Consider the following 461,373-nt stretch of genomic DNA (forward strand, 5'->3'; position numbering starts at 1 on the left):
ATTCTTAAATTTCTTATTATTTATCATTAATATAATTTATATGTAAAAATATTATAAAACATATATAAATACATATTATTTAATTTAATGACGCTTAAATTGAAAATATAACCTTATTCTTATATAATTAAATTATGTAAGGATAAGGTTATATGATTTAATTATACTTTTACTAGGGGGAATAGAATTGAAAAGGGTTGATGAAAGAAATACTATGTTTGCAAGAGCAAATTATAAAAAAAATGGTTTTGCTTATAATGACTATTATGAGAAAAATCCTGAAAAAAAAGAAGTTGATGATAGTATAAGAAGTAGACCAAATTTATGTAGTGAAGGAACTATGACTTATAATGAGATAAATTCTCCAATGGCAAGTAGTGCATTTGACTTTTTATCTGATATAAAATCACTATGTGAAGGAAAAGTTTGTGACAATAAAGTGGATGTAGATGCAAAATCTATGACTAAAAAGATAAAAGGGTTTGCAAAGCAATATGGAGCTTCTGTGGTTGGTATAACTAGATTAAAAGATTATCATATTTATACAAATAGAGGTAGACATGAAGAAAACTATGGTGAGGAAGTTAATCTATCTCACAAATATGCAATTGTATTTGGATGTGAAATGGATAAAGAAATGATAAACAGAGCCCCGATGATATGTGAAGTTATAGAAACTTCAAAATGTTATGTAGATGCATCTATTGTTGGTATGATTTTAAGTTATTACATAAGAAACCTAGGATATGATGCTAGAAATCATATGGATGCTAATTATCTAGTAATGCCTGTTTTTATAGCTCGTGATGCTGGATTGGGTGATATAGGAAGAAACGCAATACTTACAAATAAAGATTATGGTTCTAGACTTAGACTAGGGGTTGTTACTACAGATATTCCACTTATAGAAGATGAATATGTTGATTTTGGACTTGAAGATTTTTGCAAAGTATGTAAAAAATGTTCTTTTAATTGCCCTTCTCACTCACTTTCTAATGATATTAAAATTGGTGATGATGGAAAATATAATTGGGTGATTGAACATGAAACATGTTACATTAAATGGAGATATTTAGGCACAGACTGTGGTATGTGTATATCTGCTTGCCCATTTAGCCAAAACCTTGAAACTATAAAAAACACTACTTCTTTTAAAGGCAATAATGAGCTTATTGAGAAAGCTTTGGATGAATATACTTCAAAATTTGGTAAAAGAATATTTGTACCTGGAAATCCATCTTGGTTAAAATAATTTTATATATTTAATAAATAGTCTGTCCCATGATAAATTCTAGGACAGATTATTTATTAAGTATTTTATTTATATGAATATAATATGATAATTTAGCAACATTTTGATTATATAATTAACTTTATATAGAATATTAAACATAAAAGGAGTGAATATATGAAAAAAATATTAGTAGTGGAAGATGATACTATATTAAATAAAACACTATCGTACAACTTAAATGAAGAGGGATATATGGTTATTTCAAAATTTACAGCTATATCTTCTTTAGAATCTATTGTTAAACACAAATTTGATTTAATTATTTTAGATGTTAATCTACCAGATAGAAGTGGATTTGATTTGTGCAAGAAAATTAAAGAAAATTATGATATCCCTATAATTTTTTTAACTGCCAATGATATGGAATATGATATGATTAAAGGTTATGAACTTGGAGCTTTGGATTATATAACAAAACCATTTAATATCAATGTGTTTAAACAAAAAGTAAGAGCACTTTTAAATCATATTACAACAAAAACAAAACAAGATTGTTATGATGATGGATATCTCAAGATTAACTTTTCTGAGTTCTGTGCATATATAAATGACAATCAAATTGTATTTACACCATTAGAATATCGTACTTTAAAACTATTTATTGAGAATCCCAAAACCATTCTAACAAGAAAAATACTTTTAGAAAAACTTTGGGATATAGATGCTAATTTTGTAGATGAACATACTTTGACATCTGTTATAAGTAGAATTAGAAGTAAAATTGAAAAAGATGGCTCTCAATACATTAAAACAGTATATGGTATGGGATACATGTGGATAGGTGAAAAAAATGAATTTTAAAAATTTTTCTTTTAATACTCTTTATTTAATAATTGCTGTTAGTATGGCTCTTACAGCTATTCTATTCAATATAGCAATTTATATAATAACTAATGATTTTAAAATAGTTGTTCTATTATTGATATACACAATAATATTCTCTGGTTTTATATTATTAATCATGCTCTTACTTCATAAAAAAATAACTCTATTTTGCTCTGAGATATGTTTAACCTTAGATAAGATGATGAATAGTAAAGATAATCTGGAAATTACTTTGGAGGAAGAAACACTTTTGTCACGTATTAATCATAGACTGATTAGAATGTATGAAGTCATTCAAGAAAATCGCCACAATATTGCTATGGAAAAAGCTGATTTACAAGAATTAGTTTCTGATATCTCTCATCAAATCAAAACTCCTATTGCAAATTTAAAGATAATTAATAATACTCTACTGAATCAGAATCTTAAAACTGAAATTCAAAATGAGTTTTTGATGGATATGCAAGGTCAATTAGATAAATTAGAATTTTTAATGCAGTCTATGATAAAAACTTCAAGACTAGAGACAGGTATAATTTCATTATCTAAAAAAAAGAATTCGCTTTATGAAACAATTGCGACTTCACTTAGTGGAATTTTATTTGATGCTGAAAAAAAGGACATTGAAGTTACAGTTGATTGTGATTCAAACTTATATATATGTCATGACAAAAAATGGACTTCTGAAGCTATTTTCAATATATTAGACAATGCAGTGAAGTACACAAGTCCTAAAGGTAAGATACATATATCTACAGAATGCTGGGTTATGTATGCTAAAATAGATATTACTGATACTGGAAAAGGCATATCAGAAAGTCACCAAGCAGAAATTTTTAAGAGATTCTATCGTGAGGAAGATGTACATGATATAGATGGTATTGGAATTGGTCTATATCTTTCAAGAAAAATTGTATCTCTTCAAGGTGGATATATCAAAGTTACATCAAAAATTGAAGAAGGCTCTACTTTTTCTATATTTTTACCTAATAAATAAATTTTTAAATATTTTATTTGTGATAATTCTGCAACATTTTGATTATATACTGTATTTACAATATATAAAGGAGGTCTTTATAGTGAGTATTTTACAAGTAACAGACTTAAAAAAATATTATGGGAGAAATTCAAACATTACAAAAGCTCTTGATGGTGTGAGCATATCTGTTGAAAAAGGTGAATTTATTTCTATTGTAGGTACATCTGGTAGTGGTAAATCTACATTATTAAATATTATGGGAGGTTTAGATAATCCTACATCTGGAAATGTCATTATAAGAGGAAAGGATTTATCAACTATGAATGATGAACAACTTACAATTTTTCGACGTAGAAATATAGGTTTTATATTTCAAAATTATAATCTTGTTCCTTTACTTAATGTATATGAAAATATCATTTTACCAATTGGATTGGATGGTGAAACACTAGATAAAGACTTTATAAATGAAATTATAAGTTTACTTGCACTAGATGAAAAATTATATGATGTACCAGGTAATCTTTCTGGAGGACAACAGCAACGTGTTGCTATTGCAAGAGCACTTGTGACGAAGCCTGCTATTGTACTTGCTGATGAACCAACAGGTAATCTTGACAGTAAAACTAGTGCAGATGTATTAGGCTTACTTAAGATGACAAGTGAGAAATTTAACCAAACAATTGTAATGATTACCCATAATAATGAAATTGCACAATTAGCAGATAGAATCGTTCGTATTGAAGATGGAAAAATTTATAACTAGGAGGTGAAATATATGTTTAAAAATAATAATGGTGCTTTCATTAGAAAAATAGCATTGAATGATTTAAAAATTAATAAACTTAAATTTTTTCTTTCAGGTATTATTATAATGATTTCCACATGTTTATTATTAACAACTACTTTAGTTTCATATAATGGCTCTATGGATTTGGTTAATTCATCTCCCTATCATGCAAGATATCAATCTGTAAATGAAAAATCAAAAACATTATTACAGCAAAATAAAAACTTTAGTAGTGTAGGAGTTTATAAGTCACTTGGTAGTGAGATAAAATCAGATTATAGAATGTCAATGATATATGTAGATAACACTGCAATTGAGCTTCTGAATTTTCAACTATTAAAGGGCGGTATGCCAACAAATAAATATGAAATTGCTATTTCAGAAAAATATCTATCTGAACTTGGCTTGAATAAAGACCTTGGAGATAGCATTACATTAAAATATCGCGACAATATTACTAACAAAGAAATACAAAACGATTTTATTATTGTTGGATTTGTAGAAAATTACTATCAAGATAATGCTAAGCAATACTATACAGTTGTTTCCAATGATTATCTCAAGCATATGGCTTCTACACCTTTACAAATCAAAAGTAATAATTTTAATGAAGCAACTCCAAACACTGTAGATGTATTAGTTAGATTATCAAAAGAAAATACAGAAAAATCCCCTACTTTAATTAAGACTCAATTAAGTGAAATTGGTTCCTCTTTAAATATTAAAAAACATAATATATATTTAAATGATAATTATATTGAATCAAATTTAATTGATGGTGAACAAGTTATTACAGTTTTAATAGTAGGAGTAATTATTCTTTTTTCTAGTTTGTTTGTTATTTATAGTATTTTTTATATTTCAGTTGTTAATTCAGTTCAAATGTATGCAAAGTTGAAAGCACTTGGTATGACTTCTTTTCAGTTGAAAAAGATTATTTACCTACAAGGAAATATTTTATCTATTATTTTTATTCCAATAGGCATTATATCTTCCTGCATAATTACATATATAATTCAGCCTTTAGCATGGCAAATGACTACTGACTTATTTATTATTCTAGTATTATCAATAGTAATATTTTTGACTGTAAGAATTTCTTTAAATAAGCCAGCTAGAATTATTTCAAAAACTTCCGCTATTGAAGCTATGCAATACACAGAAATTAAATCTAGAAATAAAATTAAAACACTTAATTATATAAATATTAAAAATTTAGCACTAAAAAATATTGAGGTAAATAGAAAGAAAAATTTAATAGCATTGATTTCATTGAGTATTAGTGGAATATTATTTATTTCAATTGCTAGTCTGTCTAATTCTATAGATTTTAATAAACAGATGTCTCAGACATTCGTTTATAATGAAAATTATATTATTGGAAATAAAATTGACAATTTGTATGAACGAATTACACAAATTCAGCAAAATAATCCATTTACAAACACTCTTAGAAATGAAATCAAATCAATTTATGGAGTACAAAAAGTAATTGAATCTAAAGGAATAAAATGTGAAGTTATATACCCTTCTATTAAGGATAAAGATGGAAGTAATGTTACAACTTTGATTGAAAGTGTCACACCAGAGCTTGCAAAATCATTCCAAAAGTATATTGTAAATGGTAAAGTTGATTATAAGCAATTGGATTCAAACAGCTTGATTGTAAATAAATATAGGACAAAATCTTATGGAGTTGATTTGAAAATTGGAAATACAATTACATTTAATATATTTAGTGGAAATGACATCATCAAAAAACAAATGAAAATAGTTGGAATAATTGATAATTCAAATACAGGATGCATGTTCTTTACTTCAGACAAGGCTTTAGATAAAATAACACCATATAATACAAATTTACATTTTTCAATTTTATCCGATAAAAAGTATTCAAAAGAAGTTGAAGAAAAACTATTAAATATTATTCAAAATAATTCAAATTTAATCCTTTATTCATATGATAGCGATTATAAAATGCTAACTAGAGCTTTTAAGTATATGATTATAGCTGCATATGTATTTGTTGGTTTAATTTCCTGTTTTGGTATCCTTAATATGACAAATATCCTTGTAAATAGTGTATTAACTAGAAAAAAAGAGTTTGCCTTACTTCAGGCGGTTGGAATGACAAAAAAACAGTTGCGCAAAATGCTCTATCGAGAAGGTTTAAATTTGAGTATTAAAGCTGTATTTGTATCAATTACATTGGGTTATTGTGGTTCAAAATTACTCTGCTTTTTTATAAAAGATGTTGTTAGATTAGACTTCATTAGTTTCAATTTCTCTATACTTTCTATTTTAATTTTTTCATTTATATTAATAGGCATGCAAATATTAATAATTGAATTCCTTATAAGAAATCTAGAAAAACAATCAATTACAAAACGTTTACGCTCTCAATAAAAATATATATAAAAATAGCTACTTTTATACTACACTCAACATAGATTTTCAAGATTTAGAGGGTCTGAAAACTTTGATTTTACGACCCTCTGTTTGTTTTTTAACTTCTATTATTTATTTTCTGAATATATCAATCGCATGACTCGTAACGCCTATTAAATCTTCGCGTTCACAAGTAGCAAAGTGATATTTCAAATATAACTCAAATTCTTCATCATCCATAGCATCGACTGCTTCACGCATACATAGGGCTAAACCATCCGATGCGACGTAATGCAGTCTTGTTACAGGAAAAACAGACATCAAATCGTCAATGTTTTCTTTACGGACAAGTTCAAACAAATCCTTAGGACCTGACTTGGTAGCAAATGTCTGTGGGTCAATCAAGCCCTTTTCAATATATTCAGCTACATTGATATTTCCTCGGTTGAACCCTTCATCAATAAGGCAGCCATCAGATATAACATATGCAGCAAAAATCACACCACCATGTTTTGTTACACGGATAGCCTCATGTAGAACTTGTTGTTTATCCTCTTTGCTATAAAGATGATACAACGGACCTAACAACAATGTAATGTCATATTCATTGTCTGAGAAAGCAGACAAATCCATAGCATTACCTTGAGTAATAGTTATATTTTCATTTGATTGAATATTTTTACGGAAAATTTCTATGTTATGTTCGACCAATTCGACTGCATCAACGTCATATCCCTGACGTGCCAGCGTGTGAGAATATCGACCAGTTGCAGCACCAATTTCAATCACACGGTCGCTAGGTTTTATGTACTTTTCAATGTAATGCATAGTGGTTAGGAATTCAACTGTTCCATGCTTTAATGCCAACCGACTATCTTCGTCGTAATTATTGTAAAAATCAATTAAGTATTGGTTTGTTTTCATATTGCACCCCCTTCTGTATTAGTTAGTAAACATCAAATAGATAAATTCCAATCCTTTTTTTCTTGTCTTATAAAAGCTGATAATATATTTTTCAACATTTTTTCGGCACTATTTCTATCTAATGTCAATTTTTTCGTTGCTGTTAAGACAGCTATGCCATGAGTATAAAGAAATAAATCTAAAAATATGACTTTTGCACATTCTAACTCTATTCCAATACTTTCAGAAAAAAGCCTTGCCTTTTTTTCATTATCAATTTCTTTGTAGAAATCATTTGGCTCTTCCATCATCAAATCTAAATCGTTTATAAACAACAACTTAAATAAATGTGTTTCTTCTTGAGCAAATTCAATGTATGAAAGTGGAAGTAATAAATATTGACTGACATTTTCAGAATTATGATAATTAATAACATACTGATTATAGTATTCATATGCAAAAGCAAGAAATTCACCTTTTAATTCATCCATATTTTCATAGCAAGTAAAAATTGGTCGAGTGGAACATTGTAATTTACTTGCGATACTCCTTGCATTTACAGTTTCAAATCCTGTTTCTCTTGTAATATCCAAGACAATATTCAAAATCATTTCTTTCGTTATTTTTGCTTTAGGTGGCATATAAATTCACTTCTCCATTAAATTTTTATAAAATACATACGTTATATAACAATTGTTGCACATTAAAAAAATTATGTCAAGAAATAGTTTTGCATTTTTTATCATTCCTGAAGCTGACAAATAAAATATGAGTTGCAATTAATCTATTAATAGACGATTGCAACTCATATTTTACTTTAAATACTTTTCTTTTTACATGATATTTCATATACATAATCTTCTGATGAATTAATATCACTTTCTTTTGAATTAATATTACTTTCTTTTCTTTTTTTAGAATCAATTAAGACAAAATATAGTATAAAACCTACAACAAGTCCCCAGGTTCCACCTTTAGCAGCAATCACACCACCCATCAGCCCAATTAATCCTCTCTCTACGCCAGTATCACATAGTTCCATTGATAGTTTAGTACATAAGTAACCTTGAACTAAAAGTGTCACTGATAATGCTAATGGTATAAGAGGCGTAGCTATTTGGGCAATTGGATAAAAGCAGATAAAAATAGCTGAAACCCATACTAACGTACCCATACCACTAAAAATAGACTGCATTGCTTCCTTTCCAACCTTATATCTTTGAGCAACACTTCCAGTAAGAGTTGCAGCTAATGGACCACACATAGCTATATATGGAGAAATAACTGCCATAACAATATTTCTTATCCCACTTATAATATTAGACCTATTAGAATTAAAATCAATATACTCATCTGTTCTGTTTTTACTTTCAGAAAGAACTAAATTTTCACCTGTTATAAAATCACCAAATGCAATTATGTATATCATGAAAGCCATTGGCAATCCTTGTATAAATAATATTAGACTTGGAAAACCTATTCCAAAAGGAGATACTGTATCTATTAATTTTTGAAAATCCATTATATAAATAATATTTTCAAAATTAAAGCTAGGAATTCCTATTTCTTTACTAAATATTCCTATAATTAAACTCACTAAAATAGCTGGAACCACTCCATATTGACCTAATCTAAATAAAAACTTATTCTTTACTTTTAGAGCATCGAATTTTTCAGAAAACATTACAAAGCAAGCAACTAAAATCCCAACTGTTATAGATATTGGATAAGATTCAAATCTGCCTTTAGGGCTAAATTCTGCTATTACAGTTGATATACCAACTCCCATAAGTATTCCACCTTTGATGGAATTTGGGATTCTATTTACTAGTTTTCCAGCTATACCTGTTATACCCATTAAAATAAATATAATTCCTAAATCTATTTGTAAAGCTGTTAATGCTTGTATTCTTTCAATACCAATATTGAACTTTAACAAATATGCAGTTGTAAGAGTTATAGAAGCTGTAATCCAGCCAGGAACTACTGGGTCTCCCATAAAAACATGCAGGCAATACAATATTGAGTTAATGATAGCCATACTCCATGCTACTTCATAGGGTAATCCTAATATTTGCGTGCTAAGTCCAATAGTTCCTAAGCTTGTCATACTTGATATTATGCCTTGAATAGCTTCCGGTTTCTCAAATCTGTAATGTATAAATGGAATTCGTATCTTAAACATTCCAAATTTTATGTGAGGCTGTTCACTTCTAGTGAGTCTTTCCATAATTTCACTCCACCTTTCAATAACTCTTATTAATTGTTTATAAATTATCAATCTTGTTAAAACTAGTATATAACATATAAATTACATAAACAATAAATTAAAATTGTAAAATTGATAGATTTTGTGCATATATAGAAAGATATATCCATTTTTATTTTTTTATATCGATTGATAAAGGTTCTTTATAAAATTCAATAGTTCTTTTCCATGATTCAAACTGTCCTTTTGCATTACCTTTTACAGTTCCTCCTGAAGAAAATATTCCTCCAGCCATATTCATAGATAAAGTTTCACTTAGAGGTACAATATATGGAATTGGTAAAGGATGTCCCATCTTATCATATGTTAATAGTTCCACATTATATTGGTAATTATTTCTTTTAAGTTTTTCTATGATTTCTACACAACTATCATAACTATTCCAAATATTATCTTCTTTTCCAGAAATCATAAGAATGTCAGCTTCAGAATTTTCTACTTTTATCCTAGCCTCTTCTTTATTGTCTGCCCTTTCAATACTTTTCTTATAAGTACTGGCAAATCCAAATGGAATTCCTTTTTCTATATCTTTTTTCTGGTCTTCAAAGAATATATTATTGTCTACCTTGATATATGGAAGTGGCTTACCTTTATATGACCATGATGAAGTATCTTTTCCATTCATTTGTCCATCAAGTGCTTGAAAACAATACGCATGAGGCTGTGATACTACTACTTTTTTAATTTGTTTATATCTTGAAGCAAGTAAAAGTGCTAACTCACCACCTTTTGATGTCCCATGTACAAATATTTCTTTAGTATTAGTGATTTCATCTTCACTAATCCATTTAAATATTTTTTCAAAGTATTCTAATGGTACTTCTTCTAACTTACTTGGCAATCCTTCTAGAGCAAAATAAGCAACTGCTAGTACATTGAACCCTCTAGATGCAAGTGGAGCTGCCAGGAGTTCTAAAGCATCTAAATTTCCATCAGAACCCCCTAAAACTAAAATTGTTTTATTACTAGAGTTTTGTTTATAAAATAATTTTCCTATAAATTCATCAGATATATCTTTTGTGATAATATCTTCTGTTTTGAACAATCTCTTCAACTTAACTTCTTTTCTTTCAATATCAGATTCAAATATCATATTCATGATTATTGGTTTATCAATAGATATATTTTCTGCAAAATTTTCACCTTCAGTTTTTGACTTTTTCAGAGAATAAATTAACCCCATGCAGTCAGTAGTTTTATAAGTCCCTTCTACAGGTTCAATTGAATCTAAATCCACTTCTCCTTTTTCATTTGAATAAAATACCCCATAAGATGAGAATTCCTCTCCTTTACACCATGGAAATTCCATTTTCATAGATACTCTTAATTTACTATTTGGAATTAAGCCTGAAACTATAACTTTAATTTTATCATCTACAAGTGATTCTGCATTGTATATATTTACTTTCATAATTGATTCCTCCATGTAATAATTATTGCTCATGATTTATATATTTGAAATAGCTTTCTTCAGCAAGCTATGAATAATCCAAATATAAGACATCATGTTGACTATTTCATTATATCAACTCGAATCAATTTAGTCAATATATTGTCTTTTCTATTTACTTAAAATTATTTTAATAATATGAGCTATTCGTAATTTAAAATTTTGCTTATATTGAGTGATAGAAAAAATAAAACCACTCCTTTAAAGAAATGGTTTTATCTAGAAAATATAAATTATTTTTTAGTAAGCTTAATAAGTATTTTTTATTTAAAATTTTAGTACAAACATGTATTTCTTTATTTATAAATTTTACAAAATTTATGCATTGGCAAAAGTGTATATGGCATTAACCCTTGCTATATATAGATTTTCATCACTACAACCAATATATTTAGCATACTTTTCAATCTTCTCTCTTGCATTTTCAGCATCACTTTCATCGCTCTCTACTAGTTCATTTATATAAAGGTCCATTAAAGAAGCCTTATATTCTTTTATATTATATCCTAAAAATTCAGTTAATCTTTCAATCTCCTTACTAAAATCTCCATCTTCCTTTACCAAAAACTCGTATACATCTTCTCTATATGGATTTAATGTTATTATTTGTTTTACAACCTTACACTCATCTGCTTTTCCAATAAAACCATCTTTGTAATTATTAAACAAGGCATTAGATTTTTTTATAGATTCTTCATCAATATAAGAATGGACTTCACTGACTCTATTTTCTATAAGCGCATCTATTACAGCATAATGAATTTTGAAACAATCATTATACAAATAATTGCTCATTTTTTTTACTGTAGATTCTATTTCTAAAAAATTTGCATGATTATTTTTTTTATTCTTATTTGGTATGATAAAAGTTTTATTTAAGTTATTAAAAAGCCTTTTAAAATCTAAATATTTTTCACAATAAACACTTTTAAAGGTATCAATATCTATAGTTATAATTCCAAAACTCACTATAGTCTCGATTCCTTTCTTAAAAGATTCCTCTATATATTTTTCTCCTAGATTTAGACCTCTATCTGATATTTGTTTTAGATTTTGAAAATTATTTAAACAATCTCTCTCAAAGTTTTTAGAAATTTCTAAAGCATACAATTTAAAAATTTTTCTTATCTTATTATAATTATTTTTTGTATCATCAAACCTGATAATAGCTCCATTTACATCAAATGTAATCATTGAGTTTTAACCTCCCCCATTAGTTTCATCAATAAAATAAATTTAATATAAACTTTATAATCATAATATTAAACTTATTTCTACTATAATTATTAATTTGATGATGAAAGCCATTTTCCTTCTAAATAAAAAATTTGTCTAAAGTTTTTAAAAAAATTAGACAAACTTTAAGTTTTTAATCTCTAAATTACTCCAAATACACCAAATAATATTGGTATAAATATGGCTGGTAATAGATTTGCTACTTTTATATTTGTTAGCTTAAGTACATTTAAACCAAGTCCTATAATTAATAAACTTCCTGCAGCTGTCATTTCTGTAACTACAGGGTCACTTAAAAATCCATTTAAAAATGATGCCCCTAAACATATAATACCTTCATATAAAAATACAGATACAGCAGAAAACATTACACCTATACCTAAAGAAGCTGTAAATATAACAGAAGCTATCCCATCTATTACTGATTTTACAAATAAAGTATCATGGCTTCCTGTAAGTCCACTTTCTAACGAACCAACTACTGCCATAGCCCCTATACAAAATAACAAACTAGATGATATAAAACCTTCAGCAATAGAATCCTTTTTATTGCCTTTAGAAAACCTACTCTGCAAAAATGCCCCTAATTTATTTACCCATTTATCAATATCTATTAACTCTCCTATTAAAGCTCCTAAAGCTATAGATATTATTGTCACTAGTGTATTCTTTCCCTCTAGTGCTCCTGATATCCCTATATATAATACACATAGGGCAATTCCATTCATTATAGTATCACTTACTCTTTGAGGTAAACCACCTTTGATTATAAGACCTACTATACACCCACCTGCGATTGCTAGACTATTTGCTATTACTCCAAACATTTTTTCTCCCCTCGATTAGTTAATTAAATTTTGCTTAAGTTCATTAAAAACTTAAATGTCAATGATTTGTAGTGGATATTCCAAATATTCCAAAAATTTTTCAAATCCTTTTTTTGATATATTTACAGTTTTAGTATTTATATTTGGATGAAAATTTAAATACTCTTCTTTAATTACATCCTCATCTATGTAAAGCTCTACTTTTCTTTCTGTATCATTTACTAATGAAAAAGGATTTACACTTCCAGGAAGAAGTTTAAGTACATTGTATAATCTTTCAGGCGAAGCAAATGATAACCTAGAACTTCCTATTTTTTCTTTAACTGAATTTAAATCAACATGTTTATCCCCTCTAACTACAATTAGATAGTATTTGTTTCCTTTAGCATTTCTTAAAAATAAATTTTTACACTGACATCCTTTTGTTATATCATTTAAAATTACTAACTGCTCTGCTGTATATACAGCTTCATGTTCTACTACCTCATATTTAATATTTAACTTATCTAAAATATTGTATATTTTAGTTTCATTTAAATTTACTTCAGTTGCATCTGATAATTCTGTTATTTTATCTTTTACATCACTCATCATGCTATATTCTCCTTTAATACTTTGTATATTACACTTCTCCTGTTTTATAGTAAATATTATTCTACTATGGCTATTGCTCTTACTGGAGCACCATCAGCGTCATTATACTTAAATGGAGCTGCTATAAATAGAAATCTTTCTGGCACAGCTTCTAAATTTGTAAGATTCTCTATTATTATTTTACCTTTTTCAAATAAAATGTGATGTACCTTAAAAGCTGATGTGTCGTATCTATCTACAGATAACATATCAATTCCTATTCCCTTTAGATTACTATCAGCTATATAGTTTGCAGCCTCTTCTGTTAATGTAGGATAACCTACATAATATTGCTTTTTATCCCAAAACTTTGACCAACCTGATTTAAATATTATAAACTCACTACTTTTTATTTCATCTTCATATTTTTTTAGATATTCTAATTCTATGTTTTTGCTTCCTTGCTCAAGTTCTAATACATAAGCCTTACCGACAAAATTTTCTATATCCAATGTATCTAAGGATTCACCTTTAGTATACATATGTTTTGGTGAATCCATATGAGTTCCATTGTGAGAAAATACACTGATTAATGTTTCTTGATATCCATTTTCTTCAATAATAGCTACTTTTTTTATATCAGGTCTATTAGTCTCTGCATATACAGGCATATCATTATGTGTCACATGAGTTAAATCAAAAACCTTCATTTTTTATACCCCCTATGTTTTATTTTCTATTATATACCTAAATTCACTTTATTTCTATTGGATTTTATCCTATTATTGCCAAATTAGTATATACTTTTTATAAAATTTAATGGGTTCATAGAAAAATCTTGAAAAGAATTATCAGTAAATATAACATCTTCTCCTAAAAAACGCTTATATCTTCTTTCTTCTTTTTTTAAAGTAATCCTTTGTTTTTGTGAATGATTATTAAACACCATTATTTTAAGAGGTGTTTTTCCACCATTTGTTTGTACTCTTTTTAACATATATTTTATATGCATATCAGCCTCTGGAAATGAATACCCACAAAATACCAGAAGGTCAGCCTCTCTCAAAGTTTTTTCTGTCTCATTCCAAACATTACTTAAAAATATATTTGACATATTCTTAAAATATGTTGGTGGAACTATGATTGGTTCTGTCAGTTCTCCACACTCCAAACATTTTGTTTCTGAACTATTTTCAATTAGTTTCATAACACCACCTTCATGTGGTGTAAGAGTTAAACTGTTGCAAATAGGACAGTAAAGCCAGTTCAATGAACCATGTATCTTATAGAGTTTAATTAATGGTTCTTTTGGTTTTCTCCAGTTTAATTCTTCCTTAAAATTAGTAAATTCTACACCATAATCAAGCATAATAGGCAAATCATTTTTATCTCTTAAGCCAGTAACTGTATTGTCTATATGTATATCATAATTTGCACTAATAAAAGTTGTATCAAGGAGTAAATCATTTTGTAAAAGATTTTCAACTAAAAGTTTGTGATATTTATTATCTGTTCTAGGTGTATTATGAATTGCTTCAGCCATCAATAGTATTAAATACTGTCTTAAAAAACGTATACTATCACTTCTATTATTTAAATTTTCAAGTCCAAAATTTCTAAAGGCTTCTCTTCTTTGTTCTGCTAAATCTAAAAGCCCTAAAACTTCTTCAAATGTTGGAAAATTTGCATTATCTAGATTATCTTTTCTTATGTCAATATTAAACATTTGTTTAAAAAAGGCATACAATTCTCTATTCATATCAGTATCATAATTTTTAGGTTTTAATTTCTTAAAGTATTCACTAAATAATTCATTTTGAATGGGTAAATTTTCTGCAGCTGAAGCTCCTGCTCCCAAAAATATAGCTATTTTCATATAATTCCTCCTATATAAACATTACTATTATTTTTTATATCTATTAAATATTTATCTTATTAACTTATTTAATAATACAACAATAAAGCTGTCTTTTACTAGAAAAAATCCTATTACAAGACAGCTTTATATTTATATTTAAATCTTTAATAATTCATAAATAGAAAGAGCATATATTTGAGCAGCTTTTACAATATCCTCTACTATCAAATGTTCATTAGCTTGATGCTCAGTTTCTGGTTTCCCTGGGAAAATAGCTCCAAAGGCAACACAATTGTCTAAAGCTCTTGCATAAGTTGCTCCTCCAGATGAAAGAGGTGTTCCATCAAGACCAGTTTCCTCTTCATATACTTTTCTCAATGTTTTAACAAGAAGTGTATCTTCTGGAACATAAATTGAATCTAAGAAATCATATTCTTTATAATCTAAATTATATTTATCTGTTATTTTCTTTAGTTCTTTTACAAAATCATCTTTTTTATATGTTACAGGAATTCTTACATCAATTCCAGCAAATTCTTTTTTACTATCAATAGTTACTTTACCTATATTTACTGTTAATTTTCCTGATACATCATCCTTGCAATTAGGAACTATATTGTTTCCATTAGCATCTTCACCAATAACTTCTGCTAAAAACTTAATTATATTAGAATCTATTCCTATATTATTAAGAGCTATACAAAGTCTAGCTACTGCATTTATACCAGTATCACTAGCTGCTGAATGAACACTTTTTCCTATTATACATATTTTATTGCCTTCAACAGTGTATTCAAAACCTAATTTATCTAATTCTTTTTTTAACTTATCAGAATATTTTCCAATATAAACTGCTTTTCCTGGAACTGCATTTAAAGCCTTCCCAACTGATAATTCTATATCACTTTTACTCTCACATGTTAAATGAACTTGTAAAAGACCTTTTTCTGCATTTGTTATTGGAAATCTAGAATCAGGAGTAAATCCATAGTCTGGTACTTCTTCATTATTTTCTTTGTATTTATTTATACATCTCCAAAGATTTTCTTCATCAGCTCCAAAAATGAATCTTATTCTCTTATTTAAATCTATATTTAAATCCATAAGAGCTTTTACTGCATAAATTGCTGATATTGTAGGTCCTTTATCATCTTGTGTTCCTCTTCCATATAACTTACCATCTTCTAAAACACCTCCAAATGGTGGATAATTCCAGCTTTCTAAGTCACCTTCTGGAACTACATCAACATGACCAAGTATACCTATCATTTTTTCACCTTGTCCTATTTCTGCATAGCCATAATATCCATCTTTATATACTGTTTTAAACCCTAAAGATTTACATAAGTCTAAAATACCTCTTAAAGCCTTATCTATATTTTCTCCAAATGGGAAATTTTTAGTTGGCTCAGATATAACACTAGGTATTTTTACACTTTCTTGTATTGAAGAAATCATTTCATCTTGTAGAGAACTTACTTTTTCTTTAATTTGTTCTTTCATAATTATCACCCTTCAATTCTCATCATAATATACTAGTAAATATTTTGACCTTTTAAAAGAAAAATATGCTTACTTTTTTAGTTTTTTTATAAATTCAATTGCTTTTAAAGTACCCATTTTAGAGTGGTCAAATGTAAGCCCTCCTTGGAAGTAAACATTATAAGGAGGTCTTATTGGAGCATCTGCACTTAGTTCTATAGAAGAACCTTGTATAAATGCTCCTGCTGCCATTATAACTTCACTTTCATATCCAGGCATATCCCAAGGTACAGGTTTAACATAAGAATCAACTGGAGCAGCTTCTTGTATTCCTTGGCAAAAACTTATGACTTCATCAGCATTATTAAGTCTAATACACTGAATAATATCACTTCTTAAATCATCATGTTTTGGCAATACATCATATCCTAATTTTTCAAAAGCTCTTGAACAAAATATAGCTCCCATCACAGCTTGAGATACTACATAGGGTGCTAGGAAAAATCCTTGAAGAACATTTCTAGTAGTTCCAAAAGTAAGACCACATTCTTTACCTATTCCAGGAGAAGTCATTCTATATGATATAAGCTCAATTAAATCTTTTCTACCAGCTATATACCCACCTGTTAATGCAAGTCCACCTCCAGGATTTTTTATTAGAGAACCAGCCATAACATCTGCTCCAACATCAGTTGGCTCTTTAGTATCTAGAAACTCACCATAACAGTTATCAACCATTACTATAACTTCTGGTTTAACAGATTTTATTACATCAATGGCTTCTTTTATATCACTAATTGAAAGTGATTTTCTCCAAGAATACCCTTTTGACCTTTGTATCATAACAAGTTTAGTTTTATCATTTATTTTTCTTTTAATTCCTTCTAAATCTAAATTTCCATCTTCTAAAAAATCTACATCATCATATGTAACACCATATTCTTTTAAAGAGCCTTTTTCTTCTCTTATACCTATAACACCCTCTAAAGTATCGTATGGCCTTCCAGTAACAGATAGAATTTCATCTCCTGGTCTGACTATTCCTTGTATACATAAAGTGAGTGCGTGTGTTCCATTTACAATTATTGGTCTTACAAGAGCATCTTCTGTATTAAAAACTTTTGAATAAATTTCCTCTATTTTTTCACGTCCAATATCATTATATCCATATCCTGTAGTCCAATTAAAATGCATGTCACTTAATTTAGATTCTTGCATAGCTTTTAAAACTTTATATTGATTGTATTCTCTTATTTCTTTTATTTCCTCAAACTTATATTTTATATCTTCCATTATTTCTTGTGATAATTTAAAAGTATCATCATCTATCCCATAGTAACCTTTCAATAATTCTTTTGTCTCATTAAGCATTTTATCACCTGTCTCTTTGTTATTTTATTTAAACATATCAAAGGAGACTATTTTACTAAAACAAATAAATTGTAGTTTATAAGTTAGCATAAGTCTCCTTTTAATTATCTTAAATTAAATTAGTTATCTATTGTTATTGTTGTTATTATTTTGATTTTGATTAGTTAAATTAATATATTTACCAGGTTGTATAGTCGAAACAGCATGTTTATAAATCATGTTTTGTTGTCTATTGTCCCCTTCTATCAATATTATATAACTGTCAAATCCTTTTACAAGCCCTTTGACTTGAACTCCATTGACTAAATATATAGTAACAGGTATCCTTTCTTTCCTAGCATTATTTAAAAACAAATCTTGTAAATTTAAAACTGTATTTTTCATTAGATTTGTACCCTCCCAAGATTAAATTGAACATCTAAAATATTCCTATCTTATATTCTATATAAGTTATGATAAATTTTCAATATGAAGTTGTATACTTAAAAATTTATATATATTATTTTATAGAATTTTTAATATATATAATTATTTCATTTTTTAATAAATCTATATCTTCATATTTATCCAAATCAAACCATTTTGCTGTTTCATATCTTTTAAACCAAGTTATCTGACGTTTTGCATACCTTCTAGAATCCCTTTTTATTATTTCAATGGCCTCTTCATATGTATATTCTCCATCTAGATACTTCAATATCTCTTTGTATCCTATACCTTGCATTGATATCATATCTTTTTTAAATCCCATATTTAGGAGTTTTTTAACTTCTTCAACCAAACCACTCTCTATCATGATATCGACTCTCATATTTATTCTTTCATACAAATGCTCTCTATCTCTATTCAAAACTATTATTATAGGTTGATAATCGTCATTAAATTTTAAGTCACTTGAAAAATCATTCATTTTATTACCACTTAAACAAACTTCAAGTGCTCTTATAACTCTCTTTGTATTGTTTTTATGAATTCTATCAGCAGCTTCTTCATCAAGTGATTTTAATCTATCATGCATGTAATCTATTCCATTCTCAAGAAGTTGTTTTTGAAGTTCTTTTCTTAATTCATTATTAGCATCAGATTTTGCAAAATCCATATTGTATATTAAAGAATTGAGATAAAGACCTGTTCCTCCAGTCACTAAAACACACTTTCCCTTTTGATTTATTTCAGATATATATTTTTTTGCCCTTTGTTGAAATTCTGAAACTGAAAATGGATAGTCAGGTTTAACCTCATCTATAAGATAATGCTTTACTCCTTGCATTTCATCAGATGTAACTTTTGCACTTCCAATATCCATATATTTATATATTTGCATAGAATCTGCTGAAATTATCTCTGCATCCATATCTTTTGCTAACTTTATTGACAAATCAGTCTTTCCAACAGCAGTTGGACCTGTAAGTATTATAAGTGGTATTTTTTTCATAACATTCCTTTCCATATATTTTAAATATCCAAAATATTTTACATAATTCTTTTAAACATTTTTTCTATTTCGGTCTTAGAAATTTCAACCATTATAGGTCTGCCATGAGGACACGTAAATGGATTCTCACAATTTTCTAATTGTTCCAATAAGCTTTTTATCTCAATATCATATATTTTATCATTTGCTTTTATAGCAGACCTACATGCCATAGATGCAAATCTCTCACCTTTTAAATCATAATTACTTGTAATCTCATCTATATTATCAATTATTTGAAGTATAAACTTTTCAGTTTCTGGAATTCCAAATATAGTTGGAACACATCTTATCATTACATGATTGTTGCCAAAAACTTCTAATTCGAAACCAAATTTCATAAATAACTCTAAATTATTTTCAATTTGAAGCATATCTACATTTGATACTTCAAGAATTACTGGGTCTAAAAGTATTTGCATATTGATATCTTGTCTATAGAACTTATCCATATATCTCTCATACAAAACTCTTTCATGTGCAGCATGTTGGTCTAACAAATACATAGAATCATCTTTACTTAGAATTATATAAGTATTAAATACGACTCCAATTACAGAATATCCATATAAAGAAAATCTTTGTTTTGAATTAGTTAAATATTCCTCTTGGCTGTCTTTAATACTTCTTTCTAAATAATTACTATCTTCATTTTTAGAACTATCAATTTGTTTAGGCCTATCAACTTGAAATTCTTCTTGTATATTGTCATTTACAACCTCTTCTTCTAAAGAGCCCGTATTTTTTAATTCCTTTTCTATATTTGCATTTAAAACTTCACTTACAGAAGGAAATTCGTCTATTGGTTTTTCACTTGATAAACTTACAACTTCAATGAATTCATCTTTATCTTTAGTTGTATTATTATTTTTTGAATTAGCTTCAATGAAGTTCTTATTTTTAAATTCATAATCTGTACTTTTTTCTCTACTATTGATAGCAATTCGAGGCTGCGTTTTTTTATCATTATATGTAGCATACTTTCCAATAAGGTTAGAATGTATTAATTTAACTTTTAAAAAATCTCTTAGCTCTATATACACTTCTTGTTCTTTTTCAAATTTAACTTCAAGCTTATTAGGATGTATATTTACATCAATACCTGCTGGGTCTACTTCTATATTTAAAAAACAAACAGCATGCTTACCTATTGGAATTATAGACTTATAACTTTCAGTTATTGCATCTATAATTATTTTACTTTTTACAAATCTTTTATTTATATAGATATGTTGCAAGTTTTTATTGGAACGATAGATGTTATTATTTCCTATATATCCATCAATTTTAAAGTGATTGCATTTAAATTCTATATTTATTAGGTTTTCCGTTATTTCTTTTCCATATATACTCCTAATAGTATTTATGAGCTTTCCATCACCTGGTGTATTTAACATTTGTTTATTATTATTTGTATATTTAAATTGGATATTAGGATTGCCTATTGCAAGCTTATTTATCAAATCACTTATGTTTATGGTTTCAGCATGGGTAGATTTCAAAAATTTCTGTCTTGCTGGTGTATTAAAGAAAATCTCTTTTATAATGATTGTTGTACCATTAGTGGAACCAATTGGCTCCTTTGAAACTATTTTTCCACCTTCTACAAATATTTTAGTTCCAACCATTTCATCTTTGGTTTTAGTAATCATTTCTAATTTTGATATAGCTGAAATAGATGCTAATGCTTCTCCTCTAAATCCAAGAGAGTACAAATCATATAAATCATCAATTTTTTTAATTTTACTAGTAGCATGTCTTAAAAATGATTTCTCGACTTCGCTTGAAGGTATTCCTATTCCATTATCTGTGATTTTAATTAAGGTTTTTCCTCCATCAATGATATCTATAGAAATCTTATTTGCACCTGCATCAATAGAATTCTCAATTAATTCTTTTAATGCAGAAGACGGTCTTTCTACTACTTCTCCTGCTGCTATTTTATTTATAGTCAAATCATCTAGGATGTTAATTATATTTTTCATTTTTACACCTCTAAGATTTTATTTCTTTTGCTTTTTTTTGAAGACTGTAAAGAGAATTTATAGCATCTAATGGAGTCATATTTAAAATATCTAAGTTTAAAATTTCTTGTGACAATATATCTCTCTTTACACTATCAAAAGATATTTGAGTTAGTGCTAATTCCTTTACAGAATCTTCTTTATCAATTTCTTCTTTACTATCCTTTTTCTTCATTGAAATAACTTCATCGTTTAACGTTTTAAACTTAGAATTTAGTTTATCATAATCCTTTTTCATGTGTTTATAATCTTTTACTATAAGCTCATGCTCTATTTTTAGAGATTCGTATTTATTTTTAAAATTGCTCTGATTTACCTTAAGTAGTTCTTCATCTAAATCATTATTAATCACAATAGTTTTTTCTTTATCTCCATTTATTGCTACACTGTTATAAACATGATTTTTTTCTAAATCCTTAAGTATATATTTTGCTCTATCTATGACTTCATCTGGCAATTTAGCTAATTTAGCAACATAGATTCCATAACTCTTATCTGCACCTTGAGGAATTATTTTTCTTAAAAATATTATTCCCTCTCCATCTTCTTTAACTGCTATTGAATAATTTTTAACCTCTTTAAATTCTTCTTCTAAATCAGTAAGTTCATGATAATGTGTTGCAAATAGTGTCTTACATCTAATATTCTTTTGAATATATTCTACTATTGACCATGCTAAACTTATACCATCATAAGTACTAGTTCCACGTCCTATTTCATCTAAAATAACTAAGCTTCTTTCAGTAGCATTTTTTAATATAAGAGATACCTCATTCATCTCTACCATAAAAGTAGATTGTCCTTGAGATAAATCATCACTAGCCCCTACTCTTGTAAATATTCTATCTAATATCGGTACATTAGCATATTCTGCTGGAACAAAAGAACCTATATGTGCCATAAGTGCTATTATAGCAGTTTGTCTCATATATGTTGACTTACCAGACATATTAGGTCCAGTTATTATGTTAATGATGTTTTCTCCACGATTTAAATATGTATCATTTGGAACAAAATTTTCTTCACCTACTATATTTTCAACAACTGGATGTCTACCATTTCTTATATCGAGTTTATTATTTTCGTTTATCTGTGGTTTTATATAGTTGTTTATGTGAGCAACTGTTGCCAAAGATACAAAAACGTCTATATTAGCTATAATCTTAGCTACTTTTTGTATTCTGTCTATATTTTTATATATAGTATCTCTTATACTTACAAATATCTCATATTCTAGAGATTTAATTTTCTCTTCAGCATGTAGTATCTTTTCTTCTATTTCTTTTAACTCTGGAGTTATATATCTTTCTGCATTACTAAGTGTCTGCTTTCTTATATATGTCTCATCTAGTTTTGCTTGTTTAAAGTTAGCCTTTGTTATTTCTATATAATATCCAAATACTTTATTAAATCCTATTTTTAATGATTTAACTCCCGTCTTTTCTCTTTCTCTATTTTCTATTTCTTTTATAAGAAAAGCACCATTTTTAGAAATATCCCTCAATTCTTTAAGTTCATCACTAAAATCAGACTTAATTATATTCCCATCTTTTATAGTTATTGTAGGTTCTTCCAAAATGGCTTCATCTATTAAACTGTATATATCATCCAACTTGTCCATTTCTGATACATACTCTTTTAATCTATTTGCATTTGATAAGTCTATTGTGTCTTTTAGATTTGGTAATTTTTCTACTGAATTTTTTAAGTGAACTAATTCTTTTGGTGTTACTCTTTCAAATGCTATTTTCCCACATATTCTTTCTATATCATATATATTTTTAAGTATATCATTTAAATCTTCTCTTAGTATAAAATCATCTTTTATTTCTTCTATTACATTTAATCTATTTTCAATTTTAGGTTTATTTATCAGAGGCTCTTCTACATATTTTCTTAGAAGTCTTCCTCCCATCGCAGTAGATGTTTTGTCTAAAACATGTAATAGTGAACCTTTCTTTTTATTTCCTCTTATAGTCTGAGTAAGTTCTAAATTAGTTCTAGTAAACATATCTAAGACCATATACTCTGATGAATTGTATATATTTATATTATTAATATTGGATGTTATCTGCTTTTGAGTGTTATATATATAGTTTAGAAGAATTGATAAACTCGATTTTATAAGACCCTTATCATCAAACTTTAATTTTTGTAGATAAACCTCTGGAAAATACTCTTTTAATATATTTATATCTAAATAGTTGTCGCTAAAACTTTCATTTATGTATATGTTGCTTACAGTAGCTATATCTCTAAGTTTTTCTATAAAATTCAAATCATTTATAATTATTTCTGTAGGATGAATTTTTGCAATTTCTTCTATTACTTTATCTTCATTCAGACAAGTTGCATTAGCTTCTCCTGTACTTATATCTACATAAGTTAAACCTATATTGGTGTCATCCTTATATAAAGATAATAAATAATTATTTTTTTTATTTTCAAGTAAATTTCCATCTAGAACTGTTCCAGGAGTAATAACTCTTATTACCTCTCTCCTAACAATTCCTTTTGCAGTAGATGGGTCTTCCATTTGCTCACCTATTGCTACTTTATATCCATTTTCTACTAACTTTGATATATATGAATTGGCTGAGTGAAATGGTACTCCACACATAGGAGCACGTTCTTCTAAACCACAGGCTTTCCCTGTTAATGCTATTTCAAGAGCTTTTGAAGCTACTAATGCATCTTCAAAAAACATTTCATAAAAATCTCCCAATCTAAAAAACAGTATACAATCTTTATATCTATTTTTTACTTCAAGATACTGTTTCATCATAGGAGTTAATTTATTCATATCTATTTGCATTATTAAACCTCCTTCTTTTCTAATTAAATATTATATCATAGTACTTGATTATTATTAACATAATATATAAAATTTTGACGTATAACTAAAAAACAATCCAAAATGCTGATTGCACTTTGGATTGTTAAGTTTAATAATCACTAGGTAAAAACGTATAGAATTTTATAATAAAGATATTATCTCTTTTTTCAGTTTAATAACATTCTCAAGATTATCTTCATTTATATTTCTATTATCTATGATAAATTCTTTTTTTACTATTGATGGTTTTTTTGAAATAACATAAATTCTATTTGATAGCATTATAGCTTCATCAATATCATGAGTTATAAGAAGTATCGTTGAATTTACTTTTTTCTTAACTTCTAAAAGCCATTTTTGCATAGATGTTTTAGTTAATGAATCGAGTGCACCAAAAGGTTCATCTAAAAGCATTATGTCATTAGAATTTATAAAAGTTCTCAAAAAATTAGCTCTTTGTCTCATACCTCCAGAAAGCTCTGATGGATATTTATACTCATACCCTTCCAAACCAAAAACCTCAAAGTAGTGTTTTACCATAGACCTAGCTTTGCTCTTTTTTTCTTTTTTTAGTACCAATGGAAGAGACACATTATCTATTATAGTTTTATATGGTAAAAGTAAATCTTTTTGATACATGTAGCTATAATTACCGTTTATGTTTACCATACCACTATTATAGTCTGTCAATTGAGTTATAATATTAAAGATAGTACTTTTTCCACATCCGCTTGGTCCCAATATAGAAACAAATTCGCCTTCATAAACATCAATACTTATATCTTTTAAAACATCTACATCTTTATATGTCTTTGATACATTTTCTATAGATATTTTTGCCTTTTTATTGTGGTAAGAATTCATTTGTGTAAGCATCACTTGCCTTCATATCCTTATCTATTAATTTATATTCTTTTAAGAATGATGTATAGTTATTCCATACACTATCTTTCATTTCTCCCCATCTTGGTGCATCATCTTTATATTTACTTGCTAAATATTCTTGACTCTTTATTGCTAGTTTTTCATCTACCTCAGGAGCATGCTTTACTAAAGTTTTTGCAGCATCTTCAGGATTTTTTATTGCATACTCATAACCTTTTGTTGTAGCTTTTAAGAATTTCTTAGCAAGTTCTGGGTTGTCTTTAAGTACAGTCTCATTAGAAATTATAAGTGGTGTATAATAATCTAATCTTTCATCTAGGTCTTTTACTGGTATAAAGTTTAAATCATAATCAATTAAATTAGCTTTAACTACATCCCAACCTTCAAATATCCATGCAAAATCTACAGTTTTCATAGCTGCAAAGAAATCATCTTGACCAGTATTAACTATCTTTAATTTATTAAAGTCAGCTCCATTTTTATTCATAACTGCTTTAAAAACAGCTTCTTCTGATGGAGAACCCCAACCTCCATAAGTTTTTCCTTCAAAATCTTTTGCTGTAGTTATGTTTTTTTCTTTTGGAGATGCAAATCCAGAAGTATTGTGTTGTATAACAGTAGCTACAGCTTTTATTGGAAGTGGGTCTTCACTAGTTTTTGCGTAAGTAACTTGCTCTTGATAACTTATACCAAAGTCAGCCTTTCCTGTTGCTACTAAAGTCTCAGCTCCACTTTCAGGTGGTTGTACTATTTCAACATCCAAGCCTTCTTCTTTATAATAACCTTTATCAAGCGCCACAAATAATCCAGTATGATTAGTATTTGGTGTCCAATCAAGTACAACAGTCACTTTTTTAGAAGAAGTATCTTTACTATTTTTTTTGTCTTTATCACTATTATTTCCAGAAGAACATCCAGTTATTGTTGCTAATGTAAGAGCACTTACTAAACCTAATATTCCTAATTTTTTGAAATTCATAATATCCTCCCTCAAGTACATTTAATCTTCTAATCTATGTTTTATAACAACTTTTTTTATAGCTTGTACAATTCCTACAAATATTAAGCTAAATATAACTACTAATATAGTAGATGCAAATACTTTATCAAGTGCATATGCACTTTTTGACCTTAGCATATAAACACCAAGACCTTTAGTTCCACCTAACCACTCTGCAACAGTTGCTGCCATTACAGCATAAGTAGAAGATATTTTAAGTCCAGAAAAAAATTTATCCATTGACATAGGAAATTTGAGATGAATAAAAGTATTAATCTTATTTGAATTCATAGTCTTAAACAAATTTAAATAATCTTTATCAATATTCTCAATACCATCTACAAAACTTATTAATATAGGGAAAAAACACGTAAGTGTTACCATCAATATTTTTGGCATTGTTCCAAAGCCAAACCAAATCATAAAAAGTGGAGCTATTATTATTGTAGGTATCATTTGAGTCACTAACATAATAGGATAAAGACATTTTTTTATTATCAATACAAAATCCATTAATATTCCAATTATTAAAGATATTATTATCGCAACTATAAAGCCAAATATTGCTTCCCCTATAGTAACCATGGCATGCATGGATAAATTTTGATAATCTTTAAAAAATACGTTAATTATATCTATTGGTGTAGGCAGTATATATTGAGGAACTCTCAAAACTTCTACCACAGATTGCCAAAAAATAAGTATAAACAAAAATGTTGCTATTGGATACATACTATTTTTGACTTTATCTATGATTTCTAAGTTTATCATCTATAGTTAAACCCCCAGCTTTTTCATCTACTCTAGCTACTGTTATAACTCTTTCACATCCAAGATTAAAAGGGATTTTATGTACTTTTTTTAGTAGTTCAAAAACTTCATCAAAATCACCTTCAACAGTAGTACTCATTGCTCCTATTTCACATTTAAGACCACTGTTTTCAATTTCTGCTATACAAGCATCTACTACTTTATACATTTCTTCTTCACCTTTGTAAGGTCTTAGTGGCATTACTGCTATGTCTGCAATTACCATTTAAATCACTCCTTTTAAAATAATTAATACCTACTAGGTATATTTTGTTTTTTATTAAAATATTTTATAGATAAAAACATAGTATATTTAAATAAAATAAAAGTCTTATCCAAAATAGGATAAGACTTATTTTTATCTTTACTGGTCTCCCTACACTGGCATTATCCAAACAGGTTCAAAGGGTCGAGATAAAATCTCCTCTCAGCATATTAGCTCCCCGAAATATATTATATCTTTTCTACTTGATTATACTACACTTATCATATTTTAACAAATTTTTTATTTATATCATATATTTTATTTGTATTAAAATTTACAAAACTATTATAGTAGTTTATGATTTATTGTCTTTATTCCCACTAATTTTTTAAAATTTCAATAACCATCTTTTATTTACTATAGCTTTATTCTGTTAATGCTATTATTTTTGATATAATAGATTTTTATACACATATATTTATTATCTATACTCTTTTTAATATATTGAACACTTCCTGTTGATTAATTTTGTGCTACTTCATCAATATAATTCAAATAAATTAATAATATAACTTTACAGTTCCTTTTACACAACAAGCTTTATTACATAATTTACTTGTATGTTTTATTTTTAAAGGACAAAATAACTTTTATATTTAATTTTTTTAATTTATATATTGAAAAACAAAACGTTTTCCTGTAATATTATAATCGTAGAATAAAACTAACTAGGCAAAACTAGAGAAATTTAGTGACGCAAAGCTATAGGGACTAACACTTATAAAATAAGTTATGTCAGCCAGTTGCCAAAAAGATATTTTCTTTTTGTTTTTTATGAAAGTTTTTTAGGGGGATAAATAATATATGTTTATGAATAAAATAGATAGATGTACACATATACTAACTGCCTATATATGTAGTTCATATGACTACTGTAATTTTATAGATACGCAGTTAAACGATTTTATACTAGAGTATGGTGAAAATGTTGTGGAATCTTGTTTACATCAAGTGATGGTATTGGTAAGTAAGTATAATTAAATGGATTTTATTTTCTAGAAAACCCTTTTTAGTTTTATCTACATTTTAAATGTATTATTGATATAAAATTGATAAAAAAAAGATATCATTTGTATAATCATGTTGCTCAATTTCCTTATGAGTATGCCCTGCTACTATCGCATCAATTCCATCAACTTCTTTAGCTAGTTCTTGTATTCTATTACCTGGATTTTTAGGCTTTTTAGGTTTTTCTCCACTATGTACTACGGCTAATAGTATATCTGGATTTTCTTTTTCTTTTATTTCCTTCACCCATTTTTTAGCATCATCTATCATATCATTCATATATAAATCCTGGTATGTAGCCATATCTTTTAAATCTCTGGACTTAGCCTTAATTTTATTTTCGTTTTCATCAAAATCCCATCCTTCTCCGACTTCTTTGATTGTAAGACCAAGTATACCAAGCTTAACTTCACCATATTTTGTTTCAATTGTATTTATTGTGTAAGGTTTAACATAACTTGAACTGTTACTATTATATGTATTCGCAGATAAAACTTCTATATTTTCACTATTAAATTCATTTATCATTTTATCTAAATTTTTTTTAGAGCTAGAAACAAACTCATGATTACCAAGCACTACTGCATCATATTTAACTTCACTCATTTGTCTAACTATAGGTACTTCTTTTTTAATTACTTCATCTTTTTCGTAAGCATCTCGAGCCTCACTAAGATATTGCTCCATTGCTCCTAAACCATCCGAATCATAAAAATCTCCTGCATCTACTAATGTTATATTAGAGTCTTTTTTTCTTTCTTCGTTTATTTTTTCAGCTACATTATAGGTAACTTCTCCATGTAAGTCTGTAGTTGCTAATATATTGATTTCAGTGATTTTATCATTTTTAGAATTAGTGCAACCTGTCAATATCATTGGAATTGATATTAAACATAAACTTAATACTTTGGCTTTACTTTTAAAATTCATTTTATCCCCCTATAAAACTTAATATACATAAAGTATAACGTTGAACTAACAAACTAATTTACACCAAAATATATATTAGCGTAATTAATAAGCTAATTTATTCTCAATAAATCTCTAAATGTATTATTTAAAATTTACATTACTCATCTGTATTAACCTGTCCTAAGTATTTAAAATTAGAATTCTTATTTACAATAGTTAATTGTTTTGGTAATGAATAAATTAATGATTTAGAATCAATTATATCTATTTTAAAATATGTAATCAATGATAATAAACATAAAATTAATGCCATTAAATTTCCTGTTCTATTTTTTTCATTAAACATATTAGATACTCTTTTTTTTATATCTGATTTCTTATGCAGTCCAGCTACAAATTTATTTGAAGAATTTAAATCTTTTTTCATTGCACCTATAATAGTCAAAGCATACTCTTTTTTATCTTCTATACTACGATTTTTTAAAACTCTTTCATCACAATAAAGTTCACAATCTAAATCTATAACTTTATCCATAATGTACATAAAAGGATTAAACCAATATACTATTTTTAAGAATAATACTAAATATTTAATATAAATGTCTTTACTCTTAAAATGCATAAGTTCATGTCTAAATATCCATTCAAGTTCTTTTAATTTATAATCATATGGTGGTAAAAGAACACAGGAATTAAAAAATGACGGAGTTTCAACTTCATGAGAATATTTAATCTTTACATTTTTATTTATATTAAGTTCTTTTAATAAACTATCATAAAGATTGTTTATGTCTTCATCATCAACATCATAGGACAAATCCTCTATCAGATTTTTAAGCTTAATATATTTCCATAAAGTAGAAATCAAATAAAATATCGTAACAGTAATCCAAATAGACACTAAAATAATAGTACACAAAGTAGAAATATTGTTAAAACCTTCTAAATTTGCCTTATTAATATTGTGTTGATATTTCAATTCATTAAATGCAAAAGTATAATATGTAAATGGTAATAATAGTTTTATAATAACAATAAACCATATATAATATTTAAATTTTCTACTGAAAGTTTTAAAAATAGTCATTCTAAAAACTAATAAGAGAACTATAAATAAACTACTTACTAAAACGGTTCTAAAAAAATCGTTTAAAATTGAAATCATAAATTTTCACCCCCTTATTCTAGAGTGAATTGTGGAATATTTAAAAAACAAGCACCAATATAAAAATAGCAACAGGACTATGTCTTTCTTAATACAAAGAATTCCTTCATGACACCAGTTAAAAATTCCAATATCTTTTGACAGTTGACATACTTAAATTTAATTAAATAGGATAATGACTTTTAGGTATAGCTTTTCTTTTATCTCTTTTAAGACATAATCGAGTCATCTTCTATTATCAATAAGCATAGTTGGTTTTAATTTTATTCCATCCGAATCTTTTTTTATAAAAATTTAAATACTTCTTTTGTATAATTTTGATTGTAACATAGAGCATGACATAATACCACAAGAGCTATTATATAAATAAAGAATACTCAAATATTTTTCATAATTATGCTACAATTGTTAAATGATACAAAAATAGTAATAAAAGACTATAAGGATTGTTACAAAGATTTATTCTACATTTGACAGAAAGACACCCAAATATTAGAATTAAAGAAACATATGATTTCTTCATTTTTGGCGGATAAAGCCTATACAAAATAAACTATACAGAATCTAAGGAGATTATTTAAATGAATAAAAAATTAATTGGAATTTTGGCTGGGATGGGCCCAAGGTCAACAGCGCCATTTGTTGATTTAATTATTGATGAATGTCAGTCTCAGTATGGAGCGAGATACGATGAAGAGTTTCCTGAAATTATGATATATTCCTTACCTACTCCATTTTATATTGACCGCGCAATAAATCATGAACTTATGAAAAAAACTATCATTAAGGGTCTAAAAAAACTTGAATCAATTGGAACAAACTTTATTGCGATGCCGTGCAATTCAGCTCATATATATTTTGAAGAATTGAAAGAATCAATAGGTATTCCATTATTAAATATTGTAGAAGAAACTATTAAATATTTACCTGCTACGCCACAAAAAGTAACTCTACTTTCAACAAGTTCAACATTTGAATCTACAATTTATCAAAAAGGTATAACAAAAGCTGGTCATGAATTTATATTTAAAGAAGAATGGCAAAAAAAGATAAATGCTCTTATACAAAACATAAAAACAGATAAGAATAATCCACAAAATATCAATATTTGGAATGAACTTCTAGAAAGTATAAAATTTGAATCTATTGAAAATATAGTGATTGCTTGCACTGATTTAAATGTTGTCTTGGAAAAGATACAACCATCAATTAACATTATTGATTCGTCAAAATGTTTAGCAGAGTCAGTTATTAAGAAATATTTAGAGTTAGAAAAATAGAATTTACTCTATTTTTAATTTATAAATATTTTAGATAAATTATTCATAAAAAAGTAAAGCAGTAAGATTATCTTACCACTTTACTTTTTTATAAATACTCACTTTTTTATTTTTGATGATGATTCTAAAATAAAATTCACCTTAATGAGATTGTAAAAATAAAAAAATGAATGTCAGTTAAAATAGAAATATATTTTTCAATTAAAGGTCACAAAATTATTTTATAATACTTTAGTTTAAATATTACTAAACTTAAATACTTTAGTATTTGTTAATACTTGTTAATATATATTTATTGATTTATTATATAATAATATAGATATTACTATATCTTGAATTAGATAAATATAATTACGTATATATTGTTATTGTCAAAATTTAATTCTACATTTTTTTAATAATATTATTTTAGGAGGAAAAAATGATAAACAATATTAAAAATAAATTTAAAGATTACAAACCATATATAAACGGTTATGAAAATATGAAAAGAGCATCTGTATTAATTCCAATAGTAGAAATAAATAACATACATCATATATTATTTGAAGTTCGCTCAAAAAATTTAAAGCATCAACCCAATGAAATTTCTTTTCCAGGTGGAAAAATAGAGTCTAACGAAACTCCTTATGAAGCCGTTATTAGAGAAACATGTGAGGAACTTGGAACTTTTAATGACAATATAGAAGTTATAGCAAGTCTTGACTTACTTATAACTCCTGTAAAATTTATAATACATCCCTACTTAGGATATATAAAAAACATCAATAATTTAAATATAAATAAAGATGAAGTTGACCATACTTTTTTGGTACCTATAAAATATCTTTTAGAAAATCCTCCAAATACCTATAATAATACAGTCAAAGTTTTTCCTGATGAAAATCTTCCATATGGTTCAATTCCAAATCAAAAAGATTATAAATTTGAAAGTGGAAGTTACCCTGTTCTATTTTATAAATATAAAGATTATGTAATTTGGGGAATAACAGCAAAAATATTAGAAAATTTTTTAAACTTCTTATCAGAATAATACTTGTAATCAAATATTCAAATTTTTATATAAGAAGTTTTTAAAATTTTCTAACTTTAAAATGTTATAATTCTAAAAAAGATAGTAAATTATGTTTTATAATATTTTTTATGCTTGATTATTGTTCAATTATTGTTACACAATTTTTAATACAATTTCAAGCTAAGCACTATGTATTAACACCACATTATAAATAAATTATAATATGATAATATATCTAATAAGATTAATCTATGAAATAAATGATTTTAATGTATGTTTATGGTAAAATATTAATAATTAAGTAAACTGATAAATCAGAGTATCTGGAGGTGCTTATAATGTTTGCAGTAGGATTCACAGTTATAATTGCAATTGCCTCTTTCATTTTAAGTATATTGTTATTTAATGGAAAAGCAAGTATGCTATTAGCAGGTTATAATACTATGAGTGATAAAGAAAAAGCTCGATATGATGTAAAAAAACTATGTAGAAGTTCTAGCATTGTTACTTTTATTGTATCTATAATGTTATTTATCATGTCATTTTTGGGATATAGAATAGAGAGTGGACAAATGGATGAAAAAAAAATGCTTCCGTTTGCTGTAATATTTATAATAGTTATACTTGCTAGCGTGTTTTTCAATATCTATTACTCTAACAAGAAATGTAAAAAATAAAAATTAGTAAGTTAAGCAGTTAATTATGAAAGATTGACTGCTTTTTTATGTCTATTAGATATTTTAATATATAATAAATACTAAATATAGTTAAGTAAGCTTTGATAAAATAGAATAAAAAATAGATGTACAATTAATTTACATCCTATATCAAATTTATTTTTATTTACAATAGAAACTGAAATTATCATAATATATATGATATGTTCTTAAAATTTAAAAATTTAATATATTTTGTTTTATAGTACATCTATTCCAATCAGTTTACATAATTTTATTATTTTATACAGTTCTAATCATTTACTAGTACACCATTCAATGAAAATGTTCTAGGTTCAGTGATTTTAACCATAACTAATTTTCCAATTAAATCATCACTTCCACCTTCAAAATTTACAAGTTTATTTTGTCTAGTTCTACCAGCAAATTTATTTTCATTATTTTTGCTTCTTCCTTCGACCAAAACTTCAACTACTCTATTTTTATATTCATTATTTATCTCTGCTGAGATTCTATTTACTGCTTCTAATACTCTATTAAATCTTTCATGTTTTATTTCTTCTGGTATTTGATTTTCCATTTTAGCAGCAGGAGTTCCCTGTCTTTTAGAATAAATAAATGTAAATGCTGAATCATATCTAACTTTTTCAACCACATCTAGAGTATCTTCTAAATCTTCTTCTGTTTCTCCTGGAAAACCTATCATTAAGTCCGTTGAAAAAGCAATATCTGGCACTTCTTTTTTAGCTTTCTCTATTATGTCTAGATAATATTCCTTTGTATAATGTCTATTCATTTTTTTCAGAAGACTACTACTTCCACATTGTATTGGTAAATGTAAAAATTCACACACCTTATCACAATCTCTAATTGCATATATCACCTCATCAGATATGTCTTTAGGATGAGATGTCATAAATCTAACTCTTTCAATTCCTTCTATATCATTAACTTTTCTTAAAAGTTCTGAGAATGCAACTGGATTTTCAAGTGTTTTGCCATACGAATCTACATTTTGTCCAAGCAAAGTTATTTCTTTTGTTCCATTTGAAACAAGCTCTTTTATCTCATTAATTATATCTTCAGGTGTTCTGCTTCTTTCTCTTCCTCTTGTATATGGAACTATACAATAGGTACAGAAATTATTGCATCCATACATTATATTTACAAATGCTTTTAATTCAAATTTTCTATTACTTCTAAGGCCTTCTATTACTTCTCCATCTACATCCCATACATCTACTAACATTTTGTCAGAATTTATTGATTCTGTAAGTAATTGTGGAAATTTATATAGATTATGTGTTCCAAATACAAGGTCTACATGTTTGTATTTTTTTCTTAGTTCCTCTACAACATGTGGTTGTTGCATCATACATCCACACACAGCTATTTTCATGTTTGGATTTTTTCCTTTTAGATGCTTTAACTGACCTAAATTTCCATACACCTTTAGTTCTGCATTTTCTCTTACTGCACATGTATTATATATTATTAGGTCACTTTCTTCAACTATCATTGACATTTGGTATCCCATTTCTTCTAACATTGAACAAAGTTTTTCTGAATCATGTTCATTCATTTGGCATCCAAAGGTTTGAGTAAACACGAGTTTTCTCTTTCCAGTTCTGTTGAAGTACTCTTCATTTTGTCTGTGTATTTGTTCTATATATTTATCTTGTTCTTGTATTTTCTCTATTGGTATTGTTACTTGTTTTCTTTTGCTCACTTCTATTCCTCCTAGTTAATTTCTTTTATTACACATAACCTTAATTATATCAAATAAGAAAAATCTTTTAAAGGTATTATTAAAGTTTTAACTATAATAAAAGACAGCCAAATCGCTGTCCTTTATTATATTATACTTTTATATAAAAATAGATTTTAAATCAATCCATTTACAATTCTACAAAATATATTTCTATTGATATCTAATAATTTACTAAGTTTATACTATACAAGTACATTAAATTAATCTTATTTAAGAAAATAAAATAATCATAATATCTTTATAAAATAAACTTTTTATTATATCAAGTATATCTCAAATTAAATATTATAAGCCATATATCTAATCAAATTTTAACTTTGGTAACTAACCCTTCTTATTGATAAATTAACAATTTTGAATAAAAATATTCCTGCAACTAAATTTATTAAAACAGCTGGTAATACTACTGTTAAGAATAATGCTGTAAAAGAAGCTCCTGGAAGACCAACTATAGCTTGAGCAGCTAACAAAAATATTGTTCCACTTACAAGTGTTCCTATTGGCATTATAATTGCAACTACTATAGTATCCTGTGTTTTTTTAGATAAGTTTTTTATAAAAGGCATTTTATAGCTAACATATATTAATAAAAATACTATATTGGCTGTAAGAGTTTTATCTATTATATTAGGAACTTGACCTCCTGGGAAGCTTGATGTAAGTGCTGTAAATATACCTGTCACTATTCCTGCTATTAAGCAAGTTTTATAGTCATCTCTATTTAAAACTAATATCACAAACAGCATTGCTAGTGGTACATCTGGTTTCATTGGTAATCCTATAGCAGGTGTAATTTGATGTATTAATAATCCCATTGCTAAAAGTATTGCATTTAAAGTTAGTTTTTTTGTATTTGTTTTCATTTTTGTATTTCCTCCTAATTTTTTTAATTTTCAATTTATTTTTTTGCCAGTTTTCTAAATCATCATCTTTAGCTTTAGAAATTCATAACATCTATTTCACCACCTTCTACATATCGAATTTTTCGTAAAATAAAAAACTCCGTCCTAAATTAATAGGACGGAGATTATCCGCGTTGCCACCTAAATTATATAAAAACTTAATATAAAACTCAATTTTTATATATCTCATTATCAGGTACTTACATACCCTATTCGCTATAACGTACGACTAACGATAAAGTCTACTCTCAAAAATATGATTTCGATTTACTCCTCTAAGGCCCATTCATCAAATTTTTTCTTACCAAGATTCCACCATCCTTGGCTCTCTATATTGAACCTAAATTTAACTACTCTTCCTTGTCATAGGATTTAATTTATTATATATTGTTTTGCCATTGAAATAATCATATTACTTTTTCTAAAAAATGTCAATATATTTTTATAGCTTTTTAAATATACTTCTTTTAAAACTATTTTTTTAAAATAATACTAATAAAAATCAATACTAATTTCTTTCTTAAAATTTTATACCTAATTCAAACTTTTTAAATTTTATTTTCAATAATTTAATTTATTTTCTTATTATTTATCTATCTATTTTATGTAATTTTTGAATTAGTCTTAATAAGGCTTTAATAATTCTATTTTTATATTCTAATAAAATCTTTTCTTATTTCTTTTAATTAATATTACTATTACTATAGCTATAATGATAAATATCACTATTACTAACAATATCAACTTTGATATTATATTGTGTTTTTTTATACTTCTGTTACTATGTCTATTTATAATTCCATTTCTATACCTTTTATTACTTGTACTTCGTTTTTTTAGTTTTATTTTACTTTTATTTGACCTACTACCTCTATGTCTTTTTCTAGATTTAATAGTCTTAAACTTAGCATTAGTAGATGTATAGTTCGTTTGTGTTGAGTAAACAGATGTACTAAAATCGTTAATAATTTCAGCTTCTACTTGTAGCGGATTTACAATACTGATTACTAGCAAAAAACATATAATTATCCTAATCAATTTTTTCTTTTTTTTCATTTACTTTCCCCTCATAAAAAATTTATATCTATTTTATTATAATATATACTCACTCAAAAACTACAAATTTTTTCAAATTTCTAATTTTTTTATATTAGATATTTTTTATAATATCAGAAGAATATTAAAATTTGACTATATTTTTTCGTCCTTATTCTTAATCTAACTGGAACAATAGGAATTACACAAATAGAATTAAGCAATGCATTCCTTTTTTATATTTATCAATCAACAGTGGAATGTTCAACAATACTATAATGTCATTAACTTTAAATTAAAAACTAAAATTTTACAATTTAGATATCTCTTCAACAATCTCTTTGACAGATTTATTAGAAACATTAATTTTCGTTGTTGCTAATATTTCATACATGGGTAAATAGTTAACACTTCTTTCTATTACATCAGTAAAACGCAAACCTTCCTCTCCATCGGTCTTCAACCTTTTTCTCAATACAGTTTCATCACAAATTAAGGAAATATTTATTACTCTACAATCAGATATATCTAGGCAAGATATAATAGTATCAATAATACTTTGTTCATGCATTACCCAACAAAAAATAATATTTTCAAAAGTACTACACTTTATAAAGTTATTCAACAATGAACAAATATTTGAAAGAACCATTTTTTTCGTTTCAACAGTAATTTGAAATGGATGCATATCCCAACACCAATCACCATCAAGAAAAACACTATTTTTCAAGATTAATTTTAGAGATTGGCATACTGTTGTTTTGCCTACTCCCATTGTCCCACCAATAATATAAATATTTTTCATTCATTTTTCCTTTCAAAGTTCAATTTATTTGTTAGTCATATTTTATCACATCAACATATAAAAATCATACTTTAACATCTATCATATTATTCATACCATATACAATTGCTTTGTTATCTTTAGGTCTCTTATATTCCTTCCTAAATGGATTAAGTAGAAAATTAAACTTATAAATCAGTTTTTATTACTTAAATTTTTGAAATAATTAATTTAAACTTTATACATTTATTAATTTGTAACATAATCTATATTCATACTTTCTTTCATTAAAATTCCATGATACAATAATACTGCTAGATAATAGTAGTAGTTTAATATAAAACTAATATATATATAATTATGTAATAATAAATATTACAAAGGAGAGTGAATTATAATGTTATCAAAACCAGCAACAATGCTTTTAGGTCTAATAAATGAAAAGCCTCTTAATGCCTATGAAATTATAAAAGTGCTAGAATACATGAATGTAAAGTACTGGTTTAATATCGCAGACTCAACCGTATATACTACAATTAAGACTTTAGAAAAAAGAGGATTGATTTTAGGTACTGTTAAAAAGGATGGTAATATGCCAGACAAAACGGTTTACACAATCACAGAAAAAGGAAGTATAGAATTTCACGATACTTTGAGAAGTTCTATTTTAAAATTCGATTATGACACTAATATTTTTTCTATTACAGCATTCTTTATTGAATGCCTAGGAAAAGAAGAAAGAAAGAAGCTTTTAGAAAAACGATTAGAAGTTTTAAATCAATATCTAACAGGGATTAAGCAAAAAGATGATGATTGGGAAAAAGAAGTTAGTGAATTTCATGTTGCTAATGTAAAACGTATGATAGATATAGTATTAGCAGAAATTTCTGGAACAAAAAAATTATTAACTGTTTGTAAGGGTTAAGCAAAAACTGTAGATAATGGCTTTCCACATATAATTCATAGTTTACTGTTTTGTATTTATTTTATTTACTCTTCTTTCATAGATATAGAAAGGGCACCTCATATGAAGTGCCTATCTATATTATATTCATTTTTAGTTATTACCTTTAACTATTGTATAAAACTTTTTTCTCAATATATTTTCATATACCCTTATGAATGACATCTTGCATTTATTAGGATTCTTTTTTATAAAGTTTATTATATATGATTATGTCAAAGTCGAATATTCTTCTACATACTGACTATATACATATCCAGAATATCTTTTCCCATTTTTGTGAATATTGATTCTTGTCCATTTTCCAACACTATAACAGACTTCAACTTTAAAACCATCAGGAATTGTAGTTATTATTTTTGAATCTGTTGTTCTGTCATTTCTTAATTCTAGATTTAAACCATTAGTTTTTATATTTCCTATGTAATTTCTTTTTCTGTTTTCTAGAATATTATTACTTTTAGCATTGCTCAATTTCTCTAAATATTTATATAGTAACCAACCTTTGTCATAATTACTTTCAACTTCTGCCCATTTTCCATCTACACAATTTAACTTAACCATTTTTCCTTCTGGTATGCTTTTTAATTTCATACTGTTTATATCTGGTTTCTCTCTTAAATTCAATTTAATCTTAGTCTTAAAATTGATGTTAGATTCATCAAAGTTTTTTAACATTAATTCAGATATCATTTAAAATCCTCCTCTTGCCAAATTTTAAGTTATTAAAAATACCTAACTCTTAAAAATTAAATTTAACAAAAAGAATTATTATCTTTTTGGCAACTGGCTGACATGACCTTTATTATATAAAGATTTTAGTCCCTATAGCTTTGCGTCATTAGATTTATCTAATATTGCCTATATCTGAATAATAACACAAATTAAATATTTACAAAATAATATTCCCTCAAATTTTATATTAATTAAATATAAATTCAATTTTTAATTAATAATAAATAAAAAATATCTTTATATTACTAAATAAATTATTATTCTCTATGAATCATCTATAAAATAGTAATTTACCTAACATATAATTTTTTATAACAAACTTTTTTCTATATTAAGAATATGAAGATATAAAGACAAATTCATAATTTCTTATATCTTTAATACAGGAACTTTTATAAATATATATAAACAAAAAAGTTTGTGTGTATTCATACAGGTTCTCATATCTTATATCTCTTTTCTGATTATTGAATACTATTTAGGTATCATAATTTTTAAATGCTTACTTGACAAAAAAGGTATATCACTGTATTATTAATATAAACCGACGGTCAGTCTATAAAGTAAATATAAGTATAACATCTACATATATTTGTATGATTATGAAAGTACATAAAGACTAACTAATAAAAATTTTAATGAAAATAGTGGTAACTATTGTTATCTCTTATCAAAATATAACATTAATAAAAAAATCACTTATGATACCCTTTCTTGAGTTTTTTTATATTCAACTCAGTTCACTTACTTTAGTTATTTACATTGCTATACTTATGCTATTTTTAATTTTTTAAAATTTTTAAGAAACGAGGATGAAATATGTTAAAAAGAATATTACAAAAAGATTTATCAAGAAATAAAGTAGTAACAGCCACATTATTCATATTTATTTTCCTGGCAGCTATGTTGGTATCTAGTGCTACAAATATCATTATAGAACTTACTAGTTCTATGTCTTCCTTGTTTAGACAATCTCATGCACCTCACTATGTTCAAATGTATTCTGGAGAATTAAACCAAAAATTAATCAATGAATTTACATCTTCAACTCCGTCTGTAAAAGAACAACAAACGGTTGAACTTCTAAATATCAATGGAAGAAATATTTTTCTAGGAAATGAGAAAAAAAGCCAATCTGACAGTGTTTTAGAAAATAGTTTTGTGAGGCAAAATAGTAAGTTCGATTTTTTGTTAGACATGAATAATGCTATATTAAAAGTAGAAAATGGAGAAATAGGGGTTCCTGTCTATTACATGAAACAAAATAATTTAAATATTGGAGATAAGATACAAATAGCCAATGGTGATTTCTTCATGGAATTTACAATAAAAGACTTTGTGCGTGATGTACAAATGAACCCTTCCCTTGTTACTTCAAAGCGTTTCTTAATCAGTAATGATGATTGGAATACTTTACATGCTAACTTAGGTGAAAGTGAGTACCTTATTGAATTTCTATTAAATGATATAAATAAAATTAGTGAATTTGAAACGTTATATCAATCAACTAATCTTCCACAAACAGGAACATCAATAACTTATTCTCTTTATCAAGTACTAAATGCATTATCTGATGGAATTTTAGTTGCAATTATTATATTAATTAGTATTCTACTTATTATAATTTCTACTTTATGCTTACGATTTACACTAATTACAACTATTGAAGAAGATTATCGTGAAATTGGTGTTATGAAAGCAATTGGTATCCAAAGTGTTAATATCCGAAAGTTGTATCTTGCAAAATATCTATTGATTGCATCTTTAGCAAGTTTTTTTGGTTATATAACCTCATTATTTATTGGAACTTTTTTTACAGAGAATATCAATCTTTATATGGGTACAGTAGAAAAAAATACTTTTAGTGTCTTTATCCCATTAATTGGTGCAGTTATTGTATTTATAGCAGTTATATTCTTTTGTAATCTAATACTCAAAAGATTTAATAAAATATCAGCAGTAGAAGCATTAAAAACAGGTACTTCAATGACCACTAAACAAAACAGATATAATATAAAACTGTACAAAAGCAAAATAACAAATGTTAATCTCTTTTTAGGATTAAATGAAGTAACTGGAAGATTTACCATTTATAGCTTACTCTGCTTTGTTTATGCTGTCTGCACCTTCCTCATGATTGTACCACTTAATTTTCTAAATACTATTCAGTCTCCAGAATTTATTACTTATATGGGAGCTGGTCAAAGCGATATTCGCATTGATTTGCAACAGACAAATGAAACTCAAAACCATCTTAATTCTATATTGAATGTGATTGAAAGTGATGATGATGTTGAAAAATATGATTCCTTTATAACGAGTTCTTATAAGGTAGTGAATCAGGATGGGGCGATAGAAAACATGAAAATAGAAAATGGAGATTTTTCAACTTTTCCACTTGAATATGTAAATGGTTCTGCACCAACAAATGAAAATGAGATTGCTCTATCTGTTATAAATGCTGATGAACTAGGGAAAAGTGTTGGAGATAATTTATCCATTTTTTCAGAAGAAGATAATGAACTAATTCTCACTGTTAGTGGCATTTATCAAGATGTTACATATGGTGGTAAGACTGCAAAAGCGATGCTACCTTACAAAAAAGATACAATTTTATGGTATATCATAAATTTAAATATGAAACCTGGAGTTAATTTAACAGATAAATTAGATCAGTATAGAATGGATTGTTATCCTGCAAAAGTTACAAATATGGATGATTATGTAAGTCAGACATTAGGCTCTGTTATTAGCCAATTAAGACTTGTTATAAAGTTAGCTATTATTCTATCTGTTTCGATTTCTGGATTTATTACAGCAATGTTTTTCAAAATGCTGATTGCTAAAGATACATCACAAATTGCAATTATGCTTAGTTTAGGATTTTCTACTAAAAATATACGAACTCAATATACTGCAAGAGCATTATTAGTGCTTACAATTGGAATTATTTTAGGAATTATTGCATCAAATACAATTGGTCAGAAAATAGCAGGGCTACTTCTTTCTGGTATATCCAATTTACAATTTATAACAAATCCACTAATTGTATATATAGTTTGTCCAATAACTTTAATTATAACTGTATCTGTTACTATTACAGCAATTAGTATGACAATCAAAAAAATAAAAATTATGTCTATCATAGAATAAGAGGTATATTATGAATAATATTATAGAAGCTAGAAAAATTAGTAAAGAATATGTCATCAGCAAAGAGGATATACATCAAGTTTTAAAAGGAATTGATTTAACCATTCAACATGGAGAGTTTGTATCTGTTATGGGAGCTTCTGGCTCAGGAAAAACAACTCTACTTTATAACTTAAGTGGTATGGATAAACTCACATCTGGAAATATTACATTCTGCGGAGAAATGATTTCTAGTATGTCTGAGGAAGAATTATCGAAGATACGATTAGAAAAAATGGGATTTATCTTTCAACAAAGCAATTTACTAAAAAATTTAAATATTTTTGATAATATAGTCCTTTCCGCCTATTTGAGAAAGGAAGAAAGCCGCCAAATAATTAATGAACGAGCAAAAACACTTATGGAGAAAACAAATATTTCAGAAATCAAAGATAAAGATATTACTCAGGTTTCTGGTGGTCAACTTCAAAGAGCAGCTATATGTCGTGCATTAATTAATACTCCAGAAATCTTATTTGGAGATGAACCAACAGGTGCACTTAATTCTAAAGTAACAAATGAAGTGATGGACATTCTTTTAGATATCAACAACTCTGGTACAACCATTATGCTTGTAACTCATGATGCCAAAGTTGCAGCAAAAACAGAACGAGTAGTATTTATGTCTGATGGTGTAATCATTGGAGAAATTATATTAGGAAAGTTTAATGAATATAATAACAATTTAAAGGAAAGAGAAAATAAACTTACAAACTGGTTATTAGAATTAGGTTTTTAGAAATATTAGTATAAATAAAACAGATATTACTAATATTATAAAATCAAAATAGTTATAAGTAAAGAAATAAGTAAATCTATTATTAGGAAATCTATAAAGTAATATAAGTACAACTTCTTAAAGCAATAATTGTTTATAAGAAATTTTTCATATATCTAAATTAAGATATACAACATTTTATTAAACTATCTACTTCACATATATATTAAAGCTGATGACTTATCTAATGTTTGATGATAAAATAAAATTAATAAATATTTAATTATAGAGGATTATATTATGAACATTATTAAAAGAGTACCCTTAATATTAATAGTATTAATTGCAATATTACTAACAGGATGTTCTCCAAGAGAAAGTGCTAGTGAAGTAGCAAAAAAGTACAGTGATAGAGTAAATTCTGGAGATTATGAAACAGCATATGATTTACTAAGCAAAGACACCAAGAAAAAAGTTAGCCTTGAAAGGTTTAAAGAGTATCAAAGTGTATTACTTGAGACAAAAAAAGTAATTGGTTATAAATTAATAAAAGAAGAAAATATAGAAAAATATAAATATGATAAAAAAGAATATAAAAATCTTGTTAAACTAGAAGAAACTTATGATATAAAAAATATTTACTTAAAAAAATGTGAGTCTTTAAAAATTAATAGGTACCTTATAGTTGAAAATAATCAATATAAGTTATTATGGCATGAAAATTTCAAACGAAATCTTAGTTCTAGATACCTTGATGTTGTATATCTAAAATTTAGAAAACATGAGATAGTTTCAGATAAAACACTTAAAAAAGCACTTAAAGATACTACTCTACTACTGAAAAAAGCAGTTGACATTGATCCTACTAATTCAGATGCTTATTATGCACAAACATGTCACTATATGAATTTAGACGAATATGATAATGGTCTGATTTCAATTAATAACTGCTTAAAATATTTAGATAAAAAAAATTCTAATTATAAAAAAGATTTAAGTGATGCATATAATTTAAAGGCCGTTATGTGTATGGGTAATAAAAAATATGATGAAGCAAAAAAATTTTTAAATAAATCATTGTATGCTAATAAGGATAACAATGATGCAAAGTTTAACTTAAAAGTAATAAAAAATCAATTAGAGTAAATGCCTAATTTATTATATTCAACAAATACATATAAATTGGTGCAAGTAATATTTTTTTACTTCCATATATAAATCACAGTACTTATGTAAAATTATTATATAATAATTTAATTTTTTATAGATTAAAATTAACATGTTTTAGACTTTTATTTATAATCCAGTTAAATTTATTATTACCTTATTCTAAAGTTTACTTAGTAACTGAATCTATATGACTTTATATAAATATAAAATAAATTCATTTATATTTATTATGTATTTATACAATATTCTCTATTAAATTAAAATACCTATAAATTAATTACAAACTTAAATTATAAAAAAGAACTTATTACTATATGAAAGTTAATATATGAGCAATAAGTTCTTTATATTTGTACGTAAAACATTAATCAATTAAATTTAAAATACATAACAAGATAATACTAAAAATATATAATTATGTTAGATAATAAAATCTAAAGCAATAGGTATTTATAAATATTTATAATTTTTAAATTTGTATATGACAGTAGTTAAATATTACATAATAAATCCAAATAAATATATAGATATCACACCTGTAACAATAGAAATTCCAATAGATTTAAATTTATATGCAACAAGAAGCACAATTAGAAAAGATATAATTTTAGGATTTACTACAGACAAATATAAATTATCTCCATTAAAAAATACATCTTTCGCTGTTAAAGAAGTAAGGATTGCTACAGGTATAAATTTCATTATTTTTTTCAAAGACTCAGGCATATCCTTTTTCGAAAAAATTAACATTGGAAGAACTCTTGGAAGGTATGTAACAATGTACATTCCTATTATAATAAAAAATATATAATTACTATTATTCATAAGATTCCTCCTTTTTAGAATGTACCTCTTCTGCAAAGAACCCAATTAAAGAGGCTAAAATTGATGCAACTATAATTACTAAATTACTCTTAAACAATACATATAAAATAATTGAAATAATAATTGACGATATAAATACTAAAACATAAATCTTGTTTTTTATTTGAGAAACTATTAATGCTATAAACATAGAGGTCAGTATAAATCCAGAAATAGAACTATCTATAGATATTGTTTCTCCTAAAAATGCCCCAATAAAGTTAGCTAAGACTGATGAAACTAGGCAAAAAAAATTGAGATAGATTGCATTTTTATCAGTCCAATTTCCAGTAGTAAATTTTTCATAATTAACTGCAAAAGTTTCATCAGTTATGGTATGGCAAAATGGCAATATAAACTTTGGACTTTTATTTTTTATATACATATTTAAATTGGAACTCATTAAAAAATGTCTCAAATTAACAATAAATGTGGTTAATACAATAGATGTTACACTTGCACCAGCTGAAATCATTGAAGCTGCAATAAATTGAGAACTTCCTCCAAATACCAAAGTTACCATTAATGCTATTTGGAAAGGTGAAAGACCAGATTTCTGCAATAGTATTCCTCCTACTATTCCTATTGGTATATAGCCCAAAAATATGGGTATAGAAGCAATAAAACTTTCTCTTAGTTGCTGAGTTCTTTCCATGATAAATCACTCCTTTTAACCTTTAATACACTGAGTATTATTAAAATATAAAATAGATTAATCATATAATTGCAATTATACTTAAAAATAGATTTGAATTAACTATATAAGCTTTACTATATAAATAAAAATAAATTAATTTTGAAATACTATTAATTTATAATTACTTTTTGTTGTGAGGCAATAATATATGTCAATTCTTATAAATCCATTATCTATCATATTTTCATTGTAACAGCAAAAAAAATTACACACAATTAAAATATTGTGTGCAATACAATTATCTTTTTTCTTTTAGTAATCGTTTTAATACACTTAAACCAGATTTAAGTTCTTCTATATTTTCTGTAGCACATACAGCTATTCTTATTGCAGAAATAGGTTTTTCTTTTCCAACTGCAAAGCGCTCAGATGCATAAACCTGTACACCTTCTTTGAGTGCTTGTAACTCAAGTTTTTCAGCCATTATATCATCAGGTAGTATTAACCATCTAAATATACATTCATTATTTCCTAAAATATTATACTCAGATAAATATTGATTGACAATCTCATTTCTCTTTCTAGCAGACTTACGGCGTGCCTCAATTAATTTATCTGCTTCTCCTGATGCAATCATACGATAAGCTATTTCTGTTAAAAAATATGATTGAGAGAGATTAATATTATACAAAGCACTTGATAAGGCTTCTCTATACTTTTTAGGTGTAGCAATGTATGCAAGACGCAAGCTAGGTGCAAGAATTTTTGATAAACTTGTAATATAAATTGTCTGATTAGGTATATAATTAGCAACTGGATTCAAATGTATTTCATTAAGTAAACCATGAATAGCATCCTCAATAACAATTAGGTTATATTTGGATGCAATATGTGCAATCATTTTTCGTCCATCCTCTGACATTATATGTGTAGTCGGATTTTGATAATCTGGTATTATATATATTCCCTTGATATTTTCATTCTTGCATACATATAATAAACCTTCTTCACTAATCTCCCCATTTTCTTGTTTAATTGGAATTAATTGTATTCCAAGCATTTTGGCTGCTGTCTTTATTCCAGGGTAAGTTAATGGGTCTACACCTATTCTATCTCCATGTTGAAATAGCCCTGCCAAAATGGCTACAATTGCATTTTGTCCTCCACTTGCAGGAAGTAAGCTATCAGCTGAGGTTTTAAATCCAGTTTGGGAAATCAATTTAGCTATAGCTTCTTTTTGCCAATCAGCGCCATCTCTCTGTCCATATTGAAATATAGTTTTAAAATCCAATTCTTTAGTTATTTGTTTAAATAAAGTACTCATTTCTTCTAATGCAAAATCAGGATTCATTGTACCCATTTCAATGAATGTAATTTTATTACTTGACATCAAAAATAAATTTGACCGTATATCATAAGCTACAAAAGTTCCACTTCCTGTCACCCCACTTATTAATCCTTTCTTTTCACAAATTTTAAAGGCTCTAGAAATAGTACTTACATTTACATCTAGGAAGTCTGCCAATTCACGTTGTGGTGGCAATTTGGTACCAGGCAACAAAGTTCCATTATCAATATCTTGTTCTAATTGTTCTGCAATAGCTTTATATAATATTTGTCCTCTTAATGGCCGTTTTGGTTTCCAATTCATAGGATAATTTTCAAAAGAATTAATTGGCATAAAGTTTCACCTCACATTACTAATTTGACTATTTTGTTTATTTAGAACAATAAATTCATTAGGAAAGTGATTATACAAATCCCTAACCTAAACAAATGAATCAATAGCTGTATTTCATAATTACATTTAAATTTATTTTAATATATACACCATATATTTAAAGCGCTTTCTTGTCAACATAAAAGTAATGCAATCATAATTAAATGAATACTAGAATATTTAATTATTTTTATACAATAAAAAAGAAGGTATAAAGAGCTACCCTCAAGCTCAATATACCTTATAAATATCTACACTTCGTTTTTGACTAATTTCTCTATGTCTTTGATAATATGTTCTTTAGATTTTTTTCCAGCTATTGCATCAAAAATTGCAACAGCTTTTTTCTCTCCAAACTTCTCTGCTACATCATTAAACTCTAGAAATCTAACACTTTCCTTTTGTTTGCCAAACATACAACACCTCTCATACATTTTTATATATTTATTATAACTTCTATATGTTTATTTTTCACCAATAAACGTTAGACAAATTAGTTCCTTTATTTTTTTGACTTTATTTTACCTTCAAAATACTTAACAAAACTAGTTTATTCTACCCTATAAATAAAAATATGCAATTTAATTTGTAAAAAACTCTGTAATAAAATCAGTACTTCTCTTTCCAAAAGTTTTACAGTAAAAATAACAAAAATTATTTATTGTGTAGCAGATTTAATATATAAGTAAGATTCCTTAACTATTTTATTTCTAAAAGTAAATAAAAGGTAAAATATTTAATAACAGAAAAGTTTCAAACTTATATGTTATTAGTAGAATTTTTCTAAAAAAACATATCAAATATTTGATTTTCCTGTAAAATACAGTATCTAGTATAATGACAGATGATTATACAGCTTGAAATAAATAGCCTGTATGCCTTTGATATATAATATTTCAAAAACTTTTATGTTATTATATAGACTTATTTAATTTCACAAAGAGCTAAGTGTAATAGGAGATATTTAAACTGATTAAATTAAGGTTATAAATAATTATAATGTCTAATTATTGACTTTGACACCGTGTCGTAGTTTATACTGAAACTGTAAGGAGGAAGTATAATGAAGACAATCACTATAAGCCAAGTATCTAAAAATATGGGGATATCCACTAGAATGCTACGCTATTATGAACAAATTGGATTAATTAAAAGTTTTCGTCGTGAAGGTTATGCTTACAGAGTTTATGATGATGAAGCAATTTCTAGAATTGAGCAGATTATGCTTTTGCGTAAATTGCGAATTCCTTTACGTCAAATTCAAACAATTCTAGAAAATAAAAATGCAGTTACTGCTATTAACATCTTTCGTCAAAATATAAATGAATTAGACGAGGAAATTACTGCTCTTTCAACAATCAAGGATATTCTCTTTTGTTTTATCAAAGAATTAATTAAAGTTACAGAACTACCATTCAAAAATATTATTTCTGAAAATGACACATTGTTATCAGCTATTGAATCACTCAATATTGTTAGTATTAATTTTAAGGAGGAGCAAGGTATGAATAAGTTAAATAAAGCAGATGAAAGACTATCAAAAATCAATGATATACGTATAGTATACCTACCACCAACTACTATTGCTTCCGCTCATTATATTGGTGATGACCCAGAACTTCATGCAAATACAATGCTTGATGAATTCGTGCGTAAAAACAATTTGAATAAAATTAAACCAGATTTAAGACGTTATGGTTTCAATCATCCTAATCCAATAGATGAAACAGGCTATCATGGTTATGAGGCATGGGTGACAATTCCAGATAATATGGATATTTCGGCACCACTTAAAAGAAAGCAATTTGCAGGAGGGTTATATGGTGCACATATGATTGCTTTTGGCAATTTTGCTGAATGGGATGCACTTCTTGAATGGGTGAATAACAGTGAGAAATATGAATTTGCAGGTGATTTACAAGACCAAGAACATATGTGTGGTCTTTTAGAAGAACATTTAAACTATTTTAGCCATATAGAAAAGACAGACCTTGAGGTAAAAGATATACAACTTGATTTACTAATACCTATTAAGGAAAAATAAGAAAAAATATCAGCATAATAATACTAGTTTGTCAAAAAGATTATATGACTGTGAGATAGCAATTATGATAGAGGAAGATTATTTTTGAAAAGAAGAAATATATCTTTCTATTTAACATTCTAACTATTGACAATTAAACAAGATTATAATAAAAAATAGATAAACTATATAGTTTATCTATTTTTTATTATAACTTTAAGCAATCAATATATTTAAATCTAATAAAATTTATCTAAAGTCTTAAAGTTGAAAAAGATAAATGAAGTACCAAGAACCACTTCCTTTTTTTAATCGTCAATCTTATCTCATACATCCTCTGATATACTTGATTTTCTAAGAGGTTTTATTATATCAGTATTAAAAAAACTGTCTTAGAATATATCTTAGATATTAAATATTAATTACAAAAACAAATCTATAATTATATATTAAGTTCTTCTAAGATTTTTATTGCAAATCTTGCATTTGGATATGTAATAGAGCCACCACCAATTACACCTATTTTTATTGCTTCTATAATTTCAGCCTTACTTGCTTCAGAGTTTACACACCCCTCTATATGATAGCAAATGCATTCATCACAACGACTTAAAATAGAAATTGCTAATCCCATCAACTCTTTATTTTTTTTACTTATAGCTCCCTCAGAATAAGTCTTATCATCAAGACTTCCAAAGGCTCTAAAAAATTCATCTGTTTCACTTAGTTTATTATTATATAATTTTCTATATTCTTTCATTTCTTCAAGATTCATGTCTACCTCCTGTGTTCATAAATAATTTTTATAGAGTATGATATAACATCATACTTATATTTTCAATATTAAATATGAATTTTCAATTTATAATGCATATCCTGATTGGTAAATAACCTTAGAATATATAGTTACTGATGACTTCTTACTTTTAATGTTAATTAATTTCAGAGCTAAGATAAATATCTTAATAAGTTTTTAATTGTCTGTTTTAGCTCTGAAATATATAAGATTTAGCTAAGTTTTATAAAAATATATAACTATCCTAGTTATTTTTAGCTGAACTTTTATATATAAAATAAGAATAAATAAATGGTATCACTACAATCATAATTATTACAAAAGTATTATAAAAAGGAATATTAATAAATACATTAATAATTAACAATATTCCACCAATAATCCAAATCCATCCAGCTAAATGATGTGTTTTATTCCAATTTTCTTCATCATTAAGAGTCCATGGTAATTTTATTCCTAATGTATAGTTTTGTTTACATTTAGGAATATAGTTTCCAATAAAGAAAATCAATATTCCTGAAAATAATCCTATATAAAAATTTGTCTCTAAAGTAATTCCTATTGAATACACAGTCATCATTACTTGCAAAATAACTGAAAGTATAGCAACTCCCCATTTTGAAAAACCTTGAAGTATTTTTGAAAATCCTATTTTCTTTGGTTCATTTTCAATTCTAAACCATGTATATAAATGAATACATAGCATTAATAATGGTACACCAAAAGCCGCTATAACTTTTGGAGCATAATTATCTGGATTTCCATAATTGTCAAAATGAATTGCAACCTGATCTGGCAATCTATTATAAAAATAAACTGATACAATAAATGGTATAAAACATACTAAAGTTGATAAAACAAATTGTTTATTTATCATTTTTTTCATTATCTTTTTCTCCCTTCTCCATAAATTGTGAAAACCAAAGCATAACTTCCTCAAAAACTGAAGTATTTATTTCATAGAAAATGAAGTTTTTATACTTGGTTTCAAATATGAGCCCTGCCTTTTTTAATTGAGATAGATGATAAGAGATTGTGGCATTTGTCATATTAAATTTTTCACTAATTTCTCCTGCTGACATCTTGTTATTCTTTAGCATAAGTAAGATTTCTCTTCTTACAGGGTCAGAAAGAGCTTTAAACGTTTCTGGAAAACCCAACAATATCACCTCTCTATTTAGAATTTCATCTAAATACAATATAGCATAATTAATTATTCATTTCAATAACTATTTAGATTTTTTTCTAAATAGTTATTGAAAATTATTATATAAATTTCTAAAACTAGCTTTAAATAAAACAATCTCAATCATAGATTGTTTTATTTAAATACTTTACTTTCAAAAAAATAAAGGACTTAGAAACAAAACTCTAAGTCCTTTTATTTTATAAACTTTCTTATATTTAAAATACAATGCGCACTATTTATGCAACATATTCATACTTTTCTCTGTATTCTCTTATGGCATCATTCCAAGCTTCTTGTACTGTTACACCTCTTTTATTAGCAATTCTCTGTGCCAGTTCAATTATTTTCATAGCTCTTCTTGATATGTTCATATATATTCCTCCTACAAATTATTATATATTTCATATACATAGATTAAAGTTATATTTTTATACTATATAACTTTTCTATTATAATATTACAATTTCCATATGTATTATATATGAACTGTATTAGAAGATAATTAGAATTTTTGTAAAATTTGTATATATTCATATTTATACAACATTAACCTCATGAAAATCTTAAAATAACATGAAATATATGTTCTCATATATACTATAATGAGCATTTAGAAACTACAAAACACTTGAAGTTTTTAATTATCAGTATCCTATAAAAAAGCCATAACTAATATAACTACAATGGTTGTAGATTTTTATATAATATATAAATAATTATAGGAATTAAAACTATCTAATTAAAACAATGTCTGGTACATTAGCTTTGTGACCATAAACAATGCCATTACTAAAAATATTGGTTTTATCATTTTTGAACCATTTTTTATTGCAACTTTAGCACCCACATAGGCCCCTATTATCATCACTAATGCAAACAATACAGCAATTTTATAATATACTTGACCATTTATCATAAATAATAATAACGAAGTTACATTGCTTGTCAAGTTTAATATTTTTGTATTTGCTGAAGCATGCAAGAAATCATATCCATATATTTTTATAAATCCGAAAGTTAGAAATGTTCCTGTTCCAGGTCCAAAAAAACCATCATAAAATCCCATTATAAATGCCATAAGCATTCCTAATCTCAAATTTTTCTTATTAATACCTTCAAATCTATCTTCTTGACCTAAATTTTTAGAAACAAAAGTATAAATTGCCACTATTAAAATCATTAATACAACTAAAACATTTAGTATATTTTCATTTATTGATAATACACATTTTACTCCTAAAATACTACCTATAATAGTAAAAGGAACTAACTTTTTTAAAAGTTCATTATTAGTTTTGCCAGATTTTGCATATCTATAAGCACTACTTATACAACCTGCTGATGCTGCAAATTTATTTGTACCAATAGCAAGATGTATTGGTACTCCAATAGCCATAAGAACAGGCATACTGATAAGCCCACCTCCACCTGCTATAGAATCTACAAAAGCAGCTATAAAACCCCCTATACATAAAAAAGTAATTACAAACATAAAATTCCTCCATACATTCTATTTCAATCTCCTTTATAATATATACTCTATACAATTTCTTTTTAATTTTTATTGTCCAATATATTTTTTCTATATTCATTTGGAGTACTATTATTAAATTTTTTAAATATTTGTGAAAAATAACTGCTATTATTAAATCCTACTTTCTTACAAATATCTGCTATACTCATATTTCCATTTTTTAAATATTTTTTAGATTCTTCTATTCTAAGAATATTTATATACTCAGTTATTGAAATTTTATTCTTTTCATTAAAAATAGAACTTAAATAATTTGGACTTATAAAAAATACATCAGATATGCTATTTAAATTTATATTTTCTTTATAATGTTTTTGTATATATTCGTTTATCTTTTCAATTAAATTTACTTTATCTTTTCTCCAAAAGTCTCTATTAATATCAATACATTCTTTAGAAAATTCAAGTAATATATTCCATAAGTCTTCATCACTACTTACAAGTGATATTTTTTTAGTATATTTATTTTTTACATAATAAATAAGATTTAAATCTTCTAAATCTCTAAGTACTGTTCTAGATAATATGAGCGTCATCTCTTGAACAATACTCTTAATATTATTATGTATTTTCTTATTTACCTCTATTAATTTACAAATACCTTCTAAATTCATATTTTTAATTTCTTTCTCAAGAGAAAATTCTAATTCATAAGGATACTCTCCACCAGCAGTATTAAGTATACTAATTTCTATAGGGCTTATAATACATTTTTCTTCTAACAGCCTAGTATTAGCCTTTTTAAGTGCATCTTCAAGCCTTATATTGTCTTTTCTATTTTTTAATATTTCCTCATCCTTTATGCTAAGTTGGTTTTCAAAGAATTTTCTTTTCGCTATTTCCTGAATAAAATCAGTTACCATTAGTAAATTTTCTTTTAATACATATAATCTACTTTTAGGATTTAATGGAATTTCACTGTAAATTTTATTTATATATTTTGTATCTATATTTGAGTTATTTGATAATATAGACAACTTTTTATCTATATCAATAGATTTATATATTATAAAATTTCCACATTCTATATATCCAATTATATTTTCTTCTAATACTATAGGTATCTCTAGACTAGAAACATCATAATCACAATTATATATTTTAGTAAAATTGTCGTTATTTATATTTTTATTAAGTTTTCTATTACAGGTTCTTATATTTTTGCAAGTAACGCAAAATTTAACTTCTCCATTAGTTTCAAATATTTTTTCGTGTTTTGAATCATAAATAGATATTTTAAGCTTCAATATATTAGATATTTGATTTGCAATATTTTCAAGTATATTTATATTAACTAATTCTTGTATATTATTCTCAGAAAACATGATTGGTAATTGTTTTAAGCTCGAAAATTTATAGGGAACATAAGCGATTAATATTATCAAATCATTTTTACCAGTATTTATAATTTCATGTTCTGAATATGGTGGGCAATAGATTATTGATGATTTCTTTATATTAATCTTTCTACCATCAATTATTTGTATTCCTTCTCCTTGAATCACGTATAAAAGTTGTTCTTCACTTAAATGAAAATGTTTTTCTTGACAATTTCCTGGAAAAAATTTTACAACTCCAGCACTAAGTCTATTAGATTGTGTTTTTGATGGCTCATGTATCCATGTAACTTCTCCCCAATTAAATTTTTGCACTTCATATTTACTCGACTCACTAAAATACTCCATAAGCTCACCTCTTAGTTTTTGTCTAAATATTTTTTTATTCTTTCAAATGTCTCATTACTTATCACATGCTCTATTCTACATGCATCTTTTTCAGCTATATTGAATGAAACTCCCAATGTATTTATTAGAAATCTAGTAATTAAAATATGTTTTTCATAAATTTCTTCTGCTTTTTTTCTACCATTCTCAGTTAAAATAATTTCACCATCAAGCATCATTATAATAAGACCACTTTCTTTTAAAATCCCTACAGCTCTACTTACACTTGCTTTACTATAATTTAATTCTTTTGCTATATCAATAGACTTTACAACTCCATTTTTCTTCTCCAAAATCAATATTGTCTCTAAATAATTTTCTCTTGATTCATACATTTCTACTTCCCCCAAGCAATAACAATTCAATTCTAATATTTTTATCATACTAATTAAAAAAGTATAACTGTATGTTTTAACATCATAATCTAGATTGTTCATATATAATAAAAAAATACTCACTTTTACACTTATAAGTATTTTTATCACTTACATTAATATATCTTATCATAATTTTCTTTTTTATTACATAGAGAAATATCATATAAAATAAAACCCATTTTAGATTTTGATATATAATGTAAAAATCATTAAAAACGAGACTTTACATAAATAAATAGACAACATAGTTGAAAAACCTTCATAAAATCAGGTATAAATGACAGGAATACTAATTCATTTTCTACACACTATTTTAATTATTATCAACCCATTAATTCTAAGAAGTTAATATCAAAAACTAGTATCCTTTTTCTATATTTACTTATCCTCAATAGAAATAGTTATAAAAAGAGCACAAGAAATTATTTCTTAACTGCCTTTTTTTCATTTAGATAAGCTACTTTTTCATCTATTTGCTCCATACAATGTTCCAACACATGTATTTTATTTTGAATATTCTGTTTATATTGCTCAAATAGGCAAATTCTTTTATCTATTGTGTCATCTCCCATATCACAGAAATGAAAACATTCATATATATTCTTTATAGATAAACCTGACTTTTTAAGTTCTGTAATAAATATCAAGCGTTCTACATCCTTTTCTGAAAAGTAACGAACACCGCTTGGTTTTCTATTGATAGGAAGTAGTAAACCTTTTTCTTCATAAAAACGGATTGCTGATTGAGAAATTTCAGTTATTTTTGATACCTCAATCATGGAATATTGCATGTTCTTTACCTCCCTAAACTTTTAAATGAATAATAACATTATAAAAATTCCTTTCATAATAGTCAATCAGTATTCAATAAAAAATATTGACTTCAAGTTAGGTTGAAGTTGTATAGTTTGAAGTGTAAAAATCAATTTGTAAAAGAAAGGATGATATAAATGGTAAAATATGCAACTATGATTAAAGAAAATTTAAATGCAGGAAAAGTACTTTGTGGGATTGCAGTTTCACTGTCTGATTCAGCTGTAAGTGAATTAGTAGGATTATCTGGATATGATTTTGTATGGATTGAGGGAGAACATGGAGCTTTAGACCGTAAAGACATTCAGCAACATATGATAGCAGCACATGCTGGTGGTGCTGCTTCTTTGGTTAGATTGGGAAATAGTGACCCTACTCTTGTTAGAGCTATAATGGATATGGGAACAGATATTATAGGCTTTCCATTTATTAATACAGTACAAGACGCACAAAAAGCAGTATCAGTTTGTACCTATCTACCAAAAGGCATAAGAGGATGCAACCCTCAACGTGCTTCGTATTATGGACGTATGAATTATTTAAACTATATTAAAAATGCAGATAAAGAAACATTGAAAATGATGTTAATTGAACAAAAATCAGGCTATGACAATCTTGAAGAGATAGTACAGGTTGATGGTTATATTTCTTTTACAATAAATGGAGCACATTATTACTCCTTTTCCTTACATTTTTCTACAACACTTATTAAAACTTTCATAAGATTAAATAGCTCAGATTATTCAGTTTATACTTAATAAACATACTGCCAGATAACAAATAAAAAATCGTTATCTGGCAGTACTGAATGTATATTGAAGTCAAAATATTAAATATTTTATCTTTTATAAAATATTCATTACATATATCATGCTATTAATATTTTTTAGTGTTATGTATACTAATATTATCATTAGTTTTTAAAAATTAGATTTTTATAGCATACAAATTTATTCAGCCAACATTTTACCTAATTCAATACAATTAGCCTCTGCCTCTCCATCTGGATCTTCCATTGCTGTGATTCCTTCACCACCTATAATTGTAGCACCAGCATTTTGCATACGTTCTTCCCAATCTCTCATCCATTCACAATTTCCCCAACCATATGAACCAAATAATCCAATCTGTTTACCTGATACCATTGCTTCTAATTCTGATACAAATGGTTCCATATAACCTTCTTCCAATTGTTCTGCTCCCATAGATGGGCAACCTAGTGCAAATTTATTTTCTCCTTTTAAATCGCTTGGTTTCAATAAACTTACATCTAAAACCTCTGCTATTTTACCTTTTGACTTTACACCTTCAGCTACAAAATTTGCCATTTTTTCAGTATTTCCTGTTCCACTCCAATAAACAATATATATTTTATTCATTTTTACCTCCTACGATATTTTTAATCATTCTTCTAGTTAGCTATAGCTAACTAGAATTTAAAAAATAAAAGATTTCTTTATTTGAAATCTCTTTATTTTTTCTAAATATATAATATCATGCACAGTTTTAAAAATCAATACTTATTGATAATATTTCTCATTAAATAATTTTTATCATTTATTTCGTAAATATATAGTCATTATCTTTCATTAGCAAACAAAGATTATCTTTTAGTATTTCCCTTGTATTTATAAAGGTTTAAATATAAGTAACCATTTCCTTGTTCTGTTCTAGGCAAACCAAGTGCTCTTGTACACTTTATCAACTGTGCATACAACTCAGCTTCATCAAAATTTCGTTCAAACTCTTCTCTTGCCCACTCTTTAATCAATGCCATTGAACCTGTTACATAGGGTGCACTCATACTAGTACCACTCATAATAGCAAGTTTATTATCCATATAAGTGGATAAAATATTTCTTCCTGGTGCAACTAAATCTATTGTACTATTTGAATTGCTAAATTTCTCAACTAAATAATTTTCATTTATTGCACCTACTTCTATTACTTCAGGATAACTTGCTGGATAACTATATTCACTTGTACTAGAATCCCCATCTCCATTATTACCAGCTGCACACACTACAGGAATATTATTTTTTACTGCTTGTAAAACAGCATTTTTTAGATTTTTATCATCTTTATTCCCTCCTAGAGACATAGATATAATATCTACCTTGCTACTTACAGCAAAGTTGATAGCATTAATTATACTCTGATATGTCCCAATACCATCTTTATTTAATGCTTTTGCTATTAATAATTTACAATCTGGTGCTACTCCCATAACTTCATTATTATAATTAGATGCTGCTATAATGCCTGCTACATGTGTTCCATGTCCATTAAAATCCTCATATATATTTTTATTTCCATTACTATCATCACTGAAATTTGCACCTCCAATGATTTTTCCTTTTAATAGAGGGTGAGATGTATCGCAACCTGTATCTATTATACCAACTACAACATTTTTACCAGTGTAACCCTCTTCCCACATTCCTTTAGCATTCATTTGTTTTATACCATATGGAAATTTATTCTTTGTTCCTCTTAAATTTTCATTTATCTCATATGGAATTAACTTCATTTTTTTATTCATAATGTATCCCCCTAAAAATTTTATTGCATATAAAAAATTATAAACAAGTTAAAGTGATAAACTATAAATTAAATTATTAATTTATAGTTACATGCTTATACTCATCTATTTATATTTATGATATGTTTTTTATTTTTAGGAGTCATATTTTATTGTCTACAAAATAAAATTTATATGTTATATCAAAATAAAGATTTGCTTACATATACAGATTTACTTTTATAGATACTTTACCTTTTTGTAGAACATAAAATATTTTATACATTTAAAACAATAAAATAGGATATCTTATTTATAGTAAAAACTTTTTAAGATATCCTGTTAGTATTTAATATTCTCTACTTTTTTAATATATTTACTATTTCAAAACTGCCCCTGTATTTGCTGATGTAACCAGCTTAGCATATCTACTTAAATATCCATGCTTTATTTTTGGTTCTAAAGGCTTAAATTTTGATTTTCTATTTTCTATTTCTACTTCACTTACTTTTAGTTCTAATTTTTTATCTGGTATATTTATAGAAATTATATCTCCTTCTTCAACTATTCCTATTAAACCACCTTCCATAGCTTCTGGAGAAATATGTCCTATAGATGCCCCTCTGGTAGCTCCTGAAAAACGCCCATCAGTAAGAAGTGCTACATGCTTATCAAGCCCCATTCCCGCAACTGCTGATGTGGGAGATAACATTTCTTTCATTCCTGGCCCTCCTTTTGGACCTTCATATCTTATAACTATAACATCACCTTTGTTTATTTTTTTGTCAAATATAGCACTAACAGCTTCTTCTTCTGAATTAAAAACTCTTGCTGGACCTTCATGAATCAACATTTCCTCTGCTACTGCTGATTTTTTTACAACTGCTCCATTTACAGCAAGATTACCTCTTAAAATTGCTAGGCCACCTTGACTGCTATATGTATTTTCTAATGTATGTATTACTTCTTCATTCTTTATCTCACAATTTTTTATGTTTTCTCCTATAGACTCGCCTGTTACTGTTTTACAATCTAAATTTATTCCTTTTATCTTTGAAAGTTCATTCATTATAGCTGGTATTCCTCCTGCCATATGTAAATCTTCGATATGATGCTTACCACTTGGACTTAATTTTGTTAAACAAGGAGTTTTTTCACTTATTTCATCAAATAAATCTAAATTAAGTTCTATTCCTGCTTCATAGGCTATTGCAGGTAAATGAAGCACTGTATTTGTAGAACCAGCCATTGCCATATCTACAGTTATTGCATTTTTAAAAGCGTCTATTGTCAAAATATCTCTAGGCTTTATATTATTCTTAAGAAGTTCCATAACATACATACCTGCATATTTTGCTATTCTTTTTCTTTCTCCTGAATGTGAAGCAGCAGTACCATTATATGGAATACCCATACCTAGTGCCTCTGTTAAACAATTCATACTATTAGCTGTAAAAAGCCCAGAGCATGAACCACATCCAGGACAAGAATTCATTGCCAACACTTCTAGCTCTTCTTCACTCATTGTCCCATCCTTACAAGCGCCAACACCTTCCATTGCAGAGTTAAAGTCATATACTTTTCCATTTGCTTTTCCTGGAAGCATAGGACCTCCACTTACAACAACACTTGGTATATTAAGTCTTGCAGCCGCCATTAACATTCCTGGGACTATTTTATCACAATTAGGTATAAGTACTAAAGCATCAAAACCATGTGCCATTGCCATTGCCTCTATAGAATCGGCTATTAATTCTCTTGAAGCAAGTGAATAATTCATTCCAACATGCCCCATAGCTATACCATCACAAACTCCTATAGCCGGAAATTCTAATGGTAATCCACCACTCATTCTCACTCCATTTTTTGCTGCTTCTGCTATTTCATCAAGATGAAGATGACCAGGAATCACTTCATTTTGTGCATTTACTATACCTATTAATGGTCTTTCAATTTCTTCTCTAGTAAGACCCATTCCATACATTAATGCTCTCTTTGGAGCTCCCTCTATTCCTTTTTTTATATCGCTTCTCATGGTATTACCTCTTTCTTATATTTTAAAAATTTTCATAATATTATTATAATATATTTTTATATCAATTAATTACAAAAAACCCAAAAAATATTAAAAGATATTAATATAAAATTATTACTATTTTATATTAATATCTTACACAAATAAATTAAATAGTTATTCTCTCTTAGATATACTAGTTGGAGAAATCTTTTTTGCCAGTATTAAAGATGTTATTATTAATAAAAACAACAACACTATAGAAATTATAAAAGAAGGATTAGTGATATCAATAGCTTTATCTCCTATATTTAAGAACACTAATGTTCCTGGTAAAATACCAATAAGTGTTGCAAACATATAGCTACTAAATCTTATATTAGTAAGCCCTGCTCCATAGTTTATCAGATTATATGGAGTAATTGGTATCAATCTTAATACAAATATAATAAAAAATCCTCTCTTCTCATCTGCCTCCATAAAAAGTTTCCATAAAGATGGTGATAATTTATTTTTTAAAAACTTAGTTATGGCATCCTTAGCTAATACCTTTGCCATCATAAACATAATTGCACTATTAACACCTGCACCTATTATCGTATAAAGTGTCCCTTTCCACAATCCAAATGCTAATCCTCCAGCCAATGCTAATACTGGAACTGGGAAAAAAGTAATTGGCAAAATTGAGAAAATCAATATATATACAAAGGGTGCATAGTTTCCATATGATTGCACATATTGACGTATTTGCTCTGCTGTAATACCCCTAAAAAATGCATAATAAATGAGTATAAAAATAACAATGATAAGTGCTGTAACAATTCCTTTCAAATTCCTTTTTATAATAAATATCATCCTTTCTATGTGTATTTATTGTATATCTCTATTATTTATCTTCTTTTTTAAGTTTCAATAAATAACCCTTTATTTATATTCCATCTAAATAACTTCTTCATGACTTTTTAAAATTTCATCAAAGTTAATAATCCTACATCAAAAATTAAAATAAGATTTTTAATATTAGTTAATTCAGATTCTATATGATTTAGACTTATTAGATGAAAGTTAATAGTAATCACTTCTTATGATATTATCTCTTTATCAGATTTTCAAGTTTCAATAATATCATTATAATACATTTTTATATTAACTAATTACAAAAAATCTAAAAGATATCAATAAATTACACAATTAAACTAAATAATTATTTTTTATTGTATTCTTTAGAAAATTTTTTTAATAAGATGGAAGATAGTATTATTTATAGAAAATATGAGCTTTATTATTTCATGCATTAATAAATATTGATTTTTTAATAAATAAAAAACATTCCCATAAAGAGAATGTTTTTAGGTACATAAGTATATTAGAAATACACTGCTATTTGCATTCTATCAACAATATTTTTTGGAGAATATAAGTCTAAAATATCTTCATATATTCATATATAAATCCATAAACCTTCATAAAATAATTATTTTCTAAAATCCCATATTTTTAACTGCATATCACATAATAGCATAGTTTTGTAAAGTTGAACTATTATACATATCTTATCTAATAAAGCACACTCCAAAAATACTCATAACCTTAATTGTAACAATTTTCTCGCAACCTCATCTACTTCTGAAGTATTTTCCCATTTTGTTGGCTTTTCTGCAATTCTCTTTATAAAAGGTATAATTGGTTCAAGTTTTTTATCTGTGAACATTGGTAATAGACATACGATTATCCAATATTTCCAATCATCATCTTTTTCCTCTGGGATAAGAATATCTATTATCAGTGGAGTAATAATTTCTTGATGTAATGCCAATACAGGTAATATATCTTTTGCAACAGGCCAATTGTAATCTTGTATCCATTCTAAAAGCCTAAGGCAAATAGGTTTTATCTCTTCATCAGATAATAACTTTAATTTTTCAATATTACAGTTATCAAACTTATCTTTTGGAAGTAGTTCTTCGACATTTTTCATAATCTATTTCTCCAGTCTAACACACAATAGTTGTCTTATCTTCAAGATAGACAAAAATCGTTTATATTTAGATACTAATATCTACATTTACAAATATAAAACAAATTATAACTTAATATACTTGTATATAAGTACTAATTTTAAGTTAATCAAATATAATATTTGAAACTTTATCCCAGTTAATCGCTCTCGAATTATATTCAGGGTGTGATAATTTTACTACATGAGTTGAATTATTATAATTATAATAAATTGTAGTAGTACCATCAATTTGATTCCTCTTGTATCCTTGATAGGTAGCATTATTTGGCACTTTTTTTTCAATAAAACTATATGCAGATGAAGCATCAAGTATTTTTACTTTATTAGGAAACATCAACATAAAAAAAGTTATAAGAGCAAAAATACATATACATGTAATACTATACCATTTAATCCATTTCATACAATTCCTCCTATTTTACCAATATATACTATTATTATTTCCATATATTTATAATATTTATACATATGATAAAATTTTTAAATACTTACATATTAAGTGTAGAAGATTCAATTTTCTAAGTCTTATAAGGATACATAGTTTATTTTTATAAGTTAATAAATTTTTAAGGTTTTATTAAAGAAAAGTTTATTTTTAAAGATTACAATAAAGATAGTATTTATAAGGTCAAAAATATAAATTTTGGAGGGAGATAAATTAAAATTATGTGTACACTTTATCCGTTATTTTGTGCAATATTACCTTGTTTAATATACCAAATAATTGTTATAAGAAGAGTAAATTTAAAAGAAAAAAGGAATTTAGTAACACATCTAATATGGGTCTATGTTTTTTTGTTTTATATTTACTTAGCACTTAGCAAAGCAGGTATTGGAAGTATATGGGATATAGGTAGATATGGTGAAATTATTAGACTAGATGAAATAAATTTAATTCCATTTAGTTCAAGTGGTGCTTTAACCTACATTCTAAATATCATCATGTTTATGCCTTTAGGATTTTTACTTCCTTTGATTTGGAAAAGATTTAGAAATTTTATTAGCATATTATGTACTGGACTAAGCTTTTCATTGGCAATTGAGATTTGTCAATTATTTAATCATAGAACTACAGATATTGATGATTTGATGATGAATACTCTAGGTGCTATTTTGGGATACTTCATATGGATATGTATAGATAATTTATTTAATTATATAAGTAAAAAAACTATCTTTGCACATCGATATGAACAGATTCTTCAAGATGAAATTGCTGTTGAAGCTGATGATGATACAAATAGAAAAACTATTAACCTCCCTAAAAATGAAGCTATTATGTACTTAATATTAGCTGTTTTAGGAGAATTTCTATTGTATAATTTTTATATTACTTATTAGATAATTTAATGTATCTATTAGCTTTACATTTTATCTTAATATTTATGTACAAATAAAATACCCATTCTTACTACCTTAAGAACAGGGTATTTTATTCTTTAATATATTTAACAATAACTTTTTATCTTATTGATAATACCTATTTTCACTTTTCTGCTTGATTATAGCAAAAACAATATTTAAAATAAATTTTAATTATAATCACTTTCAACAAAATTATTAGAATAATTTTCAAATCTGAATAGCCTAATATAATAACCTTACTTAATTGGCATTTGAAATATTCGATTTACATTACATCTAACTTTATTAGCAGTTATATAATCATATTCAGTGCCATTCTCAATAAAATTTTGTATCTTATCTAATACTTGTATTGCTCTCTCTTTACTTTCATAACATCCTATCTTCCTAGTATTATACATATCTTCAAATGTTACATATATTTGATTATCATTTATTTCAATTTTACTAACTTTCATTAAATTAGTTTTATCCTGGCTTCTAATTATTATCATTTCAAATTCTCCAATATATTTAATTTATTTTTAAGTCATTTCCTTGTTATATACTATTTTGACATAATTAAAACTTTTACCATTACATATTTATATACCATCTTTCTCTTTTGAGAGTTTCTTTAATCCTAAAAGCCTTGCTAATTAGTTCTCTTTTTTATTTCCATAATAAATCATTTGTTGATTATTCCAACATCATTATACAATCTATTTCACTTAGTAAAACTTATCCTTACCACCCTTTCTATGTCGATTTATACATTTGGTAATTGTATTAATAAAAATTTTTATTCAAATCATTTGTATATTAAATCATTTATATCAAAACTCAATATTTTACAACATATATATCTCTTTTCTATAAACTTATTTTTATATTTTCTTCAAATAAATGTATTATAGGATTTGTTTTTAATAATTTCATTATTTTTTTATAGCATCATTTTTAATTTTGATTTGTTTCCATTCAACATATCACCTCTCCATAAATTACCATTTGTATAATTTATATTATATATATACAAACGGTAATTATCAATCTTTTTTCTTATCTTTTTTCTTTTTTTATATATTTTTGGTAATTTTATTTTACTTTTCAGCAAAATAACTTATAATTTCGGTAAGGAGTGATGTACATATGGAAAGTTTAGGAGATAGAATAGCAAAGCTAAGAAAAGAGTTGAATATAAATCAAAAGGAACTTGCTACTAAAGTTGGTATAACTGAAGCTAGTTTATCACGTTATGAAAATAATCTGCGAGAACCTAAAAGTGAAATAATAGTAAGATTAGCAAAATCACTGAAGACATCTACAGATTATTTATTAGGTATAAATGAAAATACAAAAATAAATAGAGAAGACAAATTAATAATAGAAAGTTTATCAGTTAGTGAAAAAACAAAGCAGCTTTTAGAAAAGATATATTCACTTGAAGAAGAAGATAGAGAGGCTATAGAAAAAATGATTGATAATGCTTATATAAAGAGATTTTTAAAAGAAGAGAATTAGTTCTCTTCTTTTACTTTTTCCAATATTTCTAATAACAGTTCATAAAAATCAATATCTACACTCAATAAAAAATCTAATTTAATTCCTGTGTCTTTAATTTTTTCCTTTCTTATAATAGTAGTATTTGATTTTTCCACATACACCATCCCCCAGTGAACCTATGTTCTTAATTTTATTCAAAGATTCCCAACAAATTTTTAATAAAAATTATGTAATTATGATTTTTTCATTTCATAAAATATTTTTCTCTTATCCAAAATTTTCTTGGATAATTATCTTAACTATATAATAATACTTTTATTCTACAGATGCAATAAAAAACTCGTAATTATAACAAAAAAATCTATTATTGTAGAATTTTGTATATTTTTTATGTTTTTATATATTTTTCAAGATAATTCTTATTATAAAACTTTGTATAAATATATAAATTTTTATGTTTATTTAATCTACTTTTTAGTACTTGATAAAGTATAAAAAATACTGATAATTATAGTTTGCTAACTATCATTATCAGTATTTTTTTACCATTTATAAACATAATTAAAATCCACTTTCTAAAGGGGCTAGATTTACCTGACTACACTTAAAATTTTTCTCACAAAATACTATTTATCTTTTATTTATGTTATTCACTTTATATTTGTGTAGTAAAATTTATTTAGCTTGAAACTATTTTTATTATTGAGAGTTTAAGTTTTCATGACTTAATTATTGGAACCTAATTATTAATGAAAATAAAGTTAATTTTCATTATAAGTATTATCTTTTCAATATGTACTTACTATATAATTCTATTATTTATTTTCACTTTCCAGTTTTAATAAATAATCCTTTGTTTTTATTCCGCCCAAATAACCTCTTAAACTTCCATTAGAACCAATAAGCCTATGGCAAGGTATAAAAATAGAAATAGGATTTTTACTATTGGCTAACCCCACTGCTCTATATGATTTAGGTCTATTGATTGTATTCGCTAATTCTAGATAAGTTCTTGTTTCTCCATATGGAATTTTACAAAGTTCCCTCCACACTTGTTTACTAAACTCACTTCCTGATGGATGTAATGGTAAATCAAATTTTTTTCTATCACCATTTAGATATTCACTTAGTTGTTTATTTGCATCTTTTATAATTTTAGTCTCTTTAACTGTATATTTTTCACAAGATAATTCTTGTATCCCAAAGAATAAATCTGTAATGTAATTATTTTCTTCTGATATTCCTATTTTCCCAATTTTAGTTTCATAGTAAAATATATTTTTCATTGAGCACTATATCCTTCCATATTTATTTTTATCTTCAGTTATGATTAATAGTTTTACTTATTTATATCATATATTTTATCAACTTTTAATAAAAAAACCTTACTCTGTTTAAAAATATTTGTTTTATATAAAATCAATTAATAACCCTATATTATATAAATAATAAAACTAATTATATCTTCCTTATTAAAACCATAAATATATAAATTAATTAACATTAATGAACAAGAAAGTCAGTAGAGCATGATGTATCAAACCACACATTTTGCTCTACTGACTTTTATTACTTAACTAAAACTTCAATATTTTCATCTTGACCATCTATAACTATAGTACATCCATTATATATCTCTCCAGCAATAAGTTTTCTTGCAATTATAGTTTCTAATGTATTTCCTATATATCTCTTAAGAGGTCTCGCACCATACACAGGGTCATAACCTTCTCTCACCATTACATCTTTAGCTGAATCTGTAACCTCAATAGAGATATCTTTTTCTTTTAATCTATTTTTTAAATCTTCCATAAATATGTCTATAATTTTCTTGATATTATCTTGGTCTAAAGGTTTAAACATTATAATATCATCTACTCTATTTAAAAATTCAGGTTTAAATCTATGCTTCATCTCATTCATTACAAGACTGTTAGTAGTATCTGTTATATTTCCACCTGCTTCTAATAAATAATTACTTCCTATATTAGAGGTCATTATTATAAGAGTATTTTTGAAGTCTACAGTCTTACCTTTATTATCAGTAAGTCTACCATCATCTAATATTTGTAAAAACATATTAAATACATCTTCATGTGCTTTTTCTATCTCATCAAATAATATTACAGAATAAGGTGCACGTCTAACTGCTTCTGTAAGTTGTCCGCCCTCTTCATATCCTACATATCCTGGAGGAGGTCCTACTAATCTTGATACAGCATGTTTTTCCATATATTCAGACATGTCAATTCTAATTATATTGTCTTCACTATCAAATAAATTTCTAGCAAGAGTTTTTGCAAGTTCAGTTTTTCCAACTCCTGTAGGCCCTAAGAATATAAATGAACCAATTGGTTTTCTTTCATCTTTTAGGCCAGCTCTTGCACGTATTACTGCATTTGAAACTGCTGTAACAGCTTCATTCTGTCCAATAACTCTCTCATGAAGTTCATCTTCTAGCTTAAGTAGCTTTTCTCTTTCACCTTCGACTAATTTAGTTACTGGTATACCTGTCCACTTTGATACAATATTAGATATTTCTTCTTCTGTAACTTCTTCTTTTAAAAGTGAGTTTTCAGAACCATCATTCATACTTTCTTCATATTTCTTTATTTGCTCTTCTAATTTAGGTATTTCACCATATTTAACCTCTGCTGCTTTGTTAAAATCATATTCTCTTTCGTACTTTTCAGCTTTTCCTTTAGCTTCATCTAATTGAGATTTTAAATTTTTGATATCTAGTATTTGACTCTTCTCTTTTTCATATTTAGCAGTCATTTCATCATTTTTAGATTTTAACTCTGCTATTTCCTTTTGAATATCTTCTAATCTTGTCTTACTCTTATCATCATTTTCTTTAAGCAAAGCTTCTCTCTCAGTTTCTAGTGTAAATAATTTTCTTCTAACCACATCTAATTCTGTTGGCAATGAATCTATTTCACTACGAATCATAGCTCCAGCTTCATCTATTAAATCTATTGCTTTATCTGGTAAAAATCTATCTTGTATATATCTATGAGAAAGTTTTGCTGCTGCTACAATAGCATTATCATGAATTCTTACTCCATGATGTATCTCAAATCTTTCTTTAAGTCCTCTAAGTATAGATATTGTATCTTCAACAGTAGGTTCTTCTGCAATTACAGGTTGGAAACGTCTTTCAAGTGCTTTATCTTTTTCTATATATTTTCTGTACTCATCAAAAGTAGTTGCACCAATACAATTTAACTCTCCTCTTGCAAGCATAGGCTTAATCAGGTTACCTGCATCCATTGAGCCTTCTGTTTTACCAGCACCAACTATAGTATGAATCTCATCTATAAATAGAATGATTTTTCCATCAGAACTTTGAACTTCTTTTAAGACAGCCTTTAATCTTTCTTCAAATTCTCCTCTATATTTTGCACCAGCAATCAATGCACCCATATCAAGAGAAAATACTATTTTATCTTTTAATCCTTCTGGTACATCTCCTCTTACTATTCTTTCTGCTAAGCCTTCAACTATCGCAGTTTTACCTACACCTGGTTCACCAATTAATACAGGGTTATTTTTTGTTCTTCTTGATAAAATTCTTATAATTCTTCTTATTTCTTCATCTCTTCCAATTACAGGGTCTAATTTATTTTTTTTAGCTAAATCTACTAAATTTGTTCCATATCTAGCAAGTGCATCATATGTTCCTTCTGGGTCTTGCGTTTCTACCCTTTGACTACCTCTAACTTGTGATAAAACATTTAAAAAATCATTTTTATTTATATTATATTGTTTCAATATTTTACCAACAACTGATTTTGATTCTGTTTCCATCATTGCAAGCATAACATGTTCAACACTTATATATGAATCTTTAAATTCTTTAGAAATACTTTCTGCTTTTATAAGTACTTCATTTATTTTTCTAGTAGCTGACACTCCTTGTGAATCTGCTCCTTCTCCATATACTTTTGGAAGTTTATCCATTTCAAAGTTTACAGTATTTCTTAAAGAATCTATTGATATATTCATCTTTTCTACTATATTTGGTATTAATCCATCTTCTTGATTAATAAGTGCTGAAAAAAGATGAATTACATCTACTTGTTGGTTATGATTTTTTACTGCTTCATTATAAGCCTCATTTAAACTTTTTTGAACTCTTAAAGTCATTTTTTCTACGTCCATATAAATCCCTCCATTTTAATATTATATCCAAATAAATTAAATTCTCTCATTTATGATTATTGATTTTCTAAGCTCTAAAAGACTATCAAGCAAACTTTCATTTTTTTGTATGTCAAAACTTAATGTCAGATTAAAGGTTCCATCTGAATTAAAAAAATCAAACACTTCTTTTGATTTTGCTCTTAGATATAAATCTTCATCTATAAGTCTTTTTTCACCTATTAACAAATATTGGCACTTATCTATAAAACTCTTTCTAAAATCAATAGTATATAGATTTTCTAAAAGATTATATTGGTAAATTGCAATATTATTAAACACTTTTAATAAATTTGAATTTACAAAATTGTAAATTTGATTATCGTTATACAGTGATATTTGTTCATATATATACTCTCTAAATAAAGGATGAATGTTTTGTTTAAGTTTCAAAGTAACTTCAGCTGGTATTTCAAAATACAACTTCCAGTATTCAGAATTATTTTTTTCTAATATAAATGCTACTCTGTTTAAACTAGTGGGGCTAATCTCTTTTAATGTACATTCAAAATTATAATATCTCAAACTAGTTTCTTCATTTTCAAATACATAATCAAACCACTGTAGAACATTTCTATCAAGTTTTAAACTCATATAAAAACCTTCTTCCTTATTTACTAACCTTATTAGGTCTTTTTATCTGATTATATTCTTCTAGTAAACTTTCTTTATCAGCTTTATTTCCTTTATATGCTATATGTGGATTTATCATATACTCACCATTTTTTACTTTCTGTAAAAAATCTAATTTTTTTAGTTCTGTAAACAATGAAGACAAGGAAGTCTTTGGATATTCAAATTCGCAAGATAATTCATGTAGTGTTTTCCTAATCTTATTATTTTTATCCATAGAATTTATCAATTTTATTGGAATTAAATCTCTTTTAGTATACATTCCTTCTGCCACTTTGATATAATTTTTAAAGCAAACATTCATATATTTACTTTTGTTCATAACCAAATTTCTACTTTCTGTGTATTCTTGATTTAAATCTTTTTTTAATGCCTTATCTAAATTAAATATCTCTTCTCACTCTCCTTATCTCTAATTGATAATATAAATATATTACAAAAAAATATGTATGTCAAAAACAAAAATAGCAAAAGTTTATCTATAATCTAAACTTTTATTTATCTATAAGCTAAACTTTATTGTTTTTTAAAATCAGTATTTTCAATTTATTGGTAAGATTTTTGAATAATATTTGTAAATTTTTTTTAAAAATTTTAATATGCTCAGTAAAATAATCTTTTCTACAGAGTAAAACCACTAAACACATAATATTTCCAATTATTTTTTTGTAAGTTTACTTGACATAGTATATATATATTTATACAATGTATATATACTATATATACAATTTAAGGAGGTGTTTAATTGAATATAGTTATTAGTAATTCAAGTGGCAAGCCAATATACGAACAAATTACTACACAAATTAAAAGTATGATTATAAGTGGAGAGTTGCCAGAAGGTACTGCTCTTCCAAGTATGAGATTATTAGCAAAAGAACTTAGAATAAGTGTAATTACTACAAAACGAGCATATAGTGATTTAGAACATGATGGATTTATTGAAACAGTTACTGGTAAAGGTAGTTTCGTATCTGGCAAAAATATGGATTTTGTTAAAGAAGAACAACTTCGTTTAATCGAAGAATATCTACAAAAAGCAGTTGATACAGCTCAAAGTAGTGGCATTACATATAATGAGTTACAAGATATTTTACTTTTATTATATAAGGGAGAATGATAATTATGGACGCAATAACTATAAAAAACCTAAACAAAGTTTACAAAAATTTTGCATTACAAGATGTATCTTTTTCAGTACCAAAAGGCTCTATAATGGGATTTGTAGGTGAAAATGGTGCAGGAAAAACTACTACACTAAAATCAATTTTAAATTTAATATCTTATGATAGTGGAAATATTGAAATCTTTGGCCTTGATAACATAAAAAATGAAAAAGAAATCAAAGAACAAATTGGTGTCGTATTTGAAGGAAGCAACTTTCATGAGAATTTAAATACAAATAATATCTCAAAAATTATGAGCCATATCTATAAAAACTGGGATGATAGACTATTTAAAGAATATTTAAAACAACTAAGAGTTCCAAATAATAAACTAATTAAAGAATTTTCAAAAGGTAATAAAATGAAACTTAGTATTGCTGTAGCTTTATCTCATAAACCAAAGTTATTAATATTAGATGAAGCAACTAGTTCACTTGACCCTATTGTAAGAGAAGAAATATTGGATATATTCTTAGATTTTATACAAGATGAAGAACATTCTATTATTTTATCTTCACATATTACAAGTGATTTGGACAAAATAGCAGATTATATTACATTTATACATAAGGGGAAAATTGTATTTAGCGAAAGCAAAGATGAATTAATCGATACTATGGGTATCTTAAAATGTAATTCTAATGATTTTGCTAAACTTACAAATGAAGATTATTCATATTATCGTAAAAGCCAGTTTGGATATGAAGTACTACTTAAAGATAAGTATAAATTTATTACAAAACATCCAAACCTTATAGTTGATAATACATCAATTGAAGAAATTATGTTATTTTATGTGAGAGGTGATAAATAATGAAGGGACTAATTTTAAAGGACTTACTTAATTTAAAAAGCAATATAAAATTTCTAATTTTATTTATGATTGTATTTGGATATATCTCTTCTGTTGGAGATGGAAATAACAGTAGTTTTATAGGTGTTATTATAGTTTTATGTACAACAATGATTGTTTCAACATTTTCATATGATGATTTAAATAAATGGGATAGCTATGTACTTACAATGCCTATCAAACGTGACACTATTGTATTAAGTAAATATTTAACTATGTTAATATTTAGCTTTATAGGTGTATTTTTTTCACTTATTATTCGCATTGTTAATGGATATTTTAAAAATACACTTGTTTTAGATGATACTTTAGTTATTACAGGATTAATTTTATCAATTTCAGTATGTTTTGCTAGCCTTATTTTACCACTTATTTATAAATTTGGTACAGAAAAAGCTAGTTTATTAATGATTGCATGCTTTTTACTTCCTACTGCTGCAATATTAGGATTTAAAAGTCTTTTGGAAAGATTTAATTCAAGTATTTCTATTGAAATTATACTTAATACTTTAGTTTATTCTCTTCCATTTATTGCGATTTTATTATTTGTAATTTCATATTTTATTTCTACAAAAATTTATTGTAAAAAAGAAGTGTAAAATATATTAACACTAGTTTTATATTTAAGTGATTTTATAAAAGATTTTATAAAAATACTATCAGGGTAAAATTTGATAGTATTTTTGTTTTTTATGAATTCATTTCTACTCGGATTTTTATTTTTTTATTATTTATTTATTCAGTAACATCCTATTATTTTCTAAATATACTGATATAATATAATTATCTGATAAATTTAGTTGACAATTATATTTTTAGGAGGGTACCCATGTTAGGACAAAGATGTATGGATTATTTACAAACATTAGGAAAAATAAGTTCAACAACAGGTCTTACAAGACTTATATTAACTGATGAGCATAAAAAATCGATTGAATTAATAAGTTCTTGGATGAAAAATTTGAATCTTGATATTGAAATTGACGATATTGGAAATATTATAGGTACATATAAATCTAATTTCTTAAACGCACCTACATTAGTAGTTGCATCTCATCAAGATAGTGTAAAATGTGGAGGTATATTTGATGGAATGCTAGGAATAATTGTTCCTCTAATTGGACTTGAAGAAGCTATAAATAATAATAAGTCTTATCCATTTAATATTAAATTAGTTGCATTTGCTGAGGAAGAAGGAACAAGATTTGAAACATCTCTAATGGGAAGTAAAGTTTTTGCTGGTACTTTTAAAGAGGAACTACTCAAATCTGTTGATGAAAATGGAATTACGCTTGAAGAAGCTGTGACAAAATTTGGATTTGATACTAAAAATTTAATAAATTTACACCCTAGAAAAGATATTGATGCTTATTTAGAATTCCATATCGAACAGGGACCTGTCTTAGAAAACAATGCTCTTCCTGCTGGTATTGTTTCAAGTATTACAGGATTTAAGAGTTTTAAAATATCAGTAAATGGCAAATCTGGCCATGCTGGAACACTCCCAATGGATATGCGATTTGATGCTGGATGTTGTGCTTGTGAATGTGTATTATCAATTGAAAATATAGCTAAGATAACGCCTGATTTAATTGCTACAGTTGGAAAGATGAATTTCTATCCATCATCATCAAATGTAGTTCCTGAAAGGGTTGATTTTACTCTTGACGTCCGCTCATGTTCACAAGAAACTCTTGATACTTCAGTAATAAAAATATTTGATGAAATAACTCGCATATGTCAAAATAGAAAACTTAATTATACAAGTGAACTCTCTTTTGAAAATGTTCCTGTACCATGTTCTGATAAAATGACAAAAGTTATAGAAAAAAGTTTTGTGGATTTAAATCTCAACCCATTTTATATTTATAGTGGCGCTGGTCATGATGCTCAAGAAATGGATAATATAACTGATATAGGCATGGTATTTATAAGATGTACTGAAGGCATAAGTCATAATCCTAATGAAAATGTTACTGTGAATGATTTAGATATTGCAGTAAAAATATTTTTAAAAATACTAGATAATCTTAATCTAAAATAATTTTACGATAATACTCTTCATTCTGATGTATAAAAAAAGAAAATAAACATGAAAAAGGTAGCAACTAACTCTAATTGCTACCTTCTAATTCTATTTATATAAAAGTTGATTTCTCATCAATAATATCACATCTATCATTTCCATTAGATATATGTCTTACTTATAATTATACATTCTATTCGTAATTATCTCATTTTAAATAATATATATTATACAGTGAATATTTTTCTAATAATGACAATAAATATTCAAATTATTTTTAATATCTCCATTGATTTTTATCTATTTACCTTAAAAATATAAAGGATACCAAAGCTGATATCCCTTATAAATGTTATATATTCATTTTTTATTATAGTTCCAATTTAATATTCAACTTAACTCATAGAGTTAGAAAATTCCTCTCCTGCTGTAACAAGATTAGATAATAATACATCAGCCAGTGCATCATTAGCTGAACTTATTATCCATTTATTATCTTTCTTAGTACATTCAAACTCTACAGTTTTTGTTACAAAAGTTTCTTCAACACTTTTTTGCTTTTCTTTCATAATTGACACTAACATTTCAGTTGTTTTCTCATCTGTTAAATCTTGACCTGAAAAACTCATGCCAAGCATCTTTGTAAATGCTTCAGCCACTATTTCTTTAAGTAATGGTGTTGAATCTACAAACTTACACTCTACTTGAATTTTTGCATTATTATCTTTAATCTCACTGTCTTTTATTGTGTATGTTATTTTAGATGCATTATGTTTTAGATAATCTAAAACATACTGTGTACTTGGGTCTTCTGTTTCTAATTCTTTTAGTATATCCTTATATTTTTCATCATTATTTTCCATAACTTTGTTCATACCTTCAAAGTCAAATTTCTTTGCACTACTAAAAAAACTATTGATTGTATCTTCTGGTTTTGCACTTGAACATGCTGTCAAAGATATTGCTAATAAAAAAGTTGTTAAAAGTAATATGATTTTTTTCATATCTCAAATCCTCCCTCTTAATTTGTTGATACATAAATTATTTTAACATATAATGAGGATTTTTAATAATATATTTAGAATATTTATGACTTTTATCAAAACATAAATCTAGATTAAAAAATATTTATATTAAATTATTATTCATATTTACATCAGTCATAGTAGAAACCATAACAGACTTTATAGTATGCATTCTATTTTCTGCCTCTTCAAATACTTTTGAATACTTGGAATTAAATACCTCGTCAGTAACCTCTAATTCTGATAATCCAAACTTTTCATAAATTTCTTGACCAACTTTAGTTTCTAAATCATGAAAAGCTGGAAGACAATGTAAAAATATAACATTTTCATTTTCAGTTTTCTTTATCATATCCATATTCACTTGATAATCTTTAAGTTGATTTATTCTCGCTTCATATTGTTCTTCTTCTCCCATAGAAACCCATACATCTGTATATATAACATCAGCACCCTTTACATCATCAATATTTTCAGTTAACAATATATCTCCTTTAGACTTTTTAGCTATTTCTTTCATATCTTCAACTAACTTTTCATTTGGCCAAAGTTCTTTAGGAGCAAGCGCTACAAAATGAATTCCCATTTTAGCACATCCTATCATCAATGAGTTACCCATATTATTTCTAGCATCCCCAACATAAACAAATTTAACTTTATTTAAATCTTTATCTACATTTTCAATTACTGTTAGAAAATCTGCAAGTATTTGAGTTGGGTGATATTCATCTGTAAGGCCATTCCAAACAGGTACTCCAGAGTATTTTGCTAAACTTTCAACTGTTTCCTGTTTAAATCCTCTAAATTCTATACCATCATAAAATCTTCCTAAAACTTTTGCTGTATCGGATACAGATTCTTTTTTACCCATATGGCAGTCATTGGGTCCTAGATAAGTTACATGAGCACCTTCATCATGAGCAGCCACCTCAAACGAACATCTAGTTCTTGTTGATGTCTTCTCAAACAATAATGCTATATTTTTACCTTGCAATAAATCTCCTTTTATACCAACCTTCTTCTTAGTTTTTAAATAACTAGATAAAGTTAATAAATATCTAATTTCCTCTTTTGTAAAATCCTTTAATGTTAAAAAACTCTTTCCTTTTAAACTTATATTATTCATATTGATTTTCCCCTTTTTGTAAATTTATTTAAATGCTATAAAATTTTTAGTTTCATATATTTTTATCTACTCTAATTCTCACCCTAACAATGAATCTTTTAATAACTTAATTATCTTCTAGTAATATATCTTTTAAAATTTCAAGAGCTTCATTTATCTCCTTGTAGCTAATAGTTAAAGGTGGTAAAAATCTAAGTACATTCTTTCCAGCAGTCAAAATAAGTAATCCTTTTTTTCTAGCTTTTTCTTCTATAGTGCTAGATTCAATAGTAGTTTCGATTCCTATCATCAAGCCCATACCTTTTGTCTTTACTACGATTGTACTATTAAAATTTTCAATAGATTTTCTTATATAATCTCCTTTTTCTAACACATCTTCATAAAATCCTTCTTTAGATATTTCATCTAACACAACAGAAGCTGCCACCATAGCTAATAAATTCCCTCCAAATGTTGTACCTTGGTCTCCTTTCCCTAAAACTTTTGAAAACTTTTCATTTACTAATACTCCTCCTATTGGTATCCCTGCGCCTAAACCTTTTGCAATTGTAACAATATCTGGTTTTACATCAAAATATTCATATCCAAAAAGTTTCCCCGTTCTTGCTATGCCACATTGAACTTCATCAAATATTACTGCTATGTCTTTTTCTTTACATATTTTTACAAGTTCTAAAATATAATCTTTTTCAAGAACATTAACTCCACCTTCACCTTGAACTGCTTCAAGAATTACTGCACAAACAGTTGAATCAATATTATTTTTAAAATCTTCAATATCGTTTTTTTCTACATATTTAAATCCTTCGGGAAGTGGATAAAAATATTTATGGTACTTATCCATACCAGTTGCCATCAAAGACATCATTGTTCTACCATGAAAAGAATCCTTTAAACTTATGATTGTCCCTCTTCCTTCACCATATTTATCACTACTGTACTTTCTTGCTATTTTAAAAGCAGTTTCATTTGCTTCTGTTCCAGAGTTACAAAAATATACTTTATCCAATCCACTTATATTAATTATTTTTTCTCCTACAGACAATACTGGACCATTGAAATATAAGTTTGATGTATGTAATAATTTGTCCACTTGCTCCTTTAAAGCAGTTTTTAAATTATTATTACTATATCCAAGAGAAGACACTCCGTATCCGCTTGTAAAATCTATATATTTATTGCCTTTAGTATCAAAAAAGCAACTACCTTCGCCATAATCTATAATAAAATCAGGTTGGCTATATGTATTTATGAAATATTCCTCCCATTTTGAAACTATATTATTGTTATTTATCTTCATTTTTATCATCCTCACTTAAGTTTATAATCTTTTTTATATTTAACTTATTTTCTTATTCATTTTCTTTTCTTATTAATGTGCCTATTCCACTATCAGTAAATAACTCTGTTATTATAGAATGAGGAACTCTTCCATCTAAAATATGAACTCTATTTACCCCATTATTCAAAGCGTCTACACATCCATGTATCTTAGGTATCATGCCACCAGTAATTATACCTTCATCAAATAGCTTATCAACATCATCTAGTATAACTTCTGTTATCAATGACTTTTCTTCATCTGGATCTCTTAAAAGACCTGGCACATCAGTAAGAAGTATCAGCTTATCTGCATTTAATTCTTTAGCTATAGCTGATGCTGCTGTATCTCCATTTATATTATAGGTCTCACCATCTTCTCCTACTCCAATAGTTGCAATTACTGAAATATAGCCTGATTTCAAGCAAGATTCTATAAGTTCAACATTTACTTTCTTTATTTCTCCAACAAATCCTAGTTCATAATTTTTATATGGGTCACATAAAATCATATTATTATCTATCCCACAAAGCCCTACTGCTCTTCCGCCTTTTGTATGTATCTTGTTTACTAAGTCTTTATTTACCTTTCCAGCTAAGACCATTTTTACAATTTCCATAGTTTCTTCATCTGTATATCTAAGCCCATTTACAAATTTACTTTCTATATCTACTTTAGCAAGCATTTTATTGATTTCTGCTCCTCCACCATGTACTAAAACTATATTTATTCCAACATAACTCATAAGTACAAGGTCTTCCATAACAGACTCTTTTAAACCATCTTTTTTCATTGCACTTCCACCATACTTAACTACAATAGTTTTGCCTTGATGCTTTTCTATATATGGTAAAGCTTCTATCAGTGTATTTGCTTTTTCTATATCAATCATTAAGCATTTCCTCCTAGTTTCTATAACTTCCATTTATTCTTACATAATCATAACTTAAATCACATCCCCATGCATTTCCTCTAGCATTTCCCATGTTCAAATCTACTAATATACTTATTTCATCATCTTCAAGAATTTTTTTCGCTTTTTCTTCATTAAAATCCAACCCATTTCCCTGTTTACATACTTCTATATATCCTTTCATGCTTTCAAAAATAATATCTACTTTTTCCATATCTATTTCTTCACCCGCATATCCTAAAGCACACAATATTCTTCCCCAATTTGCATCAGCTCCAAATACAGCTGTCTTTACCAAGGAAGAAGATATAACTGTTTTTGCTAACTTTACTGCATGTTCTTCACTTAGTGCTCCATTTATATAGCATTCAATTAATTTTGTACATCCTTCTCCATCTTTAGCAACAAGTTTAGCAAGTTCTATACAAACATATGTAAGCGCACTTAAAAATACTTGATAATGTTCATCTTTTTCATCCATTCTCTCATTTTTCGCTTTTCCATTTGCCAAAATCATTACCATATCATTAGTACTTGTATCTCCATCTACACTAACTCTATTAAAACTTTTATCAACTGCACTTTTTAGAGCTTCTTTTAAGAGAACGCTATCGATATTTGCATCTGTCGTTATAAATCCCAATGTTGTTGCCATATTAGGATGTATCATTCCTGAACCTTTTGCCATACCTCCAATAGTTATTTTTTTATCTCCATACATTATTGCTACTGCTATTTCTTTCTTTATAATGTCAGTTGTCATAATCGCTTCTCTTGCTCCAATATGACCTTGTTTACTGAGATTACTTACTAACTCATCCATATTTTTTTCTATTAAATCTATATTTAGTGGTTTTCCTATAACACCAGTAGATGCAACCAAAACATCATCTTCTTTAATATTTAATTTTTCACTAGTAAATTTAGCCATTTTATATGCGTTTATAAGACCTTCTTTTCCATTAAATGTGTTAGCATTAGCACTATTGACTATAATCGCTTGTGCTTTTCCATTTTTAATATGCTCCTGTGTTACATAAACTGGATTTCCTTTAACTTTATTTTGAGTAACTACTGCTGCTGCATCACATAAAATATCTGAATAAACTAAAGCTAAGTCCCTCTTTTCTTTATTTTTTCTTAAGCCACAGTGAATTCCTGAAGCAACAAACCCTTCTGGAACTGTAACTCCACCTTTTATAATCTCCATTTTTATCCTCCTAATTATATGAGTTTAGTATTTTTCTATTCCTAAAATGCTGGTGCAATATGCTTTAAGCCTGTAGTCTCCTCAATTCCAAACATTATATTCATATTTTGTACGGCTTGCCCTGCTGCCCCTTTAATCATGTTGTCTATAGTTGAACAGATTATTAATGTATCTTTATTTTCATGTACTGATATTACACATTTATTTGAATATACAACATTTTTTAAAGAGGTTATCTTATCTAATGGGAGTATTTCTACAAATTCTTTATATTCATAATAATCAGTTAATTTTTTATGTATATCACCTATAGATACATTATCTTCTTTTATGCAGTATATAGTTGATAGTATCCCTCTATTTACTGGAATTAGATTTGGTGTAAAAACTACATCTACATCTTCTTTATACGCTTCACTTAGATTTTGTTCTATTTCTGGAGTATGTCTATGTTTTCCTATTTTATATGCAGTTATATTCTCATTAACTTCTGTAAAATGACTACTTGTTGATAACTCTCTACCAGCTCCTGTAAGACCTGATTTAGAATCAATTATTATATTATTATTTTTTATTAATTTAGAACTTAATAATGGCATCAATGGTAAAGAAATACTAGTAGGATAACATCCTGGATTTGCAACTATATCAGCACTTTTTATATCTTCTTGATATATCTCACTTAATCCATATACAGCTTTTTTGTGCAAAATTGTATCTATAAAAGATACTCCATACCATTTACTATATATTTTTTCATCTTTTATTCTGAAATCAGCACCTAAATCTATGACTTTCTTTTTAGATTCAATTGCTTTTATTGCAAACTTTTCACTTACACCATGTGGAAGAGCAGTAAATACAACATCACACATATCAATTACTTTTTCGTTTTCTATACATGTCATACTGTTTTCATAACCTATACTTGGGTATATATCAACTATGTTTTTGCCAATGTATGAATTTGAACCTATAGCTGTAACTTCTACTCCTTCATGATTTATTAGTAATCTTAGTAATTCTACACCAACATATCCAGTTGCTCCAATAATTCCAGCTTTTATTTTGCTCATTTTATTTCCTCCGTTTTATAATTATTTTAAGAATATTTCGAATTATTTTTTTAAATTAATATTATTATTTAATAATCATTTGATAATATATAAGTTTAAAACTATCTAACTAACAATAAAAAGCCCCTTAGCATTATAATGCTAAGAGGCGAATTTCCGCGGTACCACTCTTATTGGTAAAATTACAATTATAATAATTCTTATGAATTAAAAAGTATTTGCAAATGTATATTTAAAATTAAAAAAGCCTCTTGGTCAAAGACCAAGAGACGAATATACACCCGCGTTACCACTCTAATTGATAAGATAATCTTACCCACTCTAATCTCTTAAGGCGAGACTCACCAATTACCATACTACTAATTCTGGTAACTTCCTCCAAAGCTCTATTCACAATAAAATTCATTACTAGGCTTCCACCATCCCTAGCTCTCTATCAAATCCTTTTATGCTACTTTCTTTTTCATAGGATTTCAATTTCTTTTCTTGTTGTTTTATATAATAATTTATTTTTAGTAGTTTGTCAATATTATTTATAAATTTTTGGAAATTTTTTCTAGGTTGTTAATTTCCACCATTTTGTATCCGAGTTACGATATAACTTAAAACCACATCTTAATAAAACATTTTGTGAATCTGTATTGTAAGCATCAGTTTCAGCTATCACAGAAGAAACATTTGGTTGACTTAATCCCCAGCTACATATCTTTTTAATAGCTTCTGTCATATATCCTTGTTTTTTATAATCCTCACCTAATCCATAACCAATCTCAATTTCACCATAAGAATTTGGCACATCTTTAAAATCGGCTAATCCTATAATTGTACGGTTTTCATTTAACATAATAAACCAAAATGTATAAAACAATATATTTTTTTCATCTTTTTTAGCAATATTTAATTGTCCTTTTACAATATCATAAAAAAAACCAGTCATTGGTTCTGCACAATAAATGCATTCTAATTCCTTTTCTAATTCTGAATTATTGGAAGTCCAAAGTTCAAGTTGACGAAGTGATAGTGGAATTAGAGTTAATCTTTCTGTTTTTAATATCATTTTTTCTCCTTTTAAGAGAAAGACTAAAATTGTTATCAAAGAATTCTTAATCATACACAACAATAGTCTTTCTGCTGATTTTCTTTTTAATCTGATAAAAGCTCATCTATCACATGAAATTTCATTTATTAGTTCTATTAGTTCTATATTTTCTAACAGGCTATAAAGTATATTAGTATCATAAATTTTACTACTCAATATCTTTTTTTATTTCTACAACATCCTCAATTTTACAATTGTAATTATTGAAAATAAAATTGATGGAAATTAACTGATAAAAGTATCATTATTAATTCAACACAGTTGAACAACAAGTGAGAATACATATAGATTTGTGTAAATATATATACATTCTAGCTTGATACTATATATGTGATAATTAGTTGCATAATATCGAGAATGATCTATATTTTTATAAGTTTAAGAATTATTTTTTAGAGAGTGTATTCCATTTATTAATACTTTAGAATCTATTTTTAAATATCTAGAATACATCCAAACAATTGGACTACGAAGCCTACCTCTAGAGCAAACAATTATTATCTTTTTACTATTGTTATCGCTAATAGATAGAAGCCTATCTTTTATTTTTTTACGATTTTTTATTAAACCATATAAGACAACAATTCCTGCGATGGGTTTATTCCTGTGCAGGAAGTCATATTCTTTTTCATTAATAACAGAGATATTATGTTCTAATTTGGCTATACTACCATATTCTATCGATGTACGTACATCAACAGTTACTTCATCAACGATTTCACTATGTTTTATTAGATATTGTGGACATAATTTTTTCATGTATACATCTAAAGTCTGCATAAGTATCTCTCCTTAACTCTTTGCATAATATATTAATTTATTATACTATAAGCAAGTTCACCTTTACAGTTGTTTATTAATATAAATTTATAATTATTATAAAAATATCTTAAATATATCATAGGATTTATATGAAGCTTTTACAATTTAGAGTGGAAATCACACTCATTTAGGTTGAATGGATAGCACAAATAGTATATAAAAAACATTGATACATACACATATAATGTTAATATAAGTATATGGAGAATAAATATAGAAGAACTCAAACAACAGCAAAGGATACTACTATTAATGAAAAGCTTACAATAGATTTAAAATTACTTCCTTTCTTTTGAAATTTTTAAATAAATGAAATTATTCCTTCCCATGTAAGAAAGTGACAAAACTAATTATTAAAAGTTAATTACAGTCAAACATATCTAAAAACAATACACAACCATCTTGTTGCAATGTTTAGTTATTCTGTAAAATATTATAATTTGACTAGTGAATAAATATACTAACAATAGCAGAACATTTATGACATGAAAAAATTGAAACAACATGGAATGTATATTCTCATTTATGTCCAAACAAACACCTAAAAATTGCACAAAAACTAGAAGATTTAAATTTATATCTTATTTTAATTAAGTTTTAAAAACCTTTACTATCTAAAAATTTTTCAATTTTTTTCTCAGAAAGTATCTCATTAGTTATAAATTCTCCATTGAAAAAAAGACTATATGTAGTAAATGGTGCAGGAGCATTTTGTGCTTCTTTTGCTGTTTCAAATTTTATAAGATTTGCTTCAACACCTCTAGCATTCGCAATTTTTTTTAAAATAGGAGCATATTTTGCAGTATGTGGACACTGATTACTGTAATATAAAACTATCCCATTCTCCTTTGATTTACTTTGTTTTACACAATCTTTAAAGCATGGAATAGGTGCATTATCAGTAAATGGAAAATACAATAACTCATAACTTGGTTCTGATGTATCTGCCAGATAAAATCCTTTATATTTTAAATACTTAGAATCAGATAAAAATGGTAGCTTTTTTTCAGATGAAAGTACAACTAACCCATATTTTCCTTTTGACTTTGCATCATCAATGCATTTTTGTAGTAATAAATTAGAGTATCCTTGTCCTTTAAATTTTCCAGATACCCAGAAACAATTAATATACATATAATTATCTGCAGTAATAGGACACCATGCATTTTCTGCTGGTATATATTCTATAAAAACTTTACCTCTTTCATCTAATCTTTTAAATACAAGACCTTTGTCAAAATTACTTTTCATCCAATATTTTTTAGAAGAAACACAGTTTTCTCCCTTTTTTTCAGTAATTGCACAACATACATGTTCATTATCAATATTGTTTGAATTTATATCTATAATCTGCATATTACCTCTCCTTCTCTCTTTACAAAATAGTTTTCATATATATACTATATCTTTAATTGTACTATTATATATATGACACTTATATGTCATATATATTTTCATTTTATATTAAATTATTTTAAATTTATCATTATTATTAAATTATATGTAAAATTAAATAAATTTTTATGTTCTAACTATATTATATATGGATTGTTTTATTAATCACCTTTAAATTCAAATTTAATAAAACAATTTATATTGAAATAAATATATTTAAGGTATATAATTATAAGAAAAATTTTTAATAATAGAGGTGTTGTTTATAATGTGTGAAAAGTACCTAATAAGAGAATTAAAAGAACCTGATATTAGAAGTGCATTAAATTTAATTTGGAATGTATTTGAAGAATTTGAGTCTCCAGATTATTGTGTTGAAGGAATTAAGTCATTCCATGAATTTATAGAATATAACTCTATTATTGAAAAAGTCAAAGAAAAATCTATTTTCTTTTGGGGCTGTTTTGATTGTGAAAAGTTAATTGGGGTTTTAGCTATCAGAGACCTAAATCATATATGTATGTTATTTGTAGATAAAAATTATCACAAATGTGGTGTTGCAAAAAAATTAATGGATATAGGTGTAAAGTATTGTACTGAAAACATAGATGATTTAACTGAAGTAACTGTAAATTCATCCCCTTATGCTGTTGAAGTTTACCATAAATTAGGATTTAAAAATACTAATGCTGAACAGATTGTCAATGGTATACGTTTTACTCCAATGAAACTATCAATATCAAATTAATTTAACAAAGAAATATATCAAAAGCAAATCCACTTAAAGTTTTTAAAGTTGATTTGCTTTTAGATTAAATTTTTAAAGTACACTATTTTTCTTTAAGTTTTAAGTAATATACTTTGAAAGAATCTTCTAGCAAAGACATTAATATTTATTTTTTTACTTCTTATTTTCTAATCCAATCTATTAATTAAATTAACTATATTATAATTTATTGATATATATGTAATGTTGATTATTAATTCTATCATTTACATTAATATTTAGCGATATATTTAGTCATACTTTTTATGAATACCTAATAGTACAGTATCAACAGTGTCAGATAGACTTTTTATGGCTTCTTCTGAATCTAAAAGAGCTTTTCCAAGTTGCAAAGTTGAATATCCATGAATCACACTCATCAACAAATTTAATACTTCATCTATATTCTTTGTTCTTAAATTACAAGAAAGAATAAGTTTTTCTAATAGCGATTTATATTCTTCAAATATCTCTGATGTTTCTTTGTTCCCATGCCAAATAGCCCATTGAATTGTTTCATAAACCCCAGGATGAGCAATTATAAAATTAAAATATGCAATACTTACAGACTTTATAGCTGTATCTCCAGAATCACCAATAGCAACTTTCTCCATCTGTTTATTCATTTTCCTCATACCATTATGAGCAACCTCTCTCAACAAATCATCTAAGCTTTCTATATGATTATATAAAGAAGGCGTACGTATACTTAGTTTTTCTGCAACAACTTTTAAAGAAAGCTTGTTAAGCCCATCTTTATCAGCTATATCAGATGCTACCTGTATTACTATATCTCTACTAACACGCATGATTATACCTCTCTCAACTAAAATTAATTACTTTATTAGTTTAACTAATCTAATTAGCTTCGTCAACAATTAATACTTATAAAACACTTTATATTGAGTGCAATGTTGACAATTTAATTTTAGTTTAATATAATACTAACTATATTAGTATTATAACTAATTTAATTAGTATATTACAGTATAATTTTATAGTTTAATAGATATATCAATAGATACTATATATTAAACTGAAGGGAGATTTTTATGGAAAAGAAATATTTTCAAATTCATGGAATTCCTTCAATTCTTTGGGGAAATCCTTCAAACAAATTGTATATTTATATACACGGACAATGCGGTTATAAAGAAGAAGCCGAAAGTTTTGCTAATATCGCTGTTAATCATGGATGGCAGGTTTTAAGCATTGATTTACCTAAACATGGAGAACGTAAAGAAGAAAACATTTCGTTTGACCCATGGAATGTTGTTCCAGAGTTATTAGCTATAATGAAATATGCAAAATCTAATTGGAATCAAATTGCATTATATGCAAATAGTATTGGTGCATGGTTTAGTATGTTAAGTTTTGAAAATGAGAATCTGGAAGAGTGTGTTTTTGTATCTCCAATTCTCGATATGCAACAGCTTATTTCTAATATGATGCTTTGGGAAAATGTATCAGAAGAACAACTTAAACATGAACTAATTATTCCAACTTCATTTGGTCATACACTTTCATGGGAATATCTGCAATATGTCAAAAAACATCCTATTACTAAATGGAACACTACAACAAGAATACTATATGGTAAACATGACGAACTTACAGAACTAAGTGTGGTAGAGAAATTTACACGCCATTTTAATTGTAATTTAACAGTTATAGAAAACGGGGAGCATTGGTTTAATACACAAGAGCAATTAAAAGTATTAAATAAATGGACAAATACTTTATTTGAATGAAGATAATTTCATTATTACTATTTATCTATAAATTAGAATAATTATTCTATCAATTCACTTTATTTTAGTATCATTAAAATAAGCGATAATAAAGCTAAAATTATTCCAACTAGCATAATATTATTTAATATTTTAGAACTTATATTCTTTTTCATATAAACTTACCACCTTAATATTTTTATTTATATATACAATAATATTTTTATATTTTAATCAATATTTTTTTATTGAAAAACAATAAATTATATATTATAATCAATAATATAACCTATATTAAGGAGATGGTATTTATGAGTACAAAATTTTTTAGAAATATTCTAACAGTGTTTTTGTACATTATGTTAGTAAGTATGGCTGCAACAGGTATAATATTCTTATGTATGATACCCATATCTTTGTATAATTTTAGCTTTGAAAAATTGATTATTACAATTGTTAGAATTGTTTATTTTTCTGACTATTATATAGTTATTTTATTCCTAACTTTTATAATTAATAGCACTAAATACTCACCTTTTATACTTGAAAATGTTAAGAGATTTAAAATAATGGGATATTGCTTATTGATAAATACTATAATTGAATGTATCAATGGTTATAGTGTAAATGCTGGTCCTATAAAAATATTTGGAACTGATAATGGAGGAATTTCACCACTTATGGTCATCTCTTTTATCTTTTCACTAATGTGTTTTGTAATTGCTGAAACATTTAATAAAGCTATAAAAATAAAAGAAGATAACGATTTAACGATATAGAGGTGATATTATGGCAATTATAGTTAATCTAGATGTAATGATGGCAAAAAGAAAAATATCACTTAAAGATTTGGCTGAAAAAATAGATATTACAAATGCTAATTTATCAATTTTAAAGACTGGTAAAGCAAAAGCTATTAGATTCACCACTCTAAATGAAATTTGTAAAGCTTTAGACTGCCAACCAGGTGATATACTTGAATATGTAGAAGATGATTAAGAAAAGAGTGTCTAAAACACTCTTTTTGATTATCACCTATAGCCTTTATTATTTTACTTGAAAATTTAGACATGTTGTCAAATCTTTTTCATGTGTACTAATGGGTATTAAATTAAATAGACTTTATTTTCTAGAAAACCCTTTTTAGTTTTATCTAGTTTTATATTAAGATATCTTAATATAAAACTCTTAAATATATTTTTAAGACTAATAATAACCAAAGATGTTAACTAAAAAATATAATTAAATAGACATTACTATTAATCTATGATATAATAGTATTTGTGGTAATACACAATTAAATCAAGTATATCTTGATATAGGTTAATAGGAGTATTTTTAATGAATAATGGAATAGTGAAATGGTTTAATAATGAAAAAGGATTTGGGTTTATATCAATAGAAGGTGGAGATGATGTATTTGCTCATTTCTCAGCTATACAAACTTCAGGATTTAAATCATTAGAAGAAGGTCAACAAGTAAGCTTTGATATAGTTAAAGGCGCTAGAGGTCCTCAAGCAGAAAATATAACTATATTATAATATATAGATTTTTCGGGAAAGACTCTTTTGAGGGTCTTTTTTTATTGATAATTTAAGCAAAATTTTATTTAAATAAAAAAACTGACTGTCAGTTAAATGTCAGTCAGTTTTTTATAGTATTTTTACTCAAAAACTGATGGATTTGAGATTTTTAATAATTAATCATACTTATTAATATATAAACTTTACTCGTATACAGAATATCTCTTCCAGATTTGCTCTAAGTCATCGAAGTGCTGTTTAATATCTTCTTTTTCTTTCATACCAACAGAGATTGCAAGAGCATTTGAAATACTAAGTGCTGGAACTAGTGAATCTACAAATGAAGCCATATTACTCTTAACCAAAAGAGTATTGTCTGCAAGTGCTGCTACTGGTGCAAATAAACTATCTGTTAATGAAATTACATGTGCTCCTTTTTCCTTAGCATAATTGACAATTTGATAAGATTTTTTTGAATAACGTGGGAAACTAATTGCAACTATAACATCTTCTTCGTTTATTCTTACAATCTGTTCAAATGCATCTCCCATATCCATTCTAATTATATGGACATTATCAAGTATTATATCTAAGTAAAAACCTAGGTATTGAGCTACTACAAAAGAACTTCTCATACCAAGTATATATATTTTTCTTGCCTTTAAAAGTTTATTAGAAGCTTCCTTAAATGCTTTTTCATCAATTTCTTCTAATGTTGATCTTATATTATCTATATCACTCTTTAAAACTTTGTTCAATATTGCAAAATCATCAGAATAATCATGTGCCATTTCAACTCTTTGTACTGTAGTTAATTTATTTTTTATGAGTTCTTGAAGTGCAGCTTGTAATTTTGGATACCCACTATAGCCTAGAGCATTTGCAAACCTTACAACAGTAGATTCACTCACTCCTACAGTTTCACCTAACTTGCATGCAGTCATGAATGCAACTTTATCATAATTATTCAAAATATATTGTGCTATAAGTTTTTGCCCCTTACTTAACCTCGTGTATTGAGATTGTATATTTGATATCAAATGTTTACTATCTTTCATTTCATTTGTTTCTTCCATTTTTTTCTCCTTTTAGTTATATAAACTATTTTCTTTTTATCACTACTAATATTTTTTCTAAAAATTTTATTATTTTAGTTTTTATCTCAGCTTCTTAAACTCATAAAATTCTAACTTTTCTGTACCTTATACTTCACATAGTATTTTCGATTAAATTTATTATACCATCTTTCCTTGCATTTTTTAAGATTTATTCAATATTTCTTTTAAAATTTTCAATTTTTACTCATTTAAAAGTTAAATATTTTATTTTGCATATTTAAGCACATTACTTACTTCAAAAGTAAATTATCATATACTTATTATTTAAAGTGTTTTTAAAAGGTTACAATATATATATTAACTCTTAATAGAATCTTGTCAAGTTTTTTTTAGTGTTTATTGTGATTTTTTCTTTTCAATTAAAATCAATTGTGGTGGGTTATTGACTTGATTTAAAAATTTAGATTCTAAAACATTAAATTCATCTTGATTTAAATTATTTACAAAATTATATATACTATCTTTTTCTTCTTGCCCTCCATCATGTCCTGTATATATAGCAATACTTATTATTCCATTTTCTTTTAATATTTCTAAGCTAGACTTTATAGCTTTTAAAGTTGTATCTGGTTTAGTTATAATTAGATGTTTTGCTCTTGGAAGATATCCTAAATTAAATAAAACACATGAAACTTCTTCTTTTACATATTTATCGATATTTTCATGACCATCAAGTATTAATTTTACTCTATCTATATATCCTTCTTTTTCTAATTTTTTTCTTGTAGATTTTAGAGCTTCTTCTTGTATATCAAAAGCATATACAAAGCCTTTTTCTCCAACCTTTTCAGCCAAATACTTTGTATCATAACCATTTCCCATGGTAGCATCTATTGTTACATCACCTTTATTAATAATATTTTCTAAATAAAATTTATTTATATCTGTAATTTTAGTTAAATGTTTTGCATATGCCATAATATTATTTCTCCCTACTATTAACTTCATTTCATTTTCATGTTATTTTATTGATTTTAAATATTTTATTTCATCTTCTGTTAAGTATCTATATTCACCAACTTTTATATCTTTTAATACTATTTTCCCTACAGAAATTCTTCTTAAGTTTAAAACTGGATGATTTATAGCCTTACACATTTTTCTTACTTGTCTATTTCTTCCTTCATGTATAGTTATTTCGCATACTGAATAATTCTTTTCTTTATTTTCCTTAGTTACTCTGATTTTAGCAGGTGCTGTTGTATAATCTTCTATTTTTAGTCCTTTTTCAAAATTTTTTATTTCATCCTTATTTATAATTCCTTTTACACTTGCCACATAAGTTTTATTAATTTCATGTTTTGGATGAGTAAGTTTATATGTTAAATCTCCATCATTAGTAAGTATCAAAAGCCCACTTGTTTCATAATCTAACCTCCCTATTGGATATACTCTTTCCTTTACATCTTTTAATATATCTATTACACTTGCTCTATTAAACTGATCTTTTACAGTAGTTATATAACCTTCTGGCTTATTCAATACTATATAGACATAATTTTCGCTTGGCTTTACTGCTTTATTATCAAATTCTACTATATCTTTTTCTTCATCAATATTAAAAGATAGCTCTTTTACTATATTTCCATTTACCTTTATTCTTCCTTCAAGAATGATTTCTTCTGCTTTTCTTCTAGATGCAATTCCACAAGAAGCTATATATTTATTAATTCTCATACATAATCCTTTCTTATCTTAAATTATATGTTATTTAATATTTTTATCAACATTAATTTTGTTACATTATTATACTATACTAGACCTTAATTAAAAACAAGCCAAAAAATTATTTAATTTTCCTAAATAATTGTAATTTCTTTTCACATACTATTAATATGTAATAGCTGATTAAACACTATTTTAAGGAAGTGATTATTATTTCAAAAGAAAATGTAAAATATTATTTAATGGTCGTGTTTATTGGAATTTTATTTTTTAAGTTTATTAATACTCCAGCAGATTTTATATCTAGCATTGAAGGATTATTAAGTTTTTTTAGTCCATTTTTACTAGCTATTTTACTCGCTTTGCTTTTAAATCCTCTTGTAATGCTTTTTGAAATAAAATTTAAAACACATAGGCTTTTATCCATTTTTTTATCTTATATATTGATAGGTATTATTTTAGCTTTTGGTATTAGATTACTAATTCCTTCAATAGCCAATACATTAAATAGATTAATAAATGAAATGCCTATCTACAGTGATTATATAGATAATTTTATAGAAAAAAATATGTCAAACATAGATTTTTTAAAAGCTCTAATTCCTCATATACAACACAGCTTAGATAATGCATTAAAAGAAGCTAGTAATTTTATTAGTAGAATTCCTAAAAACTTTTTAATCTATACACTTAGCATATCATCTATGCTATTTAGTATGGTAATGGGCTTTATATTATCTATATATATTATATATGATAAGGAAAAAATTGCATTAGGATTTAAAAGATTGCTATATTCTTCTACTGCTAGAAACAAAGCTGATGACATTATAGAATTTTTTAGAACTACTCATGATATTTTTTATGATTATTTAATTGGTAGAATTTTAGACTCTCTCATTATTGGTATAATTGCATTTATAGGATTTCAATTTATCATTCGAATAGAAAATGCTTTATTTTTAGCTTCAATAATATTTTTAGCAAATATAATACCTTATCTAGGGCCATTTATTGGAGCTATACCTCCAGTAGCTATGACAATTTTATACAGCCCACAAAAAACCATATGGGTTATCGTATTTATATTTATATTACAACAACTAGATGGAAATTTCATAGAGCCAAAGGTTATGGGCAATCAAGTTGGAATAGGAGCTATATGGATAATTTCTGCGATTTTAATAGGACAGTCTCTTTTTGGATTTATAGGTGTTTTTCTTTCAGTACCTGTAGCTGCTGTTGTAAAAACTTCTATTGACAAATATATTGACAAGAGATTGCAATAAGCTTTATCTTTTATAATTTTAAAAATTAATTATTATCTATTACATTACTATAAAAAAATGAAATTAACTCTTGGCAAAGAATATATGCTAAAAGTTAATTTCATTTTCTGATACAAAGTCTTAATTGTTTATATGTAATACTTTACATTTACTGATTATTTGAGTTCTGAGAATTTCCACTACTATCTGACCCTCCACTATTTTCTGATGAAGGTGGAGTTGGTGTCGGTGTTGGATTGCTCGTATTTGGTTTTTCTTGATTTTGAGAAGAATCATTGTTAGTTACATCTTTGTTATTGTTTGAAGTTGTATTTTTGTTTTTGGAATTAGATTTATTATTTTTACTCTTTTCACTATAGGAAGATTTCTTTGCTTCTGATTCCACTCTATACCTATCTTCTCCAGCTGTGTCTTTTGCCTTTTTCTTTCGTTCTTCCTCTGCTTCATTCTGTTCTTTTTCTAATTTAGTCAATTCCTCTTTCTTTTTAGATGCTTCATTTTTAATAACAGATGAGCCGTTTTTAATTTTCTCTATAAGCTTAAGCTCTTTAATTGCATCCGTATAATTTGTAGCTTTTTCAAATTCATCCACATTTAGCATTCTCATAGATTGCATATACATAGCTCTTGCATTTTCATTAGCGCTATCTTCTTCTAATGCAGAGGATAATGCTTCCATAGCTTTTTTATAGTCATGTTTCTCTAAATATATTTTTCCTTGCTCAGTTGAACTTATTTCATCTTTTTTATTAAATGAACATCCTACAAGAAATATAGATAATATCGATATCAATAAAATTACTCTTCCTCTCATTAAATCCCTCCTTGTCATATACTTTAAATTTTATCATAATCAGGAAGTTTTTAAAATATTTTATATTTATTACAGGAAAATTGTTAATAAAACAGAAAATAAGTAGATATGACTTGAATAACTATAACAAACTAAAAATTAGTTTAAATCTATAGATATATTGTCTAATCTACTTATTTTAAAAATTAATATTTAATTCTTCTTCTATACTTCTAAAGATAATAAGTCTTCATAACTTTGTCTTTTACAAATTATCTTGTCATCTCCATCAAATACTGACACTACTGCTGCTCTTGGTATTTTATTATAATTTGAAGACATTGAATATCCATATGCACCTGTTGATGTTGTTATAAGTACATCTCCACTTTTTATATCCATTATATCTATATCTCCAATTAATATATCTCCACTTTCACAACATTTACCAGCTATTGTTACATGGTTCATAGTTTCATGGTTAATCTTATTTACAATACTGCATTCATAATTAGCTTGATATAGTGAAGGTCTTACATTGTCTGTCATACCTCCATCTACACTTACATAAACTCTAACATCTTTTATATCTTTTATTGAACCTACTGTATACAATGTACTTCCTGCATTTGCAACTATTGATCTTCCTGGTTCTATTACCAATGTAGGTACTTCTATTCCAAGTTCTTTACAAGAATTTTCTGCTTTAGTGATTATAGTTTCACAGAATTCTCTTATAGTTTTAGGTTTATCACCTTTACTATAATAAACACCTACACCTCCGCCTAAGTCAATTTCTGTCAGCTGTATATTAAATTTTTCTTTTATTTCTTTTACTAAGTTCATCATTATATCTACTGTATCTATGTATGGTTCTACATCAAATATTTGTGAACCGATATGAGCATGAAGACCTACCAATTTAATATTTGTATAATCATTCAATTTTTCTATTGCTCTAAACAAATCTCCATTTACTAAAGCAAAACCAAATTTAGAATCTATTTGACCTGTTTTTATATAATCGTGTGTGTGAGCTTCTATACCAGGTGTTATTCTAAAATATATTTCTTGAGTTTTCTCCTTCTCTTCACATAATTTTTCAATTAAATCTAACTCATAGAAATTATCTACTACAAACTTACCTACTCCCAAATCTAATCCCATATTTATTTCTTCTTCAGTTTTATTGTTTCCATGAAAGAAAACTTTTTCCATAGGAAAATTTGATTTATAAGCTGTATATAGTTCCCCTCCTGAAACTACATCCAAACACATCTCTTCTTCATTTATAAGATTACACATATAAAGAGGTAAAAATGCCTTACCTGCATAAGCAACTTTATTTTTTCCATCTTTAGCCTTAAAATATTTTATATATTCTCTACAGTTTTGTCTTACTAAGTCTTCGTCAAATACATATAATGGAGTTTGATATTTTTTACTAAGCTCTAGACAGCTTACACCTCCAATATATAATTCATTGTCTTTTACAGTCATAGTTCCATGAAGTTTCATAATATCCTCCCTAAGTTTTATATATTAAATACTTCTGCTATTTTCTCAATAGCTACTTGTTTATCATCAGAATTTATGGCACAAGTTATACGAATTTCTGATGTAGTTATAAGTTTTACCATTATACCATTTTCATTAAATATCTTAAATACTTTAGCAGCAACTCCAGAAGTATTTTTCATACCAAGACCTACTAAAGAGAATTTAGTGATGTTATTATCAATTACTACATGTTCTTCATTTGTATATTTAGACACTATCTTTTTGCACTCTCCTAATTCTTCTTTTGGAACTGTAAATGACACACTTATTTTATCTAAAATAGGTGCAGTTTGACTTATCATATCCACACTTATTCCCATAGTTGCTATATCTTCAAATAAACTAGATATATTTTCTACTTTAAAATCTTTTATTGTTATAGAACTATCATCATCACTAGTAGCTAATCCTGTTATTACTTTATCCTCTAATTTCATGTCTTTTCCCCCTCTTATATATGTTCCTTTTACTGTACCACATGTACGTCCAACATAAATTTCAACACCATATTTTTGTGCAAGTTCTATACTTCTTGAATGCATTACTTGTGCTCCTAAACTTGCTAATTCAAGCATCTCTTCATATTCAATCTCATCAAGTTTACTTGCCTTTGCATATTTTCTTGGGTCTGTAAAATAAATTCCATCAACATCTGTATATATCTCACATTTGCCATTTAATTTAACTGCAAGAGCTACAGCAGATGTGTCTGAACCACCTCTTCCAAGAGTAGTTACATCACCATCTTCATTGATTCCTTGAAATCCAGTTACTATTACAACATTCCCTTCATCTAAACTATTCTTTATTCTATTTACATTTATATCGTCAATTTGAGATTTTCCATGAAGTCCGCTTGTTTTTATATTTAATTGATAAGCATTATAGCTTATGGCTTTACAACCAAGTGCATTTAATGCTATTGATAATAAAGATGCCGAAATCATTTCTCCAGTAGACATTAAAGCATCTAGCTCTCTTTTACTAGGTTCATTACTCAATTCTTTTGCCAAGTTTATATATTCATCTGTTGATTTTCCCATAGCAGATACAACTATTACTATTTGTGGATTTTCTTTTCTTCTTTCTATTATATTTTCTGCAATTGACTTTATTTTGTCAGTATCTGCAACTGAACTTCCTCCATATTTTTGGACAATTATACTCATGCTTTTTCCCCCTCAAGCTAAATTTTGATAAATAAAAACGCCCAAAGGTATACTTTGGACGTGTGAACTTCATAGACCAAGTAACCTTGTAGCTCACCACTTTAAAAGTGACAGCCTTATGCATATTCTGCATAAGTCCAGAAAATCTGTTTGTCAACAACTTTTCTTCGGCTATAGACCCTTTCATCAATCATCAACACTTACCAGCTACTATTGATTACTCTTGAATATAGCTACCTCTACCCTAGGCTCATTATTATTAATTAATTTATTAATATAGTTTTATCATATTCTATATAATATTGCAACAATTTTTTTACAAAATGTGGCAAATCAAAAACTTTATTTTCTAAAATATCTTATATACAATTAAATAGTTTATTTAATCCTAAATCTATAAAATTTATACTATATTCATTATCTTCTTTCTCTAAGTCATTTAATTCAGATAAATTATCTGGTGTAACCACCAAAATATTTGGTACTCTAAAAAATGGAATTGTAGATTTATCTATTTTTCTAGAGAGATTCTCATATTTAGAAACATCTATTTCATTATTTAAATCAACATCTACTAAAACCTGCTTTATATTGCCAAATTGATCTGTATATTCAATAAATAAATCATATTTAACATCATCTACACTAACATTTCGATAAAATCTTTTTACATCACAACCTGCAGTATTAATTCTAACAACTAGTTCTGACCCTACTAGAGCCTTTATTAAATCATCTCCCTTAAAAAGCTTACTACCATTCAAATAGTAAACATATGAGAGGTCCTTATAGTTACGATAATCCACATCACATGGATATTTTTTTAGTGTATACTCACTACACATTTTTCTCAATGTTTTTTTGAAATTTTTTTTATTGTATCTTTTTTGGTCTCCATAAATCTTTCTAAATTGAGCTTCTGTAACACATCTAACCCTGCTAATTAAAAGCAATATCTCTTTTTCCATATTCGTCATAGTACATTCTCCTTGAAGTATTATTTGCAAAGTTGTACTAATATTATATTAAATTTATGACATTAAATTTACAAAGAATTAAAATAAAATAGCTAGTTTTTATAGAATTTATTTCTATAAAAACTAGCTATTAATGCACTAAACACTATCTACAGTTTTTTTACTAAGTTACACATTGCTTTGACTTTCAGAATCTTGTGAATTTGTATCTTCATTAGTTCCTGTCTCTTGTTTTGCTTTTTTATCATCAAAATTTGCAATATTTAAGTTATCAAATTCTGACATTTCAATTACACCAGACTCTTCTTTTGAATATGATATTTTAACTTTATCTCCAACTTGAGTCAATGGTAATTCGCTAGATACTTTTGAGGTAGCTTTAAATATTATCTCTTTATTAGAATCTAAAGTTACATAGTAATTAGTATTTCCTCCTCGCACATCAGGACTTATTCTAGTTACTACACCTTCTATAACTTCATCTTTCATATCATTATCAAGCTTTAAGTCATTGCCTTTAGATTCTAATGAATCTTTATAATTTCTTAAAGCTTCATTTTTATCTTCCCCTAGACCAAGTACATTATAATCTTCAACAGATACAAAGGCTACTCTCTTTACAAGACCAGCTTTATCTTTTAAAGATGATACATATGTTGGCTGACCTAATATATTGTACATAACAGGGAATGTAGCTTCATAATTCTTTTCTTGAACATTACCTTCAGCTGATTTCATCGCAGCTGTCTCAGTTGCTCCTGGCTGCTTATACAGTTTAGCTTCTTTAGTTCTAGAGTCAACAAGCATAAATCCAATTGTAGATTCATCTCCACCAGACGATGTTATACCTGTATACCAATATGACCTATTGTCATTTCCATAGACTAGCGATGTCCCTTCTGTTGGCACTAGTACTCCCTTTTCTGATATAACAGAATTTAAAAATCCATTGACATAAACACCCCAGTCTTGAATTTGGTCTGTTACAAATTTTTGTGGTTGTATTCTATCTACCCATTTAGGTGTATTTTTAACATTATAGACATTTATTTTTCCAGTTTCTGCATCAACGGTAGCTATGCCTGTAGCATTTGCTCCTCCGTAACCAATTTTATGTTCATATAAACTTACAACCCAATAAGGTCTTCCTTCATCATTTATTTCAAGAGTAAAATCTGTCATACCAACATTTACAATACCATGTATGTATAAATGTCTTTGTAAATCTTGATGTAAATAAGCTTCTGGTTGATATACTATCTTTATTGGTTTTCCATCTATTTCTTGAACTAGTTGAACATCTTGAGGATTACTTGCTGATACCTTTACATATCCACTTGTACCACTTAAAGATGTAACCCATTTAATTATATCTCTATGCACAAGAGGTGCTACCCAGTACAACTCTCCATCTACATTTTGTATATGAAACTTTCCTAATTTTGATACACTACCTATAGCTGGAACTTCTCCAAGTTTTTTATCACCTAATTTCATTGCCATGTCTTCATCTACAAGACGAATGTCATTTACACTGACAGGACTCATATCATCAGTAAATTTACTCTCAGTCACCTTTCCTAATAAGTCTTTATAGGCTTTTGCATGAAGTACAGGTGTAGAGGCTATAAAGGGTACAACTACAACATATACAAGTAAAGCTATTGCTATTGAAAAATTATATTTAGCAAGTTTAGATGTTCTTTCATTTCTATCTAGCATCATATCTAATATTCCTGCTACAACAAAAAATATTATTCCTACTGAAAATAAAGATGTGAAGTCCAGTCTAAGTACAGGTAATTTAATAAATGCATAAATTGCTACAATTATGAGTGAAACTCCATATGTTTTAAGATATCGTTTCATTTAATACTCCTCTCTATAAAATATTATTATTACTATTATATCCATATATTTACAAAAAATAAATATTTATCATATTTATTATGTATTAAGATATCTTTATACTTTTGTACCACTGTTTATTTATATTTGATATATATCTCAAAAAAATATTATAATCATGTAAATAACTATAGAAAATCAAAAACTGAAGAAAGTGTTCTAACTAAGATTTACGAATTCTTAATCCTCTCGAAGTTAAACTACCATCTTCAGCCTAATTATTTAGCAATATTTTTATATGATAAATTTTAAAATAAATTTTTTATATGTTTGCCATTTTGGATACATAAGAATGCTGTTTAGAATTATATTCTGACAATAAACCTTCATACTCTAAAGTTAAACCATTTAAATTATAGAAATCATTTGGTGTTACTTCAAATGCTTCTTTATTCAAAATATCTATTTCACTTTTTTCTAACATATCAGCAACAAAGTTTGAACATACGTATTTATATTCAACTTTTCTGTGAATATTCATAGACAAATATATCAATGCCATTATATCATAATAGTAATCTTCTCTATAATCACTAATTAATTTTATATTTTTAAATAGATTTTCATATTGTGAATTACATACTTCTAATGAATATACTCTACATACAGTATTTTTTCTTATAGCATATAAGCCTTGATTTATATTTTCTTCAACAAAGCCTCCAATAAATGGATTTCTTGGATTTAATCTCCCAAAAGAATACATTGGCTTTAAATTTTCATTTAATGATATTGACACATGTGTATACAGTTTTTTACTTATATTTCTTATTAAATAAGATAATACAGTTCCTGTATATGTTGTTACAATATAAATTTTATTCATCATTTCCCCCCAATCTAGTAATTAAATAATATTATACACTTACAACTTAATGTCATAAAATATTCTAACATAATAAAGGCTATTTTACAAATTTTGATTTTAAAGTGCTTTAATATTATATAAAATATAATAAAAATATAAATATAAATTTTCTATATTTTTAACCAACAGATGTTTTCTTTAAATTAATCAAATGATTTAGTATATCCTGAGCTTTTCCAGAATCCTTTAGATAACCTAATGCTCCATTTATTTGTGATTTTAAATCTATTTCTACTTCCATATCCAAATCAACATTTCCTTTTTTTATAGATATATTTTTAAGTGTTACTGGATAAAGATAACTTTTTTCTAAAGTAATTTTATTTCCATTAACCTCAAATGGAACCTTTTTATTGTAATTACTTAGTATTTTTTCTAGCATTTTATCACTTATTTTAAATTTTCCAATCTTTACATTTTCAAGACTTACAACCAAATCTTCATTTTTTAAAGTGGGTTTTAGTTCAAGCTCATATTGGCTATTGATTAGACCAAAGACCTTATATGGACCTGCCACTTTTATTTTTCCATCCTTCATCTCAACAAAATTATTTTCAAATTCTTTAATTCCATGTTTATTCATTAATGTATATATTAGATTTCTAAACTCTTCTTCGGAAACAGATACTTTTCCAACCATTCTAAGTGGATTTTTTACTATTTCCATAGAATTTATATATGAACCTTTTGATAAATACTCTTCGTCTATGATTTTATTATTTTGTGAACTAACATCATATCTCTCTTTTGGTGTTAATGTGTATACAACAATACCTGTTAACACTAAAATAATAACAATTAAGCTTAATATAATCTTTGCAATCCTTCCCATAATCGTCTCCTTTACAAATCTGTCAACAGATTTAAAATAAATTTAGATAACTAACTTCACATAATATTCTTAACAATATACATATTATAATACAGTCTTTTAAAGATTAATTCAACTAATCTGCTTTTTTGTAAATAAACTGTAAAAAAACATGTTTTTAGTATAAAAGTTAATATTTTGCATAATACTCTTAATTACACCTTTATTTTTTTCTAATCTTGGATTAAAATTAATATTATGCAATACAGTGTAGTGTTCTGTATTATAAGCAAATTAAATAGGAGGTATGAAAATATGTCAAATGAAACGAACTCATCTAACTTTATAAAAAATATTATTATAAATGACCTAGAAACAGGAAAACATGACAGTATAATAACTCGTTTTCCACCTGAACCAAACGGATATTTACATATTGGTCATGCAAAAAGTATATGTCTTAACTTTGGACTAGCTAAAGAATTTAATGGAAAGGCTAATTTAAGATTTGATGATACAAATCCATTAAAAGAAGATGTTGAATATGTAGAATCCATAAAAGAAGATGTTAAGTGGTTAGGATTTGATTGGAATGAATTAAATTTTGCATCTAACTACTTTGATGAAATGTACAAAAGAGCTTTAATCCTAATAAAAAAAGGTAAAGCTTATGTGTGTGAATTAACACAAGATGAAATGAGGGAGTATCGTGGCACTCTTACTGAACCTGGTAAAGAAAGCCCTTATAGAAATAGAACTATTGAAGAAAACCTAGATTTATTTGAAAGAATGAAAAATGGTGAATTTAAAGATGGAGAAAAAACATTAAGAGCTAAAATAGATATGTCTTCTCCAAATATAAACCTTAGAGACCCAATTATATACAGAATAGCTCATTCAACACATCATAATACAGGAGATAAATGGTGTATATATCCTATGTATGCTTTTGCCCATCCAATTGAAGATGCAATTGAAGGAATAACTCACTCTATATGTACTTTGGAGTTTGAAGACCAAAGACCTCTTTATGACTGGTTTGTCAGAGAATGTGAAATGGAAAATGTACCTAGACAAATAGAATTTGCTAGACTTAACATAAACAATACTGTTATGAGTAAAAGAAAATTAAAACAACTTGTAGACGAAGGAATTGTTGATGGTTGGGATGACCCTCGTGTTCCTACTATATCTGGAATTAGACGTAAGGGATATACTGCTGAAGCTTTACGTAATTTTTGTAGTGAAATAGGAGTATCGAAAGTTAACTCTACAGTAGACAGTCAAATGCTTGATTATTTCCTAAGAGAAAACTTACAGCCAAAGGCTCCACTTGCTATGGGAGTTTTAAGACCTTTAAAGCTAGTTATAACCAACTACCCAGAAGATAAGGTTGAAATGCTTGAAATAGAAAACAATGCTAAAGATGAATCTCAAGGTAAAAGATTAGTTCCTTTTTCTAGAGAATTATATATAGAACAAGATGATTTTATGGAAGAACCTATTAAAAAATATTTCAGATTTTTCCCAGGAAATGAAGTTCGTTTAAAAGGAGCTTATTTCGTAAAATGTACGGATGTAATTAAGGATGAAAATGGAAATGTAGTTGAAATACATGGTACTTATGACCCTGAAACTAAGAGTGGTTCTGGATTTACAGGTCGTAAAGTAAAATCTACAATACATTGGGTTGATGCTAAATCAGCTATACCATGTGAATTTAGATTGTTTGAGCCATTGATTCTTGATGATTTACCTGAAAATGAAGGAAAGCATTTCTTAGAACAGATAAATCCTAATTCATTAGAAATATTACAAGGTTTCGTTGAGCCTACACAAGTAAAAGATGCTAAACCTTTTGATAAATTCCAATTTGTTAGAAATGGGTTCTTTAGTATAGATAATAAATATACAACTAAGGAAAAACTTGTGTTCAATAGAATAGTTCCTTTAAAAAGCTCTTTTAAACCTGCTAAATAATTGTTATAACTAAAAAATGAAGACTTAAGATATAAATTACTTCTACTATAAATAAATTTAGTTAGAAGTAATTTTTTATTTTAGTCTTCATCATTTATTTTAAATAATTAACTTTTTCCACTACAGATTCCCATAACCTCTATTCCATCTTTTATACATTCTATATTGAGAGGAAAATCTGGACCTTTTTCCCCATCAATGTCTGTTATAAGAGAATCTTTACATTCTATATCTACTTTTTTAGTTTTAAAATACAATATTTCATTTCCATTATATTGATCTAAGTAATCACCTCTAAGCACACTTATCAAAACTGGTATTGATTTTGGAATTGGCATTCCTTTAAAAATAATTACATCTAAATATCCATCATCTATTTCAGCTTTATATGCTAAATTTATATTTCCTGCTGTTTTTCCATTAAAAATCAGCATAAGATACATATCTCCATCATAATTCATCTCTTTGGAATATACTTTTATCTTAAACTTCCTCATATACAATGCTTCTTCTATTCCCTTTATATAATAAGAAATTCTTCCAAACGAATTCTTTAAGTCTGTGCTTATTCTTTGTGATACATCAGTAAACATACCTGCACTTGCGACATTTATAAAGTATTTATTATTTACCTTCCCTATGTCTATTTTCTTTGGCTTTGAATTTATGATTTCCTTTATAGCTTCTTTTATATCAAATGGAATTTGAAGAGCATTTGAAAAATCATTTGCAGTTCCTGTAGGTAAAATTCCGATTGGAATCTTTATATCTAACTCTTTCATTGAATTTACAACTAAATCTATAGTTCCATCGCCACCTGCTATTAGTATATGGTCATAGGAACTATCTACTTCTTTAAATGCATTATTTACAGGCTCTTTAATATTCAATCTATAGGGTATCAATAAATAATTTTGTTTTTGATATAATTCTATAATAGTATCTAAATTTGATAATATTTTTTTTTCACCTGAATTAGGATTGTATATAAGTTTTACTTTTTTCATTATTTCTCCTTACTTATTTTATTCTTTTAATATCCAAAGTCCTCGTTTAAGAAAATTACATGTATTCTTTCTGGTGCTAATTGTCTTTTTATAAGTGTATAGCTACAGCAAATTCTTCCTGGACTTGAACAATCTATACATATGCCAGTAGTCTTACATCCAGTATTTGTATTCAGTCTCTTGCAATTTGCTGGAGCGGCTATTGTTTTAGTTCTTTTTATAGCTTCATCTACATCTTTAACTATTTTATTTACACCTGCTACAACTATTACTTTGTCTGGTCCATATATCATAGCAGCTACTCTATTTCCATTTCCATCTAAATTATAGAGCTCTCCATTTTCTGTTATTGCATTAGTACTTGTAAAATAAGCATCTGCACAAAATGATTTTCTGTATATTTCTTTCATTTCTTCTGGTTTAATATCTTTTGCATATCTATCAAGAAAATCATATTTTTCTCTTATAAAGTCAATAACTCCTGTCTCAAATAAAGTCATAGAGCCACCACAACCTACTAAAGAACCTACTTCTACTATTTCTTCAATTTTTTTAAGAAGCTCTTCTTTATTATTTACTAGATACCCTTTCATGTTATTACTTTCTAGAGATTTTATTGTTTTTTCTATTCTTTTTTCTTTAAGCCAATTTAGATTTTGATCCATCTCAACTTCCCCCTTATTTTCAATATGTATTAGTTTGTTATAAATTTTATTTTCTTTATAGTTTTATTTTAGTACATCTAAGAAAAAATACAATATAAAACTTTAAATAAATTTTCCATAAATTTTTTTATAAGACTAACTCATAATTTATAATTAAAAAGGAAAGTAGATGTATTTTTCTACTTTCCCTATATTGTATGTAGTATTATATATTTTCTGAAATCTATATATTAATTATATGCTTTATTTTATTAAATATCACAATTAATTTAAGTGTAATATCATATTCTTTTTTAAACATATAAATTGTATTATTAAGTTTATTATATCCAATTTTAATAAATAATGTCACTAATTTGATGAAGAAGATGCTATAGCTGCACTTGTAGCTGCCATTACACAAGCAACTTGAATAGCAATAATAATATTTAAAAATATATTATTAGCTATAGAATCTATATTATTTTCTTTTTGTATTGAATCTGCATAAATAGAAGCCACAACAGCAGAACTAATCATTACTCTATTGCTTTTTCCTAAAGACCAATTCCCAAAACCTTTTTCTTCTTTAAGTCTATTTGAAACATTTTTTATATTTTCTATTATTTCATTTTCTTTATAATCTAATAACGAAATTGCTCCTATTATTGGATACCCATAATAATTTAACTTACAATCATTCTCTTTAAATGCTTTTTTAAGTTCAATAGTTTTTTTGCATTTACCCATTGTTCTATCTTCGCTAAATAAAAGAATTTGAGATAGTGCTTGTAAGTCATTGCCTTTATAAAAACCATTTTTATTTAGAAATTCATAGCATTTTTCTATGTATTCTAAATCTTCTTCTAAATTTTTTGAATGAATTGCAATAAGTGCTATATTACAATAGTCATCACTAGATGTTAAAAATGGATGTTTTTTCCTCATATATTCGTATACTGTTTTCATTTTTGATATACATGTAATATAATCCATTTTATCTCTATTTTCATAGACTATTGATGCTGTAAGTGGTAAATATGTATCTCCCCAAAACTTTTCATTTTTAAGATTTTTATATATCTCTAAAATCATCTTAAAACTACTTTCTGGATTTGATTCAAATGAAAGTAGTGTTGCAATATAAAATATGTTATATCCTCTAAAGTTAGAGAATAATCCAGTATTTTTTTTAATAAGCTCTATTCGCTCTTCTACTAATCTAGGGCTTATCCTCTTGTTCTTAAGCGTAAATGCAAGTGCACAACTATGTTGAATTAACCCCATTTGCCAAGAACCTTTAACTTCATTTAATGCTTTATAATTTTCCATTAATAAGTTTATTTTCCCATTTATAAAAGTTTGTTCCATATTGCCCTCCCAGTAATATACATTGTTGTATTAATTAACTTAATATCTATTATATATGTAATAAATATTGCAATCAATACATATTACTTGAAGAAGAACTATTATTCCATAATGATGTATCCTTTTTTATAGTGCCTTCCCATATTATTAACCCTGTCATAATACTCTGATTCACTTTCGTTACTCCATTTGGGTACAAATACATCTATCGCATTAGAATTACTAAAATACTTACTAGACCCCCTATCCATAACGGTTTTTACTTTACCATCTACAATAATCTTAGTTCCAAAACTTAAGTGATTGTTTGCCACAAAACCATCTTCTAAATCATCTCCTGTAGCAGTTATAGCTCCATATCCATTTTCTTGGTTAAGGCTGGTATAATAACTCACTTCAAATGTTATAGGAATTAAATCCTTTATTTTGATTCCTAGCTGGTTTTCTAGTCTCTCTTTTTGCACTTTCAATTTATACTCATCACTGCTTTTATAGTCTTCCATACCTTGATTATATTTAGAATTAAAGTTTTTACCTGAAGTTACTATAGTATCTATATTTACTATAGATTCTTTACAATGCTCTGCATCTATTTTTGTTTCTCCATTTACCAATAATGGAGTTAAACATACACTACATACAACACATGTAATCAATGCTTCTTTAAGCTTCATAAATTCCCCCCTTATTATTTTGATATATTAGCATATTTAATATTATATGTCTACATTTAGATTTAAATGCCATACTCATTTGCTTTAAGAAGTTGTCTTATACTTAATTCACCCTAAACCTTTATAAATCCTTCATCTTAGAATCATATAGTATAAGGCTTTTATGACTAAATATTTTTTTTATTAATCTTTTTAATAGCTCAAAACCACTTCTATTTAATTTTTCTATTTTTAAGAATTTAAGAATTAAAATTCTATAATTTTAAAACATATTGATTTTATTTTTTTGAAATGCTATAATTTTTTTAAGAGGTGATTAATATGATAAAAAATACAAAACAAATTACAGTTGAAGTTAATGAAATTTTATTACAAGAAGTATACAAAATGACTAATAATGAAAATACAGATTTATCAAACTTTATAAACGAATCAATCATAAATTATATTCTTGAAAATAGAAAAGATGACATTGAAAATAAAGATTTAGAAGAAGTAATTAATTTCTATAAAAAAGATAATATAGAAAATCCTAAAAGTGCAGCAAGAGCTATTGCTGAAGCAAAAACTCATACATTATACTAAACAAATAAAAAGTTCCTAAAAATTAGGAACTTTTCTTTTTATTTTAATGGCTATTAATATCTATTTTAGTAATATTTATTTTATACTTATAAATACTCATTTAAACAACAAGACAATCTAATACATTGTCATTTAATATACTATAAATAATCAATATAAAAATAAAATTACAACTTTTAATATACCTAAAAAATAATCAATTTGTATAAATAATAAAAAAATTTTAGTTTTCTATTTTAATAATCGATATTTAGCTAAGCTCCGATTAACTATAAGTCTAATATAAAATTAAATATCAATAAATTTGATTTTATATTAGACTTATAGTATTAAAATGCATTAGAAAACTAGGGATACTTAATAAATAAATCTATGTATTTTACAGTTTACTTCACTTTTAATTCATTTTACTAATTATTGTAAAAACTATTTATTTTATGATAATTAAATTCATCTTAAAAATAACTAATAAGCCTTAGTTTTTATATACTATTAAATGCTTAAATGTTCATACATTTAAACATACAATTACTACAAAAAATATATGTTTAAAGTTATTCTTGCTATTAATCTCAAACAAACTATTCATCTTTCTTAATGTCTTTTACCCATTTTTCAACAGAATTTAATTCCTCCTCATTTACCCCCTTTTTGAACAATGCTTTCATAAAGCTTTCAATAGAACTTCCATGCATATTATCTAGAAAAGTTTTTGTTTCAAAATGTAAATATTCAGCTTCTCCAATAATAACTGTATAATGTGTATGTCTATCTATCTTTTTAGCATCTAAGAACTTCTTATTTACTAATCTTGATAAAAGTGTTAGTGTTGTAGTTTGCTTCCAATCATATAGTTTTTCCATAGCTTCAATGACATCTTTTGATGTTACTGTAAAATCTGATCCCCAAATAAATTTCATGACCTTTAATTCCGCTGGTGGTATTTTAGTAATAGTCATATGATTTTACACTCCTCTCAAACTTATACATAATTAAATACTATATTAATAAACTTTCCCAGTCAAAGGTTTTATTCAAAATATACAATTCAAATTTATTAATATAAAAAACTTATATTTTCAGTACCAATCAAACATAAAAAACCCAAAAGTAAATAATAAATTTTATTTATATATATAAGTATAACAGATTATCAAATTAAAATTCTAATATTTAAGATAATATACTCATTTTATAATCAATAAATATCAATATTTGAAATAGCCATAAATTTATTTCAAAAACTATTTTTGAGTTTATCCATATGTTATAATAAATGTATAAAATTTTGATTGGTGGGTTATATATGAATGCATTTATTAGAAAACGAAACAAGAATTATGTAGTTTATCTTGAATTTACAGATGAAGATACTGGAAAAAGAAAACAAAAGAACATGGGTATTTTTGATAAAAAAAGAGATGCGAGCAAAAGGTTAAATGAAGTAAAAGAAAGTCTGTATAAAGATGGCTTTTTAATTCCAAACGAAATCACTGTCTCAGAATTTCTATTAGATTTTTTAAAAAAGTACAGTGAAAATATATCATTAGCTACATACAACAATTATGTTAGTATTTGTAAGAATTATATTAATCCCTCTATTGGTAAATATAAAATACAGGATTTACATCCAATTCATATACAGAACTACATTGATAAACTATCTCATAAATTGAATCCTCAATCAATTAAGATTCATATAAATATATTGAAACTTGCAATAAAAAGAGCATATAGACTCAAATTAGTAAAAGAAAATATTATGGATAATATAGAAGCTCCAAGATATAAAAAATTTAAAAATGAAATTTATGACAAAGAACAAATGATAAAATTGTTGAAATTGTCAAAAAATACATATATGGAATTACCTATTAATTTAGCAGTTGGTTTAGGTCTTAGAATTTCAGAAGTTTTAGGTTTGACTTGGGATAATATTGATTTTGAAGAGAATACAATAACTGTAAATAAGATAACAGCTCGAATTAATGGCTCTGTAATTCTTAAAGAACCAAAGACTGAAAGCTCTATTAGAAAAATATCTGCTCCAAAGGAATTAATCTTTTTACTAAAGGAATATAAAATAAAACAAAATAAAAACTTATTAAAGTCTTCTATTAGAAATAGTCATGACTTGTTATTTTTCAATAAAAAATGTGAACCTATTGCTGAAGATGTTATGAGTAAAAAATTCAAAAGATTTTTAGAAAAGAATGACTTGCCACACATTAGATTTCATGATTTAAGACATTCACATGTTACTTTACTTATAAATTCTAAGGTACCTATAAAAGTTATCTCAGAAAGAGTTGGTCATTCAAATATAAATACAACCTTAAATGTTTATTCCCATGTTCTAAAAGAAATGGATAAAGAAGCATCTGACAAAATTTCTGAGAACTTATTTAATGCCAACTAATATTACATTTTTTAATTATAACTACTCTAGCCTTTATCATCTATAAAATTAATTTTTACTACTAATAAAATTAAAGTTAAATTAATATTCAAATTTAATTTTATAATAGAAGAGTTAAAATATATTTATTACAAAATAGTTTTAGCGTTATAAACTTAATTTATTTTCTCAAGATGTTGATGAAATTTTTATGGAAGCACGTAACACAACAGTTAAAATCATTTGTAGCTTAGGTGGTATTGTTACTAGTAAAGCAGAAGATTTTTATGATGAAAAAGTAACGCCTATAACCTTACAAAAAATACATTATCATAAAAGAGAATGTCTATAGACTTATGAAATTATATTATATAACTTCTTCTTATTATGTCTCCAAACATTATTGTAATTTGACACAATGTAAACAATCAATTTTGATTTGGAGACATGTACTTTTTATAATAAAAATCCATACATCTTTCTATCCGTAGTTCTGTTTGAGTCATCTCTACAACCCTATTTACTACAATATATATACTAAATAAAAAACCTCCTAATATTTGATTAAATACCTAGATACTTCTATAGCGTATTCTCAAACATTAAAAGGTTTTTATTCTAATAATTATAATTAGTAAAAATAATATTTAAACTAACAATTATTTATCTTTCCCATACATTTTAGCTAATTGGTCTTGTATCTCTTTACTTTCTAAATACTCATCAAAATCCATCTTTCTATCCATTATTCCATTTGGAGTTATCTCTATAATTCTATTTGCTATAGTAGATATAAACTCATGGTCATGAGAAGTAAATAAAAGCACCCCAGGGAATTTTTCAAGTCCTTTGTTAACAGAAGTTATACTTTCTAAGTCTAAGTGGTTAGTAGGGTCATCTAACACAAGTACATTTGCATTTGAAAGCATTAGCTTACTAAGCATACATCTAACTTTTTCTCCTCCAGATATAACTTGAGCTTCTTTTAAAGCTTCTTCTCCAGAGAATAACATTCTACCTAAAAATCCTCTTATAAAACTCTCACTTTTTTCTTCAGAAAACTGTCTAAGCCAGTCAACTAGAGAATACTCTACTCCATCAAAAAACTTATTATGGTTTTTTGGAAGATAATCTTGAGAAGTAGTTACTCCCCATTTATATTCTCCACTATCTGGTTCAAGTTCTCCCATAACTATATTTAAAAGTGCAGTAGTAGCTATTTCATCACCCATAAATACTACTTTGTCATCTCTATCCAATCTAAATGAAACATTATCAAGTACTTTAACTCCATCTATAGTTTTAGTTAAATTGTGTACTTCTAAAACTTCATTACCAATTTCCCTAGCAGGTGTAAATCCTACATATGGATATCTTCTTCTTGATGGTTGTATATCTTCAATTTCTAATTTGTCTAATTGTTTCTTTCTAGATGTAGCTTGTTTAGCTTTTGAAGCATTAGAACTAAATCTAGCTATGAATTCCTTTAATTGAGCTATCTTTTCCTCAGTCTTTTTGTTTTGGTCTTTAGCAAGTTGTAATGCTAATTGACTTGATTCATACCAGAAGTCGTAGTTTCCAACATACATCTGTATTTTACCAAAGTCAACATCAACTATATTAGTACATATTTGATTTAAGAAATGTCTATCATGTGATACTATTATAACTATAGACTCTTCTAAATCCATTATAAAATTATTTAACCAATTTATTGATTTAAAATCCAAGTGGTTTGTAGGCTCATCCATTAATAGTATTTCAGGTTTTCCAAAAAGTGATTGTGCTAATAACACTTTAACCTTCTCTCCACCAACTAATTCTTTCATTTGTTTGTAATGCATATCCTTAGTTATACCAAGACCCATAAGTATTTTTTCAGCGTTAGTTTCTGCATCCCATCCATCAAGTTCTGCAAACTCACCTTCAAGTTCAGCAGCTTTTATTCCATCTTCTTCGCTGAAATCTTCTTTCATATATAAAGCATCTTTTTCATGCATTATACTCCAAAGTCTTTCATGACCTCTTATAACAACATTTAAAACAGTTTCTTCCTCATATTCGAAGTGGTCCTGTTTTAAAACTGACATTCTTTCTTTATCAGTTATAGACACATTCCCTGTATTTGGTTCTATTTCTCCTGATAATATTTTTAAAAAAGTAGATTTTCCCGCACCATTAGCTCCTATTATTCCATAGCAATTTCCTTTAGTGAATTTTAAGTTAACATCTTTAAATAGTTCCTTATCACCAAATCTAAGTCCAACACCTGTAACTTGTAACATTAATGTATTTTCCTTTCTTTTTGTTCATAATTTATTTTATCATAAAATTTTGATAACATTTTTATTCTCACGTAAACAGCATATTTTTTATACCAAATTCGTGAAATATTTATTAAAATTGTATTAAAGATTGTAAGTTTCATAAAAATTAACAATCTATTATATTATACTTATAAAAAAATCAAATTGCAACTTTATTAATTCTTTTACACACTCTAAATACTTTATTTGAATCTTTAAACTGTTTTAGCTATTAGTAAAAATATATTTTCTGTATAATTAATACTTAAAAAGAGTACCTAAGTTTGTAAGTACTCTATTTTTATGGTTTTATATTTTAGCAAAATTACATGCAGGGTAAGTACATACATCACAGTTCATACAAAGACCACCATGACCATATTTAGCTATATCATATTTGTCAAGTTTTTCATCTATTAAAATCCTAGATAGAACTATATCAAACACTGTAGTTTTATGATACATTGCACACCCTGGTATACCCATAATTGGAACTTCTCCATAGTAAGCAAGTAAAAACATTGCTCCTGGTAATATTGGTGACCCATATGTAACTAAATCAGCTCCAGTCTCTTTTATAGCTGTTGGTGTGACATCATCTGGGTCTACACTCATTCCACCAGTACAACAGATAAGTTCTGCTCCTTGACTTATAAATTCTTTTATTGCATTTTTTATGATATCCTTATCATCTGGACATATAGTTTGACCTATAACTTCACATCCAAACCCCTTTACTTTTTCTTCTATTACTGGTCCAAATTTATCAACAATTCTACTGTAAAACACTTCATTACCAGTGGTAACAATTCCTACTTTTTTAGGTTTAAAAGGTATCACATTGACTATCTTTCTGTTATCAACTACTTTTTTTGCCTCTTCTAGTTTTTTCTCATCTATAACTAAAGGTATGACTCTTGTTCCAGCTACTTTCAACCCTTTATTTACTACAAAATTATTATGAAGAGTTGCCATCATTATTTCGCCAACACAATTTAAATCAAAAAGTGCATCGACATCTATTTTTAAAAGCCCATCACATGCTGCTATAAAATCTATCTTTCCTTCTTTTATTTCACTGAAATCTAAATTTTCTCCAGCAGTTAATTCTTTTAAAAATAAAGCTCCTTCATTTTCATGAATCATTCCCTCTGATTTTTCCCATACATATAAGTTGTCTTTACCAAGAGATAATAAAACTGGAATGTCTTCTTCTTTTACTACATGTCCCTTTTTAAATTTTCTTCCTTTAAATTCTCCTGGTATTATTTGAGTAATGTCATGACATAAAACTTGTCCAACAGCATCTATAGTTTTTATTAATTTCATAATTTGCCCCCTATTCTTTCATAATCCACTTTTGTATCAATATCTAATAACATTTTTTCGGGAACTTCTACATATTTTATTTTTGATGAATTTTTTAAAATAGTTTTCCCTTTTTCATCTTCTTTAAGTGCCAATAATTCCTCTTTTTTACTAAATGGAAATATAACTGGATTTCCACATACATCTTTGCATCTTGGAATTACTATAAAATCTCTATCTAATTTAAAAGTATTTATAATTTTATCTATATATAAATCATCAATAAATGGTTGGTCTCCCACAAAAAACATATATCCATCACATTTTGAGCTATTTAAAATGCCCAATTTTATGGATTCACTCTGACCTATATTTGCATCTTTATTATCTACATATTTAAAGCCATATTTATTGCACAATGCTAAAACTTCTTTATATTGACTTACAACTACAACTTGATGAAAATTAATTTTACTAACTGCTTTAAGTACATGTTCTATTATGGAACATCCATCATATTCCAGTAAAAGTTTATTTTCTCCCATTCTTCTGGCAAATCCTGACGCCATTATTACTGCATTTATCATATATATCATTCCTTAACATTTATAATGTATTGATATTGTTATGATTTTATAGTATCTTTATTTATATTATCTATATATATAATATCACATAAATTATTTTAATACTTCAATATCTTATACAAAAATTTTGTTTTATACTTCCATAAAATATGTCTATTTCACTTTCATGCTCTTTAATAATTTTAATTAAATTTATAGCTAAACTTTCATACATTTCATTTTCGACTTTATTAATAAATAATATTTTTTTTCCATGATAATTTTTAAACAATCCTTTTGGATTTAATACTACATTTTTTAAATTATCAAGATTTACTGTAGAATTATCATTTATATTACGCATATTTAAATTAGTTATTTTTTTAAATTCATCTAACCTATGTATATTTTCTTCATTAATATCCATTCCAAATGAAGTTATATCTAATATACCTATAGTTTTTGTAGTTTTACAATATACTACTGGTTCTCCATCATTCCAACCTTTAAGTTTTTTTCTCTTTGAACCATCACCTTCTATCAATACCAAATCAAATTTGTCTATCATTTTTTCTAAATCAGATAACTTGATTCCTACTATTTTATTTTCATTATTTATACAGCTTCCACATACTGTTACTCCATGACAAATAGATGGAATAGAAGTTCCATCTATTGTCATAAATATATTGTCATAGTCTTTTTCATCAGGTAAATATATTTTAGTAGTTGTTGTAAGTAAAACTTTTAGCTTATCTCTATAAAAATTCGCAAAGTATTTTATAAATGAAGTTTTTCCTCCTGCTCCAACTACAGTTATTATTTCATTTTCTCCTATCATATCTGATAATTTCACACTTTCACCTCTCATAAATATTTCTTTTAAATATCCTAAATTTGATTTATTTGAAATTTATAATTTAACTGTTTTAGTAAAAGTGATTTTTGAAATTCTATAAACTAAAAAGTAAATAGATTCTGTTGTAAACAACAAGGCGGATCCAATTCGCCGCTAAGCTGTAAGCTTATACGCTATCAGTTTATCTTTTAATTATTATTAAGATATTCTTATTCTTTGTGGTTGCTTTAACATCTGAGGATTATTCTGCAAGTAAGATAAATCAACTATTTGTGATTTTTTTAATATATTAAGACTTGCATTTACATCCGCATTTATAATCATACCCACACTAGATTTATATTGACCACGTGTTATTCTTTCTCCCTTAAATTTGTGTTTCTGTACATCATCCAAATTAATATCAGGAAGGTAATCATTGGCAAAAAAATCTGATTTACTAGTATAACTTTCTTCTTGTCTAATGAAATTAATATTTTTTATTTTACATAGATACTCTAGTTTTCCTTTTATCTCTCCAAAAGGAATTCTTATAAAATTTCTATATATTTTCTTTTCCATATTATCACTTTTTTCTAACTTAGCATTATATCCTACAATCAAATTGCCAATATTATTTTTTACACAGTAGTCAATTATGTAAAAGCAAGTTTTATTTACATAGTCTTTAACCTGATTATTTCTTTTATTCCATACTTTAAATTGTTTTCTTGTAATTAAACTTATATTCTTTTTTAATTTTAAAGCCTCTATTTTATCATTTTGCTTATTTGCCCATTGGTTCACAGACTTAAGCCTTCTTCCATCTATAATAAAACTATCACCTAAGTTGGTAGTACAAGTACATAAGTTTTCTAAACCTAAATCTATTGCCAGTGCATTTTTTTTATTTGAAACTTCCTCTGATTTCGGTATTTCATAACAATACTGAATTTCAAAGAACCTAGCCTTATGTTTAGGTATTATTCTTATTTCCTTAACTTTTTTGTCTAATATATTATTTGGAACTTTTATACTCACCTTTCCATACATTTTTTTAAATACGGGAGACATAGGCACATTTAAAATTCCATCCTCTTTAATTCTTATTTGTCCTATTATTATACTAAAAAATCCTTCTTTATCTAAATACTTAGGTGATTTTATTCCTCTAAAATCATACTTGCCTTCTTTAGCTAATTTAATTAAACCAAAAAATGACCTAAATGAACTATCAACTTCTTTTAGTATTTGTTGTGCTACATTACTATTGAGTAGTTTATAGTTTTCATTTTCTTTACATACGTGATAATTGGCTTCATAATTAAGATGCTCCCCTTGATTAAAGTAGTGTTGTCTGACATTATATGTACCAACATTATACAAGTTCTTTGCTAAAAAGCACATCTCTCGCAAAGCCTGATATTCTTTCTTAGTTAAATTTTTTAATTGTTGTCTCTGAGTCCCATAATGTATGTTTTTTGTTCTATTTGGCATAAACTCACCTCCTTTAACTCCTACTCTATTAGACATTATATATGGTATTTTTATAAAGCACCATATATAATGTCTATTAAATTACTTTATTTTGCAAAATAACTTAAATTTATACTTTTATAGTATATCATTTATTAAATTTATTTGTTGTTGTTTTTCATCCCCATGTACACTTTTTCAAAAGTTATAGGAAGCTCTCTTATACGAACTCCAGTAGCATTAAAAATTGCATTTGCAATTGCTGGTGCTGGCGTATGTATAACTATTTCTCCTAAAGATTTAGCTCCATAAGGCCCTCCTGGGTCAAAATTATCAGCAAAATCTACTAATATATTTCCTACTTCTTTTTTTGTAGGAACCTTATACTGCAAGAAACTGTCTGTCAATAACTTTCCATCTTTATCAAATTTAGGGTCTTCATACATTGCAAACCCTATCCCCATCATTACTCCACCTTCTACTTGTATTCTCGCTAATGTTGGATTTATAACCGTACCACAGTCAGGTACACATGCAAAATTTATTACCTTATATTCTCCTGTATTTTTATCTAGTTCTATTTCAGCAAATCCTGCTATAAATGGTTTTATTCTTTTTAACATACCAAATGATTCTGTTGCTTCTAAAACAACTGGTACATCGTCACTTGAAAACCCTATACCTCCAACTGACTCTCTTCCTAATTCCTCTAATAACACAAATTTACTCTCATCATTCTTAACAAAAACTCTATCTTTACTTAACTCTAAATCCTCTTTTTTAGACTCTAGTTTTGATTCTGCTACTGAAAGTATTATTTCTTTTAATTTATTTGCTGTTTTTATTGTTGCATTTCCTGTAACTGTTGTAGTACAAGAAGCAAACGCACCTGTATCATATGGACATAGGTCTGAATCACCTGTATAAACAGATATTCTATCTACAGTCGTATTTAAAGTCTCTGCAGCAATTTGTGCTTGAATTGTATCAGCACCTTGACCTAAATCAGCAAGACCAGATAATAACTTATATGTCCCATCTTCGTCCATTCGTATAGTCACTGTTGCCATATCTACACGTGGTATACCAGAACCATGATTTGCCACTGCCATTCCTACTGCTCTTACCTTGTTATTACCTATATCTTTACATGGGTATTTATCATCCCAATTAATTAATTTTTTCCCTTTTTCTATACACTGTTTTAATTCACAGCTTAGAATTTCTTCTTCTGCTGCTTTTCCATTAGTGTACCTATCTATTATGTTTTTAACTCTAAATTCAAGAGGATCTATACCAATCTTATTGGCTAATTCATCAATAGCACTATCTATTGCAAATATGCCTTGTGTAGCTCCATAACCTCTAAGTGCACCTGCTGGTAATCTATTAGTATATACTGTTCTAGCATCAAATCTAACAGCATCAATATCATTATATATTGGTAATGTATTATGACCTGATTCTGAAGAAACAGAAACTCCATTACCACCATAGGCACCTGTATTATTTAGTGACTTTAATTCTATCGCCTTTAAATTTCCTTCTTTGTCTGCACCTACTCTAACATCAAAAAACATTTCATGCCTACTATTAGAACCTACAAAGGTTTCACTTCTTGTAAAGACAAATTTTGCTGGTCTTCCAGTTTTCATAGTCACAAATGCAGTAAATATATCTGTTGCTGCTATATTCTTTCCTCCAAATCCACCACCTATTCTAGGCTTTATCACCCTTATTTTAGAAGAAGGAATCCCCAATACTTTTCTAAGTATTCTCTTTACATTGTGTGGTGATTGTAATGATGACACAACAACAATCCTATCATTTATATCTTTATATGCATATGACCTATGAGTTTCCATCATACAATGTGATTGACTTTGAGTCTTATATGATGCTTCTACCACAAATTCACTTTCTTTAAGCTTAGCCTCAACATCACCAAACTCGAAAAACTCTTTTGATACTATATTATTTTTTGCATCTAATCCAAAAGGATACGGTTCTACTATATCTTGTTCTGGATGTATAATAACTTCATTTCCTTCTGCTTCTTTTGCATTAAATACAGGCTTTAAAATCTCATACTCTACTTTTATCATTTTTAAAGCTTTAAGTGCAGTTTTTTCATCTTCTGCTGCTACTAATGCTACCTCATCTCCAACAAATCTAACTGTATCCTCAAGTAAAACTCTATCATAAGGAGATGCTTCTGGTTCTGTTTGACCTGGAACACAATATCTAACTTGTGGTACATCTTTATAGGTATAAATTCCTACAACTCCTGGAATTTTTTCAGCTTTTGACGTGTCTATATTCTTTATTTTGGCATGTGCATGTGGACTTCTAAGAAGTTTAAGAGTCAAAACATCTTTATGCATAATAAGGTCTTCAGTATATAGTGGCTTTCCTGTCACAATTGCTGTACTATCTATCTTTCTTATCCCCTTATTAATCATTATTTATTACCTCCCTCAATAGCACTATACATCCTCTTAAGCAGTGCACTTGCCATATCTATTCTATATTCTTTACTTGCCCTCATATTACTTCCATAAATTAATTCTTTACCTACAATAATAGATGCTTTATCTATATCCTTTTCTTTGCTCAATATTTGACTTGCTTCAAGTGCTAATTTAGCTCTTTGAGGTCTTGCTCCAATTGCTATTTTATAAGTATCATTTTCTTTTAACATAGCTGAATTTAATATAGCAAAATCTCCTGTACACTTTCTTATTGAATCAAATACAGCTACTGCATCTTTCTTAGGAAGTATTACCTCAATTAATATATCTTTATTTAATTCACTATCCAAAAACTCATTTAACTCTAATATTCCACTATTGTATAACCTTACCTTCGCACCAACAACTAAAAGTGCTGTAATCAAGTCAGAAAAACCATACTTTGAAAATACACTAGCTCCAATTCTTGCACCCTGTCTAAATTGAACACCAACTATATTAGAAACAGCACTTGAGACTATTCCACTACAATAATTTTTAATAGTTTTGTTTATTTCTAAACTTCTCAAAGATGTATCTGCTCCTATTAGTATATTTTTTTCATCCTCTTTTATATAGTCTAGATTTATATCCTTTAAATCTATGGCTGTTCCTATGTTTTTATTGCTTAATTTTATAAATCCGCAACCACCTAAAATAACATTATTTTTTTTAGAAATCAAAATTTTATATGCTTCTTCTAGGCTTTGTGGAACAGAATATTCTTTTATAGTAACCATCTTATCCCCCTTATATTATATTTATTAAAACTTGAAACCTACTAAGTACTTTGCTTTATTTTTATAAATATATAGTAAACTTAATTTAATTCTATTAGTTTTTTACTCTATATATTTTCCTTTTTATTTTTATTGTCCTTACCTTTTGAAAATTTTATCATATATAAACCTTGAACTATTATAGCAACCATAGCTCCTGAAACTACACTTGAATCTGCAAGTAGTGTTTCTATAAATTTTGGAGATTTTTCAAGAACCTGAGGAACTACCATAAATCCTATCCCAGTTGCCATAGAAAGACCTAATATCATACTATTTTCTTGATTAAAACCATCCATACTAACAAGTCTTAATCCAGATGTTGTAAGAGTTGAAAATATTACGAGTGTTGCTCCTCCAACCACACAAGGAGGTATTGTTCTAATTAAATTAGCTAATAAAGGTGATACTCCCGCCAGAAATAATCCAATGCCTCCAATAGCTAATACAAATTTACTTATAATTTTTGTATTAGAAACGATTGCAGAATTCTGACCAAACATTCCCATTGGAGTAGCAGAAAATAATGCTCCTATTGTAGATAATACTCCATTTCCTAAAACAGCAGAAGAAAGTTCTTCATCTGTAACTTGTCTATTAAGTCCTCCTACTGTAGAAAGTGTACATGCTCCCATAATATCAGCTATTTCAACCAAATATATTATTGAAAACATTACTACAACCTCAAGCTTTATATCCAATCCAAAAGCAAGTGGTTTTGGAAGTGCAACCAAAGTAAACTCTTGAATTGAAGAAAAATTTACTATTCCCAAAATTAGTGATAAAATATATCCAAAAACTATGCTAACTAATATTGATGCATCTTTAAACAATCCTTTTCCATATTTATTTAATCCTAATATCATAAGTGATACAGCTATTCCAACTATAAAATTAATTGGTTGTCCAAATGTCTCATTACCCATACCTCCAGCTAAGTTTTTTATAGCTATTGGAAAAAGTCCAAGACCCATACATGCAACTATAGTACCAGATACGACTGGGGTAAATATAAACCTTATTTTTTTAAGACCAAAACCAATTATGATTATCACTATACCAGCGACTATTTGAGAGCCAAATAAGACAGGTAATCCATACTTGCCTGCAACAGAAACTCCAGCTCCTATAAACATTGCTGTAGCTCCCATTATAACTGGTATTCCTCCTCCCAATTTAAAACCTTTAAATAGTGGTATTGGATATAATTGTAACAAAGTTGATAATCCTGCAAAAATTAAAGCAGCTTGAATTAATAGTGTAGACATTTTATGATTAAGTCCAGCCGCATTTGCAACTAGTATCGCTGGTAAACAGCTACCTATTACCATTGCCATTAAGTGTTGTAACCCCAAAGGTATTGCTTCCTTTAGTGGTGGTATTCCGTCTAATTCAAATTTTGATGTACTTTTTGCTTTCATAATAAAAACTCCCGTTACATAAAACTTATTGAATTATATAAATACTTAAAAATTTAATATATTAAATTAAATGACTTTTATAAATCTTACTATACTCAGTAATACATTTAAGTTTTTATACTTAAAAATCACGTACAACAAATTTAATTATTAACAATTAAATTTATTCTATTATTTTGTATATGTTCTATAGTGCTTTACAAATATAAGAGTATTGTAGCTATGGACTTTAAAATTTTTTACAACAATTCTAATCCAATCTAAATCTTTCAATCTTAATCATTATAAGTTATAAGTTTTCATAAGTATTTATATCTTGTAAGTTTTAAACATTTACCTATAAACGCTACTTTATAGATGCCACTTTAATCTTAAGTGACCTCATACTTTCATATGAGCGTAGACTATTTCTTCATCTTCAGCATTACCTGTTAAGAGCAACCCGTTTCCACTATCAATAGCTTATAGTGTACTCTCTTTCGAGATAGTCGTTTGACCTTCCTATTTCTAGGCTTGGCGACCAAATGTCCATTGTAAAGTACTTAGGCTCTCACCATATACCATCCTTGCTATTATTTCTGGTTTTCACCACATTCATAAAAGTTTCTTTCTATCTTTTATTGTAGTTGCAAGGCTTTAGGATTTACTGGTTTTAAAGTTGTGTCCTACATAAATTTCTTTATGTACGGGGCTAAAAGTACAACTTATTTAATATACTTTTTTATTACCCCCTGTAAATAATATTATTTACTCTTTCACTGTTTTTGTTATTAAATTAATTACATAATAATTAATTTAAGCATAAAATAATTTTCAAATTGAAAATCAAAATATTTATGAATATTTTATAATATAATTATCATAAGACAGAAAAACTTAATAAGCTATGTATCTCAGTTGTACCCATGTACTCTCCTTTACTATATTTGTATCTGCAACATAAAACATACAAGTTTCTATCTAGCATATAGATATAAACCAATATCTATAATTAAAAATAGTAATACTATTGTATAATACAATCTTTATGTACATTACTATTTATTATTTCTATACAGCAATTTTAATGCCAATATTTGCATACATTTGCATAGAATAATTTTTTTATACTTTCCTTGATAAAAATTTACTTATTCCAACTGTTCTGTAATTTTTTATTAAGCAAATTTTAAATTTTATTTTTATGATATTTTTATAATTACATAAAAAAAAAGACCAAAAGTATTTTTCAAATGATCTTTTCTCAAATTTTTATTTTAATTTCTAAAATTTATAATAAATAGTAAGACTATTATAAGCATCTATTTTTATATGAAAGTTTATACTTTTATGGATGATAAGTTAATGTAATTAAAAGATTATCTAGCTGATTTTAATTTTACAATATCGCTCCAATTTTTGCTTGTAGCTAATTCTACTAAATTTAAATCTCTTCTTATTTCTGAAACATCTTCTTTTATGGAGTTTGTATCACCTTTTATATGTGCTATACTATGTTCCATATTATCATGAGTAGCTTTATTTATTTCAGAGTTATGTAATAAACTTCCTAAAATACTATTTTGTTCAATTTGTTGTTCTTTAATTGATTTTCCTTCAGATTCTAAGGCATCTACTTTAACATCTATTTCATATAGTTTTTCATTAACTACAATACTTTCTGCTTTAATTTCACTTATATCTTTACTTGCACTACTTATTTGATTTTGCATAGAGTTCATTTCTAATTTAACTTCATGTAAATTCTCTTTCACTACATTTATTTCTTTCTTCATCATACTTACTTCTTGTTTTACTTCATTCATTTCTTCTTTCATTACACTTATTTTTTGTTTTACTTCGCTCATTTCTTTCTTCATTATACTTACTTCTTGTTTTACTTCATTCATTTCTTCTTTCATTACACTTACTTCTTGTTTTACTTCATTCATTTCTTTTTTCATTACACTTACTTCTTGCTTTACTTCACTCATTTCCTTCTTCATTACACTTACTTCTTGTTTTACTTCATTCATTTCTTTTTTCATCACACTTACTTCTTGTCTTACTTCTGACATGTCATTTTTTATTATGCATATTTCTTGTTTCACTTCGCTTATTTCTTCTTTCATTACACTTATTTCTTGTTTTACTTCTGACATGTCATTTTTCATGCTAACCACATCTTTATTTATAATATGTAATAATTCTAAAATTTTATCTTCCACTTACATCACCATCCCTATTAATTATTATAACATCTTATACAAATGCTATACAATGTTAACATATATCTCTAAAATAGTTGTTATAAATTTAATTATTAAAATTATTATGTATAATTACTACAAAAAATAATTAATATAGATATAAATCTAAAAATAATAATTACAAACAAAAGGATACCATTTTAATATGGTATCCTTTATCTGTATATAAATTTTTATCTTTTGAAGTTATATTTTTTATAAAACATCTTATGCATTTAATTCTGGACATGAAATCTTTCTTCCAAGTGCCTTTGGTTTACATACTGATATACAAAGACCACAATATCTACATTCACCTTCATTTAATTCCATCTTGTCATTTAATTTTCTAGCTTGATATGCACACACTCTCTCGCACATCTTACATTTAGTACACTTTTCTTCATCATAAGTAAATTCAAAACTAAGTCTTTCATTTACCTCTCCCATATGCTTATGTACTACCCCACAAGCATTTTCTATAGTTTTATATCCTAGTCTGTCAAGATTAGAATTTAGGTCATTGTGTATTTTAGCTATTACTTGAGCTCCTTTTAATATTACTACTGAACATATACCAACGAAGTCAGCACCTGCCATAATCATCTCTAAAGCATCATCTCCACTTACACATCCACCTAATCCAATTATAGGTATATTTACCTCTTTTTTTATTTCATATATTCTTTGTAGAGTTATTGGTTTAATAGTTTCTCCACTTAAATATCCAATTCCATTTCCACCTAATAAAGGTTGGCCAGTTTCTATATCTATTCTAAGTGCTGGTCCTACAGAATCACAAGCAGTTATTGCATCTGCTCCTGCTTCTTCTAATTTTTTAGCAAAAGCCCCTATTTCATCTATCATAGGAGGAAGTTTAACTATTACTGGTATATTCACTCTTTCTTTCGCATCCTTAAGCATTGGTATTAAATCTCTATAGTCATAAGATACCAGCTCTATAAAATCAGCTCCTGCATTTGCAATCTTTTCTACTAGTTCACTACTCTCTTCTATTGTATGACCTACTGAAGCTATACATACAGTTCCATCTTTTTTCATTTGTGGTATTTCAAAATCTATCCATTGCTCTGGTTCAAAATCTGTCCATTTCTCATTATTTAAAAGAGCATTAGCTGTATTTCTCACCATATGAGGTGCTGGATTTATAGCTCTTTCTTTTCTTATTGTCTTAGTAACAACTGCTCCTGCTCCTGCATCACTTAGTATCTTACATCCAGCTGCACTATATGTCAACGGACCTGAACCTATTATAAAAGGTGATTTTAATTCTTTCCCTAAAAAATTATACATTATTTACTTCCCCTTTTCATATTTATTTACATTTATTAAAACTTCCAGAATTCACAGGCAACATCTTTCATTTCTTTAACAATAGCTTTTTTATCTAAGTTAACCAATTGTTTTTCTTTTAAAATATGTTTACCATCTATGTATACATTTGATATAAATTCTTTTTTACCTTGCACTACTATCTGGTCAAATATATTATCAAGTGTTACAGGAGTTTTAAATTCATCTTCCATAACTATTATATCTGCTTTATTACCAACTGTTATTTTTCCTGATTTTTGAAGTCCCAATGCATAAGCACCATGTTCTGTTGCCATCTTAAATACTAAACTTGCGGGCATTACAGATGCATCTTCTTCAACTGATTTATGCATTAAAAATGCACCTCTCATAACTTCAAAAAAATCATTTATATATCCATCTGTGCCTAATGCTACTTTTATGCCTTTTTTAATCATTCGTGGAACTGGAGAAAAACCGCCACCTACTTCACAATTACTAAGAGGCATGTGAACTACCTTTACACCTTTCTCCTTTAATATGTCTATCTCTTCATCATCTACTTTTACACATTGAGACGCTAATACAGTCTCATCTAATATATCTAAATCATTGTAGTAATCAACTGCTTTTTTATTAAAGTGTTTTTTAGAGTAGTTTGGTTCATATATACTCTCACATAAATGAAATTGCATTGGTGCCTCTAATTTTCTTGCATCTTCTTTAGCTTTTTTGATAAATTTATCTGAACATGTGAAACTAGTATGTGTACACATTATTCCATTTATTAATTTACTGTTTTCTCTACTCCATTTTATTAAATTAGAATTTTCATCTAAACATCTTAACCCATTTTCATAACTTATTCTTTCACAACTTTCTAGAGATAAAACTGCTTTCATTCCTATTTCTTCTAGTATCTTCCCTTGCTCAATTAAAGTTCCTTTTTCTGTATTTGGAGCTTCTAATGTGTCACAAAATGCTACTACACCAGATTCTATAAGTTCTATTGCAGATGCTTTAGTTGTGGCTTTTACTTCCTTTAGTCCTATTCTATTTTCTATAAACGGCCACCAATAGTCATTTAAAAATCCTTCGAAATCAGTAAAATGTACATTTGCTGGTATTCCTCTAGAAAGCACTCCATATTGATGCATATGCCCATTGATAAAGCCTGGCATTACTATGGCATCTGATTTATTTATTATCTCTGAAATATCTTTATATTTTAATTCAACTTCTTCATTTGGCAATATATCTTTTATAATGTCATTTTCTATTACAACAGCATAATTTGTATATATTTCATCAGCAGAAGATATTAAGTATTTACTTTTTATAGCAACCATTTATTTACCTCCCTGATTTAGTTTTTTCATAGCCATATAAACCTTTTCAGAAGTTATAGGAAGTTCTCTTATATTCACACCTACTGCATTAAAAATTGCATTTGCTATTGCTGGAGCTGGCGTATGAATAACTATCTCTCCTAAAGATTTTGCTCCATATGGTCCTGTTGGGTCATAATTATCTACAAAATCTACTAATATATTTCCTATATCCTTTTTTGTTGGAACTTTATACTGTAACAAATTAGAAGTCTGAAGTTTACCATCAGAACCATGTCTAGGATCTTCATACATTGCAAGCCCTATACCTTGAGTTACTCCTCCTTCAACTTGTATTCTTGCAAGTGCAGGATTCATAACTGTACCACAATCAGTTGAACAAGCATAGTTTATCACCTTAAATTCACCTGTTGTTTTATCTAGTTCAATCTCTGCAAAACCTGCTAAAAATGGTTTTGCACTCTCTTTTATCCCATAAGATTCAGATGAGTATAAAACATCTTGATTTCCACCACCAACAGATTCTCTTCCTAATTCACTTAATAAAACAAACTTTTCTACATCCTCACTATAACAAACTCTGTCTTCATATAGCATTAAATCATCGATTGGTAGGTCTAATTTCTTCTGTGCTACTTTTAGTATCTTTTGTTTTAAACTTTCAGCTGACTTTATTGTAGCATTTCCAGTTACATAAGTAGTACAAGATGCATATGCTCCAGTATCATATGGACACATATCTGTATCTCCTGTATAAACAGAAATTCTATCAATAGATGTATTTAGTGTCTTGGCAGCAATTTGTGCAAGTATTGTATCAGAACCAGTTCCTAAATCTGAAGACCCAGAAAATAACTTATAAGTTCCATCCTCATCCATTCTCATATTTACTATTGCCATATCTATGTTAGCTATACCAGAACCATGAGTTCCAACTGACATTCCAACAGCTCTTACTTTATTATTCCCAATATCTATAACAGGATATTTTTCATCCCATCCAATTAGCTTTTTGCCTCTAATTATACATTCATCAAGTGCACAACTTCTTATTGGAAAATTCATTATTCCGCCTTCAGTTTGCTTTTTTATAATGTTTTTTAATTTTATTTCTGTTGGGTCCATATTAAGTTTATGTGCTAATTCGTCTATTGCACAATCAAGTGCAAATGTACCTTGAGTTGCTCCGTACCCTCTCAATGCTCCCCCTGGAACTAAGTTAGTATATACAGTCCTTCCATCAAACTTTATTGCAGGTACATTATTATAGGTTGGAAGCACATTATGCCCTGACTCGGAACAAACTGAAGGTCCATTGTCACCATAAGCACCTGTATTGTTTAATGCTTTCATATCTATAGCTTTTATATTTCCTTCTTTATCTGCTCCAACTTTTATGTCAAAAAACATCTGATGTCTAGTATTAGTCATTGCAAAAGTTTCTTCTCTAGTATATATAAGTTTTGCTGGTCTTTTCGTCATCCAAGTTACAAATGACGCATATATCTCTGTTACAGCTATATTTTTTCCACCAAAACCTCCACCTATCCTTGGCTTTATTACTCTCACCTTTGAAAGAGGTATTCCCAATGCTCTTGAAACCTGTCTTCTCATATGATAAGCTGATTGATTTGCAGAAGTTACTACTAGTCTACCATTAGTATCTATATATGTGTAAGCTCTATGAGTTTCCATCATACAATGTGCTTGTGATTGAGTCATATAAGATTCTTCTACTATCACATCACACTCTTTAAACTCTTTTTCTACATCACCTTTACCCATTTTTTCTCTTGATACTATATTTTTTGTAGCATCTAATCCAAAATCAAACGGACAAAACAAATCATCTTCTTCATGTATTAAAATTTTATTACCTTCTGATTCTCTTGCATCTAATATTGGTGTCATTACTTCATATTCAACTTTTATAAGTTTCATTGCTTTAATAGCTGCTCTTTCATCTTCAGCCGCTATTATAGCAACTTCATCTCCTACATATCTCACTATATCTTCAAGTATTAATTGGTCATGAGGTGATGCTTCTGGATATGATTCTCCAACCATTGAATATCTATAATTTGGTACATCCTTGTAAGTAAATATATCTACTACACCTTTTACTTTTAATGCATTTTTTATATCAATATTTTTTATTTTTGCAAAAGCATGTGGGCTTCTAAGAAGTTTAACAGTCAAAACATCCCTATGAAAAATTAAATCTTCAGTATATATTGGTTTACCAGTAACAATGGCTTCACTATCTATTTTTCTTACTTCTTTATTTACCATTAAACTCACCCCCAATACTATTATACATTCTAACAACTAATGCTTTTGCCATATCTTTTCTATACTCTTTACTTCCTCTTATGTTACTTCCAAATGAAAGTTCTTCACTTGATACCTCTCCAGCTTTGTTTGCATCATTTTCTAAGCTTAGCACTTCACTTGCTTTGTATGCAATCTTTGCTCTTCTTGGTCTAGCTCCTATTGCAATTTTATAAGAATTTCCTTCTTTTAACATTGCCCCATTTAATACCGCAAAATCACCTGTACATTTTCTTATTGAATCAAATACACCTATAGCATCTTTTTTAGGTAATATAATTTCCATTAATATATCTTTTTCAAGCTCACTTTCTAAAAAATCAGCTAAATTCATAACCCCTTTTTTATATAACTTAACCTTTGCATCTACTACTAGTAATGAAGGTATTAAATCTGAAAATCCATACTTAGCAAATACGCTAGCTCCCACTCTAGCTCCACTTCTAAATTGAACTCCTACTATATTAGAAACAGCGTTTGAAATTACTCCACTACAGTAATTTTTAATAACCTTATTTAATTCTAAAGTTCTTAAACTTGTATCTGCTCCAATTAATATACTATTCTCAGTTTCATTTATATAATCTAAACCTAGGTCTTTTAAATCTATTGCTGAACCAATATTTTTGCTACCTAGTTTTAAAAATCCGCAGCCTCCAAGTATTATGTTGTTTTTTCTTGATATTAGCAGTTCATAAGCTTCATCTAAACTTTTTGGAACTACATATTCCTTTATAGTTATCATATTCTCTCCCCATATCAATTTAATTTTCACTTAAAAAATTTAAGTGTTCAAATATTTATGTATTGCTCTTAGTTGACCTTTATATCCTGTACATCTACAAAGATTTCCATTTACATAATCTATAACTTCTTCTTCTGTTGGATTTTGAAGTTCTCTTTTCATTGCTAAAACCATCATTATAAATCCAGGAGCACAAAATCCACATTGGTCAGCGCCTTCATCCGCAAGAAAATCCCCAAATTTCTTAGCTTCATCTACTACGCCTTCAAGTGTTGTAATGTGTTGTCCCTCTACTCTAGCAGTAAGATAATTACAAGACAGCACAGCTTTGTTATTTACCATTACTGTACATAGACCACATGAGCCAGTATCACATCCTTTTTTAACACTTACATATCCATTTTCCCTTAATGTATCTGCTAAAAAATCATCTGGTCTTACATTCAATTCTTTTTCTTTATTATTTATGGTACATTTGATAATCAAATAAATCACCTCAAAACTCATATTTTTAAGCCAAAGTCTATACTATATTTAATTTATTTAAGAATAATATTGTATTTATTAATAAAGACTATTCCACTTATGGCCTTCCATTCTATTCTTTATAGTCCCTCTTACACAAAGTCTCTCAGCTGTATCTTGAGCATCTTTTAATACTTTTTCTTCATCAGTTGTTAATATTTTTGAATCTTCCATTATTATATTTCCATCCACTATAACACTCTCTATATTTTTCATGCTAGAAGAATATACTAATGTAGACACTGGATTATGCATAGGTATTGCTTTTGGTGAAAGCATTGGATTAAATATTAGTAAATCTGCTTTTTTACCAATTTCTAGTGAACCTATCTCATCTTCCATTCCAATAGCTCTTGCTCCATCTATAGTCGCTAGTTCAAGAACTTTTTCTGCTGACATTGCTAATGGGTCACATTTATTAACTTTATGTTGAAGTGCTGTTAATTTCATAAGTTCAAGCATATCTTGAGAGTTATTGCTAGCAGCTCCATCTACGCCTAAACTAACTGTTATTCCTTTTTTAAGCATTTCTGGTACTGGTGCAACTCCTGAAGATAAATACATATTACTTGCTGTGTTATGAGACACCTTCATGTCATATTTTTTAGTAAGTTCCATATCCTCTTCAGTTAAATATACACAATGTACCATAAGTACATTTGGTCCAAGTATTCCCAATTTCTTTAAAACATCTATGTCATATTGCCCATGCAATTCTTTTGCTGCTTCTCTATCAAAAGGAGTTTCTGATATATGTACTGTAAATAAAGCATCATCATATTCTTTTACTACTCTCCAAAGCATCTCAAGCATTTCTTGAGAATTTGACCATATTGCTGCTGGAGCTACTCCTATTTTGATTCTTCCATTCTCTGTATTGTGGTGTTTTTCAAACAATCTTCTTACATCTTTTTCAACCGTTTCTACATCTTGCATTATTCCAGGATGAACTCCAAATTGAGCACCTGTGTTCATACATCCTCTTCCAAGTATTCCTCTTATTCCTAATTCTTTATAAGCATCTATTATTCCATCACAAAGACCTTGTTTACTGTGAGGGTACATATAGTCAACCATTGTTGTTATACCACTTCTAAGACCTTCCACACAGCCAAGCATTGCAGCATCATAAGTGTCCTTTGGCTCTAAATAATTGGCTGCTGGAAATGTCATAGTTTCTAGCCAATCTTTAAGTACCATATCATCTCCTAATCCTTTTAATAAAGTTTGGAATAAATGATTATGTGTATTTATAAAACCTGGGAATAGGACTTTGCCCTTAGCATTTATTACCTTTTTAACATCAGTGTACTTACTTTCTATTTCTTTAGAATTCCCAATATCTGCAATCTTGTTATCTTTTACTACTAATGCCCCATCAAAAATAACTTCTCTCTCTTTGTTTACAGTTACTATTATCGCATTCTTAATAAGTATATCCATCATTCTTATTTCCCCCTGCATTATTTAGTAATTTTTCTTTTAATATATTGACCTGCTGGTTGCTCCATGATATTACAACTTTGTACTACATGCTTTCCTCTTAAAAAAACATCTTCAACTTTACATCTGACTTTAACTCCTTCATATGGAGTATAATCTACATTTTGTTTTTGATTCTTATAACTGATTATTTCTTCTTTATCTGTATTTAAAATCACTATATCTGCATCACTTCCTACAGCTATTTCACCTTTTTTAGGATACATCCCAAATATTTTAGCAGCATTTGTGGAAGTAACTTCTACAAATTTATTTACACTTATTCTATTTTCCAAAACCCCATATGTATATAAAAGAGATAATCTATGTTCAACACCTGGTGCTCCATTTGGTATTTTACTAAAATTATCAATTCCCAAATCTTTTTGACCTTTAAAATTAAATGAACAATGGTCTGTACCCACGGTCTGAATATCACCCTCAGACAAACCTTTCCAAAGAAAATCTATATCTTCTTTTTTTCTAAGTGGAGGAGACATTACATATTTAGCTGCCTCAAATTCATCCTTATTATATAAACTATCTTCTAATAATAGATATTGCGGACATGTTTCTACTATCATATCTACATTTTTTTGTCTAGCTATCTTTATACTTTCTAGTGACTCTTTACAACTTAGGTGAACTACATATGATTTTGAGTTTGACAATTCAGTTATATCAGCAAGTCTTGAAACAGCCTCTTTCTCAACTATGTTTGGTCTTGTAAGTGGATGATATTTAGGTTCTAAATCTCCATTTTGTAAACGTTCTTCTATTAATGCATCCAATAAATCTCCATTCTCACAATGAAATTCAACTATACAACCTAGGCTTTTAGCTTCCTTTAGTACTTTGTATATTGTTCCATCATCTACTTTCATACCTTCATATGCCATATACATTTTAAAGGATACTATTCCATCTGAAATAAGCTTTTCCATGTGCGTAAATGTATCTTTATCTAAGCATGTGATTGTCATGTGAAATCCATAATCACAATAACAATTTCCATTTGCTTTTTTATGATATGTTTCTACACCTTGTATTAGATTTTCTCCTTCACTTGATTCTGCAAAGTCTAGTATAGTGGTAGTTCCTCCAGCTATAGCCGCTCTTGTTCCTGTTTTAAAATTATCAGCAGTATTTATAGAGCCTGAATTCATATCAAAGTGAGTATGTGTATCTATACCTCCAGGAATTATAAGTCTCCCTGTAGCATCAATTACTTTGTCATTATTTATTTCTAAATCATTTCCTATTTCAGTTATCTTTTCATCTTCTATTCTTAAATCACTTATATAAGTTTTATCAGAGGTAATTATAGTTCCACCTCTTAGTATTGTTCCCATATATACCTCCTAACTTTTAAGCTCTAGTAGATTCTTTTAGAATTTTAATTTTATATTGTTTACATAAATTTATGTTTGCCAAAGGTGCTAAATTTAGCACCTCTAGACTATATTTAAATAATTTATTGTGAACTAAATATTATTTTCCATATACAGATTTTAATATTCCATAGTAACCTTCTGTTCCTATAAATAATTGTTCTTGTTCTATGTACTCATCTATTGTATGAGCAAGATTTTCTTTAGAAGGACCAAATCCTATTGTTTTTATTCCAGCTTCACCTGCATAGTGACTTCCATTTGTACAGAATGAATATTGAGTTATTTCTGAATCTATTCCAGCTTCTTTTAATCCTTTGTATGCTGCTTGAACAAATTCATCATCTTCATCATATAACCAACCTGGGAAGAATCTTTCACTTTCTATAGTATTTCCTGTATAACAGTCAGCTTTTTCAGATGCATAAGAAACTTTTGCATTTAATTCTGAGTCTTCTTTCATCATTTCATCTAATAAGGCTTGTATTGGAGCTAGTACCCCTTCTCTTGTTTCTCCAACTAATAATCTTCTATCAAAAGTAGCTTTACAATAATCTGGCACCACTGATGCACCTGGATATGGAGAAGATTTTATATCTGTTAAAACTAATATTCCATCACCTAAAACTGGATGAGTTGGAGGTACTAATTGTTGTATTCTTTGAATTACATTAGCCATTTTATAAACTGCATTTACACCTTTTTCTGGGTTAGCAGAGTGAGCTGGTTTACCAAAAGTTTCTACAACTATTTCTCCTCTACCTCTTTGACCAATCTTTAAGTTTAGTTCTGAAGATTCTCCGATTACAACATAATCAGGTTTAACAGCTTTACTTATTTCTCTAGCTGAAACTCCTTCAAATATTTCTTCATGAACAACTCCTGCTACATATAATTCACCAGCAAAGTCTTTATTAGTATCTTTAGCAAAATACGCTACAGCAGACATCATTGCAGTATACTGACCTTTCATATCAGAAGTTCCTCTACCATATATCTTTCCATCTACTATTTTTCCTTCAAAAGGAGGAACACTCCATTTACTTGCATCTGGAACTGGAACTGTATCTATATGACCATCAAATAATATTTTTTTACCTGGTCTATTTCCCTTTATGCATCCTACTATATTTCCATATCTATCTCTTGACCAGCTATCAAAGCCTAATTTTTCAAAAGATTCTTCTATTGCTTTTACAACCCCTTCTTCATTTCCAGAAGAACTAGGATTTTGGATTAGTTTTTGACATATCTCAGTTACTTCTTGTTTTCTTTGTTCGTTTAGCATTTCGTTATCCCCCTAGATTTTATAAATGTATATTTTAATTTAAGCCTTTATAATTTATATAATTTCTAAATTTTAGAACTTATAATCTTTTTAATATGTAAATGATTATTTGATAAAGATAATATTTTAATAATTATCTATATGCTTGGATACTCTCCATCCCAAACTATACTTCTGTATTTATCAGGGTCAGTATCTCCTTCTGTACTTATTAAAAGTACTCTTGAATTTTCATCTAACTTTAAATCTCTTCTTAAGTCAGCTAAATCTTCTCTTTCCATAGCTGCTATTAAAAGACCAGTTGTAACCGCTCCAGACTCTCCAGAGATTACTTTTTCATCACCATTTAAAGGATTCCCCAATGTTCTCATACCTTTAGCAGAAACCCAGTCTGGTGCTGAAACGAATGCTGCTGCATGATTTTTTAATACTTCAAATCCTATAGTATTTGGTTCTCCACAAGCAAGACCTGCCATTATAGTTGGCATATCTCCACCTACAAATCTTGGTTTTCCATCTCCTGCTTCTGCTGATTTATAGTAACAATCTGCCTCATCAGCTTCTACTACTACTGTTATTGGGCATTCATCATATATTGAAGCAACATATCCTTGAACTGCACCAGCAAGCGAACCAACTCCTGCTTGCACAAATACATGTGTTGGTCTATCTACTCCATATTCTTTTAATTGTTCTATAGCTTCTTGAGCCATAGTTCCATATCCTTGCATTATCCATGCTGGTATTTCTTCATATCCATCCCATGCTGTATCTTGAACCATTACTCCATGGTCATCAGCTTCTGCATAATCATTAGCTAATCTTACTGCGTCATCATAATTTAAGTCTGTTATACTAGCATCTGCACCTTCTCCCTTGATTTTATTTAATCTAAATTCAGAAGAACCTTTTGGCATTAATACAACAGATTTTTGACCTAATTTATTAGCTGTCCAAGCAACTCCTCTACCATGATTTCCATCTGTAGCTGTAAAGAAAGTTATTTCTCCTAATTTTTCTTTTATTTCATCTGAAGTTAATTTTTCATATCCTAACTCTGATATATCTGTATCTAATCTTTGAGCTAAGTATTTACCCATAGAGTAAGAACCACCCAAAACTTTAAATGCATTTAATCCAAATCTATAAGATTCATCCTTAACATATACTCCTGCAACACCTAATTTTTTTGCTAAACCTTCTAGGTTTGCTAATGGAGTTTCTTTATATTGAGGAAAGCTTTTATGGAAGTTTCTAACCTTAGTTATTTCTTGTTCATTTAAAAATTTGATACAATTTTCTTTATCGCCCTTTGGCAGATTGTTTACTTTCCATTTAATTTCTTTTAGCATCTAAAATACCTCCAAATTATTGTTAAATTTTTATACTCTATATATTAGCAATTAACATGCCAACACTTAATATATATCAAATATTTTTCTGTGTCTATTTAGCATAGAATTTGCAATACTTTCAACTTTTTTTACTTTTATCTATTAGGTTATCTAATGTATATAGAATTTGATAATAAAAAAACCTTTTTCATCTTCTCACTTTTTAATTCTCATTTTTAAAATTTAAAAATTAATACTTAAAACGTATTCCTTATGTATTTTTTGACATATAAATCTATAAAATATTTAATAAAAGACATAAAATAGTGATGTAATATTTTATTACATCACTATTTTTTATTGAGCGAATAGTAAAAATTCAACTCGTATGTATATAAGTTTGTAACTGTATCAACTTAGTTTTCAGTTATGGAATTTTGTGATAAAGTGAAACAAACAACACTACTTTTGGCATTCACATAAATAATTGCAGATTTGTAATTATCATCTGTCAGATTAAAGTAAAATGCTATATTTCCTTTTCCCTTAGAGTGTCAACTTTATATCTCACATATCCATATGTCTTTATTTTTTTTGAAGAAGTAATTGCTTTTTAATGGTCTCTAAGAGGTGATTTTTCATCTTTTTTAACATCTAATTCTTCTTTTACAAGATTCCATTTTTCAAGACCAAACTTAGAAACCATAACTGCTTCTGCAGCACCTTTTCCAAGTCTTTTTACTGTGTCCATACCTGTTTCGTCTTCTTGAGCCCCTTTTGCTTTTCCATCTTTACTCCATATTGTACCGCCTATATAGCATCCTCCTAATCCTCCAGATACTAACATTTCATGCATTAAGAAGAAATTTATTATAGGAAGTTTTGTTAATTCTTGACCACCATATCTAGTTCCACCAGTAGTTATAGCTGCTCCAACTTTATTTTGAAGTTTTCCTGGATGAACTAAATACATAGGACGAAGTCTATTAAATACTGCTGTAAGTTGAGCAGTTATATTCATATCATACACTGGAGAACCCACTATAATTCCATCTGCTTCTAATATTTTTTGCTCTAATTCTTGTATGTCATCTTTTATGATACACATAGTCTCTTTTCTTATACATGCATCACAATGCACACAAGGACTTATTTTTTTCCCTCTAACTGACCAATACTCAGTTTCTATACCAGGTATAGTTTCAGCTTCTTTCAAAGCTTCTAATACTGCATATTCTGTTGCTCCTTTACGTGGACTTCCACAAATACCTAATATCTTTGCCATAACAATATCTCCTCATCAAATAAATCTATTTTTATTACTTTCTATAACTTTAATAAAGTTTCATTTTAAGTTTAAGTATTATTATTTTAATTTTATTGGCAATGAATGTATCTCTACATTAGTTGCATCATATACTGCATTTGCTACAGCAGGTGCAACTGGTACAACTGCACATTCACCAATACTCTTGCCACCAAAAGGTCCAGCTTTTTCATAACTATTTACAAATGCAACTTGACACTTTGGCATATCGACAGTTCTAAATAATTTATAATTTTTAAAATCAGTAGCTTTAGGTCTTCCTTGCTCATCAAAGGCTAGCTCTTCACTTAACGCATAACCTAACCCCATATGAATTCCGCCTTCTAATTGACCTTCTAAATTTAGAGGATTTATAACTCTACCAACATCATGTACAGCTACAAAATCAACTACTTTTACATCTTTAGTTTCTTTATCTACTAAAACTTCAGCAAAATGTACACCATAAGAAGTAATACCTGCTGGAGAAGAGTAATCTTCAACAACTGTCAATTCTCTCAAAGACTTACTTTGACTATATACTGCAACATCAGATAATGATGCTTTAATATTTTCATCAAGTTTACTGATTACATATCCATTATCTAGATATAGCTCTTCTTTTGAAATTTCGAGTAATTTTTCTGCTTCTTCCAGTATTAAAGTCTTTAATTTTTCTGCTGTCTTTTTAGCTCCTCCACCTTCTACAAATACACCTCTACTTGCATAATCTCCAAGATTAAATGTACATGCATCAGTATCAGTTTCAAAAGTATCAACTTTATCAGGAGTTATTCCCAAAACTTCAGCTACCATCATTGTTTGCATAGTTACAACACCATTACCCATATCATGTGCTCCCGTAAGTAGTGTTAGTGTACCATCTTCGTTTAATTTAAGAGTCAATGTGACAACATCTCTATGTGCACCAAAAACTCCATTACCATGTGCACCTATTGCCATACCTATACCTCTTAAATAATTTCCTTCTTCTTTTGGAAGAGCTTTCTTCTCATCCCATTTAAACATTTTTTTACCTTGTTCAATACAATCAAGAACTCTAGGATTGCCAAGAGAACCGTGGAAGATTATATCAACATCATCTGGCTCTACAGCATTCTTATTTTGAAAATCTACTAAATCCATACCTATTTTCTTAGCTATTTTTGCAAATTGAGCTTGTTGAGCCATAAATATTTGAGGTGAACCATAACCTCTCATGGCACCTGCTATTGGTGTATTTGTATATACTGGTATTCCAGTAAATTTTATATTTGGTATTTTATAGACTTTAAACACTTTATGGCTAAGTGCTCCTATAACATTTAATGCACTTGATGCATATGCACCTGTATTTGTGTATATTTTTATCTCCTGTGCTATTACTTCTCCATCTTTATTTACACCAGTTTTTAGTTTTACAAAAGACCCATGACGAGTTCTTGTTGATATCATAGACTCTTTTCTTGTAAGAACCATTTTGACTGGTCTTCTCGTCATTTTTGACAATGCTGCTGCTACTGGCTCAATTGTCATTTCTAATTTCCCACCAAATGAACCTCCAATAGCAGGTCTTATAACTCTTATCTTATTTAATGACATCCCAAAAATTTGAGATAATATTATTCTAAAACCAAATGTATTTTGGCAAGGTGTATGTACAATCAATTTATCATTATAATCATAATGTGCAATTACGCTGTGAGTTTCTATTGCACTATGATGTATAGCAGGAGTAGAGTATTCGTCTTCAAAGATGTAGTCACATTCTTTAAAACCTTTTTCTACATCTCCACCATTTATATTATTTTGAGAAACCATGTTTGAATCTCCGTGTATACATATAGCATCTTCTTTTATTGCATCTTGTATAGTAAATATAGCTGGTAATTCTTCATATTCTACTTTTATAAGTTTTACAGCTTTTTCTGCTATTTCTGGTGTTTCTGCTGCAACTGCTGCTACACGGTCACCTACAAATCTAACTGTATCTGAAAAAATAACTTCATTTTCAGGTATATTATGTTCATAAAATCGTAAAGAACCATTATATTTTCTCTGTGATGTATTGAGATGTGTAGCTATGGCTCTAACTCCAACGATTTTCTCGGCTTCACTTGTATCTATACTTTTTATTTTTGCATGTGCTACTGGGCTTAAAAGCATTTTAGCATGAAGTGCATTTTGCGGTTTCATGTCTGCTACATACTTCATTTGACCAGTAACTTTTAAAGCTGCATCTTTTAGAGGGTATGATTTTCCTATGACTTTTTCCATAACTATCTACCTCCTAATCTAGCTGCAGATAATTTTACAGCTTCTATAATTTTTATATATCCTGTGCATCTGCAGAGATTTTCTTTAAAAGCCTCTCTAATCTCATCTTCACTAGGAGATGAATTTCTATTTAAAAGAGCTTGTGTAGTTATAATCATGCCAGGAGTGCAATATCCACATTGTACAGCTCCAACTTCTATAAAAGCTTCTTGTATTGGATGAAGATTTTCTCCATTAGCAAAACTTTCTATAGTGTATATAACTTTATCTTCACAGTTCCTTGCAAGAAGTTTACAAGATTTTATATCTACTCCATCTATCAAAACTTTACATGCTCCACAACTGCCACTATTACAACCTTGTTTCGCTCCAGTTAGATTTAATTTTTCACGAAGTACATGCAAAAGAGTTTCATTCTTTTCAACTTCTACTTCATACATGTAATCATTAATATTTAATTTTATTTTTTCCATTTTCTCCTCCTACAGATAAACTAATGTTGTAATAGAATATTATTACAAGTTTGTTTTTATACTAGTATAAGCTATTCCACTTATGCCCTTCCATTCTATTAGTTACATTAGCTCTCTTACATAATTCTTCTGCTGCATGTTGAGCATTCAATAAGACTTGTTCTTCACTTTCAATTGTAGTAACTCTACCATTTTCAAGTATTATATTTCCATCAACTAAGACACTTTCTACATTGTGCATACTAGCTGAGTATACCAAAGTTGATACAGGATTGTGAAGAGGTATTGATTTTGGAGAAAGCATTGAGTTAAATATTACTAAATCAGCTTTTTTTCCAACCTCTAAAGAACCTATTTCATCTTCCATTCTAAGAGTTCTTGCTCCCTCAATTGTAGCCATTTCAAGGACTTTTTCTGCAGAAATTGCAAGAGGGTCACAATTGTTTACCTTATGTTGTAAAGCTGTTAATTTCATAAGTTCTACCATATCTTGTGCATTGTTACTTGCTGCACCATCAAGACCTAAGCTTACATTTATACCCTTCTTTAACATTTCTGGAACAGGTGCAACACCAGAAGCAAGATACATATTACTTGCAACATTATGAGAAACTTTTATATCATACTTTTTAAGCATTTCCATGTCCTCATCAGTTATACATACACAATGCACTGCTACAACCTCTGGACCTACTATTCCCCATTTTTCAAGTAATTTTATATCTATTTCCCCATGTATATCTTTTGTTGCTGTTCTTGCAAATTCAGTTTCAGAAATATGAACTGTGAAGTATGAATCATACTCTTTGACTATATTCCAAAGCATTTTACCCATTTCTTCAGATATAGCCCACATTGAAGAAGGTGCTACACAAATTTTTATTCTTCCATTTTCTGAATTATGATATTTTTCAAATACTCTTCTCAAATCCTTTTCAACCGTTTCCACGTCTTCTATAAGCTCTTTATGAATACCTAAATCTATACAGCCCCTACCAACTACTCCTCTTATACCTAAATCTTTATATGCTTTTACTATTCCATCTGTAAGTCCTGGTCTATTATGTGTATGCATATAATCAACCATTGTAGTTATACCACTTTTTAAACCTTCCATACATCCAAGCATTGCAGCATCATAGGTATCTTGTTCTGTCAAGAACTTTGCTGATGGAAACATCATTGTGTTTAACCATTCATGAAGTGCCATGTCGTCTCCTAGACCTTTTAATAATACTTGGAATAGATGATTATGAGTGTTTATAAATCCAGGGAATATCACTTTTCCTTTAGCATCTATAACCTTTTTAACATCAGTATACTTCACCTCAACATCATCTGTATTTCCTATATCTAAGATTCTGTCACCTTGAATAGCTATTGCTCCATCAAATATAACTTCTCTATTTTTATTAACTGTAACAACTATTGCATTTTTTATTAGTATATCAATCATCTTAAATCCCCCTTTTAATACTTTCATTACAACATTTTATCACATAGCTTTCTCATATCATATCTAATACATTTATCCAATATTTTCCTCAAGATTTGAAGTAACGTTTTCAGCTTTCTTACTTCCTTTTAGTTTAAATAGTGTTTGAAGTAATATAGCTATTATTGCTCCAGAAACTATACTTGAGCCTCCTAGGACAGTTCCAATTGTTGCTGGAAATTGGTCTAAAACTTGTGGAGCAGTTGTAAGACCCATGCTTGTTGCTATAGATACTCCTGCTATAAGATTATTTTCTTCAGTAAAACCATCCATACTCATAATAGAAAAACCAGACATTGCTATTGATGAAAATACTACTAAAGTTGCTCCACCAACAACACAAGATGGTATAGTTGTCATTATTGCTCCTAATGCTGGAGATATTCCTGCTAGCAATAATACAAGTGCTCCTAATGCTATTACAAATCTACTTGTAACTTTATTCATAGATACAATTACTGTGTTTTGGCTGAATACTCCAGTTGGAAGAGCTGCAAATAGTGATGAAATTATAGAAGTTACAGAGTTTCCTAAAACAACTGATGATAACTCTTCATCAGTTACCTCTCTGTCCATTGCACCTATTGTTGCTATTGTACACGCACCCATCATATCAGCTATACCTATTATGTAAATAATAGTAAACATTACTATTAACTCTGGTCTAAATTCCAATCCAAAAGCTGCTGGTGTTGGCAAAGATACTATAGCTGCACCTTTAACTGCAGAAAAATCAACTAATCCTAAAACTAAAGATATAGCATATCCTACTAATATTCCAATTAATATTGAAGAGTTTTTAACTAAGCCTTTACCATACTTATTTATCATTATTATTACAAAAGCAACTATAACTCCTACTATAAAATTTATTGGACTTCCAAATGTTTGTGCACCTTCTCCTCCTGCTAAATTCTTTATAGCTGTTGCAAATAATCCAAGTCCCATACATGCTATTATAGTTCCAGAAACTATAGAAGTGAATATATGTCTAATTTTCTTAACTGCAAATCCTACAAAGAATACGATTACCCCAGCAGCAATTTGTGCTCCAAATAGAGCTGCTAAACCGTCTTTAGCTGCTACAGAAAGACAGGCCCCTAAAAATACATAACTCATTCCCATCATTACAGGTAATCTTGAACCTAATTTAAATCCTTTAAATAAAGGTATTGGATATAATTGTAAAAACGTTGCCAAACCTGCTGCTAACATAGAGCCTTGAATCAACATCGTCGCTTGCCCCTGGTTAAGTCCTACCACGTTTGCTATTAATATTGCAGGCACCATATTTCCTACTATCATTGCTAACAAATGTTGTAAAGCTAAAGGTACCGATTCCTTTAGTGGTGGTATCCCATCCACATCATATTTTGAAGTATTACGTGTTTTCATAAAATAAATCCTCCCATACATAAATATCTTGACTAAATATTTTATAATTATTTTCTATAAATATTTTTATGACCATGAATTTATTGCTCAACCGATAACCACAGCTAAACTGAGCTATTTTTATAAAAATTTAACAAACGTGCAAATATACCCTCCCCGATTTTCTTTTTGACTAAACATTAAATGTCTGATGTATACTCTTTATTAAATTTCTTATTAAAATGAATAGCTATCTGAAGTAATCTAACAATCTCATAATAAAATAATTTAAACAACCCTTTTAAATTATCATTTTTTAATTAGCCTTTTCCATAACAGCTCTTTCTTTAGCTTCATCTTCTAGACTTTTATTTGGTATTATTAGATTTAAAACAAATGCAACCAATGTCGCAATTACTATTGGAGATTCTCCAAATACTAACTTTACAAATGGAGGAAATGCTTCCTGTGCTGCCGGAACTGATGTTATTCCCATACCTAAAGCTATTGCCAAACCTACAATAGTAATATTCCTTGATGACAATTCTTCTGTAATAATTAACTTTATACCTGTCATTGTTATCATACTGAATATAGATATTGTAGCCCCTCCTAAAACAGAATATGGTATAGTTGTCATCAATGCACCAAACTTAGGTACAAACCCCGATAATAACATAAATATACCAGCTATTCCAAGTACAAATCTGCTTATTACTTTGTTCATAGCTACCATACCTACATTTTGACTATATGATGATGGTGGTAAACCTCCAAACAAAGCACCTATCATAGTACAAATTCCACTTCCTATTACTCCACTTGACAGTTCTTTATCTGTTATATTTCTATCCATACCTCCCATTGTAGTAGCTGACAAATCTCCAATTGCTTGAACAGCATTGATTATACTTACAATTACTACAGAGATTACTACTGGTATATCAAATTTAAGTCCAAATTCAAGTGGCTTAGGTATAGCAAACCAAGCTGCCTCTCTAATAGGGTCAAAATTTATTATGCCCAAAACTAAAGATACACAATATCCAACTATAATTCCCAAAAATATTGCTGCCAATTTTGCATAACCTTTTGCAAATTGACTAAGACCTATAACTACCACTAGTGTTATAGCTGCTACTGCCCAATTTTGTATAGAGCCATAAGTAGGGCTATTTACACCACCTGCCATATAATTTATTGCTATAGGATATAAAGATAATCCAATTGTAAAAACTACTGTTCCTGCAACTATATTAGGGAAAAATTTTCTTATCTTTTTTATAAATATTCCTATTAATACTGTAGCCACTCCCCCTATTAATTGTGCTCCCAATATGCTCGCTAGTCCATAACTTCCTCCAACTGCTACGAGTGTTGGCACATAAGTAAAACCGACTCCAAAAATTATAGGCAATCTTGAACCAATATTTACTATTGGATATAGTTGTATAAGTGTCGATATTCCAGCTATTATTAATGCATATTGCACTAAAAGTGTTATTTGTGTGGCACTAGCACCAACAGCTCCTCCCACAACTATAGGTACTGTGACAGTTCCAACTATCATTGCTAGTATATGCTGCATTGATAGTGGTAAACACTTTAAAATTGGTGGCCTTCCATCAATATCAAACATAGATACACTTTTTTGATATTTACTCAAGGTTATCACTCCCAACTATTTTTTAATGACAGTTATTATTCAACATCCTTTCTTTTTTATTTTGTCATCTTGATTTAATATGAAGCAATTATAATGCCAATATTTTAACAAAATTGTTTTACATATATAATTTTTATTATATTTGTTAGTATTTAATAATTTGATAAAGCATTTCTTTTTTTAAATTCTTTCAAATTTTTTTTATTTTTGGATAATAAAATCTTATTACAAAAAAAATCACTTAGAAAATAGTTTTTCAAGTGATTTTTATCAATTTTATAATTTCAAATTTTAGAATTGAGAATTAAAAGAATAATTACTATACATCTATCTTTCTATACAATGTTGCTAGCGATATTCCAAGCTTTTTAGCAGCTAACTTTTTAGATTTAGTATCATTTCCATAAAACTTTAATACCTTTTTTATATATGCTCTCTCAAATTCTTCAAGGGTAAGTATATCTTGTTCCATATTTATTTCATAGTCACTTTCCTCAAGTAATTTTATATTTATTTTGTTTAACTTAAAATATTCAATTATCTTTCTATTTATTATACCTTTATGTATTATCCCATCTTCTTCAAGAAGATTTAAAGCCAATTCTATAGTGTTTTCTAATTCTCTTATATTTCCTGGCCACGGATATTTAAGCAGCATATGTTCTACATCTGGCTCTATATGGTATACATTTTTCTTCATCTTCCTTGAATATTTATCTATAAAATTATTTATTAATATTTGTATATCATCTCCTCTATCTCTAAGAGGAGGTACTTCTAGAGGTATTACATTTAATCTATAATATAAGTCTTCTCTAAATTTATTTTCTTTAACCAACTCAAATAAATCTCTATTAGTAGCTGATATAATTCTAACATCTATATCAATTAGTTCATTTGAACCTATTCTTGTAAACTTCTTTTCCTGTAACACTCTCAAAAGCTTTGATTGTAATTGAATTGGCATATCCCCTATCTCATCTAGAAATACAACTCCTCCATTAGCTAATTCAAATTTACCAATTTTGCCTTTTGAATCTGCCCCACTAAAAGCTCCTTTTGTATACCCAAAAAGTTCACTTTCTAGCAAGGGCTCTGGTATAGCAGCACAGTTTATAGCAACGAATGTTTTATTCCCTCTGTTTCCTGCGAGATGAATGGCTCTTGCTATTAACTCTTTTCCAGTGCCACTTTCTCCAGTTATCGCTACAGTAGAATCACTATTTCCAATTTTACAAATTCTATTTTTAAGAGCAAGCATTACATCAGACTCCCCAATTATAGAGTCTACTGTTGTTGTTCCCCAAATATTGTATACTTCCATTCCACCATACATTACTGAATCACTGTGTTTATCCATAAAATATCAACTCCAAATAAGTATTATATATAATCATCATTTAAATTATCTATTTAATTATATCATAACAGAAAAGCTTAGTTATAATTTTACAATAATATTTTAATTTTCAAATGAAGCTTAAGAAAAAATATACCTACTTAAATTTCAATTTAGCAGGTATACTTTCTTTATTTTGCAAGCATTCTATGCTAAATAAGCAATTATAGTGCCATGTTTAACATCTAAAATAGTTTACAAAAATTTTCATTTATTATTTTTTTATAGTTCTTATATGCTATAAAATTGTTTATTGCTTTATACAATGTATTTTTATTATTTTTATAATTCTTATTTTTAAAATTTATAATTAAAAATTATTTTTTTCAAATCAGATATGGTGTTTTTTATATTATCCAATCTTACAGTTTTTGCTTCTATAAATTTACCTTTAAACGACTCCAATAACCTCCATGAACTGTAATTTTTGTCTTTTTTAATACAAGGATATAATAATATACATCTTTTTGCATTTTCATAAGATGTTATATATGCATACATCTGATATATATCACTTGATCTATAGAAGATATTTGAATCCACTTCAATAGCTTTCCATTTTGTATCAATTATGATTTCAGATTCATATTTTGAATCATATAAAACTATATCTGGTCTTAAATTAAAAGTTTTCTTTCCTGTTTGCTCATTTTTTAAAAGAAATTTACTTTTATCTTGTATATACGTTTCTCTAAATTCATTATTCCATATATTTTTTATTAAGTTTCCGATATATTCTTCATATAAAATGTTTATTTCAAATAATATAGAAAATGCATCTTGATTATTTTCGCTGTTATCCATCGATAAATTTAAAAGTATAAGTTTCGCCAATGAGTAACAATCTTTAAATCTATCATTATTTTTATAAAATTTGTAATCCAATAGTTCTTCTCTATTTATATAAACTAAGTCCACATTATAAAAATAACTCAAAATTTTTTTTATCTTATTTTGAATTAAATTGTCATTTACTCTACATAATATAGATATACATGCCTTTTTTAAAACTTGATTCAAAAAATTATTTTCGCTATACTCATCATATTCACATTTTATTTTCATTGGAGATATATTTTTTTCTCTTGCATATTTACTTATTAATATCTTGCCTTTTACAACATTCGAATTATCTATCTTATTTATATATTCAAAATAAATCCCTCTCTTAATTTGCATTTGCATACTTTCAATAAAATACATAACAAAAAAATTCATGAGATTATAATTTTTTAAACTTGATTTTATATTTTCGTTTATTATAATTGGAATCTTATTACATGTAGAAAGCATTTGTAATAGCATTTCTCTATCTTTTACAATATCATTACTTAATGACAGCTTTGGAAGTATCTCCAATATTACATTTTCAAAATATATAACACCTACATAATTTATGAATCTCAGTTTTTTATATCTGATATCTATTATATTACTCTTTAACACATCATTATTATTATCCAGATATTTAAGTAATTTTTCATATTCAGTTTCTGTAAGTTCATTTTCACCATTACCTACTTTTATCCATTCATAAGTTTCCTTTACATATATATTTTTACTCATATATATTTTTTAACTCCTCAATAGATATATTTCGTTTTATACAATAATTAACTTTACTTTCCATTATTGATGAATTATTATTTTTAAATAATTTAGATGCTGTGATTTCTTCCTTATAAACAATATATTTGTCCTTTTCATTTTTACCTATACCACCTAAAATAAGTCCTACTTTTTCTGAGTCATAATAGAAATATTCTTGAAGAAGTGGTATTATTTTTTTTCTAAATACGGCCACTATATCATCAATATTTTCTACATTTAGTAAGTAGGCCTGTCCAATAACATGGTCTCTATCATATAAAAACTCTATTCTCTTATTAATTGTATATAGCATATTTTTAACATCTATTCCATCTACAACGGACAATAAATCATAGTCTGGCATAATTTCTTCAAAAGCAAATCTTCTTCTCAAAGCTATATCTAAAAGAGCTATGGATTTATCTGATGTATTCATAGTACCAATTATATATAAATTTGGAGGTAGAGAAAATCTTTCTTTTGAATATGGTAGTTTTACGATAGTTTGATTTGATTTAGTAAGTCTTTTATCATCTTCTAATAATGTTATTAATTCCCCAAATATTTTAGATATATTTCCTCTATTGATTTCATCTATTATTAAAACATAGTTTTCTGATTCTTCAAAATTAAAGTTCTCGACATCTTCTATATTATCAAGCACCAACATCTTTTTTCTTGCCTTTACATCTTCTATAGTTAAAGTATCTTTTTCTAACTCAAGATTTAGCTTCTTTTCAAGTTTCAACCCATCGTAACATGCTTCTATAGATATTTCCTTCAATATACCATCTTCTGGCTTAAAATTACCTTCACCATCGGATTTGAGACCTTCTATAAACTCTTCATATCCATATGATTGATGAAAAGTACAAAATTCTACATTATTTTTATAATCTACATAACTTGTACAATCATTATTTTTTAAACTAGTTTCATTTATTAAATTATAAACTATTTGTTTTGCATTATATGTTTTACCCGTCCCTGGTGGACCATAAAGTATGGTATTTAATGGAATTTTATTAATACATCTTTTTATATATTTTTCAACTAAATTATTATTTTCAAAGATAACCCATGCATTTCCATCAATATTCTCTTTTTCATTTTCTATCCATTCTACAGGTAAAAAACATCCACCTTCTGAAGTAGTTATTTTGTCTTTATCAAAACCCTCTTTAACTTGACAAACACCAAATAAGCTTTTCATTGTATGGTCATTTTCGTAACTTACTTTTTCGCTATTATATACTAGAATATAATCATCTGTATTTATATTTTTCAAGTTTTCTAATTGTTCTAAATTAGTGGGTTGAATAAACAGTTCTTCATTCTCTACACACTTATCTACATCTATATAATAATAGTTTTTTAGGTACCATTTATTATTGTCATTTTCTTCTATTCTTTTTTTTAATGATTTATTATGTTGCAATTTAATAATGTCTAAATATGTATTTATATCTTCATTATTTAATTTATAAAACTCACTCGTATATATTTTACAATTTAAAACTGTATCAAATGTGTACATCCATTTTATAGGTAATGTATGACCCAAGATATGACTTAATTCATAACCATTTTCAAAACTTTCTTCAACAATACCAATAAGAACACTATACTTAATTTTTTCTTCTACATTTTGATATGCCTTATATAGAAAATAATCTCCTTTTTTAACTGAAATAAATTTTTTTATAAAATCTTTGTCATTACAGTTCTCATTAATGTATTTTTCAGATTTTTTTCCCATATTAAGCACTTTTTTTAAATTTATTTTTATATCAAATCCCAATGCAATTATGCTTTCTTCTTTAAAAATTTGTGGTGTATCTGTCTCTTGATAAAAAAATTCTTCCATTAGCCAATACTCTGTAACATTTATATTTTCAGACATATACTTCTCCTTAATATCTAAAATACATTAATTATATAACATTCCCACTTTAATCTTTCCATCTAAATTTTCTTTTAAGTATAAAGAAAATATTATTTCATAGCCTTCTTCTACCTTACTTTGGATATTATTCATCAAATCATTTAATTCAACTAGTGAAAATTTATCATTTCCTTCAACAAAAACTATACCTTTTTTCCCAATAAATTCTTCACCAAAATGTTCCATATTTTCAAATAAAATATCTACTATTTCACTGTGCTGTTTTGAATCTTCAAATTCTTCAAAAGAATACTTAATCCCTTTATCACTTATAATAGCTTCTTTTAAATCAGTTATATCTATATTTATCATACAAGAGTCTGAAATAGATTCTATCATAACATTCATCAAATCAACAAATTTTAAAATACTATTTTCATTGACTTTAAATTCTCTATTAATTCCTAAGTCATCTTTATTTTCTTCTTCTGAAGAATTTATACCTATAGATAAAATTCGTCTTTCATTAGACATGTATGAAATAGCTTTTATAACTTCTCGACTTTGTTTATCTTCAGTTGAATATGCTAAAAACAATATGTCAACTCCATCTAAAAGACTTCTAACATATTCTTTTTCAACCTCTTGATTCATAGTAATTTTTTCTATATCCATATTTATTTTTACTTTTTCTTCTATTTCATTTATTATATTAATACCTTTAGCTCCAATACCAATTATCTTAGCATTCTTATTAAAACTTTCCATTATAATATATATCTCCTTAATAATTATTTAATTTTAACATTTTTAAATATTATATCATATTTTCTTCATAAAAATATTTTAACTCTTTAGCCCTATCATAAAGTAATTTATTCATAAATTTTGGTTCTATAACTTTAGCATCTTTTCCTATTGAAAATAATGTAGATATCCACCAATCTATTTCTTCATATTTTATAAATTTACTAATTGTTCCACTTCCATTTTCATTTAATTCTATATCCAAATCTAAAAAACTTCTAGTTATTTTAGAAATACCTTCTTTTGTGAGTAATACATGCAAATGAACAATTTCACTAGTTTTCTTAGTAATTGCCATCTCTTCATTTAACTTGCTATATACTGAATCTAGCCAACTTTTCAAACTTATACATGCTTTTTTAGACTCTCCTACTTTTTCAATTTCCAGTACTTTGTCTATACGTATTAGTATAATATTATCACTTTCATAGTCATACACTGGTGAAAACCAAAATCCTTCATTTAAATATATACCTATTGGGCATATTTTTTTCTCCAGCAACTGATTTCCAGATTTATATTTGATATTTAAAACACAAGAGTTTGATGAAGACCTGAAAAATTCAGTCACAATATTGGCATCAATATTTTTATAATTAGCTATAAACTCAATATATTTTTCAATGTTGTTTATACTTATTTTTGCACTACTTTCACGATTATAATTTATTTTTTTAATTATAGAATCAATTTCTTTTTTTATGTGTGAAAAATTGTAAACTTGTAGTGACTTAAATGCAAAAACTATAGACATAACTTCTTTTTCTGTAAATATAACAGGAGGTATATAGCTATTATTTAATACCCTATAACCTCCATTTCTACCTTTTTCTGCTTTAATTGGAAGCCCCATTTCATTTAATTCTATTAAATATCGTTGAATAGTTTTAGTTGAAAGATTAAACTTCTCTGACAACTCTTTGATTGTAAACTTTTGTCTATCATTAATATATGTCCAAACATCAGTTAATCTCTTTATCTTTGACAAATAAAATCCCCCTTATAATAATACTATTCTTAATTCACACTAATTTTTTAATCTACAAAATAACTTTCTGCACTCTAAAACTTAATATCAATGATATTTCTATATTTTTTCATTAAAAAACAAAAGAATGGTACTCCTACCAAGGTTACTACTACAAATTCTCCAAAACCTACTTGTATCATCGATAATATTAGAGGAAGTCCAAAAAATATATTTAACATTAATCCAACTACAATTGCATTTATGATAGTAGGCCATATAGAAGCTATAATTAATGTGCTTTTATTTTGACCGCCTAACTTTCTAGTAATATACACTAAACTTGCACTTACAAATGTGGCAAATGTTCCAAAAATTATATCAGGTACACCATATGGACCTATTACATTGGCTAAAAAACAACCTAATGTAAGACCTACTATATATCCCTTATCTAAAAATGCTAGAAGCATCATAATCTCGGCTATCCTAAATTGTATTGGTCCATAACTTATAAATCCTAATGATAAAGTTAAAACTGCATAAATTGATGTAACAACTGCTGTTACTGCTATATTGGTACTATTTCTTCTCATATATCTCTCCTAGTGAAAATTTTATTGCTAAAAATTAATAATATAATTTTATTTTATACAAAATTTATAAACTTAAACAATAATTTAAAATAAATAAATTATTTTAACGAACTATTTTATTAATCTAATTTATATTATACAATAGAATACATATAAAATTAAATAGTTAGATTTTAAATATATGTTATAATTATCATATATATAAATTAAAATAAGTTTATATCTTAATTAAAAACATTAAAAAAGAGCCTTAAAATTAGGCTCTAATAATTTATTTTAAAATCAATGAACTCTAGCATCTTTTAATTTAGATAATATCATCCAAGTTCCTACACAATCAATTTCCAGCTGTTTCTCTATTTCATCATATAACATTTCTTGATATGATGTATTTAAAACAACATTTTCAACAAGTTTAGAAATTTCTTCTTCTACGAAGTCGATTTCTATTTGATTCTTCATTTCCTTAAAAAATACCCTTGCTTTTCTCTGACTTATTGAACGACCCTCAAAGCTGACTAAACATTCTAAAATGTTATTATCTCCTCTAAAATTATTTACTGCTCTCATATTATTTAGATTTCCAGCCAAAACATCATCCCCTTAGTTAATTTTATATTTTACAAGTAAAGTTTCATAATATTATAATAACTACTTATTAAATATCTTTCAACAGGTATGACATAACTGGTTGTTTAACATGTAAAACTAGTCTAAAATCTGTATAAAATACTTACTTATTCATTTCCATAAAAACTTTTTCAGGTGTAATAGGAAGTGTATTTACTCTAACCCCAACACCATTAAAAACAGCTTCTTGTATTGCTGGTAAAGGTGTATTTATAACAACCTCTCCAACAGATTTAGCTCCAAAAGGTCCTGTTGGCTCATAGTTTTCAACAAAATCAACTTCCACATTTCCAATATCACATCTAGCTGGAATCTTATATTGCATAAATGTGTTTGTATCCATGTTACCTTTTTCTGTATATCTAACTTCTTCAAACATTGCCATTCCAATACCTTGAACAATTCCACCTTCAACCTGTATCTTTGCTAAGTTTTTATTTATAACTGTTCCACAGTCCACTATGGCTACATAATTTAATAAGTCAACTTTTCCAGTTTCTTTATCAATTTCAGTTTCTGCAAAACCAGCTATAAAAGGTGGTGGTGATACTGGACTACCATGAGATGCGAGACCTATTAATTGATTAGTATTTGGTCCAATTGTAGAGTCAACTGCTATGTCAAATAACGAAGTACTGCATTCTTTACTAGTTAATTTTATACCATCAAATTCTAATTCGTCTTTATCTACACCTAGTTTAGTTGCTCCAGCAGATATTATTTTATCCCTTAAATCCTGAGCTGCCTTAACTACTGCCATCCCAGTTACATAAGTGGTACTTGAAGCATATGAACCTGGGTCATATGGGACCAAATCTGTATCTGCTGATATAACTGTTATATTTTCAATACTTGCCTCAAGAATTTCAGCAGCCATTTGAGCTAGAATTGTGTCACTTCCTGTACCCATATCAGTAGAACCTATCATAAGTGTATAGTCTCCACAGTCATTTAGTTTTATTTCAGCTGAAGATTTATCAAGCCCTTGTATACCAGAACCCTGCATAGTAATTGCCATACCCACACTTCTAACTTTTCCATTTTCAAGATGCTTACAAGGATATTTTTCATCCCATCCGATAAGTTCTTTCCCTTTATTTATACATTTTACTAAGTCTACACTATTTAAAGTTTTTCCATATGCAAAGGTAGTTTCACCTTGTGTTACTACATTTTTTAATCTCAAGTCCGTTGGGTCCATTTTTAATTTGTCAGCTAACATGTTTATAGTTGATTCAACAGCGAAACAGCCTTGAGAAGCTCCATACCCTCTAAGTGCACCTGCTGGCATTTTATTAGTATAAACTACATCTGCGATAAATCTTGTTGCCTCAACCTTATTATACATTGGTAAAGTCTTTTCCCCAACTAAGCCAATAGTTGTAGAAGCATGTTCTCCATATGCTCCTGTATCTGAAAGTGCATTTATATCGATAGCCTTTATTATTCCATCATTAGTAGCACCTAGTCGAACTTTTAGTTTCATTGCATGTCTACTAGTCGAACAATTAAAAGTTTCTTTTCTATCATATATTATTTTAGCTGGCTTACCTGTTTTTAAAGTTACAATAGCTGAAAAAATCTCAACACAAGCAGTTTGTTTACCACCAAAGCCACCACCAATTCTAGGTTTTATAACTCTAATTTTACTAGCTGGTAGTTCTAATGCACGGGATAGATGTCTTTTAACATGAAATGGTATTTGAGTTGAACTTACTACAACTAGTCTTCCAGCATGATCTAAATAGTTATATGATCTATACGTCTCCATCATTGCATGGGCTTGAGCTTGAGTATAATATGTTTCTTCAATCACTATGTCACAATTACTTAATACTTCTTCTATATCACCTTTTGTATAGTCATGATGTGACACTATATTCTTTTCTCTCTGCATACCTATTTCAAAATTACAATGTCTATCTTCATCATGTACTATAGTTTTATTTCCGATTGCCTCTTCAAAATTCAAAACAGGTGTTAGTACTTCATAATTTACCTTTATAAGATTCATTGCTTTAACTGCACTTTTTTCATCTATAGCTGCAACTATAGCTACCTCATCACCAACATATCTCACAACATCTTCAAGAATTAGCCTATCATAAGGTGATGGCTCTGGATAGGTTTGACCAGCAAGTGTAAATCTAGATTTTGGTACATCTTTATATGTTAAAATACATTCAACACCATCAACCATTTCTGCCTTTGATGTATCTATATCTTTTATCTTTGCATAAGCATAAGGGCTTCTAAGTATCTTTACTATTAAAGCATCTTTTGCTGCTAAATCATCAGTATATACAGGTTTTCCTGTTGTTATACTCATTCCATCTATTTTTTCAATTCCTTTTCCAACTATATTCATATTCTACTTTACCTCCAGATAAGTTTTGATAGCTCTTAACTGTCCCATATATCCTGTACATCTACATAAATTTCCTGTTAAATAATGTTTTATTTCTTCGTCTGTAGGGTTCTTAAGCTCATCTTTCATTGCAAGTACAGTAAGTATAAAACCAGGAGAGCAGAAACCACATTGTTCAGCTCCTTCTTTTACCAAAACTTCACTAAATTCTTTAACTTCATTTTCTAAACCTTCAATTGTAGTTATCTCTTTATTTAAAACTCTCAAGGTTAATGTCGCACAAGATAATGTAGGTTTCTTATCTATTAAAACTGTACAGAGACCACAACAACCTGTATCACAACCCCTTTTTACACTTAAATTGCCAACTTTTCTTAAGGTATCAACCAAATATTCTTCTGGCTCTATATCAATATTTTTCATTTTTCCATTTATATTAAGCTTTACTAACATTAAATAACCTCCATTATAGCTCTTTTTAAAAGTACTTTACTCATAGCTTTTCTATAGTCTTTAGATGCTCTCATATTAGAACCAAATGTTAATTCCTCTGAAGCTATTTCTATTGCCCTATCTATATTAGCTTCATTAATTTCATTATTAGATAAAAATTCACTAGCTTTTTTTGCAATCATAGCTTTTTGAGGTCTTGCTCCTACACACAACTTAAACTTCTTACCATCTTTTGAAACAGACACATTCAAAATAGGGTAATCACTTTTTGCATTTCTCAATGACTTATAAGAGGCTTTTTTATTTTCCTTCTTTATATACACCTTAGTCAATAAGTCCTTCCCATAATCTCTATCTAAAAACTCTTCAAGGCTAATTCTCCCACCCTTATATAACTCTACTTCTGTATCTAATGAAAGCAATGCCACTATCAAATCAGAAAACCCATATTTAGAAAATACTGTTGCACCAACTGTTACTACATTTCTAAACTGAATTCCTATTATATCTTTAACTGAATCTTCTATTATTTTGCCAAAATTATCTTTTATTATTGAACTTGTTTCCAATGTTCTAAAAGTAGTCATAGAACCAATTTCAACATACTCTTTATCTTCTTTTATATAATCTAGGTTTAGGTTAGATAACTCTATTCCTGTTCCTATTCTTTTTTTCCCCATTCTTAAAAAAGCACTTCCACCAATTACTTGATTAGTTTTTCTTTTATTTAAAATTGAGTACGCCTCTTCCACTGTATCTGGTTGTACAATATCTATAACCGTAAACATAAATTTCCTCCCTTATTCGCTATTCTTATTTTAAATACAACTAATTATATCACAGCTTCAACAAATTTTGATAATAAATATATGCAATATGTAAATTATGTAAATTCATTTTTACATAAAAAATAGCTACTTCAATAATTATCACTAGATAACCTTAAAATAGCCATTATTATGTATCCTTTAAAGTGAAAAACTAAAAAGTTGATACCTTTTCGCTTATATTTATCACTTCTTCTTCTAATAATCCAAGTTTTTTAGCTACCAATTTTGTAGTGCTTCCTTGTATTACTAATGTAATTAATATAGACATAAATACTACTGATGAAATTACTTCATATCCAGGAACTTTCATTGCTGAAATAATACCACAAAGTGCAGCTGGGATTACACCAGTTTCTCTTACCCACATCATGAACAATATTTCATTTTTACTCCATTTTGCTTCTCTGTCTGCAAGTGCACATACTAAGACACAAATTGGTCTTGCTATAAACATTAATACTAGCACTGCAATTACAGATGGTACAAAATATTTACCTAACTGAGCCAAATTAACTTGACTACCTAATATTATGAATATCGCCATACGACAAATAGTTCCTAAAGTCTCAGCAACATAAAAATCTGCATCATAAGATTTTTGGCTTAACCATATTTTAAAGTTTTTCTTGTTACCAGTTATTATACCTACAATAAAGCAAGACATATATCCACTTCCGCCTAATTTTGTAGATAATTCATATGCAACCACAACTGAAATAACAGATATTATTGGTGCAAAATCTTTAAATATACCATATGGCTTATCATTAACCAATTTCAAAAGCAGTATTCCTGTAATTAGACCAACTACAATTCCTACAACAACCATTGTACCTAATTCATAAATATTGGCACTTAAGGAAAACTTATTTGATAAAATTACAGCTAACACTGCTGATGTTAATATAGCTCCTGTTGCATCATTAAAAGCTGATTCACTTATTACAGTTTGTTTTACTCTATCCTTTATCTTTACTTGATTAAATATAGGTACAAGAGTAGCAGGGTCTGTTGATGCTATTATAGTTCCTGCTAATAAAGCAGTCATTGCACTTACTCCAAAAGTAAATCCTATTACTTGTTGCATTATAAAAGCAGATATCACTACTCCTACAGTAGCTAGTAAAAATACAGATATCTTTACATTTCTCAAAACCTTTAAACTTATTTCTTTTCCACCTAAATATAATATAAATGCAGAACCAAATGTAAGTATCAGCTGATTCTCTATTTGGAATCCACGAATATCTATAAATTTCAAAAATGATGGTCCTATTAAAATACCTACAAGTAAAAATAATACAACATCTGGAACTTTTACGATTTCGCTAAGTTTGCTGCAAATTATTCCAGTTATACTCACAATAGCAAAAATTATCAATAAATTATTGCTGGCAATTGTATGTATAGATGATTCCATGTCAGTCTCTCCTCCTAATATGCATGTATACAACATATTCATTTATTCATTTTACTATACAATTATAGCACAGAAATAAATGTTATCAATCATATTTTTTATCACTTGCAACTTTACCTTCATTTTTGACAATTAAATAACGCTCATATAATTTTATCTTTTTTTTCTTGCCAAGAAAAGGTTGATTTTGTCAAGTTTTATGCATCTATAAAATAACGTTGTCCCCCATACAGGTGCATTTTAGACGATTTTCGACTTTTTTTATCATTAAAATAAGTTTAAATTTAACAATAAAACATCTCATTATATTATTTTTTTAAAACACACCATTTTCAACTACTTCATTAACTTGGACGATTGATTTTTTTCTTATCTATTCTATCTCCAAGCATACTACCTATATTTTTATTTGGATATAGTTCTTCAGCAATTTCGATTTTATTATCACTATTTTTTTTAATATTAGAATTACTCATTTGTTTTTCATTTTCTTTATTTTGTTTCATATTTTCTCCTTTTCTAAATAATATAGAGTTTGTATTTATTACTTATTATTTCAAATTTCTATAATTTTAATCAAAAAAGGGAAATATCTCAATACAATACAGCTTATTTTAGCAGTATATTTATATTTAGAATTTCCCTAATAATAATTTTATCGATTAAATTTTACAAACTAAGTAATTTATATTTCTTTTTATTTTCTAATAATTAAACTTTTTCAATAACTTCTCCTAAACTAGAATTACTTTTGTTATCATGTTTCCAGTTATTCAATGTATAATGTGTTCTGAATGTAAACAATCCTGAAATTATTAATAACATATAATATACAAATCCACTATACAAAAGCACTGAATATCCCAATAATTCTTTTGGAATTATGTTTGAGAACATGGTAAAAAATGTAACTTCATTTGCTCCAACATTTCCTGGTGTTGGAACTGGTGATATTGCCATGTATAAAAATACTTGCAATGTCATTATATGTATATATGATACTCCTTTTAAATTTGAAGCTTTATATACACAATAAACTATACTAAAGTATGCTATAAGTTGTAGTGCAGTAAGCAATATGCTTAAAAATAAAATCCTTACATTTTTGATAAATATTTTTATAGAATAATTGTAGTCATCAATATAATGATTTATTCTATCTCTTTTTAAATCTAAAAACTTAAATGCTTTAAATTTAGATAAAAAATTAATCAAAACCTCTGCTATCATTTTTACTTGCTTAGGACTAAATACTATTAAGAGTCCTCCTAATAGCATGCTTACATTCATGGTCATCCCAGCGGCGATTAAAACTCTAACTGAATGCACTTGTTCCATTAATAATGACTTATTCAATAAAATTAAAATTCCACAAAATATAGTAACTGTACTTTGAAATACAACTGTCTTATTAGTAACTATGGCTACAGATTTACTGAGACTAACATCATACTTTGTAAGTGCATATATTTGCATTGGCTGACTCCCAGATGCAAAGGGAGTAACTAAATTATAATAAAATCCCATTGTAGCCATTTTGATACCTATAAATTTTACTTTTGTTTTTTGAACTGCATTTATTATCAAATGTGTCACAATAGATTCAATTATCATATATATTAACATTATTAGTATGCCAAGAAATATATAGGTTTTATTTACTAGACTTATAATTTTAGGTATTAGTTTTACATCTAAAGTGGTTGATACTAAATAAGTAGTAATACATATCAAAAATATCAGAAATCCATATTGAATAAAATCTTTCTCTTTTTTGGATAATTTTCTCATTTATTTTCTCCTAAATTTTTTCATATCACTATACAATAGTATACTACTTAGCATATTCTTTGCAATACTTTAAAAAATAAGTCTATTTTTAACACAAATATATCTATAAATTTTTAAATATTTTTACTCCTTTAGTGGAAATAATTCTCCATAGCATAAAGTCTAATATAAGTGTAAGCACACTTGCTAAAATCAAATATATATTTAGAAATGAAACTTTCAATAACATATATGTGCCTCCAAGTATAACTATATAAATTAATGATACTAATATTGTAACTATCATACTTGCACTTCTTTTTACTACCGCCACTTCATTTTTCCAATCAAGGTTTGGATAAAGTAAATTTGATAACAATCCCATTAAAGCTACAAACATTGACATAGTTACAATCAAGCAACTTGCTACCATCACGAACTGAATTTCAAAGTTTAGTTTTATAGACACTAATATTAGACATAAAACAGATAATGGTGCATTTAATAAAAAATTCATCAATATTTTTGACCAAAATATCTCCCTTTCATCTATTGGAGAAGACTTTAGTATCCATAGATTCTTTCCTTCAAAAGAAATTGAACAATATGTTGTGCAGTTCATTACTATTATAAATAGAAACGCACCTAATAACTGTATTTTTATAATACTAAAATCTATATTCATTTTTAGTAACTCACCTATTTTATCAGCTCCAAATGCCAACACACCGATTGTAGCCACTATTAAAAATAACAGACCAATAGATGAATTCAAAAAGTAAATAAATGAAGAAGTATATCTTCTAAATTCTTTTTTCAATAGAGCCTTTGAGGGTGTTGAAATTTTTTGACTTTTAAATTTATAGTTTTTAGTCTTATAACTTTCACCCATTCTAGCATTTATCTTTGTAAATCCTTTTGCAAACAGAGTCACAAAGATAAAGAATGGTATTAATGATGTTGCCATAAACATTAAAAATGAAACTATACTTCCAGTTTTAAGAGCATCAACAAAATAGTATATAGGTGGATATATTTTATTAATTGTTTCTGAAATAGATGCACTATTTTTTAATAACTCAACTGATATAGAGTTTAGTTTTGACATAAGTACAATATAAGCCAAAATTAATATTACATTACCTATGATTAACACTAAATTTTTATATTTTAGCTTTGATGATAACTGTCCTATAAATAAGAAAATTATTGATGAAACAACTATTGGTAGTAATGGCAGAGCCAAAAATAATAATATTAAGTAAGGAAAATAGGTTATACTTACATTGGCATTAAAAAAATAAACTACTGCTGGTATAATCATACACACTGAAGAAAACAAATAATTAGTTCCAACTAACATTAATATTTTACTAGCCAATATAGTAGATTCTTTTATTGGCAAACTAGTTAATAACTCTAAATCCTTCGCTTGAAATAGATATGATGAAGTTTTATATAATGATGTAACAATTGCCATTACTGTTGATAATCCAAAGCCAAACACAAGCAACATTTCCATTTGATTTATTTGTTTTAAAATATCAACTAGAGAAAGGCTTAAACTTGTTACATAAAATATTAATAGCCCTACTACAACAACTATTGAAAACATCATTCCTATTATTTTTTGTTTTTCTTTGCTGTCTATATTTTTTAAAGCATTCAATTTAAACTCATTTATTATATTAGTTTTTATTAATATACTTAGATTACTCATAATTTATCATACCTCACTTTAGACATTATATTCTGTAAAAATAGCATTTTATTTTTCTATTAATTCCATAAAAATATTTTCAAGAGAATTGTTTCCTTTCACTTCTTCAGTAGTTCCATAAGCAATTATATTTCCATCTTTTATTATGGCAATCTTATCACAGATTTTTTCAGCAACTTCTAATACATGCGTTGAGAAAAATATACAACCATCTTTTTTACAAAACTCCTTCATGATTTCCTTTAATATAAAGGAAGCTTTTGGGTCAAGACCTACAAAAGGTTCATCAAGAATTAGAATTTTAGGATTATGGATTAAAGCTGAAATTATAGCTAGTTTTTGTTTCATTCCATGTGAATACGAAGATATTAAATCTCCTAATGCCCTATTAATTTCAAATTTATTTGAATAGTATTTTATTAATTCCTCTCTTTCATTTTTATCTACCTCAAATATATCTGCTATAAAATTAAGGTATTGTATTCCAGTTAGATCTTCATATAAATCTGGATTATCAGGAATATACGCCATTTCCTTTTTGCACTCAACAGATTGTTTTTTTATAGATTTAGAGTTTATAAGTATTTCTCCTCCCTCAAAATCATGTATCCCAACAATTGCTTTAATAGTAGTAGTTTTTCCTGCACCATTATGACCTATAAAGCCAAAAATCTCTCCATCATTTACCTCAAATGAAATATTATTTACTACCTTTTTATTTTTATATGATTTAGATACATTACTTATCTTTAACATAATTTCCCTCCATGTTATATATTATAGTTTTAATACTTGTTATATATAATATATAACAAGTATTAAACAATTGCAACTACAATTTGCTAAATTTTTAAATTTAAGTATTAGACAATTGTAAAAATACTGAACTCAATATAAATATACAAAAAACATCTATATTTACTTCTAAATTGCACATAATTATAAAATAATGTATAGTTCGATTTGACTAAACAATGTATAATAAGAAATAGTTAACTACAATAATATAAGTTTTTAATAGAAGGAGCAAAAGATGAACACATTTGAACAATTAAAGATAAGTTCTACTCTAATAAATGGACTTAAAAAACAAGACATAACTTCTCCAACAGAAGTTCAGTCACTTGTTATAGAAAATATAATGCAAAATAAAGATTTATTAATCAACTCACAAACTGGAACAGGAAAAACACTTGCATATGTTTTACCTATATTTGAAAGAATTGATACATCAAAAAGAGAAACTCAGGCTCTTATACTTGCACCAACACATGAATTAGTAATGCAAATTACAAATCAAATTGAATTATTAGCAAAAAACTCAGAAACTCCTTTGACTTCACTATCCTTAATTGGAGAAGTTAATATACAAAAACAAATAAAAAATATAAAGGCTATAAAACCACATATAGTAATAGGAACTTGTGGAAGAGTTTTAGACTTAATAAAGCAGAAGAAGTTAAAATCACACAACATAAAAACTATCGTTTTAGATGAAGTGGACAATTTGTTGAATGGTAAAAACATAACTTGTGTAGAAGACATAATAAAAACTACATTAAGAGATAGACAAATCATAGGTTGTTCTGCAAGTCTTACAGATAGTACTATAAAAATTTGTGATAAATTTATGAAAGAATTTGAATTAATAAAAACAAAAGAAAAGTCACAGATAAATCCTAATATAAATCATACATATATGTTAGGGGAAATAAGAGATAAATTTAATTTTCTTAGAAAAACATTAGCTGCTACAAACCCAAAAAGAGCTATTGTATTTGTAAACAATGAAAAAAACATAGATGTTATAGTATCAAAATTAAACTATCATAATTATAAAGCAATTGGAATATTTGGAAATATGCCAAAAGAGGATAGAAAAAATGCAATAAATAAATTTAAACTTGGAAAAGCAAAAATTTTAGTTACAACAGATTTATCTGCTCGTGGACTTGATATAGTAGATATAAGCCATGTTTTTAATTTAGATTTTCCAAATAGTAAAAATGAATATCTGCATAGATGTGGTAGAACTGCTAGAGGAAACCGAAGTGGAGATACTATTTCAATAATAACAAAAAAAGAATTAGATATTATAAAAGAATTGCAAAAAGAATTTAATATAACAATTGTGCCTAAAACCTTAGAAAAGGGAAAATTAGTAGATATATCTAAGTAATACAAAAAAATAAGAACTGTAACTTCTTCTCAAAATAGATTAGAAATTACAGTTCTTTATTTTATTGAATTAAATTTTTAAACAATATCTATTATAATAGCCAAAGTTTTATTATAAATAATATAGCAAGAACAATCATTACTACTGAAACATGTTTCTTATCTTCAGCCTTTTTAGCTCCAAATATGTTGTAAAATACATTTACAAAAACATAAGTTAATATACCTAGAGTTAAACCATCACCTATACTATAAGTTAATGCCATACAAGCAATAGTAACGAAAGCTGGAACACCTTCAGTTATATTGTCAAACTCAATATCTTTAACTGTACCAAGCATCAAGTACCCAACATAAATTAAAGCTGGTGCTGTAGCACATGATGGAATTGCTATAAATACAGGAGAGAAAAACATTGCAACTAAGAATAAAACACCAACTGTTACTGCTGTCCATCCAGTTCTACCACCTGCAATAACTCCTGTTGAACTCTCAACATAAGTTGTAACTGTAGATACTCCAAGCCCTGCACCTACTGTAGTTGCAACTGCATCTGTAAGCAAAGCTCTACCTACATTAGGAACATTTCCTTTTTCATCTAGCATATTTGCTTTAGAGCAAACCCCTACTAATGTACCTACTGTATCAAAGAAATCAACAAATAAGAATGTACAAACTATTACAAAGAAACCACCTATATTTGTTGGATGTAATACATATCCTAAATCTATTTTACCTGCTATCGGTGCTAAACTTTCAAACTTGAATATTCCACTAGGTAAGTATATACCTAATTTTTGTGCATATTCTGGATTCATAAATGCAAATCCCCAAGCAAGTAATGAACTTACTACTATTCCAAAAAGGATAGAACCTTTAACTCTTTTTTTATCTAATACTGCTACAATTATTAATCCTATGCAAGCTATTATTACTGCTGGAGTAAATTTCCCCATCTTTATAAGAGTAGCTTGATCTCCAATTACGATTCCACAATTAACTAAACCTATAAGTGCAATAAATATACCTATACCACCTGTAACAGCAAGCTTCATATTCTTTGGTATTGCATTTACAACAGCTTCACGAACTCCACTTACTGATAATATTATAAAAATGATACCTTCTACAAATACCGCTGTAAGAGCTACTTCCCAAGGAACCCCCATTTGTAAGACTACTGTGTATGCAAAAAATGCATTAAGACCCATACCTGATGCTAAAGCAAAAGGAAGATTTGCAACCATTCCCATTAAAATACATCCAAATGCTGCTGCTAGACATGTCCCTGTAACAAGAGCACCTGCTGGCATCCCTGTTGCTGATAAAATGTTTGGATTTACAGCTATTATATAAGCCATAGTTAAAAAAGTAGTTACACCAGCAATTACTTCTTTCTTCATGTCGACATTTTTATTAGTCAAAATTGGAAAAAGTTTCTGCATGGTACTACTGTTTGTTGTTTGCATAACAACACCTCCTATTAAATTTTACAAAAAAACGACGCAGTAACTAATAAGCTGAGTCGTATCCTTCATAATTTAGTTAAATAAATATTTATTTAACTAAATAATAGTATACATAGTCAGAATATTTACGGTATTCCGGTAGAAACTTATGACCCGTATTGTCAAAATTATATGTTATACAATATAAAACATGAATTTTTCTTTACGAATATTATTTTAATTTATATAGTTAATTTTGTCAATATATGCGTATATATTAGAATAAATTTGTATTAATATTCGATTATATTAAATGTTAATTTTCTATATCTACGTCATACTTATATTCTTTACATTTTTATAAAATATATGATTATTTAATACAATTTATTTATAGTACAGATATAAAGTTTATGTTAAGATTATATTATATTTATTATAGCAAATTGATAATTAATAATTTTTAAATTTGGAGGAATAAGGGTGAAAGATTTAACTACAGGTCATGAGGGAAAATCTATATTCTTTTTTGCTATGCCTATGCTTATTGGTAGTTTATTTCAACAACTATACAATACTGCTGATAGTATTATAGTTGGTAGATTTATTGGTAAAGAAGCTATGGCAGCAGTCTCAGGTGCTAACCCTATAATGTTTTTGCTTGTAGCAATGCTTATGGGTGTCAGTCTTGGTTTTTCTATTTTAATTTCACAGTTTTATGGTTCAGGAGATTTAAAAAAAGTAAAAGCTACTATTGATACTACATATATACTTTTATTTATTGGCTCTATATTGATAAGTGTTATTGGAATAGTATTTGGAGGTCCTATGCTTAAGCTTATGAATACTCCAGAATCAGTTTTTAATCAATCAAAACTGTATCTTACTATAATATTTGGTGGAATCTTATTTTCTGCTGGATATAATTCAGTAAGTGCAATACTTAGAGGACTTGGAGATTCAGTAACTCCACTTTATTTTTTAATAATAGCCACAATTTTAAATATAGTTTTAGATTTAACTTTTATTGTTGTCTTGAAAATGGGAGTTGAAGGTGTTGCACTTGCCACTATAATGGCTCAAGCAGTATCATTTATAATTAGCATAATATATTTAAATAAAAAACATGAAGTACTTAAATTTAAGATTAAAGGAATTGTATATGACAATAAAATATTTAAAGATGGTCTTAGATTAGGACTTCCAAGTGGAGTTCAACAGATGTTATTTTCAATTGGCAACATGGCTCTTCAATTTTTAGTTAATGGTTATGGTACATCTGCCATGGCAGCTTTTGGAGCTGGTCTTAGAATAGAAAACTTTATAAGCTTACCTATCATGAACCTTGGTTCTGCTGTTTCCACTTTTGTTGCTCAAAATATAGGTGCTGGAGAAAATGAAAGGGTTAGAAAAGGAATTCGTGAATCTATAAAAATGGCTTTAATTCTAGCAATTGTTGTCGTTGCCTTAATCTTATTATTTAGAGAAAACTTAATTTCTCTATTTAATACAGACAAAGATGTCATTAAAATTGGTTCTTCTTACTTATTTATAATAGGACCTTTTTTCTTATTTATTGGTACTTCCTTTGTACTTTCAAGTGCAATGAAAGGTGCTGGTGATTCTATGTTTGCTTTGATGAGTTCAGTCGTATCTTTATGGCTTGGAAGAATTCCTGCTTCTTATTTATTTTCTAGATTATTTGGAACAGATGGAATTTGGATGGGTATACCTTTTGGTTGGACTTTAGGTCTTATTGTTACAGTCATCTATTATAAAAAAGGTTATTGGAAAACTAAAGCTATTGTAAATCATAGAATTAATGAATAATCTTTTAATAAAATGTATTCACCTTCATTATGATATAATAAATTATGGAGGTGGATACAAAAAATGGATATTATTCTTAAACCAAAACAATTTTGCATGACTATTATGGTTACTATAATTCTTTACTTCTTTCTAAATTATAGTTTCAATATAAAATTTTCTATATGCTTATCGTTTTTAACTATCTTAATATGGGCTGTAGACTCTGTTGAAAAAACTGTAGTTGCACTAGTCTTTGTAATATTAGCTTTTATTTTTAATATTGCACCTTTGAAAGTCATTTTACAATTTTTATTTACAGAAAATTTTTATATAATAATCCTTGCTTACATAATTACTAATGCAGTTGCAAAGACAGGTGTTGCAAAAATTATTTCTGAAAAATTAATTTTAAATACTGTAGATACCCCTAAAAAAATGATTTTTTTATCATATATTTTAGGTGTATTATTAATATTTTTCATACCACAGCCATTTCCAAGAGTCATTCTTGTGTCAGCTTTTTATAAAGAATTTTTTAAAGAACAACACTTAGCTGATGATTCAAAATCTATACTTCTCTTTAGTATATTTACAGCATCTACATTTACATCAATGTTTTTTGTAAATGGAGATACTCTTTTAAACTATGTAGTCCTAGAACTTGGAAATTGTAATATAAACTGGGGGCAGTGGGCTTTTTATATGTCTGTTCCAACTATAATTACTTGTTTTATAACTTATTTTTTATTTATAATTGTTTTTAAAAAAGAATTATCTTTAATAAAATTTACTTCTTATGATAATCTTAATTCTAATAAATTTCAATTTTCATATTCTAATCTAAAAAAAGAATTTTGTTTATTAAGTGATGAACAAAAACATGTATTTTTATGTTTAGGAATAATGTTTTTTATGTTCTTAACTCAATTTATTCATAATTTAAATACACTAATTATAATGTCTATTTGTGTACTTCTTTTGTTGTTAAAAGGAATAATTGGTTTCAATACTTTAAAAGAAATAAATTGGAAAGTTCTCATTTTTTTTGTAGCAGCGTTTTCAATTGGAGGAGTACTAAAGTATTCTGGAGTTGTTGATATAATGGGAAACTATTTAATAAAATTAATTCCAAACTCTTCAAAAACTATTTCAATATTATTTTTAATAACCCTGACAATAATACTGAATATATGCCTTGGAAGTGCTGTCACTACATCCTCCGTGGTGATACCATTACTTGGAAGTTTACATATATTGAAAGAAAATAGTATTGTTCTTTGCCTATTTGTTTATATTGTAGTAAGTATACAATACATATTGCCTTTTCATCATGCAACAATAATGGTTGGACATGGTGAGAATCTATATAATAGTAAGGTTATTTTTAAGTATGGTTTGACTTTAATTCCTTTAACCTATTTTATAATAATCTGTATAACCTTCCCTTGGTGGAGATTTATAGGTCTAGAAGTTTAACAAAGATGAAAATATGAATTTTCTTTTTAATAATTTAGAACATTATTATCTTAAGTTAATTCATATTTTCATCTTTTTTATAAAAATCTATTTATAAAATTGCATAAAAACTAATTTTTTATTCTAAAATTAAATGTTATTTGTTTTGCTACCTTTTCCAAAAGTATTTTCCCAATCTTCTATAAACTTATCAACACTCCAATCTGTCAATGGATGATTCATCATGGATTTACAAATATCATATGGCACTGTAACACTGTGTACTCCACACTTCATTAATTCTATAACCTGTTGTGCATTTTTAAAACTAGCAGCAAGTACCTTTGTATCCATATTATAAGTATCTATTATTTTTATAAGCTCTGAAACCACAGATACACCATCCCCAGATATATTATCAAGTCTGTTTACATAAGGTGCAACATAATTTGCTCCAGCTTTTGCAGCTAAAAATCCCTGATGAGCAGTAAATATTGCAGTGGCAGTTATTTTTATTCCTTTTTTATGAAGGTCTTTTATAGCTCTTAAACCATCTTGTGTTACAGGTATTTTCACATATATGTTTTCTCTCAAACTACTTATATATAATGCTTCATCTAATATATCTTCATACTTTGTACTTAATACTTGAGCATGTATAGGCATATCTTCACCTATAATTTCACCAATCTCACTTATAAGTTGCTTAAAATTCTTTTTTTCCTTTGAAATAATACTTGGATTTGTTGTTACACCATCAACTGGTAAATAAGTACTTAGCTCTTTAATTTCCTCTATGTTACCTGTATCTAAGATTAGTTGCATTAAAATATCCCCCTTTAAACTTTATTTTTTTATTTTATTTATTCTTATTATATATTGGTTTGGTATTATTTTCAACTTTTTTATTATTGTTTTTTATGTTTTTTTATTGTTTGATTTTGTTGTATATTTTTATAATTTCTTTATTTATTAAGTTTTAAATAAACTATTAAGAATAATATACTTTTTATATTAAATTAATGTTGTATTCCATATTAAAATAGTTGATATTTTATCTTTTATCTTATAATATTTACTATAATACTATATTCAGGAAAAGAGGTAAAAGATGTTTGCGGAAGAAAGGATTCAAGCTATATTAAATATCCTAAAAAAAGAAGGAAGAGTTACTGTAAAAGAACTCAGTTCAAAATTTAATGTTACTGAAGATTGTATAAGAAAAGATTTAAAAAATATAGAAAAAATTTCTTCAATACGAAGAATTTATGGTGGAGCTGTACTAGTCAGAGAAACCCTTGAAAACCAAGATACAAAAGATAGAAAAGAAATTAATATACCAACAAAAAAAATAATAGCAGAAAAAGCATTTAATCTAATTTCAGATAGAGAAACTATATTTTTAGATATATCTACAATCAATATATTGTTGGCTAAACTGTTAGCTGAAAGCAATAAGAAAGTAACATTGGTCACAAATATGCTAGATATACTAAATGTAGTTACTTCAAAGCCCAATAATTTAAATGTAATTTCTACTGGTGGTTTATTAAATCTTAGCTTAGATGGATTTGTTGGTACTCCGACAATAGACTTTATATCAAGATATAAATTTGATAAAACTTTTATGGGCAGTTGTGGTATAGATGTATTTAATTCTTCTCTTACAACATTTGAAATTGAAGATGGACTTACAAAAAAAGCTATAATAAATTCAAGTAAAAAAGTATTTATAGTTATGGAAGATAAAAAATTTAAATTTGATGGAAACTTTAAATTTGCTCATTTAGAAGACATTAGTTCTATAATTACAGAAAAATCACCTACTCCTGACATAGTAAATACTTTATCAGAATTTAATGTGAATGTTTTATAAACTTAATGATATATTTTTCAAATAGATTAAAGAGATAAACCATTATTTTGTAAATATCCTTAAAAACCTTAATTCTATATGATTACAGCAATAATCAAATTTAATATTTAAAATTTTAAAATTGATATGATTTAAATATAACATACTTGAAATAGACTTTCTAAATATAATACAGTTATTTTTAGAAAGTCTATTTCTTCTGTAAAACCTTTTATAGTATTTCTTATCTAAGAACTATTATTGATAATAGTACCTAAATCTATAGACAAAACTTTATTTCATTTCATCTTTCATTTGCTTTTCTAAATCTTTTGCAAATTTCTTTTGCTCATATCTTTCCATCATTTCATCTTTCTTCATTTCTAGATTTACCATAGCACCTTGAGCGTCATCTTTTAAGTCTTCAGCAGTATTTTTCATTACATAAGCTGTCTTTTTAGCACCTTCTTTTAAATCTTCTTTCATGTTTTTCATATCTCTTTTAAGTCTATCCATCAAAACTACCTCCTCTGTAAATATAATACTTCCTACAGTTATTTTTCCCAAAATGTATATATTTATTTGCTCTATCAAGTATAATTTTTAAGTTATTAAATGTAATTTAAGACTATCTGAATATATAACTTTTAATAAAGATTACCTATTTTTCGTTTTAAAATAAAAATAACATCAAGCATATATACTCTATGCTCGATGTTATTTCTTAAATTCATTGCATTTAATTGTTGGGAATTACTATAATGATGATTTAATTGGAGGATATTAGGTTATATCATCATTATAGCTTGGTGTTATTTTATGGTTTAAAATTTTTTATTTCTATTTACATAATACATTTTTAGTATGAATTTTTTATGATTTTACAATGAACTATTATTGAAACTTCTACTTTTTAATGTAGAAAATACTATATATGTAAAGATATTGTATTGCACATCAATATTTAATTTACAAAATTATCCAATATAAACTGATAGAAGAATAATCTTCTGTTGGCTTATTTTTAAATTATTACCATCCCTTTTTTCTTGCTGTTTTTTTCTTTTTAGTAATCGTTAATACACTAGTTTCTTTCTTTTTGCCAGCAAGGATAATTCCAGAAATCAATAAAATGAACAGCAGTACAATTAAAGCAGGAAAAATACGATAAGTATATCCATACTCCGCACTACAATTAGAATCCATTAAAATCATACTTGCTTTAATTGGATAATAATTTAATAATGTTCCTTCAAAAGTTCCAAAATATCCATACACAAAAGCAAGTGCAACACCACCCAAAAAGTTATTTACTGAACAACAGAAAAGTAAGATAATGGGTAAAACAGCAATGTATACAAAAATGTTTGCTCCGATAATATGAATAAACATATTAATGATATTGCCAAAACCTACTCCTGGAAATCCAGCAATTATATTGATTACTAACGCTATAACACATCCTATAAAACTGAAATAAATTGTTAAGAGTAGTAGCACAAGTAATTTGCTGGAAAGTAGTTGTTTGTAAGGAATAGGAATTGTTAATAGGCTTTTTATGGTATCGTCTGTATATTCCCGTGTTATGATATATCCAGCAATCAATGTAATAATAATCGGGAAGAAAAGGGTACAATTACTAGTCATAACCTGTTGCATGAAATATTCAAATGTCCATGATTGTCCACCACTAGCTGTTGAATAAAATAATGACAGTAGTGGAGAAAGTGTTGTCATAATAATTCCAGCCTTTATTACAGAATATCGTTTTAATTTCAAAAATTCAACTTTTACTATATTTTCCATATATATTACCTCGTCCATTTTTTGTAGAATCGAACTATCAGCCATAAGAAGATAGTAACAGTAATCACCATGAGTAAAACTGTATGGCTGGTGGTTGGTACAATATCGTATGCTTCTGGTAAAAGATTATCTTTTTGCAGATTATTCATCATGGAACCGCTCGCCCAGTTCATAACACATATAACTGGAAAGAAATTTAAAAAAGTGATTTTAGAAGCACTTATGGAGGTTCCCACAGTCCCCAATATTCCCCAGTTGAAAATAGAATAGAAAAATGCAAGCAAGATGGACAATAAAAATGTTTTGTTAAAATAAATAATCAGAAAAACAATCGGTAAAGAAGCCGCTACAATAAGCACAGCAAAAACTAAACTCATCATTAACTTATAGGACATACCATAAACCATTCCTGCATGAAACAAACTGGAAAACAATGCAACTGATAAGGTATTTATTAGGCAAAAAGCAATTCCAAAAATAAATAACATATAGATTTTTGCCCTGATAAGTTGCGTATTTGCAATAGGTATTGTCCTGATATTTTTTGAAGTATTACAGTCTCTTTCTATAAAGAAAAGAATAGCTGCAATAATACCAATTAAACAAGGCAGTAAAAAAACCAATCCATAACCTAACATCATTGTATAGACATAATCAAATCTTGTTTGAAGATAATGTTCTGTCATATCTGTGTTTGTTCTGGATTTTGCCATATATGTTAAAATTAAGGGAAAGAATAATGATAATGACAAAAGTGCGTATAATAACTTTTTGCGTTTTAACTTCCAAAATTCACATTTTATGAGTTTAAGCAATTCCCTCACCTCTGGTTACTCGTTTGAAGTAGTCTTCAAGGGTCTCTTCGCAAGTATGTGCTTCAAAAACCTCTAATCCATTCTCTACAAACGAAGTTACAATTTTTCCAACAGATAAATCAAGATTATGCAGTCTTAAATTGTGGTCATCTTGAATTGTAAAGTGCTGCTCATGGAATATGTGTTCCAAAACTCTTCCTGCCTGTGCTGTATCAGAAATCGTAAAATGAATATATTTGTTGCTTTTCTGTTCCAGTTCAGATAGACTTTCTTCTTCCAATAATACTCCATGGTCGATAATTCCTATATCATCAGCCAGCAGAGCTATTTCTGATAAAATATGACTGGAGATTAAAATGGTCTTTCCTCTTTTTTTACATAGGTCATGGATAAATGAGCGTATTTCTGCAATTCCAATAGGGTCAAGACCGTTAATTGGTTCATCCAAAATCAATAATTCTGGCTCGTGCATAATAGCAAGAGCAATCGCTAGTCTTTGTTTCATTCCCAGAGAATATTGAGAAAACAGCTTTTTGTCTTTATATGGAAGACCTACTAAATCCAAAGCATTTTTGATAGCGTTCCGGTTTTGAATTCCACGTAAAGTAGCAAAAATACACAGATTTTCCGTAGCAGTCAGGTTCGGATAAAAACCAGGCGATTCAATCAGACTTCCTATGTGTGGCAGCAATTTTTTTCATTGTCTTTTAAGCATTTTCCAAAAATCTTCACTTCACCAGAAGTAGGCTGTGTTAATCCAAGCAACATTTTCATTGTGGTAGTTTTTCCTGCTCCGTTTCTACCAAGCAGACCGTAAATTCTCCCTTTCTGTACATGGATGTTCAGGTCAGCAACACTTTTTTGCGAACCATACTGTTTTGTAAGATTTTTCGTTTCAATTATGTATTTGTTCATATACATTCCCCCTATTCTGATTCCCATTATAACACTCTAATCTTACATTAATCTTGCTAGAACCTTGCATTAACCTTGCAATTTATCCAAAAAATCCCTCTCAAATTTCTTCTTCAGCAGGGAATGACTCATATTCAGTTCCAGTCTGCCTGTATAAATGCTCAATGAGATAACCAAAATCTACCTTATCCAGCGCTAGATTTTGCCCATCCTCTAAGTAAAATGCCTTGTATCTTCGGTATCTAAAAATGACTGTAACACGGCTCTAAAACCCATTCAGTCAAACGCCATTAATGAAGGCCCATTCAATGACGTTCTTTACTGCCTGCTGACTTTTCAAGGATAAGCAAAATCCAATAGAAAAAGGACGCAGATTTCAAAAAATGCGTCCTTTTTCTATCATAATATTCAGTTTTATATAATCACACTGTCTGCCTGCTGTCTGCAAAGCCTTGATTTTGCTAATTTTCTACTACCATCCTTATCAAAACTCGTAAATACAGGCTATGCTGACATTTTCTAACTTATGAAAAGATACTCTATATATGTTTTAAAGCTAATTTTTAAATTCAACCGTAAATACTACAGAGTTTTCCTTATTTTTTATACTGTATTCAAACCCATGAGTTTTAAAAATTTGACTGACTATATAAAGACCAAGACCACTTCCTCCAGTTTTTCTTGAACGAGATTTTTCTATTCTATAAAATGGATTAAATATCTCTTCTAAGTAACGTTTCTCTATAGTTACACCAGTATTTTCAATTTCTAAAATAACTCTTTGATTAGAAGTTTTTTTGTTTATTCGATTGTTTTTATCATAAAGTCTAATTATAAGGTCTGAGCCTTCAGGAGAATATTTTATAGCATTATTTATTATATTATTAATTGCTTTAGTTATTCTCTCTTGGTCTGCCTTAATTTCTAGGTTTTCTTCTATTTTTAGAATAGTTTTCATATGTTTTTCTTCTATTAAAAATACTTGTCTTTTTACCAGTCTATTTAAAAGTTCACTTATATTTATTGATACTAATTTTAAATCTTTTTCTAGTATTTCTGATTTTGAAACCTCTATCATCTCATTTACTAAATCTTTTAGCTCTTGTGTACATTCATATGATTTTTTCAAGTAAGTATCCCTATCTTTATACTTACCTACACTATAAATCATTCCTTCAATTTGACCACTTATTATGGTTATTGGAGTTTTTAATTCATGTGATATCGTTGCAACAAAATCCTTTCTTCTATATTCCTGTTCTCTTTCACTCTCTATTATATTTATAAGAGGCTTTGTTATTACGATTGAATATATATATGCTCCAATAATTGCTATTAATATCGCTATTGATATAATGTATGGCATTAACTTTCTTATGACTTCATTTGCTTCGTCAATTGGCTGTAATGGCATAACAAGTTCTAAACTATATGGCCCGTCTTTTGAGTCTTTTGTATATATAGGTATAGATGTTCTATACTCATCTTCAATACTATTAATCATATACTTACTATATCTTAAAATAACTACTTCATTTTTACCATATACAATTTTTCCTTGGTTGTCTTTTAGTAAAATAGCAAGGTTTTGGTCTTTAGCCATATAATAGAGTCTTTCTTCTAAAGTATATGTATCAAAGTGAATTGAACTATCTACTAGAGATTTTAAGCTTTCTTGAAGAGACTCAATTTTATACTCATGATAATATGATGGCAATAAAAAATATAAAATTAGGTATATTATTAAAGCTAATGCTATTAATAATGATGTTGTTATGGAAAATAATTTATACTTTATACTTAATTTTTCCCACTTATCAAATATCCTTCTCAAGTGTATATCCTATTCCTTTTACAGTTTTAATATATGGTAATGATATTTTTTTTCTTATATTTTTTATATGTGCATCAACAATTCTAGTATCTCCATAATAATCATAACCCCATATACTATCTAAAAGACCTTCCCTAGTTATAACCTGTGGATATTTTTCTATCAAAGCTTTCAATATATTAAATTCTTTTAATGTAAGTTCTATAGGCTCTCCATCTATTTCAGCAATATATGTGTTTAAATCTAACTTTAATTTTTCAAAAACTATAAACTTATCATTTATCGTTTTATTGCTTCTTCTCAAGATAGCTTCTACTCTTTTAATGAGAAGATTAAATGAAAATGGTTTTGTTATATAATCATCGCATTCTAAGTCAAATCCCTTAAGTTGATCTCCTTCATCGTTTAAAGCAGTCAAAAATATAATTGGAACACTTGATGATTTTCTTATCATTTTACAAACTCCATAACCATCTAAGTTTGGCATCATTATATCCAATATTACCAAGTCATAACTTCCTTGCTTAAATTTTTGTATACCTTCTAATCCATCATTTGCTGACTCAACCTGATAGCCTTCTGCACTTAAAAACTCTGATATTAATTCTTGTATGTTTGAATCGTCTTCGATTACAAGTATTGACGAGTTCATCCTATCAATCCTTTCTATTTTAAAATTTCTTATATTACTTATATTTTATCTCATTGTTGTGAATTTTACATGAAAAAAGAACTATCTTAATTTGTAAATTAATCCTTTTAATTAAAGATAGCTCTTTTAAATACATTTTTACTTAATTTATTATTCTAATTTTTTTTATATGCTTTGAAATTTTTAAGTCTAAGCGCATTTGAAACTACCGAAACTGAACTTAAACTCATGGCTGCTGCTGCAATCATTGGATTTAAAAGAGGTCCTCCAAATATATACAATAATCCTGCTGCTACAGGTATACCAATTGTATTATATCCAAATGCCCAAAATAAGTTTTGCTTTATGTTTTTTATAGTTTCATTACTAAGTTTAATCGCAGTTGGAACATCCATTAAATCACTCTTCATAAGCACTATATCTGCAGACTCAATTGCTACATCTGTTCCACTTCCTATTGCTATTCCTATATCAGCTTTTGCAAGAGCTGGTGCATCATTTATTCCATCTCCTACCATTGCAACAAACTTACCTTGATTTTGTAATTTTTCAACTTCTTTTGATTTATCTTCTGGTAAAACCTCTGCTAATACCATATCTATACCTACTTGACTTGCTATAGCATTTGCAGTCTTAACATTATCTCCAGTTACCATTGCAACTTTTATTCCCATATCATGAAGAATATCTATTGCTTTTTTACTACTTTCTTTAACCACATCTGCAACTGCAATTATTCCTGATAAATTTCCATCTACAGCAATATACATAGGTGTCTTACCTTGACTTGCTAGTATATTAGATTTTTCCTCTAAATCTTTAAGGTTAATATTATTGTCGTTCATAAGCTTTCTATTTCCAAGTAATATATTTTCATTATTTATAGTAACTTGTATACCAGCACCTGGTATAGCTTTAAAGTTATCAACTTTTTCAATCTGTATATTTTTCTCTTCTCCATATCTAACTATTGCTTCTCCTAGAGGATGTTCTGAACCTTTCTCTGCACTTGAAGCAATCTTAATTAGGTATTCTTCTTTCACATTATTTAATACAATATCTGTTACTTTTGGTTTTCCTTCTGTTATTGTACCTGTTTTATCAAATATTACTGTATTTACTTTGTGAGCAGATTCTAGTGCTTCCCCACCTTTTATCAGTATTCCATTTTCTGCACCTTTTCCAGTTCCAACCATTATAGCAGTTGGTGTAGCCAATCCTAATGCACAAGGGCAAGCAATTACAAGTATTGATATGAATATAGTAAGTACAAATACTATATCTTTTCCACCCACTAAAAACCACAATAATGATGATACTATAGCTATTGCAATTACTATTGGTACAAAATATCCAGAAACAGTATCAGCAAGTTTAGCAATGGGTGCTTTTGTACCCTGTGCATCTTCAACTAATTTTATTATTTGAGCAAGAGCTGTATCTCCACCAATTTTTTCAGCTTTAAATTTAATAACACCATTTTTATTTATACTAGCTCCTGTAACTTTACTTCCAATATTTTTTTCTACTGGTATACTTTCACCTGTAAGCATAGATTCATCAACTGATGTATATCCCTCTATTACAACTCCATCTACTGGTATTTTAGTCCCTGGTTTTACTAGTATTATATCTCCTATTCCAACTTCTTCTATAGGAGTCTCTATTTCTTTACCATCAACTATTACTATTGCAGTTTTAGGTTGTAGCCCCATAAGTTTTTTAATTGCTTCTGATGTTTTTCCTTTTGATTTTGATTCTAAATATTTACCAAGTAATATAAGTGCTATTATTATTCCTGCACTTTCATAATACAACTGATGATGGTGCATACCCTGAATTTGTCCATTTGCTATTTGTACTGTTGTATATAGACTATATAAAAATGCTGCCAATGTACCAATTGCAACCAAAGAATCCATATTAGGACTTAAAGAAAAAAGTGCTTTAAACCCATTTATATAAAATTTATATCCAGCTATCATAACTGGAATTACTAAAATCAATTGAACTAATGCATAATTTAAAGTATTTGTCATAGGATTTAGAATTTCTGGTAAAGGCCATGGTCCTATAGGTTTTATTATCATAGGACCCATTGCTATATAAAACAAAGGTACTGCAAATACTATTGCAACTATGAATTTAATAAATAAAGTATTCATTTCTTTTTCTTTTCTTAATTTATCTTCATCTACATCAACTTTATTTTTTACTTCTTCTATTGGTTTATAACCAGCTTTTTCTATAGCTGCTTTTATCTGAGATAATTTTACTTTTGATGGATTATAGTCTATATTAGCTTTATCAGTTGCAATATTTACACTAATACTTTCTACTCCATCCAATTTTTTTACTACTCTCTCTACAGCTTTTGCACAGGCTGCACATGTCATTCCATCAATTTTCATATCAATTTTTTTATTACTTTCTTCCTTTATAATTCCATATCCAGCTTTTTCTACAACCTGCTTTATGTCATCAAAGCTAACTTTAGAATTGTCATATTCTATCTTAAGTTTTTCAGTAGCTATGTTTACGCTTTGGTCATATACTCCATCTAATTTCTTAGTTACTCTTTCTACTGCCTTTGAACAAGCTGCACATGTCATACCTGTTATTTTATAATTTTCTACTATTTTATTTGAACTCATAATAAACTCTTCCTCTCTTTCAATATATTTTCAATTAATTTGTATATTTTATTTTGATATGTAATATTGATAAATTCTTTATTTGGAAATCTATAGTATTTATTATACCCCCTATAGGTATATTTAATCAATATTTTTTTAATAAATAAATTTAATTTAGTTATATTTATTTGTATTTAATAAAAAAGTATACTCATAATTAAATATGTACATAAAAAGAGAGCAAATAAATTGCTAAATACTTACTCAATTTATATGCTCTCTTTTATATAATTTATTTTCTACTGTAGTTTTTTCTTACATGTATAGTTTATTTCTTACATGCTTCAAAAAATTCTTCCTCTGTTTCTCTTATTTCAAGCTCATTATCTATTATTCCTACAGCTTCTTTTTTAAATGCTCTACATTGACCTATACAACCAGTCTTCACATTTTCTTCTCCAACTAAAGTTTTTAGCTTATTTACATCCACATTTGAACAGTTTGGGCATACTCTTATCATATTTAAGTTCCTCCTAATTAATGTCTAATTAATACAGTTATACCCAAATATAAGCTTTGTAATTTTTTTTTTACAATAAATTATTTCCATGCATTCCATTTTATAGTAATTCTATTATTACATGTATGGGGGTATTTGCTGTTTTCTTACTATCTCCAATTCTTTAACTTCTATAAACTTAACTACATTTACTTTGTAGTTTTCTTTAGATTTTATATATAAAACATCTTCTTCTATTTTTTTACCCTCAATAAACTTTTTAGAACATCTTAAAAGTTCTTCAAAATTATCTACTTCCTCTTTTATGAAAATATCACTTTCACTTGTAAAATATTTAATGATTATTTTAGTTACTTCCAATATATATCATCCTCTACTTTTAAATTAGTATGTTCATTTATAAATTTATTATTTGTCTAAAAATTTTTTTTAAACAAAATAAATTTATATATTTGAAATCAACATTTTTACCTAATTTAAATTATATTAATGCATTTTAATCTATTTTTCCTTGTACCTAATAATATATTGTGATATAATTAATAAGTTATTTTAATCGAAGGGAGCAACAAAAATGTCACAAAAACATAAAATTATAAATATCGCAGTTATTGCCCACGTTGATGCAGGAAAATCAACACTAGTTGATGCTTTCCTTTCTCAAAGTGGTGTTTTTAGAGAAAATGAAGTAGTTAAAGACTGCGTTATGGACAGTAACGACCTTGAGAAAGAAAGAGGCATAACTATATATTCAAAAAACTGTGCAATAAACTATCAAGACTATAAAATAAATATAGTTGATACACCAGGACATAGCGACTTTTCTTCTGAAGTTGAACGTGTTATGAAAACTGTTGACACAGTTATTTTACTAGTTGATGCAAGCGAAGGCCCAATGCCTCAAACTAGATTTGTTTTACAAAAATCTTTAGAGTTCGGTTTAAAACCAATACTATTTATCAATAAAATTGATAAAAAAGACCAAAGAGCGGAAGAAGTAGTTAATGAAGTTTTCGATTTATTTGTAGACTTAAATGCAACAGACGAACAATGTGAGTTCCCTATAATATATGGAATAGCTAAACAAGGTATAGCTAAACTTGAAATGGATGATGACAGTGAAGACCTATCTCCACTATTTAAAACTATTGTAAATCATGTTGAAGCTTATCCTGATTACGACAATGAATCTCTACAATTCCAAATATCAGCTCTTGCATATGATGATTATGTAGGTAGACTTGGTATAGGTAGAATCTATAAAGGAACACTTAAAAGCAATGAACAAGTTGCTATTTGTAGAGAAGGTTCTGTTGTATCTAGAGGAAAAGTATCAAGACTTTCTGTATATGAAGGTTTAAAACAAGTTGAAGTGAATGAAGCTACTAGTGGAGAAATAGTTGTTATATCTGGTATTCCTGATATATCTATAGGAGAAACTCTATGTGATTTAGATAATCCACTTCCTATGGAAATGATAAAAATAGAAGAGCCTACTCTTTCTATGAACTTCTTAGTAAATGATTCCCCATTTGTTGGAAAAAGTGGTAAATTCGTTACAACTAGACATTTAAAAGACAGACTTGAAAAAGAACTTGAAGTAAATGTAGGACTTAAAGTTGAACCTCTTGATACTACTGATGGATATAAAGTTTCTGGACGTGGAGAACTTCATTTATCTATACTTCTTGAAAATATGAGACGTGAAGGTTATGAAGTTGGTGTTTCTAAGCCTGAAGTTTTAATGCATAAAGAAGATGGAAAATTGATGGAACCAGTAGAAAGAGTTATTGTAAACTGTCCAGAAGTTTATTCAGGTACTATTATAAATGAATTGAACATGAGAAAAGGTATGATGGAGTCTATGTCAATAGAAGGAGACTATGTAAAAATAGAATTCTTAGCTCCTACTCGTGGTCTTTTAGGATATAGAAGTGAGTTTATAAATGCTACTCGTGGAGAAGGTACTCTAGTTCGTTCATTTGAAAAATTTGAAGAATTTAAGGGTGAAATACCTTCAAGAGGAAATGGTGTCTTAATAGCACAAGGACCTGGTGTTACTATGGGATATTCTCTTAATGCTTTAAGTGATAGAGCTACGATGTTTGTAGACCCTGGTGTAGAAGTTTATGAAGGTATGATAATTGGTATGAATTCTAGAAAAGACGACATGGTAGTTAATCCTTGTAAAAACAAGAAAATGAGTAACGTACGTGCTTCTGGTTCAGATGATGCTATAAAATTATCACCTCCTAGAATATTCACTCTTGAGGAAGCATTAGAATTTATAGAAGATGATGAATTAGTTGAAATCACACCAGATTCTATAAGACTTAGAAAAAGATTATTAAATGAACATGATAGATTAAGATATAATAAGTCTAGACAAGGTAAATAAATTCTAATATCTGTTTACTAAATAGCCATATAATACTTAAAGATATATTTTCTTTATAGTGTTATATGGCTATTTTTATTTAAGAGTTATATTTATTCAACATTTATATAATTAGCTGCTTGAACAGCTGCGATAGCACCATCTGAAGCTGCTGTTATTATTTGACGTAAAAACTTCGTTCTATTATCTCCTGCTACATATACACCTTCAACTGATGTTGTGCAAGACTCATCTGAAACTATATACCCACCTTCATCTAACTCAAGTACATTTTCAAACATTTTATTGTTAGGTTTAAGTCCTATAGCAATGAAAATACCGCTTACATCTATAGTTCTTTTCTCCTCAGTTTTTAAGTCTTTTACTTCTATTCTTGATACTGTCTTTTCACCTTCTATTTTTTCTACACCATGACTATAAAGTATCTCAATATTTTTTCTTGCCTTTACTGACTTTTCTAATACTTCTTCACCTCTAAAATCATCTCTTCTGTGAATTAAGTACACTTTTGTACAATTATTAGCTAAAAATAAAGCATCTTCTAATGCAGTATTTCCTCCACCAACTATTGCAACTTCTTTATTCTTAAAAAAGGCTCCATCACATGTTGCACAATAAGATACTCCTCTACCTGTAAACTCTTTTTCTCCAACACATCCTAATTTACGTCTTTCGACTCCATTTGCGAGGATAACAGCCTTTGCTTTATGTTCTCCTGATGCTGTTTTAACAATTTTTACTTTACCTTCTAAACTTATCCTTTCTACTTCATCAAACTGAATATCAACACCCTGATCGACTGCTTGATTATATATGTTAGTAGAAAACTCTATACCAGAAATTTTTTGAACTGCTGGATAATTTTCTACCTCAGATGTACTTGCAACTTGACCTCCATAAATACTTTTTTCAAAGACTGTTACACTTAAACCAGCTCTCATAGCATAAATTGCTGAAGTTAAACCTGCTGGTCCAGCACCAATTACAATAATATCTACCATGACAATTTACCTCTCTTTATATTATTATTTCTTATATATTATTCTCATTATTCTTATACTTTACTATTATTATCCATATATACTATAAACAAAACATTATTTTTGTTAGTTTATAGAAAGGATTAATTTAAAAACTGATAGCTATAAATAAAGTATTATTTTTTACATTTTAACTTTATTTATTTATATGTTAACTTTATTTAATAAATATATAAAAAAACTGTAAATAAAAAGTAATTTTTACTTACAGTTCTACTTATTTATATAATTTAAAACCTTATTGGTTATCATTTACAGTGTCTTCTAATATATTGCTTTCTGATATATATGATAGAATTGAAAGTCCATACATAACCAAAACTAATGCTGCTGTTATAAGTACTATTCCCATATTTAATACCTCCTTTTGTTTACAGTATACTCTTATTATGTGAAATACTTGTGAATTTAATTTGAACATATTTGTAATTTTACAATAGTATTTTTTTCAAATTAAGAATTATATACTTTTATTAATTCAAGTACAATTAATCGTTTAAATATTAACGCTATTTATCTATATTTATATGATATACCATATAATTACATTTTTCAAATTAAAGTTTTGTAAACTTTTTTTGTAATATGGTGTAGCATAAAATTTTAATATTACAGATATGTAACTCTTATCTTCTAATTAATTTTTATTAAAATCCACTTCATTTCTATGAAAATTCAAGTTTTTATAGATTTAAAAAGGTTAAAAAAATATTCTGTATATAAGTCAATTTGATTACAGTTTTTTTACATTTCAAAAAATATTTTTTCCAAATTTTTATATTAATACTTGACTTTGTCTGTTTTATATTCTAGAATAATTAATAATATTAAGAATATTGAAAGGCTTTGATTAGGAAGAGTAAATCTGAATCGGTTACCAGAGAAGGAAACTATTAGCTGAAAAGTTTCTTTAACTAGAAAGATTGAAAACTACCTATGAGCTTCTATCTGAAGTTATCTTATGATTTTAGTAAGAATAGACGTTTTACTACTTACGTTAAAGTATCAAGTGGATTTTTTAAAATCAATTTGGGTGGAACCGCGGGAAACAGATTCTCGTCCCTTTTTTAGGGATGAGGGTCTTTTTTTATTACCTAAATTCAGTTTTTAAAATATTCTGTATCTAGTTTAATTAGCTAATTAAAAATTTAAAATATATGGAGGATTATAGAAATGTATTATTCAAGTACAAGAGGCACCAAAGAAAAAGTAACTGCATCACAAGCAATAATAAAAGGAATTTCAAACGATGGTGGTCTTTATGTTCCAAGTGAATTTCCAAATGTAAAAAATGAACTTATAGATTTAGTAAATTTAACGTATTCCCAAATAGCATTTTTTGTACTTAGTAAATTTTTATGCGATTTTACTGAATCTGAGATTAAAGATTGTATAACAAATGCATATGACGAAAAATTTGATTGCACTAGTATAGCTCCATTAAATAAAGTAAATGATGCTTATTTCTTAGAATTATATCATGGTCCAACTTTAGCATTTAAGGATATGGCACTTACTATAATGCCTCACCTTCTTAAAACATCTATTAAAAAAGATAATTTAGAAAAAGATGTTGTAATTCTTACTGCTACATCTGGAGATACAGGAAAAGCAGCACTTGAAGGTTTTAAAGATATAGACAAGATAAAAATAATTGTATTCTTTCCAGAAGATGGTGTAAGTGCAGTGCAAAAACTTCAGATGAAGACTCAAACTGGAAAAAATACATATGTAGTTGGTATAAAAGGAAATTTTGACGATGCACAATCTGGTGTAAAGAAAATTTTCTCTAATAAGGAATTTAATGAAAAACTATTAGATAGTAATTATATCTTATCTTCTGCTAATTCAATTAACATAGGAAGACTTCTTCCTCAAGTTGCATACTATTTTTATTCATATATGAAATTGGTAGATAGTGATGAAATAAAGTTAAATGACAAAATAAATTTTGTAGTCCCAACTGGTAACTTTGGTAATATTTTAGCTGGATATTATGCTAAACAAATGGGACTTCCAATAAATAAATTGATATGTGCATCAAATGACAACAATGTACTTTATGACTTCTTTAAAACTGGTATATATGATAAAAATAGAGCATTGAAATTGACTTCTTCACCTTCTATGGATATATTAATTTCAAGTAATTTAGAAAGATTATTATTTGAAATATCAAATAGAAATACTGAAACTGTAAGCAGACTTCTATCTAATCTTAGTGAAGATGGAGTTTATAAAATAAATGAAGATATGAAAAAGAATCTGGCTTCATTCTATGGTGAATATTCTAATGAGGAAGAAGTTAAAAACACGATAAATAATATTTTTAAAAATTACAATTATTTAATCGATACTCATACTGCTGTTGCATATAATTGTTATGAAAAATACAAAAAAGAAACTTCTGATGATACAAAAACTGTTGTTGTAAGTACTGCAAGCCCATTTAAGTTTTCTGAAGATGTTTTAAAATCTATAGACTCCAATTTTGGAAATCTTGATGATTTTGCCATAATAGATAGATTATCAAATATTGCTAAGGTAGATATACCAAAACCTATTAGAAATCTTCAAAATGCAGAAATACTACATAAAGATATTTATGAAAAGGATGAATTAAAAATAGCTATAGAAAAATTCTTAAAGGTATAGGTGATTATTATGTTAGAAATTATAGTTCCTGCAACAAGTGCAAATATAGGTCCAGGATTTGATTGTCTTGGAATTGCTTTAAATATATATAATAAATTTTATGTTGAAGAAATTGAAAGTGGTCTTGAAATAGAAGGTTGCGAAGATGCCTACAAAAATGAAAATAATTTAGTTTATACATCTATGAAATACTTCTTTGATAGAGTTAAGCCAGCTAAAATACCTACTGGTATCAAAATAAAAATCCAAAGTGATGTCCCTATATGTAGAGGTCTTGGTAGTAGTGCCTCTTGTATAGTTGCTGGCGTTATAGCTGCAAATGCTCTATCAAATGCTAATTTAGATAAATGCCAGTTGTTAAATATAGCTTCAGAAATAGAGGGACATCCAGATAATGTTGCTCCTGCTATTTTAGGTAATATGGTTGTTTCTGTTACTGATAATGACAATATACACTACGATATTATAGAAATCCCTAATGAACTCAAATTTTGTGCAATGATACCTAATTTCAAACTGTCAACTGAAAAAGCTAGAGGTGTTTTACCAAAAGAAATACCATATTCTGATGGAGTGTTTAATGTTAGTAGAGTCGCTTTACTTGTGTCTGCACTGTTAAACAAAAACTTTGAGCTTCTTAAAGTAGCTTGTCAAGATAAATTGCATCAAGATTATAGGGGTACTTTAATTGAAAACTACAGTGATATTGTTAAAAAATCTGAACAATTAAATAGTATTGGCGTATTCTTAAGTGGAGCTGGGCCTACTATAATGGCTTTAATAAAAGAAAATGATGATAATTTCGTGTATAATATGAGAGATCATCTATCAAACTTAAAATCTAATTGGGAAATAAAAGAGTTGTGTTGTGATTCTAAAGGAGCAGTTTTAAATATTCTATAATTATTGTCTCACATATAAAATATAACTACTCTTTTATTATAATTTGTAGTATAATAATTAGGACTAGGTAATAATATTAAGTATTATAATCTAGTTCTTTAAACATGTTTACATTGAGGAGGGATTATCATAAAAGAGTTAATAATTGGAGATTTAGTTGCAAAAGTTCCTATAATTCAAGGTGGAATGGGCGTTGGTATATCTAGATCATCACTTGCTGGTGCTGTTGCTAAGCTTGGTGGTGTTGGTGTAGTTTCTGGAGTTCAAATTGGTTATGATGAGGAAGATTTTGAGACTAACACTATAAATGCAAATTTAAGAGCTATAAAAAAACATATTTCCAGAGCAAAAGAAATTTCAAATGGTGGCATTATTGGCATTAATTTCATGGTCGCTATGAAAGAATATGAAACATATGTAAAAGAAGCTGTTAAAGCTGGTGTAGACCTTATAATATCAGGGGCTGGACTTCCTAATAAACTACCATCTTTAGTAAAAGGAAGTAATGTAAAAATAGCACCTATAGTTTCTACTGCAAAAGCTGCTAGTGTAATCTTAAAAATGTGGGATAGAAAAGAGAAAACTACTGCTGACTTAATAGTTGTTGAAGGTCCAAAAGCTGGTGGTCATCTTGGATACTCTAATGAGGAGCTTGATAACATAGATTCTATAGACTATGATAAAGAATTTGTTGAGATATTAAAAGTTGCAAATAATTATGGAGAAAAATTTGGCAAGAACATTCCAGTTGTTGCTGCTGGTGGCATAACTTCTAGTAGTGATGTAAAAAAATATATTGATATGGGAGCAAGTGGTGTACAAGTTGGTACGAGATTTGTTGCTACTTATGAGTGTGATGCACATGAAAACTTTAAAATGGCGTATATAAATGCTACAGAAGAAGATGTACACATAGTTAAAAGCCCTGTAGGTCTTCCTGGACGTGCTATAAGAAATAAATTTATAGAAGATGTTAAAACTAATCGTCCAGAGATAAAAAAATGTTACAACTGTTTGATTCCTTGCAATCCAAAAGAAACACCATACTGTATTTCTCAAGCATTAATTAATGCTGTTAAAGGAGATGTGGAAAATTCACTTTTATTCTGTGGCAATAATGCGTATAAAATTGATAAGTTAAGTTCTGTTGAAGATGTTATCAATGAATTAATTTCTGAATTATAATTTGAAAATTTACAAATTAAATTTTTATTAAGCTAAGGATTTTTAAATATGTTACTAATCAATCTATATTAACATATTTATATCCTTAGCTTATTTATATTCTCATCTTTATTTTTATTAAGATACTATATAAATATAATTTACACCATTATTAATAGTATATTTCAAAATTTCCCTTGCTCTTACTTAATTTATTTTCCAATCAATTGTAGAAAATTTCATGTATAAAAACTCAATCACTTATATATCATAATTAAATTTTCTTTGCTTTCTATAATACTGCTTACTGATATAACCCTATCATTGCATATTATTTAATCTTCTTTTACAAGTACATTTGTTATCTCAGCTACATATAGAGTGTGATAATCTTTTTGTGGATACCATCTTCCATCTATCTCTTCATCAATAAAACATTGTGGGTCAATTTTTTGGCAGTGCATTTTTTTACATATAATAGCCAACTTTGCCTCTTTAAAATAAGGTGTATCATTCAAATATTCTATATTAAATCCTATTTTAGATATTTTATCCTCTCCCCTACCAGATACTTTACCACAATAAGAAAGTTCTTCACGAAAATCTTCATCAAAAAAAGTAAGAGAAAATGTATCTGTATTATCTATAAATTCTTTAGTATAACGTTGTGGTCTTATTACTACAAAAGCAACATTTTTTCCCCACATAACTCCAAGTCCACCCCAACTAGCAGTCATTGTATTTACTTTACCTTCTTTTTCAGCTGTTATCAATGTCCAGTCTTTACCTATCAACTTAAATGGATTACTTTTAATTTCTTCTGACATAATCTCTTTAAATTCACTCATACCTCTAATAACCTCTCATTCTATTATATTGATAATACTTTTATTTTCATCATAAATTATTACTAGAATTTATGATGAAAAATAAAGTATTTTTTATTAAACATATTATAAAGGAGTAAGGATATAGATACCTATTCATTTTCTAATATATTTAATATTTTCACTCAGAATATATATATACTTTATCTAAGTTAAATATGACTGTTATGTTTTATATGTAAATTATGACAAAAATATCATTTGACTAAATCAAAACTTGATTTATATACCTGGAAAAGGTATTATATTAAAGAGTGCTTAAAATACTTCTTTTGTATATAAGCATGTATAAAATAATAAATAAGGAGAGTGATGAGCAATGGATACTAGTCCGTTGCGGAGAGAATTTTTTACAATTTCATCACTTAATAATATCTAAATTTAAAACTAATACAGATATTCAGTTATATAAATTAGTTAATTAATAGATACTATTAAATGATGAGATTTATATAAAACTGAATAAAGGATGTGTTGCCATGATAAGATATTACAAAACTATAGATTCAAAATTAGAGAAACTTAGTTTTTTTGAAGATGGCTGTTGGATAAATCTTGTTGAACCTAATCATAGTGAAATCAACGAAATTTCTAATTTATTAAATATAGATGTAGAAAGTATAGAATCTGCACTAGATGAAGAAGAGCGCTCAAGAATAGATGTTGAAGACAATCATACTCTTATACTTATAGATATACCAGTAGACGAAAGTGACTCTAATTCTTCTCATTATACTACAATACCCTTAGGTATTATAATAACTCAAGAAGCTATTATAACAGTTTGTAATGCACAAACTAAGATTTTAAATGACTTTATAGTTGGTCATATTAAAGATTTTTTTACATTTAAAAAAACTCGCTTCTTGCTTCAAATTCTTCATAAAAATGCAGCTTATTACTTGCATTACTTAAGAAAAATAAATAAAATGACAATCATAATAGAGCGAGAAATTTACAAATCTATGAAAAACAAAGAACTAGTACAACTATTGGAATTAGAGAAGTCTTTGGTATACTTCTCTACCTCTTTAAAATCCAATGAATTGGTCTTAAACAAGATGGTTAGAACTGCTGGTATAAAGAAATATCCAGATGATGAAGACCTCTTAGAAGATGTTATAGTCGAAAATAGACAGGCTCTTGATATGGCTAAAATCTATGGAGATATATTGAGTAGAATTATGGATGCTTTCAGTGCAATTATAAGTAATAATCAAAATAATGTTATGCAATTTTTAACAGTAGTTACACTAATTTTCTCAATACCTACAATAATATCAGGATTCTTTGGTATGAATGTTATCAATATGCCATTTTCTGATAACCCAAATGGATTTTGGATAATTATGCTCATTACTTCTATAATATGCATAATAATTACATTTTTTATGTCAAGAAACAAGCTATTATAAAATATTAATAAGAAAAAGCCATTAGAGTTAATTAATTTACATTTACTCCAATGGCTTTTATTTATTTTAAAAATACTCTTTTTATCAGGTTTTTTAATTATCATATTCTTCATCTATACTCATTTCAGTTTCAAGACCCTCCAACATTGAGTCTAAACTTTCTTTTATGTTCAATATATAAATTGGAACATACTCTTCTTCATCAAGTATTTCTTCCTGTAATTTAAATGGTGGAATTAATATTTCATCAAAGTTTATATTTAGTTTAGGGAAATCTTCTACTATTTCTCCACAGTTATCATATTCTTCATCTGCTAGAGAAATATACATATCTAAACTTTTTTTGTAGTAAAGTCCTGCAAGCATATATTCACACTTCTTACTCCCAAATTTAATACCTTCTTTATAATATTTTTCAGCTTCTGCATCATCATTTAATTTTAAATAAATTTGCCCTAAATTATATATTGATTCAACACAGCCTTGTGCTCTAGCCTTCTCATACCAGTATTTGGAATTAACGTAATCTTTGTAAAACATATCATAAATAAGTCCTACCATGTGTTGAGCATATATATTATTTTCATTAGCAGGTGTGTCAAGCATCATTTTAGATTCTTCTAGTTTTCCTTCTCTAAAATAAATTCTACCTAAATGTATACGCGCATTCATATGATTTTTACTACTTGCCATCTCAAAATACTTTCTAGCATTTTTTGTATTTCCTAAATTCTCATATATACATCCCAATCTATAGCTAGATTTGGTATCTCCATTTTCAGATGCTTTTTTATACCAACTTATAGCTTCTTCTATGTTATTTAAATCTTCATATATATTCCCTAATTTTATTTGACAAGATACATTATTTGGAATTCTAGAATAATATGAAACTGCTTTTTCTATATCTTGATTTTGATAATATAAGTCTCCAAGATTCTCAAGAGAACTTTTACATCCAACAGCTATAGCATCTTCATAGTACTTTATAGCATTTTCATAATCTTTTTCTTCAAAATATATACCTGCTAGATTGTTTTTAGCTTCTGTTATATCATCTTCTGCTGCCATTTTATAATAAGTCTTTGCTTTTTCTATCTCATTCTCTCTATTATATAAATTTGCAAGTCTATATTTAGAAAGTGTGTGATTTTTTTCTATTGCTTTTTCATAATAATAAATTGCGTCTCCTAATTCTTCTTTTCTATCATATACATATGCAAGTCTATACTCAGATTTTACATCTTCTCTATCTGCACTCTTTTTATAATATCTCTCTGCTTCTTCCAAATTATCATTGATTTCCATAATCATACCCAAGTTAAAACAACCTTTCATATGACCAGACTTATACAATTGCTTATATAGACTTACTGTAGATTTATTGTCCTTCTTCTTTCCATTTAGTATTGCTAGATTATACTTCGCATCATCATCTAAAAGTACAGAACCTTTTTTATAATATTCATATGCCTCATCTTCTTTTTCTAAAAATGTATACAATACTCCTAGATTAAAACAAGCCTTACCGAGATTATTATCTGCTGCTTCTTTTAACCACTTTTCGCATCTTATAAAATCTTTCATTTTAAAATGGCATACACCTAAATTATTTTGTGCTTGTAAATATCCTATAGTAGCTATTTTCTCATACCAGTATATAGCATACTCATATCCATCTAATCTATAATACATATTACCTAAGTCAAATGCAGCATCTTCACTTCCATTCTTATATGCCATTGAATACCATTTTTCTGCTTCTTTAAATTGCTTTTTATTTTCATATATATTTCCCAAAGTATATTGAGATTTTACATAATTATCTAATGCTGCACTTTTATATAATTCTATTGCACTTTCTGTCTTTCCCATTTTTTCAAAAAGAGCTCCCTTAGTATGTATAACTTTGGGGTCACTAGATATATTTTTTATTTTTCTTATAGAAAATTTTGTGTTTTTCATTATTCGCTACCTACCCATTTTATAAAATATATTCTCTCAAACATTATTATACATTATAAACCATAATTAATGCTATAATATTGAATTTTTACCTTTTGTCACTATATTGTAATATTGAATTTTAAATTTTATAATCATTAGATTTTATTATTGAGTTGGTATATAATGTATATATAGGGGGGACATTTTATGAATTTCAGCAATATTTTTATTCAAGTTGCAGTTTTATTTATAATTATTTTAGTAGGATACTTTGTCAGAAAATTCAACTTATTAGATGAACACTGTACATCTAAACTTTCAAATTTGACAATGACTATTTTTTTACCATCTATGATAATTAGTTCTATGCAGATTAACTTTGATAATAAAATGATACAAAAAATACTACTATTATTATTTATATCCTTAGTTATGTATATAGTTTCTATTATAATTGCTTTTTTGTTAAAATACATTTTAAAATGTGAAGATACAAAAGACCTGGGGATATATCAGTATATAGTTGTTTTTTCAAATGTAGCTTTCATGGGTTATCCTGTAATTGAAGCAGTTCTAGGCCATGAAGCTATATTCTACACCGCTATTTTTAATCTACCATTTAACTTGTTTTCTTTTACTTTGGGAATTTACTTGTTATCTAAAGGTAGTAGCACTAAAGGATTTTCAATGAAATCACTTATAAGCCCTGCTACAATAGCAGTAGTTATTGGTTTATTTTTATTTATAACAGGTCTTAGATTACCTCAGTTTATAAATGATCCACTTAAGATGTTAGGAGATATGACTACACCAATATCTATGATTATTATTGGTAGTTTGCTTGCTAATTCTTCAGCAATAGATTGTTTTGTAAATAAAAGATTATATCTAGTTACTATTGTAAGATTATTAGTACTTCCTGTGATTATATACTTTATTCTAAAAGGGTGGGTTAATGATAAAATGATTTTAGCTATACCAGTAGTAATTTCTTCTATGCCTGCTGCTGCAAATACTGCTATATTTGCTAATCAATATGATTCTAATGTAACACTAGCCTCACAATGTGTATTTTTTACGACATTATTTTCAGTTATATCAATACCTTTTATAAGTATTTTTTTACTATCTTGATTTATTCTTTTATGTATTATATAATAATAGACTCAATAAATTACAAATATAAACAATTTATTATAGTGTATTGATGGAATTTTTTCCTAGATATTTGTCAATAATATCTATATGTATGATAGAATAGGAGGCTTAAATATGGATATAGATTTACTCTTTAAAATAGTATTTGCTATAGTCGCTATAGGCGTTTCTGTAAAAATTATAAAAACTGTTGCTAGTCTAGCTTTTAAGGTAGCTTTGATATTGCTAATAATTCTATTTGTATATAGAATGTTTTTATAAATTTTCGATAATAAAGTTTTTAAAATATAATAGAGAAGTAATATTAAATTATCTTTAATGAAAATTCTTTATTAATAGATAATCTATTCTACTTCTCTATTTTTATTGGAATGAGTTAAATTAAATCTTTATTATATCTTCCCATGATATAAACATCTTCAAATTTTCCATCTCCAATTACAGCATATTTTTTAGTTCCTTCTATTTCAAATCCCAGTTTTTTGTATAAGTTTAATCCCTTTTCATTGTCTACAATTACTTCTAACCCTACTCTCATCAACTTAATCCAATTGTCTGCTATGTCTAAAAGTTGTTCCATAAGCTTTTGACCTACTCCTATACCATGATACTTTTCATCAACGGTTATTCCTAGTTCTGCACTATGTCTTAATCTTGGAGATGGATTCACATGTAAACCAGCAAAACCTATTACATTTTTTTCTCCATCATTATCAATTTCAGCCACAAACATATAATCATTTTCACCTAGAGAATCTAGCATAGCTATAGTTCTATCCAGCCTATCACTCATTAATGCTAGTGTATTTCTCATAACATTATATGCTCTTCTCATTTCATTAATCGATTGCGCGTCTTCCCTTCTTACTGGTCTTATTACTATGTCTAATGCTTTACTCATACTGTATTCCCCCTTAAACATAACCCTCTTTTTAAATTAATACCTACAATCTTTATTTTATACTATTTAAATCTATGTATGCTTCTATTTGAGGTATATATATCATATTATCCTTTATATGTGTATTTCCAAACTCTTTTAGTTCAGTGCCATCTTTATCTTTAGTTATTTTGTATTTAATTGATTCTTCTCCTTCGTTTACTTCAGCATGAAAAAACATCCCTTCATATTGTTTAAATCTAAAATTAAAATTATCTTTAGTAAGCCTTATTATCATAATATTTTTTACTCCTTATACAATTGTTATTTTTAATTATTATTAGTTATACATAAATTGTTTATTCATATGAATATTATAACTTATCATTTATTTAGTATAAAGTCATAAATATAAATAACTATACCTATTTTACAATATAACTTTAATTGATATATAATATATTTATATAAATTAAAGTCTGCGAGGTGAAATATGAGTAAAAAAATAAAATATTTTTCTTTAATCCTTTTTCCTATTGCTTTGTTTTTAAATTTCATAGCAAGTAAAATTCCACATATTGTTGAAAAATATTATTCTCAAGCCATAGATAAAAAAGTTATACAGCTATTAAGTAAAGTTTCAGGAATATTTCCATTTTCTATCTACGAAATTACAATGTACATAATAGTTATATCTATTTTTTTATTTTTATGTTCTATTGTATTTACAATTTTCAAAAAGAATAGAAATTTAAAGACATTTTTAAAGAATTCTATTTTAAATATATTATCCATTTTATCAATAGTTTATTTTCTTTTTGTAGTACTTTGGGGTATAAACTACAATAGAGTTCCACTCGAGAATACCCTTATCAACCAATACAATTTAAAAAACAACAGTTCTGTCCAATCAAAGCAACATAGTACTAAAGAACTTTCTGAGTTATATAAATTTTTGGTAGCTAAAGCAAATGAAACTAGAAAACTTACACTACAAGATAAAAATGGTGTCGTAAAATCTAATACAGATTATAAAGGTGTCATAAATAGAGCTCAATTAGGATATGATAAAATTTCATATATTTTACCTAGTGTTAGTGGTAGTTACTCTAAGCCAAAGTATGTTATTTCATCACATCTTATGTGTTATACAGTAATAACTGGTATATACTTTCCCTTTACAGGTGAGGCAAATATTAATATTGCAATCCCTGACTTATATATTCCTTGTACAGTTGGTCATGAAATGGCACATCAGAGAGGATTTGCTAGTGAAGATGAAGCTAACTTTATAGGTTATCTCACTTCAATAAAACATCCTGATATTGATTTTAATTATTCTGGCTATATTTTGGCCTTAAATTATACTGCTTCTGCTTTAAGCAAAGTTGACTATAAGGCATATGCTGATATTTCTGCTGGTATTTCAGAGTCTGTTCGTAGGGATTTAAAAAATGAGAGTGAATTTTGGCAAAGATATGAAGGTAAAATCGATAAAATCTCCAATGAGTTTAATAATTCTTATTTAAAAGCTAATGGAATTGCTGAAGGAACCCAAAGTTATGGTAAAATGGTTGATTTATTGCTAACTTATTATGAATTATATCCATATAATTAAAAGTATTTATAGAGAATGGGAAAATAGATAAAAAATAAAAAATTGTTATTTTTATCTACTTTTCTATTATTTAATAGTTTATTTTTTATAAGTTCATTATTAAAAAACAAACTATTTCTAAGTATTTACTACATGTATACTTATGATACAAGGAAGAATTATAGTATATATTCTTAAATAGGTTCTAAAATGCATTACTATTTATATTAACATAATACATCAATAGTTTTAGTAACTAAATACTACAATAATAGTAATTATATTGCAGTACTACTATTGTAATTTTCATTTTAGCAAATATAATTTTATTATAATAAATACAGAATAAATTTTGGTACTCACTTATATGATTGAATTAGAATATAGATTTCTTATATCTTTTCAAATTTACTTAATTAAAAATAGCTAGATAATTAAATACCATGAATAAAATTTATTCCAAAGGTACTGAATATCTAGCTATTTTATATTTATTGATTGTATACTATAACTTATCAATTTCTTCCAGTAACTCGTCAACCAATTTATCACCATTAATCATTCTTACAATTTCGCCCTTTTTAAATAAAAGACCTTCACCCTTACCACCAGCAATGCCTATATCGGCTTCTCTAGCTTCTCCAGGTCCGTTTACAGCACACCCCATAATTGCAACAGTAATATCTTTTTCCATACTACCAATTTTATCCTCAACTTCATTTACAACACTAATTAAATCTATATTACATCTTCCACATGTAGGACATGATATAACTTTAATCTTGTCATTTAAAAGACCCAAACTTCTTAAAATCTGTTTACCAACAACAACCTCTTCAACAGGGTCACCTGTCAAAGATATTCTGACAGTATCTCCAATCCCTTTAAGAAGAAGTGCTCCCACACCTATAGAAGACTTTATTGTTCCTTTATGAACACTTCCAGATTCAGTAATTCCAATATGAAGAGGATAATCAACTTTCTTTGATATTAATTCATATGCATCAACAGTTTTATAAATATCAGATGATTTTAGAGAAATAACTATATTATAAAAACCTAAATCTTCAAGAATCTTAATATGTCCCATAGCACTTTCAACTAATGCTTCAGCAGTTGCAGAACCATATTTATTTAAAAGTTCTTTTTCTAAAGAACCTCCATTAACACCAATTCTAATTTTTAGATTTTTTTCCTTGCATTTCTCAACAACCATTCTAACTCTTTCTATGTTTCCAATATTACCAGGATTTATTCTAACACCATCTACACCCTGTTCTATAGCTTCAAGTGCTAACTTATAATCAAAATGTATATCAGCAATAACAGGTATATTTACATTAGACTTTATCTTTCCTATATTTTTAGCTGCTTCCATATCAGGAACAGCAACTCTAACTATATCACAACCAGCTTCTTCTAATCTTTTTATTTGAGATATTGTAGCCTCTGCATCTCTTGTATCAGTATTTGTCATAGATTGTATGCTTATAGGATTTTCTCCTCCTATTTTTACACTCCCAACGCTAACTTCTCTTGTCTGTCTTCTCTTGTAACTCATATTTCACCTCTATATATTATTTTATATTAAAATTATTCAATATCTTAAAAAATACTACAAACTACATATATATTATAAATTAAAAAGCTATATAGTTAAACAACTAAGAATAAATTTAACCTTTTAAAATTAATTTATTCTCACTTAAAACTACATAGCTTTTTTAAACTTTATATAAAGTTAAATTATTGAAATAACCTTAATATATCTTTATATGTTATAAAAAGCATAAATAACATTAAGGCTCCAAATCCAACTACATTTATCATACCTTCTTTATTTGGGTCAAGTTTTTTACCACCTCTAACAGCTTCTAATAATAACATAAGTATTCTCCAACCATCAAGGGCTGGTATTGGTAATAAGTTTACTATACCTAGATTTAAACTTATGACAGCTGCCAAATAGACTACATTTATAAGACCTGTTTGGGCTGCATCTGATACCATACCAATAACACCTACTGGTCCTGCAACAGCATTACCAATTCCTCCTGGTACACGTCCTGTAACCATTTGACCTAAAAATGTTAACATCTGTTTTGTCATATCCACAGTAGTTTTACATGCATTTACTATTGAACCAAAGAAATCTTTTTCTCTTTGTGGCTGAATTCCTATTTCATACTTTCCATTGTTATCTTTAGGAATTACATTTACAACTTTATCATTTCCATCCCTAGTTATACTAAGCTTCAATTCTCCACCAGAAGAAGTATTTATAATATTTGCAACTTCATCCCAAGTCTTAACAGAATTACCATTTATTTTATTTATCTTATCTCCTACTTGAAGTCCTACTGCTTGTGCAGGAGTATCTTGCATTATTTTTCCAAGTGTAGTAGTTGGAGAACCTATATACAAAAACACTGGTACTAAAAGTATTGCTGCCAGTATTATATTAAATATTGGTCCTGCTACAATAGTACTAAATCTTTGTAGTATAGATTTATTTCCAAAAGAATTTGGACTTATTTGTTCTTCGTCTTCACCCTCCATACTTACATATCCACCAATTGGAAGAGCTCTTATGGAATACTCTGTATCTTTTTTTACACTATATATCTTAGGTCCCATACCTATAGAAAACTCATTTACCTTAATCCCACTTCTTTTTGCAAATATAAAATGTCCTAATTCATGTATTAATACAATTATACTAAATAGTATTAATGCAGCTATTATAGTCATAAATTCACCTTCCTATTTTTTTATCAGATTTTCAACATAAGCTCTACTCCATCTATCTGTTTCTAAAATTTGTTCTAACGTTGGTTTGCTTATGCTTTTATGAACCTCTAAAGTTTTCTCTATGTAATATGGTATGTCATAGAAACCAATTTTATCCTCTAAAAATTCACTTACCAAAACTTCATTTGCAGAATTTAAAACAGAAGAATAAGTTCCACCCATCTTTAGACATTCATAAGCTAATTTTAAACATGGAAAAGTCTCTAAGTCTGGTTCTTCAAAGGTTAAAGTACTAAATTTTGAAAAATTCATTCTTTCAAAATTACTTTCCATTCTATCTGGATATGTAAGAGCATATTGTATAGGCAACCTCATATCTGGACATCCTAATTGTGCAATTATAGAACTATCTGTATACTGTACCATTGAGTGAATTATGCTTTGTGGATGAACTACTACATCTATATTTTCTTGTTTTACTCCAAATAGCCATCTAGCTTCTATTACTTCTAGTCCTTTATTCATAAGAGTTGAAGAGTCAATACTTATTTTTCTTCCCATACTCCAGTTTGGATGCTTTAAAGCTTCATTTTTAGTTATATTTAAAAGTTCTTCTTTTTTCTTTCCTCTAAATGGACCACCAGAAGCTGTAAGTATTATTTTTTCTATATTTTTATTATTCTCTCCATTTAAACACTGAAATATAGCACTATGTTCACTATCAACGGGAAGAATATTTACATTATATTTTTTTGCCTCTGCCATTACAAGCTCTCCAGCAGTTACTAATGTCTCTTTATTCGCTAATGCTATATCTATTCCCTTCTTTATAGCACAAAGTGTTGGGACCAATCCTATCATTCCCACAACAGCAGTTAAAAGTACATCAATTTCATCTAGTGATGAAATTATTTTTAAACCTTCCATTCCTGTTAAAACTTCTATCTCTATATTTTGTGGCAATATTTCTTTTAATTTTAATGCTTTGCTTTCCTCAAAAACGGTTACATATTTAGGTCTAAATTCTACAATTTGTTCAAGTAGTAATTCAATACTGCTATTAGCTGATATTGCAACTACCTCAAACTTGTCTCTATTTTCTCTAACTACATCTAAGGTTTGCTTACCTATAGAGCCTGTAGAACCTAAAATTGATATTTTTTTCATATAATAATCCTTTCTAATAATAAATATACCCTACCAAGACATTATAACACTACTAAAACAATTATTTTTACTATTCACAAAAACTTCATATAATTACTGGAAAAATATATTTAGTTTACATTATAGCATTACTCTTTAATTTTAATTTATTCACATATAGTTACTTTTATTTTTAATCCAATAAAACTCTATCTATTAAATTAAACCTTACCTATTCTTTATATGTTTTTTACAATATTATTAAAATATTTTAGCATCATTAAACATCCTTTTTTATTTCTACAACATCTTCTATTTTACAGTCTAGTGTTAAACATATCTTTTCCATTGTATCCATAGAAACAGACTTATCATTTCCTAATCTACCTAAAACAGAAATACTTATACCTGATATATTTACAAATTCCATCTTTCTTATTTTTCTATCAATTAGCAATTTCCACAATGGAGTGTATGAAATCATTTTATCACCTCTTCTAAAATCTATTTTATCATATTTTATCTATTTTGAAAAATTTTCATCTTTTTCGATAAATAATCACTTATTCAAAATCAGCTAAAAACATGTTCTTTCAATATTGATAAATAAATTCATTTTAATATAACAATAAATAGCAACTATCAAAAACATGTCTTAAAATAATCTGTATCTAATTAAAAAGCTTTACAGAAAATTATATTTATTAACTTTAAGTAATGATAGAAGTAATTTCTTCTGATTATAAATTTGTATAATCATTATCCCAAGTTAACATAACATTCCAAAAAATAAAAAACTTCAATGTTACTTTTTTATATAAATATGTTAAAATAAAACAAAGTAATGGATTAAAAAACTATACTATTAATAGAGGGTTATTAAATGAAACAGAGTGAAAAAAGAGAAAATGAATTTATAAAAAATAGATGGACTTTAGCTGTCATAGAAAAAGAAAAAAAGGTTACTTGTATTATTCGTTATTTACTAACAATACTTGCTATCATTGCTCTCCTTACTCCTATGAAAATTTAATTTCCCATCTATATATTTATATTACTATTCAGTTGGATGATGTATTTATGGCTATATCCTAAAATGCTACTAGAAATACCTAAAGCAAAAGAATCAAGAAAGTATTATATACCATTTCCTTTAACAGCATGTTCATTATCTATGTTAACTCTACTTTTATCAACAAACACCATAAATACACCAAATAACGAAAGATTTAGTTTTTCTGCTATTTACATGATAGTGTTGTTAATTTTTTATGCCTTAGTATTAATTATCAAAAAAAGATATGAAACAAAACTTAAAGTATTACTGGTTACCTTATCTACATTTATTCTTAGTTTTTCTACAACACCAGCATTAAATTATATAGCAACATTAGATAAACCTGAGTTTGAATTTGTAACAGTTGTTGATAAAGAAATAAATCCTTCTCGCTCTGGAAACGATTACTATCTTAAAATAAATGTAAATAATAAAATAAAAAAATGAAAGTTACTAATAACATGTATGATTCGACAAATAAAAATAACTCAGTTCAACTTTGTAAAAGAAAGAGTATCTTTGGTTATGAATACTGGACATTCCACAAATAACATAATTACATTATTAATAAAATCAAATTGAAATCAACTCAATTATTATATGAACATTTTATTCTTATGATTATTAATCTAAATAAAGCCAATAAGAAAAAGCATTAGTTACATTACTAATACTTTTTATCTATTGCTAATTTTAATTACAAATTTTTAATTCTTCTAGCATGTTATGTTCTTATTACACTTTTACAATATTTATATTATTTTTCAGTCACATATTTATTAAAAAATTCTTTTTCTTCTATTGGTCTAGAAAAATAAAATTCTTGTCCCACATCACATTTAATAGTCTTTAAAAAATCTAAGTCTTTCTTAGTTTCAATTCCTTAACATACAACATACATATCTATACGATGTGACATTTTAATAATGTACTAAATGATACTTGTAGACTTTTTCTCAATTAAAGGTTTCTTTAAGTAAGCTTTTCTAAAATTGAATTAACTGGCTCTGATATTTCATTAAAAGCACTTTCAGTTACCTCTATTATAATGTATCTATATAACTTACAAATAACTAATCACTTAGTAAAGGTGATTACAAAAGCTTTGTAGTAACATGTGTTTGATTGATTTTATTTTTAGATGGAAAACATACAATATGTATTTTTACCTTCTTCTTTTGCTCTATACAATGCACTATCTGCACGATGATACAACTCATAAAACTGTTTCCCATCTTCTGGGTATCTAGAAATACCTATACTTACACTTACTTCAAAACATAATTTATCATATGTAAACGTGGTATCTAATCTTTTTAATATATCATGACCTTTTTTTTGCAGGCTTTCTTTATCTCCATTATACTCCATAAATGCTATAAATTCATCACCTCCAACACGGCCAACAATATCTGTTTTCCTAAAATTACTTTTTAGACATTCCGCTAACTCAATTAAGATTTTATCTCCAAATACATGCCCCATAGTATCATTAACATCCTTAAAATTATCTACATCAATCATAAATAATGCATATTTCTTATTTTCATCAACTGATAGCAACATGTGTCTTATCTTTTCCTCAGTAGTACTTTTATTTAGTAATCCTGTCATTAAATCATTTTGAGATTGCTCAATTAACTTATTATACTCTCTCTTTTCTTCATCAATATTTCTTATTTTACCTAGTATCGATATAGTAGCATCTCCAATCTTATCAGGTTCATTAAATACTATAGAACACCATAAATGTACGTTATCTTTAGAACGTATACGTATCTCTATTGCTTCTGGCTTATTACCAATACGTGCATTTTCTAAAGCGTCAAGTAAAATCTGATGGTCTTCTTCATAAATATTTGATAATTGTTCAGAAATTGTTCCTCTTGGTTCTATCTCAAATATACTATAATAGTTATCAGAAAATGTTATTGTACCATCCTTAAAACTATATTCAAATAATATATCTCCCCATTGTTTTAAGGCTGTTTGATAGCGATTAACAAGTCTATTAGATTTTTTATCACTTTTTTCAGAAGTTACATCTGTTGCCTCTGTTACATCCACAATACTTGAATAAAAGTACTTCTTGCCATCTTTATCATTTTCACATAATCTAGAAATCGTTTCTAAAGAAATCAAACGATTATCTTTACATCTAACATGATAATGAAGTGTAACTATATCTCCAGAATTAACTTGGCTTATCATATCTCCAAGTACAACTCTTCTATCTTCTTCTATAATTAAATTGATATACTTTCCATCAAACTTACTTTTAATTTCTTTTTCTGTATAACCTATCAATGATATAAAGCTAGGAGAAATATAATCTAAAGTAAAATTTTCATCAAAATGGATACATTTTACACAAGCAGGAATATTATCTAAAACTCTTCTGTATTTCCAATAGGATTCTTCCATCTCTAAAGACCTTTTCTTAAGCCTATCATTTTCTATTATGACTACAATTAAACTTTTAGAACCCTGCTTACCTTTTACTACATTGCCTGTTCCAAGTATCCATATAGGAGTTCCATCAGATTTTACTACCCTAAATTCAATTGTAACTATATCGCTAATTCCAAGTTGCCTTCTAATTTCATAATTCACATATTCCATATCATCTGGATGCACAAATCCTAATGCTTGATTTTTAAATTTTTCTTCCATCTCTTTAATGTTATAACCTAACATCCTTCTATAGCCTTCATTACATGTAAGAAAAGTAAATTCAGGGTTCATTCCTACTTGAAATATGCCTGCATAAGCATTATCAACCAATTCTTTTATATTCATTGAATGTGTTGGAGTAAATGCAGAATATACCATACTTTTTTCTTTTTCTATAGAAAGTTCTTTTGATATAACATCTTCCTGATAATTAATGCTCTCAATATTCTTTTCAAAGTAATGCTCATAAAACTTCTCTGCGTTTATAGGCTCATTATAATAAAATCCTTGCAATATTTCTGGTCTCATCTGTTCAATTATTTTTAAAGTTTCTTTATTTTCAATTCCTTCCACATAAACGGACATATTCATACTATGACATAGATTAATAATTTGAGAGACGATTTTTTGGTCTATTACATCATATGTAATACGGTTTAAAAGAGTATGATTAATTTTTAAAGAATCAGCACTTAGTTCACGAAAAATTTCTAAAGATGAATGTTTTGCTCCAAAGCTGTCGAATGTAATCTTAATACCTTGACTTCGAAGAAAATCAAAAGAACTCCTTATTTCTTCTATTTGTTTTATGTTATTATTTTCTGTTAATTCCAATGTAATCAGATATGGAGATATACCCTCTTGCTTTATAGTGTCTAAAATAAAAAACTTGAAGCTAGGGTCTTCAAGCTGCTGATATGACACATTTATATTCATATTGAAATTTGGCATATATTTTGTCCATACTTTTAATTGCTTTAAAGCTGTTTTAATTACCCATTGACTAACTGTATCCATAAGCCCAGAAGATTCTAAAAAAGGTATAAATTCAGTTGGACCAAGTTTCATTTCAAAATTAGGATTTCTCCAACGAAGCAATACTTCGCATCCATATAGTTTCTTACTATTGTTAAAAATAAGTGGTTGATAATTTAAATAAAATCCTTTAAAATTATTTAATACACTTTCTCTTAGATACTCTATCAACTGTATAGAATACTGCGAAAAAGTCAACTCATCTTTTGAATAGACAATTAGTGTTTTTTTCCCTTGCTTTTTTGCTTTTTCAAATGTAACACGTGCATTTTGGTATAGTGTATCACAATCTATACCATCTTTTGGATAAAAGCAAATACTTCCTGATATAGTAAATGAAATAGCATGTCCATTAATCTGTTTTATACATTGTGCGATATCTTGAAACCTATTAAAGAGTTTTGTTAATTCATAACCATCTCCATTTGGATACAAAATTCCAAAACCATTTCCATCTAATCTATATAAACTTATATCTTCAGGTAAAAAAGGTAAAATAGATTTAGAAAACTTTTTTAAAACCCTATCTCCAAATGAATAAGAATATAAGTTATTAATTTGTTCGAAATCATCAATTCCAATAAACATAATACCATATGGCTTTTTCTGTGTTTCTAGACTTGAAAGCATCATTCTCAAATTGTAATTTCCATTTAAATTCGTTAATTTGTCTATAATATTATTAGTTAACATGCCTATTAATCCATCCCCCCTAAATTGCTTTAACTTCTTGAAATAAACTTTTTTCTATTATTTTTTTAATTCCAATCATATTTTCTAGTTATGAAAATTTATATATATATAATAAATTCTTACCTAATTCAAAAGCTATTTTTATACTGGTATACTTTAAATTTACATCATCAACTTGATGATGTTGAAGATGGAGTACCTAATATATTTCAATAAACAATTAAAATATATTATTTATTGAGAATTTAACTATTTGAATTTATTTTATCATATTTTGGAAATATTTTCCTTTTTTTTGATATATTACTTAAATTATACCCATACTTATCAAATAAAATCAATAATATACTTATGACTTATTAATTATACATAAAAATAAAATTTATAATTGAGAATAAATTAGTTATATTCAGATATATAGCTTATAAAAAGATACTATATTTAAAAATGTCGAAATTATTAAATAAAAAAATGAAAATAGCCATGTAACTAAATACTCACAGAATTCTTCTGCTTTTTAAAAGTTACATAGCTATTTTCATTACTAGCAATTATAGACTGCCTTTTTAAAACCAACCAATCTTTATCTAATAAAAAATTTAATAGTATTATATACAAAAGGCGCTACTAATATAACACTATCGAATCTATCTAATATACCCCCATGACCAGGTATTATCTTTCCATAATCCTTTATCCCTACATATCTCTTTATTGAGGATGCAAATAAATCTCCTAATTGAGCTATTATACTTCCTATGCTCCCTATTATAGCCAATTGAAGCAAATCAATACCAAATAAATACCCAAATAAAATACAACAAAGTGTACTTCCTATTATTCCTCCAATAGCTCCTTCTACAGTCTTTTTAGGACTCACTTTAGGGATTAACTTATGTTTGCCAAGTAAATAGCCACTAAAATATGCAAATATATCTGTCATAAAAGATATTACAAATATAAGCCATACATAGATATTCCCTCTTTCAAAGCTATTTATAGTTATAACTATAAAATCTAAAAATACTCCTATATAAAAAACTCCTAAAAATGTAATCGAAACATCTATAACATTGCTTTTGCCCATCAACATATAAATTATACTTGCTAAAAATAAAATGAAAAGCACTGCATAAGTATATTCCAATGGTAAGTTAAAAATATTTTTTACAGCTAAATAAATAGAAAATATATACCCTATAATAAATATTGGATGTATATCTTTTATTTTAAATGCTTTATAAAATTCATGTAATGCAATATAAACTATTGCCATCTCAGCTATATAAAGAGGAATCCCTCCATATACAACAAATAGAAATAATGGAACCAGAGCTAGTGAAGCAATAATTCTTGTAAGCATAAAATAATCTCCTTACTTAAGTCCTCCAAATCTTCTATCTCTTTTTTGATATAAATATATAGCCTTTTGTAATTCTTCTTTGTTGAAATCAGGCCAATGTATATCAGTAAAGTAAAACTCAGAATAAGCAACTTCCCAAAGTAAAAAGTTACTCAATCTTTGTTCCCCACTTGTTCTTATGACCAAGTCTGGATCTGGTATAGACTTTGTGCTTAAATAGTTTTTTATAATATCTTCATCAATATTGTTTATATCTATTTTACCACTTTCACAATTTTTTACTATATCTATAAGAGCATTTTTTATATCTGCCCTACTTCCATAGTTCAATGCTAAATTTAAGTTAACTCCTGTATTGTCTTTTGTCATTTCCTTAGCTGAATTTAATTCTCTTATACAAGTTTTTGGTAAAGCACTTATCTCTCCTATAGCTGTTACTTTTACATTATTTTGATGCAGTTCAGCTATTTCATTTCTTAAGTATGTAGATAATAAGTTCATAAGTGTATCAACTTCAAGTTTTGGTCTTTTCCAATTTTCTGTTGAAAATGCATATAGTGTCAAGTGCTTAACACCTAAATTTGAACATTCTTTAACTATATCTCTTATAGTTTCTACTCCAGCCTTATGTCCTGCAGTTCTTGGAAGAAATCTGGATTTTGCCCATCTTCCATTCCCATCCATTATAATAGCAATATGAGTAGGTATGTTATTTAAGTCTATGTCATACATGATGTTGTTATTCATATTTTGCCTCCAATATTGTTCTGACTCCTTAAATTAAGGAGTCAGAAAAGTATGTGATTATTAGTTCTACACTATCACCTATCTCAGATATTTTTATAACTCTAGGAACTACAAGTTTATCTTTATCCTTTTTACCTTCAATAGATTTTATGGTATAAGCTACATTTTGTTCATCAAAATACTGTTTTACCTCATCTATATGAAGACCTAAAAGGTTATAATATTTTTTCAATATTATACCTCCATTATATCCTTTTCTTTTTTAGCCAATAATGTATCTATTTCTTTTATAAATTTATCAGTCATTTTTTGAACTTCATCTTGTGCTTTCTTTAATTCATCTTCTGTTATTTCTCCGCCTTTTTCCATTTTCTTAATTTTTTCATTGGCGTCTCTTCTTTCATTTCTTATTCTAACTTTAAATTCTTCTGAAGCTTTACTGGCCTTTTTAGCTAATTCTTTTCTTCTTTCCTCTGTTAAAGCTGGTACAGAAAGTCTTATAACTTCACCATCATTAGATGGATTCAATCCTAAATCTGAGTTAGCTATAGCTTTTTCTATTTCATGCATAGCAGATTTATCCCAAGGAGATATCATTAGTATTCTTGGCTCTGGTACAGATATAGCACCAATTTGATTTATTGGAGTTGGAGTTCCATAATAATCAACTCTTATTTTGTCTAACATTTGTGCATTGGCTCTTCCTGCTCTTATAGTTCCAAATTCGAACTTTAAAGCATCAATTGTCCCATTCATTTTCTCTTCTAACTGCTTATGTATTTCTAGTTTCATAATTTTACTCCTCCTTCATTCTTCATTATTTTACAGTAGTTCCTATATTTTCACCTTTTACTGCTCTTATTATATTCTCCGTTGTAAGCTCAAATACCTTTATTGGAATCTTATTATCCATACATAAAGATGTAGCTGTAGAATCCATAACTTTTAATTCTTTTTGTATAACTTCCATATAGCTTAATTCTGTAAATTTCTTAGCATCTGCATGTACTTTTGGATCCTTGTCATATACTGCATCAACATTTTTAGCTAACAAAATAACTTCTGCTTCCATTTCAGCAGCACGTAAAGCAGCAGTTGTATCTGTTGTAAAGTAAGGGTTTCCAGTTCCTGCACCAAATATAACAACTCTTTCCTTTTCTAAATGTCTAACTGCTCTTCTTCTTATATATGGTTCTGCAATTTGTCTCATATCTATAGCAGTTTGAACTCTTGTAGCAACGTCTATATTTTCTAGTGCATCTTGTAATGCCATTGCATTCATAACTGTAGCTAACATACCTATATAGTCAGCAGTAGTTCTATCCATTCCTTCGCTAGTTCTACCTCTCCAGAAGTTTCCGCCACCTACAACTACAGCCACCTCAACACCTATTTCTTGTATTTTTTTAATAGCAATAGCAATATCATTAACTACATCATTATTTATACCAAAACCTCTTTCTCCCGCTAATGCTTCTCCACTTAATTTTAACAATACCCTTTTGTACATTGGTTTATCCATCAGAAACCTCCTATTTCAATCCTTCATATCCATTTTTTCTATTTTTTAAAAAAGAGAACACCTGCGTGTTCTCTCTTTGGTTATTACTTAAGTTGCTTAGCAACTTCTTCTGCAAAGTTTTCTTCTCTCTTTTGTATACCTTCACCAACTTCGAATCTCACAACTTTAACAACTTTTATATCAGAACCTACTGCTTTAGCAACATCAGCAACTAATTGTTTAACAGTTATATCTGGATTTTTAACGAAAGTTTGCTCTAATAAACAAACCTCTTTTAATTCTTTTTCTAATCTTCCTTTAACCATTTTTTCAACTATATTAGCTGGCTTTCCTTCATTTAATGCTTGTTGAGTTAATACTTCTGTTTCATGTGCTATGTATTCAGCATCTACTTCATCTCTTGAAACGTATTTAGGATTCATAGCAGCAACTTGCATAGCTACATCTTTACCTAATTCTAAAACTTTGGCATCTCTAGCTTCTGTTTCCATTTCAACAAGAACACCTATTTTTCCACCACCGTGGATATATCCAGCAACTTGTCCATTAGTTACAACTTTAGCAAATCTTCTAAAGTCTAATTTTTCACCTATTTTTGCAACTCTATTATTTAAAACTTCTTGTAAAGTTATTCCTTCTCTATGAGTTTCACCTAATAAAGAAGCGATATCTTCTTTATCAGTAGCTAATGCCATACAAGCAGCATCTTTAACGAACACTTTGAAGTCTTCATTTTTAGCAACGAAATCTGTTTCTGAGTTAACTTCTACCATAGAAGCAACTGTATTATCATCGTTCATTTCTATTGCAACTAGACCTTCAGCAGCAACTCTACCAGCTTTTTTAGCAGCTTTTGATAATCCTTTTTCTCTTAATAAATCTACTGCTTTTTCCATATTTCCTTCAGCTTCTTGTAAAGCTTTCTTACAGTCCATCATTCCTGCGCCTGTACTTTCTCTTAACTCTTTTACCATTTGAGCAGTTATATTAGCCATTTTTTAAGTTTCCTCCTACTTATTCTATTCCATATTATAAATGGTAAGGGCGACCCTTACCATTTAATTGTCAAATTATTATTCTTGGTCTTCAGCTACTTCTTCTTCAGCACCTTGTCTACCTTCAATTACAGCTGTTGCCATAGCACCAGTTATTAATTTTACGGCTCTTATTGCATCATCATTTCCTGGTATAGCAAAGTCTAATTGTTCTGGGTCACAGTTTGTATCAACTATACCAACTACTGGTATACCTAATCTGTGAGCTTCTTGAATAGCTATGTTTTCTTTTCTTGGGTCAACTACGAACATTGCACCTGGTAATTCAGGCATGTCTTTTATTCCACCTAAGTACTTTTCTAGTTTTTCTTTTTCAGCTCTTAATTTTATAACTTCTTTTTTAGGAAGAACGTTAAATACGCCTTCTTCTTCCATTTTTTCTAATTCTCTTAATTTATTTATTCTAGTTTTTATAGTTTTGTGGTTTGTTAACATTCCACCTAACCATCTTTCATTAACAAAGTACATTCCACATCTTTCAGCTTCATCTTTTATCGCATCTTGAGCTTGTTTCTTAGTTCCTACGAATAAAATTGGCTTTCCTGTTTCAGCTACTTCTTTAGTGAACTTGTAAGCTTCTTCAACTTTTTTAACTGTTTTTTGTAAGTCGATTATATATATTCCATTTCTTTCTGTGAATATATACTTAGCCATTTTAGGGTTCCATCTTCTTGTTTGGTGACCGAAGTGAACACCTGCTTCTAATAATTGTTTCATTGATATTACTGACATATTTACCTCCTGGTTTTATACCTCCAGCTTGATCTTCTCCCTAAAAAACCATGTAATAGGCACCTTTTAAGGATCCCAATGCTGTGTGTGATTTATTTTATTTTTTCACCTCTAGTAGTATATCATAGAGGTGAAAAAATAACAATATTTTTTCCATATTTTCTATTTTTATATTTTTTTGTATATTTTATACCATTTTTTTGAATTTAATTTGCAAATTTCATTTTTAATTTTGTTTTTAGTGGTACATTATCAACACTATTATCACTGACTATATCTACACTTCCAAGTAAATCACCTGAACTAGTGTAATATTTTATAGTACCCATAGTATCACCTTTTTTAACAGGATACTCCATATTTTTAATTTTTACTTCAGATTTTATATTTTCATCATTTTTTAATATTGTATAAAGTTCATTTTTGGCTTTTAAAGTAACCTCTAGTTCTTTCATTCCTTTTATATATTTCTTACCAATAAAGCTATCTTTATCAATTACTTTTTTCATATTAAAATTCTCTTTTCCATATTTTAACATAGCCAAAGAAGAGGATATTCTTTTATCTTTATGATTAGCACCTAATACAACGCCTATTACTCTACGTTTTTTCTCATTTTTATCATTCTTATTAACAATCATAGAAAATGATAAACAATAGCCAGCATTCCCAGTGTACCCTGTTTTTATACCATCAACTTCAGGTATAATTCTCAATAATGCATTTGTATTGCTTTTTTCAAAGCTTCTATCTGAGTTCGTATAGGTTTCCATATCAGTTATAGCTATTACTTGCTTTTCATAATGGTCAAACATGTATTTTCCAAGAATAGATATATCTCTTGCAGTAGATATATTTTCTTTTGCTGGTTTTTTTGGATTACTTAAATCATATATTGGAAGACCATTTGGATTTAAAAAATGAGTATTAGTCATTCCTATTTCTTTTGCTTTTTTGTTCATCCTATCTACAAATGCCTCTTTAGATTTGCAAATATGTTTTGCTATAGCAATTGCTGCATCATTTCCTGATACAATCATAAGACCTCTCATAAGTTCTATAAGTGGTACTTCTTCACCAACTTTTAGTTTATAGCTTGAACCTTTCACTGAAGCAATAGACTTGTCTATCTTTATTGTGTCAGTTTCTTTTACTTCTTTATTTTCAATAGCCTCTATTGCAAGTAAAAAAGTCATCATCTTACTTAAACTTGCTAAAGGTACCTTCATATCAGGCTCTTTACCATACAAGACTCTACCTGTTTCTTGGTCTATAAGTATAGATGTTTTTGAGTATTTGTCTACGGATTTTTCATCAGCATATGAATAATTTGGTATTATAAATGCTAGAATTAGAGTTAATGTTAAAATTTTTTTTATTCCGTTTTTCAATTTTTTCACCTTCTTGGATTATTAAGTATATTTATATTTAAATTTTCCCTCTTTAGTCCAATTTATATCTAGTAATTAATACCTATCCATATTTACACAGATATTATCTTATCATTCTCTTAATAATCACAGATGCCCAAATTGCTCCTATTGTAACTCCTAAAAATACTTCTATACCTGCTAAAGCTTTACCAATCAAACTTGTAGCAACCATATCTCCGTATCCTACTGTACTAAATGTAGCCATACTAAAATACCATAAATCTATATATGTTTTAAAAACCTCACTTGCTGAATAATTATCTAAGTTATTTATATTTAAAGTTATAAGTGTACTGTTTGAACTTTCTATACCTACGAATAGATATAATAAGGCAAAACTACTTATTATAGCTATAATCACAAATAATATATTCCATGGTTTTTCTCCATAACCTGTAGTATAGTGCGCTATTTGGTCAAAAAACTTTTCAACTAAATAACTGCTGAGAGTTGGATAGTCAGAACGTTTTATCATTTTGCTACTATAAATTCTTTCCTTATAATAGTAAGGACCTATCATCTCATAATCTCCAATTTTTGTAGCTTGATTTCTAGCTATTCTATAATTTATTTTTCCATGCTTGCATTCACTTTTTCCATACTCCACATTTTTAAGTATAAATTTTGTACACATACTAAAAATTATTCCATCCATTCTTGGAAAATTTTCTACTTTATTAACTACTAAATCAGGCCCTTTAAATTTTACTTTTTCAAATATCTTATCATTTATATATACCTTATTGAACTTTGTTTTATTAAAATCACAATTTTCTAAAAATACACAAGCATTAAAAGATACTTGACCCCTGAAATCTGTATAGTTAAAAATAACATTTTTTTTAAAAAGATATTTTCTAAAATTTGCTTCTTTTTTAAATATCGTTTCAGAAAAATTTAATAATTTATAGTCATAAGTTAATATTTCTTCTGCATTAAATTCATTTTCAAATATAAATCCATTAAATTCATTTATTTCTTCCTTATATATATTATCCATCATCAGTTTTATATCTTCACTAGACTTATTCTCTTTGTGAAAAATACAATATCCAGAAGAATCTGCTTCTCTATGACATTTTTTTCTTTCATCTATTTTAGATATCCATTTGCAATTCATAAATATCCTCCAGTACAAAAAAATTATCACTATTTTGTATTAGTTTGGATATTATTTTATTTTATATACTTAAATACATACAAAATATATATTAAATTGTTTATTTTAAAATTTTCAAGTTATTTCTCCTTAGATAAACATTAAAATTTATCTATACTCAGTATCTTTGCTTGTCATCTCCATAGAGTAGTACAATTACAAAACTACTTATCTTTTCTAAGTAGTTTTGTAATCATATTTAATGCTACTAAGTCATCCATAAATCCTATTGGAAATACAAAGTCTGGAATAACATCCGTTGATATAACAAAGTAAAGCAGCATACTTCCAGTCAATAAATATTTTTTTATTCCTAATTTTCCTGTACAAAATTCAGCATACATGTCCCTCAGTCTATCTGTAAATTGTCCTTGTTTTTCTATAGAATCTATTTTTTTACTAAAACTATCAAAAAGTAATTTTTTCCCTTCATCTGTTTGAACATATAATTCACATTTACTTAACTCTTTCTCAATATTTCCGTTGAAATTTTTATCATTAATTAAATTTGCAAATCCAAGTACATCATCAAAGTTACTAAAATCGCTATCTATATTAAAAATTTGTTTATTATTACTGTTTTTAAACTCATATCCTGATGCTTTTAATAACTCTTCTAAATTTACATTTAAGTGTATTGCAATCTTTTCTAGGTGATTTATATTCGGTTTTTGTTTATTATTTGCTATGCGAGATATAGTAGATTTATCAATTCCGCTTTTTTTACTCAACGCTCCCATTGATATTGATTTTTCTTTTAATAATGCCTTCAATAGATTACCAAAACTCTCAACCTCAATATGTTGCTCCATTATTTTCACCTGCTTTATTAGGTTTGATTTTATATTATATAATATGAATTTTTTGTTTTTTAGGTGTTACAAAATGTTGAAATTCTATCAACACTCTATTGGTTTATCTGTAACAATTTATCTCTTTTTACAATACTATAACTATATAAGTATAAAATTTAAGAGAAAGGATGTTAATCTACTGTGATTGAATCAATTTTATTAGTAACTTCTCTTTGTATAGATGCCTTTGTAACAAGTTTTGGATATGGCGTAAATAAAGTTAAAGTTCCTTTATATTCAAATATGATTATTAGTGTGGTTTCTTCAGCAATTTTGGCAATATCACTTTTTGCAGGTACAATAGCTAGAGACTTCTTACCTCAAAATATAACAATGTTGATATGCTTTTTAATTTTATTTTTATTAGGAAGTTCTCGATTAGTTGAGAGTTTCTTTAAATCTTATTTCAAAAAAAAATCCATACATTCAAAAGATTATAATTTTAATATGCTAGACCTTAAGTTAAATTTTAATGTTAGTGTTGAACCTGACACTTTAGATACAAATAAATCTAAAATTCTTAAATCTGCTGAAGCATTTACACTTGCACTTGCTTTAAGCTTAGATGGATTAGCTATTGGATTTGGAAGTGGTCTTGTAGGTGTAAATTATATACAAGTTATCTTATTTTCTCTAATTTCAAATATATTAGCAGTATCATTTGGTTGTTTACTAGGAAATGTATTTGTTAAAAATATAAATCTAAATTTATCTTGGTTAAGCGGTTTGATTTTACTAATTATTGGATTTATGAAAATATGTTAACAAAAAGGCTATCTTAAAATTTTATTTTAGATAGCCTTTTTATATATATTTTAAATGATAAAAATTTCTACTTAAATTTAATTATTATATTAGATGAAAATTTACAATCAAATACATTTACTGAACTACAAACTTCTCTTATTGCATATTGAGTTTAATATATCCAAGCTGAGCTCCCTTTGTGACAGCTTCTAATGAAGAAGATACATTTAGTTTATCAAAAATGTTTTGGATATGATTAGATACTGTTCGCTCACTTAAGTATAATTGAGTTGCTATATCTTTTCTCTTAACTCCATTATATAGAAATTGCAATATTAATTTTTCTCTATGTGTTAGCTCTTCAATATATTTTATTTCATTGGGAAAATAATTATATCCATTTTGAATCTGATTTAATATTTCAATAAATTTATCTGGCTCAATATTTTTATTTATAAAGCCTTTTGCACCCATTTTTTGAGCTTCATACTTATATACAGGCAAATCATAACCCGTTAACATGACTATTTTTACTTTAGGTATTATTCGTATAATGTCTTTTGCTAGAGACAACCCATCATTGTCAATTTTTCCTAAATTAATATCAATAAGAATTATATCTGGTTTTTCATTTTTAATTATTGAAATTACCTGGGAAATATCTTTAATATAAATAAATTTTTCTATTTCAGTATAATCTTCTAATGCAATTTCTAAGCTTTTTGCAAATAACACATGGTCATCTATTAATAAAATATTTATAATAATTCTCTCCTTCCATAGGAATTTTTACAACAATACTAAACCCAGAAGCTGTCTTATCAATATTAAAAACACCATTTAATCTGTGTAATTGTTCTTGAATAGAAGATAGCCCATTATTTTGATATCTTATTAAATCATATTCACTTTCCACTCCCACTCCGTTATCTAATACTGAAAGAATTATATCTTTATTTTTTTGAATTAGTGAAATTTCGATTTTAGAGCAATTTGAATGTTTAAAAGCATTTGTTACTAGCTCTTTTAATATACGGTATATAATAAAATTATATGGTTCAGCCAAAAATATATTATCTTCACATGTAAAACAAATTTCTATATTTTTAGATAAATAATTACCTCTAACCATAACAAACATATTTTCTATATTTTCTTTTAATGTAAGTGTTTTTAACAATATTGGATGATAATCCTGCATTTGATTGCGAATAGATAGATTTAATTTTTCTAATGTACTTACGATTATATATTTTACATCTGGATTTTCAGATTTTTTCATCATATTTTTAATTGACAGTAAATCTTGTAATACTTCATCATGTAGATAATTAGAAAAATCCTTTTTAAGCTCTTCCTCTTTATATATCTGCATTAGATTATTTATTAAGTTACTTTCTTGCACACTAAATTTTTTTACTGAATTTTTATTATATATGATATCATCAATGTTTGTGTAAATTAAAATAAAGTAAAGTAGAGTAAACCAAAATATACAATGTATTATTATAAAATACGTAATTATATTAAGGTCTAATAGTTTTCCAATTCCAACGAAAAATACACTTATTAAAGAAATAAAAATCAATCTTTTCTTACCATTTAGCATAGTATTTTGTTTTATATAACCTTTATCTTTTATAGCAATATTATGGATACTAAATATGGCTAATGATATAATTAAATACATTCCTAGATTCTCAACATATTCCTGTTTTTTAGAAAAAACTATAGCATATACAAGGAATATAAACAATAAAATAGCTGAATATATAAAATTTCTTTTCTCACACTTTAAAACAAGTATCACAGTTTTTTTATATAAGACTATTAAGAATATAAAGCTTATCAAACTTATAATTATTTGTAATAAATAAAGTAGTGCAAACAGATGATTATCAATAAATTTTGAAACGACTGTCAAAGCACACATAAGTTTCAATATAAATTCTAAGCCTTTCTGGTATTTGTATTTGTAATCTTGAAAGAAAAATACAAATAAAAATCTTACACTTTCAAAAACAATAATTGGACTTAGGAAAAAAATTAATTCAGAAGATGTTTTACTATTATCAAATAAAAATAAAAAATACCAAGAAAGCAAAACAAGCAAGTTTGTAAATTGTACGAGCACTCTATTTTGTTTCAAGTTAATTAATTCAATGTACATTATATCAACAACTATAATAGATACAAGTAAGAGATTGAAAATGGAAATACTTTTAATATTTTTATTATTAAAAAATTCATAAATTAGAAATAATATTATCAATAATTGATTTATTAATATGAAAATCTTTCTTTTATTATAACTGACTTTGAACATATTAACTCCTTTCTGATAATTAATTATATGATAACATTACATAACTTGTAAATTAATTTATATACAAGATGCTTATCTTCTATTTTCCAAATATTTTATAAAATTTTTAATGCTATTTTTTAAGCACTATTTTATAACATGAATACTTTGTTAAAATGTAATATCCTATATATACTAGTGTAAATATGACACTTGCAAATACTATTGGAATTATTATAGGTGTATTATTTCCTAATATGTTATCTATTAAAGCAGATTTGTAAGCAATTAATCCAAATATACTATGTGCCATTCCTAATACATATGGTATCGAAAAAAACACTAAAATCTGATTCTTAATTATTTTCTTTATATTTTTTTGACTATATCCTATTTTACTCAATATATTAAAACTATTTCTATCATAAATGGCATTAGAAATACTGTGAAAATACAGCATACTTCCTGTAGCAATAAAAAATATAACAGAAAGAAAGCTAATCAATAAAAAAGTTGAACTACTCTCATGCACAATTTCAAATTTTCTTTGATAAGCACTTATAAAATATGGATTATTCTTTAATAAATTTTTAAGTTTTTCATAAATTTCTTTATTATCTCTCATATCTTTTCCATCAATACTTATAATAGAATTTCTTGATAGATTATTGTATCTAGATATTTCATTATATAATTTATCCGACACTATTAATGTTCCAATACTATTTGAAAAACTAATTGGATTATCTAATGTAGTATCCTTTATAACCACATCTACCTTTTTATCTGAATATAAATCTAAGTTAAGGATTTTCCCCTTATCCACATTTTCTTCACTTGGTCTATATTTTACTAATACACTTTCATTATAATTCAGAGGTTTTAAATCAAATTTTTTCCCTTGTTGTTTAATTAATTCTATATAATCAGACTCTGATATACAGTCAAATCCAGAGATTCTTCCTTTGTCTTTGCCAATAGAATACTCAATTGGTAAATTTTTTGATGAAGAATTTACTTTTATAATATTTGTTTCTCTGTATTTAAGGTTTTCTATTAATTCATAATCTCTTACAGCATTAATAATTTTATCAACATTACTTTTTTCTTCTAACTTAAACTCAATAGCAGAAGGTACTATACGAGAAACTGCTACTACAGGATAATAAATTGATAAAACAGTTGACGCAAATATACATAATGTTCCTGCTGACAACAAAGTTAATAAAATTAATGTTTTTGCATTAGAACGTATGGAGTAAATAAACTTAGGAATTGTAATAATCTGTATTTCTCTATAAAAATGATTTTTTTTAGTTTTTAATATTCTAATAATATAAGGTAAAAATGAATTTATAAAAAAAACAGTTCCAACAACTACGCAAAGTAAGGTCAATATAGCAATTGGAGAAAAACCAATACTATACCAAACAGAATCCTTTCCTCTAGTCATATCAAAAGCTAGTACATATCCTAATACAAGCATAAAAATACCTATAAAAGCTATCAAAGGTCTTATTATAATCTGTTTTTCTTCGTTTCGTTCTATTTTGACTAAATTAAGAAGAGAATTTCTTCGAATCAATTTCCAATTTGAAAAATATAGTACAAGTAATATAACAATTAAAAATAATATACTAGAAATAACAGCATTTACATTGAAAAAAGGTATCTTTGAACTATCTACATTTAAATTTAATGAATGCACAATTACATGTATAATAAACTTATGTAATAATGAACCAGCTAAAACACCTATAATAAAAGCAATCATGCAAATAAATATATTTTCAATCATAACTAATTTTAATATACTTGATTTTCTATATCCCATCAAGGTGTATATGCCAAGCTCTCTCATTCTACGTCTTATAAAAAATCTATTTGAGTAAAGCATATAGAATAATACAAATGAAATTATAAAAATTGAAATAGTTTTTGTCATAGTTTCTACTCTTCCATCTGATGAAATTTTATTCATTATAATATCATTCACAGAAAAAGATACAAAACTAAAAAATATCATGAGTATAAAAGCTACAGAAAACAAATATAATGAATAAAACGAAAAGTTTTTCTTGAGATTCTTTTTAGCAATGTTATATATATTCATTTTTACTATCTCCTTTTAATGTATACTAATATATTTCTTCTAGTTTACTGGTCTTGCTAACTATAGCTTCAAAGAAATCTTTATGATTTTTTTCATTTTTTTGAAGTTCATCTATAATTTGACCATCCCTAAAAATCAAAATTCTACTACAAAAACTAGCTACATAAGCATCATGTGTTACCATCAATATAGTAGTTTTTAATTCTCGATTTACATCACTTAGTGTTTTTAGTAACTCATTTGCTGATACTGAGTCAAGTGCTCCAGTTGGCTCATCTGCAAGTATTATAGATGGTTTTTTTATAATAGCTCTTGCTGCAGCAACCCTTTGACATTGACCACCAGATAACTCATTTGGATACTTATACAAAGTTGAATCTATTCCAAAACGTTTTGTCAATAACTTGATAGAATCTTCGATTTCACTTGCTTGCATATGTTTTAAAGTAAGTGGTACAGCTATATTTTCAAAAACATTCAAACTATCAATCAAAAAGTATTCTTGAAATATAAATCCAATATTATCCTTTATAAAATCCGCAGTAGAGTTATTATTTAATTCTTTTAAATTTACACCATTAATTACTATCTCACCACTATTTACACTATCTATTGTAGATAATACATTTAGTAAAGTTGTTTTTCCAGAACCTGATGCTCCCATAATTCCAACAAATTCACCAGAATTTACCTCGAATGAAACATGATTCAAACTTGGTTTTTTATTTTTACTGTAAGTCTTTGTTACATCTTTTACAGATAATAGAACATCCATATTTATACCTCCTTTAATATTATTTCATCTATGTTTAAAGTATAAATTTTTACACACAAAAAAACATGAGTAAAATACGCAAAAATAATCGCATTTATTACTCATGTTTTGTAAAATAATTATTTACATTTTAAATAGTCATTTATGTTTTTTACATTTGTTTTCTATTTTCTCTAATTTCTCTTTGAATCTGTTTAAGAGCTTTTTTTGAACCTCTCTGAATGTCTTTTTCTAATTTTCTATCTTTAAAACTAGTAAACAATGAATTTAAATCATATCCTTCTGGATATAACTCTTCTGCTTTTATACTAAGTTCTAATCTTTTTATATTTACTAAAACAAAATTGTCTTTAAATAATATTTCTACATTATTAAATTTGTCTCTAGGTTTATACACAACTCCAAAGTCATTTTCATCCAATAATTTTACTTTATCACCTGTATTATACTCTGTATAATTGGAAATAAATTCAACATTATCTTTATTTTCAGTATGGGATTTTAATTTACTTCTCTTAACTAAATCTAAATTGTAGTTTCTATCAGTTATATATTCTTTAGCTCTACTTAATACCTTATTTTTTATTCCCATCTTTTTAGAAATAAAAAGAGCATTACTATCTTCAGATTTTCCTATTGTTAATTTATATAATGGTTCTAAAGTTTCTTTATCAAACATCATACCTGCATTTTCAAATTCTGGATGCAAATTAGCAAACTTTTTTATTTCGCCATAATGAGTTGATGCTATTGTTATACATCCCATACTATAAAACTCTTCTAGCAATGATATTGCTAGTCCTGCTCCTTCATTGGGTTCAGTTCCACTACCTATCTCATCAAATAGAACAAGTGTAGAATTATTTGATGAGTCCATAATTTCTGCAATATTTTTTATGTGTGATGAAAAAGTACTTAGAGCATTTTCAATACTTTGATTATCTCCTATATCTACAAACACTTTTTCAAATACACTTAGTTCGCTGTCTTCTTTAGCAGAAATATCAAAACCACATTGAACCATCAAAGTTAATAGACCAACAGTCTTAAGAGTTACAGTTTTTCCACCTGCATTAGGTCCTGTTATTACAAGACTTCTATAACTTTTACCTATTTCAAAATCTAAAGGTACCACATCTCCTGTTAAAAGTGGGTGCTTACCTTTGATTATTTTTATATATCCATTGTTGTTTATTCTTGGAGTAATACCATTTATTTTTTGACTATATTTAGCTTTTGCAAATACCATATCATATTCAGAAAGTATTTCTATATTTAACTTTATCTGAGTTATTTTATCAAATATAAGCTCTGTTAAATAAGATAATATCTTATATTCTTCAATAGTCTCGTCAGCTTTTAACATAGTCAATTCTGTACTTAAATTTGACACACTTATTGGTTCAACGAATACAGTATTTCCTTTTGATGAAGTATCTAATATAGTACCATCAACTTCATTTTTATAAGAAGATTTAATTGGTATTACATATCTATCATTTCTTTTACTTATTATAAACTCTTGTATATACTTTTTGTTTATACTTGATGTTATAAACTTATTTAATCTATCTTTTATTTTTCCTTCTGTAACTTCTATATTTCTTCTTACCTTTTTTAATTCTTTACTGGCATTAGAATCAACTTTATTTGATTTTATGCAGTAGTTTATCTCTTCCTCTATGTTTTTGCATTCTGTTATATTTAAAGCATAAGAACTTAATGTAGGCGAATAAAATTCTTTGTCTAACATAAAAGCTTTCATCTTCCTACAACCTCTTAAAAAATCCTCTATATTTACAAGTTCAATAGGTTCTATTATCATTCCTTTTTCAATTTTATCTATTGTAGAACCTGCATTAAACAACCCTTCAAGTGGTATATGATTACTATTTTCAATTATTTTTCTAGCTTCTTTATTTTCTTTTAATTTCCTTCTTACTACTTCAATATTACCACTAGGAGTTAATTTGTCTATTAAATTTCTTCCAAGTGAACTTACACAATGTATTTTTATTAATTCTTTAACCTCATTTAGTTGTAGTCTTTCAATTGTATTACTATTCATTATTTTACTTTCTCCTTTATTTATAAGTCATGAATTTTAAATAACTATTTCACTTATTTTTATAATAATTATTTGTAATCGACTTAATAAATAAGGAATTATTGTTCATTAAACTCCTTATTTATTAAGAAGTCTAACCCCGGACTCACTAATGTTAGTATTCTTTTTCATAAAACACTGCTCCTTTTCTATTTTTACTTAACTATTTTAGTCACTTTAACATTATTTCATAAATTATATCCTAGTGTCAATATAAATAAATTTATTTATCTTTTAACATAATAAAACACCTATAATACTCACTATTAAAATAAAAATAATGTTTATTCTTTCATTTATACCCAACATTTCTTACAGAATGTAATTTTATAAAAATTACATATTATGAAGTTAAGCTCTTTAAATTATTAACCCTAACAAAAAACAAAAGAATAACTGATAGTATCAAAGCATTCTTAATATGCTTTAATAAAATCAGTTATTTATAATTTAATATAATTTTTAAAATTACCCTTTATAAGTAATTAGTGGTTTCATAGTTGCCACTACTTGAATAAGCTTATATTCTATCAAACTTTCAATAATTTGTTCTATATTTTTATATGCTTCTGGAGCCTCTTGAAATAACAAGTTTATATCATTACATAGAATATGACTTTTAAATTTTGTTTGTTTTATAGTATCTTTATTATACTTGTTTTTAAGACGAGATTTACAAATTGAACGAGACCATTTTCTACCAGCTCCATGTGATAGAGAATATAAAGACAGTTCTGTATTTTCAGTAGGCATAACTATATATGATAGACTTCCTCTTGAACCAGGTATAATTACAGCTCCTCTTTCACTTGAAACAGCACCTTTTCTATGTATGAATTTATCTTCCCTTTTTTCTATAAAATTATGATTTATAGACAATATTTTTTCAATATCTCTAGATATACCTATTGATTGCATGATTTTTTTACTAACAATTTCACGATTACGCTCTGACCAGATTAAAGCTTTATCATGATTTATCATATAATCTCTTTCTTTTTCACTTCCAACTTCAATACCATTTTTATTATAAAATTTTTTAAGTATGGTTTCTCCGTAATTTCTTGACCCACAATGAACTAACATCATTATGTCATCAGATGAAAATCTTAATAGTTCAAATTTTTCTTTATTGTGAATTTTATTTACACATTGAAATTCTATAAAATGATTTCCACTTCCAATAGTCCCCAAATTTGATATTGGGCATTCCTCTTCATATGGATTTATTATTTTTATATCAGATAAATCTTTAATTTCATAAAGACGTTTAATCCATCTATCTTTTTTAAATTTCTTTTTGGAAATTCCAGTTTTAAATAAAGTCATGCCACAACCTATATCATTTCCAATTATATGTGGATAGATAATATCTTTGGTTTCAACTGCTAGGCCCACAGGTATTTTACCTGCATGTAAATCAGGCAATCCTACTATTCTTAAAACTCCATTCAATTTTAAAATATCTTCAAGTTGTTTCTTTGCTATATCTTCAATCCAACACTTGTTACTTGCTATTATTTTTATTTCACTCATACTTTGCTCCTTTTTAATATACTCCTGCCTTTAAAAAGTAGCAAAAAGCTGTGACTTTTAGCCACAGCTTTTTATTTTAAACTACAAAAGCAGGTGGCTATTTGTTAAAATACTCTTAAACGTTTAACACCTCATTATTTTTTGCTAACATAATAACCACTTCCTCTCATAATTAAAACAATACTAAAATTTTAATCTATATGTATATTATTTATAGACATTTATTTTAAAATGTACAATATATAATTTTTATATTATAGAACCTATAATAATCATTGAAATCATAACTATAGCTAAGCCAGCAACAACAATTTTTTTATGTAATTTTCTTCTCACTTTACTTTTATCTTCTTTTCTAACCTGAACAATTTTTTTTGGTTCTTCTTCTAATTTATCTTCAACCTCTATATATGCTTTTTCATACATTACCTTACTAAGGTCAACAATAATATCATTAGCTCTAGTATATTTATTATTTCTACCAAGCAGTCTTTTTATAACATTTATAAGTTCTATGTTGCCATTAATTGCTCTTATACTATTCCAATCTAGCCCTTTATCAATCAATTGTAACATTTTTTCTTCTGAATTTGCTTCTCCAAAAGGTAATTTCTTAAATATAGACTCAAATAAAATAAGACCTGTTGCGAAAAAATCACTCTCTCTATCAGTATAGTTTATACATAGTTGATGTGGACATAAATATCTTCTATTTCCATAGCTTCTTGTATTAACCCCATTATTTGCTTTTGTAATTCCAAAATCACAAATTTTAATATTATATTCTGTATTCACCATTATACTACTTGACTTTAAACTGCCATGATATGAATAATTTCTATGTATCATTTCTAAAGCTTTTAAAACTTGTATCATTATATTTATAATTGCTTCTAGATGAAGATAATTACCTAGAATTAATTCATCTAGGCCAATACCATCAAAGTCTTCACTTACAATATAATATAATGTTGTTTCTTCTGTGCAATGAATCCCAACATCAATTATTTTTAGTATATAAGGAGAGTTTATTTCATCTAAAGCAGTACTTTCATCAATTAAATTTGATACAAAATCTTCACAAATATAGTTATTGTGTTTTATAACTTTTATTAACACATTTTTTCTGTAAAAAACATCCCTAGCTTTATAGATTTTGTTAATTTCTAAAACGTCATCAGAATTTACTACCTCATACCTATTGCCTATAAAATTCAACCCTGTCACCTCCTCATACATTTTATATAACTAAATCTATTTATAATTATACCAATATATAGGAATATTTTCTATATATTAATGATTCTAATATCAAAACGACAATTAGTAAGTCTACTCTTATACAAAAAACAAGAGAGTTATCAACTCTCTTGTTTTTTGTATCAATTCAATATTAAGCTAAAAAATAATCTATTTTTTCAATTCTTTATAAGAACTATTTGATATATGTTCTCTTTTTATGACTTTTCCATTTGAGTCTTTATACACCCTATATGTAGAATATTTATCTTTTCCAGTGTTTTTTACTTCTATAGATATATTTGGTTTATCACCAGAATTGCCATATACTATAGATGATACACTTCCTCCACCTGCATAATTTTTAATATATACAGGATGGTTATATGGATTTTTAAATTTTAAATTTAATCCTCCATCACTTACCGTAGCATCTCTACCTCTTGGTACATAAGTAGATGCAGATGAGTGGTTTGTAACTTGTGTTATTTCCATACCTGAAAGAAGAGCTGCATTATAAACTGTTGAAGATGTTTGACAAACACCTCCACCTGCTGATTGCTCTAATTTTCCATAAACTATAACTGGTGCATCTTTGTAACCATTAGCTTTATTGCTAGGCCCTGTAAGCTTATTATATGAAAATTCTTCACCTGGCATTAGTAAAACATCACTAGTTTTTCTTGCTGACAATGCCACATTATATGCTCTACCTGATACAGATTGAGAATATGTTGTTGAATATTGACCTATAACAGAATTCACAGATTTTACTTGTTCTGTCGTTATATCTGGTTTTTGAAGGTTTACTTTTAGTTCTAAAGGCTTATGCTCTTTATTTTTTATCATGTTGTATATAGATTCTTTATTTGATGCCAAGTCAAATTCTCTACCTATAACAGACTCTGTGTAATTTAATCCACCACTTCCAACACTAACTGAAGCATTTTTCATTTTAACGTTGATGCTATCTGCTACTGAAGATACTTGAGCACTAAGTTTTGCCTCATCATATCCAGATTCTATTTTCAGGGATAGCTTATTTATTCTTATATCAATATACTTCTTTAAGTTTTGAAAGTAAGAACCTTTTTTTGTACTCTCATAAGCATTTTTTACAACTTCTTCTGTGTTATATTTTAAATCAATATCATTTGGAGATATTTTATAATCTTTTCCATCATAAGTAAGATTCAGGTCTTCTGGAGTATACTTATCTGTTACAGCTTTTAATGCTTCTTCTTTGCTCATATCGGATACATTTATATCTTCTATATATACATTTTTAGCTATTTTCCCATTATATAGAAATTTGTTGTTAAAAAAATAAGTAGACACACCAATCGCTACAGCTAAAACTGCTAACACTATTATAAAATTTCGTTTTTTTTCTTTTCCTAATTTTGAAACCCTTGTTGTACTTCTGCTCATAAATTCACCTCATTTTAACACTAACTTAATTTATCTTAATTTTGCTTATTAAAGTTTCCCTTTCAAAACTACTTTAGATTATATTTGAATAGCTTTTTTTAAACAAGGCATTTAAGCAAATGTAACTTTATTGTAAATTTATGTCTTATAATTAGATTTCTTTTTGACACTTTTTAATTATATTTTTTTAATTATACCTTAATAAAAAATTTACTCTTTATTTACGAATATTGATTAAGTTACATTAAAAATCAAATATATCCTATTACTGGATAATGGTCTGATAAATAAATCTTCTCTACTATATATCCTTTTAGTTCAGTTTTTCTATCAACAAAAATATAATCTATCCTAGAATTTGACTTTTCAAAGGTTGCAAACTGAGATTTATTTAGACAAACAGCCATATCACTAAACATATTTAAAGAGATATTTTTTTCATTGAAATCACCACATAAAACAACAGCTCCTACTAATCTATTTCTATAGTCTATTATTTCATCCAGTTGCTTTGCTCTCTCTTCTCTATCTAAACCTAAGTGAACATTTATAATATTTATAATTCTTCCATAATCATCTACAGTTATACAAAGTGCTCCTCGCTGTTCTTTTTTACTAGTTAAAAAAAAATGATTATTGTTTAATATTTTTAATTTTGTAAATGTACAAATTCCATATAGCATATTTACCTTTTTTACATTTGTAGCAAATACACCATCCATATTTAAAACAGCCTTTAAAGCTAAAAATTGAGGGTATAGTACTTCCTGCAAACAAACTACATCACAATTTAAGCTCTTTAAATATATTCCCATTTTAGATAATGTCAATTTATTATTTGAATCCATACCTTTATGAATATTGTAGGTTACTATTTTCATTAATATCACCTCTTATGCAGTATTATGCCCTTGAGATTTAAACTCATTTATTTTTTAGTTTATAAAACACTGTACTGCTTTCTAAAACTCAAGTAATCACAGATTTTATCACAAAAAAACCTAACTTAAGTATTTATATTCTACATAAGTTAGGTTTTACAAAATTTTATAGTATTTATTTTATGCATTTTTAATGATGATTCTCCTTTTTTATTTTTTTCAATTTGCCTTCACTTACAACAAATAAAAATCCCATCTTTTTATATATTTCATCTAATTCAATTAAAGTCACTTCACCATTTTTTAAATTTGTTAATGTTATATCCTGTATTTTTCTTGATGGAATTATCATAAGTTATCAACACTCCTTTAAATTCTTTTTATCTTTATATTTAAATATATTTATGCATTGTGATATATATTCATAAATTATTAAAATAATTTCAAAAAACATTCGTTCTGCAAACATTCGTTCTATATATTTATTATACATCATACAAACGTTCGATTCAATATAAAAATTAAATATATATCGTTATTGGTAATTTTTACAATATTATTCACTAAATATGTCAAAACAACTTTTTAAAACGACTTATTTTGCCAAATAAAAAAAGTTATTTCGATAAAAGCTTATGCTTAAATTGAAATAACTTTTTTGATATGAATTATTTAGCTTTATACTATAGTTTCATTAAGCTAACATATGTAATATTTGAGTAACTATAAGAGCACAATAAGTTCCTATAACATTTCCTAAAAGCCCCATAAGTACACCTACTGGAATTAATACTGGATTATGAACCCCAGCAATCATTGGTGCTGTAGTTACACCACCTATATTAGCTATACTTCCTACCTCACAAGTAAATAAGTCTAATTTAAATAGTTTTGCAAGTCCTATAAATGAAATGGCATGTACAAGAACTACTACTAATCCAAACATTATGTAAACAGGAGCCTCTGATAGTCCAAAGAAATTTGCTTTACTTCCTGTTGCTGCAAGAAGCAAGTACATAAACACATTTCCTACTAATGTACTTCCTTTAAGTTTTGATATCTTAGTCATACCTAACAGTATTGATACTGTAGAGGCAACAAGCACTACCCACATAGTCTCATTAAGTATGCCTGAAGTTGGAAGTATCTTAGATACAATCTGTGCAAATGCTGCAACTCCAAATCCAACAGATAATAAAGTCATAAGTTCCACAAACGTAGGTGCTGTATTATCTTTATTTTCTTTCTCAAGCTTTGCTGTAACCTCATCTATAAAACTTGTATCACATTTTGTCCATTTGTTAAATTTAGGTCCAAATTTTACAGACATTAGACAAACAGACATCCATACTGTATATCCTATAGAACCCATAAGTATTGCATAACTAAGCCCTTCTTCTGCAACACCTAAAGCATTAGCTGCTGCAATCATATTTGATGAACCACCTATCCATGACCCAGATGCTGCACCAAGAACTTTCCATGAATCTGCACCCATTGAACCTTTAAAAATTATAAAGGCTATAACAAACCCAAGCATAAATGTCAATGTAGCACAGAAAAATGATAATAACATTTTAGGGCCCATTTTTAATATTTTTCTTAAATCACATTGAATTAATAAGAATACTAACATTAATGGTAGAAAATTTACGGTTATTATATTCTGATAGATACCAACTTCTTCATTTTGTGCAAATAAACCAAATGATGCAAGTATAGCAGCCCCTAAATAAATTAAAAGCATTGGATTAATAACATCGAATATCTTCCATTTTAATTTATCAACCATGTAAAAAATGCCACCTACAAATACAACTAAAAAACTACAAAATACGAATCCGTTTTCAATCACATTATACACACCCTCTCTTTTTCTAAGTAATCCAGATTTTTTATAATTCCTAATAAATTTTTTCCCAATAATGAAAATAATTAAAATAAACTTTTTTATTTATATTTAGCTAATTAAATACATATATAACCAACTATTTACACATATTAATAAAGGTTTACAGATTAATTACTTTAAAAACGAATAGTCTGAATTTAAAATCTTTTTCAAAAATTATTTTATTACTAAAATCTTTATTTGTAAAGAGAATTAAACTAAATATTTTATTTATTTGTTTTTATTTGTTTATTTGTTTTTTATTTATTTTTATTATTTATACAATAAAACTATTTTCAACTTAAACCCATATAATATAAATTAATTTTACCTTATATATTATTTTTTTTAATAGATTTAGAAATTTTTCTTTCAAATACAGTTTTCAGAACATTCGTATTTATGTTATAATTTGTATGAATATACATTTTTTAGGAGGAAATAATATGAATTTAAATTTAACTAATACTATAAATTTGATGAAGAAGTATCTTGATATACCAAGTCCAGCTGGATATACTGAAAATGCAGTTTTAGAAAGCAAAAAGGATTTTGAAACTTTGGGTCTTAATACTACTCTTACAAAAAAAGGTGCTCTTATAGCTACTCTTCCTGGTGAAGATGATTCAAATCAAATAACAATATCTGCACACATGGATACACTTGGTGCTATGGTAAAAGAAATATCACCAGATGGTACTCTTAAATACCATAAAGTCGGTGGTGGTTGTTGGGCCGCTATAGAAGGTGAAAATTGCACTGTTATAACTAGAAAAGGTAAAAAAGTTAGAGGAAGTGTTGTGTTTAAATACGCTTCTACTCATATATATGGACAGACAAAAGCTGCATCTGAAAGAAATGAAGAAACAATGATTATTAGACTTGATGAAAAAGTATTTAATAAACAGGATATTTTGGATTTGGGAATAAATGTTGGAGATTTTGTATGTCTAGACCATCGTTTTGAAGCTACAGAATCTGGTTTTATAAAATCTAGATATATAGATAACAAAGCAGCTGTAGCAATGGTTCTTGAAATAGCTAGATACTTTAAGGAAAACAACTTAATACCTAAGCATACTACTAACTTTTATATAAGTAATTATGAGGAAATTGGACATGGTGTCTCTAAAGCTTTACCTGAAAAAACTAGAGAATTTGTAGCAATAGATATAGCACCTACTGGACCAAGTCAAACATCTAGTGAACATGGTGTAACTATAGTTGCAAAAGATAACTTATCTCTATATGATTTTAGTTTAAGAAATAAACTTGTAGATGTTGCAGAAGATAATAATTTAGATTATGCTGTCGATGTATTTACTTTTTATGGTTCAGATGCTTCAGAGGCTATTCGTTGGGGAGAAGATGTTCAAATAGCTTGTGTTGGCCCTGGAACAAATAATAGCCACCACTACGAAAGAACTCATATAGAAGCAATTGAAAATACTCTAAAACTTCTTATAAACTACATGCTAAAAAAATAATTAACTATATATTTTATTAAAGTCATTTCTTTGTAAATAACCAATTTTTATTTTTATTTTTATACAAAAATTGGTTTTTCTATAGACTTAATCTCGATTTACTACTATTATATAAGTAACTTCAATTTTCTTTAGTTAATTTTTATATGATTCACACAAATTGTATAAAAATTTTCTTTAGCTAATTGTTGTTAAAATAAATTTTACAAGCTAACCCTACCAGAAAAGAGTTATCTAATCTGTAAGGAAATAGTTTAATATAGCACATTATAATTGTGTAATTAATAACTTTTCTTTTGTAGAAACTTTTCTTTAAAAAGAAAAGTTTTTTGATTTTGGATTTGTTTAAGAACATATTTTCTGAGTTAGGAGGATATTTATGAAAAAGGTTGCGGTTATAAGTGCTATTTTGGAAGAACCAAAAGAATGTCAGCTTAAATTTAATGAAGTTGTATCAACTTTTAAAGGTATTATTAAAGGTAGAATGGGAATTCCTTGTGAAGAAGAAGGTGTCTCAATTGTATGTATAGCAGTTGTTGGCGAAATGGATATTATCAATAGTTTGACTGGTAAATTGGGAAATATACCTCATGTATCTGTAAAAACTAGTATATCAAAAAAAGAAATTTAAGGTGGTGAGTACAAATGAGTCTAAATTCTACTCCACAATCAATAAGAGTACATATAGGTCTCTTTGGTAAAAGAAATGCAGGTAAATCTAGCGTAATAAACGCTATAACAAATCAAAGTGCTGCAATAGTATCAGATATTGCTGGAACTACTACAGACCCAGTATTTAGACCAATGGAAATCCTTCCTATAGGACCTTGTGTTCTTATAGATACTGCTGGTCTTGACGATGTTGGTGAACTTGGTGAGCTTAGAATAAGCAAATCATTAGATATTTTAGAAAAGACAGACATAGCTTTACTAGTAGTGGATTGCCAAATTGGTGTGTCAAAAGAAGATTTATCACTAATTGAAAAGTTTAATGATAAAAATATACCTCATATTTTAGTACTTAACAAGATTGATACAATTAAAAATCAATCTGAAATTTTAAACTTAACTAAAAATAAAGTTAAATGTCCAGTTGTTTCTGTCTCATCAACAGATAAAATTGGAATTGAAGATTTAAAAAATGAAATAATAAAGGTTTTGCCTAAAGACAGTAATGAGTTTAAATTGGTATCAGATTTAATCGAGCCAAATGATTTAGTTGTCTTAGTTGTTCCAATAGATAAGGCAGCTCCAAAAGGTAGGCTTATACTTCCTCAACAGCAAGTTATAAGAGATATTTTGGATATTGGAGCAATTTCTATAGTTACAAAAGAAGATAGCTTAAAAGAAACTCTATCTAATTTAGGTAAAAAACCTAAGCTTGTTATTACTGACTCTCAAGTATTTCCACAAGTGGATAAAGATACTCCAAAAGATATTCCTCTTACATCTTTTTCTATATTGTTCGCTAGACAAAAAGGAGACCTTAAAGAATTAATTGATGGTGCCTATGCTTTAGAAAATTTAAAAGATGGTGACAAGGTCTTGATGGCTGAAGGTTGCACTCATCACAGACAAACTGATGATATTGGAACAGTTAAAATCCCTAATATGATTAGAAAGAAAACTGGTAAAAATATTACTTTTGAATTTAGTTCTGGAGTATCTTTCACTGAAGATATAACTAAATATGCACTTGTAGTTCACTGTGGAGCTTGTATGATGAATAGAGCTGGAATGTTATCTAGAATAGAAAAGGCAAAATCTTTCAATGTACCTATCGTAAACTATGGTATTTTAATAGCATATACAAAAGGTATTTTGGAAAGATCCCTTGAACTTTTCAATTACTAAAAATTTAAATATATTTAATAAATACATACTAAGATATGACTAAAAATAAGATTAAATACTTTATAGATAAACTTTACAGCATTAATTCACTAAGCTTTGATGAACTACTATACTTAATAGAGAATATCGACAATGAAGAATATAACTTTGAACAAAATTTGAGAAACTATCTTTACAAGCAAGCTAGCGATATGAGAAATAAACACTATGGAAATAGAGTCTACTTAAGAGGGCTTATAGAACTTACAAACTACTGCAAAAACAATTGTTACTACTGTGGTATACAATCTTCTAACAAAAATATTACAAGATATCGACTTTCAACGGATGAAATACTTGAATGTTGTGATATAGGTTATAAGATAGGATACAGAACTTTTGTTTTACAAGGTGGTGAAGACACATATTTTACTGATGATAAGATATGTGAGATTGTTTCAAGTATCAAAAATAAATATGAGGATTGTGCTATAACATTATCATTAGGAGAAAAAAGCTATGACTCCTATAAAAAATACTTTTTAAGTGGTGCAGATAGATATCTTTTAAGACATGAAACTGCTACAGACAGCCATTACAAAAAATTACATCCGCCAAACATTGAACTTAGAACTAGAAAAGAATGCCTTAAAAACCTCAAGGAAATTGGTTATCAAGTAGGTGCTGGATTTATGGTTGAGTCACCATTCCAAAGCAATGAGGACCTTGTTCGTGACTTATTATACCTAAAAGAGTTAAATCCTCATATGGTTGGTATAGGACCTTTTATCCCACATCATGATACAATCTTTAAAGATTATAAACATGGTGATTTAGAAAAAACACTACTTATGCTTTCAATTACAAGACTTCTACTTCCAAAAGTCTTATTACCTGCTACAACAGCTCTTGCATCTATAAACCCTAGTGGTAGAAATGCAGGTCTTTTAGCTGGTTGTAATGTAATTATGCCAAACCTTTCTCCTCAAGAATTTAGAAAACAATATTCTCTTTATGATAACAAAGCCTTTACTGGTCAAGAAGCTTGTGAATATCACCAGAGTTTAGAGGAAAATATCAAGTCACTAGGACTTAAAGTTGACTACTCTCGTGGTGATAATATTGAATGGAGGCGTTTGTAAATGTTCATAAAACATGAACTTATTAATTCTTTGTTAGAGGATGCAAAAAATTCAACTTCGGATGATATTGAGAAAGTACTTGATAAGGCTGATAGAAGAGAAAAACTTAGTTATAAAGATATAGCTACACTTCTTGAAGTAGAAGATAAAAAACAACTTGATAGATTATTTAGTATAGCTGGGCAAATAAAAAATGAAATATATGGTAATAGAGTGGTTTTATTTGCCCCTCTTTATGTATCAAACTACTGTGTAAATGAATGTGTTTACTGTGGTTTCAATACATGTAATAAATTTAAAAGAAAAAAACTTACTATGGACGAAATAAGAGAAGAAGTTAAAATACTTGAAAAAATGGGTCATAAAAGACTTGCTTTAGAAGCTGGTGAAGACCCTAAAAATTGTGATATAAATTATATATTAGACTGCTTAGATGCAATTTATTCAACATATAATGAAAATGGAAACATAAGAAGGGTAAACGTTAACATAGCAGCTACTAGTGTAGAAGAATATAAACTACTAAAAGAAAAAGGAATAGGAACTTATATACTATTCCAAGAAACTTACCATAAACCAACATTTATAAAGATGCATGGTCAGTCTATAAAAAATGATTACTACTACCATTTAACAGCTTTTGATAGAGCCATGGAAGCTGGAGTTGATGATGTTGGTGCAGGAGTTTTATTTGGTCTAGCTGACCCTAAATTTGAAGTTTTAGGACTTATGATGCATAATGAACACCTAGAAGAAAAATTTGGTGTAGGATTCCATACTATATCTTTCCCTAGATTAAAAAAAGCTGAGGGTATGAGTTTAGAAAATTTCCCTCATTTAGTTTCTGATGATATGTTCAAAAAAATTGTAGCTATAACTAGATTGGCAGTTCCTTTTACTGGAATTATAATGTCTACTAGGGAAACTGCTGAAATGAGAAACGAATTACTAAAATATGGTGTATCACAAGTTAGTGCAGGTTCTCTAACAGGTGTTGGTGGATATAAAGCATATGAAGATGGTGACAATACAGAACAATTTGAGGTTGGAGACCACAGAAGCCCTGTAGAAGTCCTTAAGGAATTAATCACTGATGGATATATCCCTAGTTACTGTACAGCCTGTTATCGAAAAGGTAGAACTGGAGATAGATTTATGAGTTTGGCTAAGAGTCGTCAAATTCACAATGTCTGCACACCAAATGCACTTACTACATTGAATGAATTTTTAATTGATTATGGTGACGAAGAACTTAAAGCTATGGGTAAAAAACTTATTACTGAAGAAATATCTAAGATAGAAAGAGAAGACATAAGAAACATCGTATCTAACAATATGACTGCCTTAGAACGTGGGGAAAGAGATTTATACTTATAAAATTTTATTCGTTGTATATTATTATTGTATATTCTATAGGTTAGTAGTAATATTATCTAAAGGGAAAGTTTAAGGGAGGGAGATTAACATTGAAAGATAACAACAATACCAATAAAACTATTCAATTTGGAGAAAAAAAAGCTAGCCTAGAAAACAATATTCAAAAAAATAAAAATGTCAAACTTGATGATACACACAAAGTCATTCCTTACCCTAAAAATAGAAAAAAGGATGATAAAAAGAAGAATAACAAAAAAAAGAATACAAATATAAATAAACATAAGGTCAATAAAGATAATTATGGACATTCTTTTTTTAATAACAAATACAAATATAAAAGAAAACCATATGTTATTGCTTTATACACAGTAATTTTTATTCTTTTAGCAATTTTGATTATAACAAAACTGACAGATAGTTCGAGTAAGAGTAACTACTCTCGCAATACTGTTTCTAATACTCACAAAAGTAATACCCAAAACATAACCTTTAATGAATCGACTAATCTTCTTACTTGTGGGTAACTTAAAAGAGTTATCTCATTTCAGAAATTATTTTCTAAAATTGAGATAACTCTTTTTTATTTAATATCTATTTTACCAACCTTGAGTTACTTCATAAACTTCGTCACCAATTCTACCATTTAAATAATCATCTATTGCAGAATCTATAATACTCATTGCTTTATCTACTTGTTCCTTAGTTATTACTAAAGGTGGTTGTACTCTTAAAGTGGATTGTCCTAAGAATATCATTATCAAACCAGTTTGTATACATCTGTAGCATATCTTAGCTGTAGCATCTGGATGTTTTTCAGTAGAACCTTTTCCTTTAACTATATCAACTCCTATAGATAAACCTAAGCCTCTTATTTCTCCAATTATATCGTATTTTTCTTTTAGTTTTTCAAATCCTGCTTTAATATAATCTCCCATTTCTATACTCTTTTGAAGTAAATTTTCTCTTTCAATTATTTCTATAGATTTTAAAGCAGCTACACATACTGTTGTATTTCCAGCTAAAGTAAATAGATGTGCTGGTGCATCAAGACTTTGCATTATTTCTGTTCTTCCAACAACTGCTCCTAAAGGTAATCCTCCACCAACAGATTTTCCAAGAACTATAAGGTCTGCTTCAACACCAAAATTTTCTATACCAAACCATTTACCTGTTCTTCCCATACCTTGCTGTATTTCATCACTTATAAGTAGTATTCCATTTTCTTTACATATTTTACTTAATCCTTTAATCCATTCTACTGGAGGCACTATTATTCCTGCATCTCCTGCAATTGGTTCTATAAATATTGCAGCTACTTCTTCTACTGGTAAGTAGTGTGCAAAAGCATATTCCATTTCATCTAAACATTCTTTGGCAGTTCTATTTTTATCTGGATAATGGAAGTGATAAACTTCTGGTAATAATGGACCCATTTTTCTTCTCATATTTGTACTTAATGCAGATATAGATATAGCTCCATAAGTACTTCCATGATATGATTCACACATAGATATTATTTTTGTTCTTCCAGTATATCCTCTTGCTAATTTTATAGCAGCATCTATACAAGCAGAGCCTGTTGCGCTGTATAATACTTTCTTATCATTATCTCCAGGGGCTATTTCCACAAGCTTTTCAGCTAACTTTACAGGAGGATCACTATGAAAATATGCAAGTGTATATTGTGTGATATCATCCATTTGTTCTTTAACTGCTTGTGAGATTTCCTTATTTCCATGACCTACATTTGCAGAGCCTGCACTTGCTAAAAAGTCTACATACTCATTACCTTCATAATCATATAACATCGCACCTTCACCTGATTTAAATGCTACTGGATAATAAGGTATTTTTTGAGTCTTAGCAACATATTTTTTTTCTTCTGTACTTATCATTTGACTAGTTATCTCGCTCATTGGCAAATCATTCCCCTCTTTAAGTAAATTTATATTTTTAGAATTATTGCAATTTATAAAGATATTTTTATATAAAATTCTTTATATACTAATGTTAGTATTTTTGACACAAATTGTCAATATATGTTTTTATAATTTTCAAAATATTTGTTATTCAGAGATAATATATTTTATTTTCAGCAAATCAACTCTATTTCTCCAAAAAATAAAGAACTCTATTCTATTATAATAGAGTTCTTTGCAAATTATCTTATAAATACTATTTTTCCATTTATTTCTAATTAAATCATCTTATCATCTTTTATTATCATTAATGATTTCTTTAAAATATTGTAATTGTTCTTGTTGTTTTTTATGTTTTATATCTGGGAAAGCCTTGATAATTCTTTTTTGTAAGATAATATTAGATTCTATACGGTCTAATTTACTGTTTATTTTGTTTAATTTTTCTCTGGCTTCTAACTCTTCACTATTTATTGTTTTAAATAAAGCTTGTATCTCTCTTCTATCAAACTTATCCAATTTCATGTTTATACCATTTAGGTCTGTAATTATTTCATCTAATAAATTGAGCTTCATGTCTAATTTTTTAAGTGATATGATAGTAACAATTAAATCCACAATTGTCCATAAAGTCGTAATTACCACTATTGAAATTAATATATTATACGGAATAGTACTCACAATGTATTCTATATAGGGATGTATAAATTTTATTATTACAACAGACATTATTCCAAAATATATTGCATTTTTTAAACAGACTCTTCCCTTTACATTAAATTTTTGGTCAGAATAATCCCACCATTTGGCATGGAATAATGTTTCTAAAATAAATCCTGTAAAATATTCTAGTATTGTAGTCAAAATCATTCCTATCAAAAATAAAATAATTATATTGTCAAACCTGCCTAATACTGATATCACAAGTACTGCTCCAAAACCATAAACAGGACATATTGGGCCATTTAAAAAACCTCTATTGATTATCCTTTTGCTTGCTATAGAACATCCTGCACTTTCTACTACCCATCCTAGAAATGAATATATAAAAAAATACAAAATATATTTTATTATCTCCATAATTTATCTCTACTCCTTCAATAGTTGATATATTTTTGTGCATAATGTAAAAATAATTGTAGAAATAGTTTTTTCGTTTTTTACTTTTGTTATTCTTTTTTGTTGGATATTCTATTCATCTAATCCGATTAATAATCTAGCAGCTGTAATTCCATGTTCATCTTTTGGTCGATTATACTTATCAATCCAAATCTCAAATGTATCAGATTTCTTTAACAGAGGCAAATTTTTAGCATCAAATTCTTCATATCTAATTATATCTTTATTCTCTCCTTCAGTGATTACAAAGGATATTAGTTTTGTATTTTTACTTAGATAAACTTTTATATTACCATTCTTATCCATTAAATTATCTGGACTCTTTATATTATTATTACAAGCTGCCTTAATAGTTAATACACCATTTTTAAAGCTTTCAAATGAGCCAATTATATCTCCCTCATTTTTATCTATATCTTTAATTATTTCCTTATTTTCTTCAACTAATATTCTTGAAACTTGTTTATCTGGCTTGAGTTTAAAAGTTAACAAGCTTTGGTAATTTGTAACAATGACACCTAATCCTATTACTCCCAAAACTATGCTTGTACTTATTATGGCTTGGAATTTTTTAATGTTATTAGGAAATAATTTGGTCACCTTTGTATAAATAATAATACCAAGTATCCCACCTAATGAATTTAGAATCACATCATCTATGTCACTGCTTCCAATAGCCAAAATGTATTGTATTAATTCAAATCCTAAACTAATAAGAGAAATTATTATAATTATAGTTTTTTTATCTAATTTTTTTAATACTACAGGAAGAAAAATTCCCATTGGAATAAATATACCAATATTACCTATGATATTTGCAATAGCTCTTATAAGACTAATGTTACTATCTGTCATAAATTCCCATACTGTATAGAATGGAATTAAGTTGACAGACCTAAATCCACCCTTGAAAATGGCATAAATTGGTATATCTTTAAATAAAATTATCCTTATAGTTATTAGAACATATACAAAAAATATTATGTATATAATTGATAATAATAATTTTTCTGAAGTTCTACACATGTCTTTTTTCAATAATAACACCTTCTCTCTTTTAATATTTTAATAATACCAACAAGTATTTAAGATGCCTTTAAAATTTTCTTAAATTTTCCTTAAGTGTTAAATTAAAACATATTAAAAAAGATCTATACTTTAAAATATAGACCTTCATAAATTTCATTATAGATACATTTTATTAAATAACAAACAATTTAAGTGTAGAACAAACAATAACCAAAGTTAAAAGTAATCTAGCATATAAAAAATTTTTTTCTTTAAGCATGACTCCTGCAACTCCAAGTATAAAAAAGAGAGATGCAATAAATTTACCAAGAATATTATTACTTGGATAAGAACTAAAATGCATGAAACAAAGTACAAATGTATATACACCTATTGCATTAAATACAATTGTATTAGATGCTATCTTGCCTTTATTAAAAAAGAAACAGAATATTGATACTAAATCTAAAAACAAAAATACATAAAACATGACTTTTAAAACGCCCATACTTATACCCCCTAAAAAATTTAATTATAATATCTGCTTTATTTCATACAATTCTCAATATACCCAAGATAAACGTATAATCTTAATATAATAATAGTATAAGTTTATCTTATTGGTTTATTACTTCTTATATTTACATTACTAGTTTATTACTTCATATTCATACATATTATAATCACATTCATACATATTTAAAGACTCATATGTTGCTTTTGCATTTATGTTTTCTTTTTCTACATATAATCTCATGCCAACAATATTTTCATCTCTATCACACATATTTTTTATATGATTAAATAAATAATTAAAGATGTTCTTTCTTCTATACTCTTTCTCTACATATACACTCTGAATCCAAAGAAAGTTTCCATTTCTCCAATCACTCCACTCATATGTATACATAATCTGTGCAACAACCTTATCAAATACTGTATATACATAGTATTTTCCTTTTCTTTCATCTAATAATAGCGCCCTTACACCTTTAGTTAAAACATCCATGTCAAGTTCTTTTCCTTCTGTTTCTTTAGCTAAATTATAATTAAATCTCGCTATTATATCCAAATCATCTAAACGGGCTTCTCTTATCTCTATCAGTTCTTCATTTTCATATAATTCTATATAGTCCTTTTGTTCCATACTTATTCCCCCATATCTATTTTACGTATTACATTAATCTCTTTGTAATAATACATTATAAAAATTTTTCTAGTTTCATAAATGCATAATCGAAGGTAGATTCTAAGTTACCATTATTTTTTCCCCCACCTTGAGCTAAAACCTGACTTCCTCCACCTTTACCATCTATAAGACTTATTGCATCCTTCAATAAACTTCCCATATTAACAGCCTTCAAATTTTCAGAACATGCAAAAATCAAGTTTATTTTTTCTTCAAATCTAACAGCTAATAATGCAATCTTATTTTCATCTTCTGTAATTTTATTTGCAATTTTATTTACATATTTTAAATCTTCTTCATCATAAATTTTTTTAACAACTGAAATATTTCCAATCTTATTTGCATTTTCAACCATTTCTTTAACTTGATACTTAGCTACTATTTCTTCAAGTTTTCTCTTTTTACTTAGAGAATCTTCCACTTTCTCATTTAAATTTACAATTCCATTTATAGCATCTTCTTCACTACAGCTTAAATATCTACAGATTTTGGTTAAATATATATCCCTTTTTAATACTTCATCTACAGCTCTTTTACCAGCCAAAAACTCTATTCTTGTACTAGACTTATGCTTCTCCCATTTCTTTATTTTTATCATTCTAAGCTCACGTGTTGATGTTGGATGTACTCCACAACACGCATTTGTATCTAAGTCACCTATTTTTACTACCCTTATTTCTTCATTTGTGTTTGGTAAAGCACGTCTTAACCAAATTTTTTTTAATTCTCTTTTAGTTGGAAGTAATGTTTCTACTTGTATATTCTGATGAATAATTTCATTGGCAAGCAACTCTATCTCTCTAATTTTTTCTTCATCTAAATTACCCTCTATATCCACTGTGCTGTACTCATTACCTAAATGAAAACCCGTTGTATTTGCATTAAAAGTCTTAAAAAAACACCCTGAGAGTACATGTTGTCCAAAATGTTGATGCATACCATCTTCTCTTCTATCCCAATCAATACTACACTTTACCTTATGTATCTTTATTGGCTTTTTATCTAATATATGATATACTTTTTTATCTTCTTCATATACACTTATTACTTCATAATTATCTATTTTTCCTAAATCTCCAAATTGTCCTCCTCCACCAGGGAAAAACGCTGTTTTATCCAACAAAACATGAAACTTATTTTCTATTTCTCTTATCTCAATTATTTCTGCCGTAAAATCTCTTACATACTGATTTGTATAGTATAACTTTTCCATTATGATTTTATCTCCATTTCCTTTATTGTAAACTGCCTTATTGTTTAAATATACACATATCTTAGGTTAAGTTTAAAGTAATTACACCATATAAAGCTTAACCTATTTTTTAATAGTAATCTTCTACTATATTTTAACATATAGATATTAATGTTAACAAATTTATAATTATATATTATTTTAAATATTCAATAATATAAAGTATATTAACATTGCTTTTTTAAAAACTTTAGTATAAAATCATATTAAATAAATTTTCTGAAATGATAGAATATTGCAATCTATAAAAAACATACTTAATAACATATAGCATTGTATTATAAATATATCGTTTTATTTTGTAGGGGGAGTGATTTAAAATGCCAATAAAACCAAGAAAAATATCTATTGTAGGTTCAGGTCATGTTGGTTCACACTGTGGATTTAGTTTGATAACTCAAGGAGTTTGTGATGAACTCTTTATGATTGATATTGATGAAGCTAAAGCAAAGGCTCAAGCTTTAGATTTAGCTGATGCGGTTTCCTATCTTCCACATAAAGTACATATAGAAAAAGGAACTTTTAATGATTGTAAGGATTCTGATATCGTAGTGATAAGTGTTGCAGATTCTTCAGAAGGTCCTTTACGCAGACAAAACACAACTAGGTTAGACTTACTAAAACCAACTATTGGGATGATAAAATCTATAGTAAAACCTATAATTGATTCTGGATTTGATGGTATATTTATCGTTATTTCTAATCCAGTTGATGTAGTTACAAATTATATCTGGGAAAAGTCTGGTTTCCCTAAAAACAGAGTTATTGGAACTGGAACAGCTTTAGACTCAACAAGACTTAGAAGACTCTTATCTGAAGAAACTGGAATCGCTCAACAATCAATACAGGCTTACTCAATGGGTGAACATGGAGATTCTCAAATAGTTCCTTGGTCTCATGTTTCAATTGGTGGCAAACCAATTTTAGATATGATGAAGGATAATCCAGATACTTATGGCAAATTAGACTTACCATCAATAGTTGAAAAAAACAAGAAAACAGGTATAGGCATAATAAATGGCAAAGATTGCACAGAGTTTGGAATAGGAACTGCTTTAGTAGAAATTGTAAAGGCTATACTACATAATGAGAAAAAGATTTTACCAGTCTCTACATTATTAGAAGGTCAATACAATGAAGAAAATGTATTTGCAGGTGTTCCTTGTATTATAGGAAAAAGTGGGATTGAGGGAATTGTTGAAATCAATTTAACTAATGATGAGCAAGAAGGATTTAGTAAATCTTGTTCTGTTTTAAGAGACCATATTGCACTTTCAAAGACTATTTAGTTTTAAATCTATACGATTTATTCTTTAATTAACTTATTTAGATACTCTATAATTATTATAGAGTATTCTCATATGTATACATAAAACAAATTGTAAGGAGATGTTAAATTTGTCAATAAAACCAAGAAAAGTATCAATAATAGGAACTGGTCATGTCGGTTCACATTGTGGATTTAGTTTAATAACTCAAGGTGTTTGTGATGAACTACTGATGATTGATATAGATGAAAATAAAGCAAAGGCTCAAGCTTTAGATTTATCAGATGCAGTTTCTTATCTTAAACATGCTACAAAAATAAAAAGTGGAACACTTGATGATTGTAAAGATTCTGATATTGTAGTAATAAGTGCAGGTCCATTACCTGAAAAAAATCAGACTAGATTGGATACTCTTGAGTCTACAGTCAACATTGTAAAAACAATTGTAAAACCTATTGTTGATTCTGGATTTGATGGTATATTTATTGTAATTTCAAATCCAGTTGATATAATTTCTGATTATATTTGGAAAGTTTCTGGATTTTCTAAAAATAAAGTTTTGGGTACAGGCACTGCACTCGATTCTTCGAGACTTAGAAGGCTTTTATCTGAGGAAACAAATCTTCCTCAACAATCAATACAAGCTTATTCTATGGGTGAACATGGAGATTCTCAGATGGTTCCTTGGTCTCATGTTTCAATTGGTGGTAAACCATTATTTGATATTATGAAAGAAAATCCTAACACTTATGGAAAATTAAACTTAGATGAATTAACTGAAAAAACAGCTAGAGCTGGTTGGGATGTACTTTATGGCAAAGGTTCTACTGAATTTGGTATTGGTACTGCTTTAACAGAAATAGTAAAGACAATTTTTCATAATGAAAGAAAAATCCTTCCTGTTTCTACTTTATTAGATGGTCAGTATGGGCAAAAAGATGTGTTTGCTGGTGTTCCTGCCATAATTGGCATAAATGGAGTTGAGTCTATAGTAGAAATTAATTTAACTGATGATGAACAAAAAAAATTCAATAAATCATGTACTATTTTAAAAGAATACATTAAAATTGCTAAGGATATTTAGATTAATACCATATTAGAATACATATTTAAGTTAATAGCATATTTTAAGTGTATCTCAAATTTAATATTGAAAGCAGGTAAATTTCTTATGATAAAAAATTATCTTAATAAACCTTAAATTTAAATCATAAATACCTGCTTTTATCTTTCAATATTAAAATATTAATTTATCTTTTCCCATCAAATTTTATAACTTTACTTTTTTTCTTTGTATTTTGAGATAGGAGTCCATTTTTCAATCCCATCAATAATTCTAGGTCTTCTGGATAAAGACTTATTCCTATATCTCCTAAATTTGATACTATATTGTCTGTGTTCATTATTTTGTTTTCTATCAGTAATTCGACTGCTTTTTTTAAATATACTGGACTTACACCCTTCATTTTATCTAATGGTTCTTCTATTAACCATCCTCGTTTATCCATTTCGCTCATAAGATAATTATACTTTTTATAGCTTATCTCACCTAAATTGTATGCTCTAAAAATCATAACAGATATAGGTACAATCCATTTTTGCTTTAGTTCTACATAATAATCTAGGTCTTCTGGATAAACCAAGTCTTCTAAAAAAGTCTCTCTTGGAAGCAAAAATGCACAGGCATATTCATCTGCTAAGAATTGCTTATTTGGTATTCCCAATTGACTTGATATTATATATCCAAGCTCATAGGCTAAATCATAGTTTCTAATTGATGCTGATTTTTTATCATTCCCAAGAGATATTAGATATTTAGTTTCTTTACCTATTCTCTGTTTTTGAGTAAATACGGTTGCTCCTTTTCTATCTACATTCATTCCTGATATTATAATCCCATTAGCCTCTAATAAACTTACCATATTTACTATTGGATTGTTGTTTAAATTCCAAAGTTCTCTAGTCTTATTAGCAAGACTTTCTATATCATTTATATTAACATCCTTAATTAGTTTTCTATTTGGTAAGTTTTCTTTTGGAAATTTTATATAACTTTCCATAAACGAGTATATTTTATGAATGATTATTATTTTTTCTCTATAAGAAATTTCCTCCACTCTAGGAAGTTTAGATTGAGGATTAAAATGACTATCTTCCACAATAACATTTATACTTTCGTTTTTATAAAAATACTCTTTTGGGAAGTTTAATATATTTGATAATTTTAATGCATTTTCAATATTTGGAACATACTTATTTTCTTCAAAAGCTTGTAAATCTTTTTTATTTATTTTAGTTTCTTTAGATAACTGCTCTAGAGTTTTAGCTCTAAAAACTCTAGCTGATTTTAATCTTTTTCCATTAAAGTCTTTTAAATTCATTTGTTTTCTCTCTTTCAAAAATTAAATTCTTTAGTCATACAAATATAAATTATAACATTACAATTAATAATTTATCATATTATTGGCAAAAAAACAAAAGATGAAAACATAAATTTATATTTCCATCTCTAATCTGAATATATGATATAACTAGTTTTAATTATTTAAAAAGCTCTAAATATTCTCCATATCCTAATTCTTCCATGTCTTTTTTAGGTATAAACTTAAGAGAAGCAGAATTTATACAATACCTTAAACCTCCAAGTTCCTTTGGCCCATCATCAAAAACATGACCTAGATGAGAATTTCCTTTAGCACTTCTTACTTCAACCCTATACATGCCTTGTGAAAAATCACTTCTTTCAATTATAGACTTATCTATAACTGGCTTTGCAAAGCTAGGCCATCCACATCCTGCATCAAATTTATCCTTTGAAGAAAATAAAACCTCTCCACTTACTATATCCACATAGATACCTTCTTCATTATTATCATAATATTCATTTTCAAAAGGTACTTCTGTCATGTCATTTTGAGTAACTTCAAATTGAATAGGAGTTAAAGTCTTTTTTAACGCTTCCCTATCTACATTATTTCCATCCCAATAACTTTTTACAAAATTATATCTTCCTGAACCTTTATAATACATATTATAATTTAATGGTCTTTTTTTATAATAATCTTGATGATTTTCTTCTGCTTCGTAAAATTTAGTTGCTGGAATTATTTCAGTAACTATTTTACTATCAAATATTTTACTATTTTCTAAGCTTTCTTTTGACTTCAAAGCTGTATTTTTTTGCTCTTCATCATGATAAAATATAGCAGTTTTATATTGAGTTCCTCTATCACCAAATTGTCCACCATCATCCGTAGGATTAATTTGTTTCCAAAATATATTTAAAAGTTCATCATAACTTATTATATTATCATCATAAGTTATTTGAATAGCTTCAACATGGCCAGTTGTTCCTGAACATACTTCTTGATATGTAGGATTTTCAACATGACCAGATGTATATCCAGAAACTACTTTTATAACCCCATCATATTTATCAAAAGGTTTTACCATACACCAAAAACACCCACCTGCAAAAGTAGCAAGTTTTATCATTTTCATCACTCCTTAAAAAAATTATATTTTATTTATTCCCTAAGAAGTAACTTAATAATCTTGTATTTTATTATTTTTTACTTTATTTAGAAAATACTATATGATATTAAAGTATTTAAAATTACAAAATCTTTTATCAAAATTATAAACTATAAAAATTTTCTACTTATAAATATAATGAAAAACTATACCTAATTTTTATAAAAACCTTTTTTATTTATCCATTCAAATGCATCTTTTATATCACAGTTTTCACCTAGAGATATTAAATATTCTAGTGAATCACAATCATCCATAGCTACATCTCTCTCCATTTTAGGATTTAACCTATAGTAATTATCTCCAAGAAGTTTTTGAGAAAATAGTTGACTCATTTGAGAGTTCCCTTCTAGTGTAACAGATATAATTGGTAAGTCTGGCTCCTTATTGATTATCCAGTCAATAGCTCCCCATTCAGTTGTATCTGTCTTTATACTATTATATACATATCCAGTCCCTATAGAAAAAAGTCTTGTATTTTTATAATTTAGCTTAAGTCCACTGTCAATTGAATAAACTATACATGCTAAACTTGGGTCAGTTGCTATTATACCACCATCAACATGACAATTATAGGTTGGAAAGAATACTGGTGCAGCACTACTTGCCATTGCTACATCCACAACTTTACTAGTTTTATTAAGAGAATTTGGCATATTATTATAAAATACAGGCTTCCATGAATGTTCTTCATTACCTATATAAAAGCTTGGTACCATGACTAATTTACTTAAATCTTTCAATTCTAAGTCTTCTGGAAATATACTTAGTAAAATTTCCTTTAAATTTTTATTTTCATACTTTGGTCTGAGCATTTCTGCATAACTTTTGTTGAAAATATACTTTGAATTTTCAATTGAATAGAGAGTCTTTATCTCTTTTGGGCTTACACCATATGCAAGCCCTAATGCAATCAAACTGCCTGTAGATGTTCCTCCAAACATATTTATGTTATTTAACAAACTTGGATACTCCTCTACTATTCTCTCAAGTATGGATATACTTAATGCTCCCTTTAATCCACCACCATCGAATGTTAATATATTAAAATTCGAATTTTTCATATATACATACCCCCATATAAAATGCCTTATATATTTTAAATTTTAGTTAAAATAATTACACTATAATATATATATATTATGCAAATTCTATATTACAAAGTTCCTCTTTCTATAATTAAATTCAGTATCCTGCACTATTAAAACTATACTTTTTATTTGTTTGTACTATACACATATTTTAAGTATTATAAGTTTAAAAGTATGATTTATTATAAATATTTAAAAGTATGATTTATTATAAATAATTGATTAAAATAATATATACTTTAGTAATAGACCATAAAAATATAAATAAGGGTTGACCTTATACAAAGCCACCCCTTATTTATGTTAATTATAATTAATCTTAATAATACTTTGATTATAAAATTTATACCTTATCAGCTAAGCGTATTTTCTTTATCCTAATATTTTTTTCATATCTTCTTCTGGAGTAGATATAGGAGTTAAAGCAAATTTCTCAACCAATATATTCAATACATTTTCAGACAAGAACGCTGGTAAAGAAGGTCCTATATAGATGTTTTTTATACCTAAGTAAAGCAATGTAAGAAGTACACAAACAGCTTTTTGTTCATACCATGATAGAACTATGCTAAGAGGTAATTCATTTACATCACATTCAAAAGCATTTGCCAATGAAATAGCCACTTGAATTGCACTGTAAGTATCATTACATTGTCCCATATCCATTAAACGTGGTAAACCACCTATTTCTCCAAGATTTAAATCATTAAATCTATATTTTCCACATGCAAGAGTCAATATAACAGTGTCTTCAGGAGCTTGTTTTACAAATTCAGTATAATAATTTCTTCCAGGTTTTGCACCATCACAACCACCAACTAATAAAAAGTGTCTTATGTCACCATTTTTTACAGCTTCTACTACTGTATCTTGTACAGATGAAACTGTTCCTCTTGCAAAACCAGTAGTTAGCATATCACCTCCATTTATTCCAGTCATATGCATATCTTCTTTATATCCTCCAAGTTCAAGTGCTTTTTCTATTACACTAGAAAAATCTTTATCTTCTCCAATATGAACCATACCAGGATAAGCAACCACTTCTGTAGTAAATACTCTATCTCTATAACTATCCTTAACAGGCATTAAACAGTTTGTCGTAAATAGTATTGGAGCAGGTATATTGTCAAATTCTTTTTGTTGATTTTGCCATGCTGTACCAAAATTTCCTTTTAAGTGCTTATATTCTTTTAATTTTGGATATGCATGTGCTGGTAATAATTCTCCATGAGTGTATATGTTTATTCCCTTATCTTTTGTTTGCTCTAGCAATTTGTGTAAATCATAAAGGTCATGCCCTGTAACTACAATAAATGGACCTTTTTCAATTTTCATAGGTACTTGAGTTGGCTCTGGTGTTCCATAAGTTTCGGTATTTGCTCTATCAAGTAATTCCATACATTTTAAGTTTATTTCCCCAGTTTTCATTACAAATCCTAAAAGTTCATCACTAGATAAGTCTTCTCCAACTGCTATTAACCCTTCGTAGAAAAAGTCATTCACTTCTTTATCTGTATATCCAAGTACCATTGCATGATAAGCATAAGCAGCCATCCCTCTTAATCCAAATAAAATTAATGATTTTAATGAACGTATATCTTCATTATCATTCCATAAATTCTTCATATCATAGTTATCATTTCTACTACAAGTTGTTGAGCAATCTGAACATCTAGGTACAAGTTCACTTTTTGCTAGTTCAATTTTTTCAATTTGTCTTTTTATAGCTTCATCATCAAAACTTACATTTGTTACAGTAGTAAACAATCCTTCTATCATAACTTTATCTGTTTCTCTTGTTGGTCTATTTTTATTTCCAACAGTTGCTCTTGAAAGTCCAATTAATACTCCTGTAAGTTCATCTTGTAAATTAGCTGTTCCCCCTTTTTTACCACAAGCTCCATTTATAGTACATCCTTTACCACCAACTGTCTGTTCACATTGAAAACAAAACATATTCTCCATCTTTTATTCCTCCCATTTAATTTTATTTATTAAAATTTATTAAATTGTTTACGATTTACTTAATTAGATTTCTCCATCTACTATTTTCCCATCTACAGATATAGTAATTACTTGCCATGGTATCATCTTTCCACTATTTTGTAGGGCTGTTTTAACTGCATTTACGATACCACCACAACAAGGTACCTCCATACGTGTTACCACTATATTTTTAATATCATTTAATCTTAAAATTTCTGTAAGTTTTTCAGCATAATCAACTTCATCAAGTTTAGGGCAACCAATTAATGTAACCTTATTTTTCATAAATTTATTATGGAAATTTCCATATGCATATGCTGTACAGTCTGCTGCTATTAAAAGACTTGCATTCTTTAAATATGATGCATTAGCAGGTACTAGTTTTATTTGCACTGGCCACTGATTAAGCTGAGACTCTTGTGCCTCCATTACTATATTGTTATTTGTAGATATAGTATCTAAATCTTGTCTTTTTATAGACTTAGACTGAGAACCTGGACATCCACATGCTAAATTTTCTTTTTGTGCTCTCTTTGCTTCCATATTTGCTTTTACTGCTTCTTCATCATATTCTGCAGCCTCTCTATTTTCAAATGAAATTGCATTCGTTGGACAAGTTGGTAAACAATCTCCTAAACCATCGCAATAATCGTCTCTTAAAAGTTTTGCTTTTCCATTTACCATACCTATAGCTTCTTCATGGCAAGCTTCAACACATAATCCACAACCATTACATTTTTCTTCATTAATTTTAATTATTTTTCTAATCATTTATATCACCTCATAAAATTTTTTTGTTTAAAATACTACTTTACTAGATATTTATTTTTAAGACATAGGTCTTTTTTATTTTAGATTTTTGTATCAGGATTTTTATATCTCCTTGCTTTTATAAATTTAGTATAGTACAATGAAAAGAAATTATCGGTTGCATATGCAACAAGGAAGTGATTATTTGAAAAAATTTTTAGAAAAACATATAAATCTATTAAGAAGGATTTCTCTGTTTGAAGGGATTAAAGATGATGAACTTGAAGCAATGTTAGAATGTTTGGGTGTTACTGATAAGACTTATCCAAAAGATGACATAATATTTTCTGTAGGAAATGAAGTGACTTCTATTGGAATTATGCTTAAGGGAAGTGCACACATAATAAAAGAAGATATTGAAGGTAATAGAAATATTGTGGCTGAACTTTTACCTGGTGATTTATTTGGAGAGGTGTTTGCTTGCACTAGACTACATAAAAGTACTGTAACAGTAGTGACAACATCTTCATGTGAAGTTCTATTTATAAAGTTTAAAAGTGTGACTGGTATTTGCTCGTCTACATGTGAATTTCACAATAGACTTGTTGAAAATATGTTACAATTAATAGCTGAAAAAAATATTTTACTTCATAACAAAATAGAGTTGCTTTCTTGTAAAACAACTCGTGAAAAATTGCTCATGTACTTTTCAAATCAAATAGAGAGAACGGGTAACTATAAGTTTACAATCCCTTTTTCAAGAAATGAAATGGCTGACTTTTTATGTGTTGATAGAAGTTCTATGTCAAGAGAACTTGGAAAAATGAGAGATGAAGGTCTATTATCTTTTAACAAAAATAAGTTTGAAATCTTTTGTTTCCAAAATAAGTTTGATATTTAAACTTATATGATTCAATACACATAATTTTAATTAATTCAAATTATAGGCATTACGTCTAAATCTAGAATTTATATTTTTACTCAAAAAGTTAATAGATATCTTAATTATATAAATTAAGATATCTATTAATTTTGTATGTTAATTAGCTTACTTTTATGAAAGTATCTCATATGTCTTAAGACATACTTCAATTATATGTTTTTAATTAAATACTTCTTCTTTCCTAATAATATTTAAAAATTTTGCCGTTCTTTCATTTTTTGGATTATTAAATATTTCATCAGGAGTTCCTTCTTCAGCTATCACACCATTATCCATAAATATAATTTTATCAGCAACTTCTTTTGCGAAATTTATTTCATGAGTCACAATAAGCATTGTTATTCCATCTTTTGCAAGCGATTTTATAACACTTAAAACTTCTCCAACAAGTTCTGGGTCAAGTGCAGATGTTGGTTCATCAAATAATATTACATTTGGATTTACTGCCATCGCTCTAGCTATACCTATTCTTTGTTGCTGACCTCCAGATAACTTTGATGGATAAAAATCTTTTCTATCTAACATCCCAACTTTTTCTATTAATTTTATCGAAATTTCTCTAGCTTCTTGTTTACTCTTTTTATGTACTACTATCAATGCTTCCATTACATTTTCTAATGCTGTTTTATTTTTAAATAGGTTATAATTTTGGAATACCATAGATGTATGTTTTCTTAAATTTGCTATATCCTTTTTTGTTGCTTTTTCTACATCTACTTTTACATCTCCAATCATTATTTTTCCTTTTGTAGGCTCAACTAAATAATTTAAACATCTAAGTAACGTAGATTTACCTGTTCCAGATGGACCAAGTATAGCTACTACTTCACTTTGATTTATTTCTAAATTTATACCTTTAAGAACTTCTGTACCTTTAAAACTTTTATGTAAATTCTCTACTTTTATCATTAGTATCCACCTTTTTTAATAAATATAATAGACTAATCACATATTTGATACTAAAAATTAATATGTTAATTTGAAATCTAAAAATAACTTAGTCATTTTATTTTTAAATAGAATATATTCTTATAATTATAATCTAACATTGACAAAGATAACCTACTGCAAGTTGTGCAAATAATGAAGATGCTGTGCTTAAACATTTTTCATCTATATTAAACTTGTTATTATGAAGTCTGTAATTTATATTTTTTTCTTTATTTCCTACCCCTATATACATAAATAAACCAGGTCTTTCCTTCATATAAATAGCAAAATCTTCACCTGTCATTGCTGAAAAATCAATCATTTCAATATTTTCATCTCCAAGTATTTTTAAAGCACTTTTTCTTCTAAGATAATAACGCTACTATCGTTCCTATAATTAATGAAAATATCAGTGAGCTTATTGCTAAAATCACAGTTACATTGAATGATTTCATTATTATTGGAAATAATTCCAAAAAATATTTCATGTTAAAAATCATAAAATAAGTCCCCCTCACTTAATGTTGTTTTTTGCAAACTTTTGTCACATATTAAATTATAATAGAATTTTATTTATTTTTCCAATAGAAAAAAACTATTTCCTTACCCACTTATATAGCCCTTTTTAATATCAAATTTATTTAATATGATTGGGCTGTCTAACTCGTTTTTATAAAATTAAAACATATGAAAAAGTTGTAATATAGATATTTACATATCATTACTGCTATTGCAAATCAACCTCCGTGGAAGACTGTATATTAATCAATAAAAAATTAGATACGAAAAAATTTAGTAAAGAATTAAATATATCTCGTGTATCATTTACTTCAGAAGAATTATTATGGATGTAGTGATGGAACGAATACTGGATATATTAAAATAAAGACTGAGTATATATTAAATATTTTATTACCATATACTAAACATAAATATAGAGTTATCGAAACATCATGTCTAAATTTACTATAATTGACATAGTGTGCCTCCTAAATAATTAAATCATTATCTTCTTTTATCTTTATTGCCTTCTTAAATCCGTCTGAAATCACAAAACTCATAAGAGCAACCACAAAATATACAAGAGTTGGGACTGTAAAGTAAAATCCGAATCCTAAATCTAGGAACCTCATTCCTGTTCCAGTAGTACCGAAAGTTGAACTAAATTCTATAACAGAATTTAAAAGTAAAAGATAGCCAATAAGTCTAAATCTTTTTGCATTTTCATTTATGAATAAGCTATATTCAGAACTATTTAATATTTCTAACAATGACTTTACTATAATAAAATATGATACAACCAAAGAAAACCTTAACATACCAGATATAAAACTTTGTATAGTTGCTTCACCACTAAAACAAATATAACTAAAGCCTTTAATTCCTCCTACAGAAAGTACTAATGCTAAAAGAAAAAATAAAATTTGTAATATACCATTTAATAGATTTTTTATAAATTTATCAGACACTATATCAACTCCTTTAAAATATTTTATATATTATATACTACATCATACAATATCGTTTTTCAATAATTTTTTTATAATAAAAGATATATTTTTATTGTTAAAAATATAAAATATTTTAATTTCCTAAGTAAATATTTTAAGAGTAATTAAAATTATCTGTTGTTAGTGTAAGGTTTCTGATAATTAACACTATGAATATCTATATCTAGATTCCAATTTAAAAATTATTAATATCTAGATTTCAATTTAAAAATTATTAATATCTATATTAAAATTTATTAGATAAAAACCTAAATATAGTCACTAATTTTAAGTTATAATAAGTATATTAAAATCAATAAAAGGGAGTTTTAAATTTGAATGCTGAAAAAATAAATCAATATATTAGGTCAGTTAAACTAAACAGAAAAGGTATACATAGTATAAATGAATATCCATTTAATCTACCAATAGTAAAAAACTTATATCAACTTGAGTTTCATAAAAACGTAACTTTTATAATTGGTGAAAATGGAAGTGGAAAATCAACATTATTAGAAGCAATAGCTATTGAATATGGATTCAACCCTGAAGGTGGGACAAAAAACTTTGGCTTTAGTACTTATAATAGCCACTCTGAACTTCATAAATATATAACAATCACAAAAGGACCTAAAAAACCTAAGCAAAATTTTTTTTTGAGAGCTGAATCTTTTTATAATGTAGCTACTGCAATAGATAAAGCTTCTAGGTTTTCGTCAGGAATAAAAACTATAAACTATTATGGAGGAGTATCATTGCATGAACAATCTCATGGTGAATCCTTCTTCTCATTATTTATTCATAAATTTTCTAAAGAAGGAATATATATATTAGATGAACCAGAGGCAGCACTTTCACCTGCTAGACAGATGGCTTTTATAACAAGATTACACGAATTAGTAACCCAAAATTGCCAATTCATCATAGCAACACACTCACCCATATTAATTTGTTATCCTAATTCAATCATCTATGAAATAAATGAGAATGGCATTAATAAAGTTAAATGCGAAGATAGTGAAAATTATCAACTTACTCAAGATTTTTTAAATCATAAAGAAAAATTCTTAAACATGTTAATTGATTAGTAATCCATAAGACAAACTTTTTAAAATAAAAATTTAAACTTCTAACTATCTCAATTTTTTATTTTATAAGTATATACATAAAAAGACTACATTAAATTAGTTATAATACAAATTTAATGTAGTCTTTTACAAAGTTCATTTTACATCTTAGTATAAATTATAATTTATAATTAATCTACTTCCATATTAAACTTTAATGCTCCTGTAGGACATACCATTACACAAGGTGCATCCATACCCCACTCATTTCGTTCAACACAACCATTACACTTGTTTGCTTTACCATCATTTCCATAAATCAAAGCTCCATATTCACAAGCTTTTTCACAAAGTTTACATCCTATACAATCTTGATTATCTAATATGACAAATTTATTTTCTTTTTTAAAACAATCTTTAGAACATACATCTACACATTTTGCTTCATCACAATGAACACATGATAATGAAAAATACTCTACCTTTTCTTTTTCTTCCACTGTAAATACATGTCTAAAAAATTCACCCTTATCTATGTCATTATCATTTTGGTCTATACAAGCAAGCAAACAAGCCCCACATGCTGTACATAACTCTTTATTGAATTCAAATAAACTTTTCATTATATCCCCCCAATTATTTATTCACTTTTTCAATCTTACACTTACAACTTCTATATGCAGGGAATCCACTATAAGGGTCAAAATTATCACAGATGATACTATTTACATCAGCTTCTCTATATCCATGATACATATGTATGTTTTTATATAAAACTCTATCAGTAACATTGACCTTAACATTCAAACTTCCTATTTTAGTAGTTATTTTTATATAATCTCCATTATTAATACCTAAGTCTTTTGCATCTAAACTAGAAATATCACAACTAGCCTCATTTTTTAATATTCTCGAAAGCTTAACATCATGAAGTCTTGAGTGTAATGCATTTGGAATTCTTGCACCTGATGTTAATAGGTAATTATACTCATCTATATCATCATTAAATTCTTTGTATGTTGGTAATGTATCTAATCCAAAATCTTTATATTTTTCAATAATTGTAGATTTTAATTCAAACTTAGATGTACTAGTATCATAACCTTCCATTGTATACGAACCTACCTCATATGATTTAAAATCTTTACATTTCAATGGTAAATCACTTTCTTTAAGTTCATCTACATCTACACAAGTTCCTTTAAACATATGTCTTATACTTGCTTCATAACCTGCTTTTAAGAAATCATCATCTATGTCCATAACATTTGCTAAGTCAGAAAGTATTTCTACATCTGATTTTGAATCATATAATGTATCAATTACTTTTTTCGTATATGTAATATATCCACCTTGATAACTCTTACATTCTTCTCTTTCAAAAGATGTGCATGCAGGTAAAAGTATATCTGCATATTTTGATGCATCTGTCATAAATAAATCTATATTGACAAAGAAATCTACAGTGTTTAGAGCGTTAAAAAGCCTACCTGAATTAGGAAACATTCTAGCATTTATACCATGACAAAACAATGCTTTTATTTCATAAGGTGTCTTTTCTTCTATTTGTCGAGTTAAATCCATAGCTTGAAATTGATTTACCATTTCATTCCAAAGAGGAAATCTTTCCCCACCAATTCTTTCATTTATATTTTTAGGTAGCACTTCTTTTACAAACTCTTTTTCTAATGTTTGAAATCCTCCTACCTTACCAGCAAAATAATCTTGTTTTGGTATGTTACCTCCAATTTTATCATAATTACCTGTTATAGCAGATAGAGACATCATTGCCCTATAATTTTGAAATCCATTTTGGTGATGAACTACTGGAGCAGCACTTTCATTTATACAAAATGGACCTTTCGATAACATCTCTACAGCTTTTACTATATCATCTTTAGAAACCCCTGTAATTTTGTTGACAGTATCTAAATCAAATAATTTTACATATTTCTTGTATTCATCAAACCCATGTACATGTTTTTCTATGTATTCTTTATCTATCAAATCTTTTTCTATAAATAAATTAGCCATTCCTAGAGCTAAAGCTCCATCAGTACCAGGCTTAACTCTCAAGTGCAAATCTGCTATTTTTTGAGTTGTTGGTGTTATCCTAGGGTCTACAATTATAAATTTTAAACCTTTTTCCTTTAGTTTACTTAAATTTACACTATTTAAAAATTTAGAGTAGTATGGATTAAACCCCCAACCTAAATAAGTATTTGCATTTTCCATATCCTGCATTGTAAAATTTCTCCCAGTTGCAACATTTCCAGCCATCTGTGCTGATGTTGAACAGGAGCTTGATTCTGTACCATAATTAGGAGAACCAAATGAAGATGCAAACCTTTGTAAAAACGGTCTATACCACTTTCCATACCCTGTAAAAAATGCTACATGTTTTGCTCCATATTCGTCTTTTATTTTATTTAATTTTCCCCCTATTTCACTATAAGCTTCTTCCCATGATATTGGCTTAAACTTTCCTTCACCTCTTTTTCCAATCCTCTTCAGTGGTGTTTTTATTCTATCTTCTCGATACATATATTCTCTATTACAAAGCCCCTTTGTACACAACAACCCTCTGTTCATTGGATGCTCTTTTGTTCCTTCTATTTTTATTACTTTGCCATCTTTGACATATGCATCAATTCCACAATGAATTCCTGGAGAACAAATATCACATAAAGTCTTCTTTATTTCTATTCCTGTTTCCTTACATGGTATCTTAGCCTTAATCAATTTATAACTATCCATATCAATATCTTCCTTTCCCAATGATAAATATAAAACACTATAATTATTATACATTCTTTTAATTTAAATATCATAAACTTAAAATATGTTTTTAATAATTAAATTTTATATACATTTATAAACTACTTAAATCATTATTTTTCACTCCTAGTTTACAGGAGATTACAATAAAAATCTAATAGCAAATTGTTATTTATATATATTTTGCAATAGATAAAAGCTATTTATATATGCTTTAATTTAAACACTGTATTTAGAGTGTAAATTGAATAGATTTAGATTATAATATATACAGTGAGGTAAGGTGAATAAAATGAAAATAGATATGATATATAAATTAATCAAAAGAAATACAGAACCATCAAGATGGTCAAGAGGTATAAAATACTATAGTAATCAATTAGTTGATTATATAGACATTGATATTGATGACTTACAAAATAACTTGCTAACATTTCGTGGTGGAGTCAATTCTGAGGATAATTATAGCTTTTATTTTAATTCAATAACAATAGATATAAAACACTTTAAAATAATTGAAAGTGACTGTAGTTGTGTTGATTGTCAATCAAATATTACAAATCGAGGCATCTTTATATGTAAACATCTAGTTGCTATTGTGATAAAAAGCCTAAAGCAAATAAAAAGTAAAAATGACATTCCTCCTGTTCTAATAGATATATTAGATGATGATAAAGATAAACTTTCTAAGACTGATTCTAAAGTCGGCTTGGACTTAAGTAAACAACTACTTTCTTTTTTAAATGATACTAAAAAAGAAAGAGTCAATTTAGATGTATTATTAAACATTGATTCAAACAAAGCAATTGCTGAGTTTAAAATTGGAATCGATAAAATGTATGTTTTAAAAAATATCACTGAATTTGCATATTCAAAACTTAATGGATATGAATTGGAGTTTGGAAAAAAATTTATTTATAATCCTAACATCCATTATTTTGCTGATGAAGATGAGAAGTTAATAGATATGATAGAAGAATATGGAACAAATCTTTCATATAATTTTTCTTCGTCATACTCAAAAAAGTTCATGGAAATAAATATGAGTTCTCTGAAACAATTTTTGAATGCTCTTAAGGACAAGGATTTTACTCTAATTTTTTCTAAGGAAGAATATCATCCAAAAGTATCAAGTGATATTTTACCAATAAAATTTAATTTTAAAAATATAGAAGATAAAATTGTCTTATCCTCCAAAGACTTACTACCTGTTCCACTTAGTAGAAAAGGTGATGTACTTTTATATGAGAATAATATCTACTTATTGTCTCATAAAAAGGCTCGAGATTATTCAAAAATCTATCAAGTATTATCAAAATCTAAGGAATTAAAATTTGATAAAGAAGACTCTAAAGATGTTTTAGGGCTATTAGTGCCTAAATTAAAGTCAATATCCAAAGAAGTTTATTTGGATGAAAACATAAAAAATAATATAGCAAATAATTTTGAAACAGAGTTTTACTTTGATATAATTGATGGCAATGTATGTTGCGACATAAAGTATATCTATGATGATGAAGGTGGTAAAAAATTTATACTTCCCAATATACAAAAGGAGGCTAAAATTGAAAATAAAATGCTTTCTTCACAATTTGTAAAAGAAAATAACAGATATACATTTAAAGGAACTGACTATGACCTATTTACATTTTTAGATTTACAGTTAGAATCTTTAAAGGAATTTGGAGATATCTATTATTCTGAAAAGTTTAAATTGAAGAAAATATATAATTCTTCATCAATTCAAGCTTCAATTAATCAAACTAATCAAAATTATCTAGAATTTAATTTTAATATATCTGATATAAATCCAAAAGAGTACAAAGATATTCTAAAAGCTCTCCAAGAAAAACGTACTTTTTATAAGCTAAAAGATGGAAGTTTTATAGACTTATCAGAAAAAGAAACTAAAGATTTTTTTGAACTGGTTGAAAATTTGGATGTAATTGATAAATCAAAAGATAATAAAATTCATAATAATAAAGCTCTATATATAAATGAAATGATAAAAGGTAAAGATTTAAAATTTATAACTGGTAAAAATGAATTAGAAAATACATGTGCTAAATTTAGAAATTTTAATGTTATAAATTCAGAAATTCCAAGTAATTTAAAAGCAAATCTACGTGACTACCAAATAAATGGTTTTAATTGGTTTAAAGTTTTAGATTTTTATAAATTTGGTGGTATATTAGCTGATGAAATGGGTCTTGGAAAAACAATACAAACTATTACATTTTTACTATCTGTATTCAATAAAAAAAGTATTATTGTTACGCCAACATCACTTATTTATAATTGGAAAAATGAATTTGAAAAATTTGCTCCAGATATAAAAGTTCTATTGATACATGGAAATAAAAAAGATAGAGAAAAGTGCTTTAGAGAAATAAACGATTTTAATGTAGTCCTTACAACATATGGTACTCTTAGAAATGACTTAGAAAAATATAATGAAATAATTTTTGATTATTGTGTAATAGATGAGGCTCAAAACATTAAAAATCCAGTGGCTTTAGTAACAGAAGCTGTAAAAAATATAAATGCCAAAAATAAATTTGCACTTACTGGTACACCTATGGAAAACAATTTAGTAGAGTTATGGTCTATATTTGATTTTATAATGCCTGGATATTTATATAGTAGAGGAAAATTTCAAGAGTTATTTATAAATAAAGAAGATAATGTTGAAAATTTAAAAAGACTTATAAAGCCTTTTATTCTTAGAAGAAGTAAAAAAGAAGTAATGAAAGAACTCCCAGACAAGATTGAGAAAAACTTTTTTGTTGAATTAAATAAGGAACAGAAAAAAATATATAGTGTGTATGCAAAAGATATACAAGATAAAATGAAAGATAAAAATCTTAAGAAAGATAAAATAGTTATTTTCTCTTATTTAACTAAACTAAGACAGCTTTGTTTAGACCCAAGTATAGTGGTAAAAGATTATAATAAAAAAAGTTCAAAAATAGAAACATGTCTAGAAATACTTAGAGATAGTATAAATGAAAATCACAAGATATTATTATTTTCACAATTTACATCTGTCCTTAAAAATATAGGCAAGGAACTTGATAAGTGTAAAATTGCATATCACTATATAGATGGTAAAACTAATGCTAAAGAAAGGCTTGAACTTGTAGATAAATTTAATAATAGTACTGACAAAAAAGTTTTTTTAATATCTTTAAAGGCAGGTGGTACAGGATTAAATCTTACAACTGCTGATATTGTAATTCACTTTGACCCATGGTGGAATCCATCAGTAGAAAATCAAGCTAGTGACAGAGCTCATAGATTCGGTCAAAAAAATGTAGTACAAGTTATAAAGTTAATTGCTAAAGGCACTATAGAAGAAAAGATAATAAAATTACAAGAAAATAAAAAAGAGCTTATAAATCAATTTATAAATGGAGAGCTTTCTAACGAAGGTGTATTAAGAAGTTTATCTGATAGTGAGATAATGGACTTGTTTAATTGAAGGTAAGATATATAGTAAGTAAAAATAAAATACTACTATGTTATTTGTAATTGATAAACAGGAGTTTCCTAAAATATAGGAAACTCCATAATATCTTAAGCTTTGCAAGTTATATATAAATCTTTCTTTGCTTATATATTAACCTTCTTTATAAATATACAATTAATCCAAACAATCCAGATAACACCATCATAAGTATAGGTCCAATCTTATATTTTCGTAAACAGTACAATGAACAACAAAATAAAATAACAGCTATAATATCTATATTTTTGAAAATATTGGTAGTATAATAATTTGAAGAACCAAAAAATGTCAACAATATAATTGTAAATCCTGCTGAGATGATTAATCCTAAAGAGGATGCTTTCAGTCCATTTAAAATTTCAAAAACAAATTTCGAATTCTTATATTTTTTAAAAAATCCATATAAAAACATAGAAATAATTATTCCTGATATTATACAACCAACTGTTGCTGATATAGCACCCTCAATTCCTGCCACTTGCATACCAACAAAAGTAGAAGTATTAACAGCTAATGGACCTGGAGTCATTTGAGAAATTGTAATAATATCAGTAAAAACCTTTTGTGTTATCCATCCTTGCTTAAAAACTACCTGTTCCTGTATAATTGGAATAATAGCATAACCACCACCTATACTAAACATTCCTATTTTCAAAAACGTAAAGAATAAATTTATAATCATATACTCTCCCCCTTTTTTCGAAGTTGAATATATATAGCAAATAAACAAATCAAACAACTTAAAAGTAATACGAGTATTACATTAATTTTAAGGAAAGTACAAGCAATAAATGAAAATGGTACTAATAGATTTAATAACATTGATTTTTCATTAAGAATCATTTTATACATATCTATAGTCAAATCTACAATCAATGCAGCAACGCATGCCTGCATACCTTTTAAGATTGCAATTATATAAATATTTGAAGAAAACGCAACATACCACCTTGAAACAAGTCCTAAAATTACTATAGGAGGTATAATTGAACAAATACAACTGATAATTACTCCTATAAATCCAGCTGTTCTTTTACCTGCTAAAATGCTTAAGTTGATTGCAATTGCTCCAGGTGAAGATTGAGCAATTGTAGCCATTTCCATAAGCTCTGATTCACTAAATATTTTTTTATCCATAACATAGTACTTTTTTATCATAGGAACAACAACGTATCCACCACCAAAAGTAAAGGCACTTATAAATAAATTTATATAGCAAAGCCATAAATACAATTTAATATTTTTTCTCATAATATTCCTTTCTATGTGCACATGGACATATTATAAATGTTGTAATGCTATTTGTAAAATGATAAAATATTGTTGCAGACATGAATTTAATTCATGAGTAAAGGAGTCTAATTATGAATTTTAAACATTGCATTATTTTTAGAGAAGTTGCAAGAGTAGAAAATTTCACTAAAGCTGCAAATAATCTATTTATTACACAATCAGCAGTTTCCCATGCAATAAGAGAGCTTGAGAATGAGGCTGAAACCAAATTATTTGAGCGATTACATAAAAGTGTTAAATTAACAAAAACAGGAGAACTTCTTTTACAAGAAATTTTGCCAATACTTGAAAATTTAGAAAATGTTGAATCAAGGATTAAAAACTTAGAGTGTGAAACGCCCATACATATTGCGTCTTGTATTACGTTTGCTCAAATATGGCTGCCTCAATTAATAAGGAGATTTCAAGAAATATCTCCAAATACTAAGATTAATGTTGAAGTTCATAGTGCATTAAAAGCATTAAAATTATTGAAACAAGGAAAGGTTGATATAGCTTTTATTGAAGGGAAAATCATACAAGGCGCATTAGAAATCAGAAAATTTTCTTCTTATGAATTATGCATTGTATCTTCACCAAGCTATTGCAATACTGCCGAGTTAAGTTTATCTCAACTATTGGGTATGGATTTACTATTACGAGAAAGAGGAAGTGCTGTACGTGAAACTTTTGAATCAGCTGTAACCTTGCAAGGTTACAAAGTACATGCAAGCTGGGAAAGTGTAGATTCACAATCCCTAATAGAAGCTACTAAAAATAGTTTAGGTGTTTCAATTCTTCCTAAAATTCTAGTTGAGCAAGAAATAGAAAAAGGAAACCTTATACAGATATTTATTCCTGATTTTAAACTTTTTAATGATATTACTGTAGTAATAAATAAAAATAAGTATAAATCTGCCTCATTAGAAAAACTATGTAAATTAATTTAGCATTTAAAAGGATACTTGATAAATTCTATGAGATACTCAAGTATCCTTTTTAAACAATGTTTGTTATTTTTTATAAGTCTCTCTTCCATTGTTTGTTATTCATTATTATATACAAAAACTTTTTAAATTACTTCTTAAGAAAACCTTTAGCTATTTTTAAGAAAGCAAGACCATTTGATAAAATTGCAGGATGACCAATTTATTAAAAAAGTATTATCAATACATAATAGATATGTCTAATTACATATTTTAATAACACCCTTTTTAAATTTTTTGTAATATAAATAAAAATTTGTTTGTGTTATTATTTAATCCCAGCTCTGTAATTCAATAATATTTCCCTCTATATCTGTTGCATATACAAATGTAGCAACTTGTCCATTAGGATATTTTGTTTTAACAATTTCTCCAACTTGACCTCCACCTGCACTTTTTATTTTATTTAGGGTTTCTTCAACATTTTCAATTTCAAATGCGATGTGTGAAAAACCATAATTATTTATATTTTTTTGAAGCACTTCACCATATAAATTATATGAAAATATTTCTAATGTTGGTAAACAATCATCATATCCAGGTAAAGCTAAGTGCACACCTTCAATATGAGCATCTTTTATCCCTGTCAATCTATCCAACCATTCACCTTTTAGGTTTCTTTGTGGTGGTACTTTTCTGCATTCAAATACATCTTTATAAAATTCAGACAGCTTTTCCCAGTCTCTTGCTATTATATTTGTATGTACGTATCTCATATATTCCAACGCCTTTATAAAATATAAAGTATTCTTTATTTCCATAACACACTCTATTCCATGCTCAAATTATATCATTAAATTATTCTTTTAAAAATTTCTTTGCTACATTTGAAAAAATTAATCCATTTGATAAAATAGCTGGATGTCCACCTTTATTAAACAGATGCATTTTTCCATTTTTAATTTTTTCAAGAAGTGATGAAAAAGTATTTTCAAAGAAATCATGAGCTACTAAAGATACAAATTCATCTTCTTTACTTCCTGTTAAAAGTACATCTGGTTGCATAGTTTCTAGAGGCTTATGAAAAAATTTACCTATAGTTTTATAATGTTCAAAAATAGCTTCTGTATCATTATCTACTACTTGCTCCCAATTTTCGCCTTGATTGTAAATATAAAAAGCTTTTGCATCATCATCTTGCTTTGATGCTTCACGCTCTAATTTCACATTTTGCACAAAGGACTCTAGAGGAGCTTCTCCTTCAAAACTATCTGCAATTACCTTATTCACTAAATCGGGTCTTTCAAGTGCAACATTTAATGCAACAAGAGCTCCTCCACTACTGCCAATTATATTTACTTTTTTATAGTTCATCTTTTCTAAAAAACATATAACTTGCATAGCCTCATCAAACCATAAATCGACAGAAAACTTATCAACCATTTGAGATTTGCCATGACCAACAAAATCAATTAATATTATTTTATATTCATCTTTATAAAAATCGATTATATCATCAAACATCTTAGATGAGGCTGTATTTCCATGTAAAAAAAGTAATGGTGTACCATCTCCAATTTCATTATAGTAACACTGTTTGTTATTATATTTAAAGTATGCCATATGTTTCCCCCTTTAATATTTCTATAAATATATGTTTATGATTTACATTTAAAATGACTATTGTCATAGACACTTAAAAATAGTATAACTTAGAGTATAACCAAAATCAATAATACCTTAGTTGATTTGTTGTTTACTTAAGTTATTATAATCTAACTTCTGTAAAGTTTCTTTTTTGTACGAAAATGTTCTTTCCATTTGCAACTTCATTTCGATAGCAAAGCAATTCATTAGTATTGATACTTTTACTTAAATTCATAATTTCATCATCAGAGAGAGCATTTCCTGTATCTGTAATAAAAATATTCAATCTCTCTTTCCATTGTTCATTAAAAATTTGTTCTTTTTGGGCAACTAGTACATTTACTGTTAAATCTTAAATCCTTGAGATATGTCACAAAACCCATGCAATAGTTTCATCTTTACTTGTTGGCACAATAGCATATTCATTTCTGTTTAAGTCATTAATAAGTTTGTCCACTTCATTTTTTTCTGTATTTGATATTTCTGAGAGATGTAATTTTGAATGAATTTCTAAAAATAGTGTTTTTACCTGTTCTATTTTTTCTTCTTTACGTATGATTTTATTTAATTCTTTGTGTACTTCACTTAACCCATTTCCAAAATATTTCATATAGTACCTCTTAATCAAATTCTTTTTTCTTCTAATTTTATTTTATCTAGCCTTTATAATCTCATTATACTTAGAAAATACAAAACCAATGCAATTTATTATAATAATTAACTAATAATGATAATTGAATTATTGTATATCTCTTTTTACCTTAACCATTTTTTTCTTTATAGGAATCTCTTTATATCTTTTCAATATCAAGTCTCCCTTGTAATTTAATATATCTATATATGAACATAAATCTTGAACTTCGATTACACCTATATCATCATTAGTAATACCTTTTATATTACTAAATGCTCCAACTATATCTAAGACCCTTATCTTCTTCTTTTTGCCAGCATTTAAATATAATTTAACTACTTCATTTTCTAGATTTGATTTTATATCTCTACTTTTGTTTGAATTTTTAGCAATTTTTTTTCTTTTCGATACTTCTTTCAAAATTTCTTTTGAATATTCTTCAAACAAAACTTTACCCTTAATAATACTACTTTGTTCTATATTAGTTAACTCATTTATTTTATATCCTACATATGTTTCTATATTATCTATATATTTCTCATCTTTTTCATCTACTATAGTGATAGCTTTTCCACTATTTCCTTTTCTACCAGTCCTACCTATCCTATGTATATAGTTTTCCTTATCTTGTGGCACATCATAGTTTATGACTAAAGAAATATCATCAATATGTATTCCTCTAGATGCTACATCACTACTAACTAATACATTAAACTTTATATTTTTAAAATCCTTAATCACAAATATTCTTTTTTCTTGTGATAAATCTGCATGTAACTCTCTTACCAAAAAACCTTCCTTACTCATTTTATTATATAGTTTAGATACTTTTTCTTTAGTATTACAAAATATTATTACACTCCTTGGATTTTCGCTGTATATTAATTCTTTTAAAACTACATACTTATTTCTTTCCTTTGACTTGATTATTTTATCATCTATTTGTCTTAATCCTTCATTAGTGTTACTTTCATTTCCTTCTACATTTATAATGCTGTAATCTGGCATATATTTTTCACATATATATTTTATCTCTTCACCTATTGTAGCTGAAAAAAGACCTAATGTTCTCTCTTTAGGTATATTTGTTAATATTGTTTCCATTTGTTCAAGAAAACCTTTATTAAACATTTTATCAGCTTCATCTATTATTAAATACTTTATTTTTTCTAAATTAATAGTGCCTCTATTTATATGGTCAATTATTCTACCCGGAGTAGCTACAACGACATGAACCCTTTGCTTTAACTCAGCTACTTGTTCTTTTATAGATTGTCTACCAAATATAGCACTACATCTTACCTTCTTTAACCTTCCTATACTTGATATCTCATCTTTTACCTGTAGCGCTAATTCTCTCGTTGGTACTACTATAAGTGCTTGAATATTATTGTATTCTATATCAATATTTTCACATATAGGTATTGCAAAACTTGCTGTTTTCCCACTTCCTGTTTTTGATTTTACTGCTATATTTTTACTATTTAACAATTCTGGAATAACTTCTATTTGTACCTTAGAAGGTACATTATATTCTAAATTTTTTAATGACTTAAGTATCTTTTTATCCAATTTAAAACTTTCGAATGTATATTTCATATATTACCACCTTATTATGTTTATTTTTATCTTATCAATTATATTTTTCTCCATTATATTATTATAATGTAAGACACCGATATTTTTATACTTTTTATCATTATATATAGATTTTAGCAGAAAAAATTATGAACTAGTCCTTAAATCAAAATAAAATCTAAAAAAATACCCCTTATTAACATTGATAAGTCAATATTTTCAAGGGGTATTTTTTTTAGATAATTAAATTGATTTAAATAAACTGAATTAGTATACTTCTTAGGTTTAATTTATATTCCTAGACAATTTTTCAATTTATATCTAAGATTAAAAGGTATTAATCAATACCTAAATTACCATAATCTCACATACCTATATCTTTATTCAAAATACCTTCTGTAATTAATCGTGCTATATAGTCATAACCTGCTTCATTGGCTTTATTGCAATCATCCACATTATCACAGAAAAAACTTTCAATTTGTATTGCAACTGGATTCGTGTTTCTCAAGATATATAAATTTTCTCTTTTTTTAGCTCCTCTATTTTCAAATAATTCTCCAAGTTTATTAGATACTCTTTTAGCATATTCTAATCCTTCATTACCATAATAAAGTACTTCTGCACCAAAGCTTTTTCCATCACTTTTATTTAAATGTAGCTCTACTAGTAAATCATATTTGCCACTATTTACTTTTGGAACTCTATAAAAAAACTCTTCTTTTTCTGCTACAAAATGTCTTTCTGGACAAATTATTACATCTACTGTATTACCTTGACTTATGAGCATCTCTGCTAACATAGGAGCTAATTTTTTATTATAACTATACTCATCAACTATTGCATTTACACCTGTACTTTTTCCACCTTTTAGTATACTATGACCTACTGTTATGCATATTTTCATTTACTTTTTGTCACCTTCTTTTAAAGCTAAAATTTGTATAATAGTAATATGATTTTAAAGCTATTACTAGTAATAATATATTAATTGAAGATGGCAAAAGTTCTCATAACTTATCATTTTTTTAACATATTTGTCTTATTTTAGCATAAATCTAGATGCTTAATTTTATTTATTACAATTATTATTTAACTCTATTTCATAATAACTACTGTAAATCCAGTATAAGTATTATAGTTCAACACATTATCTAACAGTATATGTTACAAACATTGAATTATTTGGTGTATTCCTAAGAATACTGTGGTTATTAAATTTATATTTCTATATTTATTACAGATATATTGCAAGCTAAAATTTCCTCAAGAATCACAAATTTCTTATCTCTAACTTTTCTAACACTTTTATTCTTAAACTATATACTTGTCATTATAATATTATAATAAATTATTTGATAATAGCTTATTGTTAAGGCTTTATAATCAATTTATAAGTCATAAATACTTGATTAACTGATTTTTTATAATTGATGCTATTTTAACAATAATTATCACCTTATATCTAATCTATAATAATATTTGTATACATTAAACCATATAATTGTTTTAGTAATTTTAAATTTTATGTACAACCAATTAATAGTATAATAAAAGCGATGTATTTATGAATAATTCACCATTATTCAGTTCATTTATTGATATATGTTCAGTTTTTATATTTATACTTTTTACATCTTCATAAACTATTCCAACAGGTGAACAAATAAAGCAAGAGAAACCAAAGGTTTTAGTAACTTTTTTAACTTTGCTAGGAGTAATATTAATTTGATTTTTGTAATTTTCTATATTTTCATTAGCCATTTTTATATTACTTCTATAGTCCTTATCTTCTTGAATGTTATAACTATTATCTAATTTATTTACTGATTTAAATCTACTATAATTTCTACAACTATAGTTAATTTCAAACTCTATACTTCCAACAATTATTAAATTGCATAGTTTTAGATTTTTGTCTTTATTTATAGGATTTTTTATAAGTTTTATACTAAGTATTTTGCTATTTGTATTCACTTTTAATATATCTTTTAGATTTTTAGGTGCTTTTAAAGTATTGCTTATATTTAATTGTTTAAATACAGCTTTTTTAATACTTGTATAAACACGATTACTTTCTATTGATATTTTCATTGGAAATTTTTCCATATCATACTTATAATAATAATATATATTAGCGTGGTTTTCTATAACCCTACATGCTGAATTTGCTAATACTATACTTTTAAAAGATATTATTTTTTTACAATTTGTATTTATTTTACCTATGTAAAAACCTTGTTGTGGATTTAATCCACCCTTTCTGATACCATTAACTTCTACAGTATTATTTATAAATTTTATGTACTTAGAAATATAATCTTTAAAAAATATATTCCCAGTTTTGCGATTACTCATATTTGTAACAACAATAGTATATGTTAAAATATCAAATACAGATGCACATTCTTTATCAACATATTTTTCTACCTCTAAAATATTTCCACTCATATCATTTGAAACAATATTACTAAAAGTAGTTTTTGTTATTATAGGGCTTCTAGATAATAACTTATAACTAAAATCTCCCCCATATTCATTGATACCTCTCATTGCACCCACCTTTCTATAATTTAAATATTATCTTATTTTAAAATTATTGTCATAACTTATAATTGTAGTTACACTTATAAATAAATTATTGTCATCTAAAATGGATGATGTTATATCTTGTATAATATACTTTAAATTAATTTTATCGTTATTTTTTATTCCTCTAGGCATTTGTATAAATGTACTAAAAGGTATTTTTAATTCAAGTATATTTTTCTTTGTAAAATTCCTATTTCTTTTAGCATTATTTATATTTTCTAACCTTATGTTAGTATTTATATCGCCAACTAAAATTAACTTTTTACCAGTCATCTGCTCATCCTCTAACGACATACATTCTATTGTATCAATCAATTTTATATCGTGGATATTCATGCCACAAATAGATGTATCTAATAAATTTACTCCAGATTTTTTAGAAACTAGCTTAAAATTTTTATATGTATTAAATTGAGAGAAGTAAAGTGTATTTTCTAGACTCTCACATTCTTCCAGATTATATATAACCTTATCTTTTTCATGCATGATTTCATCAATCTCCCTATATCTATATATTAATACTATTCATTATAACTATTCCAAATTACCATTTTTAATTTTGTATGAAAGAAATATCGCTATTTATAAGATATGATATATTTTTGATAGATATCATACCTTTTATTTAAAATAAAAATATAATTTTAAAATTATAAATTAAATATTTCTATTGACTTTTTATTTGTGATTGATTATAATTTTTATAGACCGACGGTCAGTCTTAAAAAGTGAGGTGTTCTAGAAATGCAAGATTTAAATAAAATGAATAGTTGTTTTAATAAGAATTTTAATTTAATAGTACTTGGTCAAATTGTCTCTATACTTGGTTCATCGTTGTTAAGATTTGGACTTTCCACTTATATTTTAGATATGACAGGACGTGCAGACATATTTGCAACTTTATACGCAATATCAAGCATACCTCTTTTACTTTCTCCAATTGGTGGTGCAATAGCTGATAGATTTAATCGTAAAAATTTAATGGTTATATTTGATTTTATTAGTTCAGTTATTATTTTTACTTTTATTTGTCTTCTTTCTACTTTAAATAATTCTATTGTATTAATTGGGGTTATTATGGTACTATTATCAATTATTAGTTCTATGTATCAACCTACTGTGCAAGCAAGCATACCTTTAATAGCAAATGAAAAAGATTTAGAACAAGCAAATGGAATTGTAAACGGAATAAGCTCTCTTTCAAGTATGTTTGCTCCTGTACTTGGGGGTTTGTTATATGGCCTTATTGGAATTAAGATGCTTCTTATTGTAAGTTGTATTGCATTTTTTCTATCCGCAGTAATGGAAATGTTTATTCATATACCTTTTAATAAAAGAAAAGTTAATGAAAGCATAGTATCAACAATAGTCAGTGATATGAAAGAAGGATTTTCTTATGTTATAAAACAATCTTATATTAGTAAAGCCATGATTCTAGCTGCTTCTTTAAATTTATTTTTGACTCCATTCTTACTTGTAGGAATACAATATATTTTACGTATAACAATGCATAGTAGTAATAATATGTATGGCATAGGGATAGGAATTATTGAATTTAGTAGTGTTTTAGGTGCACTTTCAATAGGTCTGTTTGCTAAAAAAATGAAAATGAATACACTGTATCGCTGGTTAATGTTAATTAGTATTCTGATGATACCAATGGCTATTTCTATTTCACCTTTAATGCTTAGACTAGGATATTATCCATCTTTTATATTGTTATTTATTTGTGTTATACCTATAGCCATGTCTATGACAATTATTACTATATTCGTTTTAACTATTGTTCAAAAACAAACTCCTAATGAATTATTGGGTAAAGTAATGGCTACTATTACCGCTGTATCACAGTGTGTTGCTCCAGTTGGTCAAATTATGCATGGAAAATTATTTGAAATTTTCAGTTCCACAGTCTATATACCTATAGTATGTATGTTCATAATTATGCTATTAATTTCAATTCTTGCTAAGTATCTATATAAGAATGAATCAAAAGCATAAAGTATAAAATAATTAAAAATTATTTTTAAATGTACAAACCGATTGGAAAACAGACTTTAATCATCCACAAAATGTTAAAAAGCAACAGATAAATAAAGTATGACGCATTATTATCTGTTGCTTTATTCATTAGAACTACCTTTATTAAGTATACAATTATACTTCTATGTCTTCAACTTTTGAGATAAGCCATAAATATGAAAGTCCAGCTAATACTGCTGCTACTATCCAGACAATAATAAAAGGAATATATGTGTGAAGCATAGTTGTTATAATGTTAGCAGTGCAGGAGGCAAGAATAACAGAGACTATAATCGTTGTTTGAATGGAATATTTTCGAAATCCAATGCTAACAGAAATTACACCTATAAATAAAGAGAATACAGCACACAAAATTGTTTCAATAATAATCTTAAAAAACAATCCAAGAGTAAAATTATCAGAAATCATAGGAAAAAAAGCTTCTGTAACCATAAATATAAGGAGGGAAATAATCGTCCCAAGCAACATAAAACTCAAACATAATGTAGCTATCAATACAATCTTTGAGTTCAATAAAGTCTTTCTATTTATTGGATAAGTAAAAATCAAAATTGCATTTTTTCCAGAATATTCTTTTATAACAAATGTGGAAAACAATACAGCTGATAAAATGGCATAAGCTGACATTTGTAGAACGTTAGTGATTACCCAAATATTATGGTAATTAGAAAACTCAGCAGAATCTGTATCCCCCCCTGTATAAGCAATCATAGCAAATGTATACAAAAATCCTAATACACATAAGGTAATGATACCCATGGCATGAAGATAAGGGCGAATATTATTTTTTTTTAGTTCTAATTTTATAAGTTTATACACAGTTGTTTCCTCCATTCATTATTTCAAAAAAATACTCTTCCAAGCCATTAGGAAATTCTTGTTTTACTGCAGACATAGGAATTTCTTTTAAAATACTTCCATTCGAAATAATGCCTATTGTATCAGCTATATACTCTATTTCACTTAATATATGACTTGAAATAATAAGTGTCATATCATATTCTTTTGCAAGTGTTCTGAATAAATCACGCATTTGTTTTATTCCCATAGGGTCAAGACCATTGATAGGTTCATCAAGTAAAAGAATATCTGGATTATGTATCATTGCACGAGCAATCCCCAACCTTTGCTTCATACCCAAAGAAAACTTACATACCTGTATCTTTCCAGTATTTTCGAGTCCTACTTTTTGCAAAACAGCATTTATATCTGCATCACAAAAATTCATGTAAGCATTATGTATCTTTAAATTTTCCTCAGCTGATAAATGTTCATAAAAAATTGGTGTTTCTATAATACATCCAATTTTTCTTAAAATATTATTACGATTTTCTGATATATTCATATCAGAAATCATTATATTCCCAGTGGTTGGTTTTAATAAACCTGCTATCAATTTTAGTACTGTAGTTTTTCCAGCTCCATTTGCACCTAAAAATCCATAAATACTTCCTTTCTCTACATTTATATTGCAATGTTTTATGACCTCTTGATTATCAAATACTTTTACCAAATCTTGAACTTTAATGATTGTATTCATTTTCTTTAATATTTTCCTTTCTCTATGAACCAGTATTTATTTTTAGTGTTTATTAAATCTTTCAAATTTGATTCATTCATAATTCATAAAATAATATTACTTCAATTAGACAATATAGTGTCTTATCTAAGAATACTATTTCAAATACAAAAAGTCAATATATTGTCTAAAATAAAAATAAAACTTATATTTATTAAGAGGCACAATGAGTATGACATATATTAGAATAATTAGGATATTTAATATTACTGAAGTAAAGCTTTCAATATTAAAAATGATATAAAAATAGTGACTATCTTAATTATTAAAATTAATTATAGTCACCATTTTGTATAGTTTAATTAAATATTATTTTATATGTGAGTTTGATAGAATTTATTTTCATTAAATCTATTATTCTGGTTTATACATAATTTTCTTATTATTATCATATATTACCAAAGAATTTGATTTTACAATTTCATTTTCATATTTAACATCTTTTTCAGAGAAATTAGCTACTACTTTTAAATCATCTCCATATTTAGTCATTTGAACTAATCTATCATCAGAAATAAACTTAAAGTCTGTCATTTCTCTTTTAATAGCCTTTTTATTGAACTCTGACCATACTTTATCATGAGAAATTATTTCACCTTTATGTTTTTCCCATTCAGTTCTATCTATATAATACATAGGTGGTGTATTATATAATACTTCTTTCATCATTCTACTTCCAACTTCATCCTTAATTTTGAAAGTTCCCCATAGCCATTGATGAGAAGATACAACAGAATCATTATAAACTAATCTAAATAAAGGTAAAGAATAAGTTGGGTCTATAAATATTTTTTTATATTTTTCTTTTACAGGTATCTGCTTTGAAAAGACTTCTGGCACTCCTCCTGTTGGAGAATAGTATCTACCAACATAATATTCACTTTCTTTGTTCTTACTCATATCTTTATCTACCCAAGCAAACGCTGGTGTTTCAAGCCCATGTGCAAATGCTATAGTGCTACTTGCAAAGTCATTTCCTCCTTCTGAACCTATAACCATATTTGCATTATCTCTTATATATGACATTCTTTCAAGTCTAGCTTTTAAATCTTGTGACTGTGTTGTTATATGATTTGGAGAATAATCATCAAAAATTTCTCCTGTAGCATCACAGTCTATAAACCAAGAATTAAATTCATACCCCTCATTCAATATACTTTTTACTCTCTCTTTTACACTTGGTAAAGATAATGTAGGATTTAGTTGTCTTCCTTCTCCTTGAAATCCAGATTCTTTTTCACCTTTTTTATTTTCTATAGTAGCATTTTCATATAGTGACTTATCTTTAAATGATGCTGTACTCCATTTTTCTTCCCCTGGCTTGTGTATAGAATGATATGAATCATATGGTCCTACAAGATAACCTAAATCATTAGCTCTTTTGACTATTTCTGGTGATACATAACCTTCTTCCATATCATCAAACCCTATCCAAGCATTATCAATACCAGATTTATTCATATCATTAATTACATCAATTGTATTATATCTTGCCCATGTATCAATTTTATTCACACTATTCCCCAATTTTGACTTTAATAACTTTTTGTTAAACTCTATAAGTTCTACTCTATTTAATTTAGATATTCCTTTATCTAGTACTTTTTTTATTTCTTTATCATTACTATCAAAAACCTTACTATTATAAAAAGTATTTAGTTGCATAACTTGATTAAAGGCTTGAACTATTTGATTTTTTTGATATTTATCTATATAATCTTGGGTTTTTATTTGATTAAGTACAGTTATAAATTCACTATTATCAGGTTTTTTACTTAGGAGTTCTTTCATCCAATTAATTAAATCATCTGATAAATTTTCCTTTAATTTGTCCCATTTAATATCACCTACTGTTATTATAGATTTGTCTGCAAAATAAATCTGAGGAGCTCCATAAAGCTTTTCAATGTTTTTATTATCCTTAGATTTTTCTTCTAATGTTTTAAACTCACCTTTATCAACTATATAATTTTTATAGGTTTTTGCCACATCTGTAATATTTTTATCAGTCAAATATATTTTAAATCCATACTCTTTATTTTTATTTATACTTGGATATTCATGTGTAAATGTAAAATTAATTTTATCTTTAGAATTAAATTTAATCTCATTATTAAATTCATTTTCAATAATATAAAGCACAGAATACTTTGTCTTATTTACTGCAAAAAACTGCATCGAAAAGGATTCTATGACATTGTAAGCTGATTCATTTAAATGCTCTTTCCAGTATTTATCATCACTTGGTATAAATTTACCTTCATAAAGTGGTAACACATAACTTTCGCCTTCAATTCTTGGCCAATTAAAACTAGCTTCTTTTTCTGAATTAGATTTAATATCTACATCTAAATAGCTTTCCTCTTTTTTTATATTTATGTCTATATCTTCATCAGGATATGTCCATGATGTCTCTGTCTTCGTCTTTTTAAAATTTGATACTTTCCTTTCTTTTAATGGTTCAGATATCTTTTCCTTTAAACCATTAGATTCTACTGATACCTCAAAAGTTTCTGGTTTTACTTCAAAATTAAAGTCCAGATTTTTGACATTATACATAGATGATGTGTCATTAATAACCTCACTACTACTACATCCAGTGATAGTAGTTGCAATAATCATACAACTTGTAAATACCGAGAATATTTTTTTCATAAAATCCACCTCCTCGATAAATATATCACCCTTATGTTACACCAAAGTTACAATTTACTTTGAATTTCACTATCTATTAATTGAAGATTATATTGTTGAATTAATTCTATTAGACGTTCTGCATATATGTTACTTCCACTTTCATCTTTTGCAGTGCTATAACCTGCTTTTTCTAATGCTTTAGCTTGATAGATATATGTTTTTGCATCAAATACACCATTGGCTTTATATCTTTTATTTGTAGCTAAAAATTCTGCATGGTCTTTTATAGATTCACTTTTATCATCATATATTCTAAATTTATCATCTATAATTGTATCTAAATGTTCTTTTGTTTCTAAAGTAACTGATTTTCCTTTCCAATAGGCATCAGCCTTTATACCAAATAAGTTATTATACTCTTTTGCTAAACTTGATTTACCCCAACTAGACTCAATTATTGCTTGTGCAATGGTTATAGATGGCAATATTTTATAATTTTTATAGTTTTGTATAGCAGATGTTTCAATCTCATTAATAAATTTCATATATTGTGTATCAGATTTTAATCTTTCTGGCTTTATTCCATAATCTTTAAGGTCCTCTATATAATCATTAACCAATCTTTTTTGTTTATTATTAAATTTCAACTCATCTAAAACATTACTTAAATTTTCTACTTTATTATTTTTAGAAAAATCTTTAACAAATAAATCTGATACTTCTTTTATTTGTGAATCATTAACTTTTTCTAACTTATTTTTATTTAATACAGCAATGATAGAAGCCACATACTTCCAATTAACTTGTGCATTATTTTCACTTGCTAAATCAGCATATTCTATATACTTACTAACATCTATATCAGCCTTATTTATCTCTTTAATTGAATATTCTTTTACTAACACACCTATTCCAACTATTATTATCAGTATTGCTATAATGAACTTCTTATTCTTCATAAATTATTTCCTCCCTTATATTCTCTACAGAATACAATATACCCTACTTTTGTTACATATTCTTTACGAAATTATGAAGATTTTATGAAGATTTATGTAATATATTTAATTTAAAGCACGATTATTGTTATAATATATAGGTTTGCATTAAATAAAAAATAGTTAAAATAAATTTAAAATTAGATAAATTTATTTTAACTATTTACACACTAAGACATTATTTCAATTTACTTCTATTAATTTCTATAGATTTTTCTAATACATACTCTTCTCCATATACAATAATTTTTATTGGTTTTCCCTTTAAATTTTCTATCTTAATTAAATTACTATATACATCAACATGGATATTATTATCTCTATAATTTATATTGAAAGAATAATTATTCCATTCTTGAGGTAACTTAGGCTCAAAAGATAGTGTTTCATTCCATGTTCTCATCCCTGCAAATCCATGTATAATAGAAAGCCATGAGCCAGACATTGAAGTTATATGAAGACCATCATTAGTATCATTATTATAATTATCTAAATCAAGCCTAGCTGTTCTTGAGTATAATTCATAAGCTTTTTTTAAGTCATCTACTTCAGAAGCAATAATAGAATAAACACTAGAAGATAAAGAAGACTCATGTACAGTATATTTTTCATAAAAATCAAAGTTTCTCTTTTTCTCTTCTTTAGTAAACCTGTTTCCAAAATAATAAATTCCTTGCAACACATCTGCTTGTTTTATAAAACATGACCTAAGAATCTTATCCCAAGACCATTTTTGATTAAGAGGAAGATTCTCTTTTGGCAAATCCTTTACCTCTATAAATTCCTTATCTAAAAAATTATCATTTTGAACTATTATTTGTAAGTCTTCATCATATGGCAAATACATTTTATTTGATATTATTCTCCAAATTTCAATTTCCTCTAAACTTACATTATTTCTTTCAACACATTCGCTGTACTCTTTTTTTAACTTTAAGACATTTTCTACAGCATATTCTAAGCACCACTTAGCTATATAATTAGTATACCAATTATTATTGATATTGTTCTCATATTCATTTGGACCTGTAACTCCATGTATCATATATAAATCTTTTCTTGTAGATAAATGTACTCTACTAGCCCAAAATCTAGCTACTTCTACTATTACATCTATGCCCTTTTCTTTTATATATCCAAAATCACCTGTATAATTTGTATAATTATATATTGCATATACTATACTTCCATTGCGATGAATCTCTTCAAATGTTATCTCCCATTCATTATGACATTCCACTCCATCGAAAGTAACCATTGGATATAGTGCTCCCTTAAGTCCAAGTTTTTTGGCATTATCTTTTGCTTGCTTTAGCTGATTGTATCTATATACTAAAAGATTTCTTGCTACACTCTTATCTGCTACACCTAAATAGACTGGAAGACAATATGCTTCTGTATCCCAATAAGTAGCACCTCCATATTTTTCACCAGTAAAACCTTTTGGCCCTATATTTAATCTTGAATCTTCTCCATAATAAGTCGAGAATAATTGAAATAGATTATATCTTATACCTTGTTGACTACTCTTATCTCCTTCTATCTTTATATCTGCACTTTCCCATCTTTTATTCCACAATTTTGTATGTTCATTTAAAATTTCTTCATACTCTTTAGATATTTCTATATTTAAGATATCATCACATTTCTTTAATAACTCATTTTCACTATAATCTCTAGTGGAAGTTATTGTTACATATTTTTCTATTCCAATAGTTTCGTTTTCTAAAACATCCATTGTTATTGAATTTTCACAGTAATTATCAGTACTTAAATAAGATATATCATCTACTTTACCTCTTGTTTTAATATGCATCGTTGCACCTACTGTAAATATGGGTGTCTTAAATGTATTTTCTTTTGTACGTGAAAGTATATTTCCTCTATATTCTGAGGAACTTGAAGAAACTGCATTCCAAAATTCTTCTTCGTAATTTGAATCTTCGTTTTTTATATTTGAATCTAAGTATGGAATAAATTTTATTTTAGCACTAGAATTCAAAGCTTTTATATCATACTTTATTACAGCTAATTCCTTAACTGATACGCTTAAAAATCTTGTTATATTAGCTTCAAATTTTTTACCATTAATATTCACAGTAAATTTACGCTTTAAAATACCATTTTTCATATCTAATTCTCTATAAAAATTTTCAACATTACATTTTTCAAGGTCTAACTCTACCCCATCTATGAAAATTCTTATCCCTATATAGTTAACTGAGTTAGGAATTTTACCAAAGTATTCTGGGTATCCATTTTTCCACCATCCAACACGAGTTTTATCAGGAAACCATACTCCAGCTATATAAGAACCTCTATGGCTATCTCCACTATATCTTTCCTCATAGTTTCCTCTCATACCCATATAACCATTGCCTATACTCATTATAGACTCTGCTAATCTATTTTCTTTAATTTCAATCTTGTCTTGTATAACTTTCCACTCATTTATATTATCAAACAAACATTTCATATAATGCTCCTAACTATATACTTATTATACTCACTTAATATATACTTAAAATTTAACTGACTTGTTGAATTTACAAGTAAATTTGCTTTTTTTAGATTTTTATAATCTCCAACTCCAACAGAAAACATATTGGCTGAGTTTATAGCATCAATACCTGCACTTGCATCTTCTATTCCTATACAATTTTTAGGATTTACACCAAGTCCCTTTGCTGACATAAGAAATATATCTGGATATGGTTTGGTGTTCCTACATTTTGACGCATCTGCTATAAAATCAAACTTATCACTTATGCCTAGATGTTTTAATACATTTGTAGCATTCTTGCTTGCAGAAGACAACCCTATCTTTACATCATTAGATTTTATATCATCAAGTAAATTTTTTATACCTGGCAAAATATCATTTGAAGTTATTTTGTTTATTAAAGATACATAATAGTTATTTTTGTCTTCTGCCATTTTCATTTTTTCTTCTTCTGAAAATAAATCTTTTTTATATCCATATTCTAATATTTTATTTAATGACTCCATTCTACTTATACCCTTTAAAGACTCATTAAATTCTATATCTATATCTATGCCAATGTCATCAGCTAGTTTTTTCCAAGCTAAATAATGATAATATGCTGTGTCTGTAATCACTCCATCTAAATCAAATATAAATGCTTCTAGCATTCTTGTACCCCTTTCTCTATAAGGATTTTTTAGACTAATAATTAATTTATTTTGTGTCTATACCTTATATTTAAGATATTCTCTATAGAACTATTTAATCCAATTCACTCTTTAATTCAAAATCAACTTCTATTTCACTCTCTTGCACACCATATTTTTTTATCATTTTAGAAAAATTTGACCACATCTTTCCAGAAAAAGCATTTAAATAATTTATATTACAAATAAATTTGCCATCTTCAATCTCTTTCTTATATAGTTGTGGACCCACTATATATACAGGAAACATAGCCCATGCTTTTTTTCCTCTGTATTTTTTTATAACTTTTGTATAGTTGCCATTTTTCATAATACATACTAAAAATACACATACAAATGTTTTTTCTTCAACATCTATACCAAAAGAAAAGGATATATCTTTTCCAAACTCCTTTTCTATTTTACACAAATCCTCTTTAACCTGTTTTTCAAGTTTTCTTGAAGCTTCATTGCAAAATTTTTTAATCTCACTAGATGGAATTGGAATCCAAAGTGGCATATCTGATATATAGTCTATACTTTTATCATCAAATGGTAACTCTCTTCGCTTCATTTCCGCTATAGCAGACATATAACTTTTATCCGATACAAAAAAAGTTGCAATTTTATTATTATCCACATATATATTAACTGGACATTCCTGTTTCTTATTATTTATTGAAATTCTAGTAATATCATTATATGAATACTCTTTTTCACTCCCTATACATTTACGAACTTTAATATTATATAAATCAAAAATAATATACTTTCTTGTATATTTGAGAATTGAAATTAATCCATATATTGTAAGTACAAGAGTAATTAATAATATATAGTACTGTTTAATATATACACAAAATACAATTAATACAATCCCAATTGATAAAAATATTAAACCTAAAATTAGATTCACGATACTAGATTTTACTGTAACTATATATTCTTCATAGTCATTCATGTTTTCCCTTCCCTCTACTTATTCAGTAATTATACATCTTTACTTAACTACAAAATAATTAAAAATTTCAATATTAATTTTTATTCAAATAAAAACTTTACTTAACAAGTTTTACTGCAAATAATTTGTATATAAAATTATACTGAACTCACTTATTATAATTAATGATACTTTGTTTAAATAATATAAAAAGTTATAGTATAATCTAACAAACACATGGTTATATTATTTTAAAATAATAAACTTGTATTTTTTTAATGTTATTTCTTTCTTTAAATCAACTATTTTTTCTTCATATAAATCTTTTACTTTTCTATTTACCAAATAATCTGGTAATCTTAAGGTTAAATCTTTGGATGAATTATTTATTATTATTGTAATAGATTCTTTCCTTAATATAATTGTTCCATTTTCTTTATCTGCTAGTATCCATTCATTTGATACAGTTCTAAGTTCTCTATTTGATTTACGAAGTCTAATAATCTTCTTCATAAAATCAAGTATATCTTTATTCCACTTTCCTTCATTCCATTCCATACATTTTCTTTGTCCTTCAGATACTGGACTTAGTTCTCCTTGCATTCCTATTTCATCACCATAGTATATACACGGACCTCCTGATTGTATAAACATAAACAAATATGCAAGTTTAAATTTATCCACATTTCCATCAGCATAGCTCAATATTCTAGTAGTATCATGACTTCCAAGTAAATTAAAAATAACTTCATTAACTTGCATTGGATAGCTTACTATTACATCATTTATCATGTATTTAAATTCTTCAGCATTTATCTCATTTGTACAAAAAAATTGTTTCATAGCTTCTGACATTAAATAATTCATAACTGAGTCAAATTGGTCTCCCATCAACCATGGTAAACTTCCATGCCAAATTTCTCCTAATATATATATATCAGGTTTTATTCTTTTAATCTCTTGTCTGAATTTTCGCCAGAAAACATGATCTACTTCATTTGATACATCCAATCTCCATGCATCTATATCAAATTCTTGTATCCAATACCTCCCTACACGCAATAAATATTCTATTACTTCTGAATTTTCTGTGTTAAGTTTTGGCATGTATTTTTCACACCCAAAAGTTTCATAAGGTATGTTTTTTTCATCTATTTCTTCTATTGGAGTATCAACTTTACTTATATCTTTTATATAAAACCAATCTTTATATCTCGAATTATTCTTATTTTTAACTACATCTTGCCACTGCTTAGAATAATATCCTATATGATTAAATACAGCATCCAACATTATTTTTATATTTCTTTTATGGGCTTCTTCTATTAGTTTTTTCAAAGTAGATTTATCACCTAAGGTAGGGTCTATTTCCATGTAGTCCATCGTATCATATCTATGATTAGTTTTTCCAACTGTAATAGGACAAAAATAAATTCCATTTATCCCTAAATCGCTCAAATAATCTAGGTGGTCTATTACACCTTGTAAATCTCCACCTGTAAAATTATCTCTTGTTGGAATAGCGCCCCATATATCTACTCCTTCTGGATTTATAGATGGATTTCCATTTGCAAATCTATCAGGAAATATCTGATACCAAATAGTTTCCTTTACCCAATCTGGAACTTTAGGTATATCTATATAATTCAAATATGGATATCCAAAAAAATTACTTATTTCGCATAACTCTTTTTCATCATTTTCGTTTCCTAATTTTATTATCTTTTTCTCTGTAAATAAAATTTTTTCTTCTTGACCTTCTATTATAAATCCATATCTCGAACGTTTATTTAAAGGCTTACACTCAGCTATCCAATAATCAAATAATTCTGTTTCTACTTCTTTGTTCATTGTTATATTTGTTCCACCAGACCAACCAAGTCCAGATGCATTTAGATTCCCTCCTCCTGCACCTCCTTTGTCCCATACATATTGGTCTCCTATCCTTAAGGTCACTTTTTTTGCCTCATTTTTTTTGGTTCTAATTCTTATATGTAATGTTTCTCTATCATAGCCATAAGCATAGTTGCTCATTGGTATATGTAGTATAGCCTCTTTTGTTAAAGTTTGTTGAGTTGATTCTGTGATTTGATTGCTTAAGGTTATATTTTCTTTATTTTTATTAGACAACTTTATCCCTTCTTTCTAATAATTTGCATGGTTTAAAGATAGGTTAATGTATTTAACTATTATATCATAATAAAAAGATATAATAGTTAAATATAATAGTAATAGTTTTCTAATTTGAGACAATCATTTTTCTTAAACTTAAACTCTTCTCTATTATCATTTTTTACAAAATAAAAACCTCTAGTATTTTCCTAGAGGATACAATATTCTGCTATTAATTTTTATACTAACTTTCAAATTATTTAAAAAGACTCTATATGCCATATTAGTTCTTTATGCTATATTATTAGATTTAACTTTTTCTATGTTTAAAAAATAAGTTTCTCTTTCTTTAAATAATGATACATATTTAAAATCAAGATATTTAAGCATATCGTAAGCCACATCAAAATCTTTGCAGATATCTTCTACTCTATGAGAGTCAGAACCTACAGTAACTATAAAACCACCAAGTTCTCTATATCTTTTTAAGATATCTTCATTTGGATGTATGGCATTTAATCCATATCTATAACCAGATGTATTTAACTCTATTCCACTTCCATTATTAATTATTGACTTTAAAACTTCATCAATAATATCTTTAAAATCATTATATATTACTCTGTTATCTGAATATATCCCATATCTAGATATATAATCTAAATGTCCATATATATTATAATCTTTAAACTCATGATTAGTTTCAAGTATGCTATTAAAATATTTATAGTACGCATCTTCTTTGCTAAGTCCTTCAAAGTATTTTTTTGATGGAACAGGTACGTTATCAATTGTATGAGTTGAACACAATATAAAATCAAAAGGATGTGAACTTATTACATCTTTTATTTCATTTTTTAAATGTTTTCTATATCCTACTTCAACACCTAACAATAATTCTATATCCTTTTTATACTTTTCTTTTAGTGTATTAAACACTGGGACATAGTTGTTATAATCTATACAAAATCCCTTCCCTTCATCATGTTCTAAATGGTCTGTAAAAGTTAAATATCTAACACCTATACTTATAGCTTTTTTTATTGTATCTTCCATTGAATCCTTTCCATCACTTGAAAAATTAGTATGAATATGATTATCAATTAAATTCATATTATCCCTCCCTTTATTTTATCTATCTTAATTATACTACAGGTTTATTGTATACAATTGTTAAAAGAAAATGATAATAGTTAAATTTTATTTACAATACTTCCTCTTAAATAAATATTTTATTTTTACAATAAAAGAAGTGTCTATCTTTTGATTTAAAAAAATCAATGCAGACACTTCCTTAGTAATATATTTTGGTTAATTTATCTTTTAAAAATTTGCATTTTTTGACAAATTTTAGTGGTTATATATCCAATCATATAAAAAGCGGCATAAAGTAAAATATAGATATATGCTGAATCATTTAAAAACATATACATTAATATTATATAAGTTATTAAAGATACTACAAGTGATAAAATCCAGTTGGTTTTACTCAATACACAAACTATCCCTTGAATTAAAAAGGCAATTGGAAAAATTAAAATCATCCCTATTACAAAAATCCCTTTAGAATGAATATCTGGTATATTGAATATATCTGTAGCAAAAGTCAAAAACACCAATAACATTATGATTGTAGGAAATATAATACTAAAAACATTACTCTTTTTCATAATAAATTTTCCTTATTTGTAATTTTGAATTGGTTATTTAATGAAACTCATTAAATATAACCATTAAATTAATAATTTAATTACTTTATCGCCTCAATTTCTCCCATCATTCTAACTAAGTCTTGTCCATATTGACCACCAGCCCAATTATTAGAAAGACTTTCAACTGTTTTAGCTTTCCCAAACAAAGATTTTTCATGTCTAGGGTCTACTGGATTTGAAAGTGGATAACCCTGTTGTCCTGCATATAGACATAAATGTTGAATTTGAGCTAGTATTCCCTCTTCCCAAGTATCAAATTTTGAGTGTGCATTTTTGTCAGTATCAGAACCACCAACAGAAGTCTTAAGTCCACAAGGATTTTTAAAAGATGCATCTAATACTCCACCAAAATTACAGAAACCAGTTTCTTTTGCTGATTGAGCTACAGCTAAAACAGGATTTACACCTTCTTGAACAGCTGTATCATACAGTATTGGTATTAATTCTATAAATAAATCATTGGCTTTTTTAGATTTTGCCCATTTTAAACAAGCTTCTAAGCTAGCTGTTGGTTCACCTAATATACTTGTCTCATCTTTCATAGGTGAATCCCCTTTTGTAGACGAATCACCATTATTCTGTGCAGCAGAAACACACTTATTATATACACTATCGCTTATTGAGCCTAATCTAGTAATCTTATCTGCTCCTGCTAGTATGGATTTATCACTATCTTCTGATACTAATACAATTGGATTATCTTTAGCAATTGTAGAACCTGTAAGAGCATTTACTAAATCATATCCATCACTTAAATAAAATTCTGATGAATCTGGATAAAATTCTTTTATAACTTTTTTATTTGTATCATATCTATCTGAACCACCAAGTCTCTTAGAGTTAGTCTTGTTAACTAAACTCGTACTCATAGAAATACTTCCACCTACAGCATATGATTTTACATTACTTGTTGAAAAAGGAACACTTTTTCCATCTGTAAGTACTATAGGAGCTACATCTCTTACTGAGACAGGTGCAGCACTTATAGTATCAGCCTCTCCTTTATATGCATTAGTTAATATAACTTCATCAACTTTTTTAATGCTACTTACTTCTTTGGCAACACTATAACTAGTCTTTATTCTATCATCTCCACCTAATCTAGTTACTTGTGCTCCTGTATTTTTCAGTTCAGTTTCTACTGACTTACTTATTGATAACTCTTTACCTATTATGTATATCTTTTTTACATTTTTTAATCTTTGTTTTGTCTCATTTGGTATGTTACTTTTTTGAGCAAGTAAAATCGGAGCATCTACAGCACCAGCAAGACCACTTGCTGAAAGACCATCTGCTATAGAACTATCCATATTTACCACAATTGCTGTATCATAACTCGTTTTATCTGCTATTAATCCAGCCGTCTCGTATATGTTCTTACCTTTAATGGTATCTGATGTTAATGCACTTACATTAGGTGCGTTCATTAGAAATATAGCTAATGTTAAACCTAATGCTAAAACTCTTTTAATTGTTCTCATATTCTTCCCCCTTGATATATCAAGTTTAATCCAAAAATGACTATAACATAGTAATACATCTACGCTATAGTCATTTATTATAATTTAATAATTATATGTTTCTTATTATATCATAAATTACAAAAAGTTTCCATAATATTAGATAGATTAGAGAAAAAATTTACATTTTAGTTACAATTTTCCATTTTTTAATTCTAATGTATACATATTTGGTAACAATTTGTAATAAAAGATAGTAAATACACTTTGTATTCATTTTAATATTATACAATAATGAAATTTATTGCATATAAAAACTTAATAAAAATTATATAAGACTTTCACTATTGAATAAACATATTATAAAAAGCAATAAAAGATATCTTTTATTGCTTTATTTGAATAAACGAAATATAATGTATTGCGTAGGAGATAAGAACCAAGGAGTCAAAAAAATGATTTCTCTTCTGCTCCTATCTTTAATACCTGTACTGACTGGTGGTACTGTAGCTCTTTTCAATAACAGCACAAAGACAATTTAGGATTTGTTTTTTTCAAAAATCATATTATCATTTATCATTTGCATGTTATTTGCTATTACACTGTTCTTTCTATTTATTGTACTAATTGTTATTTTACAGTTAATGAGAAAAATAACAATCAATATTTCACTGCTTCTTTCTTTAATGTTCGGTTTTGCTCTTGAAACCCTTATTGTTGTATTTGTAACTACATGTGCAGGAACAATTGTAATAAATTTAAGCAGAAATATTATAGTAACAAGTGTAGTAGGTATGACTAATCCTTCATCATGATATTAAAATAGAAAATTTTAGATATGAAAAAGTTAAGAAAGGGCACAAAAATATAGCATTTAAGTGGATGACTATTATTCTAATTGATTATATAAAATGACTTTCCCATTTTAGAAATAGGAATAATTATTTTTTCAAAATAACCTAAAAAATAAGCTTCTAATAACTTAAAAATCTGGAATCTAACTTCTTCTATTAATCTCGTCTGTTATTAATGATTTAGAAATATACATTGCTTTTATTATATTTCTAAATCGTTTGTAATTAGTAGTACCCTCTGCAAATTTTGACTGTGCTTTTTCACATTTGCCTATACTTGAAGATACAGGTCGTAGTGCTTCTATTAATTCTTCTTTTGTATATTTATCAATTATATTTTCATCTGTTATTAATGATTTTGAAATATACATTGCTTTTATCCTATTCTTAAGGAGTGAGTGTTGAGAAGTCCCTTCCATAAACTTTAGTTGTGCTTTTTCACATCTTACGATAACTGAAGATACAACTCTTAGTGTTTGTATCAATTCTTCTTTTGTATATTTATCTATAAGTATTTCACCTCAAATCCTAATTTATTATTGTATACCTTAACTTACTCTAATATTTTTTCATACTATTATAACATATTTTTAGTGCTATTCTAATATATAATGTGATATATTCTAATTAATGGTATTTTCGAACTTAATCAAATGTTATTCTATTATAAGGTCATAGTATATATATGAAAATACATAAAAATACTTAACTTTTTTAAGGAGATCTACGATGAGCAACAAACAAGGTTCTAACATAAAAGATGTAAAAATTAAAAATAAGTTAATAATACTGAAACTACTTTCTACAAATACTCCTATGTCTAGAGTTGATTTAGCTAAATCTACAGGTCTTACTAAAATGACTTTATCAAACCTAGTCACTGAACTTATTAATGAAAATATGATTAGAGAGATAGAATCATCAACTTTAAATGCACATTCATCAGGTCGTAAACCTATTTTATTAGATATTTCTAATATCTCTCCTTGTGTTTGTGGCATTTTGATAAGAAGAAATATTTGTAAGGTAATCATTGCAGATTTAAAAGGTAATATTGTCAAACAACTTTTTGAGACTTACCCTAAATATCTGTCAAATGACGTTTTAAAAGATATAATAAAACGAATGTTTTCTAAAATAATGAAAAATAACAAAAGAGATATAATTGGAATTGGGATTTCTTCAATAGGTCCTGTAGATAATATAAATGGTATAATATTAAATCCTCCAGACTTTGGAAACGTATCAAACCTAAACATAGTAAATTTTATAGGAGAAATATCTGATTTACCTATATTTTTGATAAATGATGCTAATGCAGGTGCTTTGGCTGAAAAAATGTATGGTCTAGGTAAAGATATTCCAAATTATATATATCTACATATAATGAATGGAATCGGAGCTGGTTTAGTATTAGAAAATAAACTTCACACTGGTAATTTAGGGCAAAGTGGTGAAATAGGGCATACATCTATTAATTTTAGTGGTCCAGTATGCAGTTGTGGCAATAATGGATGTCTAGACTATTATACAAGTGTGAGTAAGTTAATTAAAAGAATTGAATCGTTAAGTCATATTTATCCAGATTCTCCACTAATTAATTGTAAAGATTTTTCTCTAGTCAAGTTAATAGATGAAGCCAATAACAAGGATAATCTAGGTATGTTTTTACTTGATGAATTTTGTACATATATATCATATGCATTAGTAAATACACTTACCTTAATTGATTGTAGTTCTATAATAATAGGTTATGACTTTAATATTCCTGGTACATTTATAGAAAATACATTATTAAAGAAATTGACTGCTTCAGCAAGTTTTTCTAAATATAAAAAAATAAATATAAGGCATTCAAATTTTGGAGCAAATGCACCACTAATTGGTTCTGTAGCCATAGTAAGCTATAATTTTTTTAATGGTAGTATAAGTTTTGATTAAATATGTAAAATATTAAAATATTTAATCACTTTTGTTGAATATTTTTCCATTTAATATTATTATATCTTATAAGAGCGTTTAAAATTTGGAGGTATAAAAATGATTTCAGCTAAAATGGAAAAATTACTTAATGAACAGATTAACCATGAATTATATTCTGCATATCTTTACCTTTCTATGTCTTCTTACCTTGAAGCAGAAGGACTTAAAGGATTTTCTAATTGGTTTTATGTTCAATATAAAGAAGAAACAGACCATGCTATGTATTTCTACAAATACTTACATAATGTAGGAGGAAATGTTCAGCTTGATGCTATACCAATGCCAGATGCAGACTTCACTTCTGCAATGGATGTTCTTGAACGTACATTAGCTCATGAACAAAAAGTTACTGCTTTAATAAACAATCTAGCTGCTGTAGCAAACTCTGAAGCAGACTTTAGAACTTCTCAATTCTTACTTTGGTTTATATCTGAACAAGCAGAAGAAGAGACAACTTGCGAAGACAATATAAAACGTGTTAAACTTGCTGGAGAAGGTGGGTTATTCTTTGTGGACCAAGAATTGGCTACTCGTACATATTCAGCACCAACAAATCCACCTGTAACAATATAAAAATATTACCATTAAAATTTTTAGTATAATAGATAAGGTGTATTAAATGTGGGGTGACTGAAAATCACAATCTATAAATTAGTGTGATTTTCAGTCAGTACTTTAATTATGGTTGAATACCAAAACTTGTTAACTATTTATATTTAACTATTAAGGCGTCTACTACACATACACCTTTTCCTTTAGGATATACGAACACAGGATTTAAATCTATTTCCTTAACCTCATCCTTGTTTTCATAAGCATATTTACCTAATTTAACCATCATATCTGCAAGAGCATCAACATCACAAGGTTCACTACCTCTGTATCCATTTAAAAGCTTAAATGATTTCAACTTCTTAAGCATCATTATAGCTTCATCATGATTTATAGGCAAAGGATATAAAGTAGTATCTTTAAATACTTCTACAAATACTCCACCTAAACCAACCAATAACATTGGTCCAAACTGGTCATCATTAGTTATACCAATAATTATTTCTATTCCACTTTCAACCATTTCTTGAACCAATATACCATCAATCTTGGCATTTGGCTTTGCTTCTTTTACGTTAGTTAAAATCTCATTATATGCGTTTACTGCCTCTTCTCTATTATTAATTCCTACTTTGACTCCTCCAACATCAGACTTGTGTAATATCTCTGAAGAGTTTATTTTTAGGACAACAGGATAGTTTATATAATTTAAAATTTCATCCAATTCATCAATACTTTTTGCAATACCTTGACCTGGCACTGGTACTCCATATTTCTTCATTTCAATTTTACTGTCTAATTCCGATAAAGCTACTACATTATTTGAGTTTCTTTTCTTAACAGCTTCAAATTCTAAAGTTCTCTTTGAATAATCATAATCTACAAATTTAGCCATTTTATTGAAACAAGTAAATGTAGTCCCAACTGATGACATTATAGGTACTTGGCTGTTTTCTAACCTAGCCCTATAATTCAGATATCTATTTCCTTCAAGTGTAGGAACTGCAAATACAGGTTTCTTTAATCCCTGCTCTCTAGCTTCGCTTACAGCTTGACAAAGAGTCTCATGCATTTCATTTTCTTCATCTCTTATATTTGCACCTATCATAGTAAATCCAACACTATCATCTTTATCAAATGTGTGTAATAATCCTACTATCATATCTTTTTCATGGAATAGTGCAGTCGTAGCATCCAATGGATTTTTAGGTGTTGCAAATCCTGGAAGATATTTTTTCATCTCTTCTTTAGTTTCAGCAGATATTTCTGCAAGTTCTACGCAATTTTCTTCTGCTAAATCTGCACAAATAGTATTTTCTCCGCCTGAGAAGTTTATTGCTGCAAAATTAGAATTTTTAGGTAAATTACCCTCTAAGACACTAAAAGCCTGAGCTAAACTCATAAATTGTTCTAAATTCTCTACAGAAATTACTCCATACTTTTCAAAAATACTTTCAAAAGCTTTACTTGAACCAGCTAAGTTTCCTGTATGGGAAGCAGCTGATATAGCTCCTTTTTCTGACCTTCCTGACTTCAAGATTATTACTGGTTTTCTTTTTTGAGCTGCTTTTTTTAGTGCATTTATAAATTTTTGAGGATTTTTTAGTCCCTCAAGATAAATAGCTATTACTGATGCATAATTATCATCTACAAGAAAATCTACTGCATCTTCTAGTGTAACTATATTTCCATTTCCTGTTGAAAAACCATAAGATATATTAAAATAATCACTTGAAACAATTTCTGCAGTTATAAATCCACTTTGCCCTACAATTCCTATCCCTGGTTTTTTAGTATCCAAATCCCACTTAGAACCACCAGCCCATAGATTAACTTTATCTATACAGTTTAGTAATCCCATACAGTTTGGACCTAATATTTTCATATCATATGTATTAGATATTTCTATAAGTTGATTTTCTAAATCTACTCCATCTTCTGTTCCTTCTTCTGCAAATCCACTAGCATATACCACTGCCGCCTTTGTTCCTAATTCTCCAGAATCCTTTAATACAGATGGAACTACATTTCTAGGTGTGCATACTACCACACAGTCTACAACTTCTGGAACTTCTTGTATTGTCTTATAACATTTTCTGCCAAATAACTCTTCTCTTTTTGGATTTACATAATATACTCTATCTGTATCTTTACTTTTTACTATGCTAAGTGCAGCACTTCTACCAAAACCAAGTTTATCAGTAACTCCTACTATAGCAATACTCTTTGGTCTAATAAGTTTTTCCAAACTCATAAATTCACTCTCCTATATGTTTATAGTTGTGATTTTAAGTAAATTCCATCTCAAGATAAAGCTTCTCTTGGCACTTAAGATTTGCTAAATCTTGAGATGAATCACTTAAGATAAGGGTAATTTATTAAATGGCGTTATTATAGCCTTCCATGAATGCTGCTTCATTTTGAACATTAAATTTGCCTTTTCCTTTTTCCTCAAAGAAATCACACATAGTTTTTATAGCTAATTCTTTCTCAAATAATCCTGTTTTTGCAACCAATGCTCCAAGAACTACTACATTTGCGGCTTTTGGATTGTTTGCCTTTTGAGCTAATTCCTGACAATTTATTTTAACTACATTTACATCTTCTCTTAATACTATATTTTCATCTATAGCAGACGTATTAATAACTACTGTTCCTCCTTCTTTTACTAAATTTATATAATCTAAGGATGGCTTATTCATTGCTACTAAAACATCTATTTCTTCCATATCAGGTCCACCTATACTCTCATCAGAAAACTTAACCACACTATATGCTTTTCCACCTCTCATAGTTGGACCATATGCTGGCATCCAAGTAACTTGTTTTCCTAATTCAAGTGCTGATTCAGCCACAATTAAACCTAAAGTTAAGACTCCTTGACCACCAAATCCTGCAAATACTAACTCTTTTTCCATAACTATTCACCATCCCTTTGCTTAAATTCGCCAAGAGTATAATATGGCACTATTTCTTCTTCAATCCACTGGATAGATTTTTCTAATGATACACCCCAGTTAGTTGGGCAAGGTGCTAATATTTCAACCAATGAATATCCCTCTCCATTCAATTGAGCTTCTATAGCATTTTTTATATATTTTTTTAGATTAATTATTTCTTTTGGACTATGAACTGAACCTCTTGCTACATAGGCTACATCAAAGTAATTTGCCACCATTTCAGGAACTTTTAATGGACTACCAGTAGTTTTTATATCTCTTCCATTTACACTTGTTGTTGTAACTTGACCTGGCATAGTAGTCCATGACATTTGACCACCAGTCATTGCAAAGTTATTGTTATTTATTACAAACACAGTTATATTATGATTTCTATATGCAGTATTTAATGTTTCAGAAAGACCTATAACATATGCATCTCCATCACCTTGATAAGTCATAACTAACATATCTGGTCGTGCTACTTTTACTCCTATAGCTGTAGATGAAGCTCTACCATGTGCGGTTTGCATCTTATCTCCATTCCAGCTAAAATTCATATTACAAACACAGCCAACGCCTAAAGTTAATACATGATTTTTTTCATATCCATTTTCTTCTATCACTTCTGCTATTATACGGTTTACTATTCCATGACCACAACCTGGGCAAAATTTATTTGGTATTGAAACAATGCTAGGTGTTAATCTATCTGTAGCCATATTAGAACACCTCCTTAATTTCGCCAGATTTTATTTTGCTGTAAGTGTCCATTACTTGTAATGTTTTTGGTATATGATTTCCACTAAATAATCCATAAACAGGTACATTTTCTTTGCATATTTTCTTTGAAGCTAATGCAACATCCTCTACTAACTGCCCTGTATCAGTTGACTCTACTGAGATAAATCCTTTTACATCTTTATTTACCTTTTCAAATGCTTTATATGGGAAAGGCCACACTGTTATTGGTCTTATTATTCCAACCTTTTCGCCTTGTTCTCTAAGTCTTCTAACCGCATTCATAGTTGTTCTTGATGGTATCCCGAACGCTACAAACACATATTCTGCATCTTCAACTTGATAATCTTCCCATTGTTGTTCATTTTCAGTTATTCTCATACGCTTTTCCATACAAAAAGCTGGTTTTTGGTTATCTGGAACTTTTGCATGGTCTCTATTGCTTCCATCATAAGTCCAACCTAAGTCTTCTTCTCTTTTCTTAAATTCAGGAAACTCTACTGGTTCCATCATTTGACCTAAAGCTGCTTCTGTCAAAATTTCAACAGGCACTCTATATTTCTCCGCTACATCAAATGAGTTATACATTAAATCTACAGTTTCTTGAATACTATTTGGTGCATAAACTATTAGATGATAATCTCCATTTCCTCCCCCTCTAGTGTCTCTTAGGTAGTCTGTTTGTGCTGAATCTAGTGAACCAAGACCAGGTCCCCATCTTTGCACATTTACAATTACACAAGGATAATGATTTGCACATAAATATGAGATTCCTTCTTGTTTTAAAGATATTCCTGGTCCTGAAGAACTTGTCATAGACCTCATTCCACTTGCATATGCTCCATATACCATATATATAGCAGCCATTTCATTTTCAGATTGTATAAAAGTTCTTCCAAGTTCAGACATTCTATGTGATAAAAATTCCATTACCTCTGTTTGTGGTGTGATTGGATATCCTGCATAAAACTCACAACCACCTCTTAGAGCTGCTTCTGCAATGGCGTGATTCCCCTTCCACATTTTTTTCATATTCTCCCAACTCCTTTTAAGCCTCTTGACATGCTTCTTCTTTAATTATTTCAAATACATTGTCTGGACATACTTGATAGCAGATTCCACAAAGTATGCATTTGCTTTCATCGACTTCTACATGAGTATATCCTTCTGTGTTTATATTATCGGATATTTTTAATGCTCCTTTTTTACAAGATATAACGCAGTATTCACAGCTTTTACATCTCTCTGCGTTTATTTTTAAACTCATAGTTACACCCCATTTCGTAATATTTCTATCTATTAGCCAATACTTGGCTCTTCCTTAAGATTTAATATTTCTTTTAAAACTGCTACAAATTTCTTGTTTTCTTCCATAGTTCCAATACTTACACGTGCATGTGTAGCATTTGGTCTTATTACAAAACCTTTTTGTTTTAAGTCTTCAAATAGCTTAGGTATATCTGTTTTCATATCTACATAAAGGAAGTTTGATTGTGAATCTACAACATCAAATCCCATTTTTGTGAACTCGTCTTTGAAATAATCCATTCCAACTCTATTTAACTCATATGTCTCCTTTATAAATTCATCATCATCAAGTGCTGCTGTTGCTCCACTTATCGCAACACGATTAGCAGAGAAAGGTTCTTTTACGGTAAATAAAGTTCTTATTATCTCATCTTTAGCAATACCATACCCTACTCTAAGTCCTGCAAGACCATATATTTTAGAGAAAGTTCTTGTCACTATAACATTGTAATTTTCTCTTACATATTTAAGCCCATCCACATAATTAGGTACTGTTAAAAATTCTATATATGCTTCATCTAATATAGTTATAATATTTTCAGGGACTTTCTTTAAAAATTCTTCCAATTCTTTATCATCTACAATTGTTCCTGTTGGATTATTAGGATTACATACACATATTAACTTTGTTTTATCTGTAATCTTATCTAATATACCTTGTAAATCATACTTATAATCCTCTGTTAAAGGTACCTCTACTGGTATTCCTTCATTTTTAACAGTTGCTGTTCTATAAGACGGGAATGTTGGGTCACAGTATATAACTTCATCCCCTCTATTTATAAAAGCTTCACCTATTAGCGTGATAACGTTATCTGCTCCATTAGCAACAATGAAATTTTCTGCTTTTAGATTCAATTTTTCAGCTAATTTTCTTCTAAGTTCATTAGCTTCTGGCTCTGGATAAAGTTGACCTTGTTTTAACATTTCAATCATAGCTTCCATTGCTTTTGGTGATGGTCCTAGAGGATTTTCATTTGAAGCTAGTTTTATTATTTCTTTTACACCATATTTTTCTTTTACTTTTTCTATTGGTTCACCTGGAACATATTGATGTAATTCTTTTACTGTATTTCTCAATAATTTTTCTATCATTTTTAAAAGCCCCCTCTGTATATGTATTTTCATTTATATAAACGCTATTGCGTCTACTTACTCTCACAACTAAACTAAGTCATTTACTCAAATTTTTTATTAAGCGTTTCTTTGATTTAATTCTTCTCTTATTTGATTTAATTTTTTATCACTTACTGGATATAAGATTGCTATAACAACAGCTATTATTAAAGGTATTGCCATAGAGTAAGAAATCATATTTATAAAACCTGTTTTAACTGCTGCTGTAACTACCATATCAGCTTGATATCCCATTGAATTCATTAAAATTGTTCTTATAGTAGTCGCAAGTAATACACCTACTTGTATTGCAACTGGATATAGTGACATACTTAAACCTGGTAAATCTTTTCCTGATTTCCAATGTCCATAATCACAAGAACCAGCAAAGAAGTTAAGATTTATTATTGATACTACATTTGAGAAACCTCCACCAATTGCCAATAACATAGTTACACCTAAAGTTGTTCTCCCCCAAGGAGTCCATGCAACTAACAAGTGACATAATGCACATATAGAGAAAGAAATTATTGAAGCTAATTTTTGTTCTTTACAAATTCTTATAAATACTGGTGCGAAAAACATAAAGCCTACACTTACCAAAGGCATTATTGCTAAAAATACTGCTAATCCACGTTCATCTTCTATTACATACTTAAAGTAATAAGGAGCTAAAGGTCCTAGCCCTATAGATCTTATGCATATAAGAAACTCTAAACAGAATGCCATCATAAGTGGTACATTAGTAAATAAAGCTTTTAGCATTTCACTTGCTTTAATTTTTGGTTTTTCTTCTTTTTGAAGTACTTCAGCTTCTGCTCCAGACTTTATTATCTCTGTTGAAGAAAACCAAAATACTAGAAGACATCCTACTGCAAAGAATAGATAAGTACCTAAATAACCCATTCCTTCTCCACCTAGTACATCTGCAAATAAAACTAATAATAACGGATATGAAAAACCTACTAAAAATTTTCCAACTTCTTTGAATATATTTGTAGTAGTCGAACCTATAACTCTGTCTCTAGGTGTTTTAGTAACCACAGGGTAAATAGCATAGATTATAGTGAAAACTACTTGCTGAGCACAAGATGCTATTAACAATAATGCTGTCATTAAAGGTAAAAGTAATGTTGGGCTTATTTTCATTAATGGAACTATGAAAAATACTCCATATGTTAGTGCTAATGCTGCTGGTGTATATCTAAGCCAAGGATAATATTTTCCTTTTTTAAATGGTTGTTTGTCAAATACAGTCCCTGTTATTGGAGCCACAGCCATCTTTATGAAAGATTGTATTATTTGCATACCACCTGCCATAATTACCCCAAGCTTTGCTACATCAGTTAAAAATATGTTTGTTACTGTTGATACAAAGTAGCCTATAAAATTATATGCCAAATTTATAGAACCTGAGTAAGTGTATACTGCTCTCTTTTTAGGGTCTCTCATATCATCTCTAAAGTTTGATATAAGGTTTCCTTTTGGTTTGCTTTCTTGACTACTCACATCTACCCCTCCTTAATATAATTTATTCTTTATTTATTTTTATTCACGTATAATAATTTGAATTTCAAATCCAACTCTACACTTTTTATAATTCGAATCAAATTTTTATATGTGTATAATTTTAATTTAATTATATTCTTAAAATTCAAAATTGTCAAACACTTTTTGGTTTTATTTTTTCATTACTCAAATGAACTAAAAAGGCATTTATACTTAATTTAAATCGTTATTTTTATTAATATATCCATATAAAGTGTCCCCAAAGCATACATTCCAAATTATTTTATCAAAATTTTACTTATTTTAAATTATTATAAATTTATTCAAGAATAATTTTTATCTTCTTTTTATATACTACAATCAGATATTAAAAATATTTTTTCACCCTTTAAATTCCTTTTATTTTTATACATGTACTATTGATTTTAAAATAAAAGCATGTTACAATTACAAAAAAGAATATATCAAGTAAACGTTTATTATAATCTTTAATTTCAGAATTTTCAATTTTCTTATTTTATCTAACTTTTACATAACATCATATGTTAAATTATTGTAGCTACACTAATCCAAAGCCAGTTAAAGTCAATATTGTCTTACTTTTATATAAAATATATTTTATAAATATATTTTATAAATTTTATTTAAAAAATATTATATAAGGAGAAAAAATTATGTTACTTTTAATTGCTACATGTGCAGTGTACATATGGATTGGCTTTTATTTTTCTAAAAAAGTTAAAACAGCATCCGATTTCCTAATTGCTGGTAGAAATCTTCCTTTACCCATACTTGCCGCAACTATTGCTGCTACGTCTTTTGGAGGAGGATGTTTGGTTGGTGGAGTTCAATGGGGAGCTGAAAGAGGACTATGGGTTGGTATGTACTCTACTATAGGTGCGGCTTTAGCTTGTTTTGTAAATGCGTTTTTTGCAGGAAAATTAAGAAGCTTATCATGTGATATAACACCTGCTGACTATATTGAAACTAGATATGGTCATAGTATATTCTTAAGAGCTTATCAATGTCTTGTAACACCAATATCAATATTAGCTATTATGGGCAGTCAACTAATATCTTTTGGTTCTGTATCTACTGCATTTGGTATCCCTTATGATATAGCTGTAATTGTAGGAGTCATAGTAATCATTATATATACTTATGCATCAGGAATGTGGGGAGTTGCAGTATCAGCATTTATTCAACTTGCTATTTGTGTAGTATTTTTGCCAATAGTAGCTTATATAAGCTTAAAATTAGTTGGCGACAATCCTTTACTTATGTTACAATCAATGGTAAAAGAACCATTCTTCCCAGGAAATAAGTCGCTTAGTGATTTTATGTATACAGTTTTACCATTGGTTTTAGGCTCAATATTTTCTTATGAAAGTTTTTTGAGATACCAATGTGCTGATAATGCTAAAAATGCAGTTAAAAGCAGTGTTATTGCAGGATTTATACTATTATTTCTTGCTTTCCCTATAGGCATAATTGGAGCTATTGGTGGTAGTTTATTTCCAAACATATCATCTGTTCAGGTTTTACCTCAAATGATATCAACAACTCTACCTCCTTTAGTTTCTGTATTATTCTTAGCTGCTATATTAGCTGCCATAATGTCCACTGCTGACTCATTAATGACCTCAATGAGTGCCATAATATCGAGAGATGTTTATAATAAATTATTACATCCTAATATAGAGTTTAATGATTTAAAAAATACTCTTAAATACTCTCAAATCGCCTCAGCTTTAACAGCTATAATAGGAGCAATTATAGCACTCAAGTTTGACAGTTTATTAGAACTATTATTTTGGCCAGCACCATTATGTACAGGTGTGATATTTGCACCATTTGTCATTGGTCTTTCCTGGAAAGGTGCTACAAAAAAAGGAGCTATCTGTGCTGTCATAGTAAGTGCAATATTAGCATTTTTAAATATGATTGGCCTCCTTACTGTCTTTGACAGAATTTTAGTACCTATAATAGGTGGTTCGGTTACGATATTTATAGTTAGTAAATTTTCAAAAAAAGATTGAAAAGAAAGGTATACACAGTAAATATGTCAAAATCAGAAAAAGGTAAGGAAACAAAAGCTAGTATTATAAGTGCTGCTAGAGAATTATTTTTTGAACAAGGTTATCACAAGACAACCACTAGGCAAATTGCAGAAAGAGCCAATATAAATTTAGGCTTAATAAGTTATTATTTCTCAAGTAAAAGTGAAATAGGAGCTATAATATATGAAGATATAAGGGATGAAATGCAATCTTTAATCTATAATTATCATGAAGAAGGTACAATGATGATGTTCTTTCTTGCTATGAATGCTGACCTTTGTTTTCTTTTAAAAAATGAAGCGTATAGAAACTTTTATTTGGATATAGCTTATGAGGAAGCTATTTTAAGCTATCAACGAAGTGTAACTGAAATGGTCATGAAAAGATATGTTAATGAAAAAGAATCTATAGAACATGACGAATTGATACTTTCCTGTATTGGTATACTCGCTATGAAACCTGAGATAATTAGGGTCTATACTTCACATAAATATGATATATCTTATCAATCTGTAATAAAATATTTTACAAAACAGTTTCTAATTAACCTTGGTCACAGCACTGATTTATGCGAAGATATTTTAGAAGAATTGAGTAAATACTATATAGATATAGTTGATAATTTTACGCCAATAATAACTCGCATAAGAACTTAATAAAATTTTATTGAACTTTTAGAGACTGAAATTTTGAAATCATAATTGTATTTTAATATTTCAGTCTTTATTACGTTTAAAAATACTTTATAATATTTTGCTCTAATGACAATAAAATGCTTATCCAATTGCAGCTATAAATTTCTTTATCCATAAATCCCATAGACGCCATTCATGACCACCAACACACTCTTCATATACAATATCAACATCTAAAGATTCTGCATATTTTTTAAAGGTTTCATTATTCTTATATAAAAAATCCCTATCACCACAAAATTGATAAATTTTAGGAATATCTTTATTACTCTCTTTAAGATTCTTAAGTATGTAAAGTAAATCATTCTCACTATTTCTAGCATCTTCTGGTTTCCCAAAGTCATGGAATAGAATATCAGCATTTGTTTCTATTTGCTGATTTTCCAACTCATGAATCATATCAGGTGAACCAGAAAAACTTGCTACTGCTGAAAATTCATTTGGTTTTGAAAGTGCTAATTTTAAAGCGCCATACCCTCCCATAGACATTCCAGCTACAAAATTATCTTCTCTCTTATCTGATAAAGGAAATATAGCTCTAACAAATCTAGGTAACTCTTCACTTACAAAGGTGAAATATTTATGTCCATATAACATATCTGTGTAAAAACTAGTTTCTACCCTTGGTATTACTAAAGCTATATTTTTGCTTTTGGCATAATGTTCTACATTAGTGTATCTAATCCATGAACTTTGGTCATCTTCTAGCCCATGAAATAAGTACAATGTTTTAAACTTACCTTCAAAGTCATATATCTCTTTGCCAGTAAATAGTTCTTTTCCATTTGCTATAGGTAAAACTACGATTATATCAGTCTCTCCTCCTGTATATTTTGATTTAAATTTACATTCTATAAATGCCACAAAAAACACCTCTTTTATAATGAATTTATTATCTAAAAAACACCAAGATTTTAATTGTCTCAGTGCTTTAAATATTTTATTAATTTATATATTTTTAACTACATATAATCAGAAGTATCTGTTGGTAATCCTTTTTTATCTAATTTACCCTCAATAATATCTTTAATTATAGAATAAATTACTGCAAATAGAGGAACTCCTATTACCATTCCAACAAAGCCTAATAATTTACCTGCAACTAACAATGAGAATAAAATCCAAAATGCAGATATCCCAATTGAGTCTCCAAGTATTTTAGGTCCTATAATATTTCCATCTATTTGTTGTATTATTAATATAATTAACAATAACCATAGTGCTTGTATTGGAGAAACAAACATTACTATTATTGTAGATGGTATTGCTCCAAACAGTGGTCCAAAGAATGGAATAATATTTGTAATACCAATTATTACTGATATTAATAATGTATATGGCATTTTTACCACTGTAAGTATTACAAATGTTAAAATACCTATAATAAATGAATCTAGTATCTTACCACCTAAAAATCTACCAAATGTATAGTTACTTCTGTGAGTTAATTCTAGAATTTTAGCAGCTTGTGTTTCTGTAAAAAGTGCATAAGTTATTTTTTTACTTAATCCATAGAATTTTTCTTTATCAATTAGCAAATATACTGAAACAATCAATCCTAGTACAATATTCCATATACTAGAAGCTATATCCTTCAACATATTTCCTAATATTGGTATTAAATCTGTTACAAATTTTATAATGTATGTGACAAATTCATTCCATTTATCTACTGCTAAATTAAAGTATTGTTCATCAAGATTTAAATCAGTCATTAATTTATCAAGAAGCTTAGTTGCGTTGTTTACATACATAGGTATATCATTTGCTAATCCAACAATACTCTCAATTACTTGAGGTAATACGAATTGCATAAATAAGTAAAGTATCAATGCAGCTGTTGCATATGTTAATAAAAGACCCAATCCTCTTTTTGATTTTTGTTTTAGGTTTTTTAATTTTTCACTTTTGATAAAAAGTCTTTCTTCATAAAATTTCAAAATAAAATTCAGAAGATATGCAATAGCAAACCCTATTATAAATGGCTGTAATGTTGTAAACATAATATCTAAATTGTTAGAGAATACATCAATTTGTGATGATATAAGATAGAATATAATACTACAAGCAGATATTATAAACGTATAAATTGCTATTGTCGTGTACTTTGTATTCCAATTAATTTTCATTTTTTCCTCCTTATTTCTATATAATTAAATTTTATCACAAAATTACTACTTTTATAACAAATATGCCAAATTAAAATTTTTAATTTGATAAAATATAATCAAAATATATATTTTTAATTTGATTTGTATTTTTTCTACAATATAGTTTACATCATTTTTTTAAGAATTTTAATTAATTTATCATTATATGGTGCATATCTAATAGGAATATCTAAATTTAATTTTTTCAATACACTTTTGTAATGCGTAAATGTATCAAATCCTGCTTTACCATGATATGAACCCATACCACTTTCACCAATACCTCCAAATGGTAAGTAGTTGGTAGCTATATGGATAATTGTATCATTTACACAACACCCTCCTGCTGGAATCATTTCTAAAACTTTATTTTCCAAATACTTATCTTTTGTAAATATATAAAGAGCTAGTGGATTTGGTCTTTGTATAATTTCTTGCAAAATTTCGTCTAAGTTTTTATATGTCAAAACAGGAAATACTGGTCCAAATATTTCCTCCTTCATTATATCATCATCCCAACTAGCATCATCTATTATAGTTGGCTCTATTTTTAATGTATGGTTATTATAATTACCACCATATACTACCTTTTCCATATCAATAAGGGATATTATACGCTTAAAATGCTTTTCATTTATAATTTTAGGAAATTGCTCATTATCACATGGATTCTCTCCAAAATACTGTTCAATATAATATTTTATTTTCTCTATTAACTCATCTTTTTTATTCTCATGTACTAAAATATAATCTGGTGCTACACAAGTTTGTCCTGCATTTATTAGTTTTCCCCATGTCAATCTTTTTGCAGCAAGATTTATATCTGCATCTTCTAGTATAATACAAGGACTTTTTCCTCCTAGTTCCAAAGTTATAGGAGTTAAATACTTTGATGCTGCTTTCATAATTACTTTACCTACCGCAGTGCTTCCTGTAAAAAATATATAATCGAATTTTTCTAAAAGTACTTTTTCGCTTTCTTCTTGGTCACCTTGAACTACTGCAATATATTCTTTTGAAAATATACTTTCAAGTATGTCTTTGATTATATGTGAAGTTGATACAGAGTACTCAGAAAGTTTTATTATTGCACAATTGCCTGCTGCTAATGACCAAACCAATGGTATAAGAGCTAGTTGAAATGGATAATTCCAAGGTGACATTATAAGTGTAACACCATAAGGTTGAGGAACAACCTTAGATATAGATGGAAAATTGACCATACTTGAACGAACTCTTTTTGTTTTGCTCCATTTTTTTATATTTTTTATAGCAAAATTCAACTCACTATATAAAATACCTACTTCTGTCATAAATCCTTCAAAATTTGATTTATTTAAATCCTGTTTTAATGCCAAAAGTATTTTATCTTCATTTTTTAATATAACTGACTTTAGCTTTTTTAACTGCTCTAAACGAAATGATACATCTCTTGTTTTACCTGTATTATAGTATTCCCTTTGCATCATTACTATCTTATTTATATCCACTATTTAAAACCCCCTCTTTAAGAATTAGACTACTCTATTTTTAAAACAAATTGTTTAAATTTCTATTAATATAATTTTTATACAATAATAAATTCATATCAATATAACATAAATTTACAAATAAAAAAAGCCCCCCTTTTAGATACAGGAGAACTAATAAAAAAATTGTATTTTTAAGAATTAATTACTCTATAAATTACAATATAGTTATAAGCTTGTATTTTGAAGTTTATCCACATAATCAAGTATAGGATTTAGATACTTTTTATCACACCAATCAAAATCTTCTCCTAATAATAAAGAAGCTTCTATTGGATTAAAACCTTGACGTTGTTTTTTAGCTATTGACTTTTTAAGAAAACTACAAAGAGTGGTATCAAGCCATGACATTTTTGTTTCATTCCATTCGCCACGGCAGTAAAAACAAGGAATATTATTCAACTTATCCTTAAAATTAACTTCTCTCAGTTTTCTTATTACTGAATCATCATATGGAGATGCTCCTACACCAAAAACAACTAGATTTTTACCTGCTAATTTCTCATAGTGCTTTTTAAAAAAAGAAATTCCTGCTATATTACAAGCATAAAGACCTCCACCTAAAATAATTGTATCGTAATCTATAATCTTTTCTAGATTAACATCCTTAATTTCAAAAATATCACAAGCTAATGATTCTGAAAGCCATTTAGCATATTTTTTTGTTGAACCATACTTACTTTTATAAATTATCACTATATTTTTCATGTTAATTATCTCCTTAATCTTGATAATAACTATAATTAGTAACTAGTTACTTTATATTATAGTAATTAATTACTTTTGTGTCAATAATCTTATTTTTTATCATATATAATGAAGCGGTATAGCTTAGATAACTATACCGCTTTATACAAATTATAATTTATAATAATTTTACAACTTAACTCCAAACTAACTACTTTAAATAAATTCTAGATTACAATACCTTTTAAAAAGTTTATTCTAAAACATACTTTTTATACTTGTTATATTCTATATTACTACATTCTACATCTAAAAGAGTTCCCTCTTCCATATATTCTGTATTTATGACACTTGTATTATTATTAAAATAAGAAGCTACATTTCCTTCACTGTATGGAATCAAAAGCTTACATCTTATATAATCTTTAAATATGCTATCACAAATGCATTTTACCATTTTGTCTATATTTATATTTTTTTTGGCTGAAACAAATATACCTTCCTTGCCTATATCATCTACAATATCATTTAATAATTCTTCATCAACTAAATCAATTTTATTGTAAATATTTATTATAGGGATATCATTTGCGCCAATTTGATTTAAAGTATCTACTGTTACTTTAATATGATTTTTATAGCTTGGATTTGAAACGTCAATAACATGTAATAACACATCTGCTTCGCACACTTCTTCTAATGTCGACCTAAATGCTTTTACTAAATCATGTGGTAGATTACTTACAAATCCAACTGTATCAGACAATAAAAATTCTTTATTATCTTGAAGAACTATGCTTCTAATAGAAGTTTCTAATGTCGCAAATAACATGTTTTTTTCAAATACTTTCTTTTCTTCAGAGTTTTTAAATATATCAACTAATTCATTCATTATTGAAGATTTTCCGGCATTTGTATATCCAACTAAAGCTACATTTGGAAGATTAGATTTTTTTCTCATATTTCTTTGAGTTTCTCGTTGGAATTTTAAATCATCTAATTCCCTATTTAGAGAAGTTATCTTTTCTTCTATTCTTCTACGGTCGAGCTCTAATTTCTTTTCACCAGAACCTCTATTTTTAGTACCTACTCCTCCACTTTGACGCCCTAAATTTTCATTTGAGCCTATAAGTCTTGGTAACATATATCTTAAACTTGCTACTTCCACTTGAAGCTTGGCTTCTCTAGTTTTTGCCCTTTGTGCAAATATATCAAGTATCAATGCTGTTCTATCTATAATTTCACAGTTTAATTTTTCTTCAAGGTTTTTAAGTTGTGATGTAGAAAGCTCATTATAAAACACAACTATATCTGCTTTTTCTTGTTTTATTATATTTAATAATTCTTCAACTTTACCTATACCAATATAATATGCTCTATTAACCTGCTTTGCATTTTGAGTTATACTTCCTACAACATCAATATTGCATGCAGAGCATAAGTTTTCAAGCTCAATCATTAGTTCGTTGAAATCCTCAGATTTACTATTTATGTTTAGTCCTACTATTATTCCTTTTTTTGCCATATCCATATTCTCCTTATATACTATTTTTTATTTAATATATAGCACGAGATTATGGCTCTATAATTAAATTCATTAAGAATTTGCTTGTTTAGTTTTATCCTTAAATGATACTTCTAATTTAATATTATAATAACCATAATCGTGCGTTATTTTCTTAATCTTATATAAAAAATCACTTTAAAACACCTCTCCTCAATTATATTATGTAGTTTTTTCAATAAAAAAACTCCTTATAAATCTAAGTAATACAAAACAATCTACTTACATTATAAGAAGGATTAAAATTCTAAATATATATTAAAAATATGTCAATTTAATTGACTCATATGTAATTATTATATTATATTTAACCCAATTCTTAAATTTAAGTAGTTTTTTACACAACTAATAAAAGTAACTAAAGTAGATAACTTTACATAATTGTTAACTATTAAAATTAAATTTTATTATTAATAAAATTTAAAGAATACGATTAAATATACATTTTGATAATCACCTCCAACATTTTCCTTATTATATATTATAACAAAATACATAACTTTGTAAATACATAAAAAAATAGATAAGATTATATCTTACAAAATATAATCTTATCTACATAGTTTATTCTATATTTCTCTTACAACGATACTCATATTTTAAAGTAAATTCTTACTACATTGCTTCATCTTCTTCAAATTGAGAATTGTAAAGATTAGCATAGAATCCACCTTTCTTTAGAAGTTCCTCATGGTTTCCTTGTTCAACTATATCTCCTTCATTCATAACAAGAATCATGTCAGCATCACGTATAGTTGATAATCTATGTGCTATAACAAAGCTTGTTCTACCTTCCATAAGATTATCCATAGCTTTTTGAATTAATACTTCTGTTCTAGTATCAACAGAACTTGTAGCTTCATCCAATATTAAGATTTTAGGGTCTGCTAAAATGGCACGAGCTATAGTCAATAATTGTTTTTGACCTTGAGAAACATTGCTTGCTTCTTCATTTAATTTCATGTTGTATCCATCTGGCAATGTTTTGATAAATCTATGAACATGTGCAGATTTAGCTGCTTCTATAACTTCTTCATCTGTAGCATTTAGTTTACCATATCTTATATTTTCCATAATTGAGCCACTAAATAACCATGTATCTTGAAGAACCATACCAAACATTTCTCTAAGCTCACTACGATTGAAATCTTTAATATTATGACCATCAATTAGTATTGAACCACTATTAACATCATAAAATCTCATTAAAAGCTTAACTATAGTAGTTTTACCTGCTCCTGTAGGTCCAACAATAGCAACTTTTTGACCAGGTTTAACATTTACTGAGAAATCATTTATTATAGTCTTATTTGAATTATATCCAAAATTAACATTTTCAAAATCAATCTTACCTTCTAAACCATCTATTGAAACTGCATTTTCAACAACTTGGTCTTCTTCTTCCTCTTCTAAAAACTCAAATACTCTTTCAGAAGCTGCTGCTGTTGACTGTAGTAAGTTAGCAACCTGTGCAATTTGAGTCATTGGTTGTGTAAAGTTTCTTACATATTGTATAAATGACTGTATATCTCCAACCTCAATTGTTTTCTTAATTGCAAGCCAACCTCCTAAGATTGATACCATTACATATCCTAAGTTTCCAATAAACATCATAAGTGGTTGCATTATCCCAGACAAAAATTGAGATTTCCACGCTGAATTATACAAACTATCATTTAATTTATCAAATTCATTAATTGCTTCTTCTTCACGATTAAATGCTTTTACTATTGTTTGACCACTATAAGTTTCCTCAACTTGACCATTTACATTCCCTAAATATTCTTGTTGAGACCTAAAGTATTTTTGTGATTTCTTTACTATTCTTGAAATTACAAACATTGATATTGGTAATATTAAAATTGCCACTAATGTCATAATACCACTTATAGATAACATCATTATCAAAACACCTATCATAGTTGTTACTGATGTTATAAGTTGTGTCATACTTTGATTTAAACTTTGGTTTAGAGTATCTATATCATTTGTAATTCTTGATAGTATTTCACCATGTGTTTTAGTGTCAAAATACTTCATTGGCAATCTATCTAATTTTACTGAAATCTCTTGTCTTAAATTATAAGATACTTTTTGAGAAATTCCACTCATTATGAATCCTTGTATAAAAGAGAATAGTGCACTTACCAAGTAAAGGCAAAGTAATAATACTAAAATTTTTCCAATTGCGTCAAAATCTATACCTACATTACCTCCAGAGACTTTGCTCACTAATCCTTCAAATATCTTTGTAGTCGCCTTACCTAAAATTTTTGGACCTACTATAGAAAACGATGCACTACCAATAGCAAATACAATTACCAAAATTATTGATATTTTAAATTTAGATAAGTATGCAATTAGTTTTCGCATGGTTCCTTTAAAGTCATTTGCTTTTTGTCCTGCTCCTATAGATTTTCCCATAGGACCTTTTCCCATTCTACTCATTAGCTAGCTCCTCCTTTGAAAGTTGTGATAAAGCTATTTGCTCATAAACTTCGCAATTTTTTAGAAGCTCTTTATGTGTTCCTATTCCAACTATTTTTCCTTCATTTAAAACAACTATTTGTTCTGCATGCAAGATGGTACTAATTCTTTGTGCAACTATTAATACTGTACTTTCAGCAGTTTTTGATTTTAAAGCTTTACGAAGAGCTGCATCAGTTTTTAAGTCAAGAGCCGAAAAACTATCATCAAATATATAAACTTCTGGATTTTTTGCTATTGCTCTTGCAATAGAAAGTCTTTGTTTTTGACCTCCAGAGACATTTGTTCCACCTTGAGAAATTTCAGTTTTAAAAGCTTCTGGTTTAGAATCAATGAATTCTGTAGCTTGAGCTATTTCAGCTGCAGCTCTCATTTCTTCATCTGTTGCGTCTTTTCTGCCATATTTCAAGTTGGATTCTATGGTACCAGAGAACAATATTCCTTTTTGAGGTACATATCCAATTTTTTCTCTTAAATCATGTTGAACAACATCTTTTATATTAACTCCACCAAGTAATATTTCTCCCTCAGTAACATCAAAGAAACGAGGAATTAAATTTATAAGAGTCGACTTACCACTACCAGTACTTCCTATAAATGCAGTTGTTTCTCCTGGTTTTGCTGTAAAGGATATATCTGTCAATATAGCTTCTTCTGCATCTGGATACATGAATGAAACATTTTTAAATTCAACAAGACCTTTTTTATCTTCTTTAAATTCTTGTACTTTTGATTTTTCTGGGTCTTTGATACTTATATCTGATACCAACACTTCATCTATACGTGTAGCTGAAACAGATGCTCTTGGAAGCATAATAGATATCATTGATATCATCAAGAATGACATTATTATCTGCATTGTATATTGTATAAATGCCATCATATCTCCAACTTGCATTGCTCCAGAATCAACACTATATGCACCTCTCCAAACTATAAGAACTGTAATAAGGTTCATTATAAGCATCATAGCAGGCATCATACATGTCATAACTCTATTTACAAAAAGATTTGTTTTAGTTAAATTTTTATTTGCTTCATCGAATCTTTTTTCTTCATGTTTTTCAGTACTAAAAGCTCTTATAACTGGAATACCTGTAATTATCTCACGGCTTACTAAGTTTAACTTATCGACAAGCTTTTGAACCAATTTAAACTTAGGCATAACAACTGAGAATAATACAATTATTAAAGATAAAATGGCTACTACTGCAACTGCTATAATCCAAGCCATTGAAGTATTAGTATTTAAAACTTTTATTATTCCACCTATAGCCATTATTGGAGCATAAAAAACTATTCTAAGTAGCATAACCATCAACATTTGTATCTGTTGAATATCATTTGTACTACGAGTGATTAATGATGCTGTAGAAAACTCATTCATTTCACTATTTGAAAATGACATAACTTTTCTAAAAACTCCACTTCTTAAATTTCTTCCTACGCTTGCTGCTACTCTTGCTGCTAAAAATCCAACTGTAATTGTAGCTATCATACTAATCATAGCTATACCAAGCATTTTTGCACCAGTAAGTAATATATAATTATTTTGCATATTTTCTGTATCAATACCTATGTTTTCATATTCTGCTTTTACATATGATACTGAACTTTGTGTTATCATACTTTCTGGCATACTTTCAAAGCTTTTGCTCATCTCTTTAGTTAATTTGTCTAATTGTTCTGTTGGCATCATTGATAACACTTTAAATATATCAACTTCTTCACCTTGAGTCCCTTGTGTAGGAAGTTGACTCATTATCTGAGATTTCATTGCTTTTACTTCCTTACTGTCCCCCTCAAGCCCTGATACAATTAAAATAGATTTACCAAAAATAGTATTTAACTCATCTATAGTATCCTTGTTTTTAGTATTTAACTCATAAAGAGATTCGTCTTTTAAATTTGGATACTTCTCTTTATACTTGCTGTAATCTTCCTTATTCAATAAAGTATAATTGTCTAATATTTTATCCTTATTATCTTTATCCATAAACAAAGTAATCTTATCTAATTCACTTTTTCTAATTATAGATGGAACAGAGTTTTCTACTCCACCTTGCTGTATCCCTATATTTACTATATTAGATGTATATTTTGGTAAAGAAAGGTCACATACTGCTTGAACTACCAATAAGCATACTATTATTACTATTGATAAGGCTGACTTCTTTAAATATTTAATTAATTTAAACATACACTTCTTCCCTTCTGTAATATTAATTAGTCTGATAGCATTAAATTGAAAAACATTGTTTTAAACTTTAGAAATATTTTTCATGCTCATGTTTATGACATCCTGCTTTTAAATTGTCTCTAACTTGCATTAGAAGTCTTCTAAGTACTATTTTTTCTTCTTCACTAAATCCTAAAAAGATTTCTCTTTCTAATTCTTTGTTAAATTCCTCAACTTTCTTACATACTTCTAGGCCTTTATCTGTTAAAAAAATTCTAGAAATTCTTTGGTCCTTTTCATCTTGTTTTCTTTCTACAAGCCCAGTTTTTTCCATTCTTTTTATCATAACTGTCGTTGTAGATGCTTTTACTTTTCTTTTATCTGCTAATTCTTTTTGACTTTGACCATTTTTCATCCTAAGAGAAAAAAGTATTTGTGGCTGACCCTGGTACAAGCCTAATTTATCAAAATAAAAATGAGTTCTTATAAAATATATTCGCATCAATTGCAAGAAAACATCATTTAATTTTTCTTCAGAATTGCTATTCATACTTACCCTCCTTATTTTTATATTACTTAGTCGGCTAATGATTATTTTACTATAACAGCTATCTTTTTTCAATATATTTATAAAAAATTCATATAAATTTCATTTATTAAATATTTTTCTATTGATTAGTTATGATTTTAATAGCTAATAATAAGTTTTTTAATTAGCTAACTACTTATATTTTTCATTGAAACCTTAAGATAAACCTTTTCATAAATTTATCAATTAAAAAAGGTTGTCTCAAAATAAATTTTGAAACAACCTCTTATTTAATAATATATTACTTATATACTATAACAATATATTATTTATCCTCATATCCATTTACAACAACATCTATTTTTCCAGTTTCCGGCGATATAATCAACCCATGCACAACAATTCCCTCTGGAATTAAAGGATGATTTTTTATTAAATTAATACTATCTTTTACAGAATCCTCTGCTGAATCAAATCCATGTAACCATTGTTTTGTATCAATTCCTGCACTACGAAGTGTAAGTATTACATCATTTGATATTCCTCTATCTAAGATTTTATTTAGTAATTTATCCGTATCCACATTGCACATACCACATCCATGATGTCCTACAACCATAACTTCATCCACATCAAATTCATAAATTGCAACTAAAATACTTCTCATAATACTTCCAAATGGATGCATTATAGTAGCACCTGCATTTTTTATCAGTTTAACATCTCCATTTTTAAGATTCATGGCTTTAGGTAAAAGTTCAGTTAATCTTGTATCCATACATGATAGGACTACTATTTTTTTATTTGGATGTTTTGAGGTTGCATACTGTTCATATTCTTTATTTTTTACAAATGATTTATTGTACTCTAATATCTCTTCAAGTCTTCGCATATGTAATCTCACTCTCTATAAAAATTTTTTATATTATTATATCACTATTGGACTACAATATATACATATATAATTTAATTTATATTTATCATCTATTTTTATAAAATTATTATTTTTCCATAATTTCACATATTAGTTATATTAGTAAAGACTCTTATAATAATCTTTTAATAATCAAAATTAGAATTATATATTTTTGTTATTTAATTAAATAATTCTTTTAAAACTTTATTACCTAAATTTAATCCTATTATAGCTACTTTTCCATCCTTAACTCCGCTATATTTAAAAACATTAGTTTTGCCAGAAGAATAGCTAAATTCTAAATATACATCAGATGAATTTACAAAACCTTATGCCTTTAATATTTTTTTAATGAGTGTAGTTTTTCCTACTCCTAAAAAACCTGAAACAACATCAACCTTTATCATATATACTCAAGTCTTTTAAACTAATTAATACTTTTATGTAATATACGTAGTATTGAATTTAGTTCTTCAACTGACATTTGACCTGGTGCAGAAACCTTTTTAACTGCTCCAAAAGTCAATGCTGAGCCAAATATTTCCCCACACAAACGACTTATAACTCCCATTCCTGCCATAGACATAGTTATTATTGGTCTATCTGCATAAACTTGAACCATTTCATTTGTAGCTGTAAGCAACACTAGAACATCTCTTTCATTTTTTGGCATAACAGCTATTTTAGGTAAGTCTGCTCCTAGTTTTTGCATTTTGCATAAACGAGATATAATCTCTTCTTTTTTGGGAGTTTTATTAAAATCATGATTCGACATGACTACTTTCACTTCTTTTTCATGAGCAAACTCGACTATTTCATTTACAATTTCATCTCCCATAAATAGCTCTACATCTATTAAGTCTATTAATCCTGTATTAGAGATTTCCTTATTTAAAATAGTATAATAATCTTTTGATATTAATTTTTGTCCACCTTCTTTTATACTTCTAAATGTAAATAATAGAGGTGTATCTGGTATATATTTTCTTAATTCATTAATAACTTCTTTAACTTGTTGAATATTTTCTACATTCTCAAAGAAATCAACACGCCATTCTACAACATCCAAACAAATTTCCTTTAAGTCATTAACTTCTTCAATAATTTCTTCTTTAGTTTTTCCAACTATTGGTACACAGATTTTAGGTATACCTTCTCCTATTCTAATATTTTTTACTTGTACTATATTATTCATATTTCTCCTCCACACATATAGAAGTTTTATCAGATTTTATATTCTTTACATCACAATATTATTATATCGTAAAAATACTATAAGTCATAACAATACTAATTCTACAGTAGTACTTCAACTTCATTTTATATACTTACATTTAATTTTTTTACACTCTTTCTTGTAATTTCATTATATTACTTAATTATTATTAATAAAATACATATTATTCTTAATATTGATAGAATTAATCTATGAATTATGGTATAATATGGTATAATTTTGTAGAAATAACCCGAATTTTATTTCTTATGAAGGGATTGAATATCAATGAACCTAAATCATTTGCATTACTTTAGAGTTTTAGCCAAAGTTGAGCACTATACAAAAGCAGCTACACAATTGTCTATAACTCAACCAAGCTTAAGTCATGCTATATCTGCTCTTGAAAAAGAACTGGGAACTTTTTTATTTGAAAAACAAGGTAGAAATGTTCGCTTAACTAAATATGGTAAATTTTTTTTAACTTATGTTGATAAAGCATTGAGTGAATTAGAAAGAGGAGAAAAAAAGCTTAGAGAATATACAAGTATATCAAAAGGTGTCATAGACTTAGGATTTATTTATACATTGGGAGCTTACTTCATTCCAGATATACTTGGTAAGTTTTTAGAAAAAGAGTCAAATAAAAATATTTCATTTTCATTTGGTCAAGGTACTACTAAAAAGATTATCCAAAGTTTAAAAGATGAAAAATTCGATTTAGCATTTTGCTCTTTTGTTCCAAATGAACCCAACATAGATTTTACAGCTATACTTCAGGAAGAATTGGTTGTAATAGTGCCATATAACCATCCTTTAGCCTCAAATGAAAGTGTAGACTTAAAGGATACAAAGGATTATCCTTTTATATTCTTTAGTGAAGATAGTGGAGTTAGACCAATTATTGATAAGCTCTTTGAAAAAGTTGATGTAAAACCACAAATTGTATGTGAAACAGAAGAAGATACAGCTGTCGCAGGTTTAGTTTCTATTAACTATGGTATAGCAGTTGTTCCAAATATTTTTGCTCTTAAATATTTTAATGTAAAGGTTTTATCAATAACAAATCCTATACATGAAAGGTACATATATTTAGCTACAATGAAAAATAAATATTTAACTCCTGCTGTTAATAGTTTTAGAAACTTTGTTATTAATTACAGTAAAAACAATAATCTAATTGATAAAATGGAATAAGAACAAGTTAAAAAGGGATTGTTTCAGAGTAAATACTCTGTACAATCCCAGACACATTTTAAAATTTATTAAAGTTTATTAGAAATAATCTGAGAAATATGGATTTTCACGTTCAATAAGATTTTCTAATAAATCTACTATTTCTTTATCACAAGTAATTCTTTTTATTCTATGAAGATAAGTTGGTCTTTTGTAACTAAGCAACATAGTTGTAAGTGTTTGTATATCAAGCTTCAAATCATACTTATCACCACCAGAGGTTAGTATACCTTTACCTTCTTTAGAAACACTTAGTGTAAATACTCCTGTATTCCAATCTAATAAAGGGTCTTTTAATTGAAATACTAACTTTACTTCATTTTCTTGTTCTTTAAATGGATACTGATTTATAAATTGTTCTATATCAACAATTCTACCCATAAAGTATGGTTTTATATTTTCTTCTATGTCTCCATCTTCAAGTAAAAATGCCAATGGTTCATCTGTATATGTATTTCCAACCACTTTATTTATCATTGAAAAGTGAGCACTTATAAAATTCCATAATCCTGTACGTGCCTCTTCTTCTACAAATACCATTTCTTTAATATAGAATATTTCATCAGAAATCCAATATAACACATAACCTTGTGCTTCATGGTTTTTATCATAATAAATTGCACATGTTAAGTCATCTAAATCCCAACGCCAGTATTCTTCCCATGCCAACTCACTTCTAATCATAGATGCATGGCTCTTTTTAGAAAATCGTTCATAAACATTTCTGACATCTTCGTGTTCTATACTTACACGCTCAACTTCTCCTGATACCGCTTTAGGTTTTGGCAACTGAGTATCTTTAATTTCAAAAGATATCTTATCTGATATTATTTCCCATCCCTTACGGCGATAATATGGAATTGAGTATGGAAATAAATAAGATATAGATTGTTTTCTTTTTCTCATATCTGTTAATGCTTGTCGCATCAATTTATCCATAAGACCTAAATTAGAATATTCAGGATATGTTCCAACACCAGTAAGACCACCCATATCGTATTCTTGACCAAATATATTGATTTTAAATGGATAAACAGCTATTTGAGATACTAGTTTATCCTCATCAAACCAACCAAATACATCTGCTTGTCTTAATACAGGTAGTTTAGCAAGAGTTATTTCTCTTTCCTCCCAACCTACTTGTTGTAAATCATGGTTTGTCACTTGAAATACATAACGTAACAATTGATTGAATTGTTGCAAATGCTTAGTTTCTACTTTCTTCATTTCGAGTCTCTCTAGTCGACTCATAATAAAACCTCCTAAAAATAAATACATATAAATACTATCTATTTATATAATATAGATAATAAATTTACATAAATACTACATAAATATTTATATAAACATAATTTTATCATACCCAATATATTCTAGTCAAATCACTGTTGAAAATTAAAGTTTAATTCAATAATAGCATTATTTAACTTAATAAAAAATGATTTATATTTAGTATATCTTAAATACTTGTAATTTTTTATCACTTTGATATAATCAAATAAATAGACAATTGTAATAAAATACAATTTAGTTAAAAATATTTTATTTAAAATAAAATAATAAACTATAAATAAATAAGTAATATATAAGGAGTGATTCTGTGAAGAGATGCATTGTAATAATGGGATAGTCAGGAAAACAATATAATATAAAGGAGAGATTTAAACATGACTATTCCAAATTCAGATAAAATATATCCAAGAAGTAATGATTATCAAACTATATATCTTAAAAATGTGATTACAAGAGACAATATAAAAGTTGGAGACTATACAATATATAACGACTTTTATAATGACCCAAGGGATTTTGAAAAAAATAATGTACTATATCAATATCCTATAAACAATGATAAATTAATAATCGGAAAATTTTGTTCAATTGCATGTAATGTAAAGTTTTTAATGACTAGTGGAAACCACACTATGAAATCACTCTCTACTTATACATTTCCAATCTTTTATGAAGAATGGGATTTAGACATAAATCATATAACAGATGCTTGGGATAATAAGGGTGATATTGTAATTGGAAATGATGTATGGATAGGCTATGATGCTGTAATTATGCCAGGTGTAAAAATTGGTGATGGAGCAATTATTGGAACAAGAGCTGTAGTTACTAATAATGTCCCTCCATATTCTATTGTTGGAGGAATACCTGCAAAAATTATAAAGAAAAGATTTAATGATGATATAATTTCAAAATTATTAAAAATTAAGTGGTGGGATTGGTCATATGAAAAAATCCAATCAAGTATTCAACACATTCAATCAGGAGCTATTGATAGATTAGTTTAATATTTTATGACTAATTTATCTTAAAACGAGATTTAGGGGAAATCTTTTTAGGAATCCCCTTAAATCTACTATATTGCCAATAGTCCTACTTGATATAATTAAAATTAAAAATAGTACTAAGGTTATAAAACAAAGATAAATTAACTTTTCTAAAATTACTTTACTTTTATTATTTATTCTCTACAAGAGATTCGACTTTTCTAAAATCATCTCTATTATTTATTATCATAAAAGATTTAACTTTTCTAAAGTTGTTATTATATTTCTTCCTTCTCTAACTCCATCGATTATTCTTCGAGCTATTTTACTATCTCCTATATTTAGAACTTCCACATTTTTAGCTTCAAAATATTTCTTTAAATTATTCAAAATTGGATTATTAGATTTCATTCCTAAACATATAAATCCATAATCAAAATTTAGTAAGAACTCTTCTTCATTCTTCTTAACTTTAAAATTATCATCCTCAACTTCCAATAATGCTGTATTTGTATAAACATCAACATTGTAATCTTTTAACATCTTCATCATTGTCACCTTTGTTATAGGGTCTAAATCTTTGCCCACAACTGGTAACATCTCAACTATAGAAGTTTTAGCCTTATTTTCTGAGAAAAATTCTACAACATCTAATCCAACAGCTCCACCACCCACAACTACTACTTTCTTATTTTCTAAGTCTTTTGTTTTAAAATATTCTATATCATTAAATAGCTTAAATATTGAACTCACCTTTCCATTTTCTTGGTCTATCCTATCCATCAAACCAGTTATTGGTGGAAGTAATGGTTTTGAACCTGTAGCATTTATAATTATATCAGGTTTTAAATTTTCTATAAATTTAATATCGGCCTTTGTATTTTTAAAAACAATTAAATTTTTTAATTTATTAACTCTCTGTTTTAAATACTTTGGAAAATCATTTATTCTACTTTTATCCGGAAAAGTTGATATTGTCTCAGCAAGCCCTCCTATATCTGCTTTTTCTTCTAATAAAAATACATTACAGCCCACCTCTGCTGCTGTGGCTGCGGCTTCGAGACCCGCCGTTCCTCCACCTATAACAACCACATTTGTTGTCTTATTTACTTTTCTTTGTTTATATTCTTCTCCATTTATTAAGTCTGGATTTACTGTACATCTTATAGGTCTATTTGCTCCAATTCTATTACCTGCACATCCTATATTACATGAAATACACTTTCTTATTGAATCTTCTTTTCCATTTTCTACCTTTTCAGCCCAATTAGGGTCAGCTATAAGGCCTCTTCCCATACCTATAAAATCCGCTTCATTATTTTCAAGTATTTTTGATGCTATCTCTGGATTCCTTATATTTCCAGTTATTATTGTTGTTTTTCCAAATCTTTTTTTAACTGCTTTAGACATATATGAACGCCACCCATCTTCTAATGTCATTGTATCGATTTGAAATTGTATAGAATCATTTAATGCTGCTGATACATTATATATATCTACTTCTTCATTTAAATATTCAAGAAGCTTTAAAGTATCATCTAAAGTATTTCCTCCCTCTATAAATTCATCCGCACTTATCCTTAAAGATATAGGAAATAAGGCTCCTACTTCGTCTCTAACTTTATCAATTACTAGTTTTGCAAATCTCGCTCTATTTTCAAGACTTCCACCAAATTCATCTGTACGCTTATTGTAAATTGGGGATAAAAATTGACTTATTAGATATGAGTGTCCAGCGTGTATCTCTATAGCATCAAAACCAGCTATTTGAGCTCTTTTTGCTGCCTTTCCATATTTTGTAGCTATATCTAGTATTTCTTCCTTCTTTAATTCTCTTGGTATTGTTCCTCCATTTTTTGAGGGTATGTTCGAAGAAGATACTGGAGTTAATCCATTTATTCTATCTGGCATAGCTGAAGCACCTGAATGATTAATTTGTATAGCTACACATGCACCATGTTTATGTAGACTCTCAGTTAACTTATATAAAGCAGGTATGTATCTGTCATGGTCTATTCTTATTTGTGTAGTTCCATTAGAACCTAAAGGAAAATCTACACAAGCATTTTCTACAATTATAAGTCCAGTTCCACCTTTAGCTCTTTGTTCATAATATTTAATGTGTTCATCTTTAAATTCTCCACTTTCTCCACCAAAGTTTGTTCCCATTGGTGGCATAACTATTCTATTTTTTACATTCATCCTTTTTATAGTTAATGGTTCAAAGATATTTTGATATATTTTCATTTCTATTCCTCCACACGTTTTTATGTTTATAGTTTTTGTGTTTTAAATTTATGTCTCTATTATAATGCGTAGAAATCTATTAAACCAGTGCATATTTTCATCATTATTGATAGATTTTTTCTATAATTTTATGATTATGTTTCTTAACAAAAAAATCATGCTACATTAATAGTGATACACTATTAATGTAGCATGATTACTTAAACTCTAGATAATTTTAATATTTTACATCTACACATATATATTAAGAATAGCTAAATTTTACAGTCTTCTATACTCTTCTCTTTTTAATTTTAAGTTACTTAGATAATAATCTATCTCATCAATTAGACGTTGTTTATCCTCAGGTAATATTCCTTTTAAGTTAACATAATTTGAGGCATGATTACTTCTAAATACGACTTTTTCATTGGTATCTATATTTTTTATCATTTCTTTAATTTCTTGTAGCACAGCTTTATCTTCCAATACTGTAAATTCACCTGATTGAAGTAAATCGTAAAGTTCAGTATTAGGTTCTACCATTAAACTCAATACACCTACATAATCTGGTGAAATTGCTCCTAGCATTTTTCCTGTATCAACTCCATGTTGATTCGTTTTTTTAGTTCCTCCAAGACCTGCTATTACAGTAGCTGATAATTTAATACCATTTTGCTTAACTTTTCTACCAACTTTTATAAGTTGTTCACTATTAAATCCCTTTTTAATATCTTCTAATACCTCATCATTTCCACTCTCAAGCCCTAGATAAATCATCTTAACACCAAGTTTTTTTAACTCTTTAAGTTCATCATCAGTTTTTTTCTCTATAGACTTAGGAGAGCCATATAGAGTAATTCTTTCACACTCTGGAAAAACTTCTTTTATATACAATATTATATCTCTTAGTTTTTCCATTGGTATTATCAATGCGTCTCCATCTGCTAAAAATATTCTGTCTACATTTTTATAATGTCTTCTAAATATATCAATTTCATTTTTTATTACTTCTAATGGTTTTATTTTAAATTTCTTTGATTTGTACATACTACAAAATGTACATTTATTATGAGAACATCCTAGTGTAACTTGTATTATAAGACTATAAGCCTCACTTGGCGGTCTATAAAGTGGCATATCATATTCCATATTAAAATCCCCCTTTTAATCAACTCTTAATTTTATTATATTAATAATATTTACTTAAAATAATACTTTATATATATTATAAACTTCAAGCTTTTGTTTAAGATATATTATTTAAAAATTTAATAATACTATTTGCAGTAATCTTAAGCTGTTTTTCTTGACTTATAATAGCATCATTGTCTCCCTTTTGTTTTCCATAATCTCCAAATTGTGCATGATTTCCCCCTTCAATTTCAACATAAGTTGTATCATCAGGAAGTTTTTCTTTTGCTTCTATAAGATTTTTAAAATTAACTACTCCATCTTTACTTCCCCATATAGATATAACCTTTTTACCTAGCTGTTTTAGTTCATTGCCCATTGGATAGGAAGATAAAAACACAACTCCATCAATTAATTTATTGTCACGTGCAAAATTAGATGCAACAACTCCACCCAATGAGTGACCTCCTATTACCCAATGTTCTATATTATTGTAAGAATCCATAATTTTCTGTGCTTTATTAGTTCCAAGTATAGCTAGATTAAGTGGCATTTTTGCAATTACCACTTCATATCCACTTTCTGCTATTTTTCTTGCAAGTGGTGCATATGATTCAATTTCTACTTTAGCTCCTGGATAAAAAATTAGACCTTTAGAAACTTTTCTACCCTTCGGTGTAAATGAAATATTTTCATTTATGGTTACCTCAACTTTACTATTGCTAACTAATGCTTCTTTTGCTAGTTTTTGAGGTTCATATGTTTTGTTTATCCATATGAAAAAACTAAGCAGAATCAATACAAACAGTATACCTATTCCCATGAATATTTTCTTTTTTATATTAAATTTTCTATTATCATTTTTATCATCTTCGTTTTCAACCTCATCATAAAGTAAAGGTCTTTCAAGTTCCATAGTTATACTAAATGTATCATATTTCTTATTGCGCTTTACCTTTACATCTTTACTCATAAATCTAACCCCCATAATATTTGAATACTATTATAGTTTATCCTAAGTAAATTGTTTTTTCAACCAATGAAAAAAATCAATATTTTAACCTTTTTCACACAAAATTCATAAATATATGGTTTTTGTTTTTAATATACTATTTTCTGTTAACATTGTATAAAAGAAAAAGTCATATACTTTATTTTAAAGCTATGACTTTTTATATAATTTAATTAGATTAGAAAACTATGCAACTTCTTGCACTAACATTTTACTGATATTACTTATTCTATACATTTCTTTTACACCATTTAAGGTTTGAAGTAAATTTAGACAAATTATTTTATCACCTAAACTTACTGTACTTTCAATACTATCTAAAATTACACTTCTTCCTTCATCATATTTATCAGCATCATAATTTGAAATATAACTAGTATCTCTCAATATTCTTTCTACATCTTCATCTCTAATATTATTCTTTTTGACATTTATATATAAATTGTACATATTACTTATTAGTAATTGTTGATTTTCTAAGAAATCATCTTGATGTTCATCTTTGTATATAGTATTTATCAGCATAAGTCTATCTTCAATAAGTGATGGCACTAATAATAGATTCTTTATATAATGAACATTGGTTGAATTTTCAATAGATTTATTAACTTCATTAATTATATTTTTAACTATACCTTTATACACATCTATAACATGCTGATACCCCATTTTTGCATCATATGGTAAAACAAATTTATTTATTATTAATGCAATAATTGCACCTAATACTACATATGAAATTCTACTCATAGTTAAAACATTAGGGTCTCCCATAACTGCTGCCGAACCAAGGGCTGAAACAGTTACACACACTATCAGTTTTCTATAATCAACTACATATGAGTTTATGTATCCTGCTAAAAGTACTATTAATGACCTTAATGTATTATCTTTTATTATTGAAAATGAAACAATAAATATTACCGCTCCTACTAGTGTACCTTCTATTCTTTTTCTGGATTTCTGCAAACAGTTCTCTGCATAAGGTTGCGTTAATGAAAACACAGTTAACATTATCCATCTTCCATCTTTTAAGTGAAAATAATCCATAATAAAACCTGAGATTGCTGCAGCCAAAGCGATTTTTATTGCATAAGAAAATCTTATAGATTTTAAATTAAAATGTTGTTTATATATTGACATTCTTCTAAATTCACGTGGTATCTTTATTTTTCTTTCAACTCTTTTTTCCTCTTTTGATTTTACCTTTTTGTACTCTAATAAAAATTCATATAGATTTTCTAAAACACTATAAATTTCTTTCAAATTTATATTTTTAGTATCTTGAGCGACAACATAGTCTCTAAACCCAAGTATTTCTTTATTAGTTATCTTATCTTTATTTTCTAAGCACATCTTGATATAATTTACTTCTTTAGATACTACAACTAAAACATCTTCTTTACTATTTGTACTACTTTCTTTTAGCATATTTTTTATGTCTTCATCCTCAAATTCCTTAGTATCTATTTTATATCTATCTAAGATTAAACTTATTCTTTCTAATGAAAATAAGATATTTATTATATCCATTCCTTTAATACTAATAAAAAAATCATCTTTTCTATTATCAAATATAACCATTTTAAGACCTTTTGATATAGAATTTATTGTGTAATTACAACTATCTATTTTTCTCATATTAGACTTATTTACAGAATTATCACTGTTAATAATATTTTTTAAAAGATTTATTTTTTCCAACAACTCATCACATATAGATATTAATTCTTTGTCACCAATTTTTTTCATTCTATTTCTATTCATAACAAATTGAGCAATCATTATGACAAGTGAACCACTAGCTAAAGCCGATAATCTTATAGGAAATTCACTTAATCCTACAGGTATACTTATCATAAATATATACATAAGGCCAAAAGGTACATATACAGCCCTTTTCAAATCATAACTAAATAAATATCCTATTATAAATAATGCTATAAAATTTAATAAAATTCCTAAATACATATTTTGTACTGCAAAAAACGATAATACTCCTAATGTTACGTTTATTATCAAGTATTTCAGTAAATTTTTAATTGGAGAAATAGTTAAATCCCTTTCCAAAAGCATTAGCATAGCTGTTACTATAGCCACACCTATAAGTGTATTTTTACTTCCAAATAAAGCTATAAATGCAGATATAAATGCTATTATAAAAATAAACAATTTAGTTTTTGATATTATTAATTTTTTTGTCATCAAATACCTCCTTAAAAATTTCAACAAAGTCAATTTTATCACACTTATTATCGTATTCAAAATCGTCTTTTCTACGTGAGGATTCTAATTTTTCTATTTATAATTCTAATTTTAATTCATATATTAACGAACTTTATAATCATATATAACATATATATTCATATGCCAGCATACGTTTTTTCTTTCAAATATTTTTTTAAAATTAAAAACAACGCTCTCAATAATACAATCTTTGTACTTATTGAGGGCGTTGTAAGATTTATCTAGCAAACTTGTTTAATTTTTTCTTTACCTAGTATGTAAGTACCAAGTCCCATAAATAAAGCTCCTCCAACAATGTTTCCAAGTGTTACTGCTACTAAATTATAAATAGCTCCTCCAATACTAACTGTTTGAATTGTTGGAGAAAATAATGAAACACTATAGATTGTCATATTCGCTACACTATGTTCAAACCCTGTTGTTATGAAAGCAAATAAACATAGGAATATCATAATTATTTTTGCACTATCATTGTTAGTTCTAAATGAACATAAAACTGAGACACAAACTAAAATATTACACAAAACTCCCCTAAAGAAAAGAGACATAAATGGCATAGATGCCTTGGCTGCTGCTGTGTTTGCAAAAAATTCTGCTACAGGACCTTTATCTACTAAACCAGTTCCTACAAACATTATACCTAAAATTAAAGCTCCTATTAAATTTCCTACCCAACTGTATATCCATATTTTAGAAGTATCTTTTATACTTACCCCTTTATTTAGTATACCTACAGACATTACCATATTATTTCCAGTAAACAGCTCTGTTCCTGTCATTACAACTAAACTAAGTGCTACTGCAAACGATAACCCCATCATTATCTTTGTCATAGGAGAACCTGCATCTGTCAAAATCCCTCCAATAGTAAATATCAAAAGTATACCGATACCTACATAAAGTCCTGCAAAAGCAGAAGACACTAAATATTTTATCTTACTTGTATTTAATAAATTTATTTTATTTATAGCTGCATTAGTTAGTTTATCCAAAGTTTCTTTATGCATAATTCCCTCTTCCTTCTATTAAATTTATAATTTATTTAAATATATTTTTTTATTACTTATAGATATTTAACACCACTCCAGTATATATTTTCATGTACTTTAGTTATTTCTTCAAATTGTACACCTTCAAGTGCCCATTTTTTAAATTCCATGAATCCAGTCCTGTCAATTATATATCCTATATGCTCTTTCCCTCCTGGTGCATCTTTATCTATATATTGCTCTACATATTTGTAAGTATTAAGTATTATTTTTATTATGTTGTCTTCATCTGCCCATAAAAGAAAATCTTCTGCTAGTCTTGGATTTTTCTTACCTGTTCTACCCATTATAGCTAATCTATAGTATTTTTTTTCATCTCTAGTCCATGCATTTGTTGGGCAATTTAGTACACATTCTCCACAACCTATGCATTTATCTCCATCTCTTACTACTTTATTATTTTCTGTTTTTAATGCTCCAACAGATAGTTTTGAGCATTTTTTTACACACGCTCCACAATTCACACATCTATCTTTTTCATATAGTGGTAAGGTCATTCCTATAATTCCAAAGTCATTCATTCTAGCTTTTATACAGTCATTCGGACATCCAGTCAATGCCACTTTAAAATGTAAGTCATTTGGAAAAATTGCTTTTTCTATTTTTTTTGCAAATTCAGTTGTATTATACTGCGCTTTTGGACAGACTTTATTACCTATACATGCAGCTATGTTTCTCGTACCTGCTGCTGGATAACCTGCATTTTTCTCACTTTGATTTATATTCATCTTTTCAATAACAGGTTGTATGATATTATTTATTTCTTCCATATCTTCCATATCTATTCCTAAGATTTCAAATCCCTGTCTTGTAGTTATGTGTATCTGACCATTACCATATTCATTTGCAATCCTAGAAACTGTGATTAAACTTTCAGGGTCAATAAGACCTCCTGGCACTCTAACTCTTAAAGAAGTTTTATATTTTATTTTTGTAATTCTATAAGCATTTTTCATTACTTTTTTAGTATTTAAATCTCTTATCACAAACTCCACCCCCTAATCAATAAGATTTTTAGCATATGAATAATCAAATACTGGTCCATCTAAACATATATAAGTATCATCCATCTTACAGTGTCCACATTTTCCTATTCCACAACACATTTTTCTTTCATAAGAAACCCAAATATTTTTTTCGTCTAAATCTCTTTTTAAAAACTCTCCTACTGTAAATTTCATCATCATTGGAGGTCCAACTACAATTGCAGAAGTATTATTTATATCTTTTATATCTAAATCTGGAATATATTTTGTTACTAATCCTACATTTCCACTATAACCCTCATCAGCTCCATCCACAGTAACTAAAATATCCAATTTTTCACTCCATCTTTTTAAGTCCTCTGCAAATAGAACATCTTTTGGTGATTTAAATCCAACTATTAATTTAAACTTTTCACACTTATCTTTATTATTATAAAAATATTCAACTATTCCTCTTACAGGAGCTAATGCACTTCCTCCTGCTACTACTACGATTTCTCTTCCTTCATATAAAGATACATCAAATCCATTTCCATAAGGTCCTCTTATAAAAAACGAATCTCCTTCTTTGTAATTGAATAATTCACTAGTAACTTTACCTACATTTCTTATTGTAAAATCAATATAATCTTCTCCATATCCTGATACTGATATTGGACTTTCACCATATTTAGGTATAGATATTTCATAGAATTTTCCAGGCAGAACCCCTTTTGTATCACAATTCACTTTGAATGTCCATTCTTTATCAGTATGTTTAACTATGTCTAGTATTTTTGCACTTACTGGTATATATGAGTTCATTTATATCTCCTCCTTACTAGTTACTAAATCATTTATTTTTTCTATACATTTTGAAAATGATATATATTGTGGACATGCATCATCACATCTTCCACATCCAACACACATGTTATATCCAAATCTTTTTTTGAAATCATTTATTTTATGCATAGTTTTAAATCTCATTCTTTCTCCTTGTTTTTTTCTGAAAGAATTTCCACCTGCTATGTCTGTATATCCATCTACTTGACATGAAGCCCAAACTCTTCTTCTTTCACCTACATTTTCATTTTCCTTATAAAAAATATCCTGCATTGTAAAGCATGAGCATGTTGGACATACAAAATTACATCTTCCACATCCAATACATCTTGTGTCATATTCATCCCATATTGGATTTCCTATTATCTCATTAGAATCAATATTTTCTGGTATATCTATAGAAATTAAATTTTCTGTTACATGACTAACATCAAATTCTGATGGCTCTCCATTAAATACTTCAAATTCATTGTCTTTTATGTCTAAGTACAATGTTTCTCCTTCTATATTCAATCCAAGTGAATAGTTATCAGTTTTATTAGAATCCATACTTACACAAAAACAATTTCTAAAACTCTCTTTACATCCTACAAGTGCAAATTTTATTTTTTCTCTAATATGTTTATAAAAATAATCTTTTTCTTCTCCATTATTTAAATATATTTCATCGAGTCTCTTTATTCCATTTATGTCACAAGCTCTTAGAAAAATTAAAATCTTTTTATTGTCTAAATCGCTTTCCTTAAATTCTTTTTCAGTAAAGTAAAATAAGACTTGATTAATAGGAAGCACTACTTCTTTTGGTGAAAAGTTTGATTTTTGAGCAAATTCCATTTCTTCAAAAGTATTTACTTCCTTGTATCTTATCATGTCCGTATCTGAAAAAGTACCTTTAAATGGCATTATGACTGGTGCAAATATTTTGTAGTCTTTTTTTAGGAAATTCAGACCTTCATTGAATTTGGATGAATCTAATTTTAATTTCATTTTTATCACCTTTCTTATATTTTAGTTTTGCTTACTTATTATCTTGTTTAAATCTTAACACTTTATTTTAGATACTTCTGTGATAATTATCACAGTTTTAAAAATAATAAAAAAAATATTACTAGAGTTTATTAAACTCTAGTAATATTTCTTTATTATTTATAACTTTAAATTAAAAATCTGTTCTTTTAAATACAAGCTTTTCAAATGATTCTATATCCATAGGTCTTGCAAAGTAAAATCCTTGTCCAATATCACAGCCTGCATTTTTTAATAAATTTAATTGACCTTCAGTTTCTATTCCTTCAGCTACAATTAGCATATCTAAATCCTTACCTAATGTAATTATATTCTTTATAACTTTTTCTCCACGTGTAGATGTAATTGTCTCATTTAAAAATTCTCTATCAATCTTCAATACATCAATTGGTAATTTTTTTAAAAGACTAAGTGAAGAATATCCACTTCCAAAATCATCCATAGATACAATAAATCCAATATCATGCAAATCATTTAAAATATCTAAAAGCATGCTTATATTTGACAAAAATAAACTTTCTGTTAACTCAAGTTCTATTAGATGCGCTGGTATATTATGCTTATTTATTAAAGATTTTAAACTAGTTACTATATTTCTATTATTTAAATGAATTCTTGATACATTTATAGAAATTGGTGGTGGCTTTATTCCATTTTTTATCCATTTTGACATTGTACTAAAGACATTATCCCAAACATACAAATCAAGTTTTTCTATAAATCCATTTTTCTCAAATAGTGGAATAAAATCATTAGGCGATATAGTTCCCTTAATTGGATGAATCCAACGAACAAGAGCCTCTGAACCTACAATCTCATCTGTTATAAGGTTAATTTTAGGTTGCAAATAAATTACAAACTCTTTATTTAAAAGTGCATTATCCATATTATTTTCAATTTCTTTTTCACGAAGTATAGAAAGCCTTATTTTATCATCATAAAAAGCAACTTTACTCTTATAATTGGTTTCTATTGTTTGACAAGCTATCTTAGCTCTATCAATCATTACATCAATATTTACATCATCTTTATCAATTAAATACGCTCCACATTTAAGTATTATATCTATTTTAAATGTATTTTCTTTATCACTATTCACAATCTCAAAAAAATCATTTGCTCTTTTTCTTAAATTTTCTATATTACTTTTTTTAGTCATTACAATAAATCTATCGTCTGATAATCTTGCATATATTTCATCCTTAAAAATACTTTCACCTATTTTTCTTGCTATATATTTTAAAATATTGTCTCCAAATTCAAAACCAAACATATCATTTATATATTTAAATTTATCTATGTTAATATAATATATAACAAAGTTATACGTTCCATATTTTTCAAAAAGCTTATTAGCATCAATTTTAAATTTCAATAGACTTCTTATACCTGTTACTTCATCAACATATGCTATCTTTTTTAATTTATTCATTTGTACCTTATAATTTACAATAAATATTCCAAAAACTATAAATATAATAAATAATATTATCAAAATAAATGCCATAATATTATGCTGTATAAAATCTAATAGAGTAACTGTATGCTCTAAGTACTTCGTACTGCCTGTAACTGCAATTGCAACCTCTTCTTCTGTAACTCTATTGATGGATTTATTGAGTATTGACAATAATGCAGGATTTGCTTTTTCAGAAACCCCTATTCCAATATCCACGACTTGATTTTTTATTGGCATAAACATAAGCCCATCAGATTCTTCAGTATTAATTATATTATTTAGGATATAGTTGCTTCCTATAAATACATCACTTTCTTCTTTCTTGACAGCTTCAATACATTTACTAGCATTTGGATAAAAACTTACTTCTTGATTTGGATAATATTCTTTTACGAATGATTCTATCCCTGTCCATTTAATCATTGCTACCTTAGTTTTTTCATCCATTCTAATATCATTTTTTGCCAAACCTAACATGGTAGTTTCAAGGTAGCCATCAGTAAATATAATATTATGCTCTAACTCAGTACTCCGTGACATAAACATATTTGCACAAATATCTACCTCACCATTTTCAACCATTTTTAAACCCTCTGAAAAATTATCTACCTTTATATACTCAAACTTTAAACCTGAGTTATTTGAAATTGATTTTAATATATCTATTGATATACCTTTGTAGGAATTTGTATTTTTATCATAAAAAGATAGTGGTGACGTATCAGGACCTGATACAACTTTTATTACAGGATGTTTCTTTATATATTCTTTTTCCTCCAAAGTAAATACTTCTGTAGCTATTGCAGTACTCTTATAATGTTTATTAAATAAATTACCATCATAATATATATCTTCTCGCTTAATCTCATTTAATGCATAATTCAAACCATCTAGTATTTTTTTGTTTCCCTTAGTTGTTGCATAATAGATAGGCTCTGATGAAAAACGTAATACTACCTTTGTATTTGGTATATCTCTAATGCTTCCTGTAAGTATCATATCAATGGTTCCTTTTTCAAGTTCCTTTTGAAGTTCTTCTGCACCTTCTATGTACTTATATTTTACAGATATTTTATTTTTTTACAGTATTCATCAAATACACTTTTAAAATGATTATCTGAAACTGTACCTACTACTTTTCCATCAATCTCTTTTAGATTATTATAAGATATTGTATTGTTTTTGGAGTTCACATACAATGCTCCATATTCATATCCAAAATTTAAATTTGTATAATCATAGTATTCTTCACGTTCTTCATCCTTTTGCAATGCTCCAAATATATCAATTTTTCCCTCTTTAAGCATTTCTAGACCTTGACTACATCCACAAGGTATATATTCTAATTTCCAATTATTTATTTTAGCGATTTCATTCATATAATCATATGTATATCCATATAACTGACCATCTTTTGTAACAGAAATTCCATAACTAGGCCAATATCCAACCCTTACTTTTTCTTTCTCAGAAGTGGCTAAAACAAATGATGTATTTAATATAAGTAAAAAAATAACCATAGTAATAGTAAATCTATATTTTCCATTCATAATATGCCTCCATTTATAACTAAATCATATCAAGATAGTTAAAATATTCTTATTCAACTTAATATTCTTTATATTAAAAATTTAAGCCCTCCATTTGCATTTAAACTTTAAATAGAGTCATTAAATATAATAAATCTATCTTTTCCTTGATTTTTTGAATGATAAAGAACTTTATCTGCTTTTTCATATAATTCAATAAAAGTTGTTCCATGATTTGGCATAATAGATATTCCAATACTACAAGAAACTTTATATGACTTATTTTCTCCAGTATAATAATTTCTAAATGCATTACATAGCTCAATCGCTTTGTTTTCAATAAATTTTATATTCTTCATATTTTTTATGAAAACTACAAACTCATCTCCACCAATACGTCCAATTATATCATCCTCTCTAAAAATAGAAGTTAATTTTTTTGATACTTCAACTAATACTTTATCACCAAAGACATGCCCTAAATTATCGTTAATAGCTTTGAAATCGTCTAAATCAATAATAAAAAATGCATGACTACTTTCTTTAACTCTGTCTAAACTCAAAAATCTCTTTATTAGAGTTTCAGTTGTACCTTTATTATAAATTCCTGTTAATATATCACGTTCAGCTTTAAATTTAAGCTCAATCTCTTCTTTTTTCTGTTTGTCTATATCTTTAATGTACGCAAATCCTTTAAGTTGATTGCTTTGGGGGTCTTTAAGTAAATGCATTGTACAAAGTTCCCATAAAATCTTACCATTAATGTCATATCTTCGATACTCTAACTTTAACTCATTTACTCCCTTATTATATGAATCTAAGACATTTTCATAATAAAATACTTTTTTAAAGTTTTCCCTATCTGAAATAAAAACTATATCGGCAACAATAGCCTCCATTACTTCAGAATATTTTCCAGCAGGTCTTAAGCCTAAATTGTTATCAGACTTTATATTACTTGATATAAATTTATCTTGAGAAAAATTAATTTCATATATAGCAATTGCTTCAGACAACATAGCTTTTCTATATTGCTCTTCTTGATTATATTGCATTTCAGCTTTTTTTTGCTCATTTATGTCTTCTAGTAGACCTATCGCTCTAATTGGAATTTCTGCTCCATTAAATAGATTCGTTAGAGTCATTCTATTCCATATATATTTTCCATTGACTAGTCTTGTTTTTATTACAGATACTACACTTTCTTCACCTTTTTCCATTTTATTAAAAGATTCTTTAAACACATCAACAAAGTCAGGATGTATTGTCCCAGAATCTATAAAATATTCTATGCCATTTTCAATATTTTTTTGTAATCCATATATTAAAGAGACATCACTAGAGACATGTATAGATTTTGTATGCATATAATAGTCAAATACTATGTTAGAAGTCTTGGATAAGGCTATTCTAAGCCTTTCTTCATTAATCTTAAGTTCTTCTTCTACTTTTTTTAAATCTGTTACATCAACCAACACACAGTAGAAATACTCTTTTCCATCAGAATCTTTTATAAGCTCACACTTATTTACAACCCACACAAAATTCCCACTCTTAGTAATCATTCGATACTCTATTTCAACTACTTTTGATTCTAATATTTGAAGTGCAAATTCATTTTTCACTCTATCTACATCATCTTTATAAATTACATCATAAAAATTATTATTAAACATATATTTTATCTCTTCTTTAGTATATTCAAACAGGTTAATAAATCCATCACTTAAAAACACAAATTCATATTTTTCACCTACACTACATTTAAAAACACCTCCTGGTATATTGTTAGTGAGTGAAGATATCTCTAGATTTGCTTTTACAAGCTTTTCTTTGGATTTTTTCTCTTTATAAAATACAATTAAAATCAAAATTGAAAGTGCTATGAAGTTTTTAGTTGTTAATAGAATTGCAAGTTTGTTTATCTTAGAAATCTCTTTCACTATCAAAGCCTTTGGAATAAAAGACAATACATACCAATCATTTATACCAACTGGAGTATACGTGGCATATTCCTCTTTTCCTTTAAATTTATATTCTAAAAATCCACTTTTCTTATTTGATATATCTTCAATAAAGTTTTTATAACTGTAATCTTCTCTAACATAAATAAAATCAAAAAAATCGCTAACATTATTTATGGTATCATCAGTTTCTCCTGGAGTAGATTTTAAGACAAGATTTCCTGATTTTTCAAATATATATGTACTTCCTTCTCCATTAAAACTAGTCACATCTATAAATTCACTTAATTTACTTGTATAATAAGAACCATACAGAACACCTATCACTTTACCATTTTTGTACATAGGAGACGCTACTATAAAACTATTTTCATTGTTAACAGATGATTTTATGATTTCTGAAATATTGCTTTCCCCTTTCATTGCTTTCTTAAAATAGCTATGTTGTGATATATTATAGACCTTTCCATCACCTGTATAGGCTGTACCATCTGGACATGCAATATAGATTTTTTCAAAATCAGATTCCTTTGATACATCATTTAGCAATTTCATTATATCTTCTTTCTTCATACCCTCTGACTCTGAAATAATTTTAGAAATACTATTTATAAACTTTGTTAGTGAGTTAAGCTTAACATTTATAGTATTTGAACTTTGCAATGACAACTCTTCTAAATGCATCTTTTTACTTTTTTCTACTAATGAATTAACATTATAGGTAAAATCCCAAAGAGAAAACATCACAAATACACATATAAAAATCAAACCTAAAGCATAACCTATGAATTTTTTATTTTTCATTTTGATACATCCCTTTCTGAGTATAGAAGCTGTGTCAATATCTGTATATTTACTGTTCATATTAAATTAATTATACTATCAGAATTAAACTGTTTCAATAAACTTAAGGCAAATATTATCATTTTAGATAAATAAAAAAGAATCTATGGATAGATTCTCTTAATAATATCTTTATTTAATTATAATTAATTATTTTTAAAGTATTTTGATAGTTCGGCTTCTTTTACATAAAAACCTTTATTATCAATCTTTATAAGTTCTTCTTTTTGCAATACTTTTATCATTCTAGAAACTGTCTCTCTTTTACAGCCAAGCATATCAGCTAAATATGTAACTGTAAGATTTACATTTAATAAGGTCCATTCTCCACAATAAATTCCAAACTCTTTACTTAATCTATACAATTTTGCTGCTAATTTCTTATCTACTTTTATAGATATTGAATTTTTTAACTGTCTATATAAACGTCTTGTCCTTCTCTCCATATAAGAAATAATATCTTTTGTAAGCTGAAAATCATTTTTCATAATTTCTGTAAATTCTTCAATGCTATAATAAGACACAATTGAATTTTCAAATGCCTCACATCCAACAGCAGAATTCTTCGTAAAATCAAAGGTAATGTCATTTATAATTTCTCCATTATTTAATATAAAAATCACCTTTCTCTCACCATTTTCGCTTATCTTAAAAATAGATACTTTCCCATCTAAAAGTACGTATACTCTGTCCAATTGTTCTTTTTCATAAAATAAAATTTCTTTTCTTTGTAATCTTTTTAGTTTAGCTTTTTCCTTAAGTTGATTCTTAGTTTCACTACATAAATTATTAAAAAGTATTACTTTGTCAATATCATAGTCTTTTAATTTAGACATGTAAAATCTCCCCATTACTAAATTTTTAAGAAAACCACATAAAGTATTACAAATATCTGATTTTATTCATTTTTAAACAGTTTTATAGCATTTGTAGTCTTGATTTTTCTTTCAATAGCTTCATTTGAAAGCTCTTTTACTACCTGTGTATATACTAAATCAATAATAAAAAATTGTGCCAATTTAGAGGATATTGAACCAGTTTCCAATACAGTTTCCCCAGATACATAAGATAAGTGCACATCTGAAATATCCTTTAATTCAGAATTTTTATTTTCAGTAATAGATATAATTTTAGCATTATTAGCTCTCGCAAGTTTTACAGTTTTTATAATTTCTTCAGTTTCCCCAGAATGAGAAATTGCAACTATTAAATCTCCTTCTTCCATTATAGAAGACATCATTATCATAGTATGACTACTATCAAAACTTACACAATTAAGCCCAATTCTCATAAACTTATAGTTTGAATCTTGTGCTATTATACCTGAATATCCAATACCAATAAAGTAAACCTTTTTAGCATTTATTATAAGTCTTGCACAGTCATGAACATCTACACTATTGATTATCTCAACAGTATTCTCTAAAGTAGTTATATTTGAGTTTAAAAGTTTCTTGGCTGTATCTAAAGCTGGCTCATCATTTTGTATATTCTTATTTATAATATTTTTTTTATTACTACTTGATATTTCTTGCGCTAAAGTAACTTTAAAGTCTTGCAACCCATTAAACTTCATTTTTTTAACAAATCTAGTTATAGTTGCTTCACCAATATTACTCTCTTTAGCAATTTGTGATATTGGTTTATAAAATACATCCTCTATATTTTCCTTTATATAAGCTATCAATAATTTATCTGACTTTGTAACTTTAAAAGTTGGTGATTCCAATTGTTCTAAAATACTCATTAAAAAACCTTCTATTCTCTATATTTTGTTTAAAAAATTATACAATGCCCCAAGCATACCTGCATCATTTTGTCTCTTTGCAAATTCTACATTAGTATTTTTATAAACTCTTTCTATAAGAATCTCCTTTAATGCTCTATCTATTTTAGGTTTTAGAAATTCTTCTTGTGCCATTATTCCACCACCTAAAATTACAACTTCAGGATTTATTACATAACATATATTTGCAATACCAATTGCTAATGATTTTATCATATTATCCAATTCTTTTAAACAATCTTCGTCATTATTCTTTGCTAAATCAAAAATTATTTTCCCATTTAGGTCATTTTCATCCATATTTTTTATTTTTGCTAATTTTTTTACCAAACTACTAGTTGATGCTAGTTCTTGGAAAGTACTTCCATTCATATTCATATATCCTACTTCACCAGCACTATTACTAAATCCATTTATAAGCTTATTATTTATTATAACACAACCACCAATACCAGTACCTATTGTCATACATATAGAAGAAGTTGCTCCCTTACCTGCTCCAAGCCACATTTCACCAAGGCCAGCACAATTAACATCATTTTCAACTTCACATTTTATATTAAATTCTTTTTCTATCTCTTTCTTTAATTCCATACCTTTATAGTTTGGAATTAATTCTTCTAACGCAAATACTATCCTACCTTCAATTGGGTCAACCATACCTGCAGTTGATATACATATCCCATCAATATTGTTTTCTTTCATATATTTTTTAACTATTTTCTTTATTTTAGATAATATTCCTGGTCCACCTTTTTCTTTTGCTTCAGTATCTAAACTGGATTTATCGATTATTAACCCATCTTCTCTAATAAATCCATATTTTATTGAAGTACCTCCAATATCTATACAAACGTAATTTTTCATAACATATCTCCATACAAATTATTTTTATAACCAATATTACTAATTAAAATTTTATATTACATGAATTTTTTATTTATTTTTTCCAACTCACAGATATATTTTCTCGCTTCTGATAAATCTATGGTATCCTTTAATATAATTTTTTTCTCAGTTATATTATATTTATAAATATTCTTACATAAATCTTCTCCCAACATATTAAGACCTTCTTGACTATAATGTACATCATCAATAGTTAGACCTTGGTCATGAAATTTCATAGCAATTTTGCTTCCTATGCTTAATATGTCACATTCATTACAAGCAAATTCTTGTGCTGCTGCAATTCGTCTTGTTCTAACAAAATATTCATCTTCTCCAAGCCAATAACCAGTTAAACTAACAAACATTTTATCAATGATACATTCTTCCTTTAGTCTATATGCAATTTTTTTTAGACTCTCTTTATAGTATAAAACATCACTACCATACTTTGCATCACTTTCACCTTGAATCCAAATAACATATTTATTTGTTATTTTATAATTCTTGCTTAAAGTATTACACCCTGCATTAAATTTTTCTATAGTGTCATTTAAAAACCAGTTATTATCATGATTCCAATTTTTTATTCTTGACCCATCCTTTGCATTGTGTATAAAACAAACTTTATTACCAGTAAGTCTATTCCACTCATTTGAAAATGCAGGTGCTATAGTACCATCTCCTTCAGAAGTCTCTAATTCACATCTCATGTTTATAATCTCGTTGCTACTTAAGTATTCAAAACAATTCTCATTTGGAATAACACTGTCTTTTGGATTTCCTAAGCCTCTCGCATTACTTTGTCCTATTAATAAAAATACATCTATTTTATCCATAAATTAACTCCTCTATACAATTCTAAACCTTTTAATATCTATTTAAACTTTCTTATAAAAAACTAAGGCTGAAAATAGTAATCTAACTAAAATTTACGAAATATCACTAATCGCTGAAAGTTAAATCACTATTTTCAGCCTTAGTAGTTATATAAATTTTCATTATCTAACCAAAACCTTAAAAATAGCTTTTTTTATATTTTCTTTTTCTGAAACTTTTATTGCTGTCATATGTGCATCTTCTGGATAACATACTAAGAAATCACCTTTTCTAAGTTCAACATATCCATTGTTTTTCCCATCAAGAGGCAAAAAGTCACTATCTTCTTCATATGTCTTTTGCTCTAAATTTTCTATAAAGTTCAAATCTATTCTTTCGCATCCATCTAGCATCAAGTGTACATCTATATATTTCTTATGAGCTTCCCAGAATCTTTCTTCTTTTTCACAAGTTTCATACTCAACAATATTTACAAAGATATCATCACCATCTATTGTATGAGTCCCTTTTTCGTAATCTATCAATGAATTTTCTTTAGCATATTCAAAACACTTAAGTAAGTCTTCGTGTAATGTTGAATATGTCTTACTATGATTTATACTTCCAAATATCATAATCACTATCTCCCTATATAATTTTAAGTACATTCTACTTTCAGGTTTTTTACATATACAGTTCTTTATACATTCTTATAGAGTAGCTAGATTATTTATATATCTAATCACTCTAATCTAGCCACTCTATAGGATAATTTCTTATTTAAATTCTATATTATTTTTCATAATAAACTGTAGTTTCAGCTTTTGGTAAAGATACTTTTGCTTTAACTTTAGATTCTATTGCACTAAATACTGTTCCTACTACTACAGAAGTAGTTATTGTTATTAGAGAATAAGCCCAAGAAGTTACTTCGGGCATTCTATATTTTAGATAAACAACTAAAATTGCTGATACTGCAAATCCAATATATGCTCCCATTTTAGTTGCTCTTTTACAAAACGCACCAAGTACAAATATTCCTGCTAAAACTCCTAGAACTAGCCCCATAAAACTATTGAACCATTCATATGCTGACTTTATTTCTCCATTTGCTAAGATTATTGCAACAACTATAGAAAGTATACCTACTCCTAATGATATATATTGTGCAACCTTAGTTTGTCTTTCCATACTCATATCTTTTGTTATAATAGTTTGTATATCTAAAGTCCAGCTTGTAGCAACTGAATTAAGCCCTGTGGATAAAGTTGACTGAGATGCTGCATATATTGCTGCAAGTAGTATTCCTGTTATACCTACTGGTAATTCATAAGCTATATATGATGCAAATACTTGGTCTTGTTGAACTGTTTGTGCTAAATCTGGGTTTTGAGTATAGTATATAAATAAACAAGTTCCAATTAGATAAAATACTGTTGCAAGTCCCATTGATAAAACACCATTTCCATATGTCATTTTGTTAAGTTGTTTTATATCAGTTGTTGTAGTAAATCTTTGAACTATATCTTGACTTGATACATATGATGAAAAAGTATTAAGACCAGCTCCAACAAATATTATAAATGCACTTGTAGATAGTATGTTTTTATCAAACATAACTTCATTTGTTGCTAAGAACTTATGCCCACTTGTAAGAGTATCCATCACTGTTCCAAATCCACCATTTATACTTGATATTAGATAAAATAGCGTACCTGTAACACCTACTATTAATACCATACCTTGTATAAAGTCAGTCCATAAAACAGCTTTTAATCCACCTGTATATGAATAAATTATTGCTATTACCCCCATAACTATTATTAACACATTTACAGGTATTCCTGTAAGACCTGCTAAAACTACTGATGGTAGATACATTATTATAGACATACGTCCTATTTGATATATTATAAACATTAAAGCTCCAAGTACTCTAAGTCCTTTACTTTCATATCTCATTTCTAAGTATTCATATGCAGTATCTATCTCTAATCTACTGTATAAAGGTAAGAAGAATTTTATTGTTAAAGGTATAGCTATAAACATACCTAATTGTGCAAACCATAAAATCCATGTTCCACCATAAGAATTACCTGCTAGTGATAAAAATGATATTGGGCTTAATAATGTGGCAAATATTGACACTGATGTAACCCACCATGGAATAGTTCCATCACCTTTGAAGAACTCTTTTCCTTTCATTTCCTTCTTTGAAAATAATAATCCTGCAAATAAAACTGCCAATAAGTAAACTACTAGTATTGCAAAATCTATCCAAGTAAATCCTACCATTTGACCAATCCTCCCATACCAAAAGTATTTTTATTAAAAATACTTTCTGTATATTTCTTTCGCTCTTGATTTCATTTCATCAGTTGCTTCTTTCATAGGTTGTCTACAGTATCCAGCTTCAACGCCTTGTTCTTCAAGTAGTAATTTAATTGTTTGATATAGACCATTTCCTAATATATCTGTTATTAAATCATTTGTCACATGTTGTACTTCAAGTGCTTCTGATATTTTTTCACTCTTCGTTAGTTCAAATATTTGTCTAGCTCTGATACCGTTTACATTAAATGTAGAACCAATTGCCCCATCTACACCTAAAACTGTAGCTGGTAACATCATTTCATCAAATCCTGCAAATATTAATTTATTTGGGAATGTTTTTCTCATTCTTTCTAATAAGTAGAAATCTGCTGCTGTAAACTTAACACCTATTATTTTTTCATTTTCAAATAATTCTCCAAATTGATCTAAACTCATATCAACACCAGTTAAAAATGGTATAGAGTATATTATTAATCTATTGTCTACAGAATTTATTATTGTATTGTAATAATGTTTTATTTCTTCAAAATCGAATTTATAATAAAAAGGTGTAACAGCACTTATAGCATCATATCCTAAATCAGTTGCAAATTTAGCAAGCTCTACAGCTTCTTTTAAATTAACTGAACCAACTTGAGCTATTAACTTTATTTCTTCTTTTACTTCGTCCTTAGCTATTTCAAATATTTTTTTCTTTTCATCAGTTGAAAGCATGAAGTTTTCTCCTGTACTTCCTCCTACATAAAGACCATCTATTTTACAAACATCTATATTATGTCTAATTATTTGTCTTAACCCTTTTTCGTTTATATTTCCTTCCTTATCAAATGAAACTAATAATGCTGAATAAATTCCTTTCATATCTGTTGTTCTCATATCTTTACCTCCAATTTTAATTTTCAAATATAGTTAAATATAATTAATTTTTAATTTATAAATTAATTTTTTAATTAATTTCAATTGCTTTAACAAATTTTTCTGTTATCAATTGTGGTCTTGTTATTGCTGAACCTACAACTGATGAATGAACTCCAATTTCAAAGACTTTCTTTAAATCTTGAGGAGTATTTACTTTTCCTTCTGCTATTACAGGTATTTTTAAATCTTTAACCAATCTTTCCATCAATACAAAATCTGGACCATCTAAAATTTCTGTATATGGAGTGTATCCAGATAATGTAGTTGAAACGCAGTCTACACCGTATTCTTGCGCCTTAACAGCTTCATCATAATTTGAAATATCAGCCATTACTAAAACATTATTTTCTTTTATATAATTTATAATTTCTTTTAAATCTTCATTGTTTGGTCTAACTCTATTAGTAGCATCCAGTGCTATCATCTCACATCCTGTTGCTAAAAGCTCATCTACTTCTTTTTTAGTTGGTGTTATATATATATCTGAATCTTCGTAATTTCTCTTTATAATACCTATAACAGGAAGTCCAGTAACTTTTTTTATTTCAATAATATCATCAACTCCTTGAGCTCTAATGCCAACTGCTCCGCCTTCTTGAGCAGCTTTAGCCATTCTACCCATTATAAAAGAACTGTGAAGAGGCTCATTTTCTAAAGCTTGGCATGATACTATTAGTCTTCCCTTTACCTTATCTAGCATTTTTTCGATTACCTCATTTCTGAAATTTATTTTCTTAATTTATGTATTAATAATAACATGAAAACTTTTTCTTTGCAATATTTTTTCATATTTTTTTATTAATTCTATTTTTTTATAGATTTATTCCAAGTATTTCCTTATATTTCACAGTTTTAAGAAAATTTATTTCATTTTTTTGGTTTTTATTTTCATTCCTATATAGATACAAATGATTTCAATAAAAAAACCCATGTATATAATACATAGGTTCCCCAATATTACTCTAAATCCATAATAATTTTTCTACCACAACATGGACAAAACTCAGATTCCGAATCTACTTCACTTTCACAATAACCACAAACTATAAAATTATCGCAATCATTATCTAATTCAAATTTTTTACCACATTCAGCGCAATATTTGTCATTTATATTTCCAATATAGCCACATTCACAAGTTACATTGCTTTCTGCAATTTCCATATCATTAATTTCCATATTTTTTTCATAAATTATCTTATCAAGTTCTAATAACTCATCACAGAATTTATCAAAACACTCATCATCAATAGAATTTTCTCTAATTTTTTGATAAGTCAACATTCCCATTTCTAAAAAGATTTTACTCTTCTTTTCTTGAATATCATCAATTTCTCTATTTATCTTTGATTTTTCTTTATATAATTCAATCTTAAATTTTCCATTACCAAATCTTTTCTTAACCTTAGAAAATTTATCATCTACTGTCTTTTTATTATTTTCTTCCACAGAAGTTTCCTCCAATCATATTTAATCAGCTGAGTTTAGCTTATATCCTATTAAAGATATCACAAAACTGTATATAAATGAAATTATAATAGTTGAGAACAATTTAAATTGCATAACTAGAGTTGTTCCATAGCTAGGTGTATTAAAGAAGTTAATATTACTATCAAGTATAAAAGTACTAAATAGAGCCAACATACCCATTAAAAATGCATAATATATACTAAATATTATTACAGGTTTAATATTATCTGTATCATATTTAAATCTTAATTTATATCCATTTAATAAAATTATTAATGCAGACAAAGCTCCCATTGCATAAAACATTAATTTAGTATCTCCAAATAAAGACGATGAGCCTAAGCTAAGCATTGAAACTGTTGAATTTATTATTGTTACCGAAATTCCATTTGCAAAAGCCCACATGTAACTAGCAATTTGTGGCAATATAGCAAATAAATCGATACCACTTGAATATCCACTCATATTCAATTCATTTAAATAACTACTATCAGATATAGTTAATATAAAAAGTATTGCTAACACTAAAACATAACCTAATATGAATATTTTAATAGCATTTGAAAAAAGGGACATATACATATTTTCTTTTTCATAGCTTTTTCTATAATTAGTTATATATGTACATATAAATCCTAATACAAATCCATTTAAAAGTGCACTAAAAAATTCATAACTATACTCTAAAGCATATCCATACTCTAGCATACTATGTGAGCTAGTTTTAACATTAGTAAAAGTACATAAAATAGCTAAAATTAATCCATAGAAAATTCCCACTCCAAGAGAATTGGCTAATGTAGTTTTTGAATCCTTACATCTTTTTCTCATAAAAATTAAATTTGATATAATTAATCCTAAAACAGGAATTATAAGTAATATTAACAATCCTATATTTGCACTTATAAATCCAGAACCCATCATAGTAGACATAGATACGCTAATTTGACCTAGATTAAGGGCTAACATTATATGTGCTGGATTTATCATGTAACTGATATCATTAAATTGAATAGTAATTATAGCCTTAAATATTAACGAAATAACAAGCAATATGAATATAGTTGAAAAAGTCGTTAAAAATATCCCTCTTGTATTTGCGTGATATGAGAGTTCTTTTATTTTAGATTTTAAGTCAAGTTTTGTTTCGCTCGATTTTAATGATACTATTTCATAAAGTTCATTTCCACAAAATTTACAGTAATTATCTTTAGGATTATTTTCTTTGTTGCAACTAGAACAAAGTTTATCTTCTTTAGTTTCAAGTGTAAGGTTATTATTTTTTATTTTTCTAGTTGGCTTACCTGTTTTTTTAGAATAGTTACTATATGAATAATTCATATTATCTATTTTTTTTTCATCCATTTTTTCCCTCCAAGTTTTACCATTGTCAATTATCAAATATAACTATATCATATAAAACTTAATTATACCTTAATTGGATATATTTATCTATTTTATTTGTCTTGTATTAGTATTTCATTATAATTGTCTAATATTCTAAAATAAATAACTTACTAATCTTAATTATAATAAAATACTAATACAAAATTTTATTTAATCTTAACTAATAAATACTATCTATTGTAAATTTAGATTGTTACATATAACATATTTTGCTATAATTAAGTTATAAACAAAGTATTCCGAGTATCTAAGAAAAGAAGAGGAATACTTATTTTTATGTTTTATTTTTAATGGAGGCTTATATGAACTTAGAAAATTTTAAAAAATTCTTTGGATTCCCTCTAGATAAAAAATACAAAGAAAATGTTGAACGGGAACTTTGCAATTATCTTTATCATACAGGCAAAATTATTTGTATCATAATAATAATATCTCAACTAATTATGATGATATCAATATCAGCTAGAGATGGTGGTCCTTTTGCCACCCCAAGACGTCAATGGTATTTTTGTATGTATATAATACTATTTTGTATCTCTTTAATTTTTATGCTTGTTTTTTCTTATCTTTGGAATAAAAAAAAGGAACATTGTACTTATTATATAAACTTGTGGGTGATTTATGTAACATTTTTCTGCTTATGGGGTTGTGTAATTACTTTGCTTGACCAGTTAGGCGGAAATGATTTGAGTGTATTCAGTTATATAATGTTAACAGCTGCTGCTTTTTCAGTATTAAAATTAGGTCAATCAATAATAGTTTTTGGAGGATGTTTTTTATTTCTTAATCTACTCTTACCAGGAATTCAAACTGTATCAGGTAATGAGTTCAGTAATATTGTAAACACATTTTTTATAACATCACTTGCTATTTTTATTTCTACAATGTTATATAGAAGTCGTGTATTTACTTATTATGATAAAATGCTAATCCATCAACAATATGAAGAAATCTCCCATATGAACAATTTATTAAATCTTAAGGTTATGACTGATGACCTAACTAAAATGAATAATCGTAGGTATTTAGAAGATGTTCTTCAAAAAAAATTAAAGACCCATACAAAGCAAGAACCTATAACAGGAATGATGATAGATATAGATTATTTTAAACAGTTTAATGACACTTACGGACACCAAAAGGGTGACTACTGTTTACAGAATATTGCTAAAGTAATTTTAGATTTTACAAATTCTGAAAATTCACATGCTATCCGTTATGGTGGTGAAGAATTTTTTATATGTCTTTTCAATTGTGATGAGGAGAATGCTAAACTTAAATCCGAATATTTACGTAAGATTATAGAGTATTGTAATTTTGAACGTGATGACGTTCCTTCAAAATGTGTGACTGTTAGCATCGGAGTTCATACAAAGAAAGTTGAAGAATTAATAACTTTAAATGAATTTATAAGTTATTGTGATAAAGCTTTATATATTGCAAAAGAACAAGGTCGTAATCGTGTTGAGTTTTATTAGGAGTATAGAAACAAAGTATTAATCCTTATATTTATATTTTCTTAATAATAAATTTATTTTGTTCAAAATATTTATATAATATTATGTAAACCTATAAATTAGCTTTTAGATTCATAATTATTAAATCTATAAATTATACTTAAGTCTAACTTATAGATTTAATAATTTTATATATAATTAATTCATGTTTAAAATTAATTCACATTTCAATTTTAATGTCTATAGACTATCTTATACTACATTTAGACATGTATTTTAAAATTTCTTATAACTTAGTTTTCCATTTCCTTAATCAATGATACATTTTGTTTCTCTACAGAATTTAAAACATCTGTATCCGCTCCTATACTATAATCTGGCTGATACCATGACTTATTGCTAAAATAGCTTTTATAAGGTTCTTCTTTAAATACATATCCATATCTTGCAAATATTTCATTTCTTATATATGCTAACTCCTCTTTACTATAAAGTTCAAGTTCATCTTTAGTTAATACTCTAGAATCACTATCATATATAATATAATCATCATCATAACTTACTTCTTTATTTTTCAAATTAGAACTTGAACCTGAATCACTTTTAGTACTCTTTTTATCAGTATTTTCACTATTTTCCTTGTTATTTATACTCTTGACAAATTTCTCCGCTTCTTCTTTGGAAATTTTATTAAGTGTACCACTTACATTATTAGCTTGTAATGAAATTTCATTACTATTAAACTTAGTTATAGTAAATTTTTCCTTTGATAAAGTATCTTTTCCTTTTAATACTATGCTATTACTATCTGAACTTTCTACTTCATATTTAACTGTATAATTGCTTTCTTCTTCACTTTTACTATAAAGTTTTATCTTATTTGGCTCCTCAAATTCAAATATATTATATTCATCAGCTTTCCAAAAACCATTTAAGTCTTTTGGTTCTAAATTTTTAGAGTAAATCAATTTATTTCCAAGATAAATCTCTAAATATTTTCCTACATTGTTTATTTCTATATTGTCTTTCTTAGTTTTTAAATTATAAAAATGTATTTCCTTATTTTTAGTGGAATATGCTATATTCTCTGAATTAAATGAATAGCCAACAACATCACTTGCTATCCTGTCTTTATCTAAAAATAACTCACCACTTGATTTAATATAAAGTAATTTCTCATCATTAATAATAGATACATTAGAATTTTCTTTCATATCATTGCCTATTTTTTCTTCTTCTTTATTATTTTTCTTAATATATACATCTCCATCAGAATTTGTAAATACAATTCCATCTTTAATAAAACTTACATAATTAATGTCTGATTTTATTTTATTAGACACCTCTTTACCTATTTCTTTCTCATATAATTCATCATCACTATTTATAAAATAAAATTTACTATCTCTATATTTATAAGACCTAACATCCGATGCTATTTTTTCACTAGCATTATTTTTGTACAAATATAATTCACCTTTCAAATCCTTATAATTATACTCACTTATATACATAATTTCTTCATCATTAGATTTTACCCCCCATAAATTTGATACATCTGAACTAATTTTGACCTTATCATTTTTATCTGTACTTTTTAAATATAGATTATCATCATTATTTATAAATATTACATCACCTTTATTATTTACAATATCAAAACTCTGTATATCAGTAGATATTTTTTCTTTATTTCCATCTTCTTTATATAGATATAACTCTTCATCTGTATTCATATAATATATGAATTTTCCATCTGTAGACATCCTATACAATACAACATCATTGGCTATTTTTTCTTTATCTTTTCCATCGTATTTTACATACAAGGATTTTTCTGATGATATATATGCTATAGTGTTTGAAGAAGGCATAAATTCATATGAATTAATTTCGTCAGAAGATAAATCTGATGCTATTTTTTCCTTTTCTTTTTTTAGATTATACTTATATAAATTATTTTCTTTATCTTGGATTAATATTGATTGTTCTCCATTTATATAATCTTTTTTAGTATATATAGGTACATCTGATGCTATTTTTTCTTCATCCTTACCTTCTGTCTTTATGTATACATCTGTCATATCACCTGAGTTATTCTCATCATTTTTTAATAGTATAAGAGAATTATCTTTGTTTGCTTGCTTACCTTTAGAATCATTTTGTGAACTGCAACCTGTACATATAAGTGCCAAACTTAAAACTATAAACAACCCTTTCTTTAACATTATTACTCCCCCTCATGATAATGATAAAACTTTTTGTGTAATAAATATACTATTCAATAATTTTTTAGATTTAAATCACCTTACATATTTTTATACTATTTACATAAAGATAATGCTTAAATATAATTTATATTTAAACTTCCAAAAAATTACCCTACTAGTTATAGTATAGCACAATAAACGTTATCCAAGCACACCCACTATTGTCACTCCAAAAGCTTTTAGTGCCTCTTGAAGCACTTCATTTCCACCATAAGGATATCCAATAGGGTTAAAATAAAGTTTAGCAGTTTGTTCACCAATCATTTCGCAACCTTCTATTGTATAATCGCCAAGTCCAACTTCAGAAAACACAGTCTCAAAATCCCATGAAACAGACTTTATGTATTCCTGTCGATTCTCTTCATCCAGTAGTTTATAGTTCTCCCAAAACATTTTATTTTCTTCTTCTGTTGGCCACCAAAAATAATCTAATTCTTCTTTATTATAAAATTCATCTACTTTTTCTAAAATATAATATTCTAAATCCTCAATTTGTATACAATCATTTTTTATATCTGCTATATATGAAAATAAATTTTTTATTCGATTAAATATTTTTACATCATTCACATTAAATTTAATAAAACAAAAACTACACATTATTTATCCTCCTAGTATAAGTAACTTATAATTACATTGTATAATAAAATATGAACAAACAAACTACATATATTTGTAAACACAATAAAAATAACTTGTATGTATCTAAATCAGATAGCACACAAGCTATTTTATTATATCGAAAAATTATATAATCATATTATAGGTTATAATTATTAGAATTCAGCATTTTTAGGAGTTCTTGGAAAAGGTATAACGTCTCTTATGTTAGACATACCTGTCATATACATAATTATTCTTTCAAATCCAAGACCAAATCCAGAGTGAGTAGCAGTACCAAATTTTCTAAGTTCTAAATACCACCAGTAATCTTCTTCATTTAATCCCATTTCATGAATTCTATCTAATAGTACGTCTTCTCTCTCTTCTCTTTGAGAACCTCCAACTATCTCTCCAACACCAGGAACTAATAAATCCATTGCTCTAACAGTTTTCCCATCTTCATTCATTCTCATATAGAAAGCTTTTATATCTTTTGGATAATCTGTAACAAATACTGGAGAATTGTATATTTGTTCTGTTATATATCTTTCATGTTCAGTTTGAAGATCGCATCCCCATTCTACTGGATACTCAAACTCATGTCCTGATTCAAGTAATAACTCTACTGCTTTAGTATATGTTATTCTAATAAATTCAGAGTTTACTATTTTATTTAGTCTTTCTAGCAATCCTTTATCTATAAAACTATTAAAGAATTCCATTTCTTCAGGAGCGTTTTCTAAAACATAGTTTATAACATATTTTATCATATCTTCTGCAAGTTCCATATTATCTTCAAGGTCTGCAAAAACTATTTCTGGCTCTATCATCCAAAATTCTGAAGCATGTCTTCCTGTATAAGAGTTTTCAGCTCTAAATGTAGGCCCAAAAGTATAGACATTTCTAAAAGAAAGTGCCATTATTTCGGCATTTAATTGCCCACTAACTGTCAAATTAGCTTCTTTACCAAAGAAATCTTGTGTATAGTCTATTTTCCCATCTTCCGTTTTTGGAATATCATTTAAATCCATAGTTGTTATTCTAAACATTTCTCCTGCACCTTCACAGTCACTACCTGTTATGATTGGAGAATGTGCATATACAAAGTTTCTTTCTTGAAAGAATTTGTGTATTGCATATGCAGCTATTGATCTTACTCTAAATACAGCTGAAAAAGTATTACTTCTTGGTCTTAAATGTGCGATTGTTCTTAAATACTCAAGTGTATGTCTTTTCTTTTGTAGTGGGTATGAACTATCTGATTCACCTTCTACAACTATATTTTTTGCATGTATTTCTACTGGTTGTTTAGCTCCTTCTGTAGATACCAACTCACCTTCTACAAGTATAGATGAACTTATTGCCAATTTACCTATCTCTTTAAAATTTTCAACTTTTTCATCAAATACTATTTGCATATTTTTAAAGAAACTTCCATCATTTAATTCTATAAATCCAAAGTTTTTAGATACTCTAGATGTTCTTATCCATCCAGCTACTTTTACAGTTTTTCCTATGTACTGTTCTTTATCTCTGTACAATTCTTTTACTGTTATAAATTCCTTTTGCATTTTAAAGCCTCCTAGTTTAATTTTTAGTAATTTTTTCTAAATATAATTCCATAAAAAAAGCCCTTCATCCCTGTATAAAGGGACGAAAGACTATTACTTTCGCGGTACCACCCTAGTTGTCATAAATGACCTCTTAGTTAAGCAATGCTTAAAGCCTATAACGGTGCCTTCCGTCTAAGTCTACTTGCTAAATAAGCTTTCGATTAGAAACTCCAAGATGTTCTTCAATATAAAACTTGTATTGAGCTTTCACCATCCTCAACTCGCTAAAACTGCATTTTATATCTACTCTTCTCTTCACAGTATTTATCTTCTATTATTTCCGCTAATTAACAAAATTATACCAATTTATAAATTTTTAGTCAATAAATTTATGCAATTGATATTTACTAGTCTTATATAATCTATAAATATTTATATGCAAAAATTTATATTTTCCTTTCAAATATTTGTAAATTACATTTTCCCTTCTGACACCTATAAAAAAAGTAAAGCAGTATACTGTTTATTAGCTTAAGTTTAACTTTAAGCTTTTTAAACTAATACTACTTTACTTAAATACAATAAATTATTTATTTTTGTTATCAAGTATAGAAGTTTTACAATTTACTTCCATTGTCAACCCAATCTTTTGCTTCTTCAACACTATTAAGTGAAGGTATTGAAACTTTACTATGAGGTTTTAATTTTTCAACATCTGCCCAAGCTGCTGTTGATTCATTTCCAACTAGAAGCGGACTTCTAAGTCTTTTGTTATCGTTACCTTTTAATGCTCTTGCTTTTTTACTTTCCAAAACTATCACCTCTATATATTTATTTTGTAATAGTTTTAGCAATTTTTCAAATTAAATTCATAAGTAAAATTTATAACAGATAAAATACCATTATTTACATATTTTTTTATTTATAAAGTATTTGCCATCTGTTGAATTGTATTTTTTAAATTTAAAATACCATATCCCTGTGAAACATTTGGATACGTATATATATCGAGCTTCGTAGCTCCCAATATTAAATATGTTTTTAAAACTTGTGTAAACAACGATAACCTTGGGATATTATCTTGTTTTTCCAAATATTCCATTAATAAGGCTAAGACTCCACAAACTATTGAACTACTAACTCCTGTACCTGTTGCTGTATTGTAGGTTCCATTTTTATATGTAGATATTATATCTACTCCTGGCGCTACTATATCTGGCTTAATTCCCCTTCCTCTAATTGGCCCTTTTGATGAACCAATCCACATACTATCAGTCTTATTATTAAATGTACCAACTGTGATTACATCATCACCAGCAGCATACATAGTTATTGTAGCCACTGAGTCTGGGTCTAAAAATCTTGTATCTGGTGCTATCAAGTTTTTATTTGGTAAATATATATCATACTCTCCCCCTATTATAAGTTCTGGAGTTAGCCTCAAAGTCCACACACCAGGTTTTATATCTCTAAGTCTTATCTCTAGGCTTTCATTCCCAGAAGTAATATATGGATAGATGAATCTCATTGAATAAGTAGTATTTTCCAGATTAAACTTTCCTCTATATACATAAAAGTCTGGAGAATATCTTATATCATGACTAACCTCACCTGAAGGAGATATTATTTGTGCCCCTATCTTATCTGGACCATTTGTATTGAGTGTTATATCAAGTGCGTAATCGTCACCATCTTGTATTATTACATCTTGGACTTCATTTAAACTACTAAATCTTCCAGCATAATGAATATCTGTATTACCTTGATTACCTGCACCACTTACTACAACAACACCAGCACTACTTAATATATTAAATGTATCTAATATGGAAGTAGTTGCTACAGCACCTGACTTAACTCCAATAGTAAGATTTATTATTATAGGCTTATTTTCTGTTTTTGCTATATTAGTAACATATGTTATAGCTGCTAAAAAATCTGAAACACTATAATTTATCTTTCCAGCATAATAAGTATCTGTATATGATTTTAATTTAACCACTATCAAATCTGACTCTGTAGTTATACCTCTATATTGTGAATTTACTCTTCCATTTCCCACTAATATACCAGAAGCCAAAGTTCCAGTACCTATATTATCTTGACTTAAACTTCCATCATTTCTACTTATAGCTAAACTTAATTCACTTCTTGTAAATTCACTCCCAAAAATAAATCCTTCTGGTGGTGGATTTGTATTTTCTTCCTGATCCCATAATCGTAAAACCTTACTCGTTCCATCCGCATTTATAAAGTCAGGGTGTAAATAATCTATACCAGAATCTATAACTGCTAATAAAATCCCTCTTCCTGTTATATCATTATATGGATTCTCATAAATATACTCTGCTTCAGTAGCTGTTGTAATAGTTTCTCCATTATTCATATTATTAGTTATTTCAATTAAACTGCTCATTGGAGCAGATTCTTCCCACCAAGCAACCTGTAATATATTGTTTAAAATAGTTTCATCAAAATCCATAGGTACATATATTACTGCAAGCTGGCTATTTAAAACCATATATTTATTTATTCCGTTTTCTTGAAGTGCAGTTTCTATATCACCTTGGTAAATTATACAATAAGATTTTTCCATAAATCCCTCCTATCTTAACACATCAAACATACCTCTAACATCCAAAGTTCCATATCCAGTACTCATATTTGGATACTCTGTAGTTTGGTTTTTTCTAGCTCCAGCCTGCATAAAAGTTTTTATTTTTTGAACATATGCTTGATTTGGATATCTTCTATCAACAAAAGTATATTGAAAATACATCGCAGCGGCTCCTGCAGCATGTGCACTAGCTGCTGCTGTCCCAGTTATAGTCGCATATGTATTTCCAGGATATGCAGCTATTATATTAACTCCTGGTGCTACTAAGTCTGGCTTTAATCTATCCTCAATAGTCGGCCCTCTTGATGAACTTTGCCACAAACTATTATTAATAGTATTATAAGCTCCTACAGTTATTAAATCATCTTGAACAGCTGGATAATTTATTGTATAAAAAGGGTCAACCTCTCTAAATCTAGTTCCACTTTTTAAAAGAGCCCTATTTGGAAGATACAAGTTATATATTCCATTTACAATATAAACTCCTACTAATCTAATCTTCCACACTCCTCTTTTAGCATTTTTCAGAGTAACATTGGTAAACTGCTGCCCTGAAAAAGTAGTTGGATATACATATGTTATAGAATACTCCGTTCCTTCTAAATCAAATAAACCTGTTATCCTATTATAACTTGATATTCCAACACTTTTACTTTCTTCACCAGTGGGAGACACTATTATTACATCTGCCTTATCTGGTTTATTCAGCCAAAGTTCAACTGATAATTCTTCTTCTTCTTCATTTAATTCCAACTCGACTTCAACGGAACTTCCTACATTTGGTATTATTCCAGATGTGTGTGTCTGAGTATTTCCCTCATTTCCAGCTCCTGCTGTTATACACAGCCCTCTAGTAAAAAATGCTTTTTCACTATTACTTCTATTGGTCAATCCAACTAAACTATTGCTACCCAAAGATATATTTATTACTAATGGTTTCCCAAGTTCTAAAGATTTTTTATATGCATACTGAGATGCAGCAAATAACATTGCACTATTATAAAATCCTTCTATCTTAGCAATTTTTATTATTATTAATTCAGCATCTTCAGCTATTCCTGCATATTCCTTATTTACATTACCAAGACCTGCACATATGCCACTTATCATAGTCCCTTGCCCAACTTCATCTTGAGATAGACTAGCATCATTTTCTGCAATTGCTCTATTAATATCTTCTCGTGTATATTCTGTCCCAATATAAAAACCTTCAGGTGGAGTTCCATTCTTTGTTTGGTCCCATAAAAAAGCTATTTTTGAGGTTCCATCTGCATATATAAAGTCTTTATGTAAATAGTCTATTCCTGTGTCAGCAATCGCTATAAGAGTACCTCTTCCTGTTATTGTTATATTGGGATTATTTTTAAAAAAATTTACACCTATTTCTTCGGTTGCAACTACACCACCAAAAGTACCTTGATTAATCTCTCCAAGCAGTGTCATCTTTATAGTTGATTCTGTCCTTATAACTGATGGAAGTTCCAAAACTCGTTGTATGCTATTATAGTCTGTAGTGTTTATAGATAATACACCAAATGAGTCACTTAGCTTAAGAAATTCTTGACTCATACCCAATGAGGCTAACTCATCTTCAAATTCAGGAGTATGAATTACATTTATTCCTGCCAATGTTCCTGATTGTCTATCCATATTTTCACTTATAAAATCCTCCAACTTTAAATCATCGTTTCTCTGAGAATTATAATTTTCTATAACTCTATAATTATTTTCTTCATCTTTAAACGACTTATTAGTGCTTCTATATCCAATGTCTTCTGTTTCTAAGTCTTGATTTATACTAGATAAAGTATACAAATCTATGTCTGATAAACTTAAAAAACCAAATCCCGATGAATTATTTGGATATGACTGATTACTTGTTCTTCTTGCTCCCCTAAGAAGCAATGCTCTTAACTTTTGCGAATATAAAAACAAATCATTTCCATTTACAATTCCCCATTCCATAAACAACGAACAAACTCCTGTAACATGAGGAGTGGCCATGCTCGTTCCAGTTAATGCTCCACTGGTACCTCCTGGTAAAAAAGATATTATATCTTCGCCTGGAGCTAATAAATCTGGTTTAAATACACCCAATTGTGTATCTCCCTCGCCAGAAAATATAGATACTATATCTGTTCTTGAATTGAAACTTCCTACAGTTATAACTCTACTTGCTGTTCCTGGAACTGTAACAGTAAGTTCTTGAGTAGGAATCAAAAACCTCGTGTTTCTATTTAATCCCTCAGAAGTTGGTAGATATATGTTTACATTACCAGTTACAATATCTATAGGTTCAAATACAATTCTCCATAGACCAGGATTTATCTGTGTATTTGAACTTAATTGCAATGTAACTCTTCTAGTAAGAGAATATGGTGCTATAGGATAAAAATAACCAGTAATTCTTGTATCTCCTAGAGTATTTCTTATTTCACCTGAAGTTAGAGAAATTGATTGTGTCTGACTATTCGATGGACTTACTAAATGTACACTAAAGTCATCAATAAAATCTGGCCATATGTTTATATTTAATATACGCTCTCCTTCTCCAATTACAAACTCAACTTCTTCTGTAGTATTATTTTGAAGCCTAATCCTTTTATGTCCCCCCTTATCTGCATTATTACCAGCCGCTACCACTATATTATTTTTCCAAAATAAACACATATCATCTATATACTGCTCAAATAAAGAAGTCCCTCTATGTGAGCCTTCATTACTTCCATAACTTATATTTAATGTAACAGGCATTCTTAATTCTAATGCCCTATCTAAAATAAATTTAATCGCCCTCATAAACTCTGTACTTCTTGAAAAAACATCTGTCTGTATATTTCCAACCCTTACTACGATTATCCTAGCATCGCTTGCAATGGTTGAACAAATACCTGCAACATGTGTACCATGTAGACTAGTCGTTGAGATAGGTATATATGTATTACCAGCTATTGCATTATTTATATCTTCATTATTATATAATGTTCCTTCTTTAAAACCTGCTGGAGGATTTCCTTGTATAGACTGGTCCCAATAGTATAATATTTTGGACTTTCCTTCACTATCTCTAAATACAGGCAAAGTATAATCTATACCTGAATCAATTATACCAATTATAGTTCCTTTTCCAGTTAATCCTGTTCTATTTTTAAAACCTGTTATCCCTGTGCTTGAAAAACTTTGTATGTCTTGAGTTTGTAATATAAAAGGTTTTTCTATAAACTCTATTTCTGGATAAGTCAGTAATCTATTTATATCTTCTTCATCACTTGATGTTATTATCGCATAGGAAGCATTAAGTATTTCTACTGAAACACCTAATTCTTGCTCTAATCTTAATATATCTCCATTGTATTTTACGATTAATTCATAATTTATTATAATCACCTCAATTTCTAAAATTATTATTAATGTATATGTTTTTTGTAAGTCTAAAATGTATTAGACTACATAATTTTTAAATTTCAATTATACAATTTATAATATAAAAAATGATGGTACATTTTTTATATAATTTGTACCATCATTTTTTATATTATTTCGCGACCATTAAATTTTTCAATGATTTTTCCAATCCTTTTACAGTTAATGGATACATATTAAACTCACTTTGTATTAACCTTTGAGTCTGATACCAATAACTGATTGAATCCCACCCATCTCTCAGTTCCGGATTTAGCCACACAATTTTACTATACTTTCTTTTGAATCTTTTAAGCCACTCTATTCCAGGTGTATCGTTATATGGACCTCGATAATTACCACCAATATGAAGTAACTCAGAAGGTGCCATAGACGCATCACCCACGATTATAACTTTATAGTTTTTATCTATGTTTTGTAATATCCATTCAGTATCAATAGACTTACTTAACCAACATTCTGGTGTAGTAAATAATCTATCATAAAAACAGTTATGAAAATAGTATACTTTTACATCTTTAAAGTGATTTGATTTACTTACAGACTGAAATAATGTATTACATAAAGTACTATATCCTCTCATTGAACCCCCTGAATCTATAAGCAACAAAAGCTTCACTGTATTTTTTCTTGGTTTTTCGAAAAACAGTTTTAAATACCCTGCATTATTACAAGTCTCTTCAATGGTTTTATCTAAATCAAGTTCTGTTTTTGGAGCATCTATTCTAGTAGAAAATTGACGAAGCCTTTTTAATGCAACTTGAAATTGACGCATATTTAAAACTTCATCATCTCTAAAATCCCTATACTTTCTTTCTCCTGCAACTTCGAGAACAGCTCTTCCATAGGTGGAAGTTCCGCCTATGCGTATACCAGTTTGACCTTTGCCTGAATGACCTAATTCAGAAGTACCCCCTGTTCCTATCCAGTAATTCCCTCCATTATGTGGAGAATCTTGTTCTTTTATACGTTCCTCTAATTTAGCTCTCAATTCATCAAGGTTTATGTTGGGATTTTGCTCTAATCTTTCAAATCCTTCTAAATCTACATTTGGATTTTTAAGCCAGTTCATAATCTCTTCTGGAATTTCCTCTTTGTGTTCTATACCTTTAAAGTACTCCAAAAACACTGCATCAAATTTATCAAAATTACTTTCACTTTTTATTAAAATCATCCTACAAAGATAGTAAAAATTCGAAAAATTTGAATAACAAAGCCCTTTGTCTAGTGCTTCAATTAGAGTCATCCACTCATTTAAAGATATATCTAGGCCTCTTGCTCTCAATAAATAAAAAAATTTAATAAACATAATTATTCAGCTCCTATTGACTACAAACGTTTTTGCATAGATTCAATATCCTCGTTATTTTTAAGCAGTATCCCTGCAAAAGGAACTTCTTTTTCTATTTTTTCAATTGGAATTCCACTCAAAGTCAATGCTTGTATCCAGTCTATTAACTCTGATGTACTAGGCTTCTTTTGTATCTCTCTTAAACTTCTAATCCAATAAAAAGTAGTCATTACTTGTTCCAATAAATGTTCTTCAACTTTATCAAAATGTACTTTTACTATCTCCTCCATCATATCTCTATCAGGAAATTCTATATAATGAAATATACATCTTCTTAAAAAAGCATCTGGAAGCTCTTTTTCTGCATTCGAAGTTATAATCACTATAGGTCTTTGTTTTGCTGTTACAGTTTCTTTTGTCTCATTTATATAAAACTCCATTTTATCTAATTCCCAAAGTAAGTCGTTTGGAAACTCTAAGTCTGCCTTGTCTATTTCATCTATCAAAAGAATTACTTGTTGTTCTGAACTAAATGCTTCTCCTAATTTACCATATTTTATGTACTTACCAATATCATCTACTCCTTCACCTCCAAATTGGCTATCATAAAGTCTTTGAACAGTATCATATACATAAAGACCATCCTGTGCTTTTGTAGTTGATTTTATGTTCCAAATTACTAAATCTTTTTGCAGTTGATTTGAAATTGCTTGTGCAAGCATAGTTTTTCCTGTTCCAGGTTCTCCTTTAATTAAAAGTGGTTTTTCAAGTGCTATAGCAACATTAACTGATGCCATTAATTCTGGTGATACTACATAATCACTGCTTCCTTTAAAATTACCCATTTCTTTTTTTATCATAGGTTCTACTCCTTTTAAACAATAAATTTTCTAAATGTATATGACTATTATATTACTATTTTTGATATAAAGTGGTAATATAACACATTTGTATATCATTACTCTAAAATTCTATATCTAAATAAAATTACCTCTAAAATATTTAAATTTTATCTTTATTTGTCATAATTAAATGAAATATATATTTTTTAATAAGTACAAGATATATTATCTTATAAAAATATCAGTCATAAAAAGCGATGATTTAATTAAATCACCGCTTTTCATAAATTTGAGTTATAGCTAAATATAGAACAATTAACTTTTAGATTTGGGGTATCAATATAAAGTTCTGTATATATTTACTATTTCTTCTTTATTAAGTTTAATATAACTTTGATTTAGCAACCTTTGTTGACTATCTAGTACACTGTCTGCAAAACTATTTATCTCATACTCTTTCATTCCATATTCTCTTAAACTTTTTCTTGTAATAATTTTATTAAGTAGTTCTTCCATTTTTTCATATACCTCTGATACTTTACAATTCATTATTTCACTCAAAAGCATATTTATTTTTGCTAATTTACCATCTGGTGATAATCTATTATATGCTTTAAATACTTCTATAAAAAATTGATAATTAGCTTCACCATGAGTAACATGATAAACTCCACTTAATGGGTATGAAAGTGCATGTACTGCTCCTGTACCAGCATTTCCAAAAGCAATACCAGCTAAATCACTTGCAATCAAAAAATCTTCTATAATATCAAATCTATAATCTTTTCCATTTAGTTCAATTTGCTGAAATCCATTTAAAATCATCTCTATAGCTTTGGTACTAAAAATTTCTGTATAAATACTCGCCTTTGGAGATACAAAAGATTCTATAGCATGTATTAAAGCGTCGATTGCACTTGTAGCAAAAAATGAATATGGAAGCTCTAATAATAACTCTGGAATTAAAACTGCATAATCTGGAAATAATTCATCTACAGCTAATCCAAACTTCGTATTCATCTCTGTTATTTCTGCAATTGAAATATTTGACACCTCTGAACCTGCTCCACAAGTTGTAGGAACAGCTATTAATTCTCTTATTTTTTCTAAAGGAACCTTTTTTTGAAATAAATCACTTGATTTCTTTCCATCTTTCAGTACTAACAACTTTGCCATATCAATAACTGCTCCCCCACCAATAGCAATAATTCTTGTACAATTAGTTTTTGAAAAATCATCCAATAATTTATCCATCATTATATCATTAGGTTCACCAGTTCCATACTTACTTTTATATTCTACATGTGCATCCAAACCAAGGCTTTTAAAATATGTATCATATGCACTTTTACTTGTCAATATAAAATCTGATTTACAAATTTTGAATTCTTCTATAAATTCCTTTGAATTTTTAAATTTATGAACTTGTGTTTTTTGCTGAAATAACTTCATGACATCCTCTTTTCTTCAACTTATGACTTGATGTTTTATTTTATATAATCTGTAATATAATTATAAAATTTTTATTTTTTATATGCAAGTTTTACCATAAGTAATTTATATTTTAAAATATCTCAATATAGGTCCAATATTATATAAAATAAAATTAATTCATTATAAAAATAATCTAATTTTAAAATAATTGAACAAAATTAAAATCTAAAGTATAATAAAATAAAAATTTCACTAATCTTACTGAAAAATACTGTACAATTAACCTGTATTTCCTCAATAAGAAAAATGTTTGGAGGTAATTTTATTAATTATATAATTATGTCAAATAATCATATTTCTTCGTTTACAAATTCTATTCAATCAAATAAGCATAAACATTGGATGTTACAATTGTTTATAGGAATTGAAGACAGTTTAAATATAACTATAGATGGCAATGATATAGAAGGTAAATGTATTATTGTAGATAGTAATATAGAACATTGTTTTTCAACAGGAGAAAAAATATGTTTTACTATGTTAATTGAGCCAACATCATCACTTGCATTAAGCTTTAAGTCAAAATATATTGACAAAATTAAAGGTTATGGAATTATAGATATTCATAATAATAAACATACACAAAAAGAATATATTAATTTTTTCAAAAATCATGATGAAAAAAGTTATTTAAATTTTACAAATTCTATGTTCGAATATCTTAATGTTACTCAAGACAATTACACAGTAGTTGATAAAAGAATTCATAAAATAATGCAAAGACTTAATGAGTGTGACTGTCATGACCATTCTATAAAAAAGATTTCTAATATGGTCTTTCTTTCGCCAAGTAGAGTGTCCCATATATTCAAAGAACAAACAGGAATGCCATTAAAAAGTTATATTCTCCTACATAAAATTCAAAAAGCATATTTTTTACTTTTATCTGGTAAATACTCTATAACCGATGCTGCTATGATGTCAGGTTTTGACAGCGCTTCACATCTAGCATATACCAATAAATGTATGACTGGTATGAATATTTCTGGTATATTAAAAAACAGCAAGTTTTTGAAAGTTTCAAATTACTCTAAGATATAAAATATAATTACACTAAATAAAGGAGATTTATATTTTATGAAAAGACATTTATCAGAAAGTACATTATTAGACTTTAATTCAAAAAATGTTCAAGAGCTTATTATCGAAAAAAAATGGAATCAATTAGATAATTTTAATAAAATCAAACAAATTTATAATTTTGTTAGAGATGACATCAAGTTTGGTTTTAATGAAAGTGACAATATATCTGCAAGTAAAATACTAAAAGATGGATATGGACAATGCAATACAAAGACGATACTTGCTATGTCACTTTTAAGAGGCGTTGGCATTCCATGTAGGATTCATGGTTTTACTCTAGATAAAAGAGTTCAATTAGAACTCTTAGGAGTTCTTTACAAGATTACTCCTACAGAAATCATTCACACATGGATAGAAGTATACTATGAAAAACAATGGTATCAATTAGAAGGTCTTATTTTAGATAAAAATTATCTTACAAGTATTCAGCAAAAATACAATGACTGTCAAGGCTTATTTTGGGGATGGGGCATTGCCACTAAAGATTTGCAAAATCCTCAAATATCTTGGAATCTAAATAATACATTTATTCAAAAAGAGGGAATAATTGATGATTTGGGAACCTTTGATACTCCAGATGATTTTTTCAATCAATATAACCAAAAAATAGGATGGTGTAAAAATCTTTTATACAAATATATTGGAAGGCACTATATAAATAGAAATGTACAGAGAATTAGAAACAAATTATAACTGTTTCTATTTGCAATATGCAAATTTGAGAAGATAAAAACACTATTTAGAGAAAACTTGCAAAATATTGTACACCTGTCAAATTTAATATTAATCACACTATATTAATACTACTTTTTATTGTATAATAAGCTATAAATATTAACTTGATTTTAAATTTAAGTAAATATAAACTTAATAAATATAAGAAAGGTTGTGTTGTTTTGCAAGATAAAAAAATTCATTTAAATATTATACTTACTGTAGTTATTTCATATATTTTGATTAAAGTTATTGATAATTACAAATATTTTTTTGGAGTAATAAGTTTACTGATGTCACTACTAACTCCATTTATAATAGCCTTTGTATTAGCATATGTATTTAATCCATTAGTAAAGTTTTTAGAAAATAAACTTAATTTTAAAAGGATATATTCTTTGCTTCTTACTTATGGTGTATTAATAGTTATATTAATATCTTTTATACTATTTACAGTTCCATCCATAGTAAATAGTTTGGCTGATTTGGTAACTCAAGTTCCTATGTATATAGACAAGACAGAACAATTTTTATTTGATTTAGGAAAAAGCTTACAATCAGTAGACCCTAATACATTAAAAGAATATGGTGATAAAATTATGAGCGTAATGCCCAAGTTTAGTAACTTGCTTATTGGTTCACTTGGAGGAATCTTTAGTACTACCTTCTCTGTTGGAAAATTTATAGTACAACTTGTTTTAGGTTTTATAATTTGTTTCTATATATTATTAGAAAAAGAAAGATTCTTAGAATTTACAAAGAAAATTGTTTATATTTCTTTAGGTAAAAAATATGGAGACTTTATAATAGAATTGTGTCAAAGCTTAAATTTAAATATTGGTAAATATTTTACAGGCAAAATTTTAGATTCATTTGTAGTTGGAGTACTTTCTGGAATTGGTCTATACTTTTTAAAGTCTGAATATGCCCTATTGTTTGGTACATTAATGGGTATTATGAATATGGTTCCATATTTTGGCCCAGTAATAGGTATGGCACCAGTTGTAGTAATCAACTTATTCTACAATCCGACAACTGCATTAACTTGTTTAATTTACTTAATAATAATTCAACAAGTAGAAGTTGCATTTATAGAACCAAAAATTGTAGGTGGACAGCTAGGGCTTAGCCCATTCTTTACAATACTAGCAGTTACTGTTGGTGGAGGATTTTTTGGTATACCTGGTATGATTCTATCTGCTCCTGTTATGGGTGTAATAAAAATATACTTTTGTGAATTTGTTAATCGTAGACATGATAAAATACAAATGGAATAAAAATACAATTTAATTACGATTTTGTAATCAAAGGTTACAGCTGTGTAACTGTAATATTATCCTCTTTAATGGTAATATTTAATTATAGAAAACATATAATATTATTAAGAAATGAATCTTATATAATTAATTACGAAAGAGGGTTTTAGTATGAAAAAAGCACTTATATCTTTATTAGTTTTATCTTGTTTATTATTAACTGCACCAGTAAATGAATCTTCTTATGCTGATTCTCAAAAGAATGTTCCTGTAAGTCAAAGTACTAAATTGACTCAAGAGCAAGCCAAAGAACTTTTAGTAAAATATAACAATAAAGTTGATTACATATATCAAGGAAATGCTAGCGATTTTGAAGCATTAAAAGCTAAAAATCTTAATGGATATGTATTTTTACCAGATGCAGATGGTGACATTGGTTATTTTGTAAATGAAAATACTTCTGAGATATATTACTTCCATCCAAGTGGATACCTTGAATTGGTTAATCAACAACAAAATAATAAATAAAATAATTAACTAATATAAAAATGGATGCAAATTGATATAAATTTAGCATCCATTTTATTTTTATTTTAAAGTTGTTTCTTTTTATATATCTAAATATTTTATTAATCCTGTGCTTGCTCTTTTATAAGTTTCTTTATATCTACAGCTGGTTCATCTTCCATTTTTATAACTTTGCCTTCCCATGTTCTAAGCATAACATAATCTGTTCCTTTTGATACAAGGTATTGTGGAAGTAATGGAGTCTTACCACCTCCTTTTGGAGCATTAACTATATATGTTGGTATTGCCATTCCTGATGTATATCCTCTTAGATATTCCATTATTTCAAGACCATCATCTACTGATGTATTAAAATGTTTTGTTCCTTTTACATGTTTGCTTTGGAATATATAGTATGGTTTTACTCTTATTTTAAGTAATTCTTGATTTAAACATCTCATTACAAATTTATCATTATTTATACCATTTAATAACACGGCTTGATTTCCTAATGGTATACCTGCATTTGCTAATTTTTCACAAGCCTCTTTAGATTCTTTAGTTATTTCCATCGGATGATTAAAATGTGTATTTATATATATAGGATGATATTTTTTTAGCATATTACAAAAATCATCTGTAACTCTTTGTGGCATGGTAACAAGAGTTCTAGTTCCTAATCTAACATAATCAACATGTGGTATTTCTTTAAGTTGGCTAAGAATCCATTCCAAATAATCATCTTTTAATGTAAGAGCATCTCCACCAGTTACTAATACATCTCTTATTTCTTCATTTTCTCTAATATAGTCTATAGATTCTTGTATAACAGCTTTCGACTTATGAGAATCTTGTTGACCAATATTTCTTCTTCTTTGGCAATGTCTACAATACATAGCACATTCATTTGTTACATTTATTATTAATCTATCTGGATATCTTCTAGTTATACATCCTGCTGGATTTGTATACTCTTCTCCCATTGGGTCTAAATCATCTTGTTCATCTTCCAATTCTATATGTGTCGGTATAGAAAGTAATTTTATAGGGTCACATATATCATCTGGGTCTATCAAGCTCAAATAATATGGAGATATTGCCCATCTAAATTGAGTACCAACTTCTTTTATATATTCTTTTTCTTTTTTAGTTAGATTGATAATCTTTGATAAAGTATCTACATCTGTGATTCTATTTGATAATTGCCATTTGTAATTATTCCAGTCTTCTTCTGTTCCATTTAATATGCTTAATATGTTTTGTTTTCGTTTATTTATCTCTTCTTCTTTTTCAAGACCTCTGTTAATTGTTTTCCTAGCCTGAATATAATCATCAATTTTTGATTTTAGTTCAGCAGCTCTCTCTAAGGATATTCTAGTTTGTTCATTCATAATTTTTAGCTACCAAAATTAATTAATTTCCATTATTGATAGCATCCTCCTTTCTGATGTGTTTATATCATTCTGATAGGCAAATTTAATTTTGCCATATAGATTTTATAACATATGAAATTGATTTTATTTTTGCATTTTTTCTGTTATTTTATACATTTGTGAATATTTTCCCACTATAGTCAATAAATTACAATTTATTATGCATTTTTTTTAACAAATGATTAATTATTTCTATTTTTAAGAATTATTTTACCATAAAACGATTATATTTTCAAGATGATTAAAGTTAAAATTTTAATAGAAAGTAAAGTATTTCATTAAATAATAAAAGCGGAGGTTTATTATAATAAATTTCTCCGCATTTTTATTTATTTAATTAAATTATACTCAGATAAAATCTTATTAGTAGCTTCATTTCTTTTTATAATCTCATCTTTTCTTTCTTCAATAATTATGATATTATACTTTTTTGCTATCTCTGCTATTTTCTTACATGATAAGTTAGACATAGAATGCGTTGTTGGATTATGATAATCTGGTATGATATATATGCCTTTTATGTTTTCATTTTTACAATAATTTTCACACTAAAAATTTAACACCAGTATGTTTCAATAAAATAGAAAGGATAGTATGATTACTCCCATACTATCCTCTTCTTATAATGATTTGATTTATTAATAAATCATAAATCTAACACTTCTAAATTTTTGTATAAATTTATCTTACATTTATAACATCACTATTTTTAGAATTTTGTCCATTGTAATTTGCCACTACATATATATCTAAATTTAAATCTCCTTCAGGGATACTTATAGTATGTTCATTCCCTTTTATATCACTTTGATACAAAGTAAACTCACCATCTCCATTAGTATTATTTTTTATATATATACTATAGGTACATTCTTTATGAGATACACTGCTCCAGTTAACTCTAATAACATTGTTATCTCTGTCAACATTAGCGGATATATTTTCAACCTTCATGTTTTGTATGTTATCATTATTATCTGAGTTGCCATTACCATTCATGTTAGTAATGTTTATTACATTACTTGGCTTGGTTGTGTCTGAGTCTTTCTTACCTAGAACATAAATATCATAATCTATACTCTGATTATCTTTTACATCAATTTCTATAGTAGCATATACTTTTTGTGATTTTCCTAAATCACTTTCATTTACAGTTATAGATTTAATTTTCTTAAATGATTCTCCTGACAACTTGTCTTTAAGATATATATCATAGTCAAAAACATCTTTCATATAATCCCATTCAAGTTTAATAATAACTTTGTTATTTACTATTTTATGTGAACCTACTAAATTCTGTATATAATCATTAGTTATAGTTTCTTTGACTACTGTTACAGTTATTATTTTAGACTTATCTCCACAAGTTATCCTTACTCTTTCTTTACCTTCTCTAAGACCTACTACACTTCCATCACCGCTTAGACTTATAGCTCTTTCCACAGGTAATTTTGAATCGGCCAACTCATAGTGTATTTTTGGTGGTTCTAAACCTGGTGGAGAAGTTATTATATCTGGTTTTAATTTCTCATTTTGGTCAACTTCTATTTTTACATCATTCATATTTATTTCGGCAACTCTAGCTTGAATTCTAAAGGTTCTCTCTACTTCTTTATTTCCACACTTAGCATATATTGTGGCTTTTCCAACTCCAACTGCACTTACTGTATTTCCTTTAATTTTTAGCACATCATCATTACTACTCTTATAAATAGGTTTATATGACTTTTTAAATTTGTCATAATCAACCTCTATTGTACTTTCTATAGTAGCACTATCACCAACATGTTTTAAATCCCCATTAATCTCCATATCTAGTGATTCTACTTCTGGGTCTACTACCTTTATAGTAGCCTTTTTCAACACTCTTGAATTCTTCATAATACCCACAGAAGAATACCCAACCTTTAATGCTGTCATCTTATTTCCATCTATTTTTAAAGTCCCTGAATTATCCAACACATTAAACCAAATATTTGGGTCTTTAGCATATGAAGGAACCTTGATATATTCGCCAGTAGACAAAGTAACTGTTTCATTTAGTTTTACTACATATTTATCTAAATCTTTAACATATTCCCCATCTACAATTTCGATTTCCACTCCCTTTACCATTGGTCTAAGTATTCCAAATTTAAAAAGGTAGTACTGCGCAACAAGCAATATAGGAATAGATATAATTATGGCAATTTTTCTGTATTTCTTATTTTCTACAAATCTCATCTATCCACTTCCTTTAGCCTAATATATAATCATTTGTTTTGTAAGCAATCTACCTAAGTTAAATATTGGGATAAACTGGAAAAGTATTATATTTCAGAATATCCCTATACTAATTATAAACCATAAATTTAAAATTTAAAACTAAAATTAGTGTTAATTTCTTACTATTACAGTAGTCTAATTTTAGTGAAATAACATTTGTCTTGTCAGCTGAAAAGTTATATAATTAATTAAAAAGAAATTATATTTGTATTATATGAGGAGGATTTTAAATTGGAAATCAATTGCAAAAAAAGAAATTTTAAATCGTTTGCTAAGAGCAAAAACATTGAAATTTCTGTTCAAAGGTATCTTATTGATGCATTAAGTTATATGGCACTAGGCCTTTTTTCTTCCCTTTTAATTGGAACAATTTTTAACACATTAGGAGACAACTTCAATATTTCTCTTTTTACTGAAGTTATAAGCCCACTTGCTAAGCAAGTTACAGGCCCAGCTATAGCAGTGGCTATTGCGTATGGACTTCAAGCGCCTCCACTTGTGCTATTTTCTTGTGCACTTGTTGGAGCTTGTGGTAATGAACTAGGAGGACCTGTGGGTGCATTTGTCGCTACACTTTTTGCAGTAGAAATTGGAAAATTAGTTTCAAAGGAAACAAAGGTAGACATATTAGTTACACCTGCTGTAACAATACTAATAGGAGTACTTGTGGCAGAACTTATTGGACCAGCAGTTTCTGCATTTATGACTTCATTTGGAAACATAATAATGCAAGCAACCACTATGCAACCTATAATAATGGGAGCTCTTGTCTCTGCACTTGTTGGAATAGCTCTTACACTACCCATAAGTAGTGCAGCTATTTGTATGATGTTAAGTTTGGGAGGGCTTGCTGGTGGAGCAGCAACTGTTGGTTGTTGTTGCCAAATGATAGGTTTTGCTGTTATGAGTTTTAGAGAAAATGGAGTAGGAGGTCTTGTAGCTCAAGGACTTGGTACATCCATGCTCCAAGTTCCCAATATAATAAAAAACTGGAAAATTTGGATACCACCTACAATAGCTTCAATAATACTTGGCCCATTATCTACAACAATATTTAAAATGGAAAATATACCTATTGGCTCTGGTATGGGAACTTGTGGATTAGTTGGACAATTTGGAACAGTAACTGCCATGCAAAGTGCTGGAAAAGGTGGAATAACTATGTGGATTGGTATACTTTTACTTAACTTTGTACTTCCTGCTATTGTAACTCTAATAATATCAGAATTTATGAGAAAAAAAGGTATGATAAAACCAGGAGATTTAAAATTAGATGTATAAATAAAAAAACTACTCCTTACTTTTTTATAAGTAATAAGGAGTAGTTTTTTTTATGAAAATTCCAACATTTTTTTCAGTAACCAATCCATAGAACCTTTAACTTCATTCCAAAGTACTATATTTTCATCATAGTAATAGACAGCTTCTCCCTTTTCTTCCGCTGTAACAAACTCTCTACCAAAGGCATTTCGCCAATCTATTAAATATAATCCAATATATTTATTTTTATTTTTAGCACTTTTAATAGCATCACTTGCTAAAAACATATTTTTATTTTTAAAATAATAAAGAGCTTTGCTATACATCCATGTAGCAGACTTTTCTTCTTTATACATTTCAAATAAATTATTTATTGCTATTCTATCATTTAACCTAATTAATACATTGAGTAATTTATACCTTATTCCTTGCTCATCATCAGGATTGATTTCTATTAAATACTCTAATACCTTTCTAGCTTCCTTTAAATTATCAATACTCTCTAACTTCCTAGCAAGAGACTCAAGTGCTACCATATAAGCTCTAGTAGATACACCTTTCCAAAATCCAAGTTGTCTATCTTCCTTAGTAATCATGCTTTTTCCAATGTTTACAGCTTCTTCCATATACCTAATTGACTCAATATGATTTTTAGCTTCTTGTGATAGTTTAATATATCTTTTATAAAGTATTTTTTTCTTTTCTAACTCTAAATCTATGGCTTTGGATTTAGAGTTACTCTCTCTTACCCAAAACTCAATATTAGAGATAGCAATAGTATCTTGATTTAAGAAATCAATATTACAAACGTCTTTTATCAATGATGATTTATTGTTTATAGTGTTTAAAGAAACACCTATTTTTTTTGAAAATTCCTTTTTGGTTATATGTAATGGATGCTTCTTATTATATAAGAGATTTTGCTCCAAAACTATGTTTAGTATAGCTGAAGACCATATATCAGCTCTAGAAGAATGAATTATCTCTTTATTATTATCTAAAATGTCTTGCAAGATTTTAAAACTTATATCTTTATATTCTTGATTTAGATTGGAGTTGCAAAATCTATTTATCTTGTCTTTAATTTCTTCTATCTTGCTTGTCATGACTCCTCCTCCATATTTTACACATATAAGACTACTGCTACAAATTCAAGTTCTTCTTCTCCTATATTCTCTATAGAATGTTCTTCACCATCAGCAGTGTATATTACATCACCCTCATTTACTTCTACAAATTCCCCATTATCAAAAACTTTACCTTTTCCCTTTAATATATAATATACCTCAAAATCAGTTGTATGGTCATGCACACCAATTGAACTTCCTACTGGTAAAGTTATTCTTTTAAATAATCTTCCTTTTCCTTTAAGCTCATCAATTTGTAATATATTTTCAAGCTTAACTTTTCCAACCCCACCAGTTAAATTTTCTTTTACTTCTACTTGTAATTCAGATTTCTTTCTTATCATAGCTCATCCCACCTGCCAAACAATCAATCTAACTACTAAATTGGCATATCCTTTCCATAATATGTTGTATTTTAATATAATAATAACATATATTCTTGTAAAAAAATATTACTGAATCTATAAAATAATACTATTTTTATAGATTATTAACACTTTGTTTTCTTATGCCATAAGTTGACGTCTTTATAAAAAAAACATATACTCATATAGTGTGGAAAAATTTTGTTAAATTATTGGTCTGGAGGTTCTCAACATATGTCAATTTTAAAAACTCAAGAAAAGCTTAAACAGCCTAAGGATTTATATTTTTGTTGTTCAATATTTACATTTGTAGGACTTGCATACTATGGTATGAAATTAGTGCTATTGTTATTTCTAGCTGAGCAAGTATCTAAAGGTGGTTTGGGATTAACACCAGCAGAATCTGCATCAATGCTTGCATCTTTTTTAGCATGGACTTATTTTTCTCCAGTTATTGGTGGATGGGTTAGTGATAGATTTTTAGGTCCGAAAAATTGTATTATGCTTGGAATGATAATGGTTTCAATTGGCTACTTTTTAGGATATCTGGCAAATAGCAAAATGGATGTAAACATCATGATATTCTTGTCTGGATTAGGAATAGGTTTTTATAAGGGAAACTTGCATACCTTAGTTGGAAACTTATATACTAATGATGACCCAAGAAAGGATGGCGCTTTTTCTATTACATATATGGCTACTAATCTGGGAACATTATTTGGTCCTTTAATCTGTGGTTTGGTCGCTAATGAATGGTTCGCTATGAAAAATGGTACTTCTATAAATATGTATGGTTACAGATATGTATTTTTATTTGCTTCAATTACTGTTTTAATAGGCTTATTATTCTTTATATTTGGTCACAAAAGATTTTATAAATCTTCAAGTAATGAATTTAGTAGTCAAAAAGAAACTATAAAGAAATCATTAGAATATAAAAAATTACTTGCTTCAAAACCATTAACTACAGTTGAGAAAAAAAGAATAATAGTAATATTAATATTAGCTTTTTTTACAGTATTTTTTTGGATAGCATATAATCAAGCTTCTATGTCTATAGCTTTGTATACAAAAGAACACATAAATCTGACTGTTGGTAATTTTCAAATACCAACCTCATGGATAGATTCATATAATGGTCTTCTATGTGTCATCCTTGGCCCTATATCTGCTCTAGTCTGGGTAAAATTATCTCAGACTAAAAAAGGCGATTTAAGTGTACCTTCAAAAATGAGTCTAGGGTTTATACTATTAGCTATAGCATTTTTATTCATGATAGTCGCAGTTATACAAACAGGAACTAACCCTAATTCAATTCAGAAAGCAAGTGTATTTTGGGTAATTGGATTTTTAACATTCCAAAGTATAGGAGAGATTTGTTTTTCTCCAGTTGGATATGGTATGGTAAATAAACTTTCACCAGAAAAATATATTTCATTCTTAATGGGTGTTTGGTTCTTAGGTAAATTTGCAGCAAATAAATTATCTGGTTATACACAGGCTATTATAGACCACCTTGGTATGTTACAAGTATTTATAGTAATCCCTTCATTTTTATTGCTATTTGGAATTATATTACTTATAATGAATAAAAAACTTGTAGAATTATCAAAGTAAAAACTATGTTTAAGTTTAATAGATAATATATCAAAAATCGAGGCATTAAAATGCCTCGATTTATTTATAGTATTCAATTACAAAACTATATAGCTCTAGTATAAACTTTTAACCATTCTCTTTCTTCACCAGTTAGGAAAGGAGATATCTTATCATAAACTAATTTATGATACCAGTTTAAATAATCTTTTTCATCTTGATTCATTAATTCTGGAACTATACCATCTAAATCAATAGGAGCTAATGTAACAACTTCAAATTCCATAAATTGACCATAAAAATTCTTTTCAGCTTTTCTAACTACTATTTCATTTTCTGTTCTTATACCATGAGAACCTTCTATATATATACCTGGTTCATTAGTAGTTACCATTCCTTCTTCAAGAACTGCACTATCAAATCTTTCAGGAACTACTCTCCATCTAAATCCATTTGGAGCTTCATGAACATTTAATACAAATCCTATACCATGTCCAGTTCCACATTGATAATCTATTCCCATATTCCACATACAACTTCTAGATAATATATCTAGGTTGTATCCTCTACAACCATGTAAGAATTTAACCTTAGAAAGATTTATCATACCTCTTGCTACAGAAGTGAAATGTAATTTTAATTCATCACTTATAGGTCCTAATACTGTAGTTCTAGTTATATCAGTAGTTCCATCATAATATTGTCCACCTGAATCTACTAAGAATAAACCTTCAGCTTCCAACTTATAGTTTGATTCTGGAGTTGCACTATAGTGCATCATAGCAGCATGCTCTTTATATGCAGCAATTGTATTGAAACTTGGTTCAAAGAATCCTTCTTGTTCTCTTCTTAGTCCCTCTAATTTTTCAGTAGCACTTATTTCAGTTATTTCTATCTTACCTACATTATTCTTTAACCAGTACATAAATTTAGTGAAAGCTACACCATCTTTAACATGTGAATTTCTTATGTTCTCTAATTCTACCTCATTTTTTTGGGCCTTAAAGAACATTACTGGATTAAACTCATCAACTTTTTCAACTCCACAAGGTATATTATTGTAAATTGCATAGTTAATCTTAGTTCCATCAACTAAAACTTTTTCATCTTTATCTATATGTTTTACAAAATCATATACATCATTATATGGTTTTATTTTTACATTTTCTTTAGCCAATTCATTTAATATCTCTTCATTTAATTTACTTTCATCAACAAATAAATAAACTTCTTTTAAAGTTATCACTGCATAAGAAAGTACAACTGGATTGTATTTAACATCTCCACCTCTTATATTAAATAACCATGCTATGTCATCAAGAGTTGTTATTACATGAGTAGAAGTACCTTTTTCACTCATTTTTTCTCTCAATCTAGCTAACTTTGAACTAAAACTTTCTCCACAGTATTTAACATCTAATAAAAATGCTTTACTATCTGATAAAGCTGGTCTATCTGACCATATGCTATCTATTAAATCATATTGGTATTCTACTTTTATACCTTTTTTAGATAATTTTTCAGCTAATGTAGCTCCTTCTTTAGCACATATAACTTTACCATCAAAACCTAAAGTTCCACCTTCTGGAATATTTGTATATAAATATTCATCAGTAGTTGGGCAACCTTCTTGTCCCATTTTAAATAATTTTATTGTACTTCCTTCCAATTGAGATTCTGCTTGTATAAAGTATCTTCCATCTGTCCATAATCCAGCTTCATCTTTAGTCACAATAACTGTTCCAGCTGAACCATTGAATCCTGATATAAATTCTCTTGATTTGAAGTAATCTCCTACATATTCACTTTGATGATTGTCAGAAGACGGAATCATATAAGCATCAATATTTTTTTCTTCCATAAGTCTTCTTAATTCATTTACTCTGTCTTTTATATTCACAACAAGACCTCCTCAAAATAATAGTTTGAATAACTAAATATATAAGTATGTAAAGTTTATTACATAAATTTTCCTTTTATATAATTTATATAAATCTTATACACTCTAATTATCACAATTATAATTTTAATTACAATATCTATCTATGTAAAGCTTTTTTTCATAATTAAAGAGGAAATTACGTTTGATTTTATATTCAAATGTAATTTCCTTTATTTTCACTAATTAAGTATGGATTATTTTGTTTCTGTTAACAAATCCATTGCCATTAATTTTGTCAATATATTTCTTAATCCAAGTAATATTAAACCAAAGATTATTAAGACTCCTGCTATTCCTCCAAAGATTTGCAAAAAACCTAATGTAGCTGTAAATCCAGCAATTTTTCCTGATAACAAACTAGCAAAAAAACTTGTCAGATACCATGCACCCATAGATAATGTAGCGTATTTAGCTGGAGCTAATTTATTAAACATCGCAAGACCTATAGGAGACAAAAATAACTCCCCTACAGTTGTAAATATATAGGTTACTACTATAAAAAGTATGCTAGCCTTTATTGTGCCATCTGAACCATTGGCTAATGTGGCCAATACCATAACTATAAAACCAAGACCCATTATTATCATTCCTAACCCCATTTTAACTGGAATAGAAAAGTCGCCTCTTTTAGTGTTAGATAATTTAACCCACAAAGCAGCTAATACAGGGCATAACGCTACACATAATATAGCATTTAATGATGTAAGCCATGCCACTGGCATTTCAAATCCAAATAGAGTTCTATTTACATTGTCTCTTACATAAATCATAAATGAACTTTGTGTTTGATAGTATGCTGTCCAAAATAAAACTACAAATAAGAATAATACAACCATTGCTATGATTCTATTTTTCTCTAATTTAGTAAGTGGTCCATACTCAATTTTTTCACCTTTATTTCCCTTAGTAACTGGATGTTTTCCAACTTCTTTTAGTAGCTTTGGCGCAAGAAGTGTAAATATAATCATACCAAGCATCATACCTATACCACAAACTAAGAATGCCATCTTATATCCATAAGACACTATATCTCCGTTTACTCCTCTTACTGCAAATACATTATCAGAAAGCAGTCCACATATGATTGGAGCTATGAATGCACCTACATTTACTGCCATATAGAATAAACTATATGCTGCGTCTTTTCTTGATACCTCGGTTTTAGGATATATATCACCAACTATATTGGAGCAACTTGATTTAAAAAAACCATTTCCTAAAATGATTATTGATAGACCTACCCAAACCATATTAATAGATGTAGATGATGCAAACAAAACAAAGTCACCTATTGCTATTAAAAGTGCACCTACAGATATACATTTTTGTTGACCTAAAACTTTATCTGCCAACCAGCCACCAATTAATGGTGTAAGATATATAAGACCTGTAAACAAACCAAACATTGAAGTTGCTTCTTGAGTAGAAAGTCCTAGACCACCTTGAGTTACACTCGCTGTAAAAAATAATACCAACAAAGCTGTTAATCCATAATAACTAAATCTTTCCCATAAAATTGTCATACAAACAAGCCAAAAACTCTTCGGATGACTAGCTTTTTTAGATACGCTTTCAGTATTTGACATAAAAAAACGCCCCCTTATTATTTTTATAGTTAAATTCAGTACTAAGATTAGCTTAATCATTTTAACACATACTTATAATAGCATCTTTTTTTATATTACTCAATAGATTATTGTTAATATTTTCATTTTTTTATTATTATTTTTAAAATTATGAAAAATATTCTTTTTTAAGTATTTTTAAAGAATAACTTTAGTATATATATTTGAATAGTATTTTTTTAGCTTTTAAATTTTTTTATTTATTTTTTTTATATTTTATATAGATTTTCAATAAAATAATTTAAATTCAAAATACGTTTTCATTGTTAATTTATGCATGTTATTTTTTTATAATTTCATTTTTAGGCGAATTAATTTTATGATAAAATAATAAAAGCTGTTTAAGTTCTCTATTTAAGAACAAAAACAGCTTTTAGATATATAGATTAATATTTTCTTCTTTTAATAAATTGATTTAATCTATTGCTTTGCTTTCATTTGATATTTATCTGTAATTTTTACATTGTATTTTTCCTTTAAATCATTTATAAGTAAGTTTTGCTTTTCTGATGTTAAAGTACTTACTAAATCTGATTTTACTTCTTCAAATGGTTGATATTTTTCATCTGTTTTCTTAATTATATGGTATCCATAATCACTTTCTACAAGCTTACTAGATATTTCTCCTTTTTTCAAAGCAAATGCAGCTTTTTCAAAAGATTCTACCATTTGACCTTTTCCAAAAAATCCTAAATCTCCACCTGATTCTGCACTACTATCTTCAGAATACTTTTTAGCTAGAGTAGCAAAATCTTCTCCAGCTTCAGCTTTTTTAAGTATTTCTTCTGCTTGTTTTTTAAGTTCAGCTTTTTTACTATCACTGACTTGTTTACCTTTATCATCAACAGTTTTTATTAAAATATGTGAAGCTCTAACTTGTAAATAATTGCTCTTGTTTTTGTCATAATAACTTTGTGCATCTTTATCTGTTACTTTTGATGCTTCATTTAAGTATTTTGATGCTATTAGTTCTTTTTTCATATCGTCTTTTATATATTTCTCAGTCAAGTCAAATTGCTTTAGAAACTCTTCTTTTGTCATTCCCATTGCAGATTCTATGCTAGACATTAGATTATCATATTGAGAATTTAATTCGTCATTAGTTATGCTTATCTTTTCTTTTGCTGCTTCTGAAGATAATATATCTGATGTAATCATAGTCTCAATCATATTTGATTCATATGAACGTATTTCATCATCACTCATAGTATTTTTTGCATTTAAATAAAATAATGGCTCCATTCTTTTTCTTAACATTTCCCCTGTAATTTTTTTATCCCCAATAGTAGCTACTACTTCATTACTATTATAACGCTTTGAAGTGGCTGGTAATTTTCTTCCAGCTTCTTTTCCAGAGACATAGCCTCCACCCAAACAAATTGCCCCTACTGCAACAATTGCTACAATTGCTTTAAGCTTTTTACTACTTAATTTTATTTCTCTTTTTTTGATTTTGTTATCAGTATTTTTTTCACCTGACACATCATCTTGTTTAGAACTTACATTTTCTGAATTTTTAATTTCATTCAATGTATTATCTTTTGAATTTTTTTCTTCAGACATTAATATCCTCCTTAAATTTAATTGTACAATACTTCACTTTTATTATTTTACATTAAAATAATATTAAATGTGTGAATCATAAATGAAACTCTCATGAATTTAAAATGAAATTAAATATTTCTTAAACTATATCTTATGAAATTTCTTCCTATTTTTGTATCTCCATACTTTAACATTTGTATAACTTCATTTTTTTCTTTTTGCAAATAAATAGAACATTCTTCTAAAGACTTAAATATCTCTAATACTTCGCCTTTTTTATTTACTAATTCAATCTTTTTCTTTCCACCTCTTTTGATTATAGACTTATATTTTTTAAAATATTCATCATATTCCTCATCAATACACTCAAACTTATAATTCATTTTTATTGTTTCAATCTTATCATTAGTTAAAATTTCATTTCTCTTTTTATCAGAAAGTCTTGTACTAAATATTTTGTCATTAAGAATATTAAATATCTCAGATGGAGATTTACTATTTTCTAGATAGCTCCACTCATTTTTACAGTATTCTTCTACATTTAACACTTTACTTAAATAATTTATAGCTTCTCCAAAGTAATCCATATATCCATATTTTAAATTTTCTCTTATGTAGCCAAGTGGTACCTTAAGATTTTTGCTACATTGAATATGAGTATTAAAAGTCTTTTCTTCTTTAGTATATAAGTTTATTGCTTTTATACTTCTTCCTCGTTTTATTTTTATTTCTTTTATGTAATTTAAATCTTCTTCTGTTAAATATTCATTTATACCAATTACTTGTTTTTCTTCAACTTCAGTAGTGTTTGTTACTAGAGTATTATTTTCACTTCGCTCAATTTCTTCAAATTTTTTAGAATCTGTTTTTTTACTTTCAAGTGGTATTTCTTCTTCATTTAAGTTGATAGATTCATCAGTAATAAATACTTCTTTTTTATCTAATTCTATAGTATTTTTATTAATTAGTGTTTCTTCACTATTTATACTTTTTTCTGTTATTTCTATATCATCAATTATTATTTCTACTTTATTTAAAGTTGTATCATCATTATTAACTATTAATTCTTCTTTATCATTGTTGATTATCAATTCTTCTTCATATAAGACTTTATTTTTTTTATCACATACCACTTCTTCTTTGCGTAACACTTTATCTTCTTTATTAGACAAATATTCTTCTTGGTTTAAAGACTCATTTTCTTCACTTACAACTTCCTCTTTACAGCATAATACCTTTTTTTCTTTATCAATTAAATTTTCTTCATACAAAATTTTTTCATTTTTTAATATTATTTCACCTTCTTCTTTTGCTGCCTCAACTTTTTGTTTCTTTTTCATAATACCAAACCACTTTTTTAACACTCAATGTTCCTCCTAATACTTTATCTACTCTTTATATTGCCATACAAAATATTACTTTGTCAAAACTCTTATTTGGTATATAACTACTTAATACTATTTTCTTGATATTTTTTTGTTAAATCAGTTTTCCAAATAATATAATCTATAGCTATTCCAAGTGTAAGCATTATTCTTCTTATTGATAGATCTTCTATATCAAAATCCTCATCAATAACTTTTCCATAATCAACTTTTGGCATAATAGCTTCCATAATTTTGTTTAAAACTATATCTTTTGCTAAATCACACTCTTTAGAAAAATGTTCTTCATTATCACATAATGACTGTGCTAAAATAACTAGTAATTTTCCTATAGTTAAAAAACCATGTTTTAGACTAAAATTTTCATTATTATTAATTTCATCATAAAGCTTATTTATAAAATTATCTACTATATTGGTAACTATATTGTTATCTTCTTCATTTATCCTTTTTATTTGTTCTAAAATAGTTTCTTCTTGTATATTGGTATTACACATGTTTATTCACCATTCCTTTATTTGAAATTTTATTTATAGCTTAAAAACTAAATATCTTCTAACTTATTAATTGTTGTTTGCGACTGTTGGATGTTATATAATAATAATCAAGTACGTGTAAAAACTATACAAAAAATATAAGTTAAAATTCATAGTGTATATTCAATTATATTATTCAAATACATAATGTAAATTATTTATCATGTAAATTATTTATTAAAACTGTATCAGAATTTGTAAAATAATATTTAAAAGGAGAAAATATATGAAATATTCAACAATGGGTATGAAAGCGGTAAATACAAAAGAAAATGATAATAAATTTTCTAGTAGTATATTTTTAGAGCTGTACACGTTAAATTTGATGATAAAAAAAGACGATTGTGTTTATGGAAAGGAAGTTACAGATTATATAGGTAGTTTTAATTTATCTTGGAAACCTAGTAATGGAACTATGTATCCAATAATAGAAAAAATGCTCACAAAAGGTCTTATTGAGGTTGCAGCAAAAAAAGAACGTAAAAAGCTCTATAAAATAACTGAAAAAGGTAGAACCTATTACAATGAAAGGTCTGCAGACTTTAAACAGATGCTAATAGAATCAGCAAATTTTTATAATACTATTGCGAACGAATTAGAATAATACTCAAGAAGACCACTCTTTATATTAGAGTGGTCTAAATCTTATAAGAGTAATAATTCTTACTCCTTTAAATAATTAATCAATCTTACAGCTTTTCTCAATTTAGATTTTGCACAGGCTCTTTTTTTATTTATTGTCCCTCTACAAAGACCAAATAGCTCTGCTATTTCTGAATCAGTATTATCTTTCATATACCACATTACTAATATTCGTCTTTCAAATGTTGTAAGATCCTTAAAAATATTAGAACACGTAATTCCATTAATCCAATTATTATTTAAAAATTCATCATCGTATATATTTATAGCTACATCTTTTTCAATTATCGCAATTGACAATTGCAACTTATAAAAAAGCTCGACATAATCGAGCACTTCGTCTATTTCTTTTTGTGCATTTTTATCACAAATTGTTTCTTCTATAGGTAATTGTTGGTCAGAATCATATATCTTACATATTTTTTTCTGATAATATAGACCTCTTGCTATTGGGTCTTTAGATAGTTTTTCTAAATGTCTAAAGACATAATAATGAAAATTTCTTTTGACATGATTGTGAAAAGACGGCTTTGTATCTTTATATTTATGACACATAGATAAAAAAATAGCGCTTATCTCCTGTTGTATGTCTTCTTTGTCATTATTTGAAAATATACCAACTATTTTTGCAACTGTCTTATCTGCTACCCTTTGACCATGACCATTCACAAAATATGAATTTAATTTTAGTCGTTCATTTTCTTCCTCTACAAATAATTTAATAAAACTTCTTATTGAGTAATCTTCTATAGAATATTGTCCATACACTATTAAAGAGACATACTTATTTAACATTGTTCTAAATGAATTAATTAATTCTTGTGCGGCATCTCTTGAACCAGCTTGTAACTCATATACCAAATCATGTATTCTTTGATATTCACTCATTCCATACTTTTGCATATTATTTTTATAAGTTATTTTTTTCTCCATATTATATACCTTCTTAGCATTATATTATCATTTCTTATCCATTAAGATTATAAAACTATACATTTATACAAGAAAAATTTACTCAAGTAAATATCTTCTTTCATTAAGTAAACCAGGAACTGATTTATCAGCCATTTTATCTATGTACTCAAAGCATTTTGGATGTATATGCCATTTAAATTCTTTTTTTCTTTTATATTTATCTATTGAAAATTGTTCTGGCATTATTGGCTTATTACATATTTGACATATCATTACCTCTCCTTTTCCTGGTGGCTTTGGAACTCTACCGCCTGTAGTGTAATGCTTTGCTTCTATATTTTTATCAATAGTAAAATTCATATTTCTCCCCCCATAAGCTTGATAAAATCATATATAAATTTCAGTAATATCTTTATGTACATTCTCTTTTGATTTTAATATCATATTTTTGACATCATAGTTCAATTTTAATTCTATTTTTTTAGTTTCACAGTCTCTTATCAAGTCCGTTAACACATAACTTTTTATAACAATTGTTTTTGTAATTGAATTGTAAAGCTTTATATTAAACAACAAGTTTTTATTTTGTAAATCAAATTTCAAAAAATAATATTTTAAGTCATCTTTATTTATATTACATATCACCACATTATTAGCAAATAGTTTTAACTCATCAATAATTTTAAAAATAAGATTTACTATTTTAGTTACTGTTTTAATTTCACTTTTATTTTTGTATAATAAATGTATAGTTTTCACCTCCTAATCTTTAATGTCGCTCTATCTATCATTATTAATGATAAATCTAAGCATAAAAGTATATAGGTCAATTGTCACAATTGACAATTTAAAAATAAAAAAAAGTCTTTCAATAAAGACAAAATTTTTTAATATTTTATTATAAACCTTAAAATATTTTATTATAAATCCTAAATCAGCACTATCAAAATAACCACCCCCAAATTTGTACTACTAATTATATCATATGCAAAATGTTAAATACAATCATTCACACTTAAAAACACTACAAGTCATCTCCATAATAGGTATAATTTATATCAATACTCTTTATATTTATTTCACTATAAATTTCACCTATCCTGCATTTAAACATCAATTTTTTTGTAGGAGGTTTAAATGGAAAAGTATCTACTATTTTATGATGATATTCTCCTTTATCTTCATAATATACGTCAAATATAAAGTCTTTAGAATATTTTCCAGTGTCACTGCTATTATTAAAGTGGGGCGTTATACCTGTAATCATTACATCTTTCTTTTCATCAATATTACACTTAAAACTAAATGTAGAAGATTCATAATTATTATAATAATTTATATAAGCTCCTAAGGATTTTATACCATAAACAAAAGTTCTTAGATTTGTTTCACATTCTTCATAATTATAACCTCTTAAAACTATTTTTATTTGATTAACTTTTTTATTAGGAAAGTTTATTCTAAATGCTCTAACTGAATTTGAAAATTCATTTGTTAAATTATTCTGTGTTATTGCTGAATGATATTCAATTCCCTCTACTTCTTTCCAATAGCTGGAATCTCCAAACCTTACATATACATTTTTTACACTACATAAAAATGGATGTATATATATTTCATTCATTTCTAATGTAGTCATAATATCCTCTGGAAGAGTAATTTCATACTCTGTATCTAAAAAATCTACGAAATTACTTGTAACTACTCTTTTTGTCCAATATAGATTATTATCTTTAGAAAAAGGTGCATATAAATCATTATCCTGTTCTGATATGACACCAAAACTAGTAATTTTTGTCTTAACCGAAAGACTTTTGGGAATAAACATAGAATTTGATATATCATCAAAAACAGCCAATTTTGAAATCTTTTTTGAAGGTCTTATAGTTATATCTGATGTTACATTGTTTATTATAGCTCCAAATGTACTCTCCTCAGTCTTACAATCTTGAGGTAATATTATTTTTCTTCTTGATTTATTAGACTTTTGTATATCAATATACTTATTCAATAATTGATTATACTTTTGTATCAAGTTTAAATTTACAGCTTCCAACTGAGCATTTTCAAGTTTTATCAAACTTATCTTATTATTTAATGTACGTTCTATCTCATTAGTTTTATTGAATAAATCTAGGATATCATTTAGCATATTATTCTGATTATCATTATGCATTGAACTTTTGTTTATGGCTTTATATCCAAAATCATTCCTGTTTGATACTGGTAAGTTATTAATGATAAGTTTATTCATCTAATCTCCCCTTACATCATAAAATATGTCTATCTCTTCTTGTATATTGTCAATTATATCTACAAAACTTCCATAACTATAATTTGAGTCTATAAGCACTTCTTCTTTCATTACACCTAATCTATCTATTTTACCACTTAACTTTCTTATATTATAATCTATCTGATTGTACATCGAACTTGTCTTACAACTTTCTTGTGGCCCCCTATACCTATTATTAAATCTTACAGCATTTGGAACTTCATCTAATACCCTGTTTGAAGTTTCGTCTACTTCACCATCTACATGAAAAATCTTACTTTCTACTTTAGATTTATTACCTGAATAATCAGTTGTATAAATCCTAAACATATAATATCCTTTTTGTAGAGATTGTGTCATCACTGTTTCTCTTTGGGTCTTATTGTATACAATATGTGAATTATTTAAAATAATTGGATTAATATCACTTTCTACAGGATGTAAACACCAATTGTACTCTTTTATGCCTGTAGTAACTATTGTGGTGGCTATGTTCGATTCTGTTACTGTTTTTGTACTTAAATCTATTCCTTCTACATAATATTGATATATACTCCCTGTATCTTTAGAAGTATATTCCAAAATGACTTTTCTATCTTCAGTAGTATACTGATTTGTTATACTTGGTTTAATTGGAATAGAGGTATCTCCAGGTTTGTCTTCAATAGACGTATTTTCAGTTAGTTGTTTCATTCTAAAAATAGTATTTGCCAATATCTTCTTTTCATCTTCCTCTATATCTTCAATATCATTTATATTGTGTCCTATTTGAATCATGGCAGTATTATTCCATGTTGTAAGATAATATGAAGCAGCTCTTTCTTGTGAAGTAGACCAATTCGACTCTCCTTCTGTTTTTTGTGGTATTATATTAAACCATATATCTCCATGTGCAAAATTAGATGTAGTATGGGTATATGATATTTTTATCTTTTCTTCTTTATTTACAATATTCCATGGATATAATGCAACTGAATCTAATTTATTTACAACGACTTCATTTCCCCATACAGAACTTGTAAATCCATAGCCTTTATCAAAAAATATATTCTCTCCTTTCCATTTTCCAATCTTTACATTAAAAAACTCCCTTAACTTATTTAAACTTTCATCTTCTCTAAATATGGATGAAATTAAATCATGACTAGCAATAACACTTCTATTTGTATTCATAAATTCAAATATAGAATCTAATGCTATCTTATTTAACTTATTTTCATTAGTATAATCTTCACCACTAGAAAATCCGATAACTATTACATCATAAATGTACATACCACTAGTATCCTTTAAAAAATCATCTGGATTTTCACAAAATTCTTTGTTTGATACAGGAGTTACATTTATCTTAGCCATACCATATCCTCTTACATCTTCTTTGCAAGGCTCTTCCATCCATTTTTTTAAAGAAGCAGACTTCTTAATACTCCATGTAATACCTCTATAACATTTAAAACTAATTTCTTCTCCTATGTCTGGATGTATATTCAATACCTTTATGTCACTTTCTAATCTTTCTAGTTCACATAAAGAAATAGGTTGAAATATTTCATCAACAGAATTACCAAAATCATCTCCTATTTTTTTTCTAAATACTCTGTACAAGTGAGGTGAACTTGATGTATTCTCCCAACTTAAACTAACCTTATTTTCTTTATCAGATGATTTAGTATATAGTGTTATTGACATTATTCAGCCACCACCTTTATATTATTGATTACAGGAGTGACAGATATATCTGAAGTAGATAATTTAGCCATTACTCTATATCTTATTAAGCTATCATCATTTATAGATTTTAACTTTTCAATTGTTGATGGCAACATATGTCTATATTTTATAAATATTCTAAAATACTCAGCTGTATTAATTTTTATATCTGGTCTTTGGTATTGTGGACTCCTTTTTTCTCTTAATTCAATATTTATAGGGTCATTTGGGCTAATCGTATAATTAGGGTCAAATTTTGTAACTATATTGTCCATATTATCTATAGATTTTATTGCATAATATTTAAGAGAATGAGGATTTATATCTTTCACTAGAGAATTATACGTTATTCTTTTCATTTTTGGACCAGCAAATATATAATCACTATAAGACATTAGATTAAAATTATGCTTGATGGTTTTTAATGGCTCGGATAAATCTAATTCACCAAGTAAAAACATTATTTGAACTTTATTTTCTCCCTTTTTTAACTTAAATGCATACTTATTATCTTTTTTAAATACTTGTCTTCCATTTACAAGTACAACTACATCAAAAACTTCCTTGTCTTTGTCAAAACTAAAATATTTATTTTCTATTACAGTATCTTCAAGACAATTAACATATTGACTCATTACCATATAATTCCATACGCTTTTACACATTATTTCCATCATATTTACATCCATTGGAGCTATTCCAGTAACTCTATGTTTTGCATAGTCATTTATAGATACCTTCAATGAACTTGGATATTCTTGATTATATTTATCACTTACATTCAGCCTCTCAATCATCCATTGTGAATGTCCTGTTCTCATTTCAATAGAATTTAAGTTTACATGTTCTGGAAGTTGTTGTATATAAAACAGAAAATTTTTTAATTCTATATCAAAGTCACGTCTTCCAAATAAATCAGATGTATAATAATTAAGTAGTTTTTCTTCTTTGCATAGAAGATTTAAATCTAAAGCTACACCTGGCTTTATATTCTTCCATTCTACACTATTATTTTTATCTTCTATACCTATGAAATATGATATATTCGTCATAGGTGGTATTTTATTTTTAGGATTTAATGTTATATTTGATATAGGTGCATCAATTTTAATTTTATTACTTGTATACACACTAGTTTTAGAATACTTATCATTGTAAAGTGAAATATTGTTTAATACAAATAATGAACTTAAGTTATCTATTTCTTCTTGGTCAATTTCGTATTTTTCAATTATAAATTTAATCGATAAAATATCTTCTTTGTTAAATCTCCATATATTATTTCTTTCTCCATGATATTTAAACTTCTCTTTAAAATTCTTATTATCAGAAGAAATTAATAGTGTTATAATGGTATCTTGTAGTGAGTAACCGCTCAACTCAATTCTAGATACTGTTTTAATATCATCTAACACTAAGTCAATTGTAATTATTTGAGTTTCATTTTTAATTGGCATTATATTTAATGATATGTTTTCATTAAGAGCCTCATTTAATATTAAATTTAGATTTGAACTTGTACCTATCTCTTGCCCATTTAATAATATTTTCAAATTTGACTTACTTAAATCTATTTTATCATCTGGGGTTGAATGAAGTTCATTTCTAAGTGTAGATGTATTATAATCTATTTCACAAGTTGACTTAGGTATATTATTTTTTACTAAGTTTATAGTATTTGTATCTTCAAGTGTATTAAAAGTTATAACATAGGGGTAATAAGCCATTTTTTGGCTTGAAAATTCATTTGCTATTTCTGAATAAGCAATAATCTTATTTGCTTCATTATATATATTTATTATTTCTAAATCATATTTATTTACAGTCTCTATAAAAGACTCTACATGATTATTATGTACTTCATAAATAGATTTCAAATCATCTTCTATATTTTTAAACATATTATTAAACTGTTCTTTATCTGAATTTTGATATGGTAATAATGTAATTGGCTTAAAATAAGGCAAACCAATTATTTTCTTTTCAAAAAATTCACTTATAAACTTATTTACTTCATAAAAAGTCACTAAATCTCCATTATTCAAAAGCCTTTTTATTATCTCTTCTTCTTTAATTTTTAATTGATACTCTTGAATGTTCATCATATAATTTCCTCCGAACCTACATCTATACTATAACTATATACTATAGGTGACTCATCAATTATTTCCTCTGGTCTATATAACTCTATTTTTAATCTAAATTCTTTTACATCATTAAGCATATCAACATATGTAACATTTTTATTTCTATTTACAATTGATACATTACTATTTACTACTATTGTACAAGAGCCATACTGAGTTCTATGTCTTGGTCTTATCCTAGTCCATACTGAACCATCATCAAAACTTATATAATATTTAATATAATCATCAATTTTGTTGTTTTTATCTGTATATTCTATAAATCTTTTAGGTATGTAATCTTTAGAATTTAAAGTAATTGACCTTATATTTTCATTTGATAAAAATTTACGTGATAGATATACTCCATATATATCATAAACTTTGTATTTAAGATCAATATTTTTTATGCCTATAACATATCTCCTTGCACTTACTTCTTCATATTGAAATTTATAAATATCTTCACTTATCTTTTTATAAAACAATTGAGATTTAACATACTCTCTTGTCAAAAAATTGTTTATTGTTTTTGTAGATGGATAAATTATATTTTTATCATCATGATTATATTTAAGCCCTATTAATTCTATACTTTTTTGAGGTTTATCAAATTGTACATAATCTTTCTCACTGTCATAAAAAAAATATGGAATTCTAGTTGGATTTATATTTAAAAAATACTCTCTACATACTTTAGTAAAATTACTGTCCTCTTGTTCTAATTCAACTATAATTTCTTTAACTATACTCGATTCAAATGTTATTATATGCTCTTCATCTAGATATTGATTTAATTGTAATATTTGAGCATTTTCATATTTATCTCTTACAACTATTCTTTTTATTATAGGATTATGTAGATTAACATTTGGCCTTGGTATACCAGAAATTTTGAACCAATTGATATTAACAGGTATCTCCAAAGAAACTTTAAAATGTAGTTTTAAAACTCTATCATCACTTATCCAACTTATACCTTCTTTGTACTTAAATCCAACCATTCCAGTTTTTATTTTTACATCAGATTCTAAATTATACATTTCAAACTCAAACCAAGTATCATCATTTCCATCTAACATATCTGATAAATATATATGAGGGTCATCTTCTCCAATATATTTTATTTTATTATAAGATGGATATATTTCATGTGTATTTCCAGGAAAGCCATTTGATATATCTAAAACTTGTATATTTATATTGTCATTTAAACATTTACTCGATGTTGTTGCTAATGTTAATGCTCCATATAATACACTGCAAGAAGTATTATTCAAGTTATTTCTATTACTAACTTTTACAAAGTCATCTGAATAAATCATATTACTTACTGTTTTCAAAGAGTCTACTTTTTTATCTAGTTCATTTATCTCTGTTTCTATGCAGTTTAATTTTTTCATTAATATACCAGTATCTTCTTTAACATCTTTAAAATATACTTGTAAATCATTTCCTATTTTCTCACAACTACACATTAAGACATGCATATCATATTTAGCTTTTTTTAACATATCACTATAGTTTGAAAATGATGGTATATATACTGCCTCATAGAATTTAAATGATGGTTTTCCAAGTTTATTATAAAAATCAATAATCATATTCTTAAATTCGTAAAAATACTCTGCTTTAGTTTTTATTTTTCCAGAATCAAAATCTTTGTTTAAATCATCTATTAGAATTTTAATCCTTTCTTCAAACAATATATTTGGCTTTTTATATTTATAATTATTCATATTATCACCTTTAAAATGTATCTACCATATATTTTATTTCTTTTAAAGCAGGTGTTAACCATCCATCTTTAACTGTATTTCTTCTAAATAATGCTTTTAACTTTATTTTTGATACTAAATGTTTATATGATATATCTATGATATACTTATTCTCTATCTCTCTATTAAAATAGATTGAGTTCTTAAATATATAAAATTGAAGTTTGTCATTTAAATTATCAAAATTCTTATAACTACTTCCATTTTCTGATATATCTGTCACATTTAGAGTTTCTATTTCACAGTTAATATTCTGATTTAATGTGTCTACCACTTTTACATCACAATAATCCACTGTAGACTCTGTAAATGGACTGTATTTAAGTTCAAAATTTGATTTATTTTCTCCATTAAAAGATTCTATAGTTGTTTCTAACTTTGATGCAAAATCTACAGAATCACTGCCCCTTACAGGCTTATAACTTATACTATATACTGCATTATAATCATAATTAAATATTTGAATACACCAAAAAAATCCAGTTTTTTGATTTTTATGTATATAAAATCCTTCACTATCTAAAGGTATCTCTTCTCCATCTTTCATTACTTTATAAACGATTTCTGCTTCAAATCTAAAATAAGCTCTAGTACTTCCTGTTATAAATAAAAGTTCAGATTCTATAATCTCCTTATTCATTGGCAATATAGGAATCCAATCTTTAGCATCTGGATTATCAGATACTGTAATATAGTATTCTATGTCGGTGACAGTTTTTCCAAGTGAATTTTTAGGATGTAGTTCATCAGTTACTATCTGTACACTTTTTATATTAGAATTTAAATTTAAAGATTTGCTTATATAAAAGCCAGTTCTATCAAAATGATTATTATAGCATCCTAAATCATATAAACCATAGTTGTATTCATATTTTAATACCTTGTGATTCAACTTGTCATTTCCAACTATTCTAGATAGTAGCTCATCATAAGAATCTGATAATATTCTATCATTCATTTGTTGCCATAGAGAATTAACCATTTCTCTATCATAGTACACTGGTTTAAATACAGCTTTACTTACTTTTTCTTTTCTATCATTTTCATTATTAAACCAAAGTAAATTTTTATTTACCTCAGTTGGATTATATACATATGTTTCTCTTATATAATGTTTCTGTGTAAATAATATGTATATCCTCTTACATATTATTTCTGGAAATCTAAATGTAACTTTATCTCTAGTAAAAACACTTTTTAGTGTTTTGTCTTTATTATCTGGTGTTACTAACTCTATCAACACTTCATCTTCATCATCTGTCATTTTATATCTTATAGCAACTATATCAATAGGATATTTTGTAAATGGAGTTATGTTTATTTCGTTTATTTTATTAATAGATTCAAAATTAAGTTCAAGGTCACAAACTGCCCCAGAGTCTATTCCATAAAAATAATTATCTCTTACATATAGAGCTTTTGGTTTATTATTTTCAAACGAAACACTTAATGGAGCATCTGACAGTATAGTATCACTCCAAAATGATGTTGGATTTCCATCTATAGCATTTTCAAGAGATGTTCCATTATTGTAAGATTTTATAAATCCTTCACCAAGCTGAAACTTATAATTTAAAGATGCTGTTGAGACTTTATTATCATATCTTAACATGTTATCTCGTTTTAAAAATGGTAATGTTAATATGTTTTCCTTTTCATCAAAATTAACATAACACTTTTCTGGTATCCATTGACCATATCTATCTTTTTGAATACTTCTACTTTTATCGAAATTGTTTGAGTTTCTAAATCTCTCTATTATAAATTTAGGCATATGTTTAAATGAGGTAGAATATCTACAACTCTCTAGTTTATCTTTTATTTGATTTATCTTTGTCGCTATACTATTTATATATGATGTACTCATACTATCATACTTTGATATCAACTCACTCATTGAGTTAACTACACCAAAACTAGTCAGTAAATCTATATACAGTTCGTTCATAGTCTTATTAATTGATTGAGAATTAATACTTATTTCATGCTCATCTAAGCTCGTTATCAATGTATTATTTTTAATTTTTGTCTCAAATTCATTTTCTAAAATTTCTCTTTCCTCATCAGTAGAACAATTGGATGTTATTTCTCTTACAACAGCTTCTATAATCTCATCTTTTATTTTACTTATATTCAATGAAGTATTTGGCATATTACATTCCAGCCTTTAATTTATACTTTTCATGACATTTATTAGATAGATTAATTAACTCATTTACAGCCATTTTTACATCTTCTTTAGTTTTCATTACTTCAAACTCTATCTTAGTGCCATTCCATTCTGATTTATTCCATTTAATAGGTCTAATTCCTTCTTTTAGCAACTTAGTCCACAGAGATAATTTATGAACTTCATACATATTTTCATCCATTAATTCTAATTCTCTAGTTAATTGTTTTCCTATGATAATACCACTTTCCATAGTATATCCTTCTAAACTTTCTTTTGAAATGAAATACTTATCTCTTTCAAAACTGTGCATAAAGTTTCCTCCTTATGTTTATATTATGATTTTATATTCCTTCATTATTTTTTTCTTCTTTTATTTGACCATTGATAATTATTAAATCTTTATTAGTTATTATCACTTTATTTTCATCAAATGATATTCCTTTTTTTAACAAAAACTCTTCAAATAAATTTTGAATTTCAGGTAATATTAAATCTTCTTTAACTCTTTGTATAACCTCATCTATGATTTGCTCTTTAGACCCTAATATTTTTTTACCATCATATTCAAAATATCTTTGAATTATATTTATTAAGTACGCATCAACTTTATCTAAACCTTTTACATAAATATTCTCTTTTTTCTGTTGTATTCTCATATTTCACCAACTCACCATATTGTCTATATACATTACTATTTTTTCTTACTTATGATCTGCATCAAGACTTTTTCAACCTCTTTATCACTATTTTCGTAATCATCATATATAAGATAAATATCTTCTTTTTTATCTCCTGATACAGTTTCATAAATATTTATTGTATCTAAATTTCCTTCTTCAGCATAATTAAGTACTATGTCTTCAGTTGCATTACTTACTTTTATCAATTTATCATCATTTTTAGAATCTCTTAATATAGTTGTTACATCATTTAATTCTGGATATTCAGTATCTGGGAGTCTTCCTAAATCAGGATTAATTAGCCCCATTTGAGCTTCTGTAAAATCATCACTATAGAGAAGTGCTATTGCATTAATTTTAGGTGATTCTCCTGCTAAATTTGACCATATCTTAGCTCTTACTTTTACTGTTTTAGGTATATCTTCTTCTTTTTGTATAGTATATGGTACAGTATTATTTGCTCTTATCTGAAGCACTTCTTTTTTATCAGTTACTAGATAATAGATTACTTCCGAACCATTTGGTATAGTTTGGTCTACAATCAGAAAAAAATTATTTAATGAAGAACTTTTATGTTCATGAGTATAAATATCAACTGAATTATATTCTCCAAAACTGCTACCTTCATTTAAATATATACAAGTTTTATCAAAATCAAACTTTATATCACTACTATTTTGGACATCAGAATACTCCTTATTTTTAAATTCATTTATAAATAAGGAATTTGCATATCTATTATTATCAAAATTAAATAAAGCTCTATCAAAAAATAAATTATCTGAATAATAAGATATATCCTTTTCAAATGAATTTTCAATCATATCTTCATCAGTATACAGTTTATCTATTATATTTTTTCTTGAAATCTTAGTAAATTTTTCACTCATAACTCACCTATAATAAAGAGTGCTGCCCTGTTAAATATTGTTTATCAAAAACAGGTACTACACTGTATTCACATTTATTTAAAGTCTTATGCACGTATTTTATCTTATCAACTTGATATTGTATCTCAACAAAGTCTGTAGGAGAAAGTTCTATATGAATATATAAAATTTTAAACTTAGAATTAAATGTATAATTCCTATTATTTAGCTCTATGTTATTTACACTCACTTTTATAGACTTACTTACTGTCCCACTTATAGCCTTAGATACATCCCACTTTTGATTCGAATTGTACTCTAGCACCTTATTTTCATTCAACAGCACTTCAACCTTTGGATTTGGTATTTCTGCTAATAAATAACTTTGCCATCTTTCTCCTATCTTTTCATTTACATACAATTTATAACTTATACATTTTAGATTTTTTATCCTTGAAAAAGTTATTGTATTTTCTGTATATATTTTTGAAAGACTATTGATATTATCATACATATGTACACCTATAATACAGCCACTACTGGGTCTGATATATTTCCTTTCTCATCATATAAATATATAGTATAGTTGTACTTATTTGAGTACAAACAGTAATCTTTTATTGATAAAAGTGGATATCTAGAATTTAACACAACCATCTCAACTGCACCATTATCTTCTATATTATTTATATAATCATTATAGTACTTACCACCTTGTCTTATATATGTTTTAAATATGGTGACTTTTTCATCTGTTATATCAACTGGCTTTTTCTGATCGTTTTCATTTAAATTCGTTACATCTTTTCTATAGATAACCATTTTATCAATTAATACTTCAAATTTATCTTGAAATATTATTGGCTTACAGTAGTCTGTTGATATGTTTTTATATATGTTTTTCATTCTAAAAACTCTAGATTTTCTATAAAATAATTCTCTTTTATCTTTATGCCATATATTTGGCAACTTTACATATCTTATCCCATCAGTTATTAGTGTAGAATCATCTGAATGTACTTCTTGGCTAGTTATTGTATTTATTACTTTGCTGTATAAATCCTCTTTATTAATATTTATATCCTTTGATGCTTTTTCTCTTTTTATCTCTTTCCATTTTGTTATTTTAGGGTCATCTTCTTTTACTTCTAATATTTGAGTTATTTTATCTGGACTTTCAGATAATTCACAAATTGCTAGATTTGATAATTCCGTTATATCTCCACTAGGAAATTTACTAATGACTCTATATTCATATTTATTCTTTTGCTTTTCTTTCATTTGATAAAATAATGTGTAATTTTTTCCTTCTATAGTAGCTACTACTGGATCAAACACTCCATGTGCATGTATATCTATATGTGTAACTATATCTATGGAAAAATCTAATGTGATTTTATTATATTCCACATTAGATTTTTTTATTAGAAATCCATTGTTATTTCTAATCTTTATTGTATCGTCAATCTCATATTGTTCTGTTATAATCCTATATGTTTCATATTCATTATAATTATTTCTTTTCTTAAATAAAATTTTTGCTATAGTTTGATATGAACTTAATTGTATTTCTATTTTTTCTTGAGGTGCTGATGATAAATCATTTTTTAAATTCACAATTAATTTTTTAAAAGGAATTACTATTTCAAATGGTAGCGTAAATTCAGTATACCCATCATATCCTTTTGGAAAATCATTTCTACTAAGTAAAAAATCTTTGATGTTAGTCGATTCTATATCAGCATTTTCTTCTAATATTTCTATAATTGGGTCTTGATTATTTATATATTCTTCTATTTCTGTTTCTGATGAAATATTTTTAAATCTATAAATATAGTGTAATAAATTTCCTTCTGTAGATTTACATATATTTATCTTGGGATGTTCCAAATAAACTCACCTCTTTTGCATATCATTTTACTTTTGTAAACTTACTTTTATTTTTAATATACCTTATCTATATAGCAATTTGTTTAACATTTTTTAAATTATATTAATAATTTTTTATATAAATAAATATTGCAATTTAAGTTTGCCGAAAATAAGATATGTGATTACTATAAAAGGGATTGTTTCAATTTTAATTAAAACAATCCCTTTATCTAGTATACTTACTATTTTTTTTGTGCTATTGGAGTCCATTCTGCTTTATATTTCTTACCACTACTTCCATCATCATCACTTTTAGTACAAACATAAAGACCTATAGGGTATTTATCATTATCTTCTTTTTTACTTTCTGATATTGTATCCAATATATGCTTTATCCATATATCACCTACTTTAGGTTTTTTAAATGGAGGATAGTCTCCAGGAGGACAATAAGATAATGAAAATTTAGGACCTGGTAGACCAAATCCATCTCCAAGACGGATAGAATTATTAAAAAACCACACACATCCACCATTTCCATCTTGAGGCCTATATGATAATATTCGTCTACCTACCCTCTCCTTTTTATTATGATCTGTGTACTTAATAGCTTCATCATATAAACAAAAATGGTCAATCTCTCCATCACTATCAGCATTTAGAGCACCTTCCATATCTCCACGTAATGATATTTTTCTATTTCCTTCATCAGTTATAACTATCTTAGAATTTTGAATCATAGTTAAATCTCCATACATAGAATCCCCTCGTCTTTTGACATAATCTTTTTTAATATTTTTAATTTCATTTTCTATATTGATTATGTCTCTTTTTATATCATCAATATCATCTCTTAGTTCGTCTAACTGTTCTTGAACATTGGCTCTTACCTCTTTAAGTTGAGCAAGTTCCCTAGTTGTAACAGAACTTTCACTAATACACTTATTTGTATCACTAACTAAAACTCTTGAACCATTTCTCCTATAATCCGTGTGCCTTTCCATATTATCATTTGAACAAAAAACATTTCCATTATCATCTGTCATAAGAATTTTTCTAGCATTATCACTTCCTTGAGCTATTACAACATAATAGTCAAAAGTATCCCAAATTTCCTCTACTTCGCTATCAATCTTATCCATTCTAGCTTCATAATCATAATGTCTATGTCTAATATGGGAATATCTATTATCGTAAATTGACTTTGGCTTTATAAAATGATTTGTCTCAGGAAGTCCAGATATTGTAGCTGGGCTTTGATATTGATGAACTATACAAGAACTGGACATATATGGCTGTATATGTACTTCTGTTTTTTCATCTATAGCTAAGTATAATTCAAATTTGTGAGTAACTATTTCCACACCATCAACTGTAGTAGAATCTGACTTCACATGATATAACCTTAGTATATCTATCTCTTTTTGATAGCTATCCCCTTCATGTTTATATGGTGGAAATTGTTCAGCTTTATAGTCATTTTTACTAGGGTCTGGAGGAGTCTTATATCCACTTAAATCAAGAGGTCTTTCATGTGCATGATTTTCGCTTGGTGAAGTTACACTTGCATACATTGAGATATTTTCTTTTTCTAAATTTGATTTTTCTATAGAATCTTCTATTTTATCAGCTATAGTTTTATCAAAATTAATTTTTCCACCATTGTTTTTTTGTTCTCTAAATTCATCTTCTTTTATTAAATTTTCTTCAGAAGACAAATCTTCATTTAAAAATGGTAATTTTTCATCATGTAATGATACATAAAAAAACTTGTTTGTACAAGTCCATCCATCTTTATTTGTATTTGTAGGGTCTTCAAATAAACCAATATGAATATCCATAGTAGTTGGACTGTTTTCTTTAAGAAAAGTTATAGACCCTCTAAATATGGAGTTGTAAATTCCTTCTGTCATCATATCAGTGTGGTCGAATTTTCCTATATTCGGTTTTGTGTAATCGATATAATTAGATGTAGATTTAACAAATTCATCAATGTAATCTTCATTTTTCATTTTAGCCACTAGACTATTTGCAAATATCCCCTGATATGGAAGTTTACCATCTGTAGAAAAATCAGGTACATTTCCAACTCTTCTTGGAGTAAATGTGGCTATTTTAATATATCTTTTATGGGACACCAATGCAGCATGTTTAAAATGGTTGTATCCCAATCTATCTTTAAAATCAACAGCATGATACCCATCTAGGCAATCTGCATTTAATCCACTATTAGGACCATGATTTAACTCACTCCAAACTTTTTTATCATTTAAAGTCAGTTCACTTGTTATAATATTTAATCTTGGTTTATCTATCCACCAATCAAATTTAATGTCACTTGCTCTAAAATTCATTTTTGCATATGAATATCCATCATTTAAATCAGCATCTCCAAATGTAACAGATAACTTAACACCTTTGAAATCATGCAATTTCAATTCATTTGTAAGCAATGTTGCTGAAGGTAAAACACCCAATAAAATCACCTCATTTAATCTAGTAGTATATTTTTAAAATTATAGTTATTAATCTTTTAATTTAATTGTTTATAACGAGTTTCATTTAAATATATTTTGTATAATTATTAAAATACAGTTATATATTATAGTTTACATTTTCTATCCATATACTTGGTCTTACATGTTTTTGATTATCTATGTTTTTACTGACTTCTATGCTAGTCTGAGGTAACTCGTCATCACTTATTACATCTACAAATTCAATAATAGGATAGCTACCATAAGCAGCCCACTTTTGAACAGCTTTTTTTATATCTTCTTCAGAAAATCTTCCTCCATTTTTATAAAGAAGCTTACTATCTATTCTTATTATAATTACAGAGTTTTCTTGATATGGTTTACCATCAAGTGTACCAATATCTAAATAATAATCACTTTCAGGCTCTAAATCTCGACGAAGTATATCTTCCATTTCTTTGATAATACCTCCGCCTCTCAATCTAGTATCTATTAAATTTGTGGATTTTAATGAAGTATGATGCCTCACAAAAATTCTACCTATATGTAAGTCAAATGGTTCTAAAGCTTCTTGATCATCAAATTTATGGTATACACAAAAATAGTTGTCCTTTAAAATCTCACCTGTGCCTCTGTCTATTATTCTCATGGGTTTTAAAAAAAAGTGAATTGTTCGATTAAATAAATCATAAGAATTTCTCATCTCATTTAGTTCATTAGAAGTGTCTGTATAAAAACTATACATATTTGGATTTAAATTTAAATCTATAATTTTGCTATCTTTATCTTGGTTTTTATAATAGCCTCTGTAATGAAGATTCTTTTCTTCATAAGTATAATCTACTAATATCTTATCATTATCACTTACTGAATCATTAATCTCTATAAATCCATACTTAAAATTAAATCCTTTTATTTCAAGTTCTTTTTTATCTTTATCATTTAACATTTTATAAACTTTTAAATTAGTTGGCTTCCAGCTATTATCAACTTCTATATACATTGGAGTATTTTTTACCTTAATAGTACTATTTCCAACAAAACTTCCTTTTTCTCCAGATATGTCAATATATGGTTTGTCATACTTTCCAAATATCTGTAAATCATATTCTGGTATGGAATATATAATTTCTATTGTTTTATCGATTCTTTCATATTTTTTACTAAAATAAGCATATTTAATAGTTGGAAACCAACCTTTTAGGGGCTCTTTTTCTAGAGGAGTTCCCACAACAATTTGATTTATATTTCTACACACTACTGAATATCCTTTATAAACTTTTCCATTCGCTGATTTATATATAGAATCTTTATCTAACATATTAGTATTTTTAATATCTCCAAGAGTAGTTGAATCTTGTTCTGGAAATCCAGTATCTTCATATGTTCTTCCATATATAAATCCATTTCCATCTGATGCTGTATATATCAAAGTCTTATCTTTTGAATACATAGTATCTAAATTTTGAAGATTATATTTAACTCTAAAAGTTGAGTTTTCATTTATTTTATCTCTGTCTTCAACTGATGAGTACTTCATAAACATCTCTCTTGCTGTCATATATCCATTTGTATCCTTTTCAGATATAATCATGTCCTCATTCTTAAAACTAGCAAGTTCTGAGTATAACGCATATTTTTTATTTATTATTTCCTTTGTAATAGGAGCTATTTCTAACTCATCCGCCATTATAATGTATTCAATTTGTATTTTACTTCTTTTGTCTTCCAATATTTCATATTCAAATACCTCTATAGAAGACTTATTTGTTATATCTTGAAACCTATTTACTCTATATGAATCTAAATCGCAACATTGAATTGGACTTATCTTTTCAAGTATACCTGCTTTAGTTTCTAAAGGATTTACACTATCTTTTCCATAAGCTTCTTCTGTCAATCCATCATACATAACATATATAGGATTTTCTACAGTTGGTACAAATGATGTATATAGATATGCATCATAGACATTTTCATATTTAGTTTTTTCTATAAAGACCTTGTACTTAAACTCATTTTCATCTATTGGATAATTATTTTCTGAAATGAGATTTATATTTTCTGAATTATACAAACCATTTATATCTAATCCGACATTATCATAAATTTTATACTTTAACTTATATCTGTAATACAGTGGTATGTTGTCCTTAAATTTATTTGTAATATAAAATAAATCGTCATCTATCAAATATTCTCCATCAATTCTATGTAAAAGACCACTTTCATCTGGATACATTATTATTTCTCTTTCCTGTTCTGGATGTATATTTGATATTTCATCTTTTTTATTTACAACACCACTATATTTAGCTGACCCATTATACAATACTTTTAACTTTCTAACCAAACCTTCATATCGTGTATATGCATTATAAGTTTTAGGGTTATAATCAATAAGTTCATTCTCAGTTTCCACAAAGCTTACAGCTTCAAATATAGAGTTTGTCAAATTTAAAACACCATACTTATCACCATCATTGTATATCTTGTCTATAGGCACTCTTTTAGCTAATAGACCTTTAAATTCCTCATGTTGAACTTTATGCTCTGGTTTAAAATCAGTAACTGTAGATTCATCCCACATAACAAAATCTCTATATAAAACACCCCAATACCCTTCTAATTCTGTGCCTTTTTCACCAGTAAATTCAATAGTTTCTGGAAAGTAATCATCATTTTTTGTAGCTAAATCTCTTCTGTGAATCCAATCTTCAACAAAATGCAATGTTACATTATTTGTATTAGTCTCTATTACAGAAACAGTATCATCTAGTGAGGCTGTTGTATTATAATAATAAGCTAAATTTACTGCTCCATTTGGAACATTTCTTCCAAGTTTAATAGATTTATTTCCTTTATTATCAAATTCTTTATGTACTTTTGTATTAGAAAATAAATCTCCAGATACATATTCTTCTTTTTCTAAAATAGATTCATCTTTTGGTGCTTGTGGATAGTCCATAATAGGTAACTTGAAATTAGGTATACTTACATTAGGTCTTTGACTTACTATAATATCATCTTTGGGATTATATTCAGTTACAATTGTTCTTGCATGCCAAACTATATAAACAATTTCTTTTGTAGGTGAATCAATATTATATTCTCTATTTACAAAGTTTTTAAATACAATTTTCCCGTATTCATCACCTAAAAATTTCTTACTCTTTATAAATGATATATTTGCGTTATTAACGACTTTTATACTTGCCCCATTATTTACGGTCTCATTAGTAGCTTTAGTTACTATCTCAACCTTACAATCATATAAAGGATACGCTATTTCACTAAAATTATTTATAGCATCATTAGTTTCAACACATTTATCAATATTAAATTCTTTATCAGTTGAACTATAAACTATTGTAGTTGGTAATTCTATAGATTGGTTAATATTACTTGATATATTTACAGCTACTCTATTATCTTGTTCATTATCAAAATATATTTCTATAAATCTTTCTTTTGTATTTACACTCACTATTTTTTGTTCAATTAAAATACCTATTGTTTGAATGTATGTCATTCCATTTTCTAATGTCACAATAAAATCAAAAGAGTCTTCTCCAATATATAAATCATTTGCATAATAATTAAAATATATTATATTATTTAAAATACTAAAATTAACATTTCCTGATAATTTTAAAAAAGTTTCTTCTTCAATAGAACCTTTTCTATATGCTTCTCCTAGAGAATTTATGCTTCCTTCTTTTATTAAAATAACGCCTTGAAGATTAGACCCATTTGTTATCTTATAATTTAATGTTTTCAACTTATTAATATCCATAAAACATACCCCTTTTGTAGCTTATCTATATTTTTCTATTTACTATAGTGATTTCATCTTTAGCATTTTCATTAGCAATTGCCTTTATAACATCTATACAATCTCCTGTCCAACTTGTATAAATACATGGAATTATTCCATTAATATCAGTTCTATCATTTAATTTTTCAATTGTTCCAAGAGCAGATTCTATATTTACAAAAGCACCTTCAACTGGATTATTATACATATCTGTTACTGATATTAAGATGCTTATATCATCTTTTCCATTTGCAAACACAAAGTTGGTTTCTGAGTATATCTTTAAAAAGTATGGTTCTAAGGTATAATCTGATATGTATATATATCCATTGTATAGGGTATTGTAGATTGGATTTAGTGATATATGCTTTAATTCTTTTAGTGAAGATGTTTTATGAGTTTCAAAATAGACCTTCACTTTATTTGGATACTTTTCTTCAAATTTATGTAATTTTATTTCAACTTCATCTTTTTCATAGTCATACAAAGCTATAAAAGAGTTCTTAATCTTGTATCTAACATTTATTATCTTTCCTTTAGGAACCTCTTTTTCAAAAACTATAACATTATTTTCAATAGTATAGTCCTTCATTAATACCTCATTTATTGTAATCACTATTGTTGTCTCATCTATATCTATGTTTTGTAAGTATAAAGTTTTAAACCCAAGAGATTCAAATTTTTCTTCATTTTCAAGTGAATATTCTCCTGTTTCACTCACAAAAAATACTTGAGTATATGGTTCTTCTATTCCAATTTCATATATGATAATAGGTGAATATTGTTGTGGTATTGGAGACATTCTTATTGTTTTAGTGTAAGGAACTTTAAATATTATTCCATCTTGCTCTGATTCTACTATAAAATCACTTTCAGATAAATATAATGATTGTGCTTTTATTGGTTTTTTAGTTACTTTATCATCTCCATCATATAAAATATTATATTCTTCAGAATATACATCTACCTTAGTAAATTTTATACTTTTTATATTTTCTAACTTAAAATTATTAGCTTTTGCAACTGTTTCTGCATATTCTTCAATATTTTTTATAATTGTATATGGTTGAGTATCATACGGTAGATTATAAGATATTATATTTTCATATTTAGATGAGTATTCTGTAGGATTGTAAGTGGCTTTAACTTTTATATCCCCTATTGAGGGTAAAAAAGTCTCTAAATTCATTCCTGTATACTCATATCTTCCAACTTTTAGGTTTAAACTATATAGTTTTGCTCCCTCTTTTAAAACAATTTTAAATCTCACAAATCTTTTAGCTTCAATCTTGGTATTATTTTCTACTTGAATCCATTTATCTGAATTTAGTTTTCCTTCTAAATTAAGCAATACATTATCATCTTGTATATAAAATTCTACTTCTCCATCAAACTTCATTGATGGCATTATATATTTTAAATTCTCTGTGGTTTCTATTGTATCCCCTAAATCAATTATGTTAGTTATTGATATGGATATGGAATTATCTGATAACGGCATCAATACTTCTTCTCTATAATAAAAATTAAAACTAAGGAAAGAATCAATAAAGTTTCTCCAATCAGATTCACATTCATAAATTAACTCTCTATGTTGTAGTTTGGGCATTTTAGAAGGTTTAAGTATAAACCTTAATTTAAAGACTTTACACAATATTAAATTTGAAGGAATGGACTCTCCATAAATCAATTTAACTGGTTGCATCCATTCTCCATAAATATCATTATGACCTACATAAAATACATCTACAGTACTAAATTCATTGGATTTTTGTATCCATGATATTTCTTGAATGGATGTAGGTTTTTTGTTAAATAAAAAAGGTGTTGTTTCATAAATATATTCATCCAGAAAATCGTAATAATAATCGTTATAGTATTTTATTGGTTTTGGCCATAACATATCATCTTTATATACAAATTTTGAACTATCCAGTAATAAGTCTTTTTTATTAAATTTTCTAATATCATACCTTTCAAATTGCCCTGTTGGCTCTGATACATTCAAAGTAATCTTAATTAGTATTCTAAATTTATTAAAGGTATCCTGTAATATTTTTTCTTGACCATTCATATTACATTTATTATATAAATAATACTCCTCTTGATTATAATAATAATATCCATTATGTATACTTGGACACCAACGTGCTAAAGCATTTTGTAATGTTCTCAAGGATACAATTATAATATCATCAATATATCCATATCTTATAGTAAGCACTTTTGGATAATCTAAAATCATCACATCACTTATACTAGCTTCTACTACAAGCTCAAACCTTTTATATTCATTTGAATTTAAACTAAATTCTGTAAGACCATAAACATAGGTATGCTTTCTATTATCATCAATTATGAACTCTCCTCTATCAACTTGTCCTAAAAATTCCTTATACTCAGTTGAATCTGAAATTATAGAATCAGAATAAAATTTTATTTTGTCTCCATTAATTAATGTATAGTCTTCTTCATCTACTTGATTATCAAACTCATATAAAACATATGCTTCTTCTGGACTAAATTTTTCTATTATACAATAATATTTTCTATCATAGACATCAAGAGAAGCTTCAAAAACTGGAGCTGTATCTACCATATCCTTCTTTCCATTTTCTGATACTTCAAAATCTCCATTTATGGCTCCAACAAGCGAATCATATTCTAGTGGTGGAAATATTTCAATATATTCTTTTTGTCTTATAACTTCTACAGCTTTTATACACACTTTATGGTCAAAATAACCATATTCACTAAATTTAACGTTGTCATCAGCTTTATTGTCTTCTAAAAAATCCCTATATCCATGTGTATATGAATATATTCTTACTGGTCCTTTTATATTGTAAACTTCTATATCAAATTTATATCTCTTTGAATAATCTTTATTTTTTAATTCTGGTATCAAACTATATAAATAAATATCTGCTACTTGAGTATGCTCATCAAATACATAGTCTAAATCTAGTTCAGATTTATATGTTGGCCCAAATGGTTCTCCTTCAATTTTTTCTCTAATTTGGGATACCTCTCTTGCACTTACTCTAATACTTACTTTAGAATCATAAGTAATGTAATTAGTTTTAGCTTCCATCTTATATCTATAATAAAATTTTATAGTGTTATATTTTACCTTGTTACTTGCTCTTATTCCATATATTTTATTTAGTAGTTTAAATGTCTTTTTATATGTAGTATCTTCTGATTTATATAACTTACAATCATTATAATCTCCTATCCCAGACTGAAATGCTTTCATTCTACTTGCTATGTTAATATTCATATATGGAACTATTTCCACTCTTTCTGGCAATTTAAACTTAGTATAGCTTAGCACTTTATTTTCTTTTATAATTACATTTTTTTCTTCTTCCAATACGGCAACTATAGATGGAGATAGCGAGAATGATTCTGTATTTTCTGTTTTAAAAAAAATATATACACCCTCTGTTAACGACTCTATTTCATATCCATCAACCATTAATTTACTTATATGTATATTATTTTCAATACTATATCTATCTAACTCTTTAGCAAAATACTTGGTTATTTCTTTTGAATCAACTTCAAGTTCTTCGTGTGGGTATAGCTTTAGATTTTTTTTAATTATATGTTTATTAAAGCTTATCAACTTATTTATTTCAGTATTCTCTATAATAAGTTTAATTTCAAAGTTCAAATCCATTTTTTCACCCCCAATCTACTTTTTATAATATCCATATTTTGAAAAACCTTTTATACTGGAATCAAGAAACGTTGGTAAAAATGAAAAACTATTATCATAATCTTCATCTTTTCTTACCCAAATATCTTCATCATATCTAAAATCATTCCAGAAAGTTGAAGTATCATCTTTTATCTTTGTTACATAATCAATTAATAGACTTGTTGGAGTTGCATCTGAATTATACAATTCTATATTTAATTTTTTATTATTTATATCCACTAGTTGATACATTTCAAGATTTTTTATAAAAGAAATAACTGCTGATTGATTTTTTTTATCAGGATTTCCCTTTAAAAGAATTTCTCCTCTAGAAGTGATATAGACATCATTTAAGTCTATTATATTGTTATCTATTGATATAGTATTTATCAATACCATCTTTTCAGATATAATAAAATCTTCGCCCATATTCTTCCATTCTTTTACTTCTCTAATTCCAAGCTCTCTTGCAATTCCATTAGCAAGACCTCGCTTTGTTGAATTAGCTGGATTTTTAAAGACATCAAGAATTCTCAATTTATAATCATGATTCTTCTCACCTTTAAGCCTAGAGCATCCTACTAAAGAACCAAATTCATCAAAAAAGTTCCATACATGATGTAGACTTAGCTCAAATAAAAATTCTTTATTATTAAACTTTATTTTTATTTTACCAAAAGGTAAATCTTCTTCTTTATCGTATGCCTCTCTAACATAAATTATTTTCTTCTTTTCATCAATAAAATAATAATCTGGCTGCTTTATGTTATTTTCTAAATTTTTTTCATTTCTCTTTATTCCAAAAAAAGTATACAAATCACAACTTCTTTCAAGTATGAGTTGATTTGTATACACCATAGAAATATTATTTATATTAAAGTTACTTGGTAGTAAAGCTTTATATACCAAATCAACAAACTCTTCATCTGCTGATTCAATATACATTTGCTTTGAAGCATAAAGTAGCATTTCTTCTATTTCATCCAACTCTATACCAAATATATTTAAAAACTCAATCCCAATAGACTTATTGGGTTTTTTCTTCATTTCAAACCAAAAGGGAAGCATTGACCTTATTTTTTCTGTATATCTTGCAAAATCGCTTTCTTGCATTTAGATAATCACTCCTCTAAATTTTAGCCCTACTAAGTCTCCATTTAAATTATTTAATGTTTTATTTGCATCAAACATAATGTCATTCATAACAAACAGAAATGTATCAAATACCGTTATAGACTTATTGTATATATCTGGATAAAAAGCAGATACACAAATTTCTTGAATCCTAGCAACTATTTCATGCTGTCTATCTGAATTCCAATGATTATACTTATCCATCACTATATCAAGTACATTTACTTCTTCTTGCGAATAACGATTATTATCATTATAAAAACTTTTCAAATCGGCAATAATATTATTTAATGTATAAACACTTTCTGTATATAATTCATCTGTATCTACTATCTTTCCAGAGTCCACTTTTTTACATAGTTTTAAAGCATGAACCTTAAATATATCCATATGATTAATCAATATTTCTCTAAAAACAGCTTCTTTTCCCTTATTCTCGAGTGTAAAATGTATTTTTATAATATTTTTATTTAGTTCTATTTTTTTAAATATTGGATGCGAATATAACATTAATTGATTATTTATAGCTTTATATTGTTCTTTATTCTTTTTTTTATATTTTTTTCTACCTAAGCAAGCTCCAACTACAGTGATAATTGCAGTTGTAACTGCTACAACACTCTTTATTAATTCCAAATATATGTTTTCAGTCATTATGTCCCCTATATAATTACTACAGAATCCCCATCTGGAGATACGATAAATTTTTCATCCCATCTGCACTCCTGATTAATTAACAAACAATTTTTATTGTTTATCTTAATACTATTACAAGAATAATTTAGTATAGAATCACTGACTTGCATTATTCTCTGTGTCAATTCATTTATAAATAGTGATTCTCCTATGTTTATAGAATTTATATAGCTTATGATTTCTTCTCTTACAGATACTCTTATAGCTTGTTTTTCTGTTTCGCCTATATATGAAGAAAATACCAACCCTACATTTAGCTTTACATATTTAAAATTAGGCAACTTTACTATGACCTTTTCTCCAAATGATGTTATATCTAATAATGCTTCTCTTACATTCAAAAGTAAATCTTCATCTTTTATATTTTCAGTTATTGGCACAATAGTCATACTACCTGGTCCATGAGAGTATCTTTTTAATATTACATCTTTTACACCTTTGATACTTAAGACAGCTAATCTTATTGAAGTTTCATTTGCTTTAGCCAAAGTTAGTGTTTGATGAGTAATTCTTTTTCTATAATCTTCATCTGATTCTTCAAATAATCTCTTGCATCCTACTAATATACCTATAGCATTTAAAAACCTACCAGTAGCAGTAGTCACAAAAGCTTGAAGATGGCTCATTGTAAGTACATCATAAAATTCTGATATATTTTTATTTATTATATCAGAAAAAAGTTTGGCTATAGAACCAGGGCTTGTGTCAAATCCAATTTTATTTAGTTCGACTTCCGTTTCTTTAACCAGAGATTCAAAATTTTTATTGTGTATTAATATCATATTTGATTTTCACCCCACTAACTACATCAATTTCCATGTTAATAACAATTGGATTATTATTTCTTTTTTCTTTTATGAAAATTAATAATTCTATCCTATTTTTGCATATTTTAGGTATAAAAAACAAACTATTTTCTCCAACTAACTCATCATAAAGTAATGCTTGTTCAATAGATTTTATAATTAAGTCTAATGTATTTTTATTATTTAATTCGCCTAAAAACTTTTCTATATCTGAACCTATATAATCTACATTGAACCAATCTTTTGTTACAGACTTTATTCTACAAATACATTTTTGTCTAAGTAAATCATCTGAATTTAAATATAAAAAATTATTCGAATTATTATCATATATTAGCTCTCCACTATCTGTTATACAAAAATCAAACATTCTTATCTACTCCATTTATCTCTATCTTTTTTGTATCAATAACTATCTCACTTCCAGATAAAGTAATTTTATCTTCAGCACATATATTTATATTATTTGATATTATTGACCAGTTTTCTGATTTGGTAGAAAAATCTCCAAAAACTTCTATAGTTCTATTTTCAGCATTTATCCTTAATCCAACATTAGTTGCTGTAAATATATCTATACTACTATCATCTCTTAATTTTACAATTGAAGATTTTACAGGATGGTATATACCAACTTCTTTACCTACAAAAATTCCTTTTTTTTCTATTTTTTTTACAATATTATCAATAGGATTTTTATGCATAAAATCTTTATATTTTGACTTATCTTTATTAGCATAGTCTAGCCAAGTTTCGCTCGTTTTTTTAGTTATTTCTCTTGAATCTCTCTTTATATTTGATAATAAACATCCTTTTCTAATATGAGTTTGTCTTTTTTTTGATGGAGATTTGTATGACTTCTCTACTACTCCTGTTATTTTCGGTTGAAATATAGAACCATTATTAAATTGTATATATACTTTATCTCCTTTTTCTAATGGTGATAAATGAACTCCTTCTCCTATATTTTGAATAGGTACATTTGAAAAAGTTGTACTATTGCCTTTTATGTTCTCTACATATACATCTGCTGTATTTTTACATATATTATAATGTATTACTTTACCTATAGAAGTTGTAAACAGTATCTTTGAATATGGATCTATTATGTTATCTATTAATTTATCTTTAAGCTTCATATTAATTACCTCCCACTCTAGGTTAAACTTCCTATATGAATTAAACTTTATATAATGGATATCTAATTATAGAGTTTTTATAATTAAACATTTCATATTGTGCAGTAAATATACTATTTAGCTTCTTATAATTATCTAGTCTAGTTAGTTTAGAGGTATCAGTTGTATTGTTTGAACTTACTAAGCTTTCATTGTTTAATATATTTGCTACAGAAAACAATATTTTATTACATGATTTTAACATATTACTCATGCCACTATATTTTAATGAGTTTGCAGTCAATAGACCTGGTGTAATTGATGTTGTAAATCCAGTTTTCATATTTATAGAGTGTGTTACTTTCCTTGCTAAGCACACACCTGATAGTCCTCCAAACAAATCATTAATTGCTATTAAATCATATACATTCACTTGTGGTTTCCCCATAATAATCAACTCACCACTGTAAGTTTCTTGCCATGAATTTTGAAGTTGTGATACACAGTTTCTTATAGACATATGCCTGTTATTTGCATATAATTCTCTGCATTTCAAATTTTCATCCTCTAAAGTAGAAAATATATTAAAATTCTGTATCATTGAATTGTCTAATACTTTATTTTTTTGATTTGACCATTTCATATTGTAATCACTCGTTATAAATGGTGTTGATTCTAAAGTCCCTAATACATTATAAATTCCTCTTGTATTTGTTATTAAATTGTTATTATCTATTTTTATATTATTGGCTATAATTGAGTCATTAAAGTCTACTATATGCATTTGCGAAAAAGCTTTAGAATACTCATAGGTATCATTTTTAAACTTATTTATATCAAATTTGTACATCCAAATAGGTAAACCAAAAAATAATCTATGTTCAAATAGGAATGGTCTTGGATATACTACAAACTCAGGCATAGATTTTTCGCTCATTTTACATATGTCCCATATTTTTTTACCTATTGGTAAAAACTCATAAATTGATTCACTTATATAGTTAACACTGTGAATATCACTAAGGTATATCCCATTATAATTACTTAGATACATATTTTTAGATATATCACTCTGAACTTTTTTGTAAGCTTCTATAGAATTAAAATCATACATGCCAAAATGCTCTACATCATATTTACTCTTAAGATTCTTTTCCTTATATTCAATATTTTGGTATTCTATTTTAGAACTTCTCTTACTCATTAAATCTAATATTATATTACTTGCATCTTTCTTTAAATCTATATTATCATTTAAAAAATTCATATCTTCACTTAGATATCTATTTGTAAGCTCTAATCCATCTGACTTTGCCTCTATTAAAATAGTGTCTTTTGAAGTATTCATTTCAATTATAGTACCATTAAACACAATTGGATATTTTGAGGGATTTGAACCATATCCCATTCGTATATGTACTCTAGTTCCTTCTTTCAAAATGTCTTGGCTATCTAATTTATTTCTTTTTTTCACTATTTCTAAATTAATTTCATCTCTTGAGTCTTCTTTATATCCTTCCAACACTTTTGATAATATACATTGATTTTTATTAAACGTATTTACAGTGTCATTTTTTATACCAATACTATCACCATCTAAATTTTTTTCATTATTAAAATCATTAGGAATAATTACTTTTGCACTTGATATAGGAGAATCAACTTCTTGTGATATTTTTATATCTATAATAGACTTATATATATAGTAATTTGTCCAACTTTTTTGTCCATCAAAGCAATCTATACCCTCATCACATAACATAAATATAAAATTTGGAAATGCCCTAATGAGTGTACCTTTTTGCGAATATAAAAATTCATCAACTAGCATATTTTCTACAACTGTATTTCGATTATTTTTAGGAAACTCTTTAAAAGATTGAGTTGGCTTTACTTGTTCGATATTAAATTTTCCAACCTCATTTCCATGTATTTTATTAAAGTTTTCATTCTTAAATATTAAGTGTTTGTCAGAAGATAATTCTCTTTCAAATTCATCATCCAATTCACCTATGTTTTGTGGTTCATATCCATATTTATATTCTGGCTCTACAACTATATCTGATTTAATGCTTTTTAACTGTGTATCAATTTTATTACATTCAGATTTAGTAGGATATATAATATAAAAGTCTGGTTCAACAAAACCACTATATTTTTCATTTCTCGCTATTTCGCCCATAACTATATCTGTTCTAGGATATTTTACAAGTGAAGTTTGTTTAATTCCATTTTTAGATCTAAAATTTCTTACTTTTTGTATAGCATTGTCTATTTCGTTATATTTTGGTAGACTGAGATTTGGATACATTTCCAAATATACAAGTTTCTTGGAGGCACAAATATCCTGCATAGTTTTATTATCTATTCCTTTAGATGTATAATCTATAAAATCCTCTTCTGTACCTAGTCTCCCCTCAGGAATTTCATTGTACTCATATTCATATGTTTCTATAGCTCTATTAAATGGTCTAAAGCCTATTGGTTTCATATTTTGAATTTTATCCATATCATAACTTCTACATTTAATGGTTATATTGTATAATCCACAAAATCCAAATACAGTGTCTACTTGAACATCTTTTATGGTTATGTACTCTGTTCCAGTCAGATTTACAAGTTCATTTTCCACTTTTATAATATCTCTATCTTCATTTTCAAAACTTGTATTTTTATTATTTAATCTGTTGAATTTTTTTATTATACTCTCATCACTTGTTTTAAATATAAGGACAAAGTCAATTTTATTAAATCCCATATATTGTTTTGTTGGTATTTCATCATGATTTAATCCTATGTTCGAAAATGTATTACTTAAACTAAAATTGATATATGTAAGATATACACTTTCTTCACTACTCAATATTTCATCAAAATATTGTTCATTCATTATAATGTTTTTGCTCTTTATTTTATTAAAATCAATATTTTTTAAATGTAATTTTTTAAATGTAAATTTACCAGTGAAGTTTAGTGACTGTATCTTTTTAAGACTTGATAAGTTAGAATTTTCAAGATTTTTTTGAGTATAAAATCTATACAAATCCCAATCTATATGCTTATCTAATGAAATATTATCTTTATTAAAATAAGACTTTACATTAAATTCTTCCATAATTATTTTGATTCTTAGAGTCTCAGAAAAACCCTCTACAGTTTCAACTGACATACTTTTTAAGGCTACATTATTTATACTATTTGCATCATTTACAACTTTACATTCAATTGGAACAAATGGAGTATATTTAAACTGACAAATTAAATTTCTTAATCCATCTACATAATATTTGAAGTCAAATGGCGATTCTACTTGATATCCATTAACTTGATTTATACCATTTATCATCAAGGTCACAAATATTTCTTTTCTTATATTCTGTTTTTTAGATTGTTCTATATTTGCCATCCTATTCTCATTAAGACTCTCACTATCATTTATAGAAGTTATACTTATATATTCTGGTAATATTTTAAAACAACAGTCTCCTATTCTAAAAATATTATCAAGATTGTCTTTATATTTGAGCCTATGTTCATATTGAATATATTCGTAATAACTTAAAGGTTTATATTCACCATCTAAGTTTCTAAATGTTGATTCTTTGTATAGCATATTGACTATTTCTTGACTATCTTTATCAGTTATTTCCTGAGCAATAGCTCCATAATAAGATTGGTTTGAACTCTTATTAGACTTATTATTCATAAACTCACCTTCTTTAACTCACAAGCACTTTTATAAATTCACTCAATTATTTTAGATATTACACTTTCAATTTCCTCACTTGTTATGTCTTTTCTATCATCTTGTATTGTAGTTCTTATGTTTAAATTTTTTATATTTTTAAATAGATTCTTTATAATTTTTTCACCATAATCTATATCAGTATCTAAAGGAGATTGAGCAGATATTTTCATATTTAATACTTCATTATTATTTGTAAAAATATCATCTTCTACTATGTTATCTTTACTTTCTAAGTTACAATATTCATCATTTAATTTAGAGTTGATATTACTGAAAGATGCTTTAGCTTTTATTCTTCTCCCTAATAAAAATTTTTCATATTCTTCTTTATAAAAGGCTTCTTCAATATTATTTAAATTATTCATTTATAATATCTCCAATCATTTTTAACATCTTTATTTTAAATTTTTCAAGTCTGTTTTCATAAAAATTCAAATCTATATTTGATTCTTTTCCACCTAGAATATAGTCTATATCAATATTTTTATATCCTGCTCCATTTAAAATATCTCTTATTTGTAAATGAAGTTTTGATATATCGTCGTTATAATTCTTCAAATTTTCATTAACATAGAAATCGCTTATCTTAGAATTTTTTCTATTTGTACTATTTATGATATTATCTTTATTTCTTATGTAATCTCTTTTTTTATCTTTTATATGTTTTGAATTAGTAATATTATCCTTATCATTTTTATTCTCTATTTTAAAAAAATCTAAATTTGCATATTTAGTCCCTATATTTAATTTTTGTACATTTCTACACCTTAATACTTTTAGCTTTTCTGGATTATCCCATCTTGTATTTGAGAATTTATTGGAATCCAAACGATAATTTTTAGATTTTATGTAATTATTTTCTAGGTTTTCCTTATTTAAATTATTTATGTCATTCTGATTATTCATATACTCTTTATTAGACTTATTATTTGGATAATCTTTGTCATATTCAAGGTTCACATCTACGCCTCTTAATTTAAGAATATATTCAGACTTAGCTGTCATTTCCATAAGCTTTTCATAATCCCAGTCTCGTATTTCTTTAAGAGAAATTTCTGGAAATGCTGCTTTTACAAATAATTTACTCTGTTCTAAAAAAGAATTAAGCTTACTTCTACTTTCCTCAAAACAATCTATTATTGAACTTTCCTCTAAAATATGAGATTCATAAACTATTCTTTTAGATATTTCATCTGCCAATCCTGCTATTGGACTTTTTGAAAAAACAAATTTATCAGGATATATTAATGCAGATTGGCATATAAAATCATTAAACTCTTCATATGTATCAGAAATAATACCAGCTTTTATGTATATATTTAAATTAATTAATTTAAATATATATTCATGTGTACTAAACTTAATATGAATTAACTTTTTATATCCTGTTTTTTCTTTTATATTTATAATATCTTTTATTAAAAGCATACTATATTACCTCTATTGTAAATTCTTTTGTAAATCCTGATTTTTCCATAATTACTTCAGAATATGAAGTTGGTAAACCTGCTAAGGACTTAGTAGTATCTTTCCAATTATACTCTTCTGGCCATAATGTAACTGTTTGACATATAATTTCTTCACGTTCTAAAGTGTCAATATTTTGAATAGATAATAACTGCTTATATTCAAATCTGTTAATCGTTCTAAATATAAACCTTTTATTTAAAATATCAATCATATAAATATCATAACCAGACCACTTCTTTTTCCATGCTTGTACTTGAATTGTTCCTGGTCCTCCTTCAAATAATGGAGTGTCTTCTAGCCCTAAACCTTGAAATTCTTCATTTTTATTGTCCTCACTAAAAACATCTGCATATAAATCAATTTCGTCTATATTTTTTCCATATTGAGATTCTAAGTCCAGCTTGGCCTGTTTTGCTAATAATTCTATTTCTTTTTCATCATAATTCATTTACTCACCTCCAAGTACTATTTAATTATTAGTTTCAATTACATCCTTTGCTATGAATTCGTATATATCGTATATAGGATTTCCTGTTGTATCTATTTCTTGACTTACTGATACAGGTGATACTCCTATTATTTTTCTATATTTTTCTTTTTTATCTCCATATATAAGACTTATCGAAAAATTATTTTTTCTAAGTGTATTTATATTATTAGGATTAAAGAAAGGTTGATAGTCTGAATTTTCTAAGTCATATTTCAGCTTATTTTCTTTGTAATTGTAATCATCTATTAAATTATCTATCAAGTTGTAATCACATTCTAATTCATCATAAACAAAAGAATTTATAGCTTTTAAATTACAATCTGATTTATACTGATTTTCTTCTTGCATATCTTTAATACAGATTTCTTTTTCATTATTCTTCAAAATAATGATGTTATAATTAGAATATAATTTTTTAAATATTAAATTCCAAGTCTTTTTACATAACCTTCCTGTGGGTATAATTCCACTTTCTTTTTGAAAAGCCTTAACCATATCAAATGTACATACACAATAATGACCGTATTTTAATTCACTAAAGCTTAGCTCCTTATACATATATCCCATATACACTAGAGCTGTTTGTACAGAGTGTACTCTAATATCGTATTTACTTCCAAAATCAACATAAAATAGTGACTTATCATAAAGAAATGATACATTATTGTCATCTAAATTACATTTATTTTTATATAAGAAGTTATCATCATATTTACATATATAATTATCATTTAGATTTCTTAAATCATATCCATATATCCAATCTGGTATATATATTTTTTCTTCTTTATTTAAAATAAAGTCATCACAGATACTTATATTTTGTTCTAAACAATTAGATGTATCTGAGAGAGCATTACTAACAGGAACTTTTATATATCCTAATACTATTCTATTTCCTACAGCTATATCATCAAATACTCTAGATGTATATCCATAGATAGGTTTACTTTGCTCTTTGACATAAAATTTTATTGCAGATATCTGTTTATTATGTTTTCCATTTATATAAATTAATACATCAGAACTTCCATAAAACTCTTCTTTATATGTACTATAATCTCTCTTATTTACTTCTTTTTTATTTATAGTATCAAAGTTTAAATTTGTCATATTTAACGCCTTTCAAATTACTTTTTTTAGAATATTCATATCCCTCAATAGTAAAATCATAAGAAAACACTGAATTCGAGAATACATTTGAACTACTTGTATTATTTGATACTGTTTTATCACTTGATAAACTCATAAAATCATTTAAATCTGTTGCTACAAAGTGAATTGTATTTTTTATAAAAATATCATTTATAGAAATAATCTGACTATCATTGATAATATCTATGCCATATATCATCATTTGTGTGACATATTTATATTCATTTAGAGATACTATCATTACATCAAATAGAGGCAATTCGTCTGAACTAATCTTCTTTTTATTAGATAAAGCTGAAATCTTATTTGTCAAATCACTTATTAGATTCTGATTTATTAAAGTAAATTCCATTTTTCCAGAAATCACCTTAGGTCCTCTAGTATATCCAGATACTTTTGTATTTCCTATTGATGTTACTGGCTTTTTATTTCTTTGAATTGAGTATGATATACTTGTTAAACTACCTAAAAGAATGGGCTTAGATTCTGGAAATAAAACAAATGCGAGAGAATCTGTACTTGAAAATGCTTTGTAAAAAGTATTATCTAAATCCATTTTACTTTACCTCTCTTTTGTGATTTATATTTAGAAAAACCACATGTAGCTTTTAAATACATAAAATACACCTGTAAATATTTACTACATGAGGCCTTATAATTTTTTACTTTTATCTATTTACATCTTTTATTTTATGTTTTATTTTAATTTTCTTCTTTTGAATATACACCTTGTATAAGTGGTGATATTTTTCTAGCTCTATAATTTAACTTTTTCTCTAAAACAATTGTATCAATAGAGATCTCACTAGATTCATCTATTATATCAACATCATATATCTTTTGAAATGCACATTGACCTTGCTCATTTCCAAAGGTCATTGTTATATCAAATGGTGGTAAAGAATCTAAATAAATTATTCTATTATCCCTTATTGGGCTAAAGCCATTAGGTATTTCAAAATTTTCGTCACTTACTTTAGGATTACTTTCATTATACTTAGATTTACTATCCATGTTTCTACTTAAATTTATAGCATCTTGTGCTGTTATATTCCACTTCAACATCTCTACTGCATTTATAAAGTTTTCTTCTTCTGTTATAGCTAATTTTCCTGATGTTGTAAATATTGTAGATTCTGATGATTTTAAAACGCTTTTCATAGATTTAATTAGAGAATCTTGGTCAAACATAGCAAATACTAAGGAACCTTTAATCTCTCTTTTACCTCTTGAAAAACTTCTTGCATCTGGGCTTCCTAATGTGTATACTGGTTTTTTTTCACGTTCTATACTCCACGATATTTTTTGTAATTCTCCAATAACTTGATTTGCAAAGCTTACAACCAAATCAGCACCAGAAAATGATGTTAGTGTATTTATATTCGGACTTGACATAACGATATCTCCTAACTATTAAATATAAACGAATGGTTTTCTTCCGTTTTTATTTTTTTAGACCTACTATAGTAGTTATTTTTCTAAGTTCTTGTGGTGCTACTATACCAACTTCCAACTTAGCTTGTCCTAATATTAAATCTTGTTGTGTTGCTATTAGATTGAAACTATAATCTAATATAACTCCTTGTAATAATAATGCATCTAGTCTTTTTGCAATTGTTGCACTTAGTGCATTTCTCTGTTCTATTGTATTTGCTTCCCCTATAAATGGATCTGCCACTTCCCTTATATTATCAGTTACTACTCTCATAACTTTTAATGTAGATAATTTTGAATATACACTATCTTTCTTCGCAGATGTTGGAGCATCTACTACAAAAACCTTATTTAAGCAAGTTCTACCCTTTAATTTTTTAGAGTTGAATGAAACCAATTTGTTCCCTGTTATATCATTTAATTGTGCATTTGAAAAAGAATATTTTAGTGATTTCACACCACTTAATATCTTATTTGTTGGAGATGAATGTGGTAAAATACTTGTATTGAACGCAGCATAAAGTACTGCTGGATTTCCTTCTCTAAGCGAACTTACCTTATGTTCCACTATAGGTGTAGGACCTGCGACTACTGATATAAACTTTCCAAGGTCTATAGAGTTTCCCTGACCATCAGTAATTATAGTACCTTTATCATCCTTCATTAAAAATTCATTACTGTATTGTGTTAAATATTTAGAGTGTGATTGGACACCTGATAGAGATGTATCTTTTAATGGATTCATTGCTATTACACCATATGTAGATTTATTTCTATAGGATAACACTGCACAGAATAAAGCAAGTTCATATGCAAAATCTTGATGTCTGTCAAATAGTTTATCATCAGCATAAACACCTAAAGGAACTATCCAATCTACATTATAATTTTCAAGCAATTGATAAGCACCTTGTTTTACTATGTATCCATTTCTATCTCTTTCTCCTGATAATGCCTTAAACATATCTTCTTTATTCATATCTAAACCATTAGAACCGCCTATAAAATATGTAGCTGATTTTATTAAATCTTTTGTAAGTTCTTCTGGTGTATCCGTTTCTGCAAAATATGTTGTCTGTAAATTGTTTATTGCATCTACTAATGCTCCAAAAGTTAAGTAGTCAAGAGTTGATAATATTAAAGGTTCTTCACCAATACTCATTTTAGATTCTGGCTTAATGATTTTTACATATTTTCCTATATAATTGCCAAAAGTGTCTCTCAAATCTTCTACTTTTACTTGACCTAAATTATACATATCTCCAGCAAACTTAGATTTTAATCTTATCTTTCTTTCTATCTTCTCTTTAACTGGCATATAATAACTTACGGATACTACTTGTCCCATTTGAAAACATTCTTTTTTAAGAGTTATAGTTTTTGACTTTTTATCTATTGAAAAAGAATTTGAATCTAATACTTTACTTCCTCCAATATATAATGTAAGTGTTCCATCTACTGGAGTATTACTTAAAAGTAGCTTTTGATTTGATGTGGCAGTCATAAAAATATTTCCATCTACTTGAGTTTCTATTTCTTCTCCTACAACTTCTACCCTATAACTTACAACTACTCTTTCTCCTTCATCTAAAGATGGTATTGTTATGACATTATCATTCATTTCAATATACTCATCTATAGATTTCCCATCATAAGTAACTACTATAGCAGCGCCATTTGGAATATTAGATAAAAAAATCTTTTTATCACGATTCAAAGTTAAATATTCTGGTTTCTGTTCAACCCAATATCTATAATTATAAGCTATTGAAACAGGTACACCTGCATCACAAGCATTTTTTTCTATTGATATGCTTTTAAGAAATTCATTATATACAAATCCAGAGAGTAGTTCTTTTCCTTTTACATAAACTCTAATTGAACTTGCAATAATCCCTTTTCCACTTAGTTTTATATCAGTTTTCTCACATCCTTGAGTAACTGATAAGTCCTCATCTATCTTTTTATTTTTTTCAACAACTTGAGATGGTGCACTTATATTTGACGTTGCGCATGTACCAGAGATTCTCATTACTCTTATATCTTGACATCCAGCATCTCTAGCTTGCTTATATGATTGAACTAATGTTGAACCATTTGGAATTCCATTTAAATTAGTGTCTGAACCAAATAGTAATTCTATAGAAGAATCATCTATCGCTACAGGCTCCATTACTGGGCCATCAACTGCTGTCCCAAGTAACAACATACTATCAGTGTTATATTCATCCAAACCAAATCTAAGTGCAGAACCACCATCTTTAAATTCGACTAACATTCCTGGAAGATTAGGATACATATTTCCTAAGTTTGCCATAAAGGTTTTTCCCCCTTTAAATTTTGTAGATATTATAGACTTTATACCAAGTGGAATTTATACTATTCTTGGCTAAATTCTATCCTTTACAGAAAATTTCATTTCTATATTTTTAAGTTTATTTACATTTAAAGTTTTTACTTTTTCTAATCGTATAAAATATTCAGATGTTTTAACTGAAGTATTTTCATCAAAACTTATGTTATCTTCAGTTGAGATTTCTTTTAAAAAGAAAATATCCCCAAGACCTTTTTTCTTTAGAAATCCTGTGTAAGATGTTATTATGTCCTCAAAAGCTTCCATAAGTCTTCTACATTCTTTTTGTGTTTTAGCTATAAATCTAAATTCTAGTATGCAATCAAAACTTTGTCTATACACTTTAATTACTTTACCTGTTTTTTCTTTATTTTCATCTAATTCATCAATTATATCAGTCAACATTGGCTTATAACTTTTCCCTTTAGATATTTCTCTTAATTTTACACAGTAATTTATTTGTGGCAGTATAATTTTATCTGTCTCATCTTTTTTTATTGTTTCAAAGGAAATTACTCCCCAATTATCTTCTAATTCTGTTTTTAAAATATATTCTAGTATTTCTTCTATCTTTTCAAAGTTGTTAATGTATTCTTTAGTTATAAATATATTTTTATTATTTTGAATAGATTCTGTATTCACTTTTTCACCTACCTATACTCAAACCACTATATGTTTTAACATACTCTAGCATATATACTGTCTTTAAACTTAAGTCTAAAAATAATTCTCCTGATTTACGTTTAGATAGTTCATTTATTATATATTCACTTATAAGTTCTCTCTCCCTTAATTCATCTAACAATTGTGTTAAGTTTTCTTTTAAATATCCAGATGATAACAAAGCATCTATATTTTCACCTATATATGAATATAACATCTTTTTTATGTAACACATGGTCAACTGAATCATTCTTACATTACATAAATACTTATATTCTGTATGCTCACTCATTGTAATTCCATTTGATACTACTACCCTTCTATGTAACTGACTAAATCTAAATGATACATATCCAAGTTCATTCATTTTTTCTATTGTTGAAGTATCAAAGGTATTAAATAGTGAAAATGATTCTGGAACTTCCTTATTTGTAGTATTTGCTATAATATCTAAACTTGCTACAAGGGGAGCATATACTATACTTGCATTTACAATGTTAGTACCATATGTGGTATATACATCTCCAGCTACTACACTTACCAATTGTTCATAATTTTTATCAAATTTTGATACTTCATTTACTTTTTTAAAATATTCCAGTATAGCAATATATTTTTTCTCATCTATCCAAATCTCATTAGTTAGATTAAGTCCAATAACACCATGAGTTATGATACCTGTTTTCATTTGAACTTTACAAAAATTAAGCAATTGTTCATAAAAAGTCAAGTATCGTTCTCCATCTTTAATAGTTAAATAGTCTCTTGTTAGGTCATAATATTTATCTATTTTTTCTCTGTCATCTGTAAATGTATCATCATAATATACTCCTAAAGGCATAATAATATCTACATCAAGTCCTTCTAAAATAGTATATGTACTATCTAAATTATTGTACATTATATTTTTGTTGCAATCTAATCCATTATATCCTCCACTAAGTTTATATGTACTTTGATTTACTTCAATTATAGAATCCTTTGTTTCTATATAAGAATCACAATAAATACTACAAATTATCATCCCTTTTAGCTTTTGAGAATCTTTATTTATAGCTTCTGATAAATCATACAAAGTAGGATAATTTTTATATGGATATTTTAATACATAATCCCCTAAATTTTTTGGATAGACTACCCGTAAGTCATCTTGATTTATCATTATTTCAATATCATTATATATTTCATTTGCATACTTTGATTTAATGTGTATACTGTTTTTTATTATTTCTCCATTAGCACATTTTACATCCAGATAAATTTCTGCATGTGCTCCTGTAACTTTACATAGATAAACTTTACAGTCTAATTTGGATTCTTTTATAATTTTATATGCTTCAACTAAAGAACCTTTTTTCCCAAAGTTTGAATTCATGTGAGAAATTGAATTTATTTTTATTGGAGTGTTTACTGGTCCAAATTCTGAAGTTCCCAATAGATAGATATTTTTGCCATAGAATTCTTGTTCATTAAGCAAATTTTTTGATATGTTCATGATTATTTCTTTCCTTCTAATCATCTTTATTTTTTATAATTCTTCAAGATTAATTAAATACACTATATATCTTGACATTATTTAATATACTACCACTTATATTTATTTTGTAGATTTTAATTTATATTTTATTTGCAAATCACGATAATTATTTTTTACTTTAGATTTCCTTTTTTATACTTCATTCGCTTTAGTATTAATTATTTTTTATATAAATGATAATCCATAAGATATTAAATCAGAATTTTTATCTAATAAAAATTTTAATTTCGTATTTTTATTTACACTGACATAATCTTCAAGGTTTGCTTCAATGTAATTATTATTATTTAAGTATAATACAATACAATTATCCTTTATATTAGCGCAGACAATCATTCTATCTTTATTATGTTTGTTTTCAATGATAGTAGAGGTTATTGAATTGTTAAAAATAAGCAGCTTATCTTCGATAGGGAATGTATTTATTTCTATAGATGTTTCAAACTCATTTTCATCGGTTAAAGTAATCTTTAGTACATTTACTTTATTTAATTCAAAATCGTCTTTATTAAATGTATAATCTATATTTAAATAATTATCTACAACATTTATTAATTCAGTAGAAATAAAAGTTTTGGAATTAGTTGTATTTATTATACTAACACTTACTTTAGGAATTTTTATTGATATATCTAAATTTATATTCGCTATACTAAAACAATTATCAAAATTTCCAAATTGATTTATTTCAAATGATGGAGAAACATATAAATGTTTAATAATCAATACTGGTCTAAACCCAAAAGTTGGACCTTTATTGTTGAAAGTATTGTTTGTTGAATAGTTTGTAAGGCTAGAGTATCCTCTAGTTATTATTTTAGAATTATCAGATGCTGATATAGAACTTGTAATACTACAAATATCCCAATTCCAAATAGTTTTGTCTCCTGGTGTTATTAGTCCATTTAAGTCTGAATTTACAATATACTTATCATATTCAGATAAACCATTATTATTGGAACCTCCAGTTAAGGATTGTATTTTTAAAATATTATGCTCATAAGATTGATTTTCTAGCTCATTACCATATATGAAACCTTTTTGATTTATCTCATCAAATGATAAATCTGGAATAACTTTGTCACAGATTAATATAGACTGTCTATCAGTGTGGCTAACACAAATAAAATTTATATCTTTACCAGTATAAAAGCTTGAAAATCCATCATAGTAACTGTAATTACATGGAATATATTCTCCAACTTCTAACTTATTAATGGTTTTGTTTCGTTCTAAAGCTAAATCAAGAATATATCCATCTGAATTTATATCTATACAGTCAATAGTTGCAAGACCCTCTTTAACTGGAGATATTACAACATCATGTATAGAATCTTCTAAATTACCTACATCAATGGCAAGTATTTGACCATTTGTTTGACCATATGTATTACAAATGTATTCAACTCCATCTATTACTAATTTAGTATTATTTTGAGGTCTATTTGTATTTCTATCTGATATAAGTCTTAACTTATTTCCATAAAATTTAAATTTATAGCTACTATCAATACTTTTAAGCCAAATACTTGACCCTCCATAAAATCCATTGAAATTCTCTTTTCCCCAAAATGTTCCTTTTATTATAGCTTGTATATTTGCTTCATCATATCTTTTCCATCCTGATTCTGGTTGAAGTAATTGTTCCCCTATAACAGCCATTATTCTTCACCTCTTATAATCAACATAGGTCTAAACCCAAAAGTAGAAGATTTATGTGTTGTAATTGATATATCAAGTCTTTTGGGACTATTATCATTTACATATTGGTCATTATACCCTCTAACAACAATTCTATTTCCATCTGGAATATTTCCATATATAGATTGAATTGATAAAATTGCAATATTTTTGGTGAAAGATACAAGATATTTATAATTCCATATGTTATTATCGCCTGCATCTATCTTTCCATTTAAGTTGTTTTTCCATATATATTTATCCCAGTCATTATTAGTTGGCCAACCGCCTTGATTTTTGTTAACTAAACTTGAAGGAGAGTCTTTATATTCATATTCTTTAAACAGTTCTAATTCACCTACAGCTATATATAAATCTGCATGCTGAAAATTGAATTTATAATGTAAATATTCTACTTGTGAATTAAAATAATGATAAGAAGTAGCTTTATTTCCTGAAGGTAAATTTGATGTTTCATATATCTTTTCGAAAACTGTATTATCATTGCTTCCATATACAGTACAAGAGGATGGAGGTTGGATAGAACCAGGACAATTTCTGTTAGTTAGCCTAAATCCAGAAACTTGTATTTTATCTTTTTTTGATGACACTTTAATATATGGGTTAGGTTCAGAATTACTATGCCAACAGTCATTAGAATCTATGTTTGTTTTATTGAAATCTAAATACGCAAGAAATCCTGTACTGTATGTTGAACTTTGTTCTAAAATATATTCATCAGTCTCATTTGCATTTAAAGCTTTTTTAGGAAAAGATACTGTTATATCATTATTGTAAGCCACTCCACCATCTGGTAAACACATAGAGAATTTTTTATAAAAAAAATCTAAACATTTTATAGCTACACTTTTATCAACTGAATTTGAGTTTGTTATTTTTATCCTATAATGTGCATAAAAGTTTTCATTTTTAAATATATAATTTTTAATTTGATCATGTTTTGGAGCTGGATTTTCTTTAACTGTATGTAAAATAACCCAATTTAATTCATCATTACTAGCTTCTATAGTCCATTCAGTTGCAGATTGTGGGAATTGTTCACTATTTCCAAAATGAAATTTATAAAAATTTATTCTTTGAGGTTGAGTTTTGAAAGTAACTTGTAAAGTGTGTGGGTAGCCAACACCTTTACTATGCCATCCTAGTTTACTCCCAAAAGCTTTGTATGCATATCTCTCATTGTACACACTACTAGCTTTTAAAACATATTCATCTGTTTCATCACTTTCACAAATATTTAGAGGAAATATTTTTTCTTTATAAAACATGTCTAAATTACCATTAATCTCATTCCAAGAAATATTATTTTGTATATTTCTATCTGCTATTAATTTATTATCATCTACTTTAACAAAAAAGAATTTGCCATCTGGAGTTGAACTTGATACATCCCTTGGAATTTCCTCACAGTTACACTTTCCTAGTTCTGAAAAACCCCCTATTTTACCAGTAGTAGAAGCAGTATATCTACAAGATATTATATCTCCAATTTCCATATCTTCTATTGAAGTTCGTTGTAACAATGTCCCTTCTATAGGTGATAATATATATCCATCTTCATCTATGTCTATACAATCAAACAATAAATGAACACCTTGACTGTTTTTATTTACTGATATTTTAACATTATGTATCTTATTTTCTAGATTTAATTTTTCATAATCTACTTTAGAAGTATTTTGTATATTTTCTTTTGTACTAAATTGTTCAACTACTCCATCAATATCAATATCAACTATATCAGACCTATCAATATAATTAACACATATTATTCTTATTTTTGTACCTACAAATGCAAATTTAATACTAGTTTCATCATAAGGTATATTGTCAACATATGAACATTCACCACCATAACATGTAAGTATTCTCATTTTATTATATTTTTCAGAATATATTATATCCTTATAATTATCGTCATATCTTCTCCAACCTGCTTCTGGTTGAGGAAGTGAATCTCCAACTCTAGTCATACTATTCACCTTCTCTTTCTACTGTATCAAGCTTGGCATCTATATAATAATTAGATGTATAATTAGCTGGAAGATTTAATTCCTTATCATATTTTAGTTGAATTTTTAAATCAGATATATTTAGATTTTTATTTATTAAATCAATCTTCGGATTTATAATTTCATTTACTATTTTTACTATCTCTTCTTTGTTTACAGACTCTGAGTCTCCTTCGCTATATGGAGGTAGTGGCTTTAATTCAATATTATCAAAATTAATGGTTTCAATATCTTCACAAATTAGCTTATATGCATCTAAAATAGTATCTTTGTCCATTAATAATAACAAATTAATATTATTAGAATTTATGTTAAAAATAGAATTTATGTCAAAAACGTTGTAATTAATATTATCTATAGTATAAATTCCAATAATTGAACCTGTAGATTTTAATTTAACTTTCATATTTTTATATGTTTTATCAAATGATATATTTTCAGTCAAGATTATTTTAGAATATTGAATAAGTCCTTCATTGTGTTTAAAGACATTTATAATTTTAGGATTTGAAACATAGCCATTTTCATCTTCTATAATTATTTCTAAGAAATTTAATCCATTTGATAAGTCGACATTACTTATATCTAAATTTAAATTACCTTCACTTACACTTAATAAATCTGTATATAATATTTCTGTATTATTTTTATTTGTTACTTTTACTTTTATTTTTGTTACTTCTATTGTTTTATCTAATAATATATCTGTTAAACTTATAATCCCATCCCATTCCCCAAAAGTATAATCAATATTAAACTCTGGATATAAATATATAGTATTGATAATTAAAACTGGTCTAAACCCGCTTGTGTCACTTTTAGTAGATGTCCTTACTACATTATATGAATTTGAGCTTGTACCACCTCTAATTGTTACTTTAGTATTATCTGAATCAGAAAAAGTATCAGTTATAGATGCTAAATTATGATGCCATATATCTTTATCTCCAGCAATAATTAAGTGATTTAAAGTGCTATTTAAAATATATTTATCGTATTCTGAATGTAAGTAACTGTCATTATATGGGCTGTCTGTAATTGATTTTACAGTGCACGAGTAACCTTTATAGGGATGATTATCCAATTCTTTTCCATAAATAAAACCTTTATCATTTATTTCATCAAAACTTAAATTTGGGATTACTGTATTAGAAATTAAGACATGTTGATTAAAATTATTTTTAACACAGATAAAGTTTAATGTTTTTCCATCGCCAAAATTTGAAAATCCATCTTCATAGATGTAATCACAAGATATATATTCTCCAACTTGAATATTTTGTATTAAGTTATTTTCTTCTAGTGTATGATGCAATAGAGATTCGTTTACATCTACATCAATTGCATCTAAGGCTAAATAATTATCTCCATAAGGAGCATTCGAAGGTGGCGGTGTTCCAATTTCTATATATAGCTTAACAGTATGAACACTATCTGTTAAATCAAGCTTTTCAAAAAATAACATTTGATAAATATAATTAGGATGTATAAAATTTGGTGTACATTGACTAGTTATAAATTTTTCACCATCTATCTCTACTGTACACTTATCTGTATGAGAAGCATCAGAACCAGGAACTATTAATCTTATTTTAGTACCAGTAAATCTAAATTCTAATATCCCATTTTCACCATGTCTATAATTTGTAATACATCCTGTATTGTTATAAGCAGTTATAGTATTATTATTTATAGTCCACTTATTGACATATTTTATTCTACTGTCTGTGTTGTCATATCTTTTCCAACCTTGTTCTGGCTGTGGTAAAGTACTACCTATATTAGCCATGTTGTTCACCTACCTCTGTGATTAACATAGGTCTGAAACCAATATTTTTAGCAACAGATGAAGATAAACATATATTAAATCTTTTTGCTGACAAATCGTCAATAGCTTCAATTTTGCCACGAACTGGTATTAATACATTTCCACTTGGAGTATCCAAGTTTTCATTGTTAATATCTTTTAATCCTGTAATAACTTTCTCTTTACATAAAGAAATCATATTACGATAGTTCCATATATCATTGTCTCCCACTATTATCTTTCCTTTTAAATCACTATTTCTTATATATTTATCCCAATCATTTTCTATTGGCCAACCGCCTTGATTTTTATTAATTAAACTTGAAGATGTATTTTTATATTCATATTCCTTAAACAGTTCTAATTCACCTATAGCTACCGAAGTTCCTACACCAATAAAGCTAAATTTATAGTGTAAATATTCCACTTGTGAATCAAAATAATGATAAGAAGTTGCTCTATTAGTTGTTGGAAAACTTGATGTCTCATGTATTTTTTCAAATTCTTCATTGTCATTGCTTCCATACACAATGCAAGTAGCTGGAGGCATAATAGATGAAGGGCAATTTCTATTAGTTAATCTAAAACCACTTGAAATTATTTTTTCTTTTTTTGATGATATTGTAATATATGGGTTATTATCCATAGGACTATGCCAACAATCATCTTCATTTACAGTTGTTTTATTAAATGCTAAGTATCCAAAATATTTTGCATTTAATACTCCACTTTCTTTTATAATGTAGTTATAATCTTCATTTGACTTTAAAGCTTTCTTTGGAAAAGATATTGTTATATCGTCATTATATGCTATTCCTCCACTTGGAATAGTGTAATGATATTTATTACTATTGTCATATTCTTTTATACAATTAAAAATAGTTGCATTATTTTTAGTTGGTGATAAATCATAAAGTGTATCCCCAATTGCATTAGTAGATTTAAATAGACAAATTAGATTTTCTTCATTCCCTGTTAGATTATTTTCTATAGTTTCTGGTTCTATTGCTTTATCCCATATTGCAAACTCTGATATTTTTCCAGTTAAACGAGTACCTGACTCTACAGAAAAACCTCCTCCTGCTTCTCCACCTAATACCAAATGATTTGTACTTCCATATATGATAGTACCATTTCGTTTTTCATTCAATTTTAAAGTTATTTCATCATATATTTTAACTGATTCTCCATTATATAGTATGTAAAAAGTCTTCCATCCATTGTTAGATGAATCAATATTAAATCCAGAAATAAAATATAAAGTTGGAGAATTAGGATGATTTGTAGCAATCTCTATTCTAAAATATCTATCTTTTGGAACATAACAACATGCATAACCTCCAAGTTGTGTGCAACTAAAAAACCTATGTTCTGCTCCAACTGTCCAGTCTTCTAAATATACTCTTATTTTTATTGTTATCTCTTTAGTAGTCCTAATTTTTTCTATAGGTATACTTACATATGATGACTTACCATTAAATACTAAAGAAGTTGGAGAAAGCATTTTACAAGTTAATTTGTTTTTGTTTAATTCATTCCATGAAATAGATGCTTGAACATTTCTATCAGATATAAATTTATTATCATCAACTTTTATAAAATAAAACTTTCCATCTGGTGTATCTGATGAAGTATCTACATCTATTCCTTCACAATTACAGCTTCCAAGTTCTGAAAAATATCCTACTTTCCCAGAAATAGGAACTGTATATCTGCAAGGAATTATATCTCCTATTTTCATAGAATCTAATGTAGATTTTTTTGTTAGTTTGGTTTCAATTAAATCTATCATATATCCATCTTCATCTATATCTATACAATCAAAATCAAATCTGACACCATCATCACTTTTAATTTTTACCAAATGAATCTTCTTTTCTAAATTTATTTTATCAAAGGCAAGATATTGTCTTATAGTTTCTCCATGAATATTATAATTTTCATACTCAATATCGTCTATAATACATTTCATATTAGAAGAATGACTAGCATATCTAGTATGGAATATCCTTATTTTTGAACCATAAAAAGCAAATGTAATATAACTAGAATTTACTTCTTCTATTGTTGCATTTTCTTGTATAAACATACCTGTGTTATTATAAAGCCCTGAACTTGTATCTTTTTTCCATAATCCTATATATTTAAAATTATTATCAATGTTATCAATTCTTTGCCATCCAGCTTCTGGCTGTAACAACTGTTCACCAACTATAGCCATTTATTCACCTTCTTTTTTTACTTGACATTATCATTATTAATATCTAACTCACAATCTATTAACTGTTTTATATACTTATCATTAATAAGAGTATCAGTTAATTGATTATGTTTTAAGTTAGTATTTTTATGATATTCATCAACATCAAATTCAATATCATACACTTTATCTTCTACTGAGATAATTCTATCATTTATATATTTTATATATTTTTGTTCTTCTAGTATTTTATTGTTTAAAATATCAAAATTACTTTTTATTGCATCAAATAATTCTTCACTAAGTCCTTCACCACCAGTCACTGGAAATTTATCTATGTTATTTGGTGGAGGTAAAACTTCATTAAAGTTAATATTAGTTGTATCAATGCAATCCTTTACATAAATTTTATAAGCTTCAATTACAGCATCTGAATCCATTAAAAACATTAATCTTATGTTATTTGAATTTATTTGTGTAAAAGTATTGATATCGCAGTAGGTAAATTCATTATCATCTGTTGAGTACAAAATATTAATACTACCGTGACCCAAAAAGAAAGGTTTAAAATGAGTATATATTTTATCAAATAAAATATTATTTACCTCAAAACATTTACTTGCAAGTATTAACCTTTGATCAGCTTTATAAATTTTAAATCTTTTTATAATACGCCTAACGTTGTTAAATGTCATTAATAATTCAAATTCATTAAAGCCATCATTATAATTATCTAACAATAAATTGAAAGAAATATTATTGAAATTATCTACTATGGTTTCTTTTAATGAATCATTTATAAAAATTTCAAGCTTATTCATTACATTCGATTTATCATTTATTGATAATATTAATTGATTTTCAGATGCTTGCTTTGCCTTCAATATAGGTTCGTAACAATATAGAATATTTGTTGGTGTAAAATTTTCATTGTATATATTCATATTAGAGATTCTAAACATGCTTAATTCATTGGTAAAACGATAATTACCTCCATCACATCTTTTTGACATATATATGTTGTTACTTGCATGTTCTTGTGGTATTTCAGACAAAGTATCTGTTTTTTTAAGTATACCATTATGGTATATCTTTATATATTTATAGTCTTTAATTTCAAAAGCGAAGTGATGGTAAACACTTTTATCGAAGTTTGAATAATCTATAGAAGAATATGAATATTCACTAAGATAGAATCTTAATTTTTTAGATTCTGTATAAATTAAATATCCTTTGTTATAAGAAGAAACTCTAGTATCAAATAATATATCTTGTGTACTATTATCATTAAACTTCAAATAAAACTCTATTGAAAAGTTTCTAAAGTGAGGATTAAAATTTTGTATTTGTAAATATCCAGTTTTCATATTATAAAACTTACCAAATTTACCACCCTCAGACATTGTTACTCCATTGTTATTTATAACCTTTGGATTATAGCTACTATCAACTACATCTGTACCATTTAGAAAAAACATTGTATTTTCATCAATTCTATGCCTATAATGATCTACTTTTTCTTCTATATTTTTATTTTCATTGTATTCAACAACAAACTTTATTTCATTTTTTCCAATTATATATTTTTCATCATATATAATATCAAAAACTAGATTTTCAAAAGTATCAATATACTCTTTTTCTATTTCATTATTTACATATACTTTAACTTTATTTACAGTAGTTGTATTTATCAAAACTCTAAAATTTATATGATGTTCTGTTTGTTCTAATATCTCAATCTTACAAGGATAATCGTATGGCTCTGTTGGCACTTCAAAATTTTCTGTCCATCTTGCTACATTAGAAATTCTAAATTCATCTATTCTATGATTTGAAGTTCTAGTAGAGTCAGTTTCCCATCCGCAACCTAAGATTAAATCTTTACCTGTACCATTTATATCTACATCATTGTCAATAAGTGAAGATATAAATTTTCCATCAATATAAAGACTCAAAACACAATTTTTGTATATAATACATATATGTTGCCAAGTTTTAAACTCTATAGCTCCAGCTAAAGCAACTACTCTTTTTATTATCGCTGAACCATTAGTTAACAGAACATGCATTGAGCCGTTGCTCTCTATCCTAACAACAAATCCATTATTAACTCCACCTTGATAGTAGCCTTTACCTAGAATATCAAAAGATGTAGGAGTACTCAATGAATTCATATATAATCTAAAATCTATAGTCCATTCGTCATTTAATTTATATGAACCATCTGGAATTCTCAAACGTTGATTTATATTTGTGAAGTTAAAACATTTTCCAAAATAACCATCATCTATAACTTGAGTACCTCCAGGTGTTATGTCTATATTATTAAAACTACTGTCTGTGAAATCTTCTGCTTTTAAGTACAATAAAGTATGTTCATCTATTACTTGTATATGATCCCCTAAATTAGTTATTATACAAGTATCTGACGCTAATTCTTCTTTATCACTTAAAAGGACTTCATATATACTAATCCAAGATCCATTTGGAGAAATACTTCCTTCTAAACCTTCACTTTTGCATTCTATTTCTATTTCATTATAATTTCCATTTATTACATCTATATCAACAGTAGTTAGATTTGCTTGTTCTACAATTAAAGTTTTTTGCCCTATTATGTAACCATTATACTTTAAGATATAAGTATTCTTTGCAGTTGGGACTGCATCCACTTTCAATTGCACTCCATTTATATTTGTAATGTTTTTAAACCTTAGATTTAATTTTCCTCTATAATCAGATGCCCACCAACGTGTTTCTAGATTAGTATCTATTGCTTTGTCTGGAGTGTTATCTTGATAACTCTTATCAGCAGTAGCTACTGTCCCTAAAGGCATATAATTAGTATTATTTTTAATTAGTGTTATCTTAACTTCAATTTTTTTATATATTTTTATTTTTATAGTTTTTAGTATATCATTTATTACACTTTCATTATGCTCTTCTATATAAATTATCTTATCTTTACTACTTATTTTGTTATTGTTTATCTCATACTCTGTAGTTACTCCAATGTTATTTGCATTTAAATACTCTATTTTTATACCTGCATTACCATCAAAAATGGCTATCGCATTTGGAAATGTAATCTTATTTTCGTCTACATATTGCTCACCTAAATCTATTCCTTGCATATCATCACCTCACTTTATGTAACATTATCATTATTTATATCAATCTTACAATCAATTAGATTTTGTATGTAATCGTCATTTATCAAAGTATCAGTGAAACTATTTTTACTTAAATTAGTATTTTTATGATATTCGTCTACAATAAGCTTTGTTTTCACAAGTTCATCTTCTAAACGATTTACTTCATTCAATACACTAATCACAAATTCTTTTAGTTCTAAATTATTGTTATTTAGTATAACTACATTTTGCTCTAATACTTTTACTCTTTCAACTAATGGAGTTATATCAGATACACCACCAGAACCCCCACCAATCTCACCATTTTCTATCATTTTATTAATAATATCTATATCATTTCTGTTATTTCTTATATCATCTATATTAATACTTATATTGTTATCTATATCATCTAGTTTTTCATTCAATCCAGTAATAGCTTTTATTGGATGTTGGTCCTCTATATCAGTATTCTTTAATTGGTTATGGTCATTTAAATATTCTGTTTTTCCATATCTTTTTATTCTTACACCCATCTACCATACCACCTTACATAAATATAATATTAAAACTATATTTATCATCAATTGTTATACAACTAGAGTCCTTTATTATCTTAATCAAAAATTTACTTGTAGTTCCAGGCAATAAAGTAATGTCCAACTCTTTAAATAATTCAGAACTTCCACTTGAATCCCCATATGGCATCAAGTAAGCCATACTATCTCCCCTATCATAACTAGAAACTCCAACTATTTTTAAGGTTCCAGTTTTAGTAAAATCACCTGCATTTAATACTTGTAACTCATAAACTCTATCTTTACCTTGTACTAGTCCTAAATCAAAGTCACCATTATCCATATTAGCTTCATTGACAATAAATCTAATTTCTGGTTCAAATGAATACACATCTCCACCATACAACTTGTCTATAGTTATAGTATCAGATAATCTTCCTCCACTTTCAACTTCTACTTTTACATGATTTATTGGAAAAAGTTTTGATGATAAATCAATAATAACTGAATCTTCAGTATATTTCATATCTACATCTGTCACTATTTCTTTATTATTTTCGTCATATATTTTGATATTTTGTGTTTTATCAATTCCTATAAATGTTATAAAGTTATTCTTATACATTTCACAATTAAATATTTCTAATGTATCTTTACTGTCATTTAGATAATATCCTATTGAGTTAGAATCTAACAATTTTGTACTTCCAAAATCTTCCCAATTTAATCCATCTTTTGATGCTCTAAGGTTTAATACAAAATTATCAGAATATATTACTTTTAAATATGAATAATATATTGATTCGATTTCTGATGATAATTCACATTCTACATAATTTTCAGTAATAGACTTTATTATACAACCACCATTACCATTAGATTCTTTTGGTTCATACCTTATATATGTTTGAAATACATATCCAGATTCTTTGGGACATGGTATCAATAATTCTGTTTTATCATCATTTTCAAGTATTTTAATAGAATCACCTGTAAAGGTGATTCTATTGTTATCACTTGGAAATACATCCCACAGAGGATTCATGGTACCATTAAATTCCTCACTAAATATATATCCTGTAGATATTTTATTTAATTTTTTTTTACTCTGCATGAACTTCAACCCTTATACTAGTCACTTTACATATCTGAAAATTTTCATACCCATATTTTTTCACTAGTGATTTGGTAGTTGATATTGCTGATTGTAAAGTTGGCATGTCACATACAACTCTCCAAAATTCATTTGCTTCATTTGGTGGTCCAGATAGTTCATTTTGATTTACTTTTTCTTTATATTGAATTTGATAATTTACCATAACATTTCTTCCCTTCGATTATCTTTGATAGTATTTTAAATAATTTTTATTTTTTAATTACTCTTCGCTTACCTTTTTCTTTATTATTATGATGTTTAAACATATAATCTTTAAATGTATCAAGTGCATATGCAACTTGTACTGAATTTTGAATTCCTAACTTAACTTGTATATCTTCTATAGACTCACCTGCAATATTTAACATATTTATCAAATATTCTACAGTTTTATTTGTTTTTCCAAGTTTTCCAATATATTTTATCTTAACTGATTTATTGAACATATCTTTTATTCTAAAAGCAGCTATATCTATAAAAGATTCCTCATTATCATAAAAAAATAAAATCTCTACTTCTTTAACTTCTTTTGGAATTCTTAAATCTATATTATAAGAAGGTTTTTCATCTCCTAAGAACGTATAAATTTCTTCTCCTATATGTATTTCTAAAACACCACGGTTTTCCATATATGCTTTAAATTTTAGTTGTAAATCAAATTCTTGATTGACTTTAAATTTTAACTTGGAACTTACACCCTTTTTCTTACTTGATAGAACAAAATCATCTGTCAATTCTAAATTGTCAATATGTAATATATTTTTTTCTAAATTTCCTAATGTTTTATTAGAATAATCAATCTTACAATCTTCTCTTATATATACAACTTCATACTCTGAATTACACAATATACTCATTTCTGCATACCATAAAAAAAGTTTTAAGGTTCTCTCAAGATGTGGTATTTTGCATCTATCCCAATAATATTTTCCACCTATATACTTCATTGTTGAGTCTATCAAATCTTTTATAGCTTTTTCAGGCTCTATACCAGCATATCTATAAATATTATGTCTCCATTGATTGTATAGTGTATCAAGAACATACTTCATAACAGAAACATCAATATTTATAACATCTATCGCTATATTTGCAAAATAATCAACTGGATTTTCTATAGGTAATTCAATTATTTGATTTCCAGCTTGTGTGTATTTTTTTACATACTTATCCTTATCTGTTATTATAAGATTGTCACCAAATATCTTATCTTTATATATATTATAATCAAAACCACTTTTGGGAAGAATCAATTCATCTTTACTTCCATCAATCACCACAAAGTCAGGAAAATATTCTGTCGCAACTCCAAAGTAACCATCATCATTTTTATATGTAGGTAATTTTGAAAACTTTAATTTAATTGGTGATTCATCAGATGATGTATCCTTGATTTTTTTCATGATTCCAAATTGAATTTGATACATATTATAAAGATTATTACTGTACTTATATAACTCATCCATATGGTCTGAAATATTTAATAAACTACCTTCTTTATAAAAATTTATCAGACTATAACCATAAGATGTTTTAAAGTCATTTTTTTGTATTGTCCCTTTTTCAAGTTCTTTATTTATTAGAAGTCTGTATTTGCTATTTTCTAGTCGTTTATATATATAGCATTCAGATGTATATAATGAAGGTTTTGAAAGATAATCAGGATATATAATTGAGTCAATAAGAGATATATTCCCTTTATAATATTCTCCAAATAACTTATGCTCAATTATAGATGTTTCCTTATTATTAGACTTTGATATTAATAAGTTATATTCATCATTTTTAAAATCAAACTTTGGATTATAGTATTTTAAGAATAAATCTATACTAGAAATATAAATTTTTTGATTGTCAGCCTTTCCTACATCTATATTTAGATTATATAAATTAAATGTGGGTTTCCCTTTTGAAAAATCATATCCAGCGAGGATATCATTCATTTGAATATTTGAACCTTCATGTGTAAAATCTTTAATATCATCTACAATATGAAGACTACTATCTATGTTTTTTTCAATATTATCTAGTAAATGGTATAACTCAATATAATTTTTAGCTTTATATAGTTTATATTTAGATTCTAAAAATGTTTGTATTTTATCTGAGTATCCCTTTGCTAAACGTTTTTTATCTTCTATAAGTATTTGCTTATTAAAACCGTTTCTTAAGTTTATATTATTATTGATTAAAACCTCTGGTATATTTGGTATATCAATCAAATAAGGTAAATTAATATCTACATTAACTGATGAATCTGATGTAGACATTTTATTTTCTTCTACAAAAACTTTTCTTAAATCTCCATTCTTTATAATTTTTTGTAAATTTATAGATAAGTTTTTAATATGATTTTCAGCAAATTTTGGTTTTTCTATAGATATTTTATTGTTTATAGAGTTTTTGACACCTATAGAATCATTTTCATTTATTTTTTTATCTAAGTCTTTAATATTTTTTTCAAAATCAAATATATATGTATCATTTTCTGTCTCACTTATATTTGTACTTTTACAGTCTACAAAAATTTGTTTACTTGGAAGACCTATCATATCCTCATAGTCATAAATTTTTAGATATTTATCAATATTACTTACTTCTATTGTATTATCTTGAAAGAACAAAGTATTTTGATTGGTCTTAAAAGTATTGTAGTTATCATTTATTTGTATTTTGTCTCTAGTATTTCTATATTCTACGAACAGCATATGTTCTATAATTGATTTATCTAAATATTGTTCCTCTCTACTTAGATAGTTTAATATATTATTAAAATTTCTAAATTTCTTAAAATCTTTATAGCTACTTATATATTCACTAATGTTTTTATCATATAATTTTTTATATACTTTATTTATATAGATATTACTTATGGATATTGGTTGCAAAGATTTCTTACTTTTTATAAAAAATACCTGTTTTTCTCTAATACACATTGACTTTTTGTCATTTTTTAACATCAACAAAGTATTGTCTATATTACTTTCTGTGTGTTCACATTCTATCTTATAAAATAAAGCTATAGAGTTTTCATCCCCAGAAAGATTATATTTAAAATTAGCACTGACGAAAACGCCAGTGCTAAACTTAAAAGTTGCAATCATCTATTCTTCAATCATAGCTAATATTTTAGCTGGATATATCTTAGAAGCCTTAATTTCTTCTGATGTTTCTCCTTCTGACAAGACAGTAATTTTAGCTTCAATTTTTAAATTAAAACTAAAATCACCAATGCTAGAACTAGGTCTCACTATTGTGGCTTTATAAGAAAGAGCCTGATTATCAAGTTCTAATTTTATATTTGTTGATGTTAAGTCTTCACCTTCATTATCAAGTGCCGAAAAAGTCAATGACATATTTTCAACTTTAGCAGGCAATGTAAAGTTATCACTAAGTTCTGTTAATGATTTATTTGGTGCAATATATGAAACAAAGTCAAAAGTTTTTACAAAATCATCAACCTTCTCTTGATTAGTAGGCTCTTGCTTAAGTATTCTAATATTAGTTATAGTTTTTGTAGATATAAGTTCACCTTTAGTAAGTGTTGCTGTAACAGATACGATGCTATCACCGTCTTTATATGCTGGTCTAGTAACTACCCCTTTATCACTCAAGCATGTAGAATTACTTGTAGTCCATGTTATTGATATTTCATTTCCTATAGTTGTTGGAAGTACTAAATCACTTGTAACCTTATTTATATCAGTATTTTTATTTCTAATAAGTTCCCAAGTTATTGCATTAGCAGCAGATTCAACTTCACCTTCTTGAGTCCATGCTGGTACTGTAACTTTAAATTCTTTACTTCTACTTACACTTCCCTTTGACACAATAATGTTTATAGTAACTTTTGCATCTTGTTCACCAAATACAGGTCTTGTTACTTTTCCTAATTGACCTATTATATTTGGACTAGAAGATGACCATACTATAGTTGAACCACAACTACCTTTTTGTATAAAAGTCAGATTTTCTGTGACTATATTTGGTATAGATATATTTCCTATATCCTCTAGTACACTTTGTAAATCAGTTCGCTTCGATGCTTTTACAAGTACCTTAAATTTTTTAGTTTTAGAGACTTCTCCAGACTTTACAGTAGCAGATAAGTATACTTCTTTATCTCCTTCATAGAAATCTGGTCTATTAATTATACCTAACATTAATATTCATCCTTTCTATTTCTCATTATATTTTATATAACAGGGTCTTCTTGTGAATTTGATTCATCCAATTCATCTGTAGAATTTACATTTACTTCAGTTTGAACTTTTCTACTTTTATATCTAGCAGTTATAACTGCCCCACCTATTTTAATCCCTGTCAATTCTCCTTTTTGAGAAACAGTAACTATATTTTCATTTGATGAAATCCAAATTATGTTATCATCCTCTACTATTTCTTCTCCTTCAAGTAAAGAAAGAACTTTTTTTTCTCCAACTTTTAAAATTGGATTTTCAGGAGATATTTTTAATTCTATTGTAGGTTCTTCAACATCTGCTCCTTTAGAAAAACTTACTATATTCGTATCAGAAGAATGCCATGTTATCTCTAATCCATTGTCTGTTTTATCAGCAAAATAAACTGATTCAGCATTATTTGTACAAGAATAGATATCTTTATACATATCTTGTATTTCTCTTAATGCAGTTTCACATCTAGAATCATCATTGCTTTCATTATATTTAAGCTCTTTTAATACTCCAACACCATATCTTTCATTTGGAGAATTTGCAAAAGGAGTATAAGGTGTAGTTAATGGAAGGTATATATATGTTTCTTCTGGTTTATCTTCATATTTTTCAAAAGATTTGTTTACTATTAATTCATCAAATGGGAAAAGTGATTCAGCATCTATCACTATCATACCTGATAAAGCTCCACGAACACCTTCTGCACTATGGACAATTTTTATCCTATCTGCAAAGTATTCGTTTGTATATACTGATTTACCATACATATGTTTTTTCATGAATTGCTCTGTTGATGAGAACATAAAATAGTGACTTTGAAAATAGTCAGCAGAGTCTGTTTTGTACATTGCAAAGTCCGTTGTTCCATTTGCTGTATGCACACCATAAGTTTGATGGTATTTTATATCTACAAGATTTCCGTATTTATCTCTATTCGAACCACCTTCTTGAGTAGTTCTTTCTTCAACTTCATCAAAACCTAGATAAAAATAAATTGGTCTTTCAACTGTTCCATCTTGTGCTCCATATATATAATAACTTAGGTCATTTAAAAGCTCTTTTCCATCATTTTGTGCTACATACTTTCTAATATAGTTATATAAATCTTGTTCATTATAAGTCACTTGAACTTCTACTGTCATGTCTTTTACTATTGGTTTATCTATAGTTATTGGTAGCTCAGATGGAAAAGTAACTTTTTCTCTTGATATAGAAGTTCTTGCATTAGGTGTAATATAAAATACTCCATATGAGTTATATTTTATATTTGGATTCATTAATCCAAACTCAGCCACAAATTCATTATTTACAGAAGCTCCTATTGTAACTTGCAAACTAGGTTCATATATAGTTGTTTTTCCACCAGCAATATTTGAACCAAAATCTCTTGGAATATCTCTTCTATTATATGTATATTTTACTATTGTATCTGCAGGTCTAGTATTAAATAATGAATTATTTAACCAAGGAAATGTACCTATATTTACCCAAGCTGACTTAGCTCCTGCATTTGATATAACATTTTTTCCAGTTGTTTTTACTCCATCAGTTCCAAGCGTATTGACTCCATTAAAAGGCTCACTATATTTAATATTAAACTTTGGTATAGAAGGTACAGATGAAGAAGTTGTAAATATACCAAAATTACCAGTTATGTCTTTCTTAGCAAAATCAAAACTATCAATAGAACCTATATAGGCTTGACCAACTAAATATCTATTGTCCTCATAATCTACATTTGGATTACCTGTAACATTTATAAGCACTCTATTTGGATGTATATTAGCAAGTACTCTTATTTTAGTCTTATTATTTAAAGAAGATGTAATAGGTATTCTTAAAAGAGCATCTGAACCAGTTATACCAAGTTCTGATTTAAACTTTTCATCAAAATCTGTAAACCAAGATAATTTACACCATTCAGATGAAGCAGAATTAAATTCAGCTATATCACCAGTTACCATATCTATAACATTTTCTGCTGGACCAGAATAGTCCTTATTTGGATTATCAAAAATTCTCATATAGCAGTTATGATAGTTTCTAGCTTGCGCATCTTTTACACCAGTTTTTAGATTTACAACTTTTGGTACAGTTTTTCCATCTCGTTGTTGAGTAGGGTCATCCAATTCTGTATCACATAAATATTTTGGAAAATACACTTCCAAATACATAACTGTATTTTCTTCTATATCATTATCCAGAAGTCCATATTTTAAAATTTCATCAGAGCCAACTTTTGTTGTTTGCTGAGTAATTCTATCAGATGGTCTTGTTACAGCTCTCACAACAACAGAATCAGTTATTTTAGAAATTTGGTCCTTAGTTATTATTTCATATTCACTTGCATTTATCTCATCAAAAGAAGAAACTTCTCTACCTTTTATAAGTTTAAAATTTGGGTTAGGATACACTATATTCCAACAATCTTCTTTTGAAGGTAATGATTTTCTCATTAAGTTTCCAGATACATCTTTTACTTCTTTAGTATAATTCCCTAAAGCCAAAACATTTACTAAATCTTTTACAAAACTGTCTGCATCTGTTTTAAATTCATGGAAGACAAAGTCTTTTATTTCATTACTTAACATATTTAATTTTCCTTTCCATCTCTAAATTGGTTCTGGGTCTTTTAACATTCTTATACCAAACCATAATTTTTTAGAAGTTCCGCTATCATTATGAAATTTTAAAATTACTCTTGAATTTGGAGGTGCTGAATATACATATGTTGATGAACCTAAGAAAAGTCCCTCTTTTACTTCTCCCAAGTACCAATCTTTAAACCATAATTGTTCATTAAAATATAAATTGTAGTGGTCATTTTCTCCATATCCACTACATGTAACAGATATAGCAAGAATCTCAACTTCAGATGGAGACAAAACTATTTCTTCTTCAAACACTCCTCTAAGTGCTGGAACTTCTATTAATCTCATATAATTATATGGTTGTGTTTTTGATGCAAATCCCCTTATACTACCTATCTCTTTTATTTCATTGACTGTATTAACTTCATTAAGGTTCTCTATATTAGAAACAGATTCAAGTTTTGCCACATTTTTGACTTGCTCTAAATTTTCAATGTTTTTAAGAGTTTCTATGTTTTCTACTTCAGATAGACTATCTATTTTTTCTATGTTTTCTATATTATTTATTTCTTCAATATTTCCAACTTTTTTTATTTTATCTATGTTTCCACCAGCACTATAAGTGACATTAAAGTTACTCATAATTTCACCTCTACTACATCATTTATTAAACTTCTTCTTTAGGTATTGGCTCTACTTCTATCTCTTTATCTTCAACCCCAGTTAATACAGGAGGTATATTATCTATTACAGATACTAATCTAACTACTACAGCTTCATTTGATGATTTATCAGATACTTTATAAGTAACTTGATATTCTTTTACAACAGATGTATCAACTAAATCTCCACCTTCAACAGTTATTAAATCTGTTAAATCTCCATCAACTTCATCTACAGCTGTTACACCTTCTAAAGCATTGAATGTGTCATTTAAATTTAATGTTAAATTGTCTACGCCTGAAAATACTGGCTTAACAGTATCAACAACAGTAACTTTTCTCACAACACTTGCTTCGTTATTTGCAACATCTGAAACTCTATATGTTAATGTTTGTTCTCCTAAAACAGAAGTATTAACTATTCCTTCTATTACTATCTTAGAAGTTAAATCTCCATCTATATTGTCATTAGCAGTAACCCCAGCTTTTGAATCAAATGATGAGCCATATTCTACAGTACAATCTTCAACACCAGATAATATAGGAGCTACATTATCAACAACTGTTATTACTCTATTTACTGTACTTTTATTTTTAGATTTATCTTCCACAGTATAAACAATCTTATTGTCTCCAGGTATAGTATTATCCACTGAGCCTTCTATAACTATCGAATCAGTTAAATCTCCATCTATATCATCCATTGCTGTAACTCCAGCTTTTAAATCTAGTTCTTCCAATAAATTTATAGTCTTATTATCAGCACCACTTATTACAGGAGCACCTGTATCTATAACTGTTATTATTCTAGTTGCTGTTGTTATATTTCCAGATCTATCTGGAGCTGAATATTTCAAAGTATATTCCCCAATTGCATTCACATCGACTTCACCTTCAACTGTAACAAGTTCTGTGACATCCCCATCTATATTATCTACAGATCTAACTCCTTGCATTGGGTCAAAAGAACTTCCTCTAGGTATCTTCAAATCATTAAAAATCATAATACTATCTCCTTTATTTTTTATTTTTGTTATAAATATTTTTGAAAAGTTTTTTTAGAATGTAAATATGTTAGCTATTCAATAAAATCTATTACTTATCATCTAAATACCACTTGTTTTCAGTAGAATTGTCATTCAATATTCCAAGTGTTGTGAGTAAGGCTAAAAGACAATTTACTATATCAGAATAATTTTTTGGTAGTATATCAATATATCCAAAAGATTGTATTGTAAGTGGAATCATTGCTGCTAGAGAAACCCAAAACCCTCTATTTCCTACTCTCTTTTTTAAATAGTTCTTCATATATGCTCTCCTTTTACTAACGTTTTATTTTTTTACGTTGTTTTTTAGGAATATTTGGAGTTAATGTACAATAGGTTATATGACCTATACTTTCACTAAACTCTTTTCTTGCTTGATATAAACAATCTTCTTTTTTACTACAATAACAGCATTTTATTTTTACTGCTTTTGAGTAAAGCTCCTCTTTATCTTTCTTCTTAATATTTTTTTGCTTAACAGCCATATATTCACCCTCCTTATTAATACTTTTCATTTTCTGAATATACCAACCATTTTTCTCTATTGTAAATTATTTAGTAAAAAATTCTCTTATCTTTGACTTATTCAATAGTGAATTATAAACATCTTTTTTATAAATTACAGACATCATGCAAGCATTTATTAACTCATCAATGCAAATTTCTACATCATTTAGATTATCTTCCTTTATCTCATTAAGTAAGTTAAATTCATCTCTTAAATTAATAAAATTATTTATAAATGTATTTACATCATGTTTAGCTAAAAATAGATTATGTAAAGAATCCTCTATATTTCCATGTATACTTTTTTCATTAAATAAGTCATTTTTCATAGTTTTATTTATAAGGTTAAACTTTTTGTTTAGAATAAAATGTGTTTCTGAATTTATTGGTTGTCCTTTTTTTCTATTTTCAATCAAATATAATTCTTTAATTATTTTTTCTATTTTCTTACAGTATTCTAATAAAATAAATGTAACTTGAATATCATAAAATAATGAAAAGTAATTTATATTATGATTACTCTTTTCATATTCATACTGGTTCAATTTATTAATAAATGAAGAATCTATATCATCAAATAAATAATCATTTTTTTTAGTTGTGTATATCCCCATTACAAAGATTTTTCTTATATTTAATAATTCGTTTTTTATATTTAATATCTCTAAGTAACTTTCAAACTTAGAATCTCCATATAAATTTTTAAAATTTTCCTCTTTTAGTATATATTGTTCAGATTCTGTAATAGAAAAACAATACTGCTTTGTAATCTTACCTTGATATGCATCATTTTCTATCAAACTCAAATAGGATTTGATTAATGATATAAGTTCATTTAATTTTGATACTACTTTTGATGGATGATACTTTTCAAATGACTTCAAAATATTAGTCTTATAATCCTCAATTGTTATAGGTTCATTTACTATTGATGTATATTCAAAATTTTCAAATCTCCCTACTTCTAAATTAGGATTGTAACTCAATATATTCTCTTCCTTTATACTTTTATCCATATTATTCCTTCCTTAGTTGAGATATCTTAGACTAGTATATCTAAGCTTGTTAGCATTATTTAAATGCTAACAAGCTTATTTGGGATTCTTAGATTTGTTGGTATTACGCGGATTTTTTGAGGGGTCATATTTGCTTATTCACTATGTAATATACCCTCTATAAGATATACTTTGTTAAATTAAAAAGCATATTTTTTGTTTTATATAAAATTTTTTTGTAATTTACTTTCAATATCTGCTAATGTATTTCCATATGTAAAATCAGTTATACTCATATCATTTGCTACATTATGATTCAAATTTTCATCATAAGCTAATTTATAATACTTAAGTTTGTTTTGAAAATTATTTTTGGTATTTACTATTAGCTCCTTGTGATTTTCATCTATTTTTACAACCACACCTAAATAATTATATCCCTTTTCCATAGCATGTTTAAAACAGCTCTCTAAATTAATTTTTTTTAACATTGTTCCCCCCTATTAAGTTTACTTCTTATATTTATTTTTATATATGTATACAATGACTAATTTTTGTACCATTAAAATTAGTATTGTATAAAAAATATTCTACCTACTACACTATTTAATTGATTCAAATTTACATCATTAAATACGAGTTTCAAATTATAGTAGTAAAAGACTCTGTTTTGGCAAAAGTCAAAGAATATTTATTATCTATATATATACCTATACATTTCTCCATTTTGTAACAAAAAAATAAAATTTATATTATGCTTTTTGTAGAATATCTGTATTTAATAAAAAATATTGTCTTTATAATCATATACACTTTTAAATATTTTAAATTTATTTTCACGATATAAGAAATTATATAATCTCTTATACAAGTATATACAATAAAAAATGGATTTAATTTGTCATATAATTTCTTAGACTTCATATGACTAATTAAATCCATTGCAATCAACTTTAAACTATGCATTTGATTTTTTTATTATAAAAGGAATGGTTATAATTGTACCTATTAAAGCATCTACCATATCAATCATAGTATCTTCTAGTCCTCCAGCTTGTGTAGTAGTCCCAATAAAAGTATCCATTAGAAATTCACCTATTTCCCACAAACTAGCCACTCCCATACTAAACATAAATACAAATATAACTAAAAATATTTTACTCATCTTACTTATATCTTTTTGTATATAAAAATATTTAATTGTAGAAAATGCTACAATACATGATATTATACCCGACCATAAATGTAAAAAATCATCATAATAATTTATGTCATAAAAATTAAAACAAGTACCTAATAATGATGCAAACATTATAAATAATACAAGTACAATATATAATTCATTGCTCAAAAGTCTTTTATTTTGCCTATTTAAAATACTTAATATAAAAGTACCAATTAAACTGATTGCTACTAAACCTACATTTCCAAAAGCTCTATTTGTAGCAAAAAATATGGCACATAAAACATATACTATATAAAGTAAAATGGTTATTGGCTTTAAAAGTTTATTCATAAATAATTTACCTTTCCAAAACATTCTATATTCTATAATAACTTAGGATTAACATCATTATCACCATAACCATAAAGTTTTAATGGCTTAAGTGCTGGGCCTTCAAGTATGTTTCCTTTATAGTCAAATCTTGAACCATGGCATGGACAATCCCATGTTTTTTCTTCACTATTAAAATTAAGTTCACATCCTAAATGAGTACATGTAGTATCTACAATATAAAAATCTCCTCTATCATCTTTATAAACACCATATCTTTTTCCATCAATATTAACAATCTTTCCTTCACCACTACTTTTAGGCATATCTCCACTACCTATTTTTAATTTTCCAGTTACATAATTCATCGCTACATTTGCATTTTCCTTTATAAAATCCATTGAAAAATAACTACCTAATCTCGATGGATTGAAAGTGTCCTTATAGTCAGAAGTTTTATTTATTATTAAATCTTTTATTATTATTCCTGCAGCAGTTCCATTAGTCATTCCCCATTTAGAAAATCCTGTAGCTACATAAATATTATTCTCCCTTTTATTGATATAACCTATATAAGGAACATTGTCAAAACTCATATTGTCTTGAGCAGACCATTTACATTTAAAGTCTTTTATCTTAAATACTTCTTTACCATAATGCTCTAAATCATCAAATATTTCTTCTTCAGTTCCACCTTGACCAACTTTGTGGTCTCCTCCTCCAAAGATTAATAGGTTATTATTTTCATCATTACATTGTCTAAAAGTTATTGATGGGTCATCTATACTTATAAATATACCCTCTGGCAATTCATTTTGTAGGACTGCAACCATTAAATAGGCACGTTCAGCATATTCCTTTGCAAAATAAAAATTCAACCCATCATACCATGGACTGTGAGATGAGATTATAACATTTTCAGCTTCTATTATATTATTATCTCCAGTCTTAACTCTACATATAGCTCCTTTTTCTAGGTCTACTATCGGCGTGTTTTCATATATTTTTAGCCCTAAATTTACTGCTACTTCTGCCAAACCATCAACATATTGTTTTGGATTAAATTGACCTTGATTAGAAAAATGAATAGCTCCTTTTACATCTAATGGAATATCATTTATAGTTTCATAATATTCGCAATCTATGCCTATTTTTTTACATGTACGGTATTCATCTTTAATATCCTTTATAGATTCTTCCTTTTCTGTAAAGACAAAAGATGGAATCCTTTGAAAATCACATTTTATATTATTTTCACTGATTATTTTCTCAATCAATTTTAAAGCTTCATTATTTGCATTATAATATGATTTAGCTTTATCTAATCCATATTTTTTCTCTATTTTAGAATATACTATATCATGTTGACAAGTTACTTTACCAGTATTTCTGCCTGAAGTTCCATATCCTACTTTATCAGCTTCAACAAGTGCTACTTTTTTACCTTCTTTTGCTAATAGATATGCAGTTGTTAAACCAGTTATTCCTCCTCCTACGACTAGACATTCTACTTTTATATTCTCGCCTAATTTTTCATATTCTTTGGGACTTGAATTTAAAATCCAATACGATTCATTCATTTTAAATACTCCTTTACATGTTAAATAAGAATAGTTTTTCCATCATAGGGTTTATTTATTATAAATAATATAAAAAAATAAATGCAAGACTATATATTATTTGTTTATCATTTTCTCAAAGATACTATAGTTAACCAATCTTATAGAATGCTTTAAAATTCTTTTGAGATTACTTTTAATTGATTTTTATTTAATGAACTTTATTTTTATCTCTATCAATTTATATGTCTATGAAATATATAGTTGATTTTTGTATAGTAATATATTACTATTGATATTACAGGGGGATTATGTAGTTAATGACACTAAAACAAATATTCAGAAAAAGTAAAATGGAGGTTTTATGAAAAACAAAATAATTATAGGCATTACTTGTTTATTTATATTGCTAATGTCTGGGTGTACTTCAAAACATACAACAGAAATAAATGTACTAGCCACTACCGATTTACATGGTAACATCCCTTATGAGTTAACTTCTTATGTAAGGGAACAAAGAGAAAAAGATAAAAATATAACTTTAGTAGATGCTGGAGACTTCTTTGACCGTGGAGTAGCTTTAGGAAGTAGTATGGATGATTATTCTAATGCTATGCTTAAAGATAACAACAACAAAACTGAAAGCTATATTGAAACTCCTATTTCAAAGGACATGAAAGAAGTCGGTTATGATGCTGTAGTTCTTGGTAATCATGAATTTATATCTCTTAATAAATTTCATTTAGACAATATGATATCTGATTTTGAAAAACAAAAAATAGATGTATTATCAGCTAATACTTATAAGAAAAATGGGGATAGCTATACAAAACCATACATAATAAAAAATATTGATACACCAGAAGGAAATGTAAAACTAGGAATTCTAGGACTTACTATAAAAGAAGTTGGTGAAGGAAAACAACTAAATGAAAATGGAGAACTTGTAGATTCTAAATCTTTAGAACTAAAAGACCAAGAAGGTTATAGTGGTGAACTATATATGAATGATTTAGTAGAAGATGCTAAAAAATGGGTAAAAATCATGGAAAAAGAAAGTCCAGATATAATAGTAGCTGTTGCGCACACAGGTGAAAGACCTAAAAATCCTAAAAATCCAGGCAATAGAATACAAGATTTAGCTCAACAAGTTGATGGTATTGATGCGATAGTTGCAGGGCATAATCATGTTCAAATTGAACAACACGATTATAAAAACACATTGGGAGAAAAGGTTATAGTTACTGAACCAGGAAAGCATGGAGAATGTATTTCTAAAATTAACTTTAAATTAGAAAAAAATAACGATAAATGGAGTGTAGTTGACAAATCCAGTGAGTTAGTTAAATTTGAGAAAAATAAAGAAGATGAGAAATTTGGACAATTTGTTTCTTCACTTATGAAAGCTAGTGAAAACAATAATGAAATAAGACTGGCAAAAGTAATGCCGCCTGAATGGGATAAAATATTTATCTTTAAGTCTGGAACATCAGCAAACGATATATATAAAGCTGTAGGATATAAATGGAGAAATATATCTTCTCCAAAAGATAGAGATATGCTACAAATTGTCGTTATGAAGAATAATAAACCTGTTACTTATCTATATGGAGAATCAGAGCTTATGCCATTTAATATAAAATGTGATCAATCAGAGTACAAAAACAATGTTGTGACTATTTATCCTAATAAAAATGATAAATTCAAAGTTATAAAAGGTGAAAAAAAATACAATATTAATTTAGAACATATAGAGTAGAGTTTTATTCCTTGATTTAAGATTGAATATTAAAATATTAATTAAAAGATGAGGTGTAAGATTTATGAAACATGACACAAAATATAAGTCAAGGCTAATTGAAAGTTTTTCAAGTAAAAAGCTATACTATGACTTAGTTATAAAGCTATAAAGTATTACAAATAACTATAAAATAGATATTCTCATCTGATTTAAAAATTTGACAATGAAATACCCTATAGTTTAAGTAAATTTTTTTAAATAATAAAAACTGACTGTCAGTTAAATGTCAGTCAGTTATTTTATAATAATTTCATTTAAATATATCTAAAATTATCCCTTTTAATACTCTTTGGTTATTATGCGCTTTGATTTAGTGGTTTTTTAAGTAGTGCTAAAAGCATCATTCCAACTACAGCACCTACAATTATAGCCACTATATATCCAAGTGGATGAGTAACTACTGGTATAACAAATACTCCTCCATGAGGTGCACGAAGAGCTGCATTAAATAGCATACTAAGTGCTCCTGCTACTGCTGAACCTCCAATACAAGCTGGTATAACATGAAGTGGGTCTCCAGCTGCAAAAGGTATTGCTCCCTCTGTTACAAATGATAACCCCATTACATAGTTAACTTTACCAGACTCTCTTTCTTCTTTTGTAAATCTATTTTTGAAGAATGTAGTTGCAAGAGCTATAGCAAGTGGAGGAACCATACCACCAGCCATTACTGCTGCCATTATTTCAAATTGCCCTGATTCAAGAGATGCTACACCAAATACATAAGCTGCTTTATTCACAGGTCCACCCATATCTACAGCCATCATTCCACCCAACACTAATCCTAAAACTATTTTTGAAGTTCCACCTAAACTATTTAGGAATCCAACCATAGCATTATTAATTGCTGTAACTGGAGGTATTACTAGAAATGTCATTATAACGCCCATCAAAAGGGTTCCAAATAAAGGATATAATAATACTGGTTTTATTCCTTCTAATGAAGTTGGTAATACATTAAATATTTTCTTAAGTCCTTCTACCAAATATCCTGCTATAAAACCTGCAAGTAATGCTCCTAGAAAACCTGAACCACCATCTCCTGCAAGAGCTCCTCCCACAAAACCTACAACAAATGCAGGTCTATCAGATATAGAATATGCTATATAACCTGCAAGTACAGGTAACATAAATCCAAATGCTTTATCTCCAATTCCCTTAAAAAATGCTGCTATTGGTGTATTTGAACCGAAATGTGAAGGGTCAATAGAGTAATCATCAAGTAAGAATGCCAAAGCTATAAGTATACCTCCACCAATAACAAATGGCAACATATTAGACACACCATTCATTAAATGCTTGTAGACTTTTCTAAATCCACTTTCGTTTTCTTCACTTGATTCGTTGTGACTTCCTTCTTCTCCATGATAAATTGGAGCATCTCCATTTACAGCTTTATCTATAAGTTCTTCCGCTTTGTGTATACCATCAGCAACCTTAGTTTTTATAACTTTTTTGCCATTAAATCTGGCCATTTCAACATTTTTATCTGCTGCTACTATTATACATGTAGCATTTTCTATCTCTTCTTTTGTAAGTCTATTCTTAACACCTGCTGAACCATTAGTTTCTACTTTTATAGAGATACCTTTACTTTCAGCCATTTTATTTAAACTTTCAGCTGCCATAAATGTATGTGCTATTCCTGTTGGACACGCTGTTACTGCTAAAACTTGAGGATACTTACTAATATTTTTATCTTTATTATTTAAAACATCCTCTTTACTAATTTCTTCATCCTGATATTCTTCACTGAATTTTTCTCTTTCTTTTTTATCTATTATTTCTTTGAATTCTCTTGCTGAATTTGAATTTATAAGTTTATTTCTAAAATCTTCATCCATAAGTATTGTAGATAATCTAGATAATACTTCAAGATGTGTATTATTAGCTCCATCTGGTGCAGCTATCATAAAAAATAAATTTGACAAACTTCCATCAAAAGATTCATAATCTATACCTTCCTTTGATACAGCTGCTGCTATACAAGCTTTAGTAACTGCTGTAGTCTTAGCATGAGGAATAGCTACACCTTCTCCAATTCCTGTTGTACTCATCTCTTCACGGGCTAAAATTGCTTTCTTATAATTTTCTTTATCATTTAAATTACCACTATTTTCAACTAAATCAACTAGTTCTTCTATTACTTCTGGTTTATTTTTTGACTTTAAATTTAATTTAATTGATTTTTCATCTAATAAATCTATAATTTTCATAAGTTCTCATTTCCTCTCTATATATTTTTTAGGTTATTTTTAAAATCTTTTAACAGATATTTCGTTTACTAATTTATCAATATATTTTCTTTCAGCTAAATCATATGAAAAAGCAGTTGCACTTCCTGAAGCTGCACCTAATTTAAGAGCATAATCATATTCACCAGTACTTAGATATCCAGATATAAACCCTGCTACCATAGAATCTCCTGCTCCTGCAGAATTTTTTACAGTTCCTTTTGGTACATCACTTATAAATACTTCATTATCTTCTGTAATCAGTAATGCACCATCTTTACCCATTGACACTAAAACATTTACAGCTCCCATTTCTTTTAACTTTTTAGCATACTTTACTATATCTTCATTTGAATTTAATTTAACACCAAATATTTCCTCTAGCTCATCATTATTAGGTTTAATTAGGAAAGGCTTATATTTTAATACATTAAGAAGAAGATTTTTTGTTGCATCTACAACAATTTTTATATTCTTTTCTTCTAGTCTAGACATTATATTTTCATATAATTTTTCATCTAAAGTAGATGGTATACTACCTGCCAATATTAAAATATCATCTTGATTTAATTTATCAAGTTTTTTATATAATAGGTTGATGTATTCATCACTTATATTGGGTCCTTGTCCATTAATTTCGGTTTCCTCTGACACTTTTATTTTTACATTTATTCTTGAAAAACCGTTTTTCAATTTTATAAAGTCTGTTTTTAATTTTTTTTCCTCCAATGTTTTTACTATATATTCACCAGTAAAACCACTTATAAAACCTAATGATGTATTGTCATGTCCAAGTTCTTTAAGTATACAAGACACATTTATACCTTTTCCTCCTGGATAAACGTATTCTTCATTTACACGATTTGTACTTCCTGTATTTAATTCATCTAATTCAACTATATAATCTATTGATGGATTTAATGTTACTGTATAAATCATTTTGCCACCTCTTTTTATTTATTTATCTTATGTTTATATCTTAACTCCATATTAATATCCCTGAAAGTCAAAAAATTTCTCTTAATTAAAAGAGAAATTTATCGTTTTTATCTTATTTAGTTTTATATTATCCAAATTTGCATGTGTATATACAACACTATGTTCTATATATATCTATTTAAACATGTTTACAAATTTTTCGAAATTGCTATTTTCACATATGCTTATAACTTTCGCTATGGAGTCTACTCTTTTGTATATGTTTGAAAATATAACTTCATAATCTAATATTTTATCTTTATCAAGTGCCAACATTATTATTAAGCGCACATCTGATATTTCCCAAGCAATTGGTTTTTTTAGTATTCCAATTGCTATTTTATTATCATAAACCTTTCCAATAGCTCCATGTGGTATAGATACCATGTTGCCTATTTCTGTTGTTGCTATTTTTTCTCTCTCAAAGTAAGAATTTTTCATGTCATCATCTATATAACCTTTTTGTACAAGTTCACTTGCCATAAAATCAATAACTTCTTCTTTATATTTAAAATCTAAGTCAGTAAAAAACAACGCACTATCAAATAAGTTTTTTATATCTAAATCCAAATATACATTTCCTGTTTCTATATATTTTTCAATTAATTTAATTTCCTTTTCACTCAACATTGGAGAGATGTTTATTACTGGTATATCACCTATTTCAATAGGTACAGTAGATATTACAAAATCAACATCTATAACCTTTACATATTCAACTAGATATGAAGGAATAACCTTTAATATTTCTAGCTTTTCTCTAAATATATTCTCTAATTTAGCTTTTATTAACATTGAGGTACCTATACCTGATGTACAAACTATTATCGCTTTGAAAACCTTATCTTTATTATTATAGGATGCCCTCTCAATAGCACCTCCTATATGTAGAGCTATATTTGCAACTTCATCTTCGTTGATTTCTATTTTTAAATCTTGTTCTATTGTTTTTTTAGCTATATTAGCTAACTCAAAGGCAAAAGGATACTTTATTTTAATATCTTGTGCTATTATAGGCGATTGATTCATGCCTAACTTTATTTTCTTACACAAGCTACTAATATGCTTATATAAATATTCTTCAAATATATCATCATTGCTTATATCTATTGACGTAGCTAGCTTTAAATTTTTACAAAACGTTCTTATCGAATTTATTATAATCTCTTTGTTCTGTTCATTTTCCAATATTGAACTTCTTTTGTTGCTATAAGTTTCTACATAGTCCTTTATAAACTCTCTTTCATCATACTTATGCCTGCTCAAAATAACTAATATATTATTTAATACATTCTTAAATTCTATATCAGTTAGTACTAATCCATTTTCATTTAATGCGTCTAATAGTATTTTTTTTATTATTAACTTTTTTTCTTTTATATCGTCATTTAAAAAATCATTTAGACTGAGTTGGTTGTCTCTCTTATTACTTAAATCAATTATACAATTTAATATCTTATCTTCATTTTCAGAGATACATATACCTTGTTTATGCTTAGATTTAACAGAAATTGAATACTTATCAAATATCCTCTTGACTTCTTTTAAGTCATTTTTTACTGTTGAAACACTTACATACATAGAATCTGCTAAATCTTCAAGCCTTATAGTATTTTTTTCTTCATTGCTTAAAGTTAGTATTTTTCTTATTATATATTCTACCCTATCTACATCATCATAAAGGTTACTATTTAAATTCACTTCATCAAAGCTTCCCTCTAACTTATAACCAACACCTCTTATTGATAAAATTTTACCATTTTTAAGCTGTTTGTTAATATCCTTTATTTCATTTTGTATAGTCTTTGAAGAACACCCTATTTCTTGGCTTAAGGCAAGTCCACTCATTGTATCTTTTGAATTTAACAGTATCTTTATTATATTTATCTGTCTAGCTGTTATATTTAAACTCATAAAATCACCTTTTACTCTAGATATTGATTTCTCAATTTTTTTATCTCTTCTTTATTTAAATTAAATTCTCCATATAGATACTCTTCTACACTATTGTATTCCTCATCAATTCTTCTAAAGGCTGTATTCATATATTCTTCATTTACACCAAATATATAATTTAATCTTTCTTTTGGAATATCTTTAAATTTAGGCTTACATTCTATAAACCTTTCTATTTCCTTATCTGCAAACTCATTGCTTTTTAGATAATCTTTCATTATATTTTCTCTTGATACACCCAAAATCATAAGAATTATAGCACTTCCTACACCAGTTCTATCCTTACCAGCTGTACAATGATTTAGTACTGGCAAATTAGAGTAATCTTTTATAAGTTCTACTAGCTTTTTATATGAAGGATTATTTACAGGTAGATTATAGTAGCTATTATTTAGCATATTAAACGCACCATCTTTTTCAAATAAACTCTCAATCATATCTTCGATAGAGCCAAAACGACCTCCTGATTCTTCTAATTCTCTCATTGCTGGAATTCTTATATTTTTTATATTTGATATTATTGTTGATGGATGTTTACGTGCCTCTTCATCACTCCTATAATCAAATACATATTTGATATTTAAGTCTTTTAAAATCTTTATATCATTCCTACTCAAATTTGACAACTTTGCAGACCTATAAAATAAACCATACTTTACAGTTCTACCATCCTCTGTTTTATTTCCACCTAAATCTCTAAAGTTTTTCATCTTACCACCTCTTAAAAATTCTCTATCATATGATAAGTTATCTACTATATTTAGCTCAAACATTATAAATTAATTTTATCACAATTTTATGCTATTTATTTAAAATATTTTTTCGTATTTGCTTAATAATTTTAAAATACAAAAGTATATCTTTATACAAAATTAACCTAAATTTTACATAATTTATTTACTACATAGAAGCTTTATAGTTTATAATCAATATACAGTAGTATATTTTATATAAATAAGACCATATTTAGAATAATATCAAATACATTGGAGGTTTTATATTATGGACATTCAAAAGCAAAAGAGCTTTATAATTAAATTTACATATGTAGTTTTAATAGCAAGTATTATATATGTTGTCTTAAAATTCTTATTTCCATTATTAATGCCTTTTGTGATTAGTTTTATCATTGCCTTTATTTTAAGACCTATTATAAAACTTATTACAGATAATACAAACTTAAACCGTACATTTATTTCTGCGGTAGTACTTTTAGCCTTTTATGGATTAGGAATATTTTTATTAGTTAGTTTTGGTGCAAAAATATTTGCAAGTATAAGCGACATATTTTTTAGACTTCCTGATATATATAAATCAGGTATACAGCCAACATTAAACACCTTATTTTCTAAGATAGATGCTAGTACACCTAATGTTAATCTAGCATTGATACTTGGTTGGGATAATATCAGTCAATCTATGATGTCTTTAGTTGCCTCTATTTCAACAAATGCACTTAATGCTATTGCAAGTATTGCAAGTAAAACACCTGCATTTATGTTGAAACTTATTATAACTTTAATTGCTTCTTTCTTCTTTACATTTGACTATCAAAAAATAGTGAACTTTATTTTAAGACAGTTTCCAGAAAAAAGTCAGACAATGATAATCAATATAAAAAATAGTAGTATCAATGCTATTTTAAAATTGTTAAAAGCATATGCCATACTACTATCAGTAACATTTGTAGAACTTCTTATTGGTCTTAATATCCTACAAGTTGAAAATGCATTTACTATATCTGTCATAGTTGCGCTTGTCGATATTTTACCAGTATTAGGCACAGGAAGTATCTTAACTCCTTGGATGATTATTTCATTAATCAATGGAAATATACATTTGGCAATAGGGCTTTTAATACTATACATCATCATAACTGTTGTTAGACAAATATTAGAACCAAAAGTAGTAGGACAACAAATTGGTCTGTATCCTTTAATAACACTAATGTGTATGTTTGTTGGTGCTCAACTATTTGGAATAGCTGGATTATTTGGCTTTCCTATTGCAGCTACAATCATTAAAAATCTACATGATAATGGGATTATTACTGCATTTAAATAACTTAAAATCAATATTTTATTTAAACTTAAAATAGTGAGATATGTATTATACATCTCACTATTTTTCTACTTTGCACATATAGTATCAATCATTTCTTTATATTCATTTTCATTATTTAAAAAATCAATATTTTTAAATTTTTTTCGCATCTTTTCTTTAATTTCCAATGAATAAGATATCGTATATGGAAGAAATCTCTCTATTTTTTTTATATATTCTATAGAAAAAAATTCAGCATTATAAGCTATAGAAAACAAAATCAACATTAAACAATCATTTTTTATCATGTCTGTTATAGCTTCATTTCTACTGTTAATTTTAAAGTTTTCTATTAATTCAATAGTAAAGTTTATTAACTTATTTGCAATTTCATCCAATAAACCCTTTTTTGACATCTCTGTCATAATAGTCTTATGATTACACTTTAAATCTTCTTTTATATCCTGTAAATCATCAGATATTTGTAATAAAAATCCATAACCAATACAAAACTTTACCTCTTCATTTGTCATAAGCCCATTTATTAAATATCCATCTACTAAAACAGATGAACCTCCCTTTTCAATAGAAATAGATAATATTTCGTCTTTATGCAAATAAGTCTCCTTATCCTGCTGTTTTAAACTCTTTACTTGGCTTTCAAATATTAATAACAATGACTCATATATTTCTTTAAAATCTTCTCTAGGATAAACCTCTTCAATATAATCTATCATCTGAGATACTTTACTTTCATGACAGTTATTAGGTTTAATTTTTTCTCCTAAGAGTCTTTTTTCTAACCAACGATTGAATAAGGCTTTATCCATTTCATTTGTCTTTGTATTATCTAAATAATTGTCTGTATATGGATATAACATACTATATGCAAAACTTGCTTTTGAATAATAGACATCTTTTCCAAATAATAATTGCAGTGCATTTGAAATCCATACATTTCTCATGGCCTGCATAATATCTTCTATAGGTAAATCATCATCAAATCCTCTAGCATCTCTGATAAATTGTTTTGTTATTTCTAAGAATTTTTTTCTATCTTCTACATTCATTTTCTCTAATTTAAAAATATTCTCTTTTTCTAGTGTTTTTTGCAAAAAAGCTTCACCTTTTTTTATCCACATTTTTCTTAGAACAACATCACTTGGACACTTTTCTAAGTGAACTGATACTTTATCTATCAATTTATCTAATTCACCTTCACACTTTTTTTGTGAATCTTCACTATATGTTTCTATTTCTTTACATAATTCGACACTTGAATTATTCCATATATCTTTACATTTGTCACAATAGCATTTAAATATATAATTTAATCTCATTTGACATCCCTACTTTCATGTCTAAACTATACCCTATATTATATCAGTACATATAACTAATATATAGTTAAAGTTATGATTGTGTATAATATTGCCATGAAAACTATTTATTTTTTCAACTTAGCTAAGGCTTCTGCAAATGGATTATTAAATACTTCTTGATTTTTATTTTGATTTTTTAGATATTGATTAACATCTTTCTTTGATGCTTTCTTTTTTTCCTCTTGTTTTCTTTTATTAAAAGAGGATAATTTTTCCCTGTACCCACAACTACAAGTAAATATTCTTCCTTCACCTTCACCACGAAGTTCTAATTTTTTATGACAATTAGGGCATCTTGAATTAGTTGTTTGTGATATGGTTTTTCTAGTATTACACTCTCTATCTTCACAAATTAACATTTTACCTTTCTTACCATTTACCTCTAGCATAAATTTACCACATTCTGGGCATCTATTTTTAGTTAAATTATCATGTTTAAATTTGCTATCACTACTTTTTACTTCTAATACAATAGCTTTTGAATAATCCTTCATATCATTTATAAATGTATTTTTATTAAGCTTCCCTTTTGAAATATCTAATAATTTCTTTTCCCACGATGCTGTAAGTTCTGGTGTCTTTAAGTCCACAGGAACTAAATCTAACAGTTGTTTTCCTTTTGATGTTATATATATATCTTTATTTTTCTTTTCCATCAAAAATGAATTGAATAATTTTTCTATTATATCTGCTCTAGTAGCAACTGTACCAAGTCCACTTTTCTCCATAGATGTTAAAAGTGTAGCCTCATTTAAGTATGGTGGTGGATTTGTCCTTCCTGAAGTCATCTTCAAGCTTTTAACTTTAAGAATATCTTTTTCCAACACATTTGGAATGCTTTCATATTCATCTTCATCATCCATATCTTTATAGCTTTCTTTCCAACCTAGATTTATTACTTTATTGCCTTTGGCTTTAAATGTCTCGCCCTCTATAGTTGCACTTATAGTTGTCTGTTCATATTCAAAGGGAGGACTTAATATTGCCAAAAACCTTTTTACGACAAGATTATATATTTTTCTTTCTTTATCTGTAAAATCACTCATAAACACTTTTTGCTCTGTTGGTATTATGGCATGATGGTCTGTTACTTTTGAATTATCAACAAAAGACTTATTAGATACAATATTACTTTTTAATAACTTATTACAAACCTTCGAATAATCACTAACATTTACAGCTTTTATTCTATCTTTTAATGTCCCAACAATATCCGAAGTTAGATACCTAGAATCAGTTCTAGGATAAGTAAGTACCTTATGGTGTTCATATAGTTTTTGCATTATAGATAATGTTTCTTTTGCTGAAAATCCAAACATTTTATTTGCATCTCTTTGTAATTCTGTTAAATCATAAAGCGCAGGTGAATATTTTTTCTTATATGATTTATTTACTTCAGATATTTTAACATCTAAATCTTTTACTTTTTTTGATACACCTTCCATCTTTTCTTTACTAAAAGTTGAGGAATTATTATTTTTATCATTCCAAATAAACTTTATATCTGAGTTGCCCTTTGTTGCAATTATCTCCAATCCATAATATTCTTTAGGTTTAAAATTTCTTATTTCTTCTTCTCTTTTCAATATCATAGCAAGAGTAGGAGTCTGCACTCTTCCACAAGAAAGCTGTGCGTTATACTTTGTTGTTAAAGCTCTAGTTGCATTTATTCCAATAATCCAATCGGCTTCTGCTCGTGCTATTGCTGAATAGTACAAATTTTCATATTCTTTACCACTTTTTAGTTTTGCAAAACCTTCTTTTATTGCTTTATCTGTACTTGAAGAAATCCAAAGACGTTTTAAAGTTTTTTTTACTTGAGATTTCTCTATTATCCATCTTGCTACAAGTTCTCCTTCTCTCCCTGCATCTGTTGCTATAACTATTTCATCTATATCATTTCTGTTCATTTGAGCCTTCACTGTATTAAACTGCTTTCCACTTTTTTTTATTACAACAGTCTTTAGATACTTAGGAAGTATTGGTAAATCTTCTAAACTCCATGATTTGTATCTTTCTCCATAACTTTCAGGGTCAGCAAGTGTAACCAAATGACCTAGTGCCCAGGTAACAATATACTTTGGTCCCTCTATATATCCATTTTTTTCATTTTTTGAACCCAAAACTTTTGCTATATCTCTTCCCACAGAAGGTTTTTCTGCTAGTACTAATATTTTTCCCATTTTAAAATACTTCCTTTCTCTTTCTCCAATCTTACACTACACTTAAAAGCTAAATAAATATACTTTTTCTTAACATTGTAACTATAATATTACCATAATTAAATCAATTCTAATTAATTATTTAATATTTTCTTCTTTTTTTATCACAAACCTATATTTAATTTGATTTACACACCTACTATCCTATTTATTTTTACGTATATTATTTAAATTTGTAAGTTTATAATTCGTAATTAGACTTATATTTTTATATTTTTTTCCTGTTTTTAAATTTTTTAGTTGACAAAACACAAAACCTTATATTAATATTATTAATACAATAAGCTATGACAAATCAATATCCGGTTAAGATTTTATAGAAGAGTTGCCATATGGCACACCGAAGGAGTAACACTCTCAGGTACTTTTTTAAAGTAGGACTGTAAAATTTACGGAACTCTGGAGAGACCCATTATGGGCGCCGAAGGGGCAAGGCATTTGTGCTCAATCTCTCAGGCAAAAGGACAGGGATTATCTACCAAAACTAGTATTATTAATACTTTTATTTTGGTTGCTAATTAGTGTATATCCAGAGCTGAATCTATTTTAGATTTAGCTTTTTTTATTACACTAGAAATTATTAATAAATTATACTAATTTCCTGTCAATTACTTCATTAAAAATTCTATTGATTGTGTAAAGCAAAAAAATGAGGGAGTGTTTTTATGAATCTAATTGATATTTTAAACAAAGTTGATGCTTTTATTTGGGGACCGCCCCTGTTGGTACTACTAGTTGGTACTGGTATATTACTTACTGTTAAACTTGGCGTTGTGCAAATAACAAAACTTCCACGTGCTCTTAAGCTAATATTTGCTGCTGAAAATAAAGGTAGTGGTGATGTTTCAAGTTTTGCAGCTTTATGTACTGCATTGGCTGCTACCGTTGGTACTGGTAATATCGTTGGTGTTGCCACAGCTATTAAAGCTGGTGGACCTGGTGCACTTTTTTGGATGTGGATAGCTGCATTCTTTGGGATGGCTACTAAATACTCAGAAGGTGTCCTTGCAATAAAATACAGAACTAAAGATAAAAATGGTCAAGTATCTGGTGGACCTATGTACTACATAGTAAATGGTATGGGAGAAAAATGGAGACCTCTTGCAATATTCTTTGCTATAAGTGGTATATTAGTTGCACTTTTAGGAATAGGTACTTTTACTCAAGTAAATTCAATAACAGACGCTATCAATAGTAGCTTTGGAGTGGACCCTAGAATTACAGGTGTTGTACTAGCAGTATTTGTAGCTTTAGTTGTATTTGGAGGTCTTAAAAGTATATCTAATGTTGCTACTAAGATAGTACCTTTTATGGCAGTTATCTATATTGTAATCTGTGGAGTCATTTTAATATCTTATTGGAATAAAATACCTGAAACTTTTGTATTGATAATTAAAAGTGCATTTACACCTACTGCTGCAACTGGTGGTTTTCTAGGTGCAACTATGTCACTAGCAATTAGAAATGGTATCGCCCGTGGTGTATTTTCAAATGAATCTGGTTTAGGTAGTGCTCCAATAGCAGCTGCTGCAGCTAAAACTGAGTGGCCAGCAGAGCAAGGACTTATCTCTATGACAGGAACTTTTATAGATACTATTATAATCTGTACACTTACTGGATTTTCTCTTGTTATATCAGGTGTTTGGTGTTCAGACTTAAATGGTGCTGTTATGACTCAAGCAGCTTTTAATGGTGCTATTCCTACATTTGGACCAATATTACTTACAGTTAGCTTAACATTATTTGCATTCACTACAATTTTGGGGTGGAGTTATTATGGAGAAAGATGTTTTGAATTCCTATTTGGTGTAAAAGGTATGAATGGATATAGAACTGTATTTGTAGCTATGGTATTATTAGGTGCATTCTTAAAGTTAGAAGTAGTTTGGATAATTGCTGATATTGTAAATGGACTTATGGCAATACCTAACTTAATAGCTTTGCTTGCACTATCACCTATAATAGTATCTGAAACTAAAAAATACTTTGAATATATAAATTCTCCAGAAAATCAACTAAAAAGAAATGCATAAGTAGAAATATATAAATAAAAAATATAAAACCCTAAACCAATATAAGAATCGATTTAGGGTTTTATATTATTTTTGTTTTAAATGAATATATCAGATTAAATATATTTACTTAGGAAGTACTACACTATATAAAGAAGCTAATATCTATTATAGTTCATCTATTTAATTTAAATCATCCTAATTAAAATTTTATTTCATCTGGATATTTCCATGCTTTAAATTCATTAATATCTACTGCCTTAGGTTCTTTAAATTGATTTAATACTAAAGACCTATAGTATATTTCTGCTACTTCTTCTACATATCTCGATTTTAACAAAGCATCTTCAAGGTCATTACTTACAGTTGTCAATCCATGCCTTTCTAATAAACATGCATCCGTATCTAATAATAACTTTGAAACACTTTTGGCTAGTTCCAAAGTCCCTGGTCTTTCATATGGAGCTATGTCTACATAACCACCATAATTAACTGACTCATATACAATTGGTATAATTGGTTTATTTGCCACTGAAAATGCTGTTGCATAGAGAGAATGTGTATGCGATATAGCATTTACATTTGCTCTCACTTTGTATATTTCAATATGCATTAGTACCTCACTACTAGGTTTAATACCTTTCTCAGCTTCTATTACATTCCCATCCAAGTCTAATACACAAATGTGTTCTGTCTTCAATTCTTCTCTTCCTATACCTGAAGGTGTTATAAGTATATATCCAGTATCCTTATCTCTAATGCTAAAATTACCAGCTTTTTCCTTACACAAGCCATAATTCTCTGCTTTAATTGCTACTTCTACAATTTTAACTTTTAAAGATTCTAGCATAATTTACCTCCAGATAGTTATTTTTGACCATAGTATGCATTTTTACCATGTTTTCTTGAAAAATGCTTGTTCATAAGTAATCTATCCATAGTATTCTCAGGACTCATTAATTCTGTATAATATGCCATCTTTGCAACTTCTTCTAAAACCACTGCATTATGAACAGCCTCTTTTGCATTTTTACCCCAAGTAAAAGGACCATGGTCATTTACAATTACTCCTGGACAGTGTATTGGGTTTTTCCCCATAAATTCTTCAACAATTACATTACCAGTTTCTCTTTCATACTCACTACTTATTTCTTCTCGAGTCATTTTTCTAGTACATGGTATACTTCCATAAAAATAGTCTGCATGAGTAGTCCCACATGCTGGTATAGATTTACCTATTTGAGCCCAAGTTGTAGCCCAACTTGAATGTGTATGTACTATACCTCCTAATTCCTCAAACTCTTTATATAAAACTAGATGAGTTGGAGTGTCTGAAGAAGGTCTTAATCTACCATCTACTATATTCCCATCTAAATCAACTACTACCATATCTTCTACAGTCATCTTATCATACTCAACACCACTTGGTTTTATTACTACTAACCCTTTTTCTCTATCTATTCCACTTACATTTCCCCATGTATAAGTGATTAATCCTCTTTTAGGTAATTCCAAATTTGCTTTTAATACTTCTTCTTTTAGAGTCTCTAACATTCTGATTCCTCCTATATTTTTTTGATAAAATTTATTTTTAGTTTGCTTTTATTATTGATTATATTTATTTAGAATGATTTTGCAGTACTAACTATATTTTCTACAGTCAATCCATAATAGTTTAATAGAGATTCTGGATTTCCTGATTGACCAAATTCATCATTTATACCTATCCTCTTTACTACAACAGGGTATTTCTCGCTTAAAACTTCTGTAACAGCAGAACCTAATCCACCTATTACACTGTGTTCCTCTACAGTTACCACCTTACCAGTATTTTTAGCTACCTCTACTATAAGTTCACTATCAATTGGTTTTATAGTTGATATATTAACTACCATAGCTTCAAGTCCCTCTTTACTTAATAATTCAGCAGATTTAATAGCTTTTGAAACCATTATTCCAGTTGCAATTATAGCTACATCTGAACCTTGTCTAAGAATCTCGCCCTTTCCAATTTTGAAATTATAATCATCATTATGTATATCTTCAGTAGTTGCTCTTCCAAGTCTTAGATATACAGGACCATTGTAATCTACAGCAGAAAATATAGCTTTCTTTGCTTCTATTCCATCAGCAGGATTTAATACAACCATATTTGGTATACCTCTCATTAAAGATATATCTTCTATAGCTTGATGGCTTCCTCCATCTTCTCCTACTGTTACTCCTGCATGAGTAGCTGCTATTTTAACATTTAAGTTTGGATATGCCACAGAGTTTCTTATTTGTTCATAAGCCCTTCCTGCTGCAAATATTGCAAAAGTACTTGCAAAAGGTATTTTTCCACAAGTAGCAAGACCTGCTGCTGTACCAATCATGTCACCTTCTGCTATCCCCATATCAAAAAATCTATCTGGAGCAACTTCTTTAAATGATATACTTTTTGTAGCTTTTCCTAAGTCTGCATCCAATACTACTATATCTTTATTTTCTGCAAGTTCTTTTAACACTTGTCCGTAAGCTTCTCTAGTTGCTATTCCCATTCCTATAGACCTCCTTCTAAATCTTTCAATGCTTGTTCTGCTTGTTCTGCATTTGGAGCTGTTCCATGCCATGCAGCATTATTTTCCATAAATGAAACACCTTTACCTTTTACAGTCTTAGCTATTATTACTGTTGGTTTTCCTGTAACTTTTTTAGCTTCATCTATTGCATTTCCTATTTCATCAAAACAATGTCCATTTATTAGTATTACATTCCATCCAAAAGATTTAAATTTGCCATCTACTGGACTAACATTCATTACTTCTTCATTAGAACCATCTATTTGCAATCCATTTAAGTCAACAAATGCAATTAAATTATCTAATTTATAATGTGATGCTGTCATTGCAGCTTCCCATATTTGTCCTTCTTGAATCTCGCCATCTCCTAAAATAGTGTATACTTTATAGCTTTTATTATCTAATTTACCAGCTAATGCCATACCATTTGCAGCAGATAAACCTTGTCCAAGAGAACCAGTAGACATATCTACTCCTGCTACCTTTTTCATGTCTGGATGTCCTTGTAACTTAGAAGTAAATTTTCTTAAACTTATTAAATCCTTTTTTTCAAAATAACCTCTTTCTGCCAAAGTTGCATATAATGCTGGTGCAGAATGCCCTTTTGATAATACAAATCTATCTCTATCTTCATCATTAAATTTTATAGGGTCTATATTCATTTTTTCAAAATACAATACAGTTAATATATCTACTATTGACAGCGAACCTCCTGGGTGTCCAGACTTAGCTTCTGTTATACTTTTTATAATACTTATTCTTATGTTTTTAGCTATTTGTTTTAGTTTTTTATTCATTTTTATACCTCTTAAATTTTTATATTTCTACTAGGATTTTATTAAAATTTATTTCTCTGTTTGCCATTTTACGCAGAAATTCTCCTACCTCATTAAGACCTATTTTATGTGAAATCATTGGTGTAAAAATAATATCTCCTTTTCCCATAAAATCTAATGTTGCGGTCCATGCTCTTCCAGGATAAGGACTTGTATATGAATTCCAAGAACCTTTCAAAGTAAGTTCTCCACGTAATATGCTCTCCGTAGCTTTTGCACTAAGTGGTAGTTCTGTATGCGAAATACCTACAAATACTATAGTTCCTCTTTTTTTTGCTATAAGTAGAGATCGCTCTTGAGTAAACCTACTACCAGCAGTCTCTATGACAATATCAGCACCACCATTAGTTATTTTTTTTATTTCTTCAATTGCATCTACTTCTTTTGAATTTACTGTATAGTTCGCTCCTAGACCTTTAGAAAGTTCTAGCTTTTCATTGAAAATATCAACAGCTATAATTTTAGATGCTCCAAAAACCTTTGCCCATTGTAAAGCAAACTGACCTATTGGACCACACCCTAGTACAACTACACTATCTCCTACCTTAATATCTGCTTTTGCAATCCCATGATATGCTATAGTTGCTGGTTCAATTCCAGCAGCAGTTTCATAATCTAATGTATCTGGTAATTTTAAAACATGCTCTTCAGGAACTTTCACATACTCTGCTAAAGCTCCATTTACTCTTGTCCCAATTATATTGTAGTCATTACATAATCCGAAATTCCCCTCTTTACAATAACCACATTCTCCACAAGGAACTAATGGGGCAACAGCTACTCTATCTCCTACTTTAATACTCTTTACTTTTGACCCTACTTTAGCAACTTCACCAGAAAACTCATGTCCTAAGATTAATGGATATGCTGTACCTCCACTCAATCCACTAACCATAGACCTAGGTAAATCCGAGCCACATATTCCAACATATTTAACATTTACAAGTACTTCTCCATCTGTTATTTCTGGTATATCAACCATTTCATATCTAACATCACCTATATCGTATAGTACTGATGCTCTCATCTTATTTGCCATATAAACCTCTCCCTTCATGCTATACACTTATATATAGCAATATTTATGCCATACAAAAAACAAATAATTCATATCTACAAATACCTTACATACAAAGCATTTTGACAGTGTATAATACATTTTATAAAATCAAATTACATTATTGTATAAATATAAAAAAATATGTTTTAAATAACAAAATAAAATTCATAAAATTAATAGTTGAGCACAATAAAACAGAATCCTAATATTTATCAAAATAAAAAGAAATCTACATTTCATTTATAGATTTTCAGATAATCTCTGATACTCCTATAAAATCAATTATAGATTTCTTGATTCATTGTATTCTTATATTTAATAAACTTAAGCTATGCTACTACAGGTTCTTCTGCAACATTTTTAAGTGCTTGTTTTTCTAAATATTCAAGTATACTTGTTTTATTCTTTCTAAATAATGCCCATAAGACAAAATAAATTACAACTGCTAATCCTATATAAATTGGATTTGCACTTAAGAATGCAAAGAACACTAATCCCATCAAAGGTTTTCCTAGTATATTGAAACTTGTTATAAGCATAGCTCCAGCTGGTATAGCAACACCTACACTTGTAGCCATATCTGTAA

The 461,373-nt window shown here is 27.2% G+C and carries 390 protein-coding genes, 1 pseudogene, 6 riboswitches and 4 other annotated features (1 of these 401 only partly in view); of the genes and pseudogenes, 76 read left to right on the forward strand and 315 right to left on the reverse strand.

What is annotated here, in order from left to right:
- Positions 1-187 precede the first annotated feature (187 nt).
- The 5 genes from IC219_RS02455 (at position 188) to IC219_RS02475 (ending at position 6,294) form a co-directional block, all read left to right on the forward strand.
- On the forward strand, positions 188-1,252 hold the full coding sequence (locus tag IC219_RS02455; RefSeq protein WP_227435149.1) for a 4Fe-4S dicluster domain-containing protein: 1,065 nt from the start codon (positions 188-190) through the stop codon (positions 1,250-1,252).
- A 156-nt stretch (positions 1,253-1,408) separates the two neighbouring features.
- Positions 1,409-2,095 (forward strand): response regulator transcription factor, encoded by a 687-nt coding sequence (locus tag IC219_RS02460; protein WP_227830558.1) that lies wholly within the window; start codon positions 1,409-1,411, stop codon positions 2,093-2,095.
- The gene (locus tag IC219_RS02465; RefSeq protein ID WP_227830559.1) at positions 2,085-3,116 is read left to right on the forward strand and encodes a sensor histidine kinase; all 1,032 of its coding nucleotides are present in this window, start codon (positions 2,085-2,087) and stop codon (positions 3,114-3,116) included. The genes IC219_RS02460 and IC219_RS02465 overlap by 11 nt, the downstream gene beginning before the upstream one ends.
- An 82-nt stretch (positions 3,117-3,198) precedes the next feature.
- On the forward strand, positions 3,199-3,864 hold the full coding sequence (locus IC219_RS02470; protein WP_227482645.1) for an ABC transporter ATP-binding protein: 666 nt from the start codon (positions 3,199-3,201) through the stop codon (positions 3,862-3,864).
- 12 nt (positions 3,865-3,876) lie between these two features.
- Complete coding sequence (locus tag IC219_RS02475; RefSeq protein WP_227830560.1) at positions 3,877-6,294, forward strand: FtsX-like permease family protein; 2,418 nt, start codon at positions 3,877-3,879, stop codon at positions 6,292-6,294.
- A gap of 114 nt (positions 6,295-6,408) precedes the next feature.
- Here the strand turns inward: IC219_RS02475 and IC219_RS02480 are convergent, their stop codons facing one another.
- From IC219_RS02480 to IC219_RS02570, 19 genes are all read right to left on the reverse strand, one after another.
- The gene (locus tag IC219_RS02480) at positions 6,409-7,200 is read right to left on the reverse strand and encodes a class I SAM-dependent methyltransferase (RefSeq protein WP_227830561.1); all 792 of its coding nucleotides are present in this window, start codon (positions 7,198-7,200) and stop codon (positions 6,409-6,411) included.
- A 32-nt stretch (positions 7,201-7,232) separates the two neighbouring features.
- Positions 7,233-7,820 (reverse strand): TetR/AcrR family transcriptional regulator, encoded by a 588-nt coding sequence (locus IC219_RS02485; protein ID WP_227830562.1) that lies wholly within the window; start codon positions 7,818-7,820, stop codon positions 7,233-7,235.
- A gap of 176 nt (positions 7,821-7,996) precedes the next feature.
- Positions 7,997-9,409, reverse strand: a complete 1,413-nt coding sequence (locus tag IC219_RS02490) for a hypothetical protein (RefSeq protein ID WP_227435142.1) — start codon at positions 9,407-9,409, stop codon at positions 7,997-7,999.
- Positions 9,410-9,560: 151 nt separating this feature from the next.
- Positions 9,561-10,859: an acyl-CoA thioesterase/bile acid-CoA:amino acid N-acyltransferase family protein gene (locus IC219_RS02495; RefSeq protein WP_227830563.1), complete on the reverse strand. Its 1,299-nt coding sequence runs from the start codon at positions 10,857-10,859 to the stop codon at positions 9,561-9,563.
- A 357-nt stretch (positions 10,860-11,216) separates the two neighbouring features.
- Positions 11,217-12,092, reverse strand: a complete 876-nt coding sequence (locus IC219_RS02500) for a kinase (RefSeq protein ID WP_227823948.1) — start codon at positions 12,090-12,092, stop codon at positions 11,217-11,219.
- 182 nt (positions 12,093-12,274) lie between these two features.
- Complete coding sequence (locus IC219_RS02505; RefSeq protein ID WP_227435139.1) at positions 12,275-12,961, reverse strand: DUF554 domain-containing protein; 687 nt, start codon at positions 12,959-12,961, stop codon at positions 12,275-12,277.
- 51 nt (positions 12,962-13,012) lie between these two features.
- Entirely contained in the window at positions 13,013-13,552 is a 540-nt protein-coding gene (locus tag IC219_RS02510; RefSeq protein WP_227435138.1) for a prolyl-tRNA synthetase associated domain-containing protein, read from the reverse strand.
- A gap of 59 nt (positions 13,553-13,611) precedes the next feature.
- Complete coding sequence (locus IC219_RS02515; protein WP_227482638.1) at positions 13,612-14,244, reverse strand: cyclase family protein; 633 nt, start codon at positions 14,242-14,244, stop codon at positions 13,612-13,614.
- Between the two features lie 83 nt (positions 14,245-14,327).
- A complete protein-coding gene (locus IC219_RS02520) occupies positions 14,328-15,410 on the reverse strand; it encodes an SIR2 family protein (protein ID WP_227435136.1) in 1,083 nt (360 codons plus the stop codon).
- Positions 15,411-15,548: 138 nt separating this feature from the next.
- Positions 15,549-16,895 carry a M20 family metallopeptidase gene (locus IC219_RS02525; RefSeq protein WP_227830564.1) on the reverse strand — a complete coding sequence of 449 codons (1,347 nt, stop codon included), beginning with the start codon at positions 16,893-16,895 and terminating at the stop codon, positions 15,549-15,551.
- A 69-nt stretch (positions 16,896-16,964) separates the two neighbouring features.
- On the reverse strand, positions 16,965-18,245 hold the full coding sequence (locus IC219_RS02530; protein WP_227435134.1) for a methionine gamma-lyase family protein: 1,281 nt from the start codon (positions 18,243-18,245) through the stop codon (positions 16,965-16,967).
- Positions 18,246-18,368: 123 nt separating this feature from the next.
- Entirely contained in the window at positions 18,369-18,629 is a 261-nt protein-coding gene (gene hfq / locus IC219_RS02535) for an RNA chaperone Hfq (protein ID WP_003428780.1), read from the reverse strand.
- Between the two features lie 115 nt (positions 18,630-18,744).
- Positions 18,745-19,680: a tRNA (adenosine(37)-N6)-dimethylallyltransferase MiaA gene (miaA, locus tag IC219_RS02540; RefSeq protein WP_227830565.1), complete on the reverse strand. Its 936-nt coding sequence runs from the start codon at positions 19,678-19,680 to the stop codon at positions 18,745-18,747.
- Between the two features lie 38 nt (positions 19,681-19,718).
- Positions 19,719-21,704 (reverse strand): DNA mismatch repair endonuclease MutL, encoded by a 1,986-nt coding sequence (mutL, locus tag IC219_RS02545; protein ID WP_227435133.1) that lies wholly within the window; start codon positions 21,702-21,704, stop codon positions 19,719-19,721.
- Positions 21,705-21,714: 10 nt separating this feature from the next.
- Positions 21,715-24,558: a DNA mismatch repair protein MutS gene (gene mutS / locus IC219_RS02550; protein WP_227435132.1), complete on the reverse strand. Its 2,844-nt coding sequence runs from the start codon at positions 24,556-24,558 to the stop codon at positions 21,715-21,717.
- A 162-nt stretch (positions 24,559-24,720) separates the two neighbouring features.
- Positions 24,721-25,455: an ABC transporter ATP-binding protein gene (locus IC219_RS02555; RefSeq protein ID WP_227435131.1), complete on the reverse strand. Its 735-nt coding sequence runs from the start codon at positions 25,453-25,455 to the stop codon at positions 24,721-24,723.
- Entirely contained in the window at positions 25,424-26,443 is a 1,020-nt protein-coding gene (locus IC219_RS02560) for an ABC transporter substrate-binding protein (protein WP_227830566.1), read from the reverse strand. The genes IC219_RS02555 and IC219_RS02560 overlap by 32 nt, the downstream gene beginning before the upstream one ends.
- A gap of 21 nt (positions 26,444-26,464) precedes the next feature.
- Positions 26,465-27,235 carry an ABC transporter permease gene (locus IC219_RS02565; protein WP_227830567.1) on the reverse strand — a complete coding sequence of 257 codons (771 nt, stop codon included), beginning with the start codon at positions 27,233-27,235 and terminating at the stop codon, positions 26,465-26,467.
- Positions 27,210-27,500: an MTH1187 family thiamine-binding protein gene (locus tag IC219_RS02570; protein ID WP_227435128.1), complete on the reverse strand. Its 291-nt coding sequence runs from the start codon at positions 27,498-27,500 to the stop codon at positions 27,210-27,212. Before IC219_RS02570 ends, IC219_RS02565 begins: the two co-directional genes overlap by 26 nt.
- A 130-nt stretch (positions 27,501-27,630) precedes the next feature.
- A riboswitch (TPP riboswitch) is annotated at positions 27,631-27,730 on the reverse strand.
- 470 nt (positions 27,731-28,200) lie between these two features.
- Positions 28,201-28,290, forward strand: a riboswitch (cyclic di-GMP riboswitch).
- A gap of 53 nt (positions 28,291-28,343) precedes the next feature.
- Between IC219_RS02570 and IC219_RS02575 the strand changes: the two genes are divergently transcribed.
- On the forward strand, positions 28,344-28,520 hold the full coding sequence (locus IC219_RS02575) for a hypothetical protein (RefSeq protein WP_227435127.1): 177 nt from the start codon (positions 28,344-28,346) through the stop codon (positions 28,518-28,520).
- Between the two features lie 54 nt (positions 28,521-28,574).
- Here IC219_RS02575 and IC219_RS02580 read toward each other — a convergent pair whose 3' ends face one another.
- Entirely contained in the window at positions 28,575-29,477 is a 903-nt protein-coding gene (locus IC219_RS02580) for a metallophosphoesterase (protein WP_227830568.1), read from the reverse strand.
- A 139-nt stretch (positions 29,478-29,616) separates the two neighbouring features.
- A complete protein-coding gene (locus tag IC219_RS02585) occupies positions 29,617-30,624 on the reverse strand; it encodes a M56 family metallopeptidase (protein ID WP_227830569.1) in 1,008 nt (335 codons plus the stop codon).
- Positions 30,625-31,205: 581 nt separating this feature from the next.
- Here IC219_RS02585 and IC219_RS02590 point away from each other — a divergent pair.
- The 3 genes from IC219_RS02590 to IC219_RS02600 all read left to right on the forward strand — a co-directional run bounded on the left by IC219_RS02590 (position 31,206) and on the right by IC219_RS02600 (position 33,596).
- Complete coding sequence (locus IC219_RS02590; protein WP_227830570.1) at positions 31,206-31,904, forward strand: amino acid racemase; 699 nt, start codon at positions 31,206-31,208, stop codon at positions 31,902-31,904.
- A 421-nt stretch (positions 31,905-32,325) separates the two neighbouring features.
- Complete coding sequence (locus IC219_RS02595) at positions 32,326-32,937, forward strand: NUDIX hydrolase (RefSeq protein ID WP_227435123.1); 612 nt, start codon at positions 32,326-32,328, stop codon at positions 32,935-32,937.
- Positions 32,938-33,257: 320 nt separating this feature from the next.
- A complete protein-coding gene (locus IC219_RS02600; protein ID WP_227435122.1) occupies positions 33,258-33,596 on the forward strand; it encodes a DUF3784 domain-containing protein in 339 nt (112 codons plus the stop codon).
- Between the two features lie 292 nt (positions 33,597-33,888).
- Here IC219_RS02600 and miaB read toward each other — a convergent pair whose 3' ends face one another.
- The 4 genes from miaB to IC219_RS02620 all read right to left on the reverse strand — a co-directional run bounded on the left by miaB (position 33,889) and on the right by IC219_RS02620 (position 38,109).
- Complete coding sequence (gene miaB / locus IC219_RS02605) at positions 33,889-35,325, reverse strand: tRNA (N6-isopentenyl adenosine(37)-C2)-methylthiotransferase MiaB (RefSeq protein ID WP_227823960.1); 1,437 nt, start codon at positions 35,323-35,325, stop codon at positions 33,889-33,891.
- A gap of 353 nt (positions 35,326-35,678) precedes the next feature.
- The gene (locus IC219_RS02610) at positions 35,679-36,230 is read right to left on the reverse strand and encodes a tryptophan transporter (protein WP_227435120.1); all 552 of its coding nucleotides are present in this window, start codon (positions 36,228-36,230) and stop codon (positions 35,679-35,681) included.
- 150 nt (positions 36,231-36,380) lie between these two features.
- Positions 36,381-36,645, reverse strand: a binding site (T-box leader).
- A gap of 281 nt (positions 36,646-36,926) precedes the next feature.
- Positions 36,927-37,325 (reverse strand): hypothetical protein, encoded by a 399-nt coding sequence (locus IC219_RS02615; protein ID WP_227435119.1) that lies wholly within the window; start codon positions 37,323-37,325, stop codon positions 36,927-36,929.
- Between the two features lie 289 nt (positions 37,326-37,614).
- The gene (locus tag IC219_RS02620; protein WP_227830571.1) at positions 37,615-38,109 is read right to left on the reverse strand and encodes an AAA family ATPase; all 495 of its coding nucleotides are present in this window, start codon (positions 38,107-38,109) and stop codon (positions 37,615-37,617) included.
- A 376-nt stretch (positions 38,110-38,485) separates the two neighbouring features.
- On the opposite strand from IC219_RS02620, the gene IC219_RS02625 reads away from it, so the two are divergent.
- Entirely contained in the window at positions 38,486-39,013 is a 528-nt protein-coding gene (locus IC219_RS02625; protein WP_227823962.1) for a PadR family transcriptional regulator, read from the forward strand.
- Positions 39,014-39,262: 249 nt separating this feature from the next.
- Here the strand turns inward: IC219_RS02625 and IC219_RS02630 are convergent, their stop codons facing one another.
- Positions 39,263-39,745, reverse strand: a complete 483-nt coding sequence (locus IC219_RS02630) for an SH3 domain-containing protein (RefSeq protein WP_227482623.1) — start codon at positions 39,743-39,745, stop codon at positions 39,263-39,265.
- 85 nt (positions 39,746-39,830) lie between these two features.
- Positions 39,831-39,924: riboswitch (cyclic di-GMP riboswitch) on the reverse strand.
- 682 nt (positions 39,925-40,606) lie between these two features.
- Between IC219_RS02630 and IC219_RS02635 the strand changes: the two genes are divergently transcribed.
- The 3 genes from IC219_RS02635 (at position 40,607) to IC219_RS02645 (ending at position 44,843) form a co-directional block, all read left to right on the forward strand.
- Positions 40,607-42,940, forward strand: a complete 2,334-nt coding sequence (locus tag IC219_RS02635; RefSeq protein WP_227830572.1) for an FtsX-like permease family protein — start codon at positions 40,607-40,609, stop codon at positions 42,938-42,940.
- A 10-nt stretch (positions 42,941-42,950) separates the two neighbouring features.
- The gene (locus tag IC219_RS02640) at positions 42,951-43,718 is read left to right on the forward strand and encodes an ABC transporter ATP-binding protein (protein ID WP_227830573.1); all 768 of its coding nucleotides are present in this window, start codon (positions 42,951-42,953) and stop codon (positions 43,716-43,718) included.
- Positions 43,719-43,997: 279 nt separating this feature from the next.
- Positions 43,998-44,843, forward strand: coding sequence for a tetratricopeptide repeat protein (locus IC219_RS02645; RefSeq protein ID WP_227823965.1), 846 nt, complete (start codon positions 43,998-44,000; stop codon positions 44,841-44,843).
- A 522-nt stretch (positions 44,844-45,365) separates the two neighbouring features.
- Here the strand turns inward: IC219_RS02645 and IC219_RS02650 are convergent.
- The 4 genes from IC219_RS02650 to IC219_RS02665 all read right to left on the reverse strand — a co-directional run bounded on the left by IC219_RS02650 (position 45,366) and on the right by IC219_RS02665 (position 48,504).
- On the reverse strand, positions 45,366-45,692 hold the full coding sequence (locus IC219_RS02650) for an AzlD domain-containing protein (RefSeq protein ID WP_227435111.1): 327 nt from the start codon (positions 45,690-45,692) through the stop codon (positions 45,366-45,368).
- Positions 45,685-46,386 (reverse strand): AzlC family ABC transporter permease, encoded by a 702-nt coding sequence (locus IC219_RS02655; protein ID WP_227435109.1) that lies wholly within the window; start codon positions 46,384-46,386, stop codon positions 45,685-45,687. The genes IC219_RS02650 and IC219_RS02655 overlap by 8 nt, the downstream gene beginning before the upstream one ends.
- Positions 46,387-46,666: 280 nt before the next feature.
- Positions 46,667-48,049, reverse strand: a complete 1,383-nt coding sequence (locus IC219_RS02660) for a PLP-dependent aminotransferase family protein (RefSeq protein ID WP_227853308.1) — start codon at positions 48,047-48,049, stop codon at positions 46,667-46,669.
- 290 nt (positions 48,050-48,339) lie between these two features.
- Complete coding sequence (locus IC219_RS02665) at positions 48,340-48,504, reverse strand: hypothetical protein (protein ID WP_227435106.1); 165 nt, start codon at positions 48,502-48,504, stop codon at positions 48,340-48,342.
- Between the two features lie 647 nt (positions 48,505-49,151).
- Here IC219_RS02665 and IC219_RS02670 point away from each other — a divergent pair.
- Positions 49,152-50,132 (forward strand): MerR family transcriptional regulator, encoded by a 981-nt coding sequence (locus IC219_RS02670; RefSeq protein ID WP_227830575.1) that lies wholly within the window; start codon positions 49,152-49,154, stop codon positions 50,130-50,132.
- Positions 50,133-50,553: 421 nt separating this feature from the next.
- Here the strand turns inward: IC219_RS02670 and IC219_RS02675 are convergent, their stop codons facing one another.
- From IC219_RS02675 to IC219_RS02705, 8 genes are all read right to left on the reverse strand, one after another.
- Positions 50,554-50,886: a carboxymuconolactone decarboxylase family protein gene (locus tag IC219_RS02675; RefSeq protein WP_227435101.1), complete on the reverse strand. Its 333-nt coding sequence runs from the start codon at positions 50,884-50,886 to the stop codon at positions 50,554-50,556.
- Positions 50,887-51,151: 265 nt separating this feature from the next.
- Positions 51,152-51,793, reverse strand: coding sequence for an SdpI family protein (locus IC219_RS02680; protein WP_227830576.1), 642 nt, complete (start codon positions 51,791-51,793; stop codon positions 51,152-51,154).
- The gene (locus tag IC219_RS02685) at positions 51,774-52,067 is read right to left on the reverse strand and encodes an autorepressor SdpR family transcription factor (RefSeq protein ID WP_227435096.1); all 294 of its coding nucleotides are present in this window, start codon (positions 52,065-52,067) and stop codon (positions 51,774-51,776) included. The genes IC219_RS02680 and IC219_RS02685 overlap by 20 nt, the downstream gene beginning before the upstream one ends.
- Positions 52,068-52,332: 265 nt before the next feature.
- Positions 52,333-52,467 carry a hypothetical protein gene (locus IC219_RS21615; RefSeq protein WP_255612865.1) on the reverse strand — a complete coding sequence of 45 codons (135 nt, stop codon included), beginning with the start codon at positions 52,465-52,467 and terminating at the stop codon, positions 52,333-52,335.
- A gap of 368 nt (positions 52,468-52,835) precedes the next feature.
- Entirely contained in the window at positions 52,836-53,588 is a 753-nt protein-coding gene (locus IC219_RS02690; RefSeq protein WP_227435094.1) for a sulfite exporter TauE/SafE family protein, read from the reverse strand.
- A gap of 62 nt (positions 53,589-53,650) precedes the next feature.
- Entirely contained in the window at positions 53,651-55,315 is a 1,665-nt protein-coding gene (locus IC219_RS02695) for a helix-turn-helix domain-containing protein (protein WP_227435093.1), read from the reverse strand.
- A gap of 11 nt (positions 55,316-55,326) precedes the next feature.
- On the reverse strand, positions 55,327-55,689 hold the full coding sequence (locus IC219_RS02700; RefSeq protein ID WP_227482615.1) for a metal-dependent transcriptional regulator: 363 nt from the start codon (positions 55,687-55,689) through the stop codon (positions 55,327-55,329).
- A gap of 464 nt (positions 55,690-56,153) precedes the next feature.
- Positions 56,154-56,522, reverse strand: coding sequence for a MerR family transcriptional regulator (locus IC219_RS02705; RefSeq protein ID WP_227830577.1), 369 nt, complete (start codon positions 56,520-56,522; stop codon positions 56,154-56,156).
- A gap of 159 nt (positions 56,523-56,681) precedes the next feature.
- Here IC219_RS02705 and IC219_RS02710 point away from each other — a divergent pair, with 159 nt between their 5' ends.
- Entirely contained in the window at positions 56,682-57,302 is a 621-nt protein-coding gene (locus tag IC219_RS02710) for an aldolase/citrate lyase family protein (protein ID WP_227830578.1), read from the forward strand.
- A gap of 192 nt (positions 57,303-57,494) precedes the next feature.
- Here the strand turns inward: IC219_RS02710 and IC219_RS02715 are convergent, their stop codons facing one another.
- From IC219_RS02715 to IC219_RS02740, 6 genes are all read right to left on the reverse strand, one after another.
- Entirely contained in the window at positions 57,495-57,923 is a 429-nt protein-coding gene (locus tag IC219_RS02715; protein WP_227435085.1) for a flavodoxin, read from the reverse strand.
- A gap of 224 nt (positions 57,924-58,147) precedes the next feature.
- On the reverse strand, positions 58,148-59,086 hold the full coding sequence (locus IC219_RS02720; protein ID WP_227435084.1) for a S8 family peptidase: 939 nt from the start codon (positions 59,084-59,086) through the stop codon (positions 58,148-58,150).
- Positions 59,087-59,444: 358 nt separating this feature from the next.
- Positions 59,445-61,100: a dihydroxy-acid dehydratase gene (gene ilvD / locus IC219_RS02725; RefSeq protein ID WP_227823974.1), complete on the reverse strand. Its 1,656-nt coding sequence runs from the start codon at positions 61,098-61,100 to the stop codon at positions 59,445-59,447.
- Between the two features lie 156 nt (positions 61,101-61,256).
- Positions 61,257-61,910, reverse strand: coding sequence for a TVP38/TMEM64 family protein (locus IC219_RS02730; RefSeq protein ID WP_227482611.1), 654 nt, complete (start codon positions 61,908-61,910; stop codon positions 61,257-61,259).
- 751 nt (positions 61,911-62,661) lie between these two features.
- Positions 62,662-63,057 (reverse strand): DUF5071 domain-containing protein, encoded by a 396-nt coding sequence (locus IC219_RS02735; RefSeq protein WP_227830579.1) that lies wholly within the window; start codon positions 63,055-63,057, stop codon positions 62,662-62,664.
- A gap of 145 nt (positions 63,058-63,202) precedes the next feature.
- Complete coding sequence (locus tag IC219_RS02740) at positions 63,203-63,502, reverse strand: hypothetical protein (protein WP_227830580.1); 300 nt, start codon at positions 63,500-63,502, stop codon at positions 63,203-63,205.
- A 263-nt stretch (positions 63,503-63,765) separates the two neighbouring features.
- On the opposite strand from IC219_RS02740, the gene IC219_RS02745 reads away from it, so the two are divergent.
- Positions 63,766-64,440, forward strand: a complete 675-nt coding sequence (locus IC219_RS02745) for a VanZ family protein (protein ID WP_227482609.1) — start codon at positions 63,766-63,768, stop codon at positions 64,438-64,440.
- 260 nt (positions 64,441-64,700) lie between these two features.
- Here IC219_RS02745 and IC219_RS02750 read toward each other — a convergent pair whose 3' ends face one another.
- A complete protein-coding gene (locus tag IC219_RS02750) occupies positions 64,701-64,958 on the reverse strand; it encodes a hypothetical protein (RefSeq protein ID WP_227435074.1) in 258 nt (85 codons plus the stop codon).
- Positions 64,959-65,595: 637 nt separating this feature from the next.
- On the opposite strand from IC219_RS02750, the gene IC219_RS02755 reads away from it, so the two are divergent.
- On the forward strand, positions 65,596-65,967 hold the full coding sequence (locus IC219_RS02755; protein WP_227435072.1) for a helix-turn-helix domain-containing protein: 372 nt from the start codon (positions 65,596-65,598) through the stop codon (positions 65,965-65,967).
- On the opposite strand, the gene IC219_RS02760 is transcribed toward IC219_RS02755, so the two are convergent.
- From IC219_RS02760 to IC219_RS02780, 5 genes are all read right to left on the reverse strand, one after another.
- Positions 65,964-66,104, reverse strand: coding sequence for a hypothetical protein (locus tag IC219_RS02760; RefSeq protein ID WP_227435245.1), 141 nt, complete (start codon positions 66,102-66,104; stop codon positions 65,964-65,966). The two genes, IC219_RS02755 and IC219_RS02760, sit on opposite strands and share 4 nt — an antisense overlap.
- 660 nt (positions 66,105-66,764) lie before the next feature.
- Complete coding sequence (locus tag IC219_RS02765) at positions 66,765-67,235, reverse strand: methylated-DNA--[protein]-cysteine S-methyltransferase (protein ID WP_227830581.1); 471 nt, start codon at positions 67,233-67,235, stop codon at positions 66,765-66,767.
- Between the two features lie 283 nt (positions 67,236-67,518).
- On the reverse strand, positions 67,519-70,113 hold the full coding sequence (clpB, locus tag IC219_RS02770; protein ID WP_227830582.1) for an ATP-dependent chaperone ClpB: 2,595 nt from the start codon (positions 70,111-70,113) through the stop codon (positions 67,519-67,521).
- A 36-nt stretch (positions 70,114-70,149) separates the two neighbouring features.
- Positions 70,150-70,746 carry a hypothetical protein gene (locus IC219_RS02775; RefSeq protein WP_227435068.1) on the reverse strand — a complete coding sequence of 199 codons (597 nt, stop codon included), beginning with the start codon at positions 70,744-70,746 and terminating at the stop codon, positions 70,150-70,152.
- A gap of 16 nt (positions 70,747-70,762) precedes the next feature.
- Entirely contained in the window at positions 70,763-71,107 is a 345-nt protein-coding gene (locus IC219_RS02780) for a replication/maintenance protein RepL (protein ID WP_227435067.1), read from the reverse strand.
- 423 nt (positions 71,108-71,530) lie between these two features.
- On the opposite strand from IC219_RS02780, the gene IC219_RS02785 reads away from it, so the two are divergent.
- The 4 genes from IC219_RS02785 to IC219_RS02800 all read left to right on the forward strand — a co-directional run bounded on the left by IC219_RS02785 (position 71,531) and on the right by IC219_RS02800 (position 74,848).
- Positions 71,531-71,905, forward strand: a complete 375-nt coding sequence (locus tag IC219_RS02785) for a GntR family transcriptional regulator (protein ID WP_227435065.1) — start codon at positions 71,531-71,533, stop codon at positions 71,903-71,905.
- Positions 71,902-72,765: an ABC transporter ATP-binding protein gene (locus tag IC219_RS02790; RefSeq protein WP_227482608.1), complete on the forward strand. Its 864-nt coding sequence runs from the start codon at positions 71,902-71,904 to the stop codon at positions 72,763-72,765. Before IC219_RS02785 ends, IC219_RS02790 begins: the two co-directional genes overlap by 4 nt.
- Positions 72,765-73,403 carry an ABC-2 transporter permease gene (locus IC219_RS02795; RefSeq protein ID WP_227482607.1) on the forward strand — a complete coding sequence of 213 codons (639 nt, stop codon included), beginning with the start codon at positions 72,765-72,767 and terminating at the stop codon, positions 73,401-73,403. Before IC219_RS02790 ends, IC219_RS02795 begins: the two co-directional genes overlap by 1 nt.
- Before the next feature lie 230 nt (positions 73,404-73,633).
- Positions 73,634-74,848, forward strand: a complete 1,215-nt coding sequence (locus tag IC219_RS02800; protein ID WP_227830583.1) for a M20 family metallo-hydrolase — start codon at positions 73,634-73,636, stop codon at positions 74,846-74,848.
- Positions 74,849-75,225: 377 nt separating this feature from the next.
- On the opposite strand, the gene IC219_RS02805 is transcribed toward IC219_RS02800, so the two are convergent.
- The 9 genes from IC219_RS02805 to IC219_RS02845 all read right to left on the reverse strand — a co-directional run bounded on the left by IC219_RS02805 (position 75,226) and on the right by IC219_RS02845 (position 84,778).
- Positions 75,226-75,834 carry a hypothetical protein gene (locus IC219_RS02805; RefSeq protein WP_227830584.1) on the reverse strand — a complete coding sequence of 203 codons (609 nt, stop codon included), beginning with the start codon at positions 75,832-75,834 and terminating at the stop codon, positions 75,226-75,228.
- Positions 75,835-75,958: 124 nt separating this feature from the next.
- The gene (argF, locus tag IC219_RS02810) at positions 75,959-76,981 is read right to left on the reverse strand and encodes an ornithine carbamoyltransferase (protein ID WP_227830585.1); all 1,023 of its coding nucleotides are present in this window, start codon (positions 76,979-76,981) and stop codon (positions 75,959-75,961) included.
- Between the two features lie 106 nt (positions 76,982-77,087).
- Positions 77,088-78,281 carry an aspartate aminotransferase family protein gene (locus tag IC219_RS02815; RefSeq protein ID WP_255612864.1) on the reverse strand — a complete coding sequence of 398 codons (1,194 nt, stop codon included), beginning with the start codon at positions 78,279-78,281 and terminating at the stop codon, positions 77,088-77,090.
- A 52-nt stretch (positions 78,282-78,333) separates the two neighbouring features.
- Positions 78,334-79,194, reverse strand: a complete 861-nt coding sequence (argB, locus tag IC219_RS02820; RefSeq protein ID WP_227435056.1) for an acetylglutamate kinase — start codon at positions 79,192-79,194, stop codon at positions 78,334-78,336.
- Positions 79,195-79,207: 13 nt separating this feature from the next.
- Positions 79,208-80,425, reverse strand: coding sequence for a bifunctional glutamate N-acetyltransferase/amino-acid acetyltransferase ArgJ (gene argJ, locus IC219_RS02825; protein ID WP_227435055.1), 1,218 nt, complete (start codon positions 80,423-80,425; stop codon positions 79,208-79,210).
- A 41-nt stretch (positions 80,426-80,466) separates the two neighbouring features.
- On the reverse strand, positions 80,467-81,501 hold the full coding sequence (gene argC / locus IC219_RS02830) for an N-acetyl-gamma-glutamyl-phosphate reductase (RefSeq protein WP_227482604.1): 1,035 nt from the start codon (positions 81,499-81,501) through the stop codon (positions 80,467-80,469).
- 262 nt (positions 81,502-81,763) lie between these two features.
- Positions 81,764-81,977 (reverse strand) — a binding site (T-box leader).
- A gap of 80 nt (positions 81,978-82,057) precedes the next feature.
- Entirely contained in the window at positions 82,058-82,558 is a 501-nt protein-coding gene (locus IC219_RS02835; RefSeq protein WP_227435052.1) for a GNAT family N-acetyltransferase, read from the reverse strand.
- A 420-nt stretch (positions 82,559-82,978) separates the two neighbouring features.
- Positions 82,979-83,380, reverse strand: coding sequence for a hypothetical protein (locus IC219_RS02840; RefSeq protein ID WP_227435051.1), 402 nt, complete (start codon positions 83,378-83,380; stop codon positions 82,979-82,981).
- Positions 83,381-84,019: 639 nt separating this feature from the next.
- The gene (locus IC219_RS02845; RefSeq protein ID WP_227830586.1) at positions 84,020-84,778 is read right to left on the reverse strand and encodes an N-acetyltransferase; all 759 of its coding nucleotides are present in this window, start codon (positions 84,776-84,778) and stop codon (positions 84,020-84,022) included.
- Positions 84,779-85,085: 307 nt separating this feature from the next.
- Here IC219_RS02845 and IC219_RS02850 point away from each other — a divergent pair, with 307 nt between their 5' ends.
- On the forward strand, positions 85,086-85,565 hold the full coding sequence (locus IC219_RS02850; RefSeq protein ID WP_227482601.1) for a GNAT family N-acetyltransferase: 480 nt from the start codon (positions 85,086-85,088) through the stop codon (positions 85,563-85,565).
- A gap of 269 nt (positions 85,566-85,834) precedes the next feature.
- Here IC219_RS02850 and IC219_RS02855 read toward each other — a convergent pair whose 3' ends face one another.
- Positions 85,835-86,392 (reverse strand): TetR/AcrR family transcriptional regulator, encoded by a 558-nt coding sequence (locus tag IC219_RS02855; protein WP_227435043.1) that lies wholly within the window; start codon positions 86,390-86,392, stop codon positions 85,835-85,837.
- 309 nt (positions 86,393-86,701) lie between these two features.
- On the opposite strand from IC219_RS02855, the gene IC219_RS02860 reads away from it, so the two are divergent.
- The 4 genes from IC219_RS02860 to IC219_RS02875 all read left to right on the forward strand — a co-directional run bounded on the left by IC219_RS02860 (position 86,702) and on the right by IC219_RS02875 (position 88,855).
- Positions 86,702-87,334 (forward strand): alpha/beta hydrolase, encoded by a 633-nt coding sequence (locus IC219_RS02860; RefSeq protein WP_413926916.1) that lies wholly within the window; start codon positions 86,702-86,704, stop codon positions 87,332-87,334.
- Between the two features lie 290 nt (positions 87,335-87,624).
- Entirely contained in the window at positions 87,625-88,092 is a 468-nt protein-coding gene (locus IC219_RS02865; RefSeq protein WP_227435040.1) for a DUF2975 domain-containing protein, read from the forward strand.
- Between the two features lie 10 nt (positions 88,093-88,102).
- Positions 88,103-88,312, forward strand: coding sequence for a helix-turn-helix domain-containing protein (locus IC219_RS02870; RefSeq protein ID WP_227435037.1), 210 nt, complete (start codon positions 88,103-88,105; stop codon positions 88,310-88,312).
- A gap of 342 nt (positions 88,313-88,654) precedes the next feature.
- The gene (locus IC219_RS02875) at positions 88,655-88,855 is read left to right on the forward strand and encodes a cold-shock protein (RefSeq protein ID WP_021384215.1); all 201 of its coding nucleotides are present in this window, start codon (positions 88,655-88,657) and stop codon (positions 88,853-88,855) included.
- A gap of 185 nt (positions 88,856-89,040) precedes the next feature.
- Here the strand turns inward: IC219_RS02875 and IC219_RS02880 are convergent, their stop codons facing one another.
- From IC219_RS02880 to IC219_RS02890, 3 genes are all read right to left on the reverse strand, one after another.
- Positions 89,041-89,913 (reverse strand): MurR/RpiR family transcriptional regulator, encoded by an 873-nt coding sequence (locus IC219_RS02880; RefSeq protein WP_227435034.1) that lies wholly within the window; start codon positions 89,911-89,913, stop codon positions 89,041-89,043.
- 378 nt (positions 89,914-90,291) lie between these two features.
- On the reverse strand, positions 90,292-90,873 hold the full coding sequence (locus IC219_RS02885; RefSeq protein ID WP_227435032.1) for a tRNA (mnm(5)s(2)U34)-methyltransferase: 582 nt from the start codon (positions 90,871-90,873) through the stop codon (positions 90,292-90,294).
- 42 nt (positions 90,874-90,915) lie between these two features.
- Positions 90,916-91,632, reverse strand: coding sequence for a pseudouridine synthase (locus IC219_RS02890; protein WP_227482596.1), 717 nt, complete (start codon positions 91,630-91,632; stop codon positions 90,916-90,918).
- Between the two features lie 191 nt (positions 91,633-91,823).
- Between IC219_RS02890 and IC219_RS02895 the strand changes: the two genes are divergently transcribed.
- Entirely contained in the window at positions 91,824-92,909 is a 1,086-nt protein-coding gene (locus IC219_RS02895; protein ID WP_227482595.1) for an AI-2E family transporter, read from the forward strand.
- A gap of 148 nt (positions 92,910-93,057) precedes the next feature.
- Here IC219_RS02895 and IC219_RS02900 read toward each other — a convergent pair whose 3' ends face one another.
- The 7 genes from IC219_RS02900 to IC219_RS02930 all read right to left on the reverse strand — a co-directional run bounded on the left by IC219_RS02900 (position 93,058) and on the right by IC219_RS02930 (position 101,016).
- Positions 93,058-93,723 carry a hypothetical protein gene (locus IC219_RS02900; RefSeq protein WP_227435027.1) on the reverse strand — a complete coding sequence of 222 codons (666 nt, stop codon included), beginning with the start codon at positions 93,721-93,723 and terminating at the stop codon, positions 93,058-93,060.
- Positions 93,724-93,927: 204 nt separating this feature from the next.
- Positions 93,928-95,220 carry a diaminopimelate decarboxylase gene (lysA, locus tag IC219_RS02905; protein WP_227482594.1) on the reverse strand — a complete coding sequence of 431 codons (1,293 nt, stop codon included), beginning with the start codon at positions 95,218-95,220 and terminating at the stop codon, positions 93,928-93,930.
- Positions 95,221-95,237: 17 nt separating this feature from the next.
- Positions 95,238-96,431: an aspartate kinase gene (locus IC219_RS02910; RefSeq protein WP_227830588.1), complete on the reverse strand. Its 1,194-nt coding sequence runs from the start codon at positions 96,429-96,431 to the stop codon at positions 95,238-95,240.
- 81 nt (positions 96,432-96,512) lie between these two features.
- Positions 96,513-96,681, reverse strand: a riboswitch (Lysine riboswitch).
- A 109-nt stretch (positions 96,682-96,790) separates the two neighbouring features.
- Entirely contained in the window at positions 96,791-97,408 is a 618-nt protein-coding gene (locus IC219_RS02915; protein WP_227435022.1) for a hypothetical protein, read from the reverse strand.
- Positions 97,409-97,576: 168 nt separating this feature from the next.
- Positions 97,577-99,277 (reverse strand): hypothetical protein, encoded by a 1,701-nt coding sequence (locus tag IC219_RS02920; RefSeq protein WP_227482592.1) that lies wholly within the window; start codon positions 99,275-99,277, stop codon positions 97,577-97,579.
- Between the two features lie 301 nt (positions 99,278-99,578).
- Complete coding sequence (locus IC219_RS02925; protein ID WP_227482591.1) at positions 99,579-100,142, reverse strand: hypothetical protein; 564 nt, start codon at positions 100,140-100,142, stop codon at positions 99,579-99,581.
- 160 nt (positions 100,143-100,302) lie between these two features.
- On the reverse strand, positions 100,303-101,016 hold the full coding sequence (locus IC219_RS02930; protein WP_227823981.1) for a DUF2140 domain-containing protein: 714 nt from the start codon (positions 101,014-101,016) through the stop codon (positions 100,303-100,305).
- 294 nt (positions 101,017-101,310) lie between these two features.
- On the opposite strand from IC219_RS02930, the gene IC219_RS02935 reads away from it, so the two are divergent.
- The gene (locus IC219_RS02935) at positions 101,311-102,975 is read left to right on the forward strand and encodes a glutamine--tRNA ligase/YqeY domain fusion protein (RefSeq protein WP_227435015.1); all 1,665 of its coding nucleotides are present in this window, start codon (positions 101,311-101,313) and stop codon (positions 102,973-102,975) included.
- Positions 102,976-103,082: 107 nt separating this feature from the next.
- On the opposite strand, the gene IC219_RS02940 is transcribed toward IC219_RS02935, so the two are convergent.
- The 4 genes from IC219_RS02940 to IC219_RS02955 form a co-directional block, all read right to left on the reverse strand.
- Entirely contained in the window at positions 103,083-103,982 is a 900-nt protein-coding gene (locus tag IC219_RS02940; protein WP_227435009.1) for a YegS/Rv2252/BmrU family lipid kinase, read from the reverse strand.
- A 26-nt stretch (positions 103,983-104,008) separates the two neighbouring features.
- On the reverse strand, positions 104,009-104,647 hold the full coding sequence (locus IC219_RS02945; RefSeq protein WP_227435003.1) for a lactate utilization protein: 639 nt from the start codon (positions 104,645-104,647) through the stop codon (positions 104,009-104,011).
- 351 nt (positions 104,648-104,998) lie between these two features.
- Entirely contained in the window at positions 104,999-105,997 is a 999-nt protein-coding gene (locus IC219_RS02950; RefSeq protein ID WP_227435001.1) for a DUF4003 domain-containing protein, read from the reverse strand.
- Positions 105,998-106,098: 101 nt separating this feature from the next.
- Positions 106,099-106,671 carry a hypothetical protein gene (locus IC219_RS02955; RefSeq protein WP_227435000.1) on the reverse strand — a complete coding sequence of 191 codons (573 nt, stop codon included), beginning with the start codon at positions 106,669-106,671 and terminating at the stop codon, positions 106,099-106,101.
- Positions 106,672-106,992: 321 nt separating this feature from the next.
- Between IC219_RS02955 and IC219_RS02960 the strand changes: the two genes are divergently transcribed.
- On the forward strand, positions 106,993-107,256 hold the full coding sequence (locus tag IC219_RS02960) for a hypothetical protein (RefSeq protein WP_227830589.1): 264 nt from the start codon (positions 106,993-106,995) through the stop codon (positions 107,254-107,256).
- Positions 107,257-107,837: 581 nt separating this feature from the next.
- Here IC219_RS02960 and IC219_RS02965 read toward each other — a convergent pair.
- Positions 107,838-108,215: a BlaI/MecI/CopY family transcriptional regulator gene (locus tag IC219_RS02965; RefSeq protein ID WP_227434997.1), complete on the reverse strand. Its 378-nt coding sequence runs from the start codon at positions 108,213-108,215 to the stop codon at positions 107,838-107,840.
- A gap of 347 nt (positions 108,216-108,562) precedes the next feature.
- Here IC219_RS02965 and IC219_RS02970 point away from each other — a divergent pair, with 347 nt between their 5' ends.
- The gene (locus tag IC219_RS02970; protein ID WP_227482587.1) at positions 108,563-109,675 is read left to right on the forward strand and encodes a tyrosine-type recombinase/integrase; all 1,113 of its coding nucleotides are present in this window, start codon (positions 108,563-108,565) and stop codon (positions 109,673-109,675) included.
- Positions 109,676-109,865: 190 nt separating this feature from the next.
- Positions 109,866-110,006, forward strand: a complete 141-nt coding sequence (locus IC219_RS02975) for a hypothetical protein (RefSeq protein WP_227482586.1) — start codon at positions 109,866-109,868, stop codon at positions 110,004-110,006.
- 307 nt (positions 110,007-110,313) lie between these two features.
- Here the strand turns inward: IC219_RS02975 and IC219_RS02980 are convergent, their stop codons facing one another.
- From IC219_RS02980 to IC219_RS03170, 39 genes are all read right to left on the reverse strand, one after another.
- Positions 110,314-111,939: an ABC-F family ATP-binding cassette domain-containing protein gene (locus tag IC219_RS02980; protein ID WP_227434992.1), complete on the reverse strand. Its 1,626-nt coding sequence runs from the start codon at positions 111,937-111,939 to the stop codon at positions 110,314-110,316.
- A gap of 330 nt (positions 111,940-112,269) precedes the next feature.
- Entirely contained in the window at positions 112,270-113,289 is a 1,020-nt protein-coding gene (locus tag IC219_RS02985; RefSeq protein ID WP_227482584.1) for a molybdopterin-binding protein, read from the reverse strand.
- Entirely contained in the window at positions 113,286-113,855 is a 570-nt protein-coding gene (gene mocA, locus IC219_RS02990) for a molybdenum cofactor cytidylyltransferase (protein WP_227830590.1), read from the reverse strand. The genes IC219_RS02985 and mocA overlap by 4 nt, the downstream gene beginning before the upstream one ends.
- A 106-nt stretch (positions 113,856-113,961) precedes the next feature.
- Positions 113,962-114,690 (reverse strand): selenium cofactor biosynthesis protein YqeC, encoded by a 729-nt coding sequence (yqeC, locus tag IC219_RS02995; RefSeq protein ID WP_227830591.1) that lies wholly within the window; start codon positions 114,688-114,690, stop codon positions 113,962-113,964.
- Between the two features lie 201 nt (positions 114,691-114,891).
- A complete protein-coding gene (locus IC219_RS03000) occupies positions 114,892-116,169 on the reverse strand; it encodes an RNA-guided endonuclease InsQ/TnpB family protein (protein WP_227830592.1) in 1,278 nt (425 codons plus the stop codon).
- Positions 116,170-116,309: 140 nt separating this feature from the next.
- The gene (locus IC219_RS03005) at positions 116,310-118,610 is read right to left on the reverse strand and encodes a xanthine dehydrogenase family protein molybdopterin-binding subunit (RefSeq protein ID WP_227482580.1); all 2,301 of its coding nucleotides are present in this window, start codon (positions 118,608-118,610) and stop codon (positions 116,310-116,312) included.
- Complete coding sequence (locus tag IC219_RS03010) at positions 118,610-119,398, reverse strand: FAD binding domain-containing protein (RefSeq protein ID WP_227830593.1); 789 nt, start codon at positions 119,396-119,398, stop codon at positions 118,610-118,612. Before IC219_RS03010 ends, IC219_RS03005 begins: the two co-directional genes overlap by 1 nt.
- Before the next feature lie 107 nt (positions 119,399-119,505).
- Positions 119,506-120,858, reverse strand: coding sequence for a uracil-xanthine permease family protein (locus tag IC219_RS03015; RefSeq protein WP_227823988.1), 1,353 nt, complete (start codon positions 120,856-120,858; stop codon positions 119,506-119,508).
- Positions 120,859-122,216: 1,358 nt separating this feature from the next.
- On the reverse strand, positions 122,217-123,065 hold the full coding sequence (locus IC219_RS03020; RefSeq protein WP_227823989.1) for a hypothetical protein: 849 nt from the start codon (positions 123,063-123,065) through the stop codon (positions 122,217-122,219).
- Between the two features lie 249 nt (positions 123,066-123,314).
- Entirely contained in the window at positions 123,315-124,400 is a 1,086-nt protein-coding gene (locus IC219_RS03025) for a dihydroorotate dehydrogenase (protein ID WP_227434977.1), read from the reverse strand.
- Between the two features lie 35 nt (positions 124,401-124,435).
- Entirely contained in the window at positions 124,436-125,749 is a 1,314-nt protein-coding gene (locus tag IC219_RS03030; RefSeq protein WP_227482577.1) for an amidohydrolase family protein, read from the reverse strand.
- Positions 125,750-128,041, reverse strand: coding sequence for a xanthine dehydrogenase family protein molybdopterin-binding subunit (locus tag IC219_RS03035; RefSeq protein WP_227434972.1), 2,292 nt, complete (start codon positions 128,039-128,041; stop codon positions 125,750-125,752).
- A complete protein-coding gene (locus tag IC219_RS03040) occupies positions 128,031-128,825 on the reverse strand; it encodes an FAD binding domain-containing protein (RefSeq protein ID WP_227434965.1) in 795 nt (264 codons plus the stop codon). Before IC219_RS03040 ends, IC219_RS03035 begins: the two co-directional genes overlap by 11 nt.
- A gap of 39 nt (positions 128,826-128,864) precedes the next feature.
- The gene (locus IC219_RS03045) at positions 128,865-129,311 is read right to left on the reverse strand and encodes a (2Fe-2S)-binding protein (protein WP_227434963.1); all 447 of its coding nucleotides are present in this window, start codon (positions 129,309-129,311) and stop codon (positions 128,865-128,867) included.
- Between the two features lie 78 nt (positions 129,312-129,389).
- On the reverse strand, positions 129,390-130,796 hold the full coding sequence (locus IC219_RS03050) for an amidohydrolase family protein (protein ID WP_227434961.1): 1,407 nt from the start codon (positions 130,794-130,796) through the stop codon (positions 129,390-129,392).
- Positions 130,797-130,813: 17 nt separating this feature from the next.
- Positions 130,814-132,184, reverse strand: coding sequence for a dihydropyrimidinase (gene hydA, locus IC219_RS03055; protein WP_227830594.1), 1,371 nt, complete (start codon positions 132,182-132,184; stop codon positions 130,814-130,816).
- 139 nt (positions 132,185-132,323) lie between these two features.
- Entirely contained in the window at positions 132,324-133,511 is a 1,188-nt protein-coding gene (locus tag IC219_RS03060) for a YgeY family selenium metabolism-linked hydrolase (RefSeq protein WP_227482575.1), read from the reverse strand.
- Between the two features lie 137 nt (positions 133,512-133,648).
- Entirely contained in the window at positions 133,649-134,863 is a 1,215-nt protein-coding gene (gene dpaL / locus IC219_RS03065) for a diaminopropionate ammonia-lyase (protein ID WP_227830595.1), read from the reverse strand.
- 595 nt (positions 134,864-135,458) lie between these two features.
- The gene (locus IC219_RS03070; RefSeq protein WP_227434735.1) at positions 135,459-136,130 is read right to left on the reverse strand and encodes a flavodoxin family protein; all 672 of its coding nucleotides are present in this window, start codon (positions 136,128-136,130) and stop codon (positions 135,459-135,461) included.
- Positions 136,131-136,211: 81 nt separating this feature from the next.
- Entirely contained in the window at positions 136,212-138,428 is a 2,217-nt protein-coding gene (locus IC219_RS03075) for a xanthine dehydrogenase family protein molybdopterin-binding subunit (protein ID WP_227434736.1), read from the reverse strand.
- Positions 138,429-138,430: 2 nt separating this feature from the next.
- Complete coding sequence (locus IC219_RS03080) at positions 138,431-138,901, reverse strand: (2Fe-2S)-binding protein (RefSeq protein ID WP_227434737.1); 471 nt, start codon at positions 138,899-138,901, stop codon at positions 138,431-138,433.
- Between the two features lie 61 nt (positions 138,902-138,962).
- The gene (locus IC219_RS03085) at positions 138,963-140,357 is read right to left on the reverse strand and encodes an amidohydrolase family protein (protein ID WP_227434738.1); all 1,395 of its coding nucleotides are present in this window, start codon (positions 140,355-140,357) and stop codon (positions 138,963-138,965) included.
- 72 nt (positions 140,358-140,429) lie between these two features.
- Positions 140,430-141,791 (reverse strand): uracil-xanthine permease family protein, encoded by a 1,362-nt coding sequence (locus tag IC219_RS03090; RefSeq protein WP_227434739.1) that lies wholly within the window; start codon positions 141,789-141,791, stop codon positions 140,430-140,432.
- 295 nt (positions 141,792-142,086) lie between these two features.
- Entirely contained in the window at positions 142,087-143,409 is a 1,323-nt protein-coding gene (locus tag IC219_RS03095) for a nucleobase:cation symporter-2 family protein (protein WP_227830807.1), read from the reverse strand.
- 346 nt (positions 143,410-143,755) lie between these two features.
- Complete coding sequence (locus IC219_RS03100) at positions 143,756-144,796, reverse strand: sigma-54 interaction domain-containing protein (protein WP_227434740.1); 1,041 nt, start codon at positions 144,794-144,796, stop codon at positions 143,756-143,758.
- 336 nt (positions 144,797-145,132) lie between these two features.
- Complete coding sequence (locus IC219_RS03105) at positions 145,133-146,401, reverse strand: McrC family protein (protein ID WP_227830596.1); 1,269 nt, start codon at positions 146,399-146,401, stop codon at positions 145,133-145,135.
- Positions 146,394-148,328, reverse strand: coding sequence for an AAA family ATPase (locus tag IC219_RS03110; protein ID WP_227830597.1), 1,935 nt, complete (start codon positions 148,326-148,328; stop codon positions 146,394-146,396). The genes IC219_RS03105 and IC219_RS03110 overlap by 8 nt, the downstream gene beginning before the upstream one ends.
- 27 nt (positions 148,329-148,355) lie before the next feature.
- Positions 148,356-149,078: a cell division protein gene (locus tag IC219_RS03115; RefSeq protein ID WP_227482572.1), complete on the reverse strand. Its 723-nt coding sequence runs from the start codon at positions 149,076-149,078 to the stop codon at positions 148,356-148,358.
- Positions 149,079-149,127: 49 nt separating this feature from the next.
- Positions 149,128-150,105, reverse strand: coding sequence for a WYL domain-containing protein (locus IC219_RS03120; protein WP_227830598.1), 978 nt, complete (start codon positions 150,103-150,105; stop codon positions 149,128-149,130).
- 74 nt (positions 150,106-150,179) lie between these two features.
- Positions 150,180-150,680 (reverse strand): QueT transporter family protein, encoded by a 501-nt coding sequence (locus IC219_RS03125; RefSeq protein WP_227434745.1) that lies wholly within the window; start codon positions 150,678-150,680, stop codon positions 150,180-150,182.
- A 282-nt stretch (positions 150,681-150,962) separates the two neighbouring features.
- The gene (locus IC219_RS03130; RefSeq protein ID WP_227434746.1) at positions 150,963-151,271 is read right to left on the reverse strand and encodes a hypothetical protein; all 309 of its coding nucleotides are present in this window, start codon (positions 151,269-151,271) and stop codon (positions 150,963-150,965) included.
- 142 nt (positions 151,272-151,413) lie between these two features.
- On the reverse strand, positions 151,414-153,678 hold the full coding sequence (locus IC219_RS03135; RefSeq protein WP_227830599.1) for a molybdopterin cofactor-binding domain-containing protein: 2,265 nt from the start codon (positions 153,676-153,678) through the stop codon (positions 151,414-151,416).
- A gap of 3 nt (positions 153,679-153,681) precedes the next feature.
- Positions 153,682-154,131 carry a (2Fe-2S)-binding protein gene (locus IC219_RS03140; RefSeq protein ID WP_227434748.1) on the reverse strand — a complete coding sequence of 150 codons (450 nt, stop codon included), beginning with the start codon at positions 154,129-154,131 and terminating at the stop codon, positions 153,682-153,684.
- Positions 154,131-154,919: an FAD binding domain-containing protein gene (locus IC219_RS03145; protein ID WP_227482570.1), complete on the reverse strand. Its 789-nt coding sequence runs from the start codon at positions 154,917-154,919 to the stop codon at positions 154,131-154,133. The genes IC219_RS03140 and IC219_RS03145 overlap by 1 nt, the downstream gene beginning before the upstream one ends.
- 193 nt (positions 154,920-155,112) lie before the next feature.
- Entirely contained in the window at positions 155,113-156,381 is a 1,269-nt protein-coding gene (locus IC219_RS03150) for a cation:proton antiporter (RefSeq protein WP_227434750.1), read from the reverse strand.
- Positions 156,382-156,725: 344 nt separating this feature from the next.
- Positions 156,726-156,887 carry a DNA polymerase III gene (locus IC219_RS03155; RefSeq protein WP_227434751.1) on the reverse strand — a complete coding sequence of 54 codons (162 nt, stop codon included), beginning with the start codon at positions 156,885-156,887 and terminating at the stop codon, positions 156,726-156,728.
- A gap of 205 nt (positions 156,888-157,092) precedes the next feature.
- Positions 157,093-158,172, reverse strand: a complete 1,080-nt coding sequence (locus tag IC219_RS03160) for a lysylphosphatidylglycerol synthase transmembrane domain-containing protein (protein WP_227434752.1) — start codon at positions 158,170-158,172, stop codon at positions 157,093-157,095.
- A gap of 103 nt (positions 158,173-158,275) precedes the next feature.
- Positions 158,276-159,871 carry a putative ABC transporter permease subunit gene (locus IC219_RS03165; protein WP_227434753.1) on the reverse strand — a complete coding sequence of 532 codons (1,596 nt, stop codon included), beginning with the start codon at positions 159,869-159,871 and terminating at the stop codon, positions 158,276-158,278.
- Positions 159,872-159,919: 48 nt separating this feature from the next.
- Entirely contained in the window at positions 159,920-160,627 is a 708-nt protein-coding gene (locus IC219_RS03170; protein WP_227434754.1) for an ABC transporter ATP-binding protein, read from the reverse strand.
- Positions 160,628-160,904: 277 nt separating this feature from the next.
- Between IC219_RS03170 and IC219_RS03175 the strand changes: the two genes are divergently transcribed.
- A complete protein-coding gene (locus tag IC219_RS03175; protein WP_227434755.1) occupies positions 160,905-162,050 on the forward strand; it encodes a DEAD/DEAH box helicase in 1,146 nt (381 codons plus the stop codon).
- A 91-nt stretch (positions 162,051-162,141) separates the two neighbouring features.
- On the opposite strand, the gene IC219_RS03180 is transcribed toward IC219_RS03175, so the two are convergent.
- Positions 162,142-163,518, reverse strand: coding sequence for an NCS2 family permease (locus IC219_RS03180; RefSeq protein WP_227434756.1), 1,377 nt, complete (start codon positions 163,516-163,518; stop codon positions 162,142-162,144).
- Between the two features lie 93 nt (positions 163,519-163,611).
- A riboswitch (purine riboswitch) is annotated at positions 163,612-163,714 on the reverse strand.
- Between the two features lie 266 nt (positions 163,715-163,980).
- Here IC219_RS03180 and IC219_RS03185 point away from each other — a divergent pair.
- Both IC219_RS03185 and IC219_RS03190 read left to right on the forward strand, forming a co-directional pair.
- Positions 163,981-165,327, forward strand: coding sequence for an MATE family efflux transporter (locus tag IC219_RS03185; RefSeq protein WP_227434757.1), 1,347 nt, complete (start codon positions 163,981-163,983; stop codon positions 165,325-165,327).
- Between the two features lie 63 nt (positions 165,328-165,390).
- Positions 165,391-166,785, forward strand: a complete 1,395-nt coding sequence (locus IC219_RS03190; RefSeq protein WP_227434758.1) for an SLC13 family permease — start codon at positions 165,391-165,393, stop codon at positions 166,783-166,785.
- 129 nt (positions 166,786-166,914) lie between these two features.
- On the opposite strand, the gene fsa is transcribed toward IC219_RS03190, so the two are convergent.
- Positions 166,915-167,589, reverse strand: a complete 675-nt coding sequence (gene fsa / locus IC219_RS03195; protein ID WP_227434759.1) for a fructose-6-phosphate aldolase — start codon at positions 167,587-167,589, stop codon at positions 166,915-166,917.
- 286 nt (positions 167,590-167,875) lie between these two features.
- Here fsa and IC219_RS03200 point away from each other — a divergent pair, with 286 nt between their 5' ends.
- Positions 167,876-168,640: a DeoR/GlpR family DNA-binding transcription regulator gene (locus tag IC219_RS03200; RefSeq protein ID WP_227434760.1), complete on the forward strand. Its 765-nt coding sequence runs from the start codon at positions 167,876-167,878 to the stop codon at positions 168,638-168,640.
- A gap of 273 nt (positions 168,641-168,913) precedes the next feature.
- Here the strand turns inward: IC219_RS03200 and IC219_RS03205 are convergent, their stop codons facing one another.
- From IC219_RS03205 to IC219_RS03245, 9 genes and pseudogenes are all read right to left on the reverse strand, one after another.
- Positions 168,914-169,135 (reverse strand): hypothetical protein, encoded by a 222-nt coding sequence (locus IC219_RS03205; protein ID WP_227434761.1) that lies wholly within the window; start codon positions 169,133-169,135, stop codon positions 168,914-168,916.
- Between the two features lie 516 nt (positions 169,136-169,651).
- Positions 169,652-170,425 carry an ABC transporter permease gene (locus IC219_RS03210; RefSeq protein WP_227823998.1) on the reverse strand — a complete coding sequence of 258 codons (774 nt, stop codon included), beginning with the start codon at positions 170,423-170,425 and terminating at the stop codon, positions 169,652-169,654.
- A 5-nt stretch (positions 170,426-170,430) separates the two neighbouring features.
- Positions 170,431-171,249 carry an ABC transporter permease gene (locus IC219_RS03215; protein ID WP_227830600.1) on the reverse strand — a complete coding sequence of 273 codons (819 nt, stop codon included), beginning with the start codon at positions 171,247-171,249 and terminating at the stop codon, positions 170,431-170,433.
- Positions 171,233-172,155: pseudogene (locus IC219_RS03220) on the reverse strand (ABC transporter ATP-binding protein). Before IC219_RS03220 ends, IC219_RS03215 begins: the two are co-directional and overlap by 17 nt.
- 556 nt (positions 172,156-172,711) lie before the next feature.
- On the reverse strand, positions 172,712-173,989 hold the full coding sequence (locus IC219_RS03225) for a sensor histidine kinase (RefSeq protein WP_227434764.1): 1,278 nt from the start codon (positions 173,987-173,989) through the stop codon (positions 172,712-172,714).
- Positions 173,973-174,641, reverse strand: a complete 669-nt coding sequence (locus IC219_RS03230) for a response regulator transcription factor (RefSeq protein ID WP_227434765.1) — start codon at positions 174,639-174,641, stop codon at positions 173,973-173,975. The genes IC219_RS03225 and IC219_RS03230 overlap by 17 nt, the downstream gene beginning before the upstream one ends.
- A gap of 155 nt (positions 174,642-174,796) precedes the next feature.
- Complete coding sequence (locus IC219_RS03235) at positions 174,797-177,295, reverse strand: heavy metal translocating P-type ATPase (RefSeq protein WP_227830601.1); 2,499 nt, start codon at positions 177,293-177,295, stop codon at positions 174,797-174,799.
- A 310-nt stretch (positions 177,296-177,605) separates the two neighbouring features.
- The gene (locus IC219_RS03240) at positions 177,606-177,797 is read right to left on the reverse strand and encodes a DUF1450 domain-containing protein (protein WP_227434767.1); all 192 of its coding nucleotides are present in this window, start codon (positions 177,795-177,797) and stop codon (positions 177,606-177,608) included.
- Positions 177,798-177,914: 117 nt separating this feature from the next.
- Positions 177,915-178,157 (reverse strand): hypothetical protein, encoded by a 243-nt coding sequence (locus IC219_RS03245; RefSeq protein ID WP_227824003.1) that lies wholly within the window; start codon positions 178,155-178,157, stop codon positions 177,915-177,917.
- A 214-nt stretch (positions 178,158-178,371) separates the two neighbouring features.
- On the opposite strand from IC219_RS03245, the gene typA reads away from it, so the two are divergent.
- A complete protein-coding gene (gene typA / locus IC219_RS03250; protein WP_227434769.1) occupies positions 178,372-180,195 on the forward strand; it encodes a translational GTPase TypA in 1,824 nt (607 codons plus the stop codon).
- 92 nt (positions 180,196-180,287) lie between these two features.
- On the opposite strand, the gene trxB is transcribed toward typA, so the two are convergent.
- A complete protein-coding gene (gene trxB / locus IC219_RS03255; protein WP_227482559.1) occupies positions 180,288-181,196 on the reverse strand; it encodes a thioredoxin-disulfide reductase in 909 nt (302 codons plus the stop codon).
- Positions 181,197-182,072: 876 nt separating this feature from the next.
- Positions 182,073-182,302, forward strand: a binding site (T-box leader).
- A 106-nt stretch (positions 182,303-182,408) separates the two neighbouring features.
- Between trxB and thrC the strand changes: the two genes are divergently transcribed.
- From thrC to IC219_RS03270, 3 genes are all read left to right on the forward strand, one after another.
- Positions 182,409-183,890 carry a threonine synthase gene (gene thrC, locus IC219_RS03260; RefSeq protein WP_227434771.1) on the forward strand — a complete coding sequence of 494 codons (1,482 nt, stop codon included), beginning with the start codon at positions 182,409-182,411 and terminating at the stop codon, positions 183,888-183,890.
- Positions 183,891-183,899: 9 nt separating this feature from the next.
- On the forward strand, positions 183,900-184,793 hold the full coding sequence (gene thrB / locus IC219_RS03265; RefSeq protein WP_227482558.1) for a homoserine kinase: 894 nt from the start codon (positions 183,900-183,902) through the stop codon (positions 184,791-184,793).
- A 126-nt stretch (positions 184,794-184,919) separates the two neighbouring features.
- The gene (locus IC219_RS03270; protein WP_255606541.1) at positions 184,920-185,978 is read left to right on the forward strand and encodes an NAD(P)H-dependent flavin oxidoreductase; all 1,059 of its coding nucleotides are present in this window, start codon (positions 184,920-184,922) and stop codon (positions 185,976-185,978) included.
- 314 nt (positions 185,979-186,292) lie between these two features.
- Here IC219_RS03270 and IC219_RS03275 read toward each other — a convergent pair whose 3' ends face one another.
- Positions 186,293-186,805: a flavin reductase family protein gene (locus tag IC219_RS03275; RefSeq protein ID WP_227434773.1), complete on the reverse strand. Its 513-nt coding sequence runs from the start codon at positions 186,803-186,805 to the stop codon at positions 186,293-186,295.
- A 518-nt stretch (positions 186,806-187,323) separates the two neighbouring features.
- On the opposite strand from IC219_RS03275, the gene IC219_RS03280 reads away from it, so the two are divergent.
- Positions 187,324-188,259: a magnesium transporter CorA family protein gene (locus tag IC219_RS03280; RefSeq protein ID WP_227434774.1), complete on the forward strand. Its 936-nt coding sequence runs from the start codon at positions 187,324-187,326 to the stop codon at positions 188,257-188,259.
- A gap of 93 nt (positions 188,260-188,352) precedes the next feature.
- Here IC219_RS03280 and IC219_RS03285 read toward each other — a convergent pair whose 3' ends face one another.
- Positions 188,353-190,224: a tetratricopeptide repeat protein gene (locus IC219_RS03285; protein ID WP_227434775.1), complete on the reverse strand. Its 1,872-nt coding sequence runs from the start codon at positions 190,222-190,224 to the stop codon at positions 188,353-188,355.
- 189 nt (positions 190,225-190,413) lie between these two features.
- Here IC219_RS03285 and IC219_RS03290 point away from each other — a divergent pair, with 189 nt between their 5' ends.
- Together IC219_RS03290 and IC219_RS03295 are read left to right on the forward strand one after the other, a co-directional pair.
- A complete protein-coding gene (locus IC219_RS03290; protein WP_227482557.1) occupies positions 190,414-191,340 on the forward strand; it encodes an AEC family transporter in 927 nt (308 codons plus the stop codon).
- Between the two features lie 138 nt (positions 191,341-191,478).
- Positions 191,479-191,625 carry a hypothetical protein gene (locus IC219_RS03295; RefSeq protein WP_227434777.1) on the forward strand — a complete coding sequence of 49 codons (147 nt, stop codon included), beginning with the start codon at positions 191,479-191,481 and terminating at the stop codon, positions 191,623-191,625.
- A gap of 115 nt (positions 191,626-191,740) precedes the next feature.
- Here the strand turns inward: IC219_RS03295 and IC219_RS03300 are convergent, their stop codons facing one another.
- Both IC219_RS03300 and IC219_RS03305 read right to left on the reverse strand, forming a co-directional pair.
- Positions 191,741-192,265 (reverse strand): GNAT family N-acetyltransferase, encoded by a 525-nt coding sequence (locus tag IC219_RS03300; protein ID WP_227482556.1) that lies wholly within the window; start codon positions 192,263-192,265, stop codon positions 191,741-191,743.
- 52 nt (positions 192,266-192,317) lie between these two features.
- Positions 192,318-192,542 (reverse strand): hypothetical protein, encoded by a 225-nt coding sequence (locus IC219_RS03305; protein ID WP_227482555.1) that lies wholly within the window; start codon positions 192,540-192,542, stop codon positions 192,318-192,320.
- A gap of 195 nt (positions 192,543-192,737) precedes the next feature.
- Between IC219_RS03305 and IC219_RS03310 the strand changes: the two genes are divergently transcribed.
- The gene (locus tag IC219_RS03310) at positions 192,738-193,862 is read left to right on the forward strand and encodes a DUF3810 domain-containing protein (RefSeq protein ID WP_227830602.1); all 1,125 of its coding nucleotides are present in this window, start codon (positions 192,738-192,740) and stop codon (positions 193,860-193,862) included.
- 484 nt (positions 193,863-194,346) lie between these two features.
- Here IC219_RS03310 and ispG read toward each other — a convergent pair whose 3' ends face one another.
- The 4 genes from ispG to IC219_RS03330 all read right to left on the reverse strand — a co-directional run bounded on the left by ispG (position 194,347) and on the right by IC219_RS03330 (position 198,222).
- Positions 194,347-195,402, reverse strand: a complete 1,056-nt coding sequence (ispG, locus tag IC219_RS03315) for a flavodoxin-dependent (E)-4-hydroxy-3-methylbut-2-enyl-diphosphate synthase (protein WP_227830603.1) — start codon at positions 195,400-195,402, stop codon at positions 194,347-194,349.
- 185 nt (positions 195,403-195,587) lie between these two features.
- Positions 195,588-196,592, reverse strand: a complete 1,005-nt coding sequence (gene rseP, locus IC219_RS03320; RefSeq protein WP_227482552.1) for an RIP metalloprotease RseP — start codon at positions 196,590-196,592, stop codon at positions 195,588-195,590.
- Between the two features lie 12 nt (positions 196,593-196,604).
- Positions 196,605-197,759, reverse strand: a complete 1,155-nt coding sequence (locus IC219_RS03325) for a 1-deoxy-D-xylulose-5-phosphate reductoisomerase (RefSeq protein WP_227830604.1) — start codon at positions 197,757-197,759, stop codon at positions 196,605-196,607.
- Positions 197,760-198,018: 259 nt separating this feature from the next.
- Positions 198,019-198,222 (reverse strand): helix-turn-helix domain-containing protein, encoded by a 204-nt coding sequence (locus IC219_RS03330; RefSeq protein WP_227830605.1) that lies wholly within the window; start codon positions 198,220-198,222, stop codon positions 198,019-198,021.
- Between the two features lie 399 nt (positions 198,223-198,621).
- On the opposite strand from IC219_RS03330, the gene IC219_RS03335 reads away from it, so the two are divergent.
- On the forward strand, positions 198,622-198,771 hold the full coding sequence (locus IC219_RS03335; RefSeq protein WP_227434785.1) for a hypothetical protein: 150 nt from the start codon (positions 198,622-198,624) through the stop codon (positions 198,769-198,771).
- 39 nt (positions 198,772-198,810) lie between these two features.
- Entirely contained in the window at positions 198,811-199,242 is a 432-nt protein-coding gene (locus IC219_RS03340) for a hypothetical protein (RefSeq protein WP_227830606.1), read from the forward strand.
- A gap of 690 nt (positions 199,243-199,932) precedes the next feature.
- Here the strand turns inward: IC219_RS03340 and IC219_RS03345 are convergent.
- From IC219_RS03345 to IC219_RS03395, 11 genes are all read right to left on the reverse strand, one after another.
- Positions 199,933-202,977, reverse strand: a complete 3,045-nt coding sequence (locus tag IC219_RS03345; protein ID WP_227830607.1) for a diguanylate cyclase domain-containing protein — start codon at positions 202,975-202,977, stop codon at positions 199,933-199,935.
- Positions 202,978-203,560: 583 nt separating this feature from the next.
- A complete protein-coding gene (locus IC219_RS03350; RefSeq protein WP_227434788.1) occupies positions 203,561-204,340 on the reverse strand; it encodes a phosphatidate cytidylyltransferase in 780 nt (259 codons plus the stop codon).
- Between the two features lie 12 nt (positions 204,341-204,352).
- Entirely contained in the window at positions 204,353-205,087 is a 735-nt protein-coding gene (locus tag IC219_RS03355) for an isoprenyl transferase (protein ID WP_227434789.1), read from the reverse strand.
- 28 nt (positions 205,088-205,115) lie between these two features.
- Positions 205,116-205,319 (reverse strand): hypothetical protein, encoded by a 204-nt coding sequence (locus IC219_RS03360; protein WP_227434790.1) that lies wholly within the window; start codon positions 205,317-205,319, stop codon positions 205,116-205,118.
- A gap of 2 nt (positions 205,320-205,321) precedes the next feature.
- The gene (gene frr / locus IC219_RS03365) at positions 205,322-205,879 is read right to left on the reverse strand and encodes a ribosome recycling factor (protein ID WP_227434791.1); all 558 of its coding nucleotides are present in this window, start codon (positions 205,877-205,879) and stop codon (positions 205,322-205,324) included.
- A 25-nt stretch (positions 205,880-205,904) separates the two neighbouring features.
- Positions 205,905-206,609, reverse strand: a complete 705-nt coding sequence (gene pyrH / locus IC219_RS03370) for a UMP kinase (RefSeq protein WP_003430597.1) — start codon at positions 206,607-206,609, stop codon at positions 205,905-205,907.
- An 83-nt stretch (positions 206,610-206,692) separates the two neighbouring features.
- A complete protein-coding gene (gene tsf / locus IC219_RS03375) occupies positions 206,693-207,604 on the reverse strand; it encodes a translation elongation factor Ts (RefSeq protein WP_021384993.1) in 912 nt (303 codons plus the stop codon).
- Between the two features lie 78 nt (positions 207,605-207,682).
- A complete protein-coding gene (gene rpsB, locus IC219_RS03380) occupies positions 207,683-208,396 on the reverse strand; it encodes a 30S ribosomal protein S2 (RefSeq protein WP_003424537.1) in 714 nt (237 codons plus the stop codon).
- Positions 208,397-208,602: 206 nt separating this feature from the next.
- A complete protein-coding gene (locus IC219_RS03385; protein ID WP_227830608.1) occupies positions 208,603-209,787 on the reverse strand; it encodes a D-alanyl-D-alanine carboxypeptidase family protein in 1,185 nt (394 codons plus the stop codon).
- Positions 209,788-209,890: 103 nt separating this feature from the next.
- The gene (locus IC219_RS03390) at positions 209,891-210,949 is read right to left on the reverse strand and encodes a potassium channel family protein (RefSeq protein ID WP_227830609.1); all 1,059 of its coding nucleotides are present in this window, start codon (positions 210,947-210,949) and stop codon (positions 209,891-209,893) included.
- A gap of 203 nt (positions 210,950-211,152) precedes the next feature.
- On the reverse strand, positions 211,153-211,800 hold the full coding sequence (locus IC219_RS03395; protein WP_227434794.1) for a helix-turn-helix domain-containing protein: 648 nt from the start codon (positions 211,798-211,800) through the stop codon (positions 211,153-211,155).
- Between the two features lie 183 nt (positions 211,801-211,983).
- On the opposite strand from IC219_RS03395, the gene IC219_RS03400 reads away from it, so the two are divergent.
- Complete coding sequence (locus IC219_RS03400) at positions 211,984-212,607, forward strand: manganese efflux pump (RefSeq protein WP_227434795.1); 624 nt, start codon at positions 211,984-211,986, stop codon at positions 212,605-212,607.
- Between the two features lie 138 nt (positions 212,608-212,745).
- Here IC219_RS03400 and IC219_RS03405 read toward each other — a convergent pair whose 3' ends face one another.
- The 11 genes from IC219_RS03405 to IC219_RS03455 form a co-directional block, all read right to left on the reverse strand.
- The gene (locus tag IC219_RS03405) at positions 212,746-213,324 is read right to left on the reverse strand and encodes a LuxR C-terminal-related transcriptional regulator (protein WP_413926915.1); all 579 of its coding nucleotides are present in this window, start codon (positions 213,322-213,324) and stop codon (positions 212,746-212,748) included.
- Positions 213,325-213,328: 4 nt separating this feature from the next.
- The gene (locus tag IC219_RS21950) at positions 213,329-214,279 is read right to left on the reverse strand and encodes an ATP-binding protein (protein ID WP_227482546.1); all 951 of its coding nucleotides are present in this window, start codon (positions 214,277-214,279) and stop codon (positions 213,329-213,331) included.
- 748 nt (positions 214,280-215,027) lie between these two features.
- Positions 215,028-217,007: an ABC transporter permease gene (locus tag IC219_RS03415; RefSeq protein ID WP_227434797.1), complete on the reverse strand. Its 1,980-nt coding sequence runs from the start codon at positions 217,005-217,007 to the stop codon at positions 215,028-215,030.
- 25 nt (positions 217,008-217,032) lie between these two features.
- Positions 217,033-217,782 carry an ABC transporter ATP-binding protein gene (locus tag IC219_RS03420; protein ID WP_227434798.1) on the reverse strand — a complete coding sequence of 250 codons (750 nt, stop codon included), beginning with the start codon at positions 217,780-217,782 and terminating at the stop codon, positions 217,033-217,035.
- Positions 217,783-217,933: 151 nt separating this feature from the next.
- Positions 217,934-219,850 carry an endonuclease MutS2 gene (locus tag IC219_RS03425; RefSeq protein ID WP_227434799.1) on the reverse strand — a complete coding sequence of 639 codons (1,917 nt, stop codon included), beginning with the start codon at positions 219,848-219,850 and terminating at the stop codon, positions 217,934-217,936.
- A gap of 507 nt (positions 219,851-220,357) precedes the next feature.
- Positions 220,358-221,425 carry an RNA ligase RtcB family protein gene (locus IC219_RS03430; protein WP_227482542.1) on the reverse strand — a complete coding sequence of 356 codons (1,068 nt, stop codon included), beginning with the start codon at positions 221,423-221,425 and terminating at the stop codon, positions 220,358-220,360.
- A gap of 249 nt (positions 221,426-221,674) precedes the next feature.
- Positions 221,675-222,652 carry a protein kinase domain-containing protein gene (locus IC219_RS03435; protein WP_227434801.1) on the reverse strand — a complete coding sequence of 326 codons (978 nt, stop codon included), beginning with the start codon at positions 222,650-222,652 and terminating at the stop codon, positions 221,675-221,677.
- A 183-nt stretch (positions 222,653-222,835) separates the two neighbouring features.
- Complete coding sequence (locus tag IC219_RS03440; protein ID WP_227434802.1) at positions 222,836-224,095, reverse strand: VanW family protein; 1,260 nt, start codon at positions 224,093-224,095, stop codon at positions 222,836-222,838.
- A 251-nt stretch (positions 224,096-224,346) separates the two neighbouring features.
- Positions 224,347-224,976, reverse strand: a complete 630-nt coding sequence (locus tag IC219_RS03445) for an endonuclease/exonuclease/phosphatase family protein (RefSeq protein ID WP_227830610.1) — start codon at positions 224,974-224,976, stop codon at positions 224,347-224,349.
- A 190-nt stretch (positions 224,977-225,166) separates the two neighbouring features.
- A complete protein-coding gene (locus tag IC219_RS03450; protein WP_227434804.1) occupies positions 225,167-225,328 on the reverse strand; it encodes a hypothetical protein in 162 nt (53 codons plus the stop codon).
- A gap of 342 nt (positions 225,329-225,670) precedes the next feature.
- Positions 225,671-226,831 (reverse strand): DUF819 domain-containing protein, encoded by a 1,161-nt coding sequence (locus IC219_RS03455; protein ID WP_227434805.1) that lies wholly within the window; start codon positions 226,829-226,831, stop codon positions 225,671-225,673.
- A 482-nt stretch (positions 226,832-227,313) separates the two neighbouring features.
- On the opposite strand from IC219_RS03455, the gene IC219_RS03460 reads away from it, so the two are divergent.
- The 6 genes from IC219_RS03460 to IC219_RS03485 all read left to right on the forward strand — a co-directional run bounded on the left by IC219_RS03460 (position 227,314) and on the right by IC219_RS03485 (position 233,230).
- Complete coding sequence (locus tag IC219_RS03460; protein WP_227830611.1) at positions 227,314-228,354, forward strand: M42 family metallopeptidase; 1,041 nt, start codon at positions 227,314-227,316, stop codon at positions 228,352-228,354.
- 379 nt (positions 228,355-228,733) lie between these two features.
- On the forward strand, positions 228,734-228,985 hold the full coding sequence (locus tag IC219_RS03465) for a TM1266 family iron-only hydrogenase system putative regulator (RefSeq protein WP_227434807.1): 252 nt from the start codon (positions 228,734-228,736) through the stop codon (positions 228,983-228,985).
- Positions 228,986-228,999: 14 nt separating this feature from the next.
- Positions 229,000-230,208 (forward strand): [FeFe] hydrogenase H-cluster maturation GTPase HydF, encoded by a 1,209-nt coding sequence (hydF, locus tag IC219_RS03470; protein WP_227482538.1) that lies wholly within the window; start codon positions 229,000-229,002, stop codon positions 230,206-230,208.
- A 35-nt stretch (positions 230,209-230,243) separates the two neighbouring features.
- Positions 230,244-231,329, forward strand: a complete 1,086-nt coding sequence (gene hydE, locus IC219_RS03475) for a [FeFe] hydrogenase H-cluster radical SAM maturase HydE (RefSeq protein WP_227434809.1) — start codon at positions 230,244-230,246, stop codon at positions 231,327-231,329.
- Positions 231,330-232,706 (forward strand): [FeFe] hydrogenase H-cluster radical SAM maturase HydG, encoded by a 1,377-nt coding sequence (gene hydG / locus IC219_RS03480; protein WP_227482537.1) that lies wholly within the window; start codon positions 231,330-231,332, stop codon positions 232,704-232,706.
- An 89-nt stretch (positions 232,707-232,795) separates the two neighbouring features.
- The gene (locus IC219_RS03485) at positions 232,796-233,230 is read left to right on the forward strand and encodes a hypothetical protein (protein WP_227482536.1); all 435 of its coding nucleotides are present in this window, start codon (positions 232,796-232,798) and stop codon (positions 233,228-233,230) included.
- A gap of 72 nt (positions 233,231-233,302) precedes the next feature.
- Here IC219_RS03485 and IC219_RS03490 read toward each other — a convergent pair whose 3' ends face one another.
- From IC219_RS03490 to IC219_RS03515, 6 genes are all read right to left on the reverse strand, one after another.
- Positions 233,303-234,622 (reverse strand): aminotransferase class III-fold pyridoxal phosphate-dependent enzyme, encoded by a 1,320-nt coding sequence (locus IC219_RS03490; protein ID WP_227434812.1) that lies wholly within the window; start codon positions 234,620-234,622, stop codon positions 233,303-233,305.
- 294 nt (positions 234,623-234,916) lie between these two features.
- Positions 234,917-235,705, reverse strand: coding sequence for a putative ABC transporter permease (locus tag IC219_RS03495; RefSeq protein ID WP_227482535.1), 789 nt, complete (start codon positions 235,703-235,705; stop codon positions 234,917-234,919).
- A 111-nt stretch (positions 235,706-235,816) separates the two neighbouring features.
- Positions 235,817-236,782: a VanZ family protein gene (locus IC219_RS03500; protein ID WP_227434814.1), complete on the reverse strand. Its 966-nt coding sequence runs from the start codon at positions 236,780-236,782 to the stop codon at positions 235,817-235,819.
- A gap of 163 nt (positions 236,783-236,945) precedes the next feature.
- Positions 236,946-237,260: a hypothetical protein gene (locus IC219_RS03505; protein WP_227434815.1), complete on the reverse strand. Its 315-nt coding sequence runs from the start codon at positions 237,258-237,260 to the stop codon at positions 236,946-236,948.
- A gap of 141 nt (positions 237,261-237,401) precedes the next feature.
- On the reverse strand, positions 237,402-237,899 hold the full coding sequence (locus IC219_RS03510) for a GNAT family N-acetyltransferase (RefSeq protein ID WP_227434816.1): 498 nt from the start codon (positions 237,897-237,899) through the stop codon (positions 237,402-237,404).
- Positions 237,900-237,954: 55 nt separating this feature from the next.
- A complete protein-coding gene (locus IC219_RS03515; RefSeq protein WP_227830612.1) occupies positions 237,955-239,154 on the reverse strand; it encodes a DHHA1 domain-containing protein in 1,200 nt (399 codons plus the stop codon).
- Between the two features lie 359 nt (positions 239,155-239,513).
- On the opposite strand from IC219_RS03515, the gene IC219_RS03520 reads away from it, so the two are divergent.
- Together IC219_RS03520 and IC219_RS03525 are read left to right on the forward strand one after the other, a co-directional pair.
- Positions 239,514-240,482, forward strand: a complete 969-nt coding sequence (locus tag IC219_RS03520) for an L-lactate dehydrogenase (protein ID WP_227434818.1) — start codon at positions 239,514-239,516, stop codon at positions 240,480-240,482.
- Between the two features lie 109 nt (positions 240,483-240,591).
- Positions 240,592-241,545: an L-lactate dehydrogenase gene (locus IC219_RS03525; RefSeq protein WP_227434819.1), complete on the forward strand. Its 954-nt coding sequence runs from the start codon at positions 240,592-240,594 to the stop codon at positions 241,543-241,545.
- A gap of 166 nt (positions 241,546-241,711) precedes the next feature.
- On the opposite strand, the gene IC219_RS03530 is transcribed toward IC219_RS03525, so the two are convergent.
- The 5 genes from IC219_RS03530 to IC219_RS03550 all read right to left on the reverse strand — a co-directional run bounded on the left by IC219_RS03530 (position 241,712) and on the right by IC219_RS03550 (position 247,843).
- On the reverse strand, positions 241,712-242,842 hold the full coding sequence (locus IC219_RS03530) for an XRE family transcriptional regulator (protein WP_227434820.1): 1,131 nt from the start codon (positions 242,840-242,842) through the stop codon (positions 241,712-241,714).
- 160 nt (positions 242,843-243,002) lie between these two features.
- A complete protein-coding gene (msrA, locus tag IC219_RS03535) occupies positions 243,003-243,956 on the reverse strand; it encodes a peptide-methionine (S)-S-oxide reductase MsrA (protein WP_227482529.1) in 954 nt (317 codons plus the stop codon).
- A gap of 191 nt (positions 243,957-244,147) precedes the next feature.
- The gene (locus IC219_RS03540) at positions 244,148-245,059 is read right to left on the reverse strand and encodes a patatin-like phospholipase family protein (protein ID WP_227830613.1); all 912 of its coding nucleotides are present in this window, start codon (positions 245,057-245,059) and stop codon (positions 244,148-244,150) included.
- Positions 245,060-245,458: 399 nt separating this feature from the next.
- On the reverse strand, positions 245,459-247,051 hold the full coding sequence (gene hcp / locus IC219_RS03545; protein ID WP_227830614.1) for a hydroxylamine reductase: 1,593 nt from the start codon (positions 247,049-247,051) through the stop codon (positions 245,459-245,461).
- 63 nt (positions 247,052-247,114) lie between these two features.
- The gene (locus IC219_RS03550; protein WP_227434824.1) at positions 247,115-247,843 is read right to left on the reverse strand and encodes a 4Fe-4S binding protein; all 729 of its coding nucleotides are present in this window, start codon (positions 247,841-247,843) and stop codon (positions 247,115-247,117) included.
- Between the two features lie 163 nt (positions 247,844-248,006).
- On the opposite strand from IC219_RS03550, the gene IC219_RS03555 reads away from it, so the two are divergent.
- Entirely contained in the window at positions 248,007-248,723 is a 717-nt protein-coding gene (locus tag IC219_RS03555; RefSeq protein ID WP_227434946.1) for a Crp/Fnr family transcriptional regulator, read from the forward strand.
- Positions 248,724-248,924: 201 nt separating this feature from the next.
- On the opposite strand, the gene IC219_RS03560 is transcribed toward IC219_RS03555, so the two are convergent.
- The 4 genes from IC219_RS03560 to IC219_RS03570 all read right to left on the reverse strand — a co-directional run bounded on the left by IC219_RS03560 (position 248,925) and on the right by IC219_RS03570 (position 251,164).
- On the reverse strand, positions 248,925-249,674 hold the full coding sequence (locus tag IC219_RS03560; protein ID WP_227830615.1) for an amino acid ABC transporter ATP-binding protein: 750 nt from the start codon (positions 249,672-249,674) through the stop codon (positions 248,925-248,927).
- A gap of 133 nt (positions 249,675-249,807) precedes the next feature.
- On the reverse strand, positions 249,808-250,017 hold the full coding sequence (locus IC219_RS03565) for a hypothetical protein (RefSeq protein ID WP_227830616.1): 210 nt from the start codon (positions 250,015-250,017) through the stop codon (positions 249,808-249,810).
- A gap of 43 nt (positions 250,018-250,060) precedes the next feature.
- Positions 250,061-250,195, reverse strand: a complete 135-nt coding sequence (locus IC219_RS21625) for a hypothetical protein (RefSeq protein WP_255612862.1) — start codon at positions 250,193-250,195, stop codon at positions 250,061-250,063.
- 489 nt (positions 250,196-250,684) lie between these two features.
- Positions 250,685-251,164 (reverse strand): DUF2975 domain-containing protein, encoded by a 480-nt coding sequence (locus tag IC219_RS03570; protein WP_227434827.1) that lies wholly within the window; start codon positions 251,162-251,164, stop codon positions 250,685-250,687.
- Positions 251,165-251,520: 356 nt separating this feature from the next.
- Here IC219_RS03570 and IC219_RS03575 point away from each other — a divergent pair, with 356 nt between their 5' ends.
- Positions 251,521-252,273: an AAA family ATPase gene (locus IC219_RS03575; protein ID WP_227830617.1), complete on the forward strand. Its 753-nt coding sequence runs from the start codon at positions 251,521-251,523 to the stop codon at positions 252,271-252,273.
- A gap of 170 nt (positions 252,274-252,443) precedes the next feature.
- On the opposite strand, the gene IC219_RS03580 is transcribed toward IC219_RS03575, so the two are convergent.
- Positions 252,444-252,875, reverse strand: a complete 432-nt coding sequence (locus IC219_RS03580; RefSeq protein WP_227830618.1) for a 4Fe-4S dicluster domain-containing protein — start codon at positions 252,873-252,875, stop codon at positions 252,444-252,446.
- A gap of 13 nt (positions 252,876-252,888) precedes the next feature.
- Positions 252,889-255,063, reverse strand: a complete 2,175-nt coding sequence (locus IC219_RS03585; protein ID WP_227830619.1) for a molybdopterin-dependent oxidoreductase — start codon at positions 255,061-255,063, stop codon at positions 252,889-252,891.
- Between the two features lie 259 nt (positions 255,064-255,322).
- On the opposite strand from IC219_RS03585, the gene IC219_RS03590 reads away from it, so the two are divergent.
- On the forward strand, positions 255,323-258,511 hold the full coding sequence (locus tag IC219_RS03590; protein ID WP_227482521.1) for a DEAD/DEAH box helicase: 3,189 nt from the start codon (positions 255,323-255,325) through the stop codon (positions 258,509-258,511).
- 148 nt (positions 258,512-258,659) lie between these two features.
- Here IC219_RS03590 and IC219_RS03595 read toward each other — a convergent pair whose 3' ends face one another.
- Positions 258,660-259,220 (reverse strand): chromate transporter, encoded by a 561-nt coding sequence (locus IC219_RS03595; protein ID WP_227830620.1) that lies wholly within the window; start codon positions 259,218-259,220, stop codon positions 258,660-258,662.
- Entirely contained in the window at positions 259,217-259,789 is a 573-nt protein-coding gene (locus tag IC219_RS03600; RefSeq protein WP_227824030.1) for a chromate transporter, read from the reverse strand. Before IC219_RS03600 ends, IC219_RS03595 begins: the two co-directional genes overlap by 4 nt.
- A 113-nt stretch (positions 259,790-259,902) precedes the next feature.
- Between IC219_RS03600 and IC219_RS03605 the strand changes: the two genes are divergently transcribed.
- Positions 259,903-260,760 carry a LysR family transcriptional regulator gene (locus IC219_RS03605; RefSeq protein WP_227830621.1) on the forward strand — a complete coding sequence of 286 codons (858 nt, stop codon included), beginning with the start codon at positions 259,903-259,905 and terminating at the stop codon, positions 260,758-260,760.
- Between the two features lie 308 nt (positions 260,761-261,068).
- On the opposite strand, the gene IC219_RS03610 is transcribed toward IC219_RS03605, so the two are convergent.
- The 8 genes from IC219_RS03610 to IC219_RS03645 form a co-directional block, all read right to left on the reverse strand.
- Entirely contained in the window at positions 261,069-261,512 is a 444-nt protein-coding gene (locus IC219_RS03610; protein WP_227824032.1) for a VOC family protein, read from the reverse strand.
- 82 nt (positions 261,513-261,594) lie between these two features.
- Positions 261,595-262,359, reverse strand: coding sequence for an alpha/beta fold hydrolase (locus IC219_RS03615; RefSeq protein WP_227434835.1), 765 nt, complete (start codon positions 262,357-262,359; stop codon positions 261,595-261,597).
- A 145-nt stretch (positions 262,360-262,504) separates the two neighbouring features.
- Positions 262,505-262,669, reverse strand: coding sequence for a hypothetical protein (locus tag IC219_RS03620; RefSeq protein WP_227434836.1), 165 nt, complete (start codon positions 262,667-262,669; stop codon positions 262,505-262,507).
- An 84-nt stretch (positions 262,670-262,753) separates the two neighbouring features.
- On the reverse strand, positions 262,754-262,993 hold the full coding sequence (locus IC219_RS03625) for a hypothetical protein (protein ID WP_227482516.1): 240 nt from the start codon (positions 262,991-262,993) through the stop codon (positions 262,754-262,756).
- 129 nt (positions 262,994-263,122) lie between these two features.
- Positions 263,123-264,616, reverse strand: a complete 1,494-nt coding sequence (locus IC219_RS03630; protein ID WP_227830622.1) for a DEAD/DEAH box helicase — start codon at positions 264,614-264,616, stop codon at positions 263,123-263,125.
- A gap of 343 nt (positions 264,617-264,959) precedes the next feature.
- Positions 264,960-265,502, reverse strand: coding sequence for an N-acetylmuramoyl-L-alanine amidase (locus IC219_RS03635; RefSeq protein ID WP_227434839.1), 543 nt, complete (start codon positions 265,500-265,502; stop codon positions 264,960-264,962).
- Between the two features lie 632 nt (positions 265,503-266,134).
- Positions 266,135-267,148, reverse strand: coding sequence for a DUF11 domain-containing protein (locus tag IC219_RS03640; protein ID WP_227830623.1), 1,014 nt, complete (start codon positions 267,146-267,148; stop codon positions 266,135-266,137).
- A 27-nt stretch (positions 267,149-267,175) separates the two neighbouring features.
- Entirely contained in the window at positions 267,176-267,673 is a 498-nt protein-coding gene (locus tag IC219_RS03645; RefSeq protein WP_227434841.1) for an SPOCS domain-containing protein, read from the reverse strand.
- Between the two features lie 258 nt (positions 267,674-267,931).
- Here IC219_RS03645 and IC219_RS03650 point away from each other — a divergent pair, with 258 nt between their 5' ends.
- Positions 267,932-269,188, forward strand: a complete 1,257-nt coding sequence (locus IC219_RS03650; RefSeq protein ID WP_227830624.1) for an MFS transporter — start codon at positions 267,932-267,934, stop codon at positions 269,186-269,188.
- 156 nt (positions 269,189-269,344) lie between these two features.
- Here IC219_RS03650 and IC219_RS03655 read toward each other — a convergent pair whose 3' ends face one another.
- The 12 genes from IC219_RS03655 to IC219_RS03710 form a co-directional block, all read right to left on the reverse strand.
- A complete protein-coding gene (locus IC219_RS03655; RefSeq protein WP_227830625.1) occupies positions 269,345-270,049 on the reverse strand; it encodes an ABC transporter permease in 705 nt (234 codons plus the stop codon).
- Positions 270,042-270,770 carry an ATP-binding cassette domain-containing protein gene (locus IC219_RS03660; RefSeq protein ID WP_227830626.1) on the reverse strand — a complete coding sequence of 243 codons (729 nt, stop codon included), beginning with the start codon at positions 270,768-270,770 and terminating at the stop codon, positions 270,042-270,044. Before IC219_RS03660 ends, IC219_RS03655 begins: the two co-directional genes overlap by 8 nt.
- Before the next feature lie 393 nt (positions 270,771-271,163).
- Positions 271,164-273,464: a glycoside hydrolase gene (locus tag IC219_RS03665; RefSeq protein ID WP_227830627.1), complete on the reverse strand. Its 2,301-nt coding sequence runs from the start codon at positions 273,462-273,464 to the stop codon at positions 271,164-271,166.
- Between the two features lie 47 nt (positions 273,465-273,511).
- Positions 273,512-274,405 (reverse strand): glucosaminidase domain-containing protein, encoded by an 894-nt coding sequence (locus IC219_RS03670; protein WP_227830628.1) that lies wholly within the window; start codon positions 274,403-274,405, stop codon positions 273,512-273,514.
- Positions 274,406-274,622: 217 nt separating this feature from the next.
- Entirely contained in the window at positions 274,623-276,920 is a 2,298-nt protein-coding gene (locus tag IC219_RS03675; protein WP_227830629.1) for a glycoside hydrolase family 65 protein, read from the reverse strand.
- Positions 276,917-277,597 carry a beta-phosphoglucomutase gene (pgmB, locus tag IC219_RS03680; protein ID WP_227434848.1) on the reverse strand — a complete coding sequence of 227 codons (681 nt, stop codon included), beginning with the start codon at positions 277,595-277,597 and terminating at the stop codon, positions 276,917-276,919. The genes IC219_RS03675 and pgmB overlap by 4 nt, the downstream gene beginning before the upstream one ends.
- A 94-nt stretch (positions 277,598-277,691) precedes the next feature.
- Positions 277,692-278,576: a hypothetical protein gene (locus tag IC219_RS03685; RefSeq protein WP_227830630.1), complete on the reverse strand. Its 885-nt coding sequence runs from the start codon at positions 278,574-278,576 to the stop codon at positions 277,692-277,694.
- Between the two features lie 225 nt (positions 278,577-278,801).
- A complete protein-coding gene (locus tag IC219_RS03690) occupies positions 278,802-280,685 on the reverse strand; it encodes a glycoside hydrolase family 13 protein (protein WP_227830631.1) in 1,884 nt (627 codons plus the stop codon).
- Between the two features lie 273 nt (positions 280,686-280,958).
- The gene (locus IC219_RS03695) at positions 280,959-281,780 is read right to left on the reverse strand and encodes a histidinol-phosphatase HisJ family protein (RefSeq protein ID WP_227434851.1); all 822 of its coding nucleotides are present in this window, start codon (positions 281,778-281,780) and stop codon (positions 280,959-280,961) included.
- 203 nt (positions 281,781-281,983) lie between these two features.
- Positions 281,984-282,337, reverse strand: coding sequence for a hypothetical protein (locus tag IC219_RS03700; RefSeq protein WP_227434853.1), 354 nt, complete (start codon positions 282,335-282,337; stop codon positions 281,984-281,986).
- An 80-nt stretch (positions 282,338-282,417) separates the two neighbouring features.
- The gene (locus IC219_RS03705) at positions 282,418-283,860 is read right to left on the reverse strand and encodes a cell wall-binding repeat-containing protein (protein ID WP_227434856.1); all 1,443 of its coding nucleotides are present in this window, start codon (positions 283,858-283,860) and stop codon (positions 282,418-282,420) included.
- 976 nt (positions 283,861-284,836) lie between these two features.
- Entirely contained in the window at positions 284,837-285,178 is a 342-nt protein-coding gene (locus IC219_RS03710; RefSeq protein ID WP_255612860.1) for a hypothetical protein, read from the reverse strand.
- Positions 285,179-285,422: 244 nt separating this feature from the next.
- On the opposite strand from IC219_RS03710, the gene IC219_RS03715 reads away from it, so the two are divergent.
- Both IC219_RS03715 and IC219_RS03720 read left to right on the forward strand, forming a co-directional pair.
- Entirely contained in the window at positions 285,423-286,634 is a 1,212-nt protein-coding gene (locus IC219_RS03715) for an ROK family transcriptional regulator (protein ID WP_227830632.1), read from the forward strand.
- A 99-nt stretch (positions 286,635-286,733) separates the two neighbouring features.
- Positions 286,734-287,249 carry a ferritin gene (locus tag IC219_RS03720; RefSeq protein WP_227482506.1) on the forward strand — a complete coding sequence of 172 codons (516 nt, stop codon included), beginning with the start codon at positions 286,734-286,736 and terminating at the stop codon, positions 287,247-287,249.
- Between the two features lie 133 nt (positions 287,250-287,382).
- Here the strand turns inward: IC219_RS03720 and IC219_RS03725 are convergent, their stop codons facing one another.
- The 7 genes from IC219_RS03725 to IC219_RS03755 all read right to left on the reverse strand — a co-directional run bounded on the left by IC219_RS03725 (position 287,383) and on the right by IC219_RS03755 (position 294,841).
- Positions 287,383-289,482, reverse strand: coding sequence for an acetate--CoA ligase family protein (locus tag IC219_RS03725; protein WP_227482505.1), 2,100 nt, complete (start codon positions 289,480-289,482; stop codon positions 287,383-287,385).
- Positions 289,483-289,606: 124 nt separating this feature from the next.
- Positions 289,607-290,146: a 2-oxoacid:acceptor oxidoreductase family protein gene (locus tag IC219_RS03730; protein ID WP_227482504.1), complete on the reverse strand. Its 540-nt coding sequence runs from the start codon at positions 290,144-290,146 to the stop codon at positions 289,607-289,609.
- A gap of 2 nt (positions 290,147-290,148) precedes the next feature.
- Positions 290,149-290,889 carry a thiamine pyrophosphate-dependent enzyme gene (locus IC219_RS03735; RefSeq protein WP_227434863.1) on the reverse strand — a complete coding sequence of 247 codons (741 nt, stop codon included), beginning with the start codon at positions 290,887-290,889 and terminating at the stop codon, positions 290,149-290,151.
- A gap of 1 nt (position 290,890) precedes the next feature.
- Positions 290,891-291,940 (reverse strand): 3-methyl-2-oxobutanoate dehydrogenase subunit VorB, encoded by a 1,050-nt coding sequence (gene vorB / locus IC219_RS03740; protein ID WP_227434866.1) that lies wholly within the window; start codon positions 291,938-291,940, stop codon positions 290,891-290,893.
- 16 nt (positions 291,941-291,956) lie between these two features.
- Positions 291,957-292,175, reverse strand: a complete 219-nt coding sequence (locus tag IC219_RS03745; RefSeq protein ID WP_227434869.1) for an indolepyruvate ferredoxin oxidoreductase subunit alpha — start codon at positions 292,173-292,175, stop codon at positions 291,957-291,959.
- A 32-nt stretch (positions 292,176-292,207) separates the two neighbouring features.
- Positions 292,208-293,311, reverse strand: a complete 1,104-nt coding sequence (hisC, locus tag IC219_RS03750; protein WP_227434871.1) for a histidinol-phosphate transaminase — start codon at positions 293,309-293,311, stop codon at positions 292,208-292,210.
- A 99-nt stretch (positions 293,312-293,410) separates the two neighbouring features.
- Entirely contained in the window at positions 293,411-294,841 is a 1,431-nt protein-coding gene (locus IC219_RS03755; protein ID WP_227434873.1) for an MFS transporter, read from the reverse strand.
- Positions 294,842-295,515: 674 nt separating this feature from the next.
- Here IC219_RS03755 and IC219_RS03760 point away from each other — a divergent pair.
- A complete protein-coding gene (locus IC219_RS03760) occupies positions 295,516-296,880 on the forward strand; it encodes a sodium:solute symporter family protein (protein WP_227830633.1) in 1,365 nt (454 codons plus the stop codon).
- Between the two features lie 23 nt (positions 296,881-296,903).
- Positions 296,904-297,557 (forward strand): TetR/AcrR family transcriptional regulator, encoded by a 654-nt coding sequence (locus IC219_RS03765; protein ID WP_227434875.1) that lies wholly within the window; start codon positions 296,904-296,906, stop codon positions 297,555-297,557.
- 120 nt (positions 297,558-297,677) lie between these two features.
- On the opposite strand, the gene IC219_RS03770 is transcribed toward IC219_RS03765, so the two are convergent.
- From IC219_RS03770 to aroD, 11 genes are all read right to left on the reverse strand, one after another.
- Positions 297,678-298,460 (reverse strand): alpha/beta hydrolase, encoded by a 783-nt coding sequence (locus IC219_RS03770; RefSeq protein WP_227830634.1) that lies wholly within the window; start codon positions 298,458-298,460, stop codon positions 297,678-297,680.
- Positions 298,461-298,558: 98 nt separating this feature from the next.
- Positions 298,559-299,725, reverse strand: coding sequence for an AI-2E family transporter (locus IC219_RS03775; RefSeq protein WP_227434877.1), 1,167 nt, complete (start codon positions 299,723-299,725; stop codon positions 298,559-298,561).
- A 146-nt stretch (positions 299,726-299,871) separates the two neighbouring features.
- Positions 299,872-301,236, reverse strand: coding sequence for an aldehyde dehydrogenase (locus tag IC219_RS03780; RefSeq protein WP_227830635.1), 1,365 nt, complete (start codon positions 301,234-301,236; stop codon positions 299,872-299,874).
- 207 nt (positions 301,237-301,443) lie between these two features.
- A complete protein-coding gene (locus tag IC219_RS03785) occupies positions 301,444-301,983 on the reverse strand; it encodes a flavodoxin domain-containing protein (RefSeq protein WP_227830636.1) in 540 nt (179 codons plus the stop codon).
- A 232-nt stretch (positions 301,984-302,215) separates the two neighbouring features.
- Complete coding sequence (hflX, locus tag IC219_RS03790; protein WP_413926913.1) at positions 302,216-303,487, reverse strand: GTPase HflX; 1,272 nt, start codon at positions 303,485-303,487, stop codon at positions 302,216-302,218.
- A 654-nt stretch (positions 303,488-304,141) separates the two neighbouring features.
- Positions 304,142-305,974, reverse strand: coding sequence for an ABC transporter ATP-binding protein (locus IC219_RS03795; RefSeq protein ID WP_227830637.1), 1,833 nt, complete (start codon positions 305,972-305,974; stop codon positions 304,142-304,144).
- Complete coding sequence (locus tag IC219_RS03800; RefSeq protein ID WP_227830638.1) at positions 305,967-308,213, reverse strand: ABC transporter ATP-binding protein; 2,247 nt, start codon at positions 308,211-308,213, stop codon at positions 305,967-305,969. Before IC219_RS03800 ends, IC219_RS03795 begins: the two co-directional genes overlap by 8 nt.
- A gap of 67 nt (positions 308,214-308,280) precedes the next feature.
- Positions 308,281-308,742, reverse strand: coding sequence for a MarR family winged helix-turn-helix transcriptional regulator (locus tag IC219_RS03805; protein ID WP_227434883.1), 462 nt, complete (start codon positions 308,740-308,742; stop codon positions 308,281-308,283).
- A 304-nt stretch (positions 308,743-309,046) separates the two neighbouring features.
- A complete protein-coding gene (locus tag IC219_RS03810) occupies positions 309,047-309,613 on the reverse strand; it encodes a beta-class carbonic anhydrase (protein WP_227434884.1) in 567 nt (188 codons plus the stop codon).
- 353 nt (positions 309,614-309,966) lie between these two features.
- Positions 309,967-310,044, reverse strand: a complete 78-nt coding sequence (locus tag IC219_RS21955) for a GTP-binding protein (protein WP_227434955.1) — start codon at positions 310,042-310,044, stop codon at positions 309,967-309,969.
- Between the two features lie 20 nt (positions 310,045-310,064).
- Complete coding sequence (gene aroD / locus IC219_RS03820) at positions 310,065-310,832, reverse strand: type I 3-dehydroquinate dehydratase (protein WP_227434885.1); 768 nt, start codon at positions 310,830-310,832, stop codon at positions 310,065-310,067.
- A gap of 309 nt (positions 310,833-311,141) precedes the next feature.
- Between aroD and IC219_RS03825 the strand changes: the two genes are divergently transcribed.
- A complete protein-coding gene (locus IC219_RS03825; RefSeq protein ID WP_227434891.1) occupies positions 311,142-312,050 on the forward strand; it encodes a LysR family transcriptional regulator in 909 nt (302 codons plus the stop codon).
- 78 nt (positions 312,051-312,128) lie between these two features.
- On the opposite strand, the gene eis is transcribed toward IC219_RS03825, so the two are convergent.
- Complete coding sequence (eis, locus tag IC219_RS03830; RefSeq protein WP_227434892.1) at positions 312,129-313,340, reverse strand: enhanced intracellular survival protein Eis; 1,212 nt, start codon at positions 313,338-313,340, stop codon at positions 312,129-312,131.
- Positions 313,341-313,756: 416 nt separating this feature from the next.
- On the opposite strand from eis, the gene IC219_RS03835 reads away from it, so the two are divergent.
- On the forward strand, positions 313,757-314,389 hold the full coding sequence (locus IC219_RS03835; protein ID WP_227434894.1) for a CatB-related O-acetyltransferase: 633 nt from the start codon (positions 313,757-313,759) through the stop codon (positions 314,387-314,389).
- 225 nt (positions 314,390-314,614) lie between these two features.
- Here IC219_RS03835 and IC219_RS03840 read toward each other — a convergent pair whose 3' ends face one another.
- The 21 genes from IC219_RS03840 to IC219_RS03940 all read right to left on the reverse strand — a co-directional run bounded on the left by IC219_RS03840 (position 314,615) and on the right by IC219_RS03940 (position 340,248).
- Positions 314,615-316,615 (reverse strand): FAD-dependent oxidoreductase, encoded by a 2,001-nt coding sequence (locus IC219_RS03840; protein ID WP_227830639.1) that lies wholly within the window; start codon positions 316,613-316,615, stop codon positions 314,615-314,617.
- 261 nt (positions 316,616-316,876) lie between these two features.
- Complete coding sequence (locus IC219_RS03845; protein WP_227434897.1) at positions 316,877-317,746, reverse strand: radical SAM protein; 870 nt, start codon at positions 317,744-317,746, stop codon at positions 316,877-316,879.
- Between the two features lie 97 nt (positions 317,747-317,843).
- Positions 317,844-318,701, reverse strand: coding sequence for an alpha/beta hydrolase (locus IC219_RS03850; RefSeq protein ID WP_227434899.1), 858 nt, complete (start codon positions 318,699-318,701; stop codon positions 317,844-317,846).
- 225 nt (positions 318,702-318,926) lie between these two features.
- Complete coding sequence (locus tag IC219_RS03855; RefSeq protein ID WP_227830640.1) at positions 318,927-320,945, reverse strand: FUSC family protein; 2,019 nt, start codon at positions 320,943-320,945, stop codon at positions 318,927-318,929.
- Between the two features lie 263 nt (positions 320,946-321,208).
- Positions 321,209-321,994 (reverse strand): formate/nitrite transporter family protein, encoded by a 786-nt coding sequence (locus tag IC219_RS03860; RefSeq protein WP_227830641.1) that lies wholly within the window; start codon positions 321,992-321,994, stop codon positions 321,209-321,211.
- Positions 321,995-322,050: 56 nt separating this feature from the next.
- Complete coding sequence (gene asrC / locus IC219_RS03865; RefSeq protein ID WP_227830642.1) at positions 322,051-323,022, reverse strand: sulfite reductase subunit C; 972 nt, start codon at positions 323,020-323,022, stop codon at positions 322,051-322,053.
- 12 nt (positions 323,023-323,034) lie between these two features.
- Positions 323,035-323,826: an anaerobic sulfite reductase subunit AsrB gene (asrB, locus tag IC219_RS03870; protein WP_227434905.1), complete on the reverse strand. Its 792-nt coding sequence runs from the start codon at positions 323,824-323,826 to the stop codon at positions 323,035-323,037.
- Entirely contained in the window at positions 323,827-324,834 is a 1,008-nt protein-coding gene (gene asrA / locus IC219_RS03875) for an anaerobic sulfite reductase subunit AsrA (protein WP_227434906.1), read from the reverse strand.
- Between the two features lie 172 nt (positions 324,835-325,006).
- Positions 325,007-327,331, reverse strand: a complete 2,325-nt coding sequence (locus tag IC219_RS03880) for an EAL domain-containing protein (RefSeq protein ID WP_227830643.1) — start codon at positions 327,329-327,331, stop codon at positions 325,007-325,009.
- Positions 327,332-327,393: 62 nt separating this feature from the next.
- Positions 327,394-327,882 carry a transporter substrate-binding domain-containing protein gene (locus tag IC219_RS03885; RefSeq protein ID WP_227830644.1) on the reverse strand — a complete coding sequence of 163 codons (489 nt, stop codon included), beginning with the start codon at positions 327,880-327,882 and terminating at the stop codon, positions 327,394-327,396.
- Positions 327,883-327,989: 107 nt separating this feature from the next.
- On the reverse strand, positions 327,990-330,629 hold the full coding sequence (locus tag IC219_RS03890; RefSeq protein WP_227830645.1) for a diguanylate cyclase domain-containing protein: 2,640 nt from the start codon (positions 330,627-330,629) through the stop codon (positions 327,990-327,992).
- Positions 330,630-330,814: 185 nt separating this feature from the next.
- Positions 330,815-331,504, reverse strand: a complete 690-nt coding sequence (locus tag IC219_RS03895) for a Crp/Fnr family transcriptional regulator (protein ID WP_227434918.1) — start codon at positions 331,502-331,504, stop codon at positions 330,815-330,817.
- Positions 331,505-331,566: 62 nt separating this feature from the next.
- A complete protein-coding gene (locus tag IC219_RS03900; protein ID WP_227482491.1) occupies positions 331,567-332,415 on the reverse strand; it encodes a MurR/RpiR family transcriptional regulator in 849 nt (282 codons plus the stop codon).
- Between the two features lie 18 nt (positions 332,416-332,433).
- Positions 332,434-333,321, reverse strand: coding sequence for an ROK family protein (locus IC219_RS03905; protein WP_227434920.1), 888 nt, complete (start codon positions 333,319-333,321; stop codon positions 332,434-332,436).
- A 56-nt stretch (positions 333,322-333,377) separates the two neighbouring features.
- Positions 333,378-334,181, reverse strand: coding sequence for a sialate O-acetylesterase (locus IC219_RS03910; RefSeq protein WP_227830646.1), 804 nt, complete (start codon positions 334,179-334,181; stop codon positions 333,378-333,380).
- Between the two features lie 162 nt (positions 334,182-334,343).
- Positions 334,344-334,796 (reverse strand): YhcH/YjgK/YiaL family protein, encoded by a 453-nt coding sequence (locus IC219_RS03915; protein WP_227482490.1) that lies wholly within the window; start codon positions 334,794-334,796, stop codon positions 334,344-334,346.
- 157 nt (positions 334,797-334,953) lie between these two features.
- The gene (locus IC219_RS03920; protein ID WP_227434925.1) at positions 334,954-336,456 is read right to left on the reverse strand and encodes a sodium:solute symporter; all 1,503 of its coding nucleotides are present in this window, start codon (positions 336,454-336,456) and stop codon (positions 334,954-334,956) included.
- Between the two features lie 33 nt (positions 336,457-336,489).
- Positions 336,490-337,371, reverse strand: coding sequence for an N-acetylneuraminate lyase (locus IC219_RS03925; protein WP_413926912.1), 882 nt, complete (start codon positions 337,369-337,371; stop codon positions 336,490-336,492).
- A gap of 70 nt (positions 337,372-337,441) precedes the next feature.
- Complete coding sequence (locus IC219_RS03930; protein WP_227482489.1) at positions 337,442-338,113, reverse strand: N-acetylmannosamine-6-phosphate 2-epimerase; 672 nt, start codon at positions 338,111-338,113, stop codon at positions 337,442-337,444.
- A 257-nt stretch (positions 338,114-338,370) separates the two neighbouring features.
- The gene (locus IC219_RS03935) at positions 338,371-338,862 is read right to left on the reverse strand and encodes a zinc ribbon domain-containing protein (protein ID WP_227434928.1); all 492 of its coding nucleotides are present in this window, start codon (positions 338,860-338,862) and stop codon (positions 338,371-338,373) included.
- A gap of 21 nt (positions 338,863-338,883) precedes the next feature.
- A complete protein-coding gene (locus IC219_RS03940) occupies positions 338,884-340,248 on the reverse strand; it encodes a hypothetical protein (RefSeq protein WP_227830647.1) in 1,365 nt (454 codons plus the stop codon).
- Positions 340,249-340,592: 344 nt separating this feature from the next.
- Between IC219_RS03940 and IC219_RS03945 the strand changes: the two genes are divergently transcribed.
- Positions 340,593-341,768, forward strand: coding sequence for a GGDEF domain-containing protein (locus IC219_RS03945; RefSeq protein ID WP_227824048.1), 1,176 nt, complete (start codon positions 340,593-340,595; stop codon positions 341,766-341,768).
- A 272-nt stretch (positions 341,769-342,040) separates the two neighbouring features.
- Here IC219_RS03945 and IC219_RS03950 read toward each other — a convergent pair whose 3' ends face one another.
- The 9 genes from IC219_RS03950 to IC219_RS03990 form a co-directional block, all read right to left on the reverse strand.
- On the reverse strand, positions 342,041-343,975 hold the full coding sequence (locus IC219_RS03950; RefSeq protein WP_227830648.1) for a YARHG domain-containing protein: 1,935 nt from the start codon (positions 343,973-343,975) through the stop codon (positions 342,041-342,043).
- Positions 343,976-344,158: 183 nt separating this feature from the next.
- A complete protein-coding gene (locus IC219_RS03955) occupies positions 344,159-344,617 on the reverse strand; it encodes a hypothetical protein (protein ID WP_227437263.1) in 459 nt (152 codons plus the stop codon).
- Between the two features lie 176 nt (positions 344,618-344,793).
- Positions 344,794-346,191: an asparagine--tRNA ligase gene (asnS, locus tag IC219_RS03960; RefSeq protein ID WP_227482750.1), complete on the reverse strand. Its 1,398-nt coding sequence runs from the start codon at positions 346,189-346,191 to the stop codon at positions 344,794-344,796.
- Between the two features lie 75 nt (positions 346,192-346,266).
- Positions 346,267-346,501, reverse strand: a binding site (T-box leader).
- A gap of 289 nt (positions 346,502-346,790) precedes the next feature.
- Positions 346,791-346,985 (reverse strand): CDIF630_02480 family spore surface protein, encoded by a 195-nt coding sequence (locus IC219_RS03965; protein WP_227437266.1) that lies wholly within the window; start codon positions 346,983-346,985, stop codon positions 346,791-346,793.
- A gap of 110 nt (positions 346,986-347,095) precedes the next feature.
- Complete coding sequence (gene cspC / locus IC219_RS03970) at positions 347,096-348,769, reverse strand: bile acid germinant receptor pseudoprotease CspC (protein ID WP_227437268.1); 1,674 nt, start codon at positions 348,767-348,769, stop codon at positions 347,096-347,098.
- 9 nt (positions 348,770-348,778) lie between these two features.
- The gene (gene cspBA, locus IC219_RS03975; protein ID WP_227437270.1) at positions 348,779-352,177 is read right to left on the reverse strand and encodes a bifunctional germination protease/germinant receptor pseudoprotease CspBA; all 3,399 of its coding nucleotides are present in this window, start codon (positions 352,175-352,177) and stop codon (positions 348,779-348,781) included.
- Between the two features lie 148 nt (positions 352,178-352,325).
- Positions 352,326-353,522, reverse strand: a complete 1,197-nt coding sequence (locus tag IC219_RS03980) for a VWA domain-containing protein (RefSeq protein ID WP_227830649.1) — start codon at positions 353,520-353,522, stop codon at positions 352,326-352,328.
- Between the two features lie 20 nt (positions 353,523-353,542).
- Complete coding sequence (locus tag IC219_RS03985; RefSeq protein ID WP_227437274.1) at positions 353,543-354,364, reverse strand: AAA family ATPase; 822 nt, start codon at positions 354,362-354,364, stop codon at positions 353,543-353,545.
- Positions 354,365-354,682: 318 nt separating this feature from the next.
- On the reverse strand, positions 354,683-355,798 hold the full coding sequence (locus IC219_RS03990; RefSeq protein WP_227437276.1) for a 4-hydroxybutyrate dehydrogenase: 1,116 nt from the start codon (positions 355,796-355,798) through the stop codon (positions 354,683-354,685).
- A 393-nt stretch (positions 355,799-356,191) separates the two neighbouring features.
- On the opposite strand from IC219_RS03990, the gene IC219_RS03995 reads away from it, so the two are divergent.
- The 4 genes from IC219_RS03995 to IC219_RS04010 all read left to right on the forward strand — a co-directional run bounded on the left by IC219_RS03995 (position 356,192) and on the right by IC219_RS04010 (position 359,421).
- Positions 356,192-356,881, forward strand: coding sequence for a helix-turn-helix domain-containing protein (locus IC219_RS03995; RefSeq protein ID WP_227437278.1), 690 nt, complete (start codon positions 356,192-356,194; stop codon positions 356,879-356,881).
- 36 nt (positions 356,882-356,917) lie between these two features.
- Positions 356,918-357,616: a transglutaminase-like domain-containing protein gene (locus IC219_RS04000; RefSeq protein ID WP_227437280.1), complete on the forward strand. Its 699-nt coding sequence runs from the start codon at positions 356,918-356,920 to the stop codon at positions 357,614-357,616.
- A gap of 203 nt (positions 357,617-357,819) precedes the next feature.
- Positions 357,820-358,914 (forward strand): AI-2E family transporter, encoded by a 1,095-nt coding sequence (locus IC219_RS04005; protein ID WP_227437282.1) that lies wholly within the window; start codon positions 357,820-357,822, stop codon positions 358,912-358,914.
- A 150-nt stretch (positions 358,915-359,064) separates the two neighbouring features.
- Positions 359,065-359,421 carry a hypothetical protein gene (locus tag IC219_RS04010; protein ID WP_227437284.1) on the forward strand — a complete coding sequence of 119 codons (357 nt, stop codon included), beginning with the start codon at positions 359,065-359,067 and terminating at the stop codon, positions 359,419-359,421.
- 101 nt (positions 359,422-359,522) lie between these two features.
- On the opposite strand, the gene eam is transcribed toward IC219_RS04010, so the two are convergent.
- The 3 genes from eam to IC219_RS04025 all read right to left on the reverse strand — a co-directional run bounded on the left by eam (position 359,523) and on the right by IC219_RS04025 (position 363,056).
- Positions 359,523-360,791: a glutamate 2,3-aminomutase gene (eam, locus tag IC219_RS04015; RefSeq protein ID WP_227437286.1), complete on the reverse strand. Its 1,269-nt coding sequence runs from the start codon at positions 360,789-360,791 to the stop codon at positions 359,523-359,525.
- Positions 360,792-361,162: 371 nt separating this feature from the next.
- Positions 361,163-361,303: a hypothetical protein gene (locus IC219_RS04020; RefSeq protein WP_227482756.1), complete on the reverse strand. Its 141-nt coding sequence runs from the start codon at positions 361,301-361,303 to the stop codon at positions 361,163-361,165.
- Between the two features lie 211 nt (positions 361,304-361,514).
- Entirely contained in the window at positions 361,515-363,056 is a 1,542-nt protein-coding gene (locus tag IC219_RS04025; protein WP_227437287.1) for a hypothetical protein, read from the reverse strand.
- Positions 363,057-363,329: 273 nt separating this feature from the next.
- Here IC219_RS04025 and IC219_RS04030 point away from each other — a divergent pair, with 273 nt between their 5' ends.
- Positions 363,330-364,379 (forward strand): PTS transporter subunit IIC, encoded by a 1,050-nt coding sequence (locus tag IC219_RS04030; RefSeq protein ID WP_227437288.1) that lies wholly within the window; start codon positions 363,330-363,332, stop codon positions 364,377-364,379.
- A gap of 50 nt (positions 364,380-364,429) precedes the next feature.
- On the opposite strand, the gene IC219_RS04035 is transcribed toward IC219_RS04030, so the two are convergent.
- Both IC219_RS04035 and IC219_RS04040 read right to left on the reverse strand, forming a co-directional pair.
- On the reverse strand, positions 364,430-365,464 hold the full coding sequence (locus tag IC219_RS04035; protein WP_227437290.1) for a DUF6398 domain-containing protein: 1,035 nt from the start codon (positions 365,462-365,464) through the stop codon (positions 364,430-364,432).
- Positions 365,465-365,481: 17 nt separating this feature from the next.
- A complete protein-coding gene (locus tag IC219_RS04040; protein WP_227437292.1) occupies positions 365,482-365,829 on the reverse strand; it encodes a cupin domain-containing protein in 348 nt (115 codons plus the stop codon).
- Between the two features lie 255 nt (positions 365,830-366,084).
- Between IC219_RS04040 and IC219_RS04045 the strand changes: the two genes are divergently transcribed.
- Entirely contained in the window at positions 366,085-367,467 is a 1,383-nt protein-coding gene (locus IC219_RS04045) for a peptide MFS transporter (protein WP_227830650.1), read from the forward strand.
- A gap of 85 nt (positions 367,468-367,552) precedes the next feature.
- Here IC219_RS04045 and IC219_RS04050 read toward each other — a convergent pair whose 3' ends face one another.
- The 5 genes from IC219_RS04050 to IC219_RS04070 all read right to left on the reverse strand — a co-directional run bounded on the left by IC219_RS04050 (position 367,553) and on the right by IC219_RS04070 (position 374,440).
- Entirely contained in the window at positions 367,553-369,346 is a 1,794-nt protein-coding gene (locus tag IC219_RS04050) for an aminopeptidase P family protein (RefSeq protein WP_227437295.1), read from the reverse strand.
- Between the two features lie 236 nt (positions 369,347-369,582).
- Entirely contained in the window at positions 369,583-370,974 is a 1,392-nt protein-coding gene (locus IC219_RS04055; protein WP_227830651.1) for a peptide MFS transporter, read from the reverse strand.
- A 459-nt stretch (positions 370,975-371,433) separates the two neighbouring features.
- A complete protein-coding gene (locus IC219_RS04060; protein ID WP_227482760.1) occupies positions 371,434-372,576 on the reverse strand; it encodes a peptidylprolyl isomerase in 1,143 nt (380 codons plus the stop codon).
- Between the two features lie 110 nt (positions 372,577-372,686).
- Positions 372,687-373,922 (reverse strand): hypothetical protein, encoded by a 1,236-nt coding sequence (locus tag IC219_RS04065; RefSeq protein ID WP_227830652.1) that lies wholly within the window; start codon positions 373,920-373,922, stop codon positions 372,687-372,689.
- 83 nt (positions 373,923-374,005) lie between these two features.
- The gene (locus IC219_RS04070; protein WP_227830653.1) at positions 374,006-374,440 is read right to left on the reverse strand and encodes a hypothetical protein; all 435 of its coding nucleotides are present in this window, start codon (positions 374,438-374,440) and stop codon (positions 374,006-374,008) included.
- A gap of 265 nt (positions 374,441-374,705) precedes the next feature.
- Here IC219_RS04070 and IC219_RS04075 point away from each other — a divergent pair, with 265 nt between their 5' ends.
- Positions 374,706-375,083 carry a PadR family transcriptional regulator gene (locus IC219_RS04075; protein ID WP_227824058.1) on the forward strand — a complete coding sequence of 126 codons (378 nt, stop codon included), beginning with the start codon at positions 374,706-374,708 and terminating at the stop codon, positions 375,081-375,083.
- A 59-nt stretch (positions 375,084-375,142) separates the two neighbouring features.
- Here IC219_RS04075 and IC219_RS04080 read toward each other — a convergent pair whose 3' ends face one another.
- From IC219_RS04080 to IC219_RS04320, 49 genes are all read right to left on the reverse strand, one after another.
- Positions 375,143-376,054, reverse strand: a complete 912-nt coding sequence (locus IC219_RS04080) for a helix-turn-helix domain-containing protein (RefSeq protein ID WP_227824059.1) — start codon at positions 376,052-376,054, stop codon at positions 375,143-375,145.
- Positions 376,055-376,132: 78 nt separating this feature from the next.
- Positions 376,133-376,396 carry a hypothetical protein gene (locus tag IC219_RS04085; protein ID WP_227824060.1) on the reverse strand — a complete coding sequence of 88 codons (264 nt, stop codon included), beginning with the start codon at positions 376,394-376,396 and terminating at the stop codon, positions 376,133-376,135.
- Between the two features lie 664 nt (positions 376,397-377,060).
- The gene (locus tag IC219_RS04090) at positions 377,061-378,290 is read right to left on the reverse strand and encodes a hypothetical protein (RefSeq protein WP_227830654.1); all 1,230 of its coding nucleotides are present in this window, start codon (positions 378,288-378,290) and stop codon (positions 377,061-377,063) included.
- Positions 378,291-380,000, reverse strand: coding sequence for a hypothetical protein (locus tag IC219_RS04095; protein WP_227830655.1), 1,710 nt, complete (start codon positions 379,998-380,000; stop codon positions 378,291-378,293). It abuts the gene before it with no gap.
- Positions 380,000-382,126, reverse strand: a complete 2,127-nt coding sequence (locus tag IC219_RS04100) for a hypothetical protein (RefSeq protein ID WP_227830656.1) — start codon at positions 382,124-382,126, stop codon at positions 380,000-380,002. The genes IC219_RS04095 and IC219_RS04100 overlap by 1 nt, the downstream gene beginning before the upstream one ends.
- Positions 382,123-383,886: a hypothetical protein gene (locus IC219_RS04105; RefSeq protein ID WP_227824064.1), complete on the reverse strand. Its 1,764-nt coding sequence runs from the start codon at positions 383,884-383,886 to the stop codon at positions 382,123-382,125. Before IC219_RS04105 ends, IC219_RS04100 begins: the two co-directional genes overlap by 4 nt.
- 10 nt (positions 383,887-383,896) lie before the next feature.
- Positions 383,897-386,077 (reverse strand): virion structural protein, encoded by a 2,181-nt coding sequence (locus tag IC219_RS04110; protein ID WP_227830657.1) that lies wholly within the window; start codon positions 386,075-386,077, stop codon positions 383,897-383,899.
- Between the two features lies 1 nt (position 386,078).
- The gene (locus IC219_RS04115) at positions 386,079-386,408 is read right to left on the reverse strand and encodes a hypothetical protein (protein ID WP_227830658.1); all 330 of its coding nucleotides are present in this window, start codon (positions 386,406-386,408) and stop codon (positions 386,079-386,081) included.
- A 31-nt stretch (positions 386,409-386,439) separates the two neighbouring features.
- Positions 386,440-386,754 (reverse strand): hypothetical protein, encoded by a 315-nt coding sequence (locus tag IC219_RS04120; protein ID WP_227830659.1) that lies wholly within the window; start codon positions 386,752-386,754, stop codon positions 386,440-386,442.
- A 35-nt stretch (positions 386,755-386,789) separates the two neighbouring features.
- Positions 386,790-387,668, reverse strand: coding sequence for a hypothetical protein (locus IC219_RS04125; protein ID WP_227830660.1), 879 nt, complete (start codon positions 387,666-387,668; stop codon positions 386,790-386,792).
- A 7-nt stretch (positions 387,669-387,675) separates the two neighbouring features.
- Positions 387,676-388,161, reverse strand: a complete 486-nt coding sequence (locus tag IC219_RS04130; protein ID WP_227824069.1) for a hypothetical protein — start codon at positions 388,159-388,161, stop codon at positions 387,676-387,678.
- An 8-nt stretch (positions 388,162-388,169) separates the two neighbouring features.
- Positions 388,170-389,537, reverse strand: coding sequence for a hypothetical protein (locus tag IC219_RS04135; protein ID WP_227830661.1), 1,368 nt, complete (start codon positions 389,535-389,537; stop codon positions 388,170-388,172).
- A gap of 224 nt (positions 389,538-389,761) precedes the next feature.
- Positions 389,762-391,996 carry a hypothetical protein gene (locus IC219_RS04140; protein WP_227830662.1) on the reverse strand — a complete coding sequence of 745 codons (2,235 nt, stop codon included), beginning with the start codon at positions 391,994-391,996 and terminating at the stop codon, positions 389,762-389,764.
- Between the two features lie 118 nt (positions 391,997-392,114).
- Positions 392,115-395,792 (reverse strand): virion structural protein, encoded by a 3,678-nt coding sequence (locus tag IC219_RS04145; protein WP_227830663.1) that lies wholly within the window; start codon positions 395,790-395,792, stop codon positions 392,115-392,117.
- Between the two features lie 25 nt (positions 395,793-395,817).
- Entirely contained in the window at positions 395,818-399,498 is a 3,681-nt protein-coding gene (locus IC219_RS04150) for an Ig-like domain-containing protein (protein WP_227830664.1), read from the reverse strand.
- Positions 399,499-399,513: 15 nt separating this feature from the next.
- The gene (locus tag IC219_RS04155) at positions 399,514-400,632 is read right to left on the reverse strand and encodes a Low copy number virion structural protein (protein ID WP_227824074.1); all 1,119 of its coding nucleotides are present in this window, start codon (positions 400,630-400,632) and stop codon (positions 399,514-399,516) included.
- Positions 400,633-401,307 (reverse strand): hypothetical protein, encoded by a 675-nt coding sequence (locus IC219_RS04160; RefSeq protein ID WP_227824075.1) that lies wholly within the window; start codon positions 401,305-401,307, stop codon positions 400,633-400,635.
- A gap of 8 nt (positions 401,308-401,315) precedes the next feature.
- Positions 401,316-402,131, reverse strand: a complete 816-nt coding sequence (locus IC219_RS04165; protein ID WP_227830665.1) for a baseplate J/gp47 family protein — start codon at positions 402,129-402,131, stop codon at positions 401,316-401,318.
- Positions 402,112-402,525, reverse strand: a complete 414-nt coding sequence (locus tag IC219_RS04170; protein WP_227824077.1) for a hypothetical protein — start codon at positions 402,523-402,525, stop codon at positions 402,112-402,114. The genes IC219_RS04165 and IC219_RS04170 overlap by 20 nt, the downstream gene beginning before the upstream one ends.
- Positions 402,518-403,294 carry a hypothetical protein gene (locus tag IC219_RS04175; protein ID WP_227824078.1) on the reverse strand — a complete coding sequence of 259 codons (777 nt, stop codon included), beginning with the start codon at positions 403,292-403,294 and terminating at the stop codon, positions 402,518-402,520. Before IC219_RS04175 ends, IC219_RS04170 begins: the two co-directional genes overlap by 8 nt.
- A gap of 40 nt (positions 403,295-403,334) precedes the next feature.
- Positions 403,335-406,979 carry a hypothetical protein gene (locus IC219_RS04180; RefSeq protein ID WP_227830666.1) on the reverse strand — a complete coding sequence of 1,215 codons (3,645 nt, stop codon included), beginning with the start codon at positions 406,977-406,979 and terminating at the stop codon, positions 403,335-403,337.
- A gap of 38 nt (positions 406,980-407,017) precedes the next feature.
- On the reverse strand, positions 407,018-407,386 hold the full coding sequence (locus IC219_RS04185; protein WP_227830667.1) for a hypothetical protein: 369 nt from the start codon (positions 407,384-407,386) through the stop codon (positions 407,018-407,020).
- Positions 407,379-408,449, reverse strand: a complete 1,071-nt coding sequence (locus IC219_RS04190; protein ID WP_227830668.1) for a hypothetical protein — start codon at positions 408,447-408,449, stop codon at positions 407,379-407,381. Before IC219_RS04190 ends, IC219_RS04185 begins: the two co-directional genes overlap by 8 nt.
- Position 408,450: 1 nt before the next feature.
- The gene (locus IC219_RS04195) at positions 408,451-408,939 is read right to left on the reverse strand and encodes a hypothetical protein (RefSeq protein WP_227830669.1); all 489 of its coding nucleotides are present in this window, start codon (positions 408,937-408,939) and stop codon (positions 408,451-408,453) included.
- Positions 408,940-408,960: 21 nt separating this feature from the next.
- A complete protein-coding gene (locus IC219_RS04200; RefSeq protein WP_227830670.1) occupies positions 408,961-410,094 on the reverse strand; it encodes a hypothetical protein in 1,134 nt (377 codons plus the stop codon).
- Positions 410,075-410,692 carry a hypothetical protein gene (locus IC219_RS04205; protein ID WP_227824084.1) on the reverse strand — a complete coding sequence of 206 codons (618 nt, stop codon included), beginning with the start codon at positions 410,690-410,692 and terminating at the stop codon, positions 410,075-410,077. The genes IC219_RS04200 and IC219_RS04205 overlap by 20 nt, the downstream gene beginning before the upstream one ends.
- Before the next feature lie 146 nt (positions 410,693-410,838).
- Positions 410,839-411,531, reverse strand: a complete 693-nt coding sequence (locus tag IC219_RS04210; protein WP_227830671.1) for a hypothetical protein — start codon at positions 411,529-411,531, stop codon at positions 410,839-410,841.
- Between the two features lie 49 nt (positions 411,532-411,580).
- Positions 411,581-413,887 (reverse strand): phage tail protein, encoded by a 2,307-nt coding sequence (locus tag IC219_RS04215; RefSeq protein ID WP_227830672.1) that lies wholly within the window; start codon positions 413,885-413,887, stop codon positions 411,581-411,583.
- A 72-nt stretch (positions 413,888-413,959) separates the two neighbouring features.
- Positions 413,960-414,565, reverse strand: coding sequence for a hypothetical protein (locus tag IC219_RS04220; RefSeq protein WP_227824087.1), 606 nt, complete (start codon positions 414,563-414,565; stop codon positions 413,960-413,962).
- A 4-nt stretch (positions 414,566-414,569) separates the two neighbouring features.
- Entirely contained in the window at positions 414,570-416,081 is a 1,512-nt protein-coding gene (locus IC219_RS04225; protein ID WP_227830673.1) for a hypothetical protein, read from the reverse strand.
- 207 nt (positions 416,082-416,288) lie between these two features.
- A complete protein-coding gene (locus tag IC219_RS04230; protein WP_227830674.1) occupies positions 416,289-417,785 on the reverse strand; it encodes a hypothetical protein in 1,497 nt (498 codons plus the stop codon).
- Complete coding sequence (locus tag IC219_RS04235) at positions 417,785-419,797, reverse strand: discoidin domain-containing protein (protein ID WP_227830675.1); 2,013 nt, start codon at positions 419,795-419,797, stop codon at positions 417,785-417,787. Before IC219_RS04235 ends, IC219_RS04230 begins: the two co-directional genes overlap by 1 nt.
- 1 nt (position 419,798) lies before the next feature.
- Positions 419,799-421,625, reverse strand: coding sequence for a hypothetical protein (locus IC219_RS04240; RefSeq protein ID WP_227830676.1), 1,827 nt, complete (start codon positions 421,623-421,625; stop codon positions 419,799-419,801).
- Positions 421,618-423,864 (reverse strand): LamG domain-containing protein, encoded by a 2,247-nt coding sequence (locus tag IC219_RS04245; protein WP_227830677.1) that lies wholly within the window; start codon positions 423,862-423,864, stop codon positions 421,618-421,620. Before IC219_RS04245 ends, IC219_RS04240 begins: the two co-directional genes overlap by 8 nt.
- A 17-nt stretch (positions 423,865-423,881) precedes the next feature.
- Complete coding sequence (locus tag IC219_RS04250) at positions 423,882-426,980, reverse strand: LamG domain-containing protein (RefSeq protein ID WP_227830678.1); 3,099 nt, start codon at positions 426,978-426,980, stop codon at positions 423,882-423,884.
- A 14-nt stretch (positions 426,981-426,994) separates the two neighbouring features.
- Positions 426,995-427,516 (reverse strand): hypothetical protein, encoded by a 522-nt coding sequence (locus tag IC219_RS04255; RefSeq protein ID WP_227830679.1) that lies wholly within the window; start codon positions 427,514-427,516, stop codon positions 426,995-426,997.
- 13 nt (positions 427,517-427,529) lie between these two features.
- Positions 427,530-428,612, reverse strand: a complete 1,083-nt coding sequence (locus IC219_RS04260) for a hypothetical protein (protein WP_227830680.1) — start codon at positions 428,610-428,612, stop codon at positions 427,530-427,532.
- Positions 428,602-428,817 (reverse strand): hypothetical protein, encoded by a 216-nt coding sequence (locus IC219_RS04265; RefSeq protein WP_227824096.1) that lies wholly within the window; start codon positions 428,815-428,817, stop codon positions 428,602-428,604. Before IC219_RS04265 ends, IC219_RS04260 begins: the two co-directional genes overlap by 11 nt.
- A gap of 46 nt (positions 428,818-428,863) precedes the next feature.
- Complete coding sequence (locus tag IC219_RS04270; protein WP_227830681.1) at positions 428,864-431,758, reverse strand: hypothetical protein; 2,895 nt, start codon at positions 431,756-431,758, stop codon at positions 428,864-428,866.
- A complete protein-coding gene (locus tag IC219_RS04275) occupies positions 431,759-432,817 on the reverse strand; it encodes an immunoglobulin-like domain-containing protein (RefSeq protein ID WP_227830682.1) in 1,059 nt (352 codons plus the stop codon).
- 32 nt (positions 432,818-432,849) lie between these two features.
- Entirely contained in the window at positions 432,850-435,438 is a 2,589-nt protein-coding gene (locus tag IC219_RS04280; protein ID WP_227830683.1) for an Ig-like domain-containing protein, read from the reverse strand.
- Positions 435,439-435,459: 21 nt separating this feature from the next.
- Positions 435,460-436,080: a hypothetical protein gene (locus tag IC219_RS04285; protein WP_227830684.1), complete on the reverse strand. Its 621-nt coding sequence runs from the start codon at positions 436,078-436,080 to the stop codon at positions 435,460-435,462.
- A gap of 25 nt (positions 436,081-436,105) precedes the next feature.
- A complete protein-coding gene (locus IC219_RS04290) occupies positions 436,106-437,104 on the reverse strand; it encodes an immunoglobulin-like domain-containing protein (protein WP_227830685.1) in 999 nt (332 codons plus the stop codon).
- A 91-nt stretch (positions 437,105-437,195) separates the two neighbouring features.
- On the reverse strand, positions 437,196-437,408 hold the full coding sequence (locus IC219_RS04295; protein ID WP_227824102.1) for a phage holin: 213 nt from the start codon (positions 437,406-437,408) through the stop codon (positions 437,196-437,198).
- A 16-nt stretch (positions 437,409-437,424) separates the two neighbouring features.
- Positions 437,425-437,631 (reverse strand): hypothetical protein, encoded by a 207-nt coding sequence (locus IC219_RS04300; RefSeq protein ID WP_227824103.1) that lies wholly within the window; start codon positions 437,629-437,631, stop codon positions 437,425-437,427.
- Between the two features lie 66 nt (positions 437,632-437,697).
- A complete protein-coding gene (locus IC219_RS04305) occupies positions 437,698-438,669 on the reverse strand; it encodes a hypothetical protein (RefSeq protein WP_227830686.1) in 972 nt (323 codons plus the stop codon).
- Positions 438,670-438,869: 200 nt separating this feature from the next.
- Complete coding sequence (locus IC219_RS04310) at positions 438,870-439,139, reverse strand: hypothetical protein (protein ID WP_227824105.1); 270 nt, start codon at positions 439,137-439,139, stop codon at positions 438,870-438,872.
- A 467-nt stretch (positions 439,140-439,606) separates the two neighbouring features.
- Positions 439,607-440,164 carry a hypothetical protein gene (locus IC219_RS04315; protein ID WP_227824106.1) on the reverse strand — a complete coding sequence of 186 codons (558 nt, stop codon included), beginning with the start codon at positions 440,162-440,164 and terminating at the stop codon, positions 439,607-439,609.
- Positions 440,165-440,196: 32 nt separating this feature from the next.
- Positions 440,197-441,723, reverse strand: coding sequence for an FAD-dependent oxidoreductase (locus tag IC219_RS04320; RefSeq protein ID WP_227437305.1), 1,527 nt, complete (start codon positions 441,721-441,723; stop codon positions 440,197-440,199).
- Positions 441,724-442,066: 343 nt separating this feature from the next.
- Between IC219_RS04320 and IC219_RS04325 the strand changes: the two genes are divergently transcribed.
- Positions 442,067-443,461, forward strand: coding sequence for a metallophosphoesterase (locus tag IC219_RS04325; protein ID WP_227830687.1), 1,395 nt, complete (start codon positions 442,067-442,069; stop codon positions 443,459-443,461).
- A 338-nt stretch (positions 443,462-443,799) separates the two neighbouring features.
- On the opposite strand, the gene IC219_RS04330 is transcribed toward IC219_RS04325, so the two are convergent.
- The 4 genes from IC219_RS04330 to IC219_RS04345 all read right to left on the reverse strand — a co-directional run bounded on the left by IC219_RS04330 (position 443,800) and on the right by IC219_RS04345 (position 449,381).
- Positions 443,800-445,719: a PTS fructose transporter subunit IIABC gene (locus IC219_RS04330; RefSeq protein ID WP_227830688.1), complete on the reverse strand. Its 1,920-nt coding sequence runs from the start codon at positions 445,717-445,719 to the stop codon at positions 443,800-443,802.
- A 39-nt stretch (positions 445,720-445,758) separates the two neighbouring features.
- Positions 445,759-446,676 (reverse strand): 1-phosphofructokinase, encoded by a 918-nt coding sequence (gene pfkB, locus IC219_RS04335; RefSeq protein WP_227830689.1) that lies wholly within the window; start codon positions 446,674-446,676, stop codon positions 445,759-445,761.
- 174 nt (positions 446,677-446,850) lie between these two features.
- Positions 446,851-448,629 carry a BglG family transcription antiterminator gene (locus tag IC219_RS04340; protein WP_227830690.1) on the reverse strand — a complete coding sequence of 593 codons (1,779 nt, stop codon included), beginning with the start codon at positions 448,627-448,629 and terminating at the stop codon, positions 446,851-446,853.
- An 11-nt stretch (positions 448,630-448,640) separates the two neighbouring features.
- Positions 448,641-449,381 (reverse strand): tyrosine-protein phosphatase, encoded by a 741-nt coding sequence (locus tag IC219_RS04345; RefSeq protein WP_227835379.1) that lies wholly within the window; start codon positions 449,379-449,381, stop codon positions 448,641-448,643.
- Positions 449,382-449,673: 292 nt separating this feature from the next.
- Between IC219_RS04345 and ytvI the strand changes: the two genes are divergently transcribed.
- Positions 449,674-450,735, forward strand: coding sequence for a sporulation integral membrane protein YtvI (ytvI, locus tag IC219_RS04350; RefSeq protein ID WP_227437315.1), 1,062 nt, complete (start codon positions 449,674-449,676; stop codon positions 450,733-450,735).
- Positions 450,736-450,800: 65 nt separating this feature from the next.
- Here the strand turns inward: ytvI and IC219_RS04355 are convergent, their stop codons facing one another.
- Positions 450,801-452,054 carry a flagellar protein FliS gene (locus tag IC219_RS04355; protein WP_227830691.1) on the reverse strand — a complete coding sequence of 418 codons (1,254 nt, stop codon included), beginning with the start codon at positions 452,052-452,054 and terminating at the stop codon, positions 450,801-450,803.
- Positions 452,055-452,161: 107 nt separating this feature from the next.
- Complete coding sequence (locus tag IC219_RS04360) at positions 452,162-454,279, reverse strand: DNA topoisomerase III (RefSeq protein ID WP_227830692.1); 2,118 nt, start codon at positions 454,277-454,279, stop codon at positions 452,162-452,164.
- A gap of 428 nt (positions 454,280-454,707) precedes the next feature.
- A riboswitch (glycine riboswitch) is annotated at positions 454,708-454,796 on the forward strand.
- Between the two features lie 187 nt (positions 454,797-454,983).
- Here IC219_RS04360 and IC219_RS04365 point away from each other — a divergent pair.
- Positions 454,984-456,351, forward strand: a complete 1,368-nt coding sequence (locus tag IC219_RS04365; protein WP_227437321.1) for an alanine/glycine:cation symporter family protein — start codon at positions 454,984-454,986, stop codon at positions 456,349-456,351.
- A gap of 181 nt (positions 456,352-456,532) precedes the next feature.
- On the opposite strand, the gene IC219_RS04370 is transcribed toward IC219_RS04365, so the two are convergent.
- The 6 genes from IC219_RS04370 to IC219_RS04395 all read right to left on the reverse strand — a co-directional run.
- Complete coding sequence (locus IC219_RS04370; RefSeq protein WP_227437322.1) at positions 456,533-457,180, reverse strand: class II aldolase/adducin family protein; 648 nt, start codon at positions 457,178-457,180, stop codon at positions 456,533-456,535.
- 17 nt (positions 457,181-457,197) lie between these two features.
- The gene (araD, locus tag IC219_RS04375; RefSeq protein WP_227437324.1) at positions 457,198-457,884 is read right to left on the reverse strand and encodes an L-ribulose-5-phosphate 4-epimerase; all 687 of its coding nucleotides are present in this window, start codon (positions 457,882-457,884) and stop codon (positions 457,198-457,200) included.
- Positions 457,885-457,952: 68 nt separating this feature from the next.
- The gene (locus tag IC219_RS04380) at positions 457,953-458,870 is read right to left on the reverse strand and encodes a transketolase family protein (protein ID WP_227482770.1); all 918 of its coding nucleotides are present in this window, start codon (positions 458,868-458,870) and stop codon (positions 457,953-457,955) included.
- 2 nt (positions 458,871-458,872) lie between these two features.
- A complete protein-coding gene (locus IC219_RS04385; RefSeq protein ID WP_255606540.1) occupies positions 458,873-459,694 on the reverse strand; it encodes a transketolase in 822 nt (273 codons plus the stop codon).
- Between the two features lie 13 nt (positions 459,695-459,707).
- Positions 459,708-460,766, reverse strand: a complete 1,059-nt coding sequence (locus IC219_RS04390) for a galactitol-1-phosphate 5-dehydrogenase (RefSeq protein WP_227830693.1) — start codon at positions 460,764-460,766, stop codon at positions 459,708-459,710.
- 350 nt (positions 460,767-461,116) lie between these two features.
- Positions 461,117-461,373, reverse strand: the 3' portion of a protein-coding gene (locus IC219_RS04395; protein WP_227432743.1) for a PTS galactitol transporter subunit IIC. 1,150 nt of this gene lie beyond the right edge of the window; only the last 257 of its 1,407 coding nucleotides appear in the window; the start codon falls outside the window, past its right edge; its stop codon occupies positions 461,117-461,119.

Origin of the sequence: Clostridioides sp. ES-W-0018-02, from assembly GCF_020658175.1 — a bacterium.
In the GTDB taxonomy this organism is placed as follows: domain Bacteria; phylum Bacillota; class Clostridia; order Peptostreptococcales; family Peptostreptococcaceae; genus Clostridioides.

Excerpts from the sequence above, each read along its gene's own strand:
- IC219_RS02460 (WP_227830558.1), top strand. The coding sequence starts at position 1,409 with ATGAAAAAAATATTAGTAGTGGAAGATGATACTATATTAAATAAAACA.
- IC219_RS02465 (WP_227830559.1), top strand. The coding sequence starts at position 2,085 with ATGAATTTTAAAAATTTTTCTTTTAATACTCTTTATTTAATAATTGCT.
- IC219_RS02475 (WP_227830560.1), top strand. The coding sequence starts at position 3,877 with ATGTTTAAAAATAATAATGGTGCTTTCATTAGAAAAATAGCATTGAAT.
- IC219_RS02480 (WP_227830561.1), bottom strand. The coding sequence starts at position 7,200 with ATGAAAACAAACCAATACTTAATTGATTTTTACAATAATTACGACGAA.
- IC219_RS02485 (WP_227830562.1), bottom strand. The coding sequence starts at position 7,820 with ATGCCACCTAAAGCAAAAATAACGAAAGAAATGATTTTGAATATTGTC.
- IC219_RS02490 (WP_227435142.1), bottom strand. The coding sequence starts at position 9,409 with ATGGAAAGACTCACTAGAAGTGAACAGCCTCACATAAAATTTGGAATG.
- IC219_RS02495 (WP_227830563.1), bottom strand. The coding sequence starts at position 10,859 with ATGAAAGTAAATATATACAATGCAGAATCACTTGTAGATGATAAAATT.
- IC219_RS02500 (WP_227823948.1), bottom strand. The coding sequence starts at position 12,092 with ATGATTACATTTGATGTAAATGGAGCTATTATCAGGTTTGATGATACA.
- IC219_RS02505 (WP_227435139.1), bottom strand. The coding sequence starts at position 12,961 with ATGTTTGGAGTAATAGCAAATAGTCTAGCAATCGCAGGTGGGTGTATA.
- IC219_RS02510 (WP_227435138.1), bottom strand. The coding sequence starts at position 13,552 with ATGAGTGATGTAAAAGATAAAATAACAGAATTATCAGATGCAACTGAA.
- IC219_RS02515 (WP_227482638.1), bottom strand. The coding sequence starts at position 14,244 with ATGAAGGTTTTTGATTTAACTCATGTGACACATAATGATATGCCTGTA.
- IC219_RS02520 (WP_227435136.1), bottom strand. The coding sequence starts at position 15,410 with ATGAAAATAGCTATATTTTTGGGAGCAGGAGCTTCAGCTGCAGAAAAT.
- IC219_RS02525 (WP_227830564.1), bottom strand. The coding sequence starts at position 16,895 with ATGAAAGAACAAATTAAAGAAAAAGTAAGTTCTCTACAAGATGAAATG.
- IC219_RS02530 (WP_227435134.1), bottom strand. The coding sequence starts at position 18,245 with ATGCTTAATGAGACAAAAGAATTATTGAAAGGTTACTATGGGATAGAT.
- hfq (WP_003428780.1), bottom strand. The coding sequence starts at position 18,629 with ATGAAAAATACAGTTTTAAATTTACAAGATTTGTTTTTAAATAATGCT.
- miaA (WP_227830565.1), bottom strand. The coding sequence starts at position 19,680 with ATGAAAAAAATACCACTTATAATACTTACAGGTCCAACTGCTGTTGGA.
- mutL (WP_227435133.1), bottom strand. The coding sequence starts at position 21,704 with ATGAAAAATATAATTAACATCCTAGATGATTTGACTATAAATAAAATA.
- mutS (WP_227435132.1), bottom strand. The coding sequence starts at position 24,558 with ATGCAAATAGATATGAATAAATTAACTCCTATGATGAAACAGTATCTT.
- IC219_RS02555 (WP_227435131.1), bottom strand. The coding sequence starts at position 25,455 with ATGCTTACACAAATGAATTCTTACCACAATAAAAAGGCAAAAATATCT.
- IC219_RS02560 (WP_227830566.1), bottom strand. The coding sequence starts at position 26,443 with ATGAATTTCAAAAAATTAGGAATATTAGGTTTAGTAAGTGCTCTTACA.
- IC219_RS02565 (WP_227830567.1), bottom strand. The coding sequence starts at position 27,235 with ATGATAAACTTAGAAATCATAGATAAAGTCAAAAATAGTATGTATCCA.
- IC219_RS02570 (WP_227435128.1), bottom strand. The coding sequence starts at position 27,500 with ATGGTAATTGCAGACATAGCAGTAATGCCACTAAGACCTTACAAAGGT.
- IC219_RS02575 (WP_227435127.1), top strand. The coding sequence starts at position 28,344 with ATGTTTATGAATAAAATAGATAGATGTACACATATACTAACTGCCTAT.
- IC219_RS02580 (WP_227830568.1), bottom strand. The coding sequence starts at position 29,477 with ATGAATTTTAAAAGTAAAGCCAAAGTATTAAGTTTATGTTTAATATCA.
- IC219_RS02585 (WP_227830569.1), bottom strand. The coding sequence starts at position 30,624 with ATGATTTCAATTTTAAACGATTTTTTTAGAACCGTTTTAGTAAGTAGT.
- IC219_RS02590 (WP_227830570.1), top strand. The coding sequence starts at position 31,206 with ATGAATAAAAAATTAATTGGAATTTTGGCTGGGATGGGCCCAAGGTCA.
- IC219_RS02595 (WP_227435123.1), top strand. The coding sequence starts at position 32,326 with ATGATAAACAATATTAAAAATAAATTTAAAGATTACAAACCATATATA.
- IC219_RS02600 (WP_227435122.1), top strand. The coding sequence starts at position 33,258 with ATGTTTGCAGTAGGATTCACAGTTATAATTGCAATTGCCTCTTTCATT.
- IC219_RS02610 (WP_227435120.1), bottom strand. The coding sequence starts at position 36,230 with ATGAAAACAAATACAAAAAAACTAACTTTAAATGCAATACTTTTAGCA.
- IC219_RS02615 (WP_227435119.1), bottom strand. The coding sequence starts at position 37,325 with ATGAAAAAAAAGAAAAAATTGATTAGGATAATTATATGTTTTTTGCTA.
- IC219_RS02620 (WP_227830571.1), bottom strand. The coding sequence starts at position 38,109 with ATGAAAAATATTTATATTATTGGTGGGACAATGGGAGTAGGCAAAACA.
- IC219_RS02625 (WP_227823962.1), top strand. The coding sequence starts at position 38,486 with ATGTTATCAAAACCAGCAACAATGCTTTTAGGTCTAATAAATGAAAAG.
- IC219_RS02630 (WP_227482623.1), bottom strand. The coding sequence starts at position 39,745 with ATGATATCTGAATTAATGTTAAAAAACTTTGATGAATCTAACATCAAT.
- IC219_RS02635 (WP_227830572.1), top strand. The coding sequence starts at position 40,607 with ATGTTAAAAAGAATATTACAAAAAGATTTATCAAGAAATAAAGTAGTA.
- IC219_RS02640 (WP_227830573.1), top strand. The coding sequence starts at position 42,951 with ATGAATAATATTATAGAAGCTAGAAAAATTAGTAAAGAATATGTCATC.
- IC219_RS02645 (WP_227823965.1), top strand. The coding sequence starts at position 43,998 with ATGAACATTATTAAAAGAGTACCCTTAATATTAATAGTATTAATTGCA.
- IC219_RS02650 (WP_227435111.1), bottom strand. The coding sequence starts at position 45,692 with ATGAATAATAGTAATTATATATTTTTTATTATAATAGGAATGTACATT.
- IC219_RS02655 (WP_227435109.1), bottom strand. The coding sequence starts at position 46,386 with ATGGAAAGAACTCAGCAACTAAGAGAAAGTTTTATTGCTTCTATACCC.
- IC219_RS02660 (WP_227853308.1), bottom strand. The coding sequence starts at position 48,049 with ATGCCAATTAATTCTTTTGAAAATTATCCTATGAATTGGAAACCAAAA.
- IC219_RS02665 (WP_227435106.1), bottom strand. The coding sequence starts at position 48,504 with ATGTTTGGCAAACAAAAGGAAAGTGTTAGATTTCTAGAGTTTAATGAT.
- IC219_RS02670 (WP_227830575.1), top strand. The coding sequence starts at position 49,152 with ATGAAGACAATCACTATAAGCCAAGTATCTAAAAATATGGGGATATCC.
- IC219_RS02675 (WP_227435101.1), bottom strand. The coding sequence starts at position 50,886 with ATGAATCTTGAAGAAATGAAAGAATATAGAAAATTATATAATAATAAA.
- IC219_RS02680 (WP_227830576.1), bottom strand. The coding sequence starts at position 51,793 with ATGAAAAAAATGATAAATAAACAATTTGTTTTATCAACTTTAGTATGT.
- IC219_RS21615 (WP_255612865.1), bottom strand. The coding sequence starts at position 52,467 with ATGAACATATCAAGAAGAGCTATGAAAATAATTGAACTGGCACAGAGA.
- IC219_RS02690 (WP_227435094.1), bottom strand. The coding sequence starts at position 53,588 with ATGTTTGTAATTACTTTTTTATGTATAGGGGGTTTTATAGCTGCTTTT.
- IC219_RS02695 (WP_227435093.1), bottom strand. The coding sequence starts at position 55,315 with ATGGAGTATTTTAGTGAGTCGAGTAAATATGAAGTGCAAAAATTTAAT.
- IC219_RS02700 (WP_227482615.1), bottom strand. The coding sequence starts at position 55,689 with ATGTATGAATCAAGAGAAAATTATTTAGAGACAATATTGATTTTGGAG.
- IC219_RS02705 (WP_227830577.1), bottom strand. The coding sequence starts at position 56,522 with ATGCAATATTCCATGATTGAGGTATCAAAAATAACTGAAATTTCTCAA.
- IC219_RS02710 (WP_227830578.1), top strand. The coding sequence starts at position 56,682 with ATGGTAAAATATGCAACTATGATTAAAGAAAATTTAAATGCAGGAAAA.
- IC219_RS02715 (WP_227435085.1), bottom strand. The coding sequence starts at position 57,923 with ATGAATAAAATATATATTGTTTATTGGAGTGGAACAGGAAATACTGAA.
- IC219_RS02720 (WP_227435084.1), bottom strand. The coding sequence starts at position 59,086 with ATGAATAAAAAAATGAAGTTAATTCCATATGAGATAAATGAAAATTTA.
- ilvD (WP_227823974.1), bottom strand. The coding sequence starts at position 61,100 with ATGAGAAGCGATATAAAAAAAGGAATAGAGGGAGCTCCAAAGAGAGCA.
- IC219_RS02735 (WP_227830579.1), bottom strand. The coding sequence starts at position 63,057 with ATGAAAAATGTCGAAGAACTACTTCCAAAAGATAAGTTTGATAACTGT.
- IC219_RS02740 (WP_227830580.1), bottom strand. The coding sequence starts at position 63,502 with ATGAAATGGATTAAATGGTATAGTATTACATGTATATGTATTTTTGCT.
- IC219_RS02745 (WP_227482609.1), top strand. The coding sequence starts at position 63,766 with ATGTGTACACTTTATCCGTTATTTTGTGCAATATTACCTTGTTTAATA.
- IC219_RS02750 (WP_227435074.1), bottom strand. The coding sequence starts at position 64,958 with ATGATAATAATTAGAAGCCAGGATAAAACTAATTTAATGAAAGTTAGT.
- IC219_RS02755 (WP_227435072.1), top strand. The coding sequence starts at position 65,596 with ATGGAAAGTTTAGGAGATAGAATAGCAAAGCTAAGAAAAGAGTTGAAT.
- IC219_RS02765 (WP_227830581.1), bottom strand. The coding sequence starts at position 67,235 with ATGAAAAATATATTTTACTATGAAACTAAAATTGGGAAAATAGGAATA.
- clpB (WP_227830582.1), bottom strand. The coding sequence starts at position 70,113 with ATGGACGTAGAAAAAATGACTTTAAGAGTTCAAAAAAGTTTAAATGAG.
- IC219_RS02775 (WP_227435068.1), bottom strand. The coding sequence starts at position 70,746 with ATGAGTTTAAAACTTGATAGAAATGTTCTACAGTGGTTTGATTATGTA.
- IC219_RS02780 (WP_227435067.1), bottom strand. The coding sequence starts at position 71,107 with ATGAACAAAAGTAAATATATGAATGTTTGCTTTAAAAATTATATCAAA.
- IC219_RS02790 (WP_227482608.1), top strand. The coding sequence starts at position 71,902 with ATGATAATTATGGACGCAATAACTATAAAAAACCTAAACAAAGTTTAC.
- IC219_RS02795 (WP_227482607.1), top strand. The coding sequence starts at position 72,765 with ATGAAGGGACTAATTTTAAAGGACTTACTTAATTTAAAAAGCAATATA.
- IC219_RS02800 (WP_227830583.1), top strand. The coding sequence starts at position 73,634 with ATGTTAGGACAAAGATGTATGGATTATTTACAAACATTAGGAAAAATA.
- IC219_RS02805 (WP_227830584.1), bottom strand. The coding sequence starts at position 75,834 with ATGAAAAAAATCATATTACTTTTAACAACTTTTTTATTAGCAATATCT.
- argF (WP_227830585.1), bottom strand. The coding sequence starts at position 76,981 with ATGAATAATATAAGTTTAAAAGGAAAGAGTTTTTTAACATTAAAGGAT.
- IC219_RS02815 (WP_255612864.1), bottom strand. The coding sequence starts at position 78,281 with ATGAAGATAAATAACAATAATATAGTTTCAAAATGGGAGGAATATTTC.
- argB (WP_227435056.1), bottom strand. The coding sequence starts at position 79,194 with ATGATTGATATAGAAAAAGCAAATACACTGATAGAAGCTTTACCATAT.
- argJ (WP_227435055.1), bottom strand. The coding sequence starts at position 80,425 with ATGGAGATTATAAAAGGTGGAGTTACAGTTCCAGAAGGGTTTGTTGCT.
- argC (WP_227482604.1), bottom strand. The coding sequence starts at position 81,501 with ATGAGCAAAATAAAAGCTGGAATTATTGGAGCAACTGGATATGTTGGT.
- IC219_RS02835 (WP_227435052.1), bottom strand. The coding sequence starts at position 82,558 with ATGATATTAAAAACAGAAAGATTAACTCTAATTCCACTATCACTTCGT.
- IC219_RS02840 (WP_227435051.1), bottom strand. The coding sequence starts at position 83,380 with ATGCAGACTTTAGATGTATACATGAAAAAATTATGTCCACAATATCTA.
- IC219_RS02845 (WP_227830586.1), bottom strand. The coding sequence starts at position 84,778 with ATGCAGATTATAGATATAAATTCAAACAATATTGATAATGAACATGTA.
- IC219_RS02850 (WP_227482601.1), top strand. The coding sequence starts at position 85,086 with ATGTGTGAAAAGTACCTAATAAGAGAATTAAAAGAACCTGATATTAGA.
- IC219_RS02855 (WP_227435043.1), bottom strand. The coding sequence starts at position 86,392 with ATGCGTGTTAGTAGAGATATAGTAATACAGGTAGCATCTGATATAGCT.
- IC219_RS02865 (WP_227435040.1), top strand. The coding sequence starts at position 87,625 with ATGAGTACAAAATTTTTTAGAAATATTCTAACAGTGTTTTTGTACATT.
- IC219_RS02870 (WP_227435037.1), top strand. The coding sequence starts at position 88,103 with ATGGCAATTATAGTTAATCTAGATGTAATGATGGCAAAAAGAAAAATA.
- IC219_RS02875 (WP_021384215.1), top strand. The coding sequence starts at position 88,655 with ATGAATAATGGAATAGTGAAATGGTTTAATAATGAAAAAGGATTTGGG.
- IC219_RS02880 (WP_227435034.1), bottom strand. The coding sequence starts at position 89,913 with ATGGAAGAAACAAATGAAATGAAAGATAGTAAACATTTGATATCAAAT.
- IC219_RS02885 (WP_227435032.1), bottom strand. The coding sequence starts at position 90,873 with ATGGCATATGCAAAACATTTAACTAAAATTACAGATATAAATAAATTT.
- IC219_RS02890 (WP_227482596.1), bottom strand. The coding sequence starts at position 91,632 with ATGAGAATTAATAAATATATAGCTTCTTGTGGAATTGCATCTAGAAGA.
- IC219_RS02900 (WP_227435027.1), bottom strand. The coding sequence starts at position 93,723 with ATGAGAGGAAGAGTAATTTTATTGATATCGATATTATCTATATTTCTT.
- lysA (WP_227482594.1), bottom strand. The coding sequence starts at position 95,220 with ATGAAACTTCATGGAACTATGACTGTAAAAGACAATGAATTATATATT.
- IC219_RS02910 (WP_227830588.1), bottom strand. The coding sequence starts at position 96,431 with ATGAGTATAATTGTCCAAAAATATGGAGGAAGTTCAGTTGCAGATACT.
- IC219_RS02915 (WP_227435022.1), bottom strand. The coding sequence starts at position 97,408 with ATGACGAATATGGAAAAAGAGATATTGCTTTTAATTAGCAGGGTTAGA.
- IC219_RS02920 (WP_227482592.1), bottom strand. The coding sequence starts at position 99,277 with ATGAAACGATATCTTAAAACATATGGAGTTTCACTCATAATTGTAGCA.
- IC219_RS02925 (WP_227482591.1), bottom strand. The coding sequence starts at position 100,142 with ATGAATAAAATTTATATTGTAACAACATATACAGGAACTGTATTATCT.
- IC219_RS02930 (WP_227823981.1), bottom strand. The coding sequence starts at position 101,016 with ATGGGAAGGATTGCAAAGATTATATTAAGCTTAATTGTTATTATTTTA.
- IC219_RS02935 (WP_227435015.1), top strand. The coding sequence starts at position 101,311 with ATGTCAAATGAAACGAACTCATCTAACTTTATAAAAAATATTATTATA.
- IC219_RS02940 (WP_227435009.1), bottom strand. The coding sequence starts at position 103,982 with ATGAAAAAAGTAAAACTTATATACAATCCTAATTCAGGTGAAAAAAAA.
- IC219_RS02945 (WP_227435003.1), bottom strand. The coding sequence starts at position 104,647 with ATGGATCAAAATCTAAATTGGCTTAAAGAAAAAAGAATAGAAAAAACA.
- IC219_RS02950 (WP_227435001.1), bottom strand. The coding sequence starts at position 105,997 with ATGGAACAAACTTTTATAAATGGGAAAATAAACTTATTAATGGAAAAT.
- IC219_RS02955 (WP_227435000.1), bottom strand. The coding sequence starts at position 106,671 with ATGAAGCTTAAAGAAGCATTGATTACATGTGTTGTATGTAGTGTATGT.
- IC219_RS02960 (WP_227830589.1), top strand. The coding sequence starts at position 106,993 with ATGATAAAAAATACAAAACAAATTACAGTTGAAGTTAATGAAATTTTA.
- IC219_RS02965 (WP_227434997.1), bottom strand. The coding sequence starts at position 108,215 with ATGACTATTACTAAAATACCACCAGCGGAATTAAAGGTCATGAAATTT.
- IC219_RS02970 (WP_227482587.1), top strand. The coding sequence starts at position 108,563 with ATGAATGCATTTATTAGAAAACGAAACAAGAATTATGTAGTTTATCTT.
- IC219_RS02975 (WP_227482586.1), top strand. The coding sequence starts at position 109,866 with ATGGAAGCACGTAACACAACAGTTAAAATCATTTGTAGCTTAGGTGGT.
- IC219_RS02980 (WP_227434992.1), bottom strand. The coding sequence starts at position 111,939 with ATGTTACAAGTTACAGGTGTTGGACTTAGATTTGGTGATAAGGAACTA.
- IC219_RS02985 (WP_227482584.1), bottom strand. The coding sequence starts at position 113,289 with ATGAAATTAATAAAAACTATAGATGCTGTTGGACAAGTTTTATGTCAT.
- mocA (WP_227830590.1), bottom strand. The coding sequence starts at position 113,855 with ATGATAAATGCAGTAATAATGGCGTCAGGATTTGCCAGAAGAATGGGA.
- IC219_RS03000 (WP_227830592.1), bottom strand. The coding sequence starts at position 116,169 with ATGCCAAATAGAACAAAAAACATACATTATGGGACTCAGAGACAACAA.
- IC219_RS03005 (WP_227482580.1), bottom strand. The coding sequence starts at position 118,610 with ATGATTAATAAGGGGATAAGAAAGATAGATAGTACAGCAATTGTGACA.
- IC219_RS03010 (WP_227830593.1), bottom strand. The coding sequence starts at position 119,398 with ATGGTTACTATAAAAGAATATTCTGTTCCACAAAGCCTAGAAGAAGCA.
- IC219_RS03015 (WP_227823988.1), bottom strand. The coding sequence starts at position 120,858 with ATGAAAGCAAAAAGTACATCAAAATTTGAATTAGACGGAATACCACCA.
- IC219_RS03025 (WP_227434977.1), bottom strand. The coding sequence starts at position 124,400 with ATGTATAATTTTTTAGGGAAAGAATTAAAATCACCTTTTATAATAGGT.
- IC219_RS03030 (WP_227482577.1), bottom strand. The coding sequence starts at position 125,749 with ATGGTTGCTATAAAAAGTAAATACTTAATATCTTCTGCTGATGAAATA.
- IC219_RS03035 (WP_227434972.1), bottom strand. The coding sequence starts at position 128,041 with ATGGTAAATAAAGAAGTAAGAAAAATAGATAGTGAAGCCATTGTTACT.
- IC219_RS03040 (WP_227434965.1), bottom strand. The coding sequence starts at position 128,825 with ATGATAACTATAAAGGAATATGTAGTTCCAAAAAGTTTAGATGAAGCT.
- IC219_RS03050 (WP_227434961.1), bottom strand. The coding sequence starts at position 130,796 with ATGATGGATATACTTATTAAGAATGCGATAATAGTAACTGTAAACAAA.
- hydA (WP_227830594.1), bottom strand. The coding sequence starts at position 132,184 with ATGGGAACAATACTAAGAGGTGGAACTATAATTACCTCTGATAAAACT.
- IC219_RS03060 (WP_227482575.1), bottom strand. The coding sequence starts at position 133,511 with ATGCTAAACGAACAAAGAAAACAAGAAGTAACTGAGATATGTCAAAAA.
- dpaL (WP_227830595.1), bottom strand. The coding sequence starts at position 134,863 with ATGCTAAAAGAAATTAAATGGAAAGTAAACAATCTGCCAAAGGGCGAT.
- IC219_RS03070 (WP_227434735.1), bottom strand. The coding sequence starts at position 136,130 with ATGGCAAAGATATTAGGTATTTGTGGAAGTCCACGTAAAGGAGCAACA.
- IC219_RS03075 (WP_227434736.1), bottom strand. The coding sequence starts at position 138,428 with ATGGAAAAAGTCATAGGAAAATCATACCCTCTAAAAGATGCAGCTTTA.
- IC219_RS03080 (WP_227434737.1), bottom strand. The coding sequence starts at position 138,901 with ATGGAAAAAATAAAATTAAATATTAATGATTACATGTATGAAGTAGAA.
- IC219_RS03085 (WP_227434738.1), bottom strand. The coding sequence starts at position 140,357 with ATGATTGATATACTAATAAAAAATGCAATAGTTGTTACAGTTAATAAA.
- IC219_RS03090 (WP_227434739.1), bottom strand. The coding sequence starts at position 141,791 with ATGAAAACACGTAATACTTCAAAATATGATGTGGATGGGATACCACCA.
- IC219_RS03095 (WP_227830807.1), bottom strand. The coding sequence starts at position 143,409 with ATGTTTGATATTGATGGAAGGCCACCAATTTTAAAGTGTTTACCACTA.
- IC219_RS03100 (WP_227434740.1), bottom strand. The coding sequence starts at position 144,796 with ATGGATAAACACAGTGATTCAGTAATGTATGGTGGAATGGAAGTATAC.
- IC219_RS03105 (WP_227830596.1), bottom strand. The coding sequence starts at position 146,401 with ATGAGTAAAAATATATATGTAAAGGAAACTTATGAATGGATAAAAGTA.
- IC219_RS03110 (WP_227830597.1), bottom strand. The coding sequence starts at position 148,328 with ATGTCTGAAAATATAAATGTTACAGAGTATTGGCTAATGGAAGAATTT.
- IC219_RS03115 (WP_227482572.1), bottom strand. The coding sequence starts at position 149,078 with ATGGAAAGTTTTAATAAGAATGCTAAGATAATTGGTATTGGAGCTAAA.
- IC219_RS03125 (WP_227434745.1), bottom strand. The coding sequence starts at position 150,680 with ATGAGAAGAAATAGTACCAATATAGCAGTAACAGCAGTTGTTACATCA.
- IC219_RS03135 (WP_227830599.1), bottom strand. The coding sequence starts at position 153,678 with ATGAATATAGTTGGAAAAGGAATTGAAAAAATAGATGGAATGAGTATA.
- IC219_RS03140 (WP_227434748.1), bottom strand. The coding sequence starts at position 154,131 with ATGTTAGTAAAGCTTAATATAAATGGAAAAATGAAAAATATTGATATA.
- IC219_RS03145 (WP_227482570.1), bottom strand. The coding sequence starts at position 154,919 with ATGTTTACGGTTATAGATATTGTACAACCAGATACAGTGGAAGAGGCG.
- IC219_RS03150 (WP_227434750.1), bottom strand. The coding sequence starts at position 156,381 with ATGGAATCATCTATACATACAATTGCCAGCAATAATTTATTGATAATT.
- IC219_RS03155 (WP_227434751.1), bottom strand. The coding sequence starts at position 156,887 with ATGAAACAAAATAAAGAAAATGAAAAACAAATGAGTAATTCTAATATT.
- IC219_RS03160 (WP_227434752.1), bottom strand. The coding sequence starts at position 158,172 with ATGAGAAAATTATCCAAAAAAGAGAAAGATTTTATTCAATATGGATTT.
- IC219_RS03165 (WP_227434753.1), bottom strand. The coding sequence starts at position 159,871 with ATGAGTAATCTAAGTATATTAATAAAAACTAATATAATAAATGAGTTT.
- IC219_RS03170 (WP_227434754.1), bottom strand. The coding sequence starts at position 160,627 with ATGTTAAAGATAAGTAATGTATCTAAATCATATAAAAATAAAAAGGTA.
- IC219_RS03175 (WP_227434755.1), top strand. The coding sequence starts at position 160,905 with ATGAACACATTTGAACAATTAAAGATAAGTTCTACTCTAATAAATGGA.
- IC219_RS03180 (WP_227434756.1), bottom strand. The coding sequence starts at position 163,518 with ATGCAAACAACAAACAGTAGTACCATGCAGAAACTTTTTCCAATTTTG.
- IC219_RS03190 (WP_227434758.1), top strand. The coding sequence starts at position 165,391 with ATGGATATTATTCTTAAACCAAAACAATTTTGCATGACTATTATGGTT.
- fsa (WP_227434759.1), bottom strand. The coding sequence starts at position 167,589 with ATGCAACTAATCTTAGATACAGGTAACATAGAGGAAATTAAAGAGCTA.
- IC219_RS03200 (WP_227434760.1), top strand. The coding sequence starts at position 167,876 with ATGTTTGCGGAAGAAAGGATTCAAGCTATATTAAATATCCTAAAAAAA.
- IC219_RS03205 (WP_227434761.1), bottom strand. The coding sequence starts at position 169,135 with ATGGATAGACTTAAAAGAGATATGAAAAACATGAAAGAAGATTTAAAA.
- IC219_RS03210 (WP_227823998.1), bottom strand. The coding sequence starts at position 170,425 with ATGGAAAATATAGTAAAAGTTGAATTTTTGAAATTAAAACGATATTCT.
- IC219_RS03230 (WP_227434765.1), bottom strand. The coding sequence starts at position 174,641 with ATGAACTCGTCAATACTTGTAATCGAAGACGATTCAAACATACAAGAA.
- IC219_RS03235 (WP_227830601.1), bottom strand. The coding sequence starts at position 177,295 with ATGAGTTCAAATAAAATAGTAGAAAATTATAAAATAACAGGTATGACA.
- IC219_RS03240 (WP_227434767.1), bottom strand. The coding sequence starts at position 177,797 with ATGATAAGAGTATGCCCAAACTGTTCAAATGTGGATGTAAATAAGCTA.
- typA (WP_227434769.1), top strand. The coding sequence starts at position 178,372 with ATGTCACAAAAACATAAAATTATAAATATCGCAGTTATTGCCCACGTT.
- trxB (WP_227482559.1), bottom strand. The coding sequence starts at position 181,196 with ATGGTAGATATTATTGTAATTGGTGCTGGACCAGCAGGTTTAACTTCA.
- thrC (WP_227434771.1), top strand. The coding sequence starts at position 182,409 with ATGTATTATTCAAGTACAAGAGGCACCAAAGAAAAAGTAACTGCATCA.
- thrB (WP_227482558.1), top strand. The coding sequence starts at position 183,900 with ATGTTAGAAATTATAGTTCCTGCAACAAGTGCAAATATAGGTCCAGGA.
- IC219_RS03275 (WP_227434773.1), bottom strand. The coding sequence starts at position 186,805 with ATGAGTGAATTTAAAGAGATTATGTCAGAAGAAATTAAAAGTAATCCA.
- IC219_RS03280 (WP_227434774.1), top strand. The coding sequence starts at position 187,324 with ATGATAAGATATTACAAAACTATAGATTCAAAATTAGAGAAACTTAGT.
- IC219_RS03285 (WP_227434775.1), bottom strand. The coding sequence starts at position 190,224 with ATGAAAAACACAAAATTTTCTATAAGAAAAATAAAAAATATATCTAGT.
- IC219_RS03290 (WP_227482557.1), top strand. The coding sequence starts at position 190,414 with ATGAATTTCAGCAATATTTTTATTCAAGTTGCAGTTTTATTTATAATT.
- IC219_RS03295 (WP_227434777.1), top strand. The coding sequence starts at position 191,479 with ATGGATATAGATTTACTCTTTAAAATAGTATTTGCTATAGTCGCTATA.
- IC219_RS03300 (WP_227482556.1), bottom strand. The coding sequence starts at position 192,265 with ATGAGTAAAGCATTAGACATAGTAATAAGACCAGTAAGAAGGGAAGAC.
- IC219_RS03305 (WP_227482555.1), bottom strand. The coding sequence starts at position 192,542 with ATGATAATAAGGCTTACTAAAGATAATTTTAATTTTAGATTTAAACAA.
- IC219_RS03310 (WP_227830602.1), top strand. The coding sequence starts at position 192,738 with ATGAGTAAAAAAATAAAATATTTTTCTTTAATCCTTTTTCCTATTGCT.
- ispG (WP_227830603.1), bottom strand. The coding sequence starts at position 195,402 with ATGAGTTACAAGAGAAGACAGACAAGAGAAGTTAGCGTTGGGAGTGTA.
- rseP (WP_227482552.1), bottom strand. The coding sequence starts at position 196,592 with ATGACTATAATAGCTGCATTAATACTATTTAGTATAATTGTATTAATA.
- IC219_RS03325 (WP_227830604.1), bottom strand. The coding sequence starts at position 197,759 with ATGAAAAAAATATCAATTTTAGGTTCTACAGGCTCTATAGGTAAGCAA.
- IC219_RS03330 (WP_227830605.1), bottom strand. The coding sequence starts at position 198,222 with ATGATTTCATACACTCCATTGTGGAAATTGCTAATTGATAGAAAAATA.
- IC219_RS03335 (WP_227434785.1), top strand. The coding sequence starts at position 198,622 with ATGAAACAGAGTGAAAAAAGAGAAAATGAATTTATAAAAAATAGATGG.
- IC219_RS03340 (WP_227830606.1), top strand. The coding sequence starts at position 198,811 with ATGTATTTATGGCTATATCCTAAAATGCTACTAGAAATACCTAAAGCA.
- IC219_RS03345 (WP_227830607.1), bottom strand. The coding sequence starts at position 202,977 with ATGTTAACTAATAATATTATAGACAAATTAACGAATTTAAATGGAAAT.
- IC219_RS03350 (WP_227434788.1), bottom strand. The coding sequence starts at position 204,340 with ATGCTTACAAGAATTATTGCTTCACTAGCTCTGGTTCCATTATTTCTA.
- IC219_RS03355 (WP_227434789.1), bottom strand. The coding sequence starts at position 205,087 with ATGAATAACAACATCATGTATGACATAGACTTAAATAACATACCTACT.
- frr (WP_227434791.1), bottom strand. The coding sequence starts at position 205,879 with ATGAAACTAGAAATACATAAGCAGTTAGAAGAGAAAATGAATGGGACA.
- pyrH (WP_003430597.1), bottom strand. The coding sequence starts at position 206,609 with ATGGATAAACCAATGTACAAAAGGGTATTGTTAAAATTAAGTGGAGAA.
- tsf (WP_021384993.1), bottom strand. The coding sequence starts at position 207,604 with ATGGCTAATATAACTGCTCAAATGGTAAAAGAGTTAAGAGAAAGTACA.
- rpsB (WP_003424537.1), bottom strand. The coding sequence starts at position 208,396 with ATGTCAGTAATATCAATGAAACAATTATTAGAAGCAGGTGTTCACTTC.
- IC219_RS03390 (WP_227830609.1), bottom strand. The coding sequence starts at position 210,949 with ATGAATTGCAAATGGATATCTAAAATAGATGAAAGAAAAAAATGTCAT.
- IC219_RS03395 (WP_227434794.1), bottom strand. The coding sequence starts at position 211,800 with ATGGAGCAACATATTGAGGTTGAGAGTTTTGGTAATCTATTGAAGGCA.
- IC219_RS21950 (WP_227482546.1), bottom strand. The coding sequence starts at position 214,279 with ATGTATTTAATTATATCATTAGCCATATTTAGTATCCATAATATTGCT.
- IC219_RS03415 (WP_227434797.1), bottom strand. The coding sequence starts at position 217,007 with ATGAATATATATAACATTGCTAAAAAGAATCTCAAGAAAAACTTTTCG.
- IC219_RS03420 (WP_227434798.1), bottom strand. The coding sequence starts at position 217,782 with ATGGATGTTCTATTATCTGTAAAAGATGTAACAAAGACTTACAGTAAA.
- IC219_RS03425 (WP_227434799.1), bottom strand. The coding sequence starts at position 219,850 with ATGAATAGTAATACAATTGAAAGACTACAACTAAATGAGGTTAAAGAA.
- IC219_RS03430 (WP_227482542.1), bottom strand. The coding sequence starts at position 221,425 with ATGAGTGAAATAAAAATAATAGCAAGTAACAAGTGTTGGATTGAAGAT.
- IC219_RS03440 (WP_227434802.1), bottom strand. The coding sequence starts at position 224,095 with ATGAGCAGAAGTACAACAAGGGTTTCAAAATTAGGAAAAGAAAAAAAA.
- IC219_RS03445 (WP_227830610.1), bottom strand. The coding sequence starts at position 224,976 with ATGAAAATAGTAACCTACAATATTCATAAAGGTATGGATTCAAATAAT.
- IC219_RS03450 (WP_227434804.1), bottom strand. The coding sequence starts at position 225,328 with ATGATAATTCCATCAAGAAAAATACAGGATATAACATTAACAAATTTA.
- IC219_RS03460 (WP_227830611.1), top strand. The coding sequence starts at position 227,314 with ATGAATTTAAATTTAACTAATACTATAAATTTGATGAAGAAGTATCTT.
- IC219_RS03465 (WP_227434807.1), top strand. The coding sequence starts at position 228,734 with ATGAAAAAGGTTGCGGTTATAAGTGCTATTTTGGAAGAACCAAAAGAA.
- hydF (WP_227482538.1), top strand. The coding sequence starts at position 229,000 with ATGAGTCTAAATTCTACTCCACAATCAATAAGAGTACATATAGGTCTC.
- hydE (WP_227434809.1), top strand. The coding sequence starts at position 230,244 with ATGACTAAAAATAAGATTAAATACTTTATAGATAAACTTTACAGCATT.
- hydG (WP_227482537.1), top strand. The coding sequence starts at position 231,330 with ATGTTCATAAAACATGAACTTATTAATTCTTTGTTAGAGGATGCAAAA.
- IC219_RS03490 (WP_227434812.1), bottom strand. The coding sequence starts at position 234,622 with ATGAGCGAGATAACTAGTCAAATGATAAGTACAGAAGAAAAAAAATAT.
- IC219_RS03495 (WP_227482535.1), bottom strand. The coding sequence starts at position 235,705 with ATGGAGATAATAAAATATATTTTGTATTTTTTTATATATTCATTTCTA.
- IC219_RS03505 (WP_227434815.1), bottom strand. The coding sequence starts at position 237,260 with ATGGGCGTTTTAAAAGTCATGTTTTATGTATTTTTGTTTTTAGATTTA.
- IC219_RS03510 (WP_227434816.1), bottom strand. The coding sequence starts at position 237,899 with ATGGAACAAAAGGACTATATAGAATTATATGAAAATGAAGAACTGATA.
- IC219_RS03515 (WP_227830612.1), bottom strand. The coding sequence starts at position 239,154 with ATGGAAAAGTTATACTATACAAATCAGTATGTAAGAGATTTTACGGCA.
- IC219_RS03520 (WP_227434818.1), top strand. The coding sequence starts at position 239,514 with ATGCCAATAAAACCAAGAAAAATATCTATTGTAGGTTCAGGTCATGTT.
- IC219_RS03530 (WP_227434820.1), bottom strand. The coding sequence starts at position 242,842 with ATGAATTTAAAAGACTTTAATGGAAAAAGATTAAAATCAGCTAGAGTT.
- msrA (WP_227482529.1), bottom strand. The coding sequence starts at position 243,956 with ATGATAAAACTTGCTACTTTTGCAGGTGGGTGTTTTTGGTGTATGGTA.
- IC219_RS03540 (WP_227830613.1), bottom strand. The coding sequence starts at position 245,059 with ATGAAAAATTCGAATTTTAATATATTAACATTCGATGGTGGTGGATTA.
- hcp (WP_227830614.1), bottom strand. The coding sequence starts at position 247,051 with ATGGAGAATATGTTTTGTTTTCAATGTGAACAGACAGTTGGTGGTAAA.
- IC219_RS03550 (WP_227434824.1), bottom strand. The coding sequence starts at position 247,843 with ATGATTAGAAAAATAATTAAAATTAATGAAGAAAAATGTAATGGTTGT.
- IC219_RS03555 (WP_227434946.1), top strand. The coding sequence starts at position 248,007 with ATGCAACAAGGAAGTGATTATTTGAAAAAATTTTTAGAAAAACATATA.
- IC219_RS03560 (WP_227830615.1), bottom strand. The coding sequence starts at position 249,674 with ATGATAAAAGTAGAGAATTTACATAAAAGTTTTAAAGGTACAGAAGTT.
- IC219_RS03565 (WP_227830616.1), bottom strand. The coding sequence starts at position 250,017 with ATGATTGATTTTTCAGCAATGACAGGTGAAGATTTTGCTATTTATATG.
- IC219_RS21625 (WP_255612862.1), bottom strand. The coding sequence starts at position 250,195 with ATGATTTTTAACATGAAATATTTTTTGGAATTATTTCCAATAATAATG.
- IC219_RS03580 (WP_227830618.1), bottom strand. The coding sequence starts at position 252,875 with ATGAAAAGTTTATTTGAATTCAATAAAGAGTTATGTACAGCATGTGGG.
- IC219_RS03585 (WP_227830619.1), bottom strand. The coding sequence starts at position 255,063 with ATGTATAATAATTATAGTGTTTTATATTTATCATTGGGAAAGGAAGAT.
- IC219_RS03590 (WP_227482521.1), top strand. The coding sequence starts at position 255,323 with ATGAAAATAGATATGATATATAAATTAATCAAAAGAAATACAGAACCA.
- IC219_RS03595 (WP_227830620.1), bottom strand. The coding sequence starts at position 259,220 with ATGATTATAAATTTATTCTTTACGTTTTTGAAAATAGGAATGTTTAGT.
- IC219_RS03600 (WP_227824030.1), bottom strand. The coding sequence starts at position 259,789 with ATGAGAAAAAATATTAAATTGTATTTATGGCTTTGCTATATAAATTTA.
- IC219_RS03605 (WP_227830621.1), top strand. The coding sequence starts at position 259,903 with ATGAATTTTAAACATTGCATTATTTTTAGAGAAGTTGCAAGAGTAGAA.
- IC219_RS03610 (WP_227824032.1), bottom strand. The coding sequence starts at position 261,512 with ATGAGATACGTACATACAAATATAATAGCAAGAGACTGGGAAAAGCTG.
- IC219_RS03615 (WP_227434835.1), bottom strand. The coding sequence starts at position 262,359 with ATGGCATACTTTAAATATAATAACAAACAGTGTTACTATAATGAAATT.
- IC219_RS03625 (WP_227482516.1), bottom strand. The coding sequence starts at position 262,993 with ATGAAATATTTTGGAAATGGGTTAAGTGAAGTACACAAAGAATTAAAT.
- IC219_RS03630 (WP_227830622.1), bottom strand. The coding sequence starts at position 264,616 with ATGAAATATACATTCGAAAGTTTTAAATTGGATAAAAAGATACTTAAG.
- IC219_RS03635 (WP_227434839.1), bottom strand. The coding sequence starts at position 265,502 with ATGAAAATATGCATAACAGTAGGTCATAGTATACTAAAAGGTGGAAAA.
- IC219_RS03640 (WP_227830623.1), bottom strand. The coding sequence starts at position 267,148 with ATGAGAGGTATCAATGAATATGGGGGAGATTTTAGTTATAAGTTATTA.
- IC219_RS03645 (WP_227434841.1), bottom strand. The coding sequence starts at position 267,673 with ATGCATGAAAAAGATAAGGTTATATATAATCTGGAAGAATGTGAGAGT.
- IC219_RS03650 (WP_227830624.1), top strand. The coding sequence starts at position 267,932 with ATGCAAGATTTAAATAAAATGAATAGTTGTTTTAATAAGAATTTTAAT.
- IC219_RS03660 (WP_227830626.1), bottom strand. The coding sequence starts at position 270,770 with ATGAATACAATCATTAAAGTTCAAGATTTGGTAAAAGTATTTGATAAT.
- IC219_RS03665 (WP_227830627.1), bottom strand. The coding sequence starts at position 273,464 with ATGAAAAAAATATTCTCGGTATTTACAAGTTGTATGATTATTGCAACT.
- IC219_RS03670 (WP_227830628.1), bottom strand. The coding sequence starts at position 274,405 with ATGAAGAATAAGAAGTTCATTATAGCAATACTGATAATAATAGTTGGA.
- IC219_RS03675 (WP_227830629.1), bottom strand. The coding sequence starts at position 276,920 with ATGAAATGTTTGTTTGATAATATAAATGAGTGGAAAGTTATACAAGAC.
- pgmB (WP_227434848.1), bottom strand. The coding sequence starts at position 277,597 with ATGCTAGAAGCATTTATATTTGATTTAGATGGAGTGATTACAGACACA.
- IC219_RS03685 (WP_227830630.1), bottom strand. The coding sequence starts at position 278,576 with ATGAATGACTATGAAGAATATATAGTTACAGTAAAATCTAGTATCGTG.
- IC219_RS03695 (WP_227434851.1), bottom strand. The coding sequence starts at position 281,780 with ATGAATTTAATTGATAATCATATTCATACTAATTTTTCAAGTGATGGA.
- IC219_RS03700 (WP_227434853.1), bottom strand. The coding sequence starts at position 282,337 with ATGAAAAAGAGTAATGTTTTTAGTATTATATTTCCTACAATCATAATG.
- IC219_RS03705 (WP_227434856.1), bottom strand. The coding sequence starts at position 283,860 with ATGAGAACAATTAAAAGAGTTTTAGCATTAGGTTTAACATTAGCTATA.
- IC219_RS03715 (WP_227830632.1), top strand. The coding sequence starts at position 285,423 with ATGAGCAACAAACAAGGTTCTAACATAAAAGATGTAAAAATTAAAAAT.
- IC219_RS03720 (WP_227482506.1), top strand. The coding sequence starts at position 286,734 with ATGATTTCAGCTAAAATGGAAAAATTACTTAATGAACAGATTAACCAT.
- IC219_RS03725 (WP_227482505.1), bottom strand. The coding sequence starts at position 289,482 with ATGAGTTTGGAAAAACTTATTAGACCAAAGAGTATTGCTATAGTAGGA.
- IC219_RS03730 (WP_227482504.1), bottom strand. The coding sequence starts at position 290,146 with ATGGAAAAAGAGTTAGTATTTGCAGGATTTGGTGGTCAAGGAGTCTTA.
- IC219_RS03735 (WP_227434863.1), bottom strand. The coding sequence starts at position 290,889 with ATGGCTACAGATAGATTAACACCTAGCATTGTTTCAATACCAAATAAA.
- vorB (WP_227434866.1), bottom strand. The coding sequence starts at position 291,940 with ATGAAAAAAATGTGGAAGGGGAATCACGCCATTGCAGAAGCAGCTCTA.
- IC219_RS03745 (WP_227434869.1), bottom strand. The coding sequence starts at position 292,175 with ATGAGTTTAAAAATAAACGCAGAGAGATGTAAAAGCTGTGAATACTGC.
- hisC (WP_227434871.1), bottom strand. The coding sequence starts at position 293,311 with ATGATAGAAAAATTATTGAGAAATACAGTAAAAGAATTACATCAATAT.
- IC219_RS03760 (WP_227830633.1), top strand. The coding sequence starts at position 295,516 with ATGTTACTTTTAATTGCTACATGTGCAGTGTACATATGGATTGGCTTT.
- IC219_RS03765 (WP_227434875.1), top strand. The coding sequence starts at position 296,904 with ATGTCAAAATCAGAAAAAGGTAAGGAAACAAAAGCTAGTATTATAAGT.
- IC219_RS03775 (WP_227434877.1), bottom strand. The coding sequence starts at position 299,725 with ATGAAAATTAATTGGAATACAAAGTACACGACAATAGCAATTTATACG.
- IC219_RS03785 (WP_227830636.1), bottom strand. The coding sequence starts at position 301,983 with ATGAAAAATATAGTGATAATTTATAAAAGTAAGTATGGTTCAACAAAA.
- hflX (WP_413926913.1), bottom strand. The coding sequence starts at position 303,487 with ATGGCAAAAAAAGGAATAATAGTAGGACTAAACATAAATAGTAAATCT.
- IC219_RS03795 (WP_227830637.1), bottom strand. The coding sequence starts at position 305,974 with ATGAGTAGAATGGGAAAAGGTCCTATGGGAAAATCTATAGGAGCAGGA.
- IC219_RS03800 (WP_227830638.1), bottom strand. The coding sequence starts at position 308,213 with ATGTTTAAATTAATTAAATATTTAAAGAAGTCAGCCTTATCAATAGTA.
- IC219_RS03805 (WP_227434883.1), bottom strand. The coding sequence starts at position 308,742 with ATGAATAGCAATTCTGAAGAAAAATTAAATGATGTTTTCTTGCAATTG.
- IC219_RS03810 (WP_227434884.1), bottom strand. The coding sequence starts at position 309,613 with ATGCGAAGACTTGAAGAGATATTAGAGTACAATAAATCATTTGTAAAA.
- IC219_RS21955 (WP_227434955.1), bottom strand. The coding sequence starts at position 310,044 with ATGATAAAGGTTGATGTTGTTTCAGGTTTTTTAGGAGTAGGAAAAACT.
- aroD (WP_227434885.1), bottom strand. The coding sequence starts at position 310,832 with ATGAATAATATAGTACAAGTAAAAAATATTAGAATAGGAGAAGGTATA.
- IC219_RS03825 (WP_227434891.1), top strand. The coding sequence starts at position 311,142 with ATGAACCTAAATCATTTGCATTACTTTAGAGTTTTAGCCAAAGTTGAG.
- eis (WP_227434892.1), bottom strand. The coding sequence starts at position 313,340 with ATGAGTCGACTAGAGAGACTCGAAATGAAGAAAGTAGAAACTAAGCAT.
- IC219_RS03835 (WP_227434894.1), top strand. The coding sequence starts at position 313,757 with ATGACTATTCCAAATTCAGATAAAATATATCCAAGAAGTAATGATTAT.
- IC219_RS03840 (WP_227830639.1), bottom strand. The coding sequence starts at position 316,615 with ATGAAAATATATCAAAATATCTTTGAACCATTAACTATAAAAAGGATG.
- IC219_RS03845 (WP_227434897.1), bottom strand. The coding sequence starts at position 317,746 with ATGGAATATGATATGCCACTTTATAGACCGCCAAGTGAGGCTTATAGT.
- IC219_RS03850 (WP_227434899.1), bottom strand. The coding sequence starts at position 318,701 with ATGAGTAAAGATGTAAAGGTAAAGCGCAATAAGAAATATGATACATTT.
- IC219_RS03855 (WP_227830640.1), bottom strand. The coding sequence starts at position 320,945 with ATGACAAAAAAATTAATAATATCAAAAACTAAATTGTTTATTTTTATA.
- IC219_RS03860 (WP_227830641.1), bottom strand. The coding sequence starts at position 321,994 with ATGCATAAAGAAACTTTGGATAAACTAACTAATGCAGCTATAAATAAA.
- asrB (WP_227434905.1), bottom strand. The coding sequence starts at position 323,826 with ATGAACTCATATATACCAGTAAGTGCAAAAATACTAGACATAGTTAAA.
- asrA (WP_227434906.1), bottom strand. The coding sequence starts at position 324,834 with ATGAAATTAAAATTAGATTCATCCAAATTCAATGAAGGTCTGAATTTC.
- IC219_RS03880 (WP_227830643.1), bottom strand. The coding sequence starts at position 327,331 with ATGATACTTACAGGAAGCATTAGAGATATACCAAATACAAAGGTAGTA.
- IC219_RS03885 (WP_227830644.1), bottom strand. The coding sequence starts at position 327,882 with ATGAATGGAAAATATAGATTTACTATTACTATGGTTATTTTTTTACTT.
- IC219_RS03890 (WP_227830645.1), bottom strand. The coding sequence starts at position 330,629 with ATGAAAAATAAAAAATTCATAGGTTATGCTTTAGGTTTGATTTTTATA.
- IC219_RS03895 (WP_227434918.1), bottom strand. The coding sequence starts at position 331,504 with ATGTCTAAATTAAAAGACTATGATATTGACAAAGTAATACTTTTTAAT.
- IC219_RS03900 (WP_227482491.1), bottom strand. The coding sequence starts at position 332,415 with ATGAGTATTTTAGAACAATTGGAATCACCAACTTTTAAAGTTACAAAG.
- IC219_RS03905 (WP_227434920.1), bottom strand. The coding sequence starts at position 333,321 with ATGAAAAATTACGTTTGTATAGATATTGGAGGTACTTCAATAAAATAT.
- IC219_RS03910 (WP_227830646.1), bottom strand. The coding sequence starts at position 334,181 with ATGGATAAAATAGATGTATTTTTATTAATAGGACAAAGTAATGCGAGA.
- IC219_RS03915 (WP_227482490.1), bottom strand. The coding sequence starts at position 334,796 with ATGATATTTGGAAGTATAAATCATAGTAAGACATATTCAACATTACAC.
- IC219_RS03920 (WP_227434925.1), bottom strand. The coding sequence starts at position 336,456 with ATGGTAGGATTTACTTGGATAGATTTTGCAATACTAGTAGTTTACTTA.
- IC219_RS03925 (WP_413926912.1), bottom strand. The coding sequence starts at position 337,371 with ATGAGAACAACAGATATGAAAGGAATTTATTCAGCATTATTAGTTTCA.
- IC219_RS03930 (WP_227482489.1), bottom strand. The coding sequence starts at position 338,113 with ATGCTAGATAAGGTAAAGGGAAGACTAATAGTATCATGCCAAGCTTTA.
- IC219_RS03940 (WP_227830647.1), bottom strand. The coding sequence starts at position 340,248 with ATGGATGAAAAAAAAATAGATAATATGAATTATTCATATAGTAACTAT.
- IC219_RS03945 (WP_227824048.1), top strand. The coding sequence starts at position 340,593 with ATGAACTTAGAAAATTTTAAAAAATTCTTTGGATTCCCTCTAGATAAA.
- IC219_RS03950 (WP_227830648.1), bottom strand. The coding sequence starts at position 343,975 with ATGTTAAAGAAAGGGTTGTTTATAGTTTTAAGTTTGGCACTTATATGT.
- IC219_RS03955 (WP_227437263.1), bottom strand. The coding sequence starts at position 344,617 with ATGTGTAGTTTTTGTTTTATTAAATTTAATGTGAATGATGTAAAAATA.
- asnS (WP_227482750.1), bottom strand. The coding sequence starts at position 346,191 with ATGCAAAAGGAATTTATAACAGTAAAAGAATTGTACAGAGATAAAGAA.
- cspC (WP_227437268.1), bottom strand. The coding sequence starts at position 348,769 with ATGGAAAAATCTTATTGTATAATTTACCAAGGTGATATAGAAACTGCA.
- IC219_RS03980 (WP_227830649.1), bottom strand. The coding sequence starts at position 353,522 with ATGTTTATTAAATTTTTTTATTTATTGAGAGCAAGAGGCCTAGATATA.
- IC219_RS03985 (WP_227437274.1), bottom strand. The coding sequence starts at position 354,364 with ATGATAAAAAAAGAAATGGGTAATTTTAAAGGAAGCAGTGATTATGTA.
- IC219_RS03990 (WP_227437276.1), bottom strand. The coding sequence starts at position 355,798 with ATGAAGTTATTTCAGCAAAAAACACAAGTTCATAAATTTAAAAATTCA.
- IC219_RS04000 (WP_227437280.1), top strand. The coding sequence starts at position 356,918 with ATGAAAAGACATTTATCAGAAAGTACATTATTAGACTTTAATTCAAAA.
- IC219_RS04010 (WP_227437284.1), top strand. The coding sequence starts at position 359,065 with ATGAAAAAAGCACTTATATCTTTATTAGTTTTATCTTGTTTATTATTA.
- eam (WP_227437286.1), bottom strand. The coding sequence starts at position 360,791 with ATGAATGAACAAACTAGAATATCCTTAGAGAGAGCTGCTGAACTAAAA.
- IC219_RS04020 (WP_227482756.1), bottom strand. The coding sequence starts at position 361,303 with ATGTCTAACTTATCATGTAAGAAAATAGCAGAGATAGCAAAAAAGTAT.
- IC219_RS04025 (WP_227437287.1), bottom strand. The coding sequence starts at position 363,056 with ATGAGATTTGTAGAAAATAAGAAATACAGAAAAATTGCCATAATTATA.
- IC219_RS04035 (WP_227437290.1), bottom strand. The coding sequence starts at position 365,464 with ATGACAAGCAAGATAGAAGAAATTAAAGACAAGATAAATAGATTTTGC.
- IC219_RS04040 (WP_227437292.1), bottom strand. The coding sequence starts at position 365,829 with ATGATAAGAAAGAAATCTGAATTACAAGTAGAAGTAAAAGAAAATTTA.
- IC219_RS04045 (WP_227830650.1), top strand. The coding sequence starts at position 366,085 with ATGTCAATTTTAAAAACTCAAGAAAAGCTTAAACAGCCTAAGGATTTA.
- IC219_RS04055 (WP_227830651.1), bottom strand. The coding sequence starts at position 370,974 with ATGTCAAATACTGAAAGCGTATCTAAAAAAGCTAGTCATCCGAAGAGT.
- IC219_RS04060 (WP_227482760.1), bottom strand. The coding sequence starts at position 372,576 with ATGTCTGAAGAAAAAAATTCAAAAGATAATACATTGAATGAAATTAAA.
- IC219_RS04070 (WP_227830653.1), bottom strand. The coding sequence starts at position 374,440 with ATGTGTAATACCAATATACAAGAAGAAACTATTTTAGAACAAATAAAA.
- IC219_RS04075 (WP_227824058.1), top strand. The coding sequence starts at position 374,706 with ATGAAATATTCAACAATGGGTATGAAAGCGGTAAATACAAAAGAAAAT.
- IC219_RS04080 (WP_227824059.1), bottom strand. The coding sequence starts at position 376,054 with ATGGAGAAAAAAATAACTTATAAAAATAATATGCAAAAGTATGGAATG.
- IC219_RS04085 (WP_227824060.1), bottom strand. The coding sequence starts at position 376,396 with ATGAATTTTACTATTGATAAAAATATAGAAGCAAAGCATTACACTACA.
- IC219_RS04090 (WP_227830654.1), bottom strand. The coding sequence starts at position 378,290 with ATGAATAAACTTATCATTAATAACTTACCAGTATCAAACAGGAATGAT.
- IC219_RS04095 (WP_227830655.1), bottom strand. The coding sequence starts at position 380,000 with ATGTCAATAACACTATATACTAAATCATCTGATAAAGAAAATAAGGTT.
- IC219_RS04100 (WP_227830656.1), bottom strand. The coding sequence starts at position 382,126 with ATGATGAACATTCAAGAGTATCAATTAAAAATTAAAGAAGAAGAGATA.
- IC219_RS04105 (WP_227824064.1), bottom strand. The coding sequence starts at position 383,886 with ATGAATAATTATAAATATAAAAAGCCAAATATATTGTTTGAAGAAAGG.
- IC219_RS04110 (WP_227830657.1), bottom strand. The coding sequence starts at position 386,077 with ATGCCAAATACTTCATTGAATATAAGTAAAATAAAAGATGAGATTATA.
- IC219_RS04115 (WP_227830658.1), bottom strand. The coding sequence starts at position 386,408 with ATGCACAGTTTTGAAAGAGATAAGTATTTCATTTCAAAAGAAAGTTTA.
- IC219_RS04120 (WP_227830659.1), bottom strand. The coding sequence starts at position 386,754 with ATGAGAATACAACAGAAAAAAGAGAATATTTATGTAAAAGGTTTAGAT.
- IC219_RS04125 (WP_227830660.1), bottom strand. The coding sequence starts at position 387,668 with ATGAGTGAAAAATTTACTAAGATTTCAAGAAAAAATATAATAGATAAA.
- IC219_RS04130 (WP_227824069.1), bottom strand. The coding sequence starts at position 388,161 with ATGTATGATAATATCAATAGTCTTTCAAAAATATATACAGAAAATACA.
- IC219_RS04145 (WP_227830663.1), bottom strand. The coding sequence starts at position 395,792 with ATGGATATTAATAAGTTGAAAACATTAAATTATAAGATAACAAATGGG.
- IC219_RS04150 (WP_227830664.1), bottom strand. The coding sequence starts at position 399,498 with ATGGATTTGAACTTTGAAATTAAACTTATTATAGAGAATACTGAAATA.
- IC219_RS04155 (WP_227824074.1), bottom strand. The coding sequence starts at position 400,632 with ATGCAAGAAAGCGATTTTGCAAGATATACAGAAAAAATAAGGTCAATG.
- IC219_RS04160 (WP_227824075.1), bottom strand. The coding sequence starts at position 401,307 with ATGACTGAAAACATATATTTGGAATTAATAAAGAGTGTTGTAGCAGTT.
- IC219_RS04165 (WP_227830665.1), bottom strand. The coding sequence starts at position 402,131 with ATGATATTAATACACAATAAAAATTTTGAATCTCTGGTTAAAGAAACG.
- IC219_RS04170 (WP_227824077.1), bottom strand. The coding sequence starts at position 402,525 with ATGTTTGATTTTTGTATAACAGATAGTGGAGAGCTAATATATGATAAT.
- IC219_RS04175 (WP_227824078.1), bottom strand. The coding sequence starts at position 403,294 with ATGAAGCTTAAAGATAAATTAATAGATAACATAATAGATCCATATTCA.
- IC219_RS04180 (WP_227830666.1), bottom strand. The coding sequence starts at position 406,979 with ATGAATAATAAGTCTAATAAGAGTTCAAACCAATCTTATTATGGAGCT.
- IC219_RS04185 (WP_227830667.1), bottom strand. The coding sequence starts at position 407,386 with ATGAATAATTTAAATAATATTGAAGAAGCCTTTTATAAAGAAGAATAT.
- IC219_RS04190 (WP_227830668.1), bottom strand. The coding sequence starts at position 408,449 with ATGCTTTTAATAAAAGATATTATAAATATAAAAGAAAAAACAGGATAT.
- IC219_RS04195 (WP_227830669.1), bottom strand. The coding sequence starts at position 408,939 with ATGAATTATGATGAAAAAGAAATAGAATTATTAGCAAAACAGGCCAAG.
- IC219_RS04200 (WP_227830670.1), bottom strand. The coding sequence starts at position 410,094 with ATGACAAATTTAAACTTTGATACTATAAATAAAAAAGAAGTAAATAAG.
- IC219_RS04205 (WP_227824084.1), bottom strand. The coding sequence starts at position 410,692 with ATGGATTTAGATAATACTTTTTACAAAGCATTTTCAAGTACAGATTCT.
- IC219_RS04210 (WP_227830671.1), bottom strand. The coding sequence starts at position 411,531 with ATGTCAAGTCCGAATATAAATACACTAACATCATTTTCTGGTGCTGAT.
- IC219_RS04215 (WP_227830672.1), bottom strand. The coding sequence starts at position 413,887 with ATGGCAAACTTAGGAAATATGTATCCTAATCTTCCAGGAATGTTAGTC.
- IC219_RS04225 (WP_227830673.1), bottom strand. The coding sequence starts at position 416,081 with ATGAACATATCAAAAAATTTGCTTAATGAACAAGAATTCTATGGCAAA.
- IC219_RS04230 (WP_227830674.1), bottom strand. The coding sequence starts at position 417,785 with ATGGCTGTTATAGGGGAACAATTACTTCAACCAGAATCAGGATGGAAA.
- IC219_RS04235 (WP_227830675.1), bottom strand. The coding sequence starts at position 419,797 with ATGACTAGAGTTGGAGATTCACTTCCTCAACCAGAAGCAGGTTGGAGA.
- IC219_RS04240 (WP_227830676.1), bottom strand. The coding sequence starts at position 421,625 with ATGGCTAATATAGGTAGTACTTTACCACAGCCAGAACAAGGTTGGAAA.
- IC219_RS04245 (WP_227830677.1), bottom strand. The coding sequence starts at position 423,864 with ATGGCTATAGTTGGTGAACAGTTGTTACAGCCAGAAGCTGGATGGCAA.
- IC219_RS04250 (WP_227830678.1), bottom strand. The coding sequence starts at position 426,980 with ATGCAAGGAATAGATTTAGGTGAGCAATATGTAGACGAAAATAAGATT.
- IC219_RS04255 (WP_227830679.1), bottom strand. The coding sequence starts at position 427,516 with ATGGGTGTAAGAATAAAAAGATATGGAAAAACAGAATATTTAAATGAC.
- IC219_RS04260 (WP_227830680.1), bottom strand. The coding sequence starts at position 428,612 with ATGCAGAGTAAAAAAAAATTAAATAAAATATCTACAGGATATATATTT.
- IC219_RS04265 (WP_227824096.1), bottom strand. The coding sequence starts at position 428,817 with ATGGTAAATTATCAAATTCAATATAAAGAAAAAGTAAATCAAAATGAA.
- IC219_RS04270 (WP_227830681.1), bottom strand. The coding sequence starts at position 431,758 with ATGATTGCAACTTTTAAGTTTAGCACTGGCGTTTTCGTCAGTGCTAAT.
- IC219_RS04275 (WP_227830682.1), bottom strand. The coding sequence starts at position 432,817 with ATGTTAGGTATAATTAATAGACCAGATTTCTATGAAGGAGATAAAGAA.
- IC219_RS04280 (WP_227830683.1), bottom strand. The coding sequence starts at position 435,438 with ATGTTAAGTAATGAAATAAAAGACTTTGTCTTCCATGAATTTAAAACA.
- IC219_RS04285 (WP_227830684.1), bottom strand. The coding sequence starts at position 436,080 with ATGAGTAACTTTAATGTCACTTATAGTGCTGGTGGAAACATAGATAAA.
- IC219_RS04290 (WP_227830685.1), bottom strand. The coding sequence starts at position 437,104 with ATGATTTTTAATGATTTGAAGATACCTAGAGGAAGTTCTTTTGACCCA.
- IC219_RS04295 (WP_227824102.1), bottom strand. The coding sequence starts at position 437,408 with ATGAAGAACTATTTAAAAAAGAGAGTAGGAAATAGAGGGTTTTGGGTT.
- IC219_RS04300 (WP_227824103.1), bottom strand. The coding sequence starts at position 437,631 with ATGGCTGTTAAGCAAAAAAATATTAAGAAGAAAGATAAAGAGGAGCTT.
- IC219_RS04305 (WP_227830686.1), bottom strand. The coding sequence starts at position 438,669 with ATGGATAAAAGTATAAAGGAAGAGAATATATTGAGTTACAATCCTAAT.
- IC219_RS04310 (WP_227824105.1), bottom strand. The coding sequence starts at position 439,139 with ATGTTAAAAAAAATTAATTTAGAGAGCTGTTTTAAACATGCTATGGAA.
- IC219_RS04315 (WP_227824106.1), bottom strand. The coding sequence starts at position 440,164 with ATGAATAAACTTTTAAAGCCAATAACCATTTTACTTTATATAGTATAT.
- IC219_RS04320 (WP_227437305.1), bottom strand. The coding sequence starts at position 441,723 with ATGAATGAATCGTATTGGATTTTAAATTCAAGTCCCAAAGAATATGAA.
- IC219_RS04325 (WP_227830687.1), top strand. The coding sequence starts at position 442,067 with ATGAAAAACAAAATAATTATAGGCATTACTTGTTTATTTATATTGCTA.
- IC219_RS04330 (WP_227830688.1), bottom strand. The coding sequence starts at position 445,719 with ATGAAAATTATAGATTTATTAGATGAAAAATCAATTAAATTAAATTTA.
- pfkB (WP_227830689.1), bottom strand. The coding sequence starts at position 446,676 with ATGATTTATACAGTAACATTAAATCCATCAATAGATTATATAGTTGAA.
- IC219_RS04340 (WP_227830690.1), bottom strand. The coding sequence starts at position 448,629 with ATGAGTTTAAATATAACAGCTAGACAGATAAATATAATAAAGATACTG.
- IC219_RS04345 (WP_227835379.1), bottom strand. The coding sequence starts at position 449,381 with ATGAAAAACTTTAGAGATTTAGGTGGAAATAAAACAGAGGATGGTAGA.
- ytvI (WP_227437315.1), top strand. The coding sequence starts at position 449,674 with ATGGACATTCAAAAGCAAAAGAGCTTTATAATTAAATTTACATATGTA.
- IC219_RS04355 (WP_227830691.1), bottom strand. The coding sequence starts at position 452,054 with ATGAGATTAAATTATATATTTAAATGCTATTGTGACAAATGTAAAGAT.
- IC219_RS04360 (WP_227830692.1), bottom strand. The coding sequence starts at position 454,279 with ATGGGAAAAATATTAGTACTAGCAGAAAAACCTTCTGTGGGAAGAGAT.
- IC219_RS04365 (WP_227437321.1), top strand. The coding sequence starts at position 454,984 with ATGAATCTAATTGATATTTTAAACAAAGTTGATGCTTTTATTTGGGGA.
- IC219_RS04370 (WP_227437322.1), bottom strand. The coding sequence starts at position 457,180 with ATGCTAGAATCTTTAAAAGTTAAAATTGTAGAAGTAGCAATTAAAGCA.
- araD (WP_227437324.1), bottom strand. The coding sequence starts at position 457,884 with ATGTTAGAGACTCTAAAAGAAGAAGTATTAAAAGCAAATTTGGAATTA.
- IC219_RS04380 (WP_227482770.1), bottom strand. The coding sequence starts at position 458,870 with ATGGGAATAGCAACTAGAGAAGCTTACGGACAAGTGTTAAAAGAACTT.
- IC219_RS04390 (WP_227830693.1), bottom strand. The coding sequence starts at position 460,766 with ATGGCAAATAAGATGAGAGCATCAGTACTATACGATATAGGTGATGTT.